Here is a 461,373-nt window from a genome sequence, read left to right as displayed (position 1 = left end):
GTCATTGAAGGGGAAAAGCCTGTCGGGTTTATCGATTGAGCGCCACCGTCACGCTAGTCGGCCCAGGCGCAATAGCTGAACATCGCCAGTTGTTGAGTCTTGAGACGAGCGCGCGTAGTTAAAGTCACCGCCAATACCAATAAAGATGCCAGGCGCACTGCACAAAAAATGAACAAAAGTTTAGGCGAATCAATAAACAACAACGTTAGCGAGGGCTCAAAGAGTTCGCCTGTCAACGGAACTTTTCTGGATGAGCGCGCTCCCACCCTGGGCTCAAGACTGTATATTTTTTAAACAACGCTCAGAAAAGTTGCTCGAAAAAGAATCACCGCCTACAATTTTTTTGCTTCTTGCGCTACGTCAGTTTACTTACTACAAGTAATGGGTAGTATGTACGCCGGCTAACTCCTCAGTCTGAGGAGACAGTCACTAAATAGAAAGTCCTTGAAGGGGAACACGATGAACAACGTTCTGAAATTCTCTGCTCTGGCCCTGGCCGCAGTTCTGGCTACCGGTTGCAGCAGCGCATCGAAAGAAACCGAAGCACGTCTGACTGCTACCGAAGACGCAGCAGCTCGCTCCCAGGCTCGTGCAGACGAAGCTTACCGTAAAGCTGATGAAGCTCTGGCTGCTGCTCAAAAAGCACAACAGACTGCTGACGAAGCTAACGAGCGTGCTCTGCGCATGCTGGAAAAAGCTAGCCGCAAGTAATAGTCCTTCGGGATTGTTATCGAGCCGATCCATTTTTGGGTCGGCTTTTTTTTGCCCGCTGTTTTCCAGGCGATAAAAAACCCGCCGACATCGCAAAACATCGGCAGGTTCTAATGGGTCGTTATTGCTGCAGGTCGATCGGTGCGCTCGATACCATCGGTGCCGACGTACTCGGAACAGCGATCTCGACTGGCAGCCCGTCTTCGGCAGCCACCACGTCACGCACCACATTCCAGTCCATGCGCTGGTTGCTGGTAATGTCTTCACGCTTGAGCATCGCGTTGATCACCGCAGTGTGCTTGTCCACCACCGACGGGTTGCCCTTGTCGTCCAGCGGTGTATGGGCTTCCAGGTACACCTTGCCGCCGCTCAACCCCAGCTTGTACGGATCGTTGATGATCCGTACCGATGTGCCCACCGGCACCATGCTGGCCATTTCCAGGACGTTGTTATTGAACATCCGGAAGCAACCATGGCTGGTGCGCATGCCGATGCCGAATTTTTTGTTCGAACCATGGATCAGGTAGCCCGGGGTACCCAAGGTGAACTTGAACGGGCCCAGCGGATTGTCGGGACCGGCTGGCACCACGTTCGGCAGCGGGTCACCGTCTGCGGCATGCTCGGCCTTGATCGAAGCCGGCGGGGTCCAGGTCGGGTTCGGGGTCTTGGCAATGATGCTGGTGTGGGCGATCGGCGACCCCCAGCCTTCCCGCCCAATGCCCAGGGGAAAGGTGTAGACCACGTTGCGGCCTTTGGGGAAGTAGTAGAGACGGTACTCAGCGAGGTTGATCACGATGCCCTCGCGCGGGCCCGGCGGCAGGATGAAGCGAGTGGGCAGCACGATCTCGGTGCCAGCGCCCGGCAACCAGGGATCGACCCCCGGGTTGGCGGCGACCATCTCGCTGTAGCCCAGGTCATAGGTCGTGCCCAGGTCGGCGAAGGTGTCTTCGTACTTGGCCTTGATGACCTGCACCTGGCCAATGATGTCTTCACCCGGCGGTGGCAGGGGCAGCTCCAGTGCCGCAACGGGGCCAGCCATACACAGGGCGACAAGAGACAAGCAGCGGGTGACGGCAGGCAAGCGCGGCAACATCCGGAAATCCTTCGCAGATCGAACAGAGGGGTTTGAGAATGGCGATTGTACACCGCCACCTGTTACTTCGGGGAGAGCGGCAATCAAGCGTCCGATGTGCAGCAACTTAGGGGCTTTGCAAGCCCCCCCTGTGGGAGCGAGCTTGCTCGCGATAGCGGTGGGTCGGCCGGCACCGATGTTGAATGTGCAGCCGTCATCGCGAGCAAGCTCGCTCCCACAAGGGCAGCCTGGAATCCGAGGATTACAACTCGAACCGCAGCTCAGGCCAGATCGGCGAAGTGCCGCGTTTCTGGGACTCCAGGATCGCCCGGCAGAGTGAACACAGGCGATGATCCTGAAATATCTTGCGATCAACCCCCGACCAGCGCGGCTGGGCCGGCAGCAGGCTGCCGCAGAGGGTGCGGTCGGCCGAGCCGCCGAGCTCCAGTTGCCGAGTCACCAGGTGTACCCGCACTTCCTGACAGGCGAACAGGTCCAGCTGTTCGTCAGGCTCGATCAGTTGGTAGGCAAACAGGGACCAGGCGGGACGCGGCATCGGGGGCTCCAAATCGGGGGCGCCACATTAGCCGAAAGCCCGCCGGTAGAAAAGCGTCAAAGCAGCGGTTTCAGCGTCGGCCAGACATTTTCCAGCAACTTGCCCTGGGCCGCGACGGACGGATGCAGTCCATCACCTTGCATCATCCCGGGAACCCCCCCGATGTCCTTGAGGAAAAACGGCACGAGCGGCACTTTTTTCTCCTCGGCCAGGGTGCTGTAGACCCGGGCGAAGGCATCGGTGTATCGGCGCCCGTAATTGGGCGGCAGTTGCATGCCCAGCAACAACACCTTGGCACCGCTTGCCCGGGAGCTGTCGATCATCGCTGCAAGGTTTTGTTGCAATTGCGTTGGCGGTTGCCCGCGCAAGCCATCGTTGCCACCCAGTTCCAGGATCACCAGGTCCGGTTTATGGGCTGCAAGCAGCGCCGGCAGCCGCGCCTGGCCTCCGGCGCTGGTGTCCCCGCTGATGGAGGCATTGACCACTTTATCGTCAAAACCCTCGACTTTGAGCCGTTGTTCGAGCAACGACACCCACCCTTGTCGGGTATCCAGGCCGAAAGCCGCGCTGATACTATCGCCAACGATCAGGACTGTACCCGCCGCTGCGTTCTGGGCCATGCACATCAAGGCCAGGCCGGCACTCAAAAACCACACACGCATCGGATTCTCCATGGGCTCAAGCATTCTCACCGCGAAGGACCTTAGCAAAGTGGTTCCCAGCGCGGAAGGTGAACTGACCATCCTGCACGAACTCAGCCTGGAACTGAACAAGGGCGACAGCCTGGCCATCGTCGGCGCGTCCGGTTCCGGCAAATCCACCCTTCTGGGCCTGCTCGCTGGCCTCGACCTGCCCAGCAGCGGCGAAGTGACGCTCGCCGGCCAGGCCCTCAGCGCACTGGATGAAGACCAGCGTGCGCGGATCCGCGCCGAGCATGTCGGTTTTGTTTTCCAATCGTTCCAATTGCTCGACAGCCTCAACGCCCTGGAAAACGTCATGTTGCCGCTGGAGCTGGACGGCCGCAGGGACGCCCGCGAACGCGCCACGGAATTGCTGCAGCGGGTCGGCCTCGGCCAGCGCCTGACCCACTCGCCCCGCCAGCTTTCCGGCGGCGAGCAGCAACGCGTGGCGATTGCCCGGGCGTTTGCCGCCGAACCCGACGTGCTGTTTGCCGACGAACCCACCGGTAACCTCGACAGCCACACGGGCGAGCGCATCAGCGATCTTCTGTTCGAGCTGAACAAGGAAAGCGGCACGACCCTGGTGCTGGTCACCCATGATGAACGCCTGGCCCATCGCTGCCGGCGCCTGATCCGACTTGAAGCCGGCCAGATGGTCGCGCCACTGGAGCCTTGATGGCACGTTTGCCGCTGTTGCGCCTGTTCAGTCTCGCTGTCCGCCAATTGTTGCGCGACGCCCGCGCCGGCGAGTTGCGCGTGTTGTTCTTCGCCCTTTTGGTGGCGGTAGCGGCAAGCACCGCCATCGGTTACTTCGGCGCCCGTCTCAACGGCGCGATGATGATGCGTGCCACCGAATTCCTCGGCGCCGACCTGCTGCTCGAAGGCAGCTCGCCGGCCCGCCCCGAACAAATCCGCAGTGGCACCGAGCTGGGCCTGGAACATGCCCGGGTGGTGGAGTTTTCCAGCGTCGTCGCCACCGACAATGGCATTCAGCTGTCCAGCATCAAGGCAGCCGATGACATCTACCCATTGCGCGGCGAGCTGAAAAGCGCCCCAGCCCCGTTCGCGCCGGAAGAAACCGGCGGACGACCGAACCCTGGCGAGGCCTGGGTCGAAGCCCGGCTGCTGACCGCACTGGACCTGAAAATCGGCGACAGCATCGACGTAGGCAACAAGACCCTGCGCCTGAGCCGTGTCTTGACCTACGAGCCGGATCGCGCCGGCAATTTCTACAGCCTTACGCCCCGGGTCCTGATCAACCTCAAGGACCTGGATGCCACCGGTGTCGTGCAGCCCGGCAGTCGCGTCAGTTATCGCGACCTGTGGCGCGGCCCGGCATCAGCCCTGCAGACCTACCGCGACCTTATCAAGCCTGGCCTCGAAGCCAACCAGCGCCTGCAGGATGCCCGCGACGGCAACCGGCAGATCGGAGGCGCCCTGGGCAAGGCCGAACGCTATCTGAACATGGCCAGCCTGGTGGCCGTGTTGCTGTCCGGCGTTGCCGTCGCGCTCTCGGCCAATCGCTTTGCCACCCGACGTTTCGACGCCAGCGCCCTGCTGCGCTGCCTGGGCCTGTCACGCCGGGAAACCATGGTGTTGTTCAGTCTGCAATTAACGGTGCTGGGCTTGCTGGCCAGCATCAGTGGCGCCCTGCTGGGCTGGATCGCTCAATTGGGATTGTTCGCGCTGCTGCATGACCTGCTGCCCACCACCGTGCCGCCGGGAGGCCTGCTGCCGGCGATTGCCGGGATCGGTACCGGGCTGGTGGCGTTGGCAGGGTTCGCCCTGCCGCCGCTGGCCGCACTGGGCCGGGTACCGCCGTTGCGCGTGCTGCGCCGGGACATGCTGCCGATCCCCTCCAGCACCTGGGTGGTCTACGGTGCCGCACTGGGAGCCCTTGGCCTGATCATGTGGCGCCTGAGCCTGGACCTGGTCCTGACCTTCGCCCTGCTGGGTGGTGGCGTCGTTGCCGCACTGGTGCTCGGTGGCCTGCTGCTGTTGCTGCTCCAGAGCCTGCGCCGCCTGTTGGCCCGCGCCTCCTTGCCCTGGCGGCTGGGCCTCGGCCAGTTACTGCGCCATCCCCTGGCGGCGGCCGGCCAGGCACTGGCATTCGGCCTGATCCTGTTGTCCATGGCCTTGATTGCGCTGTTGCGCGGCGAATTGCTGGACACCTGGCAAAACCAACTGCCGAAAAACGCCCCGAATTATTTCGCCTTGAACATCCTGCCCAACGACAAGCAGGCCTTCACCGACAAGCTGCTGGCGTTGTCGGCGCAATCGGCACCGCTCTACCCGGTCGTGCCGGGGCGACTGATCAGCATCAACGGCGAACCGGCCACGGAGTTCGTCACCAAGGACTCGGCTGGCGACCGAGCGCTGCAACGTGACCTGAGCCTGACCTGGGCCGCCGATCTGCCGGCAGGCAACGTCGTCACCGCCGGGACCTGGTGGCCGCAGCAACCTGCGGACGATGTCCCGGGGGTTTCGGTGGAAGGCAAGGTCGCCGAGAACCTCAAGATCAAGTTGGGCGACCGCCTGGTCTTCAGCGTGGGCGGCGTCAACCGTGAAGCGAAGGTCACCAGCCTGCGGGAGATCAACTGGGACAACTTCCAGCCCAACTTCTTCATGATCTTCCAGCCCGGTACATTGAAAGACCTGCCGGCGACCTACCTCACCAGTTTCTACCTGGCGCCGGGACACGACCAACAGATCGTCGACCTGTCCCGGGCCTTTCCGGCGGTGACGATCCTGCAAGTCGAGGCCCTGCTCGAACAACTGCGCAGCATCCTGGCCCAGGTGACCCTGGCCGTGGAGTACGTGTTGCTGTTCGTGCTGGCGGCGGGAATGGCGGTGTTGTTCTCCGGCCTGCAGGCAACCCTCGACGAACGGATCCGCCAAGGCGCGCTGTTGCGCGCACTGGGCGCCGAACGGCCATTGCTGGTCAAGGCCCGGCGCATTGAGTTCGGTTTGCTGGGTGCGGTCAGCGGCCTGCTCGCTGCCCTCGGTTCGGAACTGGTGAGCCTGGTGCTCTACCGTTATGCCTTCGACCTGCCCTGGCACCCGCATCCATGGCTGCTGGTGTTGCCGCTGGTGGGCGCATTGTTGATTGGCGCCGCGGGTGTATTTGGCACCCGTCGGGCGCTCAATGCCAGTCCGCTGACAGTATTGCGCGAGGGTTGATAGACTTCCGGCTTCACCTTGATAAGAAGTAGCCATGAGCCGTTATCGTCCACCCCGCACCGCCGGCACCGCGCTGATCACCCCCGAGGGTGAAGCGCGGATGCGCGCCGAGTTCCATGAACTGTGGCATGTGCGCCGTCCTCAAGTGACCCAGTCGGTCAGCGAAGCGGCAGCCCAGGGTGATCGTTCGGAAAATGCCGAATACACCTATGGCAAGAAAATGCTGCGGGAAATCGACAGTCGCGTGCGCTTCCTCACCAAGCGCCTTGAAGCGCTCAAAGTCGTCAGTGAAAAACCCAGCGACCCCAACAAGGTCTATTTCGGCGCATGGGTCACAGTCGAAGATGAGGATGGCAAAGAAGCGCGCTATCGCATCGTCGGCCCGGATGAGCTGGATTTGAAACAGAACCTGATCAGTATCGATTCACCGTTGGCACGGGCACTGATCGGCAAGGCCCTGGACGCCGAAGTCAGCGTCCAGACGCCGACAGGAGAAAAACGGGTCTACATCGTGGACATTGCTTACCCGTAATCCGGAGCCTTCAGCTTGCAGCCAACCTGGGCATCTCAACGACGGGTGATCAATCCCTGCCGCGCGACACGGGTCAGTTGCCGGATCATTTCAGGCGCGTCTGCCGCACTCGGGGACTGGATCACGGCCAGGTCGAAACTGTTGTCGGCAAAACGGGCCAAGGACTCACCGTCTTCAATGAACTGGATCAGGAAAGCGGCAGGCCCGTGGCTACGTCGCGGCCAGCCATCAAGATAACGCAACAGCGTTGGCTGGTGGGTACCACCCAGGAGAATTTTTGGATTGCGCTGCAAAAGGTTCGCCGTGATCGGCGCAAGACGTACAACGGGGCTGGATGCGTTCATCGTGTCGTGTCTCTGCCTCAAAAGTCTGCATGGCAGGTGAGAGGCAACACCGAACCAGCGCTTTAGCGGTATTTCGAAGCCTGGCTTTCCGGCTTCTATCGGTAACTGGATGAGTCACCTGGCGCCCCGCAAGTAGCTGTTTAAATCGGCGCATGAGCGGCATCCTAGAGAAGCTGACTGGGCAGTGTCAAGAATCGGCGCGCATAAAAAGCCCGTACATGACGTGATGCTTGTTCACTCAGAAAAGTGGTGTTTCTTCCTGAGGGGTCGTTTTTTGGGCTTGTCTTTCTGAGGTGGGATTTTATAGTTTGGGTGTATATCCGCTGCTGCGGTAACGGCTGCTTAGGGTTCCGCCCTTACGGCGGGTCACTTTTGGAAAAGCGCCAAAAGTAACCAAAAACGCTCTGCCCCACCACTTGGCACCTCGCCTAGGCTCGGTGTGCCCTCACTCCGGCATTGCTCCGTGGGCCGCCGCGAAGGGCCATCCATGGCCCAACGCGGCTAACCCGGCATCCATGCCGGGTTGCCCACTGCGCAATGCCTGCGTTCGGCCATCGTGGTTAATGGGGCGCCCCAGATCAAAATCAAAAACGAGGCGGCCTGAGAGCCGACCTGGTTTGGGGTAGGACCGCGTTTCTCCTGTGGGAGCAAGCTTGCTCGCGAAGAGGCCGGAGCATTCAACATCTTCATTGACTGAGCCATCGCCATCCCGAGCAAGCTCGCACAAGGGGATCGGAGTACAGCCGCAAGAAACAGGTCGGCTGTCAGGCCGCCTTCGCAAGCAGGCTCGCTCCCACAGTTGGATCGGAGTACGACCGAAAAAGCCAGGTCGGCTCTCAGGCCGCCTCGCGGCGGACGTTGATCTCGGCGCCCCATTAACCACGATGGCCGAACGCAGGCATTGCGCAGTGGGCACCTCGGCATGGATGCCGAGGTAGCCGCGCTGGACCATGGATGGTCCTTCGCGGCGGGCCCACGGAGCAATGCCGGAGTGAGGGCATGCCGAGCCTAGGCGAGGCACCGAGTGGTGGGGCAAAAAGCGCTTTGGTTACTTTCGCGCTTTTCGAAAGTGACCCGCCGTAAGGGCCAGCCCTTTCAAGGTCTTTTGGCTTTAGCTGCCTTGAGCACCCGATCCGTTGACACATGGGCATTCGCGGCTTTGCCTTCAAGCCACTCCTTTGCCTTGGGCACTTTCGGGCCTCGCTTGCTCTTGGCGACCGCTTTGGGCTGGATATTTCGAGCGAGTGCAAGCAGGTACTGAGTCAGTCCTGCAGCGGGGATCGGGATGCATAGATATTCTGGCAAGGCTATTTGCATCCCCTCGTAACCGCTGCGTACCTGTACCGTTAGGTGAAAAATCGATGCTTCCCAATCGTCGGGCAGGGTCTGGCGATGCGCCTGCTCAACGCTGCGTTTGAGCACGGCCAGAACGTTGTAAGCCAACACGGCCGACGCAAATCCCAGCAGGGCTGCTTTAGGGTTGCCCAAGGATTCGATTTCACTGTCCAACACCGCTTCCAGGCGCTGGAACATCCCTTCGATGCTCCAGCGACGGCGATACAAATCGGCGATTTGCTCAGCACTGATAGAGTCTGGCAAGTTGCTCCAGAACAGCAGCTTGATGTCGCCGGATTCGGTGGGATTTTGCAGGTTCAGTTCGACTCGCCGCCACTGGCGTCCACCTTTTACTTCGATGGTTTGCTCGCGCACGCTGCCTGCCGCGACCGCGACAGGCACCTGCCAGTCGCTTTCCTTAAGCAGGCGTGGATGTTTGCTCTGTTCGCGAATGATGAACGAGGCCCCGGTATCTTCGCAGGCCTCCATGACCGGGAGCGTGCAGTAGAGTCGATCGGCCATCCACAGTTGTCCCGCACAGGCCTTTTCCAGCAAGGGCAGCACGCTGACGCGCTCGCTGGCATAAGCATCTTCACAAGGCTGAAGATCAACGACCTGGTCCAGATCGGGGTCGTAAACCACAACGGAAAAACCAGGCCGGGCGGCGCCCCGTTCACGGCGCAAAGCGCCCAGACGCTTTTCGCTGGAAGGCAGGTGGTTACCGTCAACGACCCGTAGTTGCCAGCCAGGCAAAATAGCTGAGTGCCCCAGTTCTTTTATCGTTGGTACCAAGCGCTCTGCGCTGCCGGTGACCAGGGCGCGCAGTAGCGCAGGCTCTGTGCGGCTGACTTTGTCATACAGCGCCGCCAAGCTGACAGGAAGATCCTCCATCTGCCGCGCGGCGGCATGCAGCGAAGGTCGCAAGCCCAATGAAACAAGGGACATCAGTTCAACGATGGTTGAAAACAAAAGCTCACGTGGGTACTGCCGTTGACGGTGCTCTTCAAACACCTGATCGACCCATTCAGCAGGAACAGCTTGTTCCAATATCACTCTGGTCATGACACTGGCCGGTGTTTTTTTCTCAAACCGCGCTAGAACTTCTGCCCACACTGCTTTCGTCACCCTGACTGGTTTTGGGGGATTTTATCAAAGACCTTGAAAGGGCTGGCCGTAAGGGCGGAACCCTAAGCAGCCGTTACCGCAGCAACGGATATACACACAAACTATAACCCCCCCTAAAGACGAGCCCAAAAAAAACGGCGCTCCCCCTCAAGAAGAAGCACCGTTTTATTAGCGAACAGCAGTGGAATACAAACGGGGCCTTGCGGCTCAAACCAAGCAATCAATCAGCAATGGCACGATCGACTGACAACTTGCCGGCACCTTCAATCAACACCGCAATACTGCCCGCCAGCAACGCCAGGGCAAACTCATAACCGTTGTTGGCCATGAACAGGCCGTTGCCGATGTGCACGGAAAAAATCGCCACCAGCGACAAGAAGGCCAGGCCCAGCGCCGCCGGACGCGCCAACAATCCAATGATCAACGCCAGCCCGGCGAAAAACTCGGTACCGCCCGCCAGTGTCGCCATTACGTAACCCGGAGTCAGGCCGATGCTTTCCATCCACTGCGCCGTTCCGGTCAGGCCGTAGCCGCCGAACAGGCCAAAGAGTTTCTGCGAACCGTGAGCGGCGAAAATGATACCGACAGCGAGGCGCAGGACGGTCAGGCCGTAGCCGGCGCGGGTAAACAGGACTTTATTGATCAACGAGCTCATGGGGGTCATCCTAGGTGTGTGGTTATTGGTCGCCATATTAATCAAAAAAACTTGTTATAAAAGCGCAAATATTTCGACATACCAATCAGTTTAATCGATCATTTACGCTGGGCGACCTTCTGTTCCTCCGGCTCCAGCGACTCCCGTTCCCGATCAAACGCCAAATAGTATTTGTTCACGCTATTAACATAGCTGACGGCGCCCATTCCCACCTGCTCCATGGCGATACGCTCGACCTGGAAAAACCATTGGTTGGGGTTCAGCCCCCGGCGCCGAGCCTCGGCACGCATACCCTGCACCCGCTCAGGTCCCATGTTGTAGGCAGCCAATACGAAGGCCATGCGCTCGCGCTCGTTGAGCTTGGGGCTGGCGAAAAACTTGCGGCGGATCAGGGCCAGGTACTTGGCGCCGGCCTGCACGTTGGCATCCAGGTTCTGGATGTTATTGACCCCGACTCGCTGGGCCGCCGCCGGAGTGATCTGCATCAGGCCGGTCGGGCCGCTGCCGCTGCGGGCGTTGGGTTGCAAGGCGGATTCCTTGAATGCCAGGGCCGCGAGGTTGAGCCAGTCCATGCCCTGGGCCTCGGCATGCTTTTGCAACACCGGGCGCAGTTTCTCCAGACGCTGGCGATCGGCTCGGGCCAGTGGATAGTGCACCTGGTACAAGCGGCGATAGATGCGCAGGAACGCGGCGTCCTGGTTGGACGGTACCTTGTAAATCGCCAGGAACTGGTCGATGCTCGCCCGCAGCATGGCGGCGTCGCGACGCACGAACCAATACTCGTCACTCGGTTCACCAATCAGCACCTGACGATCGAAGCGCAACTTGGGAAGGATCTTGCCCCAGCGCTCGGCGATGGGCTGCTCAACGATTGTCAGGTGGAAAATCCCGCCCTGGACCATTTCCAGCACATCTTCCACCGCCAGACTGGGGTCGACCCATTCGATCTTCACCGGTGGCAACTTGAGCAACGCGAGTTTCTGGTTGATCTGGCTCACCGCATCCCCGGCCGCACTGCCGTTGGGCAGGGCCAGGGTCTTGCCGGACAGCTGTTCCACACGCGTGTAGCGCTTCTCGCCCTTGATGCCCACCAGCAACAACGGCACGTCGGTACGGATTGGGTTGCTGGCGCTGATCGCATGAGCGGCCTGGAGATCGAGTAATTCGCCGGGGGCCACGAGGTCGCCCTCCCCGCGCTGCAAGGCGCCGAGCAACTGATCCTTGGCCTTGGGAATGATCTTGAGGGTGATTTCCTGGCCGTCACGGGCGTGACCGTTGAGGTATTGTTCGAAGGCCCGCAATCGATGGTATTCGACGCCAATGGGCTGTCCCTGGACTTCACCGGAACTGTTGCGGCTCTGATTGACCAACACCTTCAATACCCGGCTACTACGGATTTGCGCCAAGTCGCGCACCGTGCCCGGCGCCACCGCTTGCACAGGACCAGGCAGCCGCGCTTCGGCCGGCATCGGCAACAACAGCGAACAACACAGCAGTAGCAACACCTGAAGACGTGCCATCCACTCTCCGGAAGGACACTGCGGACCGCCGCCTTGAAAATCGAGGCTGGGATCGACAGAAACAGAGCGCCTGAGGCGCTGAAAAGTGCGAAAGACTGGCACAGTGATGGCGTTTATACCAACCCGACTTGCCTCGCGGTCTCAACAGACAGCCTCAACTCGTTGTAGTTCTTGGCTTTTCTTATAAATCTACAGCTCTGGTATGCTTTCCGGCCTTTGGGCCGAGGTAGCACCATGCAACTCATCGATATCGGCGTCAACCTGACCAACTCCAGTTTCGCCGACAAACACCAGGCGGTGCTTGAGCGCGCCTATGAGGCCGGAGTCTGCCAACTGGTCTTGACCGGCACCAGCATCGAGAGCAGCGAGCAGGCTTTGGCGCTGTGCGACCGCCTCGATGACGGCGTGGAGCGGCTATTTTCCACCGCCGGTATCCACCCCCACAGCGCCAGCGACTGGACCGCCGATAGCGCCCGGCACCTCAAGGATTTGCTCAGGCAAAGCCGCGCCCGCGCGGTGGGTGAATGCGGGCTGGATTTCAACCGGGACTTCTCCCCAAGGCCACAACAGGAAAAAGTCCTGGAAGAACACCTCGCCCTGGCGGTGGAACTGCAACTGCCGGTTTTCCTCCATGAACGGGACGCCGATCAACGCCTGCTGGAAATTCTCCGGGACTTTCGCGACCAGTTGCCTGCCGCGGTGGTGCACTGCTTTACCGGCGAAAAAAAGGCACTGTTCAGCTACCTCGACCTGGACTTGCACATCGGCATCACCGGCTGGATCTGCGATGAACGCCGGGGCACACACCTGCATCCCTTGGTGCGCGAAATTCCCCGCGGACGGCTGATGCTCGAAAGCGACGCACCGTACCTGCTGCCCCGCACGCTGCGACCCAAGCCCAAGAATGGTCGCAACGAACCGGCCTATTTGCCGGAGGTTTTGCGCGAGGTGGCCTTGCACCGCGGGGAAACCCAGGAAGATCTTGCGGCCCATAGCACGGCGTGCGCCCGGGCGTTTTTTGGGTTGCCCCTGATTTCCTGAACGACATAAATCCCTTGTGGGAGCGAGCTTGCTCGCGATGGCGATGGGTCAATCAGCCTCCCTGCAAGCTGATCCACCGCGATCGCGAGCAAGCTCGCTCCCACAGGGAACCACTTCGTCTGTTGACCCGCATCAACACTCACGTCCTCGAGTAGCAGCACAATACTGGCACCTTGCCAATGCTGTTTCCGCTATCAGAGAAAACCTTCCATGGGTGCCTGGCTTAGCAATATCTCGCTGAAATACAAATTCTGGGCGGTCAATGCCGTCGCCTTTGTCACCACCTTGTTGCTGGTGCTCTTCGCCGTGCAGCTCGAACAACAAGCACGCAACCACGCTGCCCAGGCGAACGCCCAGGCCCAGGCGCGCTTGCTCAAGGCGTGGCCTGCCGGGCAACCGGTGCCCAAGACCGATCATCTGCTGGGATTCCATCGCGAACAGATCCCCGTGTTCAATAATCAATCATTGCCTTCACTGGCGCACGCCGATGGCTGGGTCGAAGTCAATGCCAAGCCGCTGTTCGGCGACGATCCGCTGCTGGGGGCCGAAGTGATCCGGCGAGGCGACGACCAACGGCTCGCGGTACTCGCCCATGGCGTCAGCCTGGGCCAAGTGTTTGGCGAGCGCTTCAGCCAATACGCCGTGGCGGTGTTCGTGTTGATGCTGGCGATGCTGGGGGCCTCGCAGTTGTTGATCCGTTTTCTGCTCAGCCAGCTGAACACGCTGAAAGACGTGATGCTGCACGTGGAAAAAACCGGTGACTTGTCCGCCCGCGTGCCCCTGGCCTGCAAGGACGAAGTGGGCCAGATGGCCGCCGCGTTCAACGCCATGCAGGCTGGTTATCAGCGCGTGGTGGACACGGTCGCCAGCACTGCCCGGCAATTGGACAGTGGTGCGGCGCGCCTGGCATCGAGCATGAACGATGTTCGCCGCGGCATGCTCGGCCAGCAAAGCGAGACTGATCAGGCGGCCACGGCGATCAACGAAATGTCTGCCACGGTCTATCACATCGCCCAGCATGCCGGCGCCACCCGCGACCTGTCGAAAACCGCCGATACTCTGGCCGGCAACGGCCGCGAAGTGGTCAGCCGCGTGCAACAGTCGATCACCGGGCTGTCCTCGGGCGTACAGCAGACCGCCGAAATGATCGGACGCTTGGCCGAAGACAGTCAGAAGATCAATGGCGTGGTCAGCGTGATCCACAGCATTGCCGAGCAAACCAACCTGCTGGCCCTCAACGCAGCCATCGAAGCAGCACGGGCCGGGGAAATGGGTCGCGGTTTTGCCGTGGTGGCTGACGAGGTACGCAATCTGGCCAAGCGGGTACAGAGTTCCACGGATGAAATCACCACCATGATCGCGGCCCTGCAAGCCGGAACCCGGGACGCGGTGGATTTCATGCAGGAGAGTTCGAACAAGGCCGACGATTGCGTGCAACAAGCCCGCGAGGCCGGCGAGGCTCTGGAGCAGATCACCGGTGCGGTGGCGCAGATGCGTGAGAGCAACACCCAGATTGCGGTCGCGGCCGAACAGCAAAGCCAGGTCGCCGAAGAGATGAACCGGGCAGTGGTGAGTATTCGCGACGTGACCGAAAACACCGTACGCCAGACGGTGGACTCAGCCACCACCAGCCATGAACTGGCAACGTTGGCGGGCGAGCTGAGCAAGGCGATCGGGCAACTCAAGCTTTAGAACCCTGTGGCGAGGGGATTTATCCCCGTTGGGGCGCGAAGCGGCCCCATAACTGCCAACCCGGTGCCCCAGGTAGACTGAGTCGGCTTTTTTGGGGGCGCTGCGCGCCCCAGCGGGGATAAATCCCCTCGCCACAAAAGTAATTCATCGGCACAAAAGCTTTATGGCCAGCTATCGCATCAATAGCCAACCGCGATTCGCCGTCCCGCCCGGGCAAGCCTATTCTTGGGTCATTCAGTGTCATGACTCAAGGAACAGCATCATGGGCAAACGTCACCCCCACTTTCCGGCCTGGCAATGGCGCGTCTGTCCTGACCATCGCCACTCGACCAACCACGCGTTGCAGCTGATGGCGGTGCCGCTGTTCATCATCGCGTTTCTGTTGCTGGTGTCAGGTGTGTTCAGCTTGAACCCGGCCGATGTCGCCATCGGCATCATCGGTGTGGTCGCTGCACTCGGGTTGCAGCACCACGGTCACGAAAAGCCTTAGCCGAAGACGGTTACCGTCTGCCGACTGATGGCGATCAAGCGGCCATCGGCACTCCAGAATTTTGCGGCGACGTGGCCGTAGCCGTCCTGGGCGTGATCGATCTCGGCCAGGTATTTGCACCAGTCCAGTGTCGTGAGCTCCAGCAGCGGCTGGACGAACTCAATGGTCCAGGTGAGCGTACTGCCCGGCGCCATTTGCGTGAGGTGCGGCAACAGCGCTGGCGGCCAGGCGTCCACCAGGGCGAGGATGTGGCCCTCGTTCAACGCCTCCTCTTTCACGTCCCCACGCAAACGTACCCAGCCCCCCATGCTCCGGGACTTATTGCCCGAGAACGGCAAGCCACCGACGCTCCAGCGCATCGCCAGGTGACGCATGAACTCCGGCGTGCCACCTTTGATGTAGGGCAATTCCTGGCATTGTTCCACGCTTTTGAACTCTGGCGCGGGGTCGGCTTGCACCGCCACCACGGAGGACCGCGATGCGCCGAAGCTGCCCTGCACTACGGTCACCACCTGGCCGTTCTGCACGGCCCGCCCCAATACCTGGCTGACCGCCTTGCCTTCACGCAATACGTCGACTTCGAAACTGACGGGCACGTCGGGCTCGACCGGGCCGACAAAGGTAATCGCCAGCGAGCGCACCGGACGATCCGTCGACACCTGCGCACGCATCGCTTCGTATTGCAGCGCCGCCACCAGACCGCCAAAAGAGGCGCGCCCTTGACCCCATTCAGGCGCGATGGTCACGGCGTCTGGCTGACGGCGCACGGCATCGATCAAATCGCAAAAGCGCATGACAACCTCGAAGACAGGGGAGAAAGATGAAGGGATCTTAACCAGCCCAGGCCGGCGGCACAGCGCTCATTCCGGCCAAAGAGACTGACAGAAGAGCCGCGCCCCTGAATTCACGCCAATCCCTGTGGGAGCGAGCTTGCTCGCGATAGCGGTGGGTCAGTCAACATAGATGCAAGCTGACCCAGCGTCATCGCGAGCAAGCTCGCTCCCACAGGAAGTGGTGGACTCAGGATTTTTTGAAGCAACTCGCCACCAACTTGTCGAGCACCTTATCGGATTTGGCCTCGGCCTTTGCCATCGTGTCCTGCCAGGTCGGTACGCAAGATTGCAGATCGCTTTCCTGCTCGGCCCTGGCCAACCATTGCCAGCAATCGTGCCAGTCGCCCAGCGCGCCTTGGGCGGATTTGAGCCGTGGCAAGGCCGCTTCAGGCAGCCGGTTGAGTTCAGGATAGGCTTCAATGGCATAGCGCACGCGCTTGATCAGCAGACGCAAGCGATGGCGGTCATGGGCCGGATCGCGCAGGGCTTCGCCGAGTTTCTTCCATTGTTTGTCCAGGCGTTTTTCGATGTGTTTACGCAACCCTTTGAGCAGGCCCTGGCGCTGGGCGGCCCGAACGAAGCGCGGAAACGCGTCGAGGATCATCAGCAACTGCGCCAGCTCCGGGCTGCCGGCTACGGCCGGATATGCGGCAGCCATTTGCACCTGGCGCCGCTTGGCCGCTTCGATCTTGCCGTGCTGCTCAAGGTAAGCCGCCAACACTTCCCGGTCGCGCAAAGGTGTGGTCAGGGTACCGACCGCCGAAGCGGCTGTTTCCAGCTGTTCGACACCGGGCAATCCACGTAACGGGCGAAGCAGGCTGCGCAAACGGCGAACCGTGGTCCGCAGATCATGCAGTGCTTCGCTGTCGGTATGGGCATTCAAGCGAGCCTGGCAGGCCAGCAGACGAACTTCCAGGCCCAGTATTTGGGCCACCAGCCGATCGATCATGGGGCGTACTCCGTACGCAGCTTTGAGCGGCAAGCTTCAAGCTGCAAGGGGAAGCAGCGTGTACCCCTCCTGCAGCTTGCAACTTGAAGCTTGCGGCTGCTTTTTTATCGCCCTGCGCGGGACTCGCGGATGTAGAAACGCGCCTTCTCGGCTTTCTTGGAACAGCCTTCGAACGCTTCGAATTGTTGCTGGGTCTTGGCACCGGTCAGCAACGACAAGGCCTTGGAGTAGCTGACGGTGCCGGCAAAGCCTTCGGCCTTGGCCAAGTCGAGTTCACGCCAGGCATTGTCGAGTTGGCTGGCGCAATTGTCGCGGTAAGCGGTTTTGCCTGCACAACCGGCCAGGGCCAACACCATCAAGGACGCCACCAGGGGCAGGCAGATCCGGGCTTTCATCGATTACACCTCAAGTCAGGTCAAACAGTCGTGGTGTTAAGACGGTGGCAAAGGCGAAAAGTGCCTTGGCTTGACCGCCGAAATTCAAGTGTGGGCGAGCATACGCAAATGCCGTCATGGCGTGTCAAAAAACGACGCTTGCGCCACAACGATTGAGCCCAGCCGTCGATCAGTGCATTGTTGAAGTCTGTTCGACAAGAGGCCAGGTCATGACAAAACGTGTCGCATTGGTATTGGGGTCGGGCGGCGCCCGGGGCTATGCCCATATCGGGGTGATCGAAGAAATCGAACGACGCGGCTACGACATTGCCTGCATCGCCGGTTGTTCCATGGGCGCGGTCGTGGGCGGGATCTATGCCGCGGGCAAACTCAAGGACTACCGCAACTGGATCGAAAGCCTCGATTACCTGGATGTCCTGCGACTGGTGGACGTCAGCTTTCGCCTCGGGGCGATTCGCGGAGAGAAAGTCTTCGGGCAGATCCACAAGATCGTCGGCGACATCAATATTGAAGACTTGCGCATCCCCTACACCGCTGTGGCCACCGACCTGACCAATCAGCAGGAAATCTGGTTCCAGGAAGGTTGCCTGCATCAGGCGATGCGCGCCTCGGCGGCGATTCCCAGCCTGTTCACGCCGGTGATGCAAGGCAACCGCATGCTGGTGGACGGCGGCCTGCTCAATCCGCTGCCGATCGTGCCGGTGGTGTCGAGCCATTGCGATCTGATCATCGCGGTCAACCTCAATGCCACGAATCAGAAGCAGTACAGACTGCCGGTGATCCAGCGGCCGGCCGCGTTCAGGCGTCGCTTCGACACCCTGGTCAACTCACTGGGTTCGCGCCTGCCGTTTCGCCGCAAGCAGGCCGAGCAGTTGTTGCTGCTGGAGCAGGAAGCGTTGAAGGCCGAGGCCGGCGAAATCAACCCGTGGCTCGAATCGGCCGAGCCTGACGGCCAGCAACCGGCAGCCGCGCCAGAGGCCGAAGGCGCACCGAAATCCGCCACGGGCTCGTTCATCATCGATAACGTCGGCCCGGCCTCGTTGCTGGATTTGATCAACCAGAGCTTCGAAGTGATGCAAACGTCGCTGGCCCAATACAAAATCGCCGGTTATCCGCCGGATGTACTGATCAACGTGCCGAAGCGGGTGTGTCGGTTCTTTGAGTTCTACAAGGCGCCGGAGTTGATCGCACTGGGGCGCGAGATTGCTCGGGATACGTTGGATCGGTATGAGAATGAGAAGAACTGAGGGGCTCGGGTGGCCTTAAGGGCCTCATCGCGAGCAAGCTCGCTCCCACATTGGCTCGACTGAGCCCTCGAAACCTGTTTCCAACTCGGTCCAGTGTGGGAGCGAGCTTGCTCGCGAAGGCGCCAGCCCTGGCAGCACAAAACTCAAACCCCACCCTCCCCCAACAACCGATACCCCACCCCCGCCTCGGTCGCAATGAACCGGGGCCGGGTCGGGTCGTCGACCAGTTTCTGACGCAAATGGCCGACCACGATCCGCAGGTAATGCGTGTCCTCGGTGTGGGTCGGGCCCCAGATGTCCTTGAGCAGTTGCTGTTGGGTGATGACCCGCCCCGGGTGCCGCGCCAGTTGCGCCAGGACGGCGTACTCCTTGCGGGTCAGGGCCACTTCGGCGCCGTCCAGCAACACTCGACGGTACGCCAGGTCCACCGTCAGCGGACCGAACCTCAGCGCGGCTTCCTGGGCTTCACCCGCTGGAGCCTGGCGCAACAGGGCGCGGATGCGGGCGAGGAACTCCTGGATACCGAACGGCTTGGTCACGTAATCGTTGGCGCCGTTGTCCAGCGCCTCGACTTTCTGCGCTTCACTGGCCCGCACCGAAAGCACCAGCACCGGCACCGCCGACCATTGACGAAACTCGCGCAACACGTGCTGGCCGTCCATGTCCGGCAGGCCCAGGTCGAGCACCAGCAGGTCGGGCTTGTTCAGCGCCGCCAGGGCCAGGCCTTCGGTACCGGTACCGGCTTCCAGCACCTTGTAGCCTTGGGAGGTCAGGCTGATGCGCAGGAATTTGCGGATCTGCGGTTCGTCATCGATGACCAAAAGGGTCGCGGTCTGGCTCATGGGGTCCATTCAATGCAATCAATTGACAAGAGAGTAACCCAGCGTCGCTCAGGCTTCATCGTCCATGTCCGGCTGTGCCTGCAACGGCAAGTGCAGGGTGATACAGGTGCCGTGCCCGTCGAGGCCATCGGCCACGCTGATGCGTCCACCATGGGCACCCACCATGCCCTGGCAGATCGCCAATCCCAGCCCGGTGCCCTGCCCACCGCGATCACCGCGCGCGGCGGTGTAGAACATATCGAAGATTTTCTCCCGCTCCTGCTGAGGGATCCCGGGGCCTTCATCGGCGACGGCAAAAAACACTTCGCTGCCCGTCGTTCCCGCACTCAACAGCAGCCGTCCGTTGACCGGTGAAAAGCGTGCGGCGTTCTCCAGCACGTTTATCAGGGCTTGTTCGATCAGCGCTGCGTGGACATACAGCAACGGCAAGTCGGCGGGCACCTCGATGCCCACCGCCAAGGGTGCCAGCACCGCCCGCAGACGGTTCAGCGCGCTGCCGACGATATCCGCCGGCGCCACCCAGTCCCGCGCCAGCTTCAGGGCGCCGTGGCCGAGGCGAGTCATGTCCAGCAGGTTCTGGATGTAGCGATCCAATCGTTCGGCTTCATCGCGGGTGCCTTCGAGCAGTTCCCGCCGATCCGCCAGCGGAATCGCCTCCCCCAGCGCCAGCAGGCTGTCGATGCTGCCGCGCATGGACGTCAGCGGCGTGCGCAAATCATGGGACACCGAGGCCAGCAAGGCACTGCGCAGTTGCTCGGTTTCGCCGTGCAGGCGCGCCGCTTCCAGATCCTGGGCCAGTTGCGCTCGCGCCAACGCTTGGGCCAGCGGCTGGCTGAGGGCCGCCAGCAAACGGCGACGCTGGCCGCTCAGCGGCTTGCCTTCTTTTGGGCACACGCCCAGCAACGCCAGCGGCCCGCCCTCCGCCGACAGCGGCCACCACCACCAACGCCCGGACGGCAGCGTCCCGGTGCCCGCGCCAGCCGGTTGATCATGCTGCCAAGCCCAGTCGGCCGCCGCGCGCTCGGCCTCGGAGAACGTCAATGGCTCACCGGTCTCGACCTTCCAATCGCCCTGGCCGTCGCGATTGAGCAGGCACAATTGCAAGTCATGCAAACCGTTGAGGTGCTGCGCGGCGGCGCTGACCACCGCCTGGCGGTCGGTGGCGGCAGTGAGCTTGCGCGACAGGTCGAGCAATTCACCGGTTTCCTGCTGAGTGTCGCGCAAGGCTTGCAACTGTCGGCGTTGACGGGCAGCCAGGTTGCCGGTCAGGGCCGCCATCAGCAGGAAAAACACCAGCGTCAGCACATCTTCTTCGCGCTGGATGGTGAAGGAGAAATTCGGCGGGATGAACAGAAAGTCATAGGCCAGGAATGACATGGCCGCGCAGGCCAGCGCCGGGCCGAGGCTGCTGCGGACCGCCACCAGCAACACCGCCATCAGAAACACCAGGGAGATATTGGGCAGCGCCAACAGCCCCGAAATCCCCCAGGCCAAGGCGCTGGCCGCCACGGTCGCCAGCAGCGCCAGCACGTAGTCGAAACCGGTCTGGACGGTGCTCGAACGCACATGGGCGGGTCGCGGCTGTTCGTCGCTGTCCAGCACGTTGATTTCCAGGCCCCGGGCATCGCGCAGCAAGCGTGAGGCCAAACCACCGCCGAACAGCCGCCGACGCAAACGCGGCCGGGACTGACCCACCAGCACCAGCGTGGCGCGTCGTTCTGAGGCGTGTTGGATCAAGGTTTTGGCGACTTCACCGGCCCGCAGCAGCACCACGTCCCCGCCGAGGCGTTCAGCCAGGAGCTGGGCATTTTGCAGGCGCTGGCGCGATGACTCGTCCCGGGCACTGCCGTTGTCCACATGCACCAGGCTCCACGGCAAATGTCGGCGCTGGGCGACGCGACTGGCATGGCGCACCAGACGCTCGGCCTGGACGTCGCCGTCCACCCCCACCAGCAATCGCCCTCGCACCGCCGGAGCCGCCTGGCCCAGTTGTCGATAGCCCTGGGCCAGGTCGTTGTCGACCTGCGCGGCAGCCGTCTGCATGGCCAGCTCACGCAGCGCGGTCAGGTTGGTCTGGGTGAAAAACGCATCGATCGCCGCCCGGGCCTGCTCCGGCACATAGACCTTGCCATCGCGCAGGCGCTCCAGCAGCTCGCGCGGTGGCAGGTCGATCAGCAGCAGCTCATCGGCCTCCTGCAGCACCCAGTCCGGCAATGTCTCGCGGACCTGCACACCGGTGATGCCACGCACCTGATCGTTGAGGCTTTCCAGATGCTGGACGTTGACGGTGGTGTAGACATCGATGCCGGCGGCGAGCAGCTCCTGGATGTCTTGCCAGCGCTTGGCGTGACGGCTGCCGGGCGCGTTGCTGTGGGCCAGTTCGTCCACCAACACCAGGCTCGGCCGGGCGGCGAGCAGGCCATCGAGGTCCATTTCTTCGAGCATCACGCCGCGATACTCCGAGCGCACCAACGGCTGCTGCGCCAAGCCACCGAGCAGCGCTTCGGTTTCAGCACGACCGTGAGTCTCCACCACCCCGGCAACGACTTTCACGCCTTGACGCAGTTGGGTGTGGGCCGCTTGCAGCATGGCGTAGGTCTTGCCGACACCCGGGGCCGCGCCCAGGAAGACCTTGAGCCGGCCACGGTCGTTGCGGGACAGATTGGCTAACAGTGCATCGGCGCGGCCGGAGTCGCTCATGTCGAGGGGGCTCTTTTTCAGGTGTTGATCAAATACCCTGTGGGAGCGAGCTTGCTCGCGATGAAGGTGAATCAGTCACCATCAATGTTGGCTGACGTACCTTCATCGCGAGCGAGCTCGCTCCCACAGGTTCTTACAGTTTTTCCAGCGCCAGGTTCAACGCCAGCACATTCACCACCGGCGGCCCCACCAGGGGCTGCTCGATGTGGGCGTCCAGCAGTTGCTGCAAGGTCGAGACCGGCAAGTTGCGCGCCATGGCGACACGTGCCAGTTGATAGGCAATCGCGGCCGGTGACAAGTGCGGATCCAGGCCGCTGCCGGAGGTGGTCAGCAAAGCCAGCGGCACCGGCCCCTGACCGGGCACTTGCAGTTTGTGGGCATCGTCGATCACTCGAGTGGCCAGGGCCGGGTTGCTCGGGGAGAAGTTGCTGGCACCGCTGGCGACCGTGGCGAAGGCGCCGGCAGAGGGCCGTGGATGGAACCAGGCATCGCCGGTGAAATCCTGGGCGATCAGCATCGAGCCACGGACCTTGCCGGCGGCATCGACGATCAGGCTGCCGTTGGCCTGGGCGGGAAAGGCGACTTGCGCCACGCCCGTGACCAGCAGTGGGTAAGCGATGCCGGTGAGCAGGGTCATCAGAAGCAACAGACTCAGGGCCGGGCGGATCAGAGTGAACATTTCAAAACCCTCGATTTGAAAACACATTTGTGGCGAGGGGATTTATCCCCGCTGGGCTGCGCAGCAGCCCCAAAAACAGTCGCCATCGTTCTGCCTGACACACTGAGGTATCAGGCTTGGGGGCTGCTGCGCAGCCCAGCGGGGATAAATCCCCTCGCCACAATAATCCCCTCGCCACAATGTCAGTGGTCAGGCCCATTACTGGCTCAAACCAGATTCAACGCCGTCAGCAGCATGTCGATCGCCTTGATCCCCACGAACGGCACCACGATCCCACCCAAGCCATAGATCAACAGATTGCGCCGCAGCAGTGCCGCCGCGCTCGCCGCCTGCACCCGCACGCCGCGCAGGGCCAGGGGGATCAGCACGACGATAATCAAGGCGTTGAACACGATGGCCGACAGGATCGCGCTCTGCGGGCTGCTCAGGTGCATGACGTTCAACACGCCGAGCTGTGGATAAATCGAGGCGAACAGCGCCGGCAGGATCGCGAAGTACTTGGCGATGTCATTGGCGATGGAAAACGTCGTCAGCGCCCCACGGGTCACCAGCAATTCCTTGCCGATCTGCACTACGTCCAGCAACTTGGTCGGGTCGCTGTCGAGGTCGACCATGTTGGCCGCCTCCCGCGCGGCTTGGGTGCCGTCGTTCATCGCCATGCCAACGTCAGCCTGGGCCAGTGCCGGAGCGTCATTGGCGCCGTCGCCGCACATCGCCACCAACCGACCGTCATTCTGCTCATGACGGATGCGCGCGAGTTTTTTCTCCGGCGTGGCCTCGGCCAGCACGTCATCGACTCCGGCTTCAGCGGCAATCGCGGCGGCGGTCAGCGGGTTGTCGCCAGTGACCATCACGGTGCGAATACCCAGCTTGCGCAGCTCGGCGAAACGCTCGCGGATACCGGGCTTGACCACGTCCTTCAGATGAATGGCCCCCAGCAGTTTGCCATCGGCACACACCAACAAGGGCGTACCGCCGCTCTGGGCAATCTTGTCGACCTCCCGGGCCAGCGCCGGTGGCAACTCGGCTTTTGCCAGACCGATAAAACTCAGCAGCGAATCCACGGCGCCCTTGCGGTAAACGCGCCCTTGATAATCCACGCCGGACAAGCGGGTTTCGGCGCTGAACGGCACGGCGGTCAGCGATTCGAGACCCGGCTCGGGCTGCGAATGCAAAGCGCGCAGGAACTCGACGATGGACTTGCCCTCCGCCGTGTCATCGGCCAACGAGGCAAACAGCGCGCCTTCGGCCAGTGCCTGGCTGCTCACACCAGGGGCGGCATGGACCGCGGCACAGCGACGATTACCAAAGGTGATGGTGCCGGTCTTGTCCAGCATCAGCACATGCACATCCCCCGCCGCCTCCACCGCGCGGCCGGACTTGGCGATCACATTCAAGCGCACAAGCCGATCCATCCCGGCGATGCCGATGGCCGACAGCAGCCCGCCGATGGTGGTGGGAATCAACGTGACCAACAGCGCTACCAGAAACACCAGCGGCAGGTTGCCATTGGCGAAATGGGCGAACGGTTGCAGCGTTACCACCACCAGCAGGAAGATCAGCGTCAGGCCGATCAGCAGGATATCCAACGCCACTTCGTTGGGGGTTTTCTGGCGCTTGGCCCCTTCGACCAGGGCGATCATGCGGTCCAGGGTCGACTCGCCGGGGTTGCTGGTGATGCGTACCAGCAACCAATCGGAGACCAGCCGCGTATTGCCGGTGACGGCCGAGCGATCCCCGCCGGACTCGCGGATGACCGGTGCCGATTCGCCAGTGATCGCCGCCTCGTTGACGGCGGCGATACCTTCAATCACTTCACCGTCTCCGGGGATCATTTCCCCGGCCGCGACGCGCACGACATCGCCTTTGCGCAAGCGGGTGGCGGGGATCACTTCGAAACCGCTGGCAGTCTGGCGCCGCGCGCTCAGGCCCTCGCTACCGGCCTTGAGACTGTCGGCCCGGGCCTTGCCGCGACCTTCGGCCAACGCTTCGGCGAAGTTGGCGAACAGCACGGTGAACCACAGCCATAGGGCGATTTGCGCGGCGACGAAGGTCGGCACAGCGTTGTCCGGAATGAAGCACAGCACGGTGGTGAGGATCGCGGTCAATTCCACCACCAGCATCACCGGGGCACGCTGCAATTGGCGCGGATCGAGCTTGACGAAGGCTTGCACCAGCGCTGGCCGCCACAGGGCCGCGATGGCGGTTTTCGGTTGCTCCGGCGCCTTGGCGACGACGGTTTTGCTCATCGGCATATTCATCTTCATCTCCCTCAGAAGCCCAGGCTCAGGTGTTCGGCAATCGGCCCCAGGGCCAGGGTCGGCAGGAAGGTCAAGCCGCCCACCAGCAGGATGGTCACGGTCAACAAGGTCACGAACAGCGGACCGTGGGTGGGGAAGCTGTTCTGGCCAATCGGTGCGGTTTTCTTCAGCGCCAGGCTACCGGCCAACGCCAGCACCGGCAGGATGTAGCCGAAACGACCGATCAACATACCCAGGCCCAGCATCAGGTTGTGGAACGGTGTGTTGGCACCGAAACCGGCGAAGGCCGAGCCGTTGTTCGCCCCCGCCGAGGTGTAGGCGTACAGCAACTGGCTGAAACCGTGGGCACCAGGGTTACTGACCGCTGCGACCGGCCCGGGCAGGCTCGCGGCAACGGCGCCCAGTACCAATACGCTCACGGGCATCACCAGCAGGGTCACCACCAGCAGTTGCACTTCCCTGGCGCCCAGTTTCTTGCCCAGGTATTCCGGGGTGCGGCCGATCATCAATCCGGCCAGGAACACCGCGATCAGCACGTTCAACAACATTCCGTAGAGCCCGGCCCCGACGCCGCCGAAGATCACTTCGCCAACCATCATGTTCACCAGGGAAACCATGCCGCTGAGTGGATTGAGGCTGTCGTGCATGGCGTTGACCGAGCCGTTGGAGGCTGCCGTGGTGGTGACTGACCACAGCACCGTGGCGGTGGTGCCAAAACGTGTCTCCTTACCTTCCAGCGGCGCGGTCTGTTCCACCGCGACGTCATTCAGGGCCGGGTTGGGCTGGTACTCGGCCCACAACGACGTGGCGCCACCGATCAGAAACAGCACAAGCATGCAGGCGATGATCGCCCGGCTCTGGCGCAGGTCCTTGACGTAATGGCCGAAGGTGAACACCAGAGCGGCGGGAATCAGGATGATCGAGGCGAGCTCAAACAGATTGCTCCAGGCCGTCGGGTTCTCGAACGGGTGCGCGGAGTTGACGCCGAAGAAACCACCGCCGTTGGTCCCCAGTTGCTTGATCGCGATCTGGCTGGCGGCCGGGCCCAGGGGAATGACTTGGTCGGCACCCTGCATCGTCACCCCATGCACATAGTGCGCAAAGGTCTGCGGCACGCCCTGCCACACCAGGAACAACGCCAGCAACAGGCACAGCGGCAACAGGCCGTAGAGGGTGGCGCGGGTCATGTCGACCCAGAAATTACCCAGCGTCGCGGCGGACTTGCGCCCGATCCCGCGACACAGCGCCACCAGCACGGCAAGGCCGGTGGCGGCGCTGACGAAGTTCTGCACCGTCAGGCCGACCATCTGGCTCAAGTAACTCAGCGATGCCTCGCCGCTGTAGGACTGCCAGTTGGTATTGGTCATGAAACTCACGGCCGTGTTGAAGGCCTGGGTCCACTCCATGTTGGGCAACTGCTCGGTATTGAGGGGCAGATATCCCTGTAGCAGGAGGATCGCGAACAGCAACACAAAACCCGCCAGGTTGAACGCGAGCAGGGCCAGGGTGTATTTCTGCCAGCTCTGCTCAACGGCGGGATCGACACCGGACAAGCGATAGCAACCGCGCTCCACCGGGCCGAGGATGGGGGAAAGCCAAGTACGCTGGCCTTCCATCACCCGATAGTAAAAACGCCCCAGAAACGGTGCCGGAATCAGCACCAGGGCGAAAAAGGCGAGGATCAGCCCGTAGTCATAACCGTGCATAGCCGCTCCTAGTTCCGATCCGCGCGCAACAGCGCAACCAGTAGATAAATGAACAGCGCCACTGCCAACAGCAGCGACACCCCGTCCAGAAGGCTCATGGGATTTCTCCGTGATACGGCGTCGTGCCGTGTGTGGAGTGATTGTCGGTAGGGAGGGTGTAAAGGAACGAGATCGAGAGGGGGCTTGGGGGATAAAGAATGTGTAAAAAATGGGAGGTTGGTTGGCTGGGCTGGCCCTATCGCGAGCAAGCTCGCTCCCACAGGGGGCTTCAGTGGACACAGATTCTGTATTCACAACAGATCAAAATGTGGGAGCGAGCTTGCTCGCGATAGGGCCAGCCCGGACGCCGACGCTCTGAACTGGGGCACGAAACCAAGCTATCCGGCAGCGAACATCCCCGATACGACACGATTTCACCCATTACGACCGCCATTGCCGCCCTGGCACGCCCACTGCACTGCCCCTCGCCAGCGCTTTTGCTAAAGATCGAGGGGAGCCACCGATGAACACACAACTCAAGCCCACCCTGGGCACCCTGCATTTATGGGGCATTGCCGTCGGGCTGGTGATTTCCGGCGAGTACTTTGGCTGGAGCTACGGCTGGGGGGTGGCCGGGACATTGGGTTTCCTGGTGACGTCATTCATGGTCGCGGCCATGTACACCTGCTTCATCTTCAGCTTCACCGAGCTGACCACCGCCATTCCCCATGCCGGCGGGCCGTTTGCCTATAGCCGTCGGGCTTTTGGCGAGAAAGGCGGACTGATCGCCGGGCTGGCGACCCTAATCGAATTCGTCTTCGCGCCGCCGGCCATTGCCCTGGCCATCGGTGCCTACCTGAACGTGCAGTTCCCGTCCCTGGACCCGAAACACGCGGCGGTCGGGGCCTATATCGTGTTCATGGGCCTGAACATCCTCGGGGTCAAATTGGCCGCGACGTTCGAGCTGATCGTCTGCGTCCTGGCGGTGGCCGAACTCTTGGTGTTCATGGGCGTCGTCGCCCCGGCGTTCAGTTTCAGCCACTTTGCCTTGAACGGCTGGGCCGGTTCGGATGTGTTCGGCGCACCGGCCATTGCCGGGATGTTCGCCGCGATTCCCTTCGCCATCTGGTTCTTCCTCGCCATCGAAGGCGCGGCCATGGCGGCCGAAGAAGCCAAGGACCCGAAACGCACGATTCCCAAGGCCTACATTAGCGGCATCCTGACCCTGGTGTTCCTGGCGATGGGCGTGATGTTCTTTGCCGGCGGCGTCGGCGATTGGCGCACCTTGTCGAACATCAACGATCCGCTGCCCCAGGCCATGAAAACCGTGGTCGGCGAAAGCTCCGGCTGGCTGCACATGTTGGTGTGGATCGGCCTGTTCGGCCTGGTGGCGAGTTTCCACGGCATCATCCTTGGCTACTCGCGGCAGTTCTTCGCCCTGGCCCGCGCCGGCTACCTGCCCGCCTCCCTCGCCAAACTGTCGCGCTTCCAGACGCCACACCGAGCCATCATCGCCGGCGGGCTGATCGGCATCGCGGCGATCTACAGCGATGGCCTGATCAACCTAGGCGGCATGACCCTGACCGCGGCGATGATCACCATGGCCGTGTTCGGCGCGATCGTCATGTACATCATGAGCATGCTCAGCCTGTTCAAATTGCGTAAAATCGAACCTAACCTGGAACGCACCTTCCGAGCACCGGGCTATCCGCTGGTACCCGGCATCGCCCTGGTATTGGCCGTGGTGTGCCTGGTGGCGATGGCCTGGTTCAACGCGTTGATCGGGCTGATCTTCCTCGGTTTCATGGCGGTGGGGTTCTTGTACTTCATGCTTACCGCACAACTGCGCGCCGATGCCCCGGCCGATGCGATGCTGACCGGCCTTTGAGGTGAACCCGGCAGAACGGGCGTAGTATTGAACCACTGCGAACAACCTTCGCTCATAAGTGGTAGGTGCGATGGACCGGCGAAATGTTCGCCCGTCCATCGCCCCCTCAAGGAGAGCCCTATGCCCTGGTATGCCTGGTTGATTCTGATTGTTGCAATAGGCTCGATCGTCGGCGGTCTGATGATGCTGCGCGACACCGCCAACAAGGTCGAATTGACGGATGAACAACGCAAGCGCGTGGCTGAGCGTAATGCGGAGATGGATGCGAAAGAGGCCAAGGATCGCTGAGCCGCACACCGCTTTTGTGGTGAGGGTGCTTGATCCCTCACCACAAAAGCCCCCGCATTACTGCATCTGCTGCGTTACTTCTCCCAATCCGCCTTGGCAATGTGCAAACCATGCAACCCGTTGTATGCCGCCCGCTCAGGCTGACTCCAACCTTCCAGCAATGCATCCTCCAACCGATAGATCTCCACCCCCAATGGACGGCAGACACTGAGGGGATCCTGCGCATCCGGCCCCCACATCGCCAACGACAAGTCCCCGCCGGGGCAAGTCGACAAGGCGCACAGCAGATCGATCTCGGCAAAAAACTCCAGGTAATCGCCCTTCTGGGCAGGACAAGCCTTCATGAAGTACATGTCGTCATGGTTGAGCCCGGTGCACTGGAAAATATTCAATACGTCGTGCACATCGAACTCAGTCAAGCCATGGGGCAATACCGCACGGGTCAGGTTCGAATGGCAGTGATGGTGAAAGTCTTCGCCCGTCAGCATCTTGTTCACGTACGGGTCACAACGGGTCCCCAGCAAATCGTGCAACCGCCCGCCATGCTCGTCGATGCCGTAACCGGCCAGGCTGTCATCGGTGATGGTCACCAGGGGGCGTAAGAAAGGCAGGTTCGACCAGAGCCGGTCATGAGTGCTGACATGCGCCCCTTGCAACTGCCGAGTCCGCGCCGCCCACAAACGCTCTCGTGGGTCGTGGGCATTCCAGACATTGAAGTCCCCCACCTGCGGGCCCACCGGCGTCGTGACGCGGAATACATGACCGGCCGGCACATGCCAAGCGCGACCAGTGCGGATCGGCACTTCGAACTGCTCGATCAACGTGCGCTTGTCCTGCTCAGCGCGGATACGGTCATAGAAGGGTTTGTCCACCTGAAGGGCTGAGCCTTTGCTGACTTGGTAGGCGGCTGGGTAGTCTTTGTACATGGCACACATCCTCGATCAGTGATGGATAGCGGGAGTCAGAAACTGCAAAAGCAGTTGCTCGGAATCGTCGAGATAAAGGCTCTTCGCTTCATAGGGCGCGACGCAAAACACCAGGCGCATCTGCGCGCTATTGATTGGCAATGAGTAATCACGATTTGTACCATGTCGCATGCTGAACTCAGAACTATGGGGCCCAGCCACAATCATCACCGTACTCTGTTCATCCGCCAGAAACGAAAAAAGGCCAGTCGTCTCGACCGGCCTCCTTCACTACGTCACCTCAATTCACTTCCAGCTTGTCGCGATTCCTGTCCAGGAGCGCCTTTCCAATCCCCTTGACTTCCAGCAACTCCTCCACCGATGAGAAGGCCCCATTACTCTCACGATACGCAACAATCGCCTCAGCCTTTGCCTTGCCTATCCCCGTCAACTCGCGTTGCAACGTCGCGGCATCCGCCCCATTAAGGTCCACCTTGGCGCTTTGCAACTTCGTCGATACATCCATTGCCTGCGATGCAGACGTCGTCTCGGGCTTGACCGCGGGCGCAGCGATGACCGCTATTGAGGCACCGGTCAGAAGGGCAAAAACCAGAGAGTAGAAATAGCCTGTACGCATAAATGACGCTCCATGACATCGTTAAGAGAGAAGCAGCTTTTCCGAAGCTGCCTCTCAAACTTAGGCGATGATGACTCGCTGTCAAAAATGTGTACGTTACAGGGTGTGTAACAATCAGGAATCCAGGCGGCGTTGCTGGTAGAGCCAATCGACGATTTCGCCATCGGGGGTGTAGCCGTGGACAGTCTCACGCAACAGCTGACGCACCCGTGCGTAATCGTCCCTCTCCAAAGCGTAGAGCAAGCTACCCAGCTTGAGCTTCAATACATCCCAGGGCAGATGATCCTCACTAGCCGTCATGATCATCGGATGCTCGGTTGCGGCGACGTTATCGCCGATCAATAGTTCTTCATACAACTTCTCGCCTGGCCGCAGGCCAGTGAACTCGATGGAAATATCCCCCTGGGGATTACGCTCCGAGCGAATACTCAGGCCCGACAGGTGAATCATTTTCTCTGCCAGCTCGACAATCTTCACCGGTTCGCCCATGTCCAGCACGAACACATCCCCACCCTGCCCCATGGATCCCGCCTGGATGACCAACTGCGCGGCTTCGGGGATAGTCATGAAGTAACGAGTGATTTTCGGGTGCGTGACCGTCAACGGGCCACCGGATTTGATCTGGCTGTGGAACAAAGGAATCACAGAACCCGACGACCCCAGCACATTGCCAAAACGAACCATGGTGAAACGGGTTTTGTTAACCCGCGATACATTGGCCTTGTCGCCAAACAGAACCGGCGCGACCTCCCGGCTCAGTGCTTGCAGCGTCAGCTCCGCCAAACGCTTGGTACTGCCCATCACATTCGTTGGGCGCACAGCCTTGTCCGTGGATATCAGCACAAAGTTGGCAACCCCGGATTGCAACGCAGCCTGCGCGGTGTTCAGCGTACCAATGACGTTGTTCAATACGCCTTCGGCAATGTTGTGCTCCACAATCGGCACATGCTTATACGCAGCCGCATGGTAAACGGTGTCGACTTTCCAGGTTCTCATTACATCGAGCAATTTATCTGGGTGACGAATCGATCCCAGAATGGGCAACAGCTTGACCGAGGCAGACTCCCGATCGGCGCGCTGCTCCAGCTCAGACAGGATGCTGTAGAGGTTGAACTCACTGTGGTCGAACAGAAGAAGCGTGGTGGGCCCCAACGCGAATATCTGCCGGCAGAGTTCAGAGCCGATTGAGCCACCCGCACCAGTCACCATGACTGTCTTGCCTTTAATACAGCGCTGGAGCAAATCCGGCTGCGCAGGCACAGCGTCGCGACCGAGCAGGTCGGCAATATCCACTTCCTGGATGTCGTCGACTTTCACCCGACCGCTGGCGAGGTCGGTAAAGTTGGGGACGCTTCGAACGTGTAAAGGGAAGCGCTCCAACATTGTGAGAATTTCCCTACGGCGTGCACGGGTTGACGAGGGCAAGGCCAGGAGGATTTCCTGTGCGCCTGTCACGTCGATCATCTGCTGGATGTGCTTGGGCTTATAGACCAGCAGGCCGGAAATCGATCGATCAGCGATGCTCGCGTCGTCATCAACGAATGCCACCGGCCGCATCATTTTCCCCATGCGTAACGCGGCGACGAGCTGGTTACCTGCGACGCCAGCACCGTAAATTGCGACCTTGGTCAGTCCGTCGTCACGGTTGGTGAAGGGAATATGCTGTCCGCCGGTGAACCAATCCCCCATGAAATATTGACGCATGCACAAGCGCAGGCCGCCGATGATGACCATGCTCAGCCACCAGTAGTTGAAGATGATGGATCGAGGGACGACGGCTTGGTGGTTGCTGTACCAGTAGACGACGAGGGCCAGGATCAGAGAGGAAAGGCTGACGGCTTTGATGATAGCGACGAGAGCGTCGTTGCCGAAATAGCGCATGACGGCGCGGTACATGCCGAAGCGGATGAAGAGGGGGATTGCGATTATCGGCGCACAGGCAAAAAGCCAGAAATGGATCCTTAATGGGCTGTAAATGTCGTCTATGCCGAGACGAACGATAAAGGCGAGCCAAAGCGCTACCCAGACAAGCATCACGTCTGTAGCCACCTGGATGAGCCTTTTCTGCCGGCGAGGCAGTCCTAGCAGAAGAGTCCGTAACCTATCCATTACCATCATCTGAGCGTGCAGCCCCCTTAAAAACAGCAGTCGCTATTGTAGCCGCCTCGGGGGAAAAGAGACGACTAATGTGTAGATGAGCCAAGCAGCCTTCTGGTAGCCAAGCGCGATCATCCGCTCAAGGTCCGCACGAGCAATTTGACGCAAGCCTCGCTACAATCACCGTCTACGCGAGTCATGGGAAAACCTGTAAAAATAAGCTACAGAAGGGAGGTCGGATGGCACTGCCAGTTTACGAAATCAGCAGGAAATGCTCGATACGACCACCTCCTTCATGCCCACTACCAGTGCGTCCCAATTTTCATTCTTATCGATTTCAACGAGACGGTATGTCTAATAATCTTGTAGCTCATGTGCAATCAGTAAACGCCGAACGTCGGAGCGAACTAAAAAATCAACATCCTGTCGTTATCTGGCTAACCGGCCTAAGCGGAGCCGGAAAATCTTCAATTGCCAATGCTCTAGAGGTGGCTTTGTGCGACTCAGGCAACCACACCTATCTCCTTGACGGCGATAATATTCGCTTGGGATTGTGTAAAGACTTGGGTTTCAGTGATGCTGACCGAGTCGAAAATATTCGGCGAATATCTGAGGTTGCCAAATTATTTTTAGATGCTGGACTCATTGTTATCACTGCCTTTATCTCACCGTTTATGCGAGATCGGGCACTAGCGCGAGATGTCATTGGAGACACTAAATTCATCGAAGTCTTTGTCGATGCCCCGCTCTCCGAGTGCATGCGGAGAGACCCCAAAGGACTTTATAAAAAGGCTGAACAGGGACTGATAAAGAACTTTACCGGAATAGACTCTGCATACGAGCCTCCAGCGAATCCCGACATTAGAATAAACACCCTCGAAAACGATATCGATACCTGTGTAGCGCAGATACTCGAATACTTGAAAGTATCGCGCACATGAACACGTTAGTTATTATTGGCGCAGGCTTCAGCGGAACAGTTGCTGCCATTGAATTCCTGCGCACCGCTCCAGATGATTCAAAGTTAATCATTGTCAATCGCTCAGGACAAATGGCCAAGGGATTGGCTTATGGCACCAATAGCCCGATACACCTCCTCAACGTACCTGCGGGAAACATGACCGCCATCGTCAACGAGCCTGATTCTTATCTGAAATACTGCCAGTTATTTGATAAAAATATTACAGCGAGCAGTTTTACGCCTCGAAAATTGTATGGTGAGTACTTAGAATCCATGTTGAAAGGCGCAGAACTCAGCGCAAAAGGCAGAGTTCATTTCAAACAGATTTGTGCAAATGCAACACATATTTCAGGTCGTGCAAAAGGAGCAACGATAAAACTAGACAACAACGAAGAGATATTTGCGGACCAAGTGATTCTAGCGTTAGGGCATTTCCCCCCTCTAACTCCGTACGCATTGAAGGGGCTTCAAGACGCGCCTAGTTACATTTCCGATCCATGGTCCGAGACTATAACAAAACTCTACAATAATGATGCCCCGATTCTTTTGGTAGGCGGGGGACTAACTGCATTGGATGTGGTTTCCAGTTTAAAAAAAAATAATCATACTGGCAAAATTTACATGCTTTCTCGCCGTGGTCTTTTACCTTTACCCCATAGAACTACCAGAGGTATCGCCGTATCTCACGATTCACTTCGTGAAAATTTAACTCTGCAAGCACCCACGATCTTAAATTATTATCGCATTATCAGGGATTACCTCAACACATGCTCAGATTCTGATTGGCGCGACGTAGTCGCTGCGCTTCGTCCCATCACATCGCAACTCTGGATGCGCCTTACAGAAAAAGAACGTAATCGATTTCTCCGTCATGTACAACCTTATTGGGATACACATCGTCATCGAGTTGCACCAAGCACATATGCGACATTTGAAGAAGCACTTAAAGAAAACAAAATCTCTACAATCGCGGGACGAATAAAACTAGTCGAAGAAAGAGCTGACGAAGTAGAACTTAAAATTAATTTGCGCGGAAAGCGCCAAGAAACCATCATCAAAGTAAAACACATAATCAATTGCACTGGCCCAAACTCAAATCCAAAACTCATAGGTGAAGAGTTGATAAGGTCACTTATAAGCGAGGATCTGATCAGTATCGACCAACACGACCTGGGAATAAACGTAACCGATGACTTAGCGGTTGTCGATAGCCAGGGACAGGCTTCTACTTGGCTGACCTACGTTGGGCCCATGCTGAAGGCAAAATTTTGGGAGGCGACTGCCGTTCCTGAGTTACGAGTTTACGCGTCAATGGCTGCTGTAAAAGCTTCTGATTTATTTTCCAGAAACACATCAAAAAAATAGAAAAATAAACATATTATTTATAACCAGAAACAAAGTCGACTCTGCCCCCAGGATGGCCCGCCCTGCACTAGATGCCTGCTTTGAGCGTGATTCAAAGCAATAGAAACAGGCCACAAGTACATTAATACTCGATGCAAGATAAGGTAAAATTTTACCTCTTGTACATAACATAAAAAGCGCAGAGCGTAGACCTAATGCATTCCAAATTAGCGGTTAGAGTCTCGGCTTTAAAAAAACAACAGTCTGAAAAGGGTCTTGCAAGAATACGTCGGTTCCAACCACTTCCCAGTCATGCCAGTTGCGTGAAATATAGTCTATAGAAATCGAGGTATCGCCATAAAGTATGTCGCCGTCTTCCATAACCCGATGATGATGCCCAGTATGAGCGAAACCTATAGCCTCATGGTCAAATTTCATTTTATCCCGATCAATCTTATCTATCGTATCGACATGATAGTCCCAATAGGACTTAGGTCGAACGGTTATCGCCATGATCCCATCAGATGATATCGCCTTCCTACAGGCCTCTAGTGCTTTATTACATGCTCGTTCGGACAGATGGGTAAAAACAGAGAAGGAATAAATAAAGTCAAAATTCACACTTGGAAACGGTAGTTCTTCAGGTAAATAATCAGACAAGGCTAGGTTACCTGCTACCTTATTCTCTAGACAAGTAGCGATTGATTTGTCCCAAGGGTCACAACCGTAAATTCTTTCAGGAGGCGAGAACTTATACATAAGGCGTATCAGCCGTCCCCAACCACATCCGAAATCAAGTATGTTGCCATTTTCTAGAGTCTTTCCGGTCAATGCAACATAACTGCTAGATACAGACCTCACGAAAGCAGAACTTTGAAGTAGCAAGGTATATCCGGAGGAGCCAGTCCAGTTAGTTTGAACCAACTCGGAAGCCATCGTCGGAAGAGCACATTTTAGTTCAAAATACTCATCCGGTATATGCAATAACACATCACCAACAACATCTAATGGAAGTGAACGCAAGGTAGAATACAACTTTTCTTTGCTAGCGCATACAGCGGACAATTGCTCGTAAACCACATCCCTATCCATTAGACATCTCTTTTGAAAAACCAGTATTCAACTTGAAAAACCAATATTCAAGCCCATAGAACAGAATACCAACCTACAGCAGGCCCTTCACAAAATCAAGGTGACGTGTCTGAATGTGTATCGAGTCAACATCTTCATTGTTCAAGCATTATAGTCGCGCTAACGACAAAAATTTGCTGGCTCGGCCCGTAGAATTGTTGCATAGGGTATGCCAGTGAACGAACCCCATGAAAGACAGAACGCCGTTTCCCTCCTTACGATAAGGCATAGACAAACGGTTATGTTTATTACGAACAGCGACGATAAGAGTTGGGAGCTTTTGGGCCAGGGGCGGCGCAGCAGCTGGAGCCCAAAGGAAAAACTGACCATGGTTTGCGATAGTTTTGAGCCAGGGCAAGCGTTTCGGTAGTGGCTCGGCGTAACGGCATCAATGCCAACAACTAGCTATTCCTGAGGCGCAAGCTGTATCAGGATGACGACATCACCGCCGCTTGCGCCTGTCGGCGGTCAGCGCTGGCGAGACCGTGGTGCCTGCCTCAGAACTGAATAATGCGCTCAAGCAGGTCCTTGAATTGCAACGGATGCTGAACAAGAAACGATGTAAGCAGAAGTCCTCAAAGAGGCCGTGGAAATTTCCAGAACGCGAAAATGGACTCTGCACTTCCACTTGTTGGCGGGGACGGCCAGTGAAGCAGATTCGCGAATGTCTCGGTGTGGCGCACTTGCAATTAACGGTTCGAATCGAGCAATCGGTATCGCCCAAAGCACGGCGCCACAGTCTTGTGGACGATGCTGATCTAGTGGTCGTCGAAATCCAACGGTAGGTCAGCGAGTTGCCCAGCTATGGCTACCGGCGTGTCTGAGGGTTGTTGCGTCGAGCCGGTGAAACCCAGTCGCAACCTGCGATCAACGTGAAGCGGACTTACCGAATCATGTGTGATCACAACCTGCCGCTTGAACGCAGGATCTAGCAACCCGATGTGCCACGCCGGCCCAAAGACGTATCGCGGTAAAAACCAGTGATATGCGTTGCTGTGCGGGCGGTTTTGAGTTTCGTTGCGAGGGCGGTGCCAAACTGAGCGTGACCTTCGCCCTGGACTGCAGTGCTCGCGAGGCCATCGGCGGGGTCGCGAACCCGAGCGGATACAGCGGCGACGATATCCGCGACTTGATGCTGGAAAGCGTGGAAAACGCTTCGGCGACCAACTGCCCGCCACACCGGCGCGATAGCTCAGTGACAACGGCTCGGCGTACACTGCTGAACAGACTCGCCTGCTTGCTCGACAGATTGGCTTTCAGCCTCCGACCACCACGGTACGCAGCCAGCAGAGCAATAGCATGGCCGAGAGCTTCGTGAAGACAAGTAAGGACGACTCCATGGCAAACGCGCCCAAGCCAGAGATGGCATTGCGTAACCCGGCGATTGCCCTTCGAGCATTACTACGAGCAGCACCCGCACAGCGCCTTGAAGTATCGTTTACCGAGGGAGTTCAGGCGCTTAGCGGAAGCATCAATTTAACGGGCTTCCGGTTTGGTAGGGGGCAAGTCCAGACGCCCGGAAAAAAGCTTCCAGGGCTTGTTTATCGACGGAAGGCGTACGCTTCAGGTTCCTCCGTAGGCATGCCAACACGCAAAAAAAAGGCTACATAAGTATAAGGGTGACGCCCTACCCTTCCAAAGGATAAAATGGTGCCGACAACCTCTAAACAATTGCGACAGCACTAGAAAGCCGAGAAAATAATGAAGATTGTTGTAAATCCAGAGGACCGAACGATTGAGTTGTTGCTGGCATATTTCTATGTTTTTCTGGCAGCGGGATTTTTTGTATTTTCAATTGGAATAAAAACCTCCATTGCTTTCGGAACAGCCTCCAATATCATAGGTATCGTTTTTATCCTATTATTGATTTTGGGGGGGAGCATCCTCCTCCGCAAGGGAAATTATGTGGTAAGCGCGCTCAAACAAAAAAACTCTATCCTGGTATTTCTTTCTGCACTCACGACTGGACTGATAACATCATCAATTAATAGGCCTGATATCGATGACTCAGTCTACGCCCCCAAGGCGGTCTTTTACACGGAAAACCCAAGTGCCCTTATAGACAACTCTATAACTTGGATAGCAGGAATTCCGACCGAAGCAAATTCTTTTGTCTTCCAATATTATGAGGTGCTGCAAGCATCATTATCTTCATTATTAGGCGTCCACTTTCTCACTATATATCATATAATATTTCCGCTTTTAGTTGGTTTTCTTGCATTTTGCTCAATTTATCTTTTATTGGGTCTATTTTATCAGGAAACTCGTACCAGGCTAGCGGGCGCTATTTTCCTTGTAATGTTAGCAATGTTGCTGGGGGAGACCCATAGAACATACGGAAACTTAAGTATCGCAAGGGCATTCCACGGAAAATTCGTCTTGTTTTACCTTGGATTTTATAGCTGGGCTTATTATTCAATTAAGTATTTTAATGAAAAAAAAATTCGACAAATTTTTTTTCTAACTATAGTTTCCATTGCACTAATCACATTAACGACGACCACCTTTATTTATGTGCCTTTTTTGTCGCTAGCTGTCTATTTTGCCTTCTTTCTATCAAGGGGTGAATTGTTTAGCACGAACGCTTTGAAGGTAGGAATTGGTTATTTTATTGCGCTTTTACCAACTGCAATGCTTGCTTTGAGTTTCAGACAAGAAGCACAGAAAGTAATGCCCGCTGGAAGCTCGATTAATTCAGGCTTCTCTGCCGACTTCTTTGACCAGATTGGTTATCTTATAAATACTGACTTTCCGCTCACACCATTTATTTTTGTGATTTCATTGGTTCTTGTGAGCCTATTCTCACCCCATAGAAAATTCTTTATTTTATGGACATTGATTCCTTTTGTACTCCTATTAAATCCTGTTGTCTCGGGTTTTGTTATAAGGCACATAACTACAGAAAATGCTTATTGGCGAATGTTTTATCTTTTGCCATTTCCGCTTATCTCTGCGATTGCATTTTGCTCTTTAGTTCCCAAGGCACGACAATTTAAAATCATAGTTTCCTCCACATTTCTTTTACTCGGCGGATTGATCTTTGTTTCACCTTCGTCTGTCCTCAGGCCCGAAAATGGTGCTAAGTTTGATTTTTGGAGTTACAAAATCCATGAGCCAATGCGCTCATATGTAAACGATTTTGCAAAATCAATGGCACCGGGAAGTGTTTTTGCCCCGCTCGAAATTTCTGGCAATCTTGTTATCTATACATCAAAATTTCCACAGTATTACCTTAGAGAAGACTACCTAGGGCTTGTTGTTGGTAAATATCTTGACACCGACAACGCCTTGGAGCGCAATCTTACTGCCAGCTATTTGTACGGAAGCTCAACGAATCCCGCTGCGAGGGACGCTTTTCAACGATTTATCAGTCAACATAAACCTGATTACTTAATATTAAATCCGCATTCTTTAAATAGTGCAGAGGCAGGCGGTTATCTGACTGCGCTTGGTTATTTCTCGGGCGTTCACGATGGATTTAATTATCAGACCTGGAGAAGATGAGTGAGTAAAACTGTAGCCATATTGCAATCAAACTATATTCCATGGAAAGGCTATTTTGACATGATTGCGGCAGTGGATGAGTTCATTCTTTACGATGACATGCAGTACACGCGGCGAGACTGGCGTAACCGCAACCAAATTAAGACGCCACAGGGTGTTCAGTGGCTGACGGTTCCTGTCGTGGTGAAGGGTAAATACCATCAGAAGATCCGCGAGACAGAAATCGACGACACTGAGTGGGCGGTTACGCATTGGAAAGCGTTGGTACAGAACTATCGCCGTGCACCACATTTTTCTCAAATTTCCGCATGGCTGGAGCCGATCTATATCCAAGAGACCTTCACCCACATCTCACAATTGAACCGTCGCTTTATTGAAGCTATCTGCGATTACTTAGGAATCAACACTGTAATCACCAATTCATGGGACTACAGACTGCAAGAAGGTAAGACCGAACGCCTTGCCGATCTTTGTATACAGGCCGGCGGCACTGAGTACATTTCAGGTCCAGCGGCCAAGAACTATGTCGACGAAAAGGTCTTTTCAGATAAGGGTCTTAAACTTACTTGGTTCGATTATGCGGATTACCCGGAATATCAACAACTGTGGGGGGAGTTTACACATGGTGTCACCATCCTCGATCTCCTGTTCAATTGTGGCAAAGATGCCCGTCGATACATGAGGTATGTGGAATGAAACTTTCAATCGTTGCGACCCTTTATCAATCTGCGCCTTATCTAAATGAGTTTTATGAGCGGGCGAGCGCCGCTGCAAAGCAACTAGCAGGAGACGACTTCGAAATTGTTCTTGTAAACGATGGATCGCCAGACAATAGCTTGGACTTGGCTGTAAAACTCACAGAGCAAGATTCGCACGTTGTTGTCGTTGACTTGTCACGTAACTTCGGTCATCACAAAGCGATGATGACTGGCTTGGCGCACGCCAGAGGGGAGCGAGTTTATCTGATTGACAGCGACCTTGAAGAAGAGCCTGAATGGCTAATGCACTTTGCTGGGCAGATGGATATCGAGCGCTGCGATGTGGTCTACGGAGTCCAAGAACGTAGAAAAGGAAGCTGGTTCGAGCGCTGGAGCGGTCAGTGGTATTATCGCTTCTTTAAAGCACTGACAGGTCTAGTACTACCGGAAAATATTGTCACTGCACGCTTGATGACACGTCGTTATGTTGAAGCGCTGTTGCTCCATGAGGAGAGGGAAGTTTTCATGGCAGGTTTGTGGCATATCACTGGTTTTGACCAGCGCCCACATATCATAAAAAAACATAATACTAGCGAAACCACATATACCTTTCGTAGCAAAATGTATTTATTGGTTAACTCGGTTACGTCTTTCAGCAATGCACCTTTGGTGAATATTTTTTACATTGGTGTTTCGATCTCGTTGTTTGCTTTGACTTATATCGCATACCTAGTCACGCATTGGCTCTTCCTTTCAAAGCCGTTAAGCGGATGGACCTCGGTGATGGCTTCAATCTGGCTACTTGGTGGAATGATCATCTCTTTTATTGGCGTGGTTGGAATCTATTTGTCAAAAATATTCTCTGAAACGAAACAACGTCCTTATACCATCGTGAGGCACATCTATGCACAACAACAAGATTGATTTGCTCCGAGAGGTAGCGGCTTACTATGCCGAAAAGCTTGCGGAGCATGGAGACACGCCTCGTGGCGTCGACTGGAATGGTGAAGAGAGTCAAACCATTCGATTTGAGCAACTTTGCAAAGTGATTGGCTCAGAAAAATCTAATTTCTCACTGAACGATCTTGGTTGCGGCTACGGCGCCTTGTTGGACTATCTGCAGGGAAAGTACTCGACTCATACATACCTTGGTGTGGACGTTTCCCCCGAAATGATCAGGGCTGCGAGCCAAAGGTATGCTGCTATACCTCGCGCCAGATTCATCCCTTCAGCAGAGCCAGACCAGGTATCTGATTATGGCGTGGCCAGCGGGATCTTCAACGTGCGCCAAGGTCGATCGAACGCCGAGTGGTATGACTACCTCCAAAGCACACTGGACGTGCTGGATCGCACCAGCAGGCTTGGATTCTCTTTCAACTGCCTGACCTCGTACTCCGACGAGGACAAGAAACGCGACTATCTCTACTACGCCGACCCGTGCCTGCTGTTTGATCTATGCAAGCGCCGCTATTCCCCTCAGGTTGCTCTGCTCCATGACTATGGGCTTTATGAGTTCACTATTCTGGTTAGGAAAACGCCATGAAGAAATCGCTTGTAATTTTTGGCTCTGGAGAAATTGCTCAACTTGCGCATTACTACTTCAGCACTGACTCGGAATACGAGGTCGTCGCCTTTACCGTCGACTCCTGCTATATCAAGGAGTCTAACTTTTGCCGCTTACCTGTCGTCGCTTTTGAAGATATCACTAAAGAGTATCCGCCCGAGAAAAATGATTTCTTCGTCGCACTGAGCTATTCGAAGCTTAACGCAGTTCGCAAGGAGAAGTTCCTTTCTGCAAAAGAGAGCGGTTATAAGCTTGTGAGCTATATTAGTTCTCGCGCAACGATGCTCAACGACGGAAAAATTGGCGAAAACTGTTTCATCTTTGAAGACAATACGATCCAACCATTTGTAATAATTGGTAACAACGTGACTTTGTGGAGTGGTAATCATATAGGCCATCATTCAGTTATCCATGACCATACTTTCATTGCATCGCATGTAGTTGTCTCAGGTGGTGTGGAAATAGGCGAGCAATGCTTTGTCGGGGTAAACGCCACATTACGCGACCACATCAAAATTGGAGATCGGTGTGTTGTAGGAGCAGGGGCACTGCTCCTCGATGACGCAGATCCCGATGGCGTTTACATCGGTGCGGCTACAGAACGCTCAAGGGTACCGAGTACTAGGTTAAGGGGCATATGACTAGATATTGGAGAAAACTAGGTCAGCTTTACACTCCCAAGCCAAGCGGGCGACATCCGAAATTGATTTCGCATGCAGCCAATCCTTTGCCTGTACATATGGAAGGCGATGTTTATCGTATATTCTTCAGTGGCCGTGATGAGCTCAATCGCTCCTCTGTGGGTGCTGTCGATGTCGATATTGCTCAGCGCAAAGTTATTAACGAACATCATGCCCCATTTTTCGAGCACGGTCCGATTGGTAGTTTTTTCTCCGACGGCGTAAGTATTGGCAACTGTTACGAAGCAGACGGCGCTCAATATATGTTGTTCATGGGGTGGCAAAATCCCATAGACGGACACTGGCGAGGAGATATAGGCCGCCTGATCGTAACCCAACAATTCACGCTGGAACTGGATAGCCCTGAACCCTTCCTGGGCAGTAATACAATCGATCCTATCAGCTTGTCCTATCCCTGGGTACTTGGAAGGCCATCAGGCGGCTTTCATATGTGGTACGGATCTACGCTTACTTGGGATGCAGGTAACGGCGAGATGTTGCATGTAATCCAGCATGCCTCATCTGATGACGGGAGTAACTGGAATCGGACTGGTTTAGCCGTGCCTTACGAACTTGGACGAGCTCAAGCCTTTTCAAGACCTACCGTAGTGATGAACGACTGCGGGAATTTTGAGATGTGGTTCTCATATCGTAGCGGCGCCGGGGAAAAGTACCGCATAGGACACGCCCAGTCCATGGATGGAAAAAAATGGGAATTGGACCTAAATAGTGCGTGGATTGACGTCTCATCGAGTGGGTGGGACTCTGAGATGATCGAATACCCATTTGCATTTCATCACTCAGGAGCTTTGTACATGCTTTACAATGGCAACGGGTATGGTAAAACCGGTTTTGGTTTGGCGGTTCGTGATGAATGCTGAATCGATTTTTTCACCATCTCAAAAGGTTTTTCGGCAACTTTTTAGATACGCACTTATTGGTGTACTCACTAATCTTTGTGGTTATACAATCTACCTTCTCCTGACCCATTTATGGGGTGCCCCTAAATTAACGATGACATTACTATATTCAGCAGGGGCTCTGATCGGTTTCATTGCTAACCGACGCTTTACCTTTCGCCATGACGGGCACATTGGCATAGCCGGTATCCGCTACCTGTTCGTACAACTAGCAGGCTATTTGCTGAATTTATTTTTGCTGACGCTATTTGTGGACTGGTTGAATTTTTCACATCAACTCGTCCAAGCCGTAGCAATCATTGTGGTTGCCATCTTCTTGTTTGTGCTGTCGCGGGTATTCGTGTTCGCGCCACAACCGGCCGAAAAGGGAGTAACACGGTCATGAAACGCTGTCTTAAGTGCGAACATGTTTTTTCTTTGGGCGGATGGATTTGTCCAGTGTGCGATTACGCACCGGTCTTGTTGAACGGTGTAGTGGCTCATGCACCAGGCTTAGCAAATGATGGAGGCGGATTCAAATCCCAGTACTTTCCTGAATTAGCCAGATTAGAAGCTACTAATTTCTGGTTTCAAGCCCGCAACAAAATTATTCTCTGGGCTCTTCGTACCTACATGCCAAACCTTCAAAATTTTCTGGAGGTTGGTTGCGGCACTGGTTTTGTGTTGTCTGCCATCTCTGAAGCACATCCAGAAGTAGCATTGAGTGGCAGTGAAATTTTCGTTGCTGGCTTATCCCATGCCGCTGAGCGAATAAACTCTGCGAACTTCATGCAAATGGACGCACGCCATGTGCCGTTCGTGGATGAATTCGATGCGATAGGCGCCTTTGATGTGCTGGAGCATATTGAGGAGGATGAAGCTGTCCTTGCTCAACTCCATAGAGCACTGAAGCCTGGTGGAGTTTTGTTATTGACTGTCCCGCAGCATCCCTGGCTGTGGAGCGCTTCCGATGAATACGCCTGTCATGTGCGGCGATACACTCGCCTGGAAATTGAGGCAAAGGTTCGCTCCCGTAGCTTTGAGCTTTTAAATAGCACGTCATTTGTAACGACTCTTCTTCCAGCAATGATGCTTTCGCGAGAGTTCCAAAAAAGAAATCCACACACTTCCAACCCTACTGATGAGCTAAAGATCAATCCATTTTTGAATAAAGTATTTTACTCTCTAATGATGTTGGAGCTTGCTGGGATTAAGCTTGGGCTAAATTATCCTGTTGGCGGCTCCAGGCTTATTGCGGCACGAAAACTGTAGATCTGACTGCACTACGCCACCACAACAGTATAGAAGTAACCTTTGTTTTACGCATGCTACTTGTTTATTGTAAAATTCTGAAAGGCGATACCACGAATTGATTTAAGGAATATATGAAAAAAACAAATAACCGCATTCCGTTTAACTGGCCTCACATGACGGGCAAGGAGCTCTACTATATTGCTGAGGCGCATTTTAACGGCAGTTTGGCTGGGGACGGGCCTTTCACCAAACGCTGCCATAGCTGGATAGAGGATCGAACTGGTTGCCATAAGGGTCTACTTACCCACTCTTGCACGGCAGCACTTGAAATGGCTGCCTTGCTGTTGGACATTCGGCCGGGCGACGAGATCATCATGCCCTCGTACACATTCGTTTCTACCGCTAATGCTTTTGTGCTCCGCGGTGGTGTCCCCGTATTCGTTGATATCAGAGAAGACACGCTGAATCTAGACGAAAGGCTGATTGAATCGGCAATCACGCCCCGCACCCGCGCGATAGTCGCGGTCCACTACGCGGGTGTTGCGTGCGAAATGGATACGATCATGGCTATCGCTCGACAGCATGGATTGAAAGTCGTTGAGGATGCGGCGCAGGGAATGATGGCGAGTTACAGGGGCCAGGCACTGGGCAGTATCGGTGACTTGGGGGCCTACAGTTTCCATGAGACCAAAAATGTTATCTCAGGAGAAGGTGGGGCACTACTCGTCAATACCCCTGAACTGGCGTTGCGCGCGGAGATCATCCGTGAGAAAGGTACTGACCGCAGTAGCTTCTTCAGGGGGGAAGTGGATAAGTACACTTGGCAAGAGGTGGGGTCATCATTCCTTCCGGGTGAACTTATCGCAGCTTTTCTTTGGGCCCAACTTGAAGAAGCAGACCGAATAACAAGCGCCCGGCTGGCAAGCTGGCAGCGCTACCACGATATTATCGAGCCGCTCGAGGCCAAAGGGGCTTTAAGGCGCCCAGTAATACCCAAGGAATGCACGCACAATGCCCACATGTATTATGTACTGCTGTCGCCAGAACTAGATCGTCAAAAAATTCTCGATGAGTTTAAGCGAAACGAAATCTGGTCGGTTTTTCACTACGTGCCCCTCCATTCATCCCCTGCGGGAGTGCGCTATGGACGTGCGCATGGTGACTTAGAAGTCACTATCCAGCAGTCTGAAAGACTGGTTCGGTTACCAATGTGGGTTGGTTTGTCGGATGAGCAGCAGGATCGCGTCGTCGAGGTGTTGCGTGCCGCTTCTAGCTGAGTTGCCGGAATTAGAAAAGTGCATGTACTTGAAGAGGCCCTAATCCTATGGCTATCTTGAAATTTTCGGCATGCATTTCCACGACAGCAAGGCCTCGAAGTCTTCTACGTTCGAGGCTTGTGGCAGGCGCTCAAGTGCGTGGCGCAGCCGCGAATAGGGCTCCTGACCGCAGGTTTTAGCCAACTCGGCCAAACTGTAAAGTTGAGCACTGCCGCTGCGCCTTCTGTACTTGCCATTACCGCTACCCCGGCGGCAGTGCAAGTTCGTCTGACACTCGATCCTTTAGCACTATCAACCTCCCCCGTTATATGGCGGGTCGGCTACCGCAAGGCATTTTCGGGGTCTGCTTGGTGTTCGCTGCGCGCTACGGTCTGCACGGTCATTGACTTACTAAAGAAAATCTTTCTTCAAATACTTCAGCCTATTCATTGCCTCCTGAACTGCTCCAAAGTGTTTCCAGCAAAACGACAGTAGCCGGGTGGGATTCGCACTCACAGAACTCATACTCCTTACGCCGCCGAGCGTGCGGTCCGGCCCTTTGTTGCATGGAGCGCTTACAATCCACAGGCTCCGGGTACAGATAAAATCTTTCGACTTTGGCGTTGGGATGCGTCATGAAGTGGGGGCTCCATAAAAGAATGGGGAGCCAGCATTGAGGACCAATTGACGATTTAAAATGTGGAGCAATTACTATCGAGTCAAATCTCTTCGAAAAATATACTTGCCCCCACCAATTGGGCCACCGACCTCGTGACTCGTTCCAGCATCTGTGAACTGAAAAATACATTAAAAAGGGGCTAACAACTATCCGCTCTCCCCAATTAACGATAACGTCAAACAAATTTATGATGCAGAGGCCTGTATTAATGTGCAGCAAGGAAATCCTTACCCACTCTTCTGCTTATCAATTTTTCACCTAACCGAATGCCGGGCTCCTCAATCAGGAAATTCATCAACCTGGCTACCGGCACAAGGATAAGAAGTGTGACTGACGCAGAACTCACAAATGCAAAACCATCACCGAAATATTGATAAAAATAGCCGTAAACAGGTTTCAACATATACACAAGAGGCGGATGGCAGAGATACAGTCCAAAGCTAAGACGCCCCAAGTATGAAAATAATGGATTGGTAATAGCAAAAATTGGAGCTAAGCACTGGGACACTATCAACATAACAAAAACGAGCGCCCATAGACTTGACCGATTACCGACAATCGACAGCAATATTTGTTCTTTCGCCACGAGCCCAAAAGTAAGTAACAGCGCTAAAAATAATAATATATATCCTATACCTCGAACATGAACTCGAGCTTTGAGATCGGAATAAAGAAAAAAACCAAATATACCAAAAAAGAACACTCCTATCGAGCCCAAAAAACTCATATAGGCATATCCCGCCGGGTAACTAGCAGAAAGATAAAACTTATAAAACACCGCACTCAATGCAACGGCTGCCAAAACAGCAATCACCGAAATGTAGATATTCCTGACAAAAATCAGCAAATAGGGAACCAGAATATAAAATAGTACTTCAACACCAATCGTCCACCCTGCCCAAACCATACTTTCATGCTGGCCGGGCATAAAATTAAATAAAAGCGAGAGCGTCCCAAAATAGCTCATCGGCGAAATATATGAACCAAACTGAAGCGGTATATATATCAAGTAAAATGTCGCAACAAAGTAAAACAAAGGAGCGATTCTCATAAAACGTCTAATGGCATATGAAGAAAGCCAACCGTCTTTACCAACACGTGACGTTGTACTTAAAAACAGCGAAAACGCACTAATTACGAAAAATAACGGGACCCCCAGACCAAAGTAGGCCGGAACGAAGGAAAATTGAGGAGGAATCTTTAATCCATGCATACCAAGGACGTGAAAAATAACAATCAATACCGCTGCAATCCCTCGCAGAGAGTTTAATCCTTCCAACCCAAGCTTTTTTGCGCCTAGCAGTTTTACCTCCGACACTAGCAACGATGAATCTGCGCCTACCTGATTATTAGTCATCTTGCGATGCCCTCAAAACTTCCATAGATATAAATTTCAGAACACTATCTTTATCGTGCGGCGTAACATAAACGATGCCCTCAGCAGCATTACTTGGAGCGACAAATATTTTATTATATTTTTTAGGCTCCGACGTAGCATTAAATATCGAGATGCTGGTGTTTATAAACTGTCCTTGTTGGTCAATCCAATTAATCTGCAACCGACCTTTACCAGATCTTTTTCTACTGTTTAATGCGACAGCCTGCACCTTAAGCACGTCTCCAGCCTTTGTAGAGAACCGCTGTGATAAGATATTTGAGTTGTCGGCCCCCGGCCCGACTTCGACTCCTAATGAGTCCTTCAACAGGTGGGGGTGGCCTGACCAAAATTTAGAGTCATCAAAAAATGGTGACTTGGTTACCGGGACATTAAGCTCATCGTGATAGTTAACCGAATAAACTCGCCGTCCTAAACTATCAAATTTTTTAACTCGCGATGAGTCAACATTTTTATACAGAACAAATTTCGCCTCATCCTCCGGCCTCGTAAAATCGGGATCTAAATGACTTGTCTGGTAGAACACCCTTTTGAAGGTAGTCCCTGCTCCATCGCGGATCTCGTCAGGAAGTGAACCGTTAACCATCCAATCTACCGGCTTAAAGAAGTCATTTACCCCTTTATCCGCATAAACAAATACCAAACCGTCTATTTCACGATTATCACCATTCTTAAACTCTTGGTATGTCGGGTACGGTATAAAATTACGTAATTTAGACAAACCAGAAGGCAGCGAATTATTGGTGATAAGCAAATCACTTTCGTTAAAATTTTCACGCAGAACTGTATCAGCTCCAGCGAAATCCAAAAACTCGACACGACTCTTTATAGCACTGATTGATGAAGCATTACTGAGTGGAAATCCATTTATGCTATACCAGGCGCTGACCACAAGTACGGTAGTAAATACAGCCAACACATTAGACTTTACCCACCCCCGACACTCCAAAAATAAAAACCAAGAGAGAACCAGGAAAGGTATTGCTCCGACATAATATCTGGCATGAGGTGCTGAATAGCGATCTAAACTAAAAATACACAGTGGGAAAACAACTATCACCAGTGCACAAAATGACAGACCTTGTGAAAGCTTAACATTATTCGCAAAAAGCCCAAGCACACCGGTAAAAAGAAAAATGTAAAGATAATTTTTATCACTTAAATTTACGACATTGTGAATAAATTGATCTATTACAATTCTTATGTCTCCAAGACCGTAAAAACTAGTAAGGAAAAATCGTATATAAAACTCAAGCCCACCACCCGACACATCTGTGGAATTTATTGGAAGCTTAAGTAACATACCAATAACCAGATAGCTTATGATTACACCTGTGACCGACCCGATAAGAATTTTCGGCCAAGATTTTCTCTCGCTTACCCACACCAGCAACGCAGGCAGTACAAAAAGGAAGAAAATTATCTGAGACCGGAAGTGAGACAGCGCACCGATTAACAATCCTATAGATAGTGGGCTCAATCGTGTGCAAAAACAGCACCAAAGAACCAAAATACTGGAGAAGTACGCAAACGTATCGTTACCTGGATAAACCGCGGTTATCACCACCGGAGTGAAAGCTACACTTATAATAAATAAAAACTGTTTTAGTCCAACAAAAAAACGTCGCGCTATTGCAAACAAAAGCATATTGGAAACAACTATTACCCCTATGGATAGCAGATGCGCGGAGTAAAAACGCATCGTACCAAACATCAAATACCATAAAGAGAAAACTGAGGAATATAGCTTAGATGGATAGCTCTTCGTGACATCTATAAGCTGACTATTCTCTTGGAAGTACCCATAAGCAGAACCACCGCCCTCCGGGTTCATTGATGAATATGGATAGATAAAATTTGCATGATCCCTCGCCATCGCGACACCAGAAACCAAATAGTGTGACACGTCATGTAGGTTAGCTGGGCCATGAAAAATCAAATAATAGAATACAGAAAACACTGCGACCAACAGATAGCATGCCAACGTTGATACATTATTCTGACGACGCGTTATCAGGCTTTGTATTTCAGGAACAAAATCCCGATTCAACAAAAAAAAACTCATATGTAGCATCCTTATTCGTCGAACAATCGTAACTAACGATACGATTCGAAATGACTATTATTGCAATCGGAAAAGTATAAAAATCTTATTCAAGTATAGAAATCCATACACCGACTCCAATCAACGCCGCACCTGCAAATGTCTTCCAACTTAGAGACTCTCCCAGTAAATAATGCGCCATTAATGGGACGATGAAAAATGCTAGTGCCACAAATGGATATGCTAGTCGCAAGGGCATCGAGCGCAACACAATAAGCCACATAACTGTAGCCACGGCGTATACCAGTAATGCGACAATAAGCTTCACATCCAGAAAACTGGCTATTATATTATTTGGATTATAAATAAAACTCGTCGCAGCCAGCTTAAATAGAATCTGACCTGTGGAAAGCGCAAAAACTGTAAGAAGTATCAGAGCAAACTGAACCAGAGACATATTTGTAGACTCTACATTATTTTTCATCGTAGTTTATTGTGCAGCACGCGACGTGGAACTGATGAAATGTCGTAAGCCAAAAAGGCCAGAATAAATTGAATGCCCACGATAATTGGAATAGCAGAAAGCATTATCGTACCTGCCGGAGTGGGAGCTCCAGTTTCAATGGAGGCAATCCAATGACTGGAGCCAAATGTCACGCCGAATAACAACATTAATAAACCAGCAGGCAACTCCAGGGAGGCAACAGACATGTCTCGAAGGTAGTAGTTATAGAAGATCCTCTTCGTGAAATTACGAACATGCTTGGTAAAAAACTCGCCTACTACTTTGGAGATTTTCAGATTACTGACTTCATCGCCATACTTTGCATCCATAGGAATGTCAATTACTACTGCACGCAGAGTATTTAGACGAAATAACATATCCGTCTCAAAGAAGTAGCGCCGACTAATTTTATTGAACGGAAGATGACGCGCGGCATCTTTATGTATTGCAGTAAACCCGTTTGTTGGATCAAAAAGGTCCCAGTAGCCGGAAGATAATTTAGTCATAAAGGATAGAACCGCATTTCCAAACAGCCTCATCTTCGGCATAGCTCGGATTTCTTCAAGATCAAAAAAGCGATTCCCTTTCGTGTAATCAGCTTCGCCAGCTGCTATTGGGGCTATAAAGCGAGGTATGAGTTCAGGGTCCATCTGACCATCACCATCAACCTTAACAAGGATATCTATCCCGTCTTTGATACCCGCTTGATAACCAGTCATAACCGCACCACCAACCCCTTGATTTACCTCATGCCGAAGAATTATAACGCGCTTGTCATGACAGTTCTCGCTAACATAATTTCCCGACCCGTCCGGGCAGCAGTCATCTACAACATAAATCTTGCTGACCTCTGCACCTATTCCACTGATGACCGCCAAGATATGCTCACGGACTTTGTAGCAAGGGATAATAACTGCGATGGTTGGTGATATTGACATTACACTTCAACTCTCTTGTAAGCGCGTTTTATAAAATTTCAGCGCGATGTGCATTGGGACCTATTTAGGCTATCTGCCGGAGGATGAAATATACACCCGACCAATCAGCTATTTTTGAACCAAGCCAATGTTTTCAGTATTCCGCTTCGAATGTCAACAAACGGAGTCCAGTCAAGCTCCGTCTTAGCCAATGTGCAATCCAGAATACTCTTCGAAACATCTACGCCTCTGGCGCCTTTATAAGTCAAATGAAGGTTATCACCCAAGACTTCCGATAGTATAGCGACAATATCAACCAAGCTAACACCGACCCCACTTCCTACGTTAAAAACGCGCAGGTCACCCTTATAAGTAATGGCCTTTATCAACGCACCCACCACATCGTCTATATATATGTAATCGCGAATAATGGACCCATCACCCCATATCTCTATATTTTCGCCTCTCAGTGACTTAGATATAAAAGCGCCAATTACACCCTGCTGCTTTCGAGCATATTGATAAGGACCATATGGATTAGATACCCTAAGCGATACCGTACTAATGCCGTAGAGCCTCTCATACAACGCGAGGTATTTTTCAATCGCAAGCTTACTTATACCGTAAGCTGATATTGGTTGCTCCAGGCTTCCTTCCGGCGTAGGAATAACCGAGGCATCACCGTAGACCGTTCCGCCCGACGACACAAAGACGACTCGCCGTACATTGGAAGCCCGACACGCCTCTAGCAACTGTAACGTTTGAATAATATTTTGTTGAGCATCCAGTATCGGAGACGCATTGGAGCTCGCCGGTGTGTTGGTACTGACAAGATGAAAGACAACATCTATGTCGCGGACAGCCCTAATGAGGTCCTCTTCATTGAGAAAATCCCCCTGAAAAACCTCAACACCTTCGATCGTGTTCATATGCCTAGAGAAAGCTCGGACAGCTTTCACACGTCCCTTAAGTGCTAAACACAAGTTAGTACCAATAAAACCAGAGGCACCCAACACAAGACAACGCTGTGCGCGCAAACTTTCGGTATTTAAGCTATCCGAATTTTTCATTTGGATACCTGATCATAATGAGAAAATTGTCTACGCAATTCCTCAATATAGCTTTTAGCTTGAAGTGCTACAGTGCTAGACAGTGAATACTCACTTGCAACCAGCTTTTGGACAATCGAAATTTCTTCTAGCAGTCTACTGGCGTTACTGCCGCCAATTACGCTGCCCGAGTGGCGGCGGTGAAAATTAAGCGGACGCGGTGTGAAAGCAATCTTTCCGCTCCTCAATACCTTAATATAAGTCAACCAGTCACCGGCCTTGCTTAAAGACCTAATTTCCGCGAGACACTGCAGAAACGTATCGGATATCGCCTGCCGCTTAAATAGAACTCCGCTGACGTTGGGAATAGTGTTTTTGACGGCCATATATTTTATGACTTCATCATCACCATCGGCAATATAGGGCACTTGCCAATGATCACTGCATATATCCTGCCGATAAACTTGATAATCATTAGATAGGAGAAGACTCTGCCCATTTATTTGTTGGCTTTCGCAATAACTGATTGAAATTTCGCTATCCCGTTCCATAGGCGCTATGACCGTTTCCAGAAAGTCCGCCGCACTTAGATCATCCGCTTCCGCAATCCATACAAAGTCGCCTGTCGCGAGTGCAACTCCTTTGGCCCACTGATCGAAAACACTACCCGAGTTTTTTTCATTAACAATCAGGCGACATTCGATCTTATTATTAGAAAGCCATTTTTTAATTTCAAAAACACTTTCATCCGTCGACGCATCATCGAGAATAATGAGCTCATAGATAGGTAAGCTTTGATTTAAAATCGAGTCTAGTCGTCCTACAATGTACCGAGCATAATTATAATTTGGAACAACAACAGATACCCTAGGCAGCTTAATACCTGAGTACTCACAAAGATCAAAGAGGTAACTCCGGAACGCATAATCTCGGTCCACAAGGGAGCTCGCCTGTTCGCCCAATGCCTGAGTAATTTCCGGCTGATCTAATAGGTTCACCAGTTGCTGAGCAAATGCGCTAACGTCTTCCATCGGCACCACTCGGCCGCCTGTCTTGGAAGCGAGTTTGGCTCCACCACCAGAACCTTCGAATGCGACCACAGGAACTCCTGCATCGAATGATTCTAGCACCACGTTTGGGAACGGGTCTTCACGGGAAGTAAGAGCGTAAACATCGGCGGCTGCATGATAGCTCGCGGTATCAGGTTCATAGCCAAGAAACTTAAACGAAGAAACATGCTCCTTGACGACGGCTTCAACTTCCCTATGGAGAAGATCATCCCAATGGCCAATCCAGATGAACAATGCATCAGGTTTTGACTCCAGTACCTCCAGCGCAGCCTTAGCAAATAAATCGACCCCTTTGCGCCGATCGGCATATCCAACAGCCAACACAATTGGCGCGTTCAAGGCCATACCAAACCGTTCGCGCACCTCTTTACGTACTTGATCCTTATTAAATCGCAAAAGGTTCCTGCGCCAAAGCCCTTGAGGTCGGATGATTTTTTTTGCTTCGTCTATATCGGCAAAGCCGGCAAAACCGTCCTTAACTATGCTTGCAGGAAATACCACTCGATGCGCAAATCGTGCTATATCTTTGGCTTGCTCAGAAAGATTACTGGTCGCTATGACTCCTGGCATCTCATGAATAAGACTTACACAGCGAATACCTTGGGAGGTAAGTGCTTCTACGAAGCTACCGGAAACGGTGGTATTAACGATGGCATGCTCTATACCTTTTTCAGCAAGCTCGCGGGCAAGCTCAAAAGAACGACGTTCAAAGTCTGGACCAGGTAGTAAATCGTAAACGGGGGAGTACTGTGCAAACTCTCCTCGTAACCGACCTTCACCCAGTAACACTGTATGCACAAGTAACTTAAGATCATTAACTAAAGAGCGAACCATCCCAAGCGCCAAGAATTGGGCTCCATGTGGATGCGCATCGTGAGAAATAAGCGCAATATTAATTTTTTGCGCTCCGTACGCCTCACCGGTCAGCGCTCTGCGAGTAGCATCCAACCAAGCATAACCGTATTTTGCATCCGGTTCTAAATGTGCACCTTCCGCCCACTCGTTCCAGGCATTTACAAATACCAGTTTCTCGTCCGCCGTGCCCGATTGCTGACAAGTTTCAACTATGGCGTTTTCAAGCCATGCTTGATAGTCTTTTGGAGTACTATTGAGAAACACAGTACCACCGTTCTTTCTCCGCGCAGTGTTGTCCCAGGATGGACAAACACTGCGAAAGAGACGATAAGGTGTCTTCTTATAATTCTGCGATCTTTTCAAGAACACAGACCAATCATAAACCGTACCGCCAAAACTGCCGGAGGCCTTTACTTGAGAAGTTATGTTTGGCGGAGCAGAATTATTAGGCGGAAACTCAATTGCCGCATCAAAACCATACGCTCTTGGATCTTCAACTTCAAAAGATTGCGTATATGCAAGGTATATCTCACCGATACCTTGCTCACGAAACCACTTTCTCCAACGCTGGCTTGTTTCAAGTGCAGATGGCAGCAAACTTGGTCGATAAACAACTAACAGAGGTTTACCGTCGACCCGTATGTATCGGGAATCTTTCATGTACCTTGCAACGTCTGCTGCAAAGGCAAGATCATCTTCTGGTGAGTGCTGTTGGGCTATGAGAACTTCACTGTCTTTCCCATCCCAGCGACGACTCCAGTTTTCATTAGCCCAGCATAAACAAAATGGGTGATCCAGAGTGCTATCAGCCAGATAATTTTCAATAGGTTGCTCCAACAACCGTTTACCACCAAACCAGTAATAGTAGAAGCAGAAGCCACCAACGCCGTAAAGCTTAGCAAGCTCTATCTGGCGCTTTTGAACATCACGATCCAACAAATTATAATAGCCGAGCTCACCGGGGACATGAGGCTGATAATGACCATCGAACTGAGGCCGAGCCGGTTTTACATTCGTCCACTCCGTAAAACCCTCTCCCCACCAGTCATTATTTTCCTTAATAGCGTGAAATTGAGGTAGGTAAAATGCTATGAGCCGTACCGGTAATTTTTTTGGTGGATTGGATCTTAATAGGGGAACGTAGCATCCTACACTTTCCTCATGATTATGGTTAGTAAACGTCGCGGGGGATGGCAGATCAAAACTTGAAAAGTTCATGCCATACCAACTACGATAGGCTTGGCTCCATGAGAATAGGATTGGAAGTTTTGTGAACAAAATAGCTTTTATTTTTGACTTAAATTCAATTGAAAATGGAAGCTCATGCCATATAGTACGAGCCACCCAGCCAAACTTGCCAACTAAAAGTTTAAACACACGATCATGCATAACTCTGCGCAAAAAACGAAGCGGCTTCGTAATTTTCCACGAAGAGCTATTCAGTATTTGATCAAGCTCACGCTCGAGATCTATTACTCTATTCTCAACACCGTCAAGTTTTTGTTTTTTTTGCTGCAATTCAATACTTAACTGATCCCTATCGACACCAAGCTGCAGCAATTGAGTATTGAGCTGACGCGATTCGGCAACTTCTTTAATTAACCACTGACTACTTTCGCTATTGCTCAGTTCTAGCCTTGCAATATCCGACCATAAACTACGTCGCTCATCTTCGAGATTATTAACAAGATCGATTAGTGGAAAAAACCGGATAAATTCAGTTTGTAGTCCCAACAGTATCTCATTAGCAATGGACTCTCCAAGCTCGAGCTCATCACGTGACAGCTTCGACAAAAACTGATATGTGTCATACACTATAGACGATGCACGACTATCCAATCTTAATTGAGCTTCGCTATAACGGCTATGCCGCAAGCCCTTATCCAAGAATCCGCCTTCAAAAATCTCGACCTCTTGAGAACCTTGCTCAGCGATGGGAAGATCTAGAAACTTACCCACTCGCTTCATTTGATCATAAGGAGCATCCATAAACTCATCATAATCTACCACAACACGACGGGCGTCTTCCGTCATCTGCAACGCAGGTAGCATGTGTTGAAGCCAGAGAAAATAGGTTTTTTCTGCAGGAATATTGTTTCTCTTGCTAAGCGAGTCGACAATACTTACCGGGTTGCGGAACGCGATAACATAACTCACATCGCACTCAACCGATCTGAAGACTTCTTTCCAAAAGGGAAGAAAGCGACTGGTACGCGGGTCCTTAAAACCCCAGATATTATTTTCTTCCAGTTTTCTGGAGATGAGCTGTGACGCTTTCAGCTTGATACGGCTAATCTCCGAATCCGCGATTGAAGTATCCCAATCCCCACCTAGTTGATCGTAAGCTGATCCAAAATAGCTCAAAAGCTCTTCATTGATTTCGAGACACTCACTGTCTTCCCAGAATCCTTTAGGATTATCGGATGCTGCCGGGTGCAAATTTGCTCCCAAGCCCACACCCAAAAGCTCAAGTCCTCGGGTAATTGCACTAGTACCACTGCGATGCATACCAATGACAACAATCAATCTTTTTCTGGATTTCATATCAGGCACTCAATTTCTGGCACGCAGTTAAAGTCAACAATTGCTGTTGCCAGATTTTTAGAATCAGGCAGAACTCGAAACATTTGAACATCAAGCAAACGATGAAGATATACATCCACCCCGTCCACGCATCCAGTAACACCGGCATTTAAAAAATAAACACCCGGATTGAGATTACACGTAAAAGAAAACTCTACATTATAGACTTGACCAGCTTGTACGTATGGAATCCCATCCTGAGCGAGGTTGGCCGTATGTGAACCACCTAACTCAACGCCAGAGGTTGTCTTAATCAACATACCAAACCGAACACTCGTTACAGACCGACTGAAGGTCACACGATACTTGTACTTATATATGCCGCGCGCCACCAGATTGTTAACTCTACTATTAAGCGAATTAACAACTTCGGTATCACTTATACAAGCGCCATTGTCGGCATATTCTATGGTGCTAGTCGGCTTTAAGTTAGGATCGTAACTTTCTTTGAGCGAAACATCCTCCCCCTTTCCAGGGGGCAATGCTTTGCCTAACTCATCTAGCGCATCATCCGAAGCGAGACTATCACATAGCAGCGCTGCCCTTATCTGGGACTTGATAACCTCAGATTTTTCGCGCGGAGCATATAATAATTTTTGATAGCAACCCACTATATACTTAGGCAATCCTACACTTAGTCTTTCACCTGAATCCATCAAAATTGCGCGATCACAAAGTTCTATAATCGCTGCGCCAGAATGAGAAACAAAAAGAATTGTAGATCCTGTTCTCTTAATTTCTTCTATGCGAGAGTAACACTTACGCTGAAAAAGCTCGTCTCCAACAGAGAGTGCCTCATCAACGATTAGAATTTGCGGATCAACATTTATCGCCACAGAGAATGCGAGACGAACCATCATCCCGCTGGAGTATGTTTTAACCGGTTGATTTATAAAATCACCGATTTCCGAGAAAGCTAAAATATCACTATAGCGAGAGTCAGTTTCTTCCTTGGAAAGTCCTAGTACTGCGGCATTTAAATAGACATTTTCACGCCCAGTGAATTCGGGATTAAACCCGGATCCGAGTTCTAACAAGGCAGCGACCCGCCCATTTGTAGCTATTGAACCGTGCGTTGGATTCAACGTACCGCATATCATCTGCAGCAATGTCGATTTACCGCTTCCGTTACGCCCAACGATTCCTACCGTTTCTCCCTTCTTTATTTCGAAAGAAACATCACGGACAGCCCAAAACTCACGAAAGTACTGTCTACCGCCGCGAGCGAACATCTGTAGAAGTCTGTCCCGAGGCGTATCATAAATATGATAGCACTTGCTGAGCCCATCTACTTTTATTGCAATATCAGAGGACATCTGCAAACCCTTTCCTTGTCTTCTGGAACCATGCAAAACCAGCAAAAGCAATTATACTGGAAGCAACCAAGTAGACAGCTAAAAGCGAAAAACTAGGCATCCTTCCCCAGAACAAAACTTCTCTTGCTTGCTCAATCGCCGGGGTTAATGGATTCATGTATAGAAACCTTCTATACTCCTCCGGCAACGCGGTAGCCGGATAAAATATTGGAGATACGAACATCAGCGTCGTGGTAACAATACCTATAAACTGCGCTACATCTCTCAAGTACACACCAAGAGATGCTATGAACCACGACAAACCAACAACAAACAAAACCAACGGAACAATAACCAAAGGCAAAAGAAAGATACTAACCGCAGGCCACCCAAAAAACATTACATAAGCAACAAGCCACACTATTAAACTAATAAAAGCATGAAACAATGATGCACCAATTGCCACCCAAGGTAAAACCTCTAACGGAAAAACTACTTTTTTAACATAATTCACATTAGACACTATCAAACCGGGCGCCTTATTCACACACTCAGCGAATATATTAAAAACAATCAACCCCGAAAATAAAACCAGAGCAAATTCGGCTTTCGAATCACTCCCTACGCTCCACCTAGCTTTAAAAACAAAACTAAACACGAAAGTATAAACGGCCAACATGAATACCGGATTCAAAAATGACCATATCAAGCCCATAAAAGAGCCTCGATAACGACCAACAACTTCCCGTTTTACTAGCGCTAGTACAAGATTGCGATTCCTATACAGGCTGGCAAACATCTCACGCGGGGACGCAGAGAAATTCTGCATTAGAAAGGCACCCTAATTTTATTCACAGACAACCCTCTTTTTACCATCGACCACGAACCACATACATTTTCAAAACCAAAAATCAAGCTGAATACATAAATCATATAGCCAGCACCAGAGTCTGAATATCAAACAAGATCATCAAAAACACGCTCCGAGGATCTTTCATCAGCACATTAGACCTTATATAATACCTGATCCATAGTTATCTAGTCAAACCTCCACCTTTACTCTTCAATCATGAATGGACCATCAGAAAACACAGAAAGTCACCATGCTTGGGCCCAGCCACCCGCTGACTTACGCACGATACTGTGCCCCCCCCTGGTTTTGCCATTGCGCTGACGCTTCGGGATTCCCATCCGCATCTCGCATCCGCGTCCAGGACTTTTATGATTGATAAAAACACCTTGATCGCTGACAATTACTCAGACCATCGATCACATGCCAACCCTGACATTAAAACTAATAAGCATGTAGGCCCACAGAGAGACATATGCCATTTAACGCACAACAGATCAATACCACTGAGCAGATTGGTCATATAGCGATTCTTCTTTGCACTTATAATGGTGAAAAATTTTTAGAAGAGCAACTTGACTCCATTGCCAATCAGACCTACACGAACTGGTCTCTTTATGTTTCCGATGACGGTTCGACCGATGGTACAATTCATAAAATAGAGTGTTTTAAGTCAAAATTTTCACCTGGAAAAGTTACATTGCTCCAAGGTCCTAAACAGGGTTTCGCGAAAAATTTTCTATCACTTATAAAACGCAATTATACAGCAGCAGATTTTTTCGCGTTCTGCGATCAAGATGATATATGGTTTGCTGACAAACTAGAGAGAAGCATCAAACGGCTCTCCAACTCAGCATCAATTCAACCCGCCCTCTACTGCTCTCGAACTAGACTGGTAAACATGAATGGCGGAGTGATTGGCTTCTCCCCCTTATACTCGAAACCACCTTCTTTCCGAAATGCCCTTGTCCAGAGCCTGGCAGGTGCGAACACAATGCTAGTCAATAAAAGTGCAAAAGAGCTGATAAGTCAAACACCGGATGATGCACCTATACCAGCGCATGATTGGCTTGCTTATCTACTGGTAAGCGGAGCAGGAGGAGAAATTACGTTTGATAAATTTCCCACCCTCGACTATCGCCAACATGACAACAACCTTATTGGTTCAAACTCTGGAATTACAGCCAGGGCATCCCGCTTAATAAAGATGTTTTCGGGACGTTTCAAGAACTGGAACAACCATAACATTTATATTCTCGAAAAAATGCAAACCTACCTTTCCACAGAAAATCTTTTACACTTCGAAAATTTCTGTAATGCCCGGAAAAGTCACCTTTTACATCGAATACACTTCATCATGAAGTCCGGTGTACACAGACAAACCCTAGCCGGAGAAATCAGCCTCTGGGTTGCGGTCGTCCTAAACAAGCTATGATACCCCTCCTTATTAAAGTACTATGTTCAATTATTACTATCCACCCACCCTAAATACATTCAGACATGACTCTCATCCAACTTTAAAATTCTGCCTTACCGCCCTTAAATTTAAAGCTTAAAAGAATCAGAGGTCCATAAGCCAACATTAGGCCTGACACACCACCCATATACCCACTTCCAACTATCACTGCGATCGGAAGCAGCCAAACTAAATTCAAAGCGACAACCCCCACAGTGACTACTTTATGGCTGTTGAATACTCTCGAGGCATATTGGTAAGCATGACTTCGATGCGCTTGATATATTTTTTGGCCTTGTAATAGCCTTCGCATCAACGTCCATGTCGAATCTACGATAAAAACGCCAAGCAGAATCAACCAACTCCATATTAGCTCTGGTCGACTCCATGCAGCCCAGAGGGCAAGCCCTCCAAGTATCATACCGAGAAACCCACTCCCCGCATCCCCCATAAAAATCTGCGCCGGTGGAAAATTCCACCACAGAAACCCCGCCACTGCAGCCGCAAGAATCAACGGAGCCCAACTCAGCTCAGGATGCCCGCTAAACCAGTAAACCAGACACATCCCCAGACAAACACTGATAGCCTCAGCGCTGGCTAATCCGTCAATGCCATCCATGAAGTTATAGAGGTTGAGTATCCATACCAAATACACCAATGCCAGAATATTGCCGAACCATCCCAAATCAACGGTTAGGCCAAATAGCTCAATTGGCGCGAGCCCGTTCAACCAGAACAGTGCCCAACCGGCAGCGAAGAAATGCCCCAGCAACCGCCATCTGGCGGCGATATGGCCATGGTCATCGGCAAACCCAATAATCGCAATGAGCAGACCCGAACCAAACAAACCGTACAAGGTCTGCGGGCTCAGCAAATTGAGCCCCGCAAGGACAGGAAGTGCCAAAAGGAAGGAGATCACAATGGCTACCCCTCCCCCACGCGGGGTCGGGACCGAATGAGAGCTGCGCTCGTTAGGTATGTCCATCAGACTCTTCGCCAAGGCGTAACGACGCAAGACAAGCGTCAATACCCAAGAGCCAGCGAATACCGCAAATAGCAGCCACCAAACAGTCATTTCGTTTGTTTTTCCAGATAATGGCCAGCGGTCTGACGCATAGCTTTGTCCATGTTGATGGGCGGCGCCCATCCTAATAGTTCGCGATTTTTGCTGATATCGACTTGTAGCGAGCCACATATGCGTTGAGCGACGGCTTGCTTACCCAGTGTCGAGGCTGCAAGTTTCAACATCCACTCAGGTATAGGCAAGAGTCGAGCATGTTTGCCAAGCGCCTTGGATAGGCGACGCAGCAGTTGAGTTGTGGACAGGTCCTCACCGTCGCTGGCCAGAAAAGTCTGATTGGCCGCTCTGGGATGATCAATGCAAGTCACTATGAGGCTCACCAGATTTCCGATTGCCACCAGGCTACGCTGATTCCGAATCGAGCCAAGTGGCAAAGGAATTCCCTTATTGAGCCAGCTCAGCATATTCAGAAAGTTAGCTTTCACTCCAGGTCCATAGACCAGGGGCGGTCGGATGATCACTACTTCCATACCGGTGTCGTGGCCCAGTTGCTTCAGCGCCTCTTCGGCTTCGTACTTCGAGATACCGTAAGGATCTTGTGGGTTCGGATAATCATCTGCTTTGAATGGTTTACCTGGAAGAGTGCTTTCGCCGTTGACCTTGATCGAGCTAATAAAAATAAATCGTCTTACTCCCGATGTTGCGGCACACTCAGCCAACTTAACCGTCCCCTCAACATTGACCTTGCGAAACTCGGCCAATGCATCCCCCGCTGTTTCATTCATGACATGCACTCGAGCAGCAGCATGAATGACTACCTGTACATCGTCGAGTACAGGCAAGACCTTGGCATCCGTGAGATCGAATGGCACCACAGGGCACACCCCATGCAACCGCGTAGCACCGCGAGCAGCTGCGATCGGGCTGAACCTCTTGTCCATCAACAGCTTCAGGACCAACGCCTCTCCAACAAACCCGCTTGCCCCAGTGACCAATACCTTTGGGGCATTCATTTGGCTTTCTTCCCGATCAATGCGGTAGCCCAGCAAATACAAAAGAAAAACACCTTATCCCGCACCCGACGCCGGCAATGCCAGGCGCTGAGTGAAAGCTTAATGAGCTGTCTGCGTCGCAGTTTCAGCCATGTCTGCACGAAAGGATTGTCCTCCTGCCCCACCAACAGCGCAATTAACTGAACCTGATTGAACCACCAACCGTCATGAATGGTTTTGTAACGAGCAACTAACGAGCTCAAACCCTTGTTGGCGCCTACCTGGTTACGCTCATGTTGGCGATAGTCCATGGACGGCTCAGGGTCGATATACCAGCAGTAACCATGGCTACGTGCGAAGGCGTAGCAATACCAGTCATGCAAGCTGACATCTTGCAGCTGCTGCCAATTGGCAACCATCGAAGCCTTTAGGGAGTCAATGAGTTTTTTGCTCATCACATAGGTACAGCCAGGCCCAGCCGCTTCAAACAGAAAATCCCATGCGACCTGAGGCTGCGCCTTCTCCAGCACGTGAGTGCTGCCATTTAGCCAGAAGGCCGTAACATTGCTGGAATAGGCTTCTACACGACGGGCCTGGATGGCTTGAGTCGCACGCTGGAGTTTATTCGCATGCCAAACATCATCTTGGTCGGCGAAGGCGACGAAGTCGTAGCCTTCAAAGTCGACATCGCGGACGAGGCGGAAAAAATTACGGGAAGCACCGCCAAAACCACCAGCGGCTGGCAAGACGAAAACTTCGGGGTGCGCAGCCGCATAAGCCACGCACCAAGCTTCGGTACCGTCAGTGGAAGGATCGATACTGATATAAACAGTTACGTCGACGGCTGACTGGTCCAGGATCGAGGCCAGCTGATCCTCGATCCACTGCATGCCATTGTAGGCAGCCAGCAAAACCGCAACCTTGGGATGTTTAACTGGCATTGCCGTACCTGCCCGCACTGGTTAAACGCTACCGTTCGAAAGGTTCAAGCTTCCGAATCAGTGGGAAGGCGAGTCCAGCAGTTTCTGCAGATACTGCCCGTACCCCGTCTTCTTCAGCGCATTAGCCTGGGCCCCCAACTCCTCGGCTGTGATCCAGCCATTGTGGTAAGCGATCTCTTCCAGGCACGCAACCTTCAGGCCTTGGCGCTGCTCGATAGTGTGCACGAAGTGACTGGCTTCAAGCAGAGAGTCGTGGGTACCGGTATCGAGCCAGGCGAAACCACGGCCCAGCATCTCGACATTAAGCGTCTTGCGCTCCAGATACGCACGGTTAACGTCGGTGATTTCAAGCTCGCCGCGTTCGGACGGCTTGATACTCTTGGCGATCTCGACGACATCATTGTCGTAGAAGTACAGACCGGTCACGGCATAGTTGGATTTTGGCTTCAGCGGCTTCTCTTCAATACTCAGCGCTCGACCGGTTTTGTCGAACTCAACAACACCGAAACGCTCCGGATCGGAGACGTGGTAGCCGAATACGGTAGCGCCATGTTCTTGAGTACTGGCGGAACGCAGGTTGTCCGAGAAGTGCTGACCATAAAAGATGTTGTCACCCAGAATCAAACAGCAAGGATCTTCGCCGATGAACTCTTCGCCAATGATGAAGGCCTGCGCCAAGCCATCAGGACTAGGTTGCTCGGCGTAGGTGAGCTTGATGCCGTACAGGCTGCCGTCACCCAGCAACTTGCGAAAACATGGCAAGTCTTCCGGCGTGGAGATAATCAGAACCTCCCGCATACCTGCGAGCATCAAGACCGACAGCGGATAAAAGATCATCGGCTTGTCGTAGATCGGCAGCATCTGCTTTGAGACACCTAGGGTCAACGGATGCAGACGCGTGCCCGAACCGCCAGCGAGGATGATGCCTTTACGATTTGTGGTGCTCATTTATTCAGAACTTCCCTAAGCATTCGGGTTACGCCACTTTGCCAATCCGGCAAGTGTAGAGAAAAGTTGTCACGCAGCTTCCGGGTATTCAAACGCGAATTCAGAGGGCGGCGCGCAGGTGTTGGGTAAGACCTAGTTTCAATCGGATTGATCGCCTTTACGGCAAGCTGCTCGCCGTTGTCCTGGGCGAAACCGATCACATGGCTAGCATAGCCGTGCCAGGAAACTTCGCCATCGGCCGCCAAGTGATACAAGCCCGACAGTTCGGGACGTTGCAGAACTTGTTGAATAGCCTGCGCGGTCACGTCAGCAATCAGGTCAGCGCCGGTTGGAGCTCCGATCTGGTCAGCGATGACGCTCAAGATTTCGCGATCCTTGGCCAAACGCAGCATGGTTTTGGCGAAGTTATTGCCGCGAGCGCCATAGACCCAGCTGGTGCGAAAGATCAGGTGCTTGCAGCCTGACGCGATAATCGCCTGTTCGCCGGCCAGCTTGCTTGCACCGTAGCAATTGACGGGGGCGACCGCATCGTTCTCCTGCCAAGCCCTTGTACCTTCGCCACTGAAGACGTAATCGGTCGAATAATGGATCAGCCAGGCGCCTTGGGCGCCAGCCTCTTCGGCCATGACTTGGCTAGCCTGAGCATTTATTCGCTCTGCCAGCTCGGCCTCGGACTCGGCTTTGTCTACAGCCGTATAAGCCGCTGCATTGACAATTATATCGGCGCCAACCTGGCGGATCGTTGCACGGAGTGCATCGAGGTCAGACAGGTCACCATTCAAACCATCAACCGGATGACGATCCAGTGCGATCAACTCGCCCAGCGGCGCAAGGGAACGTTGCAGCTCCCAACCCACCTGCCCATTTTTACCCAAAAGGAGGATTTTCATGCGTTGTTCGAGCGATCCGCGTAGTTCTGATCAATCCACTGCTGGTAGCTGCCGCTCTTCACATGAGCGACCCACTCGGTGTTGTTCAGGTACCACTCAACGGTTTTGCGGATGCCAGTTTCGAACGTTTCTTCCGGCGTCCAGCCCAGCTCGCGCTGAATCTTGCTGGCATCAATTGCATAACGCTGATCATGCCCAGGACGATCCTGAACATAAGTAATCAGGCTGGCGTGAGGACGATGGGCGGAATCTGGGCGCAACTCATCAAGCAGTGCGCACAAGGTCTGTACAACTTCGATGTTCTGCTTTTCGTTATGGCCGCCGATGTTGTACGTCTCACCGATGACGCCTTCCGTCACGACCTTGTAAAGTGCGCGGGCGTGATCTTCGACGTAGAGCCAGTCGCGTACCTGGTTACCTTTGCCGTAGACCGGCAGAGGCTTCCCTTCCAACGCGTTGAGAATGATCAGCGGTATAAGCTTCTCGGGGAAATGGCATGGGCCATAGTTGTTCGAACAGTTGGTCACTAGTGTCGGCAAACCATAAGTGCGGGCCCAAGCACGAACCAGATGGTCGGAACTGGCCTTGCTGGCGGAGTACGGAGAGCTCGGCTGGTACGGCGTGGTTTCAGTGAAGAGATCTTCCGGCCCTTCAAGGTCGCCGTACACTTCATCCGTCGAAATGTGGTGAAAACGAAAGTTGGCTTTACGTGCGTCATTCAGGGCAGCCCAGTAATGGCGTGCCGCTTCCAGCAAAGTGTACGTGCCGATGATGTTGGTCTGGATGAACTCGGATGGCCCGGAGATGGATCGATCCACATGGGATTCCGCAGCCAGGTGCATGACTGCATCGGGCTGATGCTCACGCAGGACGCGGTCGATTTCGCCGCGATCACAGATATCAACCCGCTCAAACGCATAACGCGGATCTTGGCTGACTTCAGCCAGGGACTCCAAATTACCGGCGTAGGTGAGCTTGTCGACGTTGATTACGGAATCAGTCGTATTGGAGATGATATGCCGAATGACTGCGGAGCCGATAAACCCGGCGCCGCCGGTAACTAGAATTTTCACGCGAAACCATACCCTTGAGCTGTCGACCGGCAGCCAACCCGGCGCCGTCTAATCCATTCACATAAAGCCATCGCTCCGGCGATGCTTCGTCACTTTGGTTCGAACAGGCAGAAGCCATGTTCGTTCAAGGGAAGCATTTTACAGGTAAATGAATGATTTACTAACGAAGATAGACTGACCGGTTCTGTTTGAAGGGTAGGATTCATCTGTATCGCTGCTACGCCAGCCGCTTTCGCGAAGCTCGCTTGATACGCCCCAACAGCCACCCCAGCAACGGCCCCAACAACATACCGATCAACAACGCAATCACAGCAATCGCCGACACTGGCAATTGCGGCCCAGCCCAGCCCAGGAACGACAGAGAAACCTGCTGTTGATTCTCCAGCACAAAAGCGAGGACGACCAAAATCATCAAAAGGACAAATATGGCAAGAGGGATACGTTTCAGATTACGCATGAGCCATTCCTTTTACGACGAAGGTCAAACCCCTTCCTCCTCTTCGTTCACACGATCCCGAAGCTCTTTACCTGGCTTGAAATGTGGAACGAATTTACCGTCGAGGCTAACGGACTGGCCCGTTTTCGGGTTACGCCCTACGCGCGGCGCACGGTAATGGAGGGAAAAGCTGCCGAAGCCACGGATCTCAATGCGGTCTCCGGTCGCCAGGCATTGGGACATTTGCTCAAGCATGGTCTTGATAGCCAGCTCCACATCTTTGGATGAGAGCAGCCCTTGATGGGTGACAATTCGTTCGATCAACTCCGACTTCGTCATATTTTTCCCTTCTTTTTCAAGCAGCTAGGAAAATCGCTTGAAAAGGTTTTAGCATGGCCGAAGGGATTTGAACAGCCCAAGTATTGACATTCTTCTTCATTCCCCTGCTGCTCTTGCCGTGCAGATAGCGCGACCTCCTCAAGCTATCGACAGATGACCAACATCGTTCGAGTCAGATAACCCGCCGGGTTGAAACCGAAGGGGTATTGATCTTCATCCTTCGCATCGTCGGATCGGGTAATGACCTTGTAGCCTGCTCCCTTGCACTCCCTCGCTGCCCTCTTGTGACACTTCTCCCAACCGGAACCCAACCCTGAGCAATCGACCTCGATACCGCTGACACCGCGCACTGCGTGGGTCTTGGCGCTTGTAGCGCACCCCGTCAACAGCAGGGCGGTCAACACCAGAAAGAGCTTGTTCATTCAGATCCCTTAGGTAGAGAGCCGGCCCCATTCCCAAACAAGCCACAGCCCCTGAATAGATTATTGATCTGCTTCATAAAAGAGACAGCCAGGTTGTGGGGTTGGTTTCACCGCACCGCGAATGATCGCAATTCAGCAGCGTTTAAGGGAGTCAGAAAATTCTGAAATATCAAAGACACAAAAAAGGGCGACCGAAGTCGCCCTTTTTCTATGGTTTGACAGAACTCAGTTCTGTTTTTCCATTTGTGCACGCAACAGGTCGCCCAGAGTGGTAGGACCAGCAGCGATGCTATCCGAAGGCTTGTCTTTCAAGCTTTGGATGGCTTCTTTCTCTTCAGCATCGTCTTTCGACTTGATGGAGAGCTGGATTACACGGCTCTTGCGGTCAACGCTGATGATCTTGGCTTCTACTTCCTGGCCTTCTTTCAGAACGTTACGCGCGTCTTCAACGCGGTCACGGCTGATTTCGGAGGCTTTCAGAGTCGCTTCGATATCGTCGGCCAGGGTGATGATGGCGCCTTTAGCGTCAACTTCTTTCACGATGCCCTTAACGATTGCGCCTTTGTCGTTCTCTTGAACGTACTCGGAGAACGGATCGCTTTCCAGTTGCTTGATACCCAGGGAGATGCGCTCGCGCTCTGGGTCAACCGACAGGATAACGGTGTCCAGCTCGTCGCCCTTCTTGAAGCGGCGTACGGCTTCTTCGCCCACTTCGTTCCAGGAGATGTCGGACAGGTGAACCAGGCCGTCGATGCCGCCGTCCAGACCAATGAAGATACCGAAATCGGTGATCGACTTGATGGTGCCGGAGATTTTATCGCCCTTGTTGAACTGGCCAGAGAAATCTTCCCATGGGTTAGATTTGCACTGCTTGATGCCGAGGGAGATACGACGACGCTCTTCGTCGATGTCCAGAACCATGACTTCCACTTCGTCGCCGACTTGTACGACTTTCGAAGGGTGGATGTTCTTGTTGGTCCAGTCCATTTCGGAAACGTGTACCAGGCCTTCAACGCCTTCTTCCAGCTCAGCGAAGCAGCCGTAGTCGGTGAGGTTGGTAACACGAGCGGTGACGCGGGTGCCTTCTGGGTAACGGGCTTTGATAGCGACCCATGGATCTTCACCCAGTTGCTTGAGGCCCAGGGAAACACGATTGCGCTCGCGATCGTACTTCAGAACCTTGACATCGATCTCGTCGCCAACGTTGACGATTTCCGAAGGATGCTTGATACGCTTCCAGGCCATGTCGGTGATGTGCAGCAGGCCATCGACGCCACCCAGATCGACGAATGCGCCGTAATCGGTGAGGTTCTTGACGATGCCCTTGACCTGCTGGCCTTCCTGCAGCGATTCCAGCAGAGCTTCACGCTCGGCGGAGTTCTCGGCTTCCAGGACACTGCGACGGGAAACGACAACGTTGTTGCGCTTCTGGTCCAGCTTGATGACCTTGAATTCCAGCTCTTTGCCTTCCAGGTGCGTGGTGTCGCGCACTGGACGGACGTCAACCAGGGAACCTGGCAGGAACGCACGGATGCCGTTAACGTCGACAGTGAAGCCGCCTTTAACCTTACCGTTGATAACGCCCTTGACCACTTCCTCAGCTGCGAAAGCCGCTTCCAGAACGATCCAGCATTCAGCGCGCTTGGCTTTTTCACGGGACAGCTTGGTTTCACCAAAGCCGTCTTCAACCGAGTCCAGCGCAACGTGAACTTCGTCACCGACGTTGATGTTCAGTTCGCCAGCGTCGTTGTAGAACTGCTCAAGCGGGATGAGTGCTTCAGACTTCAGACCAGCGTGAACGGTTACCCAGCGAGCTTGGTAATCGATATCAACGATAACACCGGTGATGATGGAGCCTGCCTGAAGGTTCAGGGTTTTCAGGCTTTCTTCAAAGAGTTCCGCAAAGCTTTCGCTCATTTTAATTCCTGTTGATTAGGGCGAAGAATACGCCCGCCTCCACACCCCAGACGGTGTGGGTTAGTTTCATATAAAAGAAGCACCGCAGGACTATGACTGGTCCCCTGCGGAGCTTCCTGGTCACCCGGCGATATCGCGAATGGCGATCTCACTCATGATGCGTTGCAACACCTGATCGATGGACAACTCCGTGGAATCCAGCTGAATCGCGTCGGCCGCCGGCTTTAGCGGGGCTACTGCGCGCTGGGTATCACGCTCGTCGCGTGCACGGATCTCATCTAGCAGACTCGACAGACTAACATCCTCGCCTTTGCCCTTCAACTGCAAATAACGGCGACGCGCCCTCTCCTCCGCGCTGGCGGTGAGGAAAATCTTCAACGGCGCATCGGGAAATACCACCGTGCCCATGTCGCGACCGTCGGCCACCAGCCCCGGCGGCTCCTGAAAGGCGCGCTGGCGTTGCAGCAACGCTTCACGCACCGCCGGCAGCGCGGCGACCTGGGAAGCGCCGGCGCCGACACTTTCAGTGCGGATGACATCGCTGACTTCATCGCCCTCCAGGATGATGCGCTGCAGCTGACCGTCGGTCGCGGCGATGAACTGTACGTCCAGATGCGCGGCCAGGGCCTTGAGCAGTTCTTCGTTGGTCAGGTCGACACCATGGTTGGCGGCGGCGAACGCCAGCAGACGATACAAGGCACCTGAATCGAGCAGGTTCCAGCCCAGCTGCTTGGCCAGGATCCCGGCGACGGTACCCTTGCCCGAGCCGCTTGGGCCATCGATGGTGACGACCGGTGCCTTGATGTTCACGACTGCGCCTCTTGTGCTACACGAATACCGACCTGCGCGCACAGCGCCAGGAAGTTCGGGAACGACGTGGCGACGTTGGCGCAATCATGGATGCGAATCGGCGCATTGGCGCGCAAGGACGCAACACTGAAGGCCATGGCGATACGGTGATCACCGTGACCATGGACTTCGCCACCGCCGATCTGGCCGCCGTCGATGATGATACCGTCCGGCGTGGGCTGGCACTTGACACCCAGCTCCAGCAAACCGTCCGCCATCACCTGGATGCGATCCGACTCCTTGACCCGCAGCTCTTCGGCGCCGGTCAGCACGGTGCGCCCTTCTGCACAGGCAGCCGCCACGAACAGCACCGGAAATTCGTCGATGGCCAGCGGGACCAGCGCCTCGGGGATCTCGATACCCTTGAGTTTAGCCGCTCTTACGCGCAGGTCCGCTACCGGTTCGCCGCCGACTTCACGCTGGTTTTCCAGGGTGATGTCAGCGCCCATCAGGCGCAGGATGTCGATCACGCCGGTACGGGTCGGGTTGATGCCGACGTGCTCGAGCACCAGGTCGGAGCCTTCGGCGATCGACGCAGCCACCAGGAAGAACGCCGACGACGAGATGTCGCCCGGCACTTCGATGTGGGTCGCGGTCAATTTGTTGCCAGACTCGACGGAGGCCGTGGCACCGTTGACCGTGACCGGGTAGCCGAAGCCGCGCAGCATACGCTCGGTGTGGTCGCGGGTCGGCGCCGGCTCGGTGACGGTGGTCTTGCCTTCGGCATAGAGGCCGGCCAGCAGCAGGCAGGACTTCACCTGGGCGCTGGCCATCGGCATGGTGTAGGTCAGGCCCTTGAGCTTGTTGCCGCCACGAATGGTCATCGGCGGACGACCGTCGGCCGCAGTCTCGATGACCGCGCCCATTTCCCGCAGCGGGTTGGCCACGCGATTCATCGGCCGCTTGGACAGCGAGGCGTCGCCGGTCAGGGTGCTGTCGAAGGTTTGCGCGGCCAACAAGCCGGACAACAGACGCATCGAGGTACCGGAGTTACCCAGGTAGATCGGCCCCGGAGCAGGCTTGAGGCCGTGCAGGCCGACACCATGGATGGTCACGCGACCGTGGTGGGGGCCTTCGATGACCACGCCCATGTCGCGAAACGCTTGCAGCGTCGCCAGGGCGTCTTCGCCCTCGAGGAAACCTTCCACTTCGGTCACGCCTTCGGCCAGGGAGCCGAGCATGATCGAGCGATGGGAAATCGATTTATCGCCCGGTACACGAATACGCCCACTCAGGGAGCCACCAGGTTGTGCCAGGAAAATCAGATCGTTGGAGTTCATAGCGTCCACATAGGCCCGACGGGCCAGGATTTTACTGAAATGCTCGCGGGCCACCCTGGCGCGTGTGAAAACGCCCAGCAATTGGTGCCCGTCCCCTGCATCGACCGCGTCGCGCAAGGCGTCGAGGTCACTGCGAAATGTATCGAGAGTGCGCAGGACAGCTTCGCGGTTAGCGAGGAAGATGTCGTGCCACATGACCGGGTCGCTACCGGCGATTCTCGTGAAATCGCGGAAACCGCCGGCAGCGTAACGGAAGATCTCAAGATTTTCATTGCGTTTGGCCAATGAATCCACCAGACCAAACGCCAACAGGTGCGGCAAATGGCTGGTGGCGGCCAATACTTCATCGTGACGCTGGACCTGCATGTGCTCGACATCGGCGCCCAGCTCACGCCACAAGCGGTCCACCACCGCCAGCGCAGCCGGATCGGTCTGCTCCAGCGGCGTCAGTATCACCTTGTGACGACGAAACAGTTCAGCGTTGGAGGCTTCCACCCCGCTCTGCTCGGAACCGGCAATCGGATGGCCGGGCACGAAGCGCGCAGGCATGCCACCGAAGGCTTCGGTGGCGGCGCGTATGACGTTGCCCTTGGCGCTGCCGACATCCGTGAGAATGGCAGGCCCCAGGTCCATGGCCGCCAGGCGCGCCAGCAGTTTTTCCATGGCCAGGATCGGCACCGCCAGCTGGATCACGTCCGCGCCCTGGCAAGCGCTCGCCAGGTCATCTTCACAGCGATCCACCACCCCCAATTCCACGGCCAGCTTGCGCGACTGCGGATCCAGGTCGACACCGACCACCTCACGGCACAGGCCACTTTCACGCAAGCCCTTGGCGAACGAACCACCGATCAATCCCAGGCCGACCACCACCAGGCGACCGATCATAGGGGCAGCAGGTTGCAGCGAAGTGACATCAACCACGAACCAGGACCTTGCTCAACGCCTCGAGGAAACGGCTGTTTTCCGCCGGCAGGCCGATGGTGATGCGCAGGTGGTTCGGCATGCCATAGTTGGCCACCGGACGCACGATCACGCCTTCACGCAACAAGCCCTGGAAGACCGGCGCGGCAACACGCCCGACATCGACACAGATGAAATTGCCCTTGGATGGAATCCAGCCCAGGCCCAGTTCACGGAAGCCGGCTTCCAGTTGCTGCATACCGGCCTCGTTCAGGCGACGGCTTTGCGCCAGGTAGGCGTCATCCTGCAATGCGGCGCAAGCGGCAGCCAGGGCGAAGCTGTTGACGTTGAACGGCTGGCGCACGCGATTCAGCACATCGGCCACCACCGCGGTGGACAGGCCGTAGCCAACCCGCAGCGATGCCAGGCCATAGGCCTTGGAGAACGTGCGCGAAACCAACAGGTTCGGATAGGCCGCGAGGAAATCCAGGCCATCGGGCAAGTCGCTGCCTTCGGCGTATTCGATGTAGGCCTCGTCCAGCACCACCAGCACGTGCTCGGGCACGTCCTGCAGGAAGTCGTCCAGGGCCTGGGCGTCGAACCAGGTGCCGGTCGGGTTGTTCGGGTTGGCGATGAAGACCACGCGGGTGTTGGCGTCGATGGCGGCCAGCATGGCCGGCAGATCGTGCCCCCATTCCTTGGCCGGCACCACATGGGCGTCCGCACCGACCGCCTGGGTGGCGATCGGGTAGACCGCAAACGCATGCTCACTGAACACGGCATTGAGGCCCGGCGCCAGGTAGGCACGCGCCACCAGCTCGAGAATGTCATTGGAACCGTTGCCCAGGGTGACCTGGTTCAGCTCCACGCCGCAGCGCTCGGCCAACTGGCTCTTGAGCGAGAAACCATTGCCATCGGGGTAACGGGTCAGCTCGGACAGCTCATCGCGAATCGCCGCCAGCGCCTTGGGACTCGCGCCCAACGGGTTTTCGTTGCTCGCCAACTTGACGATGCTGGCCGGGTCCAGGTCCAGCTCACGGGCCAATTCGTCCACGGGCTTGCCCGGAACGTAAGGCGAGAGTTGTTGCACGCCTGGCTGTGCCAGAGCGAGGAAGTTGCCACTCATTTGCTATCCGCCCTTAAAGAACTGCCTTGGGGTAGGAACCCAGCACCTTGAGTGCCACTGCTTCCTGACTGATTTTCTCAAGCACACCTTTTACCAGCGGATCGCGGTGGTGGCCGACGAAATCGATGAAGAACACGTAGGTCCATTTACCGCTGCGCGACGGACGGGTCTCGATCCGAGTCAGGTCGATACCGTTGTCGTGGAACGGCACCAACAGTTCATGAAGTGCGCCGGGCTTGTTGCTCATGGAGACGATGATCGATGTCTTGTCGTCGCCGGTCGGCGGTACTTCCTGGCTGCCGATCATCAGGAACCGCGTGGAGTTGTCCGGGCGGTCCTCGATTTTCTCGGCCAGGCGCGTCAGCCCGTAGAGGCCGGCAGCCATATCGCCAGCAATCGCCGCCGAGTTCCACTCGCCCTTGACCCGCTTGGCCGCTTCGGCGTTGCTCGATACCGCCACGCGCTCGACATTCGGGTAATGCGCGTCCAGCCACTTGCGGCACTGGGCCAGGGACTGGGCGTGGGAATAGATCCGGCTGATGCTGTCGGTCTTGGTGTTCTCGCCCACCAGCAGGTGATGGTGGATGCGCAGCTCGACTTCGCCACAAATCACCATGTCGTGCTCGAGGAAGCTGTCCAGCGTGTGGTTGACCGCGCCTTCGGTGGAGTTTTCCACCGGCACCACGCCAAAATTCACTGCGCCGGCCGCTACTTCGCGGAAGACTTCATCGATGGCCGCCATGGGCTTGCTGATCACGGCATGACCAAAGTGCTTCATGGCCGCAGCCTGGGTGAAGGTACCTTCAGGGCCGAGGTAGGCGACTTTGAGCGGCTGCTCGAGGGCCAGGCACGACGACATGATCTCGCGAAACAGCCGCGCCATTTCTTCGTTGCCCAGCGGCCCCTTGTTGCGTTCCATGACCCGCTTGAGCACCTGCGCCTCACGCTCAGGACGGTAGAACACCGGCACTTCGCCTTCCGCCAGGGAAGCCATCTTCACCCGGGCGACTTCCTGGGCACAGCGCGCGCGCTCACTGATCAGCTCGAGGACTTTTTCGTCCAGGGCATCGATGCGCAGGCGCAGCGCCTTGAGTTCTTGCTCGGACATCAGCCGTGTTCCTTCTCGAACTCTGCCATGTAGGAAATCAGCGCGTTGACCGCGGTGATATCGACGGCGTTATAGATGGAGGCGCGCATGCCACCGACCGAGCGGTGACCCTTGAGGTTCAACAGGCCGCGTTCGTCGGCGCCAGCCAGGAACGGCTTGTCGAGACGGTCGTCGGCCAGGCGGAACGGCACGTTCATCCACGAGCGATCGGTCTTGTTGATCGGGTTGCTGTAGAGACCGCTGGCGTCGATGAAGTCATACAGCGTGCGCTGCTTCACTTCGTTGAGCTTGCCGATGGCTTCGACACCACCCTGCTCCTTCAGCCACTCGAACACCAGGCCGGACAGGTACCAGGCCAGGGTCGGCGGGGTGTTGTACATCGAGCCGTTGTCGGCCGCGACCTTGTAGTTGAGCATGGTCGGGCACAGGGAGCGGGCGCGCCCCAGCAGGTCTTCACGAATGATGCTGACCAGGATGCCGCTCGGGCCGATATTCTTCTGGGCGCCGGCGTAGATCATGCCGAAACGAGAGATATCCACAGGGCGCGAGAGGATGTCCGAAGACATGTCGGCCACCAAGGGCACATCGCCGGTTTCCGGGATCCAGTTGAATTCCAGGCCGCCGATGGTTTCGTTCGGCGCGTAGTGAACGTAGGCCGCGTCCTTGGACAGGTTCCATTCGTTCTGGCCGGGAATGGCGAAATAGTCGTAGGGCTTGGCGGTGGCGGCAACGTTGACGTGGCCGTAGCGCGAGGCTTCCTCGATGGCTTTCTGCGACCAGATGCCGGTGTCGATGTAGTCGGCCTTGCCGCTTTCCGGCAGCAGGTTCAGCGGGACCTGGGCGAACTGCTGGCTGGCGCCGCCTTGCAGGAACAGCACCTTGTAATTGGACGGAATGTTCAGCAGATCACGCAGGTCCTGCTCGGCCTTGGTGGCAATGGACACGAACTCATCGCTGCGATGGCTCATCTCCATGACGGACAGGCCTTTGCCATGCCAGTCGAGAAGTTCACCCTGGGCACGCTTCAGGACCGCTTCAGGCAGCGCCGCCGGGCCGGCACAGAAGTTATAGGCTCTCTTGCTCACATCCAATCTCGCTCTGATCTGGTGGTCACTTAAATCTTATTCAACCCATTTCCTCCTGTGGGAGCGGGCTTGCTCGCGAATGCGGTGGGTCAGTCGACATCTCATTAACTGATCTACCGCATTCGCGAGCAAGCCCGCTCCCACAAGGAGAATGCGCAGTGTCGCAAATTTTCAAAAGGGACAAACAACAAGGGGGCGAATCTTCATCCGCCCCCTGCGTGTCCGCTTAGTCCTGCGGTTCTTCTTCGTCTGCGGCAGCATCGAGCGGTTGGTCGCCGGTCATGTCATCGACATCGGCACCGAGGGTGCCGTCGAACGCCACGCCTTCCTCGCCTTCCAGCTCCTCGCCTTCAACTTCCGATGGCTCCTGTACCCGCTCAAGTCCCACCAGCGTTTCGTCACTGGCCAGCTTGATCAGGGTCACGCCCTGGGTGTTACGGCCAAGGCTCGACACTTCGGCGACTCGCGTACGGACCAGGGTGCCCTGGTCGGAGATCAACATGATCTCCTCGCCATCGAGCACCTGGACAGCGCCGACCAGACGACCGTTACGCTCGTTGCTGACCATGGCGATCACGCCCTGGCCGCCACGCTTGTACTCAGGGAACTCGCTGATGGCCGTGCGCTTGCCATAACCACGCGCCGAAGCGGTGAGGATCTGGCTGCCTTCTTCGGGGATCAGCATGGAAATCAGCTTCTGGCCTTCCGGCAGGCGCATGCCGCGCACACCGCGGGCGGTACGGCCCATGGCGCGAACGTCGGATTCCTTGAAGCGCGTCACCTTGCCGCCGTCGGAGAACAACATGACTTCACGCTCGCCGTCGGTGATGGCCGCAGAAATCAACACGTCGCCTTCGTCCAGTTCCAGGGCGATCAGGCCAACGCTGCGCTGACGGCTGAAGGATTCCAGCGGGGTCTTCTTCACGGTGCCCTTGGCGGTGGCCATGAAGATAAAGTGACCTTCGGTGTATTCCTCTACCGGCAGCATGGTGGTGATGTATTCATCACTGTCCAGCGGCAACAGGTTGACCAGCGGACGACCGCGAGCGGCACGGGACGCTTCCGGAATCTCGTAGGTCTTGAGCCAGTAGACCTTGCCCTTGCTGGAGAACAGCAAAAGCGTGGTGTGGCTGTTGGCGACGAGCAGGTGCGCGATGTAGTCCTCGTCCTTGACGCCTGTAGCCGACTTGCCTTTGCCGCCGCGACGCTGGGCCTGGTAGGCAGCCAGCGGCTGGGTCTTGGCGTAGCCGCCGTGGGAAATGGTCACCACGCGCTCTTCTTCCGGGATCATGTCGCCCAGGGTCAGGTCGAGACGCGCATCGAGAATCTCGGTGCGGCGTACATCGCCGTACTCGGCACGGATCACTTCCAGCTCTTCGCGGATCACTTCCATCAGGCGCGTAGCGCTGTTGAGGATGCGGATCAGCTCGCCGATCTGGTTGAGGATCTCCTGGTACTCGGCCAGCAGCTTCTCGTGCTCCAGGCCGGTCAGGCGGTGCAGACGCAGTTCCAGGATGGCCTGGGCCTGTTCCGGGGACAGGAAATACTTGCCCTCGCGCAGGCCGTATTGCGGATCGAGGTTCTCCGGACGGCACGAGTCGGCACCGGCACGCTCGACCATTGCCACCACGGCACTGGATTCCCAAGGCGTGCTGATCAGCGCTTCCTTGGCTTCCGACGGTGTTGGCGAAGCCTTGATCAGCGCGATCACCGGGTCGATGTTCGACAGGGCAACAGCCTGGCCTTCGAGAATGTGGCCACGCTCGCGAGCCTTGCGCAGTTCGAACACGGTGCGACGGGTGACCACTTCGCGGCGGTGACGCACGAAGGCTTCCAGCAGGTCCTTGAGGTTCAGGATCCGCGGACGGCCGTCGATCAGCGCGACGATGTTGATACCGAATACGGCTTGCAGCTGGGTCTGGGCGTAGAGGTTGTTGAGGATCACCTCCGGCACTTCGCCGCGGCGCAGCTCGATCACGACGCGCATACCGTCCTTGTCGGACTCGTCACGCAGCTCGGTGATGCCTTCGAGTTTCTTCTCCTTCACCAGCTCGGCGATCTTCTCGATCAGACGGGCCTTGTTCAGCTGGTAAGGGAGTTCGGTGATGACGATCTGCTGGCGACCACCGACCTTGTCGATGTCTTCGATGGTCGAGCGGGCGCGCATGTAAATGCGGCCACGGCCGGTGCGGTAGGCTTCGATGATGCCGGCGCGACCGTTGATGATCGCGGCCGTCGGAAAGTCCGGGCCGGGGATGTATTGCATCAGCTCATCGACGGTCAGCTCGGGATTGTCGATGAGGGCCAGGCAACCGTCGATGACTTCACCGAGGTTGTGCGGCGGGATGTTGGTCGCCATGCCCACGGCGATACCGCTGGAGCCGTTGACCAGCAGGTTCGGGATACGGGTCGGCATGACCGCGGGGATCATTTCGGTGCCGTCGTAGTTCGGCACCCAGTCCACGGTTTCTTTATGCAGGTCGGCCAGCAGCTCGTGGGCCAGCTTGGTCATGCGCACTTCGGTGTATCGCATGGCCGCGGCGTTGTCGCCGTCCACGGAACCGAAGTTGCCCTGGCCATCTACCAGCAGGTAGCGCAGGGAGAATGGCTGCGCCATCCGCACGATGGTGTCGTACACGGCGGTGTCACCGTGGGGGTGATACTTACCGATCACGTCACCGACGACACGGGCAGACTTCTTGTACGGCTTGTTGAAGTCGTTGCCCAGCTCGCTCATCGCGAACAGCACGCGCCGGTGCACGGGCTTCAAGCCATCGCGCGCATCCGGCAGCGCCCGCCCGACGATTACGCTCATTGCGTAGTCGAGGTAGGACTGTTTCAGCTCGTCTTCGATATTGACCGGGAGGATTTCTTTGGCCAGTTCGCCCATGAGAAGCCTGATTCCTTTTTCTGGTGAAACCTCGTCACATCCAGATGGGACGAACGAAGCTCGCCGCTGCAGAACAAGTGCCGTGCAGCGACTTACGACAAATCAACGAGTTATGCCACGGATCTGCGCAGTAAAGGCCACCTCGCGAGGCAGCCCTGGAAACCGCCGGATGTTATCACAAGAGCCGCCACGCACCTATCCCCCTGATGCGCATGGAGCATAGTTAGTTGACCGGTGACAGGCTGATAGAGGGCCAGAGGGCCTCAGAGGCAGTGTGAATGAAGATTCATGGCTCGATTCTGCCTGTTTTATTGACTTTTCGGGCCTCATCGCGAGCAAGCTCGCTCCCACAGGGGATTTGTGTCGTGCATGAACGCTGCAGGCGACTCGATCAAAATGTAGGAGCGAGCTTGCTCGCGATGGCGGCAGTCAGACAGCACCCACCATTAATGCAGCCGCTTGCGACACATCAACTGCGCCATCTTCGCGGTATCCGGGCGCTCGACAATGCCCTTCTCCGTGATGATTGCGTCGATCAGGTCCGCCGGGGTGACGTCGAACACTGGGTTGAAGGCATCCACATCCGCTCCGACCCGCTTGCCGCCGACTTCCAACAGCTCGCGCCCGTCGCGCTCTTCAATCGGGATGTCTTCCCCGCTGGCCAGGCTCATGTCGATGGTCGAACTCGGCGCCACCACCATGAAGCGCACGCCGTGGTGCATGGCGCAGACCGCCAGCTGATACGTGCCGATCTTGTTCGCCACGTCGCCATTGGCGGTAATACGGTCGGCGCCGACGATCACCCAGGTCACACCCTTGGTTTTCATGATGTGGGCGGCGGCGGAATCGGCGTTGAGGGTCACCGGAATGCCTTCGTTGGCCAGTTCCCATGCAGTCAGGCGCGAGCCCTGCAGCCAAGGACGGGTTTCATCGGCATAGACACGCTCGACCATGCCTTCGAGGAAGGCGCCGCGAATCACCCCCAGGGCCGTGCCGAAGCCGCCGGTGGCCAGGGCGCCAGTGTTGCAGTGGGTCAGGATGGCCTGGGCATTGCCCTGATGCTTGCGGATCAGATCGACCCCGAGCTGGGCCATGGTCAGGTTGGCTTCGCGATCGCTCTCGTGGATCGCGATGGCTTCGGCCTCAAGGACCGCCAGCGGCTCGGCGTGCTCTTTCAAGCGCCCCAGCCGGTCACGCATGCGGTCCAAGGCCCAGAACAGATTCACTGCCGTCGGCCGGGAAGCGGCCAGCAAGGCAAAATCGGCTTCCAGCGCCGCCTGCCAGTCACCGCCTTCGGCCATCCGTGCCCGCGCCGCCAGCACCACGCCATAGGCCGCGCTGATACCAATGGCGGGCGCACCGCGCACCACCATCGAGCGGATCGCCTCGGCCACACCCGCCGCGCTGGTGTAGGCGATCCAGTTTTCCTCGAACGGCAAAATACGCTGATCCAGCAGGTACAGGGCGCCATCCCGCCAATCGATGGCCTTCACCTTCTCCGCAGCCAACAGTCGATCGCGCATCCCTCACCCCGCACTCATGAACAAAAGCCGCCGATTATAGCGATCCCTCCGCGAAGACGCTCGGGTATACTTCGCCATCCTTTATAACCCATGGAACCGTTCCACGATGCCCAAGCCTGCCGTTGCGCTCGACTTATTATTGCTGCCGACCTGGTTGGTGCCTGTCGAACCCGCCGGTGTGGTGCTCAAGGACCATGGCCTGGGCATCCGCGACGGTTGCATCGTGTTCATCGGCCCGCGGGCGGAAGCCCTCAAGTGTGACGCCGCCCAGGTTCGCGAATTGCCCGGCATGCTGCTCAGTCCGGGCCTGATCAACGCCCACGGCCATGCGGCGATGACCTTGTTCCGCGGCTTGGCCGACGACCTGCCCTTGATGACCTGGCTCGAACAGCATATCTGGCCAGCCGAAGCCAAATGGGTCGATGAAGACTTCGTGCGCGATGGCACCGACCTGGCGATCGCCGAGCAGATCCAGGGCGGCATCACTTGCTTCTCTGACATGTACTTCTACCCCAAGGTTGCCAGCGAACGCGTGCATAACAGTGGCATCCGCGCGCAAATCGCCATTCCGATCCTGGATTTCCCGATCCCCGGCGCCGCCAGTGCCGACGAAGCCATTCGTCAGGGCATCGAGTTGTTTGGCGACCTCAAGCACCATCCACGGATCAAAGTCGCATTCGGCCCCCATGCGCCCTACACGGTGGGCGACGAGAACCTGGAGAAAATCCGCGTGATCGCCGAAGAGCTGGACGCGGCCATTCATATGCACGTTCACGAAACCGCCTTCGAAGTGCAGCAGGCTGTGGATAACACTGGCGAGCGGCCCATGGCCCGGCTGGGGCGACTGGGCCTTTTGGGGCCGCGCTTCCAGGCCGTGCACATGACTCAGGTCAGCGATGAAGACCAGGCTTTGCTGGTAGAAAACAATTGCAGCGTGATTCATTGCCCGGAATCGAATTTGAAGTTGGCCAGCGGCTTCTGCCCGGTGGAGCGCTTGTGGCAGGCCGGGGTCAATGTGGCGATCGGCACCGACGGTGCGGCGAGCAACAACGACCTGGACTTGCTCGGCGAAACACGCACCGCCGCGTTGCTGGCCAAGGCTGTTGCCGGTTCGGCCACGGCCCTGGACGCCCACCGGGCGTTGCGCATGGCCACGCTCAATGGCGCCCGGGCGCTGGGCATCGAAGCGACGGTCGGCTCCCTGGAAATCGGCAAGGCCGCCGACCTGGTGGCCTTTGACCTGTCGGGCTTGGCGCAACAACCGGTTTACGACCCGGTGTCGCAACTGATCTACGCCACGGGCCGCGATTGCGTGAAACACCTGTGGGTGGCCGGCAAGCCGTTGCTGGAAGATGGCCGGCTGACTCGCCTGGACGAATCGCAGCTGACCGCCACAGCCCAGGCCTGGGGCCGTCGCGTCAGCGGTCACAACGAATAACCCGACCCCTGGAGCCATGGCTCGGGGCATACGATTTTTCAAGTTTTTCGAGGATCTGCACATGAGCAACGTTGACCACGCCGAAATCGCCAAATTCGAAGCCCTGGCCCATCGCTGGTGGGACCGTGAAAGCGAATTCAAACCGCTGCACGATATCAACCCGCTGCGGGTCAACTGGATTGACGAACGGGTCAATCTGGCCGGCAAGAAAGTCCTCGACGTCGGCTGCGGCGGCGGCATCCTCAGCGAAGCCATGGCCCAGCGCGGGGCAACGGTGATGGGCATCGACATGGGCGAAGCCCCGCTGGCGGTTGCGCAATTACATCAACTGGAGTCCGGCGTCAGCGTGGAATACCGGCAGATCACCGCCGAAGCCCTGGCCGAGGAAATGCCCGGGCAGTTCGACGTGGTCACGTGCCTGGAAATGCTCGAACACGTGCCGGATCCGTCATCGGTCATCCGCGCGTGCTTTCGCATGGTCAAGCCTGGCGGCCAGGTGTTCTTCTCCACGATCAATCGCAACCCGAAGGCGTACCTGTTCGCCATTATCGGCGCCGAATACATCATGAAGCTGCTGCCGCGCGGCACCCACGACTTCAAGAAATTCATCCGGCCTTCCGAGCTGGGCGCCTGGAGCCGCATGGCCGGGCTGACCGTCAAGGACATCATTGGCCTGACCTACAACCCGCTGACCAAGCACTACAAGCTGGCCGCCGACGTTGACGTCAACTACATGATCCAGACCCTGCGCGAGGAGTAAGGCGATGCGTCTCAAAGCGGTTCTCTTCGACATGGATGGCACGCTGCTCGACACCGCGCCGGACTTCATCGCCATCTGCCAGGCCATGCGCGCCGACCGTGGCTTGCCACCGATGAACACGCAGCACATTCGCGACGAGATTTCCGGCGGTGCCCGGGCGATGGTCGCGGTGACCTTTTCCATGGACCCGGAATCACCGGGGTTCGAGGAACTGCGCCAGGAGTTCCTCGACCGTTACCTCAAGGGTTGCGCGGTCCACAGCCATCTGTTCGACGGCATGGCCGAGGTGCTGGCCGATATTGAAGCGGCCAACCTGATCTGGGGCGTGGTCACCAACAAACCGGTGCGTTTCGCCGAGCCGATCATGCAGCAACTGGGCCTGGCCGAGCGCTCGAAGGTGCTGATCTGCCCTGACCATGTGAAAAACAGCAAGCCGGACCCGGAACCGCTGATCCTGGCGTGCAAGATGCTCGACCTGGACCCGGCCAGCGTATTGTTCGTGGGCGACGACCTGCGGGACATCGAGTCCGGCCGCAACGCCGGCACCAAGACCTGCGCGGTGACCTACGGCTATATCCACCCGGACGACAACCCCAAGCATTGGGGCGCGGATGTGGTGATCGATCACCCTTCGGCGCTGCGTGAAGTGCTGGATAACGCGTTGTGTGGTTGCTGAGCGGCTTTTGTTCTGTTTCGTGAGGTTTTTATGTTTGATTATTCCGCCCGTCCCGACCTGCTCAATGGCCGGGTGATTCTGGTCACCGGCGCCGGTCGCGGGATCGGTGCCGCTGCGGCAAAAGCCTACGCCGCCCATGGCGCCACCGTGCTGTTGCTGGGCAAGACCGAAGCCAACCTGACCCAGGTCTACGATGAAATCGAGGCGGCCGGCCATCCGCAGCCGGCAGTGATTCCGTTCAACCTCGAAACCGCCCTGCCCCATCAATACGATGAACTGGCGGCCATGATCGAAACCGAGTTCGGCCATCTGGACGGTCTGCTGCACAACGCTTCGATCATTGGCCCGCGCACGCCGCTGGAGCAATTGTCCGGCGAAAATTTCATGCGGGTGATGCATGTCAACGTCAACGCCATGTTCATGCTCACCAGCACCCTGCTGCCGCTGCTCAAGCTGTCCCAGGATGCGTCCGTGGTGTTCACCTCCAGCAGCGTCGGGCGCAAAGGCCGGGCGTATTGGGGGGCTTATGGGGTGTCCAAGTTTGCTACCGAGGGGCTGATGCAGACCCTGGCCGACGAAGTCGATACCGTCGCCGCGGTGCGCGCCAACAGCATCAACCCTGGAGCAACCCGCACCAGCATGCGCGCCCAGGCCTATCCGGGGGAAAACCCGCTCAACAACCCGACGCCTGAAGAAATCATGCCGGTCTACTTGTATCTGATGGGACCGGACAGCACCGGCATCAACGGCCAAGCCTTCAACGCGCAGTAACCCTCCTCCACGTCGCGACGTATTACCGTCGCGACGCACTCGCCTTCGATGCCCAGCCAGACGAACCGCCAACTCCACGTCGCAAAAAAGACGGAGGAATGCCCGCGACTGGCTATCAATTCCTTGATTCCTAATCGGTTTTTATTCTAATGAACTGAATGGCACGACTTTCGCTCTAAATATCCTCAAACACGCCATGTTCGGCGGGGAACGGACGTTGAGACGAGTCTTACGCCTGTCAGGGAAGCGGACTAAACTCAAATCAGATGTCCTACGGGACTGAAGGATCAGTGCGACGCGCTACCAAAGTCGCCTCACCCAGCCCGGCAGGAACAGATTTAGCTTAGGGGCTAACGCCAAAATGAAAACGCCCAACCAGATCAACGCGATTGACTTCGACAGCGCCAAGTTGCAGCGCCTGGGCTTCGGCCAGCCGTCGCCGCTCGTGGCACGGTCCGTCAACCTTTCGCAACTGCGTCAGCAACTGAGCCAACAATTGCAGACCAGCCTGGAGCCGCAACGAATCCTGGGCCTGTTTTTCCGGGAAGTTCAACGCCTGGTGCCCCTGGACGCATTGGCCTATCAGCACAAACCCAGCGATCTGCGTCTCGAATTCGGTCAGCGCGGCCACCACACCCTCAGCTACAACCTCAGCCATGAAGGCGAACATTTGGGGGAGCTGGTGTTTCGCCGCAACCAGCGCTTTTCCGAGTCGGAGCAAAGCGACCTGGAGTCCGTGCTCTCGACGTTGCTCTACCCGCTGCGCAACGCCCTGCTCTACCGTGCCGCCACCCAAAGCGCCCTGCGCGATCCCCTGACCGGCACCGGTAACCGCATCGCCATGGACCAGACCCTGGTGCGTGAAATCGACATGGCCAGGCGTCATCTGCAGCCTCTGTCGCTGCTGATGCTCGACATCGATCATTTCAAGCGTATCAACGACAACCATGGGCATGGCGTAGGCGACGAAGTACTCAAGTCCGTTGCCGAGTCGATCAAGAATCAACTGCGCAATGTGGACATGGTGTTCAGGTTTGGTGGTGAAGAGTTTCTGATCCTGCTTTCCAACACCAGCCGCGATGCCGCGGCCATGGTCGGTGAACGATTGCGTTACGCCGCCCAGGCACAGGATTATTTCGCGGCGGGCACACGGATTGAACTGACGGTCAGCCTGGGTTGCGCGACCCTGCTGCCGGGCGAATCAGCGGAGAGCCTGTTGCGCCGGGCCGACAGCGCGCTGTACGTGGCCAAGCGCGAAGGCCGCAACCGGTTGGCGATGGCGGGCTGAAAAAAACAATCAAGGAACACTGGAATCAATGTGGGAGCGAGCTTGCTCGCGATGACGGTCTGACAGCCAACCTCCCCGTTGACTGCCAGCCTCTTCGCGAGCTGACTCGCTCCCACATTGGGTTGCTATGCGAAGCGGAGGAAATCAGCTCCCAGCCAGTGCCAGACGCTCACGGGTGGACGAAGATTTCGCCACGGACTCCGACTGCTCCAGTTGCATGCAGCGCTCCAGGAACAGGTACATGTAGTCATAGCTCTTGCACACGGCCTGACGCAGCTCCGCCTGCAGGGCCTTGCTTGGGTTCATGCCGGCCAGGGTACAGATGATTTCCAAGGCTTCCCAAGGGTGGGCGTCATCGTACTGGGCATGCATCTTCAGCCATTTCATGGCCCGCTTGCGGTCTTCCTCGGCGAAAGCCGCCGCATAGACACCGCTGGAACACACCAGCGCCGACCACTCCCCGGTCGCCCCCTCGATGGCATAGTTGGTCGCGGCGATGGCCACGATCAACGAGTCCGACGAGCTGGTGTGCCAACACCAGTGGCTCAACGCATGGAGCTCAGGCGGTACATGCTGGGCTTGCAGATCTTCCAGGGTCACGCCATGGGCGGCGCTCCAGTTCACCCAGTAATCGGCATGGTTGAGTTCGACACGAATGTTACGCATCAGCCAACGACGCGCCATGTCCTCGCCGGGATGGCGGGCAAAACGGGTCTTGGTAAGGTTTTGTGCCATGTATAAAGCGAACTGTTCAACGACCGGCCAACCACCAATGAGGTAGTGGCGCATGGTCCTGGCGCTGAGCTTGTTATCGCGCATGCGTTGATACAGCTCGTGTTCGACAACCCGGCGCTTGCTCTCGCTGCAATCGGTAATGAGCTGCTGTGCCCATTTCGGATAGCTCGTGGGGTCCATGAGCGGGCCTGTTCGGTTGAATGTGTCGATCACTGTCGGGCTCCTTTTGATTGTGATTTTCCGGATCAACAAAGAAGTTCAGCGGAACGTGCCGGGGGCCTTGAATAACAACGGCTGGGGCCGGGCCGGCCGACATTGCAACGTGTCACAGGTAAACAATTGCGGGCGTTCGATCACATACCCTTGAGCGTAATCCACACCAATTTCCAGCAATGCCTGCTCGATCTGGGTGGTCTCAACAAATTCGGCAATAGTGCGCTTACCCATGACGTGGCCGATGTGATTGATCACCTCGACCATTGCACGGTTAATCGGGTCGTCCAGCATATCCTTTACGAAACTCCCGTCGATCTTCAAGAAGTCTACAGGTAAATGTTTCAGGTAAGCGAATGAAGACATTCCGGCGCAAAAGTCATCCAGCGAGAAATAGCAGCCCAAGCTCTTGAGTTCATTGATAAAGCGGATCGCGCTGCCCAGATTCGAAATAGCGCTGGTCTCGGTAATTTCAAAACAAATCATTTCTGGCGGTATCGAGTAGGCCACGAACTGTTTACGCAGAAAGTCCAAGAACGCCTGATCTCCGATAGTAGTACCTGACAGATTAATCGCACACATGGCCATGGGCTCCTGACGCGACTCATTCAGGCACTGGCGAATGATCTTGAAGACATTCTCCACCACCCAACGGTCCAGGGAGGTCATCAGGCCATAGCGTTCTGCCGCGGGGATGAAACTGTCCGGCAAGATCATCCGCCCGGCTTCGTCATGCAGGCGCAGCAGGATTTCAATATGCCCACCGCCATGGTCGCCCGGGCCCAGCGCGGCGATTTCCTGGGCGTAAAGACAGAAGCGGTTTTCCTCCAAGGCCATATGCAGACGCTGGACCCAGGCCATTTCACCAAAACGCAGGGACAACTCCGAGTCGTCGGCGTGATAGACCTGGACCCGGTTACGCCCCTTCTCCTTGGCCATGTAGCAAGCCATGTCGGCGGCGCGCAGGGACGCCTCCAGAGTGGTCGGGTTCTGGGCGATGTGCACCAGGCCAATGCTCACAGTGGTGACAAACGGCCGGCCCTTCCAGACAAAGTGCAGGTTTTGCACTGTCTGGCGCAGCCCCTCGGCGATTTTTTCCGCGGCCTCCGGCGAACAGTTCTCCAGCAAAATGCCGAACTCATCGCCGCCCAGCCGGGCCAGGGTGTCATTTTCCCGCAGGCCCGATTGCAACAAGGCGCAGATATGCCGCAACAATTCGTCACCCGCCGCATGGCCGCAGGTGTCGTTGACCAGTTTGAACTGATCCAGGTCGAGAAACATCAAGGCATGGCGCCCGACCTGACGGGTGAGGTTGTGCAAAGCCTGCTCGAGGCGATACTCGAACTCCCGACGGTTCGCCAGGCCGGTCAGGGCGTCATGGGTGGCCTGCCACGACAGGTTGGCGATGTATTGGCGTTCCTGGGTCATGTCATGCAGCACCAGTACGGCGCCGCTGACCTTGCCGGCATGACGGATCGGCGCCCCCACCAGGGTCACCGACACCGTGCTGCCGTCCAGGCGCTGGATCAACTTGGAATGCTCGCTGGCGCCGCTGAGCCGACCGCTGAGAATGTGCTCGATCAGGGTCAGGCCCTCGGTCTGGGCATTGTCGTCGAGCAGATTGAACAGCGCCGCCAAGGGCAGCCCCGTGGCGTGTTCGGCTTTCCAGTGGGTCATCGCTTCGGCAGCGGGGTTCATGTAGGCAATGGCGCCTTCAACGTCGGTGGTGATCACCCCGTCGCCGATGGATTGCAGGGTGATCTGCGCACGCTCCTTCTCCAATTGCAGCGCGTTGGCGAAGACCTGCCGCTGGGCCAGCAATTTATGCGTACGCAATAACGCCAGGACAATCAATCCAAGGGCCGTGGCGAAGTTGGTCACCAGCAACAGGCGCAGGATAAAGCGCGACCCCTCGCCCAGCGCATCGCTGAAAGCCTTGGCGGCCGGGGTGACGGAGTCGTTGATCGCAAAGATTTGGGCCTTCCAGCCACGGATATCGCTCTCCGACGCCTGGCCTGCGGTAATGCTGTCGTGCATCTGCCGGGCGACGTTATCCAGCTCGATCAGATAGCCGTCACCCACCGTCCAGAGGTCGATGGCCTCTTCCAGGTAACTGAAGTGACGGAAATTCAGATAAAGCCAGATCACGCTGGACACGTCGTCCGGGTGGTTCCCGCCCTTGAGGATGCCTGCCCTTGCCGCGTCCAGGTCCGGCGGCTCACGGTCGAGTGCGACTCGCAGTTCATGGCCGCCCTCGGGTACGGCGATGGCCTGCTGGTACTTGCGGAAAATTACCTCGTCACGACTGTCCGCATAGAGGTTGAGGTAGTAAATGGCGTCTTTCTGGCCCTTGGACCAAAGACTTTCTCCCGCCACATAGCCGCGAACCGCAGACAACACATAAAGGCTGACGCCTCCAAGTAGTGCTTGAAATAACACAACGGCAATAAAGGGCCAGACGATGCCCAGCAGCCGTGGCGTTCCTAGAGTCTGCTTTTGCTTCATGAGGTCCCTTGCACAGGTACTGCCGGATGAACACCCGCGAGAATTCCGCTCCTGACTCCACAGCCTAGGCTAGTTTTCGATCCTTCGAATGACCGGATGAAGGAACGACAGGCTTTGGCTTGAGATTCGGAGGAAGTCGGGGAGTTTCCTTGAGTTTTTTCAGATACTAAGCGCAGAAAAGCGCAGGAAACTCAAGGCTGCTGTATTTGTTGCAGGTGACCATAGAGTCGGGCGTACAAACCACCTTCGGCAATCAGCTGTAGATGGTCACCGTCTTCAGCAATTTGACCGCCGTCAAATACCAGCACCCGATCAGCCTGTTTCACGGCCGACAATCGGTGGGCGATGATCAGCGTGGTACGCCCGCTGAGGAATCGCGCCAGCGCCTGATGGAGGTTGTACTCAGTGGCGGCATCCAGTGCCGAGGTGGCTTCATCGAGAATCACCACCCGTGGGTTGGCCAAAACCATGCGGGCGATGGCCAGCCGTTGACGCTGCCCGCCCGACAGGCGCACCCCGGAACGCCCGACGACGCTCTCCAACCCTTGGGGCAACGCTCGCACCGTGGCATCGAGCTGGGCAATCTCCAGCGCCCGCCAACAGGCCTCGTCGCTACACTCCCGGCCCATGGCGAGGTTGGCGCGCACCGTGTCGTTGAACAACGCAGGGTGCTGCAACACCACCGCGACGTTCTCGCGGATGGTTTCCAGGCCGATCTCCTGCTGCGTGGCGCCGCCGAAACGGATGCTTCCCGACTGCGGCGTGTACAGCCCCAGCAACAGCTGCACCAAGGTGCTCTTGCCGCCGCCGCTGGCCCCGACGATGGCGACCTTCTCGCCCGGCGAGATGGACAGGTTCAATTGGTCGAGCACCAGCTCCTCGCCATAACCGAAGCTCAAGCCTTGAATGTCGATGCCCACGGTGTCGCGCCCCTTGAACGGGTCTACACCGCCAGCGTATTGCGGTTCATCGGCACGGGCCAGCAACTCGTTGATCCGCGACAGCGCACCGCCGGCGGCATAAAAAGCATATTGCAGGTTGAGCAGTTGCTCCACCGGGCCGATCATGAACCAGAGGTAGCTGAACACCGCCAGCATCTGGCCGATGGACAGGTCGGAAAACACCACTGTGAGCATGGCCGCCGCGCGGAAAATATCGATACCGAACTGGAACAGCAAACCACTGGCGCGGTTCGAGGCGTCGGTCTTCCACTGCGAACTCACCGCGTAATCGCGGACCTCCTTGGCGCGTCCCCCCAAACGACCGAGGAAATACCCCTGGCGGTTCCCGGCGCGCACTTCCTGGATAGCGTCCAGGGTTTCGGTCAGGGCCTGGGTGAAGCGCGAAGTGCTGTCGTTCTCCAACTTCTTGAGGTGCTTGACCCGCTTGCCCAACTGCACCGTGGCATAGATCACCAGCGGGTTGAACAACAGGATCAGCAGCGCCAGTTCCCAATGCATCCACACCAGGATGCCAGCAGTGCCCACCAGGGTCAGCATCGCCACCAGGAAACGGCTGAGGGTTTCGCCGATGAATTTGTCGAGGGTGTCCAGGTCCGTGACGAGGTGGGCCGCCACGGTACCACTGCCCAGGCTTTCGTATTCGCCCAGGGAAATGCGTTTGAGACGTTCGATCAGCCGGATACGAATGCGATAGACGATGTCCTTGGCCAGCCTGGCGAACAAGCGTGCCTGCAATACGTTGAACAGCAACGCACCACAGCGCAGGGCCAAGGTCACCAGCAGCATCAGGCCGATATAGCCGGCCGCGCGCTGCCACTCTGTCGGTAATGCCTGGTTCATGACTTTCAAGGCCGCATCGCCGTGCCCCAGCAGCACTTCGTCCACCAGCAGCGGCAACAGCAACGGGATTGGCACACTGCACAACGTCGCCAGAACGGCCACGCCGTTGGCGATCCACAGGGCTTTCTTGTGTTTGAGGGCCAGCCTACGGATTTCCGCCCAGCTCAACCGATCGATGCGCCGCGTGACCTCTGCCTCATCCGACAGGTCAGGCACAGGCCGCGCGCTCCAGCCAGCGACCCAGCAATGGAGACAATTGGCTCAAGGGCTGGTAGCCGTTAGTGAGCAAGGCCAATTGGCCGTCACGTTCGGCCAGCAACGTGGGGAACCCGGCAATGCCCAGGTCCTGCACCCAGGTGAAATCCGCAGCGGTGGCCGCATGTTGGTCGGCGCGGTCGAATGCCGCGGCGAATTCGATACGCGGCAGCCCGGCCTGTTCGGCCAGTTCCACCAGGACGCTGGCGAGGGTCACGTCGCGGCCTTGTACATAAAAAGCCTGCTGGATCAGCTTCACCAGCTTCCAGGCCAGGTCAGGCGCCAGGTTGCGGGCTGTCACCACGGCCCGGCAGGCCGGTTCGGTGTCGTAGACGAAACCGTCCGGCAACGCACCTTCAAGCTTGAACGGCTGGCCGGTGGCCTCGGTGACGGCCTGCCAATGTTCCAGGATGTAGCGCCGGGTGGTCGGTTCCAGGGCCGCACCGCTGCCGGTGCGCAAACCGCCCACCACCAGGTGCAATTCCACACCGGCGGCTTGCGCCTGCTCGACCAGCGCCTCGGCCACCGGCGCGAAGCCCCAGCACCAGGAACACATCGGGTCCATCACATAGAGCAGGCGTGGCGCCATGGTTCAAGCCTCGGAAGATGACTGCTTGTAGTTGTAGCCGATTGGATGCGGCATGTTGCGGGCCTTGGCCAATTCGATCTGCTTTTGCCGGTCGATGGCGCTGCGGCGGGTCTTCTCACTCAGCTTATCCCAGCAATGAGGGCAGCTGATGCCCGGTACATAATGCTCCGAAGCACGATCTTCCACGCTGATCGGTGTACGACAGGCGTGACATTGATCGTAGTCCCCTTCGCTGAGGTCATGGCGAACGGTTACGCGGTTATCGAATACGAAGCAGTCGCCGCGCCATTTGGTTTCTTCCTGAGGCACCTCCTCGAGGTATTTCAGGATGCCGCCCTTGAGGTGATAGACCTCGTCGAAACCCTGGCCGAGCATGTAGCTGGAGGCTTTTTCACAGCGAATGCCGCCGGTGCAGAACATCGCGACTTTCTTGTGTCGGGCCGGATCGAAGTTGGCCTTGATGTACTCGGGAAACTCGCGAAAGCTGGTGGTCTTGGGGTCGATCGCGCCTTCGAAGGTGCCGATGGACACTTCATAATCATTGCGGGTGTCGATCAACAGCACTTCCGGATCGCTGATCAGCGCATTCCAATCCCGCGGTTCAACGTAGGTGCCGACTTGTTTGTTCGGGTCTACGCCTTCAACGCCGAGGGTCACGATTTCTTTCTTGAGCTTGACCTTGGTGCGGTAGAACGGCTGCTCGTCGCAGTACGACTCTTTGTGGTCGATGTCGATCATGCGCGGATCGTTCTTGAGCCAGGCCAGCAGGCCATCGATGCCTTCGCGAGTGCCGGAGACCGTGCCGTTGATGCCTTCCTGGGCGATCAGCAGCGTGCCTTTGACGCCGTTGTCGAGCATGGCCTTGAGCAAGGGCTCACGCAACTCGACGTAATCTTCAAGGGTGACGAACTTATACAGTGCCGCCACGACAATGGGTTGTGTCATGGGTGTTTCTCCAGGTGGCTACCCTCGTAAAGGGTGAACCGGATGCGAAAAAAAAACGCGCCCGGGAAGGCGCGTTGCGGATTCTAGCAAAAAAGCAGCTTCAAGCTCCAAGCTTCGAGCTGCAAGCCACAGCGCTATAGCTTGTAGCTGATAGCTTGAAACTTGTAGCGCTCTACCCCTTGCTACCCCCGGCACACGTCGGCGAAGCCGGGGCAGTATCGATTTTTGCCCATTCTTCAGGGGTGTAGGTGTGCAGCGCCAACGCATGGAATTCGCCCATCAGCTCGCCCAACGTGCCGTAGACCTTCTGGTGGCGCTTGACGCGATTGAGTCCCTCGAACTGCTGGCTGACCACCACGGCCTTGAAGTGGGTCTGTAACCCACGGCTGTGCATGTGGCTTTCATCCAGCACTTGCAGATACTCGGGCTGCAAGAGCCCGAGCGTCGATTCGATGCGTTGTTGCATGCTCATACCAGGCTCCGCTTACGGCTTTTTCTTGGCAGGGGCGGCGGCTTTTGGCTCAAGCTCGGCTGTCATGTCCGCCAGCAGCTTGTTGACCACCGGCACTGCGCTTTCAAGCTTGGCCTGGGTCAGTTGGGCCGATTGCTGGGTCAGCTGGGGCATTTTTTCCAGGACTTTCTTGCCCAGTGGCGACTGGTAGAAGGACACCAGGTCCTTGAGCTCCGACTCGCTGAAGTTGCTGGTGTAGAGCTTGACCATGTCCGGCTTGAGCTTGTTCCAGCCGATGGCCTGGTCCAGCGCGGCATTGGCCTTGGCCTGGTAGGTTTCCAGGGTGGCTTTTTTCGACTCAGGGGCTTTGGTCTGCTCAAAGCGCTGAGCAAACATTTGCTGCACTTGCATGTACACCGGGGTGCCCAGTTTGTCAGCGTGGGCCAGGGTCAGGAACGCTTCGGCACTGGCGTTGTGGCTGGCGGTATCGGCAAGAACAGGGCCGCTGGCACACACCAGAGCAACTGCGGTACAGATGGCACGAAGACGGGTCATCGAGTTTCCTTTCATTAAAGGCGAGGTAAAACCCCAAGGGCGACCATTCTGCGCCTAAAAAACGCCGCGCCTCAACCCCGATGCTTCTCACGTCCGATTGACGGGCCGAACCACCCACCCCTAGATTGAGGGAACCGGCGCTGCCCATCAGGGCCTAAACTGCGCATTCAGCCCTACAGGAGTTTGACCCGATGAGCCGTATCGAAACCGACAGCCTTGGCCAGGTTGAAGTCCCGGATGACGCCTATTGGGGCGCCCAGACACAGCGTTCCTTGATCAACTTTGCCATCGGCAACGAACGCATGCCGCTGTCGGTGCTGCACGCCCTGGCGCTGATCAAGAAAGCCGCCGCGCGGGTCAACGACCGCAATGGTGATCTGCCCGCCGACATCGCCCGCCTGATCGAGCAGGCCGCCGACGAAGTGCTGGACGGCCAGCATGACGACCAGTTTCCACTGGTGGTCTGGCAGACCGGCAGCGGTACCCAGAGCAACATGAACGTCAACGAAGTGATCGCCGGACGTGCCAACGAGCTGGCGGGCAACCCGCGCGGCGGCAAGAGCCCGGTGCACCCCAATGACCACGTCAACCGCTCCCAGAGCTCCAACGACTGCTTCCCCACCGCCATGCACATCGCCGCGGTGCAGGCCGTCCAGCAGCAATTGCTGCCGGCCATCGGTGAACTGTCCGGCGGCCTGGCGGAGCTGGCGGCGCGCCACATGAAACTGGTCAAGACCGGTCGCACCCACATGATGGATGCCACGCCGATCACCTTTGGCCAGGAACTGTCGGCCTTCATTGCCCAGCTCGATTACGCCGAACGCGCCATCCGCGCCGCCCTGCCAGCGGTCTGCGAACTGGCCCAGGGCGGTACGGCGGTGGGCACCGGACTCAATTCACCCCATGGCTTTGGCGAAGCGATTGCCGCCGAACTGGCGGCACTGTCCGGCCTGCCGTTCGTCACCGCACCGAACAAATTTGCCGCGCTGGCGGGCCATGAGCCCCTGACCGCCCTGTCCGGCGCGCTGAAAACCCTGGCCGTGACCCTGATGAAAATCGCCAACGACCTGCGTCTGCTGGGCTCCGGGCCACGGGCCGGGTTCGCCGAAGTGAAATTGCCGGCCAATGAACCGGGCAGTTCCATCATGCCCGGCAAGGTCAATCCAACCCAGTGCGAAGCTTTGTCGATGCTGGCCTGCCAGGTCATGGGCAACGACGTGACCATCGGCTTTGCCGCCAGCCAGGGCCACTTGCAGCTGAACGTGTTCAAACCGGTGATCATCCATAACCTGCTGCAGTCGATCCGCCTGCTGGCCGATGGCTGCAGCAACTTCCAACAGCACTGCATCGCCGGGCTCGAGCCGGATGCCGAGCAGATGGCCGCGCACCTGGAGCGCGGGTTGATGCTGGTGACCGCGCTTAACCCGCACATCGGCTACGACAAGTCCGCCGAGATCGCCAAGAAAGCCTACGGCGAAGGGCTGACCCTGCGCGAGGCGGCGTTGCAGCTGGGGTATCTCACCGATGAAGAGTTCGATGCCTGGGTGCGGCCGGAGAATATGCTGGAGGCGGGTAGCCAGGGCTGATGACTGGCTGCCCTCAGCGAATTTGCGTCCACTGAAAATCAAATGTGGGAGCGAGCTTGCTCGCGATAGGGCCGGGCGAGTCGATATCTCCATCGACTGTCACGCCGCCATCGCGAGCAAGCTCGCTCCCACATTAATTTTGTGTCGGTCGCACGATCTGTGGTGCTCTTAACGTCCTACCGCCATCCGCTCACGCCGGGCCCTGAGCCCGGCCATCAGCGAAGGCCCCAGCGCTACCAGCGCCGATCCCAGCACCACCAGCACCGCCCCGCCATACCCCAGCAGATTGATCTGCTCGGCATGGACGTAGTCAGGCCACCACCAGGCGGCTATTGCCACTGCGGCAAAGGTCACCAGCGGCGTGATCGCCAGGGTCGCGCTGACACGCGAGGCTTCCCAATGGGCCAGCGCCTCGGCAAACGCGCCGTAGGCAATCAGCGTGTTGAGGCAGCACGCGAGCAACAACCAGCCCTGAAGAGGGCTCAATTGCAGCGCTTCCAACGGATGCACCCAAGGCGTGAGCAGCAACGCACAGAACAGGTAAATCACCATCATCACCTGCAACGAATTCCACACCGTCAGCAGTTGCTTCTGGCCCAGGGCGTAGAACGTCCAGACCGTGGACGCCAACAAGACCATCAAGACCCCGGCGGTGTAGTCGCTCAAGGAGGTCAGCAGCTCGCCGAGGCGCTGGTTGAAAAACAGCGTGAAGCCGATCAACAGCACTGCCAGGCCAATACCCTGCCCCACACTGAACCGCTCCTTGAACACAAACAGGCTGGCGACCAGCAACATGATCGGCCCCATCTGTACCACCAACTGCGCCGTGCCAGGGCTCAACCGGTTCAGGCCCATCAGGTACAGCACGTAATTGCCCACCAGCCCCAGCACCGCCATCGCCACCAGCCAGCCGCCACGAGGACCGAGCACCTTGCGGCTGGGCAGGCGTCGGGTCGCCGCCAGATAGATGAACAGCAAGCCACCGGACACCAGCAAGCGAAACCAGGTCACGGTGACCGGGTCCATCACTTGCAAGACTTGCTTGAGCTTGATCGGCAGGATGCCCCACAGCAAAGCGGTCAACAGGGCAAGGAACAGGCCATAGACCCAGCGACCGGACGATATGTGCATGCAACCCTCGAAGCTCAAGACAGTGAGCCCCCATTCTAGGCGCGTCTGGCCCGGCGACACAGGGACAGTTGAGCAAAGGCGCCCATGGGATTGTATGGGTCGCAGCCGTCGATCGGCTGGCCAGGCGCAAATTCACGACACCACATATGCTCAATGAAACCGACCTCGCGCCCCCCATGGAGACTCACTATGCTTGGCAAACGCGCCCAGGATCCCGCCCCTACGACGATTTTTCGCAGTGACCGGATCTGCCGGGTAAACGGCGAGTTTTATTTCAATACCCGTGAAGGCACGCAGGAGGGTCCATTCGCCAGTCGCGAGGCGGCAGAACGGGAGATAGAAGCGTATATCGACCGGATGCGGCAGTTGACCCAGGTTGCCAGCTAAGTCCCCCCGTTGGCTGCGCAGCAGCCCCAAAAGAAACCCCCAGTGTGTCTGACACACTGGGGGTTCAGGTTTCAGGGCTGCTACGCAGCCCAACGGGGATAAATCCCCTCGCCACAGTTAAATCCCTCCCAAAAGATGATCCTTTTGCCACCCCATCTCTGCGGTAAACGGTTAACGAACCGCCTCGAACAACCCTGTCGCCCCCATCCCACCGCCCACGCACATGGTCACGATGCCGTAGCGCAGGTTACGCCGTTGCAGCTCGCGCACCAGGTGCCCCACTTGCCGTGAGCCGGTCATGCCGAACGGATGGCCGATGGCGATCGAGCCGCCGTTGACGTTGTATTTCTCGTTATCGATTTCCAATCGATTACGGGCGTACAGGCATTGGGAAGCAAAGGCCTCGTTGAGCTCCCACAGGTCGATATCAGCGATCTTCAAGCCTTTGGCCTTGAGCAACTTCGGCACGGAAAACACCGGACCGATGCCCATCTCATCCGGTGCGCAACCGGCCACGGTAAAACCACGGAAAAACGCCTTGGGCTTGAGCCCCAGGGCCAGGGCTTTTTCCAGGCTCATCACCAGGGTCATCGAGGCGCCATCGGACAACTGCGAGGAATTGCCCGCCGTCACCGAACCGTCTTCGGCGAACACCGGCTTCAGGCCGGCCAGGCTTTCATAAGTGGTGTCCGGACGGTTGCAGTCGTCACGATCCACCACGCCATCGAGGATCTGCACCGCGCCAGTGTTCTTGTCCTCGACGCGGTACTTGACCGTCATCGGAATAATCTCGTCATCGAACAGCCCGGCCGCCTGGGCCTGGGCGGTGCGTTGCTGGCTCTGCAAGGCATAGCGGTCCTGCTCTTCGCGACTGACCTGATAGCGACGCGCAACGATCTCGGCCGTCTGGCCCATGGGGAAGTAGATCCCGGGTACTTGCTCTTTGAGCAGGGGGTTGATCAGGTTGTCGGTGTTGACGCTTTTCATCGTCAGGCTGATGGACTCCACACCGCCGGCGACGATGATCTCGCTGCAACCGGAGGCGATCTGGTTGGCCGCGATGGCAATGGCTTGCAGGCCCGAAGAGCAGAAACGGTTGAGGGTCATGCCGCCGGTGCCGATGCCCAGTTGCGAGAGCACTGCCACGTTGCGGCCGATGTTGAAGCCTTGGGCGCCTTCGTTGGAGCCGGCGCCGACGATGCAATCCTCGACGCTGGCCGGGTCGATGTCATTGCGGCCCAACAAGGCATCGACACAATGCGCCGCCATGTCGTCCGGACGGGTCATGTTGAACTTGCCGCGAAAGGACTTGGCCAGGCCAGTCCGCACGCTGTCGACGATCACCACTTCACGCATGGCGGTACCCTCATTGTTGTGGTCGGTAGGAAGTGGGTCCAGCATAGGTCCACCGTATATCCGACCGCGACAATCATTCATCCCGCGTATGCGCCCTCATTGGCTACTTCCGGCTTTTTTTCGCCTGGCGAGCCTGTTTCTCCGAACGCTCGAAAGCGTCCTCCAGCGCCTGGTTGAGAGTGCGCAACACCTTGACCCGCGCCCAGCGCTTGTCGTTGGCTTCCACCAATGTCCAAGGGGAAATCTCGGTGCTGGTACGGTCCACCATGTCGCACACCGCCGCCCGGTAGGCGTCCCACTTATCCCGGTTGCGCCAGTCGTCTTCGGTGATCTTGAAACGCTTGAAGGGGATCTCCTCGCGTTCCTGGAAGCGCTCGAGCTGAGTCTCCTTGTCGATGGCCAGCCAGAACTTCACCACCACCACGCCCGCGTCGGCAATCTGCTCCTCGAAATCGTTGATTTCGCCGTAGGCCCGCAGCCAGTCGGCCCGGCTGCAAAACCCTTCGACCCGCTCCACCAGCACCCGGCCATACCAGGAGCGGTCGAACATGGTGAACTTGCCGCGCGCCGGAATATGCCGCCAGAACCGCCACATGTAGGGATGAGCGCGTTCCTCTTCGGTGGGCGCGGCAATCGGCACGATGCTGTATTGGCGCGGGTCGAGGGCCGCCGCGACCCGTCGGATCGCGCCGCCCTTGCCCGCCGCATCGTTGCCTTCGAACACCGCCACCAGGGCATGGCGGCGCATGCGTTTGTCCCGCAGCAAACCGGCGAACCGCGCCTGCTCGGTGATCAATTGCTCTTCGTAATCGGCCTTGTCCAGGCGCAGGGTCATGTCCAGGCTGTCGATCAGCGTCAGCTGGTCGTCCAACGCCGGCAACGGCGCCACACTGACTTTTTCCGGCTTGACCTTCGGCCGATCCAGGGCCTGGCGCAATCCTTCGAGCAGGATCCTTCCCACCGTGAGGCTGCGATAACAACTGTCCACGCCTTCGATCACATGCCACGGCGCGTAATCACGACTGGTACGGCGCAGCACCCGCTCACCGTATTTGACGAACTTGTCATAGGTCTGGGACTGCTGCCAATCCAGCGGGCTGATGCGCCAGCTGTGCAGCGGGTCATCCTTGAGCCCCTTGAGCCGGGCTTTCATCTGCTTCTTGGACAGGTGGAACCAGAACTTGAAGATCAGCGCGCCTTCGTCGCAGAGCATTTTTTCCAGGCGCTCTGCCGCGTTGATGGCCTGGTCGAGCCGTGGGTCCTTGAACTCGCCGTGAACCCGCCCCTGCAGCATCTGGCTGTACCAATTGCCGAAGAAAATCCCCATGCGCCCCTTGGCCGGCAGCATCCGCCAATAACGCCATGCCGGTGGCCGCGCCAGTTCCTCGTCCGTTTGTTGGTCGAAGGTGCGGACTTCGATCAACCGGGGGTCCATCCACTCATTGAGCAGCTTCACCGTCTCGCCCTTGCCCGCGCCCTCGATGCCGTTGATCAACACGATGACCGGAAACCGGCCCTGCTGCTGCAACTCGAATTGAGCCTCGAGCAGCGCTTCACGCAGCGCCGGCACCTCGGCCTCAAAGGTCTCTTTGTCGATGGCATGACCGATTTCAGCGGATTCAAACATGGGCAGCTCCTTCCAGGAATGGGGCAAGACTAGCGGATTGGACGCGGCCCGGTGCAGCAGATTCCATCCAGAACAGCGCTCTATTGCGATGGGTCAAGCAAGCGGATACCGATCGGCTAGAATGGCCACCTTGTTTTGACCGAGCCTGCCATGACACCCGCACAGCACCACGCCCAACTCGACTGGGATGAACAGGGTCGCCCGCGTTCGCGGGTGTTCGACGACGTGTACTTTTCCGACCAGTCGGGCCTGGAAGAAACCCGTTACGTGTTCCTTGAGCAGAACAACCTGGCCGAGCGCTTTGCTGCGCTGCCGGAGGACGGACGGCTGGTGATTGGCGAAACCGGGTTCGGCACCGGCTTGAACTTCCTCTGCGCCTGGCAACTGTTCGAGCATTGCGCCCCGGCCCAGGCGCGGCTGCATTTTGTCAGCGTCGAGAAATACCCCTTGAGCCCGCAAGACCTGCGCCGGGCCCTGGCGCTATGGCCGCAGCTGAGCTTTCAGGCGGATCAATTGCTTGAGCAGTACGTCGCGATTCACCAGGGTTTCCAGCGCCTGACGCTGGCGGATGGACGGGTGACGCTGACCTTGTTGATCGGCGATGCCCTGGAGCAGTTACCGCAGTTGGATGGGCACGTCGACGCTTGGTTTCTGGACGGCTTTGCGCCGGCCAAGAACCCCGAGATGTGGACCGCCGAGTTGTTCGCCGAGTTGGCACGGCTGGCGGCGCCCGGCGCCACCCTCAGCACCTTCACCAGCACCGGTTGGGTACGACGGTTGTTGAACGCAGCGGGCTTCAAGATGAAGCGCACGCCGGGCATCGGCCATAAATGGGAGATTCTGCGCGGGGTATTTCTCGGCTGGCCGGAGCAGGTACCGGCGCCGCTCACGGTGAAACCCTGGTACGCGCGCCCTGCTCCGTTGACCGGCGAGCGTCGGGCGCTGGTGATCGGCGGCGGCCTGGCCGGTTGTGCCAGCGCGGCGAGCCTCGCCGCACGCGGCTGGCAGGTGACGCTGCTGGAACGTCACGCCGGCTTGGCCGAGGAAGCGTCCGGCAACCCCCAGGGCGTGCTGTACCTCAAGCTTTCGGCCCACGGTACGGCATTGTCGCAGATGATCCTCAGCGGTTTCGGCTACACCCGGCGCGTGCTGACACATCTGCGACGCGGCGTTGACTGGGACGCTTGCGGGGTCTTGCAACTGGCCTTCAACGCCAAGGAAACCGAGCGCCACAAACAACTGGCCGCGGCGTTTCCAGACGACTTGCTGCATTGGCTCGATCAGCCACAGGCCCAAGCGCGGGCCGGCGTTGGCCTGGTCCATGGCGGTCTGTTTTATCCCGAGGGTGGCTGGGTCCATCCGCCGGCGCTGTGTCGCTGGCAGGCTTCGGGACCAGCGATTGACGTGCAACCCCATCATGAAGTGCTGCAGCTGCGCCGGATCGACGGCCAATGGCAGGCCTGGGACGGTGAACGTTGCCTGGCCAGCGCGCCCGTAGTGATCCTCGCCAGTGCCGCCGAGATCAAACGTTTCGAACCGGCCGCCGACTTGCCGCTCAAGCGCATTCGCGGGCAAATCACCCGCCTGCCGCAGACCGTCCGCAGCCAGGACCTGGCGACGGTGGTGTGTGCCGAAGGCTACGTGGCCCCGCCGCGACTGGGCGAGCACACCCTGGGCGCCAGTTTCGATTTCAAGAGCGACGACCTGACCCCTACCGCCGCCGAGCACGCCGGCAACCTGCAGATGCTCGAAGAAATCTCCCTGGACCTGGTGGATCGCCTGAACGCCAGCACCCTGGACCCGCACAACCTCGAAGGCCGTGCGGCGTTCCGTTGCACCAGTCCGGACTACCTGCCGATTGTCGGTCCGTTGGCTGACAGACAGGCGTTCATCGAGGCCTATTCGGCCCTGGGCAAAGACGCCCGCCAAGTACCGGACAGCCCCTGCCCGTGGCTCGATGGCCTGTACATCAACAGCGGCCACGGCTCCCGGGGCCTGATCACCGCGCCGCTGTCGGGTGAGCTGATCGCCGCCTGGCTGGATAACGAACCCCTGCCACTGCCCCGAAGCGTGGCCGAGGCCTGCCATCCGAACCGGTTTGCATTGCGGGAGTTGATTCGGGGGAAGGCTTAGCACCGACTTCTTGAGACATGCCACAAACCCTGTGGGAGCGAGCTTGCTCGCGATAGCAGTGTGTCAGTCAACTCAGAGGCCAACTGATCCACCGCTATCGCGAGCAAACTCGTTCCCCACAAGGGCCGCGCAACATTCAGCCCAACCCCACCCGCCTGCTTATAACGCATCGATCTAAAACTCACAGCAATCCCCTCGGTCAGTTTCAGGGTACCCGCCATGTCGTCGCGTGCAGCTCGACCCCTCCCCAACGGAAAAACCGGTAAGGACTTATGTGCCGATTAGCTGGAGTTGTTGGTTAGGGGATCTCAAAGGGCTTTCAGGGGATAACCATCACCCTGAAAGCCCCTAAAAAATGCACGTTTGGTACAAAAAGTGGTACGAGACCTATCAGATTTTCGTTTCATTAAGGATTTGCAAGCCGCCCCTCAACAGATCAAGCTGGATCTTGGGGTGGAAGTTCAAGGTGATGTTAATGGAATCGAAATGGGGGTCCTTGAAAACGGCATCCCATTCTTTACACAACGGGGCTTGGCATTCGTCACCGGCGCGCCTCGTAGCGCCATACAAGAAATAACGCAAAAATGGATTGAGCACTATGACGATCAAGCGATAACAAAAGATCGGATCTCTTTTATAAAAGAATATTTGTTCAGTCGACGCTACACTGATCGATCTCTTTTCATCGAAACCGTCCGCGATGGAAGCCCTCACTATGCCTACCCTGACGTCGTCTGCATGGCTATTTTGGAGTATTACGCATTTGAGACGCGATCTCCAAACAAGCAAGCCACAGATAATTTTAGAAATTTTGCAGCACTTGGGCTTCGCCGTTTCATTTATGAATCTCTCAATTACAAACCGGGTGATAAATGGCGGTTTCACCACGAAAGTGTATCGATACTAAACAATACTGCCCCTCTGGGTCATTTCATTGTCTTCAACGAAGTCACAGGCTTAATTGTAGACCTTACCCTCAACCATAAGACCCTCCCGGACATCAGCGTCGGACAGATGTGAGCTGGAAGGAATTCAACCTCGATGCGATCTATGGGAAACGAGTTCCCTGTCAGCACAACTACCCGCTCGATATCCTCAAGCCAAAAGCAATCCTCAGGAGGCAAGCACTTACCCCAACCATGCCCTCGCAGAATTCCGCAGGTGGTTCAGATACGATTATCTTGTCACAAAGTTCCCTGACTACGTCCTGAAAAGGCACCAATGTTGAAAGGCGGTAAGGAAGAGGCGCTCCAAATTGGTTCGATGTATGCACCGAAACAACTGAAATAATGACGAGGCCCGCCTAGCGCAGGGCCTTTCAGTTCGCTCCACCAGAACTAATTGCGTCGTAACTCCGCTCACAAGCCAGCCCCGCTATTCTGGCTCGGTCATACGCAACCGCCAACTCTCCCGCTCTTTTGTCAGCTCGCCGGAGCAGGTCGGAGAGCACCATGGCGGCGCGGTTGGCTGACGCGCCTCGCTGGGCAGCTCCGGGATCGCCGCAGGCAGTGCCGGCAAACTTACCAGCTTCGACGTGCAGCCGTTCACCAGCAACACCAGCATCCACAGTTGCAGCCTTGTTCTGTTCTCGTGCATCACTCGCTTCCTTATTCACTGCCGCCTGGCGGCGCTGTTCTTCTTCGCGGGCCAGGCGACCCGCCTCGGCAACGGCGAACGCTTGGGTTGATTCGATGTCTACCAACTGCTTGCCGTAGCGCCACTCCTGCACCTGCCACGTCGCGCTCATGGCCAGGATCAAGGCCACGGCCACGCCAGCAACCATCAACTTGAATGAGGCGGGAGTCATGGCACATCCTTGAAGAAAATGTGATTGCCCAGGCCGGCGGCTTCGGCATCGTGGTCGCGTAGTAGTGGGTCGCGCCCTTCGTGATGTCAGGCTCTGCACCGGAGATAACCAAGTCGGCCGCCCGCTGCGCCTGGGCGAACTGCTTCGGCGGGATCGGCTTGACGCCGCTCAGATACGGATAGTTCTGGTCGTTCTTGTTCCAGCAGCTGAACTGGTAGGGCTTGAGGCAAACTCCGGCATAGCCCTCGCCCCACCACGACTTGGCCTTGCCGTCGTTCACGCGGTTGCGGATGGTCCAGGCCACGGCGATCTGTCCGGCCAAACTTTCGCCGCGGGCTTCACCCCATAACGTGCGAGCGAGGATGTCGCGGTCTTTATCGGTTTCAGTCATTACTTTTCTCCGTGCACAAAAAAGCCGGCTATTGCGCCGGCGTTCGGGAGGATCTGCAGCAGTTGCTGCGCGGTGATAGGCATGGCGTTTTCAAGGCAAAAAAATACCCGCTCGACGGCGGGTATATTGGTTAGGCGAAGCTAGATTTGGGAGCGCTTAGTCTCGCAGTATAAGACCATTGCCTTGTCAGAGTTTCCGAAGGCCTTCTGAACAATATGCAGCGGAAACATAACTCTTTCGTTCAAAAGCAAGCCAAGAGCTTTGGGGAAAGTGGTCTTCATGGGGACGCCGCGGATGCCAGACTGCTTTGTTCGATCGATCATGCTGAGAGATAGTTTCTTGGACTCGTTGCGTTTCACAATGAAGTTTGACAGCGGGAATAACATATTCGATACCGGATACGTCAGCCCCGAAATGTGGACCATATTCATGCCTTCTTGATCGAAAACGCTGGTCGCAGTCTCCCGACTATATCGACGGTAGTGGCCAGCGATCTCGTCCTCGATCCCCCAGTGGGCAGGAGAACCCGGGACGATAGTGATCATGGCCCCATCAGTAGTAAGGCAATTCCGCCCATGTAAGATAAAAGCACGCTGACCCTCATCATCAAAATGCTCCATGACCATGCATGAAATTACGAGGTCACATGGCTCGGTCGGTGCAGTCAACCAATCACCTACGACAACATCGTAGCTGCCGTTAGCAATCTGGCCAGCGAAACGGTTACGCAACGTTTCTGCCGTTGTCGGCGACAAATCGTATGCCTTTCCACGCCACCCTAACGACAGCAGAAGATGAGATATGTGCCCAGCACCGGCGCCGATCTCAACAAACTTCCCTGGTTTAAGACCAGAAATCCGCTCTCTTAGGTACATCAGTTGCAGTATCGTACCTGGTGGCAAAACGTCCATGGCGACCTCCTTTTTGGTCGCTAAGCTTCTCATCACTCGCGGACACCGTCCAGCGGCTCTAGCGCCAAGCGCCAGCATTTGGATAATTGTCGAGATGGGTCAACTAACAAAATTTTGGTGAGGCTATGGCTCACCATACCAGTACCGGTATACTCTGCCGGGGCTCATGCGGCCAAGTTATTTAAAGAATTTGAGAACGCGATCACAAATGAAACTATCAATAGTGTCCACCTTATACCAATCAGAAAAGTATATTGATGAGTTTTACCGCAGATCAAAGTTAGCCGCAGAAAGTTATGCTGGCGAGAGCTACGAAATAATCTTTGTCAATGACGGATCTCCTGATTCCAGCCTGAACATTGCTATAGAAATAGCAAAAATAGACAAACATGTAACCGTAATAGATTTATCGAGAAATTTTGGCCATCACAAGGCCATGATGACCGGGCTGGCACACTCGATTGGTGAACAGGTTTTTTTGATTGATAGCGACTTAGAGGAAGAGCCCGAATGGCTAGCCACCTTTTCGAACGCAGTAAAAAATAGTAGTGACCTAGATGTTGTATACGGAACACAAGGTAGTCGGAAAGGAGGGCGAACCGAAAAACTATCGGGATATTTATTCTACCGATTGTTCAGGGCGCTTACCGGCATAGACCAACCAGACAATATTGTTACTGCAAGATTAATGTCGCGGCGATATGTCGATGCTTTGTTAATGCACAAAGAACGAGAGTTAAACATTGGCGGCATATGGGTTATCACTGGATTCAAGCAATTAGCCATCCAGGTAACGAAGCACAATACTAGCCCAACAACATATTCACTTCGAAAAAAAATCAGCCACCTAGTTAATGCAGTCACCTCATTCAGCAGCCTACCTCTTGTCTTCACATTCTACTCAGGGCTAATTATCTCTGCAACCGCTGTGGCATTCATCCTCTTATTGATAATTAAATTCCTATCACACTCAACAATCCCAAGTGGCTACACCTCAATAATTGCCTCCATCTGGCTTTTTTCGGGCCTGATAATATCGTTTCTAGGAATACAAGGAATCTATATATCAAAGATATTTATGGAGATAAAACAACGCCCTTACACCATTATAAAAGAAATCCATAACTCAGGAAAATAAAATGCTTAACCACATACCAACAAGCAGTTATGGAATTCTTCAAAGAACGATCTCCGAAAGCGCAATCGACTTGGCCGCAGAGCAAATTAGCTCCTTGGGATACGCTACAATCCCGTCCGGAATCGGCATCGAAGAACTTAATCGTTTTCAAATAGATTTTGACTCAAACCGCGACCAGTACATTAAAACCTTCGGTCTTGACAAGCTTACATATACTGACGAACTGAATATTATACGCGCCCCGCTTACTCACGGCCCAGAGTCGTTTCTAAAAATCGCCACAAATAAAATACTTTTATCGTTAATCAGCAAATTAATCCAAGGGGATTTCATTTTAAATCAGCAAAACAGCATCATAAACCCTCCAAAAAAACAGTATAATCAAGGGGCATGGCATAGAGATCTTCCGTATCAACATTTCACATCGAGCAGTCCAATCGCTGTTAATGCTATATTTTGTGTTGACGATTTTACGGAAAGAAATGGCGGTACATTTGTTTTGCCAGCATCGCACAAATCCACTAAATTCCCTTCACCTGAATACATAAGTAAAAATGCTATTCAAATAGAGGCGAAAGCTGGAGATTATATAGTTTTGGATTGCATGATTTTTCATGCAGGAGGCTTCAACTCAACCAGCATCGCTCGAAGAGGTGTGAACCACGTGTATACCATTCCGTTTCTCAAGCAACAAATCAGACTGCCAGACAACATTGACACCAGCGGCTTATCAGAAGACATCAAAAAACTCCTAGGCTTTGGGTATAGCGAGCCCAAAACCATATCAGAATTCCTTGATAGCAGACCAAGAACATAAAATCATCCTCTGCCAACAGCTGGGCAGAGGATGAGCTTAATCATACGATAGAGATATTTGATTTCTACTGAAAGGCCAGTAGCCTTTCATCATCCTCATTCACTTGCCCTTGATTCTTCCAGATGTCGGAATCTTGTTGACAGTTGAACACTGCAATTATCTCTAATTCTGCATCGCGTAAGGGTGATGGCTGCCCCGTGATCTGTTCATCGCAGCTAACCCAATTGGAGCCACCAATGACGAACTGACGAAGGGGGGCAGCGGATTCGTCGACGAACGCACTCATGCGGACTACCTGATTTTCCTGGCTGGTTACCGGGCAGCGATCCGGGGGCCGGAAGGAGCGGAGGCGCAGCCATGCCAGCTACATCGCCAGGCGGCAGCCGAATTGCCCTCAATAACGAGTTCAGCCAGCTCGGCTCGCGCCTCGTTCGCTTCGGCCAGGCCATGCAAGAGCCCTGCACCACCGTCAGCGATCTTATGCGCCTGGCCCAGGCCTGTGGGATCAACCTCAAATTGCGCGTGGTGGCTGAGTCGCAAGAGGCGACGGGGGGAAACCATGTCAGCAGCTGAAGAGCTTCTTCACGACAAGGTCACCGAGATGCGGATGGCGGAGCTCGTGGGAACCACAGCGAAGGCGCTGCAGCGAAAGAGGGTGCGGAAGATCATCCTACCGGGTGTATGGATGAAGATCGATGGACGAATTATGTACAGCAAGCAGAGATATGACGAATGGATAGAAAGCCTGTGGACCCGCCATCAGGGGTTGAGCTCGTCGGGCCTTCCATCCGAATTCGCTTCACCTGGAACAAGAAGCGGTGCTGCGAAACGCTTGCCTTCCCTCAAACCCCGAAAGACATCGCTACTGCAGCGAACCTACGTGCTCAAGTAAAGCAGCTGGATAAGCTCGGCGCGCTGACTGCTGAATAGTACGCCGAGCTGTTCCCGGGAACCCGGAGCCTTGACGCTCAGGCCATTCCTATATTTTTCGATTACGCCCAGGATTGGCTGGATGGCCTACAAATCGTCGAAAGCACCCGGAAGAACTACCGGTCAACCCTCCAAACGTACTGGGTGCCCTACCTCGCGTCGAAGCGCCTCGACACCATCACGCCTGTCCTGATGCGCAAGGTGGTCAACGACATCGACTGGCCCTCCCCCGTCCGCCGGCGCGATGCCGTTCGGCTGGTCACCACCATCTTTACCCAAGCGGTGCGGGACGAGTTGATCACCCGGAACCCGGCGAATTCGATAGCGCCCACCAGGGTGCCCAAGCGAGACCTGGACCCTTTCACCCGGGCCGAGGCGGATCTGGTCATCGAGAAACTGTACGAATTGACGAGCGGCTTGCAGCAGATTTACGCGTGCTTTTTTGAGTTCTCCTTCTACACAGGGATGCGGCCAGGAGACGCGATGGCGCTGCGCTGGAGCGAGGTCGACACTCGCAAGCGGACAGCCAAAGTCTGTCGGATTCGCATATATGGAAAGATCCAGGAGCGGACCAAGACCAAGGTCACCCGGGAAGTTTTATTGAACGATCGAGCGTTACGGGCACTCGAAAAAGCCAGACCTCTTACGGCGGCGCGCTCTGATTACGTTTTCGCGCCGGAAGGCTCGGGTGAAAGAACAGAGCTGTACATCCGGTCTGAGACAGGTCCAAAACGCTACTGGCTGAGCGCGCTGCGGAAGTTAGGAATTCGGCATCGCAGAATGTATGACACGCGCCATACGTACGCCACGATGTGTTTGATGTCCGGCATGAATCCAGCATTCATCGCCGCGCAGCTCGGGCACAGCGTGCAAGTGCTGCTTTCCACCTACGCCAAGTGGATCAGTTCCCCAAGTAACTGGGCAGAGCTGGACAAGCTGGACCGAGTAGAAAGTGGTACGAAAACGGTACGAGAGAATCACCAGTAGCGACACACATGCCGAAATACAAAGGGTTCACACCACATGTGCGGATTAGCTGGAGAGTTACGTTTCGATCAACAACCTGCGGACCTTGCAGCCGTAGAACGAATCACCCATCACTTGGCCCCACGCGGCCCTGACGCGTGGGGTTTTCATAGCCAGGGCCCGATTGCCCTGGGCCATCGGCGCCTGAAAATCATGGACCTGTCCGACGGTTCGGCCCAACCCATGGTCGACAATCAACTGGGCCTGTCCCTGGCCTTCAACGGCGCGATCTACAACTACCCGGAACTGCGGGCCGAGCTCGAAGGCCTGGGCTACGCCTTCTATTCCGGTGGCGACACCGAAGTGCTGCTCAAGGGCTACCACGCCTGGGGCGAAGCGCTGTTGCCCAAGCTCAACGGCATGTTTGCCTTCGCCATCTGGGAACGCGATGCCAAGCGGCTGTTCATCGCCCGCGACCGCCTCGGCGTCAAGCCGCTGTACCTGTCGCGCACCGGCCAGCGCTTGCGCTTCGCCTCGGCGTTGCCGGCGCTGCTCAAGGGCGGCGACATCAGCCCGATGCTCGACCCGGTGGCCCTCAATCATTACCTGAATTTTCATGCGGTGGTCCCGGCCCCCCGCACCCTGCTGGCCGGTGTTGAAAAACTGCCACCTGCCACCTGGATGCGGGTCGAAGCCGACGGCACCACCGAGCAGAAGACCTGGTGGACCCTGCCCTACGGCCCACGGGCCGATGAACAGCACCTGAACCTGGAAGACTGGGTCGACCGCGTGCTCGACAGTACTCGCGAAGCAGTCGCCATTCGCCAGCGTGCCGCCGTGGATGTGGGTGTGCTGCTGTCCGGCGGCGTGGATTCGAGCATGCTGGTGGGGCTGTTGCGCGAAGTTGGCGTGGAGGACCTGTCGACCTTTTCCATCGGTTTCCAGGATGCCGGCGGCGAGCGCGGTGACGAATTCCAGTATTCGGATCTGATCGCCAAGCATTACGGCACCCGCCATCACCAATTGCGCATCGACGAAAAAGAAATCATCGAGCAATTGCCAGCGGCGTTCCGTGCCATGAGCGAGCCGATGGTCAGCCACGACTGCATTGCCTTCTACCTGTTGTCCCGGGAAGTGGCCAAGCACTGCAAAGTGGTGCAGAGCGGCCAGGGTGCCGACGAACTTTTCGCCGGCTATCACTGGTACCCGCAGGTTGACGGCGCCAGCGATCCCTATGCGGCCTATCGCGCCGCATTCTTCGATCGCAGCTACGAAGAATATGCCGCCACCGTGCAGCCCAAATGGCTGACGGCCAACGACGCGGCCGGTGACTTCGTCAAGGAGCACTTCGCCCAACCGGGGGCCGATGCCGCCGTGGACAAGGCCTTGCGCCTGGACAGCACGGTGATGCTGGTGGACGACCCGGTCAAGCGCGTCGACAACATGACCATGGCCTGGGGCCTGGAAGCCCGTACACCGTTCCTCGACTACCGACTGGTGGAGCTTTCCGCGCGGGTCCCGGCGAAATTCAAGCTGCCCGACGGCGGCAAGCAGGTCCTCAAGGAAGCCGCCCGACGGGTGATCCCCAGCGAGGTGATCGACCGCAAGAAAGGCTATTTCCCGGTCCCGGGCCTCAAGCACCTGGAAGGCGACACCTTGGCCTGGGTCCGCGAACTGCTGCTGGATCCGAGCCAGGATCGCGGCTTGTTCAACCCGGCCATGCTCGACCGCTTGTTGACCGACCCCAACGGCCAGCTCACCCCGTTGCGCGGCTCGCGGCTGTGGCAACTGGCGGCGCTGAACCTGTGGCTCAGCGAGCAAGGAATCTGATTGATGAAACCTCATGCAACCGTTCACAACCAACGCCTTCTGCGCGGCCAGGCACCGTCCTATGAACGCCTGCAGGCACGCCTGGCCGAAGACGGCAGCGCATTGGGTGCCGACCCGATCGCCGTGCATTGCGGCTGGGGCCGATTGCTGATCGGTCACACCTTCCCGGACCCGGCGAGCCTGGCCCAGGAACTGCTCAACGAACAGCCCGGCGAACGGGACATCGCCTTGTACGTCGCCGCGCCCCAGCAAGTGCTGGGGCTGGAGCCGGCACAACTGTTCCTCGATCCGTCCGACACCTTGCGCCTGTGGTTCAGCGACTATCGCCAGGCCACGCGGGTGTTTCGCGGTTTTCGGATTCGCCGGGCCCAGAACGAGGCCGACTGGCAGTCGATCAACCAGCTCTACCAAGCTCGCGGCATGCTGCCCATCGACCCGCACCGTTTGACCCCGCGACATGAGGGTGGCCCGGTGTACTGGCTGGCCGAAGACGACGACACTGGCGCGGTGATCGGCAGCGTCATGGGCCTGAACCACCAGAAGGCCTTCAACGATCCGGAAAACGGCAGCAGCCTCTGGTGCCTGGCCGTGGACCCGCAATGTTCACGCCCCGGCGTTGGCGAAGTACTCGTGCGCCACCTCGTCGAGCACTTCATGAGCCGTGGCTTGAGTTACCTCGACCTCTCGGTCCTGCACGACAATCGCCTGGCGAAAAACCTCTATGCCAAGCTCGGTTTCCGCAACCTGTCGACCTTCGCCATCAAACGCAAGAACGGCATTAACCAGCCGCTGTTCCTGGGGCCTGGGCCCGAGGCGTCGTTCAACCCGTATGCGCGAATCATTGTCGAGGAAGCGCACCGTCGGGGTATCGAAGTGCAGGTGGATGACGCCGAGGCCGGGTTATTCACCCTGGTCCATGGCAGCCGGCGGGTGCGCTGCCGCGAATCCTTGAGCGACCTGACCAGCGCCATCAGCATGACCTTGTGCCAGGACAAAAGCCTCACCCATAAGGTGCTGAAAAACGCCGGCCTGAACCTGCCGGCCCAGCAGTTGGCAGGCAATGCCGATGACAACCTGGCGTTCCTCGATGAGCACGAGCGAGTGGTGGTCAAGCCGCTGGACGGAGAACAGGGCCAAGGCGTGGCGGTGGATCTGCGCACGATTGAAGAAGTGCAGAGCGCCATCGAAGCGGCCCGGCAGTTTGATAGCCGGGTGTTGCTGGAGAGCTTTCATGAAGGGCTCGACCTGCGGATCCTGGTGATCGGCTTCGAAGTGGTGGCCGCGGCGATCCGCCGTCCGGCGGAGGTGATCGGCGATGGCCAGCACACCATCGGCGCGCTGATCGAAGCCCAGAGCCGCCGACGACAAGCCGCTACGGGCGGGGAAAGCAAGATCCCGATGGACGCCGAGACCGAGCGCACGCTGAGCGCGGCGGGGTTTGACTACGACAGCGTCCTGCCGGCCGGGGAACACCTGTTCGTACGGCGAACGGCGAATCTTCATACCGGCGGTGTCCTGGAGGATGTCACGGGGATTCTTCATCCCACCCTCGCCGACGCGGCGGTACGCGCCGCCCGGGCGCTGGACATCCCCATGGTCGGCCTCGACTTGCTGGTACCGGCGGCCGATCAGCCCGAGTACGTGTTCATCGAAGCCAACGAACGCGCCGGCCTGGCCAACCACGAACCGCAACCCACCGCCGAACGCTTTGTGGATCTGTTGTTTCCCCATAGCCAGGCGGTGGCCTGCTAGAGGTGTAATACCTGAACTGACCCCATCGCGAGCAAACTCGCTCCCACATTGGATCCAGGGCGTTCAATCGAACCTGTGGGAGCGAGCTTGCTCGCGATAGCGGCGTGAAAGCCCCCGATGTTCCAACGTCGGTCACTCCCCCTTTTCTCTCATCGAAACCATCGATGTGCTCAACCCATCAGGAGTTTCCATGATCAGCAAAATCCCCGAACCGAATCTCGAATACCTGCAAAAAGTCCTGCTGGAAATGCTCGCCATTCCCAGCCCTACCGGCTTCACCGACACCATCGTGCGCTACGTCGCCGAGCGGCTCGAAGAGCTGGGCATTCCTTTCGAAATGACCCGGCGCGGCACGATCCGCGCCACCCTCAAGGGCCGCAAGAGCAGCCCCGACCGGGCCGTGTCGGCCCACTTGGACACCATCGGCGCCTCCGTGCGGGCCATCAAGGACAACGGTCGCCTGACCCTGGCCCCGGTGGGTTGCTGGTCCAGCCGGTTTGCCGAGGGCAGCCGGGTCAGCCTGTTCACCGACACCGGGGTGATTCGTGGCAGCGTCCTGCCGTTGATGGCTTCCGGGCACGCGTTCAACACCGCGGTGGATGAAATGCCCATCAGTTGGGACCACATCGAACTGCGCCTGGACGCTTACTGCGCCACCCGCGCCGATTGCGAAACCCTGGGTGTCGGCATCGGCGATTACGTGGCCTTCGATCCCTTGCCGGAGTTCACCGAGAGCGGCCACATCAGCGCCCGGCACCTGGACGACAAGGCTGGGGTCGCGGCGCTGCTGGCGGCGCTCAAGGCGATTGTCGACAGCGGCGAAGAGCTGCTGATCGACTGTCACCCGTTGTTCACCATCACCGAGGAAACCGGCAGTGGTGCGGCAGCTGCGCTGCCTTGGGACGTCAGTGAGTTCGTCGGCATCGACATCGCGCCTGTCGCACCCGGCCAGCACTCAAGCGAACACACGGTCAGCGTGGCCATGCAGGACTCCGGCGGCCCCTACGACTATCACCTGTCGCGGCACTTGCTGAAGTTGGCCAAGGAGAACGATCTGCCGGCCCGCCGCGACCTGTTCCGCTACTACTTCAGCGACGCCCATTCGGCCGTCACCGCCGGTCACGACATCCGCACCGCCCTGCTCGCCTTTGGCTGCGACGCCACCCACGGCTACGAACGCACCCACATCGACAGCCTGGCCGCCCTCAGCCGCCTGCTCGGCGCCTACATCCTCAGCCCACCCGTGTTCGCCAGCGACGCACAACCAGCCCAGGGTTCGCTGGACCGCTTCAGTCACCAGATCGAACATGACACGCAGATGGAAAGCGATACCCGGGTGCCGTCGGTGGACAGCTTGATTGGGCAACGGTCGGATAGCTGATTCAGCTAACAACATGGTTCGCGCGGGCGTATCGCAATCCAACTGTGGGAGCGGGCTTGCTCGCGAAGGCGTCGGCACATGCGGCATTGATACAAACTGGCCCACCGCTTTCGCGAGCAAGCCCGCTCCCACAAGGATTTGCAGTGAGCGAAAACCACAGGCTAGCCGCAAAAGCCCATTGGCCGTAGCATCTCGCTATTGTCTAGCCGAGGTACACCATGCTGATCCCCCACGACCAACTCGAAGTCGACACGCTCACCCGCCTGATCGAGGATTTCGTGACCCGTGACGGCACCGACAATGGTGACGACACGCCCCTGGAAACGCGGGTATTGCGAGTCAGGCAGGCCTTGACCAAGGGCCAGGCGTTGATCGTCTTCGACCCCGACAGCGAGCAGTGTCAACTGATGCTCAAGCACGATGTGCCCAAGCATCTATTCGACTGAACACGCCTTGCGAGCGGCCTGGGCCCTTTTTTTCTGGATCTTTTCGTAGATTTCGGAGCGATGGACGTCGATATGCCGAGGTGCCTCCACACCAAAGCGCACGGTGCTGCCGCTGACCGACAGCACCCGGACGGAAATATCATCGCCGATGGAAATCAACTCGCCCACTGCACGGCTTAGTACAAGCATGGTTCTTATCCTTAAGATTGTCTGGACCTTGACCATGCCCGGCCTGTTTCGTGTTCTCAAGGCAGGCGCAAGAATTCAGTAAGCCCCTACAACCAAAGCTCTGGCGACTGAAGGAAACTTCCTGCAAAACCTTGTCGAAGCGCTTTTTTTCAAGAGGCCGAGAACCGCGGGCCGAACAGAATCACACTGGCCCCCAGCACACAGAGCGCGACACCGATCCAGTCGGAACCCAGCGGTCGCACACGTTCAACCACGGCCAGCCAACCGATCGAAGCAATGATATAGATGCCACCGTAGGCGGCGTAGGCGCGACCGGCGTAGGTGGCTTCGATACGAGTCAGCAACAGCGCGAACAGCGTGAGGCTAAGCAGCGCCGGGGCGATCCACCAGGCGCTCTTGCCCTGGCGCAGCCACATCCAGAAGGCATAGCAACCGGCGATTTCAAATAGCGCGGCGAGTAAGAACCACAGGTAATTGAGCATGGGAAGGTCCATCAGGAAGGCCGAGTGGCGCCATCCTGAGGACACCGGGCATCCAGGTCAACTCGGGTTCTGTCGAGCCTTGGCGCGCATCTTGTCGGCCATGACGGTCATTTCGTCATACAGCAACTGCGGGTTCTTTTGCTTGAGGGCCCAGGCCATCCGGCCCTGCTCATGGGGCAGGATCATGAACTGGCCTTCGGCGACCTGCCGGTAGATGTAGTCGGCAATGTCGGCGGCGCTGATCGGTGAGCTTTCCAGCAATTTGCCCACTTGGGCTTTCATGGCTGGGGTCGGGCCACGGAACGAGTCCAGCAGATTGGTCTGGAAGAACGACGGGCATACCACGTGAACGCCGATCTCCTGCTGTGCCAGCTCGACCAGGAGGCTTTCCGACAAGGCGACGACACCAGCCTTGGCCACGTTGTAGTTGCTCATGGCCGGCCCCTGCATCAGGGCTGCCATAGAGGCGATATTGATGATCTTGCCCCGGCTTTTTTCCAACAGCGGCAAGAACGCCTTGCAGCCCTTGACCACGCCCATCAGGTTGATCGCAATCTGCCAGTCCCAATCTTCCAGGGAGAGTTCGCTGAAAAACCCGCCCGAAGCCACGCCGGCATTGTTGACGATAATGTCGATGCCGCCAAACTTCTCTTCACAGGCTTGGGCGAACGCAGTCAGTTGGCTGTAGTCGCGCACATCGCAACGCTGGACGAAGCCCTCGCCTCCGGCTTCACGCACCAACTTGAGGGTTTCCTTAAGGCCAGGCTCGCTGACATCCGACAGGGCCAGGCGCCAACCTTCACGGGCCCAGCGCAGCGCGATTTCGCGACCCAGGCCTGAGCCGGCACCGGTGATCATCATGCGATTTTGCATAGGAAACAGCCTTGTTGTTCCGGGAGAGATGGACCGAGTGTAGCGAAGGACCTGGCCGGACCCACGCTCCATCAGAATGCTGAATGGCGGGGGCAAACCGTAGGAAGTTTTGATTGAGAAATGCTTTGTGTGGGTCATGCCTGACGGGGGAAATACCCTCGTCACAAACCGCGATAAGCAGGTGCCTCTTCAAGTACTAAAAAACTTTGAATTTTTTACAGGACGTTACGGTCGGACATATTAAGCCGCCCGGATTTAACGCATGCGTGCTGGTAGTTGAAAGTTGCATCACTCCAGAACTGACCAATAAGGAAATCAACAATGGGCACAATACTTATCATCATCCTGATCCTCCTGCTGATCGGTGGTCTTCCGGTCTTCCCGCACTCCAGAAGTTGGGGTTACGGTCCGTCCGGTATCATTGGTGTAGTGTTGGTGGTGCTGTTGGTCCTGCTATTACTGGGCAAGATATAAACCACTAGGCGAGCAAAAAAAAAGAGGCCTCTTCAGGCCTCTTTTTTCATGCTCGCCGAGCCTCAGTCCGGCTTGCCGTCAACCACGCCAGCGGTGTTGTCCAACAGGCTTTTGGTGGCGGTCTGCAGGAATGATTCCAGCTTGAGTTTCATCTGTGCGGTGTCCGGCGCATCCGGGATGATTTCCGCACGCGGGTTGGCACCCAACTCATAGCGATACATCTTCGGCGCCATTTCCTTTTCCTTCGGCAGGACCAGGATCTTGTCGTCGCGAATGATCGCCGTCGTCTGTTCACTGCCCGACGGCTTGATCACGCCAAAACCGGTATCGCCTTCCGGCAGGTTCAACAGATCACGCCCCCAGCACTGGTTGCGCACTTGCCCACCGACCCGGCCCATGATGGTCGGTACGATATCGACTTGAGTGCCCACGGTGTGGCTGCGTTGGCCGAACTTTTCCTGGATACCCGGGCCGATCAACAGCATCGGCACGTTGAAACGGCCCAGGTCCATTTCGGTGATCTGACGTTCGTTGCCAAAGCCATGATCGCCGACCACGACAAACAGCGTTTCCTTGAAGTAAGGCTCCTTGCGGGCCTTCTCGAAGAACTGGCCCAGTGCCCAATCGGCGTAGCGCATGGCGGTCAGGTGTTCGTTCAGGCTGCCACGGTCGGTGACCCGCTCCACTGGCAACGGCGTCGGCAACGCATAAGGCGTGTGGTTGGACAGGGTTTGCAGCAAGGCATAGAACGGCTTGCCATTTTCCCGCGCCTTGAGCTCGATCAGGCCACGGTCGAACATGTCCTGGTCGGACACACCCCAGGTGGGGTCGGAAAACACCGGGTTCACGAAGTCGTTACGCCCGATGAAGTTGGTCATGCCCTGGCTGCTGAAGAACCCCGACTGGTTGTCCCAGGCGAAATCGCCGTTGTAGACATACACGTCATCAAAGCCGCGTGGACTGAGCAATTGCGGCAGGCCCGACAGCTTGTGGCTGCCTTCCGGGGTCTGCATCAGGTATTCGAAACCCGGCAGGTTCGGGAAGCACGCCATGGTGGCGAACATGCCTTGGTGGGTGTGGGTGCCGTTGGAGAAGAAGCGGTCGAACAGCAGCCCTTCCTTGGACAGCTTGTCCAGGTAAGGCGTGATGTTGCCAGGCGCACCCAAGGCGCCCACCGAGTGACCGGCCATGCTTTCCATGAGGATCACGACCACGTTCTTGATGGGCAGGGTCTTGTCGGCCGGCGGCGTGTAGTCGCGGCGTACGGCGGCAGTCTCGGCGTCCACCAGTTTGTCGTCGGGCATCACCAGCATGTCGCGCACGGTCTGCTGTGCCAGCGGCTGCTCGAGGGTGGCTTTCCAGATGTTGTCACGGTCTTCGGACATCCGGCTCTTGGCCGCCGCCACCAGCGACAACGTACCGTTGAGCCCCAACTGGTTAGCGAAGTTCGAATCGGTGGTGTAGACGTCACCCCAGCGCAGGGGCGGCCCTTGGCGCAGGGTGCCACGGGCAGCGGCCACTGCGACCAGCAGGCAAACCATGAACACCGCGACACGGCCGTACCACGGGGCGATCTGGCGCGTGCCGATGGTGCCACCGCTGAAAGGCCCACGTGGGCGAGTAGCGCGGTCGGCGCCCTTGAACGCCAGGCTCAGGATGAGCGTACCGCCGACCCAGGCCAGCAGGTAACGCACCACCGGGAAACCGTACCAGAGCATGCTCATCACGGTTTTCGGGTCTTCCTTCACATACTGGAAGACCAGACCGTTGAGGCGCTGGTGAAATTCACGGTAGAAGTCCATCTCCATCAGGCCCAGGAACAGCGCGATGCTGGAGGTGACGGTCAGCCAGAAACGAAAGAAACCACGGGCCGCCATGGCCCGGGCGCTGAACAATGCCAGTAGCAACGGAATGCTGAGGTAGACCACCAGGCGCAAGTCGAAACGCAGGCCGTTGGCGAACGCTTCAATGAAGGTCGCGGCCGGGGTATCCAGGATCATTTCGCGGTTATAGACCAGCAGCGCCACGCGCAGCAGGCTGAACATGACCATCATCACCAGGGCACAAAGCAACGTGTAGGCCAGGTGCGATTTGACGGTCGGCTGCAGCAAGCGATGCGTGGTGCGCTGCTGACTCAGGGCGTCAGGAATTGCCATGTCGATTGAGGACCTATTGGAGTTTAAGTGACAAAAAGAACAACGGCGCCCCCTCTGTTGGCCAGTGCCGGCCCCGGGGCTTGCGCGAGTGCGCAAATGTTGCACGAACGGCTAAGGCATTGCCATTAAATAACCGCCGGCGATAGAGCGCGGGAGATTGTCCGCAAGATTTTGTGAAAAATTTGTCCAATGAACATCTGGAAACACAAAAGTACCGCTATTACAGCCGAGCACTGTGGTGGCTAGGAAGCTTGTTCCCTAGCCACCACAGCTTCCTTGCCACATCGCAAAGTCAGTCGTTACTTGGCTTGTTGATCGCCTGCAACACGTACTGCGGCATGGCGAACGCGCCGATGTGTACCTCGGGGTTGTAGTAACGGGTGACGATGCCGCTGCCGATGAACCGCTCGCGCAGGGTTTCGCGGGACAGCTTGCGATAGGCCGTGTCGGTCGAACCCCAGGCGAAGGTCATGGCGCCGCCGATGTAGGTCGGCACGGCGGCCTGGTAGAAGTGCCAGTCGGCAAACAGGCCACGCAGGCGCCCGGCAGTGGTCTGTACTTCGCCCAGTTGCATGAACGGCGTGCCGTTCTGGGTCACCAGGATGCCGCCTTCGTTCAGGCAACGATGGCAGGCCTGGTAGAAGTTTTCCGAGAACAGCACTTCACCCGGGCCGATCGGGTCGGTGGAGTCGGAAATGATGACGTCGAATTTCTCCTGGGTGGTGGAGACGAACCGCATGCCGTCGTCGATCACCAGGTTCAGGCGCGGGTCGTCGTAGGCCCCCTTGGAATGGTTGGGCAAGAACGTTTTGCACATATCCACCACGGTGCCGTCGATTTCCACCATGGTGATGTGCTCGACGCCGACGTGTTTGGTCACTTCACGCAGCATGCCGCCGTCGCCGCCACCGATGATCAGCACCCGCTTGGCCGCGCCGTGGGCGAGGATGGGCACGTGGGTCAGCATCTCGTGGTAGATGAACTCGTCGGCTTCGGTGGTCTGGATCACGCCGTCCAGCGCCATCACCCGGCCCATGCGCGGGTTCTCGAAGATCACCAGGTGCTGGTGCTCGGTGCGCACTTCGTGCAGCAGCTTGTCCATCCGAAAACGCTGGCCGTAGCCTTCGTAGAGGGTTTCCAGGTAGTCGCCGGTCGGGGTAGTCGTCATGGTCAGGTGCTCCGATAAATACGCGGTTGGCCGATGAAGGCTCGCAAAGGCGCGCATTCTACGACGACGGACATGACAGGTCGAACCTTGAAAGCCCCGAAGTCTGATCGTTCCCACGCTCCTGCGTGGGAATGTATCCATTGACGCTCTGCGTCATGGGACGCGGAGCGTCCCCGGCGGCGTTCCCACGCGGAGCCTGGGAACGATCATCGTCTGTATGAATCACGCCATCCTCAATGAAACTGCCGCCCCAACCCACCCGGTACACCTTCGATGGTGGTTTCTTCCCACGGACCGTTCGGGCTGACAGAGCGGCTCCAGCCGTTGTTCCAACGGTAGTAGGTGCGCTGGCGATAGAAGGTGTTGGGCTGGTTATCCAGCACATAGACCCCTAGCTTGGCATCCCAGTGGCTGTTGCCACCCGGCGGCGGGGCGAAACTGGCAGAAGTGCGAGGTACCGGCTTGGCCGGTTTGTTCGGGGTAACAGGCTTGCCCGGTGGGGTCGATGGGGCCGGCTTGGTGGCCGGGCCCGAAGGTGGAATGGGTGGCAGCGGCGCCGAAGGCTCCGGCGGGCGCTGGACCGCACAAGCGCTCAAGCCCAGGACGAGGGTGAGCAGGGTGATACGAGCGATGGCGGTCATGGGGCGAATTCCTGTTATTTGTCCGGGCTGTCGATGGTCAGTTGTTGCTGCGCCGTGGTGCTGCTCGCCAGGGGCTGGCTGCGGCCGATCCACTCGCCGGCGGTCGGTTGACCGGCCCGCGAGATGCGCGCCACCAGTTGGACTTCAGGGAAGTTCGACAGTTTCAGCTGCGGCATCATCGCGTCCGCATCGCCCAGCTCGACAGTGACCGGCAAGTCGGCGACGGTCATGCGCTTGGCCGCCAGCGGCGCGGGAGGACCGGACGCGGCGCGGGCGAAGATGAACACCGTGTCGCCCGGCTGCACCTTGTCCTTGAGGGCCGGCGCCAACTCGACGCGCACCTTGAGCAGCGCCGCAGCCTTGGCCGCCGGGGCCTGGGCGACCTTGCCACCGCTGGCTTGAAGCTTCTCGGTGGCACGAGCAATGCCACCTTGCAGCGCCTCACGGGACTTGTCGCCCTCCGGCAGTTGCGCCAACAGGCGTCCCCAATAATCGATCGCTTCCTGGTAGCGTTGGCCTTCGAACGCGGCGATCCCCAACAGGCCGAGGCTGGTGACTTCCTTGGGATCGAGTTTCAGCGCTTCGTCGGTCAAGGCCTGGACCTTGTCCGACCATTTCTTGCCATCGCCGAAATACTGCGCCTGGGCCCACTGCCCCAGCAGCTCGGGTTGTCGACCGGCCACCGCGACGGTGCGCTCGAAGATCTTCGCCGCATCCGCGGGGCGATCCTGGGCCATGTAGGTGCGGCCAAGGAAATACAGCCCCTCGGCGTTATCCGGCTGCGCCGCCACCGCCCGTTCCAGGCGCTGGGTCATTTCCTCCATCGACTGCGGCGCCTGGGCAAATTCGCGGGTCAGTTCAACCTTGTCGCTGGCACCAAAATGTAGATACAGCCCCAGGCCCAACAAGGGCACCAGCACAGCGGCGAGCAACGGCAACGGCTTGCCCAGCCGCGATTCCCGTGGCACATCGGCGCCCTCGGTGTCCGCGAGCAGTTCACGGGCGGCTTCAGCACGACCGGTATCCAGTTGCCCCGCGTTGAGCACGCCCTCCTCCCGCTCGGCCTGCAACTCGGCGACGCGTTCCTCATACAACGCCACGTTGAGCGCGGTACGGTCCTCCTCCAGTTGGGCGCGACGACCGCGCAGTACAGGGATCAACAGAAAACTCAGGGCAATCAGAAGAAGCAGACCTGCGGCGAGCCAGAAATCAATCATGCTTGGTTTTATCCAACAGTTGGTCGAGGCGCTGGCGCTCTTCGACAGAAAGCGTATCCGGGGCCGCTGTGCGCTGGACCCGGCGGCGGCGCACGATCACCGCGATGACAACGAAACCACCGAGCAACAGCCCGGCGGGACCGAACCAGAGCAGCGCGGTCTTGGAGGACAGCGCCGGGTTGTAGCGCACGAACTCACCGTAGCGATCCACCATGAAATCGATGATCTGCTGGTTGTCCTTGCCCTCGCCGAGCATGCGGAAGATCTCCTTGCGCAGGTCGGCGGCAATCGGCGCGTTGGAGTCGGCGATGTCCTGGTTCTGGCACTTGGGGCAGCGCAGTTCCTTGGTCAACTCGCGAAACCGCTCGCGCTCGCCGTCGTTGGCGAATTCGTAGGTGTCGATGGCAGCGTGAGCGATACCGACGAGGCTCAAGCCGAGGATGGCGGCCGCTAACCAGCGCTTCATGGCTTGGCCTCGTCCACCAGTGCCTGGTATTTGGCGGCCAGTTTCTCGCGCCAGACCTGCTCGTCGATCACGCCGACGAACTTGTCGCGAATAATGCCCTTGGCGTCGATGAAGAACGTTTCCGGCGCGCCATAGACACCCAGGTTCAGGCCCAGGGAGCCCTCTTCATCGCGAATGTCCAGTTGATACGGATTGTGGAACTCGGCCAGCCACTTCAAGGCGTCGGCGTTGACGTCCTTGTAATTGACGCCGTAGATCACCACGCCGTTCTGGGCCAGTTTATTCAGCACCGGGTGCTCGACCCGGCAGGAAATGCACCAGGTGCCCCACACGTTGACCAGCGCCGGCTTACCCAACAGGTCGGCACGGGTCAGGGTTTTGTCGCCTTGCACCGAAAGCAGGGAAAACTCCGGGAACGGCTTGCCGATCATCGCCGATGGCAGCTCGCTCGGGTTCAGGTAAAGCCCACGGTACAAAAACACCGCCAGCAACAGAAACAGTGCCAGCGGCACCAGCATCAACCAACGCTTCATGCAGCGGCTCCCGTCATGCCCAGGGTCTCACGCACCCGGGTTTTCACCTTGACTCGATAGCGCCGATCCAGCGCCGCCAACACCCCACCCAGGCCGGTGAGCAGGCCACCGAACCAGATCCAGCGCACGAACGGCTTGACGTGAACCCGCACCGCCCACGCACCGTCGCCCAGGGACTCACCCAACGCCACGTAGAGGTCGCGGGTGAAACCGGCATCGATCCCGGCTTCGGTCATCACCGAGTTCTGTACGGTGTAGAGGCGTTTTTCCGGGTGCAATACGGTCACTTCCCGGCCGTCGCGAATGACCCGCACGGTGCCTTTGTCGGAGGTGAAGTTCGGGCCTTCAAAATGTTTGGCGCCCTCGAAAACGAACTGATAGCCACCCAGGTCCATGGACTCCCCCGGCGCCAGGCGCAGGTCGCGCTCGGCGCTGTTCTGGCTCGACAGCACCACGCCCAGGGCGCAGACGGCGATGCCCAGGTGGGCGATCTGCATGCCCCAGTAGCTGCGGGTCAGGGTTGGCAGGCCTTTGATCAGGCCTTTGTGGCGGGTTTTGTCGAAGATGTCCCGTACGCCGGCCAGCAACACCCAGGCCGCCAGCGCGAACGTTGCCAGCACCGCCCAGTTGAAATCGCCATAGGCCACGCCGGCCACCACGGCCAGGGCGGCGGTGCCCAACAGCACCGGGGTCAGCATGCCCAGCAACCACTTGACCGGAGTGTCTTTCCAGCGCACCAGCATACCAACGGCCATCACTACCATCAGGATCGCCATCAGTGGGATGAACAACGCATTGAAGTACGGCGGGCCAACCGACAGCTTGGCCCCGGACAGCGCGTCGAGCACCAGCGGGTAGAGCGTGCCCAGCAGAATCATCGACGCGGCCACCACCAGCACCAGGTTATTGCCCAGCAGCAGGGTTTCCCGGGACCAGAGGTTGAAGCCGACCTGGCTTTTCACCACCGGCGCTCGCAGGGCGAACAACGTCAGCGAACCGCCGACGACGAACAGCAGGAACATCAGGATGAACACGCCGCGCTCAGGGTCCGAGGCGAAAGCATGCACCGACGTCAGCACGCCGGAACGCACCAGGAAGGTTCCCAACAGGCTCAGGGAGAACGCCGCGATAGCCAGCAATACGGTCCAGCTCTTGAACACCCCACGTTTTTCCGTGACCGCCAGGGAGTGAATCAACGCAGTGCCCACCAACCAGGGCATGAACGAGGCGTTTTCCACCGGGTCCCAGAACCACCAGCCGCCCCAGCCGAGTTCGTAATAGGCCCACCACGAACCGAGGGTGATGCCGATGCCCAGGAAGGCCCAGGCGACGATGGTCCATGGCCGCGACCAACGTGCCCACGCGGCATCGAGACGGCCGCCCAGCAACGCGGCGATGGCAAAGGAGAAGGCCACGGAGAAGCCGACGTAGCCCATGTAGAGCATCGGTGGGTGAACGATCAGGCCGATGTCCTGCAACAATGGATTGAGGTCGCGGCCGTCCATCGGCATCTGCGGCAGGATGCGCTTGAACGGGTTGGAGGTGACGATCAAAAACAGCAGGAAACCGGTGCTGATCATGCCCATCACCGCCAGCACCCGAGCCAGCATCACCTGAGGCAACTGCCGGGAAAACACCGAGACCGCGAAGGTCCAGCCGGCGAGGATCAACGCCCAGAGCAACAGCGAGCCTTCATGGGCGCCCCACACCGCGCTGAACTTGTAGTACCAGGGCAAGGCGCTGTTGGAGTTGCTGGCGACGTACTCGACGGAAAAATCATCGGCCATGAAGGCGTAGGTCAGGCAACCGAAGGCAAACAGCATAAAGGCGAACTGCCCCCACGCCGCGGGCTGGGCCAGGCTCATCCACAAACGGTCGCCGCGCCAGGCACCCAGCAACGGCACCACGGCCTGCACCAGGGAAAAGCACAAGGCCAGGATCATCGCCAGGTGGCCCAACTCGGGAATAAAAATACCAGCAGTCATCGATCAACCCTCCTTCGCGGGAGCGGGCGCCGACTGGCCGCTGTCTTTCAAGGCCTTGGTCACTTCCGGCGGCATGTATTTTTCGTCGTGCTTGGCCAGCACTTCATCGGCCACCACCACGCCGTCGGCATTGAGCTTGCCCAGGGCGACGATGCCCTGTCCTTCACGGAACAGATCCGGGAGGATGCCGCGATAGCTGATGGTCACAGTCTTGCTGAAATCGGTGACGTTGAATTTCACGTCCAGGGAATCCCCGGACCGCACTAGCGAGCCCTTCTCCACCATGCCACCGGCGCGGATGCGGGTGTCCTTGGGCGCTTCGCCATTGGCGATCTGGGTCGGGGTGTAAAACAGGTTGATGTTCTGCTGCAGGGCGCTCAGGGCCAGGCCGACCGCGGCACCGACACCCACCAGGATCGCAAGAATGATGACTAGACGTTTTTTGCGCAGCGGATTCACTGACCGTTCTCCCGGCGCAGACGACGCGCCTCTTGTTGCAGATACCGCTTGCGGGCCACGATCGGCACCGCCACGTTGAGGGCCAGCACCGCCAGGCAAATGCCATAGGCTGACCAGACATACAGGCCATGATGACCCATGGCGAGGAAATCGCCGAATGAAGCGAAACTCATCGAGCGACCTCCAGGCTGTTCCGTATTTCGGCCTTGACCCAGCTGGCCCGGGATTCGCGCTTGAGCACTTCCAGGCGCATGCGCAGCAATAGCACCGCGCCGAAGAAACAGTAGAAGCCGAGTACGGTGAGCAACAGCGGCAGCCACATTTCCACCGGCATCGCCGGTTTTTCCGTGAGGGTGAACGTCGCGCCCTGGTGCAGGGTGTTCCACCATTCCACCGAGTACTTGATGATCGGGATGTTGATCACGCCGACAATCGCCAGCACCGCGCAAGCCTTGGCGGCGCTGTCACGATTACTGATGGCGTTGCCCAGCGCAATAAGACCGAAGTACAGGAACAGCAGGATCAGCATCGACGTCAGTCGGGCATCCCAGACCCACCATGAGCCCCAGGTCGGCTTGCCCCAGATCGCGCCGGTGACCAGCGCTACGGCGGTCATCCAGGCACCGATGGGGGCGGCGCATTGCAGGGCCACGTCAGCCAGCTTCATCTTCCACACCAACCCGACCACACCGCACACGGCCAGCATCACGTAGATGGACTGGGCCAGCATCGCCGTGGGAACGTGTATGTAAATGATGCGAAAGCTGTTGCCTTGCTGGTAGTCCGGCGGCGCGAAGGCCAGGCCCCAGACCACGCCGGCGCCAATCAGCAGCAGTGCGAAGAGGCTCAACCAGGGCAGCATCTTGCCGCTGATGCCGTAGAACCACTTGGGTGAGCCGAGCTTATGAAACCAGGTCCAGTTCATTGCTGTTTCCATCACGGTTGCGGCTCGCCATCACGAACCGCCGGGTCTGCCTTTACTTCTAAAGAAGTGGTCAGTTTTTGACCAGGCGTCATTATTATTCGCCGACGCTGATCTTCAGGCCAGCGGCTATTGCAAAGGGTGTCAGGGTTATCGCCAGGGCGGTCAGGCTGCCAAGCCACAGGAGATAACCGGTTGCCGGCATGCCTTGCAATGCCGCCTGCAAGGCGCCGCTGCCGAGGATCAACACCGGGATATACAACGGCAGAATCAGCAGGGCCAGCAACAGGCCGCCGCGCTTCAACCCCACCGTCAACGCCGCGCCCACCGCACCGAGCAAGCTCAGCACCGGCGTGCCCAGCAGCAACGACACCAGCAGCACCGGCATGCACGCGCCGGGCAAGCCCAGCATCATTGCCAGCAGTGGCGAGAGCAGCACCAGCGCCAGTCCGGAAAAAACCCAGTGTGCCAGTACCTTGGCCAAAACCAGAAGGGCCAAGGGGTGCGACGAAAGGACCCACTGTTCCAGGGAACCGTCTTCGAAATCACTGCGGAAAAGCCCGTCCAGCGAGAGCAGGACCGATAAAAGCGCCGCCACCCAGACCAGCCCTGGCGACAAGGTTTGCAACAATTGAGTCTCAGGACCGACCGCCAGCGGGAACAGCGCAATGACGATCGAGAAGAACACCAGCGGGTTGGCCAGTTCGGCCGGGCGACGAAACAACAGGCGCGCCTCGCGGGCAAGCAACAGGCCAAACACACTCATACGGCCCAGTTCCCCAGATCAATGTTGCGATAACCGGACGGCATCCGGGCCAGCGTGTGGTGGGTGGTCAACAGCACCATACCGCCCTTTTCGCAGTGGCGGGCCAAGTGTTCTTCAAGTTGGGCCACACCCTGCTTGTCCAGGGCGGTAAATGGCTCATCGAGAATCCACAGCGGCGGGCTGTCCAGGTACAACCGGGCCAGGGCCACACGACGCTGCTGACCGGCGGACAGGGTGTGGCAGGGCACGTCTTCGAAACCACGCAGGCCCACAGTCGCCAACGCCTGCCAGATCGCCTCGCGCCCGACCGGCCGATGCAGCGCACAGAGCCAACTGAGGTTTTCTTCGGGAGTCAACAAATCCTTGATACCGGCGGCATGACCGATCCAGAGCAGGTTGCGGGCCAGTTCGCTGCGCTGGCTCTGCAAGGGCTGGCCATTGAGCAGCACCTGGCCAGCGGTTGGTTGCATCAACCCGGCCACCAAGCGCAACAGGCTGGTCTTGCCGCTGCCGTTGGGGCCGCTGATCTGCACCATATCGCCACTGGAGAGTCTCAATTCGAGATGTTCGAAAAGCAGCCGCAAGTCTCGCTCACAGGCGAGGCCAACGGTTTGCAGGAGAGGACTGGTCAAGGGATCGCGGGCCTTATACGGTTCAAGTCGGCGGTGCAGCGGCCGTTAAAGAGGTGCAGCATAGATGCTTTGACGACCTGTTCCACAGAGCTGCGTCAAACAATTGCAAGGTTTTCGCCACTCCCGGAAAGACGGGCGGCATTATACATGTGATGCCCTACTCTAAAGAGGGCTTATTTCCGAAGGTTAGTACCGTAGATGACAGGCGACATGAACATTGCGCCGCTGCCCCAGGCCACGGCAACGACTCGTATGCCCGCGGTCACCGGCGAGCTGCTCAAGCTGCTGACGCCGGTCGAAGGCCTGATCGGCTCCGGCCAGACCGCCCAGGCTGAAGTGCTGTCGCTCAAGCAAGCCGACCAGACCTTCCAGTTGTTGCTCAAGGTCACCCTGGAGAGCGGCCGCCAGACCACCGTGCAGGCCACCAGCACCCAGCCGTTGCCACAAGGCACCAGCCTGGCCGTGACCCAACCGTCCGCCAGCAACCTGGCCGTCACCGTGCAACAGGCCGTCGCCTCCAGCGTCGCCACCCTGACCCGGATCGACACCGCACAGTTGCCGGTCGGCACCCTGCTGCAAGGCAAGGTGCTGACCAGCCAGGCCCTGCCGCAGTTGCCGGGGCAGCCGGCGGTGTATCGCTCGTTGGTGAGTCTGCTCAACACCGCCCAGGCCGGCAGCACCCTGGACATCGACAGCCCGCAACCGCTGCGCATCGGCACGCTGTTGAGTGCCCAGGTGCAAGATGCCCAGACCTTGAAATTCATTCCCCTGAGCAACCGCCAGGAACAGTTGGCGGTGAGCCAGCAGTTGGTCACGCAAATGAGCCGACAGGGCTCGCTGGAAAGCCTGATCACCGTCCTGCAAAACCTGCCGACTACCGACGAAACCGGCGCCGAACTGCGCGCAGCGGTGACGCGCCTGCTGGCGGGCCTGCCGGATGTCCAGCAACTGAGCACGCCCAAGGGGTTGGCCCAGGCCATGATCGCCAGCGGCGCGTTTCTGGAAAGCAAATTGCTGGCTGGGCAGCCGCCGGGCCCGGCACCGGACATGAAAGGCGACCTGCTGAAACTGATCGCCCAATTGACGCCGGCCCTGCCCGCGTCCACCAACCTCACCGCCATTATCGCCGCCAACACCTTGGCCCAGGTGCTGCCCAGTTTTGTACGTAACGCCTTGGGCACCCTCGGCCAGGTCAGCGCCAAGCCACAACCCACCGGTTTCCCCCTGCCCTCGCGCCTGTTGAAGGGCCAGGACGAAGAAGGCGATCTGGAACACCTGCTACGCCTGGCGGCGGCGGCCGTGTCGCGCCTGCAAAGCCATCAGCTGTCGAGCCTGGAACAGACCGGCCTGACCGACGACGGTCGGCTGATGAGCACGTGGCAACTGGAAATCCCAATGCGTAACCTGCAGGACATCGTGCCCTTGCAGGTCAAGTTCCAGCGCGAGGAAACCCCGCCTCGGGAACAGCCACACGAACGCCGGGAAGAACGCGAGCCGAAGCAGCAACTCTGGCGGGTCGAGCTGGCATTCGACATGGAGCCGCTGGGGCCGCTACAAATTCAGGCGCAACTGCTCAGCGGCAGCCTGTCGAGCCAGTTGTGGGCCGAACGGCCGTACACGGCGAGCCTGATCGAAAGCAACCTGACAGCGCTGCGTGAACGCCTCGTGACTTGTGGCCTGAACGTCGGCGACCTGGACTGCCACCTCGGCACCCCGCCCCAAGGCCCCAAGACTCGCCTGGAACAACGCTGGGTGGATGAAACCGCATGAGCACCGACACCCAAGCCCGCCAAGCCATCGCCCTCAAGTACGACGGCCACCACGCCCCGACCCTCACCGCCAAGGGCGACGAAGCCCTGGCCGAGGAGATCCTGCGGATCGCCCGGGAAAACGAAGTGCCAATTTATGAAAACGCGGAGTTGGTGAAGCTGCTGGCCCGAATGGAATTGGGCGACAGTATTCCGGAGGAGCTGTACCGCACGATCGCCGAGATCATTGCCTTCGCGTGGAACCTCAAGGGCAAATTCCCTCAGGGGTATGACCCGGATGCAGCGAGTGTCGAGAAGGATGTGACCGACCGCGGCGACGATTACTGATCTGTGGCGAGGGGATTTATCCCCGTTGGGTTGCGCAGCGACCCCATTTTTAGGCGGCTGCTGCGCACCCGAGCGGGGATAAATCCCCTCGCCACAGGGGCTGGGCTGGAAAGATTGGTTCGCCAGAAAAACCTGTGGGAGCGAGCTTGCTCGCGAAGGCGGGCGCACAGTCAACACCTTCGTTGACTGTCACACCGCTATCGCGAGCAAGCTCGCTCCCACAGGATTCAGGCAAAAGCGCTTAGCCGCCCTTGTGCAACTTACTCATCAACTCCGCCTCGGCCTGGGTCAAGCCACAGGCTTGGGTCAGTTCGTCGACGCTGGCGCCCATCCCAACCAGGCGGGCGGCCTGGGCGAAGGACAAGGTGGAGGGGTCACGCTGTTCCAGTTGACCCAGTTTGTCCGGCAACGGCGCGACCACGGCACGCAGCTCATGGATGGCTTCGCCCATGCGCACGGTGCCGTTCTGGTAATCGTCAACGCGTTTGGCCAGGTCCCTGATGCGCTGATCGCGCAGCGCATCACCCTGGGCCTGCTGGGCGGCGATCTGCCGCTGGCCGCGTACATAGGTCACAAACATCGCCAGCGTGCCTGCCCAAAAAAGGAACAGGACAATGACTGCTACCTCAAGAATCAAATCAGATACTCTCCAGTTCCGACCACTCTTCTTCGCTCATCATTTTTTCCAATTCGACCAGGATCAGCAACTCATTGTTCTTGTTGCAGACGCCCTGGATGAACTTGGCCGACTCTTCGTTCCCGACGTTAGGCGCGGTTTCGATTTCCGACTGACGCAAGTAAACCACTTCGGCAACGCTGTCGACGAGGATACCGACCACTTGCTTGTCGGCTTCGATGATCACGATACGGGTGTTGTCGTTGACCTCGGTGGAGCTCAGGCCAAAACGCTGGCGCGTATCGATCACCGTCACCACGTTACCACGCAGGTTGATGATGCCCAGCACGTAGCTGGGGGCACCCGGTACCGGGGCGATCTCGGTATAGCGCAGCACTTCCTGAACGCGCATCACGTTGATGCCGTAGGTTTCGTTATCGAGTTTGAAGGTTACCCATTGCAAAATCGGATCTTCGGAACCCTTGAGAGACGACGCCTTATCATTCATACCCTGACCCCTCGAATAACCGCCTGTGGCGGCGTGTGTTCTGTCCCGTGACGTTGTACGCCACCGGTTGTCTTATTTCGGTTTCTGGACCGGCTTGGTGCCGCCCAGGTGTCTTGCCCCGCCGCTGGCGATCAACTCGGCCAGCTCGGACACGTCCAGCAAGGCGCACATGTGTTCGATCACCGTACCGGCCAGCCATGGCCGTTGCCCTCGATGGCTGCGCCATTTGATTTCGTTCGGGTCCAGGCGCAACGAGCGACTGACCTGATGCACCGCCAAACCCCATTCGTAACCTTGCACCGAAATCACGTACTGCAGGCCCTGGCGAAAATCATCGCGATAACGGTCCGGCATGACCCAACGCGCGGTATCCAGCACCTTCAGGTTGCCGGCCTGGCTCGGCAGGATCCCGAGGAACCATTCCGGCTGGCCGAACAACGGCGTCAATTCCTGCCCGGCCAGGGAATAAATCGATCCCAGGCATACCAGCGGCACCGCCAGGGTCAACCCGGCCACATCGAACAACAAACACTCGAACGGTTCGGCGGCCCAGGCAGGCCGGTCATCGGTCGGCACCGGCGGCGGCGTGTTGCTGGGCGGTAGGTGGATCTCCACCACCGGCGTCACCAGACCTTGCAGCAACGGTGCAACGGTCGAGACCGGCGCCAGGATCGGCGCAGGTGCTTCCATCACCGCCACCTGAGGCCTGCTCAACGGTGCCTCGATCGCTGCGGCCAGCACTGACTTCTGTGCATCACGGGCCTGCTCTTCGAGCACGGCCGCCTGAAATTCATCCAGCACACCTTCGGCTTCAACGCTCTCGGGCAACGCCTCGATCACGCTCGGTTCCGGTGGCAGTTCTTCGGTCGCTTCCTGCAACAGCCCGTCCAGGTAGGACTGCAAGGCCATTTGCGGACGCGAGGTTGTCTTGATCGGGCGGCTCATAGGAACACTGCGCCGCTTAAAGAGGTTATCGGCATGAATGCGGTAGGACTTGAGCGCTCGCAAGCAAGCGCAATGCCTGTGGGAAACCTCGTCACCTTAAGCCACCTGCTGTGAAACAAGCTGTTGGGCCAGCAGGTGCTTGAGCAGCGCCCGGTAGGCCAGCACACCACGGCTCTTGCCGTCGAATTGCGAAGGAGTCAAACCGGCGCGACTGGCGTCCCGCAGTCGGGTATCGACGGGAATGTAGCCTTGCCAAATGTCATCCGGGTACTTGTCCCGCAGCACGCGCAGGGTGCCCAGGGAGGCTTGGGTACGACGGTCGAACAGGGTCGGCACGATGCTGAAGGCCAGCGATTGCTTGCGCGAGCGATTGACCATCGCCAGGGTATTGACCATGCGTTCCAGGCCCTTGACCGCCAGGTGCTCGGTCTGTACCGGGATCACCAGTTGCTGGCTGGCCGCCAAGGCGTTGACCATCAGCAAACCGAGCAGCGGCGGGCTGTCGATGATCGCGTAATCGAAATCCTGCCACAGCTGCGCCAGACTCTTGGCGATGACCAGCCCCAGGCCACTCTGTCCCGGCGACTGCCGCTCCAGGGTGGCCAGGGCTGTGCTCGACGGCAACAGGGAAATCCGCTCGTCGCTGGTGGACAACAGCAATTGCCCCGGCAGGCCTTCGGGCACGACGCCCTTGTGCAGGAACAAGTCGTAGTTGCTGTGCTCCAGGCTGTCGGGATCGTAACCAAAATAGCTGGTCATCGAACCGTGGGGGTCCAGATCGACCATGACCACGCGCTTGCCCGCCTCGGCCAGCAATCCGGCTAAAGCGATGGAAGAGGTGGTTTTACCCACACCCCCTTTTTGATTGGCGACTGCCCAGACTCTCATTCGGATCGTTCCTCCCGGTCGAAACAGACTCGACCGAGAAATAGCTCGGTTATAAAGCGGGTGACGGAGAATTGACGGCACTCTGTCGTCCCGGCGGCTTGACCGAGGTCGGTGCAGTTTGTGTGCCAGCCCGCTTCAAGGCGGCATCCGGTTTTGCATTGGCCGTGCCGGTAGCAGTCAGGCTGCGGCGAACATCGAGGTTTCTCGACACCACCAACACCACGCGACGGTTGCGCGCACGCCCCTCGGCCGTGGCGTTATTGGCCACCGGCTGGAACTCGCCATAGCCCACCGACGCCAGGCGACCCGGGTTCACCCCCTGCATCGCCAGCATCCGCACGATGCTCGCCGAACGGGCCGAGGACAGCTCCCAGTTGGTCGGATACTGCGCGGTGCGGATGGGTTGGTCGTCAGTGAAGCCTTCGACATGGATCGGGTTGTCGAACGGCTTCAGGATCGCCGCCACCTTATCGATGATGTTGAACGCCATGTCGCTGGGCATGGCATCGCCGCTGCCGAACAACAGGCTGGAGTTGAGTTCGATCTCGACCCACAACTCATTGCCGCGCACCGTCATCTGGTTGGAGCTGATCAGGTCGCCGAACGCCGCACTGATGTCGTCGGCGATGCTTTTCAGCGGATCGCTACCGCCCGCGATACCGGCATCAACCTGCTCGGCATCCCTGACCAACGGCTTGGCTGGCGTCGTGGTCTTGGGCCGTTCATCGCCGATAGGGATGGGCTTGAGGGCGCGGTCGGAGTCGGTAAACACACCGATCAGCGCCTCGGAAATCACCTTGTATTTACCTTCGTTGACCGACGAGATCGAATACATGACCACGAAGAAGGCGAACAACAGAGTGATGAAGTCGGCGTAGGAAACGAGCCAGCGTTCATGGTTGACGTGTTCTTCACGATGCCTGCGACGTGCCATGTTCCATATCCTCCATCAGTCCATGAAGCCCTGGAGCTTCAACTCAATGGAACGCGGGTTTTCCCCTTCGGCGATCGACAGGATCCCTTCCAGCAGCATTTCGCGATAACGCGACTGACGCAAGGCGATAGACTTGAGCTTGGCGGCGATCGGCAGCAGCACCAGGTTGGCACTGGCCACGCCATAGATCGTCGCGACGAAGGCCACGGCGATACCGCTGCCCAACTGCGACGGATCGGCCAGGTTGCCCATCACATGGATCAGGCCCATCACCGCACCGATGATGCCGATGGTTGGCGCGTAGCCACCCATGCTTTCGAAGACTTTGGCCGCTTCGATGTCGCGGCTTTCCTGGGTGTAGAAATCCACTTCCAGGATGCTGCGGATGGCTTCTGGCTCGGCACCGTCCACCAGCAATTGCAGGCCCTTGCGCGAGTAGCTATCGGGTTCGGCATCGGCCACCCCTTCCAGCCCCAGCAAGCCTTCCTTGCGCGCGGTCAGGCTCCAGTTCACCACCCGATCGATACCGCCGGCCAAGTCCACGCGAGGCGGGAACAGAATCCAGATCAGCACTTGCATGGCGCGCTTGAACGCACTCATGGGCGACTGCAACAACGCGGCGCCGATGGTGCCACCCAGCACGATCAATGCCGCGGGACCGTTGGCCAATGCCCCCAGATGACCGCCTTCCAGATAATTACCGCCAATGATGGCGACGAACGCCATGACGATGCCGATCAGGCTGAGCACATCCATTACAGGCACGCCTCGACCAGGTGTCTACCAATGTCGTCCAAGCCGTACACCGCGTCGGCGAGGTCCGCTTTCACGATGGCCATCGGCATGCCGTAGATCACGCAGCTGGCTTCGTCCTGAGCCCAGATTGCACTGCCGCCCTGCTTGAGCAGCCGCGCGCCTTCGCGACCGTCAGCGCCCATGCCGGTGAGCACCACCGCCAGAACTTTGTCACCATAGGACTTGGCTGCGGAGCCGAAGGTAATGTCCACGCAAGGCTTGTAGTTCAAACGCTCGTCGCCCGGCAGGATTTTCACCGCGCCGCGACCATCGATCATCATTTGCTTGCCGCCCGGCGCCAGCAAGGCCAAGCCCGGACGCAGGATGTCGCCATCCTCGGCTTCCTTGACGCTGATGTTGCACAGCTTGTCCAGACGCTCGGCGAAGGCCTTGGTGAAGGCGGCGGGCATGTGCTGGATCAACACGATGGGAGCCGGGAAGTTGGCCGGCAACTGTGTGAGGACCCGTTGCAGCGCCACCGGGCCACCGGTAGACGTACCAATGGCGACCAGCTTGTAGGCTTTGCGCTTGGGAGCCGGCGAAGATGTGCTGGTGGACACTGGACGAGCGGGTGCCGGGGCCGGAGCACTGCGCACCGGGGCCGGATTGAAACCGCCCGACGCAGCCGGGGCTGGCGCAGGGCTGGGCGCAGGAGCCGGCGCAGGCGCGCTGTAGGCACCGACACGCCGGTTGCTGCGGGAAATGCTGTGGACCTTCTCGCACAGCAACTGCCGAACCTTGTCGGGGTTGCGCGAAATGTCCTCGAAATTCTTCGGCAGGAAATCCACCGCCCCGGCGTCCAGCGCATCGAGGGTCACCCGGGCGCCTTCATGGGTCAGGGACGAGAACATCAATACGGGGGTCGGACAGCGCTGCATGATATGCCGCACGGCCGTGATGCCATCCATCATCGGCATCTCGTAGTCCATGGTGATCACATCTGGCTTGAGCGCCAGCGCCTGATCGATTGCCTCTTTGCCGTTGGTCGCCGTACCGACGACTTGAATACTCGTGTCCGCCGAAAGAATTTCCGAGACGCGGCGGCGAAAAAACCCCGAATCGTCCACCACCAGGACTTTAACTACCATAAACACTCCGTTAGACGAGGCGCGGCCCTGGGCCACGCCCCTCCAGAATCAAATACGCCGAGCGGCGTAACGCTTGAGCATGCTTGGCACATCGAGAATCAACGCGATGCGGCCGTCGCCGGTGATGGTGGCGCCGGACATGCCCGGGGTGCCCTGGAGCATCTTGCCCAACGGCTTGATGACCACTTCTTCCTGGCCCACCAACTGGTCGACGACGAAGCCGATCCGCTGGGTGCCCACCGAAAGGATCACCACGTGGCCTTCGCCCTGCTCCACATGAGCCGCGGAGCTGACCAGCCAGCGCTTGAGGTAGAACAGCGGCAGTGCCTTGTCCCGTACGATCACCACTTCCTGGCCGTCCACCACGTTGGTGCGCGACAGGTCGAGGTGGAAGATCTCGTTGACGTTGACCAGTGGGAAAGCGAACGCCTGGTTGCCCAGCATCACCATCAGGGTCGGCATGATCGCCAGGGTCAGCGGGACCTTGATGACGATCTTCGAGCCCTGGCCCTTGGTCGAGTAAATGTTGATCGAACCGTTGAGTTGGGAAATCTTGGTTTTCACCACGTCCATGCCCACGCCACGGCCCGACACGTCGGAAATCTCGGTCTTGGTCGAGAAGCCCGGCGCGAAGATCAGGTTGTAGCACTCGGTGTCGCTCAGGCGGTCGGCGGCATCCTTGTCCATCACACCGCGTTTCACCGCGATGGAACGCAGTACGTTCGGGTCCATGCCTTTGCCGTCGTCGGAGATCGACAGCAGGATGTGGTCGCCTTCCTGCTCGGCGGCCAGTATCACCTTGCCGCTACGCACCTTGCCCGACGCTTCGCGTTCTTCCGGCGACTCGATGCCGTGGTCGACCGCGTTGCGCACCAAGTGGACCAGCGGGTCGGCCAGGGCCTCGACAAGGTTCTTGTCCAGGTCGGTTTCTTCGCCCACCAGTTCCAGGTTGATTTCTTTCTTGAGCTGGCGAGCCAGGTCACGAACCAGGCGCGGGAAGCGCCCGAAGACTTTCTTGATCGGCTGCATCCGGGTCTTCATGACCGCCGTCTGCAGATCGGCCGTGACCACGTCGAGGTTCGACACAGCCTTGGACATCGCTTCGTCCTGGCTGTTGAGGCCCAGGCGCACCAGACGGTTACGCACCAGCACCAGTTCGCCGACCATGTTCATGATCTCGTCCAGGCGCGCAGTGTCGACCCGAACGGTGGTCTCGGCTTCGCTGGCGGGTTTTTCCGCGGGTGGAGCCGCCGGAGCCCGGGCGGCTGCAGGGGCAGCGGCCGGAGCAGGCTTGGACGTTTCGGTCTTGGGTGTCTCGGCCTTGGGCTCAGGAGCCTTGGCAGCGGGTTTGGGCGCAGCAGCCTTGGCCGTCGGCGCGGCAGCCGCGCCAGCAGGCGCTGCGGCAGCCGTACCGACTTCAGTGAACTTGCCTTTGCCATGCAGTTCGTCGAGCAGCGATTCGAATTCGTGGTCGCTGATCAGGTCACTGCCAGCCGCGGCGGCGGTAGGCTTGGCCGGTTTCGGCGCGGAAGCAATCGCCGAATCCAGCGCGTCAACGGCAAACGTGCCCTTGCCGTGCAACTGATCGAGCAAGGCTTCGAATTCGTCGTCGGTGATGTCGGAGTTGTCGCCCGCCGCTTTCGGGGCGGCCGGGGCCGCCGCTGGGACGGCTGCATCGGGAGCGAACTGGCCTTTGCCATGGAGCTGGTCGAGCAACGACTCGAACTCGTCGTCGGTGATTTCATCACTGGCGGCAGCAGTCACATTGGCGGGCGCAGCAGGGGCTACCGACGCTGTCGGGGCCTCGGCCTGGGCCTTGACGGCGTTCAGCGAGTCCAGCAACTGTTCAAATTCGTTATCGGTGATGTCGCCCGATTCCTCGGCGACCGGTTCTTCAACGGCGGCCTCGACAGCCGGAGCGGGTTCGTCCGCCGATTGCGGCTCCGCCAGGCGTGCCAGCGCAGCGAGCAACTCAGGCGTGGCCGCGGTGATCGGCGAGCGCTCACGCACTTCGCTGAACATGCTATTGACCGCATCCAGCGCTTCAAGCACCACGTCCATCAGTTCCGAATCAACGCGGCGTTCACCCTTGCGCAGGATGTCAAACACGTTCTCGGCAATGTGGCAGCACTCCACCAGCTCATTGAGCTGGAGGAAGCCGGCGCCTCCTTTTACAGTGTGGAAACCGCGAAAAATTGCATTGAGCAAGTCCGCATCATCCGGTCGGCTTTCCAGCTCGACCAGTTGTTCAGACAGTTGCTCTAGAATCTCGCCGGCCTCAACCAGGAAATCCTGAAGGATCTCTTCATCGGCGCCGAAGCTCATTAATGGCTGCTCCTAAAACAGGGCTAAAACTCAGAATCCAAGGCTGGACAGCAAATCGTCCACATCGTCCTGACCGGACATAACGTCTTCTCTTTTATCGGCATGAATCTGCGGACCTTCACCCTGAGAGAGATGTTTTTGTGGATCTTTTTCAGCAAGGATCGCTTCACGGTCGTGTTCGATGCCTGCAAAGCGGTCGACCTGGCTGGCCATCAACACCAGTTTGAGCAGATTACTTTCGACTTCGGTGACCAATTGGGTCACGCGCTTGATCACCTGACCGGTCAGGTCTTGATAGTCCTGAGCCAGCAGAATGTCGTTGAGATTGCTTGCCACCGCGCGGCTATCGGCGCTGCTACGCGTCAGGAAACCGTCGACCCGCCGGGCCAGGTCCCGAAACTCCTCAGCGCCGACTTCGCGCCGCATGAACCGACCCCAGTCGGTGCTCAAGGCCTGGGCTTCCTCGCTCAGGCCATTGACCAGCGGCGTTGCGCTTTCCACCAGGTCCATGGTGCGGTTCGCTGCGGCCTCGGTCAGCTTGACCACATAACCCAGACGCTCGGTGGCGTCGGTGATCTGCGAGACTTCCTCGGCCTGGGGCATGTTCGGGTCGATCTGGAAATTGACAATGGCGCTGTGCAATTCACGCGTGAGCTTGCCCACTTCCTGATACAGACCCCGGTCACGGGTCTGGTTGAGCTCATGGATCATTTGAACCGCATCGCCAAAACGACCTTTTTCAAGGCTGTCGACCAGTTCGCGGGCATGTTTTTTCAGGGTCGATTCAAAATCGCCCATTGAAGATTCGTTATCCATAGCTCCCCCGTGGCGCGGTTAACCGATGCGTTCGAAGATTTTCTCGATCTTCTCTTTCAACGCCTGGGCCGTGAAGGGTTTGACCACATAGCCGTTTACACCGGCCTGAGCCGCTTCGATGATCTGCTCGCGCTTGGCTTCGGCAGTCACCATCAGCACGGGAAGGTGCTTGAGTTTTTCGTCGGCGCGCACATGGCGCAGCAAGTCGATACCGGTCATGCCGGGCATGTTCCAGTCAGTCACCAGAAAGTCGATGCTCCCGCTGTTGAGGACCGGAATGGCAGTGGTGCCATCGTCGGCCTCGACCGTGTTGGTGAACCCAAGGTCACGCAACAGGTTTTTTATGATCCGCCGCATCGTTGAGAAGTCATCAACGATGAGGATTTTCATGTTCTTGTCCAATTCGACCTCCAAGCAGTCTTAAACGCGTCCAGCACCTGAACGCGCCATTTCAATCAATCCGGCACAACACTCGACAACGGTCTGGAGCCCCGCGAATGGAGACTGGCGCAGTGCTTGCCAGACCAACCTCGTTCGCAGTGTCCCCACACTGCAGTCAGCGCGCTCGCCACTCCCCCAAACGCCCCCGCAAACGGGCCGCGCACTGGCTGTGTAACTGGCTGACCCGCGATTCGCTGACCCCCAGGACCTCACCGATTTCCTTGAGATTCAGCTCTTCGTCGTAGTACAACGCCAAGACCAGTCGCTCACGCTCCGGCAAATTGGCAATCGCATCCGCCAGCGCGCTCTGGAAACGCTCATCTTCCAGGTCACGCGACGGCTCCATGTGAGCACTCGCATTGTCCTCGTGCAGCCCTTCGTGTTCGCCGTCCTGCAACAGGTCGTCGAAACTGAACAGGCGGCTGCCCAAGGTATCGTTCAAAATCCCGTAATAATCATCGAGACTCAACTGGAGTTCGGCCGCAACCTCGTGATCTTTAGCGTCACGCCCGGTTTTAGCTTCAATAGCGCGAATCGCGTCACTGACCATACGGGTATTACGGTGCACCGAACGCGGTGCCCAATCGCCCTTGCGGACTTCATCGAGCATCGCCCCACGGATGCGAATACCGGCATACGTCTCGAAACTGGCGCCCTTGCTCGCATCGTATTTATTCGATACTTCGAGCAGGCCGATCATGCCCGCCTGGATCAAGTCCTCGACCTGGACACTGGCCGGCAACCGCGCCAACAAGTGATAGGCGATACGCTTGACCAGTGGCGCATAACGCTCAATCAGTTCGTATTGGGCGTCCCGTGCCGATTTTTTGTAGAGATGGTTGTAACCGCTGGCAGTCATAGCACGGGCCCTGCTGTTTGTTGCACAAGACGCTCGACGAAAAATTCCAGATGCCCGCGAGGGTTGGCCGGCAGTGGCCAGGTGTCGACCTTCTGGGCGATCGCCTTGAACGCCAGCGCGCATTTGGAACGGGGAAAAGCTTCATAAACGGCACGTTGCTTCTGGACGGCCTTGCGTACGCTTTCGTCGTACGGCACGGCGCCGACGTATTGTAGGGCGACGTCCAGGAAGCGATCGGTGACCTTGGTCAACTTGGCGAACAGGTTGCGCCCTTCCTGCGGGCTCTGGGCCATGTTGGCCAGGACGCGGAAGCGGTTCATGCCGTAGTCACGGTTCAATAACTTGATCAGGGCGTAGGCGTCGGTGATGGACGTCGGTTCGTCGCAGACCACCAGCAGTACTTCCTGGGCGGCGCGGACGAAACTGACGACCGAGTCACCGATACCGGCTGCGGTGTCGATCACCAGCACATCGAGGTTGTCACCGATGTCGCTGAAGGCCTGGATCAGGCCCGCGTGCTGGGCCGGGGTCAGATGAACCATGCTCTGGGTGCCAGAGGCCGCCGGCACGATGCGAATACCGCCTGGCCCCTGCAGCAGCACGTCGCGCAGTTCGCAGCGACCTTCGATGACGTCCGCCAGCGTGCGCTTGGGGGTGAGCCCCAGCAGCACATCGACGTTCGCCAGGCCCAGGTCGGCGTCCAGCAGCATGACCCGTCGGCCAAGCTCTGCCAGAGCCAGGGACAAGTTCACTGACACGTTAGTCTTCCCGACGCCACCTTTGCCGCCGGTCACCGCGATCACCTGTACGGGATGCATGCTGCCCATGTTCGTTCTTTACCTTGTCTTACTTAGACGGAGGCCACATTACTGGCTGCGCGTTCCCATTCGGAACAATGCATGGCAGACCATCGATGTAGGTACAAAAAATATTCATGATTACCTCAGCCGACCTGTTTGGTCGGGCTGTGGTAGATGTCAGCGAACATGTCAGCCATGGCTTCCTCGCTGGGTTCTTCCTGCATTTGCACACTCACGGCACGACTGACCAGTTGATGACGGCGCGGCAGATGCAAATCATCCGGGATCCGCGGTCCGTCGGTCAGATAGGCCACCGGTAGTTCATGACCGATCGCCAGGCTCAACACCTCGCCCAGGCTTGCCGTTTCGTCCAGCTTAGTCAGGATGCAGCCGGCTAGCCCGCAGCGTTTGTAGCTGTGGTACGCGGCGGTTAGAACCTGCTTTTGGCTGGTGGTTGCCAACACGAGATAATTTTTTGACCGAATGCCGCGCCCGGCCAGGCTTTCGAGCTGCATGCGCAGGGCCGGATCGCTGGCTTGCAGGCCGGCGGTATCGATCAGCACGACGCGTTTGCGCAGCAGTGGTTCCAGTGCCTGGGCCAGGGACTGGCCCGGATCCACATGGGTCACCGACACATTGAGGATCCGGCCCAAGGTCTTGAGTTGTTCCTGAGCGCCGATGCGGAAACTGTCCATGCTCACCAGGGCAATGCTCTGGGCACCGTACTTGAGTACATAACGGGCGGCGAGCTTGGCCAGGGTGGTGGTCTTGCCCATGCCGGCAGGGCCGACCATCGCAATCACTCCACCCTCTTCCAGCGGTTCGACTTCCGGTGTAGCAATCATCCGCGCCAGGTGCGCCAGCAACATGCGCCAGGCCTGGCGAGGTTCTTCGATACCGTTGATCAGCGCCAGCAGGTCCCGGGACAACGGGCCGGACAGGCCAATGCGTTGCAGGCGACGCCACAGGTTGGCCTGGGCTGGACGGCTGCCTTGCAGCTGGTTCCAGGCCAGGGAGCCAAGCTGGACTTCCATCAGTTCACGCAGGCTGTTGAGTTCAAAGCGCATCGAGTCCAAGGCACGCGGGTCGATACCCGCGCCTGGCGCGGCCGGAGCCGGTGCCGGACGACGTGGCTCGACCTGGGCCTGCTCGATCAGCGGCTCGGCGGCGGTCAACGGCAGGCCGGCCGTCAGCGGCTGACCGGCGAACAATTGACGATTGGTGCCCGCGCTGGCCTGGCCTTCGCTGCTGCGCAGGCTCAATTCGGCCTGGGCGCTGGCGATACGCGATTGGGTCTTGCGCAGCTCATCCTCGAGTTCCATGTTTGGAACGCGCGGGGCCAGCGCCGACAATTTGTAATCCAGGGCCGCCGTCAGCTCGACACCGCCAGCGATCCGGCGATTGCCAATAATGGCGGCTTCAGCGCCCAGCTCGTCACGAACCAGCTTCATGGCCTGACGCATATCGGCGGCGAAAAAACGCTTCACTTGCATAAACCACTACCTCAGCCGTTGGGCCCTACTGTCGCAACGATGGTCACTTGCTTGTTGTCCGGTATTTCCTGGTACGCCAGCACATGCAACCCCGGGACCGCGAGGCGACCGAATCGCGAGAGCATCGCGCGAATCGGGCCGGCCACCAGCAGGATCACCGGTTGGCCTTGCATCTCCTGCCGCTGGGCTGCATCGATCAGCGAACGCTGCAGCTTCTCAGCCATGCTTGGCTCCAGCAGAACACCCTCTTCCGAGCCTTGTCCTGCCTTCTGAAGACTATTGAGCAATATCTGTTCCAACCTTGGCTCCAGAGTGATCACAGGCAGCTCAGACTCAGTGCCTACAATGCTTTGGACGATTGCGCGGGATACGCCGACCCGAACCGCAGCCACCAGGGCGGCGGTATCTTGACTCTTGGACGCGTTGTTGGCGATGGCCTCGGCAATGCTGCGAATGTCGCGAACAGGCACCTGTTCGGCCAACAGCGCCTGCAACACCTTGAGCAATTGTGACAACGACACCACGCCCGGCACCAGCTCTTCCGCCAGCTTTGGCGAGCCTTTGGCCAGTACTTGCAGGAGTTGCTGGACTTCTTCGTGGCCGATCAGCTCGCTGGAGTGCTTGTACAGAATCTGGTTCAAGTGGGTCGCCACGACGGTGCTGGCGTCCACCACGGTGTAGCCGAGGGACTGAGCCTGGGCCCGCTGGCTGATTTCGATCCACACCGCTTCCAGGCCAAAAGCCGGATCCTTGGCGGTGATGCCGTTGAGCGAGCCGTAGACCTGCCCCGGGTTGATCGCCAGCTCGCGATCCGGGTAGATCTCGGCTTCGGCCAAGATCACGCCCATCAGCGTCAAGCGGTAGGCGCTCGGCGCCAGGTCGAGGTTGTCGCGGATATGCACGGTGGGCATCAGGAAGCCCAAGTCCTGGGACAATTTCTTGCGCACGCCCTTGATCCGCGCCAGCAATTGACCGCCCTGGTTGCGGTCGACCAATGGAATCAGGCGGTAACCGACTTCCAGGCCGATCATGTCGATGGGCGTCACGTCGTCCCAGCCCAGCTCCTTGGTTTCCATGGCGCGGGCTGGCGATGGCAGCAGTTCCTGCTGGCGCTTGACCTCTTGCAGGGCCTGGACCTTCTGCACGTTCTGCTTCTTCCAGAACAGGTAGGCGCCACCCGCCGCCAGGGCCGCCATGCTCAAGAAGGAAAAGTGTGGCATGCCAGGCACCAGGCCCATCACCGCCATCAGGCCGGCGGCAACCGCCAGGGCCTTGGGCGAGGCGAACATCTGCCGGCCGATCTGCTTGCCCATGTCTTCGGACCCCGAAGCGCGGGTCACCATGATCGCGGCGGCTGTGGATAACAACAGTGATGGCAATTGCGCCACCAAACCGTCACCGATGGTCAGCAAGGCGTAAACCTTGCCGGCGTCGCCGAAAGTCATGTTGTGTTGGAAGATACCGACGGCCATGCCGCCGATCAGGTTGATGAACAAAATCAGCAGGCCGGCGATGGCGTCACCGCGTACGAACTTGCTGGCGCCGTCCATGGAACCGTAGAACTCGGCTTCCTGGGCCACTTCCAGACGGCGCAGCTTGGCCTGGCCCTGGTCGATCAGGCCGGCGTTGAGGTCCGCGTCGATCGCCATTTGCTTGCCGGGCATCGCATCGAGGGTGAACCGCGCGCTCACCTCGGAGATTCGCCCGGCGCCCTTGGTCACCACGACGAAGTTGATGATCATCAAAATGGCGAAGACCACGATACCAACCACGTAGTTACCGCCGATCACCACCTCGCCGAAGGCCTGGATCACCTTACCAGCGGCGGCGTGACCTTCCTGGCCATGGAGCATGACCACCCGGGTCGATGCCACGTTCAGCGCCAGGCGCATCAATGTCGCCACCAGCAGAATGGTCGGGAACACCGCGAAATCCAGCGGCCGCAAGGCGTAGACGCATACCAGAAGCACCACGATCGACAGGGCGATGTTGAACGTGAAGAACACGTCCAGCAGGAACGGCGGCACCGGCAGCATCATCATGGCGAGCATGACCAGCAGCAAGATCGGCACACCCAGATTGCCCCGGCTGAGATCTGCTACGTTGCTGCGCGCGGTGCTGAGTAACTGAGAGCGATCCACCAATATTCCCCGTGCCTGTGAAGCAAACTTTTGACGCCCCGGACGGGCGCAGACGGGGTATTGCAAGAAGCCTTCCAACTTTTGTCGCGAGGGGAAAGACCTGCGACCGCAACGACGTCCAACACCGTCATTGTGGCCCCGACGTATTCACTCGATCACTGCGCCGTCAGAATCTGTTCCGGTTTAATAGGGCCAAAATCCAACGCCCGGCCTCTCAGGTAGCGGGTGCCCCTGAACATCTGGAGACCCTCGGCTTCAATAAGGTCCTCATTGGCATACATAAGCACCGCCACGGTGGACGGTGCCTTGATATCAGACGACGGCCTCTCAGGCGAAGACCAATGGCCTTCCATCAGGTTGAGTGCCCATTGAAACTGAATGATTGGCAGATCGGCGATTTCGATCAATTGCTTGGGATCTTCCCATCGAAAATCAGTGCGTGCGTTTATCCGCAACCGCCCGTCGATGATCTGGAAAGCGGGTTTGCCATAGCGCTTTTCCAGCCCGCCACTTGACCAATCGTTCAGGTAATAGTCGGGATGACCAAAGACACGGAACAACGCTTCGTTACCGCCAATATTGCCGGCCGCGTCAGCGAAATAATTGTAGGAGATGTGATAGGCCAACCCATCCAACTCGGGCCGAATGGCATTGATGTCATGCTCCAGATACCCCGGGATATACCCATTCGCCATTTTCACGAAGCGCGTGAAATCGAGCGTCATGTCGAACGTAAACGAACAGCGGATGGCTCGTTCACCGCCATTTGCCTCGAGCATTCCCGAAACGAACTCCAACTTCATGCCTTCAAGTTTTTTGTATTCGCCCGCTGCCATGCTCACGCCCTCGATAGTTTGACTCCGCAATTGCCTCTCTCGCTGGCAGAAGCACCACGAGAAGGAAGGCTGGAGATGCCTCGAAGTCATTAGAGGGTCGGGGAGAACGACCGTCTACTGTCAGAACTAACAGGTGCATAGAATTTGCACGCCAAGCGCAATAATCCTACGGATTAGCCGACCTCAAGAATCCCGCCGCAAATCCGGTGGGATCGGCAAGTCCTTGAGCGGCTCGGGGCGCTTGCCCTTGCCCGCGCGGTGTTGGCGGATCTGGTAGACGTAGGCCAGCACCTGGGCCACGGCCAGGTACAGGCCTCCGGGGATTTCCTGGTCAAGCTCAGTGGAGTAGTAAATCGACCGCGCCAGGGCCGGGGATTCGAGCAGCATCACTTCATTGGCCACCGCGATTTCACGGATTTTCAACGCCAGGAAGTCACTGCCCTTGGCCAGCAATACCGGGGCGCTGCCTTTGTCGGGGTCATACTTGAGCGCCACGGCATAGTGGGTCGGGTTGGTAATGACCACATCGGCGTCGGGAATCGCCGCCATCATCCGCCGCTGGGACACCTCACGCTGCAACTGGCGAATCCGCTGCTTGACCTCCGGCTTACCCTCCTGATCCTTATACTCGTCGCGTATTTCCTGCTTGGTCATCATCAGCTTCTGCTTGCTCTGATACAGCTGGATCGGCACATCGATGGCGGCGATCAGGATCAGGCCGCAGGCCATCCACAACGTGCTCCAACCTACCAACTGCACGCTGTGGATAATGGCTTGTTCCAGCGGCTCATGGGCGATGCGCAGCAGGTCGTCGATGTCGGACTGCAACACGGTCAATGCAACGAACAGGACCAGCAGAAATTTCCCAAAAGCCTTGAGCAGCTCCATCAGCGCCGTGGTAGAAAACATACGCTTGAGGCCAGCGGCCGGATTCATCCGACTGAACTTGGGAGCCAGGCTACCGGCGGCAAACAACCAGCCGCCCAGGGAAATCGGACCAATAATGGCGGCGAACAGCAAGAAGATCAGTACCGGCTGCACCGCTAGAATCGCAATTTTGCCCGAGTGCAGCAGATACTGCCCCATAGTGCCCGGAGTGAGCAGCACCTCGCGGGGCAGAGAGAAGTTCAGCCGCATGATCTCCAGCAGGTCCAAGGCCAAGCCGCCACCATAAATCAGCAACCCGCCCGCCCCGGCCAGCATTACCGCCAGCGTATTGAGTTCCTTGGAACGGGCGATCTCACCCTTTTCCCGGGACTCCTTCTTGCGCTTCTCCGTGGGGTCTTCTGTCTTGTCCTGGCCACTCTCGCTCTCAGCCATGGTTCAGCGCGCCTGTGCCATGTCGCGTAACAGCTGCAAGGCCTGGGTGGCCAATGGCTGATACTGGTTGAGAATATCCCCCATGCTGACCCAGAAGATCACCATGCCCAGCACAAGGGTCAGCGGGAAACCGATGGAAAAAATGTTCAGTTGCGGCGCCGCCCGGGTCATCACGCCAAAGGCAATGTTCACCACCAGCAACGCGGTGATCGCAGGCAATACCAACACCATCGCCGCCCCCAGGACCCAACCGAGCTTGCCGGCGATCTCCCAGAAATGATTGACCAGCAACGCGCTGCCCACGGGCAAGGTGGTAAAGCTCTCGGTCAATACCTCGAATACCACCAGATGCCCGTTCATGGCGAGGAACAGCAGCGTCACCAGCATGGTCAGGAACTGACCGATCACCGCCGTCGTCACGCCATTGGTCGGATCGACCATGGATGCGAAGGCCATGCCCATCTGGATCGAAATGATTTGCCCGGCCACCACGAAAGCCTGGAAAAACAGCTGCAGCGAGAATCCCATCAAGACGCCAATGAGGATCTGCTCGGCCACCAGCATCAGCGCGCTGAGATCAAGGGCATTGACTGGCGGCATCGGCGGCAGCCCGGGCGCGATGACCACCGTGATCGCCAAGGCAAAATACAACCGCACGCGGGTGGGCACCAGGGTCGTGCCGAAGACCGGCATGCTCATCAGCACCGCAGTGACGCGAAACAGCGGCAGTATGAACGAAGCCACCCAGGTACTGATCTGGGTGTCCGTCAGCGCGAGCATCGACATACGGTCAGCCGATCAACTGCGGAATACTGCCGTACAGCTGCTGGATGTATTCCATGAAGGATTGCACCATCCAGGGACCGGCGACGATCAGGGTGACCAGCATCACCAGAAGGCGCGGCAGGAAGCTCAAGGTCTGCTCGTTGATCTGGGTCGCCGCCTGGAACATCGCCACCAGCAACCCCACCAGCAGACTGGGGATCACTAGGATGGCGACCATCATGGTGGTCAGCCAGAGCGCTTCACGGAACAGGTCTACCGCTACTTCAGGAGTCATATCGCCCTACCTGCAAAAGGTCTAAACACCGCCGAAACTGCCCGCCAGGGTACCGATGATCAGCGCCCAGCCATCCACCAGTACGAACAGCATGATCTTGAATGGCAGGGAAATGATCAGCGGCGACAGCATCATCATACCCATGGCCATCAGCACGCTGGCGACCACCAGGTCGATGATCAGGAACGGGATGAAAATCATGAAACCGATCTGGAACGCGGTTTTCAGCTCGGAGGTCACGAACGCCGGCACCAGGATCGTCAAGGGCGCCTGATCCGGACTGGCGATGTCGGTGCGCTTGGACAGGCGCATGAACAGTTCCAGATCGCTGCTGCGGGTCTGGGCCAGCATGAAATCCTTGATCGGCACTTCGGCCTTGGCCACGGCGTCCTGGGCGGTGAGTTTTTCCGCCAGATACGGTTGCAGTGCATCCTGGTTCACCCGGTCGAACACCGGGGCCATGATGAACATCGTCAGGAACAGTGCCATGCCGGTGAGGATCTGGTTCGACGGCGTCTGCTGCAGGCCCAAGGCTTGGCGCAGGATCGAAAAGACGATGATGATCCGGGTAAAACTGGTCATCAGCATGACGAACGCCGGAATGAAGCTCAGCGCCGTCATGATCAGCAGGATCTGCAGGCTGACCGAGTACTCCTGAGCCCCTTCGGCGTTGGTACCCAGGGTAATCGCCGGGATCGACAGCGGATCGGCGGCGAACGCCAACGGTGCAGCCAGCATCAGGGCCAACGCCAACAGAATGCGCAACGGCATTACTTTTTATCCTTCTGATCTTTACCCAGCAGCTCCATGAGACGCTGGGCAAATTCGGGAGTGGCCTGCTCGGCGGAGGGCACCTGCACCGGCTCCTTGAGGACGTGCAACGCCGTAATGGTGCCCGGGCTCAAGCCCAGCAAAATCTGCTCATTGCCGACCTGCACCAGCACCAGCCGGTCGCGCGGGCCAAGCGCGCGGGAACCGACGATGTCGATGACCTGCCCTTTGCCAGCCGGCCCCGCCTGCTGCACGCGCCGCAAGAGCCAGGCGAGAAAGAAGATCAAGCCCAGCACCAGCAACAGGCCAAGCACCAACTGCGCCAACTGCCCAGCCACGCCACTACTGCCCACTGCCGGCGCAGCGGCCGCCGTGGCAACCGGCTCGGCCGCCAGCACGCTGAACGGCAGCATCAAGGCTGCTGCGAAGAACCCTTTCACTCAGCGCAGCTTCTTGATGCGTTCGCTCGGGCTGATCACGTCCGTCAGGCGAATGCCGAACTTCTCGTTGACCACCACCACTTCGCCATGGGCGATCAACGTACCGTTGACCAATACGTCCAGTGGCTCACCCGCCAGGCGATCCAGCTCAATGACAGAACCCTGGTTGAGCTGCAGCAGGTTGCGAATATTGATGTCGGTGCTGCCCACTTCCATGGAAATCGACACCGGGATGTCAAGGATCACATCCAGGTTGGGGCCATCGAGCGTCACCGGTTCATGGCTCTTTGGCACGCTGCCGAACTCTTCCATCTGCAGGCGGCTGGACGCGTGAGCGCCGGTGTCGGCCGCCAGCAAGGCGTCGATGTCGGCTTGCCCGGCATCGCCGGTTTCTTCCAGGGCCGCAGCCCATTCGTCGGCCAGCGCCTGGTCATCCTGGGTATTCATATCGTCAGCCATCATGTGTCCTCGGCGGGCAAAAATCAGTTAAACGTTAAAACGCGTTAAAAACGTAGGCGTTCGACACCGCTCAGCGGCGTTCGATCGGCTCGATCACCTGCAACGCCAGGTTGCCTTTGTGAGAGCCCATCTTGACCTTGAAGGCCGGCACGCCGTTGGCGCGCATGATCATGTCTTCAGGCATTTCGACGGGGATGATGTCCCCCGGCTGCATGTGCAGGATGTCCCGCAGGCGCAGTTGGCGGCGGGCGACCGTCGCACCGATCGGCACGTCGACATCCAGCACGTCCTGGCGCAAGGCGTTGATCCAGCGCTCGTCCTGGTCGTCGAGGTCCGACTGGAAGCCGGCGTCGAGCATTTCGCGCACCGGCTCGATCATCGAGTACGGCATGGTCACGTGCAGGTCGCCGCCACCGCCGTCGAGTTCAATGTGAAAGGTCGAGACCACGATGGCTTCGCTCGGGCCGACGATGTTGGCCATGGCCGGGTTCACTTCCGAGTTGATGTACTCGAAGTTCACTTCCATGATCGCCTGCCAGGCCTCCTTCAGATCGACGAAGGCCTGCTCCAGCACCATGCGCACCACCCGCAGCTCGGTCGGGGTGAATTCACGCCCTTCGATCTTGGCGTGACGACCGTCACCGCCAAAGAAGTTGTCCACCAGCTTGAACACCAGCTTGGCGTCGAGGATGAACAGCGCCGTGCCGCGCAACGGCTTGATTTTCACCAGATTGAGGCTGGTGGGTACGTACAGCGAGTGCACGTACTCACCGAACTTCATCACCTGCACGCCACCGACGGCCACATCGGCCGAGCGGCGCAGCATGTTGAACATGCTGATACGGGTGTACCGGGCGAAACGCTCGTTGATCATTTCCAGGGTCGGCATCCGTCCGCGAACGATGCGATCCTGGCTGGTCAGGTCGTAGCTTTTGACGCTGCCCGGTTCAGCAGCGTTTTCGGTCTGCACCAGGCCATCGTCGACACCATGCAAGAGCGCGTCGATTTCGTCCTGGGACAACAGGTCCTGCACGGCCATGTCCTGCTCCTACTGCAATACGAAGTTAGTGAAGAGCAACTGTTCGATCACCACTTTGCCGAGCTCTTTCTGAGCCACCTCCTGCACGCTGGCAGTGGCTTTCTGACGCAGCATTTCCTGGCCCACCGGAGTGGCCAGGGTGTCGAAGTTCTGTCCGGAAAACAGCATGACCAGATTGTTGCGGATCAGCGGCATGTGCACCCGCAACGCTTCCAGGTCAGCCTGGTTGCGGCCCAGCAGGGTAATGCTCACCTGCATGTAGCGTTGGCGGCCGTTCTGGGTGTAGTTGGCCACAAAGGCCGGCGCCATGGGTTCGAAAACCGCCGGCTGCTTACCCACCGGCGCGGCTTCGACCGCTGCCGCAGGCTTGCTTTGAGCGCTGTGCATGAAATACCAGGTCGCCCCCACCGACACACCGATCGCCAGGAGCAAACCCACCACGATCATGATGATCAGCTTGAGTTTGCCTTTGGTTGCAGGGTCTTTTACAGCTGCTGCTTCACTCTTCGCCATGCCAATAATCCGTCACTAATCGGGGTTTTCACTGTTGCACGGCAAGGCTGGAGCAAGTGTTATGCCAGAAGTGTCCGAGAGCAGGATGGCGGGCGCGATGGGGTTTGCGACCGTACAAAAACACTGTGGGAGCGAGCTTGCTCGCGATAGCGTGGTATCAGTCACTGGCGTGTTGACTGAGCCGACGCTATCGCGAGCAAGCTCGCTCCCACAGGAGTTACAGCGCTGGATCAGGCGTAGTAATCGACCGCGCTGGAGCCAATGACGCTGGTGGTGGTAGCAGCCACTTCAGCGATGCTGGCCGGCAGGTGTTCATCCGCCGAATCCACCCGCCCACCACTCGACGTAACACGACCGGCCTGGGCCTGCTGCTGCGCTTGCTGATCCGGGTTCTGCGAGCCGCGAGACTGATCGGACACGCTGACGTCGACCTGGCCCATGCCCTGCTGGGCAAAACTGTCGCGCAGGCGATGCATCTGGCCTTCGAGGGCTTCGCGCACGCCAGGATGGGCGCTCATGAAGGTAACCTGGGTCTGCTGGTCCGGAACCATGTTCACCCGGATATCCAGGCGCCCGAGCTCGGCGGGTTGCAACTGGATATCGGCCGCCTTGAGATTGACGCTGGACAGATACATCACCCGGTTGACCACTTCTTCGGTCCAACCGCTCTGATTCATCGCGATAGGCTGGTTGACTGGCACCGCGTTGGCCGTTTTTGGTGTCGCAGCCTGGGTCAGCGCCGCCAGGCGGTTGGCGAAATCGTCCACGCGAGTGTCACTGGAAGCGGCGGTGAGGTCCTTGAGGCCGTCGCTGATCAAGCCGCTGAACGCTTTGTCGCCGCCCTGGCTGCCAGATTCGGTGCTGTTCTGATCGGCCTGCACAGTGAGCATGTTCGCCATGCCCGCGGCGAAGGTCTGGGCCGAAGTCGGTTCACCGTCGAGCGATGCCGCTGCGGCGGCGGTTTTGGACTGAGCCTGGCTGGAAGCGGAAACATGACCACCCTGCTCCATCGCCAACCGCAAGGCCGGCAATGCATCGAGCGGATCGGCTTGGGGGTCGAACGTCGGATCGACCACTGGGGCCGCAACCGGCGCGGGAGCAACCGGGCCCGACACCGCAACGGTGACTTGAAGCTCAGTAGTGGCCACCACCGGCGCAGGTTCCGGCTCAACGGTAGCGACTGGCGCAACCACGCCCGGGAGCAACGCGGGATCAAGTGTCGGATCGACAGGGACAGCCTCCGCTACCGGAGTTTCAGCCTTGTCGCCGCTGTCATCGCTGGCAGCCTGGTCGTCGGTAGTGGCCGGCTTGTCAGCGGGCAAGGGTTTGCCGCTATCGGCAACCGTCGGTTCCGGGGCGGCAGCGGTTTCGTTGCCGGCGTCCTTTTTGACGGTGTTGTCGGAAGACTTGTCGCGAACCTGTTTCACCGCAGGCTCCGGGGCCGCCGATGATTTGGCGGGGGCCTGCTGGGCGAAGACCTGGGCGAAGTTGGAGGCTTTATCCCCGCGCTCCGGGGTGACTGCCGGTGAATTGACAGTCGCCTGGGGCTTGGCCTGGGCATTGGCCTGGAGCAGTGTATTGGGCATGACGGGCATAAAAAGATCTCCGCTGCACTGGAATCATAGGTACAGGTGGAGAGGACAATGCAAGGGACGGGCCAATGTCTACGACGCTCAGCTCTCAGCAGTGAAAGCCTTCGCGCTCTTCCCTGCAAAGGTTTCGAACATGGGCAAACTCGCTGTCGATTTCGCTGACCAATTTCTCGATACCGCCCAATGACGGCTGCTTGGCGCGCTGTTCCAACTCTGCGCACAGCTCGGCCAGGCGGATGGCGCCCATATTACTGCTGCTGCCTTTGAAGCTGTGGGCCGTGGCGCCCAGCTTTTCAGCGTCCCGGGCTTCATGCAGCACCCGCAGGCGGGCTTCGGAATCGTTGAGGAACGTATCCAGCAACTCCAGATACCCATCCTCCATGACTTCCTTCAATGTGCTGAGCACATCGCGGTCCAGATGAATCTCACTCACTTGTTCGCTCCCTGATCAAGAATGGCCCGATTATGCCAGAGCCTCCCAGAAAAACTCCACGCGTGCACTACGACCATCGTCGGACCAACAGGCCTGATGGCTCAACTGGCGTACCAGACTCACGCCGCGTCCCGACAACCGATCACTGTCCAAGGGCCGCGCCAGCACCCGGGCCACATCGAAACCCTGGCCGCTGTCTTCCACCTCGACGACCAGGCGCCCACCGTCGCCGAGGGGCGTGACGTGCAAATGCACCCGCACGTGACCATCATTCAGCTCATCCAGGCGCGCATTGCGCTCCCTGTAGTACTGGGCAAAACCCGACGCGTCATGCTTGAGGCTCGAATCGAGCCCCAGCACCCCATGCTCCAGCGCATTGGAATAGAGTTCGGACATTACGCTGTACAGGGCACCACTCTGGGCTCTGAGCCCATGAACCTCAAGCAGCAACTGCAGCAGGTACGGCATGGGGTTGAACCGCTTGAGGGTCTGCGCTCGAAACTCGAAGCTCACCGACCAGTCCAGCGGGCTGGATTGCCCGCTATCGGAATAGACCGGCGGCGGCGGGTTGAGTTGCCCTGGGGCGACCAGACGCACCTCCACCATACTGAAGTCGTCCCGAGCCTCACCGCGAAAATCTCGGAGCGCTTGCTGAATATCTTCGAAAAGACGGTCAGGCTCACGATTGGCCGCGAACACCTGCTGCAACCCCTCCACGCCAAACGGCTGGTCGTGGTCGTCACTGGTCTCAATCACACCGTCGGACAACAGGAATACCCGGTCCCCCAGTGCCATCGGGTGCACTTCAGTGCGGTCATCGAACAACTGCGGCTTGAGCACGCCCAGCGGCAGGTGCCGCGCCGGCAATGGCGTACGCACGCCCGTGAGGCTGTCATGCAGGTAACCATCGGGCATGCCGCCGTTCCAGACCTCCACCGTGCAACGCTCGAAGCTCAGGCACAGCAGCGTCGCGCAACAGAACATATCCACCGGCAGGATGCGTTTGAGCTTGGCATTCATCTCCCGCAGGATCTGCGCCAGGCCGTAGCCTTTGGCGGTCATCCCGTAGAACACCTCCGCCAGCGGCATCGCGCCGACCGCCGCCGGCAGGCCGTGGCCGGTGAAATCCCCCAAAAGGATGTGCATGTCGCCGGCCGGGTTGAACGCGGCCAGCAGCAAATCGCCGTTGAACAGGGCATAGGGTGATTGCAAGTAACGGATGTTCGGCGCGCTCAGGCAGCCGGAATGGGCGATTTTGTCGAACACGGCCTTGGCGACCCGCTGCTCGTTGAGCAGGTAATCATGGTGCCGGGCGATCTGGTCACGCTGCTCCACGACGGTGGCTTGCAATCGACGCAAGCGGTCCATGGCCTTGATCTTGGCGGCCAGGATCACTTGGTTATAGGGTTTGGCCAGGAAATCGTCACCGCCGGCCTCCAGGCAACGGGCCAAGGCTTCGCTTTCGGTCAATGACGTGAGGAAAATGATCGGGACCAACTGGTCCCCGGCCAACTGCTTGATCTTTTGCGCGGCCTCGAAGCCATCCATCACCGGCATCATCGCATCCATCAACACCAGGTGCGGGCGCTGCTCCAGATAGACTTCGACCGCCTCGGCGCCATCGGCCGCCGTGAGCACGTGATGGCCCTGGCGGCGGACAATAGTCGACAACAGCAGTCGGTCAGCGGCACTGTCTTCGGCAATCAGGACCGTCAGCGGTTCCGACGACGATTGCATGGTGATCAACTGATGTCGAACAGCTTGTCGAAGTTGGAGATCGCGAGGATTTTCTTGACGTCGCTGCTGCTGTTGACGACCCGGATATCCGAATCGTCGCCACCGGCATGATCGCGCAACAGCAAGAGCATGCCCAAGGCAGAACTGTCCAGATAAGTGGCTTTCTTCAGGTCCACCACAATGGAATCGGGCCTTGTATTAAGCCTCTCGTAGGACTCACGAAATTCCTGATGCCGTCCGAAATCGAATCGACCTTCGACCGAAATCGTCAGTTTTTTCCCATCGTCGGATACTTCGGTAACAACTGACATAGTTGGCTTCCTTGTCATGGACATACGTGTACAAGGTTTAGCATCTGGTAGAGGTCTGAGCAAGGTTTTGGCTCAATCAGCCGACAAAACCCGACTCATGATCAATACGGATCCTGACGCGGCAGACGCTGGGACAATTCATCCAGCAGTTTCTGCTCACGCTTGTCTTCCAGTTGCCGAGCTTCATCAATGTAGCGTTGCACCAGTTTGCGCAGCCCTTCGACCCGGGCGAAGGCTTCCTGCCAGCTCTGGCGGGCCTTTTCCAGGTTGTTCTGGTGCCAGACCAGGCTCTGGCGCTGCTGGTCGATCGCGGTACCCAACTGCGCAAGAAACCCTTGATAACCCAGCAGCCACTGCCCGGAGACCCCGTGGCTACCACGGGCAATCCATTGTTCTTGATATTCGAGGCGAAAGTTTTCGAGGTCCGCCAGTTTGCTTTCGGCAACCTTGACCTGCCCCTGGAAGTACGCCAACCGCTGGACAGCGGTTTTCTCGGCTTTTTCCGCCATGTCCACCACCGGTGCCAGGCGTGCCGCACGACTCGTGGCCATGGCCGGTTATCCGCCGGCAACCGGGGTAAAAATGCTCTGCAGGTGCGCTTCGCTGGCGCCCATGCCGATGTTGTCGTTCAGGCTCTGGCGCAGGTAAACGGCCATGGCCGGATAAAGATTGATGGCGGTGTCGGTCTCACGATCACCGCCGGGCACATAGGCGCCGACGCTGATCAGGTCACGGCTTTGCTGATAGCGCGACCAATACTGCTTGAACTGCTGGGCCCGCTTCATGTGCTCGGCGCTGATGACCGACGGCATGACCCGGCTGATGGACGCCTCGATGTCGATGGCCGGGTAATGCCCTTCTTCAGCCAGGCGCCGGGACAACACAATGTGACCGTCGAGCACGCCCCGTGCGGAGTCGGCAATCGGATCCTGCTGGTCGTCGCCTTCAGACAGCACGGTATAGAACGCCGTGATCGAACCGCCGCCCTTTTCCGCGTTACCGGCGCGCTCCACCAGTTTTGGCAGCTTGGCGAACACCGAAGGTGGATAACCCTTGGTGGCCGGCGGTTCGCCGATGGCCAGGGCAATTTCCCGCTGGGCCTGGGCAAAACGGGTCAGCGAATCCATCAGCAACAGGACATTCTTGCCCTTGTCGCGAAAATATTCGGCGATACGGGTGCAGTACATGGCGGCCCGCAGCCGCATCAACGGCGCGTCGTCCGCCGGCGAGGCCACGACCACCGAACGCTTGAGCCCTTCTTCGCCCAGGATGTGCTCGATGAATTCCTTCACCTCACGCCCCCGCTCGCCGATCAGCCCCACCACGATGATGTCGGCCTCGGTGAAACGGGTCATCATGCCCAGCAGCACACTCTTGCCCACCCCAGTACCGGCGAACAGGCCCAGACGCTGGCCGCGCCCTACTGTCAATAAACCGTTGATGCAACGAATGCCCACGTCCAGCGGTACGCTGATGGGATCGCGCTTGAGGGGGTTGATCGTCGGGCCGTCCATCGGCACCCAGTCTTCGGCCTTCATCCCGCCCTTGCCGTCCAAGGCACGTCCGGCCCCGTCCAGCACTCGCCCGAGCATGCCCATGCCCATGGGCAGCCGACCCGTATCGGCCAAGGGCACCACGCGCGCGCCAGGTGCGATGCCGGCGACACTGCCCACCGGCATCAAAAATACTTTGCTGCCGGAAAAGCCCATGACTTCGGCTTCGACCTGCACCGGGTGATAGCTGTCGTCGTTGATCACCATGCAGCGACTGCCCATGGCGGCCCGCAGGCCTTCGGCCTCCAAAGTCAGGCCGACCATGCGCAGCAGGCGCCCTTCCAGGATCGGCTGGCCGGCCAGTTCGGTGGCCTCGGCGTAGCTGCCCAGGCGCTTGCCGAAACTGGTTCGCTCAAGGCGCATCGCGACCATCCAGTGCAGGAGCATTCAATTCAGAGGCATCCGGTGCAGCGTCGCCCAGATCGTTATCAGCGGCGATCAAAGGTTCGTCCGGCAACTCCAGGCTCAAATCGGCAGCGGCCGGGTGCAGGGCCTGCTCGTGCAATTGATCGAACAGCTTGGCCATGACCTGGCTGATGCGGGTTTCCACCGTCGCATCGATACGGCTGTGCTCGGTTTCCACGCGGCAACCACCCGGTAACAACGCAGCATCCTCGACGATGCGCCAGGTTTCTTCATGACGCTCGCGCAAGGCTTTGACCAGCTCGAAATCCTGGGGATTGATGTACAACCGCACGTTGCCTACGCCTAGCGGCAATAGCTTGAGGGCTTCGCGCATGACGTGTTCGATCTGGTTCGAATCGATGGCCAATTCACGCTGGATCACCTGTTTGGCGATGTGTTGCACCAAACCCACCAGGGATTTCTCGATCTGGGTGTCCTGCTCGGCGATGGGCTCGAACAGGTTGTGCATCAGCGATTCCAGGGCCCGCAACTTGGCCGTCAGCGCCACGTCGGCTTCCTGACGGACCTTGAGTGTGGTGCTGTGGAAACCTTCTTTCTCACCCACGGCGAAGCCTTCGTTGTAGGCCTCTTGGCGAATGCTCTCGACTTCTTCGAGGGTCAGTGGCTGGACTTCCTCCAGCGGCACCTCCTCCATCTCCGGCAGTTCCTCCACCGGCTCAGGTTCAGGCTCGGGCACGTGGGGGTCGAAGCTGGGCAGCGACCAGACGTCGAAACCACCGACGTCCCGGGCGCGGATCAGGTCGCTGGGTGACTCATCACTCTTGGCAGACATAACGACCTTAGATCATCTCTTCGCCGCCCTTGCCACCGAGAACGATCTCTCCGGCTTCGGCCATACGGCGGGCGATGGTGAGGATTTCCTTCTGTGCGGTTTCCACGTCGCTGACGCGCACCGGGCCTTTGGCCTCGAGGTCGTCGCGCAACAGTTCGGCCGCCCGTTTGGACATGTTCTTGAAGATCTTCTCCTTGACGCCTTCGTCCGACCCCTTGAGGGCCAGGACCAGCACATCGGAGGACACTTCGCGCAACAGTGCCTGGATGCCACGGTCGTCGACATCCGACAGGTTGTTGAACACGAACATGAGGTCTTCGATCTGACCGGACAGGTCTTCGTCGACTTCGCGGATCGAATCCATCAACTGGCCTTCGATCGAACTGTCGAGGAAGTTCATGATATCCGCCGCGCGCTTGATGCCACCCAAGGTGGTGCGCGAGGCATTGGAATTGCCCGAGAACTGTTTCTCGAGAATCTGGTTCAATTCTTTCAGGGCCGCTGGCTGCACGGTGTTGAGCGAAGATACCCGCAGAATGATGTCCAACCGCACTTTATGGTCGAAGTTACCCAGCACTTCACCGGCCTGGTCCGGGTCGAGGTAAGCCACCACGATCGCCTGGATCTGCGGGTGCTCGTAACGGATCACGTCGGCAACGGCGCGCGGCTCCATCCACTTGAGGCTGTCCAGGCCGCTGGTATTGCCGCCCAGCAGAATCCGGTCGATGAGGCCGTTGGCCTTGTCCTCACCCAGCGCCTGGGTCAGCATCTTGCGCACGTAGTCATCGGAACCGACGCCCAGGCTGGTCTGATCGCCGACGATGTCGACGAACTCGCTCATCACCTGTTCGACCTGCTCGCGGTGCACATTGCCCATCTGCGCCATGGCCACGCCCACACGCTGGACCTCCTTGGGCCCCATGTGGCGCAGCACTTGGGCGGCGTCGGTCGAACCCAGGGACAGCAGCAAAATCGCGGCTTTGTCGACCCGGGACAATTTGGCAACAGCGGCTCGATTATCACTCATCTGCGTTAATCCACTCTTTCACGACCTGGGCCACACGACCCGGGTCTTCTGCCACCAGACTCTTGATGGCGTTCAACTGAGCGTCATAGCCTTCGCTCGGGCTTGGCAGCAGAATGCTCTGCGGCCCGCCGAGGCTGACGCGATCGTTGGCCAATTCGCCATCCAGGCCGCCCATGCCTCCCAGTTCTACGTCACCCAAGCCAGCCAACTGCTTGTTCTTGCCGCCACCAGTAATGTTGTTGAGCACCGGACGCAGCACGCCAAACACCAGTATCAGGATGAACAGCACACCCAATACTTGCTTGACCACATCCCAGAACCAGGGTTGCGAATAAAACGGAATATCGGCGATCACTTCACCGCGCTCCAGGGAGAACGGCACGTTGATCACGCTGACGCTGTCGCCGCGGCTGGCGTCGAAACCGACGGCGTCCTGCACCAGACGGGTAAAGCGCGCCAATTCGTCGGCGCTCCATGGCGCACGGCTGGTTTCGCCGTTGGCCGGGTTGACCTTGACCTGATCGTCCACCACCACGGCTACCGACAGGCGATTCAAACGCCCCTGCTGCTGCTTGGTGTGACTGATGGAACGGTCAAGCTCGAAATTCTTGGTCGACTGTTGACGCTTGTCGGCCGGATACGGCGCCAGCATCGGCTGGCCGGTGGCCGGGTCCATGATCTGCTGGCCATTGGCGTCGATCAGTGGCTGGCCGGGTTGCACCATGCCAGCGGCCGCCGTGGCGCCACCGGTGGTTTGCGGCGCGCTGGCCGGCGACGGTGGCTGGTTGCTCAGGGCACCCGGCACACCTTGCGGGCCATTGCTGGCGGTACGCTGTTCGTTCACCGATTGTTCGCTGCGCAACGCCGGTTGATCCGGGTTGAACTGCTCGGACGTCGACTCGACGGCACTGAAATCCACATCGGCCGACACTTCGGCTTTATAGCGGTCATTACCCAGGATCGGTTGCAGGATGTTGTGCACACGCTGGGTCAGCATGCCTTCCATGCGGCGGCTGTAATCGAACTGCTTGCCGGCCATGGTCAGTTCGGAGTTTTCCGCCTGGTCAGACAACAGGTTGCCTTTCTGATCGACCACGGTGATCTGGGATTTGCTCAACTCAGGAACGCTGGTCGCCACCAGATTGATGATGGCGAGCACCTGGCCCGGCTCCAGGGAGCGGCCCGAGTACAGTTCCACCAGGACCGAAGCACTTGGCTTGCGCTCATCGCGCACAAACACCGAGCTTTTCGGAATCGCCAGGTGCACGCGGGCACCCTTGACGTTGTTCAGGCTGGAGATGGTGCGTGCCAGCTCGCCTTCCAGGCCGCGACGATAACGAGTCGCTTCCATGAACTGGCTGGTGCCCAGGCCCTGATCCTTGTCGAGAATCTCGAAACCGATGTTGCCATCGGTAGGCGTCACGCCAGCGGCGGCGAGCTTGAGGCGCGCACGAGCGACGTCATCGGCCTTGACCAGCAAGGCACCGGAATTGGGTTCGACGGTGTAAGGAATGTCGGCGGAAGCCAGGGTTTCCATGACTTGCTTGGCGTCCAGGCCTTCCAGGCTGCCGTACAAAGGACGGTAGTCTGGCTGCTGGGACCACAGCACCACGGCAAACCCAATCGCCACACTCGCAGCCAGGCCCACCAACAGGCCAACCTGACGCAGCATGGTCATCTCGGAGAGGTTTTCCAGGAAAGACAGACCGAACAGCGGCGGCTTGCCGTCTATCGGAGTGGTCTTTGCCGGAACGTTATCAGCGGCTGCTTCTGCCATGACTCAATAATTTCCTTAGACCGGCATCTGCATGATGTCTTGATAGGCTTGGACCAGTTTGTTGCGAACCTGGGTCAACGCCTGGAACGAGACAGTGGCTTTCTGCGAAGAGATCATTACGTCGGTCAGGTCGACCCCACTTTTGCCAATCTCGAAAGCACTGGCCAACTGGTTCGAAGCCTGCTGGGTATCGTTCACTTTATTGACGGCCTGACCGAGCATGTCGGAAAAGCTGCTGCCGCCCACTTGTGGGACCGCGACCGATTTGGGCTGGGCCATGGCGTCCATCTGCATGGCCCGCATGTCCAGCATCAACCGATTAAATTCAATACCTTGGCTCATGGTCTACTCTCTCTGGCGGCCCGCATTTTTTTGACACTTACTCAGCGGGTACACAGGTGTTAGCAACAAGGGTGCCAGCTCCATGGCCGAAAGAAACAAATGCGCGCCCCTCTGCGGGAGCGAGCTTGCTCGCCATCACTCATTCACATTCAACATCAATCTGACTGATCGACCGCTATCGCGAGCAAGCTCGCACACAAGGGTTTCAACTGGCGAAGAGGTAAGCCTCGACGTCCATTCCAGCGTCACGCATTTGCGCCAGCTTATAGCGCAGGGTACGCGGGCTGATCCCCAGGCGCTCGGCGGCCTCTTTGCGGCGGCCACGCTCGGCGCGCAGGGTGTCGATGATCATCTGGAATTCACGACGACGCAGATCGTCCCCCAAGGCGCCCGCCGATTCACCTTCCGCGTCCATGGGAGGGATGAGCGCCGGTGCCGATGAAGGCGACAGTGCAGGCAACGGCGCACAGGCCACCGGCCCGCTCAGGCAGAAATCTTCCGGCTGGATCAAACCGCCCTGCTGCAGGATCAACGCCCGCTGAATGGCGTTATCCAACTCTCGTACGTTGCCGGGCCAGGGGTAGGCAATCAGGAACGCCTGGGCCTGGGGCGACAACCGGGCCGCCGCATGCTTCATTTTATTGACGTGCTTGGCCAGCAAGCGCTCGGCCAGTGGCAGGATATCGGCCGTGCGCTCGCGCAAAGGGCGCCAGGCCAGCGGAAATACCGACAGGCGGTAGTAAAGGTCTTCCCGGAAACGCCCCGCCGCCACTTCGCCGGCCAGGTCACGGTTGGTGGTCGCCACCACACGGATGTCCAGGCTGATGGGCTTGCGCGCACCGACCCGCTCCACCTCCCGTTCTTGCAACACCCGCAACAACTTGGCCTGCAGCCCCATGGGCATTTCGGAAATTTCATCCAGCAAAATGGTACCGCCATCGGCTTGCTCGAACTTGCCGGCCTGGGCCGCGATGGCGCCGGTGAACGAGCCTTTTTCGTGACCGAACAGCGTGGCCTCGAGCATGTTGTCGGGAATCGCCGCACAGTTGATGGCAATGAACGGTTCGTTGGCGCGCCGGGATTGCTGGTGGATGTAGCGTGCCAGCACTTCCTTGCCGGTGCCTGACTCGCCAGAAATCAATACGGTCGAATCGCTGCGAGCGACCCGCGCGGCCAATTCCAGCAACTGCGCGCTGGCCGGCTCGAGTGCCACCGGCCCCTCACCTTCAATGAGGGGACTGCCCAGGGCATGGCGAGCCACCAGGTCCAGCAATGCCTTGGGCTCGAACGGCTTGACCAGATAATCCGCGGCGCCTTGGCGCATGGCATCCACCGCGCGCTCGACGGCACCGTGGGCGGTCATCAGCAATACCGGCAATTGCGGCTGGCGGGCGCGCAACAAGCCGAGCAATTGGTGACCGTCCATGCCGGGCATGTTGACGTCACTGACCACCAGGCTGAACGCTTCCCGGCCCACCGCCAGCAACGCCTCTTCCGCCGAACCGACCGCGGCATAATCATGCCCGGCCAGCACCAGCGTATCGGCCAACGCTTCGCGCAGGGCCCGGTCATCCTCAACCAGTAATACCTTGATCGCCATGACCCTTACTCCACACTCGGCACGCTGGAAAACAGCGGCAAGAGCACCAGCGCACAGGTGCCGCGCCCCAGCCGCGAGCGCAATTGCAATTCTCCCTGATGCGCACGGGCCACCGCCTTGACCACGGTCAGGCCCAGGCCAGTACCGGTGGTTTTGGTGGTGAAAAACGGCTCACCCAGGCGCGCCAGCACGGCCGGCTCGATACCGCTGCCGCTGTCGCTGACACATAGGCGCAGGGTGTTGCCGCGCGTGTACAAGTGCACCTTCAGGCGGACATCGCCGCCGCTGGCCTGGATTGCGTTTTCGATGAGGTTCAACACCGCGCCCACCAGCGTGTCGCGGTTACACAGCACCTCACCGGCATGGCTGTCGCACTGCCAGCGGATTGGCAAATCCTGCACATGGGTCAGCGCCGCTGCCTGCAAGGATTGCAGCAGGGCCTTGGGGGTTACGCGGTCGGTTAGCGGCAGTTCGCCACGGGCGAATACCAGCATGTCGCGCACTTGATGCTCCAGCTCGTGCAAGCGCTCTTTGAGTCGCCCGGCGAACCGCTGTTGGGTTTCCATTGGCAGTTGCTGTTCAGTCAGATGACTGGCGTACAACAAGGCAGCAGAGAGCGGCGTGCGAATTTGATGAGCCAGCGACGCCACCATCCGCCCCAGGGAAGACAGGCGTTCATGGCGGGCCAGTTGATCTTGCAGGTGACGGGTTTCAGTCAGATCGTTGAGCAGCACCAACTGCCCAGGCTCGGCATCCAGCGAACGCGTCGAAATGGACAGGCGACGACCGTCCTTGAGCGACACCTCATGGCCGTCGTCTTCACGAGGGGCGAAGCAACGAGCGATGACATGCCGCCACAACTCACCTTCCAGCGGCAGGCCAAGCAACTCGCAGGCGGCCGGGTTGGCTTCGCGTACACGGCCATGTGCATCAATGACAATGACGCCACCGGGCAACAGATCGAGCAGATTTTGCAGGCGATTAGCCAGGCGTTCCTTTTCCGCCAATTCCTGCATGCGCTGGGCACTGACCACCGCCAGCTCGCCCTTGAGCTCGGTGACCCGGGCTTCAAGCAGGCTGTAGGAATCGGTCAGCTGGCTGGACATCTGATTGAACAGCGAAAACGCCTGCTCAAGTCCAAGCCGGCTTGCCTGCTCAGCGGACGGCATGAGCCCCGGCTCGGGGACAGGAGACATCTGGGCGGCTTGGGTCATCGGGCTCTCTCGCTTGGCTGACCGTCAGTTAAACGGAACGTTGCGAGGGCTATAGCAATACCCGTGCCGAAAAAAAACCGCCTGGAAATCAGGCGGTTGGAAAACAGGCGTCAATCATCCGCCTGTTCATCTCCTTCGCGACGGCTCATGCCGTACTTGCGCATCTTCTCCACCAGGGTGGTACGCCGGATGCGCAGGCGTTCCGCCGCACGGGCCACGATACCGTTGGCATCGTCCAAGGCCTGCTGGATGAGCCCTTGCTCCAGGCCGCCTAGATAGTCCTTGAGATCCAGGCCTTCTGGCGGCAGCAAGGCATTGGCGGTGAAATCCGGCGTATGGCCGTTGATCGCCACCCGCTCTTCCAGATCGCTGCGCAGGCTGTCGACCATTTGTTCGTCTTCGTCATCGACGTAACGGAATTTCTTCGGCAACTCGGTCACGCCGATCACCCCGTACGGATGCATGATCGCCATGCGCTCCACCAGGTTGGCCAGCTCACGGACGTTGCCCGGCCAGCCATGACGGCAGAGGGACATGATCGCCGCCGAGTTGAATCGGATCGAGCCGCGCTTTTCGTGCTCCATGCGCGAAATCAGCTCATTCATCAGCAGCGGAATGTCTTCGACCCGCTCACGCAGCGGCGCCATTTCAATCGGGAATACGTTGAGGCGGTAATAGAGGTCTTCACGGAAACTGCCGATCTCGATCATGCTCTCGAGGTTCTTGTGGGTCGCGGCGATGATCCGCACATCGACGCTCTGGGTCTTGTTGCTGCCCACGCGCTCGAAAGTTCGTTCCTGCAGGACCCGCAGCAGCTTGACCTGCATCGGCAACGGCATGTCGCCGATTTCATCGAGGAACAGCGTGCCGCCGTTAGCCAGCTCGAAACGCCCGGCCCGGCTAGTGATCGCTCCGGTGAAGGCGCCCTTCTCGTGGCCAAACAGCTCGCTCTCCAGCAACTCGGCAGGGATCGCACCGCAGTTGACCGGCACGAAGGGCGCTTCACGGCGCTTGGAGTGGTAATGCAGGTTGCGCGCTACCACTTCCTTGCCAGTGCCCGATTCGCCAAGGATCAACACGCTGGCGTCGGTGTCGGCCACCTGCTGCATCATCTGGCGCACATGCTGGATCGCCCGGCTGGTGCCGACAAGGCTGCGAAAAAGATTGGGTTCGCGATGCCTGCCGCGCTCGCGAGCCTGGTCGTACATCTCGCGATAAACCTGGGCGCGGTGCAGCGAATCCAGCAATTTGCTGTAGCTGGGCGGCATTTCGAGGGTCGAAAGAACCCGACGGCGCTGGTCTTCAGGCAAGTCAACGGAAGAATTTTCGCCCATTAACAAAACCGGAAGGAACTCATCCCAGGTCGAGAGTGTCTTTAGCAAGCCCAAAAGAGTCGCGGGTGCATTGACGGTCCCAATCAGGACACAAATGACTTCACGACTGGACGACAAAGAGCCGACGGCCTGCTGCCAGTCATGGCTTCCGCAGGGTAAATTTTCTTCGCCAAGAAAATTTAAGATCACCGCCAGGTCGCGGCGGCGGACGCTATCGTCATCGATCAGGAGAATTTTGGTTTCACGCCACATGCAATAGCAACTTCCCTAGTCAACTCAATGCCCGGAATTTGGGGGCAAGCTGGACGCTTGCAGACTTGTCATGCCTGTAGACGCCTGATATCTGGATACAGCCACTAGTTAAGTCAAAAAACTGCGCACAGTCAAATTTATGGCGCATATGATTCGGATTAACTGAGCGTTAACCGAACAGATGGTAAACCTTTGCCGCATTCTGTGCTTGATGGATCTGCGACATCTCGTCGACGATCGCCTGGCGCTCTCCTGTGGCCGCCTCCAGCAATTGCCGGTAGACCCCCAGCAACTCCTCAAGATTATTACGCAACGCCGCCTCATCCACCTCGGATTCGCTCAGGACGTCTTCCATGCAGGAACGGCAAGCCAGGTCCAGCTGACCGATGGCCTCCCAGTTTCGCTCGGCCAGGGCATCAACCAAGGCATCACGGGTTTGTTCGATTCGCTGCAGGACAAGACTCATGAGAGCACTCCTTAGAATTGCGGGCCAGGCGCCGCGATGCCATCCCAGCCTTCCTTGACCGTGCGAAGCAGATCGGCGACTTCGTCGAGGATCTTCGGATCGGTCTTGGCGTTGGCTTCGGCCAGGCGTTTCATCATGTAGGCGTAAAGGGCATCGAGCTCAGCGACCGACTCAGCCTGGTTTTCCAGGTCCAAGCCTTCACGCAGGCCACCGACAATGCCGATAGCCTTGCCAATCAACACGCCTTTGTTCGGGATATCCTTGCGCTCCATCGCGCCCTTGGCCTGGGCGATACGGTCCAGCCCGCCCTCCATGAGCATCTGCACAAGACGATGGGGGCTTGCTTCGGAGGTTTGCGCCTGGGCACCAATCTTCTGGTATTGGCGAAGGGCTAACATCGGATTCATGTTCTACCTCATCTGAAAACTTCGGTTCGTATAAACAGCGTATCGACGCCGCGTCAAAAAACTTTAGACCGAAAAGCCGAAAGCCCGGAGCGCTGTCAAAACGCTGCCGGGCTTTTTACATCAGTCGAAAATCAGCTGTTTTTCTGCTGGGCCGTCATCGCTTCGAACATGGAGGTGATGTTACTGGCGGTGGCTTTCAGCTTGCCAACCAGGGTGTCCATGTCGTTGTACTTTTTGGTCAGTACCTTGGTCAGCGTGTCGATCCGGCGATCCAGTGCTGCCTGGTCCGCAGCCAGCTTTTTCTGGATAACAGTCAGGTTCTTGGATCGAGCAGCCAGAATATTATCAACGGGCTTGCCCGCCGCGTCCAACTTGATCTCGGTATACGGCTTGATCGCTTTCTGCATGCGCTCAATCAAGCCGTTCTCGCCAGTGAACAGCGTTTGAACTTCCCCACCCAACTGTTTTGTATTCAAAGCAGTTGAAAACTTGGCACTGTCGAAATCCAATGTACCGGTCGTCTGGTTGGTGGTAATCCCTAACTGGGACAAAACTGTCAGCTTGGTACCAGCACCCGTTTGGGACAATGGACCTCGGATAGCTTCCAACAGCGCGCGCGGCATGGCATCACCGGCCAATGCCGCCGGCACGGACTTACCGTCAGCGTCTGTCGTCGGTTTAGTCAGCGAGGTCACTGCCTTGGCGATGGCGTTATAAGCGTCGACGAATTTCTGGATCGAAGCCTTCAAGCCGTCAGCGTTGGTGGCAACGGTAACCGTTACCGCAGTGGCGGTAGGCGCAACCAATGTCATGCTTAAGCCCGTGACCGCATTGTCCAGTTTATTGGTCGGACTCGACATTGCCAGCCCGTCAATCTCGAATTTCGCATCAGTGGCAAGCGACAGGGAGCCGGAAGACGCCGCTGTCGGCGGGTTGACCATGAGCGCGGTGCCGTCAGCGGTCAGGCTGGCAATACCGCTTAAAGACAGATCATTCCCCGCACCGGTCTTTGTAGAACCCACCACCAGACGCGAGCCAAAGCTGTCCGTCACGATGTTGGCGTTCACGCCACTGGCTTGATATTTGGAGTTGATTGCATCCCTGACCGATTGCAAGGTGGAACCAGATGGAACATCAACGGCGTAGGACGCACCGCTCTGGCTGCTGATCGTCAGCGTACCCGCTTCCACTGCGCTCGTAGGTCCACCGGCGAAAGCAGCCGTCGACACCTTCGAGGCAGTAGCCAGATTAGTGATCTTGACACTATAGGTACCACCGACCGCCGAGTTACTCGACGTCGCGGTCAATATCTTGGCATCGGAAGATGTAGCGGCAAAGCCGGTGAACTGAGGGTTAGTCGTACTCCCCAAAGCCTCGAGCGCGGACTGAAACGTAGCCAACAGGGACTTCAACGAACCGATGCCGGAAATGTTCGACGTATTCGTCTTCGTGGCACGGTCGATCTGACCTTGCTTGGCCGCCTTGTCAGAATCCACCAGCGCCTTGACGATAGCGGTGGTATCCAGGCCAGAGCCTAAACCCAAGCCAGGTAGAATTGGACTTGCCATGTGGGACTCCCTTCAGTGTGTCGCCGGCCTTTTGACCTTTACAACGCCCAAAAGAACATAACAACAAAATTCGTGCCGGTTGTCAGGCTTCAGCGCTGAACAACAAGCTGTTTGCATCATTCAAACTGTTGGCCAGTTTCAGAACTTCTTCGTTCGGGATCTGACGAATCACTTCACCGGAACCACTGGCAATCACTTTGACCACTACTTTGCCTGAAGGCTCATCAATAGAGAACTCCAGGTTGCGCTTGACCGACTGGACGAACTTCTCGATTTCCAGAACGGCCTTCTTGAGTTTGTCCTGCTCAGCGGCAGCGTCTTTAGGCGCCTGCTTGACCGGGGTCACGGTGGCAAGCTCGGCTTGAGGCTTCTCCACGGGCTTGTCGACCACGGTAGGTGCCGGCCTCGCCGCTGGATAAGACAAGTTCAGCTTCACGCTCATATCCATGTCCATCACCTCTTGAACGGAAAAAGCGAGAGAGCACGCAAGCGCACTCCCCCGCTAAAACTCATCCGGCTATTACTGAAGCAGCTTCAGTACAGCGGATGGCAGTTGGTTGGCCTGGGCCAGAACCGAGGTAGACGCTTGCTGCAGAGTCTGCTGCTTGGTCAGTTGTGCAGTTTCAGCAGCGAAGTCGGTATCTTGTACGCGACCCAGTGCAGCACTGGCGTTTTCGTTGATGTTTTGCAGGTTGGAGATGGTACTGGTCATACGGTTTTGTGCAGCACCGAGGTCAGCACGGCTGGAGTTGATCTTGGCCAGAGCAGCGTCGATTTTGACCAGCGCGTTGTTCATCGAAGCTTCAGCGGTAGTCGAGTCAGTACCGGTGATCTGAACGGTGGCGGAGTCAACCGACAGGGAAGCTGCGTCGAAGCCGCTGTCCAGGGTCAGGGTGATCTGGTTGTCAGCACCGGTGTTGGAACCAACCTGGAAGGTCATGGTGCCAGCGGTACCGTCAATCAGGTTCTTGCCGTTCAGGTTGGTAGACTTGGCGATACGGGTCAGTTCGTCCGACATCTGAGCAAATTCTTTGTTCAGAGCGACACGGTCAGCAGTACCGTTGGAGTCGTTACGGGACTGAACAGCCAGTTCACGCATACGTTGCAGAATGTTCGTGGATTCCTGCATCGCGCCTTCAGCGGTTTGGGCGATGGAGATACCGTCGTTGGCGTTTTTGATCGCAATGGTCTGACCGCGGATTTGCGAGTTCATACGAGTGGAGATCTGCAGGCCGGCGGCGTCGTCTTTGGCGCTGTTGATTTTCAGGCCGGAAGACAGACGGGTCATCGAAGTGGACAGAGCATCGGAAGCCTTGTTCAGGTTCTTCTGAACGTTCAACGATGTGACGTTAGTGTTTACTGTTAAAGCCATGACGAATTCCTCGTTGGTTGGGTACTGCGGCTTCCGGCCCTGGCAACCGCCGGGTGTGGCCTAGAGAACCTTCGTAATAGTTATCGTCGTAATCGGAACTTGCTTTAGCAGTTTTTTAAAAAATTTTGCCATCAGGTTGCCACCCCTCGTAAATCAAGGACTTGGCTGCGATTGAAGGGTAGAAAAATGGCGTCAGGGAAACGCCACTGGCGTCACTGGAGGCTAATGACAGCGGTGCGGCGGCAAAAAAAAATCAGTTCGACTGATCAGCGGTCAGCAGTTGGACGCACTCGTACTCAAGATAATCGGCTAAGGAGATCCAGTTCTGCGCCTGCTGATCACCCAGCATCAAGGCGAGTAGCATGTTCCATGACGAGGCGATATCGCCCGGCATCAGTTCAACCAAGGGCTGAGCCGATTCAATCAGCACGACCATTGCCAACCCCGCCTCAACGTCCTTTCCGAGACGAAACAGGCGTGCGCATTCGCGAGCGTCATCGACCACCCCTTGAAGCTGGCTCATTGCACATACTCCGGGTGGAAATCAGTGCCTGCAATCATTGCCCCGTCCCGACTGCTGTTATGGAAACGCACCTGGGGGTGCCCGGCAATAAAACGCTCCAGCTCGCATAGGTAACTGCGGAAGTTGAGCTGGGTCTTGACTCGCCGGCCATACCCATCGAGCACCCAATGCCTGGACGCGCCCAGTTGCGGCCCCAAGTCACCGTCACCCCAGCCTGCATGAGTTTTGTCATGGGGAAAGGCAAAATCGGCGCCGAAAAGCGTGACCTGCGCAGCGCCCATTTTCACCGCCAGATCGACTGCCGGATGAATCACGCTGCCGCCCACATGGAGTTCGGCCCGGCGCAGCTGCCCCCGCATCTGACGGTAGACAGGGCTCGAGGAATAACCGGCGTAACGCGGCCCCCGCCACGCTCCGATCACCAAAGGGTCGGCCATCGGCAGATAAACCAGGGCAATGCCATCGGTGCTTTCGGGCGGAAGATGTCGCGCCGAGATACGCTGGTCGATGCTGACCACGATATCCGGGGCAATGCCATGATCGATCAACGGTCGGTAAGCCGTATCGACACAAATCAACAACGGTCGCTCGGCTTGCTTGCTCAGATGACGCAGTTTCTCGAAGTGCTGCTCAAGACTGGGACCGGTAGCAATAACAAACGCCTCACGCCTGTCTAAGGTGCCGAACAGCTCGGCAACGTCACGATCTTTGCGCACAAGACTGAAAGTCGATTGCAGACGCTCGACAATCTCAGGGGACCGAGGGTCGAACGCTCGGTTAGTGAAGTCCAGATGATTTTCACTGATCAATCGATCACGAATCTTGGCGTTGTAATCATCGGCCAGCACCAACTCGGCGGGGAGTGCGAAAAATGGCAGTTGGATCTCCGCCAAATCACCGGCATAGAGCAACACCACTCTCGGATCGGAAAGCCAGGGAGATTGATCCAGCACCTGCAGCACCAGGGCGAACACCGCACCGTTGAGGATATGCACAAACAACTGTTCAAGCCCGGCCCGCTCCAGCAAGCGATTCTGCAGATCGCCCAGCCCGGTGCCATAGACATGCACAATGGCAGCGTCCAGCGGCAGGCTGGAGGCTTGCAGGTCTGCCTCGGCGAGTCGGTCATGCCGGCTGGTCAGTTGGATGCCATTGACGCTCAAGGTCGACCCAAGCCCCTCTACCAGATCGGCCTGCAATCCACCGACATCCTCCATTGACAAGCGCTCAGCCAAGGCCGGCCAACGCTGCTGGATTATCCGGAGATTGCGCTCAAAGAACTCGCTCATGGTGTCTCGCTTTCGCGTCAGGCAAAAAAATAGCGTTCAAGGTTACACCTTGGACGCTATTTTTGTGCCCGGGTTTTAGTGGGTCACGGGCGATAGATGATCGCCGAGCCCCAGGACAGGCCTACGCCGAAACCGCTCAAGGCCACGCGCTTCCAATCGGAATCGAGCACGTGCTTTTCCAGCAGCAACGGAATACTCGACGACACGGTGTTGCCGGTCTCGACCATGTCCTTGATGAATTTTTCCGGCTCGCCCTCGAAACGCCGTGCCACCGCATCGACAATTGCCGCGCTGCCCTGGTGAATGCAAAACGCATCAATGTCGCTGGCTTGCAGATCGGAATCGGCGAGCAACTCATGCAGGTGGGCCGGCACCTTGAGCAAGGCGAAGTTGAACACCTGGCGGCCGTTCATGAAGAATACACCGTCGCTGACCTTCAGGTGCGGGGCGCCAGAGCCGTCAGTGCCGAACTTGGCCTTGCCCAGTTGCCACGGCGCATCTTCACCCATCCAGGTGGCGGTGGCGGCGTCGCCAAACAGCATCGTGGTGTTGCGGTCTTCCGGGTCGACGATTTTCGAGTACGGATCAGCCGTCACCAACAGGCCATTCTTCAGGCCAGCGGCCTCCATGAAGCCCTTGATGGCGTAGATGCCATAGACATAACCCGAGCAGCCCAGGGAAATATCGAACGCGGCCACGGTGGTCGGCAAGCCGAGCTTGTCCTGGACGATGGCTGCCGTGTGAGGCAAGCCTTCTTCATCGCCATTCTGTGTAACGACAATCAGCACGTCGACGGATTCGCGTTTCAGGCCGGGATTGTTGGCAAACAGAGCGTTGACCGCTTCAACACACAGGTCCGAGGTTTCCTGCCCGTCATCCTTGCGTGGCAAGAAGGCCGAACCAATCTTGCCAAGGATGAACTCTTCATCCTTTTCAAATTTTGCACCTTGTGCGTAATTGTCCACGCCGGCTACAGGAACGTAGCTCGCAATGCTTTTTATGCCAATCATTACGGCTTCCCAATCAAAAACAGCCCAATACCACCGCTCGCAAGGAATCGAGGGGCGCCGACAAATGGGAAGTGTAAAGGGCTATCACTGGGCCTGATAAGGGCCAGGCGCCATCTTCCCGGTCAATACAATACAGTGAAGATGCGCGTTATGACTCGTAGGTCACGCCAATTTTCCTAATAAGGTCTTTTTGAAAGGGCTATTCAACCAGCGACCAGGCCAATGGAGTGCCGCGTTTGATGGCTTTACGAGCACAACGGCCCATCAGAGAGTCGGCGTACTTGGGGGGCAGTCCCAGGCCTGGGCGAATAGCCCGGACGTTTTGTGGTGTAAACGCATCACCAGGGCTCATGTCTTGCGTCACATACAGAGAACGCCGATAGATCAGCGACTTGCGCTCAGCCTCGGTCACGCCATAGTGCACCTGCCCCATGGCTTGCCAGGCACGCTCGGTTTCGATCACCAGCGCCGCCAGCTCCGCAGGCTCAAGGGAGAAACTGGCGTCCACCCCACCCGCCGCGCGGTCGAGAGTGAAATGTTTTTCTACCACGGTTGCCCCCAACGCCACCGCGGCGACAGACACGCCAACCCCCATGGAGTGATCCGACAACCCCACCTCACAGCCGAATAATTCCCGCAGATGAGGGATAGTACGCACATTGCTGTTGGCCGGGGTGGCCGGATAGGTGCTGGTGCACTTGAGCAATACCAGATCCTTGCAACCGGCCTCTCGGGCCGCCCTTACAGTTTCGTCGAGTTCAGCAACGCTCGCCATGCCGGTAGAAATAATCAACGGCTTGCCGGTGGCGGCGACTCGCCGGATCAGCGGTAGATCCGTGTTTTCAAAGCTGGCGATCTTGTAGGCCGGCACATCGAGGGTTTCAAGAAAATCCACGGACGTCTCATCAAACGGCGTCGAGAAGGCCAACAAGCCCAGGGCTTTGGCCCGGGCGAAAATTGGGGCGTGCCATTCCCACGGTGTATGGGCCTTCTCATACAACTCATAAAGCGACGTTCCAGCCCACAGGCTGTTGGGATCCTTGATGAAAAATTCACCCTCGTTCAAGTCCAGCGTCATGGTTTCGGCGGTGTAGGTCTGCAACTTCAAAGCGTGCGCACCGGCCCGGGCCGCCGCCTCGACGATCTCCAGCGCCACCTCCAGGGACTGGTTATGGTTGCCACTCATTTCGGCAATGATGAAAGGCGGTGCCTCAGCCCCAATGACACAGTGGCCGATCTTGAAACTAGCCATGGAGGTGATCCTTCAAGACGCGTGTAAACACGCAAGTGTTCTGAATAAAACCAGCCTGGCTAAACAAGCTCAGGGAGGCTCGATTGGCGGGCAATACTTGAGCGGTGAGGCTTCGCAATTGAGGCCAGTGGGCAGCGGCAAATGCCTCGCCGCGGGCCAGCAACGCCCTTCCCCAGCCAAGCCCGATGCGGCCTTCGAACAGATAAATGGACACGAGCGCGTCAGTGCCTTGCAGGTCATAGCGCAATACGCCTATCGGTCCGTCCGCCGCTTCGCCGATCAATAGCAGGCGTTGCTCGTTGACCAGGCTTGCACGCAACCATTGGCAATGACTGCTCCAGTCAATGCTTGATGCATCCAACGATACACGGCGTACAGCCTCGGCGTTACGACCTTCGAAAATCAATTGGGCATCGGCCTGTGTCGCTGGTCGAACCCTCAACAATGCTCCGGCCAGCGTGACGGCGACCCGTTGGGCACCCAAGCCATCGACCAACCGCCGGGAATGCTCAGCCAAGCTTTTGCGCAAGCCTTGATTGTCTGCCACGAAACCGATGGCCTGGCGCAACTGTCCGACCGTGACGTTCTCTCGAGGGCCGAGATAAACGTGGGCTCCAAACGTCGCCATCGCCTCGCTATTGGCATGCTGATTATTCGACACCGCGATGCAGATCGTGGGCAGGCCCATGGCGGCGCGCTCCCAACTGGTACCGCCACCAGCACCAATGAACAAATCAGCTTCGATCATGAGCTGATGGAAATGGCCGACAAAGCTGTGCAAGCGCCAGTTGGGTCGACTCGCTGCCATCATCTGCATCCGAGCCCAGACCGGGTTGTCCGCACCGGCAACAAAATCGACTTCAAGCTCCGGAAAATCCGCCAACGCCAACATGGCGTGATGGGTTTGCATCGCCGCATCAAACCCGCCAAAGTTAACCAGCACTCGCCTGGCCCTGGGCTTGATGTCAATCGCCGCACAGCGAAACTCATCGCGCAACAGGGCGTAACGCGGTCCGAGTAGCGTCCGGCAAGACTCGGGCAACAACCCCGTGTAGGCGGCTCGGGTACCAGAAAGGTTCTGGTTGAGCAGCAGATCGACGCTGTAGGTACGGGTCGCCAGATCATCCACTGCCATGATTCTTGGGGCAAAACGCCGGGCAGCCGTCTGCCAATGATGGTCCAGGCCATAATGATCGACGATGACCCAATCGAAACCAGGTTGGTCGCTCGATACCTGTTGCAGCGCCGCGATATCCGCCTGCCAGGGCAACAAGGATTCAATGGCCTGCTGCGGATCCTCTCCAGGATAGGAATCCGGTAAGGCAAACGTCTCGAAGCCCTCCTCCTCCAACGCTTGCAAGCGATGTCCTGGCAATTGACGGCAGGCAAACGTGACATGCGCGCCATGCCCACGCAACACGCGAGCCAGGGTCAGGCAGCGGGCGATGTGTCCGCTGCCAATGATTGGCGAAGCGTCAGCGCGGATCAAAACCCTCATTTCAGCTCCCCACCGGCCTTCAATGCGGCGTAGAGGTATTCGGCTCGCTTCCAATCCTCTGGTGTGTCGATGTCCTGTACCAGATGACGAGGCAGGACCACCGGCAAGCTCTTGGGCGAAAACAACACGTCACCGCGCAACCAGGCCTCCCGGCGCCCCCAGTAGAATTGGCCCGCGTCCTGGAATGCTTCGGGCAAGTCCTGGGAGCGAGTGTCGCGAAACTGAGGATAGAGCGGCGTCAGCGCGCCCTGCTCATCCAGCGTCAAGGCGCGTTGTACGGGAAAGCCGAAACCCGTCACCGAAAATGCGTACGATTTGTCAGGATGCGTACGCAGCGCTTCATACCCCTGGCGCAGGAACCGCTCCTGCAACAGCGGCGCGGTGGCATAGATGCAGCAGGCGAAATCGAACGAGCGCTCGTGCAGTTCAGTCAATGCGTGGGCAATCACGGCTGCCGTCCCGGTGAAATCATCAGCCAGCGACGCCGGACGCATGAACGGAACTTGAGCACCATGAGCCTGCGCCATGTCGGCAATTTCTTCGTCGTCTGTGCTGACCACTACCTCATCGAACAATCGAGAGGTCAACGCGGCTTCGATCGACCGGACAATCATCGGCACGCCATCGAACAGCTTCAGGTTTTTGCGTGGGATCCGCTTGCTACCGCCACGGGCAGGGATGATTGCGACTGTGCTCACCGTTACTCCTCAAGCAATTGGCGCAATTGCTCGACCACATAGTCCTGTTGTTCATCACTGAGGGTAGGAAACATGGGCAAGCTGATGGCCTCGGCGTAATAACGCTCGGCCTGGGGGAAATCGCCTGCGGCAAACCCAAGGTCGCGGTAATACGGCTGCAAATGAACCGGGATGTAATGAAGGTTCACGCCAATCCCGGCTGCACGCAAGCCTTCGAACACCTGACGATGACCAAGCGTGATGCTATCGAGTTGCAAGCGCACCACATACAAATGCCAGGCCGACTCGGCTTCAGGTTGCAAGCCGGGCAAAACGAGTGGCAAAGCTGCCAGCAGATGATTGTAGCGCGCCACCCGTTCGCGACGCCGAGCGATAAAGTCATCCAGTTTGTTCAACTGCGAAAGCCCCAATGCAGCCTGCAGGTCGGTCATGCGGTAATTGAAACCCAACTCGATTTGTTGGTAGTACCAGGGACCGTGACTGGGCTCGGTCATCTGCTGCGCGTCGCGAGTCATCCCATGGCTGCGCAGACGTTGCAGCCGCTGCGCGAGTTCCGGGCGATTGGTCAGGACCATGCCGCCTTCACCGCTGGTGATGATCTTCACCGGATGGAAACTGAACACAGTCATGGACGCAAACTCGCCACACCCCACCGGACGACCGGCATAAGACGCCCCGACTGCGTGGGACGCATCTTCAATCACCGTGAAGCCATATCGCTCGGACAACTGGGCGATCTTGCGCATGTCACAGCTTTGCCCCGAAAACGCCACCGCCACCAACACTTTGGGCAGCGTTCCGTCACGCTCGGCCTCTTCAAGCTTGGCGGCCAACGCACAAGCGTCAAGGTTCCAGGTCAGCGGATCAATGTCGACAAAATCCACCAGCGCACCGCAATACCGACCGCAGTTGGCCGAGGCCAGGAACGTATTGGGGGTGGTCCATAGACGATCCCCGGGCCCCAGCCCCGCCGCCAGGCAGGCGATGTGCAGTGCGGCCGTCGCGTTGCACACCGCCACGGCGTAAGCGGCCTGACAACGATTGGCCATGGCCTCTTCGAAATGCTCTAGGGTCGGCCCCTGGGTCAGCCAGTCGGACTGCAATACGGCCACCACCGCATCGATGTCGGCCTGATCGAGGTTTTGCCGACCGTAGGGGATCATGCCGACAACCGCGCATGCAGGTCGGCGATCTGTTCCACCGACAAAAAGTGCGGGTTGGTGTCAGAACGATATTCGAAGTCTTCTGCCACGGGCTTGCCTCGCTCACCCAGGTTATCCACGCCAAAATCCACATCCACACTGGTAAAGCGAATGGATGGCTGGATGGTGTAGTGATCGGCAAACTCTATGGTCATGCGCGCATCGTCCAGCGGCACCATCAGTTCGTGGAGTTTTTCACCGGGACGAATCCCGACGTTTTTGTGAGGCAGATGCCCAGCCATGCCCGACGCCAGATCGACGATGCGAATCGACGGAATCTTTGGCACGAAGACTTCGCCACCGTGCATGCGGGCAAAGCTGTCGAGCACAAATTGCACGCCATGATCGAGGGTAATCCAAAAACGGGTCATGCGTTCATCGGTAATCGGCAGCTGCGTCGCACCTTCCGCAATCAACTTGCTGAAGAACGGCACCACTGACCCCCGCGAGCCGGCGACGTTGCCATAGCGCACCACGGCGAACCGGGTCTGCTGCTCGCCGGCGATATTGTTGGCCGCCACGAACAGCTTATCCGACAGCAGCTTGGTTGCACCGTACAGATTGATCGGGCTGGCGGCTTTGTCAGTGGACAACGCAACCACTTTCTTGACGCCATTGTCGATGGCCGCGGCAATAATGTTCTCGGCGCCATTGACGTTGGTGCGAATGCATTCGGTAGGGTTGTACTCCGCCGCCGGCACCTGTTTGAGGGCCGCGGCGTGCACGACATAGTCAATGCCGCGCATGGCCTGGCGCAGACGATCAGCATCGCGCACGTCCCCCAGGAAATAGCGCATGCATGGCGCATTGAAGGTTTGTTGCATCTCGTACTGCTTGAGTTCATCGCGGGAAAACACCACCACGCGCTTGGGCTGGTATTGCTCCAGCAACCGGCGGATGAAATTGCGCCCGAATGAACCGGTACCGCCTGAGATGAAAATCGATTTACCGTTGAACATACCCTGATTCCTTTTGCCAGGCTTATGGGAGCAATCGCGCCCAGTCGACAGCCGTGGCGGTGCCCAGCGCAAAGCCAGTGCCGGTCAAGGCCAGGCTCGGGTTACGGGCCGCGTCATGGTTGAAGCGCGCCTGCCACTTGTCGCGCAAAGCGTCGGCCGCCTCCGGCGCATCGGGGAACGTACCGGCGTGCAGCATCTGGGCCTGGGGTGTCCAGACCGTGAGATAGCCTGCGTCGGCCGCTTTCAGACACAGGTCGACGTCGGCAAAGGCCTCGGCGAAATGCTCTTCGTCCAGGCCGCCTACGGCTTCGAACAAGTCTTTACGGATCATCAGGCACGCGCCGGACACTGCCGAGTAGTTCTGTTCCGCCTGATGGCCATTGAGATAGCCCTTGGCGTCCTTGCGTTCGCCAACGAACACCGAGCCCACCCTGCCATCGGGCTTCAGTACCAGCCCAGCCTGGGTAGTGATACCACGGTTATCCATTTGCTTACTGCCGACAACCCCCACCTCGGGCCGCTGGGCCTGATTGAGCAGGCTGTCGAGCCAGTTGGCATTGACCACTTGCACTTCGGCCGACAACAGCACCAGGTATTCGCCCTTGGCCTGCGCGCTCGCCCAGTTGTACAGGGCCGACGCACTGAGGCGCCGGTCGCTGCGCAGAACGCGGATCCGCTCGCCCTTGCCTGCCAGGCTATCGAGCCACTGAGCCAGTTCCTCGGATTGGCTGTGGTTATCGGCAACCAATATTTCGTGCCGATGGTAGCGGGTGCGTTGCAGCACGCTGACCAGTGCCTGCTGTACCTGCTCGAAATTGTCTCGACTTTCGAGAATGATCGACGCCAGTGGCCGCTCGGCATGCTGGTAATCGATCTGGTATGTCAGCGGTAGCGCCGAGGTGACCTGGGCGCGATAGCCGCGGGCAGCCAGGTGGCGCGTCAGTACCTGGCGCTCCTGGGGCTTTTCCTCTTCCGGCGGGGCGTCGCAGATCAGCAACGGCTCGGCCAGGTGCGCCAGGCCGGCCAGCCCTGCGTCTTCAATCAGGCGCAACAGCAGATCCTGCTCCAGGGCCTGGGTGTATTCGGGCGTGAATCCGCGGGCCTGGGCCAGCACTTCGCGATTAATCAGCCAATGCCGCGCCATCAGCGAAGGCACCGATTGCAGGAAATCGAGATTGACGCCAGGGCGGAACACATCGATGAGGCTGCCATCAGCCTTGCGCTGGATTTCATCCATCGCCACCGCCCGCACGCCGTCGGCATCGATCAGCTCGAGGCTGGCGCGCAACAGGCCGCTCGGGGTGAACTGGTCACCGGCCTCGGCAAGCACCATCCAGTCAGCAGTCGATTGCCCGATGATCTGATTGACGCGCTCAACATAATTGGAGGTGCTGACTTTGACGAAGTGCACGGTGTCGCGCACGGTGGTGGTCGCCGGCAGGTCGCCAGTGGTGAAGACCACCACGTTGAACGCCTTGCAGTGGCCGTTGACCAGGCTGTCAAAGGTGGCCTGCAGCTTGAACATGTCCGCGCCCAGGTCCAGCAGCAGAATGCCAAAGCGCGGTCCGCCCTGATGCTCGGACAGATGGGCTGCAATGGATGTGAGCTGCTGGGCGTTGGGGCTACGTGCTTCAAGCCAGCTCAATAGACGGCCGGAGTGCATGTTATCCAGCAACCGGCGATCCTGCTGGCCCGGCACCGAATCCAGCCGCTCGGCCCAGGCCTGCAACTTCACCGCTTCGTCTGGTTCGTCGCTGTTTTTCAACGACTCGGCCAGGCGCTTGACCACTGTGCGGTTGAATGCGTAAAGGCCCTGGGCCTCCCATAACCGGCTGCGTATCGTGCGCTCGTTGTCGTTGGGTTGCAGCCGCATCAGTTCATGCTGGCGCAGCAGGATGCCTTCCAACTGCTGAAGCTGAAGGCGACCGGCCGGCATGGCATGCAGCAGGAATTCAAATTGAGTGAGCAGGTCGAAGACCCGCTGATTGTAGAACGGCATTTCGACAAATTGCTGTGGGCCAAACGAACGGACCGGCTCACTCCCCGCCTCCAGCCATGTCGAACGGATGATCTGCGTGCCTTTGAGTGAGCGACCCTGCAGCAGGCAGTCAGCCATGGCCGCAAAGCTGTCCAGGGCAATCTGCTTGACACGCCCCGGCGCCTGCTCGCGCAGAGGCGTAGGGAGAGACGCCAGGAACTCGGCGAATTGCTCACGCTCGGCGACGCTTTTAGCGTCTTTATAACTCAGCACCGTCAACACGTTGGTGTTGTGCTCTGAACCGCCGTAGTTGAGTTCGCGAACGGCGAATGGAATCGGCAGGATCCGCGCCTTGGCGCAAGCCAACAGGTAAAAAGTATGGCCGATTTCCTGCCACTCGAAACTGGTCCCTGGCGGCAGCATGCCGTACCACTGTTGCAGCAGGTCAGTGCGGGTCACGGCGTAGAACGGCGGCAGGAATTGATCCATGAAGCGGATCACACGGTCCTCGGCCAGTTCGCTGTCGTAGTCCTCATGCACTTTGCGGTCACGACGGAAGTAGCAGACTTCTGTCGCACAGGACAGATACATGATTCCGTAGCCGTGGCAGAGGCCGTAATCCGGATTGGCTTCGAGAAACTCCACCGACTCGGTCAAGGCATCGTGCAGCAGGAAGTCATCGTCGGCGGCGAACACCATGTAGGGCGTCTTGACCTGATTGACGCCATACACCAGCTTGTCCTGCAGCCCCTTGTAAGTGAACTGGGGCAGGTGGCGGTAATCGACCGACGGAAATTCCCGGGCAATCTGTTCATCCCGTTCCACCGATGAATCCAGCACCAGAATCGAACACGGATAACTGCTGTAGTAATGCAACGTACGGCGCAGGAATGCGCTGCGGTTGTGGGAGATGACCACCACGGTGAACCGCTCGTTCAGCGGCGTCACCTTGTCTTTAATCGTATTTCGAACCTGCATATTTCCTAGTCCCCACAACCTGCCAGACGCCAATGACTTGAAACGGATAAATCAACGAACCCGGCGCAGATAGCCATCCGGTGCGACAGTGATCAACAGCTTGTTCTGCAGTTGCTGATCGATTTCGAAGTCACCGTTTTCTTCAAGGTACTTCCATACCGCGGTTTTCGGATTGTCGCCCGGGCCCCATGGCCGATCCGGGAAGAAGTCAGCCGGCATGTCTTCCACCACCGTGTCCATCACTACGCAATAACTGCCCACCGAAACCAACGGCGCATACAGGCGCAGCTCTTCGAGCACATGGTCATGGGTGTGGTTGGAATCGAGCACCAGGATGACTTTCTTGCCTTTGGCCGCTGCATGGACCTGCTCGGCGATGGCCGGATCGATGCTCGAACCTTCGATCATCGAGATGCGTTTGCTCATCGGGTGGCTCTCGATGGCTTCACGGTTATGGGGACGGATATCCAGGTCGATGCCCAGTACTTCTCCATGGCCCTGCAGCTCCAGCAACGAGGCGTAATAAATGATCGAACCGCCGTGGGCGATGCCGCATTCGATGATCAGGTCAGGCTTGATCTGCCAGATCAACTCCTGCATCGCCATCATGTCCTGTGGCAACTGGATGATCGGCCGCCCCATCCAGGAAAAATGGTAGCTGTACTTATGGCGGGCCGATTCGTTGAAAAACTCCTTGGCCAGCGCAACGACTTTCTCGTCTTGGCCTTGAGCTGAGATTTCAGCCTGGCATTGGGCTTTGAAAGCTTCATGGATAGTGTTGTCGGTCATTTTCGAATCTCGCGGTTATTGGAACGAAGCGCTGTCAACGGCGTGGTAGACGTAGCGCCCACCGGTCATCCGCTTGATCTCTTCGAGGTAATTGGAGTTCATCACGAACAGATTGGCGCCTTCGGGCAAGGTGTCCATCGCCTCTTGAGGGGAGGACACTCGCACACCACTCAGAGGCAAGTAGCGCCCTTGCTTGGCCGGATTGATATCCACCACGCGATCCACTGCCACGCCTGCGCGTTGCAGCGCCAATGAGTAGATCACGCCTTTGGAGGACGCGCCCCAGATCGCCGAACCTTGCTCAGGCGCGCCCCGAATGATCTGCACGGCACGGTCGAGACTGGCGGTGAAGTTTTCCGGCAGTATCAGCGACTGTGGAGCCTTGGCGGGTGTGCTGCGCAAAGTGGAAAGATCGGCAACGATGTAAAGGTATTGGCCGCCGAACAAATGCCCTGCCTCGTGCACCGTCCCGAACATTGCACGCAAATCGGCGAGGCGGAAGTAATTCACATGCTCGTAGAACACGTCGAACCAGGCGTTGTGTTGAATAATCCAGTCGAAACACGGCACTTCGATATAAATCTGTCCGCCCTGGTTGGCAGCGGCGATTTCAGCCAGAAAACCCACCGGATTACTGATGTGCTCCAGCACATGGCGCAACACGATGGCGTCAGCCTCCACCCCCAATTCCCGACTGAAGGGCGCCTTGATCACATCAGGGTTATCACCTTCATAGGAAGGATCGATCCCAGTAATGGAGTAGCCCAGGCCTCGCAGCATTTCGAGGAAATAACCTTTGCCACAACCAACTTCAATGAGGCTTTTGTCTGTGAAATGTTGCGCCAGAATCGCTTCGACGTCATTCAGGTGCTGTTGAAACTGCACTGAGTACGCCTGCTCGTTTTGATAGTCAACGTCATAGCTGAGTTTGCTGGCGTCGAATGCCTGATTGAAGATCAGACCGCTCTGGCTGTCCTGCACCAGCACGATATCCGCGCTGGCCGATGCCTGAGCCTGTTCGGCAGTGGCAAATGTACGGTTCTGTAAGATCGGAAGTCCGTTCGCCCGATACAGTTCATGCTGCATGTTCTTCTCTCCTGAGCTGCGAAATCCGCTGCGCATCGCCCCAAAACGCCATGGGCTCATGACCCGAATACCCATAGTGGCCCAGGTTCAAGGCGATGGCCGACTGGCGCTCACGCACTCGCTGTTCAACTAGCGCCCGCACCGACACCGGATGGCCACTGCAACAGTTGATCACCCCATCGACATCGCGCCGGGCTATTAGCGAGGCCAATTGAGAAGCGGCTTGTCCGATTTCCAGGTAATCGCGCAATTGGTCGCCCGCAGACATGTTGAACTGTGCATCACCTTCGTCGATCGCCCGATCGAGACTGGCCAACAGACTGTTAGGATTTTGTCCCGCGCCGTGCAAATAAAACAGGCGTGCCCACTGCAACGTAAATGCACGTTCTCGCTGCAAGGCTTCAAGGAACCGATGCAAAGTATGTTTCGCCAGGCCATACGGCGTGCAGGGCTGTGCGATCACCGCCTCGCTCAATGGACCACTTTGCAGTCCGTACTCGAAACAGGTACCGGTGACCAGAACATGGCTGACGCCGGCCTCGATCACGCGTTTGAGAAACGCGTAGTCCAAGGGCAAGGTTCGCTCGAAATGGAACAGCGCCTGATAGTTCGGCAGGCCTGGCCAAGCCAGATGCGCGATGGCATCGACGCCGTCGGTCAGCGCACCCACGTCCAGGTCCGGTGCGTGGACGTCTGCGGTGCAAAACTCCACATCATCAAACCATGGCATAGCACGCGCGCTTTCGACGTTTCGACCTGAAGCTCGAACGTTGAAACCTTTGGCGAGTAAAGCACTGACCAGATGCCGACCGACAAAACCAGTGGCTCCCGTAACCAGTACGGTCGAGGAATGACCCATTACAGCTCAACCCCACTGAAATCTTTGTCCAGCAACGGATGACTCGCATCTTTGGCCGACAGATTTTTAACCGGCAGCGGCCAGGAGATGGACAGTGCAGGGTCAATGACCGAGAGGCCGGCTTCATGATCCGGTGCGTAGTCAGCATCGGTCAGATACAGCACTTCAGCGTCATCGGTCAGGGCTTGGAAACCATGGGCGAAACCTGCAGGAATCAGCAAACTGCGTCCGTCATCGGCTCGCAGTTCCTCGGCATGCCACTGCAGGTAGGTTGGGGATTGCGGCCGCAAATCAACCACCACGTCCCATACCGCGCCCCGTACGCAAGTAATCAGCTTGGACTCTGCGTATCCGGCCTTTTGGTAGTGCAGGCCGCGTACGCTACCTTTTTCAACCGTACGTGAATGATTGATCTGGCGAATAGCGAACGGTCGTCCCTGAAGCGTGAGGCGGGACTGACAGAACAACCGGGCAAATCGCCCCCGATCATCGCAGAAGACTTTTTGCCGGATCAGATACAAACCTTCCAGCGCTAACGCCTGAAGGGTGAAATCAGTCATAACCGCCCCCTGTAGAGATTCAATTGATTCAACGTGATCTCACGCATGTCATCACCGTTCTGCCACGCCAAATGCCAATCGAGGGTTTGGGCAAGACACTGCTGCAACGACCAGCGCGGCTGCCAAACCAGCAATTGCCGGGCGCGGCTGCTGTCCAGACGCAGCAGGCCAGCCTCATGTAAATCGCTCGGTTCGATGCGCAGGCCGGGCGCTTGCGGCCAGCGCTCGGCGAGCAACTGGACGACTTCGCCGACACTGCACATGTCCGCTTCGCCGGGGCCAAAGTTCCAGGCACCGGCGAACTCCGGGCCTTGCTCAAAGAGGCAGGCCGCTAATTGCAGGTAACCGGCGAGCGGCTCGAGGGCGTGCTGCCAGGGGCGTACGGCTTGGGGATAGCGCAGCGTCACCGGCTCGTCCGACGACCAAGCCTTGAGCACATCCGGGATCAGGCGTTCAGGGGCAAAATCACCGCCGCCCAGCACGTTTCCGGCTCGGGCCGTGGCCAGGGCCAAGCCGTGTTCGGCGTAACGATCTGCGGAGAAAAACGAGGCGGCATAAGACTGCGCCAGCAACTCGCAGCAGGCCTTACTGCTGCTGTAAGGATCGTGGCCGCCCAGGGCTTCGTTTTCGCGGTAGGGCCACAGCCATTCCTGATTTGCGTAGACCTTGTCGGTAGTAACCAGGACACAGGCTCGCACACCGCCAATCTGGCGGACCGCTTCGAGCAGGTTCAGGGTGCCCATGACGTTACTGGAATAAGTGCCCAGCGGATCGCGATAACCCTCGCGTACCAACGGTTGGGCCGCTAGGTGCAGGACGATCTGCGGCTGCACATCGGCGAGCACTTCCAGCAACGCGCCGAGGTCACGTAAATCACCGCGCCGATCATCCATGCCCTCGCCCACCCGCGCCAGTTCGAACAAGCTGGGCTCGGTGGCCGGATCCAGGGAAAAACCACTGACCTGCGCGCCCAGGCTTTGCAGCCACAGCGCCAGCCAACTGCCCTTGAAGCCGGTGTGGCCGGTGACCAGCACCCGTTTACCGCACCAGAACTCCGGACTCAACCCCATTGTTTCCACGGGGCCTCCCCGCTTTGCCACAGGGCCTCAAGATGATTTTTATCCCGCAGGGTGTCCATCGGATGCCAGAATCCGTCGTGCTGGAACGCCTGCAGTTGCTGTTCGCTCGCCAATGCCGCCAGCGGCGCGGCCTCCCAGGAAGTCTGATCGTCAGCGATATAAGGCAGGACCTTCGGCGAGAGTACAAAGAAACCACCGTTGATCCAGCCACCGTCACCCCGAGGTTTTTCAGTAAAGCCCAGGACCGTATCGCCATTGCGCTCTAGCGCGCCGTAGCGTCCCGGCGGCTGGACTGCCGTGACCGTGGCGAGCTTGCCGTGCGCCAGGTGAAAATCCACCAGCGCACCAATATTGAGGTCCGAGACGCCGTCGCCATAGGTAAAGCAAAACGCCTCTTCGTTTTCCAAATAACGGGCCGCCCGACGCAGTCGCCCGCCGGTCATGGTCTCTTCACCCGTGTCGATCAGCGTCACGCGCCACGGCTCGCTGTAGTTCTGGTGAACGTCCATGCGGTTGTTGCACATGTCGAACGTGACATCGGAGGTGTGCAGGAAGTAGTTGGCGAAGAAATCCTTGATGGCGTAGCCCTTGTAGCCCAGGCAAATGACAAAGTCGTGGATTCCATGGGCGGAATACTGCTTCATGATGTGCCAAAGAATTGGCTTGCCGCCGATTTCGATCATCGGTTTAGGCTTGAGGTGCGACTCCTCGCTGATCCGCGTGCCGAGACCACCTGCCAAGATAACTGCCTTCATCGTCTCCCCTCTTGTTCATCACCAGGCTCGGCCAAGCGTTGTTTCGCTTTGCGGGCGCGGGGATTACACCTTCAATGCCGATCCGGGCGCTCCGATTCGCCGGAAGCGCTCGTTTTATGGCGATATGAGAGGGGCTTGCAGGAAACGCGCCAGCGAATGCTGATATCCAAAGCTCTGGCGCTGTATAACCTCGTCGGCCATTCAGAATGAAGAACTAGCCCTCTCTGAATGCTCGTTGGGCGTGGTCGCTAATCGGTTTAAGCAAATAAGACATAACGTTCCGGGAGCCGGTCTGGATCATCGACTCCACAGGCATCCCCGGCACCAGGGCAAGCCCTTGGAGTTTTGCCAACTCACTTTGAGGAATCTTGATGCCCGCCCGGTAAAAGCCAATCCCGGTACGTTCATCCTGAATCAAATCCGCTGACAGGCGCACCACGGTGCCGGTCAGTTCCGGCGTGGTGCTGCGGTTGAAGGCGCTCAAGCGCAAGATCGCCGACTGCCCGACCGTCAGTTGGTCGATATCCTGGGCGCTGATCTTCGCCTCCACCAGCAACTCATCATCGGCCGGTACGATTTGCATCAGTCCTTCGGCGGGGGAAATCACGCCGCCAATGGTATGCACCGCCAATTGCTGTACACGACCAGCAATAGGCGAGGTGATGTCGATGCGTCTGAGCTGGTCGCTGGCGGTAATTTCCCGTTCGATCAGCTCACCTTGCCGGGCAAGCAGATCACGCAACTCCTGGGACACCTCACTGCGGAAGGTCTGGTCAACCTGGAGTCGTTGCAACTCGGTTTCGGCGATCTTGCCCCGCGCCTCGGCAATCGATGCCATGAGCTGGCCCCGTTCTCCACGCAACCGGGCAATCCCCCGGGCCAAGGCATTGACCCGGTCGAGGGTCATCATGCCTTTGTCGAACAGTTTCTTGACGGCCTGATACTCGCTGTCGATCAGCTCGATTTCTTCTTGCTTGGTTTTCTGCTGGATGTCGTGGCCGGCAATGGTTTCGTTGAGTTGCTGGATGCGCTCGCGCAGTTGCTTCTTCTGGCCGTCTCGGGAAGCGCGTCGGTCGAAAAACAATTGCTGCTCGATGACCATGACTGCTTTGGCCTCATCCACACTCATGCGGGCCAGCAATTCTTTGGGCAGCGGGACTTCGCTGGCATTGTCCCGCTCGGCCTCCAGGCGAGCCAGCCGGGCCCAGGCCTGATTCAAGGATTTACTCACAATGGCTTGGCTGGCGGCCGGCAAGGTTGCGTCCAGACGCAGCAACACATCTCCCGCCGCAACAGTCTGCCCTTCCTTGACCAGGAGTTCGGCGACGACGCCGCCGGTAGGATGCTGGACGGTCTTGACGCTCCCCTCCACAGCCACAACGCCCGTGGCGATCACTGCGCCGGACAGATTGGTGCATACCGCCCAGGTCAGCCCTCCGCCGAGCAGCACCACCAATGAGATCGCCCCCCAACGCAGATGACGGGACAAGGAATCGGTCAGGGTGACTTCTTGATCGGTATGCATCAGTTCGACGCTCCCAGTTCCACCACATTATTGGAGGGCTTGGGAGGCGCTACGGGAGGCCGTTTAAGGACGACATCCCTGGGGCCGTAAGCGACTTGCACGCCGTTCTCGAGGATCAGTACCTGATCGATCACCGCCAGAATATTGGTTCGATGGGCAATCACCACCACGATTGCGCCACGAGCCTTGAGTATCAGGATGGCCTTGGCCAGTGCCTGTTCGCCTTCGGCATCGAGGTTTGAATTCGGCTCGTCCAAGACCACCAGGAACGGATCACCAAACAGTGCCCTGGCCAATGCCACCCGCTGCCGTTGGCCGGCCGAAAGGTTCACTCCGCCCTCGCCCACTTGGGTTTCATAGCCCTGGGGCAATTGCAGGATCAGCTCATGCACACCGGCCAATTGCGCAGCGCTGACAATCGCGCTGTCCGGTGCCGAAGGGTCTAGCCGGGCGATGTTCTGGGCGACGGTTCCGGTGAACAGCCCGACGCTTTGAGGCAGGTAACCGATCAACTTGCCTCGCGCCTGTTCGGTCAGCAGATCGAGCGGCGCACCATCGAGCCGCACATGCCCGCGGGCCAGCGTCCAGGCGTTGACCAGCACGCGCGCCAGTGATGACTTGCCCGATGCGCTCGGCCCTACCACGCCCACGGCAGTACCCGCAGCGACCATGAAGTTGATATTTTGCAAAGTCAGGCGTTGCGCGCCGGGCGGCGAGGCAAAGATACTTTCGACCTGCAAACTGCGATGGGCAGCGGGCAGCTCGGTCTTGCTCTGGGCATCCGGGAACATGGAAAACACTTCCAATAACCTCTTCCAAGCAATCTGGGCCCCCAACAGGCCGCGCCATGTGGCAATGACCTGCTCCGCCGGCGCCAGGGTCCGCGCCACAATAATCGAGGCTGCGATCATCGTACCGCCGCTCATGTCCCCCTTGATCACCAGCCACGCCCCCAGCGCCAGGGCGGCCGATTGGACGATCTGGCGCAGGGTTTTGGAAATGCCACCGTAAAAACCGCCGATGTCGATCGAGCGTCGTTGCAGGGTGATGAAGGTGCTGTGATTCTTCTGCCAGATATTCGACGTGTTAGCCAACATGCCCATGGCCATCAGGGCTTCAGCATTCTGGTGTGCTTGTTGGCCCAAATGATTGCGCTTGTTCAACGCATCGGCTGATGCCTGCATCAGTTTGCGGGTTTTCCGGTCAGTAATTACGGTCAGCGCGATGAGGATGATCATCAGGCCGGCGGCCAAAAGGCCAAACAGTGGGTGAATGTAAAAGCAGACCGCGAGGTAAACCGGCATCCAGGGCAAGTCGAAAAACGCCACCAGACCCGGTCCGCCAATGAAACTTCGGATCTGGTCCAACTCTTGGGCCGGTTTCAAGGCATCGCCGGTAATGGGCGTCTTCAGCGACGCACCGGCAATCACCTTGAAGACCTTGGAAGACAGTGCCAGGTCCAGCGAGGAAGCGATTCGCACCATGACCCGGGAGCGAATGATATCCAGCAGGCCTGAAAGCGCATAAACGCCCAACGCAAGCAACCCCAGGGCGACCAGGGTCGGGACGCTTTGGCTGGGAATCACCCGGTCATACACCTCCAGCATGAACACCGGGCCAATCAGCGCCAGAATATTGATCACACCGGAAAACAGCGCAGCGCCGAGCAGCCCCCGGCGCAGTACTGATTTCAATGAAGGTGCAACGACAGGCGCACTCATAGGATTATGGGGTTTCAACTGGTATCCGTCCCTTGGTTTTTCGTGACATCCCTGTCGTCAGTCAATCAGGCTTGATGACAGTCGTATGGAAACTTGACGCTCGTTGAGCGATTTGCGCTGAGTTGCAAGTTCCACACCAGACAGTCCGCTTACGGCAGGACTCGCCCGCGCAAGATTGCGCCCGTATCACATAAAAACGCCTCTGGATCAATAAGACCCAGAGGCGTTTTTGTAACCCTGCTCCTGATCGAGTTCCCCGGGCAAGGGGGCACGCGCAGGGATTATGCGGGGATCGTAAAGACATCTCCATTGGACGTGTGGAACTGCTCGATAGTGTTGAAGCCTGCATACCAGTCTTGCAGCTTCACGCCCATGTCCGAAAGCGGTTGGCCTGAATGGTAGCTGGAGGTATTGAAGATATAGGCGTCATTGCCACTGCGCACGGTCGTTATCGTGTCCATCGACTCCATTCCGTTAAGCAACACTCGGTCAAACCCTCCTGTACCGTCATCCTTGATCGTGACCTGGCCGTAGGTATCGATGACGTAGGTATCGTCATCCTGACCTCCATTAACGAACCCCTGACCATCTTCGGCGACAGTCAAAGTGTCATCGCCGGCCCCGCCCAACAAGCGGAAACCATCACCTCTCCCCAACAAAATATCGTTGCCAGCCCCACCATCAGCAATGCCGCTGAACACCGCGATACCGTCATTGCCAGCCTCGCCATAAGCCACTGTTCCGGTGTCCAGGCTGGCCGTGGTGATCGCATCATTGCCAAGACCGCCATAGAGCTGATCGGCCTGGGCCACGTTGGCAGGGCCACCGGGAAGCATCGGGCCTGTAGCCGTGTACAAGCCGCCATATATGTAATCGGCGCCATCGCCCCCGTAGATGGTGTCATTGCCCAGTCCTCCCTCCAACCAGTTAGCCAGACTGTCTCCAGTCATCGAATCATTGAACTGGCTGCCCATGACTCGCTCGATGTTAGTCAGCACATCACCCTGGGCATCGCCGCCCTGGTGAATACCCGTCTGAAGGTTGATATCCACAGCGGCAGCACTGTTGATATACCAGGCTTGGTCCACACCATCGCGACCATCAATGACGTCGGCGCCCGCACCACCAATAAAAATGTCGGCTTTAGCAGAGCCCAACAGCGTGTCATCGAAGTCGGAGCCCTGATAGATCTCAATCGCGGTAAACGTATCGCCTGCCGCATCACCGGCATTCACATTGGTTGTCAGGTCGATGGTCACCGCGCTGGAGGACTGTTCATAGCTGGCCAGATCAGTTCCCAACGCGCCATCCACGCCCATCGCTTGCGAACCGCCGATGAAGGTGTCGTTAAAACCAGACCCACGCAGCGTTTCAATCTCTTGATAGGTATCGCCTGCTGCAATACCGGAATGGACGCCTGTGGTCATATTAAGGGTAACCGCTACCCGGCTATCGCCATAGCTGGCGACATCCACGCCTGCTCCACCAATGAGTTGATCCGCACCGGCTGCGCCGAACAACACATCATCGCCTGCGCCGCCGATGATGATGTTATCGGTGGCGTTACCATAAGCGGTGAAAGTCGCTGTACCTGTGTAGGTCAGTTTCTCGATGAACGGATCCAGGGTGAAGATGGCCTGGTTGGTACGCACTTCGTCGTAGCCACCATCGATCAGCTCGATCGTCTTGTTGCCGCTGGTATTGACGGTATAGAGATCGTCTCCGGCCCCGCCTTCCATCGTCACCGCTCCCCAGGCGCTGCTGAACGTGTCGTTGAGGGCTGTGCCGATGACCTTTTCGATATTCTCTAAAGTGTCACCCTGAGCATCGCCACCAATACCGGGCAAACCTTTGTAGATTCGTATATCAACGTTGATCGCCTCGGCCGACGTCGAGTAATCCACCGTATCGACGCCCGCACCGCCGTCAAAACCGATCGCCCGGCCATCTGCTACAAAGGTGTCGTTCAAATTCGAACCACGGATCACTTCGATGTCGGTAAAGGTGTCGCCAGTAGCGATGCCGGAATGGACGCCCGTCTTGAGGTTGATATTCACGGCCACTTTGCTGTCGGTATAACCGGCCACGTCCAACCCAGCGCCGCCGAAGAACTGATCGGCGCCGTCCCCCCCGAACAATACGTCGTTGCCTGCGCCGCCAATAATGATGTTGTCGGTGGCGCTGCCGTAAGCGGTGAAGGCCGCTGTGCCGGTGTAGGTCAGTTTCTCGATAAACGGGTCCAGAGTGAAAGTGGCCTGATTAGTGCGCACTTCGTCATAACCGCCATCGGCCAACTCAATTGTCTTGTTCCCACTGGTATTGACGGTATAGAGATCGTCTCCGGCCCCGCCTTCCATCGTCACCGCTCCCCAGGCGCTGCTGAACGTGTCGTTGAATGCGGTACCTATGACCTTTTCGATGCCTTCCAGCGTGTCGCCTTGGGCATCGCCACCAATCCCCGGCAAACCTTTGTAGATTCGTATATCAACGTTGATCGCCTCGGCCGACGTCGAGTAATCCACCGTATCGACGCCCGCACCACCGTCAAAGCCGATCGCCCGGCCATCGGCCACGAAGGTGTCGTTCAAATTCGAACCACGGATCACTTCGATGTCGGTAAAGGTGTCGCCAGTAGCGATGCCGGAATGGACGCCCGTCTTGAGGTTGATATTCACGGCCACTTTGCTGTCGGTATAACCGGCCACGTCCAACCCAGCGCCGCCGAAGAACTGATCGGCGCCGTCCCCCCCGAACAATACATCGTTGCCTGCGCCGCCAATAATGATGTTGTCGGTGGCGCTGCCGTAAGCGGTGAAGGCGCTGTGCCGGTGTAGGTCAGTTTCTCGATAAACGGGTCCAGAGTGAAAGTGGCCTGATTAGTGCGCACTTCGTCATAACCGCCATCGGCCAACTCAATTGTCTTGTTCCCACTGGTATTGACGGTATAGAGATCGTCTCCGGCCCCGCCTTCCATCGTCACCGCTCCCCAGGCGCTGCTGAACGTGTCGTTGAGGGCTGTGCCGATGACCTTTTCGATGCCTTCCAGCGTGTCGCCTTGGGCATCGCCACCAATCCCCGGCAAACCTTTGTAGATTCGTATATCAACGTTGATCGCCTCGGCCGACGTCGAGTAATCCACCGTATCGACGCCCGCACCACCGTCAAAGCCGATCGCCCGGCCATCGGCCACGAAGGTGTCGTTCAAATTCGAACCACGGATCACTTCGATGTCGGTAAAGGTGTCGCCAGTAGCGATGCCGGAATGGACGCCCGTCTTGAGGTTGATATTCACGGCCACTTTGCTGTCGGTATAACCGGCCACGTCCAACCCAGCGCCGCCGAAGAACTGATCGGCGCCGTCCCCCCCGAACAATACGTCGTTGCCTGCGCCGCCAATAATGATGTTGTCGGTGGCGCTGCCGTAAGCGGTGAAGGCCGCTGTGCCGGTGTAGGTCAGTTTCTCGATAAACGGGTCCAGAGTGAAAGTGGCCTGATTAGTGCGCACTTCGTCATAACCGCCATCGGCCAACTCAATTGTCTTGTTCCCACTGGTATTGACGGTATAGAGATCGTCTCCGGCCCCGCCTTCCATCGTCACCGCTCCCCAGGCGCTGCTGAACGTGTCGTTGAATGCGGTACCTATGACCTTTTCGATGCCTTCCAGCGTGTCGCCTTGGGCATCGCCACCAATCCCCGGCAAACCTTTGTAGATTCGTATATCAACGTTGATCGCTTCGGCCGACGTCGAGTAATCCACCGTATCGACGCCCGCACCGCCGTCAAAACCGATCGCCCGTCCATCTGCTACAAAGGTGTCGTTCAAATTCGAACCACGGATCACTTCGACGTCAGTAAAGGTATCGCCGGTGGCGATGCCGGAGTGAATGCCAGTTTTGAGGTTGATATTCACCGCCACCTTGCTGTCGGTATAACCGACTACATCCACCCCCACACTGCCAAAGAACTGGTCAGCTCCGTCACCGCCAAACAGCACGTCGTTGCCCGCGCCGCTGGTAATGACGTTGTCACTAGCGTTGCCATAGCCGGTGAAAGCAGCTGTGCCGGTGTAGGTCATTTTCTCGATGAACGCATCCATGGTCGTCGTTGCGGCGCTAGTACGCAGTTCGTCGAAGCCGCCATTGCCCTGTTCGATGATCTTCACGCCGGTGGTAGCAACGTTGTAGATATCGTTACCAGCGCCGCCTTCAAAGGTCACGTTACCGATTGCGCTGGTGAAAGTGTCGTCAAAAGCTGTACCGACGACTTTTTCCACTGCCAACAACGTATCGCCTTCTGCGTCGCCACCGATGCCAGCCCTGCCGACGCCGGTGCGAATATCAATGTTAATGGCAGCCGCCGATGCGGAATAATCCACCGTATCGACTCCTGCCCCACCATCCAGTTTGTCAGCCCCAGCACTGCCCAGGAGGACGTCATTCGAGCCTAAACCATAAATCTCATCATCACCGCTAGTTCCGGCCAGCGTATCTACGCCGCTTGTTCCATTAATCACTGCCATTTGCTTCTTCCTTGCTCCGTTGTGAAAAGCGGGTACCGTCCAAGCGACAGTGAAGCGCCACTTGTGATCAAAAACCATTCTCCAGAATCAGCCTATAAGTTTGGAGATTCAGGTGATAAAAAAGGCGACTGAAGTCGCCTGTCCCCTCGGAGTCAATCCGGTAACCACCCCCACAACCAATGCTGCAAGTTATCGGCACTGAGCATGAAGTCACGAAGCACTGCTTCGCGCAGTTCATCGCCCATCCGATAACTGGCGTCAGGGTCGGCCAGGTGCATGCGGATCGCCGCGATCCATTCCTCGGTGCTGTTGCTGCGCACTTTGGTACAGGGCAGGAAACCGTCGTAGGCCTTGGTGTCGGTGCAGATCACGGGGTAGCCGCAGGCACCGTATTCCAGCAAGCGCAGGTTGCTCTTGCAATCGTTGAAGATGTGAAATTCCAGCGGCGCCAGTGCCAGGTCAAGGTTCAGACTGGCCAATTTGAACGGGTAGGTATCCAGACCGACCGTACCGTGGAATTCATGAATGTAGGGGCGCAATGCCTCAGGGCACATGCCGAAGAACACCCATTCCACTTCATTGGCCAGCTCGCGGACCACGTCGGCGATGATCTCCAGGTCGCCGCTGTGGCTAGTGCCACCGCCCCAGCCAACCCGAGGCTTGGAAGACGTGCTGCGGCGGCTGGTCAACCGGGCCCACGGCTCGGGCTGCAGCATGTTGGGCACCACGCGTATCTCGCTGTGCATACTGGACAGGGCATCGGCCAGTGATTGAGTGGTCACTACCACGCGATCACAGAGCCCGATTCCCTCGCGCAACATCTGCTCGGTATTGGCCGGCTTGTTGCGAGCATGGGTATTTTTCTTGGGTGCGCTGACGATGTAGTCGTCAAGCTCGAAAACTCGCAAAGCATTGGAATACTTCTTCATTCGCAGGATGTCGCCAGCGGAACCCTCGCTGTAGCGTCCCTGCAAGACAATAGTGTCTGGAGACAATCGCTCGATATCAACAGTGGAAGGCGACTCATAGGCTACCCGGGCAATGACCCGTCCAGCCGCTTCCAGCTCAGCCAACGGGGCAGTAACACGATAGTGGCCCACCGCAGTTGCATTGACCGGCAAACCAAGCACCAGCGGCAAGGCGCGAGTGCAGAACGGGTTCCAGTTGTTACGCAGCGAAGGTTCGAGGCTGAAACTGGACCCTCCCAGGCTCAAGGAAGGACTATAGGCCGGGTCTCGGGCGATCTGGGGCAGCCACTTGCGATAGAAAATTTCGCGCTCGCGCTCCAACCGTGTTGTTTCTTCAGGCTTACCAGATGACGGCGGAGCAACCTGCATGACGCTGGCATAAGGCGTCCAGACTACCAGGTAGCCATCCTTGCCCGCCCGCAAGCACAAGTCGACATCGCTGAGGCCCAGCGTAAAAGCCGCATCATCCAGACCTCCAAGGTCTTCGAACACTTGCTTGCGCACCATCAGGCAATCGCTGCTGACCGAACTCCAGTTCTGGGTGACATGCAAGCGCTGCATGTAGCCTCGGGATGCTGCCGACTCACCCTGAAACGGCGTACCCACCGGCCCAGCCAACCCAAGGATCTGTCCGCCACCGGCAATCGCGCCCTGGGGACTGAGTATTCTCGCTCCAACCACCGCGACTTCAGGCCGCTGGGCATGATTGAGCATTTCGTCCAGCCAATCACTTTCACCCATGACGATTTGTGGACTGAGCAACAACAGGTACTCGCCTCGGGCCTGGCTCGCAGCGAAGTTGTGCACCGCTGCATCGTTATCCTCGCCAGCGTAACGCAGCACCCGCAGCATGCTCGCGCCCAGTTGCGCCATGTTCGCCAACCAGTCAAGCATGGCCGGGGCCTGGACGCCGCTGTCCACAATCAGGATTTCGTAATGGGTGTAGGCGGTGCGCTCGATCAGGCTCTCGGTGCAGCGCTGCAACGCTGCAAGCGAATCACCGGTGCGCAGGATGATCGATACGAGCGGGCGTGTGCTGTGCCGATAGTCGATGCGATTGATCAATGGCAAGGTGTCTTGGCGAATCTCATGGGCCATGCCAATACGGTCAAGGTGCGCGCTAACCATTGCGGCATTATTCTCAATGACCTCGGGCCAGGACAACCATTGGGCAAAGCTCAGGACGGACTCCACCTGAATTTCGGCGATGTGCTCGATAATCTGCGGACCGGCTTCTTCCACCAGGCGCCAGAGCAGATCATGAGGTGCCAGTTCACCACGTGCCGGATCGAAACCGCCCAAGGCCATGAAACGCTCGCGCTCAAAAGCCAGGGTTCGACCGACGTAGGGATAGGCGCGCATCAGGTCCAGGTTGAAGTCCGGCTTGAACACCGGCTCGCATGACTCTGCGTCCATCAGCGCTCCTTCGTCGCTATAGACGCAAAGAACCCCTTGTATCCCTGCCACGCGCTCGGCCAGGATCAACAATGCTGAATCACGAAGCGTATCGCCAGCACGCAGCAGATAGAACCAGTGTGCGCCTTCCAGCTGCGGAACAATGGCATTGAGTTGCCGGGCCCAGTCAGACTGATAGGGCAACTGCAATACGCGGTCAGTGGCCTCGCAGTGGGCGTCGGACAAAACCACCACGGCCTGTGCTGGATAGAGCTGTTCATCAATGCTGCGCAGCGTCGCCGCCAACGCCACACCATCACCGACGCTGTCGATAACGATCGGGACGATATTCGGCCGCAACGGCCAACTATCGATCCGGGCAGGCATGACGCGCTGCTCCACCTCGCTGAATCGGCGGATCGACAGCCACTCGCGGTAGAACTCCGGGTAGCTCTCACTCTGCGCGCCCACCCGACCATTAACGACGGTGTTGCGGTTACCCAGTATTCGGGTGACACACAACTCCTGCCAGGCATGCGGTTGATCGGTGACTTTGTTCAGGTCGACATAGCGCACCCAGCCAGAGGCGGGAGCCGCTTCGCCGTTGCGAGCGGCAAGCATCTGCGCCAACCACTCCCACTCCACCTTAGCCGCCCTGAGCATTTCTGGCGTCTTGCTCAAACGCTCAGGATACAAACGCTCCATGCTCAATACTGTGCCGAGCGCCACCAGGTTGCCGCGACGCATCAGGCAGACGAACAAGGCAAAATCCAGCGTAGCGACGAACCCAACCCCATCCTGGAGCAGCGCCGGCAATAGCTCTAGGACATCGGCACGACGCATCAGAGTGGAACTGAAATTGCCAATAAAATTGGCCGGCGTGCTTTCGAAAATCGCCAACATGTCGTCGCCTTTGAGCAGCGCGTCACCTGGCGTAAAGCGGCAGTTGTCGACTCGCGGCGGCAAGATGAAATTACCGGCATCGCACAACAACCGAAGCGCAAATACCACGCTGACATCGGCATGTTCCACCAGCACCTTAGCTTGCATGGCGATGCACGGCGCAAACAGCCGGTCGTCGTCACACAGCACCTTGATGAACTCACCCCGCGCCTCCTCGACACAGCGCAACAGGTTGCCCTGGAGCCCCAGCCGCCGAGGGTTTCGCAGATAGCGGATCGGGTGAGCCGGTTCGGTGATGGCATCGACGATCTGGCGAATGTCATCGTCAGGCGAATCGTCGCAAACAACAATTTCGACCTGTTCATAGGTTTGGGCCAGGGCGCTGAGCAGTGCCTGGTCAAAGAACCGAGGGTTATAGGCTGGTATGACAATGCTGACGAGGGGAAGTGGCTTCACGGTAAAAACTCTCGAGCGGCGGGCACCGCCCCTTTCGGATCGGCGCCCCGGAACCGCTTAAAAAAAGACGGTTGGCGGCTCGGTGGATACCGACTCAGATCTTGTTGAACAAGCCTAACTGGGCAATCTTGCTGAAGGCCAGTTGCGAGGCCTGCAGCATAGTCTGCTGCAAGGTCAGACGAGTCATCACTTCGGCCGGGTCGGAATCACGGATCGACGATTGAGTCTGGGCGTTAGCCTTGATCAGACTCTGGTTGGTATCGCTCTGATTGTCCAAGGCCTGTCCGCGCCCGCCCACCGAACTCAAGCCGCTGGACAATTGATCGGTGCCGCTCGCCAGGTTACCGATACCGGAGGCCAGCGACGCCTGCAACTTCTGCACGGCAATCGGATCGTTGTTGGTCGGCGTGTTCAGCGCGGTTTTCAGCTGGTTCACGGTGTCCAGGATGTTCTGGGTCTCGTGGGTGTTGACCGCGATGCTGAACTGATCGTCGGCAGCTGGCGTGCCGTCCAGGGTGAAGCTCACCCCCGAAGCGGTGGCCACGTTGCCGGCCAGGGTGCCGCTGGACACCGGCTGGCTGTCGGCAGTCAACGGCGCAGCGTACAGGTCGAAATCAGTGGCGCTGGTGAACTTCAACACAGCCGAACCGGTAGGGAAGCTGGCGTGATATGCCACCGGGTCAGTGATCGTGCTGTTGGTAACCTGAACCGGGGTCGGATTGCCCGGGCTGCGGGTCGTGACAAAAGTGTCCGGCTTGGCGGCCAGGGTGAAAGTATGACCGGGCAATACGGTGCCGGCGGTATCACCGGTTTGCAGATTGATGTTCAGGGTCAATTCCAGCCCCCGGAACTGCACCGCCTGGCCGCTTTTGGTGTTGGGGTCGAAAGCACCACCCCGGCTGGCTTCTGCGGTGACATCATTGCCGCCGGAGTCGGTGATTTTCAGTTGCGTGCCGCTGGTGAACTCGACAGTGTACGGCTCCCCACTGCGGAACTTGCTGTTATAGCTGACGCTGGACGATACCTGACCATTGGACAGCACCACACGGCCGTCATCCACCGCGGGGGCGGTCATGGTCACCTTGCTGCGGCTGGTATTGACGGCCTGCTGGAAGACTTCCCAGCCAGTGCTGTTAGTGGCCATCGACATGGTGTCGCCAACCGGCAGGTCGAGGGTCACCTGGTCGCCGTTGTAGCTGTAGCTGCCATCGTTGTTGCGGGTGAACGGAATGGTATCGCCCTTGGAGCCTGCGAAAATGTACTTGCCGTTCTCGTCCTTGCTGTTCATCAGGCTCAGCAACTGCTCTTCGATCTGCGCCAGCTCCGAGGCGTTGGCTTGGCGGTCGGCGTCGGTGTAGCCGGCGTTGCCGGCACCGACGGCCAATTCCTTGGCGCGTTGCAACACGTTGCCGATGCTGTTCATCACCGCTTCAGTCGCGCCCAGGGTCGCCTTGATGGTGTTGGCGTTGGTTTCGTACTGGTCGAGCATCGACGCCTGAGTGCCCAGCTGCAGCAGACGTGAAGCCCCCACCGGATCATCGGCGGCAGTATTCACACGCACCAGGCTGCTGGCTTCTTCGCTGGTCTTGACCACCTTGGCGAAGTTTTTCTGGTAGTTCGCAGCCGTGCTCTCGTAAAACTGGGAGGTGGAAATGCGCATGGGCTACGGCTCCTTAAAGACTGTTGATCAATGTGCTGAAGATTTCCTGCGCAGCCTTGATGATCTGCGAAGACGCGGTGTAGTACTGCTGGTACTTGACCAGATTGCCGGTTTCTTCATCCAGGTCCACGCCCGACAACGAGTCGCGGGCGCCTTTGGCGTTGTTCAGGATCGCACCGGTGGCGGCGCTGTCGAGCTTGCCCTGGGCGGCCTTGGAGCCGACGCCCTCCACGAGCTTGCCGTAGGCGTCGTTCAGGGAAATCCCTTTGCTGGCGGAACTGGTGTCCACGGTCTTGGCAGTCTGCAAGCCGGCCAGAACCGTACCGTTACGGTTGTCCAGACTGCCGGGCTGAGTGAGGCTGACATCAATGCCGGCACCGTCGGATGGCGAACCGGCGATGGACATGTCGAAGGTGACGGTACGCTGCACCGGCGGTATGGATGAATCCATGATCGGGGCGCCGCTGGCGTCCTTGAGCGGAACGCTCAGGCTCAGGGTGTTGCTCTGGCCTGGCTTGATCGTGCCGCTGCTGATCAGGCCGCCTTTGGCATCCAGCAATCGGTAAGCCTGGCTGGTGCCCCCGGCCGAGGTCGCATCAAAGACCACCTTGACTGGCATGGAGTTCTTGATGCCGTTCTGGATGATGGCCGTGGTTGCTTCGTCGTAGATGTCCAGCTTGGTGGTCATCGTCGGCTGGCCGCTGGCCGGAATGGTCAGCGTACCGCTGCCGCCCGGTGTGATGGCTGCGCCCAACGGCGCGGCAATCGCGAGCCGCTTGGAATCGGTCATCTCGGTCTTGATGCTGGTCGCCGCGTTGCGGGTCGGGGTGATCTTGAACGAATCACCGGCCGCCGCTGTGCCGCTGCCGAAGGTCAGCGAGAAGCCATCGACCACCGGAGGCGGCGTGGTCGCGGTGTTGAACGCGCCCATCGACGTGCCATCGGGCAGGCGCTGGACGGTATAGTCGGTGCCACTGGTGAAGGTGATTTTGTAGTCGTTGATGGTCAGCTTGCCGGTGTCCTCGATGGACACGTTGAAGTTGCCGGACCCTGCGCTGTTGGTCAACGCGGCGACGCTGCGCTGGCTCATCTGAGCGGCGCTGTTGATGCTGCTGAACAGGTTGGAACCGAAGGCGCCGTTCTTGTCGATGCCCGAGGCCTGGATGGTGTTCATCTGGTCGGCGACCACCAGGGCCACACGACCCAGCTCGTTCATGGCCGGGTCGAGCACGGTGCTGCGGTAGCGCATCAGGCCGCCGATCTCGCCACCGGTGAGCACCGAGGTCAGGTCCATCGAACTGGAACCGCTGTTGAGCTGGATGCCCACGCGCCCCGGATCGTTCTTGTCCGGCACGGCTTGCAGGGTATTGACGGTGTTGCCCATCACCAGCGGCTGGCCGGAGCCCAGATAGATGTCCAGGCTGCTGCCGTTTTCCACAATCTGAGTACCCGTGAAGGTCGACAGTTGGAGAATGGTCTCGTTGCGGGCATCGAGCAGGTCGTTAGGAGCACCGCCGGAGTTGGAGACCTCGGCGATCTTCTTGTTCAGTTGAGCAACGGTGGCAGCCAGGTTGTTGATCTGTTCAACCATATTCGTCAGGTTGCCGTTGATGTTCTCGTTCTGCGCCGTCAGTTGGCTGGCGATCGAGTTGAAACGGTTGCTCAGGGCCTGGGCGTCGCTGAGCAGCAACTGACGGGAGGCATCGTCACCTGGCTTGGCATTGACGTTTTGCACCGAGGCAAAAAACTTGGTCAGCGCGCCGTTCATGCCGGTGCCGCTGTCCGACAACAGGGAATCGAGCGGGGTGATTTGCCCCTGATAGGCCGCCGCATCACTGTTGAGCGAGGTGGTGGTTTTCAGTTGAGCTTCAAGGTAGGCGTTGTACACCCGGCGCACGTCAGCCAGGGTTGTGCCGGAGCCAATGAACACGTTGCCGTATTGATTGGAGGCCTTGGTGGTCTGCACGGTCTGCTGACGCGAATACCCGGCGGTATCGACGTTGGAAATGTTGTTACCGGTGGTCACCAACGCGGTCTGGCTTGCTGACAGACCCGACATCCCTATATTGAGCAAACTCATGGTTCAGACCTTATAAAGTCGTGGTGGCGCCTGCCGAAGCGTAGTTTTGATAACTCGTCATCTGCCGGGCTATATTCGAAATCTTGTTGGCGTAGTTCGGGTCGGTGGCGTAACCGGCCTTCTGCAACTCGCGTACAAACTGTTCGGGGTTATCGGCCGACTTCAGCACATCTTGATAGCGACTGTTGCTTTGCAGCAGATTGACCAGGTCATGGAAGCTGTCGCGATACGAGGCGTAGGAACGGAACTCGGCCGTCTCCTTGACCATCTCGCCATTGCGGAACTCGCTGGTGATCGCCCGTGCCGAATCGCCTTTCCAGCTCTGGCTGGCCTTGATACCAAACAGGTTGTGACTGCTGCTGCCATCGGGCTGGCGCATGACCGATTTGCCCCAACCGGTTTCCAGGGCGGCCTGGGCCACCAGGTAACGTGGGTCGACACCAATGCGGTCCGCGGCCTCCTTGGCCATCGGCAACATGGCGTTGACGAATTCGTCGGCATCGCGGAAGGCCTTGCGGGCCGGTGCGAGTGGTGGTTGTGCCACCGAGCGACCGTAGACCTGCATCCCCCCGCTCGGCTCGGAAGCCTTGAGCGCCGCCAGCCAGTCGCCGTTGGCCAGTTCGCCAGTAGCCGGTTTGGCAGCGGCGATGGCGCGATCCGTCAAGACGTTCTGCGCGGGCGCCTCGGCATTGACCGACGCCGAAGGCACCAGCCCGGCGAGCAGACGGTCCGCCAGTTTCGGTGGCAAGGCCAGGCGGCGTTGGTTGATCAGTTCCATATCGTTGCGGTGAGCGCCCTCGCCCGCCCCTTGCGGTGCGTTCACGGCCCGGGAAGCCCATAGCGGGCGCTGGCCATTGGAGCGTGAAAGCGGCCCGTCGGGCAGCGTACCGGCCGCCACTGGCGTGGGCACCGCCTTGGCGACCTTGTCCAGCGCCTCTTGCTGCTTGGCTGCCGACAGGCTTGCGGCCTCGCCTGGCGCCAGCGGCTTGTTCTTGGACATCTGGCGCAGCAGCACATCGGCCAGGCCGATACCACCGCCCTCGCGAGACATCGAAACAGCCAACTGCTGGTCATACATTTCCTGGTATTGCTTGGCTTCAGGCGTATTGAGCGGATTGTCCTTGCCCAGCGCATCGGTGGCCGAACGCATGGACTTGAGCATTTCGCCGAGGAACAGCGATTCGAATTCCTGCGCCACTTTGCGCAGGTTGCCGTCGCTGTTCTTGTCGCCAACCTTGAGCTGGTTCAGGCGGTTCAAGTCCGAGTAGGAGCCCGAATCGCCGCTGATCAAAGTGCCCTTGCGCATGTCCATGGATCGGTCCTCAAATCACGATCAGGTCGGCTTGCAACGCGCCGGCCTGCTTCAAGGCTTCGAGAATCGCCATCAAGTCGCCCGGCGCCGCGCCGACCTGGTTCACTGCCCGGACGATTTCATCCAGGGTAGTGCCCGGGCCGAACTTGAACATCGGCTTGGCTTCTTGCTCGGCATTGACCCGCGAACGGGGTACCACGGCGGTCTGGCCGTTGGACAACGGTCCCGGCTGGCTGACGATCGGGTCTTCGGTGATGGTCACGGTCAGGCTGCCGTGGGTCACGGCGGCCGGAGAAACCTTGACGTTCTGGCCGATCACGATGGTACCGGTACGCGAGTTGATGATCACTTTCGCCACGGCCTGGCCCGGATCGACCTCAAGGTTTTCCAGGATCGACAGGTAGTCGACCCGCTGGCTCGGATCGAGCGGCGCAGTGACGCGAATCGAGCCGCCATCGAGCGCCTGGGCCACGCCTGGGCCCAGCAGGTCGTTGATCTTGTCGACGATGCGCTTGGCGGTGGTGAAATCGGAACGGTTGAGGTTCAGGGTCAGGCTGTTGCCCTGGTTGAAACCGCTCGGCACCGCACGTTCCACCGATGCACCGCCAGGGATGCGACCGGCCGACGGAACGTTGACGGTGATCTTCGAGCCATCGCGCCCCTCAGCATCGAAACCGCCCACCACCAGGTTGCCCTGGGCGATGGCGTAGACGTTGCCGTCGATACCCTTGAGCGGCGTCAGCAGCAAGGTGCCGCCACGCAGGCTCTTGGAGTTACCAATGGAAGAAACGGTGATATCCACCTGCTGGCCGGGCTTGGCGAACGCCGGCAGATCGGCACTGATCGACACCGCCGCGACGTTTTTCAACTGCACGTTGCCGGAACCTGCCGGTACCTTGATGCCAAACTGCGACAGCATGTTGTTGAAGGTCTGCAGGGTGAACGGGGTCTGGGTGGTCTGGTCACCGGTGCCGTTCAGGCCCACGACCAGGCCGTAGCCGATCAACTGGTTGGAACGCACGCCGGAAATGCTGGCGATATCCTTCAGACGCTCGGCTTGAGCGGTAAAGGCTGCCGACATCACCAACGCACCCATCAACAGCTGCTTAAGATTCAACTGGGCCACCTAGAAAGGGAATTTCGGGCTGAGGAAGAAACGGTCGAACCAACCCGGCTGACTCGCATCGGCAAAGGCACCAGTGCCCGAGTAGGTGATACGAGCGTCGGCCACCCGGGTCGACGAAACCGTGTTATCGGTGGCGATGTCATCGGCGCGAACCATGCCGGCGATGCGCACCAGCTCGTCACCCGTGTTGAGGGTCAGCCACTTCTCGCCCCGTACGACGATAATGCCGTTGGGCAATACATCGGCGACGGTCACGGTGATCGAACCGGTCAGGCTGTTGCTCTGGCCGGACTTGCTGTCGCCCTTGCTGGCCCGGTCGGAACCGTAACCGGCGTTGAGGCTCAGGTCACCGCCGCCGATCGGGTTATTGGTGGTCAGGCTGGAGCCGAACAACGACGTCAGGCCGACGCTGGTCTGGCTGGTCTTGTCGATCTGCGCGTTGGCGTTCTTGCTGGCTTGGGTCCGTTCGTTCAGGGTGATGGTGATGATGTCACCGACCCGGAAGGCCTTGCGGTCGCTGTACAGGTTCTGTTCGAAACCGGCCTGGTAGATCGAGCCATTGTTGGCAGCGGCCGGCAATGGCGTGCGCGGCAACACCGGAGCGTAGTACGGGTCATTGGGCTTGGGCGTTGGCCCGACACAGCCCGCGAGTGCGGTGATGCCACTCAGTGCCAGAACAGATACGAAGCGATTCATGACCCTACCTCTCGGTGTTGCAGGCGACCTCAGGCCGCCTCTATAGACGTGATTACAGATTCTGCGTAACGAACGAGAGCATCTGGTCGGCGGTGGAGATCACCTTGGAGTTCATCTCGTAGGCGCGCTGGGTGGTGATCATGTTGACCATCTCCTCCACGGTGCTCACGTTGGACGTTTCCAGGGTGTTCTGCAGCGTGGTGCCAAAACCGTTGAGGCCCGGTGTGCCGACTTGCGGCGCGCCACTGGCGGCGGTTTCCAGGAACAGGTTGTTGCCCGCTGATTGCAGGCCGGCCGGGTTGATGAAATCGGCGGTCTGCAGGTTGCCGATCACTTGGGAAGCCGGGTTGCCCGCCACTGTGATGGACACCGTGCCGTCGCGGCCTACGGTGAAGGTTTGGGCATCGTTCGGGATAATGATGGCCGGTTCCAGGGCGAAACCGCTGGCGTTGACGATCTGGCCATTGGAGTCGAGGTGGAACGTACCGTCACGGGTGTAGGACGTGGTGCCGTCCGGCTGCAGAATCTGGAAGAAACCGCGACCGTCGATGGCCATGTCCAGTGGTTGCTCGGTGGTTTGCAGGCTGCCGGCCGTGAAGTTTTTCTGGGTGCCGACAATGCGCACACCGGTACCCACTTGCAGGCCCGACGGCAGTTCGCTGTCCTGGGTCGACTGGGCGCCTGGCTGGCGTTTGACCTGGTACAGCAGGTCCTGGAACTCAGCGCGATCACGCTTGAAACCCGTGGTCGAGACGTTCGCCAGGTTGTTGGAAATGGTCGTCAGGTTAGTGTCCTGGGCGGACAGACCTGTTTTGGCAACCCATAGAGCCGGAAGCATTCGATTCTCCTCGTACGCCTGTTTTTCGGCGCAGCGCTGTAATTAATGATTAGATCTGCAAGACCCGGGCCATGGCCTCGTCGCCTTCTTTGGCGGTGTTCATCATCTTGACGTGAAGCTCGAATTGCTTGGCCAGGGCCAGCACCGACGTCATCTCGTCAACGGCATTGACGTTGCTCGCTTCCTGGAAGCCGGAGACCAGCTGCACGTTGCCATCGATGGGCGCCGGCTGGCCGTCCTTGGTCCGGATCGAGCCGTCCAGGCCCTTGGTCATGTTCTTGAGGTCCGGGTTGACCAGCTTGATGCGGTCCACTTCAGCCATCACCCGCGGGCCTTCACCCATGGCGCGAATGCTGATGGTGCCGTCCTGGCCGATTTCGATTTTCTGCTCCGGCGGCACGGCGATCGGACCACCGTTGCCCATTACCGGCATGCCGTTGCCGGCCCGCAGTACGCCCAGGGCATCGACATTGAGGCTGCCGGTGCGCACGTAGCTTTCACCGCCATCGGGATTCTGCACGGCCATCCAGCCCGGCCCGCTGACCGCGACGTCGAGGTCACGACCGGTTTCCACCAGCGCGCCCGGGGTGAAGTCAGTGGCAGGTCGCTCGGACATGGCAAACGCCCGCGCCGGAAAGCTGTCACCGAATACAGGCATCGAGCGGGCCTGCTCCAGGTCTTTCTGAAAACCGTTGGTGGAGATGTTCGCCAGGTTGTTGGCATGGGCCCGCTGCGCCAGCGCGTTCTGGCTGGCGCCGGTCATTGCCACATAAAGGTACTTGTCCACTGTCGTTCCTCTGCATGCCGGACGTTTGCCGCCCACTGCTGTGTTGCACAGCCTTAAGCAATTTGCAGACCAACTTTTTTCTGGCGCCACAGGGCCCGGTAAACAAAGGGCTTGAGGGCGCTGGAAGGGATTATGGGAGGTATATCGAAGACGAAAAACCGGCGGTATCGTGCCGCTGCAAGGCAAAGGTATACCCATCCGGCAACTGCACCACATTTTTGTGGCGAGGGGATTTATCCCCGCTGGGGTGCGAAGCGCCCCTGAAAACAGACAATTAAAGTGTGTCGGGTTGACTGCTTTGGGGCTGCTACGCGGCCCAGCGGGGATAAATCCCCTCGCCACAATTGATTACGCTCCGGAGTCTTTGCCGACTTCATATTCGCGCAACTTATTGGCAATGGTGGTATGGGAAACCCCCAACCGCTTGCCCAGTTGCCGGCTGCTGGGGTGTTCGGAATACAGGCGCTCCAGCACCGCTTTCTCGAAACGCCCGACAATGTCGGACAGGCCTCCTTCGAGGGAAAAATCGCCAAGGGGCTGACGCACGCCATAGTCCGGCAGGCGGATATGCTCGGCCTTCACCGTGCCGCCGTCGCACAGGGAAACAGCCTGGAACAGCACGTTTTCCAGCTGCCGGACGTTGCCCGGCCAATGGTAGTGACTGAGACGGTCCATCGCCGCCGGGGCCAGTTTGGGCAGCGGACAACCGATCTGGCGACTGGCCTGGTCGAGAAAATGCTCCACCAGCGGCGCCAGGCCATCAAGGCATTCGCGCAGTGGCGGGATGTGCAGCGAGAGGACGTTCAAGCGATGGTACAAATCCTGACGGAATTCTCCCCGGGCGCAGAGTTCGGACAAATCCACCTGGGTGGCGCAGATCACCCTGACGTCCAGGTACACCTCTTCATCGCTGCCGACACGCCGGAAGCACCCGTCCTGCAGAAAGCGCAGCAGTTTCACTTGCAGGCGCGGGCTCATTTCTCCAACGCCGTCGAGAAACAGCGTACCGCCGGCGGTCAGTTCCAACAGGCCGAGCTTGCCTTCCGCCCGGGCGCCCTCGAAGGCGCCGGGACCGTAGCCGAACAGCTCGGTCTCAGCCATGGATTCCGGCAGCCCGGCACAGTTAAGTGCCATCAACGGCGATTGCCCGCGGGGGCTCGCCAGGTGGCAGGCGCGGGCCAGCAATTCCTTGCCAGTGCCGGTCTCGCCCTCTATCAGTAGCGGCGCGTCCAAGGGCGCCATGCGCCGGGCCTCACGGACCACCGCCGCCATCACCTTGGAGCTTTGGAAAATACTGTCGAAGCCGCGCAATTCCTGCTTGCGCACGTTATAGATACGCTCGCCCACCCGGTCGGCCCGGTGCAACGTCAACACGGCGCCGGCCATGGCCTCGCTGTCGTCGTGCTCCGATTGCAGCGGGGCGATGTCGGCCAGGAACACATCGCCCTTGACCTTGACCCGCAGTCCGTTGATCCGCGACTGGTTGGCCCGCACCAGCTCCGGCAAATCGAAATCCTCGGCATAGCGGGACAGCGGAATCCCCGGTACTTCGTCCACCCGCACCCCGAGCAACTGCGCCGCTGCCCGGTTGGCGGCGACGATGGAGCCGCCCATGTCGATGGACAGCACCGGAAACTCCAAGGCACCGAGCAAGGCGTTGAGCTCCATGTGCCGCCGCTCGCTGGGCATCAGCCCCACGCGCTTGACGCCAAATACCCCGGCGATGCCTTCGAATTTCGGCCGTAGCGCCTGGAACTGAATGTTAATCAGGTTCGGACAGTGCAGATAAATCGCATTGCCATGCTCGCCTCCCACCTCCCCTCGGGCGACGTTGATCCCGTACTCCACCAACAGGTTGAGAATGTCCCGCAGGATGCCGATGCGATTCTGGCAATGGACTTTGATCCGCATAAAAGGGCCCGGATGTGGGTGAGATAGAAAAGGCGCGCCATTTTTGTCTAGGCACATAAATAATTGTCAAGATTATGTGACAGCTGTAGGCCATTTCCCAGCCAAAATTCTCAACGCGGCCGAAGCACACTCCCGACTGTAACGAAAACTTTACAAAAGGACACGTAGCTGTTCCTGCCCAACTGCTTTCTTCGGCTGCACGCACTCCGGCTTCGAGTTATCTCTAATGCATCGCTGGACATAAAAACAAACAGCCTTCCCTCCAAGGGAATCAGCAGGAGAGCAGCATGAAGCAGACGCAATACGTGGCCCGCGAGCCCGATGCGCAAGGTTTTATCCACTACCCCGCCGAAGAACACGCGGTGTGGAATACGCTGATCACCCGCCAGCTGAAAGTCATCGAAGGCCGTGCGTGCCAGGAATACCTGGACGGCATCGACAAGCTTGGCCTGCCCCACGATCGCATTCCGCAACTGGACGAAATCAACCAGGTGCTGGGCGCGACCACGGGCTGGCAAGTCGCCCGGGTACCGGCGCTGATCCCCTTCCAGACGTTCTTTGAATTGCTCGCCAGCAAGCAGTTTCCGGTCGCGACCTTTATTCGTACCCGTGAAGAACTGGATTACCTGCAAGAGCCGGACATTTTCCATGAGATCTTCGGCCACTGTCCGCTGCTGACCAACCCCTGGTTTGCCGAATTCACCCACACCTACGGCAAACTTGGCCTACAGGCCTCCAAGGAAGAACGCGTCTACCTGGCGCGCCTGTACTGGATGACCATCGAGTTCGGCCTGGTGCAAACCCCGCAAGGCCGGCGCATCTACGGCGGTGGCATCCTGTCTTCGCCAAAGGAAACCGTTTACTGCCTGTCGGACGAGCCGGAACACCAAGCCTTCGATCCGCTGGAAGCCATGCGCACGCCGTACCGCATCGACATCCTGCAGCCCGTGTACTTCGTACTGCCTGAACTCAAGCGCCTGTTCGACCTGGCCCATGAAGACATCATGGGCCTGGTCAAGCGCGGCCGGGAATTGGGCTTGCATACACCGAAATTTCCACCAAAAGCCGCGTGAACCGCAGCTTTTGATCTCAATTGAGTCTGTTGCACAGCGCAGCTTTGCTTTAGCGTGGGTGCATCGACGTTTTTTCAATATTCGATCCAGGAACACATGATGAACACTCTGAACCAAGCCCATTGCGAAGCCTGCCGCGCCGACGCCCCGCAAGTCAGCGACGAAGAACTACCGGTATTGATCAAGCAGATCCCGGATTGGAACATCGAAGTGCGCGACGGCGTGATGCAGCTGGAAAAAGTCTTCCTGTTCAAGAATTTCAAGCACGCCCTGGCGTTCACCAACGCCGTCGGTGAAATCGCCGAGGCCGAAGGTCATCATCCGGGCCTGCTCACCGAGTGGGGCAAAGTCACCGTGACCTGGTGGAGCCACTCCATCAAGGGCCTGCATCGCAACGACTTCATCATGGCCGCCCGCACCGATGACGTGGCCAAGACCGCCGAGGGCCGCAAGTAATGCATTTCGATGCCATCGGCCGGGTGCCCGGCGACCCGATCCTCGGCCTGATGGAGGCCTACGGGGCGGACACCAATCCGAGCAAGTTCGACCTGGGCGTGGGCGTCTATAAAGACGCCCAGGGCCTGACACCGATTCTTCAGTCAGTGAAGCAGGCCGAGCAGCGCTTGGTGGATCGCCAGACCACCAAAACCTACATCGGCGGCCACGGCGACGCCGCGTTCGGCCAGTTGCTCAATGAGCTGGTGCTGGGTACCGATTCAACGCTGATCAGCGAAAAACGTGCCGGCGCTACCCAGACACCGGGCGGCACAGGGGCGTTGCGCCTGAGTGCCGATTTCATCGCCCAATGCCTGCCGGGCCGGGGCGTCTGGCTGAGCAACCCGACCTGGCCGATCCACGAAACCATCTTCGCCACCGCCGGCGTCAAGGCCAGTCATTACCCCTACGTGGGTGCCGACAATCGCCTGGATTTCGAAGCGATGCTGGCGACCCTGGACCAGGCACCGAAAGGCGATGTGGTGCTGCTGCACGCTTGCTGCCACAACCCCACCGGCTTCGACCTGTCCCATGATCAATGGCGCCAGGTGCTGGAGGTGGTGCGCAGTCGCGACCTGCTGCCGCTGATCGACTTCGCCTACCAGGGCTTCGGCGACGGACTGGAGCAAGACGCGTGGGCGGTTCGGCTGTTTGCCGATGCGCTGCCGGAAGTCCTGATCACCAGTTCCTGCTCGAAGAACTTTGGCCTGTACCGCGACCGCACCGGTGCGCTGATCGTCTGCGCCCGGAATGCCGAGAAGCTGGTGGACATCCGCAGTCAATTGGCCAATATCGCCCGTAACCTGTGGTCGACACCGCCAGATCATGGCGCAGCAGTGGTGGCGACGATCCTCGGCAATCCGGAGCTAAAAAGCCTGTGGGCCGACGAAGTGCAGACCATGCGCTTGCGCATCGCGCAGCTGCGCAGCGGCCTGCTGGAAGCCCTCGAACCCCACGGTTTGCGCGAACGTTTCGCCCACATCGGTGCACAACGTGGAATGTTTTCCTACACCGGCCTGACGCCGGAGCAGGTCAAGCACCTGCGCGAACGGCACAGCATCTATATGGTGGGCACGGGCCGGGCCAACGTCGCGGGCATCGACGCCACGCGCCTGGATCTGCTGGCCGAGGCGATTGCTGATGCCTGCAAGTCACCACACCTTTAACAGCTGAGCACATACCTTTGTGGCGAGGGGATTTATCCCCGTTGGGCTGCGCAGCAGCCCTAAAACCTAGCCCCCCCGGAGTGTCAGGCTGCCCCTATCCTGGCATTTTGGGGCTGCTTCGCAGCCCAGCGGGGATAAATCCCCTCGCCACAGTTAAATGCCCGCATCACCGATAAATACCCCTCACAAAAGCGGCGCCAAGCGTTGTACCTACAACCCCGTCCACTCCCGGACAAACTGCCCGACATCTTCCTGCGGTGCGGTGCGTGCTTCTTTCTGCGGGGTGCCCAGGTAAAGGAAACCGATCACCTCTTCCCCTTCTTCAAGGCCGAGGCCCTCGGCGACATGAGGTGAGTACGACAGCTCACCCGTGCGCCAGACCCCGCCAACGCCTTGGGCGTAGGCCGCCAGCAGGATGCCATGGGCCGCGCAGCCGGCCGCCAGCAGCTGTTCGGATTTCGGGATTTTGAAATGGTCCTGCAAACGAGCAATGACCACCACCACCAGCGGCGCGCGCAACGGGCCGTTGAGGGCCTTTTCCACCACGGCTTCGGGTGCCTGCGGATCATTGAGCCGCGCTGCTTCGGCCAGGAGCTCCCCCATGCGATGACGCGCCGGCCCTTCCACCGTTAAAAAGCGCCATGGCCGCAACTGGCCGTGATCCGGGGCCCGCATCGCCGCGGCGAACATGACCTCACGCTGTTCGGGCGTGGGTGCCGGTTCGATCAGGCGCGGAACGGAAACACGGTTGAGCAAAGCGTCGAGAGCCTGCATCGGCCACCTCCTGAAAAAATGTCTGGCTATTCTAGTGGCATGTACGCGAGTTCGTTAGTTCAAATTCCGCCACCCGAGCTGCGCTCGCCCCAAGCGTCGCCGGGTGCCGGTTTACATGCCGCTGGTCGCAGGTAGAATGGCGCCCTCCCCTTTTCAGCCCGAGCGGACTTCATGGCGTTGCCGACCCTGCGGATCATTGGTTTCATTATCGGCATCTTCCTGATCACCCTGGCGATCTTCATGGTCGTGCCCATGGTCACCTTGCTGATCTTCGAGCGTACCGGCGATCTGCCGTCGTTCCTCTGGTCGAGCATGATCACCTTCGTCGCCGGCCTGGCCCTGGTGCTTCCCGGACGCCCGGAACACATACACCTGCGCCCGCGCGACATGTACCTGCTGACCGTCAGCAGTTGGCTGGTGGTGTGTATCTTTGCCGCGCTGCCGTTCCTGCTGACCCAGCACATCAGCTACACGGATTCGTTCTTCGAAAGCATGTCGGGGATCACCGCCACCGGCGCCACCGTCCTGAGCGGCCTGGACACCATGTCCCCCGGCATCCTGATGTGGCGCTCGTTGCTGCACTGGCTCGGCGGGATCGGCTTTATCGGCATGGCCGTGGCGATCCTGCCGCTGTTGCGCATCGGTGGCATGCGGCTGTTCCAGACCGAATCATCGGACCGCTCGGAAAAAGTCATGCCCCGCTCGCACATGGTGGCGCGGCTGATCGTGGCGTCCTACGTGGGCATCACCATCCTCGGCACCCTGGCGCTCTGGTGGGCCGGGATGAGCCTGTTCGATGCCATCAACCATTCGATGTCGGCGATCTCCACCGGCGGTTTCTCCACCTCGGACCTGTCCCTGGCCAAATGGACCCAGCCGGCGGTGCACTGGGTCGCCATCGTCATCATGATCCTCGGCAGCCTGCCGTTTGCCCTGTATGTCTCGACGCTGCGAGGCAATCGCCGGGCGCTGATCAAGGATCAGCAGGTCCAGGGGCTGATCGGCGTACTGCTGGTGACCTGGCTGGTGCTCGGCACCTGGTATTGGGCGACCACCGACCTGCATTGGCTGGACGCGCTGCGGCACGTGGCGTTGAACGTGACGTCGATCGTCACCACCACCGGCTTCGCCCTGGGGGACTACAGCCTGTGGGGCAATTTCTCACTGATGCTGTTCTTTTACCTGGGCTTCGTCGGTGGCTGCTCGGGCTCGACGGCCGGCGGGATCAAGATCTTCCGCTTCCAGGTGGCCTACATCCTGCTCCGGGCCAACCTGAATCAACTGATCCACCCGCGTGCGGTGATCAAGCAGAAATACAACGGCCATCGCCTTGACGAAGAAATCGTCCGCTCGATTCTCACCTTCTCGTTCTTCTTCGCCATCACCATCTGCGTGATCGCCCTGCTGCTGTCGCTGCTGGGCGTGGAATGGATGACGGCCCTGACCGGCGCGGCCAGTACCGTGTCCGGTGTCGGTCCGGGATTGGGGGAAACCATTGGCCCGGCCGGCAACTTCGCACCGCTGCCGGATGCGGCCAAGTGGATTCTGTCGGGGGGCATGCTGCTGGGCCGGTTGGAGATCATCACGGTGTTCGTGTTGTGTATCCCGGCGTTCTGGCGTCACTGACCGGTTTGGCCCGCGCCCGGTATTCACTGGGCGTGGTGTCGAACCAGCGGCGAAAGGCGCGAAAAAAATTACTCGGGTCGGCAAATCCCAGCAGATAGGCAATTTCCAGCAGGGTCATGGCCGGTTGCGCCAGGTATTGCTCGGCCAGTTCACGGCGGGTGTCGTCGAGCAGGCTCTGGAAACTCGTGCCTTCTTCCTGCAAGCGCCGCTGCAAGGTGCGCTGGGACAAGTGCAGCGTCTGCGCCACCACGTCACGCTTGGGCTCGCCCTGGGGCAGTAGTCGACACAGCACCTGCCGCGCCTTGTGGGTCACGCGGCTTTCCGAAAACCGCGCCAGGTACTCACCGGCAAATCGATCATGGAGCTGCGCCATGGCGTCGTTGGCCGTGGGCAGCGGCGCTTCCATGTCGGCCCGTTCGAAAATCAGTGCGTCATAGGCGGCGCCGAACACCAGCGGCGCGGGGAACGCCTGTTGATAAGGGGCCAGGTCAACGGGTTCGGTGCCCTGGAACAATACCTTCACCGGATGCAAGGTACGTCCGGTCAGCCAGTTGCACATGGCCAATGCACAAGCCAGGGAGGCTTCGGCACTTTGACGGGTGGGTGGGAGATGGTCGCCATGCACCGTCAGAATCAGCCCGTAGCCCTCTTCCAGTCGGCGAAAACTCAAGTCGGCACTTTCGGCGATGATCCGCTGATAACGCACCAGCCGCTGGAAACCCTCTACCAGGGTGCGGCTGGACATCAAGGCGTAACCGACCACATGAAAGGACGCCGGGCGCACCACTTTGCCCATGTTCAGGGCGATGGCCGGGTTGCCCGACAACTCCACCGCCCGTTGCCAGAGCCGCGTCATCGAGTCCTGGGGAAAGCGCGCATCCGGATCGTCCAACGCGTCAAAGTCCAGGCCCAATTGCTTGAACAGCGCTCGACAATCCAGGCCGTCCATTTCCAGCGCCTTGACAATCCCCATCGCCCAGCTTGAAGAAGTCGTTCGTTCGCTCATGGCGTTTCTACTTGCATGACGAGCCGCAGGGTGCGGCTGGATTTGGCGAAGGATACCAGTGTCTTCCATTACAAAAAGCAAGGGCATTTGTAACACAGGACACTAGAGTGGCGCCCATTGTCACTGGCCGGGGTCCATGATCCCTCTAGACTTGAATAAACAACAACAACCACAGAGCCTGCAGTCGTGGAAAACACCCGACGATTCAATACATTCGCTGAGTTCTACCCGTATTACCTCAGCGAGCACAGCAACAGCACCTGCCGACGACTGCACTTTGTCGGCACTTCCCTGCTCATGTTGATTTTCCTCCTGGCGTTCGTCGCGGGTACTTGGTGGTGGTTGCTCGCCCTGCCTGTCGCGGGCTACGGCTTCGCCTGGGCCGGGCACTTTTTTTTCGAAAAGAACCGCCCCGCCACTTTCCAGTATCCGTTCTACAGTTTGCTCGGCGACTTCGTCATGTACCGCGACATGCTGCTGGGCAAGGTCGCGTTCTAGCGGCCATGCAATCAAAGGACGATCGATGAATCCACGCGCAGGCTTTACCCACATGCAGGACGGCACCCAGCAAGACTGGGCGATCATCGCAGCCGACTTCAGCGCCTACGCCCGGCAATTGCCGGGCCGGATCCTGGCGCACCTGAAATTGCTGGACGGAGACTTCGGCGGGTTCCCGGTGGATCGCCTGACCCACTCCCTGCAAACCGCCACCCGGGCCTACCGGGACGGGCGGGATGAGGAGTACGTGATCTGCGCCCTGCTCCACGACATCGGCGACACGCTGGGCGCTTACAACCACCCGGACATCGCCGCGGCCATCCTCAAGCCCTTCGTCAGCGCCGAAAACCTGTGGATGGTGGAGAAACACGGGATATTCCAGGGTTACTATTTCTTTCATCACCTGGGCATGGACCGGCACCTGCGGGAGCAATTCAGCGGGCATCCGCAGTACCAGGCGACCATCGATTTTTGTGCGAAGTACGACGCGGCCGCGTTCGATGCCGAGTACGACACCCTGCCGTTGAGCTTCTTCGAGCCGATGCTGGAAAGGCTATTCGCCGCGCCGAAGCAGTCGATCTACAAGGCGGCGATGGCGGAACAAACGCCGCTTTGAAAACCACAGAAAACCTGTGGCGAGGGGATTTATCCCCGCTGGGCTGCGCAGCAGCCCCCTAGATCTATCAGGTAGATCGCAAACTCAAGTAACCATTTTGGGGCTGCTGCGCAGCCCAACGGGGATAAATCCCCTCGCCACAATAAATCCTCTAGGCACACAATAAATTTCCTCGCCACAACGGTTCAGGCAGGTTCGGCGACCTTTTCGGCCTTGAGCAGCGCCTCCCGCGCCTGAGCCTCCGCCAGCCGATACAGCTCGATCGAGCCATCCCAATGTTCGATCAGCGCCGTGCACGACTCGACCCAATCGCCACAATTGAGGTACTCCACCTCGCCCACCCTCCGAATCTCGGCATGGTGAATATGCCCGCATACCACGCCGTGCAGTTCGCGCTTCACACACTCATGGGCGATGGCTTCTTCGAAATCGCTGATGAAGCTGACGGCCGTCTTGACCTTGTGCTTGAGGTACGCCGACAGCGACCAGTAGCCGTAGCCATAACGGGCCCGCCAATGGTTGAGCCAACGGTTAAGCGTGAGGGTGAACTCGTAGGCCGAATCGCCAAGGAACGCCAGCCAACGGTGGTAACGCGTGATGACGTCGAATTGATCGCCGTGGATCACCAGCAGGTGCCGACCGTCGGCGGTGACGTGCACGGCTTCGTCCACCAACTGGATATTGCCCAGGATCAGCTTCGAATAACGCCGCAGGAATTCGTCATGGTTGCCGGTGACATAAATGACCTCGGTGCCGCGCTTGCTCATGGTCAGCAAGCGCCGAATGACGTTGGTATGAGCCTGGGGCCAGTACATGCCACCGCGCAGCTTCCAGCCGTCGATGATGTCACCGACCAGGTAGATCTTGTCGGCGTGATAGCCCTTGAGGAACTGCGACAAGTGCTCGGCCTGGCAATCCCGAGTGCCCAGGTGCACATCGGAAATCCATAGGGTGCGAACACGCTGTTTGCGGCTGGGTCTGGCGAGCTCGGCGCTGGTCATGGGCAACCCTCTGATCGTTTGTGCCACTGTGCACGCCAGCGGTTAATGCTCCATGACAAACGCAAGTCGATTACATGACAGCGCGAGGCGCCGCGCCCTCGGTGTAGACTGACCGCCTGCCACGGGAGACCGCGATGAGACCGATCCTCACGCTACGCCAATACAGCCACGATTTGATTGTCCACAGCCATGACCATGCCCAACTGGTGTTCGGGCTGTCCGGCGCGCTGGATTTCGAGGTCGAAGGGTGCGGCAGTCAAGTAGTGCAACAGAGTTTCGTGGTGGTGCCGGCCGGCGCCCATCACGCCTGCGGCAGCCCCCATGGCAGCCGTTGCCTGGTGCTGGATGTGCCGAGCGATGAATGGCTCGGGCAATCCTTGGGCGATCATGCCGACGCCAGCCGCCGCTTGCTCGACGACAGCGCTCGCTTGCCCCTGGATGCGGGGCAAAACCAGCTGGTCAGTTGGCTCGCCGGGAGCCCGGTGGAGGACCCGGTGATCGCCCAGCAAGGCGCAGTGCTGCTTCTGGCCAGCCTCAATGGCGCTCGCCCCGAAACGTTCGGCGGTCGGCGCCTGCCCTATGCCGCACTCAATGCCCATATCGACCAATACGCCGCCTATCCGCTGCAAGTGGCGGACCTGGCGCAGGTCGCCGGGCTCTCCAGTGCCCGCCTGCATGCGCGCTTCGTCGCCGAATGCGGGCAAACCCCGATGGATTACATCCGCAGCCGCCGCTTGCACAAGGCCGTCGAATTACTGCGCGGTTCGGACCTGCCCATCGGTGAAATCGCCCATCGGGTCGGCTACAGCTCCCAGAGTGCCTTCGCTGCGGCGGTGTTGCGCGAATTCGGCGCCTCGCCGGGCAAATTGCGGCGCCAACGCTAGCTTCGCGCTAAAAATCGCTAGGATCGCGACAGACAAAAACGGCCAGCCAGAGGTTCAATACCCTGATCCGCAACCGTTTCAACAAGGACCGCAATGACACCCCGTACCGCCCTCGGCGCCCTGCACATCGGCGCACTCATGTTTGGCCTGACCGGTGTGTTCGGCAAACTCGCCGCCGCCTCGCCGACGGTCATCGTCTTCGGGCGCGCCGTATTCGCGGTGTTGGCCCTGGCGGTTTTTGCCCGCTTCGCCAGCAGCACCCGCTGGCAGAAACTCCGGGCCCAGGACGGCCGCCGCTTGCTGCTCGGTGGGCTGTTGTTGACCGGGCACTGGGTGAGCTTTTTCATCTCGGTGAAAATCGCCGGCGTGGCCATCGCCACGTTGGGGTTCGCCAGTTTCCCGGCTTTCACGGTGTTGCTCGAGGGGCTGATTTTCCGCGAGCGGATTCGCCTCAATGAAATCCTGCTGGTGGTTTTGGTGAGCGTCGGCCTGGTGCTGGTCACGCCGAACTTCGACCTGGCCAGTGGCGCCACCACCGGACTGCTGTGGGCCGTGGGCTCGGGATTACTGTTTTCCCTGTTGTCACTGACCAACCGCGCCGGTTCCGCCCGGGTGCCACCGGTCCAGGCCGCGTTGTGCCAGAACCTGGTGGTCGGGTTGTGTCTGTTGCCGATGGCCGCGCCGCAACTGAGCGACGTGCGCCCGCTCGACTGGCTGTGGATCGCGCTGCTCGGCGTGTTCTGCACTGGCCTGGCCCACAGCCTGTTCGTCGCCAGCCTGGCGGTGATCAAGGCCCGCACCGCAGCGGTGGTATTCGCCATGGAGCCGGTCTACGGCATCACCATGGCCTGGTTGTTGTTCGATGAGAATCCGACACTGCGCATGCTGCTGGGGGGCGTGGTGATCATCGCCGCCATCGTGGTCTCGAGCCAATTGGGCAGTTCGAAGAAACCGGGGGTTGGCGCCGAAGCGGCGTCTCACTGAACCCGGTCGTTGTGGCCCAGGTCCCGCGTCGGGTCGATCTGGTCGCGGACCCGTTGCTTGAGGATCTTGGCTTCCGGAAAGCCGCCGTCGGCCTTGCGTTCCCAGAGCTGCGCGCCGTCGCAGCTGATGTGGAAGATCCCGCCGGTGCCCGGCACCAAAGACACCTTGCCCAAGTCATCGCTGAAAGTGCTGAGCAGTTCCTGCGCCAGCCAGGCGGCGCGCAGCAGCCATTGGCATTGGGTGCAATAGGTGATGACGACTTCCGGTTTGTGTTCGGTCATTGCCGGTGGACTCCTGGGTTCGAAGGCATCGCTATAATACTCGCCTTTGATCGCCCGCCCGAGATTGACGATGCGCCGCCTGCTGCCCTGCCTGCTTCTGTTGCTATTGCCCTTGTTCGCTCATGCCGTCGAGGCACCGCGCCCGAAAATCGGCCTGGTGTTGTCCGGCGGCGCGGCACGCGGCCTGGCCCACATCGGCGTGCTCAAGGCCCTGGAAGAGCAAGGTATCAAGATTGACGCGATTGCCGGCACCAGCATGGGCGCAGTCATCGGCGGGTTGTACGCCTCAGGCTACAAGATCGACGAACTGGAGAAACTCGCCCTGGGCATCGACTGGCAACAGGCACTCTCCGACGCTCCGCCACGCAAGGACGTGCCGTTCCGGCGCAAGCAGGATGACCGGGACTTCCTGGTGAAACAGAAATTGAGCTTTCGCGATGACGGCAGCCTCGGCCTGCCATTGGGGGTCATTCAGGGCCAGAACCTGGCCCTGCTGCTCGAAAGCCTGCTGGCCCACGCCAGCGACACCCGGGACTTCGACAAACTGCCGATCCCCTTCCGCGCGGTCGCGACCGACATCGCCAGCGGCGAAAAGGTGGTGTTTCGCAAAGGTCACCTGCCCAAGGTGATTCGCGCCAGCATGTCGATCCCGGCGGTGTTCGCCCCGGTGGAGCTGGATGGCCGACTGCTGGTGGACGGCGGCATGTCCGACAACATCCCACTGGATGTGGCCCGTGAAATGGGGGTGGACGTGGCCATCGTGGTCGACATCGGCACACCGCTGCGCAACCGTAAGCAATTGGTTACGGTGGTCGACGTGCTGAACCAGTCGACGACCCTGATGACCCGGCGCAACTCTGAAGAGCAGCTGGCGACGTTGAAAAAAGACGACGTGCTGATCCAGCCGGCCCTGGCGAGCTTTGGCTCCACTGACTTCGGCCGAGCCCAGGAAATGATCGACGCCGGCTACCGTGCCGCGCGGATACTCGAGGCTCGCCTGGCCCGCCTGCGTCCCGCCGAGCCGGTCGATCCTGCACTCACCGCGGCGCGCACCCCGAGCGAACGCACACCGGTCATCACCGCGATTCGAGTAGAGAACGATTCGAAAGTCGGCGACGACGTGATTCGCTATTACGTGCGCCAGCAAATCGGCGAACCACTGGACCTGGGTCGCCTGCAGACCGACATGGGGACGCTGTACGGCCTGGATTACTTCGAACAAGTGCAGTACCGGGTGGTGCGCAAGGGCCCGGACCATACGCTGGTGATCAGCGCCCGGGGCAAACGCACCGGCACCGATTACCTGCGACTGGGGCTGAGCCTGTCGGACGACATGCGCGGCGACAGCGCCTTCAATCTCGGCGCCAGTTATCGGGTCAACGGCATCAATCGCCTGGGTGCCGAATGGCTGACCCGGGCGCAAATCGGCGGCAAGCAAGAGTTGTACAGCGAGTTCTACCAACCGCTGGATGTTGGCTCGCGCTACTTCATCGCCCCCTATGGGCAATTCGAATCGCGCAACGTGGAGTCCATCCTGGACAACGATCCAGTGGCCCAATATCGCGTCGAGCGCTATGGCTTCGGCCTGAACGTAGGCCGCCAGATCGGCAACAGTGGCGAAATTCGTTTCGGCGTCGGCCAAGCCTGGGGCAAGGCGGACGTACGCATCGGCGACCACGACCTGCCCAGCGAGAACTTCAACGAAGGTTTCTACGAGCTGAAATACTCATTCGATTCCTTCGACAATGTGTACTTCCCCCATGAAGGCGAAGACATCGGCCTGACCTGGCGCCAGTATGAACCGGGGTTGGGTTCCGACGAGCGTTATCGCCAATGGGAATTCAAACTGGACAAGGCCCTGAGCAGCGGCCCGGACACCTTCATCCTCGGCGGGCGCTACGGCCGAACCCTCGACACGGCCGAAGTGGTGACTTCAAGCTTTGTACTCGGGGGGGCGCGGCAGCTGTCGGGCTTTCGCGAAGACGGCATATCCGGACAGAACATGAGCCTGATGCGCGCCGTGTACTACCGCCGGCTCACGCCACGGGCCTACCTGCCGCTGGACTTTCCACTGTACATCGGCGGCTCGCTGGAACGCGGCCGGGCGTGGAACAACGACAATGAATTCGACAGCGGCTACATCAATGCCGCCAGCATTTTCCTAGGCTTTGACACGCCATTGGGGCCCTTGAATTTCAGTTATGGCTTTAACGATGATGATGAACAGGCGGTGTACCTGAATCTGGGGCAGACGTTTTGAGGGGCCGGGGATTTGCCTGGGAAAGATGCCAGCCTGGCAGGCCGCTATCGCGAGCAAGCTCGCTCCCACAGGGGGTTGTGGTGTACACCCTGTGGGAGCGAGCTTGCTCGCGATAGCGGCGGCACAAGCAGCACCAATCGATAGCGCTTCAGCGAATCCCAGCCAGCAACACCCGGGCAGTCTGCTTGAGGGGTTCGTCACCCTCTTCGAGCAATTCTTCAAGCAGGGTGATGGCGGTCTCCACATCACCGTCGTCGATGCAGTTCTGCGCGTGCTCCAGCTTGATCGAATGTTCCGGTGCCTGAGGTTCGAAGGACATAGTTTCGAGGGGCATGGGTTCGAGGGGCATGGATTCGGACGGTAGCGGCTCCAGCTCCAGGGAGTGCTCTTCATCGGCAAACCCATCAAGAAAGGCGTCGTCCATCGACTCGGTTTCCAGGGGCGCGCCCCATTGCAGGTCCGACTCGTCGAAACCCGAGAGTGATAACCCCTCGGGCGCATCGACAGCAGGCGATGGCGCAGCAGTTTTTCCAGGGGCGTTGTCCGGGGCATCGCTCAGGTCCCAGCTGGTGTCCATGGACAACGCCTCCAGATCCAGCTCGAACTCATCACCGGGCACGCCTGCGGGTTCAGGTTCAGGTGCAGAGACCGGTGCCTGCGGTTCTACCGATGCCACCACAGGGGCGGTGATCGCAGCGACCTTGGGGTAGCGCCCGCGAATCTCCTCCAGCGTTCTGGCATCGAGCCCCTGGGCCAATAGATGATGCTCCTGGGCCTGGAAACCAATGACATCGCCCTGCTTGCCCAACACTTCCAGCAACTTGAGCCCAAGATCGGTGCGCTCCGGCTCCGCCAGTAATGCGGCGCGCAGCAACCCTGCTGCTTCGGTGAAACGACCATAGGTCAGGTAAATCCCGACGCCATCCAGCACATCCCCCAAGGGCGCGTCACCGTTATGGAACGACGCGGCGGCCTCGGGCTGCTTCGTGTCGGCTGTCGAGAGATAGGTGTCTGTGTCGATGTCGGTGTCGTCCTCCAGCATCGGATCAGGACGTCCAGGCATTGGCTGCGCGTCGGCCTGCTCCTGCTGCCGACGACGGAGCCACAGTAACAACGCCAGCAAACCCAGCAGGCCCACCAGCCCCGCTATCCACAACCAATTGATGCCCTCAGGTTCCGGGGCTGGCCCTGTCGCTGGCGCGGCGTCCGTCTCCGCTACAGAAACAGGTGCAGGTGCAGGTGGCTCTGACTGCGGCTGCGTCGACGCAACCGAAGCCGGCGCCACCTCGGCCAGTCGCGTCTGCAATTCGCTGATCTGCTTGCGCTGACCGGCGATTTCCTGGTCCTGGGCCTGAAGTCTGGCCTGCAGTTCCTCGATGGTTCGCTGTTGCTGTTGGTTTTGCAGCACGTTGGCAGCCAATTGCTCATCCGACGCAACGGAGGCCGGGGCAGCCGTTTGAGCAGGCGTTGGCAACACCGCCGAGTCGGGCAATAACAAGCGCTGCCCGATGGAGAGCCGGTCACTGCCAGGGTTCAGGGCCTGGATCCCCTGCATCAGCTCATTGACCGACGCGTTGCTGCCGGCGTCATGCAGGCGTTTGGCGATGACCCAGGGGTTGTCCCCCTGCACGACCGTGTAGCGCTTGCCCTGTACCGCCGGGGGCGGCTTGATGGCAGGCGTTGCCGGGGTCGCGAGCGAGGACTCGGGGGCACCAGAAGGTTCATCGCGGGCCGGCAAGATTCCCGGTGTACCTGGCGGGTCGAGCAGCACGGTGTATTCGCGCAGCAGACGCCCGTTGGGTTGATTGAGTTGCACCAGGAAATTGAGGAACGGTTCCTCGACGGGTTTGCTGGAGGTCACCCGAATGAAACTGCGCTCACCGCGCAGCACGGGCGTGAAGCGCAGGCTGTTGAGAAAGAACACCCGTTCCACACCCGCACGGCTGAAATCGTCAGGGTTGGCCAGGCTGGCCGACAAATCGCCCTCACTCACCCCAGCCACATCGACCAGGGCGATATCGGCGCGCAACGGCTGGTTCAAGGCAGAATGAAGCGTGATCTCCCCCAGCCCCAGCGCGGAGGCCAAAGCCGAATACCCAAGGGCACCCACGACGACCGACACGTTGACCCAACTGCGCAACGTGGACTGCAAACTTCCAAGCATGGGCATCCCTTTCGATTACCGGACTGAGCGAAACGCATCCAATACGAACGCTTAGTACTGGTTATAGTTCGCTAATCGCCGAATCTCAAAAGTCTGGCGCCGGGGATGTGCCTCAGGATTTTTCCAGGTTGGCCAGGATCGTGCCGTGGACCCGCATGCACACGCGCATGTCCGCCTCGTCGACGCCCTCGAACAACTCCCGGCGCAACTGAGTGGCGATGGTTTCGATTTGTTCGATCAACGGTCGGGCCGGCGCGCAGAGCACGATTTTCTTGGCCCGACGATCCTCCGCCACTGCCTGGCGCTGCACCAGCCCCTGGGTTTCCAGGCTGTCGAGCAACCGGGCCAGGGTCGGGCCTTCGACGGCGACGCTCTGGGCCAGTTCGCGCTGGGTCGGCGCCTGTTCGAAACGGGCCAGGTGCAGCAGCACCAGCCAGCGCGCCTGGGACAGGCCCAGCCCGGCCAGGCGACGATCCAGCTCGGCGCGCCAGCCTCGGGACATTTGCGCCAGCTGCATGCCAAAACGGTGTTGATCGGTTAAAGGCATATAAAAACTCACCAGATCTGAAATAGAGAAAAACTAATTATTAGTCAGCTAAGCATGGGCTTCGGATTCAAGCAAGGTTTGCCCTGTACTGAATCGTTAAAGGTGCTAACTCATTGATCAAACTTCGAATTCCGACTGCAAAGCAGCCCTGACGCAATAAAGGACACCTTCAGGCACCCGGCCGACAAACAGCGCGGCGATTTCCGACACCGGCGGTAACTCGCCTTCGCCATCCAGAAACGCATCCTGCACTTCGCCCATCAGTTCCTCGGGCAAGTCCAGTGCCTGTTCCAGGGACAATTGCTGTTTACCGATGGCCTCGGCCAACATCGTGTAGACGTTTTTCTCAGAGCATTGCAGTTGCCCGGCGATCTGCAGCGGCGTCATGCCGGCGCGGGCCAGGGTGATCAGTTCGTGGCGTACATCGGCCACCACTTTCGGCGCCTCGACCTCGCCACCGAGCACCTGGAGGAAGGCCTCGCCATAACGCTCCAGCTTGCGCGCGCCCACACCACTGACCCGGGCCATTTCGGCCAGGGACGTAGGCTGGCTGCGGAGCATTTCCAGCAGCGTCGAGTCGGGGAAAATGACGTACGGCGGCACACCGTGTTCTTCGGCCAGCTTGCGGCGCAAGGCGCGCAAGGCTTCCCATTGATCGCGCTCTTCACCGCGCACCAGTTGGCTGGCCTGGCTCTTGCTGCTCTTGACCGCCGTCGCCGGCTTGAGGTCGCGGCGCAGTTCCAGGGTGACCTCGCCCTTGAGCAAGGGCCGGCAGCTCGTGCTCAGGCGCAGGCCGCCATAGCCTTCCAGGTCGATGTCGGCCAGGCCGCGGGCCACCAGCTGTCGGAACAGTGACCGCCATTCGCTCTCGGTGCGGGCCTTGCCCACCCCGAAGACCGAGAGATGTTGGTGGCCGAAGTTGCGGACTTTCTCGTTGTCCTTGCCCAGCAACACGTCCACCAGATGCCCCACGCCATAGCGCTGGCCGGTGCGATAGATGGCCGACAACGCCTGGCGGGCCGGTTCGGTGGCGTCCCAGGTTTCCACGCCATCGACGCAATTGTCACAATGCCCGCACGGCTGGGGCATGTCTTCGTCGAAATAGGCCAGCAGGGTCTGGCGACGGCAGCGGGTTTCTTCGCAGAGCGAGAGCATGGCGTCGAGCTTATGCTGCTCCAGGCGCTTGTGGCGTTCGTCGCCTTCGGAGTTCTGCAGCATCTGCTTGAGCATCACCACGTCTTGCAGGCCGTAGGCCATCCAGGCATCGGCCGGCAAGCCATCGCGACCGGCCCGCCCGGTTTCCTGGTAATAGGCCTCGAGGGATTTGGGCAAGTCCAGGTGCGCGACGAAACGCACGTTGGGCTTGTCGATGCCCATGCCGAAGGCCACGGTGGCCACCATGATCAGGCCTTCTTCGTTGAGGAAGCGCTTCTGGTGATAGGCCCGCAGGTCGTTGGGCAGGCCGGCGTGGTACGGCAACGCCGGAAAGCCCTGTTCGCACAGGAACGCCGCCACTTCATCGACCTTCTTGCGCGACAGGCAATAGACAATGCCGGCATCGCTGCGCCGCTCGGCGATGAACGCCAATAGCTGCTTGCGCGGCTGCTCCTTGGGCACGATGCGGTAGAAAATGTTGGGCCGGTCGAAGCTGGAAAGGAACCGCTCGGCGTCCTGCAAGTGCAGGCGCTCGACGATTTCTTCACGGGTGCGTTTGTCGGCGGTGGCGGTCAGGGCGATGCGCGGTACGTCGGGGAACAACTCCGCCAGTTGGCCCAATTGCAGGTATTCGCGGCGGAAATCATGACCCCATTGGGACACGCAGTGGGCTTCGTCGATGGCGAACAGGGCGATTTCCAGGCTCTGCAAGAACGCCAGCATGCGCGGCTGCACCAGGCGTTCGGGGGCCAGGTAGAGCATTTTCACCTCGCCGCGCTTGATGCGCGTCGCCAGGTCTCGCTGCTGCTCGGCGCTCAGGGTGGAGTTCAGCGCCGCGGCGGCCACACCCAGCTCTTCAAGGGTCGCGACCTGGTCGTCCATCAAGGCGATCAACGGCGATACCACCACCGCCAGGCCGTCGCGCAGCAGCGCCGGCACCTGGAAGCACAAGGACTTGCCGCCGCCGGTGGGCATCAGCACCAGGGCATCGCCACCGCTGGCCACGCGCTCAATAATGGCACCCTGACGGCCACGGAAACTGTCGTAGCCGAAGATGTCCTTGAGGACGCGTTGAGCCTGTTCGAGCATAGAAACTCCAAAAATCACCGAAACATCCCTGCAAGGCTGGTTCAGAATCAAAAAAGCTGCACCGGCAAATCGTAAGTGCGCGTTTCGAACCGGCGGGACGCCGCAGGGCATCACAAAACGCGGCAGTATACCCGAGGCCTTCGCTGCGAAGGGCGCTGCTGACAAGAGGTGCTTCGGACTTTGAAAGCAAGGAATCCGAACACTGTTTTTGTGGCGAGGGGATTTATCCCCGCTGGGTTGCGCAGCAGCCCCTCTCGGTTTATCAAGTGGATCGCAAACTCAGGTGACCATTTTGGGTCTGCTGCGCAGCCCAACGGGGATAAATCCCCTCGCCACAGGGACCGAGTCCGGCCCTCCTTTTTCGGCATGTCCCCCGGCCCTTGGGCAACCCAGCCCTCATGGACAAGGCAAATACGCCACGCGGCTGGCCTGGGCGCTCAAGAAGGCCTAGAATTCCCGCATTGTTTATTCCCCAAGGTAGCCCGTAATGTCCTTCGCTGAGCAACTGACCCGCCTGCAAGTCTTCCTCGACGCCGATGAGCTGCACGAAGAGGCGCTGGATTACGTGGCCGCTCACGGCTATCTGACCGCCCTGTCGATCTGCTCCGAAACGGTGCCGGATCGTGAGTGGATCGACGCCCTGTTCGCCGAAGAGCCGCATTACAGCGACGAAGCCCAGCGCGCCGAAATCGAAGCCACGCTGGTCGGCCTCAAGGCCCACATCGCCCGTCAATTGGCTTCCGACGAAGAATTCGAGCTGCCGTGCGAACTGGACCTGGGCGATGACCCGGACGATTCGGAACTGCGTGGCTGGTGCATCGGCTTCATGGAAGGCGTGTTCCTGCGCGAAGCCGCCTGGTTCGAAACCGCCGAAGAAGAAGTCAGCGAAATGCTCCTGCCGATCATGGTGGGTTCCGGCCTGTTCGACGAACAACCGGAGTTTTCCGACATCGCCGCCGACGCGAACCTGATGGACGACATGATCGTACAGATCCCGGAAGCCCTTACTGCCCTGTACCTGCTGTGCAACGCACCCGACGAGAAACCGGCGATCCTCAAGCCGCGTCACCACTGAGCGACCGGGTGCCCGCGCCCATCGGCAATCGCCCGCTGATCCTGCGTTACGCTCTGCTGGCCATTGGTTGGCTGAGCGTAGTGCTGGGGGTCATCGGCATCTTCGTTCCCGTACTGCCCACCACCCCTTTCCTGCTGCTGGCCGCCGCCTGCTTCGCCCGCAGCTCACCGCGTTTCTATCGCTGGCTGGTGGAACATCCCCGCCTCGGCCCCTGGATCAGCGACTACCTCAGCGGCAACGGCATCCCGCTCAAGGGCAAGGTCTACGCCATCGGCCTGATGTGGGCGAGCATCCTCTTTTCCTGCTACCTGGTGCCCCTGCCATGGGCGCGAGGGTTCATGCTGACCAGTGCGGTGTTGGTGACGGTGTATATCCTTCGGCAGAAGACCCTGCGTAGACCTTGATTGTGGTCACTGGTCGCAAGGGGCGTTTCCCCGCAGTTCCAGGGCGCAGCCGAGCAGGAGTCAATCTCCTCAACCCAACCATTGGTCTCAAACTCCTCCGTACCTGTTAGTTCTGACAGTAGCCAATCTCCCCTGCCTGGAGTGTGATAACCGCGTCCCGAGGGGCTAACAATGGTCACCCGCCAGGAGAACATGATGGATATTCAATCCTCCGACTTAGACGAGTTGTTCAATCTGATCCCCGTGATCATTCCGGGCTGGATCACGCCAGTGAAGCCGACGAACCTCGCCAATGGCGGTATCCCCAAAAGCCTGTACGACGACCAGCCTCGGGGGCTCGAATGCCTGATTGACCCATTCAGGGAGATGCAACGTCATTCCTGGCCGCTGGAGGCTTGGGATCGAGTCGACCTGTATGTCAATGACAACCCCGCTCCCGTCGCTGGCGATACGGTCCAGCAGGGGAGGAAGGAAACCGCATGCCGTTGTACATCCCCCACGGGCGCTTGATCCATGGGGTCAACAGGCTGTACTACATCGTGACCCGCCCCAGTGACAATTTCTCCCGGCCCTCCAGGGATTTATTCGTGTTGTATCACCTGCGCGCACCCGGCGAGCCCGCGCCAGAAGGCCTGGACCTGGTGATCCCGCCCGATGTTGTCCGTGATGGGGTCAGCGCCGAGCGGGCGGCGCAAGGGGTGGAGTTCGGCTTTACCTACTCCAACCAGCGAAACTACGACCGCGTCGATTTTCTGTTGGGGGATATAACCGTCCCGGTCGAGGTCATCGACGCTTCGACACCCGTGGTGAAGACCTTGTTTACCGAGACCTTCCAGCAGGCGGGTGACAACCCCAATACAGTGGTCGAGTTTACCGTGACCGATCAATTGGGCAACTTCAACCGGTCACCCGCCAAGCGCCTGGATATCCACCTGAGCCAACTTGCTGCGCCGCAAATCACCTCAGTGAAAGATGACCAAGGCGCTGACATTCCCGATGGCACAAGCACCGAGGCGACCGCCGTCACGCTCAGAGGCACTGGCGTGAGCGATAAGCAAGTGGAAATTTTTGACGTCATCGATTCCAAAGGTATCGCCTATGTCGACGGCGGTATTTGGACCCACGCCGTCATCGGCTTAGCCACGGGTCATCACAGCTTCACCGCCAAAGGGAAATATGGAACCGAACCGGTGTCGCAACCCTGGACGTTCACCGTTGGAACCTCCGACATCATTGATACAACCCCACATGTCTTTACCCAGATCATCTACACCACCAGCAACTTCGCTCCAAAAAATCGTTACTACGACCTGGAACGACAACCTACCGGAGGAACGCCCCCCTATACCTACAGGTCCAGCAAGCCCAGCGTTGCCACAGTCGATGTTGATGAAGGAGGCGTTCTGGTCAAAGGGGCCGGTACCACCACCATCACTGTCCGCGATTCCAAGGGAAAAACCTCGAGTTACGATGTCACAGCCGGCATGGTGCACGATGTTATTTTCAATAACGGGAATGCCTACATGGATGCATGGCAAGCAAATGCTTGGGCTACGCCATATATCCAATCCGGCGGCTTCAGGCCTGGATTTGGCTGGGGCAGCGCTCTGACTACGCGCTTTGAGATAGGAAGCGAATGGCTATATCCGACCGCATTGATATGGGCTCCTCCGCCTATTCCCCCGAACGGTAGTTGGGGCTTTACCTCGTTCCCCTCGGACATCGTGAACTCTACTGACAACGCCACACATTTTGCGGGACGGGCTCTGATCTGTATGCGGGTCATCGGTTAGATGCACAAACCTGAATTTCGGACCAGGTGCGGCGGTACCACAGGTGCACCTTGCCAGCCGGATCGCCGCTGCTGAGCGGTCGGACGGGGATAAATACCCTTTTGCTACGGATATCACTATTCAAGAGGCTCACGCCCCTTCCCTGCCGGGAGAACATTATGGACATCAAATCCTCTGCCCTAGACGAGTTGTTCAATCTGATTCCCGTGATCGTTCCGGGCTGGATCACGCCAGTGAAGCCTGCGAACCTCGCCGATGGCGGTATCCCCAAAAGCCTGTACGACGACCAGCCTCGGGGGCTCGAATGCCTGATTGACCCATTCAGGGAGATGCAACGTCATTCCTGGCCGCTGGAGGCTTGGGATCGAGTCGACCTGTATGTCAATGACAACCCTGTTCCCGTCGCTGGCGATACGGTCCAGCCAGGGGAGGAAGGAAACCGCATGCCGTTGTACATTCCCCACGGGCGCTTGATCCATGGGGTCAACCGGCTGTACTACATCGTGACCCGCCCCAGTGACAATTCCTCCCGGCCCTCCAGGGATTTATTCGTGTTGTATCACCTGCGCGCACCCGGTGAACCCGCGCCGGAAGGCCTGGACCTGGTGATCCCGCCCGATGTCGTCCGCGATGGGGTCAGCGCCGAGCGGGCGGCGCAAGGGGTGGAGTTCGGCTTTACCTACTCCCACCAGCGAAACTACGATCGCATCGAGTTTCTGTTGGGGGAGATAACCGTCCCGGTCGATGTCATCGACGCGTCGACACCCGTGGTGAAGACCTTGTTTACCGAGACCTTTCAACAGGCGGGTGACAACGCCAACACACTGATCCAATACCGGGTGACAGACCAATTGGGCAACTCCAACCAGTCGCCCACCAAACGTTTGGATATTCATCTTGGCCGTGCGCAACTGCCGAAGCCTATTCCACGGGAAGTCCTCAGCGAGGCGGGTGACGATCCCAGCGTCATCGACTTGGGAAAATTGGGAGCCAACCCCTTATCGCTGATCATCTTGACCGACGCCCCAGATTTTATGCCCGGAGACATGATCACAGCGACCTACTTAACGAAAGTCACCGGCCAGCCGGATGACAGCTTCCCCGTGACGGGCACCGTTGAAGTAGATGGGGTTGGGCAAAAGATCCCCTGTGTCGTTGAGGTCCCGAATCACAAGGTGATCCCGGACAGTACGGTGTTGGTGTCATACATATTGTCCAGAAGCGGTACAACCGTCGGGGAATCGAAAACGGCCACAGCGACTGTTACGAACGCCTCGGATGAGCACCTGCCCATTGATCAAAGTTTGATGGAGCTTAACGGTGTGGAAGTATTTCTCGCGGAACATATTACTGATCCGTGGACTCAGACCAGCAATTACGGCCCTGAAAATCAACGCCGCCGAACCCCAGACGGAGGCAGTGCGCCATTTGAGTACAGTTCGGCGGACAATACTATAGCGACTGTAAGTGCTGATGGACTTGTGACCGGCCTACGCAACGGACGCACCTTGATCACCGTGATCGACGCTCACAAAAAATGGGCCTCCTACGAGGTTCAGGTCTCGAACAAATATGAAATTGAGAGTCGTAGTGGGTACGCCACGGGGGTAGTTTTATATACGTGGTCGCTAGATCAATTGAATCCCGTGGTGCCACGTCCTTCGGAAATCACAGGGTTGCGCGAGGCGATCCTCCGCAGATTCCCAAATAAAAATGAATACCTTTACCCTATCTGGAACACTGCTAATCAGCTCATATATACCGCCGGCCGGGTAAGTGGGCACGACCCGTTCCCTCATAATGTGGGAACACTAACGGTGCACTTTGTCACCGCAGAAAATATACTCGGCGTGGCCACAAGAACTGTTTTCGAACTTGGCAATGCGGCGGGATGGGGTTTCCGCCTCCGTAACGCGCCTCAGCTAGACGCAGCCACCGCCGAGCTTTACAGCGAACTTGTCGAAGCAAGTGCCGATTTGGCGGTCGTGACAGAAAATCAAGAGCGGTGAAGGGTTACCCTCTTCCGAGCTCCCTCGCACAAAGGCCTGGGTACCTTCAGAAAGCTGTGGGTCTACCCACACGAAATTGTCTTCGCCAAAATGAACGAAACCCGCCACATCCAAACTGGCGGGTTTTGTCGTTCAGCTCACCTCACACCGTGTCCACCTTCAACGAGTGATCATTCAACATCCCGTTGATGATGGTCGCCGTATCCGCTCCCGCGATCATCCCATCCGCGCCCGGCGTGACGCCGTATTGGCTGGCGAGGTTGACGCCGGCCAGGTCGATGGTCTGGTTCGGCGTCCCTCCCGCGATGCTGCTGATGTCGATGCTGGTGGTGACCGAAGCGCCACTGCCGGTGACGGAGAAGTGCAGGTAGTCGTCCAGGGACGCGGCGCTGCCGTTTTCCCCCTGCAGCAGTTGGGACAGGTCGAGTTTATCGAGGCCGGGCGTGAAATCCGTGATCAGGTCATGGCCGCTGTTGCCCGCCTGCCATTGGAAGGTATCGGCGCCGCTGCCACCGGTGAGGGTGTTGTTGCCCAGGCCGCCGATGAGCAGGTCGTCACCGCCACCGCCATTGAGTACGTCATGGCCCAGTCCGCCGTTGATACGATTGCTCGCGCCGTCACCGGTGAGGGTGTCGTTGAAGTTCGAGCCGATCAGGTTTTCGATGCCCGCCAGTGTGTCGGTACCGGCGCCCAAGGTGTTTTGCGCCGCCAACAGCCCCAGGTTCACGGTGACCCCGGCGGTTGCATGGGCATAGCTCGCGGTGTCGTTGCCCGTACCGCCGTCGAGCAGGTCGTTGCCCGTGCCGCTGTAGAGCAAGTCATTGCCTGCCCCGCCATGCAGGGTGTTGTTGCCCGAGCCGGCGCTGAGTATGTCGTTGCCGTCGCCCGCATTGAGGAGGTTGTCACCGTTGCCAGCCACCAGCACATCGTCCCCAGCGGTGCCCGTCAGGGTGTGGCCCGCCTGGTAGCTGATGCCCACCGCTGCACCGTCGCTACCGCCGTGGTTGTCGCTGGCGGTATAGCTGCCGTGATAATCCGGTGTGCTGTCCTGGGCGCCGGCGTAGTTGACGGTCATGGTCAGTTGATAGTTCTCCGCACCGTTGGGGTTGCCGCCGCTGCCGTTGGCAATGTTGGTGACGTGGATCTGGTAGTTGCCATCCGCCGCCGCCGTGAACGAGGCACCGTCGGTGATCGCAATGAACGGCCCACCATTGAGGGCGTATTCCAGGGTGATATGGCCGCCCGCCAAATTGTGGTCCAAGGTGAGGGTTTCACCCTGCTTGAGGCTGATGTTGAGCCGGTCTTCATCATTGACGTTGTTGTTGGAAACCGCCCCCAACGCGCCGCTGACGACCAACACGGCGGTCATGGTCGCGGTGTTGGCGACGAAGGCGCTGCGATTGAGGTTGATCGATTGCACGTTGTTACCGGTGAAACTGACGGTGCCGGTGCTGCCAGTGAAATCCGCGCCCTTGGCGGCCCAGCCGGTATTGAAACTGGTGGGTGAAGCGGTCAGCGGATCGCCGTTGGCGTCGCTGTCGTTACCCAGCAGCAACTCGCCCGGGATCACGATGTTGCCCGACAGCACGTTGGTGATGATGTTGTCGTCGACCGCCACGGGCGGGCTGTCAGGCACGACTTTGATCACCAGGCTGGAACTGGCCAGGTCACCATCGTTGTCACTGACGGTGTAGCCGATGTGCTCGGTGATCAACGTGCTGGTGGCGGTCTGGGAGGTGTAGCTGAACGCGCCAGTGTCGAGGTTGACCACCAGGGTACCGTCGTGGCTGGTGGCGATGCTCAGGGTGTTGGTCGCGGTATTGAAGCTGCCGTGGTTGATCCCGCCGCTGGCGGTCAGCGCGCCATGGCCACCGTTGGCCGCCGGGTCATAGCTGTACGTGGTGCCATCGAGCACCAGGCTTTTGATAAACCCGCCATCGGCACCGAACGAGCCGCCTTCGCCCAACAGATTGCCGGTGACCGGCACGCCCTGCACCGTGCCGGAAAGCACCGAGTTGAGCTGGTTCAAGTCGGTGACCACCACCGCATTGGTGTTGGTGTGGGTGCTGCCATCGTAGGCCAGCGGATCGAGGTTGGCGTTGCTGACGCCGCTGCCCAGGCCGATGGCGTAGTTCTTGATGCCATTGGCGTCGAGGAAGGCCTTCCACGCGGCTTCATCGGCCGTGCCGGTTTCCTGGCCCGAGGTGGGTTTGCCGTCGGAGAAGAAGTAGCCGATGTTCTGCGCCCCGGTCAGTTGCCCGGACGTGACGAACGCGGTCTTGGCGGCCGCCACCGCCGCATCGTAGTTGGTCCCGCCATCGGCCGTCAGGCTGGTGAGAAGCGACTTGGCGGTTGCCACATCCACCCACACCGACGTCTGGTCAGTGGCGCTGCTGCTGAACGTCACGAGCTGGACTTTCACGTCCCCCAGGTCATCGTATTTATCCAGCAAGGCACTGATGGCCTGTTTCGCCAGGTCCAGCCGCGACAGCCCCGGCACACCGGAAGCATCGGCCATGCTGCCGGACACGTCGAGTACGATCAGCAGGTTCGAGTCGATCTCCACCGCCGTCACCGAACGCTCGGAGGCGACGGCGGTGGGCACATCGTCGACGATGCTCACCACCAGGTTGCCGGTGACGCTGTTGCCCAGGGCATCCGTCGCTTGATAGGTGAAGCTATCGCCCAGGACGTTCGGGCCGTCGTTGGCATGGGGTGTCGTCGTGGCAGGCGAAGTCAGCGTGTAGGTGTACGAGCCATCGGGATGGAGCGATAGCTGACCATAAGCGCCGGTGGCGTTGCCTACCAGGGTGAAGGTCACCGCGCCGGTGGCACCGGTCACCGAACCGACAAGACTGCCGGTGGCGGTTTCGCTGGTGGCGCTCGGATCGCTGCCGGTGACGGTGCCGGGCGCCAGGTCCTGGCCGTCCTGGTTCAGGTCCAGGGCTTTTTCGTAGACGGTAATGTCCTGGTCGGGATTGGCGACCAGGCAGCTGTTGTGCACGTCGATGGTGATGGTCGTGGTGCTCTCATCACCGTCGGCATCGCGCACAGTGTAGGTGAACACATCGGTGGCGCCCGGCGCGCCGACAGCGTCCGGGTTGCTGTGGTAAACGGCATTGCCGTTGGCGTCCAGGGTCAGGTAGCCGTAGGTGCCGTTGATCAGGGTGTTGAGGCCGCCAGTGGCAGGGTTCGAGGTGTCGTTGCCGGCGCGTACGCCGATGACTGCACCGCCGTCGGCACCGAGCACGTCGTTGTCCAGCACGTTGCCGTTGACCGTCCCGCCCTCCACCACCGAGGCGACATCACAGTGAGCCTTGGGCACGTCGTCGACGATGTCGATGACGATGGTGCTGGTGACCGTGTTGCCTAACGAGTCCGTGGCCTGGTAGGTGAAGCTTTCGCTCTGCACGTTCGGGCCATCGTTGGCGTGAGGCGTGGTGGTGGCCGGCGAGGTCAGGGTGTAGGTGTAGGAGCCGTCGGGGTGAAGCGACAGTTGACCGTAGGCACCGGCGGCGTTGCCCACCAACGCGAAGGTCACTGCGCCCACGGCACCGCTGACCGAACCGACGAGGCTGCCACTGGCAGTCTCACTGGTGGCATTCGGATCGCTGCCGCTGACGGTGCCGGGTGCCAGGTCCTGGCTATCCTGGTTCAGGTCGAGGGCTTTTTCGTAGACGCTGATTTCGTGGTCGGGCGTGGCGACGAGGCAGCTTTCGTGGACATCGATGGTGATGGTGGTGGTGCTTTCATCGCCATCGGCATCGCGCACGGTGTAGGTGAACACGTCGGTCGCACCGGGGGCGCTGACGGTGTTCGGATTGCTGTGGTAAACGGCATTGCCGTTGGCGTCCAGGGTGAGGTAGCCGTAGGTGCCATTGATCTGGCTGTTGAGGCCACCGACGGCCGGGTTCGAGGTGTCGCTGCCGGCGCGTACGCCGATCACCATGCCACCGTCCGCGCCCAGCACGTCGTTGTCCAGCACATTGCCGTTGACCGTGCCGCCTTCCATCACCGAAGCAAAATCGGCATGGGCGTTGGGTACGTCGTCGACGATGTCGATGACGATGGTGCTGGTGACCGTGTTGCCCAACGAGTCCGTGGCCTGGTAGGTGAAGCTTTCGCTCAGCACGTTCGGGCCATCGTTGGCGTGAGGCGTGGTCGTGGCTGGCGCCGTCAGGGTGTAGGTATACGAACCGTCGGGCTGAAGCGACAGTTGACCGTAGGCACCGGTGGCGTTGCCCACCAGCGCGAACGTGACTGCGCCAACGGCTCCACTGATCGAGCCGACAAGGCTGCCGCTGGCGGTTTCGCTGGTGGCATTCGGGGCGCTGCCGGTGACGGTGCCGGGCGCCAGGTCCTGGCCATCCTGGTTCAGGTCGAGGGCTTTTTCGTAGACGCTGATTTCGTGCTCGGGTGTAGCGACGAGGCAGATATCGTGGACATCGATGGTGATGGTGGTGGTGCTTTCATCGCCATCGGCATCGCGCACGGTGTAGGTGAACACGTCGGTAGCACCGGGGGCACTGACGGTGTTCGGGTTGCTGTGGTAGACGGCGTTGCCATTGGCGTCCAGGGTCAGGTAGCCGTAGGTGCCATTGATCTGAGTGTTCAAGCCGCCGATCGCCGGGGTCGAGTAGTCGTTGCCAGCGCGCACGCCAATCACGGCGCCACTCGTGGCCGGCCCGTCGGCACCGCCTTCGTCGTTGTTCAGGACGTTGCCACTGACCGTCCCGCCCTCATCCACCGAGGCGGAATCAGCATGGGCGGTCGGCAAGTCGTCGACGATGTTCACGTCCAGGCTGCCGTTGGCGGTGGTGCCGTTGTCATCGGTCACGACCACGGCGAATTGCTCGCTGAGGCTGTTGGCGCCGTTGGCATTTGGATGGGCTTCGTTGTCCAGCAAGGTGTAGCTGTAGGTCACCACGCCCGTCGCGGCGTTGAAGCCGGTGATGGTCAGGGTGTTGCCCAACGCGGTGGTAATCGATTGAGGGAAACCTGCCGCGACACCACCGGTGACGACGTTGATGCCACCGACGCTCAGGGTCTGCACACCGTCCAACGCAGTGACGGTAAAGGTGCCGCTTTGAGTCAGGGCCGGAGCATCCGGGCTGCTGCCATCGCTGAGGTTTTTCTCTTGTAATGACAGCTCGCCGCCCTCGGTGTCGAGGCCGCGGATGATCACCGGATCGTCGTTGTTGTGCACTTGCAGCACCAGGTTCGCGGTGCTGGTGTCGCCGTCGGCATCGGTCAGGGTGTAGGTGAAGGTTTCACTGCCGTTGCCACCGCCGTGCAGACCTTTGAAGTCTGCGTCGGAAGTATTGAGGGTGTAGGTGTAGGAGCCGTCGGCGTTGAGGATCAGGGTGCCGTAGGTGCCGGTGAACGTGCCGGGGGTGATGGGGCCGGAAGCGACTTGGTCCGCACCTTGGGTGTCGTTGGTCAGCACACTGCCGGTCAGGGTCAGGTGGGTTTCCGAGGCCGTACTGGCGTTGCTGTCGTCCACGGCTTTAGGCAAGTCGTCGACGATGTTCACGTCCAGGTTGCCGTTGGCCGTGGTGCCGTTGTCATCAGTGACTACAACGGCAAACTGTTCGCTGAGGCTGTTCGCGCCGTTGGCAGTTGGATGGGCTTCGTTGTCCAGCAGCGTGTAGCTGTAGCTCACCACACCGGTGCTGGCGTTGTAGCCTGTGATGGTCAGCGTGTTGCCCAACGCAGTGGTAATCGACTGTGGGAAACCAGCTGCCACGCCGCCAGTGACGACATTGATGCCGCCCACGCTCAAGGTCTGCACACCGTCCAACGCAGTGACGGTAAAGGTGCCGCTTTGGGTCAGCGCCGATGCATCCGGGCTGCTGCCGTCGCTGAGGTTTTTCTCCTGGACCGTCAGCTCACCGCCCTCGGTATCGAGGCCGCGGATGATCACCGGATCGTCATTGTTGTGCACTTGCAGCACCAGGTTCGCGGTGCTGGTGTCGCCGTCGGCATCGGTCAGGGTGTAGGTGAAGGTTTCACTGCCGTTGCCACCGCCGTGCAGACCTTTGAAGTCTGCGTCGGAAGTATTGAGGGTGTAGGTGTAGGAGCCGTCGGCGTTGAGGATCAGGGTGCCGTAGGTGCCGGTGAACGTGCCGGGGGTGATGGGGCCGGAAGCGACTTGGTCCGCACCTTGGGTGTCGTTGGTCAGCACACTGCCGGTCAGGGTCAGGTGGGTTTCCGAGGCCGTACTGGCGTTGCTGTCGTCCACGGCTTTAGGCAAGTCGTCGACGATGTTCACGTCCAGGTTGCCGTTGGCCGTGGTGCCGTTGTCATCAGTGACTACAACGGCAAACTGTTCGCTGAGGCTGTTCGCGCCGTTGGCAGTTGGATGGGCTTCGTTGTCCAGCAGCGTGTAGCTGTAGCTCACCACACCGGTGCTGGCGTTGTAGCCTGTGATGGTCAGCGTGTTGCCCAACGCAGTGGTAATCGACTGTGGGAAACCAGCTGCCACGCCGCCAGTGACGACATTGATGCCGCCCACGCTCAAGGTCTGCACACCGTCCAGCGCAGTGACGGTAAAAGTGCCGCTTTGGGTCAGGGCCGATGCATCCGGGCTGCTGCCATCGCTGAGGTTTTTCTCTTGTAATGACAGCTCACCGCCCTCGGTGTCGAGGCCGCGGATGATCACCGGATCATCGTTGTTGTGCACTTGCAGCACCAGGTTCGCGGTGCTGGTGTCGCCGTCGGCATCGGTCAGGGTGTAGGTGAACGTTTCGGTGCCGCTTCCTCCACCGTGCAGCGCGACGAACTGCGGGTCGCTGGTGTTCAGGGTGTAGGTGTACGTACCGTTGGGGTTGAGCACCAGGGTGCCGTAGGTGCCGGTAAACGTCCCGCCAATGATCGGTCCGCTGTCGGGTCCGGTGGGGATACGGTCGGCGCCTTGATGATCGTTGGGCAATACGTTGCCGGTGAGCGTGACCAGGGTTTCCGATGCCGAGTCGGGGTGACTGTCGTCGATCGCCTGGGGCACGTCGTCGGTGATGTTGACGTCCAGGGTCCCGGTGGCGATGTCGCCATCGTTGTCGATGGCCACGACCGGGAACTGTTCGGTGATGTTATTGGCCCCGCCGCCGGCAGGATGCGTTTCATTGTCCGTCAGGGTGTAGCTGTAGCTGACCACACCGGTGGCCGGGTTGTAGCCGGTGATGGTCAACGTGTTGCCCAGCGCCGAGGTGATCGTTTGGGGAAAGCCTGCGGGCACGCCGCCGGCGATCACGCTGATGCCGCCGATGCTCAGGCTGCTCAGCCCATCGGGGGCAGAAACCGTGAAGGTGCCACTTTGCACCAGCGCTGCCGGATTGCTGGTCGTGCCGTCGGCCAGGTTGGCCTCGCGGGTGGTCAGTTCGCCCCCCTCCACGTTGACCCCATCAAGCGTCACGGGGTTATCCGGTGTTCCGGGCGGCACCGCGCCATCGTCGCCGTTGTTATCCGGATCACCCGCCAGCTCTAGAAATGGAAACTCGGGAATGCCGTTGAACCCCGCCGTGGGGAAACCAATCTGCGGATCGACTTCCCCGCCGACTTCTTCCAGCAACACGAAGTTGTGCCCGCCACCCACCCCACCGGGGTTGCCGCCCTCGGGGCCCGCGGCCGTGGCTTCGCCGGTCTGGGTCGGGTCGGCACCGGCGGCGATGGCTTGTTGCAGTTTTTGCACATCGGTCAGTTGCGCGTCACTCGGTGTCACCGCTTCAGGCGTGTCGACATGAGGCGCATGGTTGGCGAGCAACTGGGGAGTCAGGGTCAGGTTACTTCCGCGGCCCAGGGTCAACTCCTGACCGTTCTGCAAATGCACTGCCACTGCCCCTTCGGCCCCGGTGATCAAGTGTTCGCCGGCATAGAGCCGATCACCTTCGACCAGAGGTCGCCGCAGACCACCGGCCGCTTCTGCGAAAACCTGCCCTACCACCTTGCTGACGGTACCGATGAGCGCTGCCATGTGCATTTCCTCCGTTGCCAACCGCAGTCGGCACCTGTCTGGGTAAAGAATTCGTGCTCAGGTCGACAACCCACAAAATCTGGAAAATCTGCCAGCTTTCGGGTCAGTGAGAGGTGCTAGCCATTCGCCGCAATGACAAAAAACCGTCACACCAAATCACTGCTCATTTCGCCCTCTCGGCACTTCTTTACATTCGTTTCAAAATTTTGATGGAACTTTTATTGACGCCTAAAAGCCGTCAGGACCCGCAGATTCAAAGGCTCTCCCTTTGAACAATGTGCTGGTTTTTTTTAAGCACATAAGTTTTTTTTGGAATAAGACTTATGAAAAATTCTTCTTAGGTTTTGCGCAGAATGTTCTTAGCTGTGTTGTTACAAGCTTGAAACGGTTTTGATCTTAAATACGTCAATATTCTGGCGACATCGAAGTACTACAGACCTCAGGAGATGCACCCCATGCGCGTTCTAACCCCCCTCTGCAGCGCGGTTTTGCTGGCCATGGCCTGCTCTTCTCAGGCGCAGGCCATGTCTTTGACCGAAGCCATCCAGAGCACCATTGCGACTCACCCGGAGCTGGCCCAACGGGTAGATAGCCGTCTGTCGGCCAATGAAGACGTTAAAGTCGCGAGAGGGGGCTTCTTCCCATCGGTGGATTTGAATGCCGGTTACGGCCGTGGCTACAGCGACAACACCAACACCCGGGCGTTGGGCAACCACCACACCAATATCCTGACCTACACCCAGTCGGAGCTGCGTTTGCGGCAGATGATCTTCGACGGGTTCAACACCGCCAACGAAGTGGAGCGCACCAAAGGCGTGGTCAACTCCCGGGCCTATTACGCCCAGGGCACCGCCCAGGACCTGGCCCTGCGCACCATCGAGGTCTACCTGGAAGTGCTCAAGCGGCGCGAGCTGGTGACCCTGGCCAAGAACAACCTGCAAGCGCACCTGCGGGTCAACGACCAGATCGGCCTGCGCACCGAGCGTGGGGTGGGCAGCACGGCCGACTCCGACCAGTCCAATGCCCGTCGGGCCCTGGCGGAAAACAACTACGATACCGCCCAGGTCGACCTGGCCGATGCCGAGGCGAATTTCTACAGCGTGGTCGGGCGCATGCCCGATGAGCTGGAAGCACCGCCCTCGACCAAAGGCGAAATGCCCGCTGATCTGCGCGCAGCCCAGCAAAGCATGGTGGAAAACAACCCGTACCTGAAATCGGCCCAGGCCGACATACAGTCCGCCGAAAGCCAGTACGAAGTGGCCAAGTCGCCGTTTTACCCGCGTTTCGACGCTGAGGCGGCCGTGGGCGCCAACAACAACATCGGCGGCGAAGAAGGTCACGACAACAACTGGCGGGTCGGTGTGGTGATGAACTACAACCTGTTCCGCGGCGGCAGTGACAAGGCCCGGCTGGCCTCCAATGCCCACCAGATCAACCAGGCCATGGACATTCGCAACAACGCCCTGCGCCAGCTCAACGAAGACACGCGCCTGGCCTGGAACGCGATGAACAACGCCCGCAAACAGACCCCCACCGCCCGCGAATACGCCGAAACCACTTCCCGCGTACGCGCCGCGTATCAGGATCAGTTCGGCCTCGGCCAGCGGACCCTGCTCGATGTGCTCGACAGCGAAAACGAGCTGTACAACGCCAACCGTCGCTACACCGAGGTGCGTTACACCGAGGAATACTCGATGTACCGGGTGCTGGCGAACATGGGCCAGCTCCTGAGCAAACAACGGGTAGTGCTGCCGGCCGACGCGGTCGCCCAGACCGAAGTCAAAAACGAAGCACGGCTGCCCGAACTGAAGTAGCCCCACAGAAAAAGAATGGGAGCGATCAATGTGACCAGCATGGAACCCGTAACCCTTGGCGCCGATCCGCGCCTGAATTTCGACGATCCTTTGCTGGACGGTCTATTGATCCTCTGCAAACTCCATGGCGCGACAGTCAGCCGCGCCAGCCTCAGCGCCGGGCTTCCTATGGCGCACCAACGCCTGAGCCTGGACCTGCTGCCCCGCGCAGCGGCCCGGGCCAGTTTGCAAGCGCGCTTGCTGCGCCGTGACCTGGGCGACATCTCGCCGCTCAACCTGCCGGTGATGCTGATTCTGGCCGGCGGTCGCTGCGCGGTGTTGCGCCGTTGGGGCGAGGACGGCAAGGCGCTGATCCTGCCCAGCGAAGCCGATGGCGGCGAACAATGGGTCAGTCGCGAGGAACTGACCACCGACTACAGCGGCCAGGCGTTGTTCGCCCGGCCGCGCCATGAACTCGAAGACCTGCGCGCGCCCCTGGTACCGCGGGTCGAAGCCTGGTTTCGCGACACCCTGAAACTGTCGCGTTGGCTGTACAGCGACGCGATCCTGGCGAGTTTCCTGATCAACCTGCTGGGGCTGATGGTGCCGCTGTTCGTGATGCAGACCTACGACCGCGTGGTGCCCAACCAGGCCACGTCCACCCTATGGGTATTGGCCATAGGACTGTTGATCGGCACCGGCTTCGAACTGGTCCTGCGGGTGGTACGCGCCCATCTGCTGGACACCGCCGGCAAGAAAACCGACGTGATTCTTTCCGCCACGCTGTTTGAGCGCATCACCGGCATGGCCATGAAGGCCAAACCGGTGACCATCGGCGGATTTGCCCAGAGCATCCACGACTTCCAAGGCTTGCGGGAGTTTCTCACCGCCGTGACCCTCACCAGCCTGATCGACTTGCCCTTCGCCGTGCTGATGCTGCTGGTGATCGGCCTGTTGGGCGGGTGGCTGGTGGTGATTCCGGTGGTGGCTTTTCCGCTCACCATTGTCTTTGCGATGATCATCCAGGTGCGCCTGCGTGACACCGTGCAAAAAAGCCTGGCCCTCGGCGCCCAGCGCCAAGCCTTGTTGATTGAAACCCTCGGCGGCCTGGAAACCCTCAAGGCCTGTAGCGCAGAAAGCGAGCGCCAGCATCAATGGGAAAGCACCCACGGCGCCCTCACCCGCCTGGACAGCCACGCCCGCAACCTCTCGGCACTGGCGACCAACGGCACGTTGTTCCTGCAACAACTGGCCGGCATGGCGACCATCGTCGCCGGGGTCTACAGCATCATCGCCGGCAACCTCAGCGTCGGCGCGCTGGTGGCGACCTACATGCTCGGCAGCCGGGTCCTCGCTCCGCTGGGGCAGATCGCCGGACTGATCACCCGCTACCAGCAAGCCCAGCTCACCATGCGCAGCACCGATGCCTTGATGGCGTTGCCCCAGGAGCGCGACGCCAAGCAGCGGCCGTTGGACCGCACCCAGTTGCAGGGCGCGCTGGAGGTCAACGGCGTGACGTTCCACTACAACGGCCAGAATGCGCCGGCACTGGCCAATATCAGCTTCAGCCTCAAACCCGGCGAGCGGGTGGGCATCATCGGTCGCAGTGGCTCGGGCAAGAGCACCCTGGCGCGGTTGGTGATGGGTTTCTATGCCCCGGAGGAAGGCCAATTGCTGCTCGATGGCCTGGACCTGCGGCAACTGGACGTCGCCGACCTGCGCCAACAGATCGGCTACGTCGCCCATGACCTGCCGTTGCTGGCCGGTAGCCTGCGGGACAACCTCACCCTCGGCGCCCGCTATATCAGTGACGCGCGCATGCTGGAAGTCGCCGAGTTGACCGGTGTCACCGAACTGGCCCGCCAGCATCCCCAAGGCTTCGACCGCCCGGTGGGCGAGCGCGGACAGTTGCTCTCCGGTGGTCAGCGCCAAGCCGTGCTGCTGGCCCGGGCCCTGCTGCTCGACCCACCGATCCTGCTGCTGGATGAACCCACCAGCGCCATGGACAACAGCAGCGAAGACGTCCTGCGGCAAAAGCTCCACACCCATGTCCAGGGCAAGACCGTGCTGCTGGTGACCCACCGCACCTCGATGCTGAGCCTGGTGGACCGGTTGGTGGTGCTGGACAACGGGCGGATTGTGGCGGATGGGCCGAAGGAAGCGGTCATCGATGCGTTGCGCAAGGGGCGGGTGGGGACGGCGGCGGTTTAACAACCCACACCGTACCTGTGGCGAGGGGATTTATCCCCGCTGGGGCGCGAAGCGGCCCTAAAACCTGAAAGCTCGGTGTGTCAGGAAAATGGTATTGGGGCTGCTTCGCAGCCCAGCGGGGATAAATCCCCTCGCCACAAAAAACCGCGACCAGCTCCACTTCACTTAACCGACGGGTACCGCCCATGTCTGCTCAAACACCGGATTCCGCCGCTCGAAGCTACTTCGGCAGTTTCAGCAAGAGCGCCGAAAGCGAATTCATGCCGGAAACCGCCGGCGCCACGTTGCAGGATTCGCCCCGGCGCTCCCGTGTCACCGTGTGGCTGGCCGCCGGGTTGATCATCACCGGGCTGGTCTGGGCCAAACTGGCGGTCTTGCAGGAAGTCACCACGGGCGAAGGCAAGGCGATTCCGTCGAGCAAGATCCAGGTGATCCAGAACCTGGAGGGCGGTATCGTCACCGAGATTTTCGTCCGTGAAGGCCAGATGGTGAACAAGGGCGACACCCTGCTGCGCCTGGACGATACGCGGTTTCTGTCGAACAAGGGCGAGAGCGAAGCCGACCGCTATGCCTTGACCGCCCAGGTCGAGCGCCTGTCGGCCGAGGCCGAGGGCCGCCCTTTCAAGCTTTCCGCAGAGGTCATCGCCAAGGCCCCGCAAGTGGCCGAGGACGAACGCTCGCTGTACGAACAACGGCAACGGCGCCTGGCCAGCGAACAGCGGACCCTGACCGAACAACTGCGGCAGAAGACCCAGGAGCTGGCGGAGTTTCGCTCCAAGCAAGGCCAATTCAGCTCCGCCCTGGGCTTGCTGCAGGAAGAAATGAACATGTCCGCGCCGCTGGTGCGCACCGGGGCCGTGTCGCCGGTGGAGATCCTGCGGCTCAAACGCAGCGCGGTGGAAATCCGCGGCTCGCTCAACGCCACCACCTTGGCGATCCCTCGGGCCGAATCGGCGATCAATGAGATCAAGAGCAAGATCGACGAGTCCGAACAATCCTTCCGCTCCGACGCAGCCAAGGACCTTAACGAGAAACGCACGGAGCTGTCGAAAATCGCCGCGTCGAGCATCGCCATCGACGACCGCGTGACCCGCACCACCGTGGTTTCGCCGGTGCACGGGGTGATCAAGCAACTGAAGGTCAACACCATCGGTGGCGTGGTCCAGCCGGGCAGCGACATGGTGGAAATTGTCCCGTTGGAAGACAACCTGCTGATCGAAGCCAAGGTCCGCCCCCAGGACGTGGCGTTCCTGCACCCGGGCCAGAAAGCCATGGTCAAGTTCAGCGCCTACGACTACACGATCTATGGCGGGCTGAGCGCCAAGCTCGAACTGATCGGCGCCGACACCATCACCGATGACAAGGGCAACAGCTTCTACCTGATCCAGGTGCGCACGGATAAAAACCACTTGGGTGGAGATGCCAAACCATTGCTGATCATCCCGGGGATGGTGGCGACAGTGGATATCATTACCGGCGAGAAGAGTGTCTTGGATTACTTGCTCAAGCCGGTGTTGAAGGCGCGGACCGAGGCGATGCGCGAGCGGTAGTTTCTAACTGGAATCTCCTCTGATCAATAGGCCGCCATCGCGAGCAAGCTCGCTCCCACAGTTGATCTCCAGCGTGCACAAGACTTGTGATCAACACACACCCAATGTGGGAGCGAGCTTGCTCGCGATGAGGCCAGCGAAGACAGCACTCATTTCTCAGCATGGTTACGTCGAAACGTCTGCTCCCCCATCGCCGCAATCTGCCCCTCGATCAACGCCTCGAACGGCCTCAACAACGGCTCGAAACCCGCCGGCGCCTCCAGCGTCTGCAACGCCTGGACAATCGCCTCCACCGTCGACAACGCCCCCGGCCCGGGTGCCTTGCGCAAGCGATAACGAGACACCCCGCCTTCGGCCAGCGTCACCCTCGGCAGCGCCGCCAACAAGGGATTGAGGTGCAGCAACTTGCGCGCCTTGCGCCAGGTGCCATCGGGGACGACCAGCAGGATCGGCTCATCGGACGGGCCATAGGCTTGCAACGGCTGCGCCTCGTCGCCGGGAAACAGCAAGCGCGCCTGATACCCCGGTTGATCGAGCAGCCTGGGCAAATCCTCGAACACTTCGCCCACGATCAACTCGGCATTGTTCAGCCCCAACGCCGCCAGGCGGGCGGTGTTCAAGGCGTGGTTCACTTCGCTGGGATGCTGCAACAGCAACACCCGGGTGCGGCTGTCGAGGCTGGGGATCAACGGGCACAGGCAATGGCTTTGCGGCCTGTGGCAACGCGAGCAATGGATTCGGGACATGGGCACCTCAGGCCTGGTTGAGCTGCGCCTTGAGCAGGTCGCGGAACGTCTGGATCAGCGGCTCGCGGCTACGGCCACGACGCACGATCATCGAAAACGGCGCCTGATAACCAAAGGTCGCCGGCAGCAGCACGCGCAAATCGCCCTTGTCGACCCAGGCCTGGGCATAGTGCTCGGGCAGGTAACCGATATAGGCACCGGACAGCACCAGGATCAACTGTGCCTCCATGCTCTCCACCGTCGCCGCGCTGTGCTTGAAGCCGTGGCGGGCCAGTTCGGCCTGGCTCCAGTAACCGCGCCCGACCATGCGCTGCTGGGTGATGACTTGCTCGGGGATGCGCCGCTCGTTGAACAACGAGTGGCGGTTGCTGCAATACAACCAGTGCTGCTCACGGTACAGCGGCATGTAGACCAACCCACTCATACGCGTGGAAAACGCACCGATGGCCAGGTCCAGGCGATTGTCCTGCACGCCCAGCTGCAGCTCATAAGGGCTCATCACCGACAGGTGCAGATGCACCGCCGGATGCTCCTGGCTGTAGGCGCCGATGGCTTCGGCAAACGGCAAGGCCTTGTCACTGACGGTGGAATCGATCACCCCCAGGTTCAACGTGCCACGCAATTCGCCCTTGAGCGCCGCGGCGTATTGCTCGAACCCTTCGAGCTCGCCCAGCAGGCGCAGGGTTTCCTGATGGAACAACTCGCCCTTGCTGGTCAGGCTGAAACCGCCCCGACCGCGATGACACAACACCAGGCCCAGGGCCGATTCAAGCTGGCTCATGTAGGTGCTGATGGCCGACGTGGACAGGTTGAGTTCGTGCTGGGCATTGGCGAACCCCTGATGCCGGACCACGCTCACGAAGATGCGCAGCAGTTTCAGGTCGGGTAAAGCGTTGGCCATTGGGATGTCTCCATACAGGCGGGTCACTGCACATTTGTGGCGAGGGGATTTATCCCCGCTGGGCTGCGAAGCAGCCCCAATATCATTTTCCTGACACACCGAGCTTTCAAATTTTAGGGCCGCTTCGCGCCCCAGCGGGGATAAATCCCCTCGCCACAGGGGCCACTACTTCCCAATCCAAACAGGGGGACGGCGCTGACGCGAAGTCTATCGCCCCGTCCCGCATTAGTTTAGAAAAATCTGAACTAAGTATTTTCCCCCAGCGATTCTTCACGGCACCCGCTTTTCGCAGAATCGGCCCCTGATAAATAAAACAGCGATGAGGCCCTACCCGTGGACAAGACTCTTCACCAACCACTGGGCGGCAACGAAATGCCGCGCTTCGGCGGCATCGCCACCATGATGCGACTTCCCCACTTGCAAACCGCTGCCGGCCTGGACGCGGCGTTCGTCGGCGTGCCGCTGGACATCGGCACCTCCCTGCGCGCCGGCACCCGTTTCGGTCCCCGCGAGATCCGCGCCGAATCGGTGATGATCCGCCCCTACAACATGGCCACTGGTGCGGCGCCGTTCGACTCGTTGTCAGTGGCCGACATCGGTGATGTGCCGATCAACACCTTCAACCTGCTGGACGCGGTGCGGATCATCGAAGAGTCGTACCACAAGATCCTCGAGCACAACGTCATCCCCCTGACCCTGGGCGGCGATCACACCATCACCCTGCCAATCCTGCGGGCTATCCACAAGAAGCACGGCAAGGTCGGCCTGGTGCACATCGACGCCCACGCCGACGTCAACGACCACATGTTCGGCGAGAAAATCGCCCATGGCACCACCTTCCGCCGCGCCGTGGAAGAAGGCCTGCTCGACTGCGACCGCGTGGTGCAAATCGGCCTGCGGGCCCAGGGCTACACCGCCGATGATTTCAACTGGAGCCGCAACCAGGGCTTTCGTGTGGTCCAGGCCGAAGAGTGCTGGCATAAATCCCTGGCACCGTTGATGGCTGAAGTCCGTGAGAAAGTCGGTGGCGGCCCGGTCTACCTGAGCTTCGACATCGACGGCATCGACCCGGCCTGGGCGCCCGGCACAGGCACCCCGGAAATCGGCGGGCTGACCACCATCCAGGCGATCGAAATCGTCCGGGGTTGCCAGGGCCTCGACCTGGTCGGTTGCGACCTGGTAGAAGTCTCGCCGCCCTACGACACCACCGGCAACACCTCGCTGCTGGGCGCCAACCTGCTGTACGAGATGCTCTGCGTACTGCCCGGCGTGGTTCATCGCTGAGGTGCGGCCATGAACGAACAGGAGCAGGTTCTCCAGGCCGCCGCAGAACTGGTGTCGGCCTTCGCCCGCAATGATCGCGACGCCTACTTTGGCGCGTTCACGACCGACGCGAGTTTCGTGTTCTACACCCTCGAACAGCCCCTGCTGTCACGCGATGCCTACCAGGCGTTGTGGGATCGCTGGCGATCCGAGGATGGTTTCGAGGTGCTGTCATGCACCTCGAGCAACGCCTTCGTCAGCCTGCAAGGGGACGTGGCGGTGTTCATCCATGACGTGGCCACCGAGCTGCGCATGCAAGGGGAGCGACACTTTAGCCAGGAACGCGAAACCATCCTGTTCCGCAAACAGGAAGGTCGCGAGCAAGAACAACAAGGCCTATGGCTGGCCTGCCATGAACATTTGTCCGCCATGCCGGAAGGGCTGCCACCCCCTTAGCCAAACAGGCGACGCTCACACACGATGAGCGCGCCTTTATGATCGGAGCAGGTCATGAATAACAATAACGACAACAGCCTTACGCAAATCGAAACCTTCGGGGTCGAACAGATCCCGGACCACGAACGAACCGCCGGCCCGGGCGATCTGTTTCGCCTGATCTTCGGCGGCGCCAACACTTTTGCCACTGCCGTGCTCGGCAGTTTCCCGGTGGTGTTCGGCCTGTCGTTCCAGGCCGGTGTCTGGGCGATTGTGCTGGGGGTACTGGTGGGCTCGATCATCCTCGCCCCCATGGGTCTCTTCGGCCCGCTCAACGGCACCAACAACGCCGTGTCTTCCGGTGCGCACTTCGGCGTGCACGGGCGGATCGTCGGCTCGTTCCTGTCATTGCTGACCGCCATTGCGTTCTTCTCATTGTCGGTGTGGAGTTCGGGGGATGCATTGATCGGCGGCGCCAAGCGGCTGATCGGCGTACCGGAAACCGACCTGAGCCTGGGCCTGGCCTACGGGTTGTTCGCCTTGCTGGTGTTGACGGTGTGCATCTATGGCTTTCGCTTCATGCTGTGGGTCAACCGCATTGCCGTGTGGGCCGCCAGCCTGCTGTTCCTACTAGGCATCCTGGCTTTCGCGCCAACCTTCGACAGCCAGTTCGCCGGCACCGTCGCCCTTGGTCAGCCGGGCTTCTGGGCGGCGTTCATCGGCGCGGCGCTGGTGGCCATGAGCAACCCGATTTCCTTTGGGGCGTTCCTGGGTGACTGGTCGCGCTACATCCCCCGCAACACGCCGAAGCGCCGCATCATGCTGGCGGTGATCGCCGCGCAACTGGCGACGCTGATCCCGTTCCTGTTCGGCCTCGCCACCGCCACCATCGTCGCGATCAAGGCGCCGGACTACATCGCCGCCAACAACTACGTGGGCGGGCTGCTGGCGGTTTCGCCGGGATGGTTCTTCCTGCCGGTGTGCCTGATCGCAGTGATCGGCGGCATGTCCACCGGCACCACGTCGCTGTATGGCACCGGGCTGGACATGTCCAGCGTGTTCCCACGGGTACTGTCGCGGGTCAAGGCGACATTGCTGATCGGCGTGCTGTCGATTGCCTTCATCTTCATTGGGCGCTTCGCCGCGAACCTGGTGCAGAGCGTGTCCACCTTCGCCGTACTGATCATCACCTGCACCACGCCTTGGATGGTGATCATGATCATCGGCCTGCTGGTGCGCCGCGGCTTCTACTGCCCGGATGACCTGCAAGTGTTCACCCGGGGCGAAACCGGCGGACGCTACTGGTTCACCCATGGCTGGAACTGGCGTGGCCTCGGGGCTTGGATTCCCAGCGCATTGGTGGGGTTGTGCTTCGTCAACCTGCCAGGGCAGTTTGTCGGGCCTTTGGGCGAACTGGCCGGTGGGATCGACATCAGCCTGCCGGTGACCCTGGGCCTGGCTTCGGTGGTGTACCTGGTGCTGCTTGGGTTGTTCCCGGAACCGGCGGCGGTGTATGGGCCGGATGATCCGCGGAGCAAAAACCAGCCGAGTGCAGAACCTGTGGCGAGGGGATTTATCCCCGCTGGGGCGCGCAGCGCTCCCAAACCCTGACACCTCGGTGGGCCAGACAGATTGAGTTGGCTGTTTTGGGGCTGCTTCGCAGCCCAACGGGGATGAATCCCCTCGCCACAAGGGCAGTACCCGAGCTTTTCTGGCTGGGGTACCAGCCGTCCCCACTATAAAAAAGACAATCGGAGACACGCCATCATGGCTTTGGATTTAATCGTCGTTCTCATCTATGCCGCCGGCATGATCGCCCTGGGCTGGTACGGCATGCGCCGCGCCAAGACCCGTGATGACTACCTGGTGGCCGGGCGCAACCTCGGCCCGGGCTTTTACCTGGGCACCATGGCCGCTACCGTCCTGGGCGGCGCGTCCACCATTGGCACCGTGCGCCTGGGCTACGTCTACGGCATCTCCGGGTTCTGGCTGTGCGGCGCCATCGGCCTGGGCATCGTCGGCCTGAGCCTGTTCCTCGCCAAGCCATTGCTCAAGCTCAAGATCTACACCGTGACCCAAGTGCTGGAGCGCCGCTACAACCCGGCCGCGCGTCAAGCCAGTGCATTGATCATGCTGGTTTATGCGCTGATGATCGGCGCTACCTCGACCATCGCCATCGGCACTGTGATGCAGGTGCTGTTCGGCCTGCCGTTCTGGGTGTCGATCCTGGTGGGCGGCGGTGTGGTGGTGCTGTATTCCACCATCGGCGGCATGTGGTCGCTAACCCTCACCGACATCGTGCAATTTTTGATCATGACCGTCGGCCTGGTGTTCCTGCTGATGCCCCTGTCCATCAATGACGCGGGCGGCTGGGATGCAATGGTGGCGGCATTGCCGGCCAGTTACTTCGATTTCACCGCGATTGGCTGGGACACCATCCTCACTTACTTCCTGATTTACTTCTTCGGCATCTTCATCGGCCAGGACATCTGGCAGCGGGTATTCACCGCCCGCAGCGAACGCGTGGCGAAAGTGGCCGGCACCGCCGCCGGTCTCTATTGCGTGCTGTACGGCCTGGCCGGGGCGTTGATCGGCATGGCCGCCAAGGTGTTGCTGCCGGACCTGGAAAACGTCAACAACGCCTTCGCCAGCGTCGTCCAGACCAGCCTGCCCAATGGCATTCGCGGGTTGGTCATCGCCGCCGCCCTGGCAGCCTTGATGTCCACCGCTGCGGCGGGCCTGCTCGCGGCTTCCACCACGGTGGTCCAGGACCTGCTGCCACGCTTGCGCCAGGGTCGTGAAAGCGGCAGCGGCGACGTCCACGAAAACCGCATCGCCACCCTGCTGATGGGCGCGGTGGTTCTGGTGATCGCCCTGGTGGTCAGCGATGTCATCAGCGCCCTGACCCTGGCTTACAACCTGTTGGTGGGCGGCATGCTGATTCCGCTGATTGGCGCCATCTACTGGAAGCGCGCGACCACGGCTGGTGCGATCACCAGCATGTCGCTGGGCTTTCTGACCGCCCTGCTATTCATGATCAAGGACGGCCTGGACGCCAACACGCCGATCTACTACAGCCTGGGCGTGGCACTGGTGAGTTTCGTCGTGGTGAGTGTGTTGTCGCCACGGCCGAGTGCGGTGGCCAAGGCGGTTTGATCAACAACTGAATCAAGCCGAACGCACCTGTGGCGAGGGGATTTATCCCCGCTGGAGCGCGCAGCGGTCCCAAACTCTGACATCTCGGTGTGCCTGACAGATTGAGTTGACCTTTTTAGGGCTGCTTCGCAGCCCAGCGGGGATAAATCCCCTCGCCACAGGGGTGTGTTTCGGAAATAAAAAGATCGCAGTTCCGGGCCATCTCAATTGAAATGGTCCGGAACTGCGATCTCTTCAAATTCCTGGTGGTTTTACCGGCGGCGCGGTTGGCGGCGGCGTTGCTCGTCATCGGTGCGGATCGGTATCGGTTGCATTGGCGGCTCGATCAGCCCCAGCGCGACACCCAGGTCGTGAAGCCAGTTCTGGATTTTCTCTTTCATCGTGGTGCCCCCTCAGGGTGGTGCGAGCGGCAGAATTCTGTGGCCCCTTCGCACTGATAATAGTCCGAAGTCCTACGCAATGCTCGTTACAGATTGCAATGATCTGTTACTGAATTGATCCAAATCCACCTCCCGGAGTTCAAGCCGATTGCGCCGTTGTCATGGGTGTCCGTGGCCAAGCCTGTTGCTGTAGCTCGATCCAGGCGTTGAGGTTCGCCCCTACCATCCCTTTGCGCCACATCAGCCAGGTCGTGGCACTGGCAAACGGCTCGGCCAGCGGATGCACCGTCACACGTTCGCGGCCCGGCAGGCTGGCGAGCATCGACTCGGACATCAGCGCCACCCCAGACCCGGCGATCACACACGCCAGCATCCCTTGGTAAGACTCAATTTCCATCGCCCGGCCCATGGTCGCGTGATCATGGGCAAACCAGGCCTCTAATCGCATCCGGTACGAGCAACCACGCCGGAACGTGAACACCGCACGGCCCTGCACATCCAGGGCACTGTGTACCGGCGGATGATCGGCCTCGGTAATCAGCACCAACCGCTCGTCGCACAACGGCACGCCATCCAGCCCCGCGAACTCCAGCGGGCCGTCCACCAGTGCCGCGTCGAGCCGGTTGGTGAGCAGGCCTTCAAGCAGCTCAGCACTGGGTCCCGATTGCACTTGCAGGTTCACCGCCGGGTACGCCCGGTGATAAGCCGCTAGCAGGTCCGGCAAATGCGTCGCCGCCGTGCTGTACATCGTGCCCAGTACAAAATCCCCGGCCGGCTGCCCGCCCTGCACGGCCGCATGGGCTTCGTCGTGCAAGGCAAAGAGCTTGGCCGCATAGTCCAGCAGGACTTTTCCCGCCGGTGACAACTGCAAGCGCTGACGCTCCCGCAGGAAAAGATCCACGCCCAGCTGCTCTTCAAGCTGCTTGAGCCGGGTCGAGAGGTTCGACGGCACCCGGTGCAGGCGCTCGGCGGCCCGGGTGATGGAACCTTCCTCGGCCACGGCCTGGAAAATCCGTAATTGGCTGAACTCCACGACCTTCTCCAAAAAAGAACAAGTTACTCACTATTATTCATTTTTAATGAAAGTCAATCAGTCCTAGCCTGACGGTCATTCGCCTCAACGCTGGAGAACGACCATGTCACCTCTTATTCGTCTGCTCGGCAGCTTCATCGCCTTGATGATGGCCATGGGCATCGGCCGCTTCGCCTTGACGCCCCAGTTACCTCACTTGATCGGCGAAGGCCAGCTCGACTTGACCGCCGCCGGTCTGATTGCCGCCGCCAACTACCTGGGTTACTTCCTCGGCGCGCTCGACGCCATGTTCGCCCGCCGCCCGGAACAGGTGCAGCGGCGCTTGCTCGGCGGCCTGTGGCTATGCGTGCTGCTGACCCTGGCGTCGTTCTGGGCCTGGGGTTTCTGGCCGCACCTGGCGCTACGCTTCGGCACCGGCGTGGCAAGTGCCTGGGTAATGGTGATGATCACCGCCTTGAGCCAACCCCTGGCCGCAGCGGCAGGACGGCCGCGGCTCGGCGCACTGGTGTTTGCCGGACCGGGGCTGGGGATTTTTCTGACAGGCATGCTGGCCCTGGGCTCGAACCTGCTGGGCCAGACCTCCGCGACCCTGTGGCTGGTGTATGCCGGCGTGGCATTGGCGATGTTGCTGGTGATTCTGCCGATGCTGCCGCAACCCGCCGCAAACACGACCGTTGCCCCGTCGGCCGGCACTACGTCAAACCGTGGCATCGCTCGGCTCGGCGCGGTGTACGTCTTATATGGCCTGGGCTACATCATTCCGGCCACTTTCCTCTCGCAGATGGCCTCGGCGCAGTTCCATGGGCAATGGCAGGCGGACTTGTTCTGGCCCTGCTTCGGCCTGGCCGCCGCGATCGGCGTATTGCTGGTGAGTCTGCACCGACCCGACCCGACCACCACAGCTCGCTGGCTGATCGGTACGTTGTGGCTGCAAGCGGCCGGGGTCTTCGCCTGCCTGCTGGGTAGCGGGCCGGGGTTGGCATTGGGCGTCATCCTGTGTGGCGCACCGTTCCTGGCCTGTATGCAACTGGTGATGCTGCGCGCCCGGGAACTGACGCCACAGGCCACCCAGCGCAACGCCGGGCTGTTGACTGCCTGCTTTGCCGTCGGCCAACTCAGCGGCCCGCTGCTGGCGGCGCTGAGCAGCCATTTCAGCGGCGGGTTGCAACCGGCGCTGATCATTGCCGGCAGCGGCCTGGTGTTGGCCGGCGGGCTGTTGTTGCGGCCCGCCAGCCGAAACGCCGTGAGCCCTTGCACCCAGACCGTCCTGCGTTGATCAGGCCGGACTGAACGATGGGTGCGGCGCCAGCTCACGCCGCGCCAGGGCGAAATACAACACCCCGCCGAGGAAGCAACCGGTGAACCAGGCAAAGTTGGCCATCGATTGCAGCATCGGCGTGAAGGTGATCGCCACCCCCATCAGCGTCGCCGGAATCAACGCCTTGACCGCCGTCCAGTTGATGCCGCCGCTGTAGTAGTAACGCCCGCTCGGCCCGTCATTGAACAGCGCATCGACGTCGATCTGCTGCTTTTTGATCAGGTAGTAGTCCACCAACAGAATCCCGAACAGCGGGCCAATGAACGCCGCCAGCACGTCCAGGGTGTAGTGGATCACTTCGGGATTATTGAACAGGTTCCACGGCGTGATGAAAATCGACGCCAGCGCCGCGATCATGCCTCCGGCACGCCAACTGATTTTGCTGGGTGCGACGTTGGCGAAATCGAAGGCTGGAGAGACGAAGTTGGCGACAATGTTGATGCCGACGGTGGCGGTCACGAAAGCAAAGGCCCCCAACAGCACGGCCACGTTGTTGTCGATCCGCGCCACGGTGGCGATCGGGTCGTGGAGCATTTCGCCGAACACCGGCAAAGTCCCGGAAACAATCACCACGGTGACCAGGGAGAACGCCAGGAAATTCACCGGCAACCCCCAGAAATTACCCCGGCGCACGTCAGACATGCTCCGGCAGTAACGACTGAAATCGCCGAAATTCAGGGTAGGGCCGGAAAAGTACGACACCACCAGCGCCGTCGCCACGATCACCTGGCCGAAGGCCTGCCAGCCGGACAAGGACTTTTCCGCCAGGGTGAAACTGATGTTGCTCCAACCGGCCTTCCACACGATCCAGCCAGCCAGCAGAAACATCACGGCGTAGACCACCGGCCCGGCCCAGTCGATGAAACGACGGATCGACTCCATGCCGGTCCAGAACACCAGCGCCTGGACAAACCACAGGCTGAGGAAACCGAACCAGCCCAAGTAGGACAAACCGGCAAATTGTGGCGTGGCGTAGACTTCCATTGCAGGAAAAAACCGCAAAACCACAATGATCAGCGCGCTGGACGCCAGGTACGTCTGAATGCCGTACCAGGCCACGGCAATCAAGCCGCGGATCACCGCAGGAATATTCGCCCCAAACACCCCGAACGCCAGCCGACAGATCACCGGATACGGCACCGCCGCCTGTTGGCTCGGCTTGGCGACCAGGTTGGCGATCAACTGCACGATGCAGATCCCGCCGAGCAAGGCAATCAACACCTGCCAACTCGCCAGTCCCAATGCGAACAGACTGGCGGCAAATACGTAGCCGCCGACGCTGTGCACATCACTCATCCAGAACGCGAAGATGTTGTACCAATTCCATTTCTGCGGCAGCGGGCCCAGGTCTTCGTTATAGAGACGGGGGCTGTAGCCGTTGGGCATTTGCTCGGACATTGCGGGCTCCTTTTGAGTACCGCCGTGCCCCCGGGTCGACCTGCTCACCATACTGCGCACGGGAGCCGGCATGGTTTGTATACGCGTTGCTACGCAGAATGCGTGCCATAGGCGAAGAATGTGAGACAAACCGTGGTGTGTGGCGCAGAGGAACGCCGCGCAGGAACAGGGATACGCCCACGAACAGGGCGCGGGTGCATGCTAAAGGTGCAGGGTTTTGTATACAGACGAAAGGCGAGCACAGTTCCTGTGGCGAGGGGATTTATCCCCGCTGGGCTGCGAAGCAGCCCCTGAGCCTGGCGCCTCGATGTGCCAGGCAGAGCAGGTTAGCTATCTTGGGGCCGCTCCGCGCCCCAGCGGGGATAAATCCCCTCGCCACACAGAGTCCTTTTTGCCACAAAGCTGGGCTCGGCTGAGATCAGCTCAACTCAATGCGATCCGCATGAATGACAATCTGCCCATTCTTGTACAGCGCACCAATGGCTTTCTTGAAGTTGCCCTTGCTCACGCCAAACAGGCTGCTGATCAGCGCCGGGTCGCTCTTGTCGCTGACCGGGAGCGTGCCATTGTTCTCCCGCAACTTGGCGAGGATCTTCGCGTTCAGGCTGGTGGCGGCTTCCTGGCCCACTGGCTGCAGGCTCAGGCTGATCTTGCCGTCCGGACGAATTTCCTTGATGAAGCCTTTCTCCTCTTTGCCGGCACGCATGAACTTGAAGATTTCGTTCTTGTGGATCAGGCCCCAGTGCTTGTTGTTGATGATCGCCTTGAACCCCATGTCGGTGGCTTCGGCAACCAGCAAATCAACTTCCTGCCCCGGCGTGTAGTTGGCCGGCGTCTTGTCCAGATAACGATCCAGGCGCGCCGTGGCGGTGATGCGACGGGTGTGCTTGTCGAGGTAGACGTGCACCACGCAGTACTCGCCGGCGGTCATCTGGCGCTTTTCTTCGGAATACGGCAGCAGCAGATCCTTGGGCAGGCCCCAGTCCAGGAACACGCCAATGCTGTTGACCTCAACCACTTTCAGGCTGGCAAACTCACCCACCTGTACTTTTGGTTTTTCCGTGGTAGCGATCAGTTTGTCGTCGCTGTCCAGATAAATAAAAACATTGAGCCAGTCTTCATCTTCGCTGGGGATATCCTTGGGGATATAACGGTTGGGCAGCAGAATTTCGCCGTCCGCCCCACCGTCCAGATATAAACCGAAGTTAGTGTGTTTAACCACTTGCAAACTGTTGTAGCGCCCGACTAAAGCCATTTCCTGTACCCTCATTGCGTGGGCGGCATTCTACCCGGTTTTGCGCCGCGATTCGTGAGCACAGGCGAGGTTTGCCCGAGAAGCCCGGCGCAGCCCTTGATTTCCCTGGGGTTTTCCCTCAAGACCTGGCCATTCGTCAGGCGATGGACGGCGCGCACGCCGCGACATCGGCGCTATATTCGCGCCACAGTTGTTATTTAAAACAGTGGCTTAGGGCAATAATTACCGGATAAACCGGCCGTAATCCCAACCCGCCGAGGATAATCTCGAAGGATATTTGCCAAGCTATTGTCAAGTATTTCCTGTACGATGCCTGGCCCAATTAATTATCTTTAGGTTAATGGCCGTCATGCGCGTAAAAGCATCCAACAGCAAATCAAAGCCAGCTCCAGCCGTTGAAACCAGCGAGTCGATCAACGACCAAATCGCTGCGTTCCTCAAGTCCGGCGGTGAGATCCAGCAAATTGCCAAAGGCGTCAGCGGCCAGACATTCGGCCCATCCAAGCAGATCAGCCTGGGCAAGAAGTAACCTGCGCGTCACCTGGTCCCAAAGCGCTTTGAGCTTCGAAGCGCTTGGACTGGAACCCTCCCCGCCCTATCCATTTCCTATAAATCGACGAACGGCCTTCGCTGCCGAGCATTCGCCGGTATCCTTGCACCTCTCTAGCTCAAGCGTTTCAGCTTAGTTACCGTTCCTGCTCCTCGCTATTTCATGGAGTGAAGCATGCGCATTCCTATGGTTCCGCTGGCGATCAGCCTGCTGACATGCTCCCTCGCCCAGGGGCAGGTGTTCCAGCGCGAACTCGGCGACTTCGACCTCAAACTGGGCACCACCCCCAGCCGCAGCATGGCCGAAGGCTTGGTCACCCCGTCCAGCAGTGGCTCGTTTCATGGCGGCCTGGACCTGAGCCACGACAGCGGCTGGTACGTCGGCCAGTGGTCACCCAGCGCCGGCCTGACCTCGTCCGCCAAACTTGAAATCGATTCCTACATGGGCTTTAAACAACCCTTCGACCAGACCCTGGGCTACGAAGTCGGCTTGATCCACTACAGCTACCCCACCGTCGATACCCTCGACAGCCAGGAGTTCTTCGGCGGCCTGACCGTCCTCGGCAGCCGCTTCGGCGCAGCCCTGAGCAACGATCCAGACAAACAGAACAGCACGTTGTTTGCCGACCTGGGCGGCAACGTGCCATTTGGCATCGGCATCAGCGCCAAATACACCACCCACCAGCTCAACTCGCCAGTCTCGGTGGAGAACGGCTCCGTAGGCAGTTTCAGCGACTGGTCGTTGAAAATCTCCCGGCCCTGGAAGGGCATCGACCTGGACTTGATCTACAGCGACTCGAGCCTCAGCGGTAGCAGCTGTTCGGCGTACTCGGGCCACAACAGCGAATGTGACAGCCTGCTGACCCTCAAGATGGCGCACCCTTTCTACTAGCCCTTTTTACTAAGTGTTACGTATTCAATCGGCTGAACTGCTGCGCGCCTGCGATGCTCAAACAAAACAGCTACACCTTCACAACCATGCCCTCGCAAGGACTCGCTCATGTCGCGCTGGTTAACACGCACCGCCATGTTCATCGCCCTGCTGCTGACGCTGACCGCCTGCAGCCGTGTAGGCCTGGCCTACCGCAACCTCGACCTGATCATCCCCTGGACCCTCAACGACTACCTGGAGATCAAAGGCGAGCAAAAAGACTGGTTCAACGAACGCCTCAAGGAGCACCTGACCTGGCACTGCACGACGCAGCTGCCCGGCTACCTCGACTGGCTGGACCGTTTGAAAACCATGGTGCAAACCAATCAAGTGACCGACGAAGCCCTGCAACAACGCACCTGGGAAGCCAAGGCCGCCATCGCCGAAACCGCCCGGGCAATCACCCCGTCGGCCATCGAACTGCTGCAAGGTCTGAGTGACGAACAAGTCGACGACATGGACGCCTCTTTCGTCAAAGACCAGCGCAAACGCCAGCAGCAATACCTCAAGCCGACGTTGCAGGAACAGATCCAGGAACGCAGCGAACGCATGGAAAAACGCCTGAACGACTGGCTCGGCCCGCTCAGCATCGCCCAACGCCAACGCGTAATGGCCTGGTCCACCGCCTTGGGCGACCAGAACCAACAATGGATCGCCAACCGCGCCCACTGGCAGAACCAGTTCAGCGAAGCCGTGGCCCAGCGCCACAGCCCGGATTTCCCGAAACGCATCGAGCAACTGCTGGTCAACCGCGAAAGCCTCTGGACCCCGGCCTACCGCGAAGCCTTCAGCAAAACCGAAGCCCAGGCCCGCAGCCTACTGGTAGACCTCATGGCCGAAAGCACCCCGGCACAGCGCGAACAGTTGCTGAAGAAAATCGATGGAGTGAAGAAGGATTTCAGTGATTTGAAGTGCCTGAAAGCGGCACGATCCTGAAACCCCTGAAGATCCAATATGGGAAATCCAAATGTGGGAGCGAGCTTGCTCGCGATAGCGGTCTGACATTCAACAAATGTGTTGCCTGTTCAATCGCTATCGCGAGCAAGCTCGCTCCCACAGGGTTCAGTGCAGGCCTGTCAGGCAATCTGCGCCTTGGACGCCAAATCATCAAAGGTAAACTCATCCAGCGCATCGTCCTGCTCATCCAGCACCTGGCGCGGATGATCATTGCCTGGGATGCTGCTGTCGATCAGGCTCAACAACCGCGAGCCACGCGGCGTCAGCACAAAGTTCTCGCCATTGCCGCCCTCTTCCTCCGGCCGAGGCTCGATATAGCCACGCTCCAGCAGTAACTTTTCGTACTCCCCGGCGACCGCTTTCAGATGATCGAGGTTCTCGATCTCTTCGCCTGCAGCCGCCTTCGCCGCCGCGTACTCCTCCGCATAAGGCCGAGGAGTAAAGCTGTGGCCGGCGCCGTTCTGCACTTCGTGCAGCAACTTTTCGATCAAGTCCCAGTTATAAGTCGTCATCCTGGTCCATCCTCTAAAGAGTGAGATGCCTACCTAGGTTGTGACCGAGGCGCCACGCCGCCGTTCAGCCGGGTTTCCGGGCGGTCTATGCCTTGAACCGACCAACGGCCTGTCGAATTCATCGAAGGCCAAACGACCAGTTGCTGAAGCGCCCACCCAGCAGCGCTGCCATGCAGGAGAAATCACCATGAACGTAGAGAATCATCCGGTCGTCTCGCGGGAAGAATGGCTCGCAGCCCGTCGCCAGCATCTGGCCCACGAAAAAGCCTTCACCCGCGAACGAGACAAACTCAGCGCCGAGCGCCGCGCCCTGCCCTGGGTAAAAATCGACAAACCCTACCGTTTCCAAGGCCCCCACGGCGAACTGAACCTGGCCGACCTGTTCGGTGGCCGCAGCCAACTGATCATCTACCACTTCATGTTCGGCCCCGGCTGGACAGAAGGCTGCCAGGGTTGCTCATTCCTGTCCGACCACATCGACGGGGCCAACCAACACCTGGCCCACCACGACGTGGCCGTGGCGGCCGTCTCCCGCGCACCCTTCGCCGAGTTCCAGCAATTCAAACGGCGCATGGGTTGGGCTTTCGACTGGGTCTCGTCCAACGGCTGCGACTTCAACTACGATTTCGGCGTCAGCTTCAAAGCCGAAGACACCGCCGACGGAAAAGCCACCTACAACTACGAAAAAACCGACACCACCGAAGGCGAACTCCCCGGCCTGAGCGTCTTCTATCGCAACGAAGCCGGCGACATCTTCCACACCTACTCAACCTACGCCCGCGGCCTCGACATCCTGGTCGGCACCTACAACTACCTCGACCTGACGCCCAAGGGCCGCAATGAAGACGAAATCATGGACTGGGTGCGTCATCATGATAAATACGACGAGGCCAAGCCACACAGCTGCTGCCATGGCTGATGCGCCAACCTGCACAAGTCGAGCGAGGTCCCTGTGGCGAGGGAGCTTGCTCCCGCTCGACTGCGTAGCAGGCGCTTGCATTGCCTGACCTGTCGCAGCGCCAAAGCCGACCGCGGCAAGGCCAAAGGTCCTACACAAAGCTCGGAAAATGGCGTCTTGTGGCTCAGGAACGGGTCGGCCTATAGTCCCTCGTCGCTCAAAAGGCGACCGGGTTTGGCGACCCGATCCACAGAGAGACTCATTAATTTTCGAGGCTCTGAATATGACCAGATACATGCCCATCACCGGCATTGACTGTACCCCCGCTACCCTGCTCATCGACACTGAGGCCCCGCTCGACGTTCTCTTCGAAACTGCCGACTATCGCATTCGCACCGTGACCCAACTGCTGGAAAACATCGCGTTTCGTTCAGATATCAGCTCCGATACGGTGGTGCTTTCCGACTTTTGCAAAATGCTGACGATAACGCTACGTGATGGGTGCGATGTGATGGATGTGATTGGGAGGCGATTGCGGGCGCAGGCTGCGGAGTAATGAAAACGGGCGACCTTAGGGTCGCCCGTTTCAAATGTATGGAGAGTACAAGTTGACTGAGACTTTTACAGAATTTGACCCCGCAGAATACCTCAGTACTTCCGAGGCCATTGCGGAGTTTATAAGCGATGCCCTGGAAACCGGCGATGCGAGCTATTTCGCCAAAGCGATGGAGATAGTCGCACGCGCCAAAGGGATGACCGAACTGGCCGGCGAATGAATCATGCGAAAGCGAGTTTTTCTACCTGCTGCAAATCCACATGCTGGCGAGCGATCCACAGATCGTAAGCATCCTGCATGGCCAGCCAACTCTCCGGCGAGCGGCCAAGCGCTACAGACAGCCGCAGCGCCATTTCAGGCGAAACGCGGCTAGTCCCCTTCAAGACGCGGCTCAGAGTCGAAGGGACCACCCCAAGCTTTTCTGCCAGCTCACGTCCGCTGATAGTGTTCGGCTCCAAATAGATCTCGGTAATGAACTCACCAGGATGGGGCGGGTTGTGCAAGTTCATCAGTGATAATCCTCATAGTCCAAGACATAAGCATTTCCGTCGCGGAATTCGAATGTCAGGCGCCAGTTGCCGTTCACCATGATCGACCAGCGTCCACGCATCGCGCCCTTGAGTGGGTGCAGGCGAAAGTCGGGAATGTCCTTGTTATTGATTTTCTCAAGATCTAGGGTCACCGCCTGCTCTACCGGTACAAGCAACTCGGCGCAGCGAAAGAAGTCCTCATCCAGTTCAGGAATGTCGGTGGTGTCGATGCCCTCGTCATCCATTCTTAGCAAGCGTTCCCAGTCAGTTTTCATTGGTTTCGGGATAATGTTGGCCTTCTACCTAGGTGGCTTTTAACGCTGAGATGAGGCGGATTACATTGTCCCGCCGCTCGGTGAACACGACCACGCCAACTCGTTGATCAGGCCTGATCCAGCGCTCTTCGCCGTAGTGCCAAAGATCACTCAGAAGGTAGGAACCTCAATCGGCGCGGGATACCTCTTTTCCGGAGGCTACTATCGAGGTCAATCATCTGAAATCAGACGCCTCCGGTACGAACGTATGAAAGGTCCTAGGCACAGGAGAAATCTTCCTGAGAAACGGACAGACAAAAAAAGGAGCAGGAAACCATGCAGTTAAAAGCTGCAGGGCGAGTTGGCTTTTAGCCTTGACTTGAGACCGGCTAACGGTTTCCCCTTTTTGCGGTCCCCTTGGTCCCAATAAACCCTCTTATTGGGTGATCGGAAGCCTCACTAGCCATAGAACAAAAAGGGGACAGATTTATTTTCCCGACTCAACTCTCGGCCGTCCCCGGCAAAACATTCTGGGCATATAAGGATCCTCCATCCGTGGAAGCTTTCAGCGTAGCAGAGAGTTGAAAAATAAATCTGTCCCCTTTTCCTTGTCCCTTTTCCTCATCGACACCGAAGCCCCCCTCGATGTCCTCTTCGAAACCGCCGACTACCGTATTCGCACCGTGACTCAGGTATTAGAGAACATTGCGTTTCGCTCGGAGATCGGCTCGGATACGGTGGTGCTATCTGATTTCTGCAAAATGCTGACGATTGCGTTGCGCGATGGCTGCGATGTGATGGATGTGATTGGGAGGCGGTTGCGGGCGCTGGCGGCGGAGTGAGGAGAACGGGCGATCCAAGGTCGCCCGTTTAGCTTGGGGAGGGCGACTACTTGACCGGTATATACGAGTATCCCTTCACCATAGCTTTCCCTTCCTCGGCGTTCCGTACCCGGACCATTTCGACCGCATGCTCCTGTGTATATTCAACGAAGTACTCTTTGCCCGGTTCGACCGGCAAGTTCAGAAATACGTTGTTGGGATGCGGATGCTGCCCGGCCGATATCTTATATAAGCCCGGGCTTACCTGCACCCAGGAATAGGTTTTGTTGTTGAGTCCTACAACCGCACTGTCGTTGATACTGAACACGCTGTCATAAAAGCTGCCTAGAAGGACCTGGGTCCGCATCATGTAAATCAGCGCCTTGCCCTGTGGTAATGGCGGCGGCTCAAAATATGGTTGACTGGAGCTGGTGTGAGCGCAGCCGACCAACATCAGCATGAGCAATAGGACCGGCATACTTTTTAATGTTGAACTCATTTATTATTCTCTAATAACTGATTAATAACAGGTGTCATTTTCTGCTCGACTGAGGCTATCTTGGAAGGATCTAAGCCACCCTCGCCCGCCAAATGGTATTGCCCAAAACCTATCTGCTGATCGCCCTTGAAGAGCCGGACGCTAGCATCGGACAAGTACCGGGCAATATCCCAGGAATAAGTGGCGGTATAAGCAAGACGATACTCACAACTACTTGGAACAGGCGCGGCGTAAAACCGACTTTCGATGCCGTGCTGACGCAGCAGTGTTTGCAGGCCATCCACGAAATCACCCGTCACCACTTTCGGATTTTCTTCGATGCAGAGATGCGAGATTTTATATTGAGAGGCAACTGGCTCGACTGTGATATTGGTACAACCGGCCAATGCCAATAGAAGTCCTGTTGTGATAGCTCTGGGTAGCATGTTTGGTCCTTGGAATACGAAGCAAAAAGGGGACAGATTTATTTTCCCGACTCAACTCTCGGCCGCCCCCCGATAAAACATTCTGGGCATATAAGGATCCTCCATGCGTGGAAGCTTTCAGCATAGCAAAGCATTTAAAATAAATCTGTCCCCTTTTTCCAGAATCCGTCCCCTTTTTCCCGGTCCCCTTTTTCCCAGGGCTAATTAATAAAGACCTAAAACTCTGAGATCATCTCTTAGCTCTGCTGCCTCATCAGAAGGCAAATCATCCAGAACAGAAGACAGATTGATCTCCTTTAGCAATCCATGGACAATATCAAGATGATGTTTCTTGACTTTCTCCGAAGACCTGCCCGCCGAAAGAATAAGCGCTAAAACTTCCAACATTAATTTCTCAATAGGCAAATCAAAGGAGTTCTCAAGCTCACTGTAGGCATAGCCTACTTCGCTTTCTCCCTCAGCCCATAGGCTTTGGTGGCTGAGCTTGACCCTGCAATAGTTGTAATAGCTGCCCAGAAACCAAGCCCGGATTTCACCATAAGTCACACGTTCTTCCATTACGGCATCTTCCTCGGCGGACGGAGCATAACGCCCTGATTATCAAGAATGTTAACTGTGATATTGGGATACTTCGCCTTGAACTGCTCAGCCACGTTTAGACAACTTGCGCAAGCTGCTTTCTCCGTAAGAATATTTACAGTCCCTCTTGCGGAGGTATTGCTTCCCAACTGATCAGCAATGTTGTCTAGGATTTTGTATTCCGTATCTATTCCCCGATAAACCATATCTCCGGCCTTGTGGGGTACAGATTGAGCCACAAAATTTCCACTTCCAGAGCCAATAAGCCCTTTACCGGCATCAGAGACTTGGCTGTGCGCAGCCATCTGCTTAGGTATTCCGGGAATATCTATTTCCGCGACAGCTACGTTACCACTGCGTTTTAAATTAGACGGCAATCCAGCTCGAACATCCATGACCCGCTGGGCCATCGGAGCGGTATCGATCACCGTCCCAGTCGCTTTTGCCCCGGCTAACGCAGCCTCATCCGCATTTTTAACGAGTATAGCAGTGCTCTCTCCAAGACCGATGAGACCTTGCAAAAAGTTCCCGATGCTCCTTACAGACTGACCCAAGCTGAACGCCGACATGGCTAGCGTTGCTTTCTGTTCCATGTCAAGCCTGGATGCTTCAGATTCCGTCAGGCTGTACAGGTCATCGCGCAACCGAGGTACTCTGGAAAACACACCAAAAAGGGGACAGATTTATTTTCCTGACTCAGCCCTCGGCCGCCCCTGCCCTCGCTGCTCTACCCGCACTCCAACAATCCGCTCTACCTCATCTACGAAACGACTTGTGCCCGTCAACTGACCTCGCTGCAAAGCATCACGGATCAATCGAATCTGATCAATCGGAATGGTCTGACGTGGAAAACCAGGGACAGACCACGTTTTCTATCTGAGAAACGCACAGATAACGTGGTCTGTCCCCGGTTCTGCCCGGTTCTGCCCTTACAAAGCAGCCTCTGTGGCTGGTATTCCTTTTGTGCCTTTCCGTCTCTTTAACGCATACCTCTGTACGGATCCTCAACTGAGCCACCCAATTCAGAAAGCGCAAGTGAAATCTCATTAAAAACTTCCGGCGACACATCTATTGATGAACAGGAGCATAGAAACACTCTTATTTTCTCGAGCCCCAACCTCACCATAATACTAATAATATCTTCAACCAACACTCGATCACACCCATTCCACACGGAGATCAAGCAATCTTCAACCCGCTCCCTTATACCAACATCCAAAACATTATAAGTATGCCACTGCCTATCACTTAATTCTAAAAGTGACTTTACAAAGTCGCTCTGCCCGACACTTTGCGACTCGAAACCATCCAACAACTCTGTAAATTCAACATCGAGCTCTTTGTCAGTCATTGAATCTGGCAGCGCAACGTAGTATTCAAAACTCTTCATAATTAAAAATCCACCGGTATATGCGTTGTATTGGAAGGCTGCCTGTACAACAAGCCATCTTGACCAAGCAGCTTGTTTCCTATTTTTATTTGTGCAGTCCATCCAGAGCCAGCATTTGAGCCAGGAAACTTAGCAGCAGCGTTCGCATCAGGCGCATGCCATTTTATCTCGACTTTTTGACCATTCCATTTGTATTGAAATTTGCTCCCATCGGCAATTGTACCTGAGGGTATGAAACTATTCGGCGTACCTGGCGGCACCAGCTTTTCCAAATCAGCAGCACCGATCCTACCATTTTTAATAAACCCTTTGGCTGAAGCGTAAGCATCAAAAAAAGCGGCTGTTTTATTCACTGGCTGGTTTAAGTAGCCAAAATCGCCATCTGCTTGCGACGCGGGGGACCCAGGTTTCGAGCCTGGCGGAGTCGCTTGTTCCGCCGCTCCCCCTTTCGGAACAGTAACACCGACAACTACCGGACTTTTACCCAGAATCTCCATGCTCAAGGTAGTCTTCAGCTCAGTCAACAACCCAGCCCGCTCAAACAGCGACAACTGCCGTCCAACCTGTTGATCAAGCCAACTGGTCTCCTTGACCCATTGATCGACTCCTGCCCACTCGCCCGGCGTCAGCCAACCTTCCTTCAGGTTCTTGGCGAAGGCCATCTGCTTGTCGGAGGTAAACAGCGCGCCCCAGCCATCAACCCCCTGCGATGGAACAGCAACAGCCCCTGGATTCCCGGTGAGTAACCCGGCCATATCGTAAGAGACGTTACGACGCAGGAAGTCCATCAGGTCCTTGGCGACGGGTGCCTCCAGTGAAACCGCGCTGCTCTGGATCCCCTCTACACAGGCTCTACTCTTACAGGCATTGATAGCCATGGAGCGCTCGGCAGACAGCGCTTCGTACCGCCCGATAATCTCACGGATGGTATTTGCGCTACACCCTGCAGTCACCCGACAACCTTGAAGCTCTTTGAGCAGGCGCTCTGCTGATGGGTGGTCGAGGTTGTTGTACTGCGTTGCGTTTGCCGTCACTGCCGCCGCGGCAGACGCATCCCCCCCTGTAAACGCCGCCGTCAATACGCCTATAAGTTGGGAGGCCGCGAGCAATTTGCTTACGCCTTGCTGATACTCCGGGCTGTTTCTATCGACTCCGACCGGTAACAATTTATCGGCAAGAGCGTCCACCAACGCCTCATTCGCCCCCGCAGCAATAGCGCCTGTGCGGAAGTCCCCGCCCATGGCTTCGGCCATCAATCCACCCAGCGCCGCATGCATTACAACTTTTGAAAGCTTGCCGTCGTCAAAAACGGTGATGTCACCAATCTTATTGGCCGAAACCGCACCACCAATACTGATGGCCGAACCCAATGCCGAAGCAACCAGGTTGTCCTTCAGGCTCCCCCCCATGATTGCCGTCTTGGCCGCGGCATCAGCAGCCAACTTGATAGCCACGCTTTGAGCGCTGGCTAGATCAAACTTCAAATCCGTGGCGCTAAACCCGAACTGCGAAGCGATACCCGCTGAGGCGCCTGCCAGCACATAACCCTTCAGGCTTTCGGCAGAGAAAACATCTTTGAAGACGGCGCCCAGGTTGCCTTTGTTGTTAATCGCGCTGACCGCGGCCCCGCTAGCCATCGATGTCAGCACGGAGGATGCCATGATGTTCCCCAGCCCTGCCCCCACGGTTGAACCGACGGCAGCTCCGCTGGCTACGGCTGAGGTTGTTGCGGTGCCCGCAGCAGCCATGGCCGTTCCCGAACCCGCTGTCGCGCTGGCTGCGGTTCCCACAGCCGCACTCGCGGCCCCTGCAGTAAGGACAGTGACAATAATAATCACCGCCAACATCGCCGCCGGCCCCATGCCCGAGCTGCTGTATTTGAACGACTCGTGGGTTTCCTTGATCAGTTGCCAATCCACATCGCCACGCGCCTCGGCTTCCTTGAGCCAAGCCAGTTGTGGATCGGCCTTGACCATGGCATCGATGGTCTGGCTGACGGTGTTTTGGTTGATGTTCTTGATATCGATGTTCAAGCCGTTGACGGCGTTGATGACCAAGTCACCTTGGGCAACCAACTGGCTTTGACGCAGGGTTTCGTCGGTGTTGCCACGGCCCTTGGCGGAGTTCCAGGTCATGCTGTTGCGGCTTTTCTGGTGGCTCTCCTGGTGAAGGTCCTTAACGCCTTCAAAGGCGATGGCGCCGCCACTGCTCAAGTTGATGTCCTGGGCACTTTCAAGCTTGGCCACCTGGTAGCGTTGGTCGCCGCCGCTGAGCACCGTCAGATCACCGCCAGTGCTGATTTGCGTACCGATGTTAGTGACGTGGGTGACTTCATCGCGCTGGGTTTTCTTGCTGCCCCACCCGCCTTTTTTCTTCATGTCATACAGCGAGTAATCGCTGTTCTGAGCGGCAAGCAGTTCCACTTTCCCCGCGGCCACCAAGTACGCTTCGTCCTGAGCCGTTATCCGACTGGAGACCAGTGCCATGTCACCGCCAGCCTTCAGCGAAACGTCGCCTCCTGCTTCCACGGTGGCAGCGACTTGCGCGACATTATCTTTCTGACGTGTTGTCTTGCGGACTCTGGAATAACTGTGGTTTTCATCGGCATCGGATGACAGCAGCAGATCTTCGGCCGCCGTCATCGACACATCGCGCTTCGCCGTGATGTCACTGGCGACCACGGCTATGTCACGTCCGCTCTTGAGCGTCAGATCCCGCCCGGCTTCAATGCTGGCGCTCTGCTGGGTGATCGTTTCGCTGCGGAAGCGAGACTGTTCGCCAGAGTTGCGTTCTTCCACGGCAAGGACGTTGATGTCGTGAGTGGCATCGATATAAGTATCGCCACCACTTTTCATCACCCCACCGGTACTGAGGGCATCACGGCCGGCCGAGATCGTCAGATCGTTGGCTGCTTCGATCCGGGCGGCGCTGTCGACATAATCGCGGTGCAGCGTGGTGCTGGAATAGCGTGAATCCAAGGCCGTCACGGTGCGCTCGTTAATCACGTCGCCACTGACCGCTACCAGGTTCACGTCACGCCCGGCGATAATCCCGCCGGCTTTATTCACCACGTTGTTGCCGGCCAGCAGGTCCAGTCGATTCCCCGCCTCCACCAGTCCGCTATTGACCAGATCCTTGCCGGCTGTGGCAGAGAGATTATGACTGGCTCGCAATGTCCCGGAGTTGGTCAGGTCCTTGCCTGCGATCAGCGTTACATCAGTGCCCTGAATCAACGCGCCGTTGGCGGCTAGCCGGTTATTGGCGTTGGCCATGTACAGCACCGGCACCAGGACTTTTTCACCGTTCACTTCGTGCTCTTCGAGCCAGACGATGTCATGGGTCAGGGCGGCGACTTGCTGCGCCGTGAGCGTCACGCCCAGCGCCAGGTTCAGCTGATCCTTGCTGGCGATGGCATTGTTCATCAGGTACTTGAACATCGCTTCGTCGGAGGTCTGGCCATCGATGAAACGCTGGCCGGTACGGGCGACTACGGCTTGCTGGACCAGGCGTTGCTCGTAGAGGCCATCCCCCAGGCGTTTGGCGCTGGTGTCCGGATCGTAGCCCAGGTTCTTCAGCAGATAATCCGAACTCATGAACTGGTTGAGGTTCGTGAGTACCGGATTGGTTTCGATCAGGTATTTATGAGCGTTGGACGGGGTTTTGGCGTCCGGCAGACCGGTGACGCGGTTGACGGGCTGATTGACCGATGTCGCCTTGACGTCGCTCCGCAAATCGACACCCGTCGTAGTAGAGAGGACCGAGGCGTCAAAAGCACTGGCGTTTTCCACGGCCTGCAACGGCACACGCCTGACCGGGAAGACCGCCCGCTGGCTGTCTGCGACTGCGGTGGGGCCATTGACCGATAGGGTGCGCGGGCCGTCGGCAACCACCGTCGTACGTTGCAATATACCAACGTCTGAATTGCCCAGGTTCCAGCCCGGCGATCCGGTCGGCGCCAAGGAAATCGACTGGGTCGTCGCTCCCTGGCCACTGAGGCGAAACAACCCATTTTGCCCCGTCGGCAATACGAAACCCGGCAGGCTCAGTGGGTTGACCTGCTGCTTGGAAAGGTCAGGCGGCAGCTGACTATTGATGTGTGCCAGTACCGGCTTGCCAGTGCCCCCACCCAAGGTGTTCTGTCGACGGTCGACGCCCGCGCTGAAAGCGTAATCTTCGTGTACGACGCTGTTGCTCAGGTTTTGCGCCGCATTGATGCTGACTTTGCCACCGGCCTGGACGATCGCCGATTGAACAGCCCCACCGTCCCTGGAAACCTCAACGTCGCTACTCACGTTGTAACGGGTGAGCTGAGCAGGAAGAGGCAGCAGGTTGTCGGGGTCGTATTCGGAAGTTTCATAGCGCTCAGGCTTATGCCATGCGCCATATCCATTCAGTTTTTTCCTGGTTACGCTATCCACCAGGATCATGCGCTCCTCTTCACTACCTTTTTGGTAATACCTCTCCATCGCGTAGTCAGTGGTTCGGAATTGCCCGACATCATCAATGTAGTGAAAGGTCAATGGCCCGTTGTCGTTGCGTTTGTTGAACTCCCACATCGCCCCAAGGGCAAATCGATTGTGCGTACCGTCGGTAATCCCTGGCGCGCTGAAAATCCGGGTGCGTTCGATGGTCCCACCGGCCGCGCCGATATTGCTGAAATTATTGGCAGCGATGGTGATGTCGCGAGCCGCCGTCACTTCGCTGCGGCTGTTGAGGAAGTCTCCACCGTTGAACGTAAAGTTACCGCCGGCGGTCAGCTTCGCTGTGGGTGACTGGTCGACCACCGACCCTTCATAGATTTCACGCAGCCCATAATCGACATAGTAGGTGTCGCCACTGCAATCGTTGCAATGCACGGCAATGAATGAAGAAATCAGCTTGCGGGCAACTTCGAACTTTTCGCCACGGTTGTTCAGCGTGGTGGCATTGATGGACATGTTCCCGGCGCTTTCCATGACCCCGGAGATGTTCTCCAGCACACTGGCCCGCGCCGCGCCGTTATAGCCTTTAACGCTGAGGTCACCCAGGCTATAGAAATCGCCATAATTGTTGGTCGCGCTGTCGACCTCCAGCGCCGTATCCCGCCCGCTGAAAATCAGCCCATGGTCGTTTATCAACGAAGGGTTTTTTACCCTCAACGACTGTGCGCTGCCCAAGGTGCCGGTATTGCTCAGGCTCCCTGTCTCGACAGTTAAATCGCCATTGGACGTCAGTCTGCCCGCGTTGCTCAGTTGTCCGCCGACCTTGACGGTGGTTCCCCCGCCACCGGCAATGCTGGAGGCCGCGTTCAAGTTCAGCTGCGCCGCGCCCAAGTACAAGTCACCGAGGCTCGACACCCGGCCATTACCACCGTAGCTACCGTCCAGTTGCAGATCCAGGCTGGCGTCACTGGCGATCAGTCCGTTATTGGTCCAGTTTGTCCCGCGACCTTGCAAATGCCTGGTGGCCAATAGTTGGCCACTGGTCGTCTGGGTGAAATTTTTCACATCAACGTTGAGCCGTCCGGCCTGGATCACGCTGGAGTTGATCCAAGTGTCGGCATTCAGCGCCAGCGTACCGCCAGTGGTGATACCACCACCGGCGCCCATCACGTTGGCAGTAGAGATATCGAACGTCCCGAGCCCTACGTGGTTGAGTTGCCCACCGCCGTTGAGAAAGCTGCCAACGGCCAGTGTCAGGTCGGTGTTGACGGTTTCCAGGACACCATTGCGGTTATCCAGCAAGCCGCCGATCTGGAAATTGGTTTTGCCTGAGTTGCCGAGTGAGCGAAGTTGGCCGCCCTGGTTATCAAGGCTGGTTGCCTTGACCGTCAGTTGAGTGTCGCTTTCGATGATGCCTGTGCGGTTGTTCAGGGCTTCGGTGAGGCTCAGGTTGATAGTGTCACCGGCCATCTGACCGCTGGCGTTGTCCAGGCTGGTACCGGTGATACCAGCCAGCCCCTTGGCGTAGAGCGTGCCGCCACGGTTTTCGAAGGCAGCGGCGGTGATGATTGCGTCACCGCCTTGCGCCGACATCCGCCCGCCGTTGTTGTTCAGGCCGGCCAGGGCAGTGAGTTTCAGTGCCTGGCCCTGGATAATGCCCCGCTGATTGCTGTTGCTCAGGTCGAAGCCGTTGCGCAGTACGCCAACGGTCCGGGCTTCAAGCGCGCCCAGGATGCTCGATAATGTACCGCCACGGTTATCGATATTGGCGGCCTTGACGAAGGTCGTTCCGCTTTGAGCGATGACTCTGCCGCTCTGGTTATCGAGGTCGCCGCTGATATCGAGGGTCAGGCCGTTTTGGCTCTGGATCGTGCCCTGGGCGTTGAAGAGACTGGCCGCTTGCATCTGCACGTCGGCCTTTTGGCTGTAGATCAAGCCGTTAGCGTTGTTGCGAACCGCACCGCTGGCGGTGAGCAGCAGCGCATCGTTGGCGGCGACGGTCCCGCCCAGACTGTTATCCAAGGTTTGGGTCAGCAGGGTCAGCGTGCTTTGGCCGGCGAGTTGGCCCTTCTGATTGCTGAGATCGGTAACACCCTTGATCAGCATCGGGCCGGCGCCGGCCAGTTTCCCGTTATTGTTGTTCAGACTGCCGAGCAGTTTCAGCGTCAGTGCTGCATTGCCGATGATCTGCCCGCTGGTATTGTTCAGGGAACTCACCTCGGCATCGATAACCTGCTGCGCATTGACGACGCCATCCGCGTTCGTCAATGCCGCGGCGGTAATGCCGAGCCCGGCACCGCTGTCGATGAGACCGCCAAGGCTATTGTTGAGCTCGCCGTTAAGCTCCAGGGTCTGTCCCGCACCACTGCTGAGGATGCCTTTATTGCTGTTATCCAGACTCTTTGATTTGACGCTCAGGTTGCCTTGACTAACCAGCGCACCGGCATTGCTGTTGAGCAGAGCCTGCTTGAGGTCCACAGCCACATCACCGTTGCGACTCGATAGCGTGCCGCTGTCGCGGTTGTCCAGACTGTCGCCTGTGACCTCCAGCCCCTGCCAACCGGACAGCAGGCCTTTACGGTTGGTCAGGCTCGTGCCGCTGACCAGCAGTTTTTCACCGCTGATGATTTTGCCAGCCGTGGTGTCTATCGCCCGAGCAATCAGATCAAAGCCGAGGTTGCTGGAGATTTCGCCGTTCTGGTTGCTCAGGTCACGCAGGCGTTTGAGAGTCAACGGGCCTTTGGCGGTCAGCAGGCCATTGCGGTTGTCGAGTTCGCCGTTTGCGACATCTACCGTGACCGCGTTGTCACCTAGCAGGCGCCCGCCATTTTGGGTCAGCGAAGTCAGTGTAAGGTCGATATCACCCTTGGCCGAAACTTCGCCGTCATTGCTGGAATCCAGGCTCGTACCAATGATTGTCAGCTTGCCCTGACTGTTGATCAAACCGCTGTCGCGGTTAGTCAGTGCCATTGCGTCGAGAGTCACGGAACCCACGCCCAACAACGTGCCGCCCTGGTTGTTGAGGTCAGCGCTGGCGATATGCATGGCCTGCGCCGCGCTGATCAACCCCTTGGTATCGTTACGCAGCAGTCCATCTACGGTGAGTCCAAGATCGCCACGACTGATCAGGCTGCCACCGCTGTTGTTCCAACTGGCCGCCCGTACATCGAGCGCCGCCGCGCCGATCTGGCCTTTGACGTTGTCCATTGCGTTGGCGATGCGCAGGGTCAGGACCTGGTTGCTCAGCAGTTTGCCGTTGCTGTTATCCAGGTTCTGGGCGGTCAGGGTGAAGGCTTGGGCGCTGGAAATTTCACCGCCCTGGTTGTTGACGCCTTTGAGTTGCTTGAGCAGTAAGGCACCCGGTGCGTTGATCAGGCCGCCCTGGTTGTTGAGCTGCCCCTGCTGCATGTCCAGGCTGAGGCGGGTATTGCTGAACAACTTGCCGCCTTGTTGATTCAGACCGGTAACCGTCGCGGTCAAGGCATCTTGACTGCCGATACGGCCATCTTCCTGATTGGTGACCTGGCCTGCGACAAGGTCCAGCGTGGCGGCACTGGTCAATCGGCCGCCTTGGCTGTTATCAAACGCGCCCGTGGTGACGGTTACCGCGCCTTTGCCACTGATGCTGCCTCCTTGGCTGTTGTCGAGGCTGGCACTGACCAGCGTAAGCGCGCCATCGGTGATCAGGCGGCCGCCCTGGTTTTTGATGCTGGTGTCACTGGTGAGTTTCAGATCGTTCGCACTGGAAAGACTGCCCTGAGTATTGGTCAGCTCGCTGGTTTCGACGGTCAAGGCACCTTCGCTGTTGACCTGGCCCTCGCTGTTGTCGAAGGCGCCGGTCAAGTCCAGGTGCATGTTCTGCGCACTCAGCAGATTACCGCCCGTGTTATCCAGCGAATGTCCCTTCGCGGTCAGGGTCGAGGTAGCACTGAGCAAGCCCTTGTTACCGTTGAGCAGTTGATCGACGGTCAGCTTCATGGCCTGCCCGGCGAAGGCTTTGCCACCGTCACGGTTATCGAATGTCTTGCCGATGATCGTCAGGTCGGAGTTAGTGGTGATTTCGCCACCACGGTTATCGGCCTCATTGACCGCCAGGGTCATGGCTTCGGTTGCGCCCAACAGACCGTTCAATCGGTTATCGAGCGTGTCGGCGGTGACCTGCAAGGTACCGGTTGCGATCAGTTGGCCCTTGCGGTTGTCCAGTGACGTAGCCTGGACAATGGCGTCGGCCTTGCCGGCGATTTCACCGCTACGGTTATCCAGCGTCCCGGCGACCAGCAGGAGCTCACCGTCAGCGACGACGGTGCCGCTCTGGTTATCCAGGGTTTTGTCGGTTCGTAGTTCGAGCCGATCGTAGCTGCTGATCAGGCCTTCATTGTTGTTGAGACTGGCGCTGCGACTGTCCAGGGAGGCGGCGGAGATCACCCCTTTGATGTTATCCAGGACTTGCGCGATGCGCAGGGTCAGACCCTTGTTGCTGAGCAGCTTGCCGCTGTTATTGTTCAAGTCAGTAGCGGTTAAGTCGAACGCTTGCTGACTGGATATCTCGCCGCCCTGGTTGTTCACACCGTTGAGGTTTTTCAGCAACAACGGGCCGGTGGCGTTGATCAGGCCAGCCTGATTATTCAATTGCCCCTTGTTCAAATCCAGATCCAGTCCGGTTTGACTGAACAGCTCACCGCCCTGCTGATCGAGCCCGGTCACCGAAGCGGTCAAGGCTTTTTGACTGGCAATCCGGCCAGCAGCGTTATCGACCTGGTGAGCGGTGAGTTCCAGGGTGCTGCCACTAATGAGGCGACCGCCCTGACTGTTATCCAAGTCACCGGTGGTGATCTGCGTGATGGCGTTGCCAGATATCAGGCCTTTTTGGCTGTTGTCCAGGCTGACGCTGTTGACGATCAATGTGCTGTCGGTGCTGATCGAGCCGCCTTTGTTGAGCAAGGCTCCGCGACTGGTCACAGACAATGCACCGGCACTGCCAAGGCTCGCTCCGGTGTTGTCCAGGCTTGCAGCATTGACGGTCAGGGTCCCTTCGCTATTGATCAAACCCTGGATGTTGAGCAAGGCGTCATCGAGGGTTATATCCAGCCCTTGAAGGCTGTTCAGGCTGCCGCCGCTGTTGTCCAGCGAAGTACCTTTGAGGCTTGTCGAGCCTTGGGCGACGATAAGGCCCTTGCTCTGGTTGAGCAGTTTGGCAACGACCATTTGCAGGTCTGTGCCGGCCAGGATTTTGCCCCCCTCGCTGTTACGCAGGCGCTGGCCTTCGATGTTCAACAACAGGTTGCTGGACAGCTCGCCGGCACGGTTGTCGATCTCATCGACCTTCAACGTCAGCGCCTTGGTGGTGCCGATCAACCCGCCATTGCGGTTGTCGAGGGTGGTACCGGTCAGCTTCAGATTACCTTGGGCAACCAGTTCCCCACCCTGTTGCTGCAGCAGACCGATAGTAGCGGTGAGGTCGTTCTGGCTCGATATCCGCCCGGCGGCGTTTTGCACCTCAGCGGCATCAAGGGTGACCGGACCTACGGCACTGAACAAACCTCCAGCGTTGTCCAGGCGCGTGCCTTCATAGGCGATGCTGGCCTTGCCACTGATCAAACCTTTATCACGGTTATCCAATTGGCTGACCTGAAGCTTCAGGTGCTTGTCCGCCTGGATCACGCCACCCCGGTTATCGGTCGAAGGGCCGGTCACGGTCAGGGTGTCTTTGCCGCTGATCTTGCCGCCTCGGTTGTCAAGGCTGGCGCTGCGCACATCCATCACACCCTTGGCGCTGATTTCACCTTTGTTCTGGTTATCCAGCAATCCGCTGATGCGGGTGGTTAGCGTGCCGTCACTGACCACCACACCAACGTCACGGTTATCGAGAGTGGCAGCGCGCAGATCCACGCTTTTACCCGAGCCCAGGAGACCGTCGCGGTTATCCAGCGCGCCACTGAGATCGATGTTCAAGCCAAGGTCGCCAAGGATCTGGCCGCCACGGTTGTTCAGAGAAGAGCCGTTGAGGCGGGTGATGGCGGCGCTGGAAATTTCGCCGTTACTGTTATTCAGCTGGCCGACGGCACTCGTCAAATTTCCCGTGCTGTTGATCACTCCGCTGGTGTTGAAAGCTTGATTGGCCGTCACGTTCAACACGCCGGCACTCAGCACCTGTCCCTTGTTTTGATTATCCAGGATCCCGGCATTGACCGTACCGGCCTGCCCGGCACTCAAGGTGCCACCCTGGTTGCTCAACGTCTGCGCAACGTTCGCCGTCAGGTTCCGGCTGGCGATGATGCTCTTGCCACTGTTGTTCAGGTTCTGCGCAGTAACGCTCACATCACCCGTCGTGTTGCGCGTGGTATCGGCGTTGACGCCGGCTTCAATAATGCCGTTGTTAGTCAACTGCCCACCCGCATTGAGGACGATACTGTCCCGCGCCGCGAGGGTTTGCTGGTTGGTCAGATCGCCCTGAGTCTGCGCGTTCAACGTCGTGCCGGCGTAGACCGGCCCACGGGCATCGAGGCTGGCCGCCTTAACGTTCACGGCTCCACTGGCCGAGGCATCAACCATGCTCAAATGCCCATTGGCATCAAGCTGGATATCCCCCCCACTGGCAATCAACTTCCCGTCCAGCTTCACCCCGACCCCGGCCTCGGTGCCCACCAGCTTGATGGCGCCTGCATACATCCCACCCAACGCCGAAGAGTCGATAGCCAATTGCGGCTTGGCGCTGCCGTCATCGGCGCGGGCGGTGGCGCTCAAAGTGTCGGCGTTGACGTCATTGCGGCCGGCAACAATCGTCAGGTTCTTGGCCTGGATCTCGGCGTTGATCTTGGCGCTGCGGGTGATGATTTCGAAGTGGTCGACGTTGTTGGCGTTAAGGCCCGCGCCTTCAATCGCGACACTGCCCTGATCTACTTGGTAGCGGTTCAACTGGCCGTTTTCGATAACCGCTTTACCGGTGCTCAACGTGACCTTCGGGCTGTTGATAAAACCGCAGCCGTTGCAGGTGATGCCATAGGGGTTGGCGACGATGACGTGGGCCGACTGCCCGGCCACTTCGGTGTAGCCACGCAGCTGGCTGGGGTTGCCGCCGTTGACTTCGTTGAGGATGGTTGTGGCAGCCGTGCCGTTGAGGTTCGGGTTGCCGAGGATGATCCCGCCCAGTTGCGTGGCCTGGGTGCGGTTTGTGGCGTTGTTGAGGATGACGCCGTTGCTGCCGACGTTGTAGTCCGTGAACTGGTTGTGGGACAGGCCGCTGCCGTTGGGCCGGGCGATGTTGACGATGGGCACGCCGTTGCCTGCCTGGTCCAGGCCGGTGCCCGGCGCACTGACCACAATGCCTTCTGCCTGGGCCCACATCGGTTGCCAGAACATGACGTTGGCCAACAGGAACGCCAGGCCGCGCTTGGGCATGCCCCAGAACTGATCGCGGTTTTTCAGTACGGCTGAAGGCTGGCGGGCCAGGAAGGCGTGTTGACGGTCGTCCATGTTCAGGTCTCGTTGCAACAGAATTTAAAGGAGTACATCCACGCGGAAGTAGATCGGCGCTTCGCGCTCGGTCAGGGCATCCGGGCGTTCCAGGGAGTGGGCAAAGGTGACGCTGGCGTTCAGGTGCTCACCGCGGGCGAACAGCTCCACTGAGTTGCTCGACATGCGCCCGTGCTGGTCGCCGTTGTAGCGGTCGCCACGAATCACGCCCTGGTCATAACCGAGGCTGGTGCCGTATTCGGCGAACACCGGCCGCAGCCATTCCAGGGTCACCGGGCGGCTCCAGCGCAGGTCGTTGCGCCAGTAACCGCCGCTGTCGCCGGACAGGGATTGGTCCTTGTAGCCACGGATGGAAGATTGTCCGCCCAGGCTCATGCGCTGCGGGCTGAACAGCACGTCTTCGCTGCGCTGGCCGGTCATCAGGCTGCTGAAGCTGAACGATTCGTCCCACAGCTTGAAGGGTTGCAGGTAGCTGGCGGTGGCGGTGTATTTGCGATAGCGGGCATCGGCCTGACCGGGGCCTGGATCGTTGTCGCCCTGGGCATCGAAGGCGCCGATGCCTTGCTGCATGCCCAAGTCCAGGTTGACGAAAGCACTGCCGACCCGGCGGCCATGATTGATGCCGAACTGGGCTTCGCTCAGACGATTGCTGCTGACGGCAAGTTTGCTGTCTTCGATGAAGTTGTTGGTGCGCAGGTAGGCCAGGCCGGTGTTGAGGGAGGTCTTGCTCAGGGCGTCGCGGTGGATCACTCGCTCCAGGCGCACCTGATGGTTTTGGCTGTCGCCGGTCTGCTTGAAGTTGAAACCGTTGGCCGGGATTTGCGAGCGGTACTCGCTCTGGCTGTAGGTGTAGCTGAGGTTCCACCAGCCAAACGGCAGGTTGTAATAGAGCATGGCGTTGCGTGAGGTGTGCTGGTGGTCGGTCATCGCGTCATGACCGCCGCGCAACATCAACTGGTCGGCCAAACCCAGCGGGCTGTCCCACTCGAAACTGGTGCCCCACTGCTGCTCGCCCGTGCTGCGCTGGCCGTCGTTGCTGCGGGACAGTCCGGCGCGCCAGGGTTTTTGCGGCTCGTTGGTCACCCGTACTTCACTGCCGCCGACGTTCTTGCCGGGAGTCAGCTCCATCTTCGCCTGATTCGACGGCAGGCGATTGAGCTGGTCCACCATCTGCTCGATTTCCCGCAGGTTGACCAACTCGCCGGTCTTGCCGGGAAACGCCATCGCCAATTCGCGCTCCGACAGCTTGCTGTTCTCGGCGCCCTTCAAGCCTTCGAGCCGCCCTTCCACCACCAGCACACTCAAATGCCCGCCGGACAAATCCTGTTGCGGCAGATAGGCGCGACTGGTGACCAGGCCTTTTTCGATGTAGTGATCGGTGATGACCTTGAGCAGTTCGTTGAGCTGCGGTACGCCCAGGCATTGGCCGATGTAGGGCTTGAGCAGGCGTTCGCGCTCACGGGCGGAGAGGCTGTCGGCGCCCTTGAGTTCGATGGTCTTGATGGGAAAGCAACGGGTATCGGCAGGCGCTGTCGGCTGGGCCGGCTTCGCCTCCTGTCCTGGCAGGTCCTTGAGTTCTTCGAGGCGGCGTTGTTGCTCTTCGAGCAAGCGGTTCTGACGCTCGCGGATCAGGTCCGTATCGCCAGGCGTGGGGGCGGCGCGAGCCAGGGTCAGCGGAGAAAGGCACAGCAAAGCCAGGCACAACCTCGCCCAAAAGGCGGGTTTGGTCATGTTCGATCCCTCGATCCAAAAGTGACATCAAAATAGTGGCGCGATATTAATGAGCCATCATTTTGACGTCAACTTAATCGGTTGAGCCTTGAGGTTATTATTGGATCCGTTCGTCTGAAATCAGACGCCTCTCGTACGACGGTATGAAAGGTCCGGTGCAGAGCCGGAAACCTCCTACGAAACGAACACACAGGCCCTCGCAGCGCCTGGCAAATGAACTTTCCGACCAACGCCGGCCTCAACCCATTACCTGCCCAACAAGGAATACGAGGCCCTGCCATGAAAACCTTCCTCAAGCTCACCCTCGCCGCCGCCCTCACCTGCGCCCTGCCCGCCTGGGCCTGCACTCCCGAGGAAGCCACCGCCAAGCGGGAACAACTGGCCCAGGAAGTGACCAAGCTCACCGAGCAGAACCCGGCCAAGGCCAAGGAAATCAACGACGAGTTGCAGGCCATGGATATGGAGACTGCCAGCAAGGACATGCCGGATAAGTGCCAGTTGATTGATAAGCGTCTGGAAGAACTGAAGAGCGCAGAAAAGAAAGCTGGGTGATTGCCCACATCTCGAACACAGCCTGCTTTTGTGGCGAGGGGATTTATCCCCGCTGGGTTGCGAAGCAACCCCAGTAAAAGCAGCTCAGTTGAACCAGATACACCGAGTGTCCGGTTTTAGGGCTGCTTCGCAACCCAGCGGGGATAAATCCCCTCACCACAGGGTTCTGCATCGAATTTAAAATTGAGTTCCACCCATAAAAAAACCGGACCCAAGGTCCGGTTTTTTCATGAAGCCCTACCGCCGCTTCACTCAGCCGCTGGCGCTTCTGGCTTGCGGCGCTTGAGCGGGGCCATGCCGTCCTTGCTGACCAGCGACAGCGCGTCGGTCTTCGGGCGGTTGGCGATTTTGCGCTTGGTGGGTGCCTTGGCACCGGTTTTCTTTTTGTCGCCCTTGGCGTCGACTTTTTTCTTCTTCACGCCAACGGCCTTGCCCGAAGCCTTGACCTTTTTCGGTCCGCCGTAGGTGCCTTTGACTTCCTTGATGGTACGACGCTCGAAGCTCTGCTTGAGGTAGCGCTCGATGCTCGACATCAGGTTCCAGTCGCCATGGCAGATCAGCGAGATCGCCAGGCCGTCGTTACCGGCTCGGCCGGTACGACCGATGCGGTGCACGTATTCGTCGCCGCTGCGGGGCATGTCGAAGTTGATCACCATGTCCAGGCCGTCCACGTCCAGGCCACGGGCGGCGACGTCGGTGGCGACGAGGATTTTCACGCCACCTTGCTTGAGGCGGTCGATGGCCAGCTTGCGGTCTTTCTGGTCTTTATCGCCGTGCAGCACGAACGCCTTGTATTCCTGGGCGACAAGGCGACCGTAGATGCGGTCGGCCATGGCCCGGGTGTTGGTGAAGACGATGGCTTTCTGGTAGGTCTCGTTGGCCAGCAGCCAGTTCACGATCTGTTCTTTGTGCTGGTTGTGGTCGGCGGTGATGATCTGCTGACGGGTGGTGGAGTTCAGCTGGCTGACCGCGTTGAGCTGCAAGTGCTCGGGGTTGTTCAGCACCTTGGCGATCATCTCCCGCAAGCCCGAACCGCCGGTGGTGGCGGAGAACAGCATGGTCTGCTGGCGATTGACGCATTCGTCCACCAGGCGTTGCACGTCTTCGGCAAAGCCCATGTCCAGCATGCGATCGGCTTCGTCCAGCACCAGGACTTCGACTTCCTTGAGGTCAAGGTTGCCGGCGTTCAGTTGCTCGATCATCCGCCCCGGCGTGCCGATCAGGATGTCCGGCACCTTGCGCAGCATGGCGGCCTGGACCTTGAAGTCTTCGCCGCCGGTGATCAGGCCGGACTTGATGAAGGTGAACTGCGAGAAGCGCTCCACTTCCTTCAAGGTCTGCTGGGCCAGTTCACGGGTCGGCAACAGAATCAGGGTCTTGATGCTGACGCGAACCTTGGCCGGGCCGATCAGGCGGTTGAGGATCGGCAGCACGAACGCGGCGGTCTTGCCGCTGCCGGTCTGCGCCGTCACCCGCAGGTCACGCCCCTGGAGCGCGAGCGGAATAGCCGCTGCCTGCACTGGCGTTGGCTCGACAAATTTAAGCTCGGCCACGGCTTTGAGCAGGCGTTCGTGCAGGGCGAATTGGGAAAACACGGGTGCTACCTCGAAGAAATGCAAAAAAACAGCTGCATAGGGTAACGGTTTCGAGCGCGAAGGCCGAGTTTCTTTATACAAACGGCAGTAAATCAGTGGATTTTTATAAGCCGATTTGTCATCAACGGTCACTCGACCGGGCTTAAATGCTCTAATCGCACCCTCGCGTCTTTAATAGAAGAACCGTTTCGTCCATGGACATCAAACAACTCTGGGTCAACATCCAAGACCTCTGGGGTGCCCTTGACCAGCACCCGCTCCTGCATTCCAGCCTGGCCCTGATGTTGCTGCTGGTCATTGCCCTGGTGCTCGGGCGCGTGGCGCGCTACCTGATTCTGCACGCCGCCAAATTGCTCGGCCGCCAACCGTCCCTGCATTGGATCAACGACCTGCGCCAGAACAAGGTCTTCCATCGCCTGGCCCAGATGACGCCGTCGCTGATCATCCAGTTCGGCCTGCACCTGGTGCCGGAACTGAGCAAGACCAGCCTGATTTTCCTCGGCAATGTCGCCCTGGCCTTCACCATCCTGTTCATGGTGCTGAGCCTCAGTGCCCTGCTCAGCGCCCTGCTGGATGTCTACGCGCGCACCGAACATGCGCGAACCCGCTCGATCAAAGGCTACGTGCAGCTGACGAAGATGGTGCTGTATGTATTCGGCGCGATCATCATCGTCGCCACCCTGATCGACCGTTCGCCGCTGTTGCTGCTGTCGGGCCTGGGGGCGATGTCGGCGGTGATCCTGTTGGTCTACAAGGACACCCTGCTGTCGTTCGTCGCCAGCGTGCAGTTGACCAGCAACGACATGTTGCGGGTCGGCGACTGGATCGAAATGCCCCAGGTCGGCGCCGACGGTGATGTGGTGGACATCACGCTGCACACGGTCAAGGTGCAGAATTTCGACAAGACCATCGTCTCGATCCCGACCTGGCGCCTGATGTCCGAATCGTTCAAGAACTGGCGCGGCATGCAGCAGTCCGGCGGGCGACGGATCAAGCGCAGCCTGTTCATCGATGCCAGCGGCGTGCGCTTTCTGCATGATGAAGAAGAACAGCGCCTGACCCAGGTGCGCCTACTGACCGACTACATCGGTCGCAAGCAGGCCGAACTCAAGGCCTGGAACGAAGCCCAGGGCAACGTCGCGGCGATGTCGGCCAACCGTCGACGCATGACCAACCTGGGCACCTTCCGCGCTTATGCCCTGGCGTATCTGAAAAGTCACCCGGAGATCCAGCCGAACATGACCTGCATGGTCCGACAGATGCAGACCACGGCCCAGGGCATCCCGCTGGAAATCTACTGCTTCACCCGCACCACCGTATGGGCCGACTACGAACGCATCCAGGGGGATATTTTCGATTACCTGCTGGCGGTGATGCCGGAGTTCGGATTGAACCTGTACCAGCAGCCCAGCGGCACGGATTTGCGTTCAGGGTTGCTGCCGGCGGTGCTGGGGGCGAGTTCCATTTCAGAGCCGCAGAAACAGGTCGTTTGAATCCACCAGAAAACCCTTGTGGGAGCGGGCTTGCTCGCGAAGGCTGGGTATCAGTCGATATTTAATTGACTGTTCCACCGCTTTCGCGAGCAAGCCCGCTCCCACAAGGGGATCAGGGTGAAGGCTGAGACTGGCGGATCCCCAACCGACTGATCCACACCGCCGCCAGTATCACTGACCCGCCCAGCAGCAACCGCCCCAGGTCCTCATGCTGGTTCCAGATCAGCAGGTTCACCAGCAGCCCCACCGGCACGTGCAGGTTGTTCATCACCGCCAGCGTCCCGCCGTTGACCAGGCACGCGCCTTTGTTCCACCAGTAGAGTCCCAACGCGGTGGAAACCAGGCCAAGGAATACCAACACGCCCCATTGCAACGGCGCTTCGGGCCAGAAATTGGTCTTGCCGAACAGCAGGAAGGCCGGCAGCGCCACCATCAGCGCACCGAGATAGAAATAACCGAAACGCCGATAGTGCGGCAGATCGCTCGGGTGACGGGCCACCAAATGCTTGTACAGCACCTGCCCGGCCGCATAGGTGAAGTTGGCCAGTTGCAGCAGCAAAAAGCCCATGAAGAAATCCGGATTGATCCGGTCGTAGCGAATCACCGCCGCGCCGGCCACGGCCACCAGCGCCGCGATCAAGGCCCAGGGGTTGAAGCGACGATTGAGCGCGTCTTCGATCAGGGTCACGTGCAGCGGCGTCAGGATGGTGAAGAGCAGTACCTCGGGCACCGTCAATACTCGGAAGCTCAGGTACAGGCACACGTAGGTCACGCCGAACTGCAACGCGCCGATCAACAGCATGCCGCGCATGAACGACGGCTCCACCTGACGCCAGCGGGTCAGAGGAATGAACACCAGCCCCGCCAGCAAGACCCGCACCAGCACCGCGAAGTAGCTGTCCACATGCCCGGCCAGGTACTCCCCGATCAGGCTGAAGGAAAACGCCTGGATCAGCGTCACAAAAAGTAGATAGCCCATACGCCCCTCGTTTCAAGTGGCGGCGAAGATAGCCGTTTTGAACGATGGGAGCGAGCCTGCTCGCGATGGTGCAGCCTCGATCTTCAAATGGCATCCACGACCGAAGTGCCGGCCTGGCGCTGCTGCCGGTAGCTGGCGGCACGCTGAAGCACCCGGGTCAACGCCTGGAGGTTCGCCGGCTTGGTTAAAATGTCATCGGCACCAGCAGCCCTGAAACGCTCCAGCTCGCTCGAAAAAGCGCTCGCGGTGAAAGCAACGATATAGCAAGTATCGCCCTGTGGGAGTGCGCGGATTTTACCCACGGCCTCCAGCCCATCCATGACAGGCATGTTGATGTCCATGAAAATGACCTCTGGCGTCGCAGTCATGCACCGGTTGACCGCTTCCAGTCCATCTGACGCAAGGTCGGGCGCGTAACCCAACTCTTGCAGCATCGCCATGGCCACTTTCTGGCTCAGGGAATGGTTCTCTACCAGCAAGATATCGAGCGGGTAATCCGCAGCAAAAGACGAGTCGAAACCCACCGCTGCTGGATCGTCTCCAGTGGGTATTTCCTTGGTTGAAAAAAGCGCCATGGGAAGTGAGAAAGAGAACGTCGATCCGACGCCAGGCTGGCTGGTGAAGGTTAAAGTCCCGTGTTGCGCCTCGACCAGCGTCTTACAGATTGAAAGACCCAGCCCACTTCCGGTAAAGCGCTGGCTGGCCGGTTCCTTGAACTGAGCGAAGGGCTTGAACAGGCTGTCCTGTCGTTCTATCGGGATGCCGATGCCGGTATCGTGTATGGAAAAATCGAGCCGGGCTTGAGGGCCGTAACCGCTGGTGGTGACCATGAGTGATACTTTCCCGGCTTCGGTAAATTTGACGGCATTACCCAACAAGTTGATCAATATCTGGCGAAGGCAATCGATATCGGTTTTGATCAAGGGCGGTACGTCTAGAGAGAACTGGGCCTCAAGTACGATGGGTTTGTCCTGAATACTTTGCCGGATCATTTCAATACTGGATGAAACCAGTGCCCTCACTTCGAACACACAAGGTTTCAGCTCAAGTTTTCCCGCTTCGATCTTGGCAAGATCAAGTATGTTATCGATCAGTGAGAGCAGCGTCCGGCCGCTGTTATGAATTGTGTTTAGAAGACCGCGCTGCTCGGGGTCCAGGGCAGACCGGGCCAGCAATTCGGTGGCGCCAATGACGCCGTACATGGGCGTGCGGATTTCATGGCTCATGGTCGCCAGGAATCGGGTTTTCGAACGGTCCGCATCCTCGGCGGCATTTTTTGCCTGATTCAATATTTTTTCGTTTATTTGTAATTGCTGAAGATGAGCGCGCATGCGAAAAAGAATGAAGGCAAGAAACAGCAGGATGGCAAGGATAATGTGATACAGGGAATCCTGGTTAAGTTGTTGGTAGTAGTCCGCCAACGTAATTTCCGCGCCAACGACATACACCGTACCGTCTTGGGATTTTAACGGGACGAAGACGGCGCGAAAGTCGCCCCAATGATCCGCGTAGTCGATCCAGGTTGGCTCGGTGCGTTCAAAACTATCCAGTAAAGCCTGGCTGGCATCTGGATAAGGATCGAAAAAACGCACGTAATTCTTCGCTTGGATTTCTTCTTTTGAGGCACTGGAGCTGATCAGATAAGCCTTTCCATCGCGTTTGACCACGCTGTACACAAAAGCCGTGCCCATTGACTCATTGAAGCTGGAGAGCCGCTGAATGGCATCCCAGTCTTGCGCTGGCGTCTTGGATTGTTTGTCGACCAGATGGTCATGGTAACGATCGCCGAGGATGGCCGAAGCGCCCAACGCGGCATGCAGCAATTTGCTATTAATGTTGTCCGTGAGAACGCCCTGGGTCTCGACATACAGGTAATAGATATAGCCACTGGCCCCTATGAAATAGGCCAAGAATAAAGCCCATGTTTTCCGCCTGACTTTGAACATATCACAGCCTCCATACTGTAATTTCAAGCAGAGCTCGTTTTCACTTGCTGCAAGTATTGACGGCAAAGACTTACTTGACCGAAGCGCCAGTTTTTCGTGTTTACCAGGGTGTTTGAGATTTGGGAAACAGCCTACCACAGCGGGACTGGGGAGACGGGGCCAAATATGACTGAGTGTCCGTTCAACACATTTTCCCGGCCCGAAGATTGAGGCTCAGGTCCATTTAGGCGGGGGCTCTTTCCAACCCAAAAAAAAGCCCGATCTCGCTAAAGCGTTCGATCGGGCTACTGCACTCAGGAGCAACAAGTGCAAAGGGAGGTTCGATGCGCAAAACGGTTTGAAGGGAAGCGCCAGGCCACTAGACCACCTGGCGATTACCCGAGGATTAACGGATCAGGCGACCTGGGACAATTTGGCGTTGGCCTGATTCAACCCCTTCTCCTGGAAGTCGCCGCCCAGGTTCATGCCTTCGGCATGGATGAAGCTCACGTCGTGGATGCCGATGAAGCCCATGACCTGGCGCAGATAGGGTTCCTGATGGTCAGTGCTGCCACCGGCGTGGATGCCACCGCGAGCGGTCAGCACGAAAGCACGCTTGCCGACCAGCAGGCCCTGGGGGCCGGTGGGGGTGTACTTGAAGGTCACGCCAGCACGCAGCACGTGGTCGAGCCAGGCTTTCAAGGTGCTGGGGATGGCGAAGTTGTACATCGGCGCGGCCATCACCAGCACGTCGGCGGCCAGCAACTCATCGGTCAATTGGTTGGAACGCTCCAGCGAGGCGTTTTCGATGTCGTTGCGCTGCTCGGCAGGCTTCATCCAGCCGCCCAGCAGATTGGCATCCAGGTGCGGCACCGGGTTGATGGCCAGGTCGCGAACGCTGATTTCGTCGGCCGGGTGCGCGGCTTTCCACTGGCTGATGAAGGTCTGGGTCAGTTGACGGGAAACCGAGTCTTGCTGGCGGGCACTGCTTTCGATGATCAGAACGCGGGACATGGGATGTAGGCTCCATCTGAGAATGTTGTCAGTCGATGGAGTGAAGGTTAAACGTGGCTGAATCGATGAAAAAGCGCAAATAATTGCTGTAAAGCATCGATAATTTCGTTTATAAGCGGAGCATGCGCTGCATCGCTGCTCCGCCGTCGGGCTATTTCGGCTTACAGGTCAGCTCAATGCGCAGCTTGATGATGTTGCGGTTGAACTTGGCAGTGGTGTTCTTGAACTTGCCGGCGGCGACTTCGATCTTGCGGGTGCGAGGCGCTTCCGGGCCGTTGCGAAAAACCACGGTGCAGGCCGCGTCCGTGCTGCCGTAGTTATTGACCTGGATGGAACCGATGTCGGCGTCGGTGTCATAGGCGGTGTAGTCGATGCTCAGGCCGTTGAGGTGTTTTTCCACATCGATCGGGTACGCAAACGCAGTCAGCGGCAACAGGGCCAGCACCGCACAACAGATTTTCTTCATTCGGCAGTCTCCACCAAGGGACCGCCAGCTTAGGACAAGAGGAGCTCAATATGAAAGCGCCCCGCGTGACCCTTGATCAATGGCGAACATTGCAGGCCGTGGTGGATCATGGCGGCTTCGCCCAGGCCGCCGAAGTGCTGCATCGCTCCCAGTCGTCGGTGAGTTACACCGTGGCCCGCATGCAGGATCAGCTTGGCGTGCCGTTGCTGCGCATCGATGGGCGCAAGGCCGTGCTGACCGAAGCCGGTGGCGTGCTGCTGCGCCGCTCCCGGCAACTGGTGAAACAGGCCAGCCAGCTGGAAGACCTGGCCCATCACATGGAGCAAGGTTGGGAAGCGGAAGTGCGCCTGGTGGTCGATGCCGCCTACCCTACCGCCCGTCTCGTGCGCGCCTTGACGGCGTTCATGCCACAAAGCCGCGGCTGCCGGGTACGGCTACGGGAAGAAGTGCTGTCGGGGGTGGAAGAGGTGCTGCTCGAAGGCGTGGCCGACCTGGCCATCAGCAGCTTCAGTATTCCCGGTTACCTGGGAGCGGAATTGAGCGACGTGGAGTTCATCGCGGTGGCCCACCCCGAACATGCCTTGCATCGGCTCAATCGCGAGCTGACATTCCAGGACCTGGAAAGCCAGCTGCAAGTGGTCATCCGCGACTCCGGCCGCCACCAACCCAAGGACGTCGGCTGGCTCGGTGCCGAGCAGCGCTGGACCGTCGGCAGCCTGGCCACCGCCGCGACCTTCGTCGGCAGCGGCCTGGGTTTCGCCTGGCTGCCCCGGCACATGATCGAACGGGAACTGAGGGACGGCACGCTTAAACGTCTACCCTTGGATCAGGGCGGCAGCCGCAATCCGAGCTTCTACCTGTATTCAAACAAGGAAAAACCCCTGGGCCCGGCCACGCAGATCCTGATCGAACTGCTGCGCACCTTCGACACCGCGCCGCTGGATGCGCCGTTCGCCGCCCCTGAACAAGCCTGACAAGGACTTCGCCAATGGCCTATTTCGAACACGAAGGTTGCAACCTGCACTACGAAGAATACGGCCACGGCGCGCCCTTGCTGCTGGTCCACGGCCTGGGCTCGAGCACCCGCGACTGGGAAAAACAGATCCCGGTGCTGTCCACCCGCTACCACCTGATCGTGGTGGACGTGCGCGGCCACGGGCGTTCCGACAAGCCGCGCGAACGCTATAGCATCGAAGGCTTCAGCGCCGACCTGATCGCGCTGATCGAACACCTCGACCTGGGTCCGGTGCATCTGGTGGGCTGGTCCATGGGCGGCATGATCTGCTTTCAACTGGCGGTGGACCAACCCGGTCTCGTCAAGAGCCTGTGCATCGTCAACAGCGCGCCCGAGGTCAAAGTCCGCACGCCCGACGATTGCTGGCAATGGTTCAAGCGCTGGAGCCTGATGCGCATCCTCAGCCTGGAGACCATCGGCAAGGCCCTGGGCGCCAAGCTGTTTCCCAAGCCCGAGCAAGCCGAGTTACGCCTGGAAATGGCTCGGCGCTGGGCAAAAAACGACAAACATGCTTATCTCGCCAGCTTCGATGCCGTCGTGGGATGGGGCGTGCAGGAACGACTGTCGCAAATCGCCTGTCCAACCCTGGTCATTTGCGCCGACCACGACTACACCCCGGTGGCGCTGAAAGAAGCCTACGTAAAGCGGCTGCCCGACGCACGACTGGTGGTCATCGCCGATTCACGGCACGCTACCCCGCTGGATCAACCCGAACGCTTCAACCAAACCCTGCTCGACTTTTTGACCGCAACCGATTCCACCACTCAGGATCACTGACCCCATGCTGAAAAAAATCGCCCTCGCCGCTGGCACCGTACTGTTTGCCGCCAACCTGATGGCCGCACAGCCGACCAAGGCGCCCCACGTATTGCTGGAAACCACCAACGGCCCGATCGAAATCGAACTGGACCCGGTCAAGGCCCCCATCAGTACCAAGAACTTCCTTGAGTACGTGGACAGCGGCTTCTACAACAACACGATTTTCCACCGTGTGATCCCGGGCTTCATGATCCAGGGCGGTGGTTTTACCCAGCAAATGCAGCAGAAAGAAACCAAAGCTCCGATCAAGAACGAATCGAAAAACGGTTTGCATAACGTCCGCGGCACCCTGTCCATGGCCCGCACATCCGTGTCCGACTCAGCCACCAGCCAGTTCTTTGTGAACGTCAAGGACAACGATTTCCTCGACACTGGAGACGGCTATGCGGTCTTCGGCAAGGTTGTCAAAGGGATGGACGTGGTGGACATCATCGTCAATTCGCCAACCACCCAACGCGGCGGCATGAAAGACGTGCCAGCCGATCCTGTGTTCATCAAGTCGGCCAAGCGCATCGACTGAAGAGGCACATGGCAAGCCTGAGCGGCGGCGGCAACCCCGCGCCGCTCATAGCAAAAAGGAGAGCCCCTGCCAGGGCATTTACCGATGGTTTATCGCCGCTTCGAAAAACTGATTGATATCTTCCGTGACGCCCCGAGCTCGGCCCCGCCGAACCGGGTCCTGCCCTTCTACACCTATTATCTGAAACAAGTCTGGCCCAGCTTCGCCGTGCTGCTGGTGGTGGGCCTGATCGGCGCGCTGATCGAAGTGGCGCTGTTCAGTTACCTGAGTCGCATCATCGACCTGACCCAGGGCACGCCGAATGTGGACTTCTTCAAGATCCACGGCCTGGAACTGGCCTGGATGGCCGTGGTGGCGCTGGTCTTTCGGCCGATCTTCGTGGCCCTGCATGACCTGCTGGTGCACCAGACCCTGAGCCCCGGCATGACCAGCCTGATCCGCTGGCAGAACCACAGCTACGTGCTCAAGCAGAGCCTGAATTTCTTCCAGAACGACTTCGCCGGGCGCATCGCCCAGCGCATCATGCAGACCGGCAACTCCCTGCGCGACTCGGCAGTACAGGCCGTGGATGCGTTGTGGCACGTGCTGATCTATGCCGTCAGTTCCCTGGTGCTGTTCGCCGAAGCCGACTGGCGCCTGATGATTCCGCTGCTGATGTGGATCGCTGCCTACATCGGCGCCCTCTGTTACTTCGTGCCAAGGGTCAAGGAGCGCTCGGTGGTGTCGTCCGATGCCCGCTCCAAGCTGATGGGCCGGATCGTCGACGGCTACACCAACATCACCACCCTGAAGCTGTTCGCCCACACCAACTTCGAACAGCAATATGCCCGCGAAGCCATCCAGGAACAGACCGAAAAAGCCCAACTGGCCGGCCGCGTGGTGACCAGCATGGACGTGGTCATCACCAGCATGAACGGGATGCTGATCGTCGGCACCACGGCGCTGGCCTTGTGGCTGTGGACCCAGTCGCTGATCAGCGTGGGTGCCATTGCCCTGGCGACCGGGCTGGTGATCCGCATCGTCAACATGTCCGGCTGGATCATGTGGGTGGTCAACGGCATCTTCGAAAACATCGGCATGGTCCAGGACGGCCTGCAGACCATCGCCCAACCGGTCAGCGTCACCGACCGCGACCAGGCCAAGCCCTTGGCGGTCGCTCGCGGCGAGGTGCGTTTCGAGCACGTGGATTTCCACTATGGCAAGAAAAGCGGTGTGATCGGCGACCTCAACCTGACCATCAAGCCCGGTGAGAAAATCGGCCTGATCGGCCCGTCCGGCGCGGGCAAGTCCACGCTGGTCAACCTGCTGCTGCGCCTCTATGACGTGCAGGGCGGGCGCATCCTCATTGACGGCCAGGACATCGCCGAAGTCGGCCAGGAAAGCCTGCGCGAACGCATCGGCATGATCACCCAGGACACCTCGCTGCTGCACCGCTCGATTCGCGACAACCTGCTTTACGGCAAGCCCGACGCCACCGATGCACAACTCTGGGAAGCCGTACGCAAGGCCCGCGCCGATGAATTCATCCCGTTACTCTCGGACGCCGAAGGCCGCACCGGCTTCGATGCCCATGTCGGTGAACGTGGCGTGAAACTGTCCGGCGGCCAGCGCCAGCGCATCGCCATTGCCCGGGTGCTGCTCAAGGACGCGCCGATCCTGATCATGGACGAAGCGACCTCCGCGCTGGACTCGGAAGTCGAGGCGGCAATCCAGGAAAGCCTGGAGACGCTGATGCAAGGCAAGACCGTGATCGCCATCGCCCACCGCCTCTCCACCATCGCCCGGATGGACCGGCTGGTGGTGCTGGAAAATGGCCGCATCGCCGAGACTGGCAGCCATGCCGAGTTGCTGGCCCATGGCGGGTTGTATGCGCGGTTGTGGCAGCATCAGACGGGTGGGTTCGTGGGGATCGACTGAGCCGGAACGGGCTCTGTGATGAAGATGCTTGGACCAACCACAGAACCTGTGGCGAGGGGATTTATCCCCGCTGGGTTGCGAAGCAGCCCCAAAAACTTGCACTTCGGTGTGCCAGGCCAATTATATGCAGCTGCTGTGGGGTCGCTACGCGACCCAGCGGGGATAAATCCCCTCGCCACAAAAGCTGACCGCGCCTTGCTCTACTTCTGTGGAGTGCAGCACCACGGCCTTTCTGAAAAATTCTGTCCGGGATCCATCCGGCCCGAACAGCCGCGACATACTCCCCGCCGACCACGGCCAAAACCGCCACCGTCCATGACGCTGGCGGTTTTTTTATGCCGCTGGATTTGTCGCTGCGCTCTGCTGTACTCAGCCCAGGTTCTGGAGATGAACCTGTCGTAATACTGCTGGATGCATAACCGATTATCACGACTGTTTTATCAAGGATGCTTATGTCTTTACTCAAACGTTCAACGACTGAGTTGTTGGGTACGTTCTGGCTGGTATTGGGCGGCTGCGGCAGCGCGGTATTGGCCGCCTCCGGGATTGGCGTGCTGGGGGTTGCCCTGGCCTTTGGCCTGACGGTGTTGACCATGGCATTCGCCATCGGTCATATCTCCGGCTGCCACCTGAATCCGGCTGTGTCGGTGGGTTTGTACGTGGGCGGGCGGTTTCCGGCCAGGGAATTGCCTGCCTACATCATCGCCCAGGTCATCGGTGGCGTGCTGGCTGCCGCGTTGATCTACTTCATCGCCAGCGGCAAGGAAGGCTTTGACCTGGCCGCGTCCGGCCTGGCGTCGAACGGTTACGGCGAGCATTCACCCGGTGGGTATTCGTTGGCGGCAGGTTTTGTGACCGAGCTGGTCATGACGGCGATGTTCATCCTGATCATCCTCGGCGCCACCGATAAACGTGCCCCGGCCGGGCTGGCACCGATTGCCATTGGCCTGGCCCTGACGCTCATCCACCTGATCTCGATTCCCGTCACCAACACGTCCGTCAACCCGGCCCGCAGTACCGGTCCGGCGTTGATCGTCGGCGGCTGGGCCATCGAGCAACTGTGGCTGTTCTGGCTGGCACCGCTGCTGGGTGCTGTCATCGGCGGTGTCGCGTACCGCTGGCTGGGCAACGAAGACCGCTGAGTCACCCTGCGAAGATCAGCACTGCCGATAAGGCAGTGCTGTTTTCGCCTCTTCGGCATAGGCCAGCACTCCCTCTTGCTCGCGCACGAGAAAGTCCGCCACAGCCGCTTTCAACCCCGAATGACGCAAGTAATGCCACGAGCGGGTAATCACCGGCTCGAACCCACGAATCAATTTGTGCTCACCCTGGGCCCCGGCATCAAAGCGCTGCAAGCCATGGGCAATCGCGTAATCCATGCCTTGATAGAAGCAGGTTTCGAAGTGCAGGCGGTCGAATTCCGCCAGGCAACCCCAGTAACGCCCGTAGAAACTGTCGCCGCCCACCAGGCTGAACGCCATCGCCACCGGCCGTGAACCTTGCTTGGCCAAGACCACGCGAATAGCCTCGGGCATGCGCTCGGCCAGCAGGCTGAAGAACGCCCGGGTCAGGTACGGCGCCTGTCGACGCACCGCGTAGGTGTTGGCGTAACAGGCGTAGACAAAGTCCCACTGGGCCTCGTCCAGTTGCCGGCCTTCGAGCCATTCGAACGCGATGCCCTGCCCCGCCACCTGTTCACGCTCCTTGCGCATCTGCTTGCGCTTGCGCGAACTGAGGGCATCGAGAAAATCCTGGAAGTCCCGATAACCACGATTTTTCCAGTGGTACTGGCAGCCGATCCGCTGCAACCAGCCTTCTTGCCCGGCCAGCGCCGCGTCGGTGAAGGCGTCGGTGAAGTTAATGTGGGCGCTGGAAAGCCCTTCGATGTCCAGATAACCCGGCAGGCTGCCCAGCAACTCCAGGCCGTCCTCCACACGGGCCGCCAGCAGTCGTGGGCCACTGACCGGACTGAACGGCACCGCCGTCAGCAGCTTGGGGTAGTAATCGATCCCGGCCCGGGCACAGGCATCGGCCCAGGCGTGGTCGAACACGTATTCACCGTAGGAGTGCCACTTGCGATAACTGGGCAAGGCCGCCAGCAGACGACCGTCTTCAATGTGCAGCAAATGCTCGGCTTGCCAACCGGATTGTGGGCCGAGGCTGGCGCTGTCTTCCAGGGTGCTCAGGAAGGCGTGGCGCAGGAACGGTTGGTTGGCAGGCACCAGGGCGTCCCATTCTTGCGGCGCGATGGCGGACAAGCTGTCGAAAACGTGAAGCGGCATGCGGTTCCCCGAAATCCAGGCGGCGGATGGGACGAGTATCGCCGATCCTGACCGGGCAGGCATAAAAAAACCCCGCCAGAGGCGGGGTTCAAAGGAGCTTTAACGGATGAAGCAAGAACGCTGTATCAAATCAGCACGGTTTAGAACACGTACTGGGCACGAACAACCACACCTTTGCCATCGTCATCGCCATTGGCGTTGGTGACGTTGTCGGTCTTGGCCTTGACGTAAGCGGCAGTGATTTTCACCGCCTCGTTGGCGTACCAGTTCACGCCCAGGTTGTGCACCTTGGCTTCGGCATCGCCCACGTCGCGGGTGGCGGAGGCGGTGGTGATGTTGTCGTCTTCGACGGTCATGCTGTCGAAGCGATAGAACACTTCCCACGCGCCGATGGACTTGTTCTGGGGTTTGATCGCGTCAAACTTGCCGACTTTATAACCACGGGATTCACCGGTGATGGTGTAGGCGCCCTGGACGTAGAAGCCGTGGCCCTTAAGGTCTTCGAAGGCGTCGCTGTCAGCCTTGGTCTTGCGGGAAATGTATTCACCCTGGATCGACGCAGGCCCCATGGCGAAAGCGGCTTCCAGGCCGTAAGCGGTATCCGTGTCGTACGAACCGGCCGGCGAGTTGTTGGCGCCGCCCAGTACCGGACGGTTACCGTTAGGACCCGCATCGTTGCCGCCCAGGGTTTCAACGCCACGCATGCCCAGACGGGAGCGATAACGCGCGTCGAACGCGGTGTCGGAAACGTCACGGGAGGCTACGTTCAAACCGAAGTGCAACACGTTGCCAGCTTCGTGCATCGGAGCGAACACGAAGCGACCGTTGGCTTGCTTGATGCTGTTGCCGTCAGTGTCGTCGGTGTCCTTGCTGAACACACCGGCCGAGGCATAGAACGAATCGGCGAAGGTGCTGGAAGCTTGGATGCCCAGACCGTTCTGGTGGCCGTTGGCCCAGTCGATCAGGTCGTAGGCGGCGTTGCGCTCAGGAGCAGTCACCCACTTGGAGCTGGTGGCTTTTTCCAGGCCGAAGTCGGGGTCGAAACGACCGACCTTGATCGAAACCGGCTTGAAGCCGTTGTAGGCCAGGGATGCTTCGTCGAAGTAGCCGTTATCGGAGTCGCCACTGTTGTGGGAGAAGTCGTAGTTGATGGTGTAGGCCCAATCCGTGTACAGCACGCCAGACAGTTCCAGAAAGCCACGGCGGATGTACGCGGCATCGGCCTTGTCACCATTGTCGGTGTAGATACCGTTGAACTGGCTGTAGTCAGCCTGCAAACGACCACCGAGCTTGAAGCTGAACTCTTTGTCAGTGGTGGCGACCTCGAGGCCGCCCTTGGTTTTGACCACGATATCGGCGCCGTCAGTGGTGACGGTGCCGGCGAAAGCCTGGGCGGTTACTGCCATGGCCAGTGCGCTGGCGGCAAAACCTGCGAAGTGCTTGCGAATCATCGAAGAATTCCCCTGTTGGTAGTCTATGCGTTAGAAAACACGCGGAACTGGGCCCGCTGGTGTTGGGAGGGGATCTTGGCGACCGGTTGTGTCAGGCGAGTTGCTATCACATAAAGATTTTATGACAGCGGAACTTTTTACTTCGAATGGGAATAACCAGCACAACGGCAAGCCCCTTGTGGGAGCGGGCTTGCTCGCGATGGCGGTATGTCAGTGACAGATTTGTTGCCTGATGCGCCGCCATCGCGAGCAAGCTCGCTCCCACAGGGGTAGGTGGTTTCTCAGGTCTCAGCGGATGTTTCGGCGACGTTCGGCGGCGAGTTTTTCGGCGAGGTGATCCAGATCGGGAATGGGGGCTTCAGGAAGCTTTTTGAGGGTCGCCTGCATCAGGCGCATCTGGCGGATAAACCGCCGGCAGTTGGGGCAGAACATCAGGTGGTGACGCACCATCAGGCGTTCACGAAAGCTCAGTTGACCATCGAGATAATCGCTGGAGCGCGCCACTTGTTCCTTGCAGGTCAGCATTCGCCGGTTTCCTCGAAATGTTCCACGGTCGCGAAGACCTTCAGCCGGGCGCGATGCAACAGCACGCGTACGTTGGAGAGCGAGATGTCGAGAAGATTACAGATCTCTTCCGGCTCCAGCCCCTGGCGTTCCCGCAGGGTCAACACGCTGCCTTGCAGTTCCGACAGGCTGAGCAGGGTGTGTTCAAGGCAATCGCGCAATTCGCTCATCGTGAGCAACGCCTCCGGTGTGTCCTGGTGCCAGGCGAACGGCGCCAGCAGCCAATGGCCATCGGCGGCGAAGCGCTCATCGCCCAGGGTGCCGTGGGGCGACGGCAGATCATCGAGCAGTACTTCCCGGCGGTTCTGCTTGTAACGGCCCTTGGCGGCGTTGGCAGTGATCGTCAGCAGCCAGGTCTTGAGACTGGAACGCCCCTGGAAACCGTTGAGATTGCGCACCACCGACAACCACGCGTCCTGCACCACTTCATCGGCATGGCGACTGCCGACGATGGCATAGGCCACCGCCCGCATGGGGCCCTGGTAGGTGCTGACCAGTTCCTTGTAGGCCTGCTGCTCACCGGCCAGGAGGCGTGTGAGCAGGAGGGTGTCGTCGGTGGCCGTCATTCAACGCCCCATTGCCTGGAAGGACTGGCTATGTTTTTGTGGCGAGGGGATTTATCCCCGCTGGGTTGCGAAGCGACCCTGATATCTGCCATTGCGGTACATCAGGATGTATTCATTGCCTGCTTTGGGGCTGCTACGCAGCCCAGCGGGGATAAATCCCCTCGCCACAATACATCCCGTTGCCAGTCATCAATGCTTACGCAGAATCACGCTGCCAATCGAGTACCCAGCGCCAAACGAGCTGAGCACGGCAACCGAGCCGCTGGGCAAATCATCCTGATATTTGTGAAACGCGATTACCGAACCCGCCGAACTGGTGTTGGCGTAGCGATCGAGAATCACGGGGGCTTCCGCTTCGGTGGCTTCGCGGCCCAGCAATTTGCGCACGATCAGGTGGTTCATGCTCAAGTTGGCCTGGTGCAGCCAGAAGCGTTTCACGTCACCGACGTTCAGTTGGTTTTCTTCCAGGTGGGTACCGATCAGCTCGGCCACCATCGGGCAGACGTCGCGGAACACTTTGCGGCCTTCCTGGACGAACAACTTGTCGCAGCTGCCGATGCCCTCTTCGGCGGCGCGGTTGAGGAAGCCGAAGTTGTTGCGGATGTTATTGGAAAACTTGGTGAGCAGCTTGGTGCTGACCACGTCGAACTGGTACGGCGAAGTCGCCAGGTCAGCCCGTTCGATGATCACGGCGGTGGCCGCGTCGCCGAAGATGAAGTGGCTGTCGCGGTCACGGAAGTTCAGGTGGCCGGTGCAGACTTCCGGGTTGACCATCAGGATCGCCCGGGCCTGGCCCAGTTGTACGCTGTTGGCCGCGGCCTGGATGCCGAACGTCGCCGAGGAACAGGCCACGTTCATGTCGAAACCGAAACCTTCGATGCCCAGGGCTTCCTGGACCTCGATGGCGATGGCCGGATATGCGCGCTGCAGGTTGGAACAGGCGACGATCACGCCGTCGATATCGGCGGCCGTGCGGCCGGCGCGCTCAAGGGCCTGTTTCGCAGCACCGACAGCCATTTCGCAGAGCACCGACCACTCGTCGTTGGAGCGCTCGGGCAGGCGCGGCGCCATGCGTTGCGGGTCGAGGATGCCGTCCTTGTCCATGACAAAGCGACTCTTGATGCCGGAGGCCTTTTCGATGAACGCGGCGTTGGATTCGGTCAATGCCTCGACTTCACCGCGCTCGATGGCGTCGGCGTTGTCGGCATTGAACTGCGCAACATAGGTATTGAACGATTGCACCAGCTCTTCGTTGGAGATGCTATTGGCCGGGGTGTACAGGCCGGTGCCGCTGATGACGACGTTATGCATGGGTCGTGTCTCTGATCTGTTCAGGCAGAAAGTATTGGCACCGACGTGCCAATACACAAAGGGACTTTTCCCATCCGGGGAAGCAGCCCTGGCATCGCTTTATTCCGGATCCGCCCGTGGCGTTGACGCTCGAAACCACGGAACCGGCATTTATAGGCGCGAAGTTTGCCATAAACGCTGGCGTTTGGCCCATTCTCCCTTCTTCACCACACAAAACCCTGTGGGAGCGGGCTTGCTCGCGAAGGCGGTGGGTCAGCTTGCAACAATGTTGAATGTGCAATTGCATTCGCGAGCAAGCCCGCTCCCACAGGGGTTATGAGTATCACCTGACTTCTGCGATCAGCCTTCCACCACGCTCCACTGCTTACCCAGGCGTTTGTCGGAAATCGGCACCTTGGTCCCCAACTGCTGGGCAAACAGCGACACCCGGTATTCCTCCAGCCACCAGCGGTACAGTTCCAGCTGCGGATCGCGCTTGCCTTCCTGGGCGTGTTTGCTGGCGCGGGCCTGGTATTGGGCCCAGAGGTTCGACAGTTCGCCACTCCAGACCCGGTCTTTCTGCACCTGGCTGCCCAGTTTCTCGAAACGTTGTTCGATGGCCTTGAGGTAGCGCGGCAGTTCCTTGAGCCACTGATGCGGGGTTTCCCGCACGAAGCCCGGGTACACCAGGTGACTGAGTTGCTGCTTGATGTCGTTCAGCGCCACGGCCTGGGCCAGGTCGATCTTGCCCTTGAAGCGTTTTTGCAGGCCATGCCAGAGCTTGAGGATGTCCAGGGTCAGCTTCGCCAGGCGTTCGGCGTGTTCGGTCCAGCCGCCGCGCTTGCGCTCGGCCAGGGCAGCCAAGGCGGCGCCGTCGCGGGGCAGGCTCGCTTCACCTTCGAGCACGCAGCTGTCGAGGCTGGCCAGCAGGATGTCTTCCACCAGGCCGTCGATGCGGCCCAAGTCGCGGTACAGCAGGCCCAGCTCCGTCAGCCCCGGCAACTTGCCCCGCAGGAACTTCGCCGACTCCGCCAATTGCTGCATCAACAAGCGCTGCAAGGCGCGGCGATGCTGGAATTCGGCTTCGGCCGGGGTCGGGAAACGCCCTTCCTTGACCACGCCGCCCTCTTCCACCAGCGCCGGGTAGACCGTCATCGACAGCCCGGCAATCTTCTGTTGGGTTTTCTCGGCCACCGGCGCGAAGATTTTCGCCTCCACCGGCGCCTGGCTCTTGGCCGTTTGCGGCACGGCCAAGGCGGCCTGGCTGGCTTCGGCAAAACGCGCCGTCAGTTCGGCCAGGTCCCGGCCTTCACCCAGGAACTTGCCCTGGCCGTCGACGATTTCCAGGTTCATGCGCAGATGGCTTTCCACCTGCTGCGCCGCTTCCACCCAGGCTTCGTCGCTGACCCGCGCCCCGGTCATGCGCAGCAGCTCGCGGCCCAGGGCTTGCGGCAACGAACCCTCGGCGAAGGTGATGCGTTGCAGCGCCGCCTTGACGAAGTCCGGCACCGGCACGAAGTTCTTGCGCAGGGCCTTGGGCAGGTTGCGCACCAGAGCGATGCACTTGGCCTCGATCATCCCCGGCACCAGCCATTCCAGGCGTTCCGGCGGCAGCATCGGCAACAACGGCGCCGGCACACGCAAGGTCACGCCGTCGCGGGGATGGTTGGGCTCGAAGTGATAGCTCAGCGGCAAGGTCAGGTCACCGACGCGCAAGGTGTCCGGGTAATGCGCGGCGGTGACTTCACTGGCCTCGCGGGCCAACACGTCTTCCTCGCGCATGATCAGTAATTGCGGGTCTTTCTGGCTGTTGATCCGGTACCAACTGTCGAACGTCGCGGTCTGGTGAATCTCAGCCGGCAAGCGTGCATCGTAGAACGCAAACAGGGTTTCTTCGTCCGCCAGGATGTCGCGGCGGCGGGCCTTGGCTTCCAGTTCGTCAAGCTGCTCCAGCAAGCGGGTATTGGCGCTCAGGCACTTGGCCTTGGACTGGATCTCGCCGCGCACCAGCGCCTCGCGGATGAACAACTCCCGCGACACCACCGGGTCGACCGGCCCGTAGTGCACCGGTCGGCGACCGACCACGATCAGTCCGAACAGGGTGATCTGCTCATAGGCCACCACTTGTCCGCGCTTCTTCTCCCAGTGGGGTTCGAAGTGGTTTTTCTTGATCAAGTGCCCGGCCAACGGCTCGATCCAGTCCGGCTCGATCTTGGCCACCATGCGCGCATACAGCTTGGTGGTTTCCACCAGTTCGGCGGTCATCAGCCACTGCGGACGTTTCTTGCCCAAGCCCGATGACGGATGAATCCAGAAGCGCCGCTGACGGGCGCCGAGGTAGTCGCCGTCTTCGGTTTTCTGGCCGATCTGGCTCAACAGGCCCGAGAGCACCGCCTTGTGCAGTTTCGGGTAATCCGCCGATTCCTTATTGAGGCTCAACTGCATGTCGCGGCAGATCAGGCTCAACTGGCGATGGGAATCGCGCCACTCGCGCAAGCGCAGGTAATTGAGGAAGTTCTTGCGACACCAGTTGCGCAGCGGGCTGGCGGTCAGGGCCTGGCGCTGTTCTTCGAAACCGCGCCACAGATTGACCAGCCCGGCGAAATCCGAGTCCGGGTCCTTCCATTGGGCATGGGCCTGGTCGGCCGCCTGTTGGCGCTCCGGCGGACGCTCGCGCGGGTCCTGGATCGACATGGCGCTGGCGACGATCAACACTTCCTGCAGGCTGCCCAGCTTCGCCGCCTCCAGCAGCATACGGCCCATGCGCGGGTCCACCGGCAAACGCGCCAACTGCCGACCGAGCGGGGTCAGCTGACTGTTGCGGTCCACCGCCGAGAGTTCTTGCAACAGGTTGAAACCGTCGCTGATGGCCTTGCCGTCCGGCGGTTCGATGAACGGGAAATCAGTGATTTCGCCGAGGCGCAGGTGCAGCATCTGCAGGATCACCGCCGCCAGGTTGGTGCGCAGGATCTCGGGGTCGGTGAATTCCGGCCGACCGAGGAAATCTTCCTCGCTGTACAACCGCACACAAATCCCCGGCTCGACCCGTCCGCAACGGCCTTTGCGCTGGTTGGCGCTGGCTTGGGAAATGGCTTCGATGGGCAGGCGCTGGACCTTGGCGCGATAGCTGTAGCGGCTGATGCGCGCGGTGCCGCTGTCGATCACGTAGCGGATACCGGGCACGGTGAGCGAGGTTTCGGCGACGTTGGTCGCCAGCACCACGCGACGGCCCGGGTGGGATTGGAAGATCCGCTGTTGTTCGGCCGGCGACAAGCGCGCATACAACGGCAGGATCTCGGTGTGTTTGAGCTGGGCCTTGCGCAGCATCTCCGCCGCGTCGCGAATCTCCCGCTCGCCCGGCAGGAACACCAGCACATCCCCGGGGCTGCGGCGCTCGCTGCGCTCGTAGGCGGCGATTTCATCGAGGGTGGCGAGGATCGCCTGGTCGACGGTCAAGTCGTCCTCGACCCGGTTGCCCTCCTCGTCCTGCTCCAGGGTCAGCGGGCGATACCAGGTTTCCACCGGGAAGGTGCGGCCCGAGACTTCCACGATGGGCGCGTCATCGAAGTGTTTGGAGAAACGCTCCAGGTCGATGGTCGCCGAGGTGATGATCACCTTGAGGTCCGGACGGCGCGGCAGCAGGGTCTTGAGGTAGCCCAGTAGAAAGTCGATGTTCAGGCTGCGTTCGTGGGCTTCGTCGACGATGATCGTGTCGTAGCGCTCGAGGTAGCGGTCGTTCTGGGTCTCGGCCAGCAGGATGCCGTCGGTCATCAGCTTGATCAGGGTGTTGGCGTCGCTCTGGTCCTCGAAGCGCACCTGATAACCCACCAGCGCGCCCAACGGCGTCGCCAGCTCCTCGGCCACACGGCTCGCCACGCTACGGGCGGCGATCCGGCGCGGCTGGGTGTGGCCGATCAGGCCGTGCTGGCCGCGGCCGATTTCCAGGCAGATCTTCGGTAACTGCGTGGTTTTGCCTGAGCCGGTCTCGCCGGCGATGATCAGCACCTGATGCTTGAGCAACGCCGCCTTGATTTCGTCGCGCTTGGCGGCGATCGGCAAATTGTCGTCGTAGCGGATCACCGGCAGGCTCGCCTTGCGCGCCAGCACCTGGTCGCACGACGCCTGCATGCGCGTCACCCACTGGGCCAGCTTGGCCTCATCGGGTTTCTTGCGCAGCTCGAGCAACTGCCGCCGCAACCGGTGACGGTCGGCAAGCATGGCGTGGTCGAGGTTTTTCAGCAGCTTGTCGATAGCGGGGGCTTGGTCAGTCATCAGGTACGCAAGGGTCGTCGGTTTGTGCAGGGGGCAGATTGTCGCAGATTTGCGGCCATTGCGCCGAACACGCAAAGCAGCCCACCGCCCCCCCCTTGTGGGAGCGAGCTTGCTCGCGATAGCGGTGGTTCAGCGTGCATTGATGTTGACTGGTACACCGCCATCGCGAGCAAGCTCGCTCCCACAGGGGCTCGCAGGATTCAAGGTCGCCGGTTATTCGTTATCCAGGTCCTTGCGCCGATATGGAAACACATCGATCACCTTCCCCGCCCGGATCGCCTCTTGCAGGCTTTTCCAGTAGTCGGCGTTGTACAGCTCGCCGTGCAACTGGTCGAACAGCTTGCGCTGCCCCGCGTCGGCGAACAGGAACGGCGGGAATTCTTCGGGGAACACGTCCAGCGGCCCGATGGAGTACCAGGGCTCGGAGGCCATTTCGTCTTCCGGGGTGCGGGGCTGGGGGATGTGGCGGAAGTTGGCTTCGGTCAGGAAGCAGATTTCATCGTAGTCGTAGAACACCACGCGGCCGTGGCGGGTCACGCCGAAGTTCTTGAGCAGCATGTCGCCGGGGAAGATATTCGCCGCCGCCAGTTGCTTGATGGCCAGGCCATAATCTTCCAGCGCCTCGCGCACCTGGTCTTGGTTGGCGTTTTCCAGATAGAGGTTCAGCGGGGTCATGCGCCGTTCGGTCCAGCAGTGGCGAATCAGCACCGTGTCGCCTTCCACCGACACCGTGGACGGCGCCACTTCCAGCAATTCCTCCAGGCACGCCGGCTCGAACTTGCCCAGGGGAAAACGGAAATCGGCAAATTCCTGGGTATCGGCCATGCGTCCGACCCGGTCGACGCTTTTCACCAGGCGGTACTTTTCGATCACCGTGGCGCGGTCGACGTTTTTCGACGGCGAGAAACGGTCCTTGATGATCTTGAAGACGGTGTTGAAGCCCGGCAGCGTGAAGACGCTCATGACCATGCCGCGCACGCCCGGCGCCATGATGAACTGGTCGTCGGTGTTCGCCAGATGATTGATCAGCGCCCGGTAGAACTCGGATTTGCCGTGTTTGTAGAAACCGATGGAGGTGTACAGCTCGGCGATGTGCTTGCCCGGCAGGATACGCTTGAGAAAGCCGATGAATTCCGCTGGCACCGGCACGTCCACCATGAAGTACGAGCGGGTGAACGAGAAGATGATCGACACCTGCGCCTCGTCGGTGATCAGCGCGTCGATCTGGATGCCCCGGCCTTCGCGGTGCAGCAGTGGGATCACCAGCGGCCATTGCTCATCGCGGGTGTAGATCCGGCCCACCAGGTAAGCGCCCTTGTTGCGATAGAGCACGGAAGAAAACAACTCCACCGTCAGCTCCGGGTCCTTGCACACCCAGTCCGGCAGGTTCTCCCGCAGTTGGGCTTCGAGACGCTGCAGGTCGCCTGGCAGGTCGGCGTAATCTTCGCTGAAGCGGTAGTCGGAGAACACGCTCGCCAACATCCGGTCCAACTGCCCCTGGGGTTTGTAGGTGCGGGTCTGGGCGGCGCGGGCGCGGCGCAGGCTGGGTCGGGTGGTGTGGATGAACATGGTGCCGTCGCTGATCAGGTCATGACTGAACAGCCCGCAGAAGATCGAGTTGTACCAGGTCTCGGACAGCTCATCGTCGAAGCGCAGGTCGATCAGGCTGATGTAGGCGCTTTTGACCAGCGGCCAGCAGCCGACATCCATCAACGACTCAGCGTCGAAGGTCGCGCGCAATCGAGTGACGGTTTCAAAGACTTTTTCTTCATACAAATTGATTCGCGCCGCCGAAGCCGCTTGGGCTTCCAGCCACCGGGCCTGCTCGAACCGGGCACGGGCACCATCGGTGATCTGCCGGAAATGCTCACGATAATCGTCGAAGCCGTCGAGGATCGAACGGGCGATATCGGTAGCGGGCCATGGCTGCGGCATAGGGTAAACCTCGGCGGGTCATGCGTGTTATGGGCGACTGAGCTTAGAGGCCAATCGCGCGGCAACGCAACCATTGCCATCGGTATTCAGGGCGGCGACACTTGCCGACCAAACAAGGAAGGAATGATTCGTGAACCCCGTCGATATCCTGCGCCTGCTCTCATTGGCCGCCATCTGGGGGGCGAGCTTCCTGTTCATGCGCATTATCGCCCCCGTCATTGGCACGATCCCCACCGCCTTTTTCCGCGTATCCATCGCCTTCGTCGGGCTGTTGGTGATTCTGGCGCTGATGCGCGTCGACTGGAATTTTCGCGGCAAGTTGAAAGTCGTGATGATGCTGGGCCTGATCAACTCAGGTATCCCGGCGACGTTTTACTCGCTGGCCGCCCAAGTGCTGCCGGCCGGTTACTCGGCGATATTCAACGCCACCACGCCGCTGATGGGGGTATTGATCGGCGGATTGTTCTTCCACGAAAAATTCACGGTGGCCAAGGTCAGTGGGGTGTTCCTGGGATTGCTCGGCGTCGGCATCCTGACCCGTGCCGGCCCGGTGGCCTTCGACCTGCAATTGCTGATGGGCGCCCTCGCCTGCCTGCTCGCCACCACGTGCTACGGCTTCGCCGGTTTTCTCACCCGCCGCTGGCTCGATCATCAAGGCGGGCTGGACAGTCGCCTTTCAGCCCTGGGCAGTATGTTTGGCGCCACGGTATTTTTGTTGCCACTGTTTGGCTACAGCGTCATCAGCCAGCCGCCCGTCAGCTGGGGTGGTTGGAGCGTCTGGTTGTCACTGCTGGGGCTGGGCCTGGTGTGCACCGCGCTGGCGTACATCCTTTATTTCCGCCTGCTCAGTTCCATCGGCCCGGTCAAATCCATGACCGTGACGTTCCTGATCCCGCCGTTCGGCGTGCTGTGGGGAGCCTTGCTGCTGGATGAGCCGCTGGGGATGGCGCATCTGTATGGCGGGGTGTTGATTGCGGCGGCGTTGTGGCTGGTGTTGAAGCCAGGGGCGGTGAAACCGGCTGAAGTCTCTGCCCGGTAATCCATCGGTGTGGCTGAATAGGCCATCGCGAGCAAGCTCGCTCCCACAAAAGGGCTGCGCATAACCCTGTGGGAGCGAGCTTGCTCGCGATAGCGGTGGTACAACCAGCGAATAACTAAGGGCTAACGGCTTTTACGAAACACAAACACCAACCCCACGATGATCAGCCCCATCCCCAGCCAGCTCAACAACGCCAGCCGATTGCCAAACACCAGGTAGTCCATGATCGCCGTCACCGCCGGCACCAGGTAGAACAGGCTGGTGACATTCACCAGGTTGCCCCGGGCGATCAGACGGTACAGCAGCAACGTCGCCAGCACCGACACCACCAGCCCCATCCACAACACTGGCCCGATGAAGCCCACGCTGTACTCAAAGTGAAACGGCTGGAATGGTACGAACACCGCGCACAATACGAGCCCGGCCAGGTACTGCACAGGCAGGGTGCCCAAGGGATTATCGGTGATGCGCTTCTGCATGATGGAACCGGCCGTCATGCTCACCAGGGCCAGCAAACCGCAAAGCATCCCGGCCAGGGACATGCCGGCCAGGCCGATCCCCTGGTACACCACCATGACCAATCCCACCAACCCCAGCGCCAGGCCGAACAGGCGCTGCCAGGAGCGCTGGCGCTCCACGAGCACCACGGTAAGGATCGGCTGCACGCCCATCAACGTCGCCATGACCCCTGGGGTGACGTTCATCTGCAGGGCCAGCAGATAAAAGATCTGATAGGCCCCCAGCAACACCAGCCCGGTGGTCGCCGCGTACAGCATCGGCCTGCCGGTTTTCGGCAGTTTGAACTTGAACACCGGGATCAACAGCACCAGCGCCGACAGGGCGATGGCAAAACGGATCAGCAAAAAGGCAAAAGGTGAAGCGTGGGCCAGGCCGAGCTTGGAAAAGATCGCCCCGCTGCTCCACAGCAGAACGAACAGGCTCGTGGAAGCCGCCGCCAATAAGGCGTTTTTGGATAGGGAAAACATGAATACCACCTGTAGTCAGGCAAAAAGCCAACTCAGCCGAAGCTGAAGTCCAGTAGTTGTTTCAGGCGAGCACAGGGGATGACAGCAGTTGCCGATCAGCCCTGAACGCCAACACCCGGCGGTGATACGACGGCGTACACCGGTGGGTTACTGGCTGGTGGGGGGTATTGACCGATCTGCGCAGGCTGCTGATTCCCGCACGGCACGACGCCAGCGCTGAACGCTGGGACGACAACCGCGATGACAGGGGATGCAGGCATGAGCCGATCTCTTGGAGGGTGGGTTCGAGAACCCGACAAGCGCTGACTATAACCAGCGCTCGAAGTGTTACGCAATGTTTAAACGAATAACCAATAGCCGAGGACCGTCAGCACCGCGACCGCCAATACTGGCCGCATCACCCGGTAGGCCTTGGGATGCTTGCGTTTGAACTGCTTGACCCGGCCGCTGATGCCGTCACTGAACGTCTTGCTCCAGGCATAGGCCCGGTTGATGCCGCCGACGTGTTCATCCTCCAGGTTCTGCGGCGCAGTGGCGCGGCCAAGAAAGGCGCTGATGGCGCGGTTGAGACGGGTCATCAGCCGGCTTTTCAAGGGTCGTTCGATGTCACAGAACAGGATCACCCGAGTCTGCGGCGTTTCGTTCTTGACCCAGTGCACGTAGGTCTCATCGAACATGACGTCTTCGCCATCGCGCCAGGCATAGATCTGACCGTCAACGAAGATCCGGCAGTCGTCGGAATTGGGCGTGGACAGCCCGAGGTGATAGCGCAGGGAACCGGCAAACGGGTCTCGATGGGGGTTCAAGTGGCTGCCGCCCGGCAACAGGGCAAACATCGCGCCGCGCACATTCGGGATCTGGTTGACCAGCTCGACGGTGCGGGGACACAGCAATTCGGCCGACGGCAGCGCTTTGTCGTACCACTTGAGGTAGAAGCGCTTCCAGCCTTTCTTGAAGAACGAACCAAAGCCCGCGTCATTGTTCTTTTCCGCGGCCCGGATGTACCCCTCGTCGAACAGGTGCATGGCCTCGTCGCGGATGACTTGCCAATTGTCCTTGAGCACATCGAGCTCGGGAAACTTGCTGCGGTCCAGATAAGGTTTGGACGGCACGCCGGAGAACAGGTACATCAAGGCGTTGTAGGGAGCGAACAATGCCGAGTGGTTAACGAACTGGCGCAATACCGGCAGACGCGCCTTACCGCGCAGATGCACGTACAGCGTACTGCCCAGGAACAGCAGCAACACCGAGGCCTTGGCGACGAACGAAACGGTCATTTTATAACTCCTTGTCCAAAACAACTTACGCAACGCCATCAGCCCGACGCAGCGGCCGGCCATGTTATAGATCGCTGCCGGGCCCGGAAACTACCCGGCGCAACATTCACTGTTGAAAATTACGCAACAATTCCCTTCTTAACATGCATGGCCTGAATCTTGGCTGAAGCTCATCAACTTCACTGCTGAGTCTCCTGCTCAGTAAACAAATCACTGAACAACATGCTCGACAGATACCGCTCACCCGAATCCGGCAGGATCACCACGATGGTCTTACCCTGCATTTCCGGTTTTTCCGCCAGGCGCACGGCCACGGCCATCGCCGCGCCACAGGAAATCCCGCAGAGGATGCCCTCCTCCTGCATCAAGCGCAGGGCCATGACCTTGGATTCGTCATCAGTGACCCGCTCAACCTGATCGACGATCGACAGGTCGAGGTTCTTCGGCACGAATCCCGCACCAATCCCCTGGATCTTATGAGGGCTGGGCTTGATCTCCTGGCCCGCCATTGCCTGGGTAATCACCGGTGAAACCTCCGGCTCGACCGCCACCGACAGGATCGGCTTGCCGCAGGTGTTCTTGATGTACCGCGAAATCCCGGTAATGGTTCCTCCGGTGCCCACGCCCGCTACCAGCACGTCAACCGCACCGTCGGTGTCGTTCCAGATTTCCGGGCCGGTGGTTTTTTCATGAATCGCCGGGTTCGCCGGGTTATCGAACTGCTGCGGCATGAAGTATTTGGAAGGGTCGCTGGCCAGGATCTCGGCCGCTTTCTCGATGGCCCCTTTCATCCCCTTGGCCGGCTCAGTGAGCACCAGCTCCGCCCCCAGGGCCTTGAGCACCTTGCGCCGTTCGATACTCATCGACGCTGGCATCGTCAGCATCAGCTTGTAGCCACGGGCGGCGGCGACAAACGCCAGGCCGATCCCGGTGTTGCCCGACGTGGGCTCGACGATGGTCATGCCAGGCTTGAGCTTGCCCGAGCTTTCAGCGTCCCAGATCATGTTCGCGCCGATCCGGCACTTGACCGAATACCCTGGGTTACGCCCTTCGATCTTGGCCAGGATGGTCACGCCACGCGGGGCGATACGGTTGATCTGCACCAGTGGCGTATTGCCAATGGAATGGGCGTTGTCTGCAAATATACGGCTCATGACTGGGTCCTTGATGCAGCGGGAAATTTAAGCATTTAAAGGTATGCCTGTTGCTCTTGGGCGTCCAGTTGCACCGAACGTTCCAGTGGCTACGACAGTCAATGGCATTAGTCCCCCTAACAATGCTGGAGACTGACATGAAGCGTCGATACAGCTGGCCACTGTGGACTCTCGCCGCCATCGTTGCGGTGCTCGTGGTCCTGCATTTCACCCTGCCTTACCTGGTACGCGACTACCTGAACGACAAGCTCGCCGACATGGGCGACTATCGCGGCCAGGTGATCGACGTGGACCTGGCGCTCTGGCGTGGAGCCTACCGGATCAACGGCCTGAAAATCGTCAAGGTCGACGGCAAGGTCCCGGTGCCATTTGTCGACGCGCCGTTGATCGACCTGTCCGTGAGCTGGCATTCGCTGTGGTACGACCATGCCGTGGTGGCCGAGGTAGAGTTCGCCCGCCCCGAAGTGAACTTCGTCGACGGCGGGGCCAACCGGCAGAACTCCCAGACCGGCCAAGGCACCAACTGGCGGGAGCAATTGAGTAAGCTGCTGCCCATCACCCTCAACGAAGTGCGGATCAGGGACGGCAAGGTCACCTTTCGCAATTTCAATTCCAAGCCTCCGGTCAACCTGCGGGCCACCGATGTCGACGCCAGTTTTTACAACCTGACCAACGTGGTCGACACCGAAGGCAAACGCGATGCCCGTTTCGAGGGCAAGGCCTTGGTGGCCGAACATGCGCCCCTGGAAATGCAGGCCACCTTCGACCCGTTGAGCAACTTCGAGGACTTCGACTTCCGCCTGCGGGCCACAAACATCGAACTCAAGCGCCTGAACGATTTCGCCGCGGCCTATGGCAAATTCGATTTCAACGCCGGCCACGGCGACCTGGTGGTCGAGGCCGAAGCCGACAATGCCCGACTCAGCGGCTACATCAAGCCACTGTTGCGTGATGTCGATGTGTTCGACTGGCAACAGGACGTGGAAAACAAGAACAAAAACATCTTCCGCTCCGTCTGGGAGGCACTGGTCGGCACGGGTGAGACAGCCCTCAAGAACCAGCGCAAGAACCAGTTCGCCACCCGGGTGGAACTCAGTGGCAACGTTCATCAGCAGGACATCAGCGCCTTCGAAGCCTTCCTGCAGATTCTGCGCAACGGTTTCGTCCAGGCGTTCAACGCTCGCTATGAACAACCACCGCCTTCGACCAACTAGGGCTTGCGCGTGACGGTGTAGCGGCCGATCGGTTCCGCCGCCGCGATGCCCGCGCCACGCTGCAGCGAGTCCCATCCCAGGCACGCCAGGGCCAGCGAACGCGGTACAGCCTCGCGCCCACTGCTATAGCGGCTGATGCTGCGAGCGCTGACCCCGAGGGCTTCGGCGGCCTTGTTCAACGGCAAGCCGGTACGGGCACGCCAACCGATGAAGATACGGGTATTTTCATCCACGGCATTCTGCGCCAGCGCATCCAGATACAAGGTATCGGCCCCGATCTGGATATCCAGTTCGGGCCATTCCACGCTCCAACCATCGTCCCCCAGGCTCGCGCCTCCAAACGCTGCCTCTTTCAGCAAAGGCTGCAAGCCTGGGTAACGTTGCACGTCGGCACTCAAGTCCAACGTCAGTCGCTGCCCGTCGATGAACGTCAGTTCAAGACTGAACGGGAATAAGGCCTGCACGGCCAATAGCCGCGGCCGTTTCATGGGTAGCATCGTTTCCAGTCCTCCAACAGTTGCGCCTGGTGAACCCTGACCCAGTCCAGCGCTTCCTTGATGATCAACGGCGGCGCGCGGCCCATCATCACTTCCACGGTGTCCAGGCTCAGCATCACATCCAACCCACCACCCGTCAGGTGAACAGGGGGCGGTGGAGGGTCTCGTTCACGCAGTTGAATGCGGTAAGTATTCTTGAATCGATATTTAGTAGACATGCACCAAACATATCGCCAAATTGGCGATATGCAATACTGGCAAGCGGCCGAGACTGAGTCAACATGTGACGCTCCATTCAGAGACTGAATACAGCGTCTGCGTTCACAGTCGCCGGGGCGCCGCGTTATAGTCGGGCATGACATTTATTTCGCGCGCCCTGCCTCATCAGGCCGGCGACACCGTTCGAGGAATTGCAGATGAAGTTCGAAGGCACCCGCGCCTACGTGGCCACCGATGACCTGAAACTGGCCGTCAACGCCGCCATCACCCTGGAGCGGCCGCTGCTGGTCAAGGGCGAACCGGGCACCGGCAAGACCATGCTCGCCGAGCAACTGGCCGAGTCCTTCGGCGCACGCCTGATCACCTGGCACATCAAGTCCACCACCAAGGCTCACCAGGGCCTGTACGAGTACGACGCGGTCAGCCGTCTGCGGGACTCGCAACTGGGCGTGGACAAAGTCCATGACGTGCGCAACTACCTGAAGAAGGGCAAGCTCTGGGAAGCGTTCGAGTCCGAGGAGCGGGTGATCCTGCTGATCGACGAAATCGACAAGGCCGACATCGAGTTCCCCAACGACCTGCTGCAAGAACTCGACAAGATGGAGTTCTACGTCTACGAGACCGATGAAACCATCAAGGCCAAGCAGCGGCCGATCATCATCATTACCTCCAACAACGAAAAAGAGCTGCCGGATGCGTTCCTGCGCCGCTGCTTCTTCCACTACATCGCCTTCCCCGACCGTGTCACCCTGCAGAAAATCGTCGACGTGCATTATCCGGACATCAAGAAGGACCTGGTCAGCGAAGCGCTGGACGTGTTCTTCGACGTGCGCAAGGTGCCGGGCCTGAAGAAAAAACCTTCCACCTCCGAACTGGTGGACTGGCTCAAGCTGCTGATGGCCGACAACATCGGCGAAGCGGTGCTGCGCGAGCGTGATCCGACCAAGGCCATCCCGCCGCTGGCCGGGGCCCTGGTCAAGAACGAACAGGACGTGCAACTGCTCGAGCGCCTGGCGTTCATGAGCCGCCGCGGCACTCGCTGATCCTCTTCGTTTAACAAGAGCGAGGGCGATTGCCATGCTACTTAACCTGTTCAATGAAATGCGCGCCGCCAAGGTGCCCGTGTCGGTGCGTGAACTGCTGGACCTGATCAACGCGCTGAAACAGCGGGTGATCTTCGCCGACATGGACGAGTTTTATTACCTGTCCCGGGCGATCCTGGTGAAGGACGAACGGCATTTCGACAAGTTCGACCGGGCGTTCGCCGCCTACTTCAACGGCTTGGAGAAACTCGACGATCATCTCCAGGCGCTGATTCCCGAAGACTGGTTGCGCAAGGAGTTCGAGCGCTCGTTGACTGACGAAGAGCGGGCGCAGATCCAGTCCCTGGGTGGTCTGGACAAGCTGATCGAAGAGTTCAAGAAACGCCTGGAAGAACAGAAGGAACGCCATGCCGGCGGCAACAAGTGGATCGGCACCGGCGGTACCAGCCCATTCGGCTCCGGCGGCTTCAATCCCGAGGGCATTCGCGTCGGCGATGCCGGCAAGCGCCAAGGCAAGGCCGTGAAGGTCTGGGACCAGCGCGAGTACAAGAACCTCGACGACCAGGTGGAACTGGGCACCCGTAACATCAAGATTGCCCTGCGCCGCCTGCGCAAGTTCGCCCGCCAAGGTGCGGCCGAAGAGCTGGACATCGACGGCACCATCGACCACACCGCCCGGGACGCCGGCCTGCTGAACATCCAGATGCGCCCGGAACGACGCAACACCGTGAAGTTGTTGCTGCTGTTCGACATCGGCGGCTCGATGGATGCCCACGTGAAAATCTGCGAAGAACTGTTCTCGGCCTGCAAGACCGAGTTCAAGCACCTGGAGTATTTCTACTTCCACAATTTTGTGTACGAGTCAGTGTGGAAGAACAACCTGCGCCGCACCTCGGAACGCACGTCGACCCAGGATTTGCTGCACAAGTACGGCGCCGACTACAAAGTGATCTTCATCGGCGACGCCGCCATGGCCCCTTATGAAATCACCCAGGCCGGCGGCAGCGTCGAACACTGGAATGAAGAGGCCGGCTATGTGTGGATGCAGCGCTTCATGGAGAAGTACAAGAAACTCATCTGGATCAACCCTTATCCCAAAGACACCTGGGGCTATACCGCCTCGACCAATATCGTGCGCGAATTGGTGGAAGACCGGATGTATCCGCTGACCTTGCGGGGTTTGGAGGAAGGGATGCGGTTTCTGTCCAAGTAGATTCTTTGGTGCCCTCTAGGGCCTCATCGCGAGCAAGCTCGCTCCCACAGGGGATCTTTTGTGTGATGAAGATCCAGTGTGGGAGCGAGCTTGCTCCGGGCGGCGATCCGACGATGCTTTTAGCGGTCCAGAAAACTGCGCAGACACTCCACCTGCTGCCGATGCGCAACCTCCTGCACCACCGGCCGCAACCGCACCTGCGCACCCGGCAGGCATTGCGCCAGTCGGGCCAGGGCCAACGGCGTCAAGGCGCCCAGGCGTGGATAACCGCCGATGGTTTGTCGATCGTTGAGCAACACGATCGGCTGGCCGTCCGGCGGCACCTGCACGGCGCCCAGGGGGATGCCCTCGGAGATCATCGACGGGCCCTGGTATTCCAGCGCCGTGCCGAGTAACCGGATACCCATGCGGTCAGCGCGACTGTCCAGCGTCCAGGCGATATTGAACGCGTCGTACAGGCTTTGCCCGCTGAACGCCCCATTCTGCGCTCCGAGGATCAGGTCCAGCGGCGAGTCCTGCTGAAAATCCGGAATGAGCGCGCGAGGAATGGGCCGAGGCGTCGCCAAGCCCGAATAGCTCAGGTGCGCGCCGCGACTCAGCGCCCGCCCCCGTCCATCCAGGCCACCGAGCTCTTCACGTACCACCGTCGACCGGCTACCCAGTACCGCAGGCGCATTGAATCCGCCAGGGGCCGCCAGGTATGCCCGGGCACCGAGTACAGGCTGGGTGAGCGCCAACGTCTGCCCCTTTCGCAGGCTGAAAAAGCGCCACGATGCCACCGGCTGACCGTCTACCCGCGCGCCCAGGTCCGCCCCGGTCAACGCCAGCACGCAATCCTCTTCGGCCACCACCGTGAAGCCGCCGAGGGTGATTTCCACCACTGCCGCGTCCGGGGCGTTGCCCAGCATCCAGTTGGCCCAGGCCATCGACAGCCAATCCGCCGCCCCGCCCTGGGTCACGCCCAAATGCCTGACGCCGAAACGGCCGGTGTCCTGCAACAGGCACAGCGGTGTGCTGGCCTCGATCAATAGACGGCTCATGCCTGGGCCTCCAGCGGTGTGTCGTCGCCGCCCAGTGCGATGAATTCGGCGTGATCCACGGCGGCGAAGCGCACCGTGTCGCCGGGCTGCATCAAGCTGTAGCCGTCGCGCTCGCGGTCGAACAGTTTGGCCGGGGTGCGGCCGATCAGGTTCCAGCCACCGGGCGATACCACCGGATACGCCGCCGTCTGACGCTCGGCGATCCCGACGCTGCCCGCCGCTACCCGCTTGCGCGGCGTGTCGAGGCGTGGCGCGGCCAGCACTTCGTCCACCAACCCCATGAAGGCGAATCCAGGTGCAAAGCCCAGGGCGAACACCTGGTACTCGCGCTCGCTGTGGCAGCGGATCACCTGCTCCACCGTCAAGCCGCCGCGGCTCGCCAACAGGTCCAGCTCCGGGCCGACACTGGGGTCGTACCACACCGGCAGCACATGGCATTGGCCGACCGAGCGGGCATCGGGTGAAAGGTTTCTCAGCGCCTCGCCGATCAGATCCCGGGCCTGGGCCGGCGTCAGCGCCAACATATCGTAGTGCACCATCAGCGTGGTGTAGGACGGCACCAGATCGATCAGATGCTCGGCAAATACCGCTTTGAGACGCGCACTGGCGGCGAGCATCCACGGCATGTTGCTCTCGGCGATCTCATCGAACAATCGGACCATCAGGCAGTCCACCGCCACCACTTCCAAGCGTGGCGTCATGGCGCGCTCTGCCGATTCAGCGCTTCGCGGATACGTTGCACAGCGGCCACGGAACTGGCGTTGTCACCGTGCACGCACAACGTGTTGGCCTTCAGATTCAGGGCGCTGCCATCGCTGGCAGTCAGCGCATCGCCGCGGGCAATGGTCAGGGCTTGCTCGATGATGACCTCGGGATCGTGGTGCACGGCTCCCGGCGCTTGCCGCGAAACCAGGCGGCCGGCACTGTCATAGGCACGGTCGGCGAAGGCTTCGAACCACAGGGTCAGGCCATACTCATCGCCCAGGGCCTGGGCGGCGCTGTTGTCCCGGGTCGCCATGAGCATCAACGGCAATTGCCGGTCATAGGCGGCAACCGCCTGGATCACGGCACGCAGTTGCGCTGGATTGGCCATCATGTCGTTGTACATCGCCCCATGGGGTTTGACGTAGCTGACCTGCCCGCCCTGGGCCCGGCAAATGCCGTCGAGGGCGCCGATCTGGTAATGCAGCAAATCCTGCAACTCCTGGGCGCCATAAGCCATGGACCGCCGGCCAAAGCCGGCCAGGTCTTGATAGGCCGGGTGCGCGCCGATCCGCACGCCGTGGCTCAGGGCCAGGCTGACGGTCTTGCGCATGATGCTCGGGTCGCCGGCATGAAAGCCGCAGGCGATGTTGGCGCAATCGATGAAAGGCATCACCTCAGCATCCAGACCCATGGTCCAGCTGCCGAAGCTCTCGCCAATGTCGCAGTTCAATAGCAGGCGGTTCACGGTGAACGCTCCTGTAGATGCTTGCTTCGTTTAACTACGGGACATGCATGTGCCCCGCAGGTTATCAGTTACTCGGCTTCCAGCTGCTTGCCTTGGGTTTCCGGCAGGCTCAGGGCCGCCAGGATCACCACGCCATAGGACACCGCCGCAAACGCACCGATTCCCACGCTCAGCGGCACCTTCTGGCTCAGCAGGCCGATCAACAGGGGGAACAATGCCGCCACCGCCCGGCCAATGTTGTAGCAGAAGCCTTGGCCCGAACCACGAATACGCGTAGGAAACAGTTCGGTGAGGAACGAGCCCATGCCGCTGAACATGCCCGACGCGAAGAATCCCAAGGGGAAGCCCAGCCAGAGCATCACGTTATTGCTCACGTGCAGTTGGGTATACAGCAGCACGATGGTGAATGAGCCGATGGCGTACAGGACGAAGTTCTTTTTCCGGCCCAGGATGTCCGACAGGTACGCGCTGATGACGTAACCCACGTAAGAGCCGACGATCACCATTGCCAGATAACCGCCGGTGCTCAATACGCTCAAGCCGCGTTCATTCTTCAGGAACGTCGGCAACCAGGACGTGATGGCGTAATAACCACCCAAGGCGCCGGTGGTCAGCAGCGAGGCGCGAAGGGTGGTGAAGAGAATGCCGGGGGCAAAAATCTCGTAGAACTTCGCTGGGTTTTCCGGCGTCAGCCGGGCCTTGGTCTGGTTATAGACGTCCGGATCCTTGACCAGCCGGCGGACGAAAATCACAAACACTGCCGGCACGATGCCGAGGATGAACAGTGCGCGCCAGGCATCTTCCGGCGGCAACACCGAAAACAGCAGCGCATACAGAATCGCCGTCATGCCCCAGCCCAGCGCCCAACCCGATTGCACCATACCGACCGCCTTGCCACGGTCCTTGGCGCGAATCACCTCGCCCATCAACACCGCACCAGCGGTCCACTCGCCGCCAAAGCCGAAGCCCATCAGTGTGCGGGCGATCAACAGTTGTTCGTAGTTCTGGGCGAAGCCGCACAGGAAGGTGAAGAACGCGAACCACAACACCGTCAGTTGCAGGGTGCGCACGCGACCGATGCGGTCCGAGAGAATGCCCGCCACCCAGCCGCCGATGGCCGAAGCGATCAGGGTACTGGTGTGGATCAGCCCCGCTTGCCCGGTGGTGATACCCCACATCGCGATCAGGGTCGGCACCACGAAACTGAGCATCTGGGTGTCCATGCCGTCCAGGGCGTAGCCAATCTTGCAACTCCAGAATGTGCGACGCTCCTGCTGGTTGATATTGCGATACCAATCGAACGGGCCAGAACGGGCCTGGGGTTTAGGGACGCCGAGCGTGTCGGGTGCACTCATGGGGGTTCTCCGCGGTTTTATTGTTGTGAGTCTCGACGACGCTGACGTGGAGACCGTTGCCCCGATTCTTGAGCGCGCGGCCGATCCCGTCCAACGAATAAAACCTCGGCTGGGTCATAAGAAAAACTTGATTGGGTAAGACGCAGGGCCTGGCTGAACACCGTTGTGGCGAGGGGATTTATCCCCGCTGGGCTGCGAAGCAGCCCCCAATGCAGCAATAGAAATGATCCGCCTGACATATGTGGTGGCCTTGTAAGGGGGCGCTTCGCGCCCCAGCGGGGATAAATCCCCTCGCCACAACAGCAAGACCATTGTTGGCTACAACCCGCGCAAATCCCGCTCTTCAATCGGCCGGCTCTGGCGCAGGCGCTTGCCGCCCAGTACCACCCAGTCGATCAAGCGGAACAGGCACTCCAGGCCAAACGACAGCAGCAGGGCCCCGCTGATGCCCCAGATCATGGCCTCGGGGGTCAGCAGGATCTGGTAGCTATAGCCGTTCCAGGTTTCCTTGCGGATATCCGGATCGGCGGCCAGCGCCACTTGCAGCAAACGGATGTACCACGGGCCTTGCATCGCCTGGAACTGTTTGTCCAGGGCCTGCTGGCGAACCAGCAAGGTGTTCAGGCTGTCGGCATCGCTGCGAAAGATCGGGTCTTCGCTGGCGCGGTAATGGGCTACCAGGGCCTGCATGTCACCCTTGAAAAACTGGTTGGCGGTGCCCTGGAAACCTTGCAGGCCGGTTTGCGCCTCGATCAAGTGCGCCTCGACCCGCTTGGCGTAATCGCTGACGAAGCCCGGTACCTGGACCCCCACCAACAGGCCCACTGCGAACAACACCAGCCGGAGATAACTGAGCAACATAACGTGACGTCCTTATTCGGTCTGGCCGTGGCTGACGCATTCGCCGCGTCGCCACAGGCTCCATTGGCCCGGTTCGTAACGGGTCCAGGTTTCGTTTTCGGTCAAGGGTTCGGTGGCGATGACCGTGACCACGTCGTTGGGCGTGGTTTCGGCCTGGAAATCGACGATCACGTCCACATCCTTGAGCCGCGCCGGGCCAAACGGGGCGCGACGGGTGATCTGGGCGAGTTTGGTCGAGCAGTAGCAGAACAGCCAGTCGCCATCGCTCAACAAACAATTGAACACGCCTTTGCTGCGGTATTCGGCGCAGGCCTCAATCAACGAAGGGAGCAATTGCTCCACCTCCACCGGCTCCGGGAAAGCCTGACGCACGCGGTTGAGCACATCGCAGAACGCCGCTTCACTGTCGGTGTCGCCCACCGGGCGGTAGAAGCTGACCTCTGGGTGGAAATCGGCGAGTTGGCCGTTGTGGGCAAAACACCAGTTGCGGCCCCACAACTCACGCACGAACGGGTGGGTGTTGGACAGACAGACCTTGCCGACATTGGCCTGGCGGATGTGCCCGATCACCACTTCGCTCTTGATCGGATAACGCTGCACCAGGTTCGCCACTTCCGACTCGCTGCTGGCGGCCGGGTCCTGGAACAGGCGCAGGCCTCGGCCCTCATAGAACGCGATGCCCCAGCCGTCCCGGTGCGGCCCGGTCTTGCCGCCGCGCTGCATCAACCCGGTGAAGCTGAACACGATGTCGGTCGGCACATTGGCACTCATGCCCAGTAACTCACACATGCTCGAACTCTCGCTTGAATGGGCAGGCTTGGTTTACAGCCGCGGCTCGATACGCGAACGCTGGGGATTGCTCGGCACCGGCGGGCGACCATAACGATCATCACCGGCCACACCGAACGGTGGTTCATCCTCGGGCTCATCGGCGGCAGCGGCCGCTTTTGCCGCGGCAGCCCGCTCCTTGCGAGCGTTGGAGGCGCGCTCGATGGGGAAGCGGATCAGCACGACAACCAAGTAGAGGCCGAAGGCGATCATGCCGTACATGAGCAGGTCCGACGCTGCCCGCCAGACGTTGTTGCCCACCTTGAACAACACGTCCAAGGCCACAATGGCCAGGGCCGGGGCGACCTTTTCCTTGACTGGATCAACAATGGTGGGGCTGAACAGCAGCACCGCCATCAACAGCCGCAGCGGCTCGCGCAACCAGCGCCACATCCAGCGGGTCATGCGCATCCATACCAGCAGGCAGCCCAGGGCGGCGAAGGCGTAGAGGCCCCAGGCAATCAGATAGTCGTTCTCGGTCATGGTGTCCATGGCAAGGCAGGCAAAGAGGCGCTTATAGTAACGGCTTTTCGCTCGTCAGGCTGCCCCGGCGTCTGCCGAGTGGCTTGTGTGGCGAGTTCGCTTGCCTGACAGAACTAACCACGCCGGCCGCTGGTCCCTTTTTCGTACACTGTTCGAGAGCCTTTCATGTCCCTATCTGCCCACGTTTCCAACGCCCCGATTGCCCACAGGGACGCCGGTGTTGACCCCTACGCCTGGCTGCAGGAGCGCGACACCGACGCCGTGCTCGACTACCTCAAGGCGGAAAACAGCTATCAGGAGGCGCAACTCGCCGACCAGGCCGAACTGCGCGAAACCCTGTTCCAGGAGATCAAGGGCCGAATCCTCGAGACCGACCTGTCCCTGCCCTCGCCCTGGGGCCCGTACCTGTATTACACCCGCACCACGGCCGGTGACGAATACCCGCGCCATTACCGCTGCCCGCGCCCGGCCGACGACAGCCTGACCGTGGACGAGCACCGCGAACAGCTGCTGCTGGACCCGAACGAATTGGCCGGCGGCGGTTTCTTTTCTCTTGGCGCGTTCAGCATCAGTCCCGACCACCAGCGCCTGGCCTACAGCCTGGACACCACGGGCGACGAGATTTACACGCTGTTCGTGAAGGAATTGTCCAATGAGAAGGTCAGTGAACTGTCCTTCGAGAATTGCGACGGCAGCATGACCTGGGCCAATGACAGCCTGACGCTGTTTTTCGGTGAGCTGGACGAGACCCATCGCCCGCACAAACTCTGGCGCTATCGCCTCGATGGCACCGCCGCCGAAGAAGTGTTCCACGAGCCGGACGGGCGTTTTTTCCTGCATTGCTACCGTTCCAGCTCCGAGCGGCAACTGATCCTGTCCCTGGGCAGCAAGACCACCAGTGAAGTCTGGGTACTGGACGCCACGCAGCCGCAACAGCCTTTTACCTGCCTGGCGCCACGGCGGGAAGACCACGAATACGATGTCGATCACGGCCTGCTCGACGGCCAATGGACGTGGCTGATCCGCAGTAACCGCGACGGCATCAACTTCGCCTTGTACCAGGCCGCCGATACGGGCGTGGTGCCGACCGAAGCCGACTGGCAGAACCTGATCCCCCACAGCGACACCGTGATGATCGACGGCTTGAGCCTGAACGCCGGGGCCATGACCTTGAGCCTACGTGAAGGCGGCCTGCCGATCATCGAAGTTCATCCACAGGGCTTGCCGGCGTATCGGGTGCAATTGCCGGACGCGGCCTACAGCCTGCATGTGCAAAACAGCCTGGAATTCGTCAGCGAGCGCATTCGCCTACGCTACGAGGCGCTGAACCGCCCGGCGCAGATCCGCCAGCTGGACCTGGCCAGCGGCGAACAGGTCGTCCTCAAGCAAACCCCGGTGCTGGGCCCGTTCGACGCCGATGCCTACGTCAGCCAGCGGCTGTGGGCGACGGCACCGGACGGTACGCAGGTGCCCATCAGCCTGGTGGTCAAGCGCGAGTCCCTCGGCCAGCCGGTGCCACTGTACCTGTACGGCTACGGTGCCTATGGCGAAAGCCTCGACCCGTGGTTTTCCCACGCGCGCCTGAGCCTGCTCGACCGTGGCGTGGCGTTTGCCATCGCCCACGTGCGCGGTGGCGGTGAATTGGGGGAAGCCTGGTACCGCGCCGGCAAGCAGGAACACAAACACAACACGTTCAGCGACTTCATCGCCTGCGCCGAGCATTTGATCGCCCAGGGTTTCACCACCGCCGAGCAGCTGGCGATCAGCGGCGGCAGCGCCGGTGGCTTGTTGATCGGCGCGGTGCTCAATCAACGTCCGGAGCTGTTCAAGGTCGCGATTGCCGAAGTGCCGTTCGTCGATGTCCTTAACACCATGCTCGACCCGGACCTGCCCTTGACCGTCACCGAATACGACGAATGGGGCAACCCGCAGGAGCCGGACGTTTATGATCGGATCCGGGCCTACGCCCCGTACGAAAACGTCAGCGCCCAGGCGTACCCGGCGCTGCTGGTGATCGCCGGCTACAACGACAGTCGCGTGCAGTATTGGGAAGCAGCCAAGTGGGTGGCGAAGTTGCGGGCCACCAAGACCGATGACAACCCCTTGCTGCTCAAGACCGAACTGGGCGCCGGCCACGGTGGAATGAGCGGGCGCTACCAGGGGTTGCGTGACGTAGCGCTCGAATATGCATTTGTTTTGAAGGTTTTGGGGTTGGGCTGAGGAACTCTGTGGGGCGGTCGGGTCTTAGCTCCATGCGCCAAGCGCTGATGTAACCCCATCCAATGTGGGAGCGAGCTTGCTCGCGATAGCGATGTGTCAGTCAACTTCAGTGCTGGCTGATCCGACGCCATCGCGAGCAAGCTCGCTCCCACAAGGGATCTTCTTCAATCCGAACACGCAACAGACACAAGAAAAAGACCGTGACGACATGTCAGAACCGACCTTACTGAACAAAGAAATCCGCGACTGGCTGATGGACTGCGGTCTGTTCGACCAATTGCTGCCTGTCGACTTCGCTGCGGCGTCGGGCTACTTCAGCATCAGCGCCATCGCCGCGGGCGAAGCGATTTTCCGCGAGGGCGATGCCGGCAGCTTCATGTGCATCATCCACACCGGGCAAGTGGCCGTGCAGAAAACCGGCCCCGACGGCCAACCCGTGACCATCGCCACGCTGCGCAGTGGCCGGGCGTTCGGCGAAATGGCGGTGCTCGATGGCGAGCGACGCTCGGCCAGTTGCATCGCCGCCAGTGATTGCCAGTTGCTGAACCTGGGCAAGGACTCCCTGGAGAAAATGCTCAACGACGCCCCGAAGATCGCCGCCAAGATCATCCGCGCCCTCGCCGTCTCCCTGTCCAAGCGCCTGCGCATGGCCGATGGGCAGTTGCTGTCGCAGCAGGTCTGACAGCCAATACCTGTGGGAGCGAGCTTGCTCGCGATGACGGCGGATCAGCCAGCACTGAAGTTGACTGACACACCGCTATCGCGAGCAAGCTCGCTCCCACAGGTTATTGCGTCGTCTTGTCGATTTACCCCCCCGGCGGCTTGGCCTTCGGCGGATTCGGCTCCATGCCCGGTATCGGCTGGTCCTTGGGCGGCTTGGGCATTTCAATCGGTGGCAACAACGGCGGCCCACCGCTTCCGGGGCCTGGCTTGGGCACCCCGTTGGGCGTGACCGGCGGGTATGGCATGGGTGTGGCCGTGCCGGGCGAGCCGGGAATGGACGCCGGGCTTACCGGAATCGTCGGTTGCTGGGCCTGCGCCGAACTTATCGAGAGCGCCGCCAGGGCAATGGCCGTTAGAATGATGCACTTCATCAATGGCTCCGTGGCTATTGTCTGTCTTCAGGCTAGTCCTTACCGCGCCGGTTTGCCCCCTCTCACGAGATTTCCATGAAACGTTTCGTTCTGCTCGACACCACCCCCATCCCTGACAACGGCGGTGCCCTGTGCCTGTTCGAGTACGGCGAAGACTTCGTTATCAAGATCCAGGGCGGTGATGGTGGGCAGCTGATGAACACCCGCATGCACGGTTCCGAAGACGCCCTGGCGGAGATTCCCTGCCGCAAGGTCGCCGGCCGGCCCCGCTCGCGCGTGCTGATCGGCGGCCTCGGCATGGGCTTTACCCTCGCCTCGGCGCTCAAGCATCTGGGCAAGACTGCGGAAGTGGTGGTGGCCGAACTGGTCCCCGGTGTGGTGGAGTGGAACCGCGGCCCCCTCGGTGAAAAGGCCGGGCGACCGCTGTCGGACCCGCGCACGGTGATCCGCATGGAAGACGTGGCCAAGGTGCTGCAAGCCGAGCCCCAGGGTTTCGACGCCATCATGCTGGACGTCGACAACGGCCCGGAAGGCCTGACCCAGAAAGCCAACAGTTGGCTGTATTCGGCCGGTGGCCTGGCAGCGTGCGCCAAGGCCCTGCGGCCCAAGGGCGTGCTGGCGGTGTGGTCGGCCAGCGCTGACCGGCAGTTTTCCGACAAGCTGAAGAAAGCCGGCTTCAAAGCCGAAGAAGTGCAAGTGTTCGCCCACGGCAACAAAGGCACCCGCCACACCATCTGGATTGCCGAGAAACTCAAGGGCTAAGCTAAACTGTACCCAACCGTCATCAGTCTTTATTTACAAAGGTGAACCCATGAGTTCGTCAACGCCACCGTCCAACACTGCCAAGCTGGACCGCATCCTCGCCGACGCCCAGCGTGATCGGGAAATGGGCTACCGCGACAAGGCCCTGAAAATGTACCCCCATGTCTGCGGTCGCTGCGCCCGTGAGTTTTCCGGCAAGCGCCTGAGCGAACTGACCGTTCACCACCGCGACCACAACCACGATAACAACCCGCAGGACGGTTCCAACTGGGAACTGCTGTGCCTGTACTGCCACGACAACGAACACTCGCGCTACACCGACCAGCAATATTTCGGCGAGGGCTCGCTGAGCACGCCGAAAATCGCCAAGGCCACGCACAACCCGTTTGCGGCGTTGGCCGGGTTGATGAAGAAAGACGAGTAGCCTGCCATTGTGGCGAGGGGATTTATCCCCGCTGGGCTGCGCAGCGGCCCCCTGCATTCGGTCTGACAGCGCGCGGTGGCAGTGAGATATCGGGGCTGCTTCGCAACCCAGCGGGGATAAATCCCCTCGCCACAGGGTCTTGTAAACACCGGGAAGCCAGTGTGGGAGCGAGCTTGCTCGCGATGGCGATCGCCCCTTCACCACCAATCAGCGAAACTGACCACCCTCCCCCATTCCCCGTATAATCGCGCCTTTTCCCCAAAGGCACCCCGCCCGTGGCCAACAAACGCTACAGCTGCATCGGTCTGTTCAACCCCAAGTCACCGGAAAACGTCGGTTCGGTCATGCGTGCCGCCGGTTGCTACGGCGTGGCCTCGGTGTTTTACACCGGCAAACGCTATGAACGCGCCGCCGACTTCGTCACCGACACCAAGAAAGTCCACTACGACATTCCGCTGATCGGCATCGACGACCTGAAGAAAATCCTGCCCCTGGGCTGTGTGCCGGTGGCCGTGGAACTGGTGGAAGGCGCCCGCCCGCTGCCGGAATACACGCATCCGGACCGGGCGCTGTACATCTTCGGCCCCGAAGACGGCTCGCTGGACAAAGACATTCGCGACTGGTGCGAAGACGTGGTGTACATCCCCACCACCGGCTGCATGAACCTGGCCGCCACGGTCAACGTCGTGCTGTACGACCGCATGGCCAAAGGCAACAACACCCGCTCGGGGCCGCAATTCCGCTGATCGGTGCAAAACTCGATTGAACAAGGCAATCGCTCGGGCAGTCAGTTTTATACCAACCCCATACTGGAGACAGATCATGAGCGATAACAATCCGTTCGAGCCGATTGAGAGCACCCCTTTCCAATCTCATCCGCCGCAAAACGTGCATGGTTGGGAACGTATTGGCTCACTGGCTGGCGGTGTGCTGATGATGGGCAAGGGCTTGCGTCGCGGCGGTGTGATCGGTCTGGCTCAGTTGGCTATCGGCGGCATGGCCCTGGCCCGGGGCATCACTGGGCATTGTTCGGCCAAGAGCTTGCTGGAAAAGAACCGTCAGAACCTGCAGAACGCCCGCGCCCGCATCGAACAGGCCGGCGATGAGCTGAGCCGCCTGAAGACCAATGCCGAAGCGGCGACTGGCACGGCGACGGTGACCGGGAATGATTCGCTGGTGTCGCCGAAGGCTGGGCTCTGATCGGATAGGTGCGGTGGGCCTGATGGCCCCTTCGCGAGCAAGCTCGCTCCCACACTGGATCTTTGGTGGACACACTGTTTGTGTACGACATCGATCAATGTGGGAGCGAGCTTGCTCGCGATAGCGGCGTCACTGAAGTAACCGGGTATCCAGCACCGTAGAGCCGGCCCCCAGGATGCTTTCACTGAGCTGCACAAACTCCTGGGTGTCGACCGTTTCCAGCCGCATCGCCCCCTGCAACACATCATCCAGCGAACGCTTGTTACGGGTTTTCAGGCGAATCTCGCGGTCCAGTTCCTGCAGCAGCAACACCGCCTTGGCCACCGTCGCCGGGCTGATCTGCTCGCCGCGCAAGGTCGTGACACCCTTGCTGTCCCGGGCGAGCCGGTCATTGAGGGCCTGATAGCGCTCATCGCTCATGCCGCCAGCGCGGCGTAGCAGCTCGACAGCGTAGTACTCGGTCAGACCCTCGCTGATCCAGTCGCTGCGATCATGATCCTTGACACGCGCCAGCGCCTGCACCAACTCGCGCAACAATGGGCTGCTGCCCCGCTCGCTGACCAGCGGCGGACGGCTGTGCAGGTAAATCGAGTCATGCCCGGCCTGGGCACCCCGCCACAACGGGTCACCCGCGCCGACAATCAGCAGCTTGGCAGGATGGCGCGGCACCACCGCTTGCACCTGCGGCCAGACGAACGTCAGCAGCGTCAACACGTCCATCCGGCGCATGCCCTGGCCCCGAGGCGAAGCCACCGTCACCTCGGTCTCTCCCAGGCGCGTACGGCGGCTGCCAAGCTTGCCGGCGAGCATCCAGCCCGTGGGGCGGTCGAACAGACGCGAGGGGTTGTCGATGCGAAAGCGTTGCTTGCCGATGCGCGGCCAGGGGGTCTCGATGCTTTTCCAGCCTTCGGGCAACTCCACTTCCAGCCGGGCAACCAGTTCGACGCCGTCCTGCTGATCGAGCTTGGCCGACGGCACCAGATCGTCGCCGCGCAGCAAGGCCCAGTTCGGGGTCATGCGGGTTTCGTAGGTGCCCGTCTTGCGCGCATGGCTGATGCGTACCCGGTAGCTCAGGCTCGCCTTGTCAGCGGCCGGGCGCCAGACACCACGCGCTTGTTTGCCAGGGCTGAGCTGCCATTGGCCGTCAGCCTTGAAGTCGCTGTAGCGGCTGCCGTCACCCAGGTCGAAATCCAGGCTGCGTACCGCCGAACCCCGCGCCAGGGTCAGGCGCACTTCGGCCTGGTCGCTCTGCGGCAACAGGTGCACGTGATAATCCAGATCGACTTTCTGCGCCGCCCACAGCGGCCCGCATACCACCAGCAGCCCGGCCGCCAGCATCCGTTTCAATCCTGCAGCCATGGGTTCTCCCTGGTAGCGCGATGCCCGGCGGCTCAGCCGGCGCGGAAAATCAGATGATCTTCCCAATCCTCTTCCGGCACGCTGCCTTCGGCCAGCATCCGCCCGGACTGGGAAATACGTTCGTGGTGCACGGCGTCGCGGTCGCCGCAGACCAGGTGATGCCATAGCGGCAAATCCTTGCCCTCGCTGACCAGCCGATAACCGCAGGTCGGTGGCAGCCATTTGAACTCATCGGCCTTGCCCGCCGTGAGCTGGATGCAATCGGGAACGAAATCGCGACGGTTGGGGTAATTGGTGCACTGGCAGGTTTTCAGGTCCAGCAGTTTGCAGGCGATGCGCGTGTAGTAGACGCTGTTGTCGTCTTCGTCTTCGAGCTTTTGCAGGCAGCACAGGCCACATCCGTCGCACAGCGATTCCCATTCCTGCGGATCGAGCTGATCGAGGGTTTTGCGTATCCAGAACGGTTCGACTTTGGCGGCCATGGCTCAAGCATCAACATCAGGTGGTGAAAAGGCCGACAGTCTAGTGCCGGGACCTCGCCAGGCCAAGCATTGGCGACTGTCGGTAGGCAGGGGCTTGCCAGGCTGGACGTCGGGACGTAGGTTGCTTCATTCATCTTCCCGAACCCAGTCAGGTAAGCCCATGAGCGCCAATCCTCGCATCGCCGATTACGCCATTCATCCTCAGTTCATCGAACGCTGGTCGCCCCGTGCCTTTACCGGCGAGAACATCGCCGAAGAAACCCTGCTGGGCTTTTTCGAAGCCGCGCGCTGGGCCCCGTCGGCCTACAACTCGCAACCCTGGCGTTTCCTGTATGCGCGCCGCGACACGCCAAACTGGGAGCGCTTCCTGGGCCTGCTCAATGAATTCAACCGCAGCTGGGCCCAGCACGCCTCGGCGTTGGTGATCATCGTGTCGAAAACCACCTTTGCGGTGCCCGGCGCCACCGAGGAAACCCCGGCGCAGTCCCACACCTTCGACACCGGCGCGGCCTGGGGCCACCTGGCGCTGCAAGCCAGCCTCAGCGGCTGGCACACCCACGGCATGGCCGGTTTCGACCAGGAACTGACTCGCAAGGAACTGAAGATCCCGGAAGGTTATGCGCTGCACGCCGCCGTGGCGATTGGCAAGCTGGGGGACAAATCCACCCTGGCCGACTACCTCCAGGCCCGCGAAACCCCAAGCCCACGCCGACCGTTGAGCGAACTGGTGGCTGAGGGCGACTTCACCCTGTAACCCTATTTTTTGACCGCTGAAGATCCACTGTGGGAGCGAGCTTGCTCGCGATGGCTTCAGGTCAGTCACTTTGATGTCGACTGACATGACGCCATCGCGAGCAAGCTCGCTCCCACATTTTGATCTGTGGCGAACACATTTTTTTGTGACCACTGAAAACCCACTGTGGAAGCAAGCTCAGCCCCACACTGAATCCGGGCCTCAGTAGCCCCGGTTGAAATCCACTTCCCCGCGTAGCGCCTCACCGGCCTGATAGGCCCGCAGGTTTTCCAGGAACAACTGCACCATCATCGTCGGCGATGTCGGCGCCGAGCTATGGCCGGTCAATAGCAGGCCCCAGGCAGTCCAGAATGGGTGACGCTGCGGCAGTGGCTCCTGGCGGCAAACGTCGATCACCGCCCCGGCCAGGTGCCCATCCTTCAAGGCCTGCACCAGATCCGCATCCACCACGGCCACGCCGCGTCCGACATTGATGAACAGTCCGCTTGGCTTGAATTGCTTGAACAACGCCGCGTCATACACGTCATGGGTATTGGGCGTGTTGGGCAGCAGGTTGATGACGTAATCCACCTCGCCCACCAAGCGTGGCAGATCCTCCAACGTCCCGACCTCGATGAAAGGCGCCAGCTCCCGGGCCTCGCTGGCAATGCCATACAACTGCACGCCAAACGGTACCAGGAACTGCGCCACGCACTGGCCAATATCGCCGGTCCCGACGATCAGCACCTTGCGCCCGGCCAGGCCTTGTCCCTGGCGGTTGTCCCACTTGCGCTCCACCTGGCTGACCAATCGCGCCAGCACCTCACGCTCGTGGCCGAGCATGTAAGTGAGCACGTACTCGGCCATGACCTGGCCAAAAATACCCACGGCACGGGTCAGGCGGTAATTACGCGTCAAGCCCTCGGCCAGCAGCGGCGTGATGCCCGCCCAGGTCGATTGCAGCCAGTGGGGGTGATGGCCTTGACGCAGCAGGGTGGCCAGCAGATCCGGCTGGCCAAGCCAGACCGGACAGTCGGCGGCCAGTCGCGACAATTCAGCGGAGTCGCCGCTGGTCAGGACTTCGAGATCGGGGGCAGCCTGGCGCAGCAGCTGGGCATACACCACGTGGTCGTGTTCGGCAATCAGAACGCGCATGAATCAACCTTTCAAAAACGATGCAGACAACCGCCGACAGAGTGTCGCTCCATCCAGGCGGTCATCGCCAATAAATCATTCCAGTGTTTCAAGAGCCCCCAGGACGGGGGCCAGGAGATCGTCAGACCGGGTCGTTGCGTCGCAGCAACTCTTCGGGCAAATGTTCGATGTACTCGTCTTCGGCCGGTGGCATCTGCAGGTGATAACCCTGGGTGTCGAGGTTCTCCAGCACTTTGTCGATGTCCTCCCGGGACAGCGCTCGCTCGGGGCTCAGGACCAGGTCAAAGGCATGGATCGCCTTGCCAAAGGCCGCCATCAGAGGCTCGGGCACACGCTTCAAGGCATCGCTCTTGAGCACATACAAGTACATCTCGCTTTTCTTCGAGCTTCGGTAGATGGAGCAGATACGTTTCAAGGCTGTTCTCCGGCAGTGGCCAGGCTGTCGAGCAGCGCCTGGCCCATCAATTCGCGGCGCCAGCCACGCAGCGAATCGGGCAATTGGTATGGGCCCTCGGGGAAGCCACTCTTGATCAGCGCTTCGAGGGTTTTCTTGCGCAGCATCAGCTCCGGGGCAATCCCCAGGCGCTCGGCTTCAGCCTGCCCCAGCGCCCGCAGACGCTTGACCAGCGCCGAGGCCTCGATGGGCAACGGCTCCGCCACGGCGGGCGGCCATTGTTCGGGCGGCACGCTGGCGGCGCGCTGGATCAGGTCCAACAGAAACTCGCCGTCCTGGCGTACGGTACGTGGGTGCATGTCTTCGATTTTCGCCAGCGCGCCGAGGTTATCCGGCTGCGTGCGGGCCAGGGGCCATAGCGAGTGCTCGCGGATGATGCGATTGCGCGGCAAGTCACGGGCCCGCGCCTCTCGCTCGCGCCAGGCGCACAGCTCGCGCAGCACAGCCAGTTGGGCACGGGACAGTTTCCAGGCCAGCTTGGCCTCGCGGTACACCTCATAGGGGTCGACTTCGCGACGCAGGTTGGCCACCAGTTCGGCGCCATCCTCCAGGACCCAGGTGAATCGTTCGTCGGAAAGCTTCGGGCGCAGTTGCACGAACACTTCCGCCAGATGCACCGCATCTTCAGCCGCGTAGCTGATCTGCGTCTCGGACAGGGGCCGCTGCAACCAGTCGGAGCGGGTCTCGCCCTTGGGCAATTCGATCCCCAGCACTGACTGCACCAACCGCGAGTAACCCATGGAAAAACCCAGGTTCAGGTAGGCGGCGGCCAGTTGAGTATCGAACAGTGGCGCGGGCAGGCTGCCCGTCAGGCGCAGCAGGACCTCAAGGTCTTCGCTGCAGGCGTGCAGCACCTTGAGCACCGCCGGGTTTTCCAGCAGTGCGGCCAGGGGCTGCCAGTTGTCGATGGTCAAGGGGTCGATCAGGTAGGCACGCTTGCCGTCGCCGATCTGCAGCAAACCGGCAATGGGGTAGAAGGTGTCGACCCGCATGAATTCGGTGTCGAGGGCGACGAAGGGCAACTGCTGCCATTCGGCGCAAAACTGACCGAGGCTATCGTTGTCGCGAATCCAGTGAATATCGATGGCCACACGGCTCTCCCTTGAAGAATGGCGCGCAGTATATATCGCCGCCGGCGATTGCGAGCATCCATAGAGCGGGAGCCTGTGAGAAATTGCCTGCGCAAACGCAAGAATAGTCCTACATCCGAACTTAACTGGTCTTACGCAGTACATAAACCCGTGTCAGGGCAAAACCGGGCAGGAAATCCTGATACCACAGCACGGTAAAACCGGCCTGACGGAATTCGGCCTCAACGTCAGCCTTGCCGGCCAGGTGGCGTTGCGGCGCCTGGCCGATTTTAAGGCGTCCTTCGATCTGAACCGACACGATCACAGTGTCGCGACTGACCCGATGAAATTCACGCAACAACGCCAGGCGATGCTCACTGGCGCTGATGTGGCGAAACAGTTGCAGACAAAAAATACAATCCACCGCGTTGGCCGACAGCCCGAGGGTGAATGCCGAACTCGGGAACGTCTTGACCCGCTCGAGCAACGCGCCGCCATGGTGGGTGAGCGCGTGCTCAAGCATGTCCGGCGAAGGGTCCGCTGCCAGGATCACCCGGTTGGCATGCTCGGCCAGCACCGGCCAGAACCGCCCCGCCCCACACGCCACATCCAGCACCAGCCCCGGCTCACCGGCCACTTTCAGGGCATTGCGCACCATTTGCTCGTCACGCCAGAACGCCAGGCGCAGGCGGCGCGGCGCCGGCTGGCAGCAGACTTGCGCATGCTCCTGGTCGTGCTGCCTGGCGAACTCAAGCTCGACGGTGGAAGGGGGACGCCCGGACATACAAACGGCTCTTGGAGAATGAATGGACGACAGCTTAAACGGCCATGCGTGAAAAAAAGGTGTAGGCAATTATTCCCGGGCCAACACACCGTCGATCACCGCACCGCGACAGTTGGCGAACAAGTCCAGGTCCGGGTTGTAGACCTTGCTGTTGACTTCCAGCAGCCCGAGCATCGAATGAAACAGGTTGTCCTGGCTCAAAGGCTTTTCCCGACTCAGTTGCAGGCAATGGGTATCGACCGAGAAAGACTTCTGATAGCTGTCGGAAAACCAGGCCAACATTGCCACATGCTTCTGTTGCTCCGGAGCAAGCATGTAGGGCGTGCCGTGGAGGAACAGGTTGTATTCGCCCAGGGATTCGCCGTGGTCCGACAGGTAGAGCATGGCGGTGTCGACCTTGTCCTGATTGGCCCGCAGCAAGTCGATCAGGGTCGACAGCACATGATCGGTGTACACCAGCGTGTTGTCGTAGCCATTGACGATGCTCTCGCGGCTGCAATTGTTCAGTGCGTTGCTTTCACACACCGGAGTGAAATGCTCGTACTCCTTGGGATAGCGCTTGAAATATTCCGGACCGTGGCTGCCCATCTGGTGCAATACCAGCACCGTATCCTTGTCGAGGGTGTCGATGAAATGTTGCAGCCCCTGAAGCAGGATTTCGTCACGGCATTCGCTGCTGGCACACAGGGTTGGATCCTTGAGATTGCTCACGTCCTGCAAAGTGACGCGATCGCAGGTGCCCTTGCAGCCGGATTGGTTATCACGCCAGATCACCTCCAGGCCGGCACGCTTGAGCACATCCAGCAGGCCCTCCTCATTCCTGGCCTTGCTGGCGTCATAGTTCTTGCGCCCCATGTTGGAAAACATGCACGGCACCGACACGGCGGTTTCGGTGCCGCAGGAATGCACATCGGTGAAGGCGATCAGGCCGGCCTCTTTGTCCAATGTCGGGGTGGTATCGCGGTTGTAACCGAGGATGCCGAAGTTCTCGGCACGGGCGCTCTCCCCCACCACCAGCACGGTCAGGGATTTGCGGGCGTGGCTTTGCCAGACGGGGTTGCGCACCGCATCCTCGCCCAGCGGGATGAACGGTTGCTTGGCCGACGCGACCTGCTCGCGCAAGTAGCCGATCGAGGCACCAATGTAGTTGCTCGGCACCACCATCAAGTGCAACTCGTGGTGGTTACGAAACAACGAAGACAAGCCCTGGTAATTGGCCAGGGCAACCACGCCAATGATTGTCGCCGTGGCCACACCGACAACTAACTTACTTAACAACTCTTTGGGCCAGCGACGATACTTGATGGGGGTCTTGAACAATAACCAGGACGGCAATACCCCCAGTAGCCCGAGGTAGGCAAATAACTTCAGCGATAACAGATCACGGACTTCCGTGGCATTGGTTTCCGCAAAGTTACGCAACATGCCGGCATCGATCAGCACGCCATACTGGGCCATGAAATAGGCCACGCCGGCACTGATCAAAAACAGCAGCATCAACAACGGCTTGAGCAGCGGACGGAACGCCACCAGCGTCAGCACCAGGTTGAACACACCGAACACCATCACGCCAAACGCCACGCACAACAGCAGGCCCCGACCGTCAGTCGCCGTAATCGTGAGCAAGTGTTGCCAGAGAATGACGTTGAAACCCACTAATAAGAAGGCACTCGCGGCCAGCGTCACCCACTCGGGGCGCACGGCTTTAATAGTCAGCATGATGGTTGACGGTTTCCTGGAAGTTACTCTTTGAATAAGCGGCGCCGAAGTGAATGTGAAAAAATCGTTCCCTACGGCACCACAAACTCTAGGCAGTCCACCATCAATTTTTCGTGAAAAAGTTGCCATTAAATAATTATTTAAACAGCCGGTTCTAAGCGCTCATCAGGCTTGATTCAGGTACCAGCGCCAGTCCTGCTCTCCGACCTCCCCCATGAACTGGCGGTATTCGGCACGCTTGACCGCCAGGTAGACACCGAGGAACTCATCGCCGAAGGCTTCCCTCGCCCAGGTCGAGGCTTCAAGGGCGCGCAGGGTGGTGAGCCAATCGGTAGGCAATAACTCAGTCGCCTGGGCATAGCCGTTGCCCTCGACGGGCGCTCCCGGATCGCACCGTTCACGGATGCCGTGATGGATGCCGGCCAGTATGGCTGCGGCGGCCAGGTACGGGTTGGCATCGGCGCCGCAAATACGGTGCTCGATGTGCCGCGAAAAGGCCGGACCGCCCGGCACTCTCAGGCTCACCGTGCGGTTGTCCACTCCCCAGGTCGCCGCCAGCGGCGCGTAGCTGTTGCTTTGGAATCGGCGGTAGGAGTTGGCGTTGGGACAGAACAGCAACAGCGAATCGAGCAAGGTGTGGAGCATTCCGCCCACCGCGTTGCGCAGCAGCGGCGTACCGTCGGCGGCTTCGCTGGCAAACAGGTTGTGGCCATCCTTGTCGGCCAGGCTGACGTGCATGTGCATGCCGGAGCCCGCCAGATGATCGAATGGCTTGGCCATGAAACACGCCTGCATGCCATGTTTATGCGCCACGCCCTTCACCAGCCGCTTGTAGCGTACGGCTTCATCCATGGCTTGCAGCGCATCGGCACGGTGTTCGAGCGTGATCTCCACCTGCCCCGGTGCGTATTCGGAAATGGCCGTCCGGGCAGGAATGCCCTGCAGCTTGCACGCCGCGTAAAGGTCCGCGAGAAACGGCTCGATCTGCTCCAGTTCACGCAAACCGTAAACCTGAGTGGCGCGCGGCCTGCCGCCATCCACGTCCCGCGCCGGTTGTGGCCGGCCCGCGCTGTCGCGCTGCGCGTCCAACAGATAGAACTCCAGTTCCGCGGCCATCACCGGGTAATAACCGTCCGCCTGCAAGGCCTCGACCACCTGGCTGAGCACATAGCGCGGATCGGCAATGGTGGCCGGCATGCCCTCCTGAGGATGCATGCTCACCTGCACGGCAGCCGTGGGGATCAGCCGCCACGGCATGCGCTGCAAACTGCCACTGATGGGATAGGCTCGGCAATCGATGTCACCGACGTCCCATACCAGCCCGGAATTCTCCACATCGTCGCCATTGAGGGTCAGGCCGAGAATCGTACTGGGCAACGGCCGGCCACTTTCGTAGACCGCCAGCAGCTCATCCCGATGCAGCAACTTGCCCCGAGGCACACCATTGTTGTCGAGGATAAACAGCTCGAACAGCTCGATATCCGGATGCTGCGCCAGGAACGCCTGGGCGTGTTGCACAGGTGCGAAAGAGTGTTTGGAAAGGCTCATGAACAGGCTCGTATTGACGGGTCGGACGGGCGATGAGGCGCCGTCAGTCTGCGTTCGCATCGGCGAACACGCGGGTTGATCAACCGTGAATACAGGTATCTGGAGGACGGGCGTGGCGACAATGCCAGAGTGCCCAAAAAGCCAGTTCAGAGGGCAGTGCGCAGAGCGAAGGGGTGAAAGCAGGCGTGAACCGGCCGACCGGACCAGCCACGGCGGATGACAAGTACTGGAATGCCGCGGACCAACCGTCCATAAGCGCGTCACCGGAAACACACCTTGGAAGCGTCCCACGACACTGAGGGTGATTAAACATGGATTTGATGGAACTTGGATCGGATCAGACTAAACAATGGCAAACGACCGGGGCGTTGCTCCTCACGTCGTATTCGCGACATTATCTGTCCCACTCTCCACCATGAAACCCCGTGCATGGCATTTTCTTGGGACCATCGTTCCGTTAGGATCGTCGGTCTGATTTGCGCTACATCCGCGCAAGGAGCACAGCGAGACAGAACGGATGCTGAACAGTAACTCCCTCAGAAAGCTCGATATGCAGGACCTCATGGTGTTTACCGCCGTGTACGAGCAAAGCAGCGTGACCGGTGTGTCCGAGGCATTGTGTGTCAGTCAGTCAACGGTCAGTTACTGCCTCAAGAAACTGCGGACCTGCTTCGAAGACGAGCTGTTTATCAACACCCGCACCGGCATGCGCCCCACCTATAAGGCCGAGGGCATGTACGACCACGTGCGCGCCATTTTGCAAAGCATCAACCTGTGCCATGCCGGTGCGCCGACGTTTGATCCGACCCGGCAGGCCGTCACCTTCAATATTTGCGCACCGGAATACTTCGAGCACCTGATCCTGCCGCAACTGCTGCAAGGCTTCGATTACGCCAACCTGCCGGTGGTGGTAAATATGCACAAATTCGAAGCCGATATTCCGGCCGAGGAACTGCGTGACGGCAGCCTGGACCTGGTGATCTGCTTCGGCCCGAACTTCCACAGCACCCATGCCGATTTCAAATCCCGGCAGTTGCTGGAGGAGGACTTGGTCTGTGTCGTGGATAAACGGGCGACGCCATTGCAAGCGCAATTGAGCCTTCAGTCTTTCCTGGAGCGCCGGCACGTTTTTCCGACGCCTTGGAATTCGCCCAGCAACATGGTGGATGGCTGGCTGTCACAGCAGGCCCATCAACGCCAGCTTGCCGCTCGCGCCAACAGCTACAGTGCGGCGCTGAAGATGATCACCGGCACCGACTTCATCCTGACCCTGCCCCGCCGCATCCAGAAATTGCTGGCCAACGAGGCGATTTTCAATCACCACGAAGCGCCCAAGGGCCTGCCGGGTTTTACCCTGGACATGCAGTGGAGCCTGGCCGCCGATCAGGACAGCGCCAATACCTGGCTGCGCGAACAGATCATCATGGCCTGCGCCGAAAGAGGCGCCTGACCGTCACTGACCGATCAGCGCCTTGGCGTAAGGACCCCGATCGATATCGAGGATTTCCACGCACAGCTGCACGGAAACGTCCGCCGGCCATTCGTCCAGCTCCTGGATCACGGCCAGCAGGCTGTCGGCCAGTTGCTTCTTGATTTCCGGTGAGCGACCGCTCAGCAAGGCCAACTTCACGTGCACGAAACCACGCTCGCCCAGGCCAGTGCCCACTCGGTAAGTCTCGACTTTCACCGCCCGGCTCTTGATGTCTGACTCGGCGGCAAACTGACCGGACGCCACCAATGCGTTATTCAGGCGCAACAGCGCTACGTCGGCCTTGAGGTTGGGCAGGTTGGCGGTGTATTCCATGTGCAGGTGAGGCATGTGTTCGACTCCAATTCGAAATATGACCAGGTGGGTTCAGCCGTGGCAAACCATACCTCGACTTTATTCTTTTACGCAGTATTTGTTTCGTCCCGTGCCGGTGTCACGTTACGCTCAAGCATCAGCGTCTCAAACACCACCATCAGGTTGATGTCGGCCTTGCGCAATTGGTTGCGGTTCATCCATGGCTCCCGGTGCGGGTCAGTTTGAGCAACAGCACTGCAATTTTCGGCAATATCTCATCATCATTGGAAACGTATTGGCGATAGCCAAAACTATCAGCTTGGCTAGGCTTGCAACGACATGTGCAAAGCATGTCTTAATGAGTCAATCGCATGGAGCGGACCGATGTATTTTGAAATCTACAGGCAGACCCGAGGAACCCAAAACACCGGAAAAGGCCAATGGCGCTGGCGTTTGAGAGCGGGTAACCACGAAACGATCGCCAGTGGCGAATCCTATGTGAACAAAGCCGACTGCCTTCACGTCATCGGGCTGATCAAAAGTGCCCACGGCGAGACACCGGTGAAGGAAATCTAAACAGCGCGGCGCTGTATCGACCATGAGCTGCTCCGGGTGGGCAGCTTTCTGTGGCATCACTCCAAGCCCCCAGAGCGAGTATTTCCTGATGACTGCCAATCACGCCCCTATCAATTTCGCCCAGAAGTACGCCTTGTTCCAAGATCAGTGGGCACCGAAAGTGGTGGCCGAAATGAACGACTACCAGTTCAAGGTGGCCCGCCTCGAAGGCGAATTCATCTGGCACGCCCACGCCGATACCGATGAAACCTTCATCGTGCTGGAAGGCGAACTTCGTATCGATTTTCGCGACAGCGCGGTAACGATTGGCGCAGGGGAGATGTACGTCGTGAAAAAGGGCGTCGAGCACAAGCCCTACGCCGCACAGGAGGTAAAAGTGTTGTTGATCGAGCCTCGCGGCGTCATCAACACCGGCGAAGCCAATGAGCGCACGGCAGACAATGATGTCTGGATTTGACTGAAGGCCCTACCGCCGGAGAGTCAATCGTATTCAGCTTCCTGATGGTCGCCCAGCAGGCGTCGTTGGCGAGGTGTCGCTGCCGCCAGCACCACAGGGTTGAATTGCCAGTGCAGGTAAGGCGAGAACTTCTGCGCGACCATCCGCCGACCGTAATGCACCTGCAGCAGATACCGCGTGCGATCGGCGGTCCGGTTGTCGCTGCCGGCATGCCATAACTCGCTGCGCAGCATCAACGCATCGCCAGCGCGACACAGCACAGGCTGCGCAGGTCGCCCTTGCCATTGTGTCTCTCCCGCCACTGGCCTGCGGCCCGCTCGGTGGCTGCCAGGGATGACGCACGTGGGGCTCAAGTCAGCATCGATGTCATCAAGGTAAAACTGCGCGGTGCAAATCTGCATCGGCAACTCGAAAGCTGGATCGGCCAACAGGCCAGGCGGCAATTCCATCACCAGATAATCCAAGTGCAACGGAGCCCCGACATAGCCGGGATGGCAACGCCAGGCGGTCTGGCCGATGATATGGCAGTCCGCTCCCAGCGCCGCCTCCGCCAACTCGATCACGCCGCTCACCTCAAGAAATGGCAGCCAGAACGGATCGCGATTGAAGACGCACTTGTAGTGATCAATGACGCCGCTGTAGTCCCAGTGCTGGGGCTTGAGCTGGTCGATAGCACGACGCAAATCGATGATTTGCGCAGCGCTCAATACAGCGGGCAGCAGGACGAAACCGTCCTGATGCAGGGCCCGCTGGCGGTCGTCGGTGACCGCCGCCAAGGGTTCGGAGGTGCTCACGTTCGAGCCTGCCTCAGGTGCGGAAGCGGCCGATCAGTTCCGCTAAGGTCCTCGACAAGTTGGAAAGCTGCTGGCTGGCATGCATGCTCTGGGCAGAGTTCTCCGCCGCTTCGTTGGACAAGTCACGGATGTCGGAGATATTACGGGCGATTTCCTCGGTGACACTGCTCTGCTCTTCACAGGCGCTGGCAATCTGTGCGGCCATGTCATTGATCCGCTGTATTGAACCGCCGGTGCCGCTGAGCACCTGATCGACGCCCGCGGCACGCTCGACGCTGTCGCGGGCCCTGGTGCTACCGGTGTGCATGGCTTGCACAGCCTTGGCGACACCGGCTTGCAGACGCTCGATGCGAACCTGGATATCCTTGGTCGAATCCTGGGTACGCGCCGCCAGCGCCCTGACTTCGTCGGCCACTACGGCAAAACCGCGGCCTTGCTCGCCCGCCCTCGCGGCCTCAATGGCGGCGTTCAATGCAAGCAGGTTGGTCTGTTCGGCGATACCACGAATCACCTCAAGTACCGCGCCAATGCTGGAAGTCTCTTGAGCCAATGCCTCGATGGTCCCCGAGGCGCTTTCCACCTCATGGGCCAGTTGGCGGATCGATTCGATCGTACTGCTGACCACCTCAGCACCATCACGGGACTGACTGGTGGCTTGCTGCGCGGCGTCCGAGGCGTTCTGTGCGCTACTCGCCACTTCATGCACGGCGGCGCTCATCTGGGTGGCGGCCGTACTGACCTGATCCAGCGCCGCATGCTCGCTGCTGATCAGTTTGTCGTTGGTCGCGGCCATGTTGGCCATGTTACGTGCCGCGGCATCAACTTCCCCGGTCACCCGACCCACCTCGGCAATCAGCGGCTGCAACTTGTCGAGAAAGCGGTTGAAGGCATTGCCAAGCTGGCCCAGCTCGTCAGCCGAACGCACCTCTAGGCGCCCTTTCAGATCGCCGCCGCCCTCGGCAATCTGCTCGACGCGACTGAGCAATCGACGCATAGGGCGCAGGACTACCAGCGGCAGGGCAACAACGACCAGAATGCAGCCAAGCAGCCCGATCAACAGAATGGCGCCCTGATGCATCCCCACTTCCTTGCCGTAGTCGATCGCCGCGTCCCCCTCCCGGTGCGACGCCTGCTCTTCCAACTCGCCAAGCTTGTCGATGGAATCGCGCATGGTCTCGAACAAGCGCTCGCTATCACCAAAACTCAGCGTGCTGGCAGCCTCCCGATCCTTCACGGACAGATCTATGACACGCAGCGAAACCTGCTTCCACTTTGCAAAAGCGTCATTGAACTGACTGACCAACGCCAGCGCCTCGGCCCCCGGCTGCATCGCGGCATATTGCTGCACGCGATCATAAGCCTGCTTCATATTCGTCTCATGACTGGTGCCCAGCGCCTTCAGATGCTCGTCCGCATGACCATCAAGCAAACTGCGCTCGGCGACAAAAGCCTGGTAAAGATCGCGATCGGCGTTGAGCAACAGACTGATGGCTGGCAAATAGCGCTTGGTCAACTGAGTACTGGACTCAGTCACCTGGCCAATACCACGCATCCCCGACCACCCCATCAGCACCAGCAACACGGCGAGGAAAGCGATTGGAAGGGTGATTTTCCAGCGGAAGCCTAGATCGGCAAAGAACCGCAGCATGGGGGTCACTCCTTAGATTGGATTGCCTTACCTATCGGCAGGCATGCCTTGAGCTATAGACCATTAGTCTAGTTGTCACAAAGAAATGAGCTTGTGAGGAGGCTCATTTGAGCGGGTTTCTGAGGTGGAGAAACCCCTTGTTGGAAGCAGATAACGGGTTAAAAACGGCTAAGGGAAAGCGCTCGCTGCTTAGGAGTAATTTCCGACATTACCCACCTACATAATTCAAAGAATCCTCCTACACATCAGCCCGTTGCTGAAACGCTGAGGGGAGCCCTATAGTTCAAGCGTCGTTCATAAGGGCGACGCGGGTTTGGGATGGCTGCGACTTGCTCGACGTCTTGGCCAGACGATTGGATGCCGAGCCAGCCTAGCATTACAAGGGCCTCCAACGAGGCCCATTTCGTCATGGATAGGCGTCGAGTCTATGGCACCGAAGCTGGATACAAACGCGATGACGGCCCCCATGCCCATCACAAAAAAAGTCGACAAACCCCACAAAAAGCTCGTTCACAATGAACTGACATTTCATGATGTTCGGCAAGCCGCACGTGATAGTCAGAAAGCGTTCGATCAATTTGTAACCACTGACAAGCTTCCTATTACGAAGTAGGTCTTGATGATCAGTTGTCGAGAGGGTGCGCTGCAGGCCGATGCCGCCATTGATCTGCGCCTCGAAGCTGGCCAGTACGTCGCCAGTTAAAGCGAGAGTCTTCATCGATCAGCTTCGCATTGCTAGAAACGAAAAAGCCCCTGAAATGTTCAACCATTTCAGGGGCTTAGTCGTATTCAATTATGGCGGAGAGATAGGGATTTGAACCCTAGGTACTGTCGCCAGTACAACGGATTTCGAATCCGTCCCGTTCGGCCACTCCGGCATCTCTCCAGTGGCGCGCATCATACCAGCACATTTGCCGGAAGCGAACCCCCGGGCGAAATTTTTTCCGTGCTATCAGATGCTTGCGTCGATTACAGCGGTACACCCAGACGCTGGGCGACTTCTTCGTAGGCTTCGATGACACCACCGAGGCCTTGGCGGAAGCGGTCTTTGTCCATCTTCTTCTTGGTGTCCTTGTCCCACAGGCGGCAGCCGTCCGGGCTGAATTCGTCACCCAGGACGATGGAGCCGTCGCTGAACACACCGAACTCAAGCTTGAAGTCCACCAGCAGCAGGCCGGCGTCGTCGAACAGCTTGGTCAACACTTCGTTAACCTTGAGGGACAATTCCTTCATGCGGGCCAGTTGCTCGGCGGTGCCCCAACCGAATGCCACGACGTGGGATTCGTTGATGAACGGGTCGCCCTTGGCGTCGTCCTTCAGGAACAGCTCGAAGGTGTAGGGGTTGAGCTTCATGCCCTCTTCCACGCCCAGGCGCTTGACCAGGCTGCCGGCGGCGTAGTTACGCACGACGCATTCGACCGGGATCATGTCCAGCTTCTTGACCAGGCATTCGTTGTCACCCAGCAGCTTGTCGAACTGGGTCGGCACGCCGGCGGCTTCGAGTTTCTGCATGATGAAGGCGTTGAACTTGTTGTTCACCATGCCCTTGCGGTCCAGCTGTTCGATGCGCTTGCCGTCGAACGCCGAGGTGTCGTTGCGAAACAGCAGGATCAAGCGGTCAGCGTCGTCGGTCTTGTAAACCGATTTGGCTTTGCCGCGGTAGAGTTCTTCACGTTTTTCCATGATGGGCTCCGCTTGCTAAGTAGTGGGCTAGGCGATATGTCGCCAGTCGAGCCCTGAATCTTGATCGGCCAATTGCAGCCAGTCCGGGTCGCACCCGAGGGTGTCGACAAAACATTGCCGGGCCAGCTGCGGCAGGTTGTTCTTGCTGCTCAGATGGGCCAGGACCAGGTGTTGCAGGCCTTGCCAGCCCAACTCGGCCACCAGGAACGCCGCCTGGTGGTTGTTCAAATGTCCGCGCTCCCCGCCTACCCGCTGCTTGAGAAAGTACGGGTAGTACCCGCGCGCCAGCATATCGCGGCAGTGGTTGGACTCGATCATCAACGCATCGAGGTCCCGGTAGCTGTCCATCACCTTGTTGCAATACGACCCCAAGTCCGTGAGCAACCCGAAGCGCCGCTCGCCGTCGCTGAACACATACTGCGTCGGCTCCCGGGCATCGTGCGCCACGCTGACCACGCTGATATCCAGGGCGCCAACGCGCAATTGCTCGCCCCCGGCCACGAAACCGGCGGGCTCGATGGGCTTGCGCAGGCCATCCAACGTTCCGCGGCTGAGGTAGACCGGCAGATTGTAGCGCCGAGACAGCAAACCCACGCCATGCACGTGGTCGGCATGTTCGTGGGTCACCAGTATCGCGCTCAACTGCGCCGGGTGCACACCCAGGCGCAACAGGCGCTTCTCGGTTTCCCGCAGGGAGAAACCACAATCGACCAGCACGTACGTGTCGGCGCTGGCTATCAGCGTGCCGTTCCCCTGGCTACCGCTGCCGAGAACGGCAAAACGCATCGGATCAGCCCAGGTTATCCTGAATCACGCTCAATACCTTGCGGGCCACATCGGCCGGCGCCACGGTGTTGATGTTCTTCTCGACGGTGACCTGGACGTTTTCGCCGACCTTGCTCAGGCGAACCTGGTAACGCTCGGCGCGGGCTTCAACTTCTTCCTTGTCCGGCTTGCTGCCGAACAGGCCACTGAAGAAGCCAGGCTTCTCGTCTTTCTTCTCGGCCTTTTCGGCGAGGTTGATGTAGTACAGGCCCAGGCTGCGGTTGATGTCCTCAACCCGCCATTCGCCCTGCTCCAGCGCACGGCCAACACTCGACCAGGCACGATCCAGGTCCGAACCGACGTTGAGCACCGGGTTGCCGCTGCCGTCTTCGCTCAGGCTGACGCGGCTCGGCGCATCGAACTCCTTGGAGGCCAACATCGAGACCGAACCACCCTGCTCTGCCGTACGGCTCATGCTGGCGAGCATGTCGTCCACCAGCGCAGCGTCGAGGCCGGTATTGACCGAACGGTTGGTGAACGCCACGTCGGCAGTGCTGCCGGCAGGACGCTCGGCGCTGACTACGTAGACTTCACTGGTGTTGCGCTGCACACCCGGCTCGATACGCACCCGCACGCGGCTTTCGCTGTCGGCGGCGACGCCTGCGGCGCTCATGCGCTTGGCCACGGCAGCGGACAGCTCATCGGAACGTTGCCAAGTGGTGGTGAATTCACCCGTCTGCGGGCGCTGTTCGTCCAGGCGGAAACCGTTGTCCTGGAAGAACTGGATTGCCACGGGCCAGACTTCGGCCGGTGGATGCTGGGCCATGACCCAGCTTGAATCGCCACTCTTCTGCAGGGTGTAGTCGCTGGCATCGGCCACGGCCGACAGCGGCTGTGGACGTGGGACGATGTATTCGCCCTTGACGCTGTCGTCGGCCACGTTGCGCGGGATCGGTAACAGCGGATCCAGGCGCTTGGCGACGCTGACATCAGGCGGCAGTTGCATCGGTGCAGTCTGTTGCGCTTCCAGGTAATCGCTACCACGGTCGCGGAAGTAACCTTCCGGGCCCCAGATCCATCCGCAGCCACTGGTGCTGGAGATAATCAAGGCAAGTGCGGAAAGTCCGGCCATTCGCTTCATGCGTTGTACTTCCTCAATTAAACCAGGACGCCGGACTGGCGCATGGCCTGCCGCAGCGGTTCGTGACAGGCTTCGCTGAGCCAGGTGAGCGGCAGACGGATGCCTTGGTGCATCAGCCCCATTTCGACCAAAGCCCACTTCACCGGGATCGGGTTGGCTTCGAGAAACAGGTCTTTGTGCAGCGGCATCAGTTTTTCGTTGAGTGCCCGTGCGGTGTCTGCATCGCCCTTGAGCGCCGCCTCGCACAGGTCGGCCATTTCGCGTGGAGCGACGTTGGCGGTGACGGAAATATTGCCCTTGCCGCCCATCAGGATCAGCTCGACCGCGGTCGGATCATCGCCGGAAAGGACGATGAAGTCCTTGCTCACGCCGTCGAGGATGGCCTTGGCGCGCTTCATGTCGCCGGTGGCTTCCTTGATGCCGATGATATTCGGGACAGTGGAAAGGCGGATCACGGTCTCGGCCTGCATGTCGCAGGAGGTGCGGCCGGGCACGTTATAGAGGATCTGCGGGATGGCGACCGCTTCGGCGATGAACTTGAAGTGCTGGTACAAGCCTTCCTGGGTCGGCTTGTTGTAGTACGGAACGACCAGCAGGCAGGCGTCGGCGCCGGCTTCCTTGGCGTTGCGGGTCAGCTCGACGGCTTCGCGGGTCGAGTTGGCGCCGGTACCGGCGATGACCGGAATGCGACCGTTGACCTGCTTGACCACGGCCCGGATGACTTCGATGTGCTCGTTGACATCGAGGGTTGCCGACTCGCCGGTGGTACCGACGGCGACAATGGCATGGGTGCCGTTTTCAAGGTGGAAGTCCACGAGTTTGCTGAGGCTGACCCAGTCAAGACGCCCTTGTGCATCCATGGGTGTGACCAGTGCCACCATACTGCCCGCAATCATGAAACCGCTCCTGCCGGAAAAAGAGAGCGGTAATGGTACTGGCGCCAAGATGCTTGTACAAGCGAACTACCATTCCCCTTGGCGATGGTTTTCGCTACCCTTCAGGCTTTGATCGGTACTGATAAGCTCATTCGCCGGTTCCCAGCCTCCGTTTTCGTCGCCACAAGCCCCGATCCTGCGTTTGTCCTTGTGCATTCCCGCCGTCCCGGAATGCAGCGCAACCCCAGGCACAGGGCTTGAACCGTTCGTTTACCCGGGCCTGGGGCCGTGTCGAGCCGCATGAAGTGCCGACCGCTCATCGCTTTAGGAATGCTGCATGTCCACCCCCACAGTCCGCGAACAATTCCTTGTTATCAGTGCCCTTGGCGCCAACCCCATGGAGCTGACTAACGTCCTGTGCCGCGCCAGCCATGAAAATCGCTGTGCCGTCGTAACCTCACGCCTGACTCGTCATGGCGAATGCAGTGCGCTCGTGCTCGAAATCTCCGGCAGCTGGGACGCCCTGGCTCGCCTGGAAGGCAGCCTGCCATTGCTGGCCAAGAAGCACGCCTTCACGGTCAACGTGGTGCGCAGCGCCGCCCTGGAGAACCGTCCCCAGGCCTTGCCCTACGTGGCCTATGTGAGCTCGGCCTACCGGCCGGACATCATCAACGAGCTGTGCCAGTTTTTCATGGACCACCAGGTCGAGCTGGAAAACCTGACATGCGACACCTACCAGGCCCCGCAGACCGGCGGCACCATGCTCAACGCCACGTTCACCGTGACCTTGCCGGCCGGCACCCAGATCAGTTGGCTGCGCGATCAGTTCCTGGACTTCGCCGATGCGATGAACCTGGACGCACTGATCGAACCGTGGCGCCCACAAAACCCAATGTAAGGAAACGTTCATGGCCGTTGCCGTCGACCAGCCGGTTGCCGATTTCCAGGCGTCCGCCACCAGCGGACAGACCGTCAGCCTCGCCGCCCTCAAAGGCAAGCAGGTGGTGATTTACTTCTACCCCAAGGACAGCACCCCTGGCTGCACCACCGAAGGCCAGGGCTTTCGTGACCAGTACGCGCAGTTCAAGGCCGCCAATACCGAAGTGTTCGGCGTCTCCCGGGACAGCCTCAAGTCCCACGAGAACTTCAAGTGCAAACAGGAGTTTCCGTTCGAGCTGATCAGCGACAAGGACGAAGCCGTCTGCCAGCTGTTCGACGTGATCAAGCTGAAAAAGCTTTATGGCAAGGAATACCTGGGCGTTGATCGCAGCACGTTCCTGATCGACAAGAACGGTGTACTGCGCCAGGAGTGGCGTGGCGTGAAGGTGCCTGGGCATGTGGATGCGGTGTTGGCGGCGGCTCAGGCCCTGAACAAGGCCTGACATTTTTCGTTGCCTGTCCTGGCGCTATCGCGAGCAAGCTCGCTCCCACATGGGATCTGTGATGTTCAATAGAACCCTGTGGGAGCGAGCTTGCTCGCGATGAGGCCATCAGCCCCAACCGATGAATCAGCTACAACAACGGCGCCACCACCGGCTCCTTGCTCGGCCACGCATCCAGCACAGCCTTGAACAGTGTCGCCAGGGGAATCGCAAAGAACACGCCCCAGAATCCCCACAACCCGCCGAATAACAACACTGCGCAGATAATCGCCACCGGATGCAGGTTCACCGCCTCGGAGAACAGCAGCGGTACCAACACGTTGCCGTCCAGCGTCTGGATGATCCCGTAGACCGCCATCAGATAAATGAACTGGTCGCCCCAGCCCCACTGGAACAGCGCAATCAACGCCACGGGTACGGTCACCACCACAGTGCCGACGTAGGGCACCACCACTGAAATCCCCACCAGCAGCGCCAGCAGTGCGGCGTAGTTGAGCCCCAGGGCTACGAAGCCGACATAGGTCACCCCGCCGCAGATGAAAATCTCGATGACTTTGCCGCGAATGTAATTGGCGATCTGGCGATTCATCTCCTGGGCCACCCGAGTAATCAGCGCCCGCTCACGGGGCAGGTAGCCACGGACCCAGCGCCCGATCATTTGCCGATCCTTGAGGAAGAAAAACACCAGGATCGGCACCAGCACCAGGTAGATCATGATGTTCACCAGGAGTGGCAAGCTGGACAGCGAAAACGTCAGCGCCCACTGGCCGAACTTGCCGATCTGGCCGCGCACCACTTCGATGGCCTGCAACACCTGCTCATCGGACACCAGGTGCGGATAGCGCTCAGGCAGCAACAACAGCACCGACTGCCATTTGGCAAGCATCCCCGGCAGCTCGTTGAACAACGTCACCAACTGGTGCCAGAGCAGCGGCACGATCACCACGATGAACACCAACAACAAGCCCATGAACAAGGCGAACACCAAGCCCACCGCCACGGCACCCGGTAGCCGCAGGCGCTCAAGCGTCGTGACCAACCCCTGCATCAGGTACGCCAGCACCATCCCCGCCAGTACCGGCGCCAGCATGCCACCCAGGGTGAGGACCGCAGTGAAGGCCAGGAACAGCAGCACCGCCAGCACCACCGCCTCCTCGTCGGAGAAGTAGCGCTGAATCCAGTCGCGTAACACTTTGAACATTAAAAATCCTTAAGAGACGCTATCGATTTTTCAGGCTTTCTTCAGCCAGTAACGGTAGACGCCATTGTCGTCTTCCTCACGCAGCAGCGTATGACCGGCCAACCGGGCGAAGGTGCGGAAATCCCGCTGGGAACCCGCGTCCGTCGCGGTCACCTTGAGCACGGCGCCGCTGGCCAGGCGATTGAGTTCCAGCTTGGCCTTGAGCAACGGCAGCGGACAATTCAGGCCGCTGGCGTCCAGTTCGGCATCGTGGGCTACAGCATCGGTCATCGGTTCACTCCGCGGCAGGTGATTGAGCGGCCTAGAATATCTGGTCCCGGGCCCGGTGTCCGGCTACAGTAGGGTCTTTGTCGACTAAGGCTTCGTGCATGACATTTCTGCGCCCCACCCTGCTGACGCTCGCCTGCCTGCTTGCCTCACCGGGCTTCGCCGACGACCTGCCGTCACTTGGCGACGCCAGTTCTGCCATTGTCTCGCCGGAACAGGAACACCAGTTGGGCCGCGCCTGGCTGGCCCTGCTGCGCAGCCAGGTTTCACAGCTCAACGATCCACAGCTCAAGGACTACGTCGAGTCCAGTGTCTACAAACTGGTAGAGACCAGCCAGGTCAATGACCGACGCCTGGAGTTCATCCTGATCAACAGTCCGCAGCTCAACGCTTTTGCCGCACCAGGCGGGATCGTCGGGGTCAATGGCGGCCTGTTCCTCAATGCGCAGACCGAAGGTGAATACGCCTCGGTCATGGCCCACGAACTGGCGCACTTGTCGCAACGCCACTTTGCCCGCGGCGTCGAAGCCCAGCAGCGCATGCAAGTGCCTATGATGGCGGCGCTGCTGGCCGGCATCGTGATTGCCGCCGCCGGTGGCGGTGACGCCGGGATCGCGGCCATTGCCGGGACCCAGGCCGCGGCCATCCAGGAGCAGCGGCGCTTCTCTCGCCAGAACGAACAGGAAGCCGATCGCATCGGCATCCAGAACCTGGAAAAAGCCGGCTACGATCCACGGTCCATGCCGACCATGTTCGAACGCCTGATGCGCCAGTATCGCTTTGACGCCAAACCGCCCGAATTCCTGTTGACTCACCCGGTGACCGAGTCCCGGATCGCCGACACCCGTAACCGAGCCGAACAAGCCAAGCCGGGGGGCATCGAGGACAGCGTGCGTTACCAATTGATTCGCGCACGGGTCCAGTTGACCTATGAAGAAACCCCAGGCCTGGGCGCCAAGCGCTTCCGGGCACAGCTGGACGAAAACCCGAACAACGACGTGGCCCGCTATGGCCTGGCGATCGCGCAGATCAAGGGCGGCCAGTTGAATGAAGCCCGGGAGAACCTCAAGCCGCTGCTGGCCAAATCGCCTAACGAGATCATCTACAACCTGGCCCAGGTGGATCTGGACATCACCAGCAATAAGCTGGCCGACGCTCAATCCCGCGTCGACCGGATGCTGAGCCAATACCCGGGCAACTATCCACTCAACCAGGTGCGCGTCGACCTGCTGCTCAAGCAGAATCGCCCCGCCGATGCCGAAAAAGCCTTGGAAAACCTCCTCAAGACCCGCCCGGACGATCCGGATGTCTGGTACATGGTGGCCGAGACGCGTGGGCTGTCGGGCAATATCATCGGTTTGCATCAGGCACGGGCCGAGTACTTCGCACTGGTGGGTGACTACCGTCAGGCCATCCAGCAACTGGACTTCGCCAAACGACGCGCTGGCACCAACTTCCCGCTGTCGTCACGCATCGATGCCCGGCAGCGGGAACTCATGGAACAGGAACGCCTGGTCAAGGACATGATGGGCTGAGTATTCGTCGCGCACAAAAAAACCGCCTCTTTCGAGGCGGTTTTTTATTGAGCCGCTAACCGGTCATTCGGCCAGCTTGAAGGTAATGAAGCTTGCACGTCCCTGACGCAGGACCCGCATCGACACCGAGCGGTTCTTCGGCAGAGCCTTGGCGATATCGGTGAACTCCTTGGCGGAACCGATTGCCTGGTTGTTCAGGTGCGTGATGATGTCGCCCGGCTGCAGGCCGATCAGGGCGGCAGGCCCCTCCTGAACTTCCTTGATCACTACGCCGCCTTGCAGCTCCAGGGTCCGCTTCTGCTCTTCGGTAAGCTCGGCCACCGCCACGCCCAGTCGATTGCTGCTGCGCTCGACGCCAGACTTGGCCTGCGAATCCAACTCCTTGCCTTCCTCAGGAATAGCGCCGACGGTCAACTCGACATTCTTGCGCTTGCCTTCGCGAATCACTTCCAGGTTGGCCTTGGCACCGGCCTTGAGAGCGCCTACCAGGTGCGGCAGGTCCGCAGACATGATGATCGGTTGACCGTTCATGCTCAGGATCACGTCACCCACCTTCAGGCCACCCTTGGCAGCCGGACCGCCTTCCTGGATCTGCGCCACCAGCGCACCGGCCGGCTTCTCCAGCCCGAACGACTCGGCCAGGTCCTTGTTCACTTCCTGGATCACCACGCCCAACCAACCGCGACTGACCTTGCCGTCGCTTTTCAGCTGGTTGGAAACGTCCATGGCCACGTCGATCGGAATGGCAAAGGACACGCCCATGAAGCCGCCCGAACGGGTGTAGATCTGGGAATTGATACCCACCACTTCACCGGCGAGGTTGAACAGCGGACCACCAGAGTTACCCGGGTTGATCGGCACGTCGGTCTGGATGAACGGCACATAGTTTTCGTTCGGCAGACTGCGACCGATAGCGCTCACGATGCCCTGGGTCACGGTGTGGTCGAAGCCGAACGGCGAACCGATGGCCACCACCCATTGGCCGGCTTTCAAGTCTTGGGATTTACCCAGCTTGAGCACCGGCAGATCCTTGCCTTCGATTTTCAACAACGCCACGTCCGAACGTGGATCGGTGCCGATCAGCTTGGCCTTGAGCTCACTGCGATCAGCCAGCCGAACCAGGATTTCGTCGGCATCGGCGATCACGTGATTATTGGTCAGGATGTAGCCGTCGGGCGAGATAATGAATCCCGAGCCCAAGGACTGCGCTTCACGCTGACGGCCACCACCGGGCGAGCGCGGCTGCGGCATGCCGCGCTCAAAGAACTCGCGCAGCGCTGGTGGCAAGCCTTCCAGGTCAGGCATCTGTTGCTCCGACACCCGACGATCCGGCAGCTTCTGGGTAGTACTGATGTTCACCACCGCGGGCGAGGCCTGCTCGACCAGTTGTGTGAAATCAGGCAATTCGACCGCCACGGCAGGAACGGCCTGACCAAGCACCAGCACGGTGGCAAAAATGGAGAGATAGGTTTTCAAGCGTGGTATCGACATACGGCTCCCGTTACGACGAGCAGGGTTAAGCGATATGGAGCAAGAAACACCAAGGCAAGATACGCCGGTATTTTTGTTCCGGGAACAGACAAGGCCAGAGCCGAGCGGCTCTGACCTATAGAAAAAAACAAAAAGTTTTGCAAATGAAAATGCTGACAGGAAGTTTCGGCATCTCGATCAAGCCCTGGCGCTATCAGCCTCTTGCGCAATCGAACCACCCCAGTGCCATGCTACTGGGTCGCCGCGACGTCGGATCGCATAGAGAGCGCGATCCGCTCCGCCGTCCCGATGGGAATCTCGCCGACTACCGTGACCATTATTTCGCCCTGAGGCGTCGTGAGACGACGAGAGACGGCAGCCGTGGGGCCGAGTTGAGTACGGGTATCGGTAGCGTTAGCGCCGTTCAAAGGCTCCAGGAACACCGAGAAGCGAGCCAGGCCGTCGTCGTACATCAAGCTATTGACCTGGATCTTGGTGTCCGGGTCCTTGCGCGCTGTGCTGCTGGTCAATTCGAAACCAGATGGAAGCCAGTCCGAATGCCAGGCCGCTTTCACCGAGGCGGCTTTACTTTGCTCCTGCGCGACCGCCTTGCAGTCCGCACTGGCTTGCAGTTCACCGTCTGACGGCTCGGCAATGCTCAAGCGAGTGAACTGGAAACGCTCGAGCAATTGGCCCTTGTCATTGAGCAACAACGACTTGAGCGGCAAGCCGGTCTCCTTGTCCAGATGCAGCTCGAAACCATAGCGATGCTGATCCTTGGGCGTCAAAGCCACGATGACCGCTTGACGCCCGGCCACACGCGACTTGCCAATGACGGCAAGGTCGTACCAGTTCTTGAGTTTTTGCGGATCGAGCGCACGCGCGGTGCCATCAGGCGTATCGCCCAGCCCGGCGATCAAGGAGCCGCTGACGCATTGAGTATGCCCATCAATGCGTAGGACTTCCTGGGCCGAGCCGTCGAGCTGGAGTAACCGCTCGCGGACTTTGCCATCCTGGACACGATGCCAGATGTTATGGGTAGAAAAACTACCGTTGCGCTCGTAGACGAAAGTGCCCTGGAAGCTTTGCTGTTGCTCGGCTTGACTCAGACGATTCAACCAATCTTGAGCCTCACCGGCATAGGCTGGAACAGCACACCAGCCCCCAAGCAGAAGCGTGAATAGAGGTATGGCGCGCAATCGTCCTCCTTAACGGTTTTCCAGGCTGGCTGCACGGGCGTAAGGCAGCGCGCTTTCGGTACCCTTCAAGGCAGCCTGCTGGGCATGCTGACGCAGGTAGTTGGGCAGACGCTGATCATGCCAGCCGGGTTGGCCTTGCAGAACACCGTTGACCATAGGACCTGCAGCTTCCGACCCTTCGCTATAACCGGCCAGTACCGCTGGGCCCTTGACCTGTGGAGCGGCCAGGCCTGGCTGAGTGGACTGTTGTGCCATTTGCACGCCAGCAATCTCATCCTGGTTGTACAGACGTACACCGGCCAAAACGGCTACGGTAACCGAAGCGGCAACTGCCAGGCGACCCAGGCTACGCCATGGTCCTCGGGAAGCTTTTGCCGGTACGGCTTCGTCAGCCAATGCAGCAGAAACGGCCGCAGCGATGTCCAGACGCGGAAGCAGCAAGTCCTTGTGCATGACAGCCCGGGCGATCTGGTAACGAGCCCAGGTCTCACGGGTTTCAACATCGTCGAAGGCATTGAGCACCCGACGCAATTCCAATTCGTCCGCTTCGTTATCCATCACTGCGGACAGCGATTCCTGCAGGGCTTCACGACTCATGGCGTTCCTCTCTTGGCTGTCGCCGCTGTCTCAGTTTTCCTGCAACAACGGTTGCAGGGCTTTATCAATGGCCTCCCGAGCGCGGAAGATCCGGGAGCGCACGGTGCCCACCGGACATTGCATGACGCTCGCAATGTCCTCGTAACTCAGACCGTCGAATTCACGTAAAGTTAAAGCCGTACGCAAATCTTCGGGCAGTTGCTGGATAGTTCGATGGACGGTGCCTTCGATCTCATCCCGCAGCAACGCTCGTTCCGGTGATTCGAGATCCTTGAGGCCATGATCGCCGTCATAGAACTCTGCATCTTCGGAACTTACATCGCTATCCGGCGGCCGGCGGCCGCGTGAAACCAGATAGTTTTTCGCCGTGTTAATGGCGATGCGGTAAAGCCACGTGTAAAACGCGCTGTCCCCGCGAAAGTTACCAAGTGCTCGGTAAGCCTTGATAAAAGCTTCCTGAGCGACATCCTGGGCTTCATGGGTGTCGTGCACAAAACGCACGATCAACCCGAGAATTTTGTGCTGGTATTTCAGCACTAGCAGATCGAAAGCTCGCTTGTCGCCGCGTTGAACGCGCTCGACCAGCTGCTGATCCTCTTCCTGGGTTAGCATGAACACTCCTCGATAAGCTCGAAGGAGGCTTGCATTACTAAATGACCGGGCTTGCAAACATAGACTCGGGCTTTTCGCAAAAGTTCTCCCCCTTCCAAGCAAGTTTCCGACGCGCTCTGATCTCGGCACGCACGAAAAACGCAGCACGAGATTCCCCGGCTGCGCGAATAATCTGTCGCCGGGCCTGTCGGCAGAGACTCCAATCGAAATCTTGCACCAACCCGACGCTGCTCCCTTTTGCAGACAACCGTCTATTGAACGTAGGCGCTTGGCAAAAGTTCCCACTATTTATAGCGTTGTGAATTGAATCTTGGGCAACCATGACGAGATAAACCGCGTACTGTCCTCGAAACGGCCGCCTTATCGCGTTTCTGGTGAAACCGTGATCCGACGAAGCGTGTCGCTTTTGTGTCACGCTGGTTTCACATTGCCATGTATGCCCGGCTATTGTGCCGATCCCCCCCTCTATATACTAGTGGGCTGCGTGGCTGCCTGACCCGTTAAAGCGGATGTCGTGCGCCAACCCCGACCCGGGTCGCTTTGAGCGGAATCCTTCCAAATGAGCCAACAGTTTCAACACGATGTTCTCGTAATCGGCAGCGGCGCCGCCGGATTGAGCCTTGCACTGACCCTGCCGGAGCACCTGCGCATTGCAGTGCTGAGCAAAGGCGACCTGGCCAACGGCTCGACCTTCTGGGCCCAGGGCGGCGTCGCAGCCGTGCTGGATGACACCGATACCATTGAATCCCACGTCGAAGACACTCTCAATGCCGGCGGCGGCCTGTGCAATCCGGAGGCGGTGCGTTTCACTGTCGAGCACAGCAAAGAAGCCATCCAGTGGTTGATCGACCAAGGTGTCCCGTTCACCCGCGACGAGCAATCCGGCACCGAGGACCGCGGTTTCGAGTTTCATTTGACTCGCGAGGGCGGCCACAGCCACCGGCGCATTATTCACGCCGCCGATGCCACCGGCGCGGCGATCTTCAAGACCCTGCTGGCCAAGGCCCGGCAACGGCCGAACATCGAATTGCTGGAACAGCGCGTCGCGGTCGACCTGATCACCGAAAAACGCCTGGGTCTGGACGGCGACCGTTGCCTGGGCGCCTACGTGCTCAATCGCGGTACTGGCGAAGTCGACACCTACGGCGCACGCTTTGTGATCCTGGCCTCCGGCGGCGCGGCGAAAGTCTATCTGTACACCAGCAACCCCGACGGCGCCTGCGGTGATGGCATTGCCATGGCCTGGCGCTCGGGTTGCCGGGTGGCGAACCTGGAGTTCAACCAGTTCCACCCCACCTGCCTTTATCACCCGCTGGCCAAGAGTTTCCTGGTGACCGAGGCCCTGCGTGGCGAAGGAGCCCATTTGAAACTCCCCAATGGCGAACGCTTCATGCAGCGCTTCGACTCCCGTGCCGAACTGGCGCCACGGGACATCGTCGCCCGGGCCATCGACCATGAAATGAAGCGGCTGGGCATCGACTGCGTTTACCTGGACATCAGCCACAAGCCCGAAGCGTTCATCAAAAGCCATTTCCCGACGGTGTACGAGCGCTGCCTGGAGTTCTCCATCGACATCACCAAACAGCCGATCCCAGTGGTGCCGGCGGCGCATTACACCTGTGGTGGCGTGATGGTCGACCAGCAGGGTCGAACCGATGTACCGGGTCTGTATGCCATTGGCGAAACCAGCTTCACCGGCCTGCACGGCGCCAACCGCATGGCCAGCAACTCATTGCTGGAATGTTTCGTCTATGCGCGCTCGGCCGCGGCAGACATTCTTGAGCAGCTACCGCAAATCGCCATTCCTGCTGCCCTGCCGTCCTGGGACGCCAGCCAGGTCACCGATTCGGATGAAGACGTGATCATTGCGCACAACTGGGACGAACTGCGGCGTTTCATGTGGGACTACGTTGGCATCGTGCGCACCAACAAGCGCCTGCAACGGGCGCAGCATCGGGTGCGCTTGCTGCTGGACGAAATCGACGAGTTCTACAGCAACTACAAAGTCAGCCGTGACTTGATCGAACTGCGCAACCTGGCCCAAGTGGCCGAACTGATGATCCGCTCGGCCATGGAACGCAAGGAGAGCCGAGGACTGCATTACACCCTCGACTACCCGAACCTGCTGCCCGAGGCGCTGGACACTATCCTGGTGCCGCCCACCTACGCCGACTGAACTTGAGCCGCACCCGCAGGCGCCGATGCTCATCCGGCGCCAGCGCGTCGCGAGGCACGCACAGCGACCGGATCCGCCGCTCCCCTTGCAGGCGAAAACGCAGCACGACGATCACCGGCAGTGCCAGGCTGTCAGGGCGCAACTGCACTGGCCGCCAGCCATCGGCCTTGCTCCAGAGCTGCCAGCCACCAGCATCCCGACGTAAACCGCAAAAGGCCCGGCGATGAGTCAGCAGGAGATGTCGCGGTATCGTCCAGGCGCCATGAGCCAGGCACAGCGCAACGCCAAGCGCCGTGAACCAGAACGGGACTGACAACAGGAACAACGAAGCCAAGGCGAACACCTGGGCCAGGAGATAGGCCGCCAGCAGTTGCCCGCAGGCCTGCCAGCGGCATTCGAAGCGACTACTTGGGTTGGACACGGTCCAGAATCATCCGAACCATGCGCTGCAACTCTGGGTCTTCGGATTCGCTGCGCTCCATGAACCAGCCGAACATGTCCTGATCCTCGCACTCGAGCAGGCGGACGTAGCACGCACGGTCCACTTCATTAAGATGGGGATAGACCTCTTTCACGAACGGCACCAGCAACACGTCCAGCTCAAGCATGCCGCGGCGGCTGTGCCAGTAGAGGCGATTCAGTTCAACATCTTCGACCATGGAGCGCTCCTCAAATAGAGCGCAAGTATACAGGCCCCGCCGCAGCGGAACAGACGGCTTTGGTCGGGCACCATCGATCCTTTGTGAACTACCCATTTCAAGGGCGCCCCCTTATGATGTCCACCAGACTATTTACCCTGCGATGACCCATGGCTGATTCCGCTTTTTTCTGCACCCTGTCCCACGAAGGCGTTCTCGCGGTCCGCGGCGTGGATGCCAGCAAATTCCTACAAGGTCAATTGACCTGCAACCTCAACTACTTGAGCGACAGCCAGGCCAGCCTCGGCGCCCGCTGCACCCAGAAAGGCCGGATGCAATCGAGTTTCCGCATTTTGCTCGAAGGTGACGGTGTGCTGATGGCCATGGCCACCGAGTTGCTCGAGCCGCAACTGGCGGATCTGAAAAAATATGCCGTGTTCTCCAAATCCAAGCTCACCGATGAAAGTACGGCCTGGGTTCGTTTCGGACTGGAAAACGCCGACGACGCGCTGACCGGCCTGGGTCTCGAACTGCCACCCGCCACCGACAGCGTCGCTCGCCACGATGCATTGATCGCCATCCGCGTCTCTCCCGGCCGCGCCGAACTCTGGGCCCCTGCCGAACAGGCAGGCACACTGCAAGCCCGGCTGCGCGCCGAACTGACCGAGGCGGACCTGAACCGTTGGTTGCTGGGGCAGATTCGCGCCGGGATCGGCCAGGTCATGCCGGCCACCCGCGAACTGTTCATCCCGCAGATGCTCAACCTGCAGGCCGTCGGCGGCGTGAGCTTCAAGAAAGGTTGCTACACCGGCCAGGAAATCGTCGCCCGCATGCAATACCTGGGCAAGCTCAAGCGGCGCCTGTATCGCTTGCAGCTGGACGCCAGCGAACTGCCGGAACCCGGCACCGCGCTGTTTTCCCCCACTCACGGCAGTTCCATCGGTGAAGTGGTGATTGCCGCTCGTGCCGAGCGAAACATTGAACTGCTGGCGGTGTTACAGGCCGAAGCAGCAGAAGATGGCAATCTTCACCTTGGTGCTTTGGAAGGCCCGGGCCTGCAGTTGTTGGACTTGCCTTACGAGCTGGACCGTGACCGCGAAATCCAGCGCTGATCGCAGCATTTGTCGCAACACCCTAGAGAACCGAAATGAGCGATTTGGCGGATAAGGTCCAACGGGATTTGGTACAGGCCATCGATAACGATGACCTGGTTCTGCCAACACTACCGGAAGTGGCCCTGCAGATTCGCCGGGCCGCCGAAGACCCGGAAATCAGCGTCAGCAACCTGAGCAAAGTGATCGGCCGCGACACGGCCCTCTCGGCACGTCTGATAAAAGTGGTCAATAGCCCGCTGCTGCGCGCTACGCAAGAAGTCACGGACCTGCACACAGCCATCACCCGGCTGGGAGTCAACTACAGCAGCAACCTGGCCATTGGCCTGGTCATGGAGCAGATATTCCATGCCCGCTCCGAGGTGGTGGAACAGAAGATGCGCGAAGTCTGGCGCAAAAGCCTGGAGATCGCCGGCGTCAGCTATGCGTTGTGCCGCGGGTATACGCAGCTCAAACCTGATCAGGCGGCGTTGGGCGGCCTGGTGCACCAGATTGGCGTGCTGCCGATCCTGACTTATGCACAGGACAACAACGAATTGCTGTCGGATCCAGTCAGCCTTAACCACGTCATCGAAACGATTCACCCGGTGCTGGGAGACAAGTTGCTCAGCGTCTGGGAGTTTCCGGAGAGGCTGGTGAAACTGCCGGGGCAGTATCTGGATTTCACCCGGGATTCGAAACAAATCGATTATATCGACCTGGTGCAGATCGCTGCGCTGTATTGCTACAAGGACACCGACCACCCGCTCAGTAAAATTGATGTGTTCGCGGTTCCAGCCTTCAAGAAACTGGGCATCGACCCGGACAACAAGGCCCGGTGCGTGGATATCGAAGAAGCGCGGTCGATGTTTTATTAAGCAGGCCAGCCAACAAACTCAAGTCAGGCCTGACCTTGGCTTAATCTGAACCCGGGATAAAACTCACCCGCACCTTCAACCCACGCTCCAGCCCGTCATGCAGGGTAATCTGCGCCAAGTGGGCACGGCAGATTTCGCCCACAATCGCCAATCCCAGGCCTGAACCGGCCACTTGCTGGTTGCGTCGGTAGAAGCGCTCGAACACCCGGTCCCGCTCATGCAGTGGGATGCCGGGGCCATCGTCCTCCACCTCCAGCACCGCCGGCGCCGTGACCCGCAGGATCACATTGCCGCCTTGCGGCGTATGGGCCAGGGCGTTGTCCACCAGATTGCTCAACAGCTCGTTCAACAGGGTCGGTTCACCCCGCAGCCACACTGGCTCGTCGGCTTCCAGGGCCAACGCTACGCCTCGGGCATGGGCCAGCGGGGCCATGGCCATGCCCAACTCCCGGGCCAATTGACTCAGATCGAGCAACTGGGCACCGCCCTCGGCAATGGCCCGGGCGCCGTTTTCCACGCGCGCCAGGGACAGCAGCTGATTCGCCAGGTGGGTCAGCCGGTCGGTACCTTGGGCCGCGGTTTCCAGGGTTTCACGCCAGGTCGCCGGCTCACTGGCGCGCAGGCCCAGCTCAAGGCGCGCCTTGAGTGCGGCCAGGGGGGTGCGCAGTTCATGGGCGGCATCGGCAATGAATTGCGCCTGGCGTTCGAATTGCCCACGCAGGCGCTCAGTGAAATGGTTGAGGGCGCGCACCAGTGGCCAAAGCTCATGCTGGACTTCCACCAGCGGCAATGGTCGCAGATCGTCCGGCTGGCGCTCTTCCACCGCCGTACGCAAGCGCTCCAGCGGACGCAGCGCGGCACTGACCGCGAACCACACCAACAACAGCGCCCCCACGGCCAGCATGCCCAGGCGCAACAAGGTGTCGGCCGCCAGGCTACGGGCCATGCTGACCCGCGCTTCTTCGGTTTCCGCCACGCGAATTTCCGCCATGCCGTTCATCTCCGGCTCACTCACCGCCTTGAGCAGGCTGACCACCCGCACGGTCTGGCCTTGATATCGAGCGTTATAGAAGCGGGCCAGGGCCGGATAATCGTCCGTGCGCGGCGTGCCGGGCGGCGGGCCAGGCAGGTTTTCGTAGCCGGAAATCAACTTCTGATTAATATCATTGACCTGGTAATAAATACGCCCGGCGCTGTCGTAGGCGAAGGTATCCAGGGCCACGTAAGGCACATCCGCACTGAGACTGCCGTCGCGTTGCGAAAGACCGGCGGCGATGGTCCGGGCCGAGGCCAGCAGGGTACGGTCGTAGGCGGTATCCGCGGCCTCGCGACCGTTCCAGTAGGCGCTCAGGCCACTGGCGAGCATCAGCACCACCAGCAGCAACGCCAGGTTGCGCAGCAGCCGCCAACGCAGGCTGTCGGGCTTATGCATCGCGGTTTTCCAGCAGGTAGCCCAGGCCTCGGAATGTCACGATCGCCACGGCATGGCCATCGAGCTTCTTGCGCAGGCGGTGGATGTAGATTTCGATGGCGTCGGGGCTGGCCTCTTCGTCCAGGCCGAACACCTGGGCCGCCACTTGCTCCTTGCTCATCACCCGACCGGGCCGGGCAATCAACGCCTCCAGCACGGCCTGCTCACGTGATGTCAGGGTCAGCAGTTCATCGTCGAGGGTGAAGCGGCGGGTGTCCAGGTCATAGACCAGCCCACCACAGCGCTGCTGGCGTTCACCACCCAACACGCTACGGCGCAGCAACGCCTTGACCCGCGCTTCAAGCTCGGTGAGTTCGAAGGGCTTGGCCAGGTAATCGTCGGCGCCAAGGTTCAGGCCATGGACTCGGTCCTTGACGTCGCTGCGAGCGGTCAGCATCAACACCGGCAGGGTCTTGCCTCGCGAGCGCAAGCGCGCCAGCACCTCGAAGCCATCCATGCGCGGCAACCCCACATCGAGGATTGCCACGGCGTACTCCTCGCTGCTCAAGGCCAGGTCGGCCGCCACCCCGTCGTGCAGCACATCCACGGTCAAACCGGTGCTCTTGAGCGCCTGGGCAACGCTTTCGGCGAGCTGCAGATGGTCTTCGACGAGCAGAACACGCATGGGTTATTCCTCGATTCAGGGATGGTCGACGCCATTCTTTGGCGCGGAGTTTACAGCCGCATCCGCCACTGTGAAGCCAAAAAACACGTTGAAAGCTTTTGAAAGGTTAGCGAAAGGTTGGGCCGTTAGAGTCCTCCCACGGACGGTTTCGACTGCCCGTCGCGACGCACATCGCGAACGAAAAACGCCTCGAAGCGTTTTCGCCGAATAAAAACAATAAAAGCGGAGTAATCACATGCTGTCCCTACAGCTCCAGGCTCCAATGCCTGCCCGCCTTTCCCGCTTCAATCAGACCATCCTGGCCAGCGCCATCACGCCTCGGTCTGAGGCCCTCCCGCGCCTTCAATCCCGATACGTTCGGCAACGACCTGCGCCCGCCATCCGCGACGCGAGGGCCGGGGGCCAGCAACACCGAATCTACACCACACACAACAACAACTCCTGTGGAGATAACGATGAACCTATCACTGCGTAAAGTAGCCTTGGCCGCCGGATGCCTGATGTTCGCCGGGCAGTTGCTCGCCGCTGATCCGTCCAAAGAACCCAAGCGCCCCGAATGCATCGCCCCGGCCTCCCCTGGCGGCGGTTTCGACCTGACGTGCAAGCTGGTGCAAAGCGCGTTGGTCAACCAGAAACTGCTGACCAAGCCGATGCGCGTCACCTACATGCCCGGCGGCGTCGGCGCGGTAGCCTACAACGCAGTGGTCGCCCAGCGTCCGGCCGACGCCGGCACATTGGTGGCCTGGTCCAGCGGCTCGTTGCTGAACCTGGCCCAGGGCAAGTTCGGTCGTTTCGATGAAAGCGCCGTGCGTTGGTTGGCCGCCGTCGGCACCAGCTATGGCGCCATCGCGGTGAAAAGCGATTCGCCCTACAAGAACCTCGACGATCTGGTACAGGCCCTGAAGAAAGATCCGGGCTCGGTGGTCATCGGTTCCGGCGGCACCGTCGGCAGCCAGGACTGGATGCAGACCGCCCTCATCGCCAAGGCCGCCGGCATCAACCCCCGCGACCTGCGTTACGTAGCCCTCGAAGGCGGCGGCGAGATCGCCACGGCGCTGCTCGGTGGCCACATCCAGGTCGGCAGTACCGACATTTCCGACTCCATGCCCCATATCCAGAGCGGCGACATGCGCCTGCTGGCGGTGTTTGCCGAGAAGCGCATCGACGAGCCGGAGATGAAAAACATCCCCACCGCCCGCGAGCAAGGCTATGACATCGTCTGGCCGGTGGTCCGCGGCTTCTACCTCGGGCCAAAAGTCAGCGATGAAGACTACGCCTGGTGGAAGGATGCATTCGACAAGCTGCTGGCTTCCGAAGAGTTCGCCAAGTTGCGCGACCAGCGTGAGCTGTTCCCGTTTGCCATGACCGGCCCGGAGCTGGACACCTACGTGAAGAAGCAAGTGGCTGATTACAAGGTACTGGCCAAAGAGTTCGGCCTGATCCAGTAACCGTCTCTGTCGCGTGGCGGCGCTGGCATCACCGGCGCCGCCCAGGAGTTAGTCATGCTCACCATCCAACGTATTTTTGCCGCGGTGCTGCTGCTGGTTTGCATCGGCCTCGCACTGATGGCCTGGCCGTATCAGGCAGCCTTTTCCTACGAACCGGTCGGCCCGCGCGCCTTTCCCCTGCTGATGCTGGGGCTGATGGGCCTGGCGCTGCTGTACATGCTGTTTCGTCCGACCCCCATCGTGCACAGCGACGAAGATCCGCAACTGGACCGTGAAACCCTGCAGAAGATCGGCATCTGTGTGGCGCTGCTGCTGGTATTCGCCGGGACCTTCGAACCCCTGGGCTTCATTGTCGCCAGCATCCTGATCGGCGTGCCGATGGCGCGCCTGTATGGCGGGCGCTGGGTGCCGAGCGTGGTGATCATCAGCCTGATGGCCATCGGTCTTTATCTGTTGTTCGACAAGCTGATGGACGTGCCGCTGCCCCTGGGCCTGCTCGACGTCCTGGAGAATTGATATGGATACCCTGAATTATCTCGGCCAGGGTTTTGGCGTTGCACTGACGCCCTACAACCTCGTCACGGCACTGAGCGGCACCTTGATCGGCACCGTGGTTGGTCTGCTGCCGGGCCTGGGCCCGATCAACGGCGTGGCGCTGCTGATCCCGATTGCCTTCGCCCTGGGCCTGCCGCCGGAATCAGCGCTGATCCTGCTGGCGGCGGTGTACCTGGGTTGCGAATACGGCGGGCGCATCAGCTCGATCCTGCTCAACATCCCGGGGGAAGCCTCCACCGTGATGACCACCCTCGACGGCTACCCGATGGCTCGCCAGGGCCTGGCCGGAGTGGCGTTGTCGCTGTCGGCGTGGAGTTCGTTCATCGGCGCGTTCATCGCCACCTGCGGCATGGTGCTGTTCGCGCCGTTGCTGGCCAAATGGGCGATTGCCTTCGGACCGGCGGAATATTTCGTCCTGATGGTGTTCGCCATTGTCTGCCTCGGCGGCATGGCCGGCGACCGACCGCTCAAGACGTTCATCGCGGCGCTGATCGGGCTGTTCCTGTCCAGTGTCGGGATCGATGCCAACAGCGGTGTCTATCGCTTCACCGGTGACAACATCCACCTGACCGATGGCATTCAGTTCGTCGTGCTGGTGCTGGGTTTGTTCTCCATCAGTGAAATCCTGTTGCTGCTGGAGAAAACCCATCGCGGCCAGGAAGCGGTGGAAGCCACCGGGCGGATGATGTTCAACTTCAAGGAAGCGGCGTCGGTCTTCGTCGTGAACCTGCGTTGCGGCGTGCTCGGTTTCATCATGGGTGTGTTGCCCGGTGCCGGGGCGACCCTGGCCAGTGCCGTGGCCTACATGACCGAGAAGCGCATCGCCGGTGCCAGTGGCAAGTTCGGCCAGGGTGACAAGCGCGGCCTCGCCGCTCCGGAAACCGCCATTGGCGGCGCAGCCTGCGGGGCGCTGGTGCCGATGCTGACCCTCGGTGTTCCCGGCTCGGGCACCACGGCGGTGATGATCGGCGCACTGTCGCTGTACAACATCACGCCGGGCCCGCTGCTGTTCCAGCAACAGCCGGACATCGTCTGGGGCCTGATCGCCTCGTTGTTCGTCGCCAACATCATGCTGGTGATCCTCAACATCCCGATGATCCGCATCTTCACCCGCATCCTGGCCGTGCCGAACTGGGCATTGGTACCGGTCATCGCGATCATCACCGGGATCGGCGTCTATGCGGTGCATGCGACGACGTTCGACCTGTTCCTGATGATCGGCATTGGCATCTTCGGCTACATCCTGCGCAAGCTGGATTTCCCGCTGTCGCCGGTCCTGCTGGGCTTCATCCTCGGCGGCTTGATGGAACAGAACCTGCGTCGTGCGCTGTCGATCTCCAACGGTGCGCTGGAAATCCTCTGGTCGAGCCCGATCACCTTCGGCTGCTGGATCCTGACGGCGATCATGCTGTTCATGCCATTGCTGCGGATCTGGCGTCGCCGCGCCGCACAACGTCGCGCCCTGGCCAATGTCTGAAGCGACTTTCAGACAATGGTGGGGAACACCGCTGGTCGGCCTGGCCGGCGGTTACCTGGCCAGCCTGATCGGCTGGCCTTTGCCCTGGATGGTCGGCTCATTGTTGGCGATCATCCTGGTGCGCTGCCTGACGCCGTGGCAACTGATGGAAATTCCCGGCGGCCGTAAATGCGGCCAATGGGTGGTAGGCATCGGTATCGGCCTGCACTTCACCCCGGTGGTGATGGAGCAGGTCCTGAGCCACTTCGGCTTGATCTTTTTCGGCGCGTTGATCACCAGCGTGTCCAGCGTAGTGGGTGTGTGGTTGATGCGCCGTACCGGCGAGGACCGCGCCACCGCCTTCTTCTCCAGCATGCCGGGCGGCTCCGGCGAAATGGTCAACCTCGGCGCCCGCAACGGCGCGGACCTCAGTCGCGTCGCCGCAGGCCAGAGCCTGCGGGTGCTGGTGGTGGTGCTGTGCGTGCCGGCGGCCTTCAAGTACCTGCTGGGCGAAGGCTCGCCGGCGCAGCACGCCACCACGGTGGACTGGCTGTGGTTGGCCATTTTGTTCCCGGCGGGCGCCCTGCTCGCCTGGATTTGGGAACGCTTGCGCCAACCGAACCCGTGGTTGTTCGGGCCGTTGCTGGTGAGCGCGGCGGTGAGCATCGGCTGGGACCTGCACATCGGCCTGCCCAACGGCGCCAGCCAGATCGGCCAATGGTTGATCGGCAGCGGGCTGGGTTGTCATTTCAACCGGCAGTTCTTTCGTCGGGCACCGTCGTTCATGGGCCGCACGTTGGTTGGCACGGTGTTGACGATGCTGATCGCCACGCTTGCAGCCCTGGGCTTGAGCACCTTGACCCATCTGGATCTGCGTTCGTTGACGCTGGGCATGATGCCCGGCGGCATCGCGGAAATGAGCCTGACGGCGGAGACGTTGCAACTGTCGGTGCCACTGGTGACGGCGTTGCAGGTGATGCGGCTGCTGTTCGTGCTGTTTCTGGCGGAGCCGTTGTTCAGGTATTGGATGCGCAAGCCGGGTTCGGCCTGATCGTCCGCGGCGCCTTCATCGCGAGCAAGCTCGCTGCCACAGGGGATTTGTGTTGCCCTGAACCTGTGGGAGCGAGCTTGCTCGCGATGGGGCCCTGACTGCCGACCGCTTAAAGCGGCGGCAACCGCCAATCGATCGGCGTCTCGCCCTGCTGCTGGAGAAACTTGTTGGTCCGGTTGAAATGCCCGCAGCCGATGAAGCCTCGGTGGGCCGACAGCGGTGACGGGTGGACCGAAGTCAGCACCAAATGCTTGGTCGCATCGATCAGCTTCTGCTTGCTCTGGGCATGGGCGCCCCACAACAGGAACACCAAGTGCGGCTGGTGTTCACTGACGACTTCAATGATCCTGTCGGTAAAGTGCTGCCAACCTTTTTTGGCGTGGGCGTTGGCATTGGCGCGCTCCACGGTCAGGGTCGTGTTGAGCAGCAGCACGCCCTGGTCGGCCCAACTTTGCAGGTAGCCGTGACTCGGGATATCGATGTTCAGATCGCGCTTCAATTCCTTGTAGATATTCACCAGCGACGGCGGCGTCGGCACGCCCGGCTGCACCGAGAAACACAAGCCATGGGCCTGGCCCGGACCGTGGTACGGATCCTGGCCGAGGATCACCACCTTGACCTGGTCCAGCGGCGTGGAATTGAGGGCATTGAAAATCAACGGTGCCGGTGGATAAATCTCCTTTCCGGCCGCGTATTCCCGCCGCAGGAATTCGCGCAACTCTGCCATGTAGGGCTGGTCGAATTCGGCACGCAGTGCCTGCTTCCAGCTCGGTTCGAGTTTGATACGGTCGTCAGCAGTCATGGTTGCATCCGGTAAAAAACAATGGGCGCACCCTAGGAAAGCCTACATGGCTTGTCAATTGATCTGACGCAGAACCGGCACTTTCCTACGCAGCGGTCATACTGATCATTCAATTTTCTGATCGAGGTCACGATGAATCTGCACTTCGAAGAACTCACCGGCATCGACGGTGCCCGCATCGGCATCGCCACGCTGGATGCTGAAAAATCCCTGAACGCCCTTTCCTTGCCGATGATCAACGCTCTGCGCGATCGTCTAGATGCCTGGGCCAGAGAACCGCAAATCGTTTGTGTGTTATTGCGCGGCAACGGCGCCAAGGCCTTCTGCGCCGGCGGTGAAGTCCGCAGCCTGGTGGAAGCCTGCCGTGCCACCCCCGGTGAAGTACCGCCCCTGGCTGCGCAATTTTTCGCGGCGGAATACCGCTTGGACTTCAACCTGCACACCTACCCCAAACCCTTGTTGTGCTGGGGCCACGGCTACGTCCTGGGCGGCGGCATGGGGCTGCTGCAAGGCGCCAGCACACGGATCGTCACGCCGAGCAGTCGCCTGGCGATGCCGGAAATCAGCATCGGCCTGTACCCGGATGTCGGCGCCAGTTGGTTTTTGTCGCGCCTGCCGGGCAAGCTTGGCCTGTTTCTTGGCCTGACCGGTGCCCACATGAATGCTCGGGACGCCATCGACCTGGGCCTGGCCGACCGTTTTTTGCTGGATGAACAGCAGGACGACCTGATCGAGGGCCTGTTGCAACTCAACTGGCAGGAGCAGACCGAGATGCAGCTCAACAGTCTGCTCAAGGCCTTGCAACAGGAAGCCATCGCCCAACTGCCCGAGGCCCAATGGCTGCCACGTCGGCAGAAAATCGACGAATGGCTGGATGTCAGCGACGTGCGCTGCGCCTGGAAAGCCCTCAGCCTGTTGGTGGACCACCCTGATCCGCTGATCGCCCGCGCGGCCAAGACCATGACCGAAGGCTCGCCGCTGACCGCTCATCTGGTTTGGGAGCAGATCGCCCGGGCGCGGCATTTGTCCTTGGCCGGTGTGTTCCGGATGGAATACACCCTGAGCCTCAATTGCTGCCGTCATCCGGAATTCAGCGAAGGCGTGCGGGCTCGGCTGATCGACAAGGACCACAAGCCGCACTGGCATTGGCCGGACATCAACCGTGTGCCTGAAGCGGCAGTCGAGGCGCACTTTCACAAGGCGTGGGAAGGGCGGCATCCGCTGGCGGATTTGTCCAACGAGTAACGAGCCAGGAAGAGTGCCCTGTGGGAGCGACTTGCTCGCGATTGCGGCATGTCAGGCACATCCATGCTGGCCGACCCGACGCCATCGCGAGCAAGCTCGCTCCCACAAGGGTTATCCCATCGGGTTTATTGCAGGCACAAAAAAGCGGCGCTTTATGCGCCGCTTTCTGTTGCCGCGGGATCAGCGGTGACCGCCCCGTCCGTCATGACCACCGCGTCCCCGATGGTCACGCCCGCCTCGACCCCGTCGGTCATCATTCCAACCGCCCCGGTCACGGCCGTCCCAGCCCCCCGATGTGGATAAGACCGATACGCCGCTCGCGGTGGCGAGTAATAGCGTGGGCCTTGCTGGTAGTAGCGCGGCGGCGAGTAATAGCGTGGCGCCGGTTGGTAATACCGCGGTGCGTAGTAGCCACGCGGTGCCGAATAGTAGCTCCCGCCACCGTAATAGACCGGTGCCGGTGAGGTGTAGACCTCGGAACGGTAGTAGCTCGAGTCTCCGTCGTAGTAAGGCACGCATGCCGAAAGAGTCAAACCGAGAAACGCAATGAGGAGCAGTCGTCGATACATGGCGGCCTCCTGGACCGCGAATGAGCCACATCAGCGACGCTGAGGGGCGGCAGTCATCTATTGGGTGACTGACGATTAATCTGACAGCGAAATCGGAATCTGGTGCGACCTAGCAATAACTAGAAACATGTAGCGCTTTGCCCCCTTACAGTGCGCCACAGCACCACAACTTGGCATAAATCCGTACTCACTCACCCCTTTCCAGCCCCCGCCCTCTCTGGCCCGGGCCTTCAGCGGACTTGGCACGGCTCTCGCTTTAACAAACCCCGTGCAGGAGTCATCACAGGTTCGCGGCACCACAATTTGCAATGGCTGACTAGGGTTCCGGCTCGCTTCTGGCGAGTGACTGGTCCGAGAGTTGGCGACCTCCAGTTGAGGTTACACGGCGGGACAAAAGCCCGGGAGACAAGCCACCGTTCGCGGTGCCGCGTTGCTCCTGTCCGCCCTTGATCAACTGGAGAACCACCATGTTCAAGCTTCGTCTGTCCGCCCTGCTCCTCGCCGTCCTCTCGGCCCTCGTGAGCCTCTCGTCCGCCGCCGCACAAAAAGACCGCTTCAGCGTCTGCTGGACCATTTATGCCGGCTGGATGCCCTGGGAATACGCCGGCAGCCAAGGCATCGTCGATAAATGGGCAAAAAAATACGGCATCAAGATCGATTTCGTGCAGCTCAACGATTACGTCGAGTCCATCAACCAGTACACCGCCGGTCAGTTCGACGGCTGCACCATGACCAACATGGACGCCCTGACCATTCCCGCGGCCGGCGGCGTGGACAGCACCGCGCTGATCGTCAGCGATTTCTCCAACGGCAACGACGGCATCGTCCTCAAGGGTGAAGGCAAGAAAGTGGCCGACCTCAAGGGCATGGACGTCAATCTGGTGGAACTGTCGGTGTCCCATTACCTGCTGGCCCGTGCCCTGGATTCCGTGGGCCTCGCCGAAAAGGACCTGAAGGTCGTCAACACCTCCGACGCCGACATCTCCGCCGCCTTCAACACCGATCAGGTCAAGGCCGTCACCACGTGGAACCCGATGCTCTCGGACATCAAGGCCCAACCCGGCGTGAGCGAAGTGTTCAATTCCAGCCAGGTTCCCGGCGAGATCATGGACATGATGGTGGTCAACACCCAGACCCTGCAGGACAACCCGGCCCTGGGCAAAGCGTTGACCGGCGCCTGGTTTGAAGTGGTGGCGCTGATGAATGCGAAAAACGCCGCGAGCAAGACCGCGCTGGAGCACATGGCCAAGGCCTCGGGCACCGACCTGGCCGGCTTTCAGTCGCAACTGGACACCACCAAGCTGTTCGCCACGCCCAAGGAAGCCCTGGGTTTCGCCACCAGCGAGCAACTGCCCAGCACCATGGGCAAAGTCGCCGAGTTCTCGTTCCAGCACGGCTTGCTGGGCGAAGGCGCCAAGGACGCCAACGCAGTCGGCATGGCGTTCGCCAATGGCGTGACCCGTGGCGACAAAGCCAACCTCAAGCTGCGCTTTGACCCGACCTACGTACAGCTGGCCGCCGACGCCAAGCTGTAAACCGGAGGACCTGGCATGCGCCTGATCAACCGCTACCCGGATCGTCCCAGCCGCTTGTTGCTGGTGATCCTGCCCTTCGCGCTGGTGTTGTTCGCCTACTTCATGGGCTCGGCCGAACGGTTGACGGACAACCCTAACGACAAACTGCTGCCCAGTGCCGTGCAAATGGCCGATGCGGTCAAGCGCCTGGCCTTCACCGCCGACGCCCGCAGCGGCGATTACTTGCTCTGGCAAGACACCGCGTCGAGCCTGCGCCGGTTGGCCATCGGCCTGGGCATCAGCGCCCTGGCCGGGCTATGCCTGGGCATTGCCGCCGGCACGTTGCCGCTGTTGGGCGCGCCGTTATCGCCGCTGCTCACCGTGGTGTCGATGGTGCCGCCGCTGGCCATCCTGCCGATCCTGTTCATCGTCTTTGGCTTGGGAGAATTGTCGAAAGTGATGCTGATCGTGATTGGCATCACACCGTGCCTGGCCCGGGACCTGGAACAGCGCGCCCGGGAAATTCCGCCTGAGCTGCTGATCAAGGCCCAGACCCTTGGTGCTTCGACCTGGACCCTGATGCTGCGGGTGGTGCTGCCGCAATTACTGCCACGCCTGTTGATTTCCCTGCGGCTGATGCTCGGTTCAGCCTGGCTGTTTCTGATCGCTGCCGAAGCCATCGCCTCCACCGATGGGCTGGGCTATCGGATTTTCCTCGTGCGCCGTTACCTGGCGATGGACGTGATTCTGCCCTACGTGGTGTGGATCACCCTGCTCGCCTGGCTGATGGACTGGGGTCTCAAGCGCCTGACCCGGCAAGCGTTCCCCTGGTATGAGGGGGCGAAGGCATGAGTTTCATTAACGTGAACAACGTCTGGCAACAGTACGGCGACCAGGTGGTGCTCGAGCGCTTGAACTTGAGCGTCGCCGAGGGTGAGTTCTGCACCCTGGTGGGGGCGTCGGGTTGCGGCAAGTCGACCTTCCTGCGCTTGCTGCTGGGCCAGGAACGAGCCAGTCGCGGACAGATTCTCCTCGATGGCGAGCCCTTGGCCGGCGAGCCGGATGCCAGCCGGGGCGTGGTGTTCCAACGTTATTCGGTGTTCCCGCACCTGACCGTGCTGGACAACGTCGCCCTGGGCCTGGAGTTGCCGCGCTCGCCGCTGCTCGGTCGCCTGTTCGGCAGCGCCAAACGGCAGGCCCGTGAAGAAGCCGCACACTTGCTGGACAAGGTCGGCCTCGGCCATGCGCAGGATAAATACCCGGCGCAACTGTCCGGGGGCATGCAGCAGCGACTGGCCATCGCCCAGGCACTGATCATGAAGCCGCGGGTCCTGCTGCTGGACGAACCCTTCGGCGCCCTCGACCCGGGCATTCGCAAAGACATGCACGCCCTGTTGCTGGAGCTGTGGCGCGAAACCCGGCTGACCGTGTTCATGGTCACCCATGACCTGTCCGAAGGCTTCAGCCTCGGCACACGCCTGTTGGTGTTCGACAAGGTCCGTGTCGATCCCCACGCCCCTGGTGCCTATGGCGCCCGCATCACCTACGACATTCCATTGAACAGCGACCGCCGCACCGCCCGTGCCGCCGTCGACGCCCTGCCCGCCGAACTGGCCGGCACCTTGCGTATCGCTTGAAAGGAGTTTTTCCATGCCCGACTCGACCCGCTTGTTTACACCCTTCGCCGAAGAACTGCTGCCCGGTGGAGGCCACCGTTCTTTCGTGCTCAAGCGCGGCCAACTGCTGCGCCTGACCGACTTGCGCGGCGGCGCCAACGTGAGCCTGACGCTGCTCAATGCCAACGAGAAAACCGAACGCCTGAACCTGCCCGACAGCCTCAAATGCCAACACACCGCCAAACTCACCGCCGGCCACTGCCTCTACTCGGACATGGGCCGGGTGCTGGCCGCCATCACCACCGACACCTGCGGCTGGAGCGACAGCCTGGGCGGCGTGCTCTGCGCCGAGGAAGTCGCGCAAAAATACGGTCAGGGCCGCTACCAGGAACTGCGCAACGGCTTCTTCCGCAACGGCACCGACAACCTGTTGGTGGAACTGGGCAAATGGGGACTGGGCCTGTCCGACCTGCTGATGACCCTCAACCTGTTCAGCCGGGTCGATGTCGATGAGGCGGGAAACTTTCACTTCGTCGAGGGCAACTCCCTGACCGGCGACTACATCGAGCTGTACGCGCCGATGGACACCCTGGTGGTGCTGACCGCGCTGCAACACCCAATGGACCCTAACCCGCACTACGCCCCGCAACCGCTCAAGCTCAGCTGGATGAACGCCGATGCCAGCGTCGCCGAGCACTGCCGCCTTTCGCGTCCGGAAAACCAGCGCGGCTTCATCAACACCGACCGCCTGTTCGCCTGAGGATCGCTGCCATGTCACTCGCCATCGCCACCGCACACAAGCAACCCGAAACCGCCGTCTACCGCGCCACGATTCCCGCCGGGGAACCCTGGCTGGTGGAGGTCAAGGCGGGCCAGACCCTGCGCATCCTCGACCTCGAAGGCAACCAGGCGGTCGATACGCTGTTCTACAGCCTGGCCAACCCCAAGGAACGCTACGACGTGCAACGCACCCTGCGTCGGCAAAACAGCGTTTACCTGAGCACCGGCAGCGTGCTGTATTCCAACCTCGGCCACCCGATGCTGACCATCGTCGAAGACACCTGTGGACGCCACGACACCCTCGGCGGCGCCTGCGCCCAGGAAAGCAACACCGTGCGCTACGCCCTGGAAAAACGCTACATGCACAGCTGCCGTGACAACTACCTGCGGGCCTGTGCCCACGATGGTCGCCTGGGCAAGGGCGATATCGGGCCGAACATCAACTTCTTCATGAACGTGCCGGTCACCGCCGACGGCGGGCTGACCTTCGAAGACGGGATCTCGGCGCCGGGCAAATACGTCGACTTGCGGGCCGAGATGGACGTGATCGTGCTGATCTCCAACTGCCCGCAACTGAACAACCCGTGCAACGCCTACAACCCCACGCCTGCGGAGCTTTTGATATGGAACTGAAACTCACCCGCCTGCGGCGCTGGCTGTTTGCGTTGTGCCAGAGCCGGTCGGGGCAGTGCATCAAATAACGCCCAGCCCCCCTGTGGGAGCGAGCTTGCTCGCGATAGCGGTCTGTCAGTCAGTCAGTCACATTGATGTTGGATGTACCACCGCTATCGCGAGCAAGCTCGCTCCCACAAGGGGCGCAGTGATGTTTGGAGGTTTGCCGCCTGGGACGACCCCGGCGGCCATCGAAAACTGCGGGACGGCCCGCATCCCAGTTCAGGCAGCACGCAAGCCTGAGGGGGCAATGCCATGTTCGAAAAAATCCTCATCGCCAACCGTGGCGCCATCGCCTGTCGCATCCTGCGGACCTTGGGCGAACTGAAGGTCCAAGGCGTCGCGGTGTATTCCCAAGCCGACGCCGCCAGCCTGCATATCTTGCAGGCCGACGAAGCCCACAGCCTGGGCGAAGGCGCGGCGGTCAATACGTATCTGGCGGTGGACAAACTCCTGGCGATCGCCAAAAGCAGCGGCGCGACGGCGATTCATCCCGGCTACGGCTTTCTCTCGGAAAATGCAGCTTTCGCCGAAGCCTGCGAAGCGGCCGGGATCGCCTTCATTGGTCCGACGCCACAACAACTGCGCGTGTTCGGCCTCAAGCACACCGCCCGCGACCTGGCGCGGCAACACGGCGTGCCGCTGCTCGAAGGCACCGAACTGCTCGACAGCCTCGACGCCGCACTGTTGGCCGGCACCCGGATCGGTTATCCGGTGATGCTCAAAAGTACCGCCGGCGGTGGCGGCATCGGCATGCGCGTGTGTCGCAGCGCCGCCGAGCTGAGCGAGTCCTTCGAGGCGGTCAAGCGCCTGGGCCAGAACAACTTCAGCGACGCCGGGGTGTTCATCGAGAAGTACATCGAACGTGCGCGGCATCTGGAAGTACAGGTGTTCGGCGACGGCCAGGGCCAGGTGATCGCCCTGGGCGTGCGCGACTGTTCGGTGCAGCGGCGCAACCAGAAAGTCCTCGAGGAAACCCCGGCCCCCAACCTGCCCGAGGGCATGGCTGACGAACTCTGCGCAGCAGCGATCCAACTGGCCCAGGCCGTGAACTACCGCAGCGCCGGCACTGTGGAGTTCGTGTTCGACAGCGACGCCGGGCGCTTTTACTTCCTGGAAGTGAACACCCGTCTGCAAGTGGAGCACGGTGTCACCGAGCAGGTGTGGGGCGTGGACCTGGTGCGCTGGATGGTGCAACTGGCGGCCGGTGATCTACCGCCCCTGAGCGCGTTGAGCCAGGATTTGAAAGCCGAGGGCCACGCGATTCAGGCGCGCCTGTACGCCGAAGATCCAGGCCGGGATTTCCAACCGAGCCCAGGGCTTTTGACCGCCGTGAAATTCCCCGAGGCCGACGGCAAACAGCTGCGCATCGACACCTGGGTCGAGGCCGGTTGCCAGATCCCGGCCTACTTCGACCCGATGATCGCAAAAGTCATTCGCTGGGCGCCAACCCGCGAGCAGGCCCGCCAGGGCTTGCACCAAGCGCTGGGCGAAAGCCTGCTGTACGGCGTCGAAACCAATCGCGACTACCTGCAACAGATTCTTCTCGATGCACCGTTTGCCAACGGCCAGCCCTGGACCCGCTGCCTGGACGCGCTGGTCTACCGTGCTCACACCGTTGAAGTGCTCAGCCCCGGCACCCAGACCAGCGTCCAGGACTATCCCGGCCGCCTCGGTTATTGGGCGGTAGGGGTGCCGCCGTCAGGACCGATGGACAGCCGTTCCTTGCGCCTGGGCAATCGCCTGCTGGGCAATGAGGAAGGTGCGGCAGCATTGGAAATCACCATGAACGGGCCGCTGCTGCGTTTCAACTGCGATGCCCGGGTGGTGGTGACCGGTGCGGTGATTGCCCTTACGCTCGATGGTGAAGCCGTACCGATGAACACCCCGTTGTCGATCGCTGCCGGCGCCACCCTCGCCATCGGCAACATTTCCGGTGCCGGGGCGCGCAGCTACCTGTGCCTGCAGGGTGGCGTACAAGTGCCGGATTACCTGGGCAGCAAAAGTACCTTTACCCTCGGTCAGTTCGGCGGCCATGGTGGACGGGCGTTGTGTACCGGCGATGTGTTGCATCTGGTGCCGCTGGATGAGCACACGACGCTGCCGCCAACGAGCGCACCGATCCTGGAACTGCCGAGCCTGCGCCAGATCCGCGTGATCTACGGCCCCCACGGCGCGCCCGAATATTTCACCGAGCGCTACATCCAGACGTTCTTCGACACAGCCTGGGAAGTCCATTTCAACTCCAGCCGCACCGGCGTCCGACTGATCGGGCCGAAACCTGAATGGGTACGCGCCGACGGTGGCGAGGCCGGGCTGCATCCTTCCAACATCCATGACAATCCCTACGCCATCGGCGCCGTGGACTTCACCGGCGACATGCCCGTCATCCTCGGCCCCGACGGCCCGAGCCTGGGCGGTTTCGTCTGCCCGGTGACGGTGATCGAAGCGGATCTCTGGCAGTTGGGGCAGCTCAAGGCTGGGGACAAGGTGCGATTCGTGCCGGTGGATATATCGACCGCCCGCTCACTGGCCTTGAAATGGGATCAGTGTGGGAGCGAGCTTGCTCGCGATAGCGGTCAGTCAGTGACTTCGATGTCGGATGTACCGCCGCTATCGCGAGCAAGCTCGCTCCCACAGGGGATCATGTCGCCTGTGGTATTGGATATCGGCCAGGAAGACACCCATCTGGTGGCGAGATTGTCCGGCGACACCCACCTGCTGCTGGAAATCGGCGCCCCCGAACTGGACCTGGTGCTGCGCTTTCGCGCCCATGCCTTGATGCAGGCGTTGGAACACAAACAATTGCACGGTGTGATCGACCTGACGCCGGGTATTCGCTCGCTGCAAGTGCATTACCAACCCGAGCAATTACCCCTGGCCGAGCTACTGGCCATCGTCGCCGGGGAATGGGACGCCGTGTGCGCCGCGCAGGACCTGCAAGTGCCGTCGCGCATCGTCCACCTGCCACTGTCCTGGGACGATCCGGCTTGCCAACTCGCCATCGAGAAATACATGACCACCGTGCGCAAGGACGCGCCCTGGTGCCCGAGCAACCTGGAGTTCATTCGACGCATCAACGACCTGCCCAACCTCGACGAGGTGCAACGCACGGTGTTTGACGCCAGCTACCTGGTCATGGGCCTGGGGGACGTCTACCTTGGCGCACCGGTCGCCACACCGCTCGACCCACGGCATCGACTGGTGACCACCAAATACAACCCGGCCCGGACCTGGACCGCGGAAAACTCGGTGGGCATCGGCGGCGCCTACATGTGCGTGTACGGCATGGAAGGGCCTGGCGGCTATCAGTTCGTCGGGCGCACGTTGCAGATGTGGAATCGTTATCGAGACGTCGCCGCATTCGACGGCAAGCCCTGGCTGCTGCGGTTTTTCGACCAGATCCGCTTCTACCCGGTCAGCGCCGATGAACTGTTGCGCATCCGCCGGGACTTCCCGCTGGGCCGCTTCGACCTGGAGATCGAGCATAGCCAGCTCAACCTCGCTGACTACCAGCGTTTCCTGATGCAGGAGGCCGACAGCATCGCCGCGTTCCGCCGCCAGCAACAAGGCGCCTTCGACGCTGAGCGCGAGCGTTGGATCGCCAGTGGCCAGGCGCACTTCGACAGTGAAGAACCGGCCATCGCGCCAAGCGAAGATGCGCAGCTGACTGACGGTCAACTGAGCGTCGACAGCCACATCGCCGGAAACCTCTGGCAGGTTCAGGTGGAGGTTGGCGCTCGGGTCGCCGTCGGCGATGTGTTGGTCATCCTGGAGTCGATGAAGATGGAAATCCCGGTGCTTGCGCCCTCGGCCGGTGTGGTGCGCGAGGTGCGCGTGCAGCCCGGTTCGGCGGTGCGCGCCGGCCAGCGCGTCGTGGTGCTGGAACGTGACTGAACTCAATCAAAGGATTAACCCCATGAACCTTTCGCTTCGCTTGGACGACCTGCGCAATGCCTACCGCAGCGGCAAACTGACGCCTCGCAAATTGCTGTTGGACCTGCGGGAAAAAGCCGCGGCGCTGAACCCGGACTATCACCTGTTCATCCACCTGCTGACGGTCGAGGAACTGGAGCCCTACCTGGCCGCGTTGGAAGGCCGCGACCTGGAGAGCCTGCCGCTGTACGGCGTACCTTTTGCCATCAAGGACAACATCGACCTGGCCGGCATTCCGACCACCGCAGCCTGCCCGGCATTTGCCTATGTGCCGCCACGCTCGGCGACCATCGTCGAGCAGTTGCTGGCACTGGGCGCGATCCCCCTGGGCAAGACCAACCTCGACCAATTCGCTACTGGCCTCAATGGCACTCGCTCGCCCTACGGCGCCTGTCGCAACAGCGTGTTGCCCGACTATCCGGCCGGTGGTTCGAGCGCCGGCTCGTCACTGGCGGTGGCCTTGGGCGTGACAAGTTTCGCCTTGGGCACCGATACCGCCGGCTCTGGTCGGGTACCAGCGGCGCTGAACAACCTGGTGGGATTGAAGGCCACCCTGGGGTTGATCTCCACGGCGGGCGTGGTCCCGGCCTGTCGTACGCTGGACTGTGTCACGACCTTCACGGCGACCGCAAAGGAAGCCAGCCAGTTGTTGGCGCTGACGGCCCGTCCAGACCCTCGTGACGACTACAGCCGCCACAACCCGCAGTGGAACGATGGCTCTGCGTTCGGCGCGCCTCGGCGCTTTCGCTTCGGTGTGCCACGTCAGCAGGACCTGGCGTTTTTCGGCTGCCTTGAAGGTCCGTCGCTGTTTCTCGAGGCCATCGAACGACTCGAACGCCTGGGGGGTGAAGCGGTGGAACTGGACCTGTCGCCGTTCCTGGAAGCCGCACGACTGCTTTATGAGGGCCCATGGGTGGCCGAACGCTACAGCGTTGCCGGCCCATTGATGGAGCGCGAGCCCGACGCCGTCTTACCCGTCATCCGCGCCGTATTGGCGAAAGCGCCTACGGTGGATGGCGTACAAACCTTCCACGCCCGCTACCGTTTACAAGCGCTCAAAGCCCAATGCGACCGGGCCATGGACGCGCTCGATTGCGTGCTCACACCGACCATCGGCCGGCCAGTGACCCTCGCCGAACTGGCCGCCGAACCGGTGCTACGCAACTCGGAACTGGGTTACTACACCAATTTCATGAACCTGCTGGACTACGCCGCCGTCGCCGTTCCCAGCGCGTTCATGGCCAACGGTTTGCCCTGGGGCGTGACGCTGTTCGGTCGAGCGTTCACTGATCAATACCTTTTGAGCGTGGCCGATGCCTTGCAGCGTCAACAGGACAAGACCTTGCCCGTTCCCGCCCAGCCGGCGCGCCACGACCGGGCGCGACTGGTCGTGTGTGGCGCGCACCTGGACGGGTTGGCGCTGAACTGGCAGCTCAAGCAACGCGGTGCCCGGCTGATCGAGGCCACCCAAAGCTCAGCGGATTACCGTCTCCATGCCTTGGCCGGCGGCCCTCCCCTGCGCCCCGGTATGGTTCGAGTTCATGAAGGCGGCGTGGCGATCGAGGTCGAAGTCTGGGAGCTGCCGAGCAGTGAACTGGGCTCGTTCCTGACCGGCATCCCCGCACCGTTGGGGCTGGGCAAGGTGCAATTGGCCGATGGGCGCTGGGAAAGCGGATTCATCTGTGAGTCGTATGGCCTGGAGGGCGCACGGGACATCAGCCATCTGGGAGGATGGCGGGCTTATCTAACGACCCTTGAGTAAACACTGCCCTGTGGCGAGGGGATTTATCCCCGTTGGGCCGCGAAGCGGCCCCAATGCACTCTGTCTGATACACCGCGCTGTCAGGTATTGGGGCTGCTGCGCAGCCCAGCGGGGATAAATCCCCTCGCCACAATCTTGCAAACCTGCAAATTCGACTGTCTTTTCCCACAAGGCCACTAAACTGACTCCATTGGGTCCTAGCCAAGGGAATCGCCATGTCGCTTCGTTCGCCGTTGTATTCCCAGCGCAAGCCACTGCTGGCCGTAGTGGCGCTGCTTGGTACAGGTTTTCTGATCATTTCATTGTTGGGCTATTACGCAGCCAATACCTCGGCACGGGACAACACGCTCAAGGTGTTGTACCTGAATCTTTTGCTGGGTCTGCTGGTGACGCTGGCGGTTTTGGCCATGTTGTATCGAATGATCAATGACTACCAACACCGCATCGACGCCCAGACCATTCTCGACAGCCTGACCGAACTACCGAACCGCCGCGGTTTCGACCTGCTGGCGGTGCAAGCCCTGCACGAAGCCCAGCGCGAACCCAAACCGATGACCGCGCTGTTGTTGGAGCTGGATGATTTCAAGCGGCTGGACGCCAGTCACGGTCACGTTGCCACCGATCAACTGCTGACCGGGCTCGCTCGCGATCTGACTGAAAGCCTGCGCCAATCAGACATTGTGTGTCGCTGGAGTGCCGAGGCCTTTGTCGTGCTGCTCAAGGACACCGATGGAAAGACCGGTCTGAACATCGCCGAGAAAATACGCCAACGCATCGAAACACAACGCTACTTCTGCAGTGGCAAACAACTGTTGGTGACCGTCAGCATCGGCCTCACCACCTTGCAGGACGAAGACGTCTTGCACAGTCTGCTGTTACGGACCGATCATGCGCTGCAACGCGCCCGGCAGACCGGGTGCAACCGAACCTGCGTGGAACTGCCTCACTCCAGTTATGAATAAACCTGAGCTTTGCCCAGCCTGCGGTGGCGTCAACGACTGTACCCTGGCCGACCCACGCACCGCCGATAGGGCCTGCTGGTGTTATGGCGTGAGCATCGACCCGGCGGTGCTTGAAGCATTGCCGGCCGAACTGCGTAATCAATCCTGCCTGTGCCCACGCTGCGCCCAGGTCGAGGCCCAGTTGCGCGCCAAGCCCCAGCCGATCGCGTAAGATGCCCACCCTCCGCTGCCCTGCCTGAACTGCCCATGCGCGTCGACCGTTTCCTCAGCAATCTGCCGCGATTCAATCGCCAACAAGTGCGCCTGTTGCTGGTGGAGCGCCGGGTGCGAATCGATGGCCAGACCGTCAACGATCCCCATGCACCGGTACGTGAATTCAGTCGCGTCGAAGTCGACGACGAAGTGCTGCAAGCCGGCCGACCGGCGCGCTACTTCATGCTGCACAAGCCGCCCGGCTGCGTCAGCGCCACTCGCGATCCGCAACACCCCACCGTGCTCGACTGGCTGGACGAACCGGACAAGGACGACCTGCACATCGCCGGACGCCTGGACTTCAACACCACCGGCCTGATGCTGATCACCAACGATGGCAGCTGGTCGCGGCGCCTGACCCAGCCGCAGACCAAATTGCCCAAGGTCTATTACGTCGAAACCGAGCAAGCCATCACCGCCGAATACGCCATCACCTTCGCTCGCGGCCTGTACTTCGCCTTCGAAGACCTCACTACCCAGCCAGCCGAGCTGACGTTGCTGGGGCCGAAATCAGCGCGACTGAGCATCGTTGAAGGGCGCTATCACCAGGTCAAGCGCATGTTCGGCCACTTCGATAACAAGGTGCTGCGCTTGCACCGTGAACGCATGGGACCACTGCTGCTGGACGCCAACCTCGAGCCCGGTCAATACCGCGCCTTGACGCCTGAAGAGATCCGCCTGATCTGACTCGATGACCGCCGGGCAGAAGTGTCGAACAATTTTCAAATAGGTACTTGCACAACGCTCGCCCCCCTGCTTGAATCAAACCGTCGGCCGAAATGTGACCGATGAGTCACAACATACTTCCAAGAAACTTTTTGCCGGCCAGAACCCTCAGGTTCCGCCCTTTTCCTCCGGCAGACTGCCCGCCTATAACAACACCCGTCGACCGTCTTCCTTGGATCGACATGGGCCTTATCTTTCAGGCGTATGCCTACCTGTCACATTGCTCGTGCAATCTCATTGCGCGCATACCCGCTTGCCAGGAGTCTTATGACATGAGGCCAGAAATCGCTGTGCTGGATATACAGGGTCAGTATCGGGTTTACACGGAGTTCTATCGCGCAGACGCCGCACAAAAGACCATCATTCTGGTCAACGGCTCAATGGCCACCACTGCGTCGTTTGCACAGACCGCCAAAAACCTCTACCCGCAATTCAACGTCGTGCTCTACGACCAGCCCTACGCGGGCAAGTCCAAAGCCCACAACCGGCATGAGACCATGCTGACGAAAGAGGTCGAAGGCCAGATCCTCCTGGAACTGATCGATCACTTTGCCGCCGAGCATGTGCTGTCGTTTTCCTGGGGCGGCGCCGCCACGCTGACCGCCTTGGCGCAGCGCCCACGACGCATCGAAAAAGCAGTCATCAGCTCGTTCTCACCGGTACTCAACGCGCCGATGCGCGACTACCTGGAGCGCGGCGTGGATTACCTCGGCAGCCTGGACGGCGACCGTGTCGGGCACTTGGTCAACAGCACCATCGGCAAACACCTGCCGCCGCTGTTCAAGCGCTTCAACCATCGCCACGTCAGCAGCCTGGCGGAGCACGAATACGGGCAGATGCACTTCCATATCAGCGATGTGCTCCACAGTGACCAGTTGTGCTACGTCAACGTGGCAAAAAAAATCAACGTGCCTGTGCTGTTCCTGAACGGGGAATGGGACGAATACACCGCGGCCGCTGACGCGAAGCTTTTTGCCGAACATGTGCAGCAGAGCAGCTTCAGCACACTGCAAGCCACCGGGCACTTCTTGGATATGGAACACAAAGCCGCCTGCCGGGACAGCCGCAACGCTTTACTGGACTTCCTGCAACCGACACACCACGAAAGCCGACCACGCTACAACTACGTGCAGGGCTACCATGCACTGGCTATCTGAAACCGAGTCCTCGCGAGCAAGCCCCACCCTGCGCTTTTCGGCAAATGGGGCTTGCCCGCGAACGACCGCTCTGGTTTAAGCCTTGCGTAGACGAGTGACCTCGCCGTACGTAAAGAAAAACTTCAAATCCCTGGCCACATCTGGTACAAAGTCAGCCGCTCTGAGCGGGTGTCGTATAATGGCATTACTCCAGCTTCCCAAGCTGATAACGAGGGTTCGATTCCCTTCACCCGCTCCAATCGAATTTTTTCCCACGTTGGTATCGACGGGGGATGCAGGAAAGAAAAACCGGCCTTGATGGCCGGTTTTTTTATGTCCGGGATTTGACTTAAACATCACCGTTTAAGCACCTCCGCAGATATTTCGTGAAAGCTACAACACCTTGCGTCGTTGCCTACGGGTACGTAAGAGTCCGCCGGCTTGTGCGTTTTGGAGGTGAGTTCTATCGTTTTCCGGTCACTGGAAAAACAGCGATCGGATTTGGTAGACCCTCCGCATCGACGCATAGTGTCACCTTGCACGGCCCTCTCTAGGCCAGCACTTATGGTGACCATGCGCAGGGCTCCTCTGGGGGAGCCGGTTCCGATGCCCGATCTACCAACCTTCGTATGGCCGCCACCCTCCGTTTGGTGCCTGTGCAGGCATGGCGTGGGAATCAAGCCGTACGCGCAGGGGGTCGACAAAGCTAACCGCTCAAAAAAACGCCTCCAAGCATGTCATTACCTCAAAGCCATTTCGTTTATTGCGTTTTTCGTTTATTTCGAATAAAAAGCAATCATGCGGTTACCCATGCGCAGCCGCACCTAAAGCACATAAACGATTTATGGAGATAGCCATGACTACCGCCGACCTCACCCGCGCCGTACTACCTGATGAAAGGGAGATTGCTGTGGCCGTGGAGTCAAGCCGTCAGATAGCCGCCTTCCTCTCAGCCAAGCAGGAAACCCAACGAATTGAATTGGTTGACGGAGAACAACAACGGCAAGTCGTAGAACTACCCATCTATGCAATTCGCCTACTCGGTGAAATTCTCAGCGAGCTTGCGTTGGGCAACACCGTCAAAGTTGTTCCAATTCATGCAGAGCTGACCACCCAGGAAGGGGCTGATCTGCTCAACGTTTCGAGGCCTCATCTGGTCAAGCTGCTTGATGAGGGAGTGATGCCGCACACCAAAACGGGCCGTCATCGTCGAATCAAGTTTGCTGACTTGATGGAATACAAAAACCGACGTGAACAGGACAGTCACGCGATTCTGGATGAGCTAGCCGCCCAGGCGCAGGAGCTGGGGATGGGGTACGAATGAGGCATTCACCTTACACGGCAGTTTATGACGCGAATGTTCTCTACCCCGCACCCTTGCGTGATTTTTTGATGCGTCTTGCACTGACCGGTGCGTATCGCGCGCGCTGGTCAGCGCAGATCCACGATGAATGGAAGCGCAATCTATTGGTGAAGCGGCCAGATCTCACGGTCGATCAAGTAAACCGCACTTCAGCGCTCATGGATCGGGCCATCCCGGATGCCCTGGTCACTGATTACGAATCGATTGTCGCGCAACTGGATCTTCCGGACGCTGACGATCGGCACGTTCTCGCCGCTGCGATCAAATGCAACGCGTCCGCAATTGTCACCTTCAACCTCAAGGATTTTCCTCAAGCTGCTTTGGACTCTTGGGGAATCGAGGCTTTACACCCAGACGAATTCATCGTCGACCTGTGGGACCTGGATCAGGCAGCTGTTGTTGAGGCGGCGCAACGGCAACGCGCGTCCTTAAAGAATCCGCCACATACCGTCCGGGAATATCTCGACAAGCTTTTGCAACAGAAGCTACCCGAGACAGTGAAACTGCTCAGCCATTTTGAGTATGTGCTTTAGCTGGTTGCTGTATTCGAGAAATACAGTCACGCCCTGCTGGCTCAAACCAATCGCTGGTTTGCCTCCAGTACACGCCCCAGCGAAGGGCCATACCCGGACGGTTACTTCGCGGGCTCGTTATGTAGTGGTAAACGTGCCGCAGCGATCATGAGTTTGATCCAGTCGGCGCGGCTCAACGGGCATGATCCGTATGCTTATTTGAAGGATGTTCTTACACGCGTGCCGACGCAGCGGGCGAGTGAGATTACCGAGCTGTTGCCGCACAGGTGGGTGCCCGTTTAATCACGTAAGGTGTGTTGGGCGGACGCTTACTGAAAAGCTGCGTTTTTTTCATGTCTAGGATAGTTGACCTCTGCGTTCACAAAGAGAACTACGAAAGACATTCGGATCAGCAATGGATAACTACATTCAGGCCTGCAAAAAAATCGCTCAAGACCCCAATATGAGCGTCTAGGCAAACTGGTGAAGATGCTGTTTGTCGAAGCTCACCTCGAAAGCTTGCTGGAGATTTCTTCTCAGCCCGCAGTCGCTCCCGTATAGCAGGCGTCTATCGACATCACTTGGTTGGGCTGAATCGCCACGTCATCATCGGTCGTATTATCGAGTCAAATGACTGAGTTTTTAGCGAGCAGCCCTCCCTCGACTTTCGATTTGCCCGTCAATGAGCCCTAAGTTTCAGGGTTCATTGTTGTCTTCGTCGTAGCCCATATAGTCATCTTGCGGCGCGTAATACTCCGCCGCGTCATAGATCTGCGTCTTCTTGTAGCGGTCGCCGAGGCCAACAACCGTAAGGCGAGAAAGACCGGCAATCTTCAAGCCGCAAGCGACGCATTCAAAATGGTTTGGCAGATGTTCTTGCTTCTCAGTTATTTCCCCATCCCGCAGGGTTTGAATGGGTGCTGAAACAGGCTCACCCACAACGAGTGCATGCGAAGCACATGCTGGACACTCAACACGGTGACCTGCTTGCCGAGTTGCCCTGACCGCAGCCTGAGCACCCAACATGCCACGCTCCTTGTCACTTTTGGCGAGCCAGACTTTTTTATGGGCTTCGACTTCGCCTTTCACTGCTTTAGCACTATCGTCGACTGCGGCAGCAATAACTTGCTTCGCAACCTTTGCCTCATCCTTACCAAAAAAGTCCTCAAGCGTCATCCCGATTGAAAGGAGAAGAACCTCACTTGCCTGATAAAAACGCGGCTGCCAAACCGAGCTTTTGATTCCGTCGAAGCCTGGCTCGCCTGAATGTAGCTCGGCATTGCGCCTACCTGTGTGCAAGATTCCGAAGCCCTCGTGTAGTGGTCAACTGATCCCGGACACGACGTTAAGTCTTTTTTCGGCCTGAGCTGGTGTCAGCCCGCTATTGAACTGGTGTGGACGAATCCAGTTGTAGCGATGCATCAGATAATGACTGATGTCTCGCTGTGCCTCTTGAGCCGTCATGTAACCCACGGTCGGTATCCACTCAGTTTTCAAACTCCGGAACACGCGCTCCATCGGAGCATTATCCCAGCAGTTTCCACGACGGCTCATGCTTTGGCGCATACGGTATCGCCAGAGCCGTTGGCGGAACTGGCGGCTGCCGTATTGCGAGCCCTGATCCGAGTGAAACATCAGGCCCTGAGGCTTACCGCGTTGTTCATAGGCCATATCCAGCGCCTTGATCACCAGGTCCGTATCCGGCTTGTTCGACAGCGCCCAGCCCACCACTCGGCGCGCGTAAAGATCCATAACCACAGCCAGGTAATGCCATTTCCCTTGAGCCCAGATGTAGGTGATATCGCCGCACCAGACTTGATTAGGCGCTGGAACATCGAACTCTCGATTCAAAATGTTCGGAATGTCTGGTCGCTCAATCGTCGCTTTTTTATACGCATGCGAACCCGGTTGCTTGCTGATCAATCCCAGTTCCCGCATCAGGCCTCGCACCTTGAACCGGCCGATCTGCTCGCCGTCTTCCTGCATCATCGACACGATGCTGCGGCTACCGGCAGCGCTTCGACTTTGCGTAAACAGTTCGTTAACCCGGCTGCGCAACCGAAGCCGCTCAACGTCTGGAGTTCGGCGCCTGAGACGGTGGGCGTAGTAACACGAACGAGTGACATCAAAGACTGCGCAAAGCCAATCAACCGGCTCTTGGGGGCTCAGTTGATCAATCAGCGCGTGCGCTCGTGCTCTTCCGACATCAAGAGCGCGGTAGCCTTTTTTAAAATGGATTTCTCCCGCTCAAGACGGGCGATCCGGGCTTCCAGTTCCTGGATTTTCTGTTGCTCTGGCGTCAGCGCTTTACTCTGCGGAGTAACGCCGGTGCGCTCCTGCTGAAGCTGATTAACCCAGCGGCGCAACGCGGACTCGACCACCCCAAGCGAGCGGGAGGCTTCGATATGGCTATAGCCTTGATCGAGCACGAGGCCTGCGGCCTCACGTTTGAATTCAGCGGAAAAGGTACGGCGTTGTTTGGTCATCTGACACCTCTATCTGGCGAGCATTCTCGCCTAAATGAGTGTCCGGTTTCATTAGACCACTACATCGTGCTCCTTCGTAAAGTCCGGCAAAATCGCCATAAGGCGTTTGAAAACCTCACTGACTGCGATGGATTTCGGCGTGAACCTTTCCTCGATAGGATTAAAACCTAGCGCATGGTAGAGACTGGCCCAACTCTTGTCGGTCTCTGCCAAAAGTGTGGGACTGACATTGGCGAGCGCTGCTCGCGCCAGAAATTCGAGGGAAAATCCCGACCAAAGAGCATATTCCCAATCGTCGCTGTCTAAATCACTCATATGCTGCACATAGCGTTGAGCTTTGAGATAGAGCGCTTCCGGGTCCCAGGTCGTTGGGGTTGCTGCGGGTTTGACTGTCTTCTTCACTGAAGGCTCTCCAAATAAATTCTCTGAATCTTTCGATTCTCACGCTCAGCGGGAATCGGCGAGCGTGCGTGCAACATGCGCCAGTTGTCGATTAATAACGTGTCGCCAACTCGCGCAAGGGCGATCTTCAAAGGCTCGCATTTATCAAGGTTTTCCTTAATACGTTGACTGGCGAGCTCACCAATTTTGCTCGCCGGCTTGAGAAACAGTTCATCCCACCGGAAGCAATAGCCATCACTGGTGGGTTCGCACAATCGCAGCAGCGCGAGCGCTCCGTTCCTCGGTCTGCGCGGCTTAAAAATGGCACGTGTAAGAATGTCCAAAGTCACCGCGTCAAAGATGCTTTTCCCGTCGAGCAAAAGCGTTGGGACATCAGCGTAACCGGTCACGCATCTTAGAAGTAGGTATCGAGGTGGAATACGCCAGTGCGCAAGATCAGTGTGAAATGGGAAACAACCGAGCCCGTAGCTACCGCTATATGTGTTTGGTGTCGCGATAGACCGAGGGACCAAGTCTTGGACAGTTCCGCCCTCCCATGGCTCCAGCGGATGACCAAGCGCATTTGCGACCGCAAGTGCGTCTGCGCCGGGGCAATAGTCGCGAACGAAAGCATATCCATCTCTCGCGACACCGTCCTTAAGGGAATGCATATCGGGGTCCTTTCTTCAGCAATTGGCATTTCCGCGGCCACTGACTCATCAATCTCGCTTGCCTGTTCAAACTGCGTGGTGAATTCGCGTGTGATCATACATCTGCGGGCAGGCAACATAGGTCGCTTGAGGTTGCTGTCTCAATTGATAAAGTCTTGCCAAAAAGTTAGCCCTAAAGCACAAGCTACCCCTCCGCTGCCCCCTCAATTCTAAGGGTGTTACTTTCTACCTTCGGGGACCACGCAGGTCCTACAAACGTGTAATACAATCTTCTATGCAACACTCAAATTTTCAAGGACTTACGTGACAGATAGGGATAGGGAGAATGCCCTTCACCCGCTCCAATCGAATTCTGGTCTCACGTCATGTGGTTTGGCGGGGGATATAAATAAACCGGCTTTTGGTGGCCGGTTTTTTATGGCTGATCTTTGGGGAAGTGTGAGGTGATCTCCGTAGATAGATGGCCCCCGTCTCCGTCGAAAATAAATACCTCCCCATTTTCACACAAATCGCTTGATGGTGGACTCAGACATCCCCGACTCTCGGCGAGCGTCTTGCGGGAGAGGTTCTTTGAGAGGCGGAGCGTCTTCGCGTTCTACCCAACATTCCTGGCGATCTCAGCCGGCGAATAGAGCAAATGCATGAGCGACATGGCCACCCTTCAAGCGATTTGATAAATGGCTATATTCGACCAGTTATAGAGGATAAATGCCAATTAAAGGTCAGATATGACCCCTTCCTCAAATCAACGCAACGAGCAGAGTCTGTTCCTCGGGTCTGGAGAATCAGCGTTATCAAAAATATCGTATGGTTCCCATGAAGATTTGTAGGCAAATTCCGAGAATTGCGTAGGGGGTGCGCTTACTTTGCTTTTCGGCGAGTTTTCGCCTTGTTGCCCTTGTTCTTCGGTGGCTACTCTCCAGACGTCGCTGCAAATCAGCGATCGGGCTTGGAAACCCGTGAGTCACGAAACCGCACGCCTTCATAAGTGCAGAGGTAGTTTTACGCCTGTAAACTTGTGTTTTTGGCGGCTGTGCGTGGGACGCCTTTGGGCGTGCCGGTTTCCTTGACTCCCGGTTTCCAACCTGCGCACAGCTGCCACCCATTCGCTTGGAACGAAAGTGGCAGCTCCAGACGTCAAGGAGCTAGACAATGCACAGCAACTCGCTTTTCAATCATTCGTTCAACTTTCGGCCTCACTACCTCGTCATCAACGGAGGCAGGCCATGAACGAAAACACTGAGCTAAAAACCATCGGCTACACCCCCTTCAACTATTCCGCTGATCGAGCACTGTTCCGTGTCAACGGCGGCGTCCCCATCCAAGAGGCATTGGAACGGGCATCGGATCTTTTGCATCTCGCTCACCGGCTTGCCGAAGACGCGGCGTTTGAGAAGAGCACCGACCGCTACGCCTGGGCTGCGCATTTTTTGTTGGAGATGAGCAAGGCAGTAATTGATGACGTTGTGAAAGTCATTGCGCCTAGATCGGAAGTTGAAGTTAGAAAAAAAGCCGAGAAACAATAGATAGACCGTACGTTTGAGAATGGGAGCCGCAGACTCCCACCTAACGACAAACCAAAAAGCCCCGGCGTTTTTCGCAGCGGGGCTTTTTGTATCTTGGCTGCCTACTTGTGTCGTTCATTGCTCAGCCGCCAGGCAAATGCCCCAACGGCAACGCCCCCGGCGTCTTCACCGTATGAATCGCAAAGTTGCTGCGGATGTCACTTATGCCCGGCAGCTTCAACAAATGCCCGGTGACGAAGCGGTCATAGGCGCGCAAGTCCGGCACCACGACTTGCAACAGAAAATCCGACTCGCCTGACACCAGGAACGCCGAAATCACTTCCGGCAATGCCGTGACCGCCTGGCGAAATGCTTCGGCTCGTTCGTCGTTGTGCCGCTCAACTTTCACGCCGACAAAAATCGTCAGCCCGAGGCCCACTTCGTCGCGATCCAGAATGGCTTGATAACCACGAATCACACCGGCGTCTTCGAGCATCCGCACGCGGCGCAGGCAGGGTGACGGGGACAGGCCGATTTCTTCGGCTAGTTGCACGTTGCTCAGGCGACCGTCCCTTTGCAGTGCGGCGAGGATTTTGCGGTCGAAGGCATCCAGTTTCATGAGTTGGCATTTTCCGATGGAATGACACGAGCATATGGCAGGTTATGCCAATTTCCTTAGCTTTAGAAGCTGACTTCGCAACCACCTGCCCTGCCCCTCGGCCCTAGACTGGCACGATCGAATCGTCGATGAAGGGAGGTGTGGCATGGCAGAGCTCTGGTTGTTCCTGATGGCCTTGATGGTGGCGTATTTGCTGCCTGGGCCGGACATGATTCTGTTGCTGCAAACCGGTGCCCGCCAGGGCAAGGGCGCGGCACTGGCGACGGCGGTGGGCCTGGGCATCGCCCGGGGATGTCATGTCGCGCTGGCCGCATTGGGACTTTCGGCATTGTTCAAGACTGCGCCCTGGACCTTTGACGCGGTGCGCCTGGCCGGGGCTGCCTACCTGTTATGGATCGGTTTTCAATGCCTGAGGACCACGTTGTTGCCGAGTTTTGAAGGAGCCGGTATCGAGGCCGGAAAGCGGCGTTGGTATCAGGCGATTCGGCGTGGGCTGCTAACCAATCTGCTCAACCCGAAGGCATTGCTGTTTTGCTCGGTGTTGTTGCCACAGTTCATCGATCCGCAGGGCGGACCGGTGTTGGGGCAGTTTGCGGCCCTGGGCGTGGTGTTGGTCAGCGTGGGTTTGTTGTTTGATAGCGGCTACGCGCTGGTAGGTGTCGCGCTTGGGCGCTGGCTTCAACGCTCCCCTTCGGCCCAGCGTGTTCAGCAATGGTTGTTTGGAAGCCTTTTGATTGGGTTTGCGGTGCGGCTGACGTTTGTGCAGCAGGCCTAGTGCCTGTGGATAAGCTGGTCGGACGACACCTGGAGCGAAGCGAACTGGGCTGAAACCGGGGGCTGCTGCGCAGCTCGGCGGGAGCAAGCTCCCTCGCCACGGTCGTATTTTTACCCTCCCTCACATTCCGAAATAACCCCACTCACCTAGCCGCTCCCCTTGCCGGGCGCGGCTTCTACACTTCGGTGCAATCAGCTCACCCACCCGCTAGTGTCATCCCGGTGGTTATGGTGTTGATCATTAAATTTCAGTAGGTATAGTACCCACCAAGCACACCACACGGAGGTGTTGTGAATAGCCGATTTTTGATAAGCCAGATCATTGCGGACGGTTGGTATCTGGTGCGGGTTCGGGGCAGTCACCATCACTTCAAGCACCCGACCAAACCGGGACTGGTCACGGTTCCTCATCCGAAGAAGGACCTGCTCAAGAAAACGGCCATCAGTATCTTGCAACAGGCGCTGCTCCAGCCGGCCCGTTGCCCTGCGTTCCCGGAGGACGATGAATATGCTTTACCCGATTGCGATTTCCATGGGCGATGACACGCACGCCTGGGGTGTTGAAGTGCCGGATATTCCCGGTTGTTTTTCCGCAGGCGACGACCTGGACGAGGCCATGGCGATGGCGCGTGAGGCCATTGAGGGGCACTTCGAGATTCTGGCTGAAGACGGTTCGGCGATTCCGCCAGCCAACACCGTCACCCTGCATGCGGCTAATCCAAAATATGCCGGCTGCACTTGGGCGCTGGTGGACATCGATGTAACCAAATACCTGGGTAAGGCGCAGAAGCTCAACATCACGCTGCCAGGCTATCTGCTCAATCGCATTGATGAATATGTGTTGCACCATCCTGAAGAGAAAAGCCGGTCAGGGTTCCTCGCTTCTGCCGCTCTCAAGGTATTGCAGCAAGGGCGGTGAACGTTTGTGGGAGCGAGCTTGCTCGCTTACGTCTTACCCCGCGATTAGACCATCGCCTTTGGTGTTGGAGTCAGGAAGGTGTGTTGGCTGGACGGATACATCTGGTTTCCTGCCGCAGCCTGTCTTCAAACGTGTGTCTTCACCGCTGTAGTCAATTCGGGCGACGTTTCTCTCCAGGGTGCAGGGTTGAAAACTTTTGCCCGGCTCAAGCAATACCGGGCAAAAGCGACACATTCCAGGCTGATTATGAAAGCGTGATTGCCATTGAATGCATTTTCCTACCCTGACCAGTATGAAGCGGCAAGAAACGCCGGCTCAGCTGTTTAGGAAAACAGATCATCGGCAAACCCCTTGAGGCCCGACAGACTGACGAGCTGCATATCCGCTGTCTGGATCTGTTCGATGGTGTCGTAACCTGCAAACCAATCCTGGAGGCGCACACCTTCTTGCGGTGTCTGCCCTGGAGTGAAACTTGATCGGTGCAGATAGAGGTCATCACCGATGCGATCAGCCAACAGTTCAGAGCTGCTGATATAGGACAAAACCAATTTGTCGCCGCCGCTGATGCCGTTGTCCTGAATCGTCACTAACCCTGGAGTGTCGATGGTGTAAATATCGTCACCCTCACCACCGTTAGCAAAACCGCTGGCCTGCAATATCAGTCTGTCATCCCCCTGACCTCCTGACAGCGAAAAGCCCATGCCTGCACCGGTCAACAAGTCGTTGCCTTCCCCACCGTCAGCCATGCCATGTTTCACAGTGATAACGTCACCTCCGGCCTCACCGTAAGCCTGAGTACCCTCATCGCTGGCAGCCGTGACGATGGTGTCGTTACCGTTGCCGCCATACAAAATGTCTGCCTGCGGCCCATTGGCCGAGCTATCGACTTTGAAAGGTCCCATCGACGACGTCAGCCCGCCATAGAGGTAATCATTGCCATCCCCGCCGTCGATGACGTCGTTGCCCAATCCCCCCTCCAGGTAATTGACACCCGCGTCTCCAACCAAGACATCGTTGAAGTGACTGCCCAACACGTGTTCGATGTTGAGCAATACATCTCCTTCGGCATCGCCACCTTGATTGATTTGAGTCTGCAAGTTGATCGAGACTCCTGTTGTGCTTGTAATGTAAAAAGCACTGTCGAGACCTACGCGACCATCGATTACGTCTGCGCCTGCTCCACCGATAAAGATGTCCTTCAGACCAGAGCCTGATAGCGTGTCGTTAAAATTGCTGCCTTGAAAAAACTCAATGTTGGCGTAGGTGTGGCCAGCCGCCTCCCCTGTGTTAGCCCCGCTGGTCAGGTCGATCGTCACCGCGCTGCCAGCCTGTTCATAAGTGACTAAATCCAGGCCACCCGCGCCGTCCACCCGCATGGACGAACTACCGCCATAGAAGATATCGTTAAAATTCGATCCTCTGATCACCTCGATGTCGGTGTAGGTATCACCTGCCGCGATCCCGGAATGCACACCCGTCTTGAGGTTAATGACCATTGCTTCTTTGCTGTCGAGATAGCCCGCTACATCGGTGCCAGCACCGCCGAAGAACTGATCCGCTCCCGCGCCACCGTACAGTGTGTCGTTGCCTGAGCCGCCAGTAATGATGTTGTCGCTGTCGTTGCCGTAACCAATGAATGCGCCAGTACCGACATAGGTCAAACGCTCAACGTTGGCAGCCAGGACCGTGCCGCTGGCATTGATCACCGACACGCGGACTTCATCGTCGCCGCCACCGGCCTGTTCGATTATGGTGGGTGTGTACCCCATGGCGACGTTGTAGATGTCGTCACCAGCCCCACCTTCCAGTCGTACCCCTGTGGCTATGGTGTACGGGCCAGCGGAGAGCACGTCGTTGAAGGCAGAGCCTATGACGGTTTCGATACCCGTTAAAATCGTGCCTTCAGCCTCTCCGCCCGTTCCTGCAGTTCCGGTCCCCAGGCGGATATTAACGTTTACCCCGGCAGTCGAACCCGAATAGTCGACCGTGTCGACCCCGGCACCGCCGTCGAAATCCATACCGTTACCATCACCAATGAAGGTGTCGTTGAAATTCGATCCTCTGATCACCTCGATGTCGGTGTAGGTATCACCTGCCGCGATCCCGGAATAAATGCCCGTCTTGAGGTTGATGGTCACAGCTTCCTTGCTGTCGGTATAACCCGCTATGTCATAGCCGGCACCGCCGATGAACTGATCCGCTCCTGCGCCACCGTACAGTGTGTCGTTGCCTGAGCCGCCAGTAATGATGTTGTCGCTGTCGTTGCCGTAACCGATGAATGCGCCAGTACCGACATAGGTCAAACGCTCAACGTTGGCAGCCAGGACCGTGCCGCTGGCATTGATCACCGACACACGGACTTCATCGTTGCCGCCACCGGCCTGTTCGATGATGGTGGGTGTGTAGCCCATGCCGATGGTGTAGATGTCATCGCCAGCACCACCTTCCAGCCGTAACGTTGCGGCTGTGGAGTACGGACCAGCGGAGAGCACGTCGTTGAAGGCAGAGCCTATGACGGTTTCGATATTCGCCAAAGTGCTGCCTTCGGCCTCTCCGCCCGTTCCTGCGGTTCCCGTCCCGGTACGGATATTGATGTTTACCCCGGCTGTCGAGCCCGAGTAGTCGACCGTGTCGATCCCGGCACCGCCGTCGAAATCGATACCGCTACCATCGCCAACGAACGTGTCGTTGAAATTCGATCCTCTGATCGCCTCGATGTCAGTGTAGGTATCACCTGCCGCGATCCCGGAATGCACACCCGTCTTGAGGTTGATGGTCACAGCTTCCTTGCTGTCGGTATAACCCGCTATGTCATAGCCGGCACCGCCGATGAACTGATCCGCTCCTGCGCCGCCGTACAATGTGTCGTTGCCTGAGCCGCCAGTAATGATGTTGTCGCTGTCGTTGCCGTAACCGATGAATGCGCCAGTACCGACATAGGTCAAACGCTCAACGTTGGCAGCCAGGACCGTGCCGCTGGCATTGATCACCGACACACGGACTTCATCGTTGCCGCCACCGGCCTGTTCGATGATGGTGGGTGTGTAGCCCATGCCGATGGTGTAGATGTCATCGCCAGCACCACCTTCCAGCCGTAACGTTGCGGCTGTGGAGTACGGACCAGCGGAGAGCACGTCGTTGAAGGCAGAGCCTATGACGGTTTCGATATTCGCCAAAGTGCTGCCTTCGGCCTCTCCGCCCGTTCCTGCGGTTCCCGTCCCGGTACGGATATTGATGTTTACCCCGGCTGTCGAGCCCGAGTAGTCGACCGTGTCGATCCCGGCACCGCCGTCGAAATCGATACCGCTACCATCGCCAACGAACGTGTCGTTGAAATTCGATCCTCTGATCGCCTCGATGTCGGTGTAGGTATCACCTGCCGCGATCCCGGAATGCACACCCGTCTTGAGGTTGATGGTCACAGCTTCCTTGCTGTCGGTATAACCCGCTATGTCATAGCCGGCACCGCCGATGAACTGATCCGCTCCCGCGCCACCGTACAGTGTGTCGTTGCCTGAGCCGCCAGTAATGATGTTGTCGCTGTCGTTGCCGTAACCAATGAATGCGCCAGTACCGACATAGGTCAAACGCTCAACGTTGGCAGCCAGGACCGTGCCGCTGGCATTGATCACCGACACGCGGACTTCATCGTTGCCGCCACCGGCCTGTTCGATGATGGTGGGTGTGTAGCCCATGCCGATGGTGTAGATGTCATCGCCAGCACCACCTTCCAGCCGTAACGTTGCGGCTGTGGTGTACGGACCAGCGGAGAGCACGTCGTTGAAGGCAGAGCCTATGACGGTTTCGATACCAGTGAGAATATCCCCCTCTGCATCGCCACCCCGTCCAACAAGTCCAGTTCCCTGGCGCAAATCTATACTGATACCTTCAGTCGATGCTGAGTAATCAACAGTATCTGTACCAGCACCGCCATCAATTTTGTCTGCGCCAGCGGTGCCCTTGATTACATCGTTCCCGCCCAGAGCGTTGATCTCATCATCCCCTGCGGTGCCAATTAGTGCATCTGCGCCAGCTGTTCCATTGATAACTGCCATTTTTTCTTCCCTGCTTAAGGATGGTAGAGGAGGCTCGTAAAAACAGTGTTTGTTTACAAGAATCTCTGCGGTGTTTTTCGGCTGTGGCCACTGAAGCTTGAGCGGAGATTTCGCCTAGAAAAATGGGTAATTAAGGTGTCATTTATTAAATTTCAGGCACGACATAACGCCCAATTTGAAAAATCGGGATACGTTTGATTTTTTACGATCAATTGCGTGCTGGCGCAGCCGATCCATGCTGAGCTCCATCCAAGGCCCTTCTCCCTATTGGGAAGTTAACTGGGCACTGAGCGTCCTTGCGCGAGTGATAGCACAACAATATCTCTTTACACAAGAGGTCCGGTCCCCAGGGAAGCGTAGCGTGCCGCTGACGTCCTAAGGGCGGTGACGGATGTGGAGCGAGCTGGCTCGCGATAGCGCCCTGTCAGCCAGCAGGGATGCAGTGATCTGACGCCATCGCGAGCAAGCTCGCTCCCACAGGGGTTTTGCAATCACCCCTCCGATGGCTGCGGGCCGTCTATTTTTTCTCCGCCCCGGACTCCTGCATCTGCACCGAAGACTTGGTGCCGTCGGTGTTGTCCTTGGTCTCGTTATCCGAGTTGTCGAAACAGCCTTGCAGGGCGAACAAGCAGCAGGCAAGGCAAAAAGTGCGGGCGAGATTCATGATGTACTCCGATACCGAGGGCTTTCAGCAGTGACCTGCGAGAGCGGTAATGGTTGCGACTGTCATCGTGCCGGACGATGAACGTCGACGGAGGTTGGCGACTGAAATGTAAGTAGAATTTTCATCGCTTCGTTGCTGTCACACCAGACAGGTGCATCCCATAAGGAAACACGGCAATGACGTTCGCAAAAATCGCGCAAAAACTGGCCCTCTGGGCGGGGAGCCCCAAGACATTCCTGGGAGCCATCGTGTTGTTGGCACTGTGGGCAGCCAGCGGACCTTTCTTCGGTTTCAACGACACCTGGCAATTGATCATCAACACCTCGACCACCATCATCACCTTCCTCATGGTGTTCCTGATCCAGAACACGCAGAACCGCGATACAGACATCTTGCACCTGAAGATCGATGAGTTGTTGCGAGCGACCAAGGAGGCACAAAACGCCATGCTCGGACTCGAATCCCTGGACCTCAAACAACTGGAAGCCCTGAGAAAGCACTACCAAGCCATGGGCAACGACGAGGTCAAAAGCCTTGAAGGCCTGGAAGCGAAAAGCAAGATCGACTTGAACCAGTGCTGAGAGATGCGCGAGTGGGCGACATGCCACTCGCGCGGTCGGCAACTTATCAGGGCAACGGATTACCGCCCGTCACGCCAAACACTTCCCCAGTGATGTAGCTCGATTCCTGGGATGCCAGCAATACATAGAGCGGCGCACATTCGGCCGGTTGGCCTGGACGCTTCATCGGCACCTGGGCGCCAAAGGTAGGAATTTTCTCCTGCGGTTGGCCGCCACTGGGTTGCAGCACGGTCCAGATCGGCCCCGGTGCCACAGCATTGACCCGGATGCCCTTGCTGATGACCTGCCCGGCCAGCGCCTTGGTGAACGCCACGATGGCCGCTTTGGTGGTGGCGTAATCCAACAGCGTCGCAGACGGATCGTAGGATTGGATCGACGCCGTGTTGATAACCGTCGCCCCCGCCGGCATCAGCGGCACCGCTGCCTTGCAGATCCAGAACATCGCATAGATGTTGGTTTTCATGGTGTCGTCGAATTGCGCAGTGGTGATGTCGGCAATGTCTTTTTGCGCTTCCTGCTTACCGGCAACGTTCACCACGATATCCAGGCCGCCCAATTGCTCGTGGGCACTCCTTACCAATTGCACACAAAAGGTTTCGTCCTTGAGGTCACCGGGAATCGCAATCGCCTTGCGGCCTTCGGCTTCGATCAGTTCGATGACCTGCCGCGCATCCCGCTCTTCGCTGGGCAAGTAGTTGATCGCGACATCCGCGCCCTCGCGGGCATAGGCGATGGCGGCGGCACGACCGATGCCTGAGTCACCACCGGTGACCAGGGCCTTGCGTCCTTCCAGGCGCCCGAAGCCCTGGTAACTTTTTTCACCATGATCGGGCTTGGGCACCATGTCCTGGTCAATACCCGGCGGCGACTGCGGCTGGTCGGGAAAGGGTGGGCGCGGATACTGGGTCAGTGGGTTCTGCATCGCGTATTGGTTGGGTTCTCGGCGTGTGGACATCGAACTTCTCCTTTTCGGCGGGCAAGATGAGCCAGGGCGCGAGCGCCCTGGTCCTGATGTAAGAAGGGTTGCGAATCAGCGACTGGCCTGCAGCGCCCTGGCCATCTCAAGGTGGGTCTGCAATTTAGGCAGGGTCTCATCGGCAAACGCCTTGATTTCCGGCACTTCGGTGGTCTGGGCCTGCTGCTGGATTTGCGCGATGGCTTCCTCGGTGGCCTTGACCTGGCTGGCGGCATAGGCAGCCTCGAAGGACTCTCCTTCCTGTACCTGCGGCATCAAGGCCTTGGCCTTGTCAGCCACTTCCTCCCTTGGCGCGACAGGCAAGTCGAGCTTTTTCGCGATCTTCGCCAGATGTTGATTGGCGGTGGTGCGGTCGTTGATCACCATGATGGTGTAGTCCTTGACCTCCCTGGATTCGGCCTTCCCGTGGGCCATGCGGCTGGCCTCGATGTCGGCCATGCCCTTGGCCGAAGCATCGTTGATGAATTCGGCAGGCGATTGGGCCCAGGCACTGTTGGCACCCAGGCCCATCAGCACAACAAGACTGGTGGTGCGTAAAAAGATGGCCATCCGGCTCATGATCGCGCCCTCCTCTGATAAAGGTTCTGGCGGGGGTCCGCCGCTGAATCAGAACCATCCGCGACAATCTGCGAGGCCTCTAACCCGGTTTGCCTCGGGTCTCCTGCGACAGTCGTGAGAATGGTTCTCCCACCCTTGCGACCCGCTGCAAACACCTTCGTTCGATCATGGGCGATGTTTCCGGCAAGCGGGATCTACCTGACATCCGAAAAGAACAGGGCCGCAAGGTTTGAAAAAATCTCCAGCGCCACGACGAACGGTGGCGCGCGGTCAGATGCCGAACGCCTTGTGATTATGGCGTTTGGCGGCGTACATCGCCGCGTCAGCGTGACGGAACAGCGCCACGTCTTCGGTGCCATCGTCGGGAAAACAGGCGACACCAATGCTCGGCTCAATGCTCAGGCAATGCCCGTCCAGGCGCAGCGGTTGGGCCAACGCATGACGGATTTTCTCCTGCACACGGTGGGCATCTTCCAGGACCTGAATGCTGTGGAGTAGAACCACAAACTCGTCCCCACCAATGCGTGCCACGGTGTCGGTGTCACGGACACAACCCTTGAGTCGACTGGCCACCGCTTGCAACAGCATATCGCCCACCCCATGGCCGTAGGTGTCGTTGATCTGCTTGAAGCGATCCAGATCGATGTACAGCAGGGCCATGCGCCCCGATGCGGTGCGGGCGGTGGCCAGCGCCGCCTTGAAGCGGTCACGCAGCAATTCGCGGTTGGGCACCTGGGTCAACTGGTCGTACTGCGCCATGTGCTGCAAACGGGCGTGCATTTGCTGGCGCTCGATGGCGATAGTGATTTGCGCACAGACGTATTGCAGCAGTTCTTTATCCTGCTCGGTATAACGGGCGTTGTTCGGCGCGCTCTTGACGATCAGAGCGCCGATCGTGCCGTTCTGCGAGTTCAGCGGCACGCCCAGCCAACAGGGCGCGTCCGGCTGCGCCACCAGGTCGCAAAACCCCGGCGTCGGCTCGCTGCAACCGGGCGTCAACAGGATGGGTTGGCCACTGCGAATCACCTCGGCGCACAGACGCCCAGTGATCGTGCCGGGGAGTTCGGGCTGTCGCTCCGAGTCGTCGACGTGATAAGGAAAATTAAGTTGCGCGCATTGCTCGTCATACAGCGCCACCGAAAAATTCAGCGCCGGCAGCCACTCGCCAATGATCAGATGGATACGTTTGAACAACGCCAGCAGATCCGCCGCGGCATGGGCCGCCTCGGAAATCGCGTACAGCGCCGCTTGGCGGGACTCGGCCTGCTTGCGCTCGGTAATGTCCCGCGCCACGGCGATCCGCAATTGATCCACCGGTGACCAGCGCGCCGACCACAGAATGTGCACCACCCCACCGTCCTTGCGCAGGTAGCGGTTCTCGAAGTTGAGTTTGGGCTCGCCGTCCATGATCTCCCGAGCGGCTTCCAGGGTCCGCTGGCGATCGGCAGGGTGCACCATCTCGATCATCGGCTGGCCGATCAGCTCTTGCGGGGTGTAGCCGAAAATGCGTTCGCAGGCGGCACTGACAAACACGAAACGCCCTTGGCCGTCGACAGCACACACGGCATCCAGCAGAAGGTCGATGTAGCTGGCCAGCGGCGCGGAACTTGAAGTATCCATGGGGCTGGAGGTCATCCGGATAATGCAGCGGTGAGCAAAACCTTACGTATCGGCCGGTACGAGACACACAGCCTGGTACCCATGAAGATAGCGTAGGCGATCAGGAGCAAAGCTGGAGGAGATCACTCGATCCGACGTGGCTCCCCATCAAGCCTCACGGACCGGTAAAAAATACCATCCCGGCATAAGGCGCCTGCCTACAGGCCTTCAGCCGAGACAGCAGATCCCCCACGTGGACTTCGAGTTTGTGCCCGTCCGGGTCGAGAAAATAAAACGAGTCACCTTCGCTGCGGTTGTCCCGCCACGCGGCCACCTGGGCTTCACTCAGCCGCGCCACCAGCACCGGAAAATGCTCGGCGCTGATACTGAATGCGTAATGGGTGTAGTCCGCCGCCGGCCCGGCCTTGCGCAACGGGTCGAGAGACAGGCACAACCACAACCCGGGCAACGATAAATAGGCCCCGCAGTCCCACCTGGCCTCAAGACGAAGCTGCAATAGCTCGCCATAAAAAATCACACTTCGGTCCAGGTCAGTGACAGCAAGCGTCAGATGGTTGAGGCCAGAGAGCATCGACAAGCAACCTTGGGAACATATGGATAAGCCAAACCCGCTGGGCTTGGGGCTAAAGCGTAGCGGGCCAGGGCTCCGACGCCGCAAATGGATTCTCCGCCCAAGCTCTTAGGCAAGATCCTACACAGAAGTCTCCAGTAACACTCAAACACACCGGAAACGGCCGATTCAAAGCCCTGCACAACGATCTGTAAAGTCTGGAAACACACACAGAGTGAAATAACCCACGGACAGCAACCCTCAACCAAGGAATGTAATCGCACTATGAACCAGACTGCGCAATCACCTCATCACTTCACCAACTACCGCAAGGTCATCTCCCTGGCGGACCCGGACTGGCAAAGCGCTGAGGTCGGGAAAATCTCCGGGCTGAACGTCGAGGTCAAGACGCCCAATGTCCTGGTCGACCAATACGGCCGGACCTTCCAGCATTTCTGTACCACGTCTTATCTAGGCTTGGATTACCACCCCGCTTTGCTCGATGGCGCCATGACCGCCCTGTGGGAAACCGGCACCCTGCGTGTCGCCAATTCAAAGAATCGCTGCAAGCTGGCGATCCTGGACCAGTACGAAACCCAATTGTCAGAGTTGTTTGGCGCCAGTTGCCTCAGTGCCTTGTCTTGCAGCGCGGCAAGCGCCGGGATTCTACCGTTGCTGGCCAGCGGCGTACTGACGGGCAATCGACCGCCGGTGATGGTGTTCGATAAACATGCCCATTACTCGATGAACCACTTCAAGGCCGCCTGCGCCGATGAAACCCAGGTCATCACAGGCCCGCACAACGACATGGATTTCCTCGAAGACGTGTGCAAACACCAACGCAACGTGGCCTACGTGGCCGATGGCGCCTACAGCATGGGTGGGGTGGCGGACCTCGATAGCCTGCTGTACCTCAAGCATCGTTATGGCCTGTTCCTCTATCTGGACGACTCCCATGCGTTGTCCACCGTAGGGTCATGCGGCGCCGGTCTGGTTCGTTCACGTCTCCATGCGGTGGACGAGCGCACCCTGATTGTCGCCTCATTGGCCAAATCATTCGGGGCCAGTGGCGGGTTGGCCATGTTCGGCAGTGAACGGCACAAGGCGCTGGTACAGCGTTATGGAGGGCCGAGCAACTGGTCCCAAAGCCTGAACGCAGCAGCGATTGGCGCAGGCATGGCCTCGATCCGCCTGCACCGCAGCCGAGAATTCAGCGCCTTGCAGGAGCGTTTGCAGGCTAATATTCGCTTGTTCGATAGTCTGGTTCGTACCGAACAGCACGGCAGCCCCATGGCGATCCGTCTGATGCCCTGCGGTGAAGCCTCCTTGGCCAGCAGCGTGGCAGTCGAACTGGCCGAGCTGGGGTACTTTACTTCAGCGGTCTTTTTCCCCGTGGTGCCACAAGGCAAGGCCGCCATCCGCGTTACCCTGCGCGCCGATATGGAGCCGAACGTGATTCGCTCATTTTGCGAACGGATTACCGAGCTGCTGCTGGCACGCGGGCGTGACATCCGCCTTTGAAATGAGTCGTTGATGAAGAACCGTACAACCTTGATCGTTACCTGCACCACCGTCTTCCTGGCGCAACTGGGCATGAGCATCTACTTGCCGGCCCTGCCTGATATCGCCCGGGATCTCGGGGCCGATGCGTCCCGGGTGTCCTGGGGTCTGGCGGTGTACCTGATCGGCATGGCGCTGCCCATGTTGCTGTGGGGCAGCCTGAGCCAGCGCCTGGGGCGCAAACCGGTCTTGCTGGCGGCATTGGGGTTGTACGGCCTGGGCAACCTGGCCCTGCCGCTGGGCACGACAGTGGAAGGGTTCCTGGCCCTCAGGTTGATCCAGGGCATCGGCGCCAGCGGTATTTCGGTGATGGCGCGGGTATTGATTCGCGACAGCTTCAGCGGCGACCTGTTGGCCAAGGCACTGTCCTGGATATCGATCGCCTTCGTGATTGCCCTCGGCATCGGCCAGTACCTGGGCTCGCTGATCCAGGCTGCGTTCGGCTGGGAGGCGATTTTCTATGGCGTGGGCGCAGTCAGCGTGGCCATGGCGGCCGCAGTGTCCAGGGCCAGGTTTGCGGTATTGGCGCAAACCAGCAACGGGCAATCGGCGTGGCGTATTTACGGGCAGATCCTCACGCGACATGGTTTTTTGCTGCCAGCCTTGGCAGGAGGGCTGGGTTACGGTGTGATCGTTGCTTTCAATACCGCAGCGCCGTTGATTCTGCAGGAAAGCTTTCACTGGTCGCCCATTGAGTACGGTTTGCTGGGCTGGCCAATCAGCGCCGCGTATCTGCTCGGCGCGCTGGCGGTGAACGCTTTTGTGCTGCGCACCGGTCAACGGCGGATGATGGGGTGGGGCATCGCACTGGTGCTCGGCGGCAGCGCGACCATGCTGGCAGGCAGCCTCACCCTGAGCAGCATCGCGTTGCTCTTCTGGCTGCCGTATTGCTTCGCGGTGTTCGGCCAGTCGTTGAACTACCCCATCAGCCTGTCCCTGGCCAACGAGGGTTCACCGATAGCCGGCGCCTACGCCATGGCATTGAGCGGTTTCCTGCATCAATTGATGGCGGCGGGGATCGGCGCCATGGCCAGCTTGTTGTTGAGCCAACAGGCCTGGCCGCTGGCAGCATTGTGCGCGCTGCTGGGGGCGGCGGCGATGCTATGCGTAAGGTTCATGCCGCCCCGGATGGCTTAAAACGCGCTGCGGAAAATTTCCTCGATCTGCCGTTGATCAGCCGCGCGTGGGTTGGTCAGGCCGCACGCATCTTTCAAGGCGTTGGCGGCCAGTACCGGTACGTCGTTGAGGCGTACGCCCAGGTCACGCAAACCGGCCGGAATGTCCACGTCAAGGGCCAGGCTGCGAATCGCCGCAATGGCAGCCCGGGCGCCCTCTTCCGAACTGACCCCACGTGTATCGACGCCCATGGCAGTGGCCACGTCGGTCAAGCGCGCAGCGCACACCGAGGCGTTGAAGCTCTGCACGTGAGGCAACAGCACTGCGTTGCACACGCCGTGAGGCAAGTCGTAAAAACCACCCAGTTGATGCGCCATCGCGTGGACGAAACCCAGCGAAGCGTTGTTGAACGCCATCCCGGCCAGAAACTGTGCGTAGGCCATGTTCTCCCGCGCCGTCAGATCGGTGCCGTCGCGCACGACCAGGCGCAGGTTATTGCTGATCAGGGTCATGGCCTTCAGCGCGCAAGCATCGGTGATCGGGTTGGCGGCGGTGGACACATAGGCCTCGATCGCGTGAGTCAGCGCATCCATGCCCGTGGCGGCCGTCAGGCCCTTGGGCATCGCCACCATCAGCGCCGGGTCGTTCACCGACATCAGCGGGGTCACGTTACGATCGACAATCGCCATTTTCACGTGACGTGTCTCGTCGGTGATGATGCAGAAACGGGTCATCTCGCTGGCGGTGCCGGCCGTGGTGTTGATGGCGATCAGCGGCAATTGCGGCTTGCTCGAACGGTCGACACCTTCATAATCGCGGATCTGCCCGCCGTTGGTGGCACACAGGGCGATGCCCTTGGCGCAGTCGTGGGGGGAACCACCGCCCAGCGACACCACGAAATCGCACTGACTCTCCTTCAACAACCCCAGTCCAAGCTCGACATTGGCAATGCTCGGGTTGGGCTTGGCACCGTCGAAAATCACCGAATCGATGTCCTGCAACGCCAGTTGCCCGGCCACCATGCTCGCGACACCGGCCTTGGCCAGCCCCGCATCGGTGACGATCAATGCTTTGCGAAAGCCATAGTTGCGGATGGCGACCATGGCCTCATCGAGGCAGCCCAGCCCCATGATGTTCACGGCGGGAATGAAAAAAGTACTGCTCATGGGGTCATGCTCCAGGAAGAGGCCGGATCGGCAGGGCCTACAGAATGACCGAGTAGTCACGGCGTATCTTGATCTGGCTCAAGATTGGGTCGTGATAAAGTCGCGCCCTGCCTTTTGCCACATTTTGAGATGAGCTTCGCAATGACCGATTTCCAGGAACATGACGCCCGGCTCGAAGACTGGGAGGCCTTGCGCGCCAACATCACCTTCAGCGGCTTGCTGGTGGGCAATGGTGCCAGCCGCGCCGTATGGGACGATTTCGGCTACGACTCGTTGTTCGAAAACGCCCGCACCGTTGAAGAAAAGCCGTTGAGCCCGTCTGAATTGAGTGTGTTTGACGCGATGCAGACGCGCAGTTTCGAACAAGTGCTCGGCGCGCTGAAAACCACCAGCCGGGTCAACAAGGCCCTGGCCGTCAGCTCCGCCGCGCCGCGCAATCGCTATTACGCGATCAAGGAAGCGCTGATCAACACCGTGCACGCGGTGCATATCCCGTGGCGCTTGGTGCAGCCATCGACCCTGGCGACGCTCAACCAGGAAATGAGCCACTACCGCACGGTGTTCACCACCAACTACGATTTGCTCAACTACTGGGCGATCCAGCACGCGCCCGAGGCCCTCACCGACCTGTTCTTCGGCGTCGACCACAGTTTTGATCTGAGCCAGGTGGCCACGGACAAACCGCGCCTGCTATACCTGCACGGTGGCCTGCACCTGGTGCGCAACCAGGACGGCACGGCGCGCAAGCTCACCTCCACCGAAGGCACGCTGTTGGGCAGCTTCGCCATCAACAACACGATCAAGACCCTCGACGACGTGCCGCTGTTCGTCAATGAAGGCCCGAGTTCGGACAAGCTCAAGACCATCCGCAGCTCCGACTACCTGTCGTTCTGCTATGACCAGTTACTGCACCACGGCGACAACCTGTGCCTGTTCGGCCACGCCCTGGGCGAGCAGGACCAACATATTGTCCAAGCCTTGCGGCAGGCAGCGCCGAAAACGGTGGCGATTTCGATCTATCCGCGCAGCCAGGCGTTTATCCAGCACCAGAAGCGCCATTACGCCAAGGTGTTCCAGGGGTTGGATGTTCAATTGCGTTTCTTCGATGCCAAGAGCCATCCACTGGGCAATCCGAAGTTGTCGGTGCCGGTGGAGGTTTAGGTAAGTCAGCATTGGACAGAACTATTTGAATCGGAGACAGGGTGGACTTGTGGCGAGGGGATTTATCCCCGTTGGGGTGCGCAGCGCCCCCAAAAGCGAAAAACTGGGTCTACCTGACATACCGAGTTGTCATGTTTGAGGGCTGCTGCGCACCCCAACGGGGATAAATCCCCTCGCCACAAAGACCTCGCTACTGCATCTATTGGTTTGCCGTCAAAGCGCTGCCAGGGTCTTGTCCTTGATCACCGTCGTCGGTCCGTTGGCCTTGACGCTGGCGATGCCTTTGTCTCGGGCGGCGTCCGAGGCGTAGGCCTCGCTGCTGCCGATCACTTCGTGGTTAGCGGCCTTGAGGTTGAAGTACGGATGGCCGTCCTTGGTGCTTTTGAGCTCATAGCGTTCAGCCAGCGGACTGTTTTTCTGTACCGACGCGATGCCACCGTCAGCACCGCTACGGGTGGCGTACAGCTCGCTGGTCAAAATCGTTTCGGCGTTGGCCGCCTTGAGTACAAACCGAAACTGGCCATTGCTGCTTTTGCTGATTTCGTACCATCCAGACATAGGGGTTCTCCTCTGGGCGCGCAAAATGTCGCTCAAGCAGTAAAGACCCGCTGCGCTTGTTCTGCCAGTCGGCCCCGCAGCGCGCTACAAGGTGATGGCCGTGCCCAACAGGGTGAGGAATCCCGCCAGCCAGTTCGGGTGCGCAGGCCAGGCCGGCGCGGTCGCCAGGTTGCCTTGGACGTGGCCTTCCGTCACGGGAATGTCGATGTAGGTCCCGCCCGCCAGGCGTACTTCCGGTGCGCAGGCCGGGTAGGCGCTGCATTCGCGCCCTTCCAGGATGCCCGCCGCCGCCAACAATTGCGCACCGTGGCACACCGCGGCAATCGGCTTACCCGCCAGGTCGAAATCGCGCACCAGTTGCAGGACTTTTTCATTCAGGCGCAGGTATTCCGGCGCCCGACCGCCCGGCACCAACAACGCGTCGTAGTCGGCGGCTTCGACACCGACAAAATCATGATTAAGGGCAAACAGATGCCCTGGTTTCTCGCTGTAGGTCTGGTCGCCTTCAAAGTCGTGGATCGCCGTGCGCACGGTCTGCCCGGCCGTTTTATCCGGACACACCGCGTGCACGGTATGGCCGATCATCTGTAACGCCTGGAACGGCACCATGACTTCGTAGTCTTCGACGTAATCGCCGACCAGCATCAGGATTTTCTTGGCGGCCATGGGTTGGGCTCCTTTGGAAATGCGTGAGGGGTGAACGCATTAAAGGTAGTCCGGTAAGTCGGCGGATGAGCGATAACCCATCATTACCTGACGGGCTGCACACAAAAGAAGTGGCAGGACAGTCTGTGGGAGCGAGCTTGCTCGCGATTCAGGCGATGTGGTCTCTCAGGCACACCGCGTCATCGCTCCATCGCGAGCAAGCTCGCTCCCACAGGGGGGGCTCAGCGTTAGAGATAACCATCAGCCCGCAACAAGGTTTCCAGGCAATGCTCGGTGACGTGGTAGAACGCCTTGAGTGCCTGGATCTTCGCCAGCAGTTCGGCCCGATCAGTCGGTTCGGCGCGCTTGACCGCCAGGATCATCTTGTTCTTGTTGGTATGCTCCAGGGAAATGAACTCGAACACCTTGGTTTCGTAGCCACACGCCTCCAGGAACAGCGCCCGCAGACTGTCGGTGACCATTTCCGCCTGTTGGCCCAGGTGCAGGCCGTATTGCAACATTGGCTTGAGCAGCGCCGGGCTCTGGATCTGCAGGCGGATCTGCTTGTGGCAGCACGGCGAGCACATGATGATCGAGGCGCCCGAGCGGATGCCCATGTGGATCGCGTAATCGGTGGCGATGTCGCAGGCGTGCAAGGCGATCATCACATCCACCGCGCTCGGTGCCACACTGCGTACGTCGCCGTGCTGGAAGCTCAAGCCCGGGTGTTCCAAGCGCGCGGCCGCTTCGTTGCACAGCTTGACCATGTCTTCGCGCAGCTCGACGCCGGTCACCACGCCTTCGGCTTGCAACGTGTTGCGCAGGTAATCGTGGATGGCGAAGGTCAGGTACCCCTTGCCCGAACCGAAATCCGAAACCCGCACCGGTTTGTCCAGGGCCAGTGGCGAAGACGTCAGCGCATGGCTGAAGACTTCGATGAATTTGTTGATCTGCTTCCACTTGCGCGACATCGCCGGAATCAGCTCGTGCTTGTGGTTGGTCACCCCCAAATCGGCCAGGAACGGCCGGGTCAGGTCGAGATAGCGATTTTTCTCACGGTTGTGCTCGGCAGACGGCACTTCGCGCAGTTGCTGGGGCTTGCTCTTGAACAGCGAGCTCTTGCCTTTCTTGCTGTATTCCAACTGCGCCTCGTCGGTGACCGCCAGCAAATGCGCGTTCTTGAACGACGCCGGCAACAGCGCGGCAACGGTTTCCACGCCCTCGGCCAGCGGGAAATTCTTGGTGATGTCGCGGGTCTTGTAGCGATAGACGAAAGACAGGCAGGCCTGCTCCTTGACCGTCAGCTGCTTGATGATCAGCCGTTGCAGGTCCGCTTCGTCACCCACGTACTTGGCCAGCACCAGCTTGATGAACGCATTCTGCTCAAGGCTGGCTTGCAACAGCGCGATGAACTGGGCGTGGTGATCCGGCGCGGGACGGGCGGGAGTTGCGGTGGCGGACATGAAAAAGCGGCCTCGGGGCGGGCGAATCGGGAATGGCGGTAGTTTAAGCTGCAAGCTACAAGCTGCAAGCGTTAGTGAGTTGTCCAGCTTGTAGCTTGTAGCTTGTAGCTTGTAGCTTGTAGCTTGTAGCTTACCCCAACACCACCAACCGATTCGGCAGCTCATTGCGCTCGTGAGTCACCGGCACATGCACCTTGAGCAATTCGCCACAGGCTTCGATGCAGGTCACGAACCCCTCCAGCGTCTGCCCCTGGCGAACCTGCTGGGTGAACGCGGCGACGATGGCGTCCCAATTCTTGTTGTCGAGTCGCTTGGAAATGCCTTCGTCCACCAGGATTTCCACATAACGCTCGGCCTCGCAAACGAAGATCAATATTCCCGTACTGCCCACCGTGTGGTGCAGGTTCTGCTCGAGAAACTGTCGACGCGCCAGGTTGGAGGCCCGCCAGTGACGCACGGAACGGGGAATCAGATGCGTGGTAATCCTGGGGATGCGAAACACCAGGCACAGCACAATGAAACTGACCCACTGCACCAGCAACAGGCTGTGCAGGGTCAGCCAGCCGGTGAGGTAATGCAGCACGCCGGGCAGCACCAGGGCCAGCAGGCTGGCCCACAACAAGGGAATATAGGCGTAGTCGTCCGCACGGGCGGCGAGCACCGTGACCAGTTCGGCATCGGTGTCCCGCTCGACCCGGGCGATGGCCTCGGCGACCTTGCGTTGTTCGTGTTCAGTCAGTAATGCCATGGTTAGAAACGCCCGCTCATTATTATTGTCACCAGCCGCCCGACGAACCGCCGCCTCCGAAACTGCCCCCGCCCCCACTGAAGCCGCCACCACCGCCGCTGGAACCCCCGCCACCGCCAAAGCCTCCCCGGCCGGAGCTGCTGGAACCGCCACCTCCGGACGGCAGGATACCGAGCACCTGGCAAACCATAACAGTGATGATAAACAGCATCACCAACAGCACGAAAAGCCATGGATGACGCCCGATGAAATCGCTCTCTTCCTGCTGCCCGTCCGCACTGTATGCCGGGGCCGGTTCGTCCAACGGGCTGCCGCCCAACACCACCAGCATCGCCGCCACGCCGTCGCTGATGCCTTTGTTGAAGTTGCCAGTCTTGAAGGCCGGGGTGATCACCTGATTGATGATCACCGAACTCTGGGCGTCGGTCAGGCGATCCTCCAGGCCGTAGCCCACTTCGATGCGCAGTTTACGGTCATCCCGGGCGACGATCAGCAGGGCGCCGTTGTTTTTATCCTTTTGCCCGATGCCCCAATGCCGCCCCAACTGATAGCCGAAGTCTTCAATGCTGGTGCCTTGCAGGTCCGCCAGCGTGACCACCACCACTTGCTCGCCGGTGGCCTGTTCATGGGCCTTGAGCTGCGCATCCAGTTGCCCGCGCACCGACGGCTCGAGCATCTGGGCGGTGTCCACCACGCGCCCGGTCAGCGCCGGAAACTTCAATTCGGCCTGGGCCGTGACTGCAAACACCCAGAGCAATAGCATAAAGGCGCAGCTGCGAGCGGCTAGCTTCAAGCTGCCAGCAAAAGCTGTGCGCATGGCCTGTGCTTGAGGCTTGTAGCTTGAAGCCTGTAGCTGCTCCATTAAAACTTCACTTCCGGCGCTTTCTCGGCATTGGGGCTAGTGGCCTCGAAGGTTTCGCGCACCGGCAGGTCGCTGTACATCACGCTGTGCCACAGGCGCCCCGGGAACGTACGGATTTCGGTGTTGTATTTCTGCACCGCCAGGATGAAGTCGCGGCGTGCCACGGCGATGCGGTTCTCGGTGCCTTCGAGCTGCGATTGCAGCGCCAGGAAATTCTGGTTGGCCTTGAGGTCCGGGTAGCGCTCGGACACCACCATCAGCCGGCTCAACGCGCCGGTCAACTGGTCTTGGGCCTGCTGGAACTGCTTGAGTTTTTCCGGGTTATCCAGGGTGTTTGCATCGACCTGGATCGACGTGGCCTTGGCCCGCGCCTCAATCACCGCGGTCAGGGTTTCCTGCTCGTGCTGGGCGTAGCCCTTGACGGTTTCCACCAGGTTGGGAATCAGGTCGGCGCGACGCTGGTACTGGTTCTGCACCTGGCCCCAGGCGGCCTTGGCCTGTTCGTCCAGGGTCGGGATGTTATTGATGCCGCAACCGGCCAGCAGCGTGGTGAGCAGCATCAAGGCCAGCATCGGCAGGCTGCGAAGGTGGTTCAGTCGTGGATTCATTGGATGAAGCGCTCCCTGGCATGACATTAAAAAAACCGGCCACCTATCTCACTGGCGTCTGGGGCATAATCTGCCGCCGCACTGGATTGAATCGGGTCGATGGGCTAAAAGATGCGCAGTGCGAAACTAAGTTCAGCCCAATGGGTTCGAAAGTGTGCTGCATTTAACTGAACAACAATAGCCGCTCCTCACATTTTGGCTGACCGGCGTGTCCTGAGCACTGCCCTTTAGGCTTGCGAGAAAATTATTCATGAAGAAGCTGTGTTTGCTGGGCCTGTTTGTCAGTCTGGCCAGTCAATCCGTATTTGCCGACAACCTGCCAGCCCCCATGGAGAACAAGGACGCGTTCATCAGCAATCTGATGAAGCAGATGACCCTCGATGAAAAGATCGGCCAATTGCGCCTGATCAGTATCGGCCCCGAAATGCCCCGGGAGATGATCCGCAAGGAAATCGCCGCCGGCAACATCGGCGGTACGTTCAACTCCATCACCCGCGATGAAAACCGTCCGATGCAGGACGCGGCCATGCGCAGCCGGTTGAAGATCCCGATGTTCTTCGCCTATGACGTGATTCATGGCCACCGCACGATTTTCCCGATCCCCCTGGCCCTGGCCTCGAGCTGGGACATGGACGCCATCTACCGTTCCGGCCGGATCGCTGCCCAGGAAGCCGCGGCGGACAGCCTGGACATTACCTTCGCGCCCATGGTCGACATTTCCCGCGACCCACGTTGGGGCCGGACCTCCGAAGGTTTTGGCGAGGACACCTACCTGGTGTCACGCATTGCCGGGGTGATGGTCAAGGCGTTCCAGGGCAACGGCGCCAACGCGGCCGACAGCATCATGGCCAGCGTCAAGCACTTCGCCCTGTACGGCGCGGTGGAAGGCGGCCGGGACTACAACACCGTGGACATGAGCCCGGTGAAAATGTACCAGGACTACCTGCCGCCCTACCGCGCCGCCATCGACGCCGGAGCCGGCGGGGTGATGGTCGCGCTGAACTCCATCAACGGCGTACCGGCCACCGCCAACACCTGGCTGATGCACGACCTGCTGCGCAAGGAATGGGGCTTCAAGGGCCTGGCGGTCAGTGACCACGGCGCCATTTTCGAACTGATCAAGCACGGCGTCGCCAAGGACGGTCGCGAAGCGGCGAAGCTGGCGATCAAGGCCGGCATCGACATGAGCATGAACGACTCGCTCTACGGCAAGGAACTGCCAGGGCTGCTCAAGGCCGGTGAGATCGAACAGAGCGACATCGATAACGCGGTCCGGGAAGTGCTCGCGGCCAAATACGACATGGGCCTGTTCAAGGACCCGTACCTGCGCATCGGCAAGGCCGAGGACGACCCGGCCGACACTTATGCCGAAAGCCGTATGCACCGCGCCGATGCCCGTGACGTGGCGCGCCGCAGCCTGGTGCTGCTGGAAAACCGCAACCAGACCCTGCCCCTGAAGAAGACCGCGAAGATCGCCCTGGTCGGCCCGCTGGCCAAGGCGCCAATCGACATGATGGGCAGCTGGGCCGCCGCCGGGCGCCCAGCGCAGTCGGTCACCCTGTTCGACGGCATGACCCGCGCCCTGGGCGCTGAGTCGAAGCTGGTCTACGCCCGTGGCGCCAACATCACCGGCGACAAGAAGGTGCTCGACTACCTGAACTTCCTCAACTTCGACGCCCCGGAAGTGGTGGACGACCCGCGCCCAGCCCAAGTGCTGATCGACGAAGCGGTGCAAGCCGCCAAGGACGCCGATGTGGTGGTGGCCGCCGTGGGCGAGTCCCGTGGCATGTCCCATGAATCCTCGAGTCGCACCGAGCTGAACATTCCCGCCAGCCAGCGTGAGCTGATCAAGGCCTTGAAGGCCACCGGCAAGCCGCTGGTATTGGTGCTGATGAATGGTCGACCGCTGTCGTTGCTGGACGAGAAGCAACAGGCTGATGCAATCCTGGAAACCTGGTTCAGCGGCACCGAGGGCGGCAACGCCATCGCCGATGTGCTGTTCGGCGACTACAACCCGTCGGGCAAACTGCCCATCACCTTCCCTCGTTCGGTGGGGCAGATTCCGACCTACTACAACCACCTGAGCATTGGCCGGCCGTTCACCCCGGGCAAGCCGGGCAACTACACCTCGCAGTACTTCGATGACACCACAGGTCCCCTCTATCCGTTCGGCTATGGCCTGAGCTACACCGAGTTCAGCCTGTCGGACATGGCCCTGTCGTCCACCACCCTGAACAAGACCGGCAAGCTCGACGCCAGCGTCACGGTGGAAAACACCGGCAAGCGTGACGGTGAAACCGTCGTGCAGTTGTACATCCAGGACGTGACCGGTTCGATCATCCGCCCAGTGAAGGAGCTGAAAAACTTCCGCAAGGTGATGCTCAAGGCCGGCGAGAAGAAAGTCGTTCACTTCACCATCACCGAAGACGACCTGAAGTTCTACAACGCCCAGCTCAAGTACGCGGCGGAGCCAGGCAAGTTCAACGTGCAGATCGGCCTGGACTCCCAGGATGTGAAACAGCAGAGTTTTGAGTTGCTCTGAGTCCCGAACACCACAAAAACCAGTGTGGGAGCGGGCTTGCTCGCGAAAGCGGTTTAACAACCAACGGAGATGTTGACTGTTATGCCCCCTTCGCGAGCAAGCCCGCTCCCACACGGGCTTGCGGTGAGCCTAACCCCGCCGATCCAACAGATTCACCACCACCCGATCCACCAACCCCCACACCCGCTGCTTGACTCGCTTCCACAGCGGCCGACGCTGCCAGGCGTCGAGGCTGACTTGCAGGCTCTGGGCGAAGTCCCGTTCGAAACTCGCTGCCACCGCCGCACTGAGGGCCGGGTCGAGGGCTTCGAGGTTCGCCTCAAGGTTGAAACGCAGGTTCCAGTGATCGAAATTGCAGGAACCGATGCTGACCCAATCGTCCACCAGCACCATCTTCAGGTGCAGGAAACACGGCTGGTATTCGAATATTTTCACCCCGGCCTTGAGCAGCCTTGGGTAGTAACGGTGCCCGGCGTAGCGTACGGATGGATGATCGGTGCGCGGGCCGGTCAGCAACAGGCGCACATCGATGCCCCGGGCCGCGGCCTTGCGCAGGGAACGGCGAACGTTCCAGGTCGGCAGGAAATACGGCGTCGCCATCCAGATCCGCTTCTGCCCGCTGTTCAACGCCCGGGACAGCGATTGCAGGATGTCGCGATGCTGGCGGGCGTCGGCATACGCCACCCGCCCCATGCCCTCGCCCACTGGCGGCACACGGGGCAAGCGTGGCAAACCAAAATTGGACGCCGGCTTCCAGGCTCGTCGATGACGGTTGGCCAGCCATTGGCGATCGAACAGCAACTGCCAGTCGAGCACCAGCGGGCCGACGATTTCCACCATCACTTCGTGCCACTCACAGCGGTCATCGAGGGGATTCCAGAATTCATCGGTCACCCCAGTGCCGCCGACCACGGCCAAACGCTGATCCACCAACAACAACTTGCGGTGGTCGCGGTAGAGATTGCGCACCCAGCGGCGCCAGCTCAGGCGATTGTAGAACCGCAACTCCACGCCGGCCTCGGTCAGACGATTGCGCAGGCCCAGGGTAAACGCCAGGCTGCCGTAGTCATCGAACAGGCAACGCACGCGAACACCGCGCTCGGCGGCCTGGACCAGGGCCTGGACCATCGCCTCGGCGCAGGCCCCCGCCTCTACCAGGTACAGTTCCAGTTCGACCTGTTCCTGGGCGCGGGCGATTTCCACCAGCATGCGCGGGAAGAACTGCGGGCCATCGACCAACAACTCGAAGCGATTGCCTTCACGCCAGGGGAATACCGGGCCGCTCATATCAGCGCGCCGTAAAAATCAGCACCGCATTCACCGGCACCGACAGACTGATGGCCGACAACCCGGCCAGGTTTCGCAACTTCTCCAGGCCCGGCGCCAAATCGAAATCCGCTGCGTTGAGCACCACCGGCTCCAGGGTCACCACTTGGAAGCGGCGTTCATCCAGGCGCGTCGCCAGCAGTTCGACGTTGTATACATGCGACTTGCCGTGCAGGTTCACCGTCAGCGGCAGGCGCAATTCCAACTGCGCACCGTTGGCCAGGTCCTGGATCGGCGCGAGATCGAGCTGCGCGGTGACAGCGGCTTCGGCAAATTGCTTGATCTCGAACAGCTCAGTGCGCATGCGCTCGTCCCGCAGGGGGATGCCACTGTTGATGGACTCCAGCTCCACTTCCAGGCGGGCCAGCCCCTCGGGCTGGACTTGGCCGTGAAGCACCAGGAACCGCTGGACCTCGGAGACATTGCCATTTTTGCTGCTGATAAACGACAGCCGCGACGATTCGCCGTCCAGGTACCAATCGGCCTGGGCCGGCAGCGCGGTGCAGGCCAGTAATAAGCTCGCGACAGCGAGAGAGAAAGACCGCTTGAACATACACACTCGGGGGGCAGATAAACCTGTGGCGAACCTTAACCGCGCCGAGGGCGCTTGCAAACTGTCTGTTTCAACAACGGCCAGAAACACAGGTGATCCTGTGGCGAGGGGATTTATCCCCGCTGGGCTGCGTAGCAGCCCCAAAAACAGGCGATGCGGTCTGATAGACCTCATTGTCAGCTATAGGGCCGCTGCACGGCCCAGCGGGGATAAATCCCCTCGCCACAAGGTTCGCGTCGCTCTCGAGTTACTCCAACCGACACCCCTGCCGCGCCCCCAGCCACCGAGCACTGTGGCTACGCCCCAACCCGCTGACGGTGATGCGTTTAGCTTCAGCCGAGTCGAAAAAGTCGCTGACGGGCACCGACTGTTTCACATAGCCACGGCAGTAGTCCGCCGGTTGCTCCATCACGTAGCGACACGAGCAATACTCCTTGGCGGTATAGGCACTGATGATGTCGGGAAAGGCTCGCAGCGCCACCCGCTCGAGCCAGATCCAGCCCAACAGGACAACGAGCAGCACCGACACCAGCGGGAACAGCCACTTGCGCTTCATGGCTGCACCGCCCCGGCGAACGCCGCCATGGCTCGCTTGAGCAGTTCATTGTGGCGATAGCTGCCGTCGCGGTCGTCGCCGTAGCGCACGATCACCAGTCTGGCGCTGGGGATGATGTACAACGCCTGGCCCCAGTGTCCTAACGCGACAAAGGTATCCGCCGGCGCGTCAGGCCAGGGCCGGATCGCCGGGTCGGCGGCACGATTGAGCCACCAATGGCCGCCGGGCACGGCTTCGTCCTGGCCGACCTGGAATCGGGCGAAAGGCTCGCGGTTGAACGCGACCCAATCCCTGGGGATCAACTGTCGTTCGCCCCAGCGACCGTCTCGCTGCATCAACAGCCCGACACGTGCCAGGTCCCGCGCCGTGAGGTAGGCATAGGACGAACCGACGAATGTGCCGCTGGCGTCGGTTTCCCAAATGGCGTGGCGCATGCCCAGCGGTTCGAACAAGGCCGTCCAGGGGTAGTCCGGATAGCGCTGCGGGCCGACGATGTTTTTCAGCGCGGCGGCCAGCAGGTTGCTGTCGCCGCTGGAATAACGGAACACCTGCCCTGGCGGGCTGAAACTTTCATGCTGCGCGGTGAACCCCGCCATGTCGCGGCGGCCCCGGGTATACAGCATCGCCACCACCGAGGAATTGAGCGGCGCGTATTCGTAGTCTTCCTGCCAATCCAGGCCCGAGGCCCAGTGGAAAAGATCGGCCAGGGTCATGTCCGGGTGCTTGCCTAGCGCCGGGTAGTACTGGGCGACCGGGTCTTGCAGGCCAAACAGTTTTTCACCGTAGGCCACGCCGAACACCGTCGCCATCAGGCTTTTGCTGATGGACCAGGTCAAGTGCGGGGTCTCGGCAGTGGTCTGCCCTGCGTAGCGTTCGTAGACCAGCCGACCGTCCTGGATCACCAGCAGCGCGTCGGTGCGGATGCCCTCACGGCTCGCATCGTCCCGGGGTGGGAAGGCGTATTGTTCCAAGGCTTCGATGGCCGGCCCGCTCGGGGTCGGGCCGCTTGGCCATTGCTCGCCGGGCCAGTCTTCGGCCTGGACGCTCAGGTTGAGTATCAGCAGCGGGATCAGGAACCAGCCTTTGGACATGCTTGGGGCTCGCAGGGTTGAACCTTCAGAGCCTATGCAGAATTGATGACAATTTGAGTTTGTGCGACCCCCTGTGGGAGCGAGCTTGCTCGCGATGGCGGAGTGTCAGCCAACAGTATTGTTGCTGATCCGCCGCTATCGCGAGCAAGCTCGCTCCCACAGGAGGGGTGGTTGTTTGGAGGGCTACCCCAACGCCTTGGCCAACCGCTTGGCCCGCGCCCCCGCCGCCATCTCCATCACCGCTTTATCTCGCGTCCACATCTCGCGCCACGACGCAGGCCCGGCGGCCAGTGCGGTATTCAGTTCGCCATCGAGCCCGTCGAACTGCGCGAACAACCCGCCCAACAGCACGTGCCCGGCCGCACTGGACGGGTTGTGCCGGCTCACCTCCGCGCAACCGGCCAGCAACGCGAGCAGGCGCAACTGCAACGCCTGGGGCCAGGCGCATTCCTGCCCCACGCCATACAGCCAGGCGGTCATGGCGCTGAGCACGTAAAGATCTTCCAGGGTGCGAAACGGTTTGACGTACGCATCCCAACCGTCCCCCGCCAACAATTCGCACAGCGCGTCGTCGAGCAGGACACGGCCATGGCTGACGTCTGGCATCAAGGCAATGGCCGGGAGTTTTTCCAGGGTTACGCCGGGCTCGCCGGGATAGACCACGGCCAGGCTCAGTCGTGGCGTTTCACCAGGCGCTTCGCTGCGAGCGGCGATGAGCAGCCATTCGGCGGCGTCGCCGGCGGTGACGAAATCCTTGCGTCCGCTCAAGCGCAAATCGCTGAGGCGGGTCCGCATGTCCGCCGGGCGCAGGCTGCGCTGTTCAGTGGCACACAAGGCGCCAAGGCTTTGCGGTGCACTCGGCCAAAGCACCCGCAGCGCCGCCTGGTACCCCACAAGGAAGGCCAGCCCCGGCGTGGCCATCAAGCGTGCTCCAGCCACCGCCAGCTCGAACGGCATCACCGGCCCCAGGCGTTGCAGCAAGGTTGCATAACCTTCGGCCAGGTCCGGATGGGCCGGCAGGCGCTCGCCACGTTCGATCAGGGTTTGCCAGGGCATAGGAGGCTCCTTGAGGGCTGTCATATAAGCATCACCAAAGCTTCATGGCGATGACACCGGGGCTACATAGCCTGACTTTGCACAACATGGCCGCATAAAGAAAGTCGATTGGCTGCAACTGAACAGCCCGTACGGAGATTCGCTATGACCCAGATCGCCCGCATCAGCGACACCGGCAATGACCGCCGCCTGCAAGCCGAACGCCTGATCGGCGCCAACGCTCTGCAAGAAGCCCAGGCCCTGCGCTTCAACGTCTTCAGCGGCGAATTCAACGCCAAGCTCAAAGGCGCGGAAGTGGGCCTGGACATGGATGATTACGATGTTCACTGCGCCCACATCGGCGTACGCGACCTGAACACTGGCCGTCTCGTGGCCACCACGCGCCTGCTCGACCATCAGGCCGCCAGCAGCCTGGGCCGGTTCTACAGCGAAGAAGAATTCAACCTCAACGGTCTGGTCCACCTTAAAGGGCCCATCCTGGAAATCGGCCGCACCTGCGTCGACCCGGCCTACCGCAACGGCGGCACCATCGCGGTGCTCTGGGGCGAGCTGGCCGAAGTGCTGAACGAAGGCGGCTACAGCTACCTGATGGGCTGCGCGAGCATTCCAATGCAGGATGGCGGTATCCAGGCCCAGGCGATCATGCAGCGCCTGCGCGAGCGCTACCTGTGCACAGAACACCTGCAAGCCGTGCCGAAAAAACCGCTGCCCGCCCTGGACGTGCCGTCCAACGTCATCGCCGAAATGCCGCCGTTGCTCAAGGCCTACATGCGCCTGGGCGCGAAGATCTGCGGCGAGCCGTGCTGGGACGAAGACTTCCAGGTGGCCGACGTGTTCATCCTGCTCAAGCGCGACGAACTTTGCCCGCGCTATGCCCGCCACTTCAAGGCAGCGGTCTGATGGGCCGGTTGCGGGTGTACGCGCGGATTGCGCGAGTGCTGCTGGTGGTGGCGCTGGGCTTGAGCATGGCTGGCCTGTTCGGTCTGTTCGAACGCCTCGGGGTTGCCAACTCCATGGTCCGCCGCCAACGCTGGTCGCGGTTCTTCATGGCGCGGTTGAGCCGTGCCCTGCCCTTTTCCGTGACCGTCCACGGCCAGCTGCCGCAACGGCCGATGCTGTGGGTCAGCAACCACGTGTCCTGGACCGACATCCCGCTGCTGGGCATGCTCACGCCGATGTCATTCCTGTCCAAGGCCGAAGTGCGCACCTGGCCGGTGGCCGGATGGCTGGCCGCCAAGGCCGGCAGCCTGTTTATCCGGCGTGGCTCGGGTGACAGCCAGTTGATCCGCAAACAGATGAGCCGCCACCTGGAACAGGCCCATCCGCTGTTGATGTTCCCCGAAGGAACCACCACCGATGGCCGCTCCTTGCGGACTTTCCATGGTCGCTTGTTATCCGCCGCCATCGATGCCGATGTGGCGTTGCAACCGGTGGCGATTCGTTACCTGCGCGACGGTGAGCCGGATTCGCTGGCACCGTTCATTGGCGATGATGACTTGCTATCACACCTGATGCGCTTGTTTGCCCATGATCGCGGCGACGTGCACATCCACCTGCTGCAACCCATCGCCTGCCACGGCCAGGAGCGCGCGGCGCTGGCGTTCCAGGCGCAACAGGCGGTGCACAAGGCATTGTTCGGCGCGATCCCCGAGAAGCAGCAAGCGCCGATGCGGCCGGCGGCGATTGCGGCCTGACCCGGATGTCTGCGCAGCCCCTGTGGGAGCGAGCTTGCTCGCGATAGCGGCTTGACATTCAGCAGATGAGCTGACTGATACACCGCTATCGCGAGCAAGCTCGCTCCCACAATAATTAGACCTGCGGCGTGGTTTGATTCAGCGCAAAATCCTGCAACTGCGGATAGAACAGCCGGAAATCTTCGCTCAACGGCTCATAGAGCTCGATCAACTCCCGCATCGCCCCCGCCAGTTCCTCCGGCCGCGACAGGCGCCGGGAAATACCGCGCAGTACCTGCCCCAGCACCTCGAACTCCCGATAAGACCCCAGCCAGTCATCCGCCGCCATGTACGGCGCGATCTGCGCCAAACGCCCCGGCAGTTGGGGTTCGGTGCTGAGTACCTGGTACACACGAGACGTGAAATCCACCAACGGCCCTTCACCGTACAGCGTCCAGTCCCGAGCCAGGCAGTGGTCGAAGAACACGTCGAGCACGATCCCGGCATACCGTCGCCGTACCGTGGAAAAACGCGACAGGGCGATGTCCACCAAGGGATGGCGGTCGGTGTACATGTCGATGCGCCGATGCAGGGCAATCGCCGCTTCGATCTGCGGATCGTACAGCCCTTGCAGCGGCCCCTTGACGAAGTCGCCGTAGAGGCTGCCGAGCAGTTGTTCCCGGCCAGGGCCGCCGAGGTGCAGGTGCGCGAGATAATTCATGGCCCGCAGCTTAGCACCGTCGAGTCAATATCGTTATAACCCGATATAGCGATTTATTCGGCATCCAGATCAAATCCATATTTGTATATCGCGAAATAACGATTTAAAGTTCGCCTCATCGCGATATAGCGTTTTATCCATTGCAAGCCCATCACGAGCTGCCACTCATGCCCCTTGACCTCGACGAAATAATAAAAGCCCTGGCACACCCAGTACGGCGAGACATCCTCAACTGGCTGAAAGACCCCAAGCTCCAGTTCCCCGAACAGTTGCACAACCACGAGTTCGGCATTTGCGCCGGGCAGATCGACCAGCGTTGCGGCCTGTCGCAGTCCACGGTTTCCGCCCACCTGGCGGTGTTGCAACGGGCGGGACTGATCACCAGCCAGAAGGTCGGTCAATGGCATTTCTTCAAACGCAACGAGGAAGTGATCCAGCAATTCCTCACGCAAATGAGCCAAGAGCTCTGATCTGACAAGGACCCGACATGCCTCTCTCACTCCTCATCCTGGCCCTGAGCGCCTTCGCCATCGGCACCACCGAGTTCGTCATCATGGGCCTGTTGCCTGAAGTGGCGGCCGACCTCGGTGTGTCGATCCCCGGTGCCGGTTGGCTGGTGACCGGCTATGCCCTGGGCGTGGCCATCGGTGCGCCGTTCATGGCACTGGCCACCGCACGGCTGCCACGCAAGGCCGCCCTGGTGGCGCTGATGGGGATTTTCATCGTCGGCAACCTGCTCTGTGCCATCGCCAGCGACTACAACGTGTTGATGTTCGCCCGAGTGGTCACTGCCCTGTGCCACGGCGCGTTCTTCGGCATCGGTTCGGTGGTGGCCGCCGGCCTGGTGGCGCCCAACAAGCGTGCTTCGGCCGTGGCCCTGATGTTCACCGGCCTGACCCTGGCCAACGTGCTCGGCGTTCCGCTGGGCACCGCGTTGGGCCAGGAAGCGGGCTGGCGCTCGACCTTCTGGGCCGTGACCGTCATCGGTGTGATTGCCCTGATCGGCCTGATCCGCTTCCTGCCGGCCAAGCGCGATGAAGAAAAACTCGACATGCGCTCGGAACTGGTCGCCCTCAAGGGCGCCGGCCTGTGGTTGTCCCTGAGCATGACCGCGCTGTTCTCCGCCTCGGTATTCACCCTGTTCACCTACGTCGCCCCGCTGCTGGGCGAAGTCACCGGCGTATCGCCCCGTGGCGTGACCTGGACCCTGGTGCTGATCGGCCTGGGCCTGACCCTGGGCAACATCATCGGCGGCAAACTGGCGGACAAGAGCCTGGCGAACACACTGATGGGCGTCCTCCTCACCATGGCCGTGGTGTCCACCGTGTTGAGCTGGACCAGCGTGGCGCTGATCCCGACCGAAATCACCCTGTTCCTCTGGGCCACCGCCTGCTTCGCCGCCGTGCCGGCCCTGCAAGTCAACGTGGTGACCTTCGGCAAAGCCGCGCCGAACCTGGTGTCCACCCTGAACATCGGCGCCTTCAACATCGGCAACGCCTTGGGCGCCTGGGTCGGTGGCAGCGTCATCGACCATGGCCTGGGCCTGACTTCCGTGCCCCTGGCCGCCGGCGCGCTGGCCGTGCTGGCGCTGCTGCTCACCCTTATCACCTTCCGCCAGGGCGGCAATGCCGAACTGGCTCCGGCAACTCACTGACTTTTAACCACTCCCCGATTCTGACGAGGTTGTAATTCATGACGACTATTTTCGATCCGATCAAACTTGGCGACATCGAGCTGAAAAACCGCATCATCATGGCCCCACTCACCCGCTGCCGCGCCGACGCGGGCCGCGTGCCTAACGCGCTGATGGCCGAGTACTACGTGCAACGCGCCTCCGCCGGCCTGATCCTCAGCGAAGCGACCTCTGTCACGCCGATGGGCGTCGGCTACCCGGACACCCCGGGCATCTGGTCCAACGACCAGGTACGCGGCTGGAGCAACGTGACCAAGGCGATCCACGGCGCCGGCGGCAAGATCTTCCTGCAACTGTGGCATGTGGGCCGGATCTCGCATCCGTCGTACCTGAACGGTGAAGCCCCGGTGGCACCGAGCGCTATCCAGCCCAAAGGCCATGTCAGCCTGGTGCGTCCGCTGGCCGATTACCCGACGCCGCGCGCCCTGGAAACCGCTGAGATCGCCGACATCGTCGATGCCTACCGCGTAGGTGCCGAGAACGCCAAGGCCGCCGGTTTCGACGGCGTGGAAATCCACGGCGCCAACGGCTACCTGCTCGACCAGTTCCTGCAAAGCAGCACCAACCAGCGTACCGACCAGTACGGCGGTTCCCTGGAAAACCGTGCTCGCCTGCTGCTGGAAGTGACCGATGCGGTTATCGAAGTCTGGGGCGCCGGCCGGGTTGGCATGCACCTGGCGCCACGCGCCGACTCCCATGACATGGGCGATGAGAACCGTCTGGAAACCTTCAGCTACGTGGCCCGCGAGCTGGGCAAGCGCGGCATCGCCTTCATCTGCTCCCGCGAGAAGGAGGGTGACGACAGCATTGGCCCGCAACTCAAGCAAGCCTTTGGCGGCCCGTACATCGCCAACGAACGCTTCACCAAGGACAGCGCCAATGCCTGGCTGGCCGAAGGCAAGGCCGATGCCGTCGCCTTTGGCGTGCCGTTCATTGCCAACCCGGACCTGCCGGCACGTTTGAAAGCCGATGCACCGCTGAACGAGCCTCATCCGGAAACGTTCTATGGGAAAGGCCCAGTGGGTTATATCGACTACCCGGTGATGTAAGTTAGAAAACCAGGCTTTACCCCAAAAGCCCCGACTCGAAAGAGCCGGGGCTTTTTTTATACCCGCCCACCTCAAACCCAAACTAACCAGCAACAACCGAAACATCAAATAACAAGACAACAAGCAGTCACTATGGATTCAAGCATTCAACAACGCTAATAATAAAGCCCGAGCCACTTATTAATCAGCCAATGGATTGACGCCTATACATTCATAACTACCAACCTATTAAAACTCCGATAAAGAGTTCAACAGACAATACCTTCAACCAACACCAGATAACACACAACCAATACATATGTGGGCTTTAGCGAGCCTGTAAGAAGAGATGCATCACTATGAACATTCTGAAAAGTTTCACCCTTGCCCTGCTAATCGGACCGGCGATGGTTGCCAGCAGCCAGGCCAATACCGGGGTTACCGTGGAGATCACCAATAACACCTCCCGTACTCTGAACATGGTCAACATGGTCACCGACCCGGCACCGCCAGCGGACTTATCCTTGAGCGGTTACGACGTTTCCCCCAAGTCCATTCGAAATATCCATTTCGTCAATAAAAGAAAATACACTTACCCCTCTTCTGACTGGCAACCCAGCCTGAGGAAAGTCAAACCGATTGAAATACTGCTCTCGTATCAAATGGACGGGGCCGATTTCGGCTGCCAAGTACAAACCCGATTCGAAGCGCCTATTGGTTTTGGCGTTCTCGAGCCTCGTTATCGACCAGACTGGAAAAGCAGGACGGCCTACACCGGCAATGGCGAATATACTTGTCGCTCGGAAGTTTCCCAGAAGATGCTGGAGCCACCGTTCAGTTATACCGTCCGCCTTATTGTCGAGTAGTTTAATGGACAGCGGCGGATCGCCCCGCACAGGCGCCGGCATGGCTCTTATACATAAATCTGCCATGGTGACCCTGCACGATTAACGACTTGCGCGCTGTCGACGGGCCAACGATTTGCTCCATGAACGACCCCGCCGGGATCCAGGCCCGGCGGGGTTTTTCCGATCAGCTATTGACACAAACCGACGCAATTACGCATTTTGTTTCATTTGCGCAGACTGGGGCTCAGGCGCAGCATATCCAGCCCGATGTCTACCCAGCGCTCAGCCTCACCGGCCAACGCGAAACTGTCGGGAGCCAGCAGCCATTGGTAGAGAATGCCGTCGATGTAGGCGTGGATGGCAATCGCCGCCCTTTCGGGGTCCAAGTCATCGGGCAATTGACCGCGCTTTATCGCATTGCTCAACGACAGCACAATCCGCACATTGCAGTCGAGACTGACCTGGCGCCGCTGCTGGCGTAAATCGCACATTTCATCGGTGAATTCGCACTTATGGAACAGAATTTCATTAATGCGTCGGGTCTTCGGATCCAGGGCAACCTGCTGAAACAATTGCACCAGCAGCTTGCGAGTACAGCCCAGCGGGTCAAGCTCCTCTTCATTCTCACTGGCGCGGGCCAAGTCATCGAGCGGTTCATGCAAGGTATCGAGCATGGCCTGGAGCAGGTCCGCCTTATTGCTGAAATGCCAATAGATGGCGCCGCGCGTCACACCGGCCAGCGTCGCGATATCGGCCAGCGTCGTGCGAGCCACGCCTCGCTCGAAAAAGGCTTTTTCGGCCGCTTCAAGTATCTGGCTGCGAGTCTCCAGGGCTTCCTCTTTGGTACGACGGACCATGGCAGTAAACACCTCAATCAGGATGCATCAGCAATGCGTATGGATCAGCTGAACAAATATGAGGCGGCGTTTCTCACAACGCGTCCCCGTCCTACGAATGCCTTTGTCAGGCTTTTGTAAATACGGATGGTACGCAATTTGGCTGTTTACAAACAACCATGTACGTAAGTATATTTCTTAGCATCCTACTAATTGCTTATCTCGCTCTTTCGACCTTCCACTTTTCGAGTGCGCCTGTTGCGCGCCTGGACCCGAGGATTTCCATGCAATTCAAGCCAGCTGTTACCGCTCTGGTTACTGCCATCGCCCTGGCATCGCTGCTCAGCGGATGCAAGAAGGAAGAGGCGGCGCCTCCGCCCCCCACCCCTCAGGTCGGCGTCGTAACCCTAAAGGCCCAGCCTTTCACCCTGACGTCAGAGCTCCCGGGCCGCACCAGTGCGTTCCGCGTTGCGGAAGTTCGTCCGCAGGTCAACGGCATCATCCTCAAGCGCCTGTTCAAGGAAGGCGCTGACGTCAAGGCCGGCCAGCAGCTGTACCAAATCGATCCAGCCGTGTACGAAGCGACCCTGAAAAGCGCCGAGGCCAACCTGCGGTCGACCAAGTCGATTGCCGATCGCTACAAGCAATTGGTGGACGAACAAGCCGTCAGCCGCCAGGAGTACGACACCGCCGTGGCCAATCGCCTGGAGTCGGAAGCCAACCTGCAGACCGCCCAGATCAACGTGCGCTACACCAAGGTCTACGCGCCCATCTCCGGCCGTATCGGTCGCTCCTCGGTCACCGAAGGCGCGCTGGTGAGCAATGGCCAGGCCGACGCCCTGGCGACTATCCAGCAATTGGACCCTATATACGTCGACGTGACGCAAAGCTCGGTTGAACTGCTGCAACTGCGTCGTGAGCTGGAAAGTGGCCGCTTGCAGAAGGCTGGTGACAACGCCGCCATGGTCAAGCTGACCCTGGAAGACGGCAGCCAGTACCCACATGAAGGCAAGCTGGAGTTCTCGGAAGTGTCGGTCGACCAGACCACCGGCTCCGTGACCTTGCGCGCCGTGTTCCCCAACCCGGACCACACCCTGCTGCCGGGCATGTTCGTCCACGCCCAATTGCAGGCCGGTGTGAACAGCGCGGCGATCCTGGCACCGCAACAAGGCGTGACCCGTGACCTCAAGGGCGCGCCAACCGCGCTGGTGGTGGGTGCGGACAACAAGGTCGAGCTGCGTCAACTCAAGGCCAGCCGCACCGTCGGCAGCCAGTGGCTGATCGAAGACGGGCTCAAGGCCGGTGATCGCCTGATTACCGAAGGGTTGCAATACGTACGGCCAGGCGTGGAAGTCAAAGCCACTGAAGCCACTAACGTTGGCGCGAAGAACCCGGCCCCCGCCCAGGCAGCTGATAAAGCCGCCGGCGGCAAAGGGGAGTAAACCATGTCGAAATTTTTTATCGACCGTCCGATTTTCGCCTGGGTGATCGCCCTGGTGATCATGCTGGTCGGGGCTTTATCGATCCTCAAATTGCCGATCAACCAGTACCCGAGCATCGCGCCACCGGCCATCGCCATCCAGGTGACCTACCCGGGTGCGTCCGCGCAAACCGTACAGGACACCGTGGTGCAGGTCATCGAGCAGCAGCTCAACGGTATCGACAACCTGCGTTATGTGTCCTCGGAAAGTAACTCCGACGGCAGCATGACCATCACCGCGACTTTCGAGCAGGGCACCAACTCCGATACCGCCCAGGTCCAGGTCCAGAACAAACTGAACCTCGCCACTCCATTGCTGCCGCAAGAAGTGCAGCAACAGGGCATCCGCGTCACCAAGTCAGTGCGCAACTTCCTGATGGTGATCGGCGTGGTGTCGCGCGATGGCAGCATGACCCGTGAGGACTTGTCCAACTACATCGTGTCCAACATGCAGGACCCGATCTCGCGCACCGCTGGTGTCGGTGACTTCCAGGTCTTCGGCGCCCAGTACGCCATGCGGATCTGGCTCGACCCGGCCAAGCTGAACAACTTCAACCTGACCCCGGTGGACGTGAGCAACGCCATTTCCGCGCAGAACGTCCAGATTGCGTCCGGCCAACTCGGTGGCCTGCCTGCCCGGCCTGGTCAACAACTGAACGCCACCATCATCGGCAAGACCCGCTTGCAAACCGCCGAGCAGTTCAAGGCGATTTTGCTCAAGGTCAACCCGGACGGCTCGCAAGTGCGCGTCGGCGACGTGGCGGATGTTGGCCTGGGCGGTGAGAGCTACGCCATCAATGCCCAGTTCAACGGCGCCCCGGCCTCCGGCCTGGCGGTGCGACTGGCCACCGGCGCCAACGCCCTCGACACGGCCAAGGCCCTGCGCCAGACCGTGGAAAACCTCAAGCCGTTCTTCCCGCAAGGCCTGGAAGTGGTGTTCCCCTATGACACCACGCCGGTGGTGAGCGAGTCGATCAAGGGCGTGGTTGAAACCCTGGCCGAAGCGGTCGTGCTGGTGTTCCTGGTGATGTTCCTGTTCCTGCAGAACTTCCGCGCCACCATCATCACCACGATGACCGTGCCGGTGGTGCTGCTGGGTACCTTCGGGATCCTCGCGGCGTTCGGTTTCAGCATCAACACCCTGACCATGTTCGGCATGGTGCTGGCCATCGGGTTGCTGGTGGACGACGCCATCGTCGTGGTGGAGAACGTCGAACGGGTGATGAGCGAAGAAGGCCTGTCGCCCAAGGAAGCCACCAAGAAATCCATGGGCCAGATCCAGGGGGCCCTGGTGGGTATCGCCCTGGTGCTCTCGGCGGTACTGCTGCCGATGGCGTTCTTCGGCGGCTCCACCGGCGTGATCTACAAACAGTTCTCCATCACCATCGTCTCGGCCATGGCCTTGTCGGTATTGGTGGCCTTGATCTTCACCCCGGCCCTGTGCGCCACCATGCTCAAACCCATCCCCAAGGGTGAGCACGGCACGCCGAAACGCGGCTTCTTCGGCTGGTTCAACCGCACCTTCGACCGCGGCGTAAGAAGCTACGAGCGCGGCGTGGGCAACATGCTCAAGCACAAGGCCCCGTACCTGCTCGCCTATGTGATCATCGTGGTCGGCATGGTCTGGCTGTTCACCCGTATCCCGACGGCATTCCTGCCGGAAGAAGACCAGGGCGTGCTGTTTGCCCAGGTACAGACACCGGCCGGCTCCAGCGCCGAGCGTACCCAGGTGGTGGTGGACAATATGCGCGAGTTCCTGCTGCGTCCAAGCAAGGATGGAGGTGAAGGCGATGGCGTGGCCTCGGTGTTCACCGTGACCGGCTTCAACTTCGCCGGTCGCGGCCAAAGCTCCGGCCTGGCGTTCATCATGCTCAAGCCGTGGGAAGAGCGTAACGCTGACAACACCGTGTTCAAAATCGCGGGCCGCGCCCAGCAACATTTCTTCACCTTCCGCGACGCCATGGTGTTCGCCTTCGCTCCGCCAGCGGTGATGGAGTTGGGTAACGCCACCGGTTTCGACGTGTTCCTGCAGGACCGTGCCGGCATCGGCCACGACAAGTTGATGGAAGCTCGCAACCAGTTCCTGGGCATGGCTTCCCAGAGCAAGGTCCTGTCTCAGGTGCGTCCGAACGGCCTGAACGACGAGCCGCAATACCAGTTGGAAATCGATGACGAGAAAGCCAGTGCGCTGGGCATTACCCTCTCGGACATCAACAACACACTGTCGATAGCCCTGGGCAGTAGCTACGTGAACGACTTCATCGACCGCGGTCGGGTGAAGCGGGTATACGTCCAAGGCCAGCCGAATGCTCGCATGAGCCCCGAAGACCTGAATAAGTGGTATGTGCGCAACAGCGCCGGGACCATGGTGCCGTTCACTGCGTTCGCCAAGGGTGAGTGGACCTATGGTTCGCCGAAACTGGCTCGATACAACGGCGTAGAGGCGATGGAAATCCTCGGTTCCCCGGCCCCAGGCTATTCCACCGGTGAAGCCATGGCCGAAGTCGAAGCCATCGCCAAGAAGCTGCCGGCCGGTGTGGGGATTTCCTGGACAGGCCTGTCCTACGAGGAACGCCTGTCGGGTTCCCAGGCACCTGCGTTGTACGCCTTGTCGCTGCTGATGGTATTCCTGTGCCTGGCGGCGCTGTATGAAAGCTGGTCGATTCCGATCGCAGTCATGCTCGTGGTGCCACTGGGGATCATTGGTGCCTTGATGGCCACCAGCCTGCGCGGTCTCTCCAACGACGTGTACTTCCAGGTGGGGCTGTTGACGACCATCGGCCTGGCGGCGAAAAACGCCATTCTGATCGTGGAATTCGCCAAGGAACTCCACGAACAGGGCCGAACGCTGATGGAAGCCGCCATCGAAGCCTGTAGGATGCGTCTGCGGCCGATTATCATGACGTCCCTGGCGTTCGTGCTCGGCGTGGTCCCGCTGGCGATCTCCACCGGCGCCGGCTCGGGCAGCCAGCACGCCATCGGTACCGGTGTGATCGGCGGTATGTTGACCGCTACGATCCTGGCAATCTTCTGGGTGCCATTGTTCTTTGTGACCGTGTCGTCGATAGGTCGCCGCAAAAATGCCGACCAGGACGATACTCCTGAAACTTCTAAAGAGGCTGGCCAATGAGCAAGTCGCTCCTTTCCCTGACCATCGCCGCCGTCGTGCTCAGCGGTTGCTCGCTGATTCCCGACTATCAGCGGCCCGACGCACCGGTCGCGGCGCAGTACCCGCAAGGCCCGGCCTACGAGTCCGCCAAGGCGCCCGGCCAGGCCGCCGCCGAGCAGGGCTGGAAGCAGTTTTTCCATGACCCGGCGTTGCAACAGCTGATTCAGGTGGCCCTGGAAAACAACCGTGACCTGCGCGTTGCGGCGCTGAACATCGATGCCTACGCCGCGCAATACCGCATCCAGCGCGCTGACCTGTTCCCGGCGGTTTCGGCCACCGGTTCCGGCAGTCGCCAGCGCGTGCCGGCCCGGGCTTCGCAAACCGGCGAAGCGGCCATCAGCAGTTCCTACTCGGCCACCCTGGGCATCAGTGCCTATGAGCTGGACTTGTTTGGTCGGGTTCGCAGCCTGAGCGAGCAAGCGCTGCAAAGCTATTTCGCCACCGAAGAAGCCCGCCGCAGCACCCAGATCAGCTTGGTGGCCAGCGTCGCCAACGCCTACCTGACCTGGCAGGCCGACAAGGAACTGCTCAAGCTGACCGAGGAAACCCTGGGGGCGTACGATCAAAGCCTTAAGCTGACCTCGCGCAGCGCTGAAGTTGGCGTGGCCTCGGCTCTGGACTTGAGCCAGGCGCGCACGGCAGTGGAAAACGCCCGTGTGCAACTGGCCCGCTACACCCGCCAGGTGGCCCAGGACGAAAACAGCCTGACCCTGCTGCTGGGCACCGGCCTGCCGGCCAACCTGAACCCGCAACCGCTGAGCGATGACCTGCTCAGCGAAGTGCCGGCCGGGCTGCCGTCGGACTTGCTGCAACGTCGTCCGGACATCCTCCAGGCCGAACGCAACCTGCTGGCCGCCAACGCCAACATCGGCGCCGCACGGGCCGCGTTCTTCCCGAGCATCAGCCTGACGGCCAATGCCGGCACCTTGAGCCCGGACCTGTCCGGCCTGTTCAAGGGCGGCTCGGGCACCTGGACCTTCGCCCCCCAGATCAACCTGCCGATTTTCAACGCCGGCAGCCTGCGGGCGAGCCTGGATTACGCCAAGATCCAGAAAGACATCAACGTCGCCAATTACGAGAAGTCGATTCAGACCGCGTTCCAGGAAGTCTCCGACGGCCTGGCTGCACGCCGGACCTACAATGAACAGTTGCAGGCCCAGACCGCTTTCGTCGCCGCCAACCAGGACTACTACCGCCTGGCCGAGCGTCGCTACCGCATCGGCGTCGACAGCAACCTGACCTTCCTCGACGCCCAGCGCCAGTTGTTCAGCGCCCAACAGTCGCTGATCACTGACCGCCTCTCGCAATTGACCAGCGAGGTCAACCTGTACAAGGCACTGGGTGGTGGCTGGAATGCCGAGACTGGCAAGAACGAGCCGGTGAAAGAAGAAGCACCTGCGACACGGTTGTTCTGATCGACGCTTGAACGCTAAACACGAAGCCCACCGAAAGGTGGGCTTTTTGTTTGTGCGTATTTAACAGCGACTGGGTTAACGAGGGTCGACGATATCCAGTGCTCGATGGACCAACAACTCGCTCAATTCGATCATCTGCGCCACGCCCAAGGCGACATGCCGCCGTGAGCCTTCCAGCTCGAACGCCAGGTCGCTGACCATGGCATTGGCCGAGGCCAGGGTTTCGCTGAGGTTGGCCAGTAGGCACTCGGTGTCGATGGTATCGATGACGGTGAAGACTTGTGTTGATGTTTTGGATTTGGGATCAGGGTGGGTGCCCAGATGGTAATCGAGTGCTCGGTCTGCGGCCTCTTGGAGCTTTTCTGGATCGGGGTCGTTGTAGGGGAAAGTGCTCTCTGATGGCGAAGAAGGATGGTGTTTTTTCATAACGGCGCTCCTGCATCAATTGAAGCCCGAGACGTGGGTCCGGACGCTGGCGCCTAACGAATTCGGCGGGCTTGCAGTCCCGGTCGCTGGATTGGCAGCGACCCAAACAAGCTAGAGACTCCGCTTCCGAGCAGCAACCTTAAAACCTCGTCGGAAAAATCGCCGCGTCTGTCAGACCGGCCACAAATCTTGTGGGAGCGAGCTTGCTCGCGATGGCGGCCTGTCAGCTGGCTTTGCTCTTGTTGACTGGGTACATATCCGTTTTCGTGGTAACGGCTACTTATGGTTTCGCCCTTACGGCGACTCACTTTCGAAAAGCGCGAAAGTAAGCAAAGCGCTCCTGCCCCACCACTCGGTGCCTCGCCTAGGCTCGGCATGCCTGAACGAAGGCATTGCTCCGTGGGCCGCCGCGAAGGGCCATCCATGGCCCAGCGCGGCTAACCCGGCATCCATGCCGGGTTGCCCACTGCGCAATACCTTCGTTCAGCCAGCGTGGTTAACGGGGCGCCGAGATCAACGTCCACCGCGAGGCGGCCTAGTAGCCGACCTGGTTCTTGGTGGGACCGCGTTTTCCCTGTGGGAGCGGGCTTGCTCGCGAAGAGGCCGGAGCATTCAACATCTCCAACGACTGTGCCATCGTCTTCGCGAGCAAGCTCGCTTCCACATTGGATCGTAGTCCAGATGCCAGAATCAGGTCGGCTGTAAGGCCGCCTTCGCGAACAAGCTTTTGCTCCCACAGGTCTGATGGGTGTACGACCGGAAGAGTCAGGCCGGCTCTAAGGCCGCCTCGCGTCGGACGTTGATCTCGGCGCCCCGTTAACCACGATGGCCGAACGCAGGCATTGTGGAGTGGGCATCCCGGCATGGATGCCGGGATAGCCGCGCTGGGCCATGGATGGCCCTTCGCGGCGGGCCCACGGAGCAATGCCGGAGAGAGGGTATGCCGAGCCTAGGCGAGGCACCAAGTGGTGGGGCAAAAGCGCTTTGCTTACTTTCGCGCTTTTCGAAAGTGAGTCGCCGTAAGGGCCAGCCCTTTCAAGGTCTTTTGGCTTTAGCTGCCTTGAGCACCCGATCCGTTGACACATGGGCATTCGCGGCTTTGCCTTCAAGCCACTCCTTTGCCTTGGGCACTTTCGGGCCTCGCTTGCTCTTGGCGACCGCTTTGGGCTGGATATTTCGAGCGAGTGCAAGCAGGTACTGAGTCAGTCCTGCAGCGGGGATCGGGATGCATAGATATTCTGGCAAGGCTATTTGCATCCCCTCGTAACCGCTGCGTACCTGTACCGTTAGGTGAAAAATCGATGCTTCCCAATCGTCGGGCAGGGTCTGGCGATGCGCCTGCTCAACGCTGCGTTTGAGCACGGCCAGAACGTTGTAAGCCAACACGGCCGACGCAAATCCCAGCAGGGCTGCTTTAGGGTTGCCCAAGGATTCGATTTCACTGTCCAACACCGCTTCCAGGCGCTGGAACATCCCTTCGATGCTCCAGCGACGGCGATACAAATCGGCGATTTGCTCAGCACTGATAGAGTCTGGCAAGTTGCTCCAGAACAGCAGCTTGATGTCGCCGGATTCGGTGGGATTTTGCAGGTTCAGTTCGACTCGCCGCCACTGGCGTCCACCTTTTACTTCGATGGTTTGCTCGCGCACGCTGCCTGCCGCGACCGCGACAGGCACCTGCCAGTCGCTTTCCTTAAGCAGGCGTGGATGTTTGCTCTGTTCGCGAATGATGAACGAGGCCCCGGTATCTTCGCAGGCCTCCATGACCGGGAGCGTGCAGTAGAGTCGATCGGCCATCCACAGTTGTCCCGCACAGGCCTTTTCCAGCAAGGGCAGCACGCTGACGCGCTCGCTGGCATAAGCATCTTCACAAGGCTGAAGATCAACGACCTGGTCCAGATCGGGGTCGTAAACCACAACGGAAAAACCAGGCCGGGCGGCGCCCCGTTCACGGCGCAAAGCGCCCAGACGCTTTTCGCTGGAAGGCAGGTGGTTACCGTCAACGACCCGTAGTTGCCAGCCAGGCAAAATAGCTGAGTGCCCCAGTTCTTTTATCGTTGGTACCAAGCGCTCTGCGCTGCCGGTGACCAGGGCGCGCAGTAGCGCAGGCTCTGTGCGGCTGACTTTGTCATACAGCGCCGCCAAGCTGACAGGAAGATCCTCCATCTGCCGCGCGGCGGCATGCAGCGAAGGTCGCAAGCCCAATGAAACAAGGGACATCAGTTCAACGATGGTTGAAAACAAAAGCTCACGTGGGTACTGCCGTTGACGGTGCTCTTCAAACACCTGATCGACCCATTCAGCAGGAACAGCTTGTTCCAATATCACTCTGGTCATGACACTGGCCGGTGTTTTTTTCTCAAACCGCGCTAGAACTTCTGCCCACACTGCTTTCGTCACCCTGACTGGTTTTGGGGGATTTTATCAAAGACCTTGAAAGGGCTGGCCGTAAGGGCGAAACCATAAGTGGCCGTTACCGCAGCAATGGATATGTACCCGGTCCATCCAACCAATTGTTTTGCTGTTCGATAATCGCCCAAAACCCGCAAACGGCAATTGAACCGATCCCGGGCCGCCCTTCACCATCCTTCGCACAAAACCAATAACAACAGGTTCGACGCCATGCCCCTACGCCCCGCCTCGCCCGGCTGATCCCCGATCGCCCTGACACCCCTGGCTCCACCCTTACCACCCGCACTTCAAAACGTGCGGCAACGACCCGCTTCGTCCACAAAAATAGAGACAACGCCCATGAAGCCCACACAGCACTTGTTCCCCAGCCTCATTGCCGTCGCCCTGACCAGTACCGCCCTACCCGCCCTGGCTGCGGAATCAGGGTTCGTCGAAGACGCCAAGGCCACGCTGAACTTGCGCAACTTCTACTTCAACCGCAACTTCACCAACCCGAACAACGCCCAGGGCAAGGCCGAAGAGTGGACCCAGAGTTTCATCCTCGACGCCAAGTCTGGCTTCACCCAGGGCGTGGTCGGTTTCGGTGTGGACGTGCTGGGCATGTACTCGGTGAAACTCGACGGCGGCCGTGGCACCGCAGGTACGCAGTTGTTGCCAGTGCATGACGACGGCCGCCCAGCCGATGACTTCAGCCGTTTGGGCGTGGCCCTGAAGGCCAAGGTGTCGAAGACCGAGTTGAAGGTCGGCGAATGGATGCCGGTGCTGCCGATCCTGCGCTCCGACGACGGTCGTTCCCTGCCGCAAACCTTCCGTGGCGGCCAGGTGACCTCCACCGAGATCAACGGCCTGAGCCTCTACGGCGGCCAGTTCCGTGGCAACAGCCCGCGCAATGACGCGAGCATGGAAGACATGTCGATGAACGGCCGCGGCGCGTTCACCTCCGACCGCTTCAACTTCGGCGGCGGCGAATATGCCTTCAACGAAAAACGCACCCAGGTCGGTGTGTGGTACGCGGAACTGTCCGACATCTACCAACAGCAGTATTTCAACCTGACCCACAGCCAGCCCATCGGCGACTGGACCCTGGGCGCCAACCTTGGCTACTTCATCGGCAAGGAAGACGGCAGCGCCCTGGCCGGCGACCTGGACAACAAAACCGCCTTCGCCATGCTCTCGGCCAAGTATGGCGGCAACACCTTCTATGTCGGCCTGCAAAAACTCAGCGGCGATGACGCCTGGATGCGCGTCAACGGCACCAGCGGCGGCACCCTGGCGAACGACAGCTACAACTCCAGCTACGACAACGCCAAGGAAAAATCCTGGCAACTGCGCCACGACTTCAACTTCGCCGCCGTCGGCGTGCCGGGCCTGACCCTGATGAACCGCTATATCAGCGGCGACAACGTGCACACCGCCACCGTCGACGATGGCAAGGAATGGGGTCGTGAAAGTGAGCTGGCCTACACCGTGCAGAGCGGCGCACTGAAGAGCCTGAATGTGAAGTGGCGTAACTCGACGATGCGTCGGGACTACAGCACCAATGAGTTCGATGAGAATCGGTTGATCGTCAGCTATCCGATCAGCTTGTTGTAAAGCCTGGATGCGGTGAGCCCGCTGAGATATTCGATGCTGTTCCATCGTTATCGCGAGCAAGCTCGCTCCCACAGGGGGACTGGCGGGGATCACATAATCTACGTTCGTCGCGGATCCAATGTGGGAGCGAGCTTGCTCGCGAAGACGGCGGCACAGTCAGCATCCTCGTCGACTGACCCACCGCTTTCGCGGGCAAGCTCGCTCCCACAGGGGGACTGGCGGGGATCACATAATCTACGTTCGCCGCGGATCCAATGTGGGAGCGAGCTTGCTCGCGAAGACGGCGGCACAGTCAGCATCCTCGTCGACTGACCCACCGCTTTCGCGGGCAAGCCCGCTCCCACAGGGGGACTGGCGGGGATCACATAATCTACGTTCGTCGCGGATCCAATGTGGGAGCGAGCTTGCTCGCGAAGACGGCGGCACAGTCAGCATCCTCGTCGACTGACCCACCGCTTTCGCGGGCAAGCCCGCTCCCACAGGGGACTGGCGGGGATCACATAATCTACGTTCGTCGCGGATCCAATGTGGGAGCGAGCTTGCTCGCGAAGACGGCGGCACAGTCAGCATCCTCGCCGACTGACCCACCGCTTTCGCGGGCAAGCCCGCTCCCACAGGGAATGAGATACGCCCTTAAGCCCGCGACTCGACGCCTAGTTCATCCCACACCGACTCAGCCAGATGAAAGGTAGCGTTCGCCGCCGGAATACCGCAGTAGATCGCACTCTGCATGATCACTTCCTTGATCTCGCTGCGGCTCACCCCATTGTTGGCGGCGGCGCGCAGGTGCAGCTTGAGTTCTTCGTTGCGGTTCATGCCGATCAGCATGGCGATGGTGATCAGGCTGCGGGTGTGGCGCGGCAGGCCCGGGCGAGTCCAGATGTCGCCCCAGGCATGGCGGGTGATCATCTCCTGGAATTCGCTGTTGAACTCGGTCAGGGCATTGAGGCTGCGGTCGACGTGGGCATCGCCCAGTACCGCGCGGCGCACTTGCATGCCTTCGTCGTAACGTTGTTTCTCGTCCACAAAAAACTCCTCAGGCGCGGCTGGAATCAAGCAGGAAATCCAGCACCCGCGCGCTGAACGCGGCGCCGGCCTGGACGTTGGACAGGTGCGCGGCATAGAACTCGGCGTACTCGGCCCCGCGGACCCGCTCCTGGATGAAGTGCCCGCCCGACGGCGGTGTCACCGCATCTTCAGTGCCGGCCACCACCAACAGCGGCACGCGGATCGACGACAGTTGCTCACGAAAATCGGCATCACGCACGGCCGCACAGTTGGCTGCGTAGCCCTGGGGCGAAGTGGCGGCGAGCATGTCGGTGATCTTCTTCACCTTCGCAGGTTGAGCCTCGGCAAAATCCGCGGTAAACCAGCGGGCGATCGAAGCATCCCGCAGCGCCACCATTGCCGCCTTGCCATCGCGCAGCACGGTTTCGATGCGCGGGTTCCACACCGACGGGTCGCCGATTTTGGCGGCGGTGTTGCACACCACCAGTTTGTGCAGGCGCTCGCCGGCATTGATCCCCAGCCACTGGCCGATCAACCCGCCCATGGACAACCCACAGAAATGCACTTTGTCGATGTTCAACTGATCGAGCATCGCCAGCACGTCGCGACCCAGCTGTTCGATGCTGTACGGCCCTTCCGTGACCAGCGACTGGCCATGGCCGCGCGTGTCGAAGCGCAGCACGCGAAAGTGTTCGCTGAAGGCCGCGACCTGCTCGTCCCACATGTGCAGGTCGGTGCCCAGGGAGTTGGAGAGCAGCAGCACCGGGGCGTCTTGCGACCCGTCCAGTCGCTGCTCATCAAAACAATAGTTCAGATCGCCCTCGGCGAGTTTGACGAATCCCACAACAATCTCCTTTCAGGCGTTCAAGGCAAGGTGTTCGGCCACGGCTCGGGCGACCCAGGTCTGGGCTTGTCCGAGGTAGTGCGCCGGGTCAAGTAGATGATCAAGCTCGGTCGGCGATAGCTGCGCGGTGACCTGGGGTTCGTCTCCCAGCACCTCGCGTAGATGTCGCTGTTCGGCCACGGCGCGCTTGCAGCATTGCTCCAGCAAATGATGCGCCGTGTCGCGCCCCACACGCTGGGCCAGGACAATGCTCACCGCTTCGGCCAACACCAGCCCTTGAGTCAGTTGCAGGTTGCGGGCCATGCGCGCCGCATCCACTTCCAGCCCTTCGGACAGCAGTCGCGCCTGTTGCAAGGCACCGGAGACCAGGCAGCAGATTTCCGGCAAGGTTTCCCACTCGGCGTGCCACAGGCCCAGGCTGCGCTCGTGCTCCTGGGGCATGGCGCTGAACAGCGTCGACACCAAACCGGGCACCCGCGTCGCCGCGCCGATCAACACCGCCGCGCCCACCGGGTTGCGCTTGTGGGGCATGGTGGACGAACCACCCTTGCCCGGCGCCGAAGGCTCGAACACTTCGCCGGCCTCGGTCTGCATCAACAGGCTGATATCGCGGCCCAGTTTGCCCAGGCTGCCGGCGATCAGGCCCAACACCGAGCCGAACTCCACCAGGCGATCGCGCTGGGTATGCCACGGCTGTTCCGGCAGGTTCAGTTGCAGTTCGGCGGCCAAGGCTTCGGCGATGGGCAAGGCGTGCTCCCCCAGGGCGGCGAGGGTTCCAGAAGCACCGCCGAATTGCAGCACCAGCAAGCGCGGCTTGAGTTCTTTCAAGCGCTGGCGACTGCGGGTGATCGCCCCCAGCCAACCAGCGATTTTCATCCCCAAGGTCACAGGCGTGGCGTGTTGCAACCAGGTGCGCCCGGCCAACGGTGTGGCGGCGTAGCGTTCGGCTTGTCGGGCCAGGATGGCGGCCAGTTGCGCCAGCTCGCCTTCGATCAGCCCCAATGCCTGGCGCAGTTGCAGCACCAGCCCGCTGTCCATCACGTCCTGGCTGGTGGCGCCCAGGTGCACGTAGCGCTCGGCTTCGCCATCCTCGGCGGCGATGCGCTTGCCCAACGCCTTGACCAGCGGGATAGCCGAATTGCCGGCACTGGCGATCGCTTCGCTCAACGCCGAAAAATCATAAAGCTCGGCGCGACAGGCCTTTTCGATCGACGCCACGGCACTTTGTGGAATCAACCCCACCCGCGCCTCGGCCCGGGCCAGGGCGGCTTCGACGTCCAGCATGGCCTGGACCCGGCCCGCATCGCAGAACACCTCGCGCATGTCGCGGGCGGTGAAGTAGGCATCGAACAGCTGATTGCCCGGTCGTTCGCTCATAAACAGTCCTTGGGAAGGTAGATGTCCTGAGGCTAGGAGATTGCTGTGGCGAGGGGATTTATCCCCGCTGGGCTGCGCAGCAGCCCCTAAGCAGCAACACAATCTGTCTGACAGACCCAGTTGCTGGTATTTAGGGCCGCTTCGCGCCCCAGCGGGGATAAATCCCCTCGCCACAACAATCTCTGGCCACAGTGACTCAAACAAACCTCAAATGATCAGGTGGGTTCAAAGGTCGTGGTGCAAATACGCCGGTTGCTTGGGCAGGCGCAGGCTGAACAGGAACGCCACCACCATCATGACCGTGACATACCAATAAAAGGCGTTTTCCATGCCTTGGGCTTTCAGGCTCAAGGCAACGTATTCGGCCGAACCGCCAAAAATCGCATTCGCCACCGCATAGGCCAACCCTACTCCCAGCGCTCGCACTTCAGGTGGAAACATCTCGGCTTTAACCAGGCCACTGATGGAGGTGTAGAAACTGACGATTGCCAGCGCCAGCGTAATCAGGACGAACGCCAGGAACGGGCTGCTGATGCTTTTCAGGGTCAGCAAAATCGGCACGGTGCACAACGCGCCCAAGGCACCGAACCAGAGCATGGAGTTACGTCGGCCGATCTTGTCCGCCAGCATGCCGAACAACGGCTGCATGCACATGTACAGGAACAACGCGCCAGTCATGATGTAGCTGGCGGTCTTGGCGTGCAGGCCGGCGGTATTCACCAGGTATTTCTGCATGTACGTGGTGAAGGTGTAGAAAATCAACGAACCGCCGGCGGTGTAGCCCAACACGGTGATGAACGCCGCCTTGTGGTCGCGAAACAGCGCCGCGATGCTGCCAGCGTCTTTGTTTTCGCGCATTTCCTTGCTGCTGGTTTCCTTCAGGGAGCGTCGCAGGAACAGGGAAATCAACGCGGCCACGGCACCAACCACGAACGGGATCCGCCAGCCGTAGGCGCGCAGTTCGTCTTCATTGAGAAACTGTTGCAGGATCACCACCAGCGACACCGCCAACAGTTGCCCGCCGATCAGCGTCACGTACTGGAACGAGGCAAAAAATCCGCGCTGGCCCTTGAGGGCGACTTCGCTCATGTAGGTGGCGGTGGTGCCGTACTCGCCGCCCACCGACAAGCCTTGCAGCAGGCGCGCGAACAGCAGCAGCACCGGCGCCCAGACACCAATGTCCTTGTAGGTGGGCAAGCAAGCGATGAGCAACGAGCCGAAACACATCATCAGCACCGAGATCATCATCGAATTCTTGCGCCCGTGACGGTCCGCCACCCGGCCGAAAATCCAGCCACCGATGGGTCGCATCAAGAACCCGGCGGCGAATACACCGGCCGTGTTGACCAGTTGCACCGTGGGGTTGTCGGACGGGAAGAACGCCGGCGCAAAATAAATCGCGCAGAACGCATAGACGTAGAAGTCGAACCATTCGACCAGGTTGCCGGATGAGGCACCGACGATGGCGAAGATGCGCTTGCTGCGTTCTTCGCCGGTGTAGTGGCTGATGATTGGGGTGGCCATGGATTATTCACTCGTTGGGAATGGACAAAGTCTAGACACACTTCGTAACAGACCCGTTCCACAAACAGTCTTTCAAGCAGTAGCGCCTGTAGCGCCGTCATCGCGAGCAAGCTCGCTCCCACAAGGACGATGATCATTCCCACGCGGAGCGTGGGAACAATCATCGCCTATCAACATTCAGTAATCGAAGAACACCGTCTCGGCATCCGTCCCCTGCAGGATCACGTTCCACTGGTACACGCCCGACGCATCAGGCTTGGCCACGATTGTGCCGCGACGTTCTTCGGGCACGCAGGCCAGCAGCGGGTCGGTTTCGTTGGCTTGTTCGCCGTCGAAATAGATCCGCGTCAGCAAATGCTTGACCAGCCCGCGAGCGAATACCAACACCACCAGGTGCGGTGCCTGGGTCGTGCCACCCAATCCCGGCACGCTGCCCGGCTTGATGGTAGTGAAACGAAAACGCCCTTCGGCATCCACCGGCACCCGGCCGAAGCCTTCGAAATGCGGGTCCAGGGGTTTGTCCTGGTCGTCTTCAGGATGGGCATATTTACCGGCGGCGTTGGCCTGCCAGACCTCCAGCATCGCGTCGTTGACGAACTGGCCGTTGCCATCGATCACCTGCCCGGTGATCGCCACGCGCTGGCCGAGTGTCTGGGCGACGGTCAGGTCTTCGCGGTTCAGCCAGGTCAGGCCGATGTGGTAGTACGGGCCAACGGTGTGGGACGTGGTGGCGGTGAGCGTCATCTTATTTCTCCATCGGCGTGGCATCGCGGCCGCGCAAGACGATGTCCCAGCGATAACCGAGGGCATAGTTGGGGATGGTTTTTTCCAGGTCGAAACTGGCAATCAGGCGTTCCTTGGCACTCGTGTCCGGTACGCAGTTGTAGATCGGATCGTAGGCCAGCAGCGGATCGCCAGGGAAATACATCTGCGTCACCAGGCGCGTCAGGATGCTCGGCCCGAACAGTGAGAAATGGATATGCGCCGGGCGCCAGGCGTTGGGGTGGTTGCCCCAAGGGTAGGCGCCAGGCTTGATGGTCTGGAACTGATACCAGCCGTCAGCGTCGGTGATGGTGCGACCGGTGCCCGTGAAGTTCGGGTCCAGCGGCGCGTCATGGTTATCGCGATCATGGTTGTAGCGACCGGCAGAGTTGGCCTGCCAGATTTCCACGAGGATGCCTGGCACAGGCTGGCCGTGTTCATCCAGCACGCGCCCATGAATGATGATTCGCTCCCCCAGTGGCTCGCCGGCATGCTGGGCGGTCAAGTCGTTGTCCTTCTCCTGCACGCGATCGGCGCCTACGGTTGGGCCGGTGATTTCCGACAGCGAGTGCGGCAGGAACACCAACGGCTTGGACGGCGAGCGCAGGTTGGTGGACTGGTACGGCGGGTGCAGATACTCCGGCTGGGTGCCCGCTTGGGGGCGACGATAACCAGGCTTGTCAGTCATGAAGCATTCCTCGGTTTCTTATTAGTAGAGCGACGCGTCAGACGCGTTCGATGGCCAATGCCAGACCCTGGCCGACGCCGACACACATGGTCGCCAGGCCTTTCTTACCGCCGGTCTTTTCCAGATGATGCAGCGCCGTCAGCACCAACCGCGCCCCGCTCATGCCCAGGGGATGGCCGAGGGCGATGGCGCCGCCGTTCGGGTTGACCTGCGGCGCATCGTCCGCCAGCCCCAACTCGCGCAGCACCGCCAAGCCCTGGCTGGCAAAGGCTTCATTGAGTTCGATCACGTCGAAATCGGCGACCGCCAGGCCCAGCCGTTCAGTGAGCTTGCGCACCGCCGGCACCGGGCCGATGCCCATCACCCGTGGCGCCACGCCGGCACTGGCCATGCCCAGCACTTTGCCACGCGGCGTCAGGCCATGTTTCTTCACCGCTTCGGCCGAGGCCAGGATCAGCGCCGCCGCGCCGTCGTTGACCCCCGACGCGTTGCCGGCGGTGACGGTCTTGTCCGGGCCGTTGACCGGCTTGAGTTTGCCCAGGGTTTCCAGCGTGGTGTCGGCGCGTGGGTGCTCGTCCTGCTCGACCACGGTTTCGCCTTTTTTATGGGCGATGCGCACCGGCACGATTTCTTCGGCGAAAAAACCTGCCGCCTGGGCCGCCGCCGTGCGCTGTTGGCTGCGCAAGGCGAAAGCGTCCTGGTCGGCGCGGGACACGGCGTAGTCGTCGGCCACGTTGTCCGCCGTCTGCGGCATCGCGTCCACACCGTACTGGGCTTTCATCAATGGGTTGATGAAGCGCCAGCCAATGGTGGTGTCTTCCAGTTTCATGTTGCGCGAGAACGCTGCGTCAGCCTTGCCCATCACGAAAGGTGCGCGGGACATCGATTCCACGCCGCCAGCGATGGCCAGTTCCATTTCGCCGCTGGCGATGGCGCGGAACGCCGTGCCGATGGCGTCCATGCCCGAGGCGCAGAGACGGTTGAGGGTCACGCCAGGAATGCTCTCCGGCAGGCCCGCCAACAGCAGCGCCATGCGCGCCACGTTGCGGTTGTCTTCGCCAGCCTGGTTGGCGCAGCCGAGGAACACCTCGTCCACCGCGCTCCAGTCCACCGATGGGTTGCGTTCCATCAGCGCCTTGATCGGCACAGCCGCCAGGTCATCGGCGCGCACGGCGGACAAACCGCCGCCAAACCGGCCGATGGGGGTTCGAATCGCATCACAGATGTACACGTCGCGCATCAGGCTTCTCCCGGTGCCTGGCCGTGGGCCGCCGCGGTGCGAGCTTCAAGGTCGCGCAGTGCGCGCAGCTCTACTTCGGTCGGTTCGGCGGTGGTCTGCACCTGATCGGCGAAGCGGATCGCCCAGCCAGTGGCAGCAATGACTTGCTCGCGGGTCACGCCGGGGTGCAGCGCGGTGACCACGAACTCATGGGTGTCGGCTTCCGGCTCCATGATGCACAGGTCAGTGATGATGCCCACGGGACCGGCGCCCGGCAGCCCCAGGCGCTTGCGCGAATCGCCACCCTCGCCGTGACCGAACGAGGTAATGAAATCCAGCTTGTCGACAAACGAACGCGCCGACTGCTTGAGAATGATCAGCACGCTCTTGGCCGAGCCAGCGATTTCCGGTGCGCCACCGGCACCCGGCAGACGGACTTTCGGCTGATGGTAGTCGCCCACCACCGTGGTGTTGATGTTGCCAAAACGGTCGACCTGGGCCGCGCCAAGGAAACCGACGTCGATACGCCCGCCTTGCAGCCAGTAGCGAAAAATCTCACCGGTCGGCACGACAGTATCGGCGGTTTCCGCCAGCTCACCGTCGCCGATGGACAGCGGCAGTACACTGGGCTTGGCACCGATCGGGCCGGATTCGTAGATCAGCACGACGTCCGGCGACGAGGTCAACCGTGCCAGGTTGGCGGCTTTCGACGGCAGGCCGATGCCCACGAAGCACACGGCGTTGTTCTTCAGCCGGCGGGCCGCGGCGACGGTCATCATTTCGTTGGTGGAGTACGTCATTATTTCGCCTCCGAAGCGGCTGCCAGTCGGGCCTGGAATTCACTGAAATCCCGGGTGCCGTGGATGTATTCGTTGATCCAGGCGGTAAAGGTCTCACGGTCCCGGGCGATGGGGTCCCACGCTTGGTAGAAACGGTTGTCACGCTCGGTGTAGCCGTGGGCGTAGGACGGATGAGCGCCGCCCGGGACGTGGCACACCGCACTCAGCGCCCAGGTCGGCAGCACGCAGGCGTTCATCGGCGCATTCAGGTCGTCGACGATTTCTTCCACGGTGACGATGCAGCGCTTGGCGGCCAGGGCGGCTTCTTTCTGCACACCAAGAATGCCCCACAGCAGCACGTTGCCCTTGCGGTCGGCCTTCTGGGCGTGAATCACCGTGATGTCCGGGCGCACCGAAGGCACTGCGGCAAGCACTTCACCAGTGAAAGGACAGGTCACGCTCTTGATCAGCGGGTTGACCTTGGGCAGGTCGGAGCCGGCGTAGGCCCGCAGCACCGCGAACGGTAGGCCGGAGGCCCCGGCGACGTAGGCGTTGGCCAGGTCGGCGTGGCTGTGTTCCTCGATCTCCAGCGGATGTGGCCATTGCTTCTCTACCGCGTCACGCAGGCGGTGCAGCGAGCCCACTCCCGGGTTACCGCCCCAGGAGAAAATCAACTTGCGAGCACAGCCGGCACCGATCAACTGGTCGTAGATCAGGTCAGGCGTCATCCGCACCAGCGTCAGATCTTTCTTGCCCTGGCGAATGATTTCATGACCCGCCGCCGTCGGAATCAGGTGAGTGAAGCCTTCGAGCGCGACGGTATCGCCGTCGTTGACGAATTGCTTCACCGCGTCGTGCAGCGAAAGGATTTCAGCCATGGGGCAGGCTCCCGTTTTCCAGTAGACCGACATGAAGAAAAAGGCGCGAGGTTAAGCGCCGGAGTGACTGAAGATTAAGCTGAGAGAAAACGCCAAACAATCCGATAATCGACTGAGTGTTCGTTTATCGAACAGATTGTTGTTTAGCTATCGATTCATCCAAATACACAGAGATCACTGTGGGAGCGGGCTTGCTCGCGAATACGGTTTGTCAGGCAGTACTACTTTGTCTGACTCACTGCATTCGCGAGCAAGCCCGCTCCCACAGGGGCATATCACTGGCTCAGGTCGCATCCGCATGGCTGACCATGCCCTTGATCACCACCGCCGTGGTCGCCAGGGCAGCCGGAATGACCAGGGCGGTCAGGACCTGTTCGAAGTTCCAGCCCAGGCCCAACAGGGTCGCGCCCATCCAGGCACCGAGGATCGCGCCGAAACGACCGATGCCCAGCATCCAGGACACACCCGTGGCCCGGCCTTGGGTGGGATAGAATCGCGCCGCCAGGGAAGGCATCGCCGATTGCGCACCGTTGACGCACATGCCGGCCACCAGCACCAGGGTGGCGAGCAAGGTGATGTTGCCCAGGCTCTGCCCTACCGCGTAGGCAAATATCCCGGCCATCAGATAGAAAAGGCCGATGACCTTGTGCGGATTGAAGCGGTCCATCGCCCACCCCACACCGACCGCGCTCAATACGCCACCGAATTGAAACAACGCACCGATAAACGCCGCCTGCTCCATGCTCGCGCCACTGTCGCGCATCAGCGTCGGCAGCCAACTGGTCAGCAGGTAGACGATCACCAGGCCCATGAAATAAGTCAGCCACAGCAGCAACGTGCCAGCGCTGTAGGTGCCAGAGAAAATCACCGCCAATACGTTTCGGGCTTTCACGGTTTTCTGTTCCGGCACGCTGAAGCTCGCGGCCTGGGCAATCGTATTGGGTTCGATCGGCGCCAGGGCCTTGCGTACTTTGTCGGTGCCGCGATTGCGCACCAGTAGATAACGCGCCGACTCCGGCAGCCAGAACAGCAATACCACCGCCAGGATCAACGGCAGGATCCCGCCGATCAGCAGCAGGCTGTGCCAGCCGTACGCGGGTATCAGCTTGGCGGAGATGAACCCACCGCCGGCCATGCCCAGGTTGAACCCGCAGAACATGCTGGTCACCAGCAGGGATTTCTTGCGTTCCGGGGTGTATTCCGACAGCAACGTGGTGGCGTTTGGCATCCCGGCGCCCAACCCCAGGCCGGTCAGGAAACGCAGCACCAGCAATTGATCGACGTTAGTGCTGTAGGCCGACGCCAGGCTGAATGCGCCGAACAACAGGACCGCGCCCACCAGTACGATTTTTCGCCCGAAGCGGTCAGCCAATGGGCCCGAACCCAGTGCGCCGAACACCATGCCGATCAACGCGGCACTCATCACCGGGCCGAGGCTGGCACGATCGATCCCCCAGTCCTGGGACAGGGCCGGGGCAATGAAGCCCATGGCCGCTGTATCGAGGCCGTCGAGGAAGACAATCAGGAAGCAGAGAATCACCACTCGCCATTGATAGCGCGAGATGGGTTGGGCATTGATGAAGGACTGCACGTCGAGGCAATTGCCTACAGAGATCTGGGGCTGGTTCATTTTATTTTTATTCCACGCAAGCAACGCAGGCGAACAGAGAGCGCCCTCCAACAGCCGAGCCAGGCCGGATGACGCTGCCGCGACATTAAAGAGGCGCAGCAAACACCGTCAATTCGCCAGAGGCGACTCTGTGCGTTTATCGAACAGCTTAAGTGAACAGTTGCGCACTCAGGTCGCGACTGGCCCCCAGCAGGCCTGGCAGGAAGCGCTGTTCCAGCTCATTGCGGCTGACTCGCCCGGCATGGGTGCTGACATTCAGCGCCGCCACCACTTGACCGGAAGCGTCGTACACCGGCACGGCAATCGAACGCAGGCCCTGCTCCAATTCCTGGTCGACAATGCACCAGCCCTGCTGCCGCACTTGTTGCAGGCACTCAAGCAACGCCTCAGGCGTGTGCAGGGTGCGGCTGGTCTTGGCCTGCAGGTCGGCGTGATCGAGGTAATCACGCAGCGAAGCGTCGTCCAGGGCCGCCAGGAGAATCCTGCCCATCGAGGTGCAATAGGCCGGCAGACGCCCGCCAACGGACAGGTCCACGGAAATCAGCCGCTGGGTGGTGGCCGACCGGGCGATGTAGAGAATGTCGTCACCTTCGAGCGTCGCCATGTTGCAGGCTTCGTGCAACTGTTCGCTCATGCGGTCCAGGTACGGCTGGGCGGAAACAGCCAGGGGCGTCGATGACAGATAGGCGTGACCGAGGGTCAACACTTTGGGCAACAGTGAATAGGTGCGTCCGTCAGTGGTGGCGTAGCCGAGCTTGATCAAGGTATGCAGGCAACGTCTGACAGCGGCGCGGGGGATTTCCGTGCGGTGGCTGATCTGGGCAATCGTCAGGTGCCGTTTGCGCTCCTGGAACGCCTGGACCACGGCCAGTCCCCGGGCCAGGGAGGTCATGAAGTCCGGGTCGCCGGTCAGCGCCTGGATCCGCTTGGCCGGCGAGGCGACGATCGGAGGCGCCACTGAAGTGAAGGCGTTGCGCAGCTGGTCGTTCATGTCTGGTCCTTCCCGGCGAATGACGGCTATTACAAGCGGCTGCCTGGCAGACAGACAAGGGCTGGACCGCCAAGACCGTTCGATTATCGAACCAGCGCCCGATAATCGCAATCAGCTTGCTCTGCGGGGCGATCCGCTTCGCCTGTCGAGCGGACTATAAGTTCGACGATCCCTGGTGGTTGGACTTGAACACAATGCCTGGGATATTGAACTTGCCACCTTCAATGGCGTCAGCCTTCCGACACTTGCCGGACGTCCTGAAACCTAATTGCCAAAAGTTGCACAAGCAAACAGGGGTTCACATAACAATGGATACTTTTAATTTTTCCCGATAGTGTTCTTCGAGTGGACCGCTATAATGCACTTCAGTGACGAAGCGGCCAATCGACCGTTTCCGTCCGCGGGCACTGCAGTTCATTGCGTGGTGCACGCAACAGGTGCCCGAAGCACCTTAAATGGCCGCTTCCCCTGTATTGGCAACAACACGAAGCCCTGATGCTACGTCAGCTGTCAGCTCTGGTGCCGTGGCCGTCTGCATGCCTACATGCAGTGCGTATCACCAGATTCAATTTCACTTTATTAGGTAGAACTGTGACGAAAGACGAACTGCGCGCGGAACTTGAGCGCCAGGAACAACGTTACAAGGAAGTTTACGGCGGGGAAGTCACCACCTACGCCGCGCAGCCTGAACCGGAACGCAAACCCTGGCGCAAGCGCGCCACCGTTCAGGACCAGGCCTTCACCCAGGAACTGCAAAAGATGGAAAAAGAACTCAAGGCCGAAGAGCAGTGACGCTCAAGACTTGATGTTCTTGTGGAGCGGTATCCGGCCAACACCCAGGCCGGACGCCGATGCTGGACGCCCGCCATGAGCGGGCCGCCCTCTCCTTCCGCCTGCGGTCGAGGTGTATTCGTGGCCGAGCTTTTTCAGATATTTCATACAACCACCTGAAGCACCTTTTGCGCCGGGATTGCTCTTGCCTTTCGTGCTTTCCAGCCCGAAATCAATGGGTTGCGTACCCTGTCGAAATCCCCGGCCCAGAGCGTTTCCTACAAATTATTTCGTTGAAGAATGTTACCGATGAGCAGCCGATGCATCGATTGCCAAGGTTTTCTGGCATAATCGCGCCCCCTTACGACCGGGTCAGAAAACCTTCATGATCGATTTATTCAGCGGACTGGATGCTTGGGTGCTTGTGAGCCTCTTGCTCGCCCTGGCTTTTGTCCTCGCCTTCGAGTTCATCAACGGCTTTCATGACACCGCTAACGCGGTTGCCACTGTTATCTACACCAAAGCCATGCCGCCTCATCTGGCGGTGTTCTTTTCCGGTGTGTTCAATTTCCTCGGCGTGCTGCTGGGCGGCGTGGGGGTGGCGTATGCCATCGTCCACCTGTTGCCCGTGGAGCTGCTGATCAATGTGAACACCGGACACGGGCTGGCCATGGTGTTTTCGCTGCTCGCAGCGGCCATCACCTGGAACCTGGGCACCTGGTACTTCGGTATCCCGGCCTCCAGTTCGCACACGCTGATCGGCTCGATCCTCGGTGTCGGCCTGGCCAACGCCTTGATCAACGATATTCCGCTGGCCGACGGGGTGAACTGGCAAAAGGCGATCGATATCGGCGCCTCCCTGGTGTTCTCGCCCATGGCCGGCTTCCTGATCGCCGCCCTGGTGTTGATTGGCCTGAAATGGTGGCGTCCACTGTCGAAGATGCACAAGACGCCGGAACAGCGCCGCAAGATCGACGACAAAAAGCACCCGCCATTCTGGAATCGCCTGGTGCTGGTGATCTCGGCCATGGCCGTCAGCTTCGTCCACGGCTCCAACGATGGCCAGAAAGGTATCGGCCTGATCATGCTGGTGCTGATCGGTATCGTGCCCGCGCAGTTCGTACTCGACCTGGGCAGCACCACCTACCAGATCGAGCGGACCCGTGACGCGACCCTGCACCTGAGCCAGTTCTACCAGCGCAACAACGAATCCCTGGGTGAGTACCTGGCGCTGGGCAAAAGCGTGAAAGGCGATCTGCCGGAAAAATTCCGTTGTAACCCGCAGCAGACAGAACCCACCATCGCTGCACTGCTCGACACCCTCAAAGGCGTGGCGGACTACCATTCGCTGCCGTCGGAGAGCCGCATCGAAGTGCGCCGCTACCTGCTCTGCCTGGATGACACGGCGAAGAAGGTCGGCAAGTTGCCAGGCCTGGCGGCCCGCGAGAAAGACGACCTGAACAAGCTGCGCAAGGACCTGACCGCCACCACCGAATACGCCCCGTTCTGGGTGATCCTGGCAGTCGCCCTGGCCCTCGGCCTGGGTACCATGGTCGGCTGGAAGCGTGTGGTGCTGACCATCGGCGAGAAGATCGGCAAGCAAGGCATGACCTATGCCCAGGGCATGTCGGCGCAGATCACCACGGCGTGCATGATCGGCGCGGCGAACATCTTCAGCCTGCCGGTTTCCACCACCCACGTGCTGTCCTCGGGCGTGGCCGGCACCATGGTCGCCAACAAGAGCGGCCTGCAAGGTGGCACCGTGCGCAACATCCTGCTGGCCTGGGTGTTGACCCTGCCGGCGACGGTGGGGCTGTCGGCCGGGTTGTTCTGGCTGGCGTCCAAGGCCCTGGGTAGCTGATTCCAGCGCCCCACAAAAAAAGGTGCGACCCTGGTGGTTCGCACCTTTTTTTATGCCCAAAACACCCAACCCTGTGGGAGCGAGCTTGCTCGCGATAGCGTCAGGTCAGCCAGTATCAATGGCGGCTGAAACACCGCTATCGCGAGCAAGCTCGCTCCCACAATGGTTTTGTGTGGAACTGGAGAAATTTGCCCCAAAAAAAAAGGGCGACCGAAGTCGCCCAAAATGCCTTGCGTGCTCGTTGTAACCAGAAAGACCTACGGCTTCTTGCGCTTATGTGCGTCTTTCCAGATGAATAATCCAAAGCCTGCGAAAAACACGAACATGAGGCCGACCGTCAACACCCCGGCAAACACCACATTATCGAAAAACATGACTGGCCTCCTGGTCTTGCCCCTGTTGCGATGGGTTCAAGTTAACCAATCAGGCCTGGATGAAAATTGACCGGGGTCAATAACGCCCGCAACGGGGCGCAAAGGTGGGGAAATAACTGATCTGCATCAATGGATCGAGGGGAGTTCAACGCTTCTTCGGTTTGTTTTTCGGCTTTTTCTTGGGTTTACCCAACGGCATGGCTTGTTCAAAAGCCTGGCGGACTTCATTGAGGCGTTTTTCGTTGAGGTCGTGAACGCGCTTGGCGCGCTCGGCGCTGAGGTCGATCAGTTTGTCGTCTTGGCTCATGGCGTGTCGGCATCGTGCAGTGAATTGCGGATGCGCCCATGATGCGGGCTGTTGGCGGCGTTGACCAGCCTGCGTACGTCGGCAAAGCCTGAATCAGATCTGGATATCGACCCACAGGCCCTGGCGCGACTCTTCTTCCATCAGCGGCACTACCGGCACAGTGTTATCGGCATTGAGTTCGGTACCCGGTACCGCCAGGTGTTCCTCGGGGTCCTCGTCGGCTTCGTGGCGGCGCTTGTCGCGTTCCTGCTGGCGGCGCTGTTCCTCGCGCAGCAACAGCGCGGCCTCTTCCGGATCGCGCTTTTGCAGGTCGATGGTGCTTTCGTTGGAGCTTTGCTGCACCGGGACCACGGGCGGTATGTCCGGTCGCTGGCGGACCGGGTCCGTTTGAGCGTTGATCGGTACGACGCTCAAGGGAAGTATGGGTGGCAACATAAAGGTCTCCTGTCTTCAGGTTGTCGGCTGAGGGGATGGCAGCTTGAACCGCCGGTCTGAAACTTGTGACCCAGTTGGCATTGCAGCAACACTCGGGGCCGAGCTTGTTTGATCGCCGAACACGCTTAAGTTCCGTACCGTCGAGTGATGAATCAGCCCCCACGGCAGCGTAATGCTTACGTAATTCCTTTGGTCTGAGGGATCATTCCGTTAAGATAACCGGCTTTTTCAAGGCGGGAGTCAGGCAGCATGGCGCAGCAGTATCAACCGGGGCAACGCTGGATCAGTGACAGCGAAGCCGAGCTGGGTTTAGGCACCGTTCTGGCACAGGACGGCCGCTTGTTGACCGTGCTCTATCCGGCCACTGGCGACACTCGCCAGTACGCGCTACGGAATGCGCCCCTCACCCGTGTACGGTTTTCGCCAGGCGATGTGATCACTCACTTCGAAGGCTGGAAAATGACCGTGCGCGAAGTGGATGATGTCGACGGACTGCTGGTCTACCACGGCCTCAACGGGCAGAACGAAGTCGTCACCCTGCCAGAAACCCAGCTGTCGAACTTTATCCAGTTCCGCCTGGCCAGCGACCGTCTGTTCGCCGGCCAGATCGACCCGCTGGCCTGGTTTTCCCTGCGCTACCACACCCTGGAACACACCAGTCGCCAGTTGCAGTCTTCGCTGTGGGGCCTGGGTGGCGTACGTGCCCAGCCAATCGCCCACCAGTTGCATATCGCCCGCGAAGTGGCCGACCGCATTGCGCCGCGGGTGTTGCTGGCAGACGAAGTCGGCCTGGGCAAGACCATCGAAGCCGGCCTGGTGATCCATCGCCAACTGCTTTCCGGCCGCGCCAACCGCGTACTGATCCTGGTGCCGGAAAACCTTCAGCACCAGTGGCTGGTGGAAATGCGTCGGCGTTTCAACCTGCAGGTCGCACTGTTCGATGAAGAACGTTTCATCGAAAGCGATGCCAGCAACCCGTTTGAAGACACCCAATTGGCCCTGGTGGCGCTGGAGTGGCTGGTAGACGACGAGAAGGCCCAGGATGCGCTGTTCGCCGCCGGCTGGGACTTGATGGTGGTCGATGAAGCCCACCACCTGGTATGGCACGAAGATCAGGTCAGCCCGCAATATGCGCTGGTCGAACAGCTTGCCGAGACGATCCCGGGCGTGCTGCTGCTGACCGCGACCCCGGAACAACTGGGCCAGGACAGCCACTTCGCCCGTCTGCGCCTGCTGGACCCGAACCGCTTCCACGACCTCAAGGCCTTCCGCGCCGAGAGCGAAAACTATCGCCCGGTGGCCGAAGCCGTGCAGGAGCTGCTGGACAAAGGCCGCCTCTCGCCCGAAGCCCACCAGACCATCCACGGCTTTTTGGGGAACGAAGGCGAAGCCTTGCTGACCGCCGTCAATGATGGCGATGTCGAAGCCAGCGCCCGCCTGGTCCGCGAACTGCTGGACCGCCATGGCACCGGCCGCGTGCTGTTTCGCAATACCCGCGCCGCCGTGCAGGGCTTCCCGGAGCGCAAGCTGCACGCCTACCCGCTACCATGCCCGGACGAATACCTCGAACTGCCTCTGGGCGATCACGCCGAGCTGTACCCGGAAGTCAGCTTCCAGGCCCAGCCGGACGCCAGTGAAGAAGAACGCTGGTGGCGTTTCGATCCGCGGGTCGAGTGGCTGATCGACACCCTGAAGATGCTCAAGCGCACCAAGGTGCTGGTGATCTGTGCCCACGCCGAAACCGCCATGGACCTGGAAGACGCCCTGCGCGTGCGTTCCGGGATCCCGGCCACGGTGTTCCACGAAGGCATGAACATCCTGGAGCGTGACCGCGCGGCGGCCTATTTCGCCGACGAAGAGTTCGGCGCCCAAGTGCTGATCTGCTCGGAAATCGGCAGTGAGGGTCGCAACTTCCAGTTCGCCCACCACTTGGTGCTGTTCGACCTGCCGGCGCACCCGGACCTGCTGGAGCAGCGCATCGGTCGTCTGGACCGGATCGGCCAGAAGCACATCATCGAGCTGCATGTGCCTTACCTGGAAACCAGCCCGCAAGCGCGCCTGTTCCAGTGGTATCACGAAGCCTTGAATGCCTTCCTCAACACGTGCCCGACCGGCAACGCCTTGCAGCATCAGTTTGGCCCACGCCTGCTGCCGCTGCTGGAAGAAGCCGATGACGGCCAGTGGCAAGCATTGATCGACGAAGCCCGGACCGAACGCGAACGCCTGGAGGCCGAGCTGCACACCGGTCGCGACCGTCTGCTGGAACTCAATTCCGGCGGTGCGGGTGAAGGTGATGCGCTGGTGGAGGCTATTCTCGAGCAAGACGACCAATTCGCCCTGCCGATCTACATGGAAACCCTGTTCGACGCCTTCGGCATCGACAGCGAGGACCATTCGGAAAACGCGCTGATCCTCAAGCCGAGCGAAAAAATGCTCGACGCCAGCTTCCCGCTGGGCGACGACGAAGGCGTGACCATTACCTACGACCGCAACCAGGCGCTGTCTCGCGAAGACATGCAATTCATCACCTGGGAGCACCCGATGGTGCAGGGTGGCATGGACCTGGTGCTGTCCGGCTCCATGGGCAACACCGCCGTGGCGTTGATCAAGAACAAGGCCCTCAAGCCCGGCACCGTGTTGCTGGAACTGCTCTATGTCAGTGAAGTGGTTGCCCCACGTTCACTGCAACTGGGCCGTTACCTGCCGCCAGCCGCCCTGCGCTGCCTGCTGGACGCCAACGGCAACGACCTGGCCGCCCGGGTCTCGTTCGAAACCTTGAACGACCAACTCGAAAGCGTGCCCCGTGCCAGCGCCAACAAGTTCATCCAGGCCCAGCGTGACCAACTGACGCCACGGATCAACGCCGGCGAAGAGAAGATCGCCCCGCGCCACGCCGAACGCGTGGCCGAGGCCCAGCGGCGCCTGGCCGCCGATACCGACGAGGAACTGGCACGCCTGACTGCCCTGCAGGCCGTCAACCCGACCGTGCGCGACAGTGAACTGGTGGCCCTGCGCCAACAGCGCGAACAAGGCCTGGCGATGCTTGAGAAGGCGGCGTTGCGCCTGGAGGCGATTCGGGTGTTGGTGGCGGGCTGATTGCCACAGCTACTCAACAAGAGGCCCGCAGCGATGCGGGCCTTTTTTATGCAAACCTGCCAAACACAGAACTGTTTGGACTGGGAACACGGTCAGCTGTGACCTCAAGGACTGTAATACCCCACCGCCACCAGGAAATGCCCGACCTTCTTCAGGTAGGCGTGCTTATCCTCGACCTTGCCGGTCACCGGATTCTTCCAGCGGTACTCGTACTCCCCCTCGTCCTGTTTCCCGATCAAGGTCAGGATCGGCTCGCCCACCGGTTTGCCATCCGGGTCCTTGACCTTGGCGAAGTCGGTATTGAGCAGCCGCAGGTTGGTGCCGTGGCCGACATAGCGCCGGGTATTGAGGTCGACGACAAAGACATACAGATCATCCTGCAGGTAACCGCCCTTGAGGGAGTTAACCGCCGTCAGCGTGGCCTTCTCGTTCTTCAATAAATCGCTCGAGGCCTTGCCCAGCAGCGCCTTGGCCTGCTCGGCGGAAGCCCGTGGCAGGTAGTAGCCGACGGCCAGGATTCGTTCGCCGACCCGCTGGAAATACACATGCTTGCGCTCGACCTTGCCGTCGGCCCAGTTCTGCCAGCGATACTCGGCCTGCTGGATGCCACTGGCTTCCGGGGTTTTCAGGGCGTCCTTGAAGGCTTTGCGCAAGTCCGGTCCCAGAACCTCGGAAACGTCTCGCCCGATCAGCGCCGAAGAAGGACCGCCGCTGGCGAGCATGACGCCCTGGGTATCGACCACGAACACGTAGCGGTCCTGGTCGACGAACTCTCCCTGGCGACTGAAGGCGGCAAACGCTTTGTCGCCGTTGTCGTGGTAATAGGCCAGGGCCTTTTCCAGCAGGGCTCGGGCTGCCTGGCCATCGTCGGGTGTCGCAGCGTGAACCGGTGCCAACCCCAGCATCAGCATTGCCCCGAGCCAGGCCACCTTATGAAAAAAAACCATACGCACGCCCCTCGTTCTTGTTGGTGTTTCAAGAGCGTAGACGGCGTGGGGTGATGTGGAAGTATTCAGGGGATTGCTAGGGCGCCTGTGGGCATTGACTGACAGGACGTCATCGCGAGCAAGCTCGCTCCCACACTGGAGGGTGCTGGCCCTGTGGGAGCGAGCTTGCTCGCGATAGCGGCGGCACATTCAGAATGATGCGCACTGACGTTCCACTCTCGCGAACAAACGACTTATTGAGCCCGAGCGCCGAGTTGCTGTTGCAGGTGCTGGATCTGCGCTTGCAAAGTATTGATGTTGCGGGTGACCTGGCCACGGAATGCATCGAACTCGGCGGTGCTACCGCCCTTATCCTGCTGGCTCTTGAGCACGATCATGTCCTGCTCCAGGCGCTCGATGGCTGAGTTGGAGGTGGCTCTTTTCAGGGCAGTGATGTCGGCACCGATGCTCTTGAGCTGGGCATCCAGGGCTCCGCCCTCACCCTGGTTTTTCAGGGCGGAAACTTCAGCCGCCAGTGCCTTGACCTGGGCTTGGAGCTCCTTGTTGGAAGCTTGCAACTGAGTGTTGGTGTTCTGCTGTTCAGTGGTCTGGGCAATGATCTGGGCCAGTTCCTTGTCCAGGTCGGCGGACGGGCCGAACACGCCTTGCAGTTGTCTGTACTGATCCTGCAACTTGCCTTCAAATTGCCGGTTCTGCTCCTGCAACTTGTTGTCCAACTGTTTGATCTGCAGCTTCAAGGCTTCACTGTCGCTCATCACATTGGATTGGCCGGCGACGACCTTGCCGGAAAACTCCTGCAAGCGGCCCGCCGCATCCTCGCTGATCCGGGCGAAGCTTTCCTGGGTGGCCACCAGTTGCTGTTCCATCAGCGAAATCTGCTGGAAGCTCCACCAGGCCAGGAAGCCCAACGCACACAACAGCGCGCCGACCAATGCCCACAGCGGCCCGGTGCTAGGGCCCTTGACCTTGTCCGCGACAACGGGCGCCGGGCGTGCTTGCACATGGGGCTGGCGGTTGGGCAGAAAGTCATCGTCATCGGGAATATCGGCCCGCATCCGCAGGCTCGGGATATCGTCGAAGTCATCGTTGGCATCGTTACGCATGGGCATGGGTTCAACCTTTGGGAAACCGGTGATGGCTAGATGCGGCGAGTATAACCCCCTCGCCCGCCGCACCGATTGACCCCGAACCTGGCACTCGGTTCATGACGGACCGATCAGCGGGCGTCCGGAGGCCTTCATACAGGCCCCTGGGACTTCCACCAGGCGCAGAATTCATCAAGAGCCGTCCACAGGCTGACCTGTGGATCGTAATCGAGATAATGCCGGGCGCGACTGATGTCCAAGGTAAAATTCTTGTTCATGACCTGCATGCCCAGGCGCGACAGCGTCGGTTCAGGGCGGCCCGGCCACACCTTGCAAAAACCTTCATTCAGGGCGGCGACACTATAAGCCAATCCGTAGGAACGATAACGCCGGACCTGTGGGACTTCCATCTGTCGCATCACATAATTCACCACATCCCACAGCGGGACCGGTGCCCCGTTGCTGATGTTGTAGGCCTTGCCCAAGGCAGAATCAGTGGCCAGCAGACTGCTGAACAGCGCTTCGTTGAGGTTCTGCACGCTGGTGAAATCCACCTTGTTCAAGCCGTTGCCAACGATGGCCAGTCGACCCTTGCGCTGCATTTTCAACAGGCGCGGAAAAATGCTCATATCGCCCGCGCCGGTCACGAAGCGTGGCCGCAGGGCCAGCACCTCAAGGCCAAACTCCTGGGCGCCAAAGACTTTCTGTTCGGCCAGGTACTTGGTGGCGGCGTAGGGGTGTTTGAAGCGCTTGGGCACCTGTTCTTCAGTCAGCCCGAGGTGATCGTGACCGTCGAAGTAAATGGACGGCGAGGACAAATGAACCAGGCGTCGGACCTTCTGCTTGAGGCAAGCCTCGACCACATTTTCCGTGACCTGGACATTGCCCTGGTGAAAGTCCTGGTAACGGCCCCAGAGCCCCACCGAACCGGCGCAATGCACCACGGCCTCGACATCCAGGCACAAATCGCGGGCCAGCAGCGGATCGCTCAAATCCCCCGGAATGAACTGCGCACCGCGACGCACAAGATGTTCCACGCTCTCGGCCCGGCGACCGGTGACCCGCACATCCAGGCCCTGCTCCAGGGCGAAGCGCGCAAAGCGCCCGCCAATGAAGCCGCTTGCGCCGGTGACCAGAATTTTCATGAATACTCCTAGAAATCAGATTCGAACTACAAGCCTCAAGCTTCCAGCCAGGGGCTTTTAACTGACCGCTTGCAGCGTGCTGCTTGCCGCTGCGATCAATCGCTCGGTCAATAAGCCGAGCAACTGTCCACCATTGCGCCAATGATGCCAGTACAGCGGTACATCGATCGGTTTATCTGCCAACAATTCCACCAACACACCTCGTTCCAGCTGCTCACGCACTTGCAGCTCCGGCACGAGCCCCCAGCCCAGCCCCACTTCAGCAAGACGAATAAAACCTTCGGACGAGGGGCACAAATGATGCTCGAAACCGCCCTCCACGCCCACGGACGCGAGGTAGCGGTGCTGCAAGAAATCATCCGGGCCAAACACCAGCGCCGGGGTACGGGCTAATTGGTCAGCGCGCACCCCGTCAGGGAAGTGCCGGGCAATGAACGCTGGACTGGCCAGCGCCCGGTACCGCATGGCCCCCAGCAATACGCTGCGGGCGCCGGCCACAGGGCGTTCGCTGGCGCAGACGCAGGCCGCCACTTCACCGGCACGCATGCGCTTGAGGCCGACGGTCTGGTCTTCCACCACCAGGTCGAGCAACAAATGGTGCTCGGCGCAGAAATCGCCCACGGCGGCCGCCCACCAGGTCGCCAGGCTGTCGGCATTCAGGGCGATGCGCAGACGCTCGGGCAGGCCCTCTTCGTCCAGTGCTGGCACCAGGCTTTGCAGGTCACGCTCGAGCAGCCGCACCTGTTGCACATGATTGAGCAAGCGGCGGCCGATCTCGGTCGGTGCAGGCGGCGTGGCGCGCACCAGCACAGGCTGGCCGATCCGCGCTTCCAACAGTTTGATCCGCTGCGAAATGGCCGATTGCGACAGCCCCAACACCTGGGCCGCCCGTTCGAAACCGGCTTGCTCGACAACCGCCGCCAGGGCGGAAAGCAATTTATAATCGAACATCAGTTTTCCTAATGAGCAATCAGCAGGATTGGTTTTTCTTATACAGCGTCAAACCGGAGAATGGCCAGCATTCAAGCATCGACGGGAGTAAACACTATGTGGCAAAGCTATGTGAACGGACTGCTGGTGGCCCTCGGGCTGATCATGGCCATTGGCGCGCAGAACGCGTTTGTACTGGCTCAAAGCTTGCGCCGCGAGCATCACTTACCGGTGGCCGCGCTGTGCGTCACCTTTGATGCGCTGCTGGTGGCCGCCGGCGTGTTCGGGTTGGCGACGCTGTTGGCCCAGAGCCCGTTGTTGCTGGCGATCGCTCGCTGGGGTGGCGCGGCGTTCTTGCTCTGGTATGGCAGCCTGGCGTTGCGTCGGGCCTGTTCGAAGCAAAGCCTGCAGCAGGACGGGAAACAGGTCGTGCGTTCCCTACGGGCAGTGCTGCTCAGCGCCCTGGCGGTGACGCTCCTCAATCCCCACGTGTACCTCGACACCGTGCTGCTGATCGGCTCCCTCGGCGCCCAGCAAAGCGTGCCCGGGGCCTATGTCGTGGGCGCGGCCAGTGCCTCGCTGCTGTGGTTCTTCACCCTGGCCCTGGGCGCCGCATGGCTGGCCCCGTGGCTGGCCCGGCCGAGTACCTGGCGGATACTGGATGTGCTGGTGGCAATGATGATGTTCACCGTGGCGGCGCAGTTGATCGTCTCGGGTTGATTATTCCAAACCGCTCTGGAACCTCTATTCCACACAGTTGTTGCGTGGTTATGCCGCACCCCCGGTGCTATGATCCGACTCCTGCGCCGCAAAGAGTACAAACTCCCCGGCGCTAGTCTGGCCGCCCGTGATCGGCCTTGCGCTCACCGCAACTGACCTGATTAGGAGAATCACCATGGCTTTCGAATTGCCGCCACTGCCCTATCCACACGACGCACTGGCGCCACACATTTCCAAAGAAACACTGGAATACCACCACGACAAGCACCACAACACCTACGTCGTGAACCTGAACAACCTGGTGCCTGGCACCGAGTTCGAAGGCAAGACCCTGGAAGAAATCGTCAAGACTTCCTCGGGCGGTATCTTCAACAACGCCGCTCAGGTCTGGAACCACACCTTCTACTGGAACTGCCTGGCGCCAAACGCCGGCGGTCAACCAACCGGCGCACTGGCTGAGGCCATCAACAAGGCCTTCGGTTCGTTCGACAAGTTCAAGGAAGAGTTCAGCAAGACCTCCATCGGTACCTTCGGTTCCGGCTGGGGCTGGCTGGTGAAAAAGGCTGACGGTTCCCTGGCCCTGGCCAGCACCATTGGCGCCGGCAACCCGCTGACCAGCGGCGACACTCCGCTGCTGACCTGCGACGTGTGGGAACACGCTTACTACATCGACTACCGCAACCTCCGTCCGAAATACGTCGAAGCGTTCTGGAACCTGGTCAACTGGAAATTCGTGGCTGAGCAGTTCGAAGGCAAGACCTTCACCGCTTAAGTCGTGATGCCAGACAAAAGAACCCGGCGCCTTGCCGGGTTTTTTTTACCTTGAATCCAGGGTCTGCCCTCGATTCGCAGACACGACCTCGCATCTGGAATCCAATAAAAAGTCCTTCCTGGCCTCAAGTTGCGCCCCTTTCCAACCGACACAATGACCGTAGAGCAATCGCTCGGAAAAAACGGTGTATCGGCCAGGCCTCAAACGAAAAACCCTGTGTTTGATTGTCCCTTTGACTGACATCACAGGATTGCCAATACTCATGGCAACTTGACGCTACCCGCACAGAACAAGGAACCCCCTCTTTGAAGCTGGAACTCAAGAACAGCTTGTCTGTGAAGTTGCTCCGGGTCGTGCTCCTCTCGGCATTGATCGTTGGCATGGTCTTGAGCTGTGCCCAGATCGTGTTCGATGCCTACAAAACCAACCGGGCCGTGGCCAGCGACGCCCAGCGGATTCTCGATATGTTCCGGGACCCTTCGACCCAGGCCGTCTACAGTCTGGACCGGGAAATGGGCATGCAGGTGATCGAAGGGCTGTTCCAGGACGACGCCGTGCGCATGGCCTCCATCGGCCACCCTCACGAAACCATGCTCGCCGAAAAAAACCGGCCCTTGCAGAAGTCCGAAAGCCGCTGGTTGACCGACCTGATCCTGGGCAAGGAGCGCACCTTCACGACGCAATTAGTGGGGCGCGGGCCCTACAGTGAGTATTACGGCGACCTGAGCATTACCCTCGACACCGCCACCTACGGTCAGAGCTTCATCGTCAACTCGGTCATCATCTTCATCTCCGGGATGCTGCGAGCCCTGGCCATGGGCCTGGTGCTGTACCTGGTCTATCACTGGCTACTGACCAAGCCGCTGTCACGGATCATCGAGCACCTGACCGAGATCAATCCCGACCGCCCCAGCGCCCACAAGATCCCGCAGCTCAAGGGCCACGAGAGAAACGAGCTGGGCCTCTGGATCAATACTGCCAACCAGTTGCTCGAATCCATCGAACGCAATACGCACCTGCGCCACGAAGCGGAAAACAGTCTGCTGCGAATGGCCCAGTACGACTTCCTCACCGGCCTGCCCAACCGTCAGCAGCTTCAACAGCAGTTGGACAAGATCCTGGTGGACGCCGGGCGCCTGCAACGGCGGGTGGCGGTGCTGTGTGTAGGGCTGGATGATTTCAAGGGTATCAACGAACAGTTCAGTTATCAGACGGGCGACCAGTTGCTGCTGGCCCTCGCGGATCGGTTGCGGGCCCACAGCGGACGCCTCGGGGCCCTGGCGCGATTGGGAGGCGACCAGTTCGCCCTGGTCCAGGCCGACATCGAGCAGCCCTATGAAGCCGCCGAGCTGGCCCAGAGCATCCTGGATGACCTGGAGGCGCCGTTCGCCATCGACGATCAGCAAATTCGCCTGCGGGCCACCATCGGCATCACCCTCTTCCCCGAAGACGGCGACAGTACCGAGAAGCTGTTACAGAAAGCCGAGCAGACCATGACACTGGCCAAGGCTCGCTCGCGCAATCGCTACCAGTTCTACATCGCCAGCGTCGACAGCGAAATGCGCCGCCGTCGCGAACTGGAGAAAGACCTGCGCGAAGCCTTGGCCCGCGAACAATTCTCCCTGGTGTATCAGCCGCAAATCAGTTACCGCGACCTGCGGGTGGTGGGGATCGAAGCCCTGATCCGCTGGCATCACCCTGAACACGGTCTCGTGCCGCCGGACTTGTTCATTCCCTTGGCCGAGCAGAACGGCACCATCATCGCCATCGGCGAATGGGTACTGGACCAGGCTTGCAAACAGTTGCGCGAATGGCACGACCAGGGCTTCGTCGACCTGCGCATGGCGGTCAACCTGTCGACGGTGCAACTGCACCACGCCGAACTGCCACGGGTGGTGAACAATCTCCTGCAGATGTACCGTTTGCCGCCGCGCAGCCTGGAGCTGGAAGTCACCGAAACCGGCCTGATGGAAGACATCACCACCGCCGCCCAGCACTTGCTGAGCCTGCGCCGCTCCGGCGCGCTGATTGCCATCGATGACTTCGGGACCGGTTACTCGTCCCTGAGCTACCTCAAGAGCCTGCCGCTGGACAAAATCAAGATCGACAAGAGCTTCGTCCAGGACCTGCTCGATGACGAAGACGACGCGACCATCGTCCGAGCCATCATCCAGCTGGGCAAAAGCCTGGGGATGCAAGTGATCGCCGAAGGCGTCGAGACGGTCGAGCAGGAGGCGTACATCATCGCCGAGGGCTGTCACGAAGGTCAGGGCTATTACTACAGCAAACCGTTGCCGGCACGGGAGTTGGGCGTTTATCTGAAGCAGGCGGAGCGCAGCAAGGTCTCCATCATCTGATGCCTTCCTAATGGGTTTTCATAAATTGCAGCCTTCAGCAGTTCCTACAACGGATCGCACTTGTTCTGTAGGAGCTTGCGAAGGCTGCAATCCTGTATTGATTAAATAAGAAATATTTACAGCCACAGCCCTTTACACATAATGCAAATCTTTCGCATTATGTCGCAGCTTTGCGCACCTCGCGCCTGTCCCATCCCATTACCGAAGCAGGATGTTCGCCATGATTCGTATGCCCCTGGCCACCGCCAGTCTGCTGGCCATTGCTATTTCCCTCGCCGGTTGCGGCGAAGGCAAAGACAAGGCCGCCGCGCCGCAGGCGCCAACGCCTGCTGCCAGCACCGCGGCACCGGCTGCCCCGGCGGCCACCGGCAAAGTTGACGAAACCGCCGCCAAGGCCGTTGTCGCGCACTACGCCGACATCGTCTATGCCGTCTACAGCGATGCCGAATCCACCGCGAAAACCCTGCAAACCGCCGTCGACGCGTTCCTGGCCAAGCCGAACGCCGATACCCTGAAAGCCGCCAAGGCTGCCTGGGTCGCCGCACGCGTGCCTTACCTGCAGAGCGAAGTGTTCCGCTTCGGCAACACCATCATCGACGACTGGGAAGGCCAAGTGAACGCCTGGCCCCTGGATGAAGGCCTGATCGACTACGTCGACAAATCCTACGAGCACGCGCTGGGTAACCCGGGCGCCACTGCCAACATCATCGCCAACACCGAAGTCCAGGTGGGTGAAGACAAGGTCGACGTAAAAGACATCACCCCGGAAAAACTCGCCAGTCTCAACGAGCTGGGCGGTTCCGAGGCGAACGTCGCCACCGGCTACCACGCCATCGAATTCCTGCTGTGGGGCCAGGACCTCAACGGCACCGGCCCTGGCGCGGGCAACCGTCCGGCTTCCGACTACCTGCAGGGCGCCGGTGCCACTGGCGGCCACAACGATCGTCGGCGTGCCTACCTCAAGTCCGTGACCCAGCTGCTGGTCAACGACCTGGAAGAAATGGTCGGCAACTGGAAGCCGAACGTGGCTGACAACTACCGCGCTACCCTGGAAGCCGAGCCGGCCGAAAGCGGCCTGCGCAAGATGCTGTTCGGCATGGGCAGCCTGTCCCTGGGTGAACTGGCGGGCGAGCGCATGAAGGTGTCCCTGGAAGCCAACTCGCCAGAAGACGAGCAGGACTGCTTCAGCGACAACACGCACAACTCGCATTTCTACGATGCCAAAGGTGTGCGTAACGTGTATCTGGGCGAATACACCCGCGTCGACGGTACCAAGATGACCGGCGCCAGCCTGTCGTCCCTGGTGGCCAAGGCCGACCCGGCCGCCGACACCGCGCTCAAGGCCGATCTGGCCGACACCGAAGCCAAGATCCAGGTCATGGTCGATCACGCCAACAAGGGTGAGCACTACGACCAACTGATCGCCGCCGGTAACACCGCCGGCAACCAGATCGTGCGCGACGCCATCGCCGCCCTGGTCAAGCAGACCGGTTCGATTGAACAGGCTGCGGGCAAGCTGGGTATCAGCGACCTGAACCCGGACAACGCTGATCACGAGTTCTGATCAAGGTTGGCTGACTTAAAAAGCGACCTTCGGGTCGCTTTTTTTTGTCTGATGCCGTCACTCAGTAGAAATAGAGCCGAAGCTGTTCTTGTGGCGAGGGGATTTATCCCCGTTGGATTGCGAAGCAATCCCAGATCTCTATGCAACGCTGCCAGTTGTCGGCGAGCGCTGCGCACTCGAGCGGGGATAAATCCCCTCGCCACAGATTCGGTGCTTGCAGGTCCTTGGTGGCCCATCACTGCAACCCCGCAAGCCGCCCCTCGATAAACCGCCGTTCCGGCAGTTGCTGCGTCAACTCCAATGCCCGTCGATACGCTGTCCTCGCCTCATCCAATCGCCCTAACTGCCGACAGAATTCAGCCCGCGCCGAGTAGGCCAGGTGATAGTCCAGCAACTCACCGCGCCCAAGGATCCCATCGATCAAGCGTAACCCTTCCAGCGGCCCATCGCGCTTGGCCAGCGCGGCAGCCCGGTTGAGTTCGATCACCGGCGAGGGCACGGCACGCAGCAGCACATCGTAAAGCCCGACGATCTGCGGCCAGTCGGTCTCCTGCGCCGTGGGCGCTTCGGCATGCACCGCCGCAATCGCCGCTTGCAGGCAATAAGGTCCAAACCGCCGGGTACTCAGCGCAGCTTCCACCAGGGCACAGCCTTCGGCAATCAGCTCGGCGTCCCACAGGGAGCGGTCCTGTTCATCGAGCAGCACCAGCTCACCGGCGTGTGAGGTTCTCGCCGGCCGTCGAGACTCGTGCAGCAGCATCAACGCCAGCAACCCCATGACCTCGGCTTCGGGCAGCAGCTCCATCAGCAGGCGCCCGAGGCGGATCGCTTCGCGGGTCAGGTCTTCGCGGGTCAGCTCGCTGCCCATGGATGCCGAATAACCTTCGTTGAACACCAGGTAAATCACCCGCAGCACGCTGTCCAGCCGATCGGGCAGTTCCGAGCGGGAGGGCACCTGATAAGGGATCTTCGCATCGCGAATTTTCGCCTTGGCCCGCACGATGCGCTGGGCAATGGCCGCTGGGGCGGCGAGGAAAGCCCGGGCGATCTCCTCGGTGGTCAGGTCGCACACTTCCCGCAGCGTCAGCGGTACCTGGGCATCCGCGGCCAGGGCCGGGTGGCAACAGGTGAAAATCAGCCGCAGACGATCGTCTTCCACGTCTTCCTCACTCCAGTCGGCCTGTTCCAGTTCTTCGAGCTGGGCAATCAACAGCGGTCGGGAGGCGGCAAAACGTGCCCGCTTACGCAAACTGTCGATGGCTTTGAAGCGCCCGGCAGACACCAGCCACGCCCGTGGATTGTCCGGCACACCGTCGCGCTGCCAACGCTCGACCGCGATGAAGAAGGCCTCGTGCAAGGCTTCTTCGGCGAGGTCGAAATCCCCCAGCAGGCGAATCAGGGTCGCCAGGATCCGCCGCGAGTCCTGCCTATAAACCTGTTCGACCCGCGCCTTGACCGCTTCGGCCGACATCAGTCGGGCATGCCTTGGGTCACCAGCGTTTCGAGCCGGTCCAGGCTTTGCCCCCAGCCCTCATGGAAGCCCATGGCCTCGTGGGCCTGGCGGTCTTCTTCAGTCCAGTGCAGGGCGCGGGCGGTGTAACGGGTTTTACCGCTCTCCTCCTCGAGCAGCACTTCGGCGGTCATGAAGGCTTTGCCGGAAGGTATCCAGCCAGGCACAAACGCATCGGTAAACACCAGGCGCCGCGGCGCGACGATTTCCAGGAAGACCCCCAGGGTCGGGTATTCACTGCCATCGGGCGCGCGCATCAGCGTGCGAAACTGGCCGCCGACCCACAGGTCCATTTCGCATTCCGGCGTGGTCATGCCATGGGGGCCCCACCATTGGACCAGCAGGGCCGGCTCGGTCCAGGCGCGGAAAATCTTCTGGCGCGGGGCGTCGATCACCCGGCTGATGGATAGCTCAAAAGGGGCAGGCTTGAGGTTCATGGATGAAGTCCTGTTTGTGATTGTTGTTCAGGGATTCAGTTGGCGTACCGGTCGGACTTCGACGCAGCCGACCCGGGCCGCCGGAATGTTGCCGGCGACCTGGATCGCTTCGTTCAAGTCCTTGGCGTCGATCAGGTAGAAGCCCGCCAGTTGCTCCTTGGTTTCAGCGAACGGGCCGTCGGTGATCGACAGCTTGCCACCGCGCATGCGCACCGTGGTGGCGGTCTGTACCGACTCCAGGGCTTCGGCGGCGAGCATCCGCCCGCTGCCCTGGATCGATTCGGCATAGGCCATGCACTCGGCATCCTCCGGGCTGTCAGGCGAGCTGTGCAGCACGTGTTCGTTGCTATAGACCAGGCATAAGTACTTCATGGAAGGCTCCGTGATCGAACTGATCAACTATGGACGGCGCAAAGACGCTTGGCGAAAAAACCGACGATCAGGGTTGCAGGTCGAACAGCGCTGTACCGGCCATCGGGTCGAACGGGGCGGACCAGTGTTCATGGACGATCCGCCATTGCCCGGCTACACGCTGGTAGCAGGCGGTGACGCGCATCCAGCAGGCCTGTTCCTCGCCCTTCTCGTTGGTGCCGCCGCAATAAGCCAGCCAATGGGCGAAAGCGATGGTGTCGGCCGGGGTAATCTTGACTTGATGAAAGTCGAACTTGTGCGGACCGGGGCACATCTCCATGCAAGCCTGCCAATGGGCCCGGTAAGCGGCCTTGCCTTTGAATTGCAAGGCCTGGATGGCATCGAACGAGACGATGTTGTCGTCATAGAGCGCCATGACCTTTTCGACGTCCTTGGTCATGACAGCCTGGCGATACGTATCGATCAGGGCTTGGATCTCGGTTTCAGTGGCTTGGGTGTTCATGATGATTCTCCGCAGTTTTTTGTTGAAGACACCCTTAGTCGTTTGGAGAAACGCTGAATCGACAACCAAACAAAATAATTCAAAGAAAAAAATTCGCTAGAATTCCCCGGCCCTTTTTCGCCGCCAAACAACGGACATTCTTGTGATCGCACAGCTCATACCGTACGAAGCGCTCACCGCGCTCCAACGCAAGCAGGTCGAAGCCATCGAGATCCACCCCGAACAGGTCAAGTTCGCCGGCGATATCCACGGTGCGTTGCACACACTGCTGTCCAAGCCTGGCCCGGGGGTCAAGGGGTTCGCATTATTGGCCGACGACGTGCCAGTGGCGTTCCTGCTGCTCAAGCGCCCACCCGTGTTGCCCGCCTGGGCCGATGAGCACAGCGCCACCCTGCACGCCCTGCAAGTCGATTATCGGGCCCAGGGCAAGGGGTACGGCAAGGCCTGCCTGCAAGCGCTGCCCGACGTGGCGCGGGCGGCTTGGCCGCAAATCAGGGGGCTGGAACTGTCGGTGGATGCGGATAACGAATCGGCCATTGGCCTGTACACCCGCCTGGGCTGGGTCGACAGCGGAGAGGCTTACAAGGGCCGCATCGGCTACGAGCGGCGGATGGGCTTGGTGTTTTAACAATCGCTGAAGGGCGCCACCATCCCCTGTGGGAGCGGGCTTGCTCGCGAAAGCGCCAGCACATTTAACACTGATGCAAGCTGACCCACCGCCTTCGCGAGCAAGCCCGCTCCCACAGGGGTCCACATCGATCAGCTCGGCTTGAGCGGTATCCAGATCTCCAGGGTGCCCTCGCCGGTCTTGGGGTTGAAGTCTTCGCTGTAACGTTCGAATTCCGGTTCGTCCGCTGCTTCGTGCCCGGACCGCGGCAACCACTCTTTCCAGATGTACTGGAACGTGTCCGGCAGGCTTTTCAATGGGCCTTTGTGTTCGAACACCGCGTAGTATCCGGCCGGAATTTCGATCCAGCGGTATTGCTCAGGCAGATCGTCGAGCCGGCTGATTTCCACCCCGGCGATGTATTCGAACCCGCCCTTCCCGTCCGCGTTGCAACACACGCCG

General features: G+C 59.4%; 407 protein-coding genes, 2 tRNA genes, 13 pseudogenes and 1 riboswitch (1 of these 423 only partly in view). Of the genes and pseudogenes, 147 read left to right on the top strand and 275 right to left on the bottom strand.

Going from position 1 to position 461,373, the window contains the following annotated elements; translation table 11 throughout:
• The first annotated feature begins 459 nt into the window (after nt 1-459).
• The gene (gene oprI / locus LOY70_RS08950; RefSeq protein WP_003183784.1) at nt 460-711 is read left to right on the top strand and encodes an outer membrane lipoprotei OprI; all 252 of its coding nucleotides are present in this window, start codon (nt 460-462) and stop codon (nt 709-711) included.
• 121 nt (nt 712-832) lie between these two features.
• Here the strand turns inward: oprI and LOY70_RS08945 are convergent, their stop codons facing one another.
• The 3 genes from LOY70_RS08945 to LOY70_RS08935 form a co-directional block, all read right to left on the bottom strand.
• Nucleotides 833-1,804 (bottom strand): L,D-transpeptidase family protein, encoded by a 972-nt coding sequence (locus LOY70_RS08945; protein ID WP_265035595.1) that lies wholly within the window; start codon nt 1,802-1,804, stop codon nt 833-835.
• A gap of 241 nt (nt 1,805-2,045) precedes the next feature.
• The gene (locus LOY70_RS08940; protein ID WP_003183788.1) at nt 2,046-2,339 is read right to left on the bottom strand and encodes a hypothetical protein; all 294 of its coding nucleotides are present in this window, start codon (nt 2,337-2,339) and stop codon (nt 2,046-2,048) included.
• A 56-nt stretch (nt 2,340-2,395) separates the two neighbouring features.
• Entirely contained in the window at nt 2,396-3,001 is a 606-nt protein-coding gene (locus tag LOY70_RS08935) for an arylesterase (RefSeq protein ID WP_192259582.1), read from the bottom strand.
• A gap of 10 nt (nt 3,002-3,011) precedes the next feature.
• Here LOY70_RS08935 and LOY70_RS08930 point away from each other — a divergent pair, with 10 nt between their 5' ends.
• From LOY70_RS08930 to greB, 3 genes are read left to right on the top strand one after another with little or no spacing between them, the layout of a single operon-like run.
• Nucleotides 3,012-3,695 (top strand): ABC transporter ATP-binding protein, encoded by a 684-nt coding sequence (locus tag LOY70_RS08930; RefSeq protein ID WP_123342073.1) that lies wholly within the window; start codon nt 3,012-3,014, stop codon nt 3,693-3,695.
• Entirely contained in the window at nt 3,695-6,199 is a 2,505-nt protein-coding gene (locus LOY70_RS08925) for an ABC transporter permease (protein ID WP_265035590.1), read from the top strand. Before LOY70_RS08930 ends, LOY70_RS08925 begins: the two co-directional genes overlap by 1 nt.
• Before the next feature lie 34 nt (nt 6,200-6,233).
• On the top strand, nt 6,234-6,731 hold the full coding sequence (greB, locus tag LOY70_RS08920; RefSeq protein WP_123342075.1) for a transcription elongation factor GreB: 498 nt from the start codon (nt 6,234-6,236) through the stop codon (nt 6,729-6,731).
• A gap of 35 nt (nt 6,732-6,766) precedes the next feature.
• Here the strand turns inward: greB and LOY70_RS08915 are convergent, their stop codons facing one another.
• From LOY70_RS08915 to LOY70_RS08900, 4 genes are all read right to left on the bottom strand, one after another.
• Nucleotides 6,767-7,075, bottom strand: a complete 309-nt coding sequence (locus LOY70_RS08915) for a class I SAM-dependent methyltransferase (protein WP_123414550.1) — start codon at nt 7,073-7,075, stop codon at nt 6,767-6,769.
• Nucleotides 7,076-8,170: 1,095 nt separating this feature from the next.
• Nucleotides 8,171-9,472, bottom strand: coding sequence for an IS4 family transposase (locus tag LOY70_RS08910; RefSeq protein ID WP_265037986.1), 1,302 nt, complete (start codon nt 9,470-9,472; stop codon nt 8,171-8,173).
• Between the two features lie 283 nt (nt 9,473-9,755).
• Nucleotides 9,756-10,190 carry a DoxX family protein gene (locus LOY70_RS08905; protein ID WP_123342078.1) on the bottom strand — a complete coding sequence of 145 codons (435 nt, stop codon included), beginning with the start codon at nt 10,188-10,190 and terminating at the stop codon, nt 9,756-9,758.
• Nucleotides 10,191-10,288: 98 nt separating this feature from the next.
• A complete protein-coding gene (locus LOY70_RS08900) occupies nt 10,289-11,710 on the bottom strand; it encodes a transglycosylase SLT domain-containing protein (protein WP_025212603.1) in 1,422 nt (473 codons plus the stop codon).
• A 234-nt stretch (nt 11,711-11,944) separates the two neighbouring features.
• Between LOY70_RS08900 and LOY70_RS08895 the strand changes: the two genes are divergently transcribed.
• The 3 genes and pseudogenes from LOY70_RS08895 to LOY70_RS08885 all read left to right on the top strand — a co-directional run.
• Nucleotides 11,945-12,751 carry a TatD family hydrolase gene (locus tag LOY70_RS08895; protein WP_265035584.1) on the top strand — a complete coding sequence of 269 codons (807 nt, stop codon included), beginning with the start codon at nt 11,945-11,947 and terminating at the stop codon, nt 12,749-12,751.
• A 210-nt stretch (nt 12,752-12,961) separates the two neighbouring features.
• Entirely contained in the window at nt 12,962-14,443 is a 1,482-nt protein-coding gene (locus LOY70_RS08890) for a methyl-accepting chemotaxis protein (RefSeq protein WP_265035582.1), read from the top strand.
• A 262-nt stretch (nt 14,444-14,705) separates the two neighbouring features.
• Nucleotides 14,706-14,921, top strand: a pseudogene (locus tag LOY70_RS08885) (terminase); the annotation flags it as partial.
• A gap of 8 nt (nt 14,922-14,929) precedes the next feature.
• On the opposite strand, the gene LOY70_RS08880 reads toward LOY70_RS08885, so the two are convergent.
• The 3 genes from LOY70_RS08880 to LOY70_RS08870 all read right to left on the bottom strand — a co-directional run bounded on the left by LOY70_RS08880 (nt 14,930) and on the right by LOY70_RS08870 (nt 17,110).
• Complete coding sequence (locus LOY70_RS08880) at nt 14,930-15,727, bottom strand: acyl-CoA thioesterase (protein WP_265035580.1); 798 nt, start codon at nt 15,725-15,727, stop codon at nt 14,930-14,932.
• 226 nt (nt 15,728-15,953) lie between these two features.
• Nucleotides 15,954-16,715, bottom strand: a complete 762-nt coding sequence (locus LOY70_RS08875) for a CHAD domain-containing protein (RefSeq protein ID WP_265035578.1) — start codon at nt 16,713-16,715, stop codon at nt 15,954-15,956.
• 104 nt (nt 16,716-16,819) lie between these two features.
• Nucleotides 16,820-17,110, bottom strand: a complete 291-nt coding sequence (locus LOY70_RS08870) for a hypothetical protein (protein ID WP_123342084.1) — start codon at nt 17,108-17,110, stop codon at nt 16,820-16,822.
• 209 nt (nt 17,111-17,319) lie between these two features.
• On the opposite strand from LOY70_RS08870, the gene LOY70_RS08865 reads away from it, so the two are divergent.
• On the top strand, nt 17,320-18,357 hold the full coding sequence (locus tag LOY70_RS08865; protein ID WP_265035576.1) for a patatin-like phospholipase family protein: 1,038 nt from the start codon (nt 17,320-17,322) through the stop codon (nt 18,355-18,357).
• A 143-nt stretch (nt 18,358-18,500) separates the two neighbouring features.
• On the opposite strand, the gene LOY70_RS08860 is transcribed toward LOY70_RS08865, so the two are convergent.
• The 6 genes from LOY70_RS08860 to kdpF all read right to left on the bottom strand — a co-directional run bounded on the left by LOY70_RS08860 (nt 18,501) and on the right by kdpF (nt 26,643).
• Complete coding sequence (locus tag LOY70_RS08860; RefSeq protein WP_265035574.1) at nt 18,501-19,199, bottom strand: response regulator; 699 nt, start codon at nt 19,197-19,199, stop codon at nt 18,501-18,503.
• A gap of 48 nt (nt 19,200-19,247) precedes the next feature.
• Entirely contained in the window at nt 19,248-21,899 is a 2,652-nt protein-coding gene (locus LOY70_RS08855; protein ID WP_265035572.1) for a sensor histidine kinase, read from the bottom strand.
• Nucleotides 21,900-22,032: 133 nt separating this feature from the next.
• The gene (gene kdpC, locus LOY70_RS08850) at nt 22,033-22,578 is read right to left on the bottom strand and encodes a potassium-transporting ATPase subunit KdpC (RefSeq protein WP_265035570.1); all 546 of its coding nucleotides are present in this window, start codon (nt 22,576-22,578) and stop codon (nt 22,033-22,035) included.
• Between the two features lie 206 nt (nt 22,579-22,784).
• Nucleotides 22,785-24,839: a potassium-transporting ATPase subunit KdpB gene (gene kdpB, locus LOY70_RS08845; RefSeq protein ID WP_265035567.1), complete on the bottom strand. Its 2,055-nt coding sequence runs from the start codon at nt 24,837-24,839 to the stop codon at nt 22,785-22,787.
• An 11-nt stretch (nt 24,840-24,850) separates the two neighbouring features.
• Nucleotides 24,851-26,545, bottom strand: a complete 1,695-nt coding sequence (gene kdpA / locus LOY70_RS08840; RefSeq protein WP_265035565.1) for a potassium-transporting ATPase subunit KdpA — start codon at nt 26,543-26,545, stop codon at nt 24,851-24,853.
• An 8-nt stretch (nt 26,546-26,553) separates the two neighbouring features.
• Entirely contained in the window at nt 26,554-26,643 is a 90-nt protein-coding gene (kdpF, locus tag LOY70_RS08835; protein ID WP_123414586.1) for a K(+)-transporting ATPase subunit F, read from the bottom strand.
• A gap of 404 nt (nt 26,644-27,047) precedes the next feature.
• On the opposite strand from kdpF, the gene eat reads away from it, so the two are divergent.
• Both eat and LOY70_RS08825 read left to right on the top strand, forming a co-directional pair.
• Nucleotides 27,048-28,412, top strand: a complete 1,365-nt coding sequence (gene eat, locus LOY70_RS08830) for an ethanolamine permease (protein ID WP_265035563.1) — start codon at nt 27,048-27,050, stop codon at nt 28,410-28,412.
• A 120-nt stretch (nt 28,413-28,532) separates the two neighbouring features.
• Nucleotides 28,533-28,700 (top strand): DUF2897 family protein, encoded by a 168-nt coding sequence (locus tag LOY70_RS08825; protein ID WP_003183831.1) that lies wholly within the window; start codon nt 28,533-28,535, stop codon nt 28,698-28,700.
• A 74-nt stretch (nt 28,701-28,774) separates the two neighbouring features.
• On the opposite strand, the gene LOY70_RS08820 is transcribed toward LOY70_RS08825, so the two are convergent.
• From LOY70_RS08820 to LOY70_RS08810, 3 genes are all read right to left on the bottom strand, one after another.
• Complete coding sequence (locus LOY70_RS08820) at nt 28,775-29,626, bottom strand: urea carboxylase-associated family protein (RefSeq protein ID WP_265035556.1); 852 nt, start codon at nt 29,624-29,626, stop codon at nt 28,775-28,777.
• Between the two features lie 280 nt (nt 29,627-29,906).
• Nucleotides 29,907-30,242, bottom strand: a complete 336-nt coding sequence (locus LOY70_RS08815; protein ID WP_265035554.1) for a ComEA family DNA-binding protein — start codon at nt 30,240-30,242, stop codon at nt 29,907-29,909.
• Between the two features lie 114 nt (nt 30,243-30,356).
• Nucleotides 30,357-32,357: a polysaccharide biosynthesis protein gene (locus tag LOY70_RS08810; RefSeq protein WP_265037996.1), complete on the bottom strand. Its 2,001-nt coding sequence runs from the start codon at nt 32,355-32,357 to the stop codon at nt 30,357-30,359.
• Between the two features lie 332 nt (nt 32,358-32,689).
• Between LOY70_RS08810 and cysC the strand changes: the two genes are divergently transcribed.
• Nucleotides 32,690-33,280 (top strand): adenylyl-sulfate kinase, encoded by a 591-nt coding sequence (cysC, locus tag LOY70_RS08805; RefSeq protein ID WP_265035552.1) that lies wholly within the window; start codon nt 32,690-32,692, stop codon nt 33,278-33,280.
• Nucleotides 33,277-34,665, top strand: coding sequence for an FAD/NAD(P)-binding protein (locus LOY70_RS08800; protein WP_265035550.1), 1,389 nt, complete (start codon nt 33,277-33,279; stop codon nt 34,663-34,665). Before cysC ends, LOY70_RS08800 begins: the two co-directional genes overlap by 4 nt.
• A gap of 213 nt (nt 34,666-34,878) precedes the next feature.
• Here LOY70_RS08800 and LOY70_RS08795 read toward each other — a convergent pair whose 3' ends face one another.
• Nucleotides 34,879-35,736, bottom strand: a complete 858-nt coding sequence (locus tag LOY70_RS08795; RefSeq protein WP_265035548.1) for a class I SAM-dependent methyltransferase — start codon at nt 35,734-35,736, stop codon at nt 34,879-34,881.
• 280 nt (nt 35,737-36,016) lie between these two features.
• On the opposite strand from LOY70_RS08795, the pseudogene LOY70_RS08790 reads away from it, so the two are divergent.
• From LOY70_RS08790 to rffA, 10 genes and pseudogenes are all read left to right on the top strand, one after another.
• Nucleotides 36,017-37,255, top strand: a pseudogene (locus LOY70_RS08790) (transposase).
• A gap of 221 nt (nt 37,256-37,476) precedes the next feature.
• Nucleotides 37,477-39,279, top strand: a complete 1,803-nt coding sequence (locus tag LOY70_RS08785; protein ID WP_265035546.1) for a DUF6077 domain-containing protein — start codon at nt 37,477-37,479, stop codon at nt 39,277-39,279.
• Nucleotides 39,280-39,975 (top strand): WbqC family protein, encoded by a 696-nt coding sequence (locus LOY70_RS08780; RefSeq protein WP_265035544.1) that lies wholly within the window; start codon nt 39,280-39,282, stop codon nt 39,973-39,975. It begins immediately after the preceding gene.
• Nucleotides 39,972-40,901, top strand: a complete 930-nt coding sequence (locus LOY70_RS08775; RefSeq protein ID WP_265035542.1) for a glycosyltransferase family 2 protein — start codon at nt 39,972-39,974, stop codon at nt 40,899-40,901. Before LOY70_RS08780 ends, LOY70_RS08775 begins: the two co-directional genes overlap by 4 nt.
• The gene (locus LOY70_RS08770; RefSeq protein ID WP_265035540.1) at nt 40,882-41,520 is read left to right on the top strand and encodes a class I SAM-dependent methyltransferase; all 639 of its coding nucleotides are present in this window, start codon (nt 40,882-40,884) and stop codon (nt 41,518-41,520) included. The genes LOY70_RS08775 and LOY70_RS08770 overlap by 20 nt, the downstream gene beginning before the upstream one ends.
• Nucleotides 41,517-42,182 (top strand): acetyltransferase, encoded by a 666-nt coding sequence (locus LOY70_RS08765; protein WP_265035538.1) that lies wholly within the window; start codon nt 41,517-41,519, stop codon nt 42,180-42,182. The genes LOY70_RS08770 and LOY70_RS08765 overlap by 4 nt, the downstream gene beginning before the upstream one ends.
• Nucleotides 42,179-43,102, top strand: coding sequence for a hypothetical protein (locus tag LOY70_RS08760; protein WP_265035536.1), 924 nt, complete (start codon nt 42,179-42,181; stop codon nt 43,100-43,102). Before LOY70_RS08765 ends, LOY70_RS08760 begins: the two co-directional genes overlap by 4 nt.
• On the top strand, nt 43,092-43,526 hold the full coding sequence (locus tag LOY70_RS08755) for a GtrA family protein (RefSeq protein ID WP_265035534.1): 435 nt from the start codon (nt 43,092-43,094) through the stop codon (nt 43,524-43,526). Before LOY70_RS08760 ends, LOY70_RS08755 begins: the two co-directional genes overlap by 11 nt.
• Nucleotides 43,523-44,392 carry a class I SAM-dependent methyltransferase gene (locus tag LOY70_RS08750; protein ID WP_265035532.1) on the top strand — a complete coding sequence of 290 codons (870 nt, stop codon included), beginning with the start codon at nt 43,523-43,525 and terminating at the stop codon, nt 44,390-44,392. Before LOY70_RS08755 ends, LOY70_RS08750 begins: the two co-directional genes overlap by 4 nt.
• Nucleotides 44,393-44,505: 113 nt before the next feature.
• Nucleotides 44,506-45,651, top strand: coding sequence for a dTDP-4-amino-4,6-dideoxygalactose transaminase (gene rffA / locus LOY70_RS08745; protein ID WP_265035530.1), 1,146 nt, complete (start codon nt 44,506-44,508; stop codon nt 45,649-45,651).
• Between the two features lie 51 nt (nt 45,652-45,702).
• Here the strand turns inward: rffA and LOY70_RS08740 are convergent.
• The 9 genes and pseudogenes from LOY70_RS08740 to LOY70_RS08700 all read right to left on the bottom strand — a co-directional run.
• Nucleotides 45,703-45,876, bottom strand: a pseudogene (locus LOY70_RS08740) (transposase domain-containing protein); the annotation flags it as partial.
• 638 nt (nt 45,877-46,514) lie between these two features.
• Nucleotides 46,515-47,666 (bottom strand): acyltransferase family protein, encoded by a 1,152-nt coding sequence (locus LOY70_RS08735; RefSeq protein WP_265035528.1) that lies wholly within the window; start codon nt 47,664-47,666, stop codon nt 46,515-46,517.
• On the bottom strand, nt 47,659-49,770 hold the full coding sequence (locus LOY70_RS08730) for a hypothetical protein (RefSeq protein WP_265035526.1): 2,112 nt from the start codon (nt 49,768-49,770) through the stop codon (nt 47,659-47,661). Before LOY70_RS08730 ends, LOY70_RS08735 begins: the two co-directional genes overlap by 8 nt.
• Nucleotides 49,771-49,855: 85 nt before the next feature.
• Nucleotides 49,856-50,233 carry a hypothetical protein gene (locus LOY70_RS08725; protein ID WP_265035524.1) on the bottom strand — a complete coding sequence of 126 codons (378 nt, stop codon included), beginning with the start codon at nt 50,231-50,233 and terminating at the stop codon, nt 49,856-49,858.
• Nucleotides 50,230-51,192: a glycosyltransferase family 2 protein gene (locus LOY70_RS08720; protein WP_265035522.1), complete on the bottom strand. Its 963-nt coding sequence runs from the start codon at nt 51,190-51,192 to the stop codon at nt 50,230-50,232. The genes LOY70_RS08725 and LOY70_RS08720 overlap by 4 nt, the downstream gene beginning before the upstream one ends.
• A 104-nt stretch (nt 51,193-51,296) precedes the next feature.
• Entirely contained in the window at nt 51,297-52,241 is a 945-nt protein-coding gene (locus LOY70_RS08715; protein WP_265035520.1) for an NAD-dependent epimerase/dehydratase family protein, read from the bottom strand.
• Complete coding sequence (locus tag LOY70_RS08710; protein WP_265035518.1) at nt 52,238-56,689, bottom strand: glycoside hydrolase family 99-like domain-containing protein; 4,452 nt, start codon at nt 56,687-56,689, stop codon at nt 52,238-52,240. Before LOY70_RS08710 ends, LOY70_RS08715 begins: the two co-directional genes overlap by 4 nt.
• Complete coding sequence (locus LOY70_RS08705; protein WP_265035516.1) at nt 56,686-58,044, bottom strand: ABC transporter ATP-binding protein; 1,359 nt, start codon at nt 58,042-58,044, stop codon at nt 56,686-56,688. The genes LOY70_RS08710 and LOY70_RS08705 overlap by 4 nt, the downstream gene beginning before the upstream one ends.
• On the bottom strand, nt 58,034-58,852 hold the full coding sequence (locus LOY70_RS08700) for an ABC transporter permease (protein ID WP_265035515.1): 819 nt from the start codon (nt 58,850-58,852) through the stop codon (nt 58,034-58,036). The genes LOY70_RS08705 and LOY70_RS08700 overlap by 11 nt, the downstream gene beginning before the upstream one ends.
• A 496-nt stretch (nt 58,853-59,348) precedes the next feature.
• Between LOY70_RS08700 and LOY70_RS08695 the strand changes: the two genes are divergently transcribed.
• Nucleotides 59,349-60,308, top strand: coding sequence for a glycosyltransferase family 2 protein (locus LOY70_RS08695; protein ID WP_265035513.1), 960 nt, complete (start codon nt 59,349-59,351; stop codon nt 60,306-60,308).
• Nucleotides 60,309-60,390: 82 nt separating this feature from the next.
• On the opposite strand, the gene LOY70_RS08690 is transcribed toward LOY70_RS08695, so the two are convergent.
• The 17 genes from LOY70_RS08690 to mtnA form a co-directional block, all read right to left on the bottom strand.
• Entirely contained in the window at nt 60,391-61,404 is a 1,014-nt protein-coding gene (locus LOY70_RS08690; protein ID WP_265035511.1) for an MraY family glycosyltransferase, read from the bottom strand.
• On the bottom strand, nt 61,401-62,363 hold the full coding sequence (locus LOY70_RS08685; RefSeq protein ID WP_265035509.1) for a UDP-glucose 4-epimerase family protein: 963 nt from the start codon (nt 62,361-62,363) through the stop codon (nt 61,401-61,403). The genes LOY70_RS08690 and LOY70_RS08685 overlap by 4 nt, the downstream gene beginning before the upstream one ends.
• Nucleotides 62,360-63,283: a glycosyltransferase gene (locus tag LOY70_RS08680; protein ID WP_265035507.1), complete on the bottom strand. Its 924-nt coding sequence runs from the start codon at nt 63,281-63,283 to the stop codon at nt 62,360-62,362. Before LOY70_RS08680 ends, LOY70_RS08685 begins: the two co-directional genes overlap by 4 nt.
• Before the next feature lie 57 nt (nt 63,284-63,340).
• On the bottom strand, nt 63,341-64,231 hold the full coding sequence (gene rfbA, locus LOY70_RS08675; protein WP_265035505.1) for a glucose-1-phosphate thymidylyltransferase RfbA: 891 nt from the start codon (nt 64,229-64,231) through the stop codon (nt 63,341-63,343).
• Nucleotides 64,228-65,121 carry a dTDP-4-dehydrorhamnose reductase gene (gene rfbD / locus LOY70_RS08670; RefSeq protein ID WP_265035503.1) on the bottom strand — a complete coding sequence of 298 codons (894 nt, stop codon included), beginning with the start codon at nt 65,119-65,121 and terminating at the stop codon, nt 64,228-64,230. The genes rfbA and rfbD overlap by 4 nt, the downstream gene beginning before the upstream one ends.
• Nucleotides 65,118-66,194: a dTDP-glucose 4,6-dehydratase gene (gene rfbB / locus LOY70_RS08665; protein ID WP_092441160.1), complete on the bottom strand. Its 1,077-nt coding sequence runs from the start codon at nt 66,192-66,194 to the stop codon at nt 65,118-65,120. The genes rfbD and rfbB overlap by 4 nt, the downstream gene beginning before the upstream one ends.
• Nucleotides 66,195-66,411: 217 nt before the next feature.
• On the bottom strand, nt 66,412-66,651 hold the full coding sequence (locus tag LOY70_RS08660; protein ID WP_265035499.1) for a lipopolysaccharide assembly protein LapA domain-containing protein: 240 nt from the start codon (nt 66,649-66,651) through the stop codon (nt 66,412-66,414).
• A 24-nt stretch (nt 66,652-66,675) separates the two neighbouring features.
• Nucleotides 66,676-66,969, bottom strand: coding sequence for an integration host factor subunit beta (gene ihfB, locus LOY70_RS08655; RefSeq protein WP_025805547.1), 294 nt, complete (start codon nt 66,967-66,969; stop codon nt 66,676-66,678).
• A gap of 143 nt (nt 66,970-67,112) precedes the next feature.
• Nucleotides 67,113-67,391 carry a hypothetical protein gene (locus tag LOY70_RS08650; protein ID WP_265035495.1) on the bottom strand — a complete coding sequence of 93 codons (279 nt, stop codon included), beginning with the start codon at nt 67,389-67,391 and terminating at the stop codon, nt 67,113-67,115.
• A gap of 225 nt (nt 67,392-67,616) precedes the next feature.
• On the bottom strand, nt 67,617-69,308 hold the full coding sequence (gene rpsA / locus LOY70_RS08645) for a 30S ribosomal protein S1 (RefSeq protein ID WP_092327163.1): 1,692 nt from the start codon (nt 69,306-69,308) through the stop codon (nt 67,617-67,619).
• Nucleotides 69,309-69,428: 120 nt separating this feature from the next.
• A complete protein-coding gene (cmk, locus tag LOY70_RS08640; protein ID WP_025212565.1) occupies nt 69,429-70,118 on the bottom strand; it encodes a (d)CMP kinase in 690 nt (229 codons plus the stop codon).
• On the bottom strand, nt 70,115-72,322 hold the full coding sequence (locus LOY70_RS08635; RefSeq protein WP_265037994.1) for a bifunctional prephenate dehydrogenase/3-phosphoshikimate 1-carboxyvinyltransferase: 2,208 nt from the start codon (nt 72,320-72,322) through the stop codon (nt 70,115-70,117). The genes cmk and LOY70_RS08635 overlap by 4 nt, the downstream gene beginning before the upstream one ends.
• Before the next feature lie 28 nt (nt 72,323-72,350).
• Nucleotides 72,351-73,463: a histidinol-phosphate transaminase gene (hisC, locus tag LOY70_RS08630; protein ID WP_265035491.1), complete on the bottom strand. Its 1,113-nt coding sequence runs from the start codon at nt 73,461-73,463 to the stop codon at nt 72,351-72,353.
• A 13-nt stretch (nt 73,464-73,476) separates the two neighbouring features.
• Nucleotides 73,477-74,571, bottom strand: a complete 1,095-nt coding sequence (gene pheA, locus LOY70_RS08625) for a prephenate dehydratase (protein WP_003199233.1) — start codon at nt 74,569-74,571, stop codon at nt 73,477-73,479.
• Nucleotides 74,571-75,656, bottom strand: coding sequence for a 3-phosphoserine/phosphohydroxythreonine transaminase (serC, locus tag LOY70_RS08620; RefSeq protein WP_265035483.1), 1,086 nt, complete (start codon nt 75,654-75,656; stop codon nt 74,571-74,573). Before serC ends, pheA begins: the two co-directional genes overlap by 1 nt.
• Before the next feature lie 226 nt (nt 75,657-75,882).
• The gene (gyrA, locus tag LOY70_RS08615) at nt 75,883-78,546 is read right to left on the bottom strand and encodes a DNA gyrase subunit A (protein ID WP_123342118.1); all 2,664 of its coding nucleotides are present in this window, start codon (nt 78,544-78,546) and stop codon (nt 75,883-75,885) included.
• 446 nt (nt 78,547-78,992) lie between these two features.
• Complete coding sequence (gene mtnA, locus LOY70_RS08610; RefSeq protein WP_123342119.1) at nt 78,993-80,069, bottom strand: S-methyl-5-thioribose-1-phosphate isomerase; 1,077 nt, start codon at nt 80,067-80,069, stop codon at nt 78,993-78,995.
• A 106-nt stretch (nt 80,070-80,175) separates the two neighbouring features.
• Here mtnA and LOY70_RS08605 point away from each other — a divergent pair, with 106 nt between their 5' ends.
• The 5 genes from LOY70_RS08605 to LOY70_RS08585 all read left to right on the top strand — a co-directional run bounded on the left by LOY70_RS08605 (nt 80,176) and on the right by LOY70_RS08585 (nt 85,002).
• A complete protein-coding gene (locus LOY70_RS08605; RefSeq protein ID WP_265035478.1) occupies nt 80,176-81,507 on the top strand; it encodes a TRZ/ATZ family hydrolase in 1,332 nt (443 codons plus the stop codon).
• 61 nt (nt 81,508-81,568) lie between these two features.
• Entirely contained in the window at nt 81,569-82,267 is a 699-nt protein-coding gene (gene ubiG / locus LOY70_RS08600; protein WP_123342955.1) for a bifunctional 2-polyprenyl-6-hydroxyphenol methylase/3-demethylubiquinol 3-O-methyltransferase UbiG, read from the top strand.
• Nucleotides 82,268-82,271: 4 nt separating this feature from the next.
• Complete coding sequence (gene mupP / locus LOY70_RS08595; protein ID WP_123414609.1) at nt 82,272-82,943, top strand: N-acetylmuramic acid 6-phosphate phosphatase MupP; 672 nt, start codon at nt 82,272-82,274, stop codon at nt 82,941-82,943.
• Between the two features lie 30 nt (nt 82,944-82,973).
• A complete protein-coding gene (locus tag LOY70_RS08590; RefSeq protein ID WP_123342122.1) occupies nt 82,974-83,714 on the top strand; it encodes a YciK family oxidoreductase in 741 nt (246 codons plus the stop codon).
• Between the two features lie 361 nt (nt 83,715-84,075).
• Nucleotides 84,076-85,002, top strand: a complete 927-nt coding sequence (locus tag LOY70_RS08585; RefSeq protein WP_265035476.1) for a GGDEF domain-containing protein — start codon at nt 84,076-84,078, stop codon at nt 85,000-85,002.
• A 144-nt stretch (nt 85,003-85,146) separates the two neighbouring features.
• On the opposite strand, the gene LOY70_RS08580 is transcribed toward LOY70_RS08585, so the two are convergent.
• The 7 genes from LOY70_RS08580 to LOY70_RS08550 all read right to left on the bottom strand — a co-directional run bounded on the left by LOY70_RS08580 (nt 85,147) and on the right by LOY70_RS08550 (nt 93,052).
• Nucleotides 85,147-85,917, bottom strand: a complete 771-nt coding sequence (locus LOY70_RS08580) for a TenA family transcriptional regulator (RefSeq protein ID WP_413776628.1) — start codon at nt 85,915-85,917, stop codon at nt 85,147-85,149.
• Nucleotides 85,918-85,995: 78 nt separating this feature from the next.
• Entirely contained in the window at nt 85,996-88,455 is a 2,460-nt protein-coding gene (locus LOY70_RS08575) for an EAL domain-containing protein (RefSeq protein ID WP_265035472.1), read from the bottom strand.
• A 191-nt stretch (nt 88,456-88,646) separates the two neighbouring features.
• Nucleotides 88,647-90,473 carry an ABC transporter ATP-binding protein gene (locus LOY70_RS08570; RefSeq protein ID WP_265035470.1) on the bottom strand — a complete coding sequence of 609 codons (1,827 nt, stop codon included), beginning with the start codon at nt 90,471-90,473 and terminating at the stop codon, nt 88,647-88,649.
• Nucleotides 90,466-91,101, bottom strand: coding sequence for a DsbA family protein (locus LOY70_RS08565; RefSeq protein ID WP_123342127.1), 636 nt, complete (start codon nt 91,099-91,101; stop codon nt 90,466-90,468). The genes LOY70_RS08570 and LOY70_RS08565 overlap by 8 nt, the downstream gene beginning before the upstream one ends.
• A gap of 3 nt (nt 91,102-91,104) precedes the next feature.
• Nucleotides 91,105-92,046 (bottom strand): rhodanese-related sulfurtransferase, encoded by a 942-nt coding sequence (locus tag LOY70_RS08560; RefSeq protein ID WP_123342128.1) that lies wholly within the window; start codon nt 92,044-92,046, stop codon nt 91,105-91,107.
• Between the two features lie 172 nt (nt 92,047-92,218).
• Nucleotides 92,219-92,518 (bottom strand): BolA family protein, encoded by a 300-nt coding sequence (locus LOY70_RS08555; RefSeq protein WP_265035467.1) that lies wholly within the window; start codon nt 92,516-92,518, stop codon nt 92,219-92,221.
• Between the two features lie 12 nt (nt 92,519-92,530).
• Nucleotides 92,531-93,052, bottom strand: coding sequence for a DUF2059 domain-containing protein (locus tag LOY70_RS08550; protein WP_030141033.1), 522 nt, complete (start codon nt 93,050-93,052; stop codon nt 92,531-92,533).
• 191 nt (nt 93,053-93,243) lie between these two features.
• Between LOY70_RS08550 and LOY70_RS08545 the strand changes: the two genes are divergently transcribed.
• Nucleotides 93,244-94,638: a class II fumarate hydratase gene (locus LOY70_RS08545; RefSeq protein WP_123342130.1), complete on the top strand. Its 1,395-nt coding sequence runs from the start codon at nt 93,244-93,246 to the stop codon at nt 94,636-94,638.
• Between the two features lie 168 nt (nt 94,639-94,806).
• Here the strand turns inward: LOY70_RS08545 and LOY70_RS08540 are convergent, their stop codons facing one another.
• Nucleotides 94,807-95,769, bottom strand: coding sequence for a DMT family transporter (locus tag LOY70_RS08540; RefSeq protein ID WP_265035461.1), 963 nt, complete (start codon nt 95,767-95,769; stop codon nt 94,807-94,809).
• Between the two features lie 189 nt (nt 95,770-95,958).
• On the opposite strand from LOY70_RS08540, the gene LOY70_RS08535 reads away from it, so the two are divergent.
• A complete protein-coding gene (locus tag LOY70_RS08535) occupies nt 95,959-96,156 on the top strand; it encodes a DUF6316 family protein (RefSeq protein ID WP_123414616.1) in 198 nt (65 codons plus the stop codon).
• Nucleotides 96,157-96,327: 171 nt separating this feature from the next.
• Here LOY70_RS08535 and LOY70_RS08530 read toward each other — a convergent pair whose 3' ends face one another.
• Complete coding sequence (locus LOY70_RS08530; RefSeq protein ID WP_265037992.1) at nt 96,328-97,512, bottom strand: thiolase family protein; 1,185 nt, start codon at nt 97,510-97,512, stop codon at nt 96,328-96,330.
• A gap of 103 nt (nt 97,513-97,615) precedes the next feature.
• Nucleotides 97,616-99,139: a polyphosphate:AMP phosphotransferase gene (gene pap, locus LOY70_RS08525; protein WP_265035459.1), complete on the bottom strand. Its 1,524-nt coding sequence runs from the start codon at nt 99,137-99,139 to the stop codon at nt 97,616-97,618.
• A gap of 150 nt (nt 99,140-99,289) precedes the next feature.
• Between pap and mnmC the strand changes: the two genes are divergently transcribed.
• On the top strand, nt 99,290-101,272 hold the full coding sequence (gene mnmC / locus LOY70_RS08520; RefSeq protein ID WP_265035457.1) for a bifunctional tRNA (5-methylaminomethyl-2-thiouridine)(34)-methyltransferase MnmD/FAD-dependent 5-carboxymethylaminomethyl-2-thiouridine(34) oxidoreductase MnmC: 1,983 nt from the start codon (nt 99,290-99,292) through the stop codon (nt 101,270-101,272).
• Nucleotides 101,273-101,647: 375 nt separating this feature from the next.
• Nucleotides 101,648-102,292 carry a hypothetical protein gene (locus LOY70_RS08515; RefSeq protein ID WP_265035455.1) on the top strand — a complete coding sequence of 215 codons (645 nt, stop codon included), beginning with the start codon at nt 101,648-101,650 and terminating at the stop codon, nt 102,290-102,292.
• Between the two features lie 298 nt (nt 102,293-102,590).
• On the opposite strand, the gene LOY70_RS08510 is transcribed toward LOY70_RS08515, so the two are convergent.
• The 3 genes and pseudogenes from LOY70_RS08510 to LOY70_RS08500 all read right to left on the bottom strand — a co-directional run bounded on the left by LOY70_RS08510 (nt 102,591) and on the right by LOY70_RS08500 (nt 104,381).
• Nucleotides 102,591-103,055 (bottom strand): DUF2514 family protein, encoded by a 465-nt coding sequence (locus LOY70_RS08510; protein WP_413776642.1) that lies wholly within the window; start codon nt 103,053-103,055, stop codon nt 102,591-102,593.
• Between the two features lie 20 nt (nt 103,056-103,075).
• Nucleotides 103,076-103,470 (bottom strand): annotated as a pseudogene (locus tag LOY70_RS08505) (cell wall hydrolase).
• Nucleotides 103,471-103,610: 140 nt separating this feature from the next.
• The gene (locus LOY70_RS08500; RefSeq protein WP_265035451.1) at nt 103,611-104,381 is read right to left on the bottom strand and encodes a class I SAM-dependent methyltransferase; all 771 of its coding nucleotides are present in this window, start codon (nt 104,379-104,381) and stop codon (nt 103,611-103,613) included.
• A 208-nt stretch (nt 104,382-104,589) separates the two neighbouring features.
• Here LOY70_RS08500 and LOY70_RS08495 point away from each other — a divergent pair, with 208 nt between their 5' ends.
• Together LOY70_RS08495 and LOY70_RS08490 are read left to right on the top strand one after the other, a co-directional pair.
• Entirely contained in the window at nt 104,590-105,519 is a 930-nt protein-coding gene (locus tag LOY70_RS08495) for a glycosyltransferase family 2 protein (RefSeq protein ID WP_265035449.1), read from the top strand.
• Nucleotide 105,520: 1 nt separating this feature from the next.
• A complete protein-coding gene (locus tag LOY70_RS08490) occupies nt 105,521-106,336 on the top strand; it encodes a phytanoyl-CoA dioxygenase family protein (protein ID WP_265035447.1) in 816 nt (271 codons plus the stop codon).
• A 64-nt stretch (nt 106,337-106,400) separates the two neighbouring features.
• Here LOY70_RS08490 and LOY70_RS08485 read toward each other — a convergent pair whose 3' ends face one another.
• Nucleotides 106,401-106,622, bottom strand: a complete 222-nt coding sequence (locus tag LOY70_RS08485) for a hypothetical protein (protein WP_265035445.1) — start codon at nt 106,620-106,622, stop codon at nt 106,401-106,403.
• Between the two features lie 71 nt (nt 106,623-106,693).
• Between LOY70_RS08485 and LOY70_RS08480 the strand changes: the two genes are divergently transcribed.
• From LOY70_RS08480 to LOY70_RS08450, 7 genes and pseudogenes are all read left to right on the top strand, one after another.
• The gene (locus LOY70_RS08480; RefSeq protein ID WP_265035443.1) at nt 106,694-106,909 is read left to right on the top strand and encodes a hypothetical protein; all 216 of its coding nucleotides are present in this window, start codon (nt 106,694-106,696) and stop codon (nt 106,907-106,909) included.
• A complete protein-coding gene (locus tag LOY70_RS08475) occupies nt 106,896-107,228 on the top strand; it encodes a hypothetical protein (protein ID WP_265035441.1) in 333 nt (110 codons plus the stop codon). The genes LOY70_RS08480 and LOY70_RS08475 overlap by 14 nt, the downstream gene beginning before the upstream one ends.
• Nucleotides 107,123-108,253: pseudogene (locus LOY70_RS08470) on the top strand (tyrosine-type recombinase/integrase). Before LOY70_RS08475 ends, LOY70_RS08470 begins: the two are co-directional and overlap by 106 nt.
• Nucleotides 108,254-108,289: 36 nt before the next feature.
• On the top strand, nt 108,290-110,062 hold the full coding sequence (locus LOY70_RS08465) for an N-acetylglutaminylglutamine amidotransferase (RefSeq protein WP_265035440.1): 1,773 nt from the start codon (nt 108,290-108,292) through the stop codon (nt 110,060-110,062).
• A gap of 3 nt (nt 110,063-110,065) precedes the next feature.
• Nucleotides 110,066-111,814 (top strand): N-acetylglutaminylglutamine synthetase, encoded by a 1,749-nt coding sequence (ngg, locus tag LOY70_RS08460; RefSeq protein WP_123342136.1) that lies wholly within the window; start codon nt 110,066-110,068, stop codon nt 111,812-111,814.
• Between the two features lie 190 nt (nt 111,815-112,004).
• A complete protein-coding gene (locus tag LOY70_RS08455; protein ID WP_025212540.1) occupies nt 112,005-113,195 on the top strand; it encodes an osmoprotectant NAGGN system M42 family peptidase in 1,191 nt (396 codons plus the stop codon).
• 218 nt (nt 113,196-113,413) lie between these two features.
• The gene (locus tag LOY70_RS08450) at nt 113,414-113,641 is read left to right on the top strand and encodes a YheU family protein (protein ID WP_025212539.1); all 228 of its coding nucleotides are present in this window, start codon (nt 113,414-113,416) and stop codon (nt 113,639-113,641) included.
• On the opposite strand, the gene csrA is transcribed toward LOY70_RS08450, so the two are convergent.
• The 3 genes from csrA to LOY70_RS08435 form a co-directional block, all read right to left on the bottom strand.
• Nucleotides 113,630-113,830 (bottom strand): carbon storage regulator CsrA, encoded by a 201-nt coding sequence (gene csrA, locus LOY70_RS08445; protein WP_265035434.1) that lies wholly within the window; start codon nt 113,828-113,830, stop codon nt 113,630-113,632. The genes LOY70_RS08450 and csrA overlap by 12 nt on opposite strands.
• A 149-nt stretch (nt 113,831-113,979) precedes the next feature.
• On the bottom strand, nt 113,980-114,312 hold the full coding sequence (locus LOY70_RS08440; protein WP_265035433.1) for a YnfA family protein: 333 nt from the start codon (nt 114,310-114,312) through the stop codon (nt 113,980-113,982).
• Between the two features lie 57 nt (nt 114,313-114,369).
• Complete coding sequence (locus LOY70_RS08435; RefSeq protein ID WP_265035431.1) at nt 114,370-115,185, bottom strand: SDR family oxidoreductase; 816 nt, start codon at nt 115,183-115,185, stop codon at nt 114,370-114,372.
• 321 nt (nt 115,186-115,506) lie between these two features.
• On the opposite strand from LOY70_RS08435, the gene LOY70_RS08430 reads away from it, so the two are divergent.
• Nucleotides 115,507-115,659: a DUF3309 family protein gene (locus LOY70_RS08430; protein ID WP_003183939.1), complete on the top strand. Its 153-nt coding sequence runs from the start codon at nt 115,507-115,509 to the stop codon at nt 115,657-115,659.
• 62 nt (nt 115,660-115,721) lie between these two features.
• On the opposite strand, the gene LOY70_RS08425 is transcribed toward LOY70_RS08430, so the two are convergent.
• The 12 genes from LOY70_RS08425 to ccmA all read right to left on the bottom strand — a co-directional run bounded on the left by LOY70_RS08425 (nt 115,722) and on the right by ccmA (nt 126,604).
• Nucleotides 115,722-117,815 (bottom strand): LTA synthase family protein, encoded by a 2,094-nt coding sequence (locus LOY70_RS08425; protein ID WP_265035422.1) that lies wholly within the window; start codon nt 117,813-117,815, stop codon nt 115,722-115,724.
• Between the two features lie 292 nt (nt 117,816-118,107).
• Nucleotides 118,108-118,983: a polyamine aminopropyltransferase gene (gene speE / locus LOY70_RS08420; protein WP_025212534.1), complete on the bottom strand. Its 876-nt coding sequence runs from the start codon at nt 118,981-118,983 to the stop codon at nt 118,108-118,110.
• A 233-nt stretch (nt 118,984-119,216) separates the two neighbouring features.
• Nucleotides 119,217-119,624 (bottom strand): hypothetical protein, encoded by a 408-nt coding sequence (locus LOY70_RS08415; RefSeq protein WP_265035419.1) that lies wholly within the window; start codon nt 119,622-119,624, stop codon nt 119,217-119,219.
• 14 nt (nt 119,625-119,638) lie between these two features.
• Entirely contained in the window at nt 119,639-120,841 is a 1,203-nt protein-coding gene (gene ccmI, locus LOY70_RS08410) for a c-type cytochrome biogenesis protein CcmI (protein ID WP_265035417.1), read from the bottom strand.
• Nucleotides 120,834-121,307 carry a cytochrome c-type biogenesis protein gene (locus LOY70_RS08405; protein WP_265035415.1) on the bottom strand — a complete coding sequence of 158 codons (474 nt, stop codon included), beginning with the start codon at nt 121,305-121,307 and terminating at the stop codon, nt 120,834-120,836. Before LOY70_RS08405 ends, ccmI begins: the two co-directional genes overlap by 8 nt.
• The gene (locus LOY70_RS08400) at nt 121,304-121,840 is read right to left on the bottom strand and encodes a DsbE family thiol:disulfide interchange protein (protein ID WP_123342145.1); all 537 of its coding nucleotides are present in this window, start codon (nt 121,838-121,840) and stop codon (nt 121,304-121,306) included. Before LOY70_RS08400 ends, LOY70_RS08405 begins: the two co-directional genes overlap by 4 nt.
• On the bottom strand, nt 121,837-123,825 hold the full coding sequence (locus LOY70_RS08395) for a heme lyase CcmF/NrfE family subunit (protein WP_265035412.1): 1,989 nt from the start codon (nt 123,823-123,825) through the stop codon (nt 121,837-121,839). The genes LOY70_RS08400 and LOY70_RS08395 overlap by 4 nt, the downstream gene beginning before the upstream one ends.
• Before the next feature lie 3 nt (nt 123,826-123,828).
• On the bottom strand, nt 123,829-124,284 hold the full coding sequence (gene ccmE, locus LOY70_RS08390; protein ID WP_265035410.1) for a cytochrome c maturation protein CcmE: 456 nt from the start codon (nt 124,282-124,284) through the stop codon (nt 123,829-123,831).
• Nucleotides 124,281-124,457, bottom strand: coding sequence for a heme exporter protein CcmD (ccmD, locus tag LOY70_RS08385; protein ID WP_025212528.1), 177 nt, complete (start codon nt 124,455-124,457; stop codon nt 124,281-124,283). Before ccmD ends, ccmE begins: the two co-directional genes overlap by 4 nt.
• Complete coding sequence (locus tag LOY70_RS08380; RefSeq protein ID WP_265035408.1) at nt 124,454-125,209, bottom strand: heme ABC transporter permease; 756 nt, start codon at nt 125,207-125,209, stop codon at nt 124,454-124,456. Before LOY70_RS08380 ends, ccmD begins: the two co-directional genes overlap by 4 nt.
• Before the next feature lie 94 nt (nt 125,210-125,303).
• Nucleotides 125,304-125,972, bottom strand: a complete 669-nt coding sequence (gene ccmB, locus LOY70_RS08375; RefSeq protein ID WP_123342149.1) for a heme exporter protein CcmB — start codon at nt 125,970-125,972, stop codon at nt 125,304-125,306.
• Entirely contained in the window at nt 125,969-126,604 is a 636-nt protein-coding gene (gene ccmA / locus LOY70_RS08370; protein WP_123342150.1) for a cytochrome c biogenesis heme-transporting ATPase CcmA, read from the bottom strand. The genes ccmB and ccmA overlap by 4 nt, the downstream gene beginning before the upstream one ends.
• A gap of 198 nt (nt 126,605-126,802) precedes the next feature.
• Between ccmA and LOY70_RS08365 the strand changes: the two genes are divergently transcribed.
• Together LOY70_RS08365 and LOY70_RS08360 are read left to right on the top strand one after the other, a co-directional pair.
• The gene (locus LOY70_RS08365) at nt 126,803-128,374 is read left to right on the top strand and encodes a flagellar hook-length control protein FliK (RefSeq protein WP_265035405.1); all 1,572 of its coding nucleotides are present in this window, start codon (nt 126,803-126,805) and stop codon (nt 128,372-128,374) included.
• Nucleotides 128,371-128,700, top strand: coding sequence for an EscU/YscU/HrcU family type III secretion system export apparatus switch protein (locus tag LOY70_RS08360; RefSeq protein ID WP_265035403.1), 330 nt, complete (start codon nt 128,371-128,373; stop codon nt 128,698-128,700). Before LOY70_RS08365 ends, LOY70_RS08360 begins: the two co-directional genes overlap by 4 nt.
• Before the next feature lie 241 nt (nt 128,701-128,941).
• Here LOY70_RS08360 and LOY70_RS08350 read toward each other — a convergent pair whose 3' ends face one another.
• The 69 genes from LOY70_RS08350 to LOY70_RS08010 all read right to left on the bottom strand — a co-directional run bounded on the left by LOY70_RS08350 (nt 128,942) and on the right by LOY70_RS08010 (nt 206,382).
• Nucleotides 128,942-129,337, bottom strand: coding sequence for a DUF2802 domain-containing protein (locus tag LOY70_RS08350; protein WP_123342153.1), 396 nt, complete (start codon nt 129,335-129,337; stop codon nt 128,942-128,944).
• A 1-nt stretch (nt 129,338) separates the two neighbouring features.
• Complete coding sequence (locus tag LOY70_RS08345) at nt 129,339-129,824, bottom strand: chemotaxis protein CheW (RefSeq protein WP_003183968.1); 486 nt, start codon at nt 129,822-129,824, stop codon at nt 129,339-129,341.
• Nucleotides 129,825-129,896: 72 nt separating this feature from the next.
• Complete coding sequence (locus LOY70_RS08340) at nt 129,897-130,769, bottom strand: CheW domain-containing protein (protein WP_265035399.1); 873 nt, start codon at nt 130,767-130,769, stop codon at nt 129,897-129,899.
• 96 nt (nt 130,770-130,865) lie between these two features.
• Nucleotides 130,866-131,657 carry a ParA family protein gene (locus LOY70_RS08335; protein WP_265035397.1) on the bottom strand — a complete coding sequence of 264 codons (792 nt, stop codon included), beginning with the start codon at nt 131,655-131,657 and terminating at the stop codon, nt 130,866-130,868.
• A gap of 49 nt (nt 131,658-131,706) precedes the next feature.
• Nucleotides 131,707-132,591 carry a flagellar motor protein MotD gene (gene motD, locus LOY70_RS08330; RefSeq protein WP_265035396.1) on the bottom strand — a complete coding sequence of 295 codons (885 nt, stop codon included), beginning with the start codon at nt 132,589-132,591 and terminating at the stop codon, nt 131,707-131,709.
• A 15-nt stretch (nt 132,592-132,606) separates the two neighbouring features.
• Nucleotides 132,607-133,347: a flagellar motor protein gene (locus LOY70_RS08325; RefSeq protein ID WP_063322393.1), complete on the bottom strand. Its 741-nt coding sequence runs from the start codon at nt 133,345-133,347 to the stop codon at nt 132,607-132,609.
• On the bottom strand, nt 133,347-134,474 hold the full coding sequence (locus LOY70_RS08320; protein ID WP_265035393.1) for a protein-glutamate methylesterase/protein-glutamine glutaminase: 1,128 nt from the start codon (nt 134,472-134,474) through the stop codon (nt 133,347-133,349). The genes LOY70_RS08325 and LOY70_RS08320 overlap by 1 nt, the downstream gene beginning before the upstream one ends.
• A 48-nt stretch (nt 134,475-134,522) precedes the next feature.
• Nucleotides 134,523-136,799 carry a chemotaxis protein CheA gene (locus LOY70_RS08315; protein WP_265035391.1) on the bottom strand — a complete coding sequence of 759 codons (2,277 nt, stop codon included), beginning with the start codon at nt 136,797-136,799 and terminating at the stop codon, nt 134,523-134,525.
• A gap of 30 nt (nt 136,800-136,829) precedes the next feature.
• On the bottom strand, nt 136,830-137,615 hold the full coding sequence (locus LOY70_RS08310; RefSeq protein ID WP_265035389.1) for a protein phosphatase CheZ: 786 nt from the start codon (nt 137,613-137,615) through the stop codon (nt 136,830-136,832).
• Between the two features lie 18 nt (nt 137,616-137,633).
• On the bottom strand, nt 137,634-138,005 hold the full coding sequence (locus LOY70_RS08305) for a chemotaxis response regulator CheY (protein WP_003183998.1): 372 nt from the start codon (nt 138,003-138,005) through the stop codon (nt 137,634-137,636).
• 166 nt (nt 138,006-138,171) lie between these two features.
• On the bottom strand, nt 138,172-138,915 hold the full coding sequence (fliA, locus tag LOY70_RS08300) for an RNA polymerase sigma factor FliA (RefSeq protein ID WP_014337177.1): 744 nt from the start codon (nt 138,913-138,915) through the stop codon (nt 138,172-138,174).
• On the bottom strand, nt 138,912-139,742 hold the full coding sequence (fleN, locus tag LOY70_RS08295; protein WP_003184001.1) for a flagellar synthesis regulator FleN: 831 nt from the start codon (nt 139,740-139,742) through the stop codon (nt 138,912-138,914). The genes fliA and fleN overlap by 4 nt, the downstream gene beginning before the upstream one ends.
• A gap of 116 nt (nt 139,743-139,858) precedes the next feature.
• Entirely contained in the window at nt 139,859-141,208 is a 1,350-nt protein-coding gene (flhF, locus tag LOY70_RS08290) for a flagellar biosynthesis protein FlhF (RefSeq protein ID WP_265035385.1), read from the bottom strand.
• Between the two features lie 11 nt (nt 141,209-141,219).
• The gene (gene flhA, locus LOY70_RS08285; protein ID WP_123414802.1) at nt 141,220-143,349 is read right to left on the bottom strand and encodes a flagellar biosynthesis protein FlhA; all 2,130 of its coding nucleotides are present in this window, start codon (nt 143,347-143,349) and stop codon (nt 141,220-141,222) included.
• A 155-nt stretch (nt 143,350-143,504) separates the two neighbouring features.
• Nucleotides 143,505-144,185 carry a hypothetical protein gene (locus LOY70_RS08280; RefSeq protein WP_265035383.1) on the bottom strand — a complete coding sequence of 227 codons (681 nt, stop codon included), beginning with the start codon at nt 144,183-144,185 and terminating at the stop codon, nt 143,505-143,507.
• A 183-nt stretch (nt 144,186-144,368) separates the two neighbouring features.
• Nucleotides 144,369-145,505, bottom strand: coding sequence for a flagellar biosynthesis protein FlhB (flhB, locus tag LOY70_RS08275; RefSeq protein ID WP_265035381.1), 1,137 nt, complete (start codon nt 145,503-145,505; stop codon nt 144,369-144,371).
• A 3-nt stretch (nt 145,506-145,508) separates the two neighbouring features.
• Nucleotides 145,509-146,285, bottom strand: coding sequence for a flagellar biosynthetic protein FliR (fliR, locus tag LOY70_RS08270; RefSeq protein ID WP_413776641.1), 777 nt, complete (start codon nt 146,283-146,285; stop codon nt 145,509-145,511).
• A 10-nt stretch (nt 146,286-146,295) separates the two neighbouring features.
• On the bottom strand, nt 146,296-146,565 hold the full coding sequence (gene fliQ / locus LOY70_RS08265) for a flagellar biosynthesis protein FliQ (RefSeq protein WP_025212510.1): 270 nt from the start codon (nt 146,563-146,565) through the stop codon (nt 146,296-146,298).
• A gap of 21 nt (nt 146,566-146,586) precedes the next feature.
• A complete protein-coding gene (fliP, locus tag LOY70_RS08260; protein ID WP_025212509.1) occupies nt 146,587-147,336 on the bottom strand; it encodes a flagellar type III secretion system pore protein FliP in 750 nt (249 codons plus the stop codon).
• Nucleotides 147,336-147,776: a flagellar biosynthetic protein FliO gene (fliO, locus tag LOY70_RS08255; RefSeq protein WP_123342163.1), complete on the bottom strand. Its 441-nt coding sequence runs from the start codon at nt 147,774-147,776 to the stop codon at nt 147,336-147,338. Before fliO ends, fliP begins: the two co-directional genes overlap by 1 nt.
• A complete protein-coding gene (gene fliN / locus LOY70_RS08250) occupies nt 147,777-148,235 on the bottom strand; it encodes a flagellar motor switch protein FliN (RefSeq protein WP_003199107.1) in 459 nt (152 codons plus the stop codon). It lies immediately after the preceding gene.
• A gap of 70 nt (nt 148,236-148,305) precedes the next feature.
• Complete coding sequence (fliM, locus tag LOY70_RS08245) at nt 148,306-149,274, bottom strand: flagellar motor switch protein FliM (RefSeq protein WP_003184019.1); 969 nt, start codon at nt 149,272-149,274, stop codon at nt 148,306-148,308.
• 9 nt (nt 149,275-149,283) lie between these two features.
• Nucleotides 149,284-149,787 (bottom strand): flagellar basal body-associated protein FliL, encoded by a 504-nt coding sequence (fliL, locus tag LOY70_RS08240; RefSeq protein ID WP_123414642.1) that lies wholly within the window; start codon nt 149,785-149,787, stop codon nt 149,284-149,286.
• Between the two features lie 230 nt (nt 149,788-150,017).
• Entirely contained in the window at nt 150,018-151,382 is a 1,365-nt protein-coding gene (locus tag LOY70_RS08235) for a flagellar hook-length control protein FliK (RefSeq protein WP_265035369.1), read from the bottom strand.
• A gap of 85 nt (nt 151,383-151,467) precedes the next feature.
• Nucleotides 151,468-151,812 carry an Hpt domain-containing protein gene (locus LOY70_RS08230; protein ID WP_123414644.1) on the bottom strand — a complete coding sequence of 115 codons (345 nt, stop codon included), beginning with the start codon at nt 151,810-151,812 and terminating at the stop codon, nt 151,468-151,470.
• Nucleotides 151,813-151,842: 30 nt separating this feature from the next.
• Nucleotides 151,843-153,549: a SpoIIE family protein phosphatase gene (locus LOY70_RS08225; RefSeq protein WP_265035366.1), complete on the bottom strand. Its 1,707-nt coding sequence runs from the start codon at nt 153,547-153,549 to the stop codon at nt 151,843-151,845.
• Between the two features lie 5 nt (nt 153,550-153,554).
• Nucleotides 153,555-153,860: an STAS domain-containing protein gene (locus LOY70_RS08220; protein ID WP_265035364.1), complete on the bottom strand. Its 306-nt coding sequence runs from the start codon at nt 153,858-153,860 to the stop codon at nt 153,555-153,557.
• A 101-nt stretch (nt 153,861-153,961) separates the two neighbouring features.
• Nucleotides 153,962-154,411 carry a flagellar export protein FliJ gene (gene fliJ, locus LOY70_RS08215; RefSeq protein ID WP_025212502.1) on the bottom strand — a complete coding sequence of 150 codons (450 nt, stop codon included), beginning with the start codon at nt 154,409-154,411 and terminating at the stop codon, nt 153,962-153,964.
• Nucleotides 154,412-154,417: 6 nt separating this feature from the next.
• Nucleotides 154,418-155,776: a flagellar protein export ATPase FliI gene (gene fliI, locus LOY70_RS08210; protein ID WP_123342170.1), complete on the bottom strand. Its 1,359-nt coding sequence runs from the start codon at nt 155,774-155,776 to the stop codon at nt 154,418-154,420.
• Nucleotides 155,766-156,611, bottom strand: coding sequence for a flagellar assembly protein FliH (gene fliH / locus LOY70_RS08205; protein WP_265035359.1), 846 nt, complete (start codon nt 156,609-156,611; stop codon nt 155,766-155,768). The genes fliI and fliH overlap by 11 nt, the downstream gene beginning before the upstream one ends.
• A 7-nt stretch (nt 156,612-156,618) precedes the next feature.
• Entirely contained in the window at nt 156,619-157,638 is a 1,020-nt protein-coding gene (gene fliG / locus LOY70_RS08200) for a flagellar motor switch protein FliG (protein WP_003184041.1), read from the bottom strand.
• Nucleotides 157,631-159,415, bottom strand: coding sequence for a flagellar basal-body MS-ring/collar protein FliF (fliF, locus tag LOY70_RS08195; RefSeq protein WP_265035345.1), 1,785 nt, complete (start codon nt 159,413-159,415; stop codon nt 157,631-157,633). The genes fliG and fliF overlap by 8 nt, the downstream gene beginning before the upstream one ends.
• A 15-nt stretch (nt 159,416-159,430) precedes the next feature.
• Nucleotides 159,431-159,757, bottom strand: coding sequence for a flagellar hook-basal body complex protein FliE (gene fliE / locus LOY70_RS08190; RefSeq protein ID WP_123342173.1), 327 nt, complete (start codon nt 159,755-159,757; stop codon nt 159,431-159,433).
• 205 nt (nt 159,758-159,962) lie between these two features.
• The gene (gene fleR, locus LOY70_RS08185; protein WP_265035342.1) at nt 159,963-161,357 is read right to left on the bottom strand and encodes a sigma-54-dependent response regulator transcription factor FleR; all 1,395 of its coding nucleotides are present in this window, start codon (nt 161,355-161,357) and stop codon (nt 159,963-159,965) included.
• Between the two features lie 5 nt (nt 161,358-161,362).
• Nucleotides 161,363-162,571 carry a sensor histidine kinase gene (locus LOY70_RS08180; protein ID WP_413776627.1) on the bottom strand — a complete coding sequence of 403 codons (1,209 nt, stop codon included), beginning with the start codon at nt 162,569-162,571 and terminating at the stop codon, nt 161,363-161,365.
• Between the two features lie 110 nt (nt 162,572-162,681).
• Nucleotides 162,682-164,157, bottom strand: coding sequence for a sigma-54 dependent transcriptional regulator (locus LOY70_RS08175; RefSeq protein ID WP_123414649.1), 1,476 nt, complete (start codon nt 164,155-164,157; stop codon nt 162,682-162,684).
• Nucleotides 164,158-164,326: 169 nt separating this feature from the next.
• Nucleotides 164,327-164,623: a flagellar protein FliT gene (locus tag LOY70_RS08170; protein ID WP_265035341.1), complete on the bottom strand. Its 297-nt coding sequence runs from the start codon at nt 164,621-164,623 to the stop codon at nt 164,327-164,329.
• An 11-nt stretch (nt 164,624-164,634) separates the two neighbouring features.
• Nucleotides 164,635-165,030: a flagellar export chaperone FliS gene (fliS, locus tag LOY70_RS08165; protein WP_123342178.1), complete on the bottom strand. Its 396-nt coding sequence runs from the start codon at nt 165,028-165,030 to the stop codon at nt 164,635-164,637.
• 131 nt (nt 165,031-165,161) lie between these two features.
• Nucleotides 165,162-166,598 (bottom strand): flagellar filament capping protein FliD, encoded by a 1,437-nt coding sequence (gene fliD / locus LOY70_RS08160; RefSeq protein ID WP_265035338.1) that lies wholly within the window; start codon nt 166,596-166,598, stop codon nt 165,162-165,164.
• A gap of 82 nt (nt 166,599-166,680) precedes the next feature.
• Nucleotides 166,681-167,046: a flagellar protein FlaG gene (locus tag LOY70_RS08155; RefSeq protein WP_265035336.1), complete on the bottom strand. Its 366-nt coding sequence runs from the start codon at nt 167,044-167,046 to the stop codon at nt 166,681-166,683.
• Nucleotides 167,047-167,118: 72 nt separating this feature from the next.
• Complete coding sequence (locus LOY70_RS08150) at nt 167,119-167,970, bottom strand: flagellin domain-containing protein (protein WP_265035335.1); 852 nt, start codon at nt 167,968-167,970, stop codon at nt 167,119-167,121.
• Between the two features lie 253 nt (nt 167,971-168,223).
• The gene (locus LOY70_RS08145; RefSeq protein WP_265035333.1) at nt 168,224-168,493 is read right to left on the bottom strand and encodes a hypothetical protein; all 270 of its coding nucleotides are present in this window, start codon (nt 168,491-168,493) and stop codon (nt 168,224-168,226) included.
• The gene (locus tag LOY70_RS08140) at nt 168,490-169,782 is read right to left on the bottom strand and encodes a motility associated factor glycosyltransferase family protein (protein WP_265035331.1); all 1,293 of its coding nucleotides are present in this window, start codon (nt 169,780-169,782) and stop codon (nt 168,490-168,492) included. The genes LOY70_RS08145 and LOY70_RS08140 overlap by 4 nt, the downstream gene beginning before the upstream one ends.
• Before the next feature lie 83 nt (nt 169,783-169,865).
• Nucleotides 169,866-170,792, bottom strand: coding sequence for a ketoacyl-ACP synthase III (locus LOY70_RS08135; RefSeq protein ID WP_025212487.1), 927 nt, complete (start codon nt 170,790-170,792; stop codon nt 169,866-169,868).
• A gap of 199 nt (nt 170,793-170,991) precedes the next feature.
• Nucleotides 170,992-172,044, bottom strand: coding sequence for a pseudaminic acid synthase (gene pseI, locus LOY70_RS08130; protein WP_265035327.1), 1,053 nt, complete (start codon nt 172,042-172,044; stop codon nt 170,992-170,994).
• The gene (pseG, locus tag LOY70_RS08125; RefSeq protein WP_265035325.1) at nt 172,037-173,542 is read right to left on the bottom strand and encodes a UDP-2,4-diacetamido-2,4,6-trideoxy-beta-L-altropyranose hydrolase; all 1,506 of its coding nucleotides are present in this window, start codon (nt 173,540-173,542) and stop codon (nt 172,037-172,039) included. Before pseG ends, pseI begins: the two co-directional genes overlap by 8 nt.
• On the bottom strand, nt 173,539-174,240 hold the full coding sequence (gene pseF, locus LOY70_RS08120; protein ID WP_265035323.1) for a pseudaminic acid cytidylyltransferase: 702 nt from the start codon (nt 174,238-174,240) through the stop codon (nt 173,539-173,541). Before pseF ends, pseG begins: the two co-directional genes overlap by 4 nt.
• A 2-nt stretch (nt 174,241-174,242) precedes the next feature.
• On the bottom strand, nt 174,243-175,403 hold the full coding sequence (pseC, locus tag LOY70_RS08115; RefSeq protein ID WP_265035322.1) for a UDP-4-amino-4,6-dideoxy-N-acetyl-beta-L-altrosamine transaminase: 1,161 nt from the start codon (nt 175,401-175,403) through the stop codon (nt 174,243-174,245).
• Nucleotides 175,400-176,401 carry a UDP-N-acetylglucosamine 4,6-dehydratase (inverting) gene (pseB, locus tag LOY70_RS08110; protein ID WP_123342189.1) on the bottom strand — a complete coding sequence of 334 codons (1,002 nt, stop codon included), beginning with the start codon at nt 176,399-176,401 and terminating at the stop codon, nt 175,400-175,402. The genes pseC and pseB overlap by 4 nt, the downstream gene beginning before the upstream one ends.
• Before the next feature lie 22 nt (nt 176,402-176,423).
• The gene (locus tag LOY70_RS08105) at nt 176,424-179,357 is read right to left on the bottom strand and encodes a TIGR00180 family glycosyltransferase (protein WP_265035320.1); all 2,934 of its coding nucleotides are present in this window, start codon (nt 179,355-179,357) and stop codon (nt 176,424-176,426) included.
• Nucleotides 179,358-179,408: 51 nt separating this feature from the next.
• Nucleotides 179,409-180,146: a cephalosporin hydroxylase family protein gene (locus LOY70_RS08100; protein WP_265035318.1), complete on the bottom strand. Its 738-nt coding sequence runs from the start codon at nt 180,144-180,146 to the stop codon at nt 179,409-179,411.
• Nucleotides 180,147-180,161: 15 nt separating this feature from the next.
• Nucleotides 180,162-181,232, bottom strand: coding sequence for a class I SAM-dependent methyltransferase (locus tag LOY70_RS08095; RefSeq protein WP_265035317.1), 1,071 nt, complete (start codon nt 181,230-181,232; stop codon nt 180,162-180,164).
• Complete coding sequence (locus LOY70_RS08090) at nt 181,222-182,091, bottom strand: NAD-dependent epimerase/dehydratase family protein (protein WP_265035315.1); 870 nt, start codon at nt 182,089-182,091, stop codon at nt 181,222-181,224. Before LOY70_RS08090 ends, LOY70_RS08095 begins: the two co-directional genes overlap by 11 nt.
• Nucleotides 182,091-182,651, bottom strand: coding sequence for a dTDP-4-dehydrorhamnose 3,5-epimerase (gene rfbC, locus LOY70_RS08085; protein ID WP_265035313.1), 561 nt, complete (start codon nt 182,649-182,651; stop codon nt 182,091-182,093). Before rfbC ends, LOY70_RS08090 begins: the two co-directional genes overlap by 1 nt.
• Nucleotides 182,648-183,730 carry a CDP-glucose 4,6-dehydratase gene (rfbG, locus tag LOY70_RS08080; protein WP_265035311.1) on the bottom strand — a complete coding sequence of 361 codons (1,083 nt, stop codon included), beginning with the start codon at nt 183,728-183,730 and terminating at the stop codon, nt 182,648-182,650. The genes rfbC and rfbG overlap by 4 nt, the downstream gene beginning before the upstream one ends.
• Nucleotides 183,712-184,485 (bottom strand): glucose-1-phosphate cytidylyltransferase, encoded by a 774-nt coding sequence (gene rfbF, locus LOY70_RS08075; RefSeq protein WP_265035309.1) that lies wholly within the window; start codon nt 184,483-184,485, stop codon nt 183,712-183,714. The genes rfbG and rfbF overlap by 19 nt, the downstream gene beginning before the upstream one ends.
• Nucleotides 184,486-184,699: 214 nt before the next feature.
• The gene (locus LOY70_RS08070; protein ID WP_265035307.1) at nt 184,700-186,010 is read right to left on the bottom strand and encodes an HlyD family type I secretion periplasmic adaptor subunit; all 1,311 of its coding nucleotides are present in this window, start codon (nt 186,008-186,010) and stop codon (nt 184,700-184,702) included.
• Nucleotides 186,010-187,704, bottom strand: a complete 1,695-nt coding sequence (locus tag LOY70_RS08065; RefSeq protein WP_265035306.1) for a type I secretion system permease/ATPase — start codon at nt 187,702-187,704, stop codon at nt 186,010-186,012. Before LOY70_RS08065 ends, LOY70_RS08070 begins: the two co-directional genes overlap by 1 nt.
• A 308-nt stretch (nt 187,705-188,012) precedes the next feature.
• Nucleotides 188,013-190,511 (bottom strand): beta strand repeat-containing protein, encoded by a 2,499-nt coding sequence (locus LOY70_RS08060; protein ID WP_413776640.1) that lies wholly within the window; start codon nt 190,509-190,511, stop codon nt 188,013-188,015.
• Nucleotides 190,403-192,250 carry a calcium-binding protein gene (locus LOY70_RS08055; protein ID WP_265035302.1) on the bottom strand — a complete coding sequence of 616 codons (1,848 nt, stop codon included), beginning with the start codon at nt 192,248-192,250 and terminating at the stop codon, nt 190,403-190,405. The genes LOY70_RS08060 and LOY70_RS08055 overlap by 109 nt, the downstream gene beginning before the upstream one ends.
• A 152-nt stretch (nt 192,251-192,402) precedes the next feature.
• Entirely contained in the window at nt 192,403-195,972 is a 3,570-nt protein-coding gene (locus LOY70_RS08050) for a glycosyltransferase (RefSeq protein WP_265035300.1), read from the bottom strand.
• A 94-nt stretch (nt 195,973-196,066) separates the two neighbouring features.
• Complete coding sequence (locus tag LOY70_RS08045) at nt 196,067-197,632, bottom strand: flagellar hook-associated protein 3 (RefSeq protein ID WP_265035298.1); 1,566 nt, start codon at nt 197,630-197,632, stop codon at nt 196,067-196,069.
• Nucleotides 197,633-197,645: 13 nt separating this feature from the next.
• Nucleotides 197,646-199,712: a flagellar hook-associated protein FlgK gene (gene flgK / locus LOY70_RS08040; RefSeq protein ID WP_265035296.1), complete on the bottom strand. Its 2,067-nt coding sequence runs from the start codon at nt 199,710-199,712 to the stop codon at nt 197,646-197,648.
• 10 nt (nt 199,713-199,722) lie between these two features.
• A complete protein-coding gene (gene flgJ / locus LOY70_RS08035; protein WP_265035294.1) occupies nt 199,723-201,024 on the bottom strand; it encodes a flagellar assembly peptidoglycan hydrolase FlgJ in 1,302 nt (433 codons plus the stop codon).
• A gap of 10 nt (nt 201,025-201,034) precedes the next feature.
• On the bottom strand, nt 201,035-202,120 hold the full coding sequence (locus LOY70_RS08030) for a flagellar basal body P-ring protein FlgI (protein WP_162178161.1): 1,086 nt from the start codon (nt 202,118-202,120) through the stop codon (nt 201,035-201,037).
• 30 nt (nt 202,121-202,150) lie between these two features.
• Nucleotides 202,151-202,846: a flagellar basal body L-ring protein FlgH gene (gene flgH, locus LOY70_RS08025; RefSeq protein ID WP_265035293.1), complete on the bottom strand. Its 696-nt coding sequence runs from the start codon at nt 202,844-202,846 to the stop codon at nt 202,151-202,153.
• 52 nt (nt 202,847-202,898) lie between these two features.
• Nucleotides 202,899-203,684, bottom strand: coding sequence for a flagellar basal-body rod protein FlgG (flgG, locus tag LOY70_RS08020; RefSeq protein WP_265035291.1), 786 nt, complete (start codon nt 203,682-203,684; stop codon nt 202,899-202,901).
• A gap of 49 nt (nt 203,685-203,733) precedes the next feature.
• Nucleotides 203,734-204,471, bottom strand: a complete 738-nt coding sequence (locus tag LOY70_RS08015) for a flagellar basal body rod protein FlgF (protein WP_123342203.1) — start codon at nt 204,469-204,471, stop codon at nt 203,734-203,736.
• Nucleotides 204,472-204,819: 348 nt separating this feature from the next.
• Nucleotides 204,820-206,382: a sigma-54-dependent transcriptional regulator gene (locus LOY70_RS08010; protein WP_265035289.1), complete on the bottom strand. Its 1,563-nt coding sequence runs from the start codon at nt 206,380-206,382 to the stop codon at nt 204,820-204,822.
• A 287-nt stretch (nt 206,383-206,669) separates the two neighbouring features.
• On the opposite strand from LOY70_RS08010, the gene phhA reads away from it, so the two are divergent.
• The 3 genes from phhA to LOY70_RS07995 all read left to right on the top strand — a co-directional run bounded on the left by phhA (nt 206,670) and on the right by LOY70_RS07995 (nt 209,116).
• Nucleotides 206,670-207,455 carry a phenylalanine 4-monooxygenase gene (gene phhA, locus LOY70_RS08005; RefSeq protein ID WP_265035287.1) on the top strand — a complete coding sequence of 262 codons (786 nt, stop codon included), beginning with the start codon at nt 206,670-206,672 and terminating at the stop codon, nt 207,453-207,455.
• Nucleotides 207,456-207,554: 99 nt separating this feature from the next.
• The gene (locus LOY70_RS08000) at nt 207,555-207,911 is read left to right on the top strand and encodes a 4a-hydroxytetrahydrobiopterin dehydratase (RefSeq protein WP_265035285.1); all 357 of its coding nucleotides are present in this window, start codon (nt 207,555-207,557) and stop codon (nt 207,909-207,911) included.
• A complete protein-coding gene (locus LOY70_RS07995; protein ID WP_265035283.1) occupies nt 207,911-209,116 on the top strand; it encodes an amino acid aminotransferase in 1,206 nt (401 codons plus the stop codon). Before LOY70_RS08000 ends, LOY70_RS07995 begins: the two co-directional genes overlap by 1 nt.
• 210 nt (nt 209,117-209,326) lie before the next feature.
• Here the strand turns inward: LOY70_RS07995 and LOY70_RS07990 are convergent, their stop codons facing one another.
• The gene (locus tag LOY70_RS07990) at nt 209,327-209,890 is read right to left on the bottom strand and encodes an NAD(P)H nitroreductase (protein WP_265035281.1); all 564 of its coding nucleotides are present in this window, start codon (nt 209,888-209,890) and stop codon (nt 209,327-209,329) included.
• 171 nt (nt 209,891-210,061) lie between these two features.
• Here LOY70_RS07990 and LOY70_RS07985 point away from each other — a divergent pair, with 171 nt between their 5' ends.
• Nucleotides 210,062-211,516: a TrkH family potassium uptake protein gene (locus LOY70_RS07985; RefSeq protein ID WP_123342207.1), complete on the top strand. Its 1,455-nt coding sequence runs from the start codon at nt 210,062-210,064 to the stop codon at nt 211,514-211,516.
• Here LOY70_RS07985 and LOY70_RS07980 read toward each other — a convergent pair.
• A complete protein-coding gene (locus LOY70_RS07980) occupies nt 211,473-212,522 on the bottom strand; it encodes an AraC family transcriptional regulator (protein WP_265035278.1) in 1,050 nt (349 codons plus the stop codon). The genes LOY70_RS07985 and LOY70_RS07980 overlap by 44 nt on opposite strands.
• 186 nt (nt 212,523-212,708) lie before the next feature.
• Between LOY70_RS07980 and LOY70_RS07975 the strand changes: the two genes are divergently transcribed.
• Together LOY70_RS07975 and LOY70_RS07970 are read left to right on the top strand one after the other, a co-directional pair.
• Nucleotides 212,709-213,020: a DUF962 domain-containing protein gene (locus LOY70_RS07975; protein WP_265035276.1), complete on the top strand. Its 312-nt coding sequence runs from the start codon at nt 212,709-212,711 to the stop codon at nt 213,018-213,020.
• Between the two features lie 25 nt (nt 213,021-213,045).
• Nucleotides 213,046-213,636: an HD domain-containing protein gene (locus LOY70_RS07970; protein ID WP_265035274.1), complete on the top strand. Its 591-nt coding sequence runs from the start codon at nt 213,046-213,048 to the stop codon at nt 213,634-213,636.
• A gap of 185 nt (nt 213,637-213,821) precedes the next feature.
• Here the strand turns inward: LOY70_RS07970 and LOY70_RS07965 are convergent, their stop codons facing one another.
• Nucleotides 213,822-214,637 carry a UDP-2,3-diacylglucosamine diphosphatase gene (locus tag LOY70_RS07965; RefSeq protein ID WP_265035272.1) on the bottom strand — a complete coding sequence of 272 codons (816 nt, stop codon included), beginning with the start codon at nt 214,635-214,637 and terminating at the stop codon, nt 213,822-213,824.
• 134 nt (nt 214,638-214,771) lie between these two features.
• Here LOY70_RS07965 and LOY70_RS07960 point away from each other — a divergent pair, with 134 nt between their 5' ends.
• Nucleotides 214,772-215,521 (top strand): helix-turn-helix transcriptional regulator, encoded by a 750-nt coding sequence (locus tag LOY70_RS07960; RefSeq protein ID WP_265035271.1) that lies wholly within the window; start codon nt 214,772-214,774, stop codon nt 215,519-215,521.
• 93 nt (nt 215,522-215,614) lie between these two features.
• On the top strand, nt 215,615-216,505 hold the full coding sequence (locus LOY70_RS07955; RefSeq protein ID WP_265035269.1) for a DMT family transporter: 891 nt from the start codon (nt 215,615-215,617) through the stop codon (nt 216,503-216,505).
• Here LOY70_RS07955 and LOY70_RS07950 read toward each other — a convergent pair.
• Nucleotides 216,499-216,786: a SelT/SelW/SelH family protein gene (locus LOY70_RS07950; RefSeq protein ID WP_265035268.1), complete on the bottom strand. Its 288-nt coding sequence runs from the start codon at nt 216,784-216,786 to the stop codon at nt 216,499-216,501. The two genes, LOY70_RS07955 and LOY70_RS07950, sit on opposite strands and share 7 nt — an antisense overlap.
• A 70-nt stretch (nt 216,787-216,856) precedes the next feature.
• Between LOY70_RS07950 and LOY70_RS07945 the strand changes: the two genes are divergently transcribed.
• Complete coding sequence (locus tag LOY70_RS07945) at nt 216,857-219,046, top strand: patatin-like phospholipase family protein (protein WP_265035267.1); 2,190 nt, start codon at nt 216,857-216,859, stop codon at nt 219,044-219,046.
• A gap of 148 nt (nt 219,047-219,194) precedes the next feature.
• On the opposite strand, the gene LOY70_RS07940 is transcribed toward LOY70_RS07945, so the two are convergent.
• From LOY70_RS07940 to recQ, 3 genes are all read right to left on the bottom strand, one after another.
• A complete protein-coding gene (locus LOY70_RS07940) occupies nt 219,195-221,210 on the bottom strand; it encodes a FimV/HubP family polar landmark protein (RefSeq protein ID WP_265035266.1) in 2,016 nt (671 codons plus the stop codon).
• A gap of 112 nt (nt 221,211-221,322) precedes the next feature.
• Entirely contained in the window at nt 221,323-221,757 is a 435-nt protein-coding gene (locus LOY70_RS07935; protein ID WP_003184113.1) for a MarR family transcriptional regulator, read from the bottom strand.
• Between the two features lie 117 nt (nt 221,758-221,874).
• Nucleotides 221,875-224,001: a DNA helicase RecQ gene (recQ, locus tag LOY70_RS07930; protein ID WP_265035265.1), complete on the bottom strand. Its 2,127-nt coding sequence runs from the start codon at nt 223,999-224,001 to the stop codon at nt 221,875-221,877.
• 487 nt (nt 224,002-224,488) lie between these two features.
• Between recQ and LOY70_RS07925 the strand changes: the two genes are divergently transcribed.
• The 5 genes from LOY70_RS07925 (at nt 224,489) to LOY70_RS07905 (ending at nt 229,282) form a co-directional block, all read left to right on the top strand.
• Entirely contained in the window at nt 224,489-225,076 is a 588-nt protein-coding gene (locus LOY70_RS07925) for a YecA family protein (RefSeq protein ID WP_025212452.1), read from the top strand.
• 8 nt (nt 225,077-225,084) lie between these two features.
• Entirely contained in the window at nt 225,085-225,480 is a 396-nt protein-coding gene (locus tag LOY70_RS07920; RefSeq protein ID WP_265035264.1) for a YbaN family protein, read from the top strand.
• A 171-nt stretch (nt 225,481-225,651) separates the two neighbouring features.
• The gene (locus LOY70_RS07915; protein WP_265035263.1) at nt 225,652-225,990 is read left to right on the top strand and encodes a hypothetical protein; all 339 of its coding nucleotides are present in this window, start codon (nt 225,652-225,654) and stop codon (nt 225,988-225,990) included.
• Entirely contained in the window at nt 225,960-227,273 is a 1,314-nt protein-coding gene (locus LOY70_RS07910) for an Ig-like domain-containing protein (protein WP_265035262.1), read from the top strand. Before LOY70_RS07915 ends, LOY70_RS07910 begins: the two co-directional genes overlap by 31 nt.
• Before the next feature lie 158 nt (nt 227,274-227,431).
• Nucleotides 227,432-229,282, top strand: a complete 1,851-nt coding sequence (locus LOY70_RS07905) for an Ig-like domain-containing protein (protein ID WP_265035261.1) — start codon at nt 227,432-227,434, stop codon at nt 229,280-229,282.
• A gap of 142 nt (nt 229,283-229,424) precedes the next feature.
• Here the strand turns inward: LOY70_RS07905 and LOY70_RS07900 are convergent, their stop codons facing one another.
• On the bottom strand, nt 229,425-237,251 hold the full coding sequence (locus LOY70_RS07900; protein WP_265035260.1) for a retention module-containing protein: 7,827 nt from the start codon (nt 237,249-237,251) through the stop codon (nt 229,425-229,427).
• Between the two features lie 455 nt (nt 237,252-237,706).
• Between LOY70_RS07900 and LOY70_RS07895 the strand changes: the two genes are divergently transcribed.
• From LOY70_RS07895 to LOY70_RS07885, 3 genes are all read left to right on the top strand, one after another.
• Nucleotides 237,707-239,065, top strand: coding sequence for a TolC family outer membrane protein (locus tag LOY70_RS07895; RefSeq protein ID WP_123342220.1), 1,359 nt, complete (start codon nt 237,707-237,709; stop codon nt 239,063-239,065).
• Between the two features lie 30 nt (nt 239,066-239,095).
• On the top strand, nt 239,096-241,255 hold the full coding sequence (locus LOY70_RS07890; protein ID WP_265035257.1) for a type I secretion system permease/ATPase: 2,160 nt from the start codon (nt 239,096-239,098) through the stop codon (nt 241,253-241,255).
• A 185-nt stretch (nt 241,256-241,440) separates the two neighbouring features.
• Complete coding sequence (locus LOY70_RS07885) at nt 241,441-242,805, top strand: HlyD family type I secretion periplasmic adaptor subunit (RefSeq protein ID WP_123414684.1); 1,365 nt, start codon at nt 241,441-241,443, stop codon at nt 242,803-242,805.
• Between the two features lie 149 nt (nt 242,806-242,954).
• Here the strand turns inward: LOY70_RS07885 and LOY70_RS07880 are convergent, their stop codons facing one another.
• Nucleotides 242,955-243,551: a tRNA-uridine aminocarboxypropyltransferase gene (locus tag LOY70_RS07880; protein ID WP_265035255.1), complete on the bottom strand. Its 597-nt coding sequence runs from the start codon at nt 243,549-243,551 to the stop codon at nt 242,955-242,957.
• Between the two features lie 7 nt (nt 243,552-243,558).
• Nucleotides 243,559-244,452: a LysR family transcriptional regulator gene (locus LOY70_RS07875; protein ID WP_265035253.1), complete on the bottom strand. Its 894-nt coding sequence runs from the start codon at nt 244,450-244,452 to the stop codon at nt 243,559-243,561.
• Between the two features lie 333 nt (nt 244,453-244,785).
• On the opposite strand from LOY70_RS07875, the gene speB reads away from it, so the two are divergent.
• The 4 genes from speB to LOY70_RS07855 all read left to right on the top strand — a co-directional run bounded on the left by speB (nt 244,786) and on the right by LOY70_RS07855 (nt 249,306).
• The gene (speB, locus tag LOY70_RS07870) at nt 244,786-245,736 is read left to right on the top strand and encodes an agmatinase (protein ID WP_092205065.1); all 951 of its coding nucleotides are present in this window, start codon (nt 244,786-244,788) and stop codon (nt 245,734-245,736) included.
• A 9-nt stretch (nt 245,737-245,745) separates the two neighbouring features.
• Nucleotides 245,746-246,171 carry a YybH family protein gene (locus LOY70_RS07865; RefSeq protein ID WP_265035250.1) on the top strand — a complete coding sequence of 142 codons (426 nt, stop codon included), beginning with the start codon at nt 245,746-245,748 and terminating at the stop codon, nt 246,169-246,171.
• 54 nt (nt 246,172-246,225) lie between these two features.
• The gene (locus LOY70_RS07860) at nt 246,226-247,761 is read left to right on the top strand and encodes a purine-cytosine permease family protein (RefSeq protein ID WP_265035248.1); all 1,536 of its coding nucleotides are present in this window, start codon (nt 246,226-246,228) and stop codon (nt 247,759-247,761) included.
• A gap of 156 nt (nt 247,762-247,917) precedes the next feature.
• Nucleotides 247,918-249,306, top strand: a complete 1,389-nt coding sequence (locus LOY70_RS07855) for a sodium:solute symporter (protein WP_265035246.1) — start codon at nt 247,918-247,920, stop codon at nt 249,304-249,306.
• Between the two features lie 251 nt (nt 249,307-249,557).
• Here the strand turns inward: LOY70_RS07855 and LOY70_RS07850 are convergent, their stop codons facing one another.
• Nucleotides 249,558-249,686: a PA1414 family protein gene (locus LOY70_RS07850; protein ID WP_256222727.1), complete on the bottom strand. Its 129-nt coding sequence runs from the start codon at nt 249,684-249,686 to the stop codon at nt 249,558-249,560.
• A 139-nt stretch (nt 249,687-249,825) separates the two neighbouring features.
• Entirely contained in the window at nt 249,826-250,719 is an 894-nt protein-coding gene (gene ptrR / locus LOY70_RS07845) for a putrescine utilization regulator PtrR (protein ID WP_265035239.1), read from the bottom strand.
• A 103-nt stretch (nt 250,720-250,822) separates the two neighbouring features.
• Here ptrR and LOY70_RS07840 point away from each other — a divergent pair, with 103 nt between their 5' ends.
• Nucleotides 250,823-251,995, top strand: a complete 1,173-nt coding sequence (locus LOY70_RS07840; RefSeq protein WP_265035238.1) for an MFS transporter — start codon at nt 250,823-250,825, stop codon at nt 251,993-251,995.
• On the opposite strand, the gene LOY70_RS07835 is transcribed toward LOY70_RS07840, so the two are convergent.
• Nucleotides 251,996-253,435 (bottom strand): NCS1 family nucleobase:cation symporter-1, encoded by a 1,440-nt coding sequence (locus LOY70_RS07835; RefSeq protein WP_265035236.1) that lies wholly within the window; start codon nt 253,433-253,435, stop codon nt 251,996-251,998.
• A 418-nt stretch (nt 253,436-253,853) separates the two neighbouring features.
• On the bottom strand, nt 253,854-254,690 hold the full coding sequence (locus LOY70_RS07830) for a S1 RNA-binding domain-containing protein (RefSeq protein ID WP_123414692.1): 837 nt from the start codon (nt 254,688-254,690) through the stop codon (nt 253,854-253,856).
• A 340-nt stretch (nt 254,691-255,030) separates the two neighbouring features.
• Between LOY70_RS07830 and LOY70_RS07825 the strand changes: the two genes are divergently transcribed.
• The 3 genes from LOY70_RS07825 to LOY70_RS07815 all read left to right on the top strand — a co-directional run bounded on the left by LOY70_RS07825 (nt 255,031) and on the right by LOY70_RS07815 (nt 257,106).
• Nucleotides 255,031-255,219 (top strand): hypothetical protein, encoded by a 189-nt coding sequence (locus tag LOY70_RS07825; protein ID WP_025212437.1) that lies wholly within the window; start codon nt 255,031-255,033, stop codon nt 255,217-255,219.
• Between the two features lie 195 nt (nt 255,220-255,414).
• Nucleotides 255,415-256,131, top strand: coding sequence for a TorF family putative porin (locus tag LOY70_RS07820; RefSeq protein ID WP_265035232.1), 717 nt, complete (start codon nt 255,415-255,417; stop codon nt 256,129-256,131).
• Between the two features lie 108 nt (nt 256,132-256,239).
• A complete protein-coding gene (locus LOY70_RS07815; protein ID WP_265035231.1) occupies nt 256,240-257,106 on the top strand; it encodes a DUF6279 family lipoprotein in 867 nt (288 codons plus the stop codon).
• A 140-nt stretch (nt 257,107-257,246) separates the two neighbouring features.
• Here the strand turns inward: LOY70_RS07815 and LOY70_RS07810 are convergent, their stop codons facing one another.
• Complete coding sequence (locus tag LOY70_RS07810) at nt 257,247-257,639, bottom strand: transcriptional regulator (RefSeq protein WP_123414695.1); 393 nt, start codon at nt 257,637-257,639, stop codon at nt 257,247-257,249.
• A 187-nt stretch (nt 257,640-257,826) separates the two neighbouring features.
• Between LOY70_RS07810 and LOY70_RS07805 the strand changes: the two genes are divergently transcribed.
• The 3 genes and pseudogenes from LOY70_RS07805 to LOY70_RS07795 all read left to right on the top strand — a co-directional run.
• Entirely contained in the window at nt 257,827-258,558 is a 732-nt protein-coding gene (locus LOY70_RS07805; protein ID WP_265035228.1) for a DUF899 domain-containing protein, read from the top strand.
• Nucleotides 258,559-258,820: 262 nt separating this feature from the next.
• The gene (locus tag LOY70_RS07800; protein ID WP_265035226.1) at nt 258,821-259,093 is read left to right on the top strand and encodes a hypothetical protein; all 273 of its coding nucleotides are present in this window, start codon (nt 258,821-258,823) and stop codon (nt 259,091-259,093) included.
• Nucleotides 259,094-259,145: 52 nt separating this feature from the next.
• A pseudogene (locus LOY70_RS07795) lies at nt 259,146-259,310 on the top strand (addiction module antidote protein); the annotation flags it as partial.
• Between the two features lie 4 nt (nt 259,311-259,314).
• On the opposite strand, the gene LOY70_RS07790 reads toward LOY70_RS07795, so the two are convergent.
• Together LOY70_RS07790 and LOY70_RS07785 are read right to left on the bottom strand one after the other, a co-directional pair.
• Nucleotides 259,315-259,602, bottom strand: coding sequence for a HigA family addiction module antitoxin (locus LOY70_RS07790; RefSeq protein ID WP_265035224.1), 288 nt, complete (start codon nt 259,600-259,602; stop codon nt 259,315-259,317).
• Nucleotides 259,602-259,910, bottom strand: a complete 309-nt coding sequence (locus tag LOY70_RS07785) for a type II toxin-antitoxin system RelE/ParE family toxin (RefSeq protein WP_265037988.1) — start codon at nt 259,908-259,910, stop codon at nt 259,602-259,604. The genes LOY70_RS07790 and LOY70_RS07785 overlap by 1 nt, the downstream gene beginning before the upstream one ends.
• A 548-nt stretch (nt 259,911-260,458) precedes the next feature.
• Between LOY70_RS07785 and LOY70_RS07780 the strand changes: the two genes are divergently transcribed.
• Nucleotides 260,459-260,719 carry a hypothetical protein gene (locus tag LOY70_RS07780; protein ID WP_265035222.1) on the top strand — a complete coding sequence of 87 codons (261 nt, stop codon included), beginning with the start codon at nt 260,459-260,461 and terminating at the stop codon, nt 260,717-260,719.
• A 46-nt stretch (nt 260,720-260,765) separates the two neighbouring features.
• On the opposite strand, the gene LOY70_RS07775 is transcribed toward LOY70_RS07780, so the two are convergent.
• From LOY70_RS07775 to LOY70_RS07740, 8 genes and pseudogenes are all read right to left on the bottom strand, one after another.
• Nucleotides 260,766-261,197, bottom strand: a complete 432-nt coding sequence (locus tag LOY70_RS07775) for a DUF2846 domain-containing protein (RefSeq protein ID WP_265035220.1) — start codon at nt 261,195-261,197, stop codon at nt 260,766-260,768.
• A complete protein-coding gene (locus LOY70_RS07770) occupies nt 261,194-261,622 on the bottom strand; it encodes an Sbal_3080 family lipoprotein (RefSeq protein ID WP_092446287.1) in 429 nt (142 codons plus the stop codon). The genes LOY70_RS07775 and LOY70_RS07770 overlap by 4 nt, the downstream gene beginning before the upstream one ends.
• A 204-nt stretch (nt 261,623-261,826) precedes the next feature.
• Complete coding sequence (gene imm2, locus LOY70_RS07765) at nt 261,827-262,180, bottom strand: Imm2 family immunity protein (protein WP_265035216.1); 354 nt, start codon at nt 262,178-262,180, stop codon at nt 261,827-261,829.
• Nucleotides 262,180-262,845, bottom strand: coding sequence for a deaminase domain-containing protein (locus LOY70_RS07760; protein ID WP_265035214.1), 666 nt, complete (start codon nt 262,843-262,845; stop codon nt 262,180-262,182). The genes imm2 and LOY70_RS07760 overlap by 1 nt, the downstream gene beginning before the upstream one ends.
• Before the next feature lie 39 nt (nt 262,846-262,884).
• Nucleotides 262,885-263,028: pseudogene (locus tag LOY70_RS07755) on the bottom strand (transposase); the annotation flags it as partial.
• A gap of 152 nt (nt 263,029-263,180) precedes the next feature.
• Nucleotides 263,181-263,591 carry a hypothetical protein gene (locus LOY70_RS07750; RefSeq protein WP_265035212.1) on the bottom strand — a complete coding sequence of 137 codons (411 nt, stop codon included), beginning with the start codon at nt 263,589-263,591 and terminating at the stop codon, nt 263,181-263,183.
• Between the two features lie 2 nt (nt 263,592-263,593).
• Complete coding sequence (locus LOY70_RS07745) at nt 263,594-275,485, bottom strand: filamentous hemagglutinin N-terminal domain-containing protein (protein WP_265035210.1); 11,892 nt, start codon at nt 275,483-275,485, stop codon at nt 263,594-263,596.
• Nucleotides 275,486-275,509: 24 nt separating this feature from the next.
• Nucleotides 275,510-277,216: a ShlB/FhaC/HecB family hemolysin secretion/activation protein gene (locus tag LOY70_RS07740; protein ID WP_265035208.1), complete on the bottom strand. Its 1,707-nt coding sequence runs from the start codon at nt 277,214-277,216 to the stop codon at nt 275,510-275,512.
• A gap of 279 nt (nt 277,217-277,495) precedes the next feature.
• On the opposite strand from LOY70_RS07740, the gene LOY70_RS07735 reads away from it, so the two are divergent.
• Nucleotides 277,496-277,768 carry a hypothetical protein gene (locus tag LOY70_RS07735; RefSeq protein WP_265035206.1) on the top strand — a complete coding sequence of 91 codons (273 nt, stop codon included), beginning with the start codon at nt 277,496-277,498 and terminating at the stop codon, nt 277,766-277,768.
• Between the two features lie 248 nt (nt 277,769-278,016).
• Here LOY70_RS07735 and LOY70_RS07730 read toward each other — a convergent pair whose 3' ends face one another.
• On the bottom strand, nt 278,017-279,363 hold the full coding sequence (locus tag LOY70_RS07730) for a DEAD/DEAH box helicase (protein WP_025212428.1): 1,347 nt from the start codon (nt 279,361-279,363) through the stop codon (nt 278,017-278,019).
• 194 nt (nt 279,364-279,557) lie between these two features.
• On the opposite strand from LOY70_RS07730, the gene LOY70_RS07725 reads away from it, so the two are divergent.
• The gene (locus tag LOY70_RS07725) at nt 279,558-280,856 is read left to right on the top strand and encodes a mechanosensitive ion channel family protein (protein ID WP_265035203.1); all 1,299 of its coding nucleotides are present in this window, start codon (nt 279,558-279,560) and stop codon (nt 280,854-280,856) included.
• 112 nt (nt 280,857-280,968) lie between these two features.
• Here the strand turns inward: LOY70_RS07725 and LOY70_RS07720 are convergent, their stop codons facing one another.
• The 4 genes from LOY70_RS07720 to LOY70_RS07705 all read right to left on the bottom strand — a co-directional run bounded on the left by LOY70_RS07720 (nt 280,969) and on the right by LOY70_RS07705 (nt 285,240).
• The gene (locus LOY70_RS07720; protein ID WP_265035201.1) at nt 280,969-281,835 is read right to left on the bottom strand and encodes a carboxylate/amino acid/amine transporter; all 867 of its coding nucleotides are present in this window, start codon (nt 281,833-281,835) and stop codon (nt 280,969-280,971) included.
• An 83-nt stretch (nt 281,836-281,918) separates the two neighbouring features.
• Nucleotides 281,919-283,781, bottom strand: coding sequence for an ATP-binding protein (locus tag LOY70_RS07715; RefSeq protein ID WP_265035199.1), 1,863 nt, complete (start codon nt 283,779-283,781; stop codon nt 281,919-281,921).
• 393 nt (nt 283,782-284,174) lie between these two features.
• Entirely contained in the window at nt 284,175-284,774 is a 600-nt protein-coding gene (locus LOY70_RS07710; protein ID WP_265035196.1) for an FMN-dependent NADH-azoreductase, read from the bottom strand.
• 151 nt (nt 284,775-284,925) lie between these two features.
• Nucleotides 284,926-285,240: a hypothetical protein gene (locus LOY70_RS07705; protein WP_025212423.1), complete on the bottom strand. Its 315-nt coding sequence runs from the start codon at nt 285,238-285,240 to the stop codon at nt 284,926-284,928.
• Between the two features lie 50 nt (nt 285,241-285,290).
• Here LOY70_RS07705 and LOY70_RS07700 point away from each other — a divergent pair, with 50 nt between their 5' ends.
• The 5 genes from LOY70_RS07700 (at nt 285,291) to aqpZ (ending at nt 290,653) form a co-directional block, all read left to right on the top strand.
• Nucleotides 285,291-286,214: a LysR family transcriptional regulator gene (locus LOY70_RS07700; protein WP_123342249.1), complete on the top strand. Its 924-nt coding sequence runs from the start codon at nt 285,291-285,293 to the stop codon at nt 286,212-286,214.
• Between the two features lie 14 nt (nt 286,215-286,228).
• Nucleotides 286,229-287,032 (top strand): alpha/beta fold hydrolase, encoded by an 804-nt coding sequence (locus LOY70_RS07695; RefSeq protein WP_265035190.1) that lies wholly within the window; start codon nt 286,229-286,231, stop codon nt 287,030-287,032.
• A gap of 4 nt (nt 287,033-287,036) precedes the next feature.
• Nucleotides 287,037-287,594, top strand: coding sequence for a peptidylprolyl isomerase (locus LOY70_RS07690; protein ID WP_265035188.1), 558 nt, complete (start codon nt 287,037-287,039; stop codon nt 287,592-287,594).
• Nucleotides 287,595-287,678: 84 nt separating this feature from the next.
• Entirely contained in the window at nt 287,679-289,511 is a 1,833-nt protein-coding gene (locus LOY70_RS07685) for an ABC transporter ATP-binding protein (protein WP_265035185.1), read from the top strand.
• 452 nt (nt 289,512-289,963) lie between these two features.
• Entirely contained in the window at nt 289,964-290,653 is a 690-nt protein-coding gene (aqpZ, locus tag LOY70_RS07680; protein WP_123414708.1) for an aquaporin Z, read from the top strand.
• A 15-nt stretch (nt 290,654-290,668) separates the two neighbouring features.
• On the opposite strand, the gene LOY70_RS07675 is transcribed toward aqpZ, so the two are convergent.
• The 7 genes from LOY70_RS07675 to aceK form a co-directional block, all read right to left on the bottom strand.
• A complete protein-coding gene (locus LOY70_RS07675) occupies nt 290,669-291,793 on the bottom strand; it encodes a GNAT family N-acetyltransferase (RefSeq protein ID WP_265035182.1) in 1,125 nt (374 codons plus the stop codon).
• Nucleotides 291,794-291,933: 140 nt separating this feature from the next.
• On the bottom strand, nt 291,934-293,244 hold the full coding sequence (locus tag LOY70_RS07670; protein ID WP_265035180.1) for an OprO/OprP family phosphate-selective porin: 1,311 nt from the start codon (nt 293,242-293,244) through the stop codon (nt 291,934-291,936).
• A gap of 288 nt (nt 293,245-293,532) precedes the next feature.
• The gene (locus LOY70_RS07665; protein ID WP_265035177.1) at nt 293,533-293,769 is read right to left on the bottom strand and encodes an anti-sigma factor family protein; all 237 of its coding nucleotides are present in this window, start codon (nt 293,767-293,769) and stop codon (nt 293,533-293,535) included.
• A complete protein-coding gene (locus tag LOY70_RS07660) occupies nt 293,763-294,374 on the bottom strand; it encodes an RNA polymerase sigma factor (protein WP_265035175.1) in 612 nt (203 codons plus the stop codon). The genes LOY70_RS07665 and LOY70_RS07660 overlap by 7 nt, the downstream gene beginning before the upstream one ends.
• Nucleotides 294,375-294,563: 189 nt before the next feature.
• Nucleotides 294,564-295,685 carry a beta-ketoacyl-ACP synthase III gene (locus LOY70_RS07655; protein WP_265035172.1) on the bottom strand — a complete coding sequence of 374 codons (1,122 nt, stop codon included), beginning with the start codon at nt 295,683-295,685 and terminating at the stop codon, nt 294,564-294,566.
• Between the two features lie 339 nt (nt 295,686-296,024).
• A complete protein-coding gene (hrpA, locus tag LOY70_RS07650) occupies nt 296,025-299,936 on the bottom strand; it encodes an ATP-dependent RNA helicase HrpA (RefSeq protein ID WP_265035170.1) in 3,912 nt (1,303 codons plus the stop codon).
• A 213-nt stretch (nt 299,937-300,149) separates the two neighbouring features.
• Nucleotides 300,150-301,871: a bifunctional isocitrate dehydrogenase kinase/phosphatase gene (gene aceK / locus LOY70_RS07645; RefSeq protein ID WP_123342260.1), complete on the bottom strand. Its 1,722-nt coding sequence runs from the start codon at nt 301,869-301,871 to the stop codon at nt 300,150-300,152.
• A gap of 130 nt (nt 301,872-302,001) precedes the next feature.
• Between aceK and LOY70_RS07640 the strand changes: the two genes are divergently transcribed.
• Nucleotides 302,002-302,910, top strand: a complete 909-nt coding sequence (locus LOY70_RS07640) for a DMT family transporter (RefSeq protein ID WP_265035168.1) — start codon at nt 302,002-302,004, stop codon at nt 302,908-302,910.
• 122 nt (nt 302,911-303,032) lie between these two features.
• Here LOY70_RS07640 and LOY70_RS07635 read toward each other — a convergent pair whose 3' ends face one another.
• The 3 genes from LOY70_RS07635 to cysK all read right to left on the bottom strand — a co-directional run bounded on the left by LOY70_RS07635 (nt 303,033) and on the right by cysK (nt 306,327).
• Complete coding sequence (locus LOY70_RS07635; RefSeq protein ID WP_265035166.1) at nt 303,033-303,896, bottom strand: DMT family transporter; 864 nt, start codon at nt 303,894-303,896, stop codon at nt 303,033-303,035.
• 338 nt (nt 303,897-304,234) lie between these two features.
• On the bottom strand, nt 304,235-305,173 hold the full coding sequence (locus LOY70_RS07630; RefSeq protein WP_265035164.1) for an aspartyl/asparaginyl beta-hydroxylase domain-containing protein: 939 nt from the start codon (nt 305,171-305,173) through the stop codon (nt 304,235-304,237).
• Nucleotides 305,174-305,352: 179 nt separating this feature from the next.
• Nucleotides 305,353-306,327, bottom strand: coding sequence for a cysteine synthase A (cysK, locus tag LOY70_RS07625; RefSeq protein WP_265035162.1), 975 nt, complete (start codon nt 306,325-306,327; stop codon nt 305,353-305,355).
• Between the two features lie 137 nt (nt 306,328-306,464).
• On the opposite strand from cysK, the gene LOY70_RS07620 reads away from it, so the two are divergent.
• Nucleotides 306,465-307,541, top strand: a complete 1,077-nt coding sequence (locus tag LOY70_RS07620; RefSeq protein ID WP_265035160.1) for a DUF748 domain-containing protein — start codon at nt 306,465-306,467, stop codon at nt 307,539-307,541.
• Here the strand turns inward: LOY70_RS07620 and LOY70_RS07615 are convergent.
• Both LOY70_RS07615 and LOY70_RS07610 read right to left on the bottom strand, forming a co-directional pair.
• The gene (locus LOY70_RS07615; RefSeq protein WP_265035158.1) at nt 307,538-308,038 is read right to left on the bottom strand and encodes a DUF2442 domain-containing protein; all 501 of its coding nucleotides are present in this window, start codon (nt 308,036-308,038) and stop codon (nt 307,538-307,540) included. The genes LOY70_RS07620 and LOY70_RS07615 overlap by 4 nt on opposite strands.
• Nucleotides 308,026-308,256 carry a DUF4160 domain-containing protein gene (locus tag LOY70_RS07610; protein ID WP_265035156.1) on the bottom strand — a complete coding sequence of 77 codons (231 nt, stop codon included), beginning with the start codon at nt 308,254-308,256 and terminating at the stop codon, nt 308,026-308,028. The genes LOY70_RS07615 and LOY70_RS07610 overlap by 13 nt, the downstream gene beginning before the upstream one ends.
• A 198-nt stretch (nt 308,257-308,454) precedes the next feature.
• Here LOY70_RS07610 and LOY70_RS07605 point away from each other — a divergent pair, with 198 nt between their 5' ends.
• Entirely contained in the window at nt 308,455-309,300 is an 846-nt protein-coding gene (locus tag LOY70_RS07605) for an AAA family ATPase (RefSeq protein WP_025212404.1), read from the top strand.
• A 34-nt stretch (nt 309,301-309,334) separates the two neighbouring features.
• Nucleotides 309,335-310,513 (top strand): vWA domain-containing protein, encoded by a 1,179-nt coding sequence (locus LOY70_RS07600; protein ID WP_003198888.1) that lies wholly within the window; start codon nt 309,335-309,337, stop codon nt 310,511-310,513.
• Nucleotides 310,514-310,632: 119 nt separating this feature from the next.
• Here the strand turns inward: LOY70_RS07600 and LOY70_RS07595 are convergent, their stop codons facing one another.
• The 7 genes from LOY70_RS07595 to LOY70_RS07565 all read right to left on the bottom strand — a co-directional run bounded on the left by LOY70_RS07595 (nt 310,633) and on the right by LOY70_RS07565 (nt 316,539).
• The gene (locus LOY70_RS07595; RefSeq protein ID WP_265035151.1) at nt 310,633-311,553 is read right to left on the bottom strand and encodes a biotin-dependent carboxyltransferase family protein; all 921 of its coding nucleotides are present in this window, start codon (nt 311,551-311,553) and stop codon (nt 310,633-310,635) included.
• Nucleotides 311,550-312,254, bottom strand: a complete 705-nt coding sequence (gene pxpB / locus LOY70_RS07590; protein WP_265035149.1) for a 5-oxoprolinase subunit PxpB — start codon at nt 312,252-312,254, stop codon at nt 311,550-311,552. Before pxpB ends, LOY70_RS07595 begins: the two co-directional genes overlap by 4 nt.
• The gene (locus tag LOY70_RS07585) at nt 312,251-313,003 is read right to left on the bottom strand and encodes a 5-oxoprolinase subunit PxpA (protein WP_123414722.1); all 753 of its coding nucleotides are present in this window, start codon (nt 313,001-313,003) and stop codon (nt 312,251-312,253) included. The genes pxpB and LOY70_RS07585 overlap by 4 nt, the downstream gene beginning before the upstream one ends.
• A 68-nt stretch (nt 313,004-313,071) precedes the next feature.
• Nucleotides 313,072-314,358: an MFS transporter gene (locus LOY70_RS07580; protein WP_265035146.1), complete on the bottom strand. Its 1,287-nt coding sequence runs from the start codon at nt 314,356-314,358 to the stop codon at nt 313,072-313,074.
• A gap of 318 nt (nt 314,359-314,676) precedes the next feature.
• Complete coding sequence (locus LOY70_RS07575; protein WP_025212399.1) at nt 314,677-315,219, bottom strand: DUF2937 family protein; 543 nt, start codon at nt 315,217-315,219, stop codon at nt 314,677-314,679.
• Nucleotides 315,220-315,231: 12 nt separating this feature from the next.
• Nucleotides 315,232-316,008: a class II glutamine amidotransferase gene (locus LOY70_RS07570; protein ID WP_123342272.1), complete on the bottom strand. Its 777-nt coding sequence runs from the start codon at nt 316,006-316,008 to the stop codon at nt 315,232-315,234.
• A 33-nt stretch (nt 316,009-316,041) separates the two neighbouring features.
• Nucleotides 316,042-316,539: an MFS transporter gene (locus LOY70_RS07565; RefSeq protein WP_123342273.1), complete on the bottom strand. Its 498-nt coding sequence runs from the start codon at nt 316,537-316,539 to the stop codon at nt 316,042-316,044.
• A gap of 156 nt (nt 316,540-316,695) precedes the next feature.
• On the opposite strand from LOY70_RS07565, the gene LOY70_RS07560 reads away from it, so the two are divergent.
• Nucleotides 316,696-318,750 (top strand): S9 family peptidase, encoded by a 2,055-nt coding sequence (locus tag LOY70_RS07560; RefSeq protein WP_265035143.1) that lies wholly within the window; start codon nt 316,696-316,698, stop codon nt 318,748-318,750.
• A 208-nt stretch (nt 318,751-318,958) separates the two neighbouring features.
• Entirely contained in the window at nt 318,959-319,432 is a 474-nt protein-coding gene (locus LOY70_RS07555; RefSeq protein WP_003198869.1) for a cyclic nucleotide-binding domain-containing protein, read from the top strand.
• Nucleotides 319,433-319,556: 124 nt separating this feature from the next.
• Here LOY70_RS07555 and LOY70_RS07550 read toward each other — a convergent pair whose 3' ends face one another.
• The gene (locus LOY70_RS07550) at nt 319,557-319,844 is read right to left on the bottom strand and encodes a hypothetical protein (RefSeq protein WP_123414726.1); all 288 of its coding nucleotides are present in this window, start codon (nt 319,842-319,844) and stop codon (nt 319,557-319,559) included.
• A 75-nt stretch (nt 319,845-319,919) separates the two neighbouring features.
• Between LOY70_RS07550 and LOY70_RS07545 the strand changes: the two genes are divergently transcribed.
• The 4 genes from LOY70_RS07545 to LOY70_RS07530 all read left to right on the top strand — a co-directional run bounded on the left by LOY70_RS07545 (nt 319,920) and on the right by LOY70_RS07530 (nt 322,230).
• On the top strand, nt 319,920-320,606 hold the full coding sequence (locus tag LOY70_RS07545; protein WP_265035138.1) for a spermidine synthase: 687 nt from the start codon (nt 319,920-319,922) through the stop codon (nt 320,604-320,606).
• A gap of 49 nt (nt 320,607-320,655) precedes the next feature.
• Complete coding sequence (locus LOY70_RS07540; RefSeq protein WP_025212393.1) at nt 320,656-321,030, top strand: YajD family HNH nuclease; 375 nt, start codon at nt 320,656-320,658, stop codon at nt 321,028-321,030.
• A 275-nt stretch (nt 321,031-321,305) separates the two neighbouring features.
• Nucleotides 321,306-321,776 carry an RNA methyltransferase gene (locus tag LOY70_RS07535; RefSeq protein WP_003198862.1) on the top strand — a complete coding sequence of 157 codons (471 nt, stop codon included), beginning with the start codon at nt 321,306-321,308 and terminating at the stop codon, nt 321,774-321,776.
• A 76-nt stretch (nt 321,777-321,852) separates the two neighbouring features.
• The gene (locus LOY70_RS07530) at nt 321,853-322,230 is read left to right on the top strand and encodes a DUF2892 domain-containing protein (protein ID WP_123342276.1); all 378 of its coding nucleotides are present in this window, start codon (nt 321,853-321,855) and stop codon (nt 322,228-322,230) included.
• A 129-nt stretch (nt 322,231-322,359) separates the two neighbouring features.
• On the opposite strand, the gene LOY70_RS07525 is transcribed toward LOY70_RS07530, so the two are convergent.
• Together LOY70_RS07525 and LOY70_RS07520 are read right to left on the bottom strand one after the other, a co-directional pair.
• On the bottom strand, nt 322,360-323,589 hold the full coding sequence (locus LOY70_RS07525; RefSeq protein ID WP_265035130.1) for a hypothetical protein: 1,230 nt from the start codon (nt 323,587-323,589) through the stop codon (nt 322,360-322,362).
• Nucleotides 323,590-323,621: 32 nt separating this feature from the next.
• Nucleotides 323,622-324,071: a YcgN family cysteine cluster protein gene (locus tag LOY70_RS07520; RefSeq protein ID WP_123342278.1), complete on the bottom strand. Its 450-nt coding sequence runs from the start codon at nt 324,069-324,071 to the stop codon at nt 323,622-323,624.
• 160 nt (nt 324,072-324,231) lie between these two features.
• Between LOY70_RS07520 and LOY70_RS07515 the strand changes: the two genes are divergently transcribed.
• Entirely contained in the window at nt 324,232-324,825 is a 594-nt protein-coding gene (locus tag LOY70_RS07515; protein ID WP_123342279.1) for a nitroreductase family protein, read from the top strand.
• A 201-nt stretch (nt 324,826-325,026) separates the two neighbouring features.
• Here LOY70_RS07515 and LOY70_RS07510 read toward each other — a convergent pair whose 3' ends face one another.
• From LOY70_RS07510 to LOY70_RS07485, 6 genes are all read right to left on the bottom strand, one after another.
• The gene (locus LOY70_RS07510; protein ID WP_265035127.1) at nt 325,027-325,959 is read right to left on the bottom strand and encodes a D-2-hydroxyacid dehydrogenase; all 933 of its coding nucleotides are present in this window, start codon (nt 325,957-325,959) and stop codon (nt 325,027-325,029) included.
• Nucleotides 325,960-326,080: 121 nt separating this feature from the next.
• A complete protein-coding gene (locus LOY70_RS07505) occupies nt 326,081-326,374 on the bottom strand; it encodes a YcgL domain-containing protein (RefSeq protein ID WP_265035125.1) in 294 nt (97 codons plus the stop codon).
• Nucleotides 326,371-327,504 carry a ribonuclease D gene (gene rnd / locus LOY70_RS07500; protein WP_025212386.1) on the bottom strand — a complete coding sequence of 378 codons (1,134 nt, stop codon included), beginning with the start codon at nt 327,502-327,504 and terminating at the stop codon, nt 326,371-326,373. The genes LOY70_RS07505 and rnd overlap by 4 nt, the downstream gene beginning before the upstream one ends.
• 121 nt (nt 327,505-327,625) lie before the next feature.
• Nucleotides 327,626-328,267 carry a class I SAM-dependent methyltransferase gene (locus LOY70_RS07495; RefSeq protein WP_123342281.1) on the bottom strand — a complete coding sequence of 214 codons (642 nt, stop codon included), beginning with the start codon at nt 328,265-328,267 and terminating at the stop codon, nt 327,626-327,628.
• Nucleotides 328,268-328,336: 69 nt separating this feature from the next.
• Complete coding sequence (locus tag LOY70_RS07490; RefSeq protein ID WP_265035120.1) at nt 328,337-329,986, bottom strand: phosphoethanolamine transferase; 1,650 nt, start codon at nt 329,984-329,986, stop codon at nt 328,337-328,339.
• 165 nt (nt 329,987-330,151) lie between these two features.
• Nucleotides 330,152-331,534: a glutamine synthetase family protein gene (locus tag LOY70_RS07485; RefSeq protein ID WP_265035118.1), complete on the bottom strand. Its 1,383-nt coding sequence runs from the start codon at nt 331,532-331,534 to the stop codon at nt 330,152-330,154.
• A gap of 517 nt (nt 331,535-332,051) precedes the next feature.
• Between LOY70_RS07485 and LOY70_RS07480 the strand changes: the two genes are divergently transcribed.
• Nucleotides 332,052-332,984: a LysR family transcriptional regulator gene (locus tag LOY70_RS07480; RefSeq protein WP_265035115.1), complete on the top strand. Its 933-nt coding sequence runs from the start codon at nt 332,052-332,054 to the stop codon at nt 332,982-332,984.
• Between the two features lie 3 nt (nt 332,985-332,987).
• Here LOY70_RS07480 and LOY70_RS07475 read toward each other — a convergent pair whose 3' ends face one another.
• A complete protein-coding gene (locus tag LOY70_RS07475; protein ID WP_123342285.1) occupies nt 332,988-333,353 on the bottom strand; it encodes a 5-carboxymethyl-2-hydroxymuconate Delta-isomerase in 366 nt (121 codons plus the stop codon).
• Nucleotides 333,354-333,701: 348 nt separating this feature from the next.
• Between LOY70_RS07475 and LOY70_RS07465 the strand changes: the two genes are divergently transcribed.
• Together LOY70_RS07465 and LOY70_RS07460 are read left to right on the top strand one after the other, a co-directional pair.
• Nucleotides 333,702-333,893, top strand: a complete 192-nt coding sequence (locus LOY70_RS07465) for a YegP family protein (protein WP_123414737.1) — start codon at nt 333,702-333,704, stop codon at nt 333,891-333,893.
• Between the two features lie 88 nt (nt 333,894-333,981).
• Nucleotides 333,982-334,350, top strand: coding sequence for a cupin domain-containing protein (locus LOY70_RS07460; protein WP_265035109.1), 369 nt, complete (start codon nt 333,982-333,984; stop codon nt 334,348-334,350).
• 23 nt (nt 334,351-334,373) lie between these two features.
• On the opposite strand, the gene LOY70_RS07455 is transcribed toward LOY70_RS07460, so the two are convergent.
• The 9 genes and pseudogenes from LOY70_RS07455 to dapA all read right to left on the bottom strand — a co-directional run bounded on the left by LOY70_RS07455 (nt 334,374) and on the right by dapA (nt 341,277).
• Nucleotides 334,374-335,144, bottom strand: coding sequence for a phytanoyl-CoA dioxygenase family protein (locus LOY70_RS07455; RefSeq protein WP_265035108.1), 771 nt, complete (start codon nt 335,142-335,144; stop codon nt 334,374-334,376).
• 13 nt (nt 335,145-335,157) lie between these two features.
• Nucleotides 335,158-335,937, bottom strand: a complete 780-nt coding sequence (locus LOY70_RS30105) for a methyl-accepting chemotaxis protein (protein WP_413776639.1) — start codon at nt 335,935-335,937, stop codon at nt 335,158-335,160.
• Between the two features lie 78 nt (nt 335,938-336,015).
• Nucleotides 336,016-336,792: pseudogene (locus tag LOY70_RS30100) on the bottom strand (MCP four helix bundle domain-containing protein); the annotation flags it as partial.
• 406 nt (nt 336,793-337,198) lie between these two features.
• Nucleotides 337,199-337,510: a hypothetical protein gene (locus tag LOY70_RS07445; RefSeq protein WP_265035105.1), complete on the bottom strand. Its 312-nt coding sequence runs from the start codon at nt 337,508-337,510 to the stop codon at nt 337,199-337,201.
• 78 nt (nt 337,511-337,588) lie between these two features.
• A tRNA-Ser gene (locus LOY70_RS07440) sits at nt 337,589-337,678 on the bottom strand.
• 83 nt (nt 337,679-337,761) lie between these two features.
• Entirely contained in the window at nt 337,762-338,475 is a 714-nt protein-coding gene (purC, locus tag LOY70_RS07435; RefSeq protein ID WP_265035103.1) for a phosphoribosylaminoimidazolesuccinocarboxamide synthase, read from the bottom strand.
• A gap of 27 nt (nt 338,476-338,502) precedes the next feature.
• Nucleotides 338,503-339,261, bottom strand: coding sequence for an MBL fold metallo-hydrolase (locus LOY70_RS07430; protein WP_265035101.1), 759 nt, complete (start codon nt 339,259-339,261; stop codon nt 338,503-338,505).
• 4 nt (nt 339,262-339,265) lie between these two features.
• Entirely contained in the window at nt 339,266-340,381 is a 1,116-nt protein-coding gene (gene bamC / locus LOY70_RS07425) for an outer membrane protein assembly factor BamC (RefSeq protein WP_265035099.1), read from the bottom strand.
• Nucleotides 340,382-340,398: 17 nt separating this feature from the next.
• Nucleotides 340,399-341,277, bottom strand: coding sequence for a 4-hydroxy-tetrahydrodipicolinate synthase (gene dapA / locus LOY70_RS07420; RefSeq protein ID WP_265035097.1), 879 nt, complete (start codon nt 341,275-341,277; stop codon nt 340,399-340,401).
• Nucleotides 341,278-341,593: 316 nt separating this feature from the next.
• Between dapA and LOY70_RS07415 the strand changes: the two genes are divergently transcribed.
• On the top strand, nt 341,594-342,154 hold the full coding sequence (locus LOY70_RS07415) for a glycine cleavage system protein R (RefSeq protein ID WP_123342296.1): 561 nt from the start codon (nt 341,594-341,596) through the stop codon (nt 342,152-342,154).
• A gap of 10 nt (nt 342,155-342,164) precedes the next feature.
• Entirely contained in the window at nt 342,165-342,638 is a 474-nt protein-coding gene (locus LOY70_RS07410) for a peroxiredoxin (RefSeq protein ID WP_265035094.1), read from the top strand.
• A 130-nt stretch (nt 342,639-342,768) separates the two neighbouring features.
• On the opposite strand, the gene LOY70_RS07405 is transcribed toward LOY70_RS07410, so the two are convergent.
• Both LOY70_RS07405 and LOY70_RS07400 read right to left on the bottom strand, forming a co-directional pair.
• Complete coding sequence (locus LOY70_RS07405) at nt 342,769-343,839, bottom strand: AI-2E family transporter (protein WP_265035092.1); 1,071 nt, start codon at nt 343,837-343,839, stop codon at nt 342,769-342,771.
• 30 nt (nt 343,840-343,869) lie between these two features.
• Nucleotides 343,870-344,109 carry a sulfurtransferase TusA family protein gene (locus LOY70_RS07400; protein WP_025212368.1) on the bottom strand — a complete coding sequence of 80 codons (240 nt, stop codon included), beginning with the start codon at nt 344,107-344,109 and terminating at the stop codon, nt 343,870-343,872.
• A gap of 98 nt (nt 344,110-344,207) precedes the next feature.
• On the opposite strand from LOY70_RS07400, the gene LOY70_RS07395 reads away from it, so the two are divergent.
• Nucleotides 344,208-345,641, top strand: a complete 1,434-nt coding sequence (locus tag LOY70_RS07395) for a M48 family metalloprotease (protein WP_265035089.1) — start codon at nt 344,208-344,210, stop codon at nt 345,639-345,641.
• Nucleotides 345,642-345,704: 63 nt separating this feature from the next.
• Here the strand turns inward: LOY70_RS07395 and LOY70_RS07390 are convergent, their stop codons facing one another.
• The 4 genes from LOY70_RS07390 to rpoE form a co-directional block, all read right to left on the bottom strand.
• Complete coding sequence (locus LOY70_RS07390; RefSeq protein WP_265035087.1) at nt 345,705-347,132, bottom strand: DegQ family serine endoprotease; 1,428 nt, start codon at nt 347,130-347,132, stop codon at nt 345,705-345,707.
• A gap of 230 nt (nt 347,133-347,362) precedes the next feature.
• Nucleotides 347,363-348,310 carry a MucB/RseB C-terminal domain-containing protein gene (locus LOY70_RS07385; protein ID WP_265035085.1) on the bottom strand — a complete coding sequence of 316 codons (948 nt, stop codon included), beginning with the start codon at nt 348,308-348,310 and terminating at the stop codon, nt 347,363-347,365.
• Between the two features lie 9 nt (nt 348,311-348,319).
• On the bottom strand, nt 348,320-348,907 hold the full coding sequence (locus LOY70_RS07380) for a sigma-E factor negative regulatory protein (protein WP_025212364.1): 588 nt from the start codon (nt 348,905-348,907) through the stop codon (nt 348,320-348,322).
• A 30-nt stretch (nt 348,908-348,937) separates the two neighbouring features.
• Nucleotides 348,938-349,519, bottom strand: coding sequence for an RNA polymerase sigma factor RpoE (gene rpoE, locus LOY70_RS07375; RefSeq protein ID WP_003172477.1), 582 nt, complete (start codon nt 349,517-349,519; stop codon nt 348,938-348,940).
• 559 nt (nt 349,520-350,078) lie between these two features.
• Here rpoE and nadB point away from each other — a divergent pair.
• Nucleotides 350,079-351,695 carry an L-aspartate oxidase gene (nadB, locus tag LOY70_RS07370; RefSeq protein WP_265035082.1) on the top strand — a complete coding sequence of 539 codons (1,617 nt, stop codon included), beginning with the start codon at nt 350,079-350,081 and terminating at the stop codon, nt 351,693-351,695.
• Here the strand turns inward: nadB and LOY70_RS07365 are convergent.
• Nucleotides 351,664-352,116 (bottom strand): protein YgfX, encoded by a 453-nt coding sequence (locus tag LOY70_RS07365; protein ID WP_265035080.1) that lies wholly within the window; start codon nt 352,114-352,116, stop codon nt 351,664-351,666. The two genes, nadB and LOY70_RS07365, sit on opposite strands and share 32 nt — an antisense overlap.
• Nucleotides 352,100-352,354 (bottom strand): succinate dehydrogenase assembly factor 2, encoded by a 255-nt coding sequence (locus tag LOY70_RS07360; protein WP_003184348.1) that lies wholly within the window; start codon nt 352,352-352,354, stop codon nt 352,100-352,102. The genes LOY70_RS07365 and LOY70_RS07360 overlap by 17 nt, the downstream gene beginning before the upstream one ends.
• Nucleotides 352,355-352,503: 149 nt before the next feature.
• On the opposite strand from LOY70_RS07360, the gene LOY70_RS07355 reads away from it, so the two are divergent.
• Together LOY70_RS07355 and LOY70_RS07350 are read left to right on the top strand one after the other, a co-directional pair.
• Nucleotides 352,504-353,445: a YgfZ/GcvT domain-containing protein gene (locus LOY70_RS07355; protein WP_265035068.1), complete on the top strand. Its 942-nt coding sequence runs from the start codon at nt 352,504-352,506 to the stop codon at nt 353,443-353,445.
• Between the two features lie 35 nt (nt 353,446-353,480).
• Nucleotides 353,481-354,302, top strand: coding sequence for an HDOD domain-containing protein (locus LOY70_RS07350; RefSeq protein ID WP_123342306.1), 822 nt, complete (start codon nt 353,481-353,483; stop codon nt 354,300-354,302).
• A gap of 40 nt (nt 354,303-354,342) precedes the next feature.
• On the opposite strand, the gene LOY70_RS07345 is transcribed toward LOY70_RS07350, so the two are convergent.
• Both LOY70_RS07345 and LOY70_RS07340 read right to left on the bottom strand, forming a co-directional pair.
• Nucleotides 354,343-355,734 (bottom strand): sensor histidine kinase, encoded by a 1,392-nt coding sequence (locus LOY70_RS07345; protein ID WP_265035064.1) that lies wholly within the window; start codon nt 355,732-355,734, stop codon nt 354,343-354,345.
• Nucleotides 355,727-356,398: a response regulator gene (locus LOY70_RS07340; protein WP_025212358.1), complete on the bottom strand. Its 672-nt coding sequence runs from the start codon at nt 356,396-356,398 to the stop codon at nt 355,727-355,729. Before LOY70_RS07340 ends, LOY70_RS07345 begins: the two co-directional genes overlap by 8 nt.
• A gap of 449 nt (nt 356,399-356,847) precedes the next feature.
• On the opposite strand from LOY70_RS07340, the gene LOY70_RS07335 reads away from it, so the two are divergent.
• From LOY70_RS07335 to LOY70_RS07320, 4 genes are read left to right on the top strand one after another with little or no spacing between them, the layout of a single operon-like run.
• Nucleotides 356,848-357,846 carry a Bug family tripartite tricarboxylate transporter substrate binding protein gene (locus tag LOY70_RS07335; RefSeq protein ID WP_170842357.1) on the top strand — a complete coding sequence of 333 codons (999 nt, stop codon included), beginning with the start codon at nt 356,848-356,850 and terminating at the stop codon, nt 357,844-357,846.
• Between the two features lie 54 nt (nt 357,847-357,900).
• On the top strand, nt 357,901-358,362 hold the full coding sequence (locus tag LOY70_RS07330) for a tripartite tricarboxylate transporter TctB family protein (protein ID WP_060738771.1): 462 nt from the start codon (nt 357,901-357,903) through the stop codon (nt 358,360-358,362).
• A gap of 1 nt (nt 358,363) precedes the next feature.
• A complete protein-coding gene (locus LOY70_RS07325; RefSeq protein ID WP_103309775.1) occupies nt 358,364-359,878 on the top strand; it encodes a tripartite tricarboxylate transporter permease in 1,515 nt (504 codons plus the stop codon).
• Entirely contained in the window at nt 359,871-360,908 is a 1,038-nt protein-coding gene (locus tag LOY70_RS07320) for an AbrB family transcriptional regulator (protein WP_265035056.1), read from the top strand. The genes LOY70_RS07325 and LOY70_RS07320 overlap by 8 nt, the downstream gene beginning before the upstream one ends.
• A 109-nt stretch (nt 360,909-361,017) precedes the next feature.
• On the opposite strand, the gene ung is transcribed toward LOY70_RS07320, so the two are convergent.
• Nucleotides 361,018-361,710 (bottom strand): uracil-DNA glycosylase, encoded by a 693-nt coding sequence (gene ung / locus LOY70_RS07315; RefSeq protein WP_265035054.1) that lies wholly within the window; start codon nt 361,708-361,710, stop codon nt 361,018-361,020.
• A 132-nt stretch (nt 361,711-361,842) separates the two neighbouring features.
• On the opposite strand from ung, the gene LOY70_RS07310 reads away from it, so the two are divergent.
• Nucleotides 361,843-362,955, top strand: a complete 1,113-nt coding sequence (locus LOY70_RS07310; RefSeq protein ID WP_265035052.1) for an enoyl-CoA hydratase/isomerase family protein — start codon at nt 361,843-361,845, stop codon at nt 362,953-362,955.
• Nucleotides 362,956-363,135: 180 nt separating this feature from the next.
• On the opposite strand, the pseudogene LOY70_RS07305 reads toward LOY70_RS07310, so the two are convergent.
• Nucleotides 363,136-363,524, bottom strand: a pseudogene (locus LOY70_RS07305) (hypothetical protein).
• A gap of 305 nt (nt 363,525-363,829) precedes the next feature.
• Nucleotides 363,830-363,931: riboswitch (guanidine-I (ykkC/yxkD leader) on the top strand.
• 60 nt (nt 363,932-363,991) lie between these two features.
• Here LOY70_RS07305 and LOY70_RS07300 point away from each other — a divergent pair.
• From LOY70_RS07300 to LOY70_RS07230, 15 genes and pseudogenes are all read left to right on the top strand, one after another.
• Nucleotides 363,992-365,059, top strand: coding sequence for a putative urea ABC transporter substrate-binding protein (locus tag LOY70_RS07300; protein WP_265035050.1), 1,068 nt, complete (start codon nt 363,992-363,994; stop codon nt 365,057-365,059).
• A 15-nt stretch (nt 365,060-365,074) separates the two neighbouring features.
• Nucleotides 365,075-365,890 (top strand): ABC transporter permease, encoded by an 816-nt coding sequence (locus tag LOY70_RS07295; protein WP_025212349.1) that lies wholly within the window; start codon nt 365,075-365,077, stop codon nt 365,888-365,890.
• On the top strand, nt 365,887-366,675 hold the full coding sequence (locus LOY70_RS07290; protein WP_265035047.1) for an ABC transporter ATP-binding protein: 789 nt from the start codon (nt 365,887-365,889) through the stop codon (nt 366,673-366,675). Before LOY70_RS07295 ends, LOY70_RS07290 begins: the two co-directional genes overlap by 4 nt.
• Nucleotides 366,676-366,688: 13 nt before the next feature.
• Nucleotides 366,689-367,414: an urea amidolyase associated protein UAAP1 gene (locus LOY70_RS07285; RefSeq protein WP_265035046.1), complete on the top strand. Its 726-nt coding sequence runs from the start codon at nt 366,689-366,691 to the stop codon at nt 367,412-367,414.
• 11 nt (nt 367,415-367,425) lie between these two features.
• Nucleotides 367,426-368,067, top strand: a complete 642-nt coding sequence (locus tag LOY70_RS07280) for an urea amidolyase associated protein UAAP2 (RefSeq protein ID WP_123414757.1) — start codon at nt 367,426-367,428, stop codon at nt 368,065-368,067.
• A gap of 294 nt (nt 368,068-368,361) precedes the next feature.
• On the top strand, nt 368,362-372,003 hold the full coding sequence (uca, locus tag LOY70_RS07275) for an urea carboxylase (RefSeq protein ID WP_265035042.1): 3,642 nt from the start codon (nt 368,362-368,364) through the stop codon (nt 372,001-372,003).
• Between the two features lie 22 nt (nt 372,004-372,025).
• The gene (gene atzF / locus LOY70_RS07270) at nt 372,026-373,804 is read left to right on the top strand and encodes an allophanate hydrolase (RefSeq protein ID WP_265035040.1); all 1,779 of its coding nucleotides are present in this window, start codon (nt 372,026-372,028) and stop codon (nt 373,802-373,804) included.
• Nucleotides 373,805-374,160: 356 nt separating this feature from the next.
• Nucleotides 374,161-374,766 (top strand): annotated as a pseudogene (locus LOY70_RS07265) (GGDEF domain-containing protein); the annotation flags it as partial.
• Entirely contained in the window at nt 374,759-374,977 is a 219-nt protein-coding gene (locus tag LOY70_RS07260; RefSeq protein WP_123414761.1) for a cysteine-rich CWC family protein, read from the top strand. The pseudogene LOY70_RS07265 and the gene LOY70_RS07260, both read left to right, overlap by 8 nt.
• Before the next feature lie 35 nt (nt 374,978-375,012).
• A complete protein-coding gene (locus LOY70_RS07255) occupies nt 375,013-375,705 on the top strand; it encodes a pseudouridine synthase (RefSeq protein ID WP_265035037.1) in 693 nt (230 codons plus the stop codon).
• Between the two features lie 311 nt (nt 375,706-376,016).
• Complete coding sequence (locus LOY70_RS07250) at nt 376,017-376,901, top strand: alpha/beta fold hydrolase (RefSeq protein ID WP_265035035.1); 885 nt, start codon at nt 376,017-376,019, stop codon at nt 376,899-376,901.
• A gap of 164 nt (nt 376,902-377,065) precedes the next feature.
• Nucleotides 377,066-377,139: transfer RNA gene (locus LOY70_RS07245), tRNA-Gly, on the top strand.
• A gap of 597 nt (nt 377,140-377,736) precedes the next feature.
• Nucleotides 377,737-378,204 (top strand): helix-turn-helix domain-containing protein, encoded by a 468-nt coding sequence (locus tag LOY70_RS07240; protein ID WP_265035033.1) that lies wholly within the window; start codon nt 377,737-377,739, stop codon nt 378,202-378,204.
• The gene (locus tag LOY70_RS07235; RefSeq protein ID WP_123414765.1) at nt 378,201-378,776 is read left to right on the top strand and encodes a putative toxin-antitoxin system toxin component, PIN family; all 576 of its coding nucleotides are present in this window, start codon (nt 378,201-378,203) and stop codon (nt 378,774-378,776) included. Before LOY70_RS07240 ends, LOY70_RS07235 begins: the two co-directional genes overlap by 4 nt.
• 102 nt (nt 378,777-378,878) lie before the next feature.
• Nucleotides 378,879-379,058: pseudogene (locus LOY70_RS07230) on the top strand (transposase domain-containing protein); the annotation flags it as partial.
• Nucleotides 379,059-379,451: 393 nt separating this feature from the next.
• Here the strand turns inward: LOY70_RS07230 and LOY70_RS07225 are convergent.
• The 5 genes and pseudogenes from LOY70_RS07225 to LOY70_RS30095 form a co-directional block, all read right to left on the bottom strand.
• Nucleotides 379,452-380,054 (bottom strand): hypothetical protein, encoded by a 603-nt coding sequence (locus tag LOY70_RS07225; protein WP_265035031.1) that lies wholly within the window; start codon nt 380,052-380,054, stop codon nt 379,452-379,454.
• Nucleotides 380,055-380,078: 24 nt separating this feature from the next.
• Nucleotides 380,079-381,241, bottom strand: a protein-coding gene (locus LOY70_RS07220) for an IS3 family transposase (protein WP_265035029.1) whose coding sequence is annotated in 2 segments (ribosomal slippage) — nt 380,079-380,986 and nt 380,986-381,241 — 1,164 coding nt in all. Because the reading frame shifts where the segments join, the coding sequence is not laid out codon by codon here.
• A 51-nt stretch (nt 381,242-381,292) separates the two neighbouring features.
• On the bottom strand, nt 381,293-381,643 hold the full coding sequence (locus LOY70_RS07215; RefSeq protein WP_265035028.1) for a hypothetical protein: 351 nt from the start codon (nt 381,641-381,643) through the stop codon (nt 381,293-381,295).
• The gene (locus tag LOY70_RS07210) at nt 381,640-382,032 is read right to left on the bottom strand and encodes a TauD/TfdA family dioxygenase (protein WP_265035026.1); all 393 of its coding nucleotides are present in this window, start codon (nt 382,030-382,032) and stop codon (nt 381,640-381,642) included. Before LOY70_RS07210 ends, LOY70_RS07215 begins: the two co-directional genes overlap by 4 nt.
• A gap of 6 nt (nt 382,033-382,038) precedes the next feature.
• Nucleotides 382,039-382,293, bottom strand: a pseudogene (locus tag LOY70_RS30095) (hypothetical protein); the annotation flags it as partial.
• A gap of 1,226 nt (nt 382,294-383,519) precedes the next feature.
• Between LOY70_RS30095 and LOY70_RS07205 the strand changes: the two are divergent.
• Nucleotides 383,520-383,819, top strand: a complete 300-nt coding sequence (locus tag LOY70_RS07205; RefSeq protein ID WP_265035024.1) for a DUF3077 domain-containing protein — start codon at nt 383,520-383,522, stop codon at nt 383,817-383,819.
• A 121-nt stretch (nt 383,820-383,940) separates the two neighbouring features.
• Here LOY70_RS07205 and LOY70_RS07200 read toward each other — a convergent pair whose 3' ends face one another.
• Nucleotides 383,941-384,417: an Lrp/AsnC family transcriptional regulator gene (locus LOY70_RS07200; protein ID WP_092224914.1), complete on the bottom strand. Its 477-nt coding sequence runs from the start codon at nt 384,415-384,417 to the stop codon at nt 383,941-383,943.
• A gap of 145 nt (nt 384,418-384,562) precedes the next feature.
• On the opposite strand from LOY70_RS07200, the gene LOY70_RS07195 reads away from it, so the two are divergent.
• From LOY70_RS07195 to LOY70_RS07185, 3 genes and pseudogenes are all read left to right on the top strand, one after another.
• Entirely contained in the window at nt 384,563-385,192 is a 630-nt protein-coding gene (locus tag LOY70_RS07195) for a LysE family translocator (RefSeq protein ID WP_265035019.1), read from the top strand.
• 290 nt (nt 385,193-385,482) lie between these two features.
• A pseudogene (locus tag LOY70_RS07190) lies at nt 385,483-385,659 on the top strand (type II toxin-antitoxin system HicA family toxin); the annotation flags it as partial.
• 40 nt (nt 385,660-385,699) lie between these two features.
• A complete protein-coding gene (locus LOY70_RS07185; protein ID WP_265035017.1) occupies nt 385,700-386,110 on the top strand; it encodes a type II toxin-antitoxin system HicB family antitoxin in 411 nt (136 codons plus the stop codon).
• A 323-nt stretch (nt 386,111-386,433) separates the two neighbouring features.
• On the opposite strand, the gene LOY70_RS07180 is transcribed toward LOY70_RS07185, so the two are convergent.
• Nucleotides 386,434-390,165: a beta strand repeat-containing protein gene (locus LOY70_RS07180; RefSeq protein ID WP_265035015.1), complete on the bottom strand. Its 3,732-nt coding sequence runs from the start codon at nt 390,163-390,165 to the stop codon at nt 386,434-386,436.
• 517 nt (nt 390,166-390,682) lie between these two features.
• Entirely contained in the window at nt 390,683-390,829 is a 147-nt protein-coding gene (locus tag LOY70_RS07175; protein ID WP_170866878.1) for a hypothetical protein, read from the bottom strand.
• A gap of 176 nt (nt 390,830-391,005) precedes the next feature.
• Here LOY70_RS07175 and LOY70_RS07170 point away from each other — a divergent pair, with 176 nt between their 5' ends.
• Nucleotides 391,006-391,410 carry a low affinity iron permease family protein gene (locus LOY70_RS07170; protein WP_025212333.1) on the top strand — a complete coding sequence of 135 codons (405 nt, stop codon included), beginning with the start codon at nt 391,006-391,008 and terminating at the stop codon, nt 391,408-391,410.
• 46 nt (nt 391,411-391,456) lie between these two features.
• On the opposite strand, the gene LOY70_RS07165 is transcribed toward LOY70_RS07170, so the two are convergent.
• The 4 genes from LOY70_RS07165 to fos form a co-directional block, all read right to left on the bottom strand.
• Entirely contained in the window at nt 391,457-392,365 is a 909-nt protein-coding gene (locus LOY70_RS07165; RefSeq protein WP_265035007.1) for an SDR family oxidoreductase, read from the bottom strand.
• A gap of 75 nt (nt 392,366-392,440) precedes the next feature.
• Nucleotides 392,441-392,944, bottom strand: a complete 504-nt coding sequence (locus tag LOY70_RS07160) for a DUF4142 domain-containing protein (RefSeq protein WP_265035005.1) — start codon at nt 392,942-392,944, stop codon at nt 392,441-392,443.
• Between the two features lie 270 nt (nt 392,945-393,214).
• Nucleotides 393,215-394,564: a GGDEF domain-containing protein gene (locus LOY70_RS07155; RefSeq protein ID WP_265035003.1), complete on the bottom strand. Its 1,350-nt coding sequence runs from the start codon at nt 394,562-394,564 to the stop codon at nt 393,215-393,217.
• A gap of 154 nt (nt 394,565-394,718) precedes the next feature.
• The gene (gene fos, locus LOY70_RS07150) at nt 394,719-395,135 is read right to left on the bottom strand and encodes a fosfomycin resistance glutathione transferase (protein WP_265035001.1); all 417 of its coding nucleotides are present in this window, start codon (nt 395,133-395,135) and stop codon (nt 394,719-394,721) included.
• A 264-nt stretch (nt 395,136-395,399) separates the two neighbouring features.
• Here fos and LOY70_RS07145 point away from each other — a divergent pair, with 264 nt between their 5' ends.
• Nucleotides 395,400-396,635 (top strand): aminotransferase class I/II-fold pyridoxal phosphate-dependent enzyme, encoded by a 1,236-nt coding sequence (locus LOY70_RS07145; RefSeq protein ID WP_265034999.1) that lies wholly within the window; start codon nt 395,400-395,402, stop codon nt 396,633-396,635.
• Between the two features lie 12 nt (nt 396,636-396,647).
• Nucleotides 396,648-397,811, top strand: coding sequence for an MFS transporter (locus LOY70_RS07140; protein WP_265034997.1), 1,164 nt, complete (start codon nt 396,648-396,650; stop codon nt 397,809-397,811).
• On the opposite strand, the gene yiaY is transcribed toward LOY70_RS07140, so the two are convergent.
• The gene (gene yiaY / locus LOY70_RS07135; RefSeq protein WP_265034995.1) at nt 397,808-398,956 is read right to left on the bottom strand and encodes an L-threonine dehydrogenase; all 1,149 of its coding nucleotides are present in this window, start codon (nt 398,954-398,956) and stop codon (nt 397,808-397,810) included. The two genes, LOY70_RS07140 and yiaY, sit on opposite strands and share 4 nt — an antisense overlap.
• Before the next feature lie 141 nt (nt 398,957-399,097).
• Between yiaY and LOY70_RS07130 the strand changes: the two genes are divergently transcribed.
• The gene (locus tag LOY70_RS07130) at nt 399,098-400,117 is read left to right on the top strand and encodes a DUF4917 family protein (RefSeq protein WP_265034993.1); all 1,020 of its coding nucleotides are present in this window, start codon (nt 399,098-399,100) and stop codon (nt 400,115-400,117) included.
• 213 nt (nt 400,118-400,330) lie between these two features.
• On the opposite strand, the gene LOY70_RS07125 is transcribed toward LOY70_RS07130, so the two are convergent.
• The 6 genes from LOY70_RS07125 to LOY70_RS07100 all read right to left on the bottom strand — a co-directional run bounded on the left by LOY70_RS07125 (nt 400,331) and on the right by LOY70_RS07100 (nt 405,001).
• A complete protein-coding gene (locus tag LOY70_RS07125; RefSeq protein WP_265034992.1) occupies nt 400,331-400,675 on the bottom strand; it encodes a YegP family protein in 345 nt (114 codons plus the stop codon).
• A gap of 84 nt (nt 400,676-400,759) precedes the next feature.
• Nucleotides 400,760-401,341 carry a DJ-1/PfpI family protein gene (locus LOY70_RS07120; protein WP_123414776.1) on the bottom strand — a complete coding sequence of 194 codons (582 nt, stop codon included), beginning with the start codon at nt 401,339-401,341 and terminating at the stop codon, nt 400,760-400,762.
• Nucleotides 401,342-401,568: 227 nt separating this feature from the next.
• Entirely contained in the window at nt 401,569-402,783 is a 1,215-nt protein-coding gene (locus LOY70_RS07115; protein ID WP_265034988.1) for a class I SAM-dependent methyltransferase, read from the bottom strand.
• Nucleotides 402,784-402,913: 130 nt separating this feature from the next.
• Nucleotides 402,914-403,531 (bottom strand): TPM domain-containing protein, encoded by a 618-nt coding sequence (locus LOY70_RS07110; RefSeq protein ID WP_265034986.1) that lies wholly within the window; start codon nt 403,529-403,531, stop codon nt 402,914-402,916.
• 28 nt (nt 403,532-403,559) lie between these two features.
• Complete coding sequence (locus tag LOY70_RS07105; RefSeq protein WP_265034984.1) at nt 403,560-404,294, bottom strand: TPM domain-containing protein; 735 nt, start codon at nt 404,292-404,294, stop codon at nt 403,560-403,562.
• Between the two features lie 98 nt (nt 404,295-404,392).
• Nucleotides 404,393-405,001 (bottom strand): LemA family protein, encoded by a 609-nt coding sequence (locus LOY70_RS07100; protein WP_265034982.1) that lies wholly within the window; start codon nt 404,999-405,001, stop codon nt 404,393-404,395.
• 250 nt (nt 405,002-405,251) lie between these two features.
• Between LOY70_RS07100 and bglX the strand changes: the two genes are divergently transcribed.
• Nucleotides 405,252-407,543 (top strand): beta-glucosidase BglX, encoded by a 2,292-nt coding sequence (bglX, locus tag LOY70_RS07095; RefSeq protein WP_265034980.1) that lies wholly within the window; start codon nt 405,252-405,254, stop codon nt 407,541-407,543.
• Between the two features lie 129 nt (nt 407,544-407,672).
• On the opposite strand, the gene LOY70_RS07090 is transcribed toward bglX, so the two are convergent.
• The 5 genes from LOY70_RS07090 to LOY70_RS07070 all read right to left on the bottom strand — a co-directional run bounded on the left by LOY70_RS07090 (nt 407,673) and on the right by LOY70_RS07070 (nt 412,125).
• The gene (locus LOY70_RS07090) at nt 407,673-408,830 is read right to left on the bottom strand and encodes a phospholipase D-like domain-containing protein (RefSeq protein ID WP_265034978.1); all 1,158 of its coding nucleotides are present in this window, start codon (nt 408,828-408,830) and stop codon (nt 407,673-407,675) included.
• A 1-nt stretch (nt 408,831) separates the two neighbouring features.
• On the bottom strand, nt 408,832-409,422 hold the full coding sequence (locus tag LOY70_RS07085; RefSeq protein WP_265034976.1) for a YceI family protein: 591 nt from the start codon (nt 409,420-409,422) through the stop codon (nt 408,832-408,834).
• A 247-nt stretch (nt 409,423-409,669) separates the two neighbouring features.
• Entirely contained in the window at nt 409,670-409,978 is a 309-nt protein-coding gene (locus LOY70_RS07080; RefSeq protein WP_265034974.1) for an amidase, read from the bottom strand.
• Nucleotides 409,975-411,069 (bottom strand): serine hydrolase domain-containing protein, encoded by a 1,095-nt coding sequence (locus LOY70_RS07075; protein WP_265034971.1) that lies wholly within the window; start codon nt 411,067-411,069, stop codon nt 409,975-409,977. Before LOY70_RS07075 ends, LOY70_RS07080 begins: the two co-directional genes overlap by 4 nt.
• Before the next feature lie 183 nt (nt 411,070-411,252).
• A complete protein-coding gene (locus LOY70_RS07070; protein ID WP_265034969.1) occupies nt 411,253-412,125 on the bottom strand; it encodes an acyl-CoA dehydrogenase family protein in 873 nt (290 codons plus the stop codon).
• 144 nt (nt 412,126-412,269) lie between these two features.
• Between LOY70_RS07070 and olsB the strand changes: the two genes are divergently transcribed.
• Complete coding sequence (gene olsB, locus LOY70_RS07065) at nt 412,270-413,025, top strand: L-ornithine N(alpha)-acyltransferase (protein ID WP_123342349.1); 756 nt, start codon at nt 412,270-412,272, stop codon at nt 413,023-413,025.
• Nucleotides 413,025-413,819, top strand: a complete 795-nt coding sequence (locus LOY70_RS07060) for a lysophospholipid acyltransferase family protein (RefSeq protein ID WP_265034965.1) — start codon at nt 413,025-413,027, stop codon at nt 413,817-413,819. The genes olsB and LOY70_RS07060 overlap by 1 nt, the downstream gene beginning before the upstream one ends.
• Nucleotides 413,820-413,934: 115 nt before the next feature.
• Here LOY70_RS07060 and LOY70_RS07055 read toward each other — a convergent pair whose 3' ends face one another.
• The gene (locus tag LOY70_RS07055; RefSeq protein WP_265034963.1) at nt 413,935-414,519 is read right to left on the bottom strand and encodes an ACP phosphodiesterase; all 585 of its coding nucleotides are present in this window, start codon (nt 414,517-414,519) and stop codon (nt 413,935-413,937) included.
• Nucleotides 414,520-414,686: 167 nt separating this feature from the next.
• Between LOY70_RS07055 and LOY70_RS07050 the strand changes: the two genes are divergently transcribed.
• The 4 genes from LOY70_RS07050 to LOY70_RS07035 all read left to right on the top strand — a co-directional run bounded on the left by LOY70_RS07050 (nt 414,687) and on the right by LOY70_RS07035 (nt 418,106).
• Nucleotides 414,687-414,989, top strand: coding sequence for an ArsR/SmtB family transcription factor (locus LOY70_RS07050; protein WP_123342352.1), 303 nt, complete (start codon nt 414,687-414,689; stop codon nt 414,987-414,989).
• A 17-nt stretch (nt 414,990-415,006) separates the two neighbouring features.
• Nucleotides 415,007-416,173: an MFS transporter gene (locus LOY70_RS07045; RefSeq protein ID WP_265034962.1), complete on the top strand. Its 1,167-nt coding sequence runs from the start codon at nt 415,007-415,009 to the stop codon at nt 416,171-416,173.
• A 38-nt stretch (nt 416,174-416,211) separates the two neighbouring features.
• On the top strand, nt 416,212-417,261 hold the full coding sequence (locus tag LOY70_RS07040) for an alkene reductase (RefSeq protein ID WP_265034960.1): 1,050 nt from the start codon (nt 416,212-416,214) through the stop codon (nt 417,259-417,261).
• 338 nt (nt 417,262-417,599) lie between these two features.
• On the top strand, nt 417,600-418,106 hold the full coding sequence (locus LOY70_RS07035; protein WP_265034958.1) for a hypothetical protein: 507 nt from the start codon (nt 417,600-417,602) through the stop codon (nt 418,104-418,106).
• A 206-nt stretch (nt 418,107-418,312) separates the two neighbouring features.
• Here the strand turns inward: LOY70_RS07035 and LOY70_RS07030 are convergent, their stop codons facing one another.
• On the bottom strand, nt 418,313-418,945 hold the full coding sequence (locus LOY70_RS07030) for a TetR family transcriptional regulator (RefSeq protein WP_123342356.1): 633 nt from the start codon (nt 418,943-418,945) through the stop codon (nt 418,313-418,315).
• Nucleotides 418,946-419,208: 263 nt separating this feature from the next.
• On the opposite strand from LOY70_RS07030, the gene LOY70_RS07025 reads away from it, so the two are divergent.
• From LOY70_RS07025 to adeC, 3 genes are read left to right on the top strand one after another with little or no spacing between them, the layout of a single operon-like run.
• On the top strand, nt 419,209-420,366 hold the full coding sequence (locus tag LOY70_RS07025) for an efflux RND transporter periplasmic adaptor subunit (protein WP_265034954.1): 1,158 nt from the start codon (nt 419,209-419,211) through the stop codon (nt 420,364-420,366).
• Nucleotides 420,367-420,369: 3 nt separating this feature from the next.
• Nucleotides 420,370-423,534, top strand: coding sequence for an efflux RND transporter permease subunit EmhB (emhB, locus tag LOY70_RS07020; RefSeq protein ID WP_265034953.1), 3,165 nt, complete (start codon nt 420,370-420,372; stop codon nt 423,532-423,534).
• Nucleotides 423,531-424,988, top strand: coding sequence for an AdeC/AdeK/OprM family multidrug efflux complex outer membrane factor (gene adeC / locus LOY70_RS07015; protein ID WP_265034951.1), 1,458 nt, complete (start codon nt 423,531-423,533; stop codon nt 424,986-424,988). The genes emhB and adeC overlap by 4 nt, the downstream gene beginning before the upstream one ends.
• 75 nt (nt 424,989-425,063) lie before the next feature.
• Here the strand turns inward: adeC and LOY70_RS07010 are convergent, their stop codons facing one another.
• Nucleotides 425,064-425,414: a DUF6124 family protein gene (locus LOY70_RS07010; protein ID WP_265034949.1), complete on the bottom strand. Its 351-nt coding sequence runs from the start codon at nt 425,412-425,414 to the stop codon at nt 425,064-425,066.
• 1,035 nt (nt 425,415-426,449) lie between these two features.
• Nucleotides 426,450-427,751, bottom strand: coding sequence for an IS4 family transposase (locus tag LOY70_RS07005; protein ID WP_265037986.1), 1,302 nt, complete (start codon nt 427,749-427,751; stop codon nt 426,450-426,452).
• A gap of 414 nt (nt 427,752-428,165) precedes the next feature.
• Here LOY70_RS07005 and LOY70_RS07000 point away from each other — a divergent pair, with 414 nt between their 5' ends.
• Nucleotides 428,166-429,419, top strand: a complete 1,254-nt coding sequence (locus LOY70_RS07000; protein WP_265034947.1) for an OprD family porin — start codon at nt 428,166-428,168, stop codon at nt 429,417-429,419.
• A gap of 633 nt (nt 429,420-430,052) precedes the next feature.
• Here LOY70_RS07000 and pcaC read toward each other — a convergent pair.
• From pcaC to pcaR, 11 genes are all read right to left on the bottom strand, one after another.
• Nucleotides 430,053-430,445: a 4-carboxymuconolactone decarboxylase gene (gene pcaC / locus LOY70_RS06995; protein WP_014336968.1), complete on the bottom strand. Its 393-nt coding sequence runs from the start codon at nt 430,443-430,445 to the stop codon at nt 430,053-430,055.
• Between the two features lie 10 nt (nt 430,446-430,455).
• Nucleotides 430,456-431,271 (bottom strand): 3-oxoadipate enol-lactonase, encoded by an 816-nt coding sequence (pcaD, locus tag LOY70_RS06990; RefSeq protein WP_265034940.1) that lies wholly within the window; start codon nt 431,269-431,271, stop codon nt 430,456-430,458.
• A gap of 12 nt (nt 431,272-431,283) precedes the next feature.
• Complete coding sequence (locus LOY70_RS06985) at nt 431,284-432,648, bottom strand: 3-carboxy-cis,cis-muconate cycloisomerase (RefSeq protein ID WP_265034938.1); 1,365 nt, start codon at nt 432,646-432,648, stop codon at nt 431,284-431,286.
• Nucleotides 432,649-432,873: 225 nt separating this feature from the next.
• On the bottom strand, nt 432,874-434,172 hold the full coding sequence (locus LOY70_RS06980; protein ID WP_123342366.1) for an MFS family transporter: 1,299 nt from the start codon (nt 434,170-434,172) through the stop codon (nt 432,874-432,876).
• A 177-nt stretch (nt 434,173-434,349) separates the two neighbouring features.
• Nucleotides 434,350-434,916: a protocatechuate 3,4-dioxygenase subunit alpha gene (gene pcaG / locus LOY70_RS06975; RefSeq protein WP_265034934.1), complete on the bottom strand. Its 567-nt coding sequence runs from the start codon at nt 434,914-434,916 to the stop codon at nt 434,350-434,352.
• Between the two features lies 1 nt (nt 434,917).
• Nucleotides 434,918-435,622 carry a protocatechuate 3,4-dioxygenase subunit beta gene (pcaH, locus tag LOY70_RS06970; protein WP_265034931.1) on the bottom strand — a complete coding sequence of 235 codons (705 nt, stop codon included), beginning with the start codon at nt 435,620-435,622 and terminating at the stop codon, nt 434,918-434,920.
• Between the two features lie 37 nt (nt 435,623-435,659).
• Entirely contained in the window at nt 435,660-436,865 is a 1,206-nt protein-coding gene (pcaF, locus tag LOY70_RS06965) for a 3-oxoadipyl-CoA thiolase (protein ID WP_265037985.1), read from the bottom strand.
• Nucleotides 436,862-437,644, bottom strand: a complete 783-nt coding sequence (locus LOY70_RS06960; RefSeq protein WP_265037983.1) for a CoA-transferase subunit beta — start codon at nt 437,642-437,644, stop codon at nt 436,862-436,864. The genes pcaF and LOY70_RS06960 overlap by 4 nt, the downstream gene beginning before the upstream one ends.
• Nucleotides 437,641-438,498, bottom strand: coding sequence for a CoA transferase subunit A (locus LOY70_RS06955; protein ID WP_025212291.1), 858 nt, complete (start codon nt 438,496-438,498; stop codon nt 437,641-437,643). Before LOY70_RS06955 ends, LOY70_RS06960 begins: the two co-directional genes overlap by 4 nt.
• 283 nt (nt 438,499-438,781) lie before the next feature.
• The gene (locus LOY70_RS06950) at nt 438,782-440,128 is read right to left on the bottom strand and encodes an MFS transporter (RefSeq protein WP_265034927.1); all 1,347 of its coding nucleotides are present in this window, start codon (nt 440,126-440,128) and stop codon (nt 438,782-438,784) included.
• 148 nt (nt 440,129-440,276) lie between these two features.
• Nucleotides 440,277-441,119, bottom strand: a complete 843-nt coding sequence (pcaR, locus tag LOY70_RS06945; protein WP_003184507.1) for a pca regulon transcriptional regulator PcaR — start codon at nt 441,117-441,119, stop codon at nt 440,277-440,279.
• A 591-nt stretch (nt 441,120-441,710) separates the two neighbouring features.
• Here pcaR and LOY70_RS06940 point away from each other — a divergent pair.
• Both LOY70_RS06940 and LOY70_RS06935 read left to right on the top strand, forming a co-directional pair.
• Entirely contained in the window at nt 441,711-441,911 is a 201-nt protein-coding gene (locus LOY70_RS06940; RefSeq protein WP_003184509.1) for a hypothetical protein, read from the top strand.
• 364 nt (nt 441,912-442,275) lie between these two features.
• Entirely contained in the window at nt 442,276-443,751 is a 1,476-nt protein-coding gene (locus tag LOY70_RS06935) for an inorganic phosphate transporter (protein ID WP_265034919.1), read from the top strand.
• Nucleotides 443,752-444,008: 257 nt separating this feature from the next.
• Here LOY70_RS06935 and ccoM read toward each other — a convergent pair whose 3' ends face one another.
• The 3 genes from ccoM to LOY70_RS06925 form a co-directional block, all read right to left on the bottom strand.
• Nucleotides 444,009-444,125, bottom strand: coding sequence for a cytochrome c oxidase subunit CcoM (gene ccoM / locus LOY70_RS29980; RefSeq protein ID WP_025212288.1), 117 nt, complete (start codon nt 444,123-444,125; stop codon nt 444,009-444,011).
• 145 nt (nt 444,126-444,270) lie between these two features.
• Entirely contained in the window at nt 444,271-444,432 is a 162-nt protein-coding gene (locus LOY70_RS06930; protein WP_003184513.1) for a hypothetical protein, read from the bottom strand.
• A gap of 93 nt (nt 444,433-444,525) precedes the next feature.
• Complete coding sequence (locus LOY70_RS06925) at nt 444,526-444,867, bottom strand: hypothetical protein (protein ID WP_025212287.1); 342 nt, start codon at nt 444,865-444,867, stop codon at nt 444,526-444,528.
• 249 nt (nt 444,868-445,116) lie between these two features.
• On the opposite strand from LOY70_RS06925, the gene rapA reads away from it, so the two are divergent.
• Nucleotides 445,117-447,963 (top strand): RNA polymerase-associated protein RapA, encoded by a 2,847-nt coding sequence (gene rapA, locus LOY70_RS06920; RefSeq protein ID WP_265034913.1) that lies wholly within the window; start codon nt 445,117-445,119, stop codon nt 447,961-447,963.
• A gap of 104 nt (nt 447,964-448,067) precedes the next feature.
• Here rapA and LOY70_RS06915 read toward each other — a convergent pair whose 3' ends face one another.
• The 4 genes from LOY70_RS06915 to LOY70_RS06900 all read right to left on the bottom strand — a co-directional run bounded on the left by LOY70_RS06915 (nt 448,068) and on the right by LOY70_RS06900 (nt 452,091).
• Entirely contained in the window at nt 448,068-448,910 is an 843-nt protein-coding gene (locus tag LOY70_RS06915; protein WP_265034911.1) for a cache domain-containing protein, read from the bottom strand.
• Nucleotides 448,911-449,143: 233 nt separating this feature from the next.
• Nucleotides 449,144-450,019 (bottom strand): ATPase, encoded by an 876-nt coding sequence (locus LOY70_RS06910; RefSeq protein ID WP_123417210.1) that lies wholly within the window; start codon nt 450,017-450,019, stop codon nt 449,144-449,146.
• Between the two features lie 128 nt (nt 450,020-450,147).
• Nucleotides 450,148-451,140, bottom strand: a complete 993-nt coding sequence (locus LOY70_RS06905) for an NAD-dependent epimerase/dehydratase family protein (protein ID WP_265034908.1) — start codon at nt 451,138-451,140, stop codon at nt 450,148-450,150.
• Nucleotides 451,141-451,197: 57 nt separating this feature from the next.
• Nucleotides 451,198-452,091: a LysR family transcriptional regulator ArgP gene (locus tag LOY70_RS06900; protein ID WP_123417212.1), complete on the bottom strand. Its 894-nt coding sequence runs from the start codon at nt 452,089-452,091 to the stop codon at nt 451,198-451,200.
• Between the two features lie 96 nt (nt 452,092-452,187).
• Here LOY70_RS06900 and LOY70_RS06895 point away from each other — a divergent pair, with 96 nt between their 5' ends.
• From LOY70_RS06895 to LOY70_RS06880, 4 genes are all read left to right on the top strand, one after another.
• Nucleotides 452,188-452,790, top strand: a complete 603-nt coding sequence (locus tag LOY70_RS06895) for a LysE/ArgO family amino acid transporter (protein WP_123417213.1) — start codon at nt 452,188-452,190, stop codon at nt 452,788-452,790.
• Between the two features lie 175 nt (nt 452,791-452,965).
• Nucleotides 452,966-453,562 carry a superoxide dismutase gene (locus LOY70_RS06890; protein WP_123342379.1) on the top strand — a complete coding sequence of 199 codons (597 nt, stop codon included), beginning with the start codon at nt 452,966-452,968 and terminating at the stop codon, nt 453,560-453,562.
• 305 nt (nt 453,563-453,867) lie between these two features.
• A complete protein-coding gene (locus tag LOY70_RS06885; RefSeq protein ID WP_265034905.1) occupies nt 453,868-455,919 on the top strand; it encodes a putative bifunctional diguanylate cyclase/phosphodiesterase in 2,052 nt (683 codons plus the stop codon).
• A gap of 220 nt (nt 455,920-456,139) precedes the next feature.
• Nucleotides 456,140-457,483, top strand: coding sequence for an imelysin family protein (locus LOY70_RS06880; RefSeq protein ID WP_265034902.1), 1,344 nt, complete (start codon nt 456,140-456,142; stop codon nt 457,481-457,483).
• A gap of 235 nt (nt 457,484-457,718) precedes the next feature.
• Here the strand turns inward: LOY70_RS06880 and LOY70_RS06875 are convergent, their stop codons facing one another.
• The 4 genes from LOY70_RS06875 to LOY70_RS06860 form a co-directional block, all read right to left on the bottom strand.
• Nucleotides 457,719-458,954: an RNA polymerase sigma factor gene (locus tag LOY70_RS06875; protein ID WP_265034900.1), complete on the bottom strand. Its 1,236-nt coding sequence runs from the start codon at nt 458,952-458,954 to the stop codon at nt 457,719-457,721.
• Complete coding sequence (locus LOY70_RS06870) at nt 458,954-459,430, bottom strand: SRPBCC family protein (protein ID WP_123417217.1); 477 nt, start codon at nt 459,428-459,430, stop codon at nt 458,954-458,956. Before LOY70_RS06870 ends, LOY70_RS06875 begins: the two co-directional genes overlap by 1 nt.
• A gap of 27 nt (nt 459,431-459,457) precedes the next feature.
• Nucleotides 459,458-459,802: a YciI family protein gene (locus LOY70_RS06865; RefSeq protein ID WP_025212275.1), complete on the bottom strand. Its 345-nt coding sequence runs from the start codon at nt 459,800-459,802 to the stop codon at nt 459,458-459,460.
• A 67-nt stretch (nt 459,803-459,869) separates the two neighbouring features.
• Nucleotides 459,870-460,304 carry a YybH family protein gene (locus LOY70_RS06860; RefSeq protein WP_265034896.1) on the bottom strand — a complete coding sequence of 145 codons (435 nt, stop codon included), beginning with the start codon at nt 460,302-460,304 and terminating at the stop codon, nt 459,870-459,872.
• Between the two features lie 142 nt (nt 460,305-460,446).
• Here LOY70_RS06860 and LOY70_RS06855 point away from each other — a divergent pair, with 142 nt between their 5' ends.
• Nucleotides 460,447-460,932, top strand: coding sequence for a GNAT family N-acetyltransferase (locus LOY70_RS06855; RefSeq protein ID WP_265034894.1), 486 nt, complete (start codon nt 460,447-460,449; stop codon nt 460,930-460,932).
• A gap of 131 nt (nt 460,933-461,063) precedes the next feature.
• Here LOY70_RS06855 and LOY70_RS06850 read toward each other — a convergent pair whose 3' ends face one another.
• On the bottom strand, nt 461,064-461,373 hold the 3' portion of the coding sequence (locus LOY70_RS06850) for a GyrI-like domain-containing protein (RefSeq protein WP_265034892.1). The gene runs 179 nt beyond the window's last position; only the last 310 of its 489 coding nucleotides appear in the window; its start codon lies off the right edge, out of view — the gene reads right to left on this strand; it ends in the stop codon at nt 461,064-461,066.

Source organism: Pseudomonas sp. B21-054, from assembly GCF_026016345.1.
Classification (GTDB): Bacteria; Pseudomonadota; Gammaproteobacteria; order Pseudomonadales; family Pseudomonadaceae; genus Aquipseudomonas.
This window is presented reverse-complemented; position numbering and strand designations above follow the sequence as displayed.

Coding starts and splice junctions, on each gene's coding strand:
- LOY70_RS07620 (WP_265035160.1), top strand. CDS start 306,465: ATGAAGCGTCGATACAGCTGGCCACTGTGGACTCTCGCCGCCATCGTT.
- LOY70_RS07235 (WP_123414765.1), top strand. CDS start 378,201: ATGAGGCATTCACCTTACACGGCAGTTTATGACGCGAATGTTCTCTAC.
- fliJ (WP_025212502.1), bottom strand. CDS start 154,411: ATGGCCACGAGTCGTGCGGCACGCCTGGCACCGGTGGTGGACATGGCG.
- LOY70_RS06870 (WP_123417217.1), bottom strand. CDS start 459,430: ATGAACCTCAAGCCTGCCCCTTTTGAGCTATCCATCAGCCGGGTGATC.
- LOY70_RS06980 (WP_123342366.1), bottom strand. CDS start 434,172: ATGGCCACCCCAATCATCAGCCACTACACCGGCGAAGAACGCAGCAAG.
- LOY70_RS08730 (WP_265035526.1), bottom strand. CDS start 49,770: ATGAGTTTTTTTTTGTTGAATCGGGATTTTGTTCCTGAAATACAAAGC.
- LOY70_RS08335 (WP_265035397.1), bottom strand. CDS start 131,657: ATGAGAGTCTGGGCAGTCGCCAATCAAAAAGGGGGTGTGGGTAAAACC.
- ung (WP_265035054.1), bottom strand. CDS start 361,710: ATGACTGCTGACGACCGTATCAAACTCGAACCGAGCTGGAAGCAGGCA.
- LOY70_RS07060 (WP_265034965.1), top strand. CDS start 413,025: ATGGGCCGGTTGCGGGTGTACGCGCGGATTGCGCGAGTGCTGCTGGTG.
- LOY70_RS07515 (WP_123342279.1), top strand. CDS start 324,232: ATGAGCGCCAATCCTCGCATCGCCGATTACGCCATTCATCCTCAGTTC.
- LOY70_RS07360 (WP_003184348.1), bottom strand. CDS start 352,354: ATGGTCGAAGATGTTGAACTGAATCGCCTCTACTGGCACAGCCGCCGC.
- fliM (WP_003184019.1), bottom strand. CDS start 149,274: ATGGCCGTGCAGGACCTGTTGTCCCAGGACGAAATCGACGCGCTCTTG.
- mtnA (WP_123342119.1), bottom strand. CDS start 80,069: ATGCGCGATCGACTGTTGGCTGCGGAGAAGGTGAAGGCCATCGATTGG.
- LOY70_RS07485 (WP_265035118.1), bottom strand. CDS start 331,534: ATGAGCCTTTCCAAACACTCTTTCGCACCTGTGCAACACGCCCAGGCG.
- LOY70_RS08700 (WP_265035515.1), bottom strand. CDS start 58,852: ATGCAGAATTTCTCTGCGTCCCCGCGTGAGATGTTTGCCAGCCTGTAT.
- LOY70_RS07140 (WP_265034997.1), top strand. CDS start 396,648: ATGAAGAACCGTACAACCTTGATCGTTACCTGCACCACCGTCTTCCTG.
- LOY70_RS07670 (WP_265035180.1), bottom strand. CDS start 293,244: ATGATTCGCAAGCACTTCGCAGGTTTTGCCGCCAGCGCACTGGCCATG.
- LOY70_RS07410 (WP_265035094.1), top strand. CDS start 342,165: ATGGCCGTTGCCGTCGACCAGCCGGTTGCCGATTTCCAGGCGTCCGCC.
- LOY70_RS08400 (WP_123342145.1), bottom strand. CDS start 121,840: ATGAAGCGTTGGTTGATGCTGGTGCCGCTGGCACTGTTTCTGTTGCTG.
- LOY70_RS07555 (WP_003198869.1), top strand. CDS start 318,959: ATGTCAGAACCGACCTTACTGAACAAAGAAATCCGCGACTGGCTGATG.
- LOY70_RS07735 (WP_265035206.1), top strand. CDS start 277,496: ATGAAAACCTTCCTCAAGCTCACCCTCGCCGCCGCCCTCACCTGCGCC.
- LOY70_RS08765 (WP_265035538.1), top strand. CDS start 41,517: ATGAAGAAATCGCTTGTAATTTTTGGCTCTGGAGAAATTGCTCAACTT.
- LOY70_RS07080 (WP_265034974.1), bottom strand. CDS start 409,978: ATGAAGCGCAAGTGGCTGTTCCCGCTGGTGTCGGTGCTGCTCGTTGTC.
- hrpA (WP_265035170.1), bottom strand. CDS start 299,936: ATGACTGACCAAGCCCCCGCTATCGACAAGCTGCTGAAAAACCTCGAC.
- LOY70_RS06935 (WP_265034919.1), top strand. CDS start 442,276: ATGATCGATTTATTCAGCGGACTGGATGCTTGGGTGCTTGTGAGCCTC.
- LOY70_RS07600 (WP_003198888.1), top strand. CDS start 309,335: ATGCTACTTAACCTGTTCAATGAAATGCGCGCCGCCAAGGTGCCCGTG.
- LOY70_RS08425 (WP_265035422.1), bottom strand. CDS start 117,815: ATGGCAATTCCTGACGCCCTGAGTCAGCAGCGCACCACGCATCGCTTG.
- bglX (WP_265034980.1), top strand. CDS start 405,252: ATGAAGAAGCTGTGTTTGCTGGGCCTGTTTGTCAGTCTGGCCAGTCAA.
- eat (WP_265035563.1), top strand. CDS start 27,048: ATGAACACACAACTCAAGCCCACCCTGGGCACCCTGCATTTATGGGGC.
- LOY70_RS08880 (WP_265035580.1), bottom strand. CDS start 15,727: ATGCGCTTTTGCGATTTGATCGATGCCGTGCGCCGTCAGCCAGACGCC.
- LOY70_RS07825 (WP_025212437.1), top strand. CDS start 255,031: ATGGCCGTCATGCGCGTAAAAGCATCCAACAGCAAATCAAAGCCAGCT.
- LOY70_RS07280 (WP_123414757.1), top strand. CDS start 367,426: ATGTCACTCGCCATCGCCACCGCACACAAGCAACCCGAAACCGCCGTC.
- fliH (WP_265035359.1), bottom strand. CDS start 156,611: ATGTCTGCCAAGAGTGATGAGTCACCCAGCGACCTGATCCGCGCCCGG.
- LOY70_RS08815 (WP_265035554.1), bottom strand. CDS start 30,242: ATGCGTACAGGCTATTTCTACTCTCTGGTTTTTGCCCTTCTGACCGGT.
- ihfB (WP_025805547.1), bottom strand. CDS start 66,969: ATGACGAAGTCGGAGTTGATCGAACGAATTGTCACCCATCAAGGGCTG.
- LOY70_RS07205 (WP_265035024.1), top strand. CDS start 383,520: ATGAACGAAAACACTGAGCTAAAAACCATCGGCTACACCCCCTTCAAC.
- LOY70_RS08510 (WP_413776642.1), bottom strand. CDS start 103,055: ATGGTTGCTGGCGTGGCCGTGGCCTTGATCCTGGCCATGAGCGCGACG.
- LOY70_RS08070 (WP_265035307.1), bottom strand. CDS start 186,010: ATGCATACCGATCAAGAAGTCACCCTGACCGATTCCTTGTCCCGTCAT.
- flhF (WP_265035385.1), bottom strand. CDS start 141,208: ATGCAAGTGAAGCGTTTTTTCGCCGCCGATATGCGTCAGGCCATGAAG.
- LOY70_RS06915 (WP_265034911.1), bottom strand. CDS start 448,910: ATGGTTTTTTTTCATAAGGTGGCCTGGCTCGGGGCAATGCTGATGCTG.
- LOY70_RS08635 (WP_265037994.1), bottom strand. CDS start 72,322: ATGATCGGTCGCCTGGTGGTGGTCGGCCTGGGATTGATCGGTGGTTCG.
- LOY70_RS07200 (WP_092224914.1), bottom strand. CDS start 384,417: ATGAAACTGGATGCCTTCGACCGCAAAATCCTCGCCGCACTGCAAAGG.
- LOY70_RS08660 (WP_265035499.1), bottom strand. CDS start 66,651: ATGCGTAATCTGAAACGTATCCCTCTTGCCATATTTGTCCTTTTGATG.
- LOY70_RS08720 (WP_265035522.1), bottom strand. CDS start 51,192: ATGTCAATATCACCAACCATCGCAGTTATTATCCCTTGCTACAAAGTC.
- LOY70_RS06905 (WP_265034908.1), bottom strand. CDS start 451,140: ATGAAAATTCTGGTCACCGGCGCAAGCGGCTTCATTGGCGGGCGCTTT.
- LOY70_RS08405 (WP_265035415.1), bottom strand. CDS start 121,307: ATGAAGCGCTGGTTAGCGGCCGCCATCCTCGGCTTGAGCCTCGTCGGT.
- LOY70_RS07635 (WP_265035166.1), bottom strand. CDS start 303,896: ATGTTTTCCCTATCCAAAAACGCCTTATTGGCGGCGGCTTCCACGAGC.
- LOY70_RS07395 (WP_265035089.1), top strand. CDS start 344,208: ATGACATTTCTGCGCCCCACCCTGCTGACGCTCGCCTGCCTGCTTGCC.
- rfbA (WP_265035505.1), bottom strand. CDS start 64,231: ATGAGCACCACAAATCGTAAAGGCATCATCCTCGCTGGCGGTTCGGGC.
- atzF (WP_265035040.1), top strand. CDS start 372,026: ATGAACCTTTCGCTTCGCTTGGACGACCTGCGCAATGCCTACCGCAGC.
- LOY70_RS08500 (WP_265035451.1), bottom strand. CDS start 104,381: ATGGACGTTTTGCCACCAGGTACGATACTGCAACTGATGTACCTAAGA.
- LOY70_RS07085 (WP_265034976.1), bottom strand. CDS start 409,422: ATGTTCAAGCGGTCTTTCTCTCTCGCTGTCGCGAGCTTATTACTGGCC.
- LOY70_RS07160 (WP_265035005.1), bottom strand. CDS start 392,944: ATGAGCCGGATGGCCATCTTTTTACGCACCACCAGTCTTGTTGTGCTG.
- rpsA (WP_092327163.1), bottom strand. CDS start 69,308: ATGAGCGAAAGCTTTGCGGAACTCTTTGAAGAAAGCCTGAAAACCCTG.
- LOY70_RS08345 (WP_003183968.1), bottom strand. CDS start 129,824: ATGAATGATAAGGCGTCGTCTCTCAAGGGTTCCGAAGATCCGATTTTG.
- LOY70_RS07885 (WP_123414684.1), top strand. CDS start 241,441: ATGTCTGCTCAAACACCGGATTCCGCCGCTCGAAGCTACTTCGGCAGT.
- LOY70_RS08340 (WP_265035399.1), bottom strand. CDS start 130,769: ATGAGCCGCCCGATCAAGACAACCTCGCGTCCGCAAATGGCCTTGCAG.
- LOY70_RS07565 (WP_123342273.1), bottom strand. CDS start 316,539: ATGGACACCATGACCGAGAACGACTATCTGATTGCCTGGGGCCTCTAC.
- LOY70_RS08755 (WP_265035534.1), top strand. CDS start 43,092: ATGAATGCTGAATCGATTTTTTCACCATCTCAAAAGGTTTTTCGGCAA.
- LOY70_RS07580 (WP_265035146.1), bottom strand. CDS start 314,358: ATGAGTGCACCCGACACGCTCGGCGTCCCTAAACCCCAGGCCCGTTCT.
- ubiG (WP_123342955.1), top strand. CDS start 81,569: ATGAGCAACGTTGACCACGCCGAAATCGCCAAATTCGAAGCCCTGGCC.
- fliG (WP_003184041.1), bottom strand. CDS start 157,638: ATGAGTGATAATCGAGCCGCTGTTGCCAAATTGTCCCGGGTCGACAAA.
- pcaH (WP_265034931.1), bottom strand. CDS start 435,622: ATGACTGACAAGCCTGGTTATCGTCGCCCCCAAGCGGGCACCCAGCCG.
- LOY70_RS07495 (WP_123342281.1), bottom strand. CDS start 328,267: ATGTCCGGGCGTCCCCCTTCCACCGTCGAGCTTGAGTTCGCCAGGCAG.
- LOY70_RS07895 (WP_123342220.1), top strand. CDS start 237,707: ATGCGCGTTCTAACCCCCCTCTGCAGCGCGGTTTTGCTGGCCATGGCC.
- gyrA (WP_123342118.1), bottom strand. CDS start 78,546: ATGGGCGAACTGGCCAAAGAAATCCTCCCGGTCAATATCGAAGACGAG.
- LOY70_RS07465 (WP_123414737.1), top strand. CDS start 333,702: ATGTATTTTGAAATCTACAGGCAGACCCGAGGAACCCAAAACACCGGA.
- pseG (WP_265035325.1), bottom strand. CDS start 173,542: ATGAGGGTTTTGATCCGCGCTGACGCTTCGCCAATCATTGGCAGCGGA.
- LOY70_RS07090 (WP_265034978.1), bottom strand. CDS start 408,830: ATGAGCGGCCCGGTATTCCCCTGGCGTGAAGGCAATCGCTTCGAGTTG.
- LOY70_RS08135 (WP_025212487.1), bottom strand. CDS start 170,792: ATGATTGGCATAAAAAGCATTGCGAGCTACGTTCCTGTAGCCGGCGTG.
- LOY70_RS08925 (WP_265035590.1), top strand. CDS start 3,695: ATGGCACGTTTGCCGCTGTTGCGCCTGTTCAGTCTCGCTGTCCGCCAA.
- LOY70_RS08440 (WP_265035433.1), bottom strand. CDS start 114,312: ATGCTCAATTACCTGTGGTTCTTACTCGCCGCGCTATTTGAAATCGCC.
- LOY70_RS06910 (WP_123417210.1), bottom strand. CDS start 450,019: ATGCCCATGCGTAACGATGCCAACGATGACTTCGACGATATCCCGAGC.
- LOY70_RS08775 (WP_265035542.1), top strand. CDS start 39,972: ATGAAACTTTCAATCGTTGCGACCCTTTATCAATCTGCGCCTTATCTA.
- LOY70_RS08800 (WP_265035550.1), top strand. CDS start 33,277: ATGAACACGTTAGTTATTATTGGCGCAGGCTTCAGCGGAACAGTTGCT.
- LOY70_RS08810 (WP_265037996.1), bottom strand. CDS start 32,357: ATGGTAATGGATAGGTTACGGACTCTTCTGCTAGGACTGCCTCGCCGG.
- LOY70_RS06895 (WP_123417213.1), top strand. CDS start 452,188: ATGTGGCAAAGCTATGTGAACGGACTGCTGGTGGCCCTCGGGCTGATC.
- LOY70_RS08000 (WP_265035285.1), top strand. CDS start 207,555: ATGAACACTCTGAACCAAGCCCATTGCGAAGCCTGCCGCGCCGACGCC.
- motD (WP_265035396.1), bottom strand. CDS start 132,591: ATGGCACGTCGCAGGCATCGTGAAGAACACGTCAACCATGAACGCTGG.
- LOY70_RS07615 (WP_265035158.1), bottom strand. CDS start 308,038: ATGCTACCCATGAAACGGCCGCGGCTATTGGCCGTGCAGGCCTTATTC.
- LOY70_RS08915 (WP_123414550.1), bottom strand. CDS start 7,075: ATGAACGCATCCAGCCCCGTTGTACGTCTTGCGCCGATCACGGCGAAC.
- LOY70_RS07630 (WP_265035164.1), bottom strand. CDS start 305,173: ATGACCGTTTCGTTCGTCGCCAAGGCCTCGGTGTTGCTGCTGTTCCTG.
- fliN (WP_003199107.1), bottom strand. CDS start 148,235: ATGGCTGACGATATGAATACCCAGGATGACCAGGCGCTGGCCGACGAA.
- LOY70_RS07550 (WP_123414726.1), bottom strand. CDS start 319,844: ATGAAGTGCATCATTCTAACGGCCATTGCCCTGGCGGCGCTCTCGATA.
- LOY70_RS08860 (WP_265035574.1), bottom strand. CDS start 19,199: ATGAGCCAGACCGCGACCCTTTTGGTCATCGATGACGAACCGCAGATC.
- LOY70_RS07050 (WP_123342352.1), top strand. CDS start 414,687: ATGCCCCTTGACCTCGACGAAATAATAAAAGCCCTGGCACACCCAGTA.
- LOY70_RS07740 (WP_265035208.1), bottom strand. CDS start 277,216: ATGACCAAACCCGCCTTTTGGGCGAGGTTGTGCCTGGCTTTGCTGTGC.
- LOY70_RS08865 (WP_265035576.1), top strand. CDS start 17,320: ATGACAAAACGTGTCGCATTGGTATTGGGGTCGGGCGGCGCCCGGGGC.
- LOY70_RS07690 (WP_265035188.1), top strand. CDS start 287,037: ATGCTGAAAAAAATCGCCCTCGCCGCTGGCACCGTACTGTTTGCCGCC.
- LOY70_RS07180 (WP_265035015.1), bottom strand. CDS start 390,165: ATGGCAGTTATCAATGGAACAGCTGGCGCAGATGCACTAATTGGCACC.
- LOY70_RS07820 (WP_265035232.1), top strand. CDS start 255,415: ATGCGCATTCCTATGGTTCCGCTGGCGATCAGCCTGCTGACATGCTCC.
- ccmI (WP_265035417.1), bottom strand. CDS start 120,841: ATGATTGATTTCTGGCTCGCCGCAGGTCTGCTTCTTCTGATTGCCCTG.
- LOY70_RS07480 (WP_265035115.1), top strand. CDS start 332,052: ATGCTGAACAGTAACTCCCTCAGAAAGCTCGATATGCAGGACCTCATG.
- LOY70_RS07155 (WP_265035003.1), bottom strand. CDS start 394,564: ATGGATACTTCAAGTTCCGCGCCGCTGGCCAGCTACATCGACCTTCTG.
- LOY70_RS08325 (WP_063322393.1), bottom strand. CDS start 133,347: ATGGATGTGCTCAGCCTGATCGGCATCGTCATGGCGTTCGTCGCCATC.
- LOY70_RS07240 (WP_265035033.1), top strand. CDS start 377,737: ATGACTACCGCCGACCTCACCCGCGCCGTACTACCTGATGAAAGGGAG.
- LOY70_RS07120 (WP_123414776.1), bottom strand. CDS start 401,341: ATGGCCGCCAAGAAAATCCTGATGCTGGTCGGCGATTACGTCGAAGAC.
- LOY70_RS08715 (WP_265035520.1), bottom strand. CDS start 52,241: ATGAAAAATTCGGATAGCTTAAATACCGAAAGTTTGCGCGCACAGCGT.
- LOY70_RS07390 (WP_265035087.1), bottom strand. CDS start 347,132: ATGTCGATACCACGCTTGAAAACCTATCTCTCCATTTTTGCCACCGTG.
- LOY70_RS07430 (WP_265035101.1), bottom strand. CDS start 339,261: ATGCGTTTTGCCGTTCTCGGCAGCGGTAGCCAGGGGAACGGCACGCTG.
- LOY70_RS07570 (WP_123342272.1), bottom strand. CDS start 316,008: ATGTGTGAGTTACTGGGCATGAGTGCCAATGTGCCGACCGACATCGTG.
- kdpB (WP_265035567.1), bottom strand. CDS start 24,839: ATGAATATGCCGATGAGCAAAACCGTCGTCGCCAAGGCGCCGGAGCAA.
- LOY70_RS08450 (WP_025212539.1), top strand. CDS start 113,414: ATGCTGATCCCCCACGACCAACTCGAAGTCGACACGCTCACCCGCCTG.
- LOY70_RS08225 (WP_265035366.1), bottom strand. CDS start 153,549: ATGCAATCGTCGTCGGAACCGCTGACGGTCCTGATTGCCGAAGACAGT.
- LOY70_RS08690 (WP_265035511.1), bottom strand. CDS start 61,404: ATGACTGTTTGGTGGCTGCTATTTGCGGTATTCGCTGGCTCTTGGGTA.
- flgH (WP_265035293.1), bottom strand. CDS start 202,846: ATGAATCGCTTCGTATCTGTTCTGGCACTGAGTGGCATCACCGCACTC.
- LOY70_RS08895 (WP_265035584.1), top strand. CDS start 11,945: ATGCAACTCATCGATATCGGCGTCAACCTGACCAACTCCAGTTTCGCC.
- csrA (WP_265035434.1), bottom strand. CDS start 113,830: ATGCTTGTACTAAGCCGTGCAGTGGGCGAGTTGATTTCCATCGGCGAT.
- fliE (WP_123342173.1), bottom strand. CDS start 159,757: ATGAGCCAAGGTATTGAATTTAATCGGTTGATGCTGGACATGCGGGCC.
- LOY70_RS07055 (WP_265034963.1), bottom strand. CDS start 414,519: ATGAATTATCTCGCGCACCTGCACCTCGGCGGCCCTGGCCGGGAACAA.
- LOY70_RS07970 (WP_265035274.1), top strand. CDS start 213,046: ATGAATCCACGCGCAGGCTTTACCCACATGCAGGACGGCACCCAGCAA.
- LOY70_RS07350 (WP_123342306.1), top strand. CDS start 353,481: ATGAGCGATTTGGCGGATAAGGTCCAACGGGATTTGGTACAGGCCATC.
- LOY70_RS08030 (WP_162178161.1), bottom strand. CDS start 202,120: ATGGGTGCGTTGGTGATGTCGGCAGCCTTTACCGCTCAAGCCGAGCGT.
- aqpZ (WP_123414708.1), top strand. CDS start 289,964: ATGTCTTTACTCAAACGTTCAACGACTGAGTTGTTGGGTACGTTCTGG.
- LOY70_RS08695 (WP_265035513.1), top strand. CDS start 59,349: ATGCCATTTAACGCACAACAGATCAATACCACTGAGCAGATTGGTCAT.
- ccoM (WP_025212288.1), bottom strand. CDS start 444,125: ATGTTTTTCGATAATGTGGTGTTTGCCGGGGTGTTGACGGTCGGCCTC.
- LOY70_RS08820 (WP_265035556.1), bottom strand. CDS start 29,626: ATGTACAAAGACTACCCAGCCGCCTACCAAGTCAGCAAAGGCTCAGCC.
- LOY70_RS07860 (WP_265035248.1), top strand. CDS start 246,226: ATGAATAACAATAACGACAACAGCCTTACGCAAATCGAAACCTTCGGG.
- fleN (WP_003184001.1), bottom strand. CDS start 139,742: ATGGGCAGCATGCATCCCGTACAGGTGATCGCGGTGACCGGCGGCAAA.
- LOY70_RS07935 (WP_003184113.1), bottom strand. CDS start 221,757: ATGCCTTTAACCGATCAACACCGTTTTGGCATGCAGCTGGCGCAAATG.
- LOY70_RS08555 (WP_265035467.1), bottom strand. CDS start 92,518: ATGAGCATGCAACAACGCATCGAATCGACGCTCGGGCTCTTGCAGCCC.
- LOY70_RS06860 (WP_265034896.1), bottom strand. CDS start 460,304: ATGAACACCCAAGCCACTGAAACCGAGATCCAAGCCCTGATCGATACG.
- LOY70_RS08750 (WP_265035532.1), top strand. CDS start 43,523: ATGAAACGCTGTCTTAAGTGCGAACATGTTTTTTCTTTGGGCGGATGG.
- LOY70_RS07855 (WP_265035246.1), top strand. CDS start 247,918: ATGGCTTTGGATTTAATCGTCGTTCTCATCTATGCCGCCGGCATGATC.
- LOY70_RS07875 (WP_265035253.1), bottom strand. CDS start 244,452: ATGGCCAACGCTTTACCCGACCTGAAACTGCTGCGCATCTTCGTGAGC.
- rfbD (WP_265035503.1), bottom strand. CDS start 65,121: ATGAAAATCCTCCTTTTGGGTAAAAATGGGCAGGTGGGTTGGGAGCTG.
- olsB (WP_123342349.1), top strand. CDS start 412,270: ATGACCCAGATCGCCCGCATCAGCGACACCGGCAATGACCGCCGCCTG.
- LOY70_RS07285 (WP_265035046.1), top strand. CDS start 366,689: ATGCCCGACTCGACCCGCTTGTTTACACCCTTCGCCGAAGAACTGCTG.
- LOY70_RS07830 (WP_123414692.1), bottom strand. CDS start 254,690: ATGGCTTTAGTCGGGCGCTACAACAGTTTGCAAGTGGTTAAACACACT.
- LOY70_RS07685 (WP_265035185.1), top strand. CDS start 287,679: ATGGTTTATCGCCGCTTCGAAAAACTGATTGATATCTTCCGTGACGCC.
- LOY70_RS06955 (WP_025212291.1), bottom strand. CDS start 438,498: ATGGCTGAAATCCTTTCGCTGCACGACGCGGTGAAGCAATTCGTCAAC.
- LOY70_RS08890 (WP_265035582.1), top strand. CDS start 12,962: ATGGGTGCCTGGCTTAGCAATATCTCGCTGAAATACAAATTCTGGGCG.
- LOY70_RS08550 (WP_030141033.1), bottom strand. CDS start 93,052: ATGACCCGTCTTCGTGCCATCTGTACCGCAGTTGCTCTGGTGTGTGCC.
- kdpA (WP_265035565.1), bottom strand. CDS start 26,545: ATGCACGGTTATGACTACGGGCTGATCCTCGCCTTTTTCGCCCTGGTG.
- flgG (WP_265035291.1), bottom strand. CDS start 203,684: ATGCTTCCGGCTCTATGGGTTGCCAAAACAGGTCTGTCCGCCCAGGAC.
- LOY70_RS07655 (WP_265035172.1), bottom strand. CDS start 295,685: ATGCATAACGTCGTCATCAGCGGCACCGGCCTGTACACCCCGGCCAAT.
- LOY70_RS08575 (WP_265035472.1), bottom strand. CDS start 88,455: ATGAAGCAAAAGCAGACTCTAGGAACGCCACGGCTGCTGGGCATCGTC.
- LOY70_RS07925 (WP_025212452.1), top strand. CDS start 224,489: ATGTCCTTCGCTGAGCAACTGACCCGCCTGCAAGTCTTCCTCGACGCC.
- LOY70_RS07850 (WP_256222727.1), bottom strand. CDS start 249,686: ATGAAAGAGAAAATCCAGAACTGGCTTCACGACCTGGGTGTCGCGCTG.
- LOY70_RS08560 (WP_123342128.1), bottom strand. CDS start 92,046: ATGACACAACCCATTGTCGTGGCGGCACTGTATAAGTTCGTCACCCTT.
- LOY70_RS07865 (WP_265035250.1), top strand. CDS start 245,746: ATGAACGAACAGGAGCAGGTTCTCCAGGCCGCCGCAGAACTGGTGTCG.
- aceK (WP_123342260.1), bottom strand. CDS start 301,871: ATGCCGCAGCCATGGCCCGCTACCGATATCGCCCGTTCGATCCTCGAC.
- imm2 (WP_265035216.1), bottom strand. CDS start 262,180: ATGGAAGAACGTGTGACTTATGGTGAAATCCGGGCTTGGTTTCTGGGC.
- LOY70_RS07575 (WP_025212399.1), bottom strand. CDS start 315,219: ATGTTGCTCAGTTATCTCCGGCTGGTGTTGTTCGCAGTGGGCCTGTTG.
- LOY70_RS07595 (WP_265035151.1), bottom strand. CDS start 311,553: ATGAGCCGTCTATTGATCGAGGCCAGCACACCGCTGTGCCTGTTGCAG.
- LOY70_RS07815 (WP_265035231.1), top strand. CDS start 256,240: ATGTCGCGCTGGTTAACACGCACCGCCATGTTCATCGCCCTGCTGCTG.
- LOY70_RS07520 (WP_123342278.1), bottom strand. CDS start 324,071: ATGGCCGCCAAAGTCGAACCGTTCTGGATACGCAAAACCCTCGATCAG.
- LOY70_RS08565 (WP_123342127.1), bottom strand. CDS start 91,101: ATGGCGCCACGCCTGCTCTATGTGATGGACCCGATGTGTTCCTGGTGC.
- rfbF (WP_265035309.1), bottom strand. CDS start 184,485: ATGAAGGCAGTTATCTTGGCAGGTGGTCTCGGCACGCGGATCAGCGAG.
- LOY70_RS06875 (WP_265034900.1), bottom strand. CDS start 458,954: ATGTCGGCCGAAGCGGTCAAGGCGCGGGTCGAACAGGTTTATAGGCAG.
- ngg (WP_123342136.1), top strand. CDS start 110,066: ATGAAACCTCATGCAACCGTTCACAACCAACGCCTTCTGCGCGGCCAG.
- oprI (WP_003183784.1), top strand. CDS start 460: ATGAACAACGTTCTGAAATTCTCTGCTCTGGCCCTGGCCGCAGTTCTG.
- LOY70_RS08735 (WP_265035528.1), bottom strand. CDS start 47,666: ATGACTAATAATCAGGTAGGCGCAGATTCATCGTTGCTAGTGTCGGAG.
- LOY70_RS07100 (WP_265034982.1), bottom strand. CDS start 405,001: ATGAATCCACGACTGAACCACCTTCGCAGCCTGCCGATGCTGGCCTTG.
- LOY70_RS08045 (WP_265035298.1), bottom strand. CDS start 197,632: ATGCGCATTTCCACCTCCCAGTTTTACGAGAGCACGGCTGCGAACTAC.
- LOY70_RS08220 (WP_265035364.1), bottom strand. CDS start 153,860: ATGTCAGTTGTTACCGAAGTATCCGACGATGGGAAAAAACTGACGATT.
- rfbC (WP_265035313.1), bottom strand. CDS start 182,651: ATGACTGATTTCACCCTTCAGGCGTTAGCGCTGGAAGGTTTGTATCTG.
- LOY70_RS06900 (WP_123417212.1), bottom strand. CDS start 452,091: ATGTTCGATTATAAATTGCTTTCCGCCCTGGCGGCGGTTGTCGAGCAA.
- LOY70_RS08545 (WP_123342130.1), top strand. CDS start 93,244: ATGAGCCGTATCGAAACCGACAGCCTTGGCCAGGTTGAAGTCCCGGAT.
- LOY70_RS07185 (WP_265035017.1), top strand. CDS start 385,700: ATGCTTTACCCGATTGCGATTTCCATGGGCGATGACACGCACGCCTGG.
- LOY70_RS30105 (WP_413776639.1), bottom strand. CDS start 335,937: ATGGCCGCGACCAACGACAAACTGATCAGCAGCGAGCATGCGGCGCTG.
- fos (WP_265035001.1), bottom strand. CDS start 395,135: ATGCTCTCTGGCCTCAACCATCTGACGCTTGCTGTCACTGACCTGGAC.
- LOY70_RS08940 (WP_003183788.1), bottom strand. CDS start 2,339: ATGCCGCGTCCCGCCTGGTCCCTGTTTGCCTACCAACTGATCGAGCCT.
- pap (WP_265035459.1), bottom strand. CDS start 99,139: ATGTTTGAATCCGCTGAAATCGGTCATGCCATCGACAAAGAGACCTTT.
- LOY70_RS07710 (WP_265035196.1), bottom strand. CDS start 284,774: ATGTCCCGCGTTCTGATCATCGAAAGCAGTGCCCGCCAGCAAGACTCG.
- LOY70_RS07990 (WP_265035281.1), bottom strand. CDS start 209,890: ATGCAGGCTCTCGACGCTTTGCTCAACCGTGTTTCCGTTCCGCGCCTG.
- LOY70_RS07025 (WP_265034954.1), top strand. CDS start 419,209: ATGCAATTCAAGCCAGCTGTTACCGCTCTGGTTACTGCCATCGCCCTG.
- LOY70_RS08235 (WP_265035369.1), bottom strand. CDS start 151,382: ATGCCCGTCATGCCCAATACACTGCTCCAGGCCAATGCCCAGGCCAAG.
- LOY70_RS08490 (WP_265035447.1), top strand. CDS start 105,521: ATGCTTAACCACATACCAACAAGCAGTTATGGAATTCTTCAAAGAACG.
- LOY70_RS08395 (WP_265035412.1), bottom strand. CDS start 123,825: ATGACTGCTGGTATTTTTATTCCCGAGTTGGGCCACCTGGCGATGATC.
- fliP (WP_025212509.1), bottom strand. CDS start 147,336: ATGCCGTTGCGCATTCTGTTGGCGTTGGCCCTGATGCTGGCTGCACCG.
- ccmD (WP_025212528.1), bottom strand. CDS start 124,457: ATGAGTTTCGCTTCATTCGGCGATTTCCTCGCCATGGGTCATCATGGC.
- pseC (WP_265035322.1), bottom strand. CDS start 175,403: ATGATCCCCTACGGTCGGCAAAACCTCGATCAGGCCGACATCGATGCG.
- LOY70_RS08455 (WP_025212540.1), top strand. CDS start 112,005: ATGATCAGCAAAATCCCCGAACCGAATCTCGAATACCTGCAAAAAGTC.
- LOY70_RS07005 (WP_265037986.1), bottom strand. CDS start 427,751: ATGACCAGAGTGATATTGGAACAAGCTGTTCCTGCTGAATGGGTCGAT.
- LOY70_RS07720 (WP_265035201.1), bottom strand. CDS start 281,835: ATGGGCTATCTACTTTTTGTGACGCTGATCCAGGCGTTTTCCTTCAGC.
- LOY70_RS08580 (WP_413776628.1), bottom strand. CDS start 85,917: ATGGACCCCACGAGCTATCCGAAATGGGCACAGCAGCTCATTACCGAT.
- fliF (WP_265035345.1), bottom strand. CDS start 159,415: ATGGCAGAAGCAGCCGCTGATAACGTTCCGGCAAAGACCACTCCGATA.
- hisC (WP_265035491.1), bottom strand. CDS start 73,463: ATGAGTGGCAACTTCCTCGCTCTGGCACAGCCAGGCGTGCAACAACTC.
- LOY70_RS07165 (WP_265035007.1), bottom strand. CDS start 392,365: ATGTCCACACGCCGAGAACCCAACCAATACGCGATGCAGAACCCACTG.
- bamC (WP_265035099.1), bottom strand. CDS start 340,381: ATGAAGCGAATGGCCGGACTTTCCGCACTTGCCTTGATTATCTCCAGC.
- LOY70_RS07985 (WP_123342207.1), top strand. CDS start 210,062: ATGGCGTTGCCGACCCTGCGGATCATTGGTTTCATTATCGGCATCTTC.
- flhB (WP_265035381.1), bottom strand. CDS start 145,505: ATGGCTGAGAGCGAGAGTGGCCAGGACAAGACAGAAGACCCCACGGAG.
- LOY70_RS08315 (WP_265035391.1), bottom strand. CDS start 136,799: ATGAGCTTCGGCGCCGATGAAGAGATCCTTCAGGATTTCCTGGTTGAG.
- LOY70_RS08770 (WP_265035540.1), top strand. CDS start 40,882: ATGCACAACAACAAGATTGATTTGCTCCGAGAGGTAGCGGCTTACTAT.
- LOY70_RS08760 (WP_265035536.1), top strand. CDS start 42,179: ATGACTAGATATTGGAGAAAACTAGGTCAGCTTTACACTCCCAAGCCA.
- LOY70_RS07045 (WP_265034962.1), top strand. CDS start 415,007: ATGCCTCTCTCACTCCTCATCCTGGCCCTGAGCGCCTTCGCCATCGGC.
- LOY70_RS08540 (WP_265035461.1), bottom strand. CDS start 95,769: ATGCACATATCGTCCGGTCGCTGGGTCTATGGCCTGTTCCTTGCCCTG.
- LOY70_RS07105 (WP_265034984.1), bottom strand. CDS start 404,294: ATGCTATTGCTCTGGGTGTTTGCAGTCACGGCCCAGGCCGAATTGAAG.
- LOY70_RS07320 (WP_265035056.1), top strand. CDS start 359,871: ATGTCTGAAGCGACTTTCAGACAATGGTGGGGAACACCGCTGGTCGGC.
- LOY70_RS08905 (WP_123342078.1), bottom strand. CDS start 10,190: ATGAGCTCGTTGATCAATAAAGTCCTGTTTACCCGCGCCGGCTACGGC.
- LOY70_RS08480 (WP_265035443.1), top strand. CDS start 106,694: ATGCCAGCTACATCGCCAGGCGGCAGCCGAATTGCCCTCAATAACGAG.
- LOY70_RS06985 (WP_265034938.1), bottom strand. CDS start 432,648: ATGAGCGAACGACCGGGCAATCAGCTGTTCGATGCCTACTTCACCGCC.
- pcaG (WP_265034934.1), bottom strand. CDS start 434,916: ATGACGCTCACCGCCACCACGTCCCACACCGTTGGCCCGTACTACCAC.
- fliD (WP_265035338.1), bottom strand. CDS start 166,598: ATGGCAAGTCCAATTCTACCTGGCTTGGGTTTAGGCTCTGGCCTGGAT.
- LOY70_RS07075 (WP_265034971.1), bottom strand. CDS start 411,069: ATGTCCAAAGGCTGGTTCCTGATCCCGCTGCTGATACTCAACCTGAGC.
- LOY70_RS08140 (WP_265035331.1), bottom strand. CDS start 169,782: ATGAGCGAGTTCTTTGAGCGCAATCTCCGGATAATCCAGCAGCGTTGG.
- LOY70_RS07295 (WP_025212349.1), top strand. CDS start 365,075: ATGCGCCTGATCAACCGCTACCCGGATCGTCCCAGCCGCTTGTTGCTG.
- LOY70_RS08175 (WP_123414649.1), bottom strand. CDS start 164,157: ATGTGGCGTGAAACCAAAATTCTCCTGATCGATGACGATAGCGTCCGC.
- LOY70_RS07900 (WP_265035260.1), bottom strand. CDS start 237,251: ATGGCAGCGCTCATCGGTACCGTCAGCAAGGTGGTAGGGCAGGTTTTC.
- LOY70_RS07380 (WP_025212364.1), bottom strand. CDS start 348,907: ATGAGTCGTGAAGCCCTGCAGGAATCGCTGTCCGCAGTGATGGATAAC.
- LOY70_RS07145 (WP_265034999.1), top strand. CDS start 395,400: ATGAACCAGACTGCGCAATCACCTCATCACTTCACCAACTACCGCAAG.
- LOY70_RS07260 (WP_123414761.1), top strand. CDS start 374,759: ATGAATAAACCTGAGCTTTGCCCAGCCTGCGGTGGCGTCAACGACTGT.
- rffA (WP_265035530.1), top strand. CDS start 44,506: ATGAAAAAAACAAATAACCGCATTCCGTTTAACTGGCCTCACATGACG.
- LOY70_RS06930 (WP_003184513.1), bottom strand. CDS start 444,432: ATGAGCCAAGACGACAAACTGATCGACCTCAGCGCCGAGCGCGCCAAG.
- LOY70_RS07800 (WP_265035226.1), top strand. CDS start 258,821: ATGACCAGATACATGCCCATCACCGGCATTGACTGTACCCCCGCTACC.
- LOY70_RS08095 (WP_265035317.1), bottom strand. CDS start 181,232: ATGCAGCATGAACTGTATCGGGCGAACGGACTTCCGATCTTACAGAAC.
- emhB (WP_265034953.1), top strand. CDS start 420,370: ATGTCGAAATTTTTTATCGACCGTCCGATTTTCGCCTGGGTGATCGCC.
- LOY70_RS08105 (WP_265035320.1), bottom strand. CDS start 179,357: ATGCAGGTTCGAAATACGATTAAAGACAAGGTGACGCCGCTGAACGAG.
- LOY70_RS07700 (WP_123342249.1), top strand. CDS start 285,291: ATGAAAGCGCCCCGCGTGACCCTTGATCAATGGCGAACATTGCAGGCC.
- cysC (WP_265035552.1), top strand. CDS start 32,690: ATGTCTAATAATCTTGTAGCTCATGTGCAATCAGTAAACGCCGAACGT.
- ccmB (WP_123342149.1), bottom strand. CDS start 125,972: ATGAGTGTGTTTGGCCTGTTGCTTGCCCGCGAGGCGCGCCTGTTGTTT.
- LOY70_RS06880 (WP_265034902.1), top strand. CDS start 456,140: ATGATTCGTATGCCCCTGGCCACCGCCAGTCTGCTGGCCATTGCTATT.
- LOY70_RS07400 (WP_025212368.1), bottom strand. CDS start 344,109: ATGACCGATGCTGTAGCCCACGATGCCGAACTGGACGCCAGCGGCCTG.
- LOY70_RS08150 (WP_265035335.1), bottom strand. CDS start 167,970: ATGGCTTTAACAGTAAACACTAACGTCACATCGTTGAACGTTCAGAAG.
- LOY70_RS07415 (WP_123342296.1), top strand. CDS start 341,594: ATGTCCACCCCCACAGTCCGCGAACAATTCCTTGTTATCAGTGCCCTT.
- LOY70_RS08465 (WP_265035440.1), top strand. CDS start 108,290: ATGTGCGGATTAGCTGGAGAGTTACGTTTCGATCAACAACCTGCGGAC.
- LOY70_RS08825 (WP_003183831.1), top strand. CDS start 28,533: ATGCCCTGGTATGCCTGGTTGATTCTGATTGTTGCAATAGGCTCGATC.
- pseI (WP_265035327.1), bottom strand. CDS start 172,044: ATGGCTAGTTTCAAGATCGGCCACTGTGTCATTGGGGCTGAGGCACCG.
- LOY70_RS07790 (WP_265035224.1), bottom strand. CDS start 259,602: ATGAACTTGCACAACCCGCCCCATCCTGGTGAGTTCATTACCGAGATC.
- mnmC (WP_265035457.1), top strand. CDS start 99,290: ATGACACCCGCACAGCACCACGCCCAACTCGACTGGGATGAACAGGGT.
- LOY70_RS08365 (WP_265035405.1), top strand. CDS start 126,803: ATGACAGGCGACATGAACATTGCGCCGCTGCCCCAGGCCACGGCAACG.
- pcaR (WP_003184507.1), bottom strand. CDS start 441,119: ATGAACGACCAGCTGCGCAACGCCTTCACTTCAGTGGCGCCTCCGATC.
- LOY70_RS07995 (WP_265035283.1), top strand. CDS start 207,911: ATGCATTTCGATGCCATCGGCCGGGTGCCCGGCGACCCGATCCTCGGC.
- flgK (WP_265035296.1), bottom strand. CDS start 199,712: ATGAGTTTGCTCAATATAGGGATGTCGGGTCTGTCAGCAAGCCAGACC.
- adeC (WP_265034951.1), top strand. CDS start 423,531: ATGAGCAAGTCGCTCCTTTCCCTGACCATCGCCGCCGTCGTGCTCAGC.
- dapA (WP_265035097.1), bottom strand. CDS start 341,277: ATGATTGCGGGCAGTATGGTGGCACTGGTCACACCCATGGATGCACAA.
- greB (WP_123342075.1), top strand. CDS start 6,234: ATGAGCCGTTATCGTCCACCCCGCACCGCCGGCACCGCGCTGATCACC.
- LOY70_RS08710 (WP_265035518.1), bottom strand. CDS start 56,689: ATGAAATCCAGAAAAAGATTGATTGTTGTCATTGGTATGCATCGCAGT.
- LOY70_RS07770 (WP_092446287.1), bottom strand. CDS start 261,622: ATGCTACCCAGAGCTATCACAACAGGACTTCTATTGGCATTGGCCGGT.
- LOY70_RS07125 (WP_265034992.1), bottom strand. CDS start 400,675: ATGTCTGGATGGTACGAAATCAGCAAAAGCAGCAATGGCCAGTTTCGG.
- LOY70_RS08010 (WP_265035289.1), bottom strand. CDS start 206,382: ATGCGGATCAAAGTCCATTGCCAGAATCGCATCGGCATCCTGCGGGAC.
- fliQ (WP_025212510.1), bottom strand. CDS start 146,565: ATGACTCCTGAAGTAGCGGTAGACCTGTTCCGTGAAGCGCTCTGGCTG.
- LOY70_RS08475 (WP_265035441.1), top strand. CDS start 106,896: ATGTCAGCAGCTGAAGAGCTTCTTCACGACAAGGTCACCGAGATGCGG.
- purC (WP_265035103.1), bottom strand. CDS start 338,475: ATGGAAAAACGTGAAGAACTCTACCGCGGCAAAGCCAAATCGGTTTAC.
- LOY70_RS08605 (WP_265035478.1), top strand. CDS start 80,176: ATGCCCAAGCCTGCCGTTGCGCTCGACTTATTATTGCTGCCGACCTGG.
- LOY70_RS08495 (WP_265035449.1), top strand. CDS start 104,590: ATGAAACTATCAATAGTGTCCACCTTATACCAATCAGAAAAGTATATT.
- kdpF (WP_123414586.1), bottom strand. CDS start 26,643: ATGAGCCTTCTGGACGGGGTGTCGCTGCTGTTGGCAGTGGCGCTGTTC.
- LOY70_RS07530 (WP_123342276.1), top strand. CDS start 321,853: ATGAGCGATAACAATCCGTTCGAGCCGATTGAGAGCACCCCTTTCCAA.
- cysK (WP_265035162.1), bottom strand. CDS start 306,327: ATGAGCCGTATATTTGCAGACAACGCCCATTCCATTGGCAATACGCCA.
- LOY70_RS08430 (WP_003183939.1), top strand. CDS start 115,507: ATGGGCACAATACTTATCATCATCCTGATCCTCCTGCTGATCGGTGGT.
- fliA (WP_014337177.1), bottom strand. CDS start 138,915: ATGACTGCCAGCGGTTACAACCATCTCTACAAAAAATCGGCACGGGAC.
- LOY70_RS07290 (WP_265035047.1), top strand. CDS start 365,887: ATGAGTTTCATTAACGTGAACAACGTCTGGCAACAGTACGGCGACCAG.
- LOY70_RS07675 (WP_265035182.1), bottom strand. CDS start 291,793: ATGCCGCTTCACGTTTTCGACAGCTTGTCCGCCATCGCGCCGCAAGAA.
- LOY70_RS07665 (WP_265035177.1), bottom strand. CDS start 293,769: ATGCTGACCTGCAAGGAACAAGTGGCGCGCTCCAGCGATTATCTCGAT.
- LOY70_RS08930 (WP_123342073.1), top strand. CDS start 3,012: ATGGGCTCAAGCATTCTCACCGCGAAGGACCTTAGCAAAGTGGTTCCC.
- LOY70_RS07945 (WP_265035267.1), top strand. CDS start 216,857: ATGCGCCGCCTGCTGCCCTGCCTGCTTCTGTTGCTATTGCCCTTGTTC.
- LOY70_RS07560 (WP_265035143.1), top strand. CDS start 316,696: ATGTCCCTATCTGCCCACGTTTCCAACGCCCCGATTGCCCACAGGGAC.
- LOY70_RS07805 (WP_265035228.1), top strand. CDS start 257,827: ATGAACGTAGAGAATCATCCGGTCGTCTCGCGGGAAGAATGGCTCGCA.
- LOY70_RS07000 (WP_265034947.1), top strand. CDS start 428,166: ATGAAGCCCACACAGCACTTGTTCCCCAGCCTCATTGCCGTCGCCCTG.
- LOY70_RS08360 (WP_265035403.1), top strand. CDS start 128,371: ATGAGCACCGACACCCAAGCCCGCCAAGCCATCGCCCTCAAGTACGAC.
- LOY70_RS07810 (WP_123414695.1), bottom strand. CDS start 257,639: ATGACGACTTATAACTGGGACTTGATCGAAAAGTTGCTGCACGAAGTG.
- LOY70_RS08875 (WP_265035578.1), bottom strand. CDS start 16,715: ATGATCGATCGGCTGGTGGCCCAAATACTGGGCCTGGAAGTTCGTCTG.
- fliL (WP_123414642.1), bottom strand. CDS start 149,787: ATGGCGAAGAGTGAAGCAGCAGCTGTAAAAGACCCTGCAACCAAAGGC.
- LOY70_RS07355 (WP_265035068.1), top strand. CDS start 352,504: ATGGCTGATTCCGCTTTTTTCTGCACCCTGTCCCACGAAGGCGTTCTC.
- LOY70_RS07175 (WP_170866878.1), bottom strand. CDS start 390,829: ATGAATCTCGCCCGCACTTTTTGCCTTGCCTGCTGCTTGTTCGCCCTG.
- phhA (WP_265035287.1), top strand. CDS start 206,670: ATGAAGCAGACGCAATACGTGGCCCGCGAGCCCGATGCGCAAGGTTTT.
- LOY70_RS07330 (WP_060738771.1), top strand. CDS start 357,901: ATGCTCACCATCCAACGTATTTTTGCCGCGGTGCTGCTGCTGGTTTGC.
- LOY70_RS07070 (WP_265034969.1), bottom strand. CDS start 412,125: ATGCCCTGGCAAACCCTGATCGAACGTGGCGAGCGCCTGCCGGCCCAT.
- LOY70_RS06925 (WP_025212287.1), bottom strand. CDS start 444,867: ATGTTGCCACCCATACTTCCCTTGAGCGTCGTACCGATCAACGCTCAA.
- LOY70_RS07040 (WP_265034960.1), top strand. CDS start 416,212: ATGACGACTATTTTCGATCCGATCAAACTTGGCGACATCGAGCTGAAA.
- LOY70_RS07610 (WP_265035156.1), bottom strand. CDS start 308,256: ATGTCTACTAAATATCGATTCAAGAATACTTACCGCATTCAACTGCGT.
- LOY70_RS07490 (WP_265035120.1), bottom strand. CDS start 329,986: ATGCTGACTATTAAAGCCGTGCGCCCCGAGTGGGTGACGCTGGCCGCG.
- LOY70_RS07195 (WP_265035019.1), top strand. CDS start 384,563: ATGGCAGAGCTCTGGTTGTTCCTGATGGCCTTGATGGTGGCGTATTTG.
- pseB (WP_123342189.1), bottom strand. CDS start 176,401: ATGTTCAACGGTAAATCGATTTTCATCTCAGGCGGTACCGGTTCATTC.
- LOY70_RS08415 (WP_265035419.1), bottom strand. CDS start 119,624: ATGACCGCCATCGCTCGTATCACCCTGCTCACCCTCGTCCTGGGCTTG.
- LOY70_RS07170 (WP_025212333.1), top strand. CDS start 391,006: ATGACGTTCGCAAAAATCGCGCAAAAACTGGCCCTCTGGGCGGGGAGC.
- LOY70_RS08910 (WP_265037986.1), bottom strand. CDS start 9,472: ATGACCAGAGTGATATTGGAACAAGCTGTTCCTGCTGAATGGGTCGAT.
- LOY70_RS07340 (WP_025212358.1), bottom strand. CDS start 356,398: ATGCGTGTTCTGCTCGTCGAAGACCATCTGCAGCTCGCCGAAAGCGTT.
- LOY70_RS08180 (WP_413776627.1), bottom strand. CDS start 162,571: ATGACCCAAGCCGCCCAGATGTCTCCTGTCCCCGAGCCGGGGCTCATG.
- LOY70_RS08170 (WP_265035341.1), bottom strand. CDS start 164,623: ATGAGTCTTGTCCTGCAGCGAATCGAACAAACCCGTGATGCCTTGGTT.
- fliI (WP_123342170.1), bottom strand. CDS start 155,776: ATGCGCCTTGAGCGAACCAGTTTCGGCAAGCGCCTGGGCAGCTACGCC.
- LOY70_RS08795 (WP_265035548.1), bottom strand. CDS start 35,736: ATGGATAGGGATGTGGTTTACGAGCAATTGTCCGCTGTATGCGCTAGC.
- fleR (WP_265035342.1), bottom strand. CDS start 161,357: ATGGCGATCAAGGTATTACTGGTTGAGGATGACCGGGCCCTGCGCGAA.
- LOY70_RS07475 (WP_123342285.1), bottom strand. CDS start 333,353: ATGCCTCACCTGCACATGGAATACACCGCCAACCTGCCCAACCTCAAG.
- LOY70_RS07110 (WP_265034986.1), bottom strand. CDS start 403,531: ATGGCATTACTGACTGAACACGAACAACGCAAGGTCGCCGAGGCCATC.
- LOY70_RS08100 (WP_265035318.1), bottom strand. CDS start 180,146: ATGACCGACAACACTATCCATGAAGCTTTCAAAGCCCAATGCCAGGCT.
- LOY70_RS08935 (WP_192259582.1), bottom strand. CDS start 3,001: ATGCGTGTGTGGTTTTTGAGTGCCGGCCTGGCCTTGATGTGCATGGCC.
- LOY70_RS07965 (WP_265035272.1), bottom strand. CDS start 214,637: ATGACCAGCGCCGAGCTCGCCAGACCCAGCCGCAAACAGCGTGTTCGC.
- LOY70_RS07525 (WP_265035130.1), bottom strand. CDS start 323,589: ATGGCTGCAGGATTGAAACGGATGCTGGCGGCCGGGCTGCTGGTGGTA.
- LOY70_RS07345 (WP_265035064.1), bottom strand. CDS start 355,734: ATGCATAAGCCCGACAGCCTGCGTTGGCGGCTGCTGCGCAACCTGGCG.
- LOY70_RS07840 (WP_265035238.1), top strand. CDS start 250,823: ATGTCACCTCTTATTCGTCTGCTCGGCAGCTTCATCGCCTTGATGATG.
- LOY70_RS07445 (WP_265035105.1), bottom strand. CDS start 337,510: ATGAAGACTCTCGCTTTAACTGGCGACGTACTGGCCAGCTTCGAGGCG.
- LOY70_RS08945 (WP_265035595.1), bottom strand. CDS start 1,804: ATGTTGCCGCGCTTGCCTGCCGTCACCCGCTGCTTGTCTCTTGTCGCC.
- LOY70_RS07910 (WP_265035262.1), top strand. CDS start 225,960: ATGCCGTTGTACATCCCCCACGGGCGCTTGATCCATGGGGTCAACAGG.
- pxpB (WP_265035149.1), bottom strand. CDS start 312,254: ATGACGCCACGCTTGGAAGTGGTGGCGGTGGACTGCCTGATGGTCCGA.
- flgJ (WP_265035294.1), bottom strand. CDS start 201,024: ATGGACATGCGCAAGGGCACTTTGATCAGCGGCGATTCGGGCTCCTAC.
- LOY70_RS08650 (WP_265035495.1), bottom strand. CDS start 67,391: ATGAACAAGCTCTTTCTGGTGTTGACCGCCCTGCTGTTGACGGGGTGC.
- LOY70_RS08485 (WP_265035445.1), bottom strand. CDS start 106,622: ATGAGTGCGTTCGTCGACGAATCCGCTGCCCCCCTTCGTCAGTTCGTC.
- LOY70_RS07745 (WP_265035210.1), bottom strand. CDS start 275,485: ATGGACGACCGTCAACACGCCTTCCTGGCCCGCCAGCCTTCAGCCGTA.
- LOY70_RS08055 (WP_265035302.1), bottom strand. CDS start 192,250: ATGGCAGTGATTAATGGAACAAGCGGCGTAGATACGCTGGCCGGAACT.
- LOY70_RS08725 (WP_265035524.1), bottom strand. CDS start 50,233: ATGAAAAATAATGTAGAGTCTACAAATATGTCTCTGGTTCAGTTTGCT.
- pheA (WP_003199233.1), bottom strand. CDS start 74,571: ATGTCCGAGCAAGAACTCAAGGCGCTGCGCCTGCGCATCGATGCCCTG.
- LOY70_RS07960 (WP_265035271.1), top strand. CDS start 214,772: ATGAGACCGATCCTCACGCTACGCCAATACAGCCACGATTTGATTGTC.
- LOY70_RS07750 (WP_265035212.1), bottom strand. CDS start 263,591: ATGAAGAGTTTTGAATACTACGTTGCGCTGCCAGATTCAATGACTGAC.
- uca (WP_265035042.1), top strand. CDS start 368,362: ATGTTCGAAAAAATCCTCATCGCCAACCGTGGCGCCATCGCCTGTCGC.
- LOY70_RS08685 (WP_265035509.1), bottom strand. CDS start 62,363: ATGAATGCCCCAAAGGTATTGGTCACTGGGGCAAGCGGGTTTGTTGGA.
- LOY70_RS07905 (WP_265035261.1), top strand. CDS start 227,432: ATGGACATCAAATCCTCTGCCCTAGACGAGTTGTTCAATCTGATTCCC.
- LOY70_RS07255 (WP_265035037.1), top strand. CDS start 375,013: ATGCGCGTCGACCGTTTCCTCAGCAATCTGCCGCGATTCAATCGCCAA.
- LOY70_RS07695 (WP_265035190.1), top strand. CDS start 286,229: ATGGCCTATTTCGAACACGAAGGTTGCAACCTGCACTACGAAGAATAC.
- LOY70_RS07545 (WP_265035138.1), top strand. CDS start 319,920: ATGAAACGTTTCGTTCTGCTCGACACCACCCCCATCCCTGACAACGGC.
- LOY70_RS07010 (WP_265034949.1), bottom strand. CDS start 425,414: ATGAAAAAACACCATCCTTCTTCGCCATCAGAGAGCACTTTCCCCTAC.
- LOY70_RS08310 (WP_265035389.1), bottom strand. CDS start 137,615: ATGGATAACGAATCTTCAATGGGCGATTTTGAATCGACCCTGAAAAAA.
- LOY70_RS07510 (WP_265035127.1), bottom strand. CDS start 325,959: ATGCGCGTTCTGATTGCCGAACACGACCACGTGGTGTATGCCCAGCTG.
- LOY70_RS07460 (WP_265035109.1), top strand. CDS start 333,982: ATGACTGCCAATCACGCCCCTATCAATTTCGCCCAGAAGTACGCCTTG.
- LOY70_RS07030 (WP_123342356.1), bottom strand. CDS start 418,945: ATGGTCCGTCGTACCAAAGAGGAAGCCCTGGAGACTCGCAGCCAGATA.
- LOY70_RS07250 (WP_265035035.1), top strand. CDS start 376,017: ATGAGGCCAGAAATCGCTGTGCTGGATATACAGGGTCAGTATCGGGTT.
- fliS (WP_123342178.1), bottom strand. CDS start 165,030: ATGAATCCGATGTTAGCCCTTCGCCAATACCAGAAGATTGGTGCCCAG.
- LOY70_RS07310 (WP_265035052.1), top strand. CDS start 361,843: ATGAATCTGCACTTCGAAGAACTCACCGGCATCGACGGTGCCCGCATC.
- LOY70_RS06865 (WP_025212275.1), bottom strand. CDS start 459,802: ATGAAGTACTTATGCCTGGTCTATAGCAACGAACACGTGCTGCACAGC.
- LOY70_RS06890 (WP_123342379.1), top strand. CDS start 452,966: ATGGCTTTCGAATTGCCGCCACTGCCCTATCCACACGACGCACTGGCG.
- LOY70_RS08380 (WP_265035408.1), bottom strand. CDS start 125,209: ATGAACTGGACCTGGTTTCATAAGCTCGGCTCACCCAAGTGGTTCTAC.
- LOY70_RS07405 (WP_265035092.1), bottom strand. CDS start 343,839: ATGTTCAAAGTGTTACGCGACTGGATTCAGCGCTACTTCTCCGACGAG.
- LOY70_RS08870 (WP_123342084.1), bottom strand. CDS start 17,110: ATGAAAGCCCGGATCTGCCTGCCCCTGGTGGCGTCCTTGATGGTGTTG.
- LOY70_RS07115 (WP_265034988.1), bottom strand. CDS start 402,783: ATGTCCGCCACCGCAACTCCCGCCCGTCCCGCGCCGGATCACCACGCC.
- kdpC (WP_265035570.1), bottom strand. CDS start 22,578: ATGTTCACTCTGATCCGCCCGGCCCTGAGTCTGTTGCTTCTGATGACC.
- LOY70_RS08680 (WP_265035507.1), bottom strand. CDS start 63,283: ATGCCAGTTAAACATCCCAAGGTTGCGGTTTTGCTGGCTGCCTACAAT.
- recQ (WP_265035265.1), bottom strand. CDS start 224,001: ATGCTCGAACAGGCTCAACGCGTCCTCAAGGACATCTTCGGCTACGAC.
- LOY70_RS08090 (WP_265035315.1), bottom strand. CDS start 182,091: ATGGGTCATTCCTCGACCGTACTGGTTACGGGAGCCACTGGTTTTGTC.
- LOY70_RS08530 (WP_265037992.1), bottom strand. CDS start 97,512: ATGCGTGAAGTGGTGATCGTCGACAGCGTGCGGACTGGCCTGGCCAAG.
- LOY70_RS08435 (WP_265035431.1), bottom strand. CDS start 115,185: ATGCAAAATCGCATGATGATCACCGGTGCCGGCTCAGGCCTGGGTCGC.
- LOY70_RS07540 (WP_025212393.1), top strand. CDS start 320,656: ATGAGTTCGTCAACGCCACCGTCCAACACTGCCAAGCTGGACCGCATC.
- LOY70_RS08705 (WP_265035516.1), bottom strand. CDS start 58,044: ATGTCCTCTGATATTGCAATAAAAGTAGATGGGCTCAGCAAGTGCTAT.
- LOY70_RS08590 (WP_123342122.1), top strand. CDS start 82,974: ATGTTTGATTATTCCGCCCGTCCCGACCTGCTCAATGGCCGGGTGATT.
- LOY70_RS07035 (WP_265034958.1), top strand. CDS start 417,600: ATGAACATTCTGAAAAGTTTCACCCTTGCCCTGCTAATCGGACCGGCG.
- LOY70_RS07130 (WP_265034993.1), top strand. CDS start 399,098: ATGACCGATTTCCAGGAACATGACGCCCGGCTCGAAGACTGGGAGGCC.
- nadB (WP_265035082.1), top strand. CDS start 350,079: ATGAGCCAACAGTTTCAACACGATGTTCTCGTAATCGGCAGCGGCGCC.
- LOY70_RS07835 (WP_265035236.1), bottom strand. CDS start 253,435: ATGTCCGAGCAAATGCCCAACGGCTACAGCCCCCGTCTCTATAACGAA.
- LOY70_RS08585 (WP_265035476.1), top strand. CDS start 84,076: ATGAAAACGCCCAACCAGATCAACGCGATTGACTTCGACAGCGCCAAG.
- LOY70_RS08900 (WP_025212603.1), bottom strand. CDS start 11,710: ATGGCACGTCTTCAGGTGTTGCTACTGCTGTGTTGTTCGCTGTTGTTG.
- LOY70_RS08145 (WP_265035333.1), bottom strand. CDS start 168,493: ATGAGCCAGCTTCAAGGGGTGGTCGATGACGCTCGCGAATGCGCACGC.
- fliR (WP_413776641.1), bottom strand. CDS start 146,285: ATGCTCGCGCTGACGGACACCCAGATCAGTACCTGGGTGGCTTCGTTC.
- LOY70_RS08785 (WP_265035546.1), top strand. CDS start 37,477: ATGAAGATTGTTGTAAATCCAGAGGACCGAACGATTGAGTTGTTGCTG.
- LOY70_RS07605 (WP_025212404.1), top strand. CDS start 308,455: ATGAAGTTCGAAGGCACCCGCGCCTACGTGGCCACCGATGACCTGAAA.
- mupP (WP_123414609.1), top strand. CDS start 82,272: ATGCGTCTCAAAGCGGTTCTCTTCGACATGGATGGCACGCTGCTCGAC.
- LOY70_RS07300 (WP_265035050.1), top strand. CDS start 363,992: ATGTTCAAGCTTCGTCTGTCCGCCCTGCTCCTCGCCGTCCTCTCGGCC.
- LOY70_RS07915 (WP_265035263.1), top strand. CDS start 225,652: ATGGTCACCCGCCAGGAGAACATGATGGATATTCAATCCTCCGACTTA.
- LOY70_RS07980 (WP_265035278.1), bottom strand. CDS start 212,522: ATGAGCGAACGAACGACTTCTTCAAGCTGGGCGATGGGGATTGTCAAG.
- speE (WP_025212534.1), bottom strand. CDS start 118,983: ATGACGACTACCCCGACCGGCGACTACCTGGAAACCCTCTACGAAGGC.
- LOY70_RS08305 (WP_003183998.1), bottom strand. CDS start 138,005: ATGAAAATCCTCATCGTTGATGACTTCTCAACGATGCGGCGGATCATA.
- LOY70_RS07325 (WP_103309775.1), top strand. CDS start 358,364: ATGGATACCCTGAATTATCTCGGCCAGGGTTTTGGCGTTGCACTGACG.
- rapA (WP_265034913.1), top strand. CDS start 445,117: ATGGCGCAGCAGTATCAACCGGGGCAACGCTGGATCAGTGACAGCGAA.
- LOY70_RS07880 (WP_265035255.1), bottom strand. CDS start 243,551: ATGTCCCGAATCCATTGCTCGCGTTGCCACAGGCCGCAAAGCCATTGC.
- LOY70_RS07775 (WP_265035220.1), bottom strand. CDS start 261,197: ATGAGTTCAACATTAAAAAGTATGCCGGTCCTATTGCTCATGCTGATG.
- LOY70_RS08320 (WP_265035393.1), bottom strand. CDS start 134,474: ATGGTAGTTAAAGTCCTGGTGGTGGACGATTCGGGGTTTTTTCGCCGC.
- LOY70_RS07955 (WP_265035269.1), top strand. CDS start 215,615: ATGACACCCCGTACCGCCCTCGGCGCCCTGCACATCGGCGCACTCATG.
- LOY70_RS08280 (WP_265035383.1), bottom strand. CDS start 144,185: ATGGCAGCGGGCGAATACAAAAAACTTGAAGGCATGAAGTTGGAGTTC.
- LOY70_RS06950 (WP_265034927.1), bottom strand. CDS start 440,128: ATGAACCAGCCCCAGATCTCTGTAGGCAATTGCCTCGACGTGCAGTCC.
- LOY70_RS08155 (WP_265035336.1), bottom strand. CDS start 167,046: ATGGATATGAGCGTGAAGCTGAACTTGTCTTATCCAGCGGCGAGGCCG.
- LOY70_RS07660 (WP_265035175.1), bottom strand. CDS start 294,374: ATGACGGCCACCGACGACACCCTCCTGCTCACACGCCTCCTGGCCGGT.
- LOY70_RS07705 (WP_025212423.1), bottom strand. CDS start 285,240: ATGAAGAAAATCTGTTGTGCGGTGCTGGCCCTGTTGCCGCTGACTGCG.
- LOY70_RS08535 (WP_123414616.1), top strand. CDS start 95,959: ATGCTTGGCAAACGCGCCCAGGATCCCGCCCCTACGACGATTTTTCGC.
- LOY70_RS07940 (WP_265035266.1), bottom strand. CDS start 221,210: ATGCTTGGAAGTTTGCAGTCCACGTTGCGCAGTTGGGTCAACGTGTCG.
- LOY70_RS07950 (WP_265035268.1), bottom strand. CDS start 216,786: ATGACCGAACACAAACCGGAAGTCGTCATCACCTATTGCACCCAATGC.
- rpoE (WP_003172477.1), bottom strand. CDS start 349,519: ATGCTAACCCAGGAAGAGGATCAGCAGCTGGTCGAGCGCGTTCAACGC.
- LOY70_RS07725 (WP_265035203.1), top strand. CDS start 279,558: ATGGACATCAAACAACTCTGGGTCAACATCCAAGACCTCTGGGGTGCC.
- LOY70_RS07715 (WP_265035199.1), bottom strand. CDS start 283,781: ATGTTCAAAGTCAGGCGGAAAACATGGGCTTTATTCTTGGCCTATTTC.
- LOY70_RS08855 (WP_265035572.1), bottom strand. CDS start 21,899: ATGAGCGACTCCGGCCGCGCCGATGCACTGTTAGCCAATCTGTCCCGC.
- yiaY (WP_265034995.1), bottom strand. CDS start 398,956: ATGAGCAGTACTTTTTTCATTCCCGCCGTGAACATCATGGGGCTGGGC.